The sequence below is a fragment of the Nocardia sp. CA-119907 genome, assembly GCF_050955995.1.
GTDB lineage: Bacteria > Actinomycetota > Actinomycetes > Mycobacteriales > Mycobacteriaceae > Nocardia.
In genome coordinates this window covers 7,743,080-8,200,422 of the sequence record NZ_CP192091.1, presented here as the reverse complement: position 1 = coordinate 8,200,422, position 457,343 = coordinate 7,743,080, and the positions used below count along the sequence as shown (strand labels likewise).

Annotated in this window: 417 protein-coding genes, 7 tRNA genes and 9 pseudogenes (2 of these 433 running past the window's edge); 236 read left to right on the top strand and 197 right to left on the bottom strand. The window is 65.9% G+C overall.

All coding sequences use genetic code 11. The features are described from left to right. The 3 genes from ACQP2D_RS36965 to ACQP2D_RS36955 all read left to right on the top strand — a co-directional run. Nucleotides 1-1,170, top strand: partial view of a cytochrome P450 gene (locus tag ACQP2D_RS36965; RefSeq protein ID WP_433680560.1) — the 3' portion only. 54 nt of this gene lie to the left of the window's left edge; the window shows 1,170 of its 1,224 coding nt (coding positions 55-1,224); its start codon lies off the left edge, out of view; it ends in the stop codon at nt 1,168-1,170. Between the two features lie 121 nt (nt 1,171-1,291). Then, nucleotides 1,292-2,458 carry a sensor histidine kinase gene (locus ACQP2D_RS36960; protein WP_433685876.1) on the top strand — a complete coding sequence of 389 codons (1,167 nt, stop codon included), beginning with the start codon at nt 1,292-1,294 and terminating at the stop codon, nt 2,456-2,458. A 22-nt stretch (nt 2,459-2,480) separates the two neighbouring features. Then, complete coding sequence (locus tag ACQP2D_RS36955) at nt 2,481-3,137, top strand: response regulator (protein WP_433680559.1); 657 nt, start codon at nt 2,481-2,483, stop codon at nt 3,135-3,137. 4 nt (nt 3,138-3,141) lie between these two features. On the opposite strand, the gene ACQP2D_RS36950 is transcribed toward ACQP2D_RS36955, so the two are convergent. Both ACQP2D_RS36950 and ACQP2D_RS36945 read right to left on the bottom strand, forming a co-directional pair. After that, complete coding sequence (locus ACQP2D_RS36950) at nt 3,142-3,513, bottom strand: DUF5313 family protein (protein ID WP_433680558.1); 372 nt, start codon at nt 3,511-3,513, stop codon at nt 3,142-3,144. Continuing rightward, nucleotides 3,510-3,974, bottom strand: coding sequence for a MarR family winged helix-turn-helix transcriptional regulator (locus tag ACQP2D_RS36945; RefSeq protein WP_433680557.1), 465 nt, complete (start codon nt 3,972-3,974; stop codon nt 3,510-3,512). Before ACQP2D_RS36945 ends, ACQP2D_RS36950 begins: the two co-directional genes overlap by 4 nt. Before the next feature lie 101 nt (nt 3,975-4,075). Between ACQP2D_RS36945 and ACQP2D_RS36940 the strand changes: the two genes are divergently transcribed. Both ACQP2D_RS36940 and ACQP2D_RS36935 read left to right on the top strand, forming a co-directional pair. Next, on the top strand, nt 4,076-5,101 hold the full coding sequence (locus ACQP2D_RS36940) for a DUF418 domain-containing protein (RefSeq protein ID WP_433680556.1): 1,026 nt from the start codon (nt 4,076-4,078) through the stop codon (nt 5,099-5,101). After that, nucleotides 5,002-5,502 (top strand): cation:proton antiporter domain-containing protein, encoded by a 501-nt coding sequence (locus tag ACQP2D_RS36935; RefSeq protein ID WP_433680555.1) that lies wholly within the window; start codon nt 5,002-5,004, stop codon nt 5,500-5,502. The genes ACQP2D_RS36940 and ACQP2D_RS36935 overlap by 100 nt, the downstream gene beginning before the upstream one ends. A gap of 22 nt (nt 5,503-5,524) precedes the next feature. Here the strand turns inward: ACQP2D_RS36935 and ACQP2D_RS36930 are convergent, their stop codons facing one another. Beyond that, entirely contained in the window at nt 5,525-5,716 is a 192-nt protein-coding gene (locus tag ACQP2D_RS36930) for a heavy-metal-associated domain-containing protein (RefSeq protein ID WP_433680554.1), read from the bottom strand. Between the two features lie 144 nt (nt 5,717-5,860). Between ACQP2D_RS36930 and ACQP2D_RS36925 the strand changes: the two genes are divergently transcribed. After that, on the top strand, nt 5,861-6,334 hold the full coding sequence (locus ACQP2D_RS36925; protein ID WP_433680553.1) for a hypothetical protein: 474 nt from the start codon (nt 5,861-5,863) through the stop codon (nt 6,332-6,334). A gap of 11 nt (nt 6,335-6,345) precedes the next feature. Continuing rightward, nucleotides 6,346-6,504 carry a DUF6131 family protein gene (locus tag ACQP2D_RS36920; RefSeq protein WP_433680552.1) on the top strand — a complete coding sequence of 53 codons (159 nt, stop codon included), beginning with the start codon at nt 6,346-6,348 and terminating at the stop codon, nt 6,502-6,504. 32 nt (nt 6,505-6,536) lie between these two features. On the opposite strand, the gene ACQP2D_RS36915 is transcribed toward ACQP2D_RS36920, so the two are convergent. The 8 genes from ACQP2D_RS36915 to ACQP2D_RS36880 all read right to left on the bottom strand — a co-directional run bounded on the left by ACQP2D_RS36915 (nt 6,537) and on the right by ACQP2D_RS36880 (nt 13,412). Continuing rightward, the gene (locus tag ACQP2D_RS36915) at nt 6,537-7,256 is read right to left on the bottom strand and encodes a VIT1/CCC1 transporter family protein (RefSeq protein ID WP_433680551.1); all 720 of its coding nucleotides are present in this window, start codon (nt 7,254-7,256) and stop codon (nt 6,537-6,539) included. Between the two features lie 10 nt (nt 7,257-7,266). Next, complete coding sequence (locus tag ACQP2D_RS36910; protein WP_433680550.1) at nt 7,267-8,859, bottom strand: GMC oxidoreductase; 1,593 nt, start codon at nt 8,857-8,859, stop codon at nt 7,267-7,269. Between the two features lie 107 nt (nt 8,860-8,966). Further along, on the bottom strand, nt 8,967-9,512 hold the full coding sequence (locus ACQP2D_RS36905; RefSeq protein WP_433680549.1) for a YdcF family protein: 546 nt from the start codon (nt 9,510-9,512) through the stop codon (nt 8,967-8,969). A 252-nt stretch (nt 9,513-9,764) separates the two neighbouring features. Beyond that, complete coding sequence (locus ACQP2D_RS36900; RefSeq protein WP_433680548.1) at nt 9,765-10,469, bottom strand: flavodoxin family protein; 705 nt, start codon at nt 10,467-10,469, stop codon at nt 9,765-9,767. 199 nt (nt 10,470-10,668) lie between these two features. Beyond that, nucleotides 10,669-11,619, bottom strand: coding sequence for a metallophosphoesterase family protein (locus tag ACQP2D_RS36895; RefSeq protein ID WP_433680547.1), 951 nt, complete (start codon nt 11,617-11,619; stop codon nt 10,669-10,671). After that, nucleotides 11,616-12,095, bottom strand: coding sequence for a cupredoxin domain-containing protein (locus tag ACQP2D_RS36890; RefSeq protein WP_433680546.1), 480 nt, complete (start codon nt 12,093-12,095; stop codon nt 11,616-11,618). Before ACQP2D_RS36890 ends, ACQP2D_RS36895 begins: the two co-directional genes overlap by 4 nt. Before the next feature lie 76 nt (nt 12,096-12,171). Continuing rightward, the gene (locus ACQP2D_RS36885) at nt 12,172-12,858 is read right to left on the bottom strand and encodes a ubiquinol-cytochrome c reductase iron-sulfur subunit (RefSeq protein WP_433680545.1); all 687 of its coding nucleotides are present in this window, start codon (nt 12,856-12,858) and stop codon (nt 12,172-12,174) included. Further along, the gene (locus ACQP2D_RS36880; RefSeq protein WP_433680544.1) at nt 12,855-13,412 is read right to left on the bottom strand and encodes an RNA polymerase sigma factor; all 558 of its coding nucleotides are present in this window, start codon (nt 13,410-13,412) and stop codon (nt 12,855-12,857) included. Before ACQP2D_RS36880 ends, ACQP2D_RS36885 begins: the two co-directional genes overlap by 4 nt. A gap of 338 nt (nt 13,413-13,750) precedes the next feature. Here ACQP2D_RS36880 and bla point away from each other — a divergent pair, with 338 nt between their 5' ends. Next, nucleotides 13,751-14,680 carry a class A beta-lactamase gene (gene bla / locus ACQP2D_RS36875; RefSeq protein WP_433680543.1) on the top strand — a complete coding sequence of 310 codons (930 nt, stop codon included), beginning with the start codon at nt 13,751-13,753 and terminating at the stop codon, nt 14,678-14,680. Here bla and ACQP2D_RS36870 read toward each other — a convergent pair. Beyond that, nucleotides 14,664-15,701 (bottom strand): AraC family transcriptional regulator, encoded by a 1,038-nt coding sequence (locus ACQP2D_RS36870; protein WP_433680542.1) that lies wholly within the window; start codon nt 15,699-15,701, stop codon nt 14,664-14,666. The genes bla and ACQP2D_RS36870 overlap by 17 nt on opposite strands. A gap of 96 nt (nt 15,702-15,797) precedes the next feature. Between ACQP2D_RS36870 and ACQP2D_RS36865 the strand changes: the two genes are divergently transcribed. Then, the gene (locus ACQP2D_RS36865) at nt 15,798-17,336 is read left to right on the top strand and encodes a flavin-containing monooxygenase (protein WP_433685875.1); all 1,539 of its coding nucleotides are present in this window, start codon (nt 15,798-15,800) and stop codon (nt 17,334-17,336) included. On the opposite strand, the gene ACQP2D_RS36860 is transcribed toward ACQP2D_RS36865, so the two are convergent. Then, the gene (locus ACQP2D_RS36860; protein WP_433680541.1) at nt 17,326-18,543 is read right to left on the bottom strand and encodes an FAD-dependent oxidoreductase; all 1,218 of its coding nucleotides are present in this window, start codon (nt 18,541-18,543) and stop codon (nt 17,326-17,328) included. The two genes, ACQP2D_RS36865 and ACQP2D_RS36860, sit on opposite strands and share 11 nt — an antisense overlap. An 80-nt stretch (nt 18,544-18,623) precedes the next feature. On the opposite strand from ACQP2D_RS36860, the gene ACQP2D_RS36855 reads away from it, so the two are divergent. Then, complete coding sequence (locus ACQP2D_RS36855) at nt 18,624-19,112, top strand: MarR family winged helix-turn-helix transcriptional regulator (protein ID WP_433680540.1); 489 nt, start codon at nt 18,624-18,626, stop codon at nt 19,110-19,112. Nucleotides 19,113-19,166: 54 nt separating this feature from the next. On the opposite strand, the gene ACQP2D_RS36850 is transcribed toward ACQP2D_RS36855, so the two are convergent. After that, entirely contained in the window at nt 19,167-19,580 is a 414-nt protein-coding gene (locus ACQP2D_RS36850; protein ID WP_433680539.1) for a VOC family protein, read from the bottom strand. 101 nt (nt 19,581-19,681) lie between these two features. Here ACQP2D_RS36850 and ACQP2D_RS36845 point away from each other — a divergent pair. From ACQP2D_RS36845 to ACQP2D_RS36835, 3 genes are all read left to right on the top strand, one after another. Further along, nucleotides 19,682-19,755, top strand: a tRNA-Met gene (locus ACQP2D_RS36845). 243 nt (nt 19,756-19,998) lie between these two features. Beyond that, on the top strand, nt 19,999-20,679 hold the full coding sequence (locus ACQP2D_RS36840) for a DUF6461 domain-containing protein (RefSeq protein WP_433680538.1): 681 nt from the start codon (nt 19,999-20,001) through the stop codon (nt 20,677-20,679). Between the two features lie 72 nt (nt 20,680-20,751). Continuing rightward, nucleotides 20,752-21,243, top strand: coding sequence for a hypothetical protein (locus ACQP2D_RS36835; protein WP_433680537.1), 492 nt, complete (start codon nt 20,752-20,754; stop codon nt 21,241-21,243). A 250-nt stretch (nt 21,244-21,493) separates the two neighbouring features. Here the strand turns inward: ACQP2D_RS36835 and ACQP2D_RS36830 are convergent, their stop codons facing one another. The 3 genes from ACQP2D_RS36830 to ACQP2D_RS36820 all read right to left on the bottom strand — a co-directional run bounded on the left by ACQP2D_RS36830 (nt 21,494) and on the right by ACQP2D_RS36820 (nt 26,163). Continuing rightward, entirely contained in the window at nt 21,494-22,456 is a 963-nt protein-coding gene (locus tag ACQP2D_RS36830) for a hypothetical protein (RefSeq protein WP_433680536.1), read from the bottom strand. A gap of 646 nt (nt 22,457-23,102) precedes the next feature. Further along, the gene (gene ltrA, locus ACQP2D_RS36825) at nt 23,103-24,473 is read right to left on the bottom strand and encodes a group II intron reverse transcriptase/maturase (protein WP_433677708.1); all 1,371 of its coding nucleotides are present in this window, start codon (nt 24,471-24,473) and stop codon (nt 23,103-23,105) included. Nucleotides 24,474-25,302: 829 nt separating this feature from the next. Continuing rightward, nucleotides 25,303-26,163 carry a hypothetical protein gene (locus ACQP2D_RS36820; RefSeq protein WP_433680535.1) on the bottom strand — a complete coding sequence of 287 codons (861 nt, stop codon included), beginning with the start codon at nt 26,161-26,163 and terminating at the stop codon, nt 25,303-25,305. A 646-nt stretch (nt 26,164-26,809) separates the two neighbouring features. On the opposite strand from ACQP2D_RS36820, the gene ACQP2D_RS36815 reads away from it, so the two are divergent. The 5 genes from ACQP2D_RS36815 to ACQP2D_RS36795 all read left to right on the top strand — a co-directional run bounded on the left by ACQP2D_RS36815 (nt 26,810) and on the right by ACQP2D_RS36795 (nt 30,363). Further along, nucleotides 26,810-27,394, top strand: a complete 585-nt coding sequence (locus tag ACQP2D_RS36815) for a hypothetical protein (RefSeq protein WP_433680534.1) — start codon at nt 26,810-26,812, stop codon at nt 27,392-27,394. 217 nt (nt 27,395-27,611) lie between these two features. Then, nucleotides 27,612-28,406, top strand: a complete 795-nt coding sequence (locus tag ACQP2D_RS36810; protein WP_433680533.1) for a hypothetical protein — start codon at nt 27,612-27,614, stop codon at nt 28,404-28,406. A gap of 35 nt (nt 28,407-28,441) precedes the next feature. Continuing rightward, nucleotides 28,442-29,005, top strand: coding sequence for a hypothetical protein (locus ACQP2D_RS36805; RefSeq protein ID WP_433680532.1), 564 nt, complete (start codon nt 28,442-28,444; stop codon nt 29,003-29,005). A 54-nt stretch (nt 29,006-29,059) separates the two neighbouring features. Further along, the gene (locus tag ACQP2D_RS36800) at nt 29,060-29,392 is read left to right on the top strand and encodes a hypothetical protein (protein ID WP_433680531.1); all 333 of its coding nucleotides are present in this window, start codon (nt 29,060-29,062) and stop codon (nt 29,390-29,392) included. 758 nt (nt 29,393-30,150) lie between these two features. Further along, nucleotides 30,151-30,363 (top strand): hypothetical protein, encoded by a 213-nt coding sequence (locus ACQP2D_RS36795; RefSeq protein ID WP_433680530.1) that lies wholly within the window; start codon nt 30,151-30,153, stop codon nt 30,361-30,363. A gap of 126 nt (nt 30,364-30,489) precedes the next feature. On the opposite strand, the gene ACQP2D_RS36790 is transcribed toward ACQP2D_RS36795, so the two are convergent. Then, the gene (locus ACQP2D_RS36790; protein WP_433680529.1) at nt 30,490-32,229 is read right to left on the bottom strand and encodes an MFS transporter; all 1,740 of its coding nucleotides are present in this window, start codon (nt 32,227-32,229) and stop codon (nt 30,490-30,492) included. Nucleotides 32,230-32,316: 87 nt separating this feature from the next. Between ACQP2D_RS36790 and ACQP2D_RS36785 the strand changes: the two genes are divergently transcribed. Both ACQP2D_RS36785 and ACQP2D_RS36780 read left to right on the top strand, forming a co-directional pair. Beyond that, nucleotides 32,317-33,231: a sigma-70 family RNA polymerase sigma factor gene (locus ACQP2D_RS36785; RefSeq protein ID WP_433680528.1), complete on the top strand. Its 915-nt coding sequence runs from the start codon at nt 32,317-32,319 to the stop codon at nt 33,229-33,231. A 327-nt stretch (nt 33,232-33,558) separates the two neighbouring features. Further along, nucleotides 33,559-33,789, top strand: coding sequence for a hypothetical protein (locus tag ACQP2D_RS36780; protein ID WP_433680527.1), 231 nt, complete (start codon nt 33,559-33,561; stop codon nt 33,787-33,789). Nucleotides 33,790-33,859: 70 nt separating this feature from the next. On the opposite strand, the gene ACQP2D_RS36775 is transcribed toward ACQP2D_RS36780, so the two are convergent. The 5 genes from ACQP2D_RS36775 to ACQP2D_RS36755 are packed head-to-tail and all read right to left on the bottom strand — an operon-like array spanning nt 33,860 to nt 36,943. Beyond that, nucleotides 33,860-34,249 (bottom strand): hypothetical protein, encoded by a 390-nt coding sequence (locus tag ACQP2D_RS36775; protein ID WP_433680526.1) that lies wholly within the window; start codon nt 34,247-34,249, stop codon nt 33,860-33,862. Continuing rightward, entirely contained in the window at nt 34,228-34,338 is a 111-nt protein-coding gene (locus ACQP2D_RS36770) for a zeta toxin family protein (protein ID WP_433685874.1), read from the bottom strand. Before ACQP2D_RS36770 ends, ACQP2D_RS36775 begins: the two co-directional genes overlap by 22 nt. 2 nt (nt 34,339-34,340) lie before the next feature. Further along, on the bottom strand, nt 34,341-34,853 hold the full coding sequence (locus ACQP2D_RS36765; RefSeq protein WP_433680525.1) for a hypothetical protein: 513 nt from the start codon (nt 34,851-34,853) through the stop codon (nt 34,341-34,343). Beyond that, nucleotides 34,850-35,902: a MerR family transcriptional regulator gene (locus tag ACQP2D_RS36760; RefSeq protein ID WP_433680524.1), complete on the bottom strand. Its 1,053-nt coding sequence runs from the start codon at nt 35,900-35,902 to the stop codon at nt 34,850-34,852. The genes ACQP2D_RS36765 and ACQP2D_RS36760 overlap by 4 nt, the downstream gene beginning before the upstream one ends. A 51-nt stretch (nt 35,903-35,953) precedes the next feature. Further along, nucleotides 35,954-36,943, bottom strand: coding sequence for a cation diffusion facilitator family transporter (locus ACQP2D_RS36755; protein ID WP_433680523.1), 990 nt, complete (start codon nt 36,941-36,943; stop codon nt 35,954-35,956). Between the two features lie 389 nt (nt 36,944-37,332). On the opposite strand from ACQP2D_RS36755, the gene ACQP2D_RS36750 reads away from it, so the two are divergent. Genes ACQP2D_RS36750 through ACQP2D_RS36740 form a run of 3 tightly spaced genes read left to right on the top strand, consistent with a single transcriptional unit; the run spans nt 37,333 to nt 39,688 of the window. Then, nucleotides 37,333-38,142 (top strand): SAM-dependent methyltransferase, encoded by an 810-nt coding sequence (locus ACQP2D_RS36750; RefSeq protein WP_433680522.1) that lies wholly within the window; start codon nt 37,333-37,335, stop codon nt 38,140-38,142. Between the two features lie 24 nt (nt 38,143-38,166). Next, complete coding sequence (locus tag ACQP2D_RS36745; RefSeq protein WP_433680521.1) at nt 38,167-39,456, top strand: diguanylate cyclase domain-containing protein; 1,290 nt, start codon at nt 38,167-38,169, stop codon at nt 39,454-39,456. A 19-nt stretch (nt 39,457-39,475) separates the two neighbouring features. Further along, nucleotides 39,476-39,688, top strand: a complete 213-nt coding sequence (locus ACQP2D_RS36740) for a hypothetical protein (RefSeq protein WP_433680520.1) — start codon at nt 39,476-39,478, stop codon at nt 39,686-39,688. Here ACQP2D_RS36740 and ACQP2D_RS36735 read toward each other — a convergent pair. After that, nucleotides 39,685-39,849, bottom strand: a complete 165-nt coding sequence (locus ACQP2D_RS36735) for a hypothetical protein (protein WP_433680519.1) — start codon at nt 39,847-39,849, stop codon at nt 39,685-39,687. The two genes, ACQP2D_RS36740 and ACQP2D_RS36735, sit on opposite strands and share 4 nt — an antisense overlap. A 25-nt stretch (nt 39,850-39,874) precedes the next feature. Here ACQP2D_RS36735 and ACQP2D_RS36730 point away from each other — a divergent pair, with 25 nt between their 5' ends. Continuing rightward, nucleotides 39,875-40,405 carry a CGNR zinc finger domain-containing protein gene (locus ACQP2D_RS36730; RefSeq protein ID WP_433680518.1) on the top strand — a complete coding sequence of 177 codons (531 nt, stop codon included), beginning with the start codon at nt 39,875-39,877 and terminating at the stop codon, nt 40,403-40,405. Here ACQP2D_RS36730 and ACQP2D_RS36725 read toward each other — a convergent pair. Next, complete coding sequence (locus ACQP2D_RS36725; RefSeq protein ID WP_433680517.1) at nt 40,389-41,441, bottom strand: cytochrome P450; 1,053 nt, start codon at nt 41,439-41,441, stop codon at nt 40,389-40,391. The genes ACQP2D_RS36730 and ACQP2D_RS36725 overlap by 17 nt on opposite strands. Before the next feature lie 393 nt (nt 41,442-41,834). Next, nucleotides 41,835-42,287, bottom strand: a complete 453-nt coding sequence (locus ACQP2D_RS36720; protein ID WP_433680516.1) for a hypothetical protein — start codon at nt 42,285-42,287, stop codon at nt 41,835-41,837. Between the two features lie 137 nt (nt 42,288-42,424). Between ACQP2D_RS36720 and ACQP2D_RS36715 the strand changes: the two genes are divergently transcribed. Next, the gene (locus ACQP2D_RS36715) at nt 42,425-42,763 is read left to right on the top strand and encodes a hypothetical protein (RefSeq protein WP_433680515.1); all 339 of its coding nucleotides are present in this window, start codon (nt 42,425-42,427) and stop codon (nt 42,761-42,763) included. Between the two features lie 7 nt (nt 42,764-42,770). Here the strand turns inward: ACQP2D_RS36715 and ACQP2D_RS36710 are convergent, their stop codons facing one another. Then, nucleotides 42,771-43,229 carry a DUF488 domain-containing protein gene (locus ACQP2D_RS36710; protein WP_433685873.1) on the bottom strand — a complete coding sequence of 153 codons (459 nt, stop codon included), beginning with the start codon at nt 43,227-43,229 and terminating at the stop codon, nt 42,771-42,773. A 475-nt stretch (nt 43,230-43,704) separates the two neighbouring features. Here ACQP2D_RS36710 and ACQP2D_RS36705 point away from each other — a divergent pair, with 475 nt between their 5' ends. The 8 genes from ACQP2D_RS36705 (at nt 43,705) to ACQP2D_RS36670 (ending at nt 51,209) form a co-directional block, all read left to right on the top strand. Beyond that, nucleotides 43,705-44,790, top strand: coding sequence for a sugar ABC transporter substrate-binding protein (locus tag ACQP2D_RS36705; RefSeq protein ID WP_433680514.1), 1,086 nt, complete (start codon nt 43,705-43,707; stop codon nt 44,788-44,790). A 135-nt stretch (nt 44,791-44,925) separates the two neighbouring features. Further along, complete coding sequence (locus ACQP2D_RS36700; RefSeq protein WP_433680513.1) at nt 44,926-45,696, top strand: ATP-binding cassette domain-containing protein; 771 nt, start codon at nt 44,926-44,928, stop codon at nt 45,694-45,696. After that, on the top strand, nt 45,693-46,955 hold the full coding sequence (locus ACQP2D_RS36695; protein ID WP_433680512.1) for a sugar ABC transporter permease: 1,263 nt from the start codon (nt 45,693-45,695) through the stop codon (nt 46,953-46,955). Before ACQP2D_RS36700 ends, ACQP2D_RS36695 begins: the two co-directional genes overlap by 4 nt. 62 nt (nt 46,956-47,017) lie before the next feature. After that, the gene (locus ACQP2D_RS36690) at nt 47,018-48,214 is read left to right on the top strand and encodes an ROK family protein (protein WP_433680511.1); all 1,197 of its coding nucleotides are present in this window, start codon (nt 47,018-47,020) and stop codon (nt 48,212-48,214) included. 64 nt (nt 48,215-48,278) lie between these two features. Beyond that, entirely contained in the window at nt 48,279-49,064 is a 786-nt protein-coding gene (locus ACQP2D_RS36685; protein ID WP_433680510.1) for a maleylpyruvate isomerase N-terminal domain-containing protein, read from the top strand. A 180-nt stretch (nt 49,065-49,244) separates the two neighbouring features. Next, entirely contained in the window at nt 49,245-49,787 is a 543-nt protein-coding gene (locus tag ACQP2D_RS36680) for an Rv3235 family protein (protein ID WP_433680509.1), read from the top strand. A gap of 44 nt (nt 49,788-49,831) precedes the next feature. Further along, complete coding sequence (locus ACQP2D_RS36675; RefSeq protein WP_433680508.1) at nt 49,832-50,470, top strand: class I SAM-dependent methyltransferase; 639 nt, start codon at nt 49,832-49,834, stop codon at nt 50,468-50,470. 31 nt (nt 50,471-50,501) lie between these two features. Next, a complete protein-coding gene (locus ACQP2D_RS36670) occupies nt 50,502-51,209 on the top strand; it encodes a haloacid dehalogenase type II (protein WP_433680507.1) in 708 nt (235 codons plus the stop codon). Between the two features lie 5 nt (nt 51,210-51,214). Here the strand turns inward: ACQP2D_RS36670 and ACQP2D_RS36665 are convergent, their stop codons facing one another. Continuing rightward, a complete protein-coding gene (locus ACQP2D_RS36665) occupies nt 51,215-52,078 on the bottom strand; it encodes a class I SAM-dependent methyltransferase (RefSeq protein ID WP_433680506.1) in 864 nt (287 codons plus the stop codon). Between the two features lie 68 nt (nt 52,079-52,146). Next, nucleotides 52,147-52,779, bottom strand: a complete 633-nt coding sequence (locus tag ACQP2D_RS36660; RefSeq protein ID WP_433680505.1) for a TetR/AcrR family transcriptional regulator — start codon at nt 52,777-52,779, stop codon at nt 52,147-52,149. A gap of 445 nt (nt 52,780-53,224) precedes the next feature. On the opposite strand from ACQP2D_RS36660, the gene ACQP2D_RS36655 reads away from it, so the two are divergent. After that, on the top strand, nt 53,225-54,586 hold the full coding sequence (locus ACQP2D_RS36655) for a lipase family protein (RefSeq protein ID WP_433685872.1): 1,362 nt from the start codon (nt 53,225-53,227) through the stop codon (nt 54,584-54,586). Between the two features lie 149 nt (nt 54,587-54,735). On the opposite strand, the gene ACQP2D_RS36650 is transcribed toward ACQP2D_RS36655, so the two are convergent. Further along, nucleotides 54,736-55,161: a nuclear transport factor 2 family protein gene (locus ACQP2D_RS36650; RefSeq protein WP_433680504.1), complete on the bottom strand. Its 426-nt coding sequence runs from the start codon at nt 55,159-55,161 to the stop codon at nt 54,736-54,738. A gap of 105 nt (nt 55,162-55,266) precedes the next feature. Between ACQP2D_RS36650 and ACQP2D_RS36645 the strand changes: the two genes are divergently transcribed. After that, nucleotides 55,267-56,250 carry a helix-turn-helix domain-containing protein gene (locus ACQP2D_RS36645; RefSeq protein WP_433680503.1) on the top strand — a complete coding sequence of 328 codons (984 nt, stop codon included), beginning with the start codon at nt 55,267-55,269 and terminating at the stop codon, nt 56,248-56,250. A gap of 227 nt (nt 56,251-56,477) precedes the next feature. On the opposite strand, the gene ACQP2D_RS36640 is transcribed toward ACQP2D_RS36645, so the two are convergent. The 3 genes from ACQP2D_RS36640 to ACQP2D_RS36630 form a co-directional block, all read right to left on the bottom strand. After that, nucleotides 56,478-56,846: a hypothetical protein gene (locus ACQP2D_RS36640; RefSeq protein ID WP_433680502.1), complete on the bottom strand. Its 369-nt coding sequence runs from the start codon at nt 56,844-56,846 to the stop codon at nt 56,478-56,480. Next, entirely contained in the window at nt 56,843-59,296 is a 2,454-nt protein-coding gene (locus tag ACQP2D_RS36635; protein WP_433680501.1) for a beta-glucosidase family protein, read from the bottom strand. Before ACQP2D_RS36635 ends, ACQP2D_RS36640 begins: the two co-directional genes overlap by 4 nt. Before the next feature lie 95 nt (nt 59,297-59,391). After that, entirely contained in the window at nt 59,392-60,003 is a 612-nt protein-coding gene (locus ACQP2D_RS36630) for a TetR/AcrR family transcriptional regulator (RefSeq protein WP_433680500.1), read from the bottom strand. A 140-nt stretch (nt 60,004-60,143) separates the two neighbouring features. On the opposite strand from ACQP2D_RS36630, the gene ACQP2D_RS36625 reads away from it, so the two are divergent. Beyond that, nucleotides 60,144-61,031, top strand: coding sequence for an SDR family oxidoreductase (locus ACQP2D_RS36625; protein ID WP_433680499.1), 888 nt, complete (start codon nt 60,144-60,146; stop codon nt 61,029-61,031). A gap of 113 nt (nt 61,032-61,144) precedes the next feature. Here ACQP2D_RS36625 and ACQP2D_RS36620 read toward each other — a convergent pair whose 3' ends face one another. The 5 genes from ACQP2D_RS36620 to ACQP2D_RS36600 form a co-directional block, all read right to left on the bottom strand. After that, nucleotides 61,145-61,399: a hypothetical protein gene (locus ACQP2D_RS36620; protein ID WP_433680498.1), complete on the bottom strand. Its 255-nt coding sequence runs from the start codon at nt 61,397-61,399 to the stop codon at nt 61,145-61,147. A gap of 15 nt (nt 61,400-61,414) precedes the next feature. Then, nucleotides 61,415-61,690 carry a hypothetical protein gene (locus ACQP2D_RS36615; RefSeq protein ID WP_433680497.1) on the bottom strand — a complete coding sequence of 92 codons (276 nt, stop codon included), beginning with the start codon at nt 61,688-61,690 and terminating at the stop codon, nt 61,415-61,417. Beyond that, nucleotides 61,665-61,883 carry a hypothetical protein gene (locus ACQP2D_RS36610; RefSeq protein WP_433680496.1) on the bottom strand — a complete coding sequence of 73 codons (219 nt, stop codon included), beginning with the start codon at nt 61,881-61,883 and terminating at the stop codon, nt 61,665-61,667. The genes ACQP2D_RS36615 and ACQP2D_RS36610 overlap by 26 nt, the downstream gene beginning before the upstream one ends. Nucleotides 61,884-61,968: 85 nt before the next feature. Continuing rightward, nucleotides 61,969-62,370 (bottom strand): DNA-directed RNA polymerase subunit beta, encoded by a 402-nt coding sequence (locus tag ACQP2D_RS36605; RefSeq protein ID WP_433680495.1) that lies wholly within the window; start codon nt 62,368-62,370, stop codon nt 61,969-61,971. 113 nt (nt 62,371-62,483) lie between these two features. Continuing rightward, complete coding sequence (locus tag ACQP2D_RS36600) at nt 62,484-62,642, bottom strand: hypothetical protein (RefSeq protein WP_433680494.1); 159 nt, start codon at nt 62,640-62,642, stop codon at nt 62,484-62,486. A 257-nt stretch (nt 62,643-62,899) separates the two neighbouring features. Here ACQP2D_RS36600 and ACQP2D_RS36595 point away from each other — a divergent pair, with 257 nt between their 5' ends. Then, nucleotides 62,900-63,781 (top strand): helix-turn-helix domain-containing protein, encoded by an 882-nt coding sequence (locus tag ACQP2D_RS36595; RefSeq protein ID WP_433680493.1) that lies wholly within the window; start codon nt 62,900-62,902, stop codon nt 63,779-63,781. Further along, nucleotides 63,771-63,977, top strand: coding sequence for a DUF397 domain-containing protein (locus ACQP2D_RS36590; RefSeq protein WP_433680492.1), 207 nt, complete (start codon nt 63,771-63,773; stop codon nt 63,975-63,977). The genes ACQP2D_RS36595 and ACQP2D_RS36590 overlap by 11 nt, the downstream gene beginning before the upstream one ends. Nucleotides 63,978-64,087: 110 nt before the next feature. Here ACQP2D_RS36590 and ACQP2D_RS36585 read toward each other — a convergent pair whose 3' ends face one another. After that, a complete protein-coding gene (locus tag ACQP2D_RS36585; RefSeq protein ID WP_433680491.1) occupies nt 64,088-64,990 on the bottom strand; it encodes an SGNH/GDSL hydrolase family protein in 903 nt (300 codons plus the stop codon). 628 nt (nt 64,991-65,618) lie between these two features. On the opposite strand from ACQP2D_RS36585, the gene ACQP2D_RS36580 reads away from it, so the two are divergent. The 8 genes from ACQP2D_RS36580 (at nt 65,619) to ACQP2D_RS36545 (ending at nt 77,142) form a co-directional block, all read left to right on the top strand. Continuing rightward, nucleotides 65,619-66,953, top strand: a complete 1,335-nt coding sequence (locus ACQP2D_RS36580) for a cytochrome P450 (RefSeq protein ID WP_433685871.1) — start codon at nt 65,619-65,621, stop codon at nt 66,951-66,953. A 15-nt stretch (nt 66,954-66,968) separates the two neighbouring features. Next, nucleotides 66,969-68,372 carry a wax ester/triacylglycerol synthase family O-acyltransferase gene (locus tag ACQP2D_RS36575; RefSeq protein WP_433680490.1) on the top strand — a complete coding sequence of 468 codons (1,404 nt, stop codon included), beginning with the start codon at nt 66,969-66,971 and terminating at the stop codon, nt 68,370-68,372. A 5-nt stretch (nt 68,373-68,377) separates the two neighbouring features. Continuing rightward, a complete protein-coding gene (locus tag ACQP2D_RS36570; protein ID WP_433680489.1) occupies nt 68,378-69,850 on the top strand; it encodes a flavin-containing monooxygenase in 1,473 nt (490 codons plus the stop codon). Nucleotides 69,851-69,929: 79 nt separating this feature from the next. Continuing rightward, on the top strand, nt 69,930-70,928 hold the full coding sequence (locus ACQP2D_RS36565; RefSeq protein ID WP_433680488.1) for a 3-oxoacyl-ACP synthase III family protein: 999 nt from the start codon (nt 69,930-69,932) through the stop codon (nt 70,926-70,928). A gap of 3 nt (nt 70,929-70,931) precedes the next feature. Continuing rightward, nucleotides 70,932-71,825, top strand: coding sequence for a hypothetical protein (locus ACQP2D_RS36560; protein ID WP_433680487.1), 894 nt, complete (start codon nt 70,932-70,934; stop codon nt 71,823-71,825). A 1-nt stretch (nt 71,826) separates the two neighbouring features. Next, nucleotides 71,827-73,752, top strand: coding sequence for an asparagine synthase (glutamine-hydrolyzing) (gene asnB / locus ACQP2D_RS36555; RefSeq protein ID WP_433680486.1), 1,926 nt, complete (start codon nt 71,827-71,829; stop codon nt 73,750-73,752). Beyond that, nucleotides 73,752-74,921 (top strand): cytochrome P450, encoded by a 1,170-nt coding sequence (locus ACQP2D_RS36550; RefSeq protein WP_433680485.1) that lies wholly within the window; start codon nt 73,752-73,754, stop codon nt 74,919-74,921. The genes asnB and ACQP2D_RS36550 overlap by 1 nt, the downstream gene beginning before the upstream one ends. A 190-nt stretch (nt 74,922-75,111) precedes the next feature. Beyond that, nucleotides 75,112-77,142, top strand: coding sequence for a CocE/NonD family hydrolase (locus tag ACQP2D_RS36545; protein WP_433680484.1), 2,031 nt, complete (start codon nt 75,112-75,114; stop codon nt 77,140-77,142). A 1-nt stretch (nt 77,143) separates the two neighbouring features. Here ACQP2D_RS36545 and ACQP2D_RS36540 read toward each other — a convergent pair whose 3' ends face one another. From ACQP2D_RS36540 to ACQP2D_RS36530, 3 genes are all read right to left on the bottom strand, one after another. Continuing rightward, a complete protein-coding gene (locus tag ACQP2D_RS36540; protein ID WP_433680483.1) occupies nt 77,144-77,800 on the bottom strand; it encodes a TetR/AcrR family transcriptional regulator in 657 nt (218 codons plus the stop codon). 67 nt (nt 77,801-77,867) lie between these two features. Further along, nucleotides 77,868-79,082, bottom strand: a complete 1,215-nt coding sequence (locus ACQP2D_RS36535) for a L,D-transpeptidase (RefSeq protein WP_433680482.1) — start codon at nt 79,080-79,082, stop codon at nt 77,868-77,870. 126 nt (nt 79,083-79,208) lie between these two features. Next, a complete protein-coding gene (locus ACQP2D_RS36530) occupies nt 79,209-80,771 on the bottom strand; it encodes an LCP family protein (RefSeq protein WP_433680481.1) in 1,563 nt (520 codons plus the stop codon). 193 nt (nt 80,772-80,964) lie between these two features. Between ACQP2D_RS36530 and ACQP2D_RS36525 the strand changes: the two genes are divergently transcribed. Together ACQP2D_RS36525 and ACQP2D_RS36520 are read left to right on the top strand one after the other, a co-directional pair. Further along, a complete protein-coding gene (locus tag ACQP2D_RS36525) occupies nt 80,965-81,618 on the top strand; it encodes an SDR family NAD(P)-dependent oxidoreductase (RefSeq protein WP_433680480.1) in 654 nt (217 codons plus the stop codon). 131 nt (nt 81,619-81,749) lie between these two features. Beyond that, nucleotides 81,750-82,880 (top strand): serine hydrolase domain-containing protein, encoded by a 1,131-nt coding sequence (locus tag ACQP2D_RS36520; RefSeq protein WP_433680479.1) that lies wholly within the window; start codon nt 81,750-81,752, stop codon nt 82,878-82,880. Between the two features lie 169 nt (nt 82,881-83,049). Here ACQP2D_RS36520 and ACQP2D_RS36515 read toward each other — a convergent pair whose 3' ends face one another. Both ACQP2D_RS36515 and ACQP2D_RS36510 read right to left on the bottom strand, forming a co-directional pair. Further along, nucleotides 83,050-83,844, bottom strand: a complete 795-nt coding sequence (locus tag ACQP2D_RS36515) for a hypothetical protein (RefSeq protein WP_433680478.1) — start codon at nt 83,842-83,844, stop codon at nt 83,050-83,052. A 181-nt stretch (nt 83,845-84,025) separates the two neighbouring features. Beyond that, a complete protein-coding gene (locus ACQP2D_RS36510; RefSeq protein WP_433680477.1) occupies nt 84,026-85,483 on the bottom strand; it encodes an MFS transporter in 1,458 nt (485 codons plus the stop codon). Nucleotides 85,484-85,536: 53 nt separating this feature from the next. On the opposite strand from ACQP2D_RS36510, the gene ACQP2D_RS36505 reads away from it, so the two are divergent. The 3 genes from ACQP2D_RS36505 (at nt 85,537) to ACQP2D_RS36495 (ending at nt 88,150) form a co-directional block, all read left to right on the top strand. After that, nucleotides 85,537-86,247, top strand: a complete 711-nt coding sequence (locus ACQP2D_RS36505; RefSeq protein WP_433680476.1) for a TetR/AcrR family transcriptional regulator — start codon at nt 85,537-85,539, stop codon at nt 86,245-86,247. 395 nt (nt 86,248-86,642) lie between these two features. Next, on the top strand, nt 86,643-87,191 hold the full coding sequence (locus ACQP2D_RS36500) for a YceI family protein (protein ID WP_433680475.1): 549 nt from the start codon (nt 86,643-86,645) through the stop codon (nt 87,189-87,191). Nucleotides 87,192-87,298: 107 nt separating this feature from the next. Continuing rightward, entirely contained in the window at nt 87,299-88,150 is an 852-nt protein-coding gene (locus ACQP2D_RS36495) for an NAD-dependent protein deacetylase (RefSeq protein WP_433685870.1), read from the top strand. A gap of 128 nt (nt 88,151-88,278) precedes the next feature. Here ACQP2D_RS36495 and ACQP2D_RS36490 read toward each other — a convergent pair whose 3' ends face one another. Beyond that, the gene (locus ACQP2D_RS36490) at nt 88,279-88,590 is read right to left on the bottom strand and encodes a pyrimidine/purine nucleoside phosphorylase (RefSeq protein WP_433680474.1); all 312 of its coding nucleotides are present in this window, start codon (nt 88,588-88,590) and stop codon (nt 88,279-88,281) included. A 98-nt stretch (nt 88,591-88,688) separates the two neighbouring features. Here ACQP2D_RS36490 and ACQP2D_RS36485 point away from each other — a divergent pair, with 98 nt between their 5' ends. From ACQP2D_RS36485 to ACQP2D_RS36470, 4 genes are all read left to right on the top strand, one after another. Then, nucleotides 88,689-89,528: a DUF72 domain-containing protein gene (locus ACQP2D_RS36485; protein WP_433680473.1), complete on the top strand. Its 840-nt coding sequence runs from the start codon at nt 88,689-88,691 to the stop codon at nt 89,526-89,528. A 92-nt stretch (nt 89,529-89,620) separates the two neighbouring features. Beyond that, nucleotides 89,621-90,454: an alpha/beta fold hydrolase gene (locus ACQP2D_RS36480; RefSeq protein ID WP_433680472.1), complete on the top strand. Its 834-nt coding sequence runs from the start codon at nt 89,621-89,623 to the stop codon at nt 90,452-90,454. Further along, on the top strand, nt 90,451-90,597 hold the full coding sequence (locus tag ACQP2D_RS36475) for a hypothetical protein (RefSeq protein ID WP_433680471.1): 147 nt from the start codon (nt 90,451-90,453) through the stop codon (nt 90,595-90,597). Before ACQP2D_RS36480 ends, ACQP2D_RS36475 begins: the two co-directional genes overlap by 4 nt. A 24-nt stretch (nt 90,598-90,621) precedes the next feature. Next, nucleotides 90,622-91,080, top strand: a complete 459-nt coding sequence (locus ACQP2D_RS36470) for an SRPBCC family protein (protein ID WP_433680470.1) — start codon at nt 90,622-90,624, stop codon at nt 91,078-91,080. A gap of 55 nt (nt 91,081-91,135) precedes the next feature. Here ACQP2D_RS36470 and ACQP2D_RS36465 read toward each other — a convergent pair whose 3' ends face one another. Both ACQP2D_RS36465 and ACQP2D_RS36460 read right to left on the bottom strand, forming a co-directional pair. Further along, nucleotides 91,136-91,762, bottom strand: coding sequence for an MBL fold metallo-hydrolase (locus ACQP2D_RS36465; protein WP_433680469.1), 627 nt, complete (start codon nt 91,760-91,762; stop codon nt 91,136-91,138). Further along, a complete protein-coding gene (locus tag ACQP2D_RS36460; protein ID WP_433680468.1) occupies nt 91,759-92,844 on the bottom strand; it encodes an S-(hydroxymethyl)mycothiol dehydrogenase in 1,086 nt (361 codons plus the stop codon). Before ACQP2D_RS36460 ends, ACQP2D_RS36465 begins: the two co-directional genes overlap by 4 nt. Nucleotides 92,845-93,055: 211 nt before the next feature. Here ACQP2D_RS36460 and ACQP2D_RS36455 point away from each other — a divergent pair, with 211 nt between their 5' ends. Next, nucleotides 93,056-94,771, top strand: a complete 1,716-nt coding sequence (locus ACQP2D_RS36455; protein WP_433680467.1) for a tetratricopeptide repeat protein — start codon at nt 93,056-93,058, stop codon at nt 94,769-94,771. Between the two features lies 1 nt (nt 94,772). Here the strand turns inward: ACQP2D_RS36455 and ACQP2D_RS36450 are convergent, their stop codons facing one another. Together ACQP2D_RS36450 and ACQP2D_RS36445 are read right to left on the bottom strand one after the other, a co-directional pair. Then, nucleotides 94,773-95,834 (bottom strand): alpha/beta hydrolase, encoded by a 1,062-nt coding sequence (locus ACQP2D_RS36450; RefSeq protein WP_433680466.1) that lies wholly within the window; start codon nt 95,832-95,834, stop codon nt 94,773-94,775. A 134-nt stretch (nt 95,835-95,968) separates the two neighbouring features. After that, on the bottom strand, nt 95,969-97,366 hold the full coding sequence (locus ACQP2D_RS36445) for a metallophosphoesterase (RefSeq protein ID WP_433680465.1): 1,398 nt from the start codon (nt 97,364-97,366) through the stop codon (nt 95,969-95,971). A 157-nt stretch (nt 97,367-97,523) separates the two neighbouring features. Between ACQP2D_RS36445 and ACQP2D_RS36440 the strand changes: the two genes are divergently transcribed. The 5 genes from ACQP2D_RS36440 to ACQP2D_RS36420 all read left to right on the top strand — a co-directional run bounded on the left by ACQP2D_RS36440 (nt 97,524) and on the right by ACQP2D_RS36420 (nt 103,569). Next, nucleotides 97,524-98,846, top strand: coding sequence for an MFS transporter (locus tag ACQP2D_RS36440; RefSeq protein WP_433680464.1), 1,323 nt, complete (start codon nt 97,524-97,526; stop codon nt 98,844-98,846). A gap of 81 nt (nt 98,847-98,927) precedes the next feature. Beyond that, entirely contained in the window at nt 98,928-99,329 is a 402-nt protein-coding gene (locus tag ACQP2D_RS36435) for a nuclear transport factor 2 family protein (RefSeq protein ID WP_433680463.1), read from the top strand. Nucleotides 99,330-99,796: 467 nt separating this feature from the next. Next, a complete protein-coding gene (locus ACQP2D_RS36430) occupies nt 99,797-101,434 on the top strand; it encodes a hypothetical protein (protein ID WP_433680462.1) in 1,638 nt (545 codons plus the stop codon). Nucleotides 101,435-101,630: 196 nt separating this feature from the next. Then, nucleotides 101,631-102,932: a glycosyltransferase 87 family protein gene (locus ACQP2D_RS36425; RefSeq protein WP_433680461.1), complete on the top strand. Its 1,302-nt coding sequence runs from the start codon at nt 101,631-101,633 to the stop codon at nt 102,930-102,932. Between the two features lie 340 nt (nt 102,933-103,272). Next, on the top strand, nt 103,273-103,569 hold the full coding sequence (locus ACQP2D_RS36420) for a hypothetical protein (protein WP_433680460.1): 297 nt from the start codon (nt 103,273-103,275) through the stop codon (nt 103,567-103,569). Here the strand turns inward: ACQP2D_RS36420 and ACQP2D_RS36415 are convergent. Next, nucleotides 103,566-105,845, bottom strand: a complete 2,280-nt coding sequence (locus ACQP2D_RS36415; protein WP_433685869.1) for an Rv1355c family protein — start codon at nt 105,843-105,845, stop codon at nt 103,566-103,568. The two genes, ACQP2D_RS36420 and ACQP2D_RS36415, sit on opposite strands and share 4 nt — an antisense overlap. A gap of 468 nt (nt 105,846-106,313) precedes the next feature. Beyond that, nucleotides 106,314-107,747 (bottom strand): purine-cytosine permease family protein, encoded by a 1,434-nt coding sequence (locus ACQP2D_RS36410; RefSeq protein WP_433680459.1) that lies wholly within the window; start codon nt 107,745-107,747, stop codon nt 106,314-106,316. Nucleotides 107,748-108,001: 254 nt separating this feature from the next. On the opposite strand from ACQP2D_RS36410, the gene hutC reads away from it, so the two are divergent. Further along, entirely contained in the window at nt 108,002-108,757 is a 756-nt protein-coding gene (gene hutC / locus ACQP2D_RS36405; RefSeq protein WP_433680458.1) for a histidine utilization repressor, read from the top strand. 37 nt (nt 108,758-108,794) lie between these two features. On the opposite strand, the gene ACQP2D_RS36400 is transcribed toward hutC, so the two are convergent. The 7 genes from ACQP2D_RS36400 to ACQP2D_RS36370 all read right to left on the bottom strand — a co-directional run bounded on the left by ACQP2D_RS36400 (nt 108,795) and on the right by ACQP2D_RS36370 (nt 113,942). Next, the gene (locus ACQP2D_RS36400) at nt 108,795-109,517 is read right to left on the bottom strand and encodes a Mut7-C RNAse domain-containing protein (RefSeq protein ID WP_433680457.1); all 723 of its coding nucleotides are present in this window, start codon (nt 109,515-109,517) and stop codon (nt 108,795-108,797) included. Nucleotides 109,518-109,560: 43 nt separating this feature from the next. Next, on the bottom strand, nt 109,561-110,151 hold the full coding sequence (locus ACQP2D_RS36395) for a hypothetical protein (protein ID WP_433680456.1): 591 nt from the start codon (nt 110,149-110,151) through the stop codon (nt 109,561-109,563). A 3-nt stretch (nt 110,152-110,154) separates the two neighbouring features. Further along, a complete protein-coding gene (locus ACQP2D_RS36390) occupies nt 110,155-110,658 on the bottom strand; it encodes a F0F1 ATP synthase subunit B (protein WP_433680455.1) in 504 nt (167 codons plus the stop codon). A gap of 6 nt (nt 110,659-110,664) precedes the next feature. Next, nucleotides 110,665-110,922, bottom strand: a complete 258-nt coding sequence (locus ACQP2D_RS36385) for a F0F1 ATP synthase subunit C (protein ID WP_040687366.1) — start codon at nt 110,920-110,922, stop codon at nt 110,665-110,667. Between the two features lie 88 nt (nt 110,923-111,010). Then, nucleotides 111,011-111,682, bottom strand: a complete 672-nt coding sequence (gene atpB / locus ACQP2D_RS36380) for a F0F1 ATP synthase subunit A (protein WP_433685868.1) — start codon at nt 111,680-111,682, stop codon at nt 111,011-111,013. 113 nt (nt 111,683-111,795) lie between these two features. Further along, the gene (locus ACQP2D_RS36375; protein WP_433680454.1) at nt 111,796-112,197 is read right to left on the bottom strand and encodes a hypothetical protein; all 402 of its coding nucleotides are present in this window, start codon (nt 112,195-112,197) and stop codon (nt 111,796-111,798) included. Nucleotides 112,198-112,463: 266 nt separating this feature from the next. Then, a complete protein-coding gene (locus ACQP2D_RS36370; RefSeq protein WP_433680453.1) occupies nt 112,464-113,942 on the bottom strand; it encodes an FAD-dependent monooxygenase in 1,479 nt (492 codons plus the stop codon). 86 nt (nt 113,943-114,028) lie between these two features. Here ACQP2D_RS36370 and ACQP2D_RS36365 point away from each other — a divergent pair, with 86 nt between their 5' ends. Further along, on the top strand, nt 114,029-114,688 hold the full coding sequence (locus tag ACQP2D_RS36365) for a TetR/AcrR family transcriptional regulator C-terminal domain-containing protein (RefSeq protein ID WP_433680452.1): 660 nt from the start codon (nt 114,029-114,031) through the stop codon (nt 114,686-114,688). A gap of 10 nt (nt 114,689-114,698) precedes the next feature. Here ACQP2D_RS36365 and ACQP2D_RS36360 read toward each other — a convergent pair whose 3' ends face one another. The 5 genes from ACQP2D_RS36360 to ACQP2D_RS36340 form a co-directional block, all read right to left on the bottom strand. Beyond that, nucleotides 114,699-115,151 carry a hypothetical protein gene (locus ACQP2D_RS36360; RefSeq protein ID WP_433680451.1) on the bottom strand — a complete coding sequence of 151 codons (453 nt, stop codon included), beginning with the start codon at nt 115,149-115,151 and terminating at the stop codon, nt 114,699-114,701. 23 nt (nt 115,152-115,174) lie between these two features. Next, nucleotides 115,175-115,894: a metallophosphoesterase family protein gene (locus ACQP2D_RS36355; protein ID WP_433680450.1), complete on the bottom strand. Its 720-nt coding sequence runs from the start codon at nt 115,892-115,894 to the stop codon at nt 115,175-115,177. Between the two features lie 21 nt (nt 115,895-115,915). Beyond that, nucleotides 115,916-116,167 carry a BON domain-containing protein gene (locus ACQP2D_RS36350; RefSeq protein WP_433680449.1) on the bottom strand — a complete coding sequence of 84 codons (252 nt, stop codon included), beginning with the start codon at nt 116,165-116,167 and terminating at the stop codon, nt 115,916-115,918. Beyond that, on the bottom strand, nt 116,168-116,731 hold the full coding sequence (locus ACQP2D_RS36345) for a nucleotidyltransferase family protein (RefSeq protein ID WP_433680448.1): 564 nt from the start codon (nt 116,729-116,731) through the stop codon (nt 116,168-116,170). Nucleotides 116,732-116,797: 66 nt separating this feature from the next. Continuing rightward, entirely contained in the window at nt 116,798-117,598 is an 801-nt protein-coding gene (locus tag ACQP2D_RS36340) for an SAM-dependent methyltransferase (RefSeq protein WP_433680447.1), read from the bottom strand. 338 nt (nt 117,599-117,936) lie between these two features. Between ACQP2D_RS36340 and sigJ the strand changes: the two genes are divergently transcribed. Both sigJ and ACQP2D_RS36330 read left to right on the top strand, forming a co-directional pair. Further along, the gene (gene sigJ, locus ACQP2D_RS36335) at nt 117,937-118,881 is read left to right on the top strand and encodes an RNA polymerase sigma factor SigJ (protein ID WP_433680446.1); all 945 of its coding nucleotides are present in this window, start codon (nt 117,937-117,939) and stop codon (nt 118,879-118,881) included. Nucleotides 118,882-118,961: 80 nt separating this feature from the next. Further along, nucleotides 118,962-120,152, top strand: coding sequence for an NAD(P)/FAD-dependent oxidoreductase (locus ACQP2D_RS36330; RefSeq protein ID WP_433680445.1), 1,191 nt, complete (start codon nt 118,962-118,964; stop codon nt 120,150-120,152). Between the two features lie 63 nt (nt 120,153-120,215). Here ACQP2D_RS36330 and ACQP2D_RS36325 read toward each other — a convergent pair whose 3' ends face one another. Then, nucleotides 120,216-121,472, bottom strand: a complete 1,257-nt coding sequence (locus ACQP2D_RS36325; RefSeq protein ID WP_433680444.1) for a serine hydrolase domain-containing protein — start codon at nt 121,470-121,472, stop codon at nt 120,216-120,218. A 168-nt stretch (nt 121,473-121,640) separates the two neighbouring features. On the opposite strand from ACQP2D_RS36325, the gene ACQP2D_RS36320 reads away from it, so the two are divergent. From ACQP2D_RS36320 to ACQP2D_RS36275, 10 genes are all read left to right on the top strand, one after another. Continuing rightward, a complete protein-coding gene (locus ACQP2D_RS36320) occupies nt 121,641-121,970 on the top strand; it encodes a plasmid stabilization protein (RefSeq protein WP_433680443.1) in 330 nt (109 codons plus the stop codon). A 54-nt stretch (nt 121,971-122,024) separates the two neighbouring features. Further along, a complete protein-coding gene (locus ACQP2D_RS36315; protein WP_433680442.1) occupies nt 122,025-123,794 on the top strand; it encodes a glycoside hydrolase family 15 protein in 1,770 nt (589 codons plus the stop codon). Between the two features lie 100 nt (nt 123,795-123,894). Next, nucleotides 123,895-125,700, top strand: coding sequence for a thiamine pyrophosphate-requiring protein (locus tag ACQP2D_RS36310; protein WP_433680441.1), 1,806 nt, complete (start codon nt 123,895-123,897; stop codon nt 125,698-125,700). Continuing rightward, nucleotides 125,697-126,170 carry a Na+/H+ antiporter subunit E gene (locus tag ACQP2D_RS36305; RefSeq protein ID WP_433680440.1) on the top strand — a complete coding sequence of 158 codons (474 nt, stop codon included), beginning with the start codon at nt 125,697-125,699 and terminating at the stop codon, nt 126,168-126,170. The genes ACQP2D_RS36310 and ACQP2D_RS36305 overlap by 4 nt, the downstream gene beginning before the upstream one ends. A gap of 5 nt (nt 126,171-126,175) precedes the next feature. After that, nucleotides 126,176-126,439, top strand: a complete 264-nt coding sequence (locus tag ACQP2D_RS36300) for a monovalent cation/H+ antiporter complex subunit F (RefSeq protein ID WP_433680439.1) — start codon at nt 126,176-126,178, stop codon at nt 126,437-126,439. Further along, nucleotides 126,432-126,728, top strand: a complete 297-nt coding sequence (locus ACQP2D_RS36295) for a monovalent cation/H(+) antiporter subunit G (RefSeq protein WP_433680438.1) — start codon at nt 126,432-126,434, stop codon at nt 126,726-126,728. The genes ACQP2D_RS36300 and ACQP2D_RS36295 overlap by 8 nt, the downstream gene beginning before the upstream one ends. Beyond that, nucleotides 126,725-126,967 (top strand): Na(+)/H(+) antiporter subunit B, encoded by a 243-nt coding sequence (locus ACQP2D_RS36290; protein ID WP_433680437.1) that lies wholly within the window; start codon nt 126,725-126,727, stop codon nt 126,965-126,967. Before ACQP2D_RS36295 ends, ACQP2D_RS36290 begins: the two co-directional genes overlap by 4 nt. Continuing rightward, nucleotides 126,964-127,704 carry an MnhB domain-containing protein gene (locus tag ACQP2D_RS36285; protein WP_433680436.1) on the top strand — a complete coding sequence of 247 codons (741 nt, stop codon included), beginning with the start codon at nt 126,964-126,966 and terminating at the stop codon, nt 127,702-127,704. Before ACQP2D_RS36290 ends, ACQP2D_RS36285 begins: the two co-directional genes overlap by 4 nt. Then, nucleotides 127,701-128,048, top strand: a complete 348-nt coding sequence (locus tag ACQP2D_RS36280) for a sodium:proton antiporter (RefSeq protein ID WP_433680435.1) — start codon at nt 127,701-127,703, stop codon at nt 128,046-128,048. The genes ACQP2D_RS36285 and ACQP2D_RS36280 overlap by 4 nt, the downstream gene beginning before the upstream one ends. Then, nucleotides 128,048-129,874 carry a complex I subunit 5 family protein gene (locus tag ACQP2D_RS36275; RefSeq protein ID WP_433680434.1) on the top strand — a complete coding sequence of 609 codons (1,827 nt, stop codon included), beginning with the start codon at nt 128,048-128,050 and terminating at the stop codon, nt 129,872-129,874. The genes ACQP2D_RS36280 and ACQP2D_RS36275 overlap by 1 nt, the downstream gene beginning before the upstream one ends. An 89-nt stretch (nt 129,875-129,963) precedes the next feature. Here the strand turns inward: ACQP2D_RS36275 and ACQP2D_RS36270 are convergent, their stop codons facing one another. After that, nucleotides 129,964-134,553, bottom strand: coding sequence for an HAD-IC family P-type ATPase (locus ACQP2D_RS36270; RefSeq protein ID WP_433680433.1), 4,590 nt, complete (start codon nt 134,551-134,553; stop codon nt 129,964-129,966). A 257-nt stretch (nt 134,554-134,810) separates the two neighbouring features. Between ACQP2D_RS36270 and ACQP2D_RS36265 the strand changes: the two genes are divergently transcribed. From ACQP2D_RS36265 to ACQP2D_RS36255, 3 genes are all read left to right on the top strand, one after another. After that, nucleotides 134,811-135,086, top strand: coding sequence for a DUF2277 domain-containing protein (locus ACQP2D_RS36265; protein ID WP_433680432.1), 276 nt, complete (start codon nt 134,811-134,813; stop codon nt 135,084-135,086). Between the two features lie 77 nt (nt 135,087-135,163). After that, nucleotides 135,164-135,769 (top strand): ClpP family protease, encoded by a 606-nt coding sequence (locus ACQP2D_RS36260; RefSeq protein WP_433680431.1) that lies wholly within the window; start codon nt 135,164-135,166, stop codon nt 135,767-135,769. After that, nucleotides 135,766-136,350, top strand: a complete 585-nt coding sequence (locus tag ACQP2D_RS36255) for a ClpP family protease (protein WP_433680430.1) — start codon at nt 135,766-135,768, stop codon at nt 136,348-136,350. The genes ACQP2D_RS36260 and ACQP2D_RS36255 overlap by 4 nt, the downstream gene beginning before the upstream one ends. Nucleotides 136,351-136,429: 79 nt before the next feature. On the opposite strand, the gene ACQP2D_RS36250 is transcribed toward ACQP2D_RS36255, so the two are convergent. Both ACQP2D_RS36250 and ACQP2D_RS36245 read right to left on the bottom strand, forming a co-directional pair. Continuing rightward, complete coding sequence (locus tag ACQP2D_RS36250) at nt 136,430-136,798, bottom strand: helix-turn-helix domain-containing protein (protein ID WP_433680429.1); 369 nt, start codon at nt 136,796-136,798, stop codon at nt 136,430-136,432. A gap of 113 nt (nt 136,799-136,911) precedes the next feature. Beyond that, nucleotides 136,912-137,166, bottom strand: coding sequence for a hypothetical protein (locus tag ACQP2D_RS36245; RefSeq protein WP_433680428.1), 255 nt, complete (start codon nt 137,164-137,166; stop codon nt 136,912-136,914). Nucleotides 137,167-137,550: 384 nt separating this feature from the next. On the opposite strand from ACQP2D_RS36245, the gene ACQP2D_RS36240 reads away from it, so the two are divergent. Both ACQP2D_RS36240 and ACQP2D_RS36235 read left to right on the top strand, forming a co-directional pair. Then, the gene (locus ACQP2D_RS36240) at nt 137,551-138,405 is read left to right on the top strand and encodes a 3-hydroxyacyl-CoA dehydrogenase (RefSeq protein ID WP_433680427.1); all 855 of its coding nucleotides are present in this window, start codon (nt 137,551-137,553) and stop codon (nt 138,403-138,405) included. A gap of 156 nt (nt 138,406-138,561) precedes the next feature. Beyond that, the gene (locus ACQP2D_RS36235) at nt 138,562-139,080 is read left to right on the top strand and encodes a hypothetical protein (protein ID WP_433680426.1); all 519 of its coding nucleotides are present in this window, start codon (nt 138,562-138,564) and stop codon (nt 139,078-139,080) included. Here the strand turns inward: ACQP2D_RS36235 and ACQP2D_RS36230 are convergent. From ACQP2D_RS36230 to ACQP2D_RS36210, 5 genes are all read right to left on the bottom strand, one after another. Next, on the bottom strand, nt 139,077-140,324 hold the full coding sequence (locus tag ACQP2D_RS36230) for a DUF5933 domain-containing protein (RefSeq protein WP_433680425.1): 1,248 nt from the start codon (nt 140,322-140,324) through the stop codon (nt 139,077-139,079). The two genes, ACQP2D_RS36235 and ACQP2D_RS36230, sit on opposite strands and share 4 nt — an antisense overlap. Before the next feature lie 297 nt (nt 140,325-140,621). After that, nucleotides 140,622-140,753 carry a universal stress protein gene (locus ACQP2D_RS36225; RefSeq protein ID WP_433680424.1) on the bottom strand — a complete coding sequence of 44 codons (132 nt, stop codon included), beginning with the start codon at nt 140,751-140,753 and terminating at the stop codon, nt 140,622-140,624. Nucleotides 140,754-140,794: 41 nt separating this feature from the next. Continuing rightward, nucleotides 140,795-142,534 carry a sensor histidine kinase gene (locus ACQP2D_RS36220; RefSeq protein ID WP_433680423.1) on the bottom strand — a complete coding sequence of 580 codons (1,740 nt, stop codon included), beginning with the start codon at nt 142,532-142,534 and terminating at the stop codon, nt 140,795-140,797. Between the two features lie 59 nt (nt 142,535-142,593). After that, nucleotides 142,594-143,241 (bottom strand): response regulator, encoded by a 648-nt coding sequence (locus ACQP2D_RS36215; RefSeq protein WP_433680422.1) that lies wholly within the window; start codon nt 143,239-143,241, stop codon nt 142,594-142,596. A gap of 140 nt (nt 143,242-143,381) precedes the next feature. After that, a complete protein-coding gene (locus ACQP2D_RS36210; RefSeq protein ID WP_433680421.1) occupies nt 143,382-144,401 on the bottom strand; it encodes an Acg family FMN-binding oxidoreductase in 1,020 nt (339 codons plus the stop codon). A 211-nt stretch (nt 144,402-144,612) separates the two neighbouring features. Here ACQP2D_RS36210 and ACQP2D_RS36205 point away from each other — a divergent pair, with 211 nt between their 5' ends. Further along, nucleotides 144,613-145,374 (top strand): sigma 54 modulation/S30EA ribosomal C-terminal domain-containing protein, encoded by a 762-nt coding sequence (locus tag ACQP2D_RS36205; protein WP_433680420.1) that lies wholly within the window; start codon nt 144,613-144,615, stop codon nt 145,372-145,374. Next, nucleotides 145,374-145,817 (top strand): pyridoxamine 5'-phosphate oxidase family protein, encoded by a 444-nt coding sequence (locus ACQP2D_RS36200; protein WP_433680419.1) that lies wholly within the window; start codon nt 145,374-145,376, stop codon nt 145,815-145,817. The genes ACQP2D_RS36205 and ACQP2D_RS36200 overlap by 1 nt, the downstream gene beginning before the upstream one ends. A 53-nt stretch (nt 145,818-145,870) precedes the next feature. Here the strand turns inward: ACQP2D_RS36200 and ACQP2D_RS36195 are convergent, their stop codons facing one another. Then, entirely contained in the window at nt 145,871-146,680 is an 810-nt protein-coding gene (locus ACQP2D_RS36195; RefSeq protein ID WP_433685867.1) for a DUF1460 domain-containing protein, read from the bottom strand. A gap of 748 nt (nt 146,681-147,428) precedes the next feature. On the opposite strand from ACQP2D_RS36195, the gene ACQP2D_RS36190 reads away from it, so the two are divergent. Further along, a complete protein-coding gene (locus ACQP2D_RS36190; protein WP_433680418.1) occupies nt 147,429-148,058 on the top strand; it encodes a hypothetical protein in 630 nt (209 codons plus the stop codon). Between the two features lie 262 nt (nt 148,059-148,320). Here ACQP2D_RS36190 and ACQP2D_RS36185 read toward each other — a convergent pair whose 3' ends face one another. From ACQP2D_RS36185 to ACQP2D_RS36170, 4 genes are read right to left on the bottom strand one after another with little or no spacing between them, the layout of a single operon-like run. Beyond that, nucleotides 148,321-149,415: an ABC transporter ATP-binding protein gene (locus tag ACQP2D_RS36185; protein WP_433680417.1), complete on the bottom strand. Its 1,095-nt coding sequence runs from the start codon at nt 149,413-149,415 to the stop codon at nt 148,321-148,323. A 48-nt stretch (nt 149,416-149,463) separates the two neighbouring features. After that, entirely contained in the window at nt 149,464-150,330 is an 867-nt protein-coding gene (locus ACQP2D_RS36180) for a carbohydrate ABC transporter permease (RefSeq protein WP_433680416.1), read from the bottom strand. Next, nucleotides 150,327-151,172 (bottom strand): carbohydrate ABC transporter permease, encoded by an 846-nt coding sequence (locus tag ACQP2D_RS36175; RefSeq protein WP_433680415.1) that lies wholly within the window; start codon nt 151,170-151,172, stop codon nt 150,327-150,329. Before ACQP2D_RS36175 ends, ACQP2D_RS36180 begins: the two co-directional genes overlap by 4 nt. Nucleotides 151,173-151,174: 2 nt before the next feature. Next, complete coding sequence (locus tag ACQP2D_RS36170; RefSeq protein ID WP_433680414.1) at nt 151,175-152,482, bottom strand: ABC transporter substrate-binding protein; 1,308 nt, start codon at nt 152,480-152,482, stop codon at nt 151,175-151,177. Between the two features lie 289 nt (nt 152,483-152,771). On the opposite strand from ACQP2D_RS36170, the gene ACQP2D_RS36165 reads away from it, so the two are divergent. Together ACQP2D_RS36165 and ACQP2D_RS36160 are read left to right on the top strand one after the other, a co-directional pair. Then, on the top strand, nt 152,772-152,993 hold the full coding sequence (locus tag ACQP2D_RS36165) for a hypothetical protein (RefSeq protein ID WP_433680413.1): 222 nt from the start codon (nt 152,772-152,774) through the stop codon (nt 152,991-152,993). Next, nucleotides 152,993-154,282, top strand: coding sequence for a hypothetical protein (locus ACQP2D_RS36160; protein WP_433680412.1), 1,290 nt, complete (start codon nt 152,993-152,995; stop codon nt 154,280-154,282). Before ACQP2D_RS36165 ends, ACQP2D_RS36160 begins: the two co-directional genes overlap by 1 nt. Before the next feature lie 8 nt (nt 154,283-154,290). Here the strand turns inward: ACQP2D_RS36160 and ACQP2D_RS36155 are convergent, their stop codons facing one another. Continuing rightward, nucleotides 154,291-155,406, bottom strand: coding sequence for a class I SAM-dependent methyltransferase (locus tag ACQP2D_RS36155; protein ID WP_433680411.1), 1,116 nt, complete (start codon nt 155,404-155,406; stop codon nt 154,291-154,293). A 520-nt stretch (nt 155,407-155,926) separates the two neighbouring features. Between ACQP2D_RS36155 and ACQP2D_RS36150 the strand changes: the two genes are divergently transcribed. Together ACQP2D_RS36150 and ACQP2D_RS36145 are read left to right on the top strand one after the other, a co-directional pair. Further along, nucleotides 155,927-156,805 (top strand): alpha/beta fold hydrolase, encoded by an 879-nt coding sequence (locus ACQP2D_RS36150; RefSeq protein ID WP_433680410.1) that lies wholly within the window; start codon nt 155,927-155,929, stop codon nt 156,803-156,805. Between the two features lie 53 nt (nt 156,806-156,858). Continuing rightward, the gene (locus tag ACQP2D_RS36145; protein WP_433680409.1) at nt 156,859-157,902 is read left to right on the top strand and encodes a GlxA family transcriptional regulator; all 1,044 of its coding nucleotides are present in this window, start codon (nt 156,859-156,861) and stop codon (nt 157,900-157,902) included. On the opposite strand, the gene ACQP2D_RS36140 is transcribed toward ACQP2D_RS36145, so the two are convergent. Continuing rightward, on the bottom strand, nt 157,856-159,184 hold the full coding sequence (locus ACQP2D_RS36140) for a lipase family protein (protein WP_433680408.1): 1,329 nt from the start codon (nt 159,182-159,184) through the stop codon (nt 157,856-157,858). The genes ACQP2D_RS36145 and ACQP2D_RS36140 overlap by 47 nt on opposite strands. A gap of 200 nt (nt 159,185-159,384) precedes the next feature. On the opposite strand from ACQP2D_RS36140, the gene ACQP2D_RS36135 reads away from it, so the two are divergent. The 4 genes from ACQP2D_RS36135 to ACQP2D_RS36120 all read left to right on the top strand — a co-directional run bounded on the left by ACQP2D_RS36135 (nt 159,385) and on the right by ACQP2D_RS36120 (nt 165,521). Beyond that, nucleotides 159,385-159,855: a MerR family transcriptional regulator gene (locus tag ACQP2D_RS36135; protein WP_433680407.1), complete on the top strand. Its 471-nt coding sequence runs from the start codon at nt 159,385-159,387 to the stop codon at nt 159,853-159,855. Further along, nucleotides 159,852-161,084 carry an alpha-hydroxy acid oxidase gene (locus ACQP2D_RS36130; RefSeq protein WP_433680406.1) on the top strand — a complete coding sequence of 411 codons (1,233 nt, stop codon included), beginning with the start codon at nt 159,852-159,854 and terminating at the stop codon, nt 161,082-161,084. Before ACQP2D_RS36135 ends, ACQP2D_RS36130 begins: the two co-directional genes overlap by 4 nt. Nucleotides 161,085-161,225: 141 nt before the next feature. Then, nucleotides 161,226-162,782 (top strand): amino acid permease, encoded by a 1,557-nt coding sequence (locus ACQP2D_RS36125; protein WP_433680405.1) that lies wholly within the window; start codon nt 161,226-161,228, stop codon nt 162,780-162,782. A 306-nt stretch (nt 162,783-163,088) separates the two neighbouring features. Next, nucleotides 163,089-165,521, top strand: a complete 2,433-nt coding sequence (locus tag ACQP2D_RS36120) for a hypothetical protein (RefSeq protein WP_433680404.1) — start codon at nt 163,089-163,091, stop codon at nt 165,519-165,521. A gap of 884 nt (nt 165,522-166,405) precedes the next feature. Here ACQP2D_RS36120 and ACQP2D_RS36115 read toward each other — a convergent pair. Further along, on the bottom strand, nt 166,406-166,639 hold the full coding sequence (locus ACQP2D_RS36115) for a hypothetical protein (RefSeq protein WP_433680403.1): 234 nt from the start codon (nt 166,637-166,639) through the stop codon (nt 166,406-166,408). Nucleotides 166,640-168,513: 1,874 nt separating this feature from the next. On the opposite strand from ACQP2D_RS36115, the gene ACQP2D_RS36110 reads away from it, so the two are divergent. From ACQP2D_RS36110 to ACQP2D_RS36100, 3 genes are all read left to right on the top strand, one after another. Further along, nucleotides 168,514-169,188: a hypothetical protein gene (locus ACQP2D_RS36110; protein ID WP_433680402.1), complete on the top strand. Its 675-nt coding sequence runs from the start codon at nt 168,514-168,516 to the stop codon at nt 169,186-169,188. 421 nt (nt 169,189-169,609) lie between these two features. Further along, a complete protein-coding gene (locus ACQP2D_RS36105; protein ID WP_433680401.1) occupies nt 169,610-170,290 on the top strand; it encodes a hypothetical protein in 681 nt (226 codons plus the stop codon). Between the two features lie 169 nt (nt 170,291-170,459). Beyond that, on the top strand, nt 170,460-170,666 hold the full coding sequence (locus tag ACQP2D_RS36100) for a hypothetical protein (RefSeq protein ID WP_433680400.1): 207 nt from the start codon (nt 170,460-170,462) through the stop codon (nt 170,664-170,666). A gap of 45 nt (nt 170,667-170,711) precedes the next feature. On the opposite strand, the gene ACQP2D_RS36095 is transcribed toward ACQP2D_RS36100, so the two are convergent. Beyond that, on the bottom strand, nt 170,712-171,008 hold the full coding sequence (locus ACQP2D_RS36095; RefSeq protein ID WP_433680399.1) for a DUF6968 family protein: 297 nt from the start codon (nt 171,006-171,008) through the stop codon (nt 170,712-170,714). A gap of 293 nt (nt 171,009-171,301) precedes the next feature. On the opposite strand from ACQP2D_RS36095, the gene ACQP2D_RS36090 reads away from it, so the two are divergent. The 20 genes from ACQP2D_RS36090 to ACQP2D_RS35995 all read left to right on the top strand — a co-directional run bounded on the left by ACQP2D_RS36090 (nt 171,302) and on the right by ACQP2D_RS35995 (nt 192,413). After that, nucleotides 171,302-172,537 carry a glycosyltransferase gene (locus ACQP2D_RS36090; RefSeq protein WP_433680398.1) on the top strand — a complete coding sequence of 412 codons (1,236 nt, stop codon included), beginning with the start codon at nt 171,302-171,304 and terminating at the stop codon, nt 172,535-172,537. Between the two features lie 37 nt (nt 172,538-172,574). Further along, nucleotides 172,575-174,776: an RNA polymerase recycling motor ATPase HelR gene (helR, locus tag ACQP2D_RS36085; protein WP_433680397.1), complete on the top strand. Its 2,202-nt coding sequence runs from the start codon at nt 172,575-172,577 to the stop codon at nt 174,774-174,776. 272 nt (nt 174,777-175,048) lie between these two features. After that, nucleotides 175,049-176,737 carry an enoyl-CoA hydratase-related protein gene (locus tag ACQP2D_RS36080; protein WP_433680396.1) on the top strand — a complete coding sequence of 563 codons (1,689 nt, stop codon included), beginning with the start codon at nt 175,049-175,051 and terminating at the stop codon, nt 176,735-176,737. A gap of 147 nt (nt 176,738-176,884) precedes the next feature. Beyond that, the gene (locus ACQP2D_RS36075; protein ID WP_433680395.1) at nt 176,885-177,259 is read left to right on the top strand and encodes a hydrogenase maturation nickel metallochaperone HypA; all 375 of its coding nucleotides are present in this window, start codon (nt 176,885-176,887) and stop codon (nt 177,257-177,259) included. Next, nucleotides 177,217-178,056, top strand: coding sequence for a hydrogenase nickel incorporation protein HypB (gene hypB, locus ACQP2D_RS36070; RefSeq protein ID WP_433680394.1), 840 nt, complete (start codon nt 177,217-177,219; stop codon nt 178,054-178,056). Before ACQP2D_RS36075 ends, hypB begins: the two co-directional genes overlap by 43 nt. 91 nt (nt 178,057-178,147) lie before the next feature. Further along, nucleotides 178,148-179,203 (top strand): hydrogenase expression protein HypE, encoded by a 1,056-nt coding sequence (locus ACQP2D_RS36065; RefSeq protein ID WP_433680393.1) that lies wholly within the window; start codon nt 178,148-178,150, stop codon nt 179,201-179,203. Between the two features lie 12 nt (nt 179,204-179,215). Further along, nucleotides 179,216-181,012, top strand: coding sequence for a nickel-dependent hydrogenase large subunit (locus ACQP2D_RS36060; protein ID WP_433680392.1), 1,797 nt, complete (start codon nt 179,216-179,218; stop codon nt 181,010-181,012). A gap of 25 nt (nt 181,013-181,037) precedes the next feature. Next, entirely contained in the window at nt 181,038-181,955 is a 918-nt protein-coding gene (locus ACQP2D_RS36055; protein ID WP_433680391.1) for a NifU family protein, read from the top strand. Further along, entirely contained in the window at nt 181,952-182,587 is a 636-nt protein-coding gene (locus ACQP2D_RS36050; protein WP_433680390.1) for a DUF5947 family protein, read from the top strand. Before ACQP2D_RS36055 ends, ACQP2D_RS36050 begins: the two co-directional genes overlap by 4 nt. Continuing rightward, nucleotides 182,584-183,234, top strand: a complete 651-nt coding sequence (locus tag ACQP2D_RS36045; protein WP_433680389.1) for a DUF6084 family protein — start codon at nt 182,584-182,586, stop codon at nt 183,232-183,234. The genes ACQP2D_RS36050 and ACQP2D_RS36045 overlap by 4 nt, the downstream gene beginning before the upstream one ends. Next, complete coding sequence (locus ACQP2D_RS36040) at nt 183,231-184,559, top strand: hypothetical protein (protein ID WP_433680388.1); 1,329 nt, start codon at nt 183,231-183,233, stop codon at nt 184,557-184,559. The genes ACQP2D_RS36045 and ACQP2D_RS36040 overlap by 4 nt, the downstream gene beginning before the upstream one ends. A gap of 2 nt (nt 184,560-184,561) precedes the next feature. Continuing rightward, nucleotides 184,562-184,714 (top strand): DUF6893 family small protein, encoded by a 153-nt coding sequence (locus ACQP2D_RS36035; protein ID WP_433680387.1) that lies wholly within the window; start codon nt 184,562-184,564, stop codon nt 184,712-184,714. 62 nt (nt 184,715-184,776) lie between these two features. Then, nucleotides 184,777-185,253: a hydrogenase maturation protease gene (locus ACQP2D_RS36030; protein WP_433680386.1), complete on the top strand. Its 477-nt coding sequence runs from the start codon at nt 184,777-184,779 to the stop codon at nt 185,251-185,253. 3 nt (nt 185,254-185,256) lie between these two features. Next, nucleotides 185,257-185,499 carry a HypC/HybG/HupF family hydrogenase formation chaperone gene (locus tag ACQP2D_RS36025; protein WP_433680385.1) on the top strand — a complete coding sequence of 81 codons (243 nt, stop codon included), beginning with the start codon at nt 185,257-185,259 and terminating at the stop codon, nt 185,497-185,499. Continuing rightward, nucleotides 185,496-187,823: a carbamoyltransferase HypF gene (hypF, locus tag ACQP2D_RS36020; protein WP_433680384.1), complete on the top strand. Its 2,328-nt coding sequence runs from the start codon at nt 185,496-185,498 to the stop codon at nt 187,821-187,823. Before ACQP2D_RS36025 ends, hypF begins: the two co-directional genes overlap by 4 nt. A gap of 18 nt (nt 187,824-187,841) precedes the next feature. After that, nucleotides 187,842-188,165, top strand: a complete 324-nt coding sequence (locus ACQP2D_RS36015; protein ID WP_433680383.1) for a HypC/HybG/HupF family hydrogenase formation chaperone — start codon at nt 187,842-187,844, stop codon at nt 188,163-188,165. Next, nucleotides 188,165-189,277 carry a hydrogenase formation protein HypD gene (gene hypD, locus ACQP2D_RS36010; protein ID WP_433680382.1) on the top strand — a complete coding sequence of 371 codons (1,113 nt, stop codon included), beginning with the start codon at nt 188,165-188,167 and terminating at the stop codon, nt 189,275-189,277. The genes ACQP2D_RS36015 and hypD overlap by 1 nt, the downstream gene beginning before the upstream one ends. Further along, the gene (hypE, locus tag ACQP2D_RS36005; RefSeq protein WP_433680381.1) at nt 189,270-190,355 is read left to right on the top strand and encodes a hydrogenase expression/formation protein HypE; all 1,086 of its coding nucleotides are present in this window, start codon (nt 189,270-189,272) and stop codon (nt 190,353-190,355) included. Before hypD ends, hypE begins: the two co-directional genes overlap by 8 nt. A 45-nt stretch (nt 190,356-190,400) precedes the next feature. Next, nucleotides 190,401-191,138 (top strand): DUF6390 family protein, encoded by a 738-nt coding sequence (locus ACQP2D_RS36000; RefSeq protein ID WP_433685866.1) that lies wholly within the window; start codon nt 190,401-190,403, stop codon nt 191,136-191,138. Nucleotides 191,139-191,297: 159 nt separating this feature from the next. Next, on the top strand, nt 191,298-192,413 hold the full coding sequence (locus tag ACQP2D_RS35995; RefSeq protein ID WP_433680380.1) for a HoxN/HupN/NixA family nickel/cobalt transporter: 1,116 nt from the start codon (nt 191,298-191,300) through the stop codon (nt 192,411-192,413). Between the two features lie 50 nt (nt 192,414-192,463). Here the strand turns inward: ACQP2D_RS35995 and ACQP2D_RS35990 are convergent, their stop codons facing one another. Both ACQP2D_RS35990 and ACQP2D_RS35985 read right to left on the bottom strand, forming a co-directional pair. Next, nucleotides 192,464-193,831, bottom strand: coding sequence for a cryptochrome/photolyase family protein (locus tag ACQP2D_RS35990; protein ID WP_433680379.1), 1,368 nt, complete (start codon nt 193,829-193,831; stop codon nt 192,464-192,466). Continuing rightward, nucleotides 193,828-194,448 carry a lipocalin family protein gene (locus ACQP2D_RS35985; RefSeq protein WP_433680378.1) on the bottom strand — a complete coding sequence of 207 codons (621 nt, stop codon included), beginning with the start codon at nt 194,446-194,448 and terminating at the stop codon, nt 193,828-193,830. Before ACQP2D_RS35985 ends, ACQP2D_RS35990 begins: the two co-directional genes overlap by 4 nt. A gap of 218 nt (nt 194,449-194,666) precedes the next feature. Here ACQP2D_RS35985 and ACQP2D_RS35980 point away from each other — a divergent pair, with 218 nt between their 5' ends. Then, nucleotides 194,667-195,530: a MerR family transcriptional regulator gene (locus ACQP2D_RS35980; RefSeq protein ID WP_433680377.1), complete on the top strand. Its 864-nt coding sequence runs from the start codon at nt 194,667-194,669 to the stop codon at nt 195,528-195,530. A gap of 211 nt (nt 195,531-195,741) precedes the next feature. On the opposite strand, the gene ACQP2D_RS35975 is transcribed toward ACQP2D_RS35980, so the two are convergent. Next, entirely contained in the window at nt 195,742-199,962 is a 4,221-nt protein-coding gene (locus ACQP2D_RS35975) for a beta strand repeat-containing protein (protein WP_433680376.1), read from the bottom strand. A gap of 1,399 nt (nt 199,963-201,361) precedes the next feature. On the opposite strand from ACQP2D_RS35975, the gene ACQP2D_RS35970 reads away from it, so the two are divergent. The 3 genes from ACQP2D_RS35970 to ACQP2D_RS35960 all read left to right on the top strand — a co-directional run bounded on the left by ACQP2D_RS35970 (nt 201,362) and on the right by ACQP2D_RS35960 (nt 207,340). Continuing rightward, nucleotides 201,362-202,333 carry a hypothetical protein gene (locus tag ACQP2D_RS35970; RefSeq protein ID WP_433680375.1) on the top strand — a complete coding sequence of 324 codons (972 nt, stop codon included), beginning with the start codon at nt 201,362-201,364 and terminating at the stop codon, nt 202,331-202,333. 815 nt (nt 202,334-203,148) lie between these two features. After that, a complete protein-coding gene (locus tag ACQP2D_RS35965; RefSeq protein ID WP_433680374.1) occupies nt 203,149-206,427 on the top strand; it encodes a protein kinase domain-containing protein in 3,279 nt (1,092 codons plus the stop codon). 661 nt (nt 206,428-207,088) lie between these two features. Further along, nucleotides 207,089-207,340, top strand: coding sequence for a hypothetical protein (locus ACQP2D_RS35960; protein WP_433680373.1), 252 nt, complete (start codon nt 207,089-207,091; stop codon nt 207,338-207,340). Between the two features lie 270 nt (nt 207,341-207,610). On the opposite strand, the gene ACQP2D_RS35955 is transcribed toward ACQP2D_RS35960, so the two are convergent. The 4 genes from ACQP2D_RS35955 to ACQP2D_RS35940 form a co-directional block, all read right to left on the bottom strand. Continuing rightward, entirely contained in the window at nt 207,611-208,021 is a 411-nt protein-coding gene (locus ACQP2D_RS35955; RefSeq protein WP_433680372.1) for a hypothetical protein, read from the bottom strand. Between the two features lie 336 nt (nt 208,022-208,357). After that, nucleotides 208,358-209,536 (bottom strand): cytochrome P450, encoded by a 1,179-nt coding sequence (locus tag ACQP2D_RS35950; RefSeq protein ID WP_433680371.1) that lies wholly within the window; start codon nt 209,534-209,536, stop codon nt 208,358-208,360. A gap of 234 nt (nt 209,537-209,770) precedes the next feature. Then, nucleotides 209,771-210,355 carry a GNAT family N-acetyltransferase gene (locus ACQP2D_RS35945; protein WP_433680370.1) on the bottom strand — a complete coding sequence of 195 codons (585 nt, stop codon included), beginning with the start codon at nt 210,353-210,355 and terminating at the stop codon, nt 209,771-209,773. 457 nt (nt 210,356-210,812) lie between these two features. Then, nucleotides 210,813-211,235, bottom strand: coding sequence for a low affinity iron permease family protein (locus tag ACQP2D_RS35940; RefSeq protein WP_433680369.1), 423 nt, complete (start codon nt 211,233-211,235; stop codon nt 210,813-210,815). A gap of 116 nt (nt 211,236-211,351) precedes the next feature. Between ACQP2D_RS35940 and ACQP2D_RS35935 the strand changes: the two genes are divergently transcribed. The 3 genes from ACQP2D_RS35935 (at nt 211,352) to ACQP2D_RS35925 (ending at nt 212,504) form a co-directional block, all read left to right on the top strand. After that, complete coding sequence (locus ACQP2D_RS35935) at nt 211,352-211,555, top strand: hypothetical protein (RefSeq protein ID WP_433680368.1); 204 nt, start codon at nt 211,352-211,354, stop codon at nt 211,553-211,555. 122 nt (nt 211,556-211,677) lie between these two features. Beyond that, the gene (locus tag ACQP2D_RS35930) at nt 211,678-212,007 is read left to right on the top strand and encodes a plasmid stabilization protein (protein WP_433680367.1); all 330 of its coding nucleotides are present in this window, start codon (nt 211,678-211,680) and stop codon (nt 212,005-212,007) included. 38 nt (nt 212,008-212,045) lie between these two features. After that, the gene (locus tag ACQP2D_RS35925; RefSeq protein WP_433680366.1) at nt 212,046-212,504 is read left to right on the top strand and encodes a CinA family protein; all 459 of its coding nucleotides are present in this window, start codon (nt 212,046-212,048) and stop codon (nt 212,502-212,504) included. A gap of 26 nt (nt 212,505-212,530) precedes the next feature. Here the strand turns inward: ACQP2D_RS35925 and ACQP2D_RS35920 are convergent, their stop codons facing one another. Continuing rightward, complete coding sequence (locus tag ACQP2D_RS35920) at nt 212,531-213,370, bottom strand: SDR family oxidoreductase (RefSeq protein WP_433680365.1); 840 nt, start codon at nt 213,368-213,370, stop codon at nt 212,531-212,533. 514 nt (nt 213,371-213,884) lie between these two features. On the opposite strand from ACQP2D_RS35920, the gene ACQP2D_RS35915 reads away from it, so the two are divergent. From ACQP2D_RS35915 to ACQP2D_RS35875, 9 genes and pseudogenes are all read left to right on the top strand, one after another. Further along, on the top strand, nt 213,885-214,511 hold the full coding sequence (locus ACQP2D_RS35915) for a PAS and ANTAR domain-containing protein (RefSeq protein WP_433685865.1): 627 nt from the start codon (nt 213,885-213,887) through the stop codon (nt 214,509-214,511). A gap of 164 nt (nt 214,512-214,675) precedes the next feature. Beyond that, nucleotides 214,676-215,917, top strand: a complete 1,242-nt coding sequence (gene istA / locus ACQP2D_RS35910) for an IS21 family transposase (RefSeq protein ID WP_433680364.1) — start codon at nt 214,676-214,678, stop codon at nt 215,915-215,917. Continuing rightward, a pseudogene (gene istB, locus ACQP2D_RS35905) lies at nt 215,917-216,606 on the top strand (IS21-like element helper ATPase IstB); the annotation flags it as partial. The gene istA and the pseudogene istB, both read left to right, overlap by 1 nt. Before the next feature lie 84 nt (nt 216,607-216,690). Next, nucleotides 216,691-217,812 (top strand): site-specific integrase, encoded by a 1,122-nt coding sequence (locus ACQP2D_RS35900; protein WP_433685688.1) that lies wholly within the window; start codon nt 216,691-216,693, stop codon nt 217,810-217,812. A 1,408-nt stretch (nt 217,813-219,220) separates the two neighbouring features. Further along, nucleotides 219,221-219,571: pseudogene (locus ACQP2D_RS35895) on the top strand (hypothetical protein); the annotation flags it as partial. Between the two features lie 30 nt (nt 219,572-219,601). Continuing rightward, entirely contained in the window at nt 219,602-220,063 is a 462-nt protein-coding gene (locus ACQP2D_RS35890) for a hypothetical protein (RefSeq protein ID WP_433680363.1), read from the top strand. Further along, complete coding sequence (locus tag ACQP2D_RS35885; RefSeq protein ID WP_433680362.1) at nt 220,053-220,637, top strand: DUF6262 family protein; 585 nt, start codon at nt 220,053-220,055, stop codon at nt 220,635-220,637. Before ACQP2D_RS35890 ends, ACQP2D_RS35885 begins: the two co-directional genes overlap by 11 nt. Next, the gene (locus tag ACQP2D_RS35880) at nt 220,541-220,825 is read left to right on the top strand and encodes an ATP-binding protein (protein ID WP_433685864.1); all 285 of its coding nucleotides are present in this window, start codon (nt 220,541-220,543) and stop codon (nt 220,823-220,825) included. Before ACQP2D_RS35885 ends, ACQP2D_RS35880 begins: the two co-directional genes overlap by 97 nt. A 302-nt stretch (nt 220,826-221,127) precedes the next feature. Then, nucleotides 221,128-221,628, top strand: a complete 501-nt coding sequence (locus ACQP2D_RS35875; RefSeq protein WP_433680361.1) for a hemerythrin domain-containing protein — start codon at nt 221,128-221,130, stop codon at nt 221,626-221,628. 307 nt (nt 221,629-221,935) lie between these two features. On the opposite strand, the gene ACQP2D_RS35870 is transcribed toward ACQP2D_RS35875, so the two are convergent. Further along, the gene (locus ACQP2D_RS35870; RefSeq protein WP_433680360.1) at nt 221,936-222,091 is read right to left on the bottom strand and encodes a DUF6131 family protein; all 156 of its coding nucleotides are present in this window, start codon (nt 222,089-222,091) and stop codon (nt 221,936-221,938) included. Nucleotides 222,092-222,425: 334 nt separating this feature from the next. Here ACQP2D_RS35870 and mbp1 point away from each other — a divergent pair, with 334 nt between their 5' ends. Further along, nucleotides 222,426-222,671, top strand: a complete 246-nt coding sequence (mbp1, locus tag ACQP2D_RS35865) for a microaggregate-binding protein 1 (protein WP_433680359.1) — start codon at nt 222,426-222,428, stop codon at nt 222,669-222,671. Nucleotides 222,672-223,511: 840 nt separating this feature from the next. After that, on the top strand, nt 223,512-224,306 hold the full coding sequence (locus tag ACQP2D_RS35860) for an SDR family NAD(P)-dependent oxidoreductase (protein ID WP_433680358.1): 795 nt from the start codon (nt 223,512-223,514) through the stop codon (nt 224,304-224,306). Between the two features lie 178 nt (nt 224,307-224,484). Here the strand turns inward: ACQP2D_RS35860 and ACQP2D_RS35855 are convergent, their stop codons facing one another. The 9 genes from ACQP2D_RS35855 to ACQP2D_RS35815 all read right to left on the bottom strand — a co-directional run bounded on the left by ACQP2D_RS35855 (nt 224,485) and on the right by ACQP2D_RS35815 (nt 230,575). Beyond that, nucleotides 224,485-224,781, bottom strand: a complete 297-nt coding sequence (locus ACQP2D_RS35855; protein WP_433680357.1) for a hypothetical protein — start codon at nt 224,779-224,781, stop codon at nt 224,485-224,487. An 872-nt stretch (nt 224,782-225,653) separates the two neighbouring features. Further along, nucleotides 225,654-225,812 (bottom strand): hypothetical protein, encoded by a 159-nt coding sequence (locus tag ACQP2D_RS35850; protein ID WP_433680356.1) that lies wholly within the window; start codon nt 225,810-225,812, stop codon nt 225,654-225,656. Between the two features lie 64 nt (nt 225,813-225,876). After that, nucleotides 225,877-226,155: a hypothetical protein gene (locus ACQP2D_RS35845; RefSeq protein ID WP_433680355.1), complete on the bottom strand. Its 279-nt coding sequence runs from the start codon at nt 226,153-226,155 to the stop codon at nt 225,877-225,879. Between the two features lie 74 nt (nt 226,156-226,229). Continuing rightward, entirely contained in the window at nt 226,230-226,658 is a 429-nt protein-coding gene (locus ACQP2D_RS35840) for a hypothetical protein (RefSeq protein ID WP_433680354.1), read from the bottom strand. 242 nt (nt 226,659-226,900) lie between these two features. After that, nucleotides 226,901-227,095, bottom strand: coding sequence for a hypothetical protein (locus ACQP2D_RS35835; RefSeq protein WP_433680353.1), 195 nt, complete (start codon nt 227,093-227,095; stop codon nt 226,901-226,903). Nucleotides 227,096-227,353: 258 nt separating this feature from the next. After that, nucleotides 227,354-227,905 (bottom strand): TerD family protein, encoded by a 552-nt coding sequence (locus ACQP2D_RS35830; protein WP_433680352.1) that lies wholly within the window; start codon nt 227,903-227,905, stop codon nt 227,354-227,356. A 17-nt stretch (nt 227,906-227,922) separates the two neighbouring features. Further along, nucleotides 227,923-229,212, bottom strand: a complete 1,290-nt coding sequence (locus tag ACQP2D_RS35825) for an SLC13 family permease (RefSeq protein ID WP_433680351.1) — start codon at nt 229,210-229,212, stop codon at nt 227,923-227,925. 28 nt (nt 229,213-229,240) lie between these two features. Continuing rightward, nucleotides 229,241-229,693 carry a CBS domain-containing protein gene (locus tag ACQP2D_RS35820; protein WP_433680350.1) on the bottom strand — a complete coding sequence of 151 codons (453 nt, stop codon included), beginning with the start codon at nt 229,691-229,693 and terminating at the stop codon, nt 229,241-229,243. A gap of 396 nt (nt 229,694-230,089) precedes the next feature. Continuing rightward, entirely contained in the window at nt 230,090-230,575 is a 486-nt protein-coding gene (locus tag ACQP2D_RS35815) for a MarR family winged helix-turn-helix transcriptional regulator (protein WP_433680349.1), read from the bottom strand. Between the two features lie 184 nt (nt 230,576-230,759). Between ACQP2D_RS35815 and ACQP2D_RS35810 the strand changes: the two genes are divergently transcribed. Together ACQP2D_RS35810 and ACQP2D_RS35805 are read left to right on the top strand one after the other, a co-directional pair. Next, nucleotides 230,760-232,985, top strand: a complete 2,226-nt coding sequence (locus ACQP2D_RS35810; RefSeq protein ID WP_433680348.1) for a hypothetical protein — start codon at nt 230,760-230,762, stop codon at nt 232,983-232,985. Nucleotides 232,986-233,074: 89 nt separating this feature from the next. Beyond that, on the top strand, nt 233,075-234,085 hold the full coding sequence (locus ACQP2D_RS35805; RefSeq protein WP_433680347.1) for a chloride channel protein: 1,011 nt from the start codon (nt 233,075-233,077) through the stop codon (nt 234,083-234,085). A 33-nt stretch (nt 234,086-234,118) separates the two neighbouring features. Here ACQP2D_RS35805 and ACQP2D_RS35800 read toward each other — a convergent pair whose 3' ends face one another. Both ACQP2D_RS35800 and ACQP2D_RS35795 read right to left on the bottom strand, forming a co-directional pair. Further along, the gene (locus ACQP2D_RS35800) at nt 234,119-235,264 is read right to left on the bottom strand and encodes an alpha/beta hydrolase (RefSeq protein ID WP_433680346.1); all 1,146 of its coding nucleotides are present in this window, start codon (nt 235,262-235,264) and stop codon (nt 234,119-234,121) included. A 427-nt stretch (nt 235,265-235,691) separates the two neighbouring features. Then, the gene (locus tag ACQP2D_RS35795; protein WP_433680345.1) at nt 235,692-236,453 is read right to left on the bottom strand and encodes a class I SAM-dependent methyltransferase; all 762 of its coding nucleotides are present in this window, start codon (nt 236,451-236,453) and stop codon (nt 235,692-235,694) included. 688 nt (nt 236,454-237,141) lie between these two features. Between ACQP2D_RS35795 and ACQP2D_RS35790 the strand changes: the two genes are divergently transcribed. The 20 genes and pseudogenes from ACQP2D_RS35790 to ACQP2D_RS35695 all read left to right on the top strand — a co-directional run bounded on the left by ACQP2D_RS35790 (nt 237,142) and on the right by ACQP2D_RS35695 (nt 264,693). After that, nucleotides 237,142-237,747, top strand: a complete 606-nt coding sequence (locus ACQP2D_RS35790) for a TetR/AcrR family transcriptional regulator (protein WP_433680344.1) — start codon at nt 237,142-237,144, stop codon at nt 237,745-237,747. Beyond that, nucleotides 237,731-238,462, top strand: a complete 732-nt coding sequence (locus tag ACQP2D_RS35785) for an ABC transporter ATP-binding protein (protein WP_433680343.1) — start codon at nt 237,731-237,733, stop codon at nt 238,460-238,462. Before ACQP2D_RS35790 ends, ACQP2D_RS35785 begins: the two co-directional genes overlap by 17 nt. Nucleotides 238,463-238,467: 5 nt before the next feature. Next, nucleotides 238,468-240,819 carry an FtsX-like permease family protein gene (locus ACQP2D_RS35780; protein ID WP_433685863.1) on the top strand — a complete coding sequence of 784 codons (2,352 nt, stop codon included), beginning with the start codon at nt 238,468-238,470 and terminating at the stop codon, nt 240,817-240,819. Nucleotides 240,820-240,855: 36 nt separating this feature from the next. Continuing rightward, on the top strand, nt 240,856-241,320 hold the full coding sequence (locus ACQP2D_RS35775; RefSeq protein WP_433680342.1) for a nitroreductase family deazaflavin-dependent oxidoreductase: 465 nt from the start codon (nt 240,856-240,858) through the stop codon (nt 241,318-241,320). A gap of 299 nt (nt 241,321-241,619) precedes the next feature. Further along, entirely contained in the window at nt 241,620-242,267 is a 648-nt protein-coding gene (locus ACQP2D_RS35770) for a TIGR03085 family metal-binding protein (RefSeq protein ID WP_433680341.1), read from the top strand. Between the two features lie 1,823 nt (nt 242,268-244,090). After that, nucleotides 244,091-244,447 (top strand): hypothetical protein, encoded by a 357-nt coding sequence (locus ACQP2D_RS35765; RefSeq protein WP_433680340.1) that lies wholly within the window; start codon nt 244,091-244,093, stop codon nt 244,445-244,447. A gap of 328 nt (nt 244,448-244,775) precedes the next feature. Beyond that, on the top strand, nt 244,776-245,357 hold the full coding sequence (locus tag ACQP2D_RS35760; protein ID WP_433680339.1) for a TetR/AcrR family transcriptional regulator: 582 nt from the start codon (nt 244,776-244,778) through the stop codon (nt 245,355-245,357). Between the two features lie 300 nt (nt 245,358-245,657). Next, the gene (locus ACQP2D_RS35755) at nt 245,658-247,646 is read left to right on the top strand and encodes a YhgE/Pip family protein (protein ID WP_433680338.1); all 1,989 of its coding nucleotides are present in this window, start codon (nt 245,658-245,660) and stop codon (nt 247,644-247,646) included. Between the two features lie 515 nt (nt 247,647-248,161). Next, on the top strand, nt 248,162-249,214 hold the full coding sequence (locus ACQP2D_RS35750; RefSeq protein ID WP_433680337.1) for an AraC family transcriptional regulator ligand-binding domain-containing protein: 1,053 nt from the start codon (nt 248,162-248,164) through the stop codon (nt 249,212-249,214). A 668-nt stretch (nt 249,215-249,882) separates the two neighbouring features. Continuing rightward, complete coding sequence (locus tag ACQP2D_RS35745) at nt 249,883-251,085, top strand: MFS transporter (RefSeq protein WP_387291740.1); 1,203 nt, start codon at nt 249,883-249,885, stop codon at nt 251,083-251,085. Nucleotides 251,086-251,155: 70 nt separating this feature from the next. Beyond that, nucleotides 251,156-252,520: an L-serine ammonia-lyase gene (locus ACQP2D_RS35740; protein WP_433680336.1), complete on the top strand. Its 1,365-nt coding sequence runs from the start codon at nt 251,156-251,158 to the stop codon at nt 252,518-252,520. Between the two features lie 421 nt (nt 252,521-252,941). Next, nucleotides 252,942-253,976: an AraC family transcriptional regulator gene (locus ACQP2D_RS35735; RefSeq protein WP_433680335.1), complete on the top strand. Its 1,035-nt coding sequence runs from the start codon at nt 252,942-252,944 to the stop codon at nt 253,974-253,976. 124 nt (nt 253,977-254,100) lie between these two features. Then, a complete protein-coding gene (locus ACQP2D_RS35730; RefSeq protein WP_433680334.1) occupies nt 254,101-255,426 on the top strand; it encodes a flavin-containing monooxygenase in 1,326 nt (441 codons plus the stop codon). Then, nucleotides 255,423-256,307 (top strand): SDR family NAD(P)-dependent oxidoreductase, encoded by an 885-nt coding sequence (locus ACQP2D_RS35725; protein WP_433680333.1) that lies wholly within the window; start codon nt 255,423-255,425, stop codon nt 256,305-256,307. The genes ACQP2D_RS35730 and ACQP2D_RS35725 overlap by 4 nt, the downstream gene beginning before the upstream one ends. Before the next feature lie 5 nt (nt 256,308-256,312). Then, nucleotides 256,313-257,710, top strand: a complete 1,398-nt coding sequence (locus tag ACQP2D_RS35720) for an aldehyde dehydrogenase family protein (RefSeq protein WP_433685862.1) — start codon at nt 256,313-256,315, stop codon at nt 257,708-257,710. Nucleotides 257,711-258,053: 343 nt separating this feature from the next. Beyond that, complete coding sequence (locus ACQP2D_RS35715; RefSeq protein ID WP_433680332.1) at nt 258,054-258,209, top strand: hypothetical protein; 156 nt, start codon at nt 258,054-258,056, stop codon at nt 258,207-258,209. Nucleotides 258,210-258,897: 688 nt separating this feature from the next. Then, nucleotides 258,898-259,338, top strand: coding sequence for an SDR family NAD(P)-dependent oxidoreductase (locus ACQP2D_RS35710; RefSeq protein WP_433680331.1), 441 nt, complete (start codon nt 258,898-258,900; stop codon nt 259,336-259,338). 670 nt (nt 259,339-260,008) lie between these two features. Beyond that, a pseudogene (locus tag ACQP2D_RS35705) lies at nt 260,009-262,564 on the top strand (protein kinase domain-containing protein); the annotation flags it as partial. 62 nt (nt 262,565-262,626) lie between these two features. Next, nucleotides 262,627-263,885 (top strand): IS3 family transposase gene (locus ACQP2D_RS35700; protein ID WP_433677954.1). Its coding sequence is split into 2 segments (ribosomal slippage): nt 262,627-262,900 and nt 262,900-263,885, totalling 1,260 coding nucleotides; the frame shifts between segments, so codons are not numbered across the junction. A 157-nt stretch (nt 263,886-264,042) separates the two neighbouring features. Continuing rightward, a complete protein-coding gene (locus ACQP2D_RS35695) occupies nt 264,043-264,693 on the top strand; it encodes a response regulator transcription factor (protein ID WP_433680330.1) in 651 nt (216 codons plus the stop codon). Between the two features lie 517 nt (nt 264,694-265,210). Here ACQP2D_RS35695 and ACQP2D_RS35690 read toward each other — a convergent pair. Next, nucleotides 265,211-265,292 (bottom strand) — tRNA-Leu (locus ACQP2D_RS35690). Nucleotides 265,293-265,678: 386 nt separating this feature from the next. On the opposite strand from ACQP2D_RS35690, the gene ACQP2D_RS35685 reads away from it, so the two are divergent. Together ACQP2D_RS35685 and acpS are read left to right on the top strand one after the other, a co-directional pair. Continuing rightward, the gene (locus ACQP2D_RS35685; RefSeq protein WP_433680329.1) at nt 265,679-275,032 is read left to right on the top strand and encodes a fatty acid synthase subunit beta domain-containing protein; all 9,354 of its coding nucleotides are present in this window, start codon (nt 265,679-265,681) and stop codon (nt 275,030-275,032) included. Nucleotides 275,033-275,122: 90 nt separating this feature from the next. Then, nucleotides 275,123-275,557, top strand: a complete 435-nt coding sequence (acpS, locus tag ACQP2D_RS35680) for a holo-ACP synthase AcpS (RefSeq protein ID WP_433680328.1) — start codon at nt 275,123-275,125, stop codon at nt 275,555-275,557. A gap of 42 nt (nt 275,558-275,599) precedes the next feature. Here the strand turns inward: acpS and ACQP2D_RS35675 are convergent, their stop codons facing one another. Next, complete coding sequence (locus ACQP2D_RS35675; RefSeq protein ID WP_433685861.1) at nt 275,600-276,220, bottom strand: TetR family transcriptional regulator; 621 nt, start codon at nt 276,218-276,220, stop codon at nt 275,600-275,602. Nucleotides 276,221-276,533: 313 nt separating this feature from the next. Here ACQP2D_RS35675 and ACQP2D_RS35670 point away from each other — a divergent pair, with 313 nt between their 5' ends. Continuing rightward, nucleotides 276,534-277,805 carry a hypothetical protein gene (locus ACQP2D_RS35670; protein WP_433680327.1) on the top strand — a complete coding sequence of 424 codons (1,272 nt, stop codon included), beginning with the start codon at nt 276,534-276,536 and terminating at the stop codon, nt 277,803-277,805. A gap of 794 nt (nt 277,806-278,599) precedes the next feature. On the opposite strand, the gene bcp is transcribed toward ACQP2D_RS35670, so the two are convergent. Then, entirely contained in the window at nt 278,600-279,073 is a 474-nt protein-coding gene (gene bcp / locus ACQP2D_RS35665; protein WP_433680326.1) for a thioredoxin-dependent thiol peroxidase, read from the bottom strand. Between the two features lie 111 nt (nt 279,074-279,184). On the opposite strand from bcp, the gene ACQP2D_RS35660 reads away from it, so the two are divergent. Then, the gene (locus ACQP2D_RS35660) at nt 279,185-279,406 is read left to right on the top strand and encodes a DUF3618 domain-containing protein (protein WP_433680325.1); all 222 of its coding nucleotides are present in this window, start codon (nt 279,185-279,187) and stop codon (nt 279,404-279,406) included. Nucleotides 279,407-279,466: 60 nt separating this feature from the next. On the opposite strand, the gene ACQP2D_RS35655 is transcribed toward ACQP2D_RS35660, so the two are convergent. Together ACQP2D_RS35655 and ACQP2D_RS35650 are read right to left on the bottom strand one after the other, a co-directional pair. Further along, a complete protein-coding gene (locus ACQP2D_RS35655) occupies nt 279,467-279,763 on the bottom strand; it encodes an excalibur calcium-binding domain-containing protein (protein ID WP_354961387.1) in 297 nt (98 codons plus the stop codon). Nucleotides 279,764-279,899: 136 nt separating this feature from the next. Next, a complete protein-coding gene (locus tag ACQP2D_RS35650) occupies nt 279,900-280,877 on the bottom strand; it encodes a pirin family protein (RefSeq protein WP_433680324.1) in 978 nt (325 codons plus the stop codon). Nucleotides 280,878-280,935: 58 nt separating this feature from the next. Here ACQP2D_RS35650 and ACQP2D_RS35645 point away from each other — a divergent pair, with 58 nt between their 5' ends. After that, entirely contained in the window at nt 280,936-281,400 is a 465-nt protein-coding gene (locus ACQP2D_RS35645) for a MarR family winged helix-turn-helix transcriptional regulator (RefSeq protein ID WP_433680323.1), read from the top strand. Between the two features lies 1 nt (nt 281,401). Here ACQP2D_RS35645 and ACQP2D_RS35640 read toward each other — a convergent pair whose 3' ends face one another. The 3 genes from ACQP2D_RS35640 to ACQP2D_RS35630 form a co-directional block, all read right to left on the bottom strand. Further along, nucleotides 281,402-281,713, bottom strand: a complete 312-nt coding sequence (locus ACQP2D_RS35640) for a hypothetical protein (protein WP_433680322.1) — start codon at nt 281,711-281,713, stop codon at nt 281,402-281,404. A gap of 95 nt (nt 281,714-281,808) precedes the next feature. Continuing rightward, a complete protein-coding gene (locus ACQP2D_RS35635) occupies nt 281,809-282,435 on the bottom strand; it encodes a transglycosylase SLT domain-containing protein (protein ID WP_433680321.1) in 627 nt (208 codons plus the stop codon). Nucleotides 282,436-282,976: 541 nt separating this feature from the next. Then, a complete protein-coding gene (locus tag ACQP2D_RS35630) occupies nt 282,977-283,447 on the bottom strand; it encodes a MarR family winged helix-turn-helix transcriptional regulator (RefSeq protein WP_433680320.1) in 471 nt (156 codons plus the stop codon). Nucleotides 283,448-283,523: 76 nt separating this feature from the next. On the opposite strand from ACQP2D_RS35630, the gene ACQP2D_RS35625 reads away from it, so the two are divergent. After that, nucleotides 283,524-283,898: a cupin domain-containing protein gene (locus ACQP2D_RS35625; RefSeq protein ID WP_433680319.1), complete on the top strand. Its 375-nt coding sequence runs from the start codon at nt 283,524-283,526 to the stop codon at nt 283,896-283,898. A gap of 203 nt (nt 283,899-284,101) precedes the next feature. Here ACQP2D_RS35625 and ACQP2D_RS35620 read toward each other — a convergent pair. The 8 genes and pseudogenes from ACQP2D_RS35620 to ACQP2D_RS35585 all read right to left on the bottom strand — a co-directional run. Next, nucleotides 284,102-284,380 (bottom strand): annotated as a pseudogene (locus tag ACQP2D_RS35620) (DUF899 family protein); the annotation flags it as partial. 91 nt (nt 284,381-284,471) lie between these two features. Continuing rightward, complete coding sequence (locus ACQP2D_RS35615) at nt 284,472-284,669, bottom strand: hypothetical protein (protein ID WP_433685984.1); 198 nt, start codon at nt 284,667-284,669, stop codon at nt 284,472-284,474. Nucleotides 284,670-284,672: 3 nt separating this feature from the next. Next, nucleotides 284,673-284,879: pseudogene (locus ACQP2D_RS35610) on the bottom strand (SDR family NAD(P)-dependent oxidoreductase); the annotation flags it as partial. 259 nt (nt 284,880-285,138) lie between these two features. Beyond that, a complete protein-coding gene (locus ACQP2D_RS35605; RefSeq protein ID WP_433680318.1) occupies nt 285,139-285,627 on the bottom strand; it encodes an SRPBCC family protein in 489 nt (162 codons plus the stop codon). Nucleotides 285,628-285,752: 125 nt separating this feature from the next. Beyond that, the gene (locus ACQP2D_RS35600) at nt 285,753-286,091 is read right to left on the bottom strand and encodes an ArsR/SmtB family transcription factor (RefSeq protein WP_433680317.1); all 339 of its coding nucleotides are present in this window, start codon (nt 286,089-286,091) and stop codon (nt 285,753-285,755) included. Then, a complete protein-coding gene (locus ACQP2D_RS35595; protein WP_433680315.1) occupies nt 286,088-286,552 on the bottom strand; it encodes an SRPBCC domain-containing protein in 465 nt (154 codons plus the stop codon). The genes ACQP2D_RS35600 and ACQP2D_RS35595 overlap by 4 nt, the downstream gene beginning before the upstream one ends. 285 nt (nt 286,553-286,837) lie before the next feature. Then, on the bottom strand, nt 286,838-287,605 hold the full coding sequence (locus ACQP2D_RS35590) for a pirin family protein (RefSeq protein ID WP_433685860.1): 768 nt from the start codon (nt 287,603-287,605) through the stop codon (nt 286,838-286,840). Nucleotides 287,606-288,110: 505 nt separating this feature from the next. Further along, nucleotides 288,111-288,183: transfer RNA gene (locus ACQP2D_RS35585), tRNA-Lys, on the bottom strand. A gap of 314 nt (nt 288,184-288,497) precedes the next feature. On the opposite strand from ACQP2D_RS35585, the gene ACQP2D_RS35580 reads away from it, so the two are divergent. After that, nucleotides 288,498-289,712, top strand: a complete 1,215-nt coding sequence (locus tag ACQP2D_RS35580; protein ID WP_433680314.1) for a L,D-transpeptidase — start codon at nt 288,498-288,500, stop codon at nt 289,710-289,712. 64 nt (nt 289,713-289,776) lie between these two features. Here ACQP2D_RS35580 and ACQP2D_RS35575 read toward each other — a convergent pair whose 3' ends face one another. The 4 genes from ACQP2D_RS35575 to ACQP2D_RS35560 all read right to left on the bottom strand — a co-directional run bounded on the left by ACQP2D_RS35575 (nt 289,777) and on the right by ACQP2D_RS35560 (nt 292,863). Beyond that, nucleotides 289,777-290,079: a hypothetical protein gene (locus ACQP2D_RS35575; protein ID WP_433680313.1), complete on the bottom strand. Its 303-nt coding sequence runs from the start codon at nt 290,077-290,079 to the stop codon at nt 289,777-289,779. Nucleotides 290,080-290,252: 173 nt separating this feature from the next. Then, complete coding sequence (locus ACQP2D_RS35570; protein WP_433680312.1) at nt 290,253-291,260, bottom strand: TauD/TfdA dioxygenase family protein; 1,008 nt, start codon at nt 291,258-291,260, stop codon at nt 290,253-290,255. A 487-nt stretch (nt 291,261-291,747) separates the two neighbouring features. Continuing rightward, the gene (locus tag ACQP2D_RS35565; protein ID WP_433680311.1) at nt 291,748-292,143 is read right to left on the bottom strand and encodes a hypothetical protein; all 396 of its coding nucleotides are present in this window, start codon (nt 292,141-292,143) and stop codon (nt 291,748-291,750) included. A gap of 105 nt (nt 292,144-292,248) precedes the next feature. Further along, the gene (locus tag ACQP2D_RS35560) at nt 292,249-292,863 is read right to left on the bottom strand and encodes a TetR/AcrR family transcriptional regulator (RefSeq protein ID WP_433680310.1); all 615 of its coding nucleotides are present in this window, start codon (nt 292,861-292,863) and stop codon (nt 292,249-292,251) included. Nucleotides 292,864-292,961: 98 nt separating this feature from the next. Between ACQP2D_RS35560 and ACQP2D_RS35555 the strand changes: the two genes are divergently transcribed. Genes ACQP2D_RS35555 through ACQP2D_RS35520 form a run of 8 tightly spaced genes read left to right on the top strand, consistent with a single transcriptional unit; the run spans nt 292,962 to nt 301,846 of the window. Beyond that, entirely contained in the window at nt 292,962-293,855 is an 894-nt protein-coding gene (locus ACQP2D_RS35555; RefSeq protein WP_433680309.1) for a metal-dependent hydrolase, read from the top strand. Continuing rightward, complete coding sequence (locus tag ACQP2D_RS35550; protein WP_433680308.1) at nt 293,855-294,931, top strand: PDR/VanB family oxidoreductase; 1,077 nt, start codon at nt 293,855-293,857, stop codon at nt 294,929-294,931. The genes ACQP2D_RS35555 and ACQP2D_RS35550 overlap by 1 nt, the downstream gene beginning before the upstream one ends. Nucleotides 294,932-294,977: 46 nt before the next feature. Further along, complete coding sequence (locus tag ACQP2D_RS35545; protein ID WP_433685859.1) at nt 294,978-296,459, top strand: aldehyde dehydrogenase family protein; 1,482 nt, start codon at nt 294,978-294,980, stop codon at nt 296,457-296,459. 2 nt (nt 296,460-296,461) lie between these two features. Beyond that, nucleotides 296,462-297,925 (top strand): flavin-containing monooxygenase, encoded by a 1,464-nt coding sequence (locus ACQP2D_RS35540; RefSeq protein WP_433680307.1) that lies wholly within the window; start codon nt 296,462-296,464, stop codon nt 297,923-297,925. Beyond that, complete coding sequence (locus tag ACQP2D_RS35535) at nt 297,925-298,812, top strand: short-chain dehydrogenase/reductase (protein WP_433680306.1); 888 nt, start codon at nt 297,925-297,927, stop codon at nt 298,810-298,812. Before ACQP2D_RS35540 ends, ACQP2D_RS35535 begins: the two co-directional genes overlap by 1 nt. Next, entirely contained in the window at nt 298,809-299,753 is a 945-nt protein-coding gene (locus ACQP2D_RS35530; protein WP_433680305.1) for an alpha/beta hydrolase, read from the top strand. The genes ACQP2D_RS35535 and ACQP2D_RS35530 overlap by 4 nt, the downstream gene beginning before the upstream one ends. 23 nt (nt 299,754-299,776) lie before the next feature. Next, on the top strand, nt 299,777-300,292 hold the full coding sequence (locus ACQP2D_RS35525; protein ID WP_433680304.1) for an SRPBCC family protein: 516 nt from the start codon (nt 299,777-299,779) through the stop codon (nt 300,290-300,292). 9 nt (nt 300,293-300,301) lie between these two features. Beyond that, nucleotides 300,302-301,846, top strand: a complete 1,545-nt coding sequence (locus ACQP2D_RS35520; RefSeq protein WP_433680303.1) for an acyl-CoA synthetase — start codon at nt 300,302-300,304, stop codon at nt 301,844-301,846. Nucleotides 301,847-301,915: 69 nt separating this feature from the next. On the opposite strand, the gene ACQP2D_RS35515 is transcribed toward ACQP2D_RS35520, so the two are convergent. Next, a complete protein-coding gene (locus ACQP2D_RS35515) occupies nt 301,916-302,716 on the bottom strand; it encodes an alpha/beta fold hydrolase (RefSeq protein WP_433680302.1) in 801 nt (266 codons plus the stop codon). A gap of 247 nt (nt 302,717-302,963) precedes the next feature. Between ACQP2D_RS35515 and ACQP2D_RS35510 the strand changes: the two genes are divergently transcribed. Next, nucleotides 302,964-303,749, top strand: a complete 786-nt coding sequence (locus tag ACQP2D_RS35510) for a helix-turn-helix domain-containing protein (protein WP_433680301.1) — start codon at nt 302,964-302,966, stop codon at nt 303,747-303,749. A 207-nt stretch (nt 303,750-303,956) separates the two neighbouring features. Here the strand turns inward: ACQP2D_RS35510 and ACQP2D_RS35505 are convergent, their stop codons facing one another. The 8 genes from ACQP2D_RS35505 to ACQP2D_RS35470 form a co-directional block, all read right to left on the bottom strand. Further along, on the bottom strand, nt 303,957-304,823 hold the full coding sequence (locus ACQP2D_RS35505; RefSeq protein ID WP_433680300.1) for a helix-turn-helix transcriptional regulator: 867 nt from the start codon (nt 304,821-304,823) through the stop codon (nt 303,957-303,959). Nucleotides 304,824-305,037: 214 nt separating this feature from the next. Beyond that, on the bottom strand, nt 305,038-306,426 hold the full coding sequence (locus ACQP2D_RS35500) for an amino acid permease (RefSeq protein WP_433680299.1): 1,389 nt from the start codon (nt 306,424-306,426) through the stop codon (nt 305,038-305,040). Between the two features lie 106 nt (nt 306,427-306,532). Further along, entirely contained in the window at nt 306,533-307,534 is a 1,002-nt protein-coding gene (locus ACQP2D_RS35495; RefSeq protein WP_433680298.1) for a proline racemase family protein, read from the bottom strand. Next, nucleotides 307,534-309,045: an FAD-dependent oxidoreductase gene (locus ACQP2D_RS35490; RefSeq protein WP_433680297.1), complete on the bottom strand. Its 1,512-nt coding sequence runs from the start codon at nt 309,043-309,045 to the stop codon at nt 307,534-307,536. Before ACQP2D_RS35490 ends, ACQP2D_RS35495 begins: the two co-directional genes overlap by 1 nt. A 114-nt stretch (nt 309,046-309,159) precedes the next feature. Next, nucleotides 309,160-309,474: a (2Fe-2S)-binding protein gene (locus tag ACQP2D_RS35485; protein ID WP_433680296.1), complete on the bottom strand. Its 315-nt coding sequence runs from the start codon at nt 309,472-309,474 to the stop codon at nt 309,160-309,162. A gap of 154 nt (nt 309,475-309,628) precedes the next feature. Then, nucleotides 309,629-310,864: an NAD(P)/FAD-dependent oxidoreductase gene (locus tag ACQP2D_RS35480; protein ID WP_433680295.1), complete on the bottom strand. Its 1,236-nt coding sequence runs from the start codon at nt 310,862-310,864 to the stop codon at nt 309,629-309,631. After that, nucleotides 310,861-312,321, bottom strand: a complete 1,461-nt coding sequence (locus tag ACQP2D_RS35475; RefSeq protein ID WP_433680294.1) for an aldehyde dehydrogenase (NADP(+)) — start codon at nt 312,319-312,321, stop codon at nt 310,861-310,863. Before ACQP2D_RS35475 ends, ACQP2D_RS35480 begins: the two co-directional genes overlap by 4 nt. A gap of 37 nt (nt 312,322-312,358) precedes the next feature. Then, entirely contained in the window at nt 312,359-313,270 is a 912-nt protein-coding gene (locus ACQP2D_RS35470) for a dihydrodipicolinate synthase family protein (protein ID WP_433680293.1), read from the bottom strand. A gap of 260 nt (nt 313,271-313,530) precedes the next feature. Here ACQP2D_RS35470 and abaF point away from each other — a divergent pair. Beyond that, nucleotides 313,531-314,882: pseudogene (gene abaF, locus ACQP2D_RS35465) on the top strand (fosfomycin efflux MFS transporter AbaF). A 79-nt stretch (nt 314,883-314,961) separates the two neighbouring features. Further along, on the top strand, nt 314,962-315,624 hold the full coding sequence (locus ACQP2D_RS35460; protein ID WP_433680292.1) for a GntR family transcriptional regulator: 663 nt from the start codon (nt 314,962-314,964) through the stop codon (nt 315,622-315,624). A 65-nt stretch (nt 315,625-315,689) separates the two neighbouring features. Here the strand turns inward: ACQP2D_RS35460 and ACQP2D_RS35455 are convergent, their stop codons facing one another. Then, a complete protein-coding gene (locus ACQP2D_RS35455; RefSeq protein ID WP_433680291.1) occupies nt 315,690-316,298 on the bottom strand; it encodes a TetR/AcrR family transcriptional regulator in 609 nt (202 codons plus the stop codon). 66 nt (nt 316,299-316,364) lie between these two features. Here ACQP2D_RS35455 and ACQP2D_RS35450 point away from each other — a divergent pair, with 66 nt between their 5' ends. Then, complete coding sequence (locus ACQP2D_RS35450) at nt 316,365-316,772, top strand: PaaI family thioesterase (RefSeq protein WP_433680290.1); 408 nt, start codon at nt 316,365-316,367, stop codon at nt 316,770-316,772. 198 nt (nt 316,773-316,970) lie between these two features. Here ACQP2D_RS35450 and ACQP2D_RS35445 read toward each other — a convergent pair whose 3' ends face one another. Then, on the bottom strand, nt 316,971-317,693 hold the full coding sequence (locus ACQP2D_RS35445; RefSeq protein ID WP_433680289.1) for a TetR/AcrR family transcriptional regulator: 723 nt from the start codon (nt 317,691-317,693) through the stop codon (nt 316,971-316,973). An 87-nt stretch (nt 317,694-317,780) separates the two neighbouring features. Between ACQP2D_RS35445 and ACQP2D_RS35440 the strand changes: the two genes are divergently transcribed. Continuing rightward, entirely contained in the window at nt 317,781-318,893 is a 1,113-nt protein-coding gene (locus tag ACQP2D_RS35440) for an FAD-dependent oxidoreductase (protein WP_433680288.1), read from the top strand. A gap of 117 nt (nt 318,894-319,010) precedes the next feature. Here the strand turns inward: ACQP2D_RS35440 and ACQP2D_RS35435 are convergent, their stop codons facing one another. From ACQP2D_RS35435 to ACQP2D_RS35425, 3 genes are all read right to left on the bottom strand, one after another. Further along, nucleotides 319,011-319,598 carry a DUF308 domain-containing protein gene (locus ACQP2D_RS35435; protein ID WP_433680287.1) on the bottom strand — a complete coding sequence of 196 codons (588 nt, stop codon included), beginning with the start codon at nt 319,596-319,598 and terminating at the stop codon, nt 319,011-319,013. Nucleotides 319,599-319,817: 219 nt separating this feature from the next. Continuing rightward, the gene (locus ACQP2D_RS35430; protein ID WP_433680286.1) at nt 319,818-320,726 is read right to left on the bottom strand and encodes an alpha/beta fold hydrolase; all 909 of its coding nucleotides are present in this window, start codon (nt 320,724-320,726) and stop codon (nt 319,818-319,820) included. After that, nucleotides 320,726-321,157 (bottom strand): hypothetical protein, encoded by a 432-nt coding sequence (locus ACQP2D_RS35425; protein WP_433680285.1) that lies wholly within the window; start codon nt 321,155-321,157, stop codon nt 320,726-320,728. The genes ACQP2D_RS35430 and ACQP2D_RS35425 overlap by 1 nt, the downstream gene beginning before the upstream one ends. 129 nt (nt 321,158-321,286) lie before the next feature. Between ACQP2D_RS35425 and ACQP2D_RS35420 the strand changes: the two genes are divergently transcribed. Further along, nucleotides 321,287-324,001 (top strand): AAA family ATPase, encoded by a 2,715-nt coding sequence (locus ACQP2D_RS35420; protein WP_433680284.1) that lies wholly within the window; start codon nt 321,287-321,289, stop codon nt 323,999-324,001. 87 nt (nt 324,002-324,088) lie between these two features. Continuing rightward, on the top strand, nt 324,089-325,126 hold the full coding sequence (locus ACQP2D_RS35415; protein ID WP_433680283.1) for an alpha/beta fold hydrolase: 1,038 nt from the start codon (nt 324,089-324,091) through the stop codon (nt 325,124-325,126). On the opposite strand, the gene ACQP2D_RS35410 is transcribed toward ACQP2D_RS35415, so the two are convergent. The 14 genes from ACQP2D_RS35410 to orn form a co-directional block, all read right to left on the bottom strand. Beyond that, nucleotides 325,117-325,356 carry an ATP-binding cassette domain-containing protein gene (locus ACQP2D_RS35410; protein ID WP_433680282.1) on the bottom strand — a complete coding sequence of 80 codons (240 nt, stop codon included), beginning with the start codon at nt 325,354-325,356 and terminating at the stop codon, nt 325,117-325,119. The two genes, ACQP2D_RS35415 and ACQP2D_RS35410, sit on opposite strands and share 10 nt — an antisense overlap. A 183-nt stretch (nt 325,357-325,539) precedes the next feature. After that, complete coding sequence (locus ACQP2D_RS35405; protein ID WP_433680281.1) at nt 325,540-326,982, bottom strand: aldehyde dehydrogenase; 1,443 nt, start codon at nt 326,980-326,982, stop codon at nt 325,540-325,542. Further along, nucleotides 326,979-328,454 carry a dihydrolipoyl dehydrogenase family protein gene (locus ACQP2D_RS35400; protein ID WP_433680280.1) on the bottom strand — a complete coding sequence of 492 codons (1,476 nt, stop codon included), beginning with the start codon at nt 328,452-328,454 and terminating at the stop codon, nt 326,979-326,981. Before ACQP2D_RS35400 ends, ACQP2D_RS35405 begins: the two co-directional genes overlap by 4 nt. 21 nt (nt 328,455-328,475) lie before the next feature. Beyond that, nucleotides 328,476-328,922: a VOC family protein gene (locus ACQP2D_RS35395; protein ID WP_433680279.1), complete on the bottom strand. Its 447-nt coding sequence runs from the start codon at nt 328,920-328,922 to the stop codon at nt 328,476-328,478. A 34-nt stretch (nt 328,923-328,956) separates the two neighbouring features. Next, a complete protein-coding gene (locus ACQP2D_RS35390) occupies nt 328,957-329,808 on the bottom strand; it encodes an alpha/beta fold hydrolase (protein WP_433680278.1) in 852 nt (283 codons plus the stop codon). 149 nt (nt 329,809-329,957) lie between these two features. Next, complete coding sequence (locus ACQP2D_RS35385; protein ID WP_433680277.1) at nt 329,958-330,869, bottom strand: aldo/keto reductase; 912 nt, start codon at nt 330,867-330,869, stop codon at nt 329,958-329,960. A gap of 370 nt (nt 330,870-331,239) precedes the next feature. Next, complete coding sequence (locus ACQP2D_RS35380; RefSeq protein WP_433680276.1) at nt 331,240-334,044, bottom strand: DUF5682 family protein; 2,805 nt, start codon at nt 334,042-334,044, stop codon at nt 331,240-331,242. Beyond that, nucleotides 334,041-335,159, bottom strand: a complete 1,119-nt coding sequence (locus ACQP2D_RS35375) for an ATP-binding protein (RefSeq protein ID WP_433680275.1) — start codon at nt 335,157-335,159, stop codon at nt 334,041-334,043. Before ACQP2D_RS35375 ends, ACQP2D_RS35380 begins: the two co-directional genes overlap by 4 nt. A gap of 13 nt (nt 335,160-335,172) precedes the next feature. Next, the gene (locus ACQP2D_RS35370) at nt 335,173-336,528 is read right to left on the bottom strand and encodes a vWA domain-containing protein (RefSeq protein ID WP_433680274.1); all 1,356 of its coding nucleotides are present in this window, start codon (nt 336,526-336,528) and stop codon (nt 335,173-335,175) included. Between the two features lie 41 nt (nt 336,529-336,569). Next, nucleotides 336,570-337,946 (bottom strand): hypothetical protein, encoded by a 1,377-nt coding sequence (locus tag ACQP2D_RS35365; RefSeq protein ID WP_433680273.1) that lies wholly within the window; start codon nt 337,944-337,946, stop codon nt 336,570-336,572. Beyond that, entirely contained in the window at nt 337,946-338,455 is a 510-nt protein-coding gene (locus ACQP2D_RS35360; protein ID WP_433680272.1) for a hypothetical protein, read from the bottom strand. Before ACQP2D_RS35360 ends, ACQP2D_RS35365 begins: the two co-directional genes overlap by 1 nt. Before the next feature lie 303 nt (nt 338,456-338,758). Then, nucleotides 338,759-339,793: a Gfo/Idh/MocA family protein gene (locus ACQP2D_RS35355; protein ID WP_433680271.1), complete on the bottom strand. Its 1,035-nt coding sequence runs from the start codon at nt 339,791-339,793 to the stop codon at nt 338,759-338,761. Between the two features lie 337 nt (nt 339,794-340,130). Next, nucleotides 340,131-340,203, bottom strand: a tRNA-His gene (locus tag ACQP2D_RS35350). 55 nt (nt 340,204-340,258) lie between these two features. Continuing rightward, nucleotides 340,259-340,909, bottom strand: coding sequence for an oligoribonuclease (orn, locus tag ACQP2D_RS35345; protein WP_433680270.1), 651 nt, complete (start codon nt 340,907-340,909; stop codon nt 340,259-340,261). Between the two features lie 244 nt (nt 340,910-341,153). Here orn and ACQP2D_RS35340 point away from each other — a divergent pair, with 244 nt between their 5' ends. Both ACQP2D_RS35340 and ACQP2D_RS35335 read left to right on the top strand, forming a co-directional pair. Then, a complete protein-coding gene (locus ACQP2D_RS35340) occupies nt 341,154-343,001 on the top strand; it encodes a helicase HerA-like domain-containing protein (protein WP_433680269.1) in 1,848 nt (615 codons plus the stop codon). A gap of 143 nt (nt 343,002-343,144) precedes the next feature. Beyond that, nucleotides 343,145-344,788 carry a S8 family peptidase gene (locus ACQP2D_RS35335; RefSeq protein WP_433680268.1) on the top strand — a complete coding sequence of 548 codons (1,644 nt, stop codon included), beginning with the start codon at nt 343,145-343,147 and terminating at the stop codon, nt 344,786-344,788. A gap of 18 nt (nt 344,789-344,806) precedes the next feature. Here ACQP2D_RS35335 and lysA read toward each other — a convergent pair whose 3' ends face one another. The 4 genes from lysA to ACQP2D_RS35315 form a co-directional block, all read right to left on the bottom strand. Continuing rightward, nucleotides 344,807-346,150: a diaminopimelate decarboxylase gene (lysA, locus tag ACQP2D_RS35330; protein WP_433680267.1), complete on the bottom strand. Its 1,344-nt coding sequence runs from the start codon at nt 346,148-346,150 to the stop codon at nt 344,807-344,809. Between the two features lie 561 nt (nt 346,151-346,711). Further along, nucleotides 346,712-347,515, bottom strand: a complete 804-nt coding sequence (gene cmrA, locus ACQP2D_RS35325; RefSeq protein ID WP_433680266.1) for a mycolate reductase — start codon at nt 347,513-347,515, stop codon at nt 346,712-346,714. A gap of 133 nt (nt 347,516-347,648) precedes the next feature. Next, nucleotides 347,649-349,679: an FAD-dependent oxidoreductase gene (locus tag ACQP2D_RS35320; RefSeq protein WP_433680265.1), complete on the bottom strand. Its 2,031-nt coding sequence runs from the start codon at nt 349,677-349,679 to the stop codon at nt 347,649-347,651. Beyond that, complete coding sequence (locus tag ACQP2D_RS35315; RefSeq protein ID WP_433680264.1) at nt 349,676-350,257, bottom strand: PadR family transcriptional regulator; 582 nt, start codon at nt 350,255-350,257, stop codon at nt 349,676-349,678. Before ACQP2D_RS35315 ends, ACQP2D_RS35320 begins: the two co-directional genes overlap by 4 nt. A 148-nt stretch (nt 350,258-350,405) precedes the next feature. On the opposite strand from ACQP2D_RS35315, the gene ACQP2D_RS35310 reads away from it, so the two are divergent. Next, a complete protein-coding gene (locus ACQP2D_RS35310) occupies nt 350,406-351,743 on the top strand; it encodes an MFS transporter (protein ID WP_433680263.1) in 1,338 nt (445 codons plus the stop codon). Here ACQP2D_RS35310 and ACQP2D_RS35305 read toward each other — a convergent pair. After that, a complete protein-coding gene (locus ACQP2D_RS35305) occupies nt 351,740-352,360 on the bottom strand; it encodes a TetR family transcriptional regulator (protein ID WP_433680262.1) in 621 nt (206 codons plus the stop codon). The two genes, ACQP2D_RS35310 and ACQP2D_RS35305, sit on opposite strands and share 4 nt — an antisense overlap. A gap of 268 nt (nt 352,361-352,628) precedes the next feature. Between ACQP2D_RS35305 and ACQP2D_RS35300 the strand changes: the two genes are divergently transcribed. The 3 genes from ACQP2D_RS35300 to ACQP2D_RS35290 are packed head-to-tail and all read left to right on the top strand — an operon-like array spanning nt 352,629 to nt 355,194. Further along, the gene (locus ACQP2D_RS35300; protein WP_433680261.1) at nt 352,629-353,687 is read left to right on the top strand and encodes a ferredoxin reductase; all 1,059 of its coding nucleotides are present in this window, start codon (nt 352,629-352,631) and stop codon (nt 353,685-353,687) included. Nucleotides 353,688-353,709: 22 nt separating this feature from the next. Next, complete coding sequence (locus ACQP2D_RS35295) at nt 353,710-354,858, top strand: fatty acid desaturase family protein (protein WP_433680260.1); 1,149 nt, start codon at nt 353,710-353,712, stop codon at nt 354,856-354,858. Nucleotides 354,859-354,900: 42 nt separating this feature from the next. Next, the gene (locus ACQP2D_RS35290) at nt 354,901-355,194 is read left to right on the top strand and encodes a hypothetical protein (protein WP_433680259.1); all 294 of its coding nucleotides are present in this window, start codon (nt 354,901-354,903) and stop codon (nt 355,192-355,194) included. A 20-nt stretch (nt 355,195-355,214) separates the two neighbouring features. On the opposite strand, the gene ACQP2D_RS35285 is transcribed toward ACQP2D_RS35290, so the two are convergent. Beyond that, nucleotides 355,215-355,748, bottom strand: coding sequence for a DUF4254 domain-containing protein (locus ACQP2D_RS35285; protein WP_433680258.1), 534 nt, complete (start codon nt 355,746-355,748; stop codon nt 355,215-355,217). A gap of 440 nt (nt 355,749-356,188) precedes the next feature. On the opposite strand from ACQP2D_RS35285, the gene ACQP2D_RS35280 reads away from it, so the two are divergent. Then, nucleotides 356,189-356,467: a hypothetical protein gene (locus ACQP2D_RS35280; RefSeq protein ID WP_433680257.1), complete on the top strand. Its 279-nt coding sequence runs from the start codon at nt 356,189-356,191 to the stop codon at nt 356,465-356,467. A 328-nt stretch (nt 356,468-356,795) separates the two neighbouring features. On the opposite strand, the gene ACQP2D_RS35275 is transcribed toward ACQP2D_RS35280, so the two are convergent. Together ACQP2D_RS35275 and ACQP2D_RS35270 are read right to left on the bottom strand one after the other, a co-directional pair. Further along, nucleotides 356,796-356,996 (bottom strand): hypothetical protein, encoded by a 201-nt coding sequence (locus tag ACQP2D_RS35275; protein ID WP_433680256.1) that lies wholly within the window; start codon nt 356,994-356,996, stop codon nt 356,796-356,798. Then, on the bottom strand, nt 356,989-357,219 hold the full coding sequence (locus ACQP2D_RS35270; protein ID WP_433680255.1) for a hypothetical protein: 231 nt from the start codon (nt 357,217-357,219) through the stop codon (nt 356,989-356,991). The genes ACQP2D_RS35275 and ACQP2D_RS35270 overlap by 8 nt, the downstream gene beginning before the upstream one ends. A 250-nt stretch (nt 357,220-357,469) precedes the next feature. On the opposite strand from ACQP2D_RS35270, the gene ACQP2D_RS35265 reads away from it, so the two are divergent. From ACQP2D_RS35265 to ACQP2D_RS35255, 3 genes are all read left to right on the top strand, one after another. Next, a complete protein-coding gene (locus ACQP2D_RS35265; protein WP_433680254.1) occupies nt 357,470-358,021 on the top strand; it encodes a DUF5753 domain-containing protein in 552 nt (183 codons plus the stop codon). Next, entirely contained in the window at nt 358,011-358,217 is a 207-nt protein-coding gene (locus tag ACQP2D_RS35260) for a DUF397 domain-containing protein (protein ID WP_433680253.1), read from the top strand. The genes ACQP2D_RS35265 and ACQP2D_RS35260 overlap by 11 nt, the downstream gene beginning before the upstream one ends. 230 nt (nt 358,218-358,447) lie before the next feature. Beyond that, on the top strand, nt 358,448-359,128 hold the full coding sequence (locus tag ACQP2D_RS35255; protein WP_433680252.1) for a DUF4389 domain-containing protein: 681 nt from the start codon (nt 358,448-358,450) through the stop codon (nt 359,126-359,128). Between the two features lie 33 nt (nt 359,129-359,161). Here the strand turns inward: ACQP2D_RS35255 and ACQP2D_RS35250 are convergent, their stop codons facing one another. The 3 genes from ACQP2D_RS35250 to ACQP2D_RS35240 form a co-directional block, all read right to left on the bottom strand. Next, nucleotides 359,162-360,025, bottom strand: a complete 864-nt coding sequence (locus ACQP2D_RS35250; protein WP_433685858.1) for an ABC transporter ATP-binding protein — start codon at nt 360,023-360,025, stop codon at nt 359,162-359,164. A 128-nt stretch (nt 360,026-360,153) separates the two neighbouring features. Next, nucleotides 360,154-360,987, bottom strand: coding sequence for an ABC transporter permease (locus ACQP2D_RS35245; protein WP_433680251.1), 834 nt, complete (start codon nt 360,985-360,987; stop codon nt 360,154-360,156). Then, nucleotides 360,980-361,834 (bottom strand): ABC transporter permease, encoded by an 855-nt coding sequence (locus ACQP2D_RS35240; RefSeq protein WP_433680250.1) that lies wholly within the window; start codon nt 361,832-361,834, stop codon nt 360,980-360,982. The genes ACQP2D_RS35245 and ACQP2D_RS35240 overlap by 8 nt, the downstream gene beginning before the upstream one ends. 165 nt (nt 361,835-361,999) lie before the next feature. On the opposite strand from ACQP2D_RS35240, the gene ectB reads away from it, so the two are divergent. Then, complete coding sequence (gene ectB, locus ACQP2D_RS35235) at nt 362,000-363,385, top strand: diaminobutyrate--2-oxoglutarate transaminase (protein WP_433680249.1); 1,386 nt, start codon at nt 362,000-362,002, stop codon at nt 363,383-363,385. Here the strand turns inward: ectB and ACQP2D_RS35230 are convergent. Continuing rightward, nucleotides 363,344-363,895, bottom strand: a pseudogene (locus ACQP2D_RS35230) (L,D-transpeptidase family protein); the annotation flags it as partial. The gene ectB and the pseudogene ACQP2D_RS35230 sit on opposite strands and share 42 nt — an antisense overlap. Nucleotides 363,896-364,338: 443 nt before the next feature. Between ACQP2D_RS35230 and ACQP2D_RS35225 the strand changes: the two are divergent. Then, nucleotides 364,339-364,953: an Rv1733c family protein gene (locus ACQP2D_RS35225; RefSeq protein ID WP_433680248.1), complete on the top strand. Its 615-nt coding sequence runs from the start codon at nt 364,339-364,341 to the stop codon at nt 364,951-364,953. Nucleotides 364,954-364,964: 11 nt separating this feature from the next. Here the strand turns inward: ACQP2D_RS35225 and ACQP2D_RS35220 are convergent, their stop codons facing one another. Both ACQP2D_RS35220 and ACQP2D_RS35215 read right to left on the bottom strand, forming a co-directional pair. After that, nucleotides 364,965-365,819 (bottom strand): alpha/beta fold hydrolase, encoded by an 855-nt coding sequence (locus tag ACQP2D_RS35220; protein WP_433680247.1) that lies wholly within the window; start codon nt 365,817-365,819, stop codon nt 364,965-364,967. A gap of 254 nt (nt 365,820-366,073) precedes the next feature. After that, nucleotides 366,074-366,349 (bottom strand): annotated as a pseudogene (locus ACQP2D_RS35215) (FAD-dependent monooxygenase); the annotation flags it as partial. A gap of 112 nt (nt 366,350-366,461) precedes the next feature. Between ACQP2D_RS35215 and ACQP2D_RS35210 the strand changes: the two are divergent. The 4 genes from ACQP2D_RS35210 to ACQP2D_RS35195 all read left to right on the top strand — a co-directional run bounded on the left by ACQP2D_RS35210 (nt 366,462) and on the right by ACQP2D_RS35195 (nt 371,128). Next, nucleotides 366,462-366,572 carry a hypothetical protein gene (locus tag ACQP2D_RS35210; RefSeq protein ID WP_433680246.1) on the top strand — a complete coding sequence of 37 codons (111 nt, stop codon included), beginning with the start codon at nt 366,462-366,464 and terminating at the stop codon, nt 366,570-366,572. Nucleotides 366,573-366,782: 210 nt separating this feature from the next. Further along, the gene (locus tag ACQP2D_RS35205) at nt 366,783-367,811 is read left to right on the top strand and encodes a VOC family protein (RefSeq protein WP_433680245.1); all 1,029 of its coding nucleotides are present in this window, start codon (nt 366,783-366,785) and stop codon (nt 367,809-367,811) included. 96 nt (nt 367,812-367,907) lie between these two features. Further along, complete coding sequence (locus tag ACQP2D_RS35200; RefSeq protein ID WP_433680244.1) at nt 367,908-369,041, top strand: amidohydrolase family protein; 1,134 nt, start codon at nt 367,908-367,910, stop codon at nt 369,039-369,041. Nucleotides 369,042-369,508: 467 nt separating this feature from the next. Further along, a complete protein-coding gene (locus tag ACQP2D_RS35195) occupies nt 369,509-371,128 on the top strand; it encodes an FAD-dependent monooxygenase (RefSeq protein WP_433680243.1) in 1,620 nt (539 codons plus the stop codon). A gap of 436 nt (nt 371,129-371,564) precedes the next feature. Here ACQP2D_RS35195 and ACQP2D_RS35190 read toward each other — a convergent pair whose 3' ends face one another. Both ACQP2D_RS35190 and ACQP2D_RS35185 read right to left on the bottom strand, forming a co-directional pair. Then, nucleotides 371,565-371,906, bottom strand: a complete 342-nt coding sequence (locus ACQP2D_RS35190; protein WP_433680242.1) for a histone-like nucleoid-structuring protein Lsr2 — start codon at nt 371,904-371,906, stop codon at nt 371,565-371,567. A 402-nt stretch (nt 371,907-372,308) separates the two neighbouring features. After that, entirely contained in the window at nt 372,309-372,776 is a 468-nt protein-coding gene (locus ACQP2D_RS35185) for a MarR family winged helix-turn-helix transcriptional regulator (protein WP_433680241.1), read from the bottom strand. A 134-nt stretch (nt 372,777-372,910) separates the two neighbouring features. Between ACQP2D_RS35185 and ACQP2D_RS35180 the strand changes: the two genes are divergently transcribed. Beyond that, on the top strand, nt 372,911-373,810 hold the full coding sequence (locus tag ACQP2D_RS35180; RefSeq protein WP_433680240.1) for an N-acyl homoserine lactonase family protein: 900 nt from the start codon (nt 372,911-372,913) through the stop codon (nt 373,808-373,810). After that, nucleotides 373,807-374,244: an SRPBCC family protein gene (locus ACQP2D_RS35175; protein ID WP_433680239.1), complete on the top strand. Its 438-nt coding sequence runs from the start codon at nt 373,807-373,809 to the stop codon at nt 374,242-374,244. The genes ACQP2D_RS35180 and ACQP2D_RS35175 overlap by 4 nt, the downstream gene beginning before the upstream one ends. On the opposite strand, the gene ACQP2D_RS35170 is transcribed toward ACQP2D_RS35175, so the two are convergent. Beyond that, nucleotides 374,151-374,684 carry a PhzF family phenazine biosynthesis protein gene (locus tag ACQP2D_RS35170; protein ID WP_433680238.1) on the bottom strand — a complete coding sequence of 178 codons (534 nt, stop codon included), beginning with the start codon at nt 374,682-374,684 and terminating at the stop codon, nt 374,151-374,153. The two genes, ACQP2D_RS35175 and ACQP2D_RS35170, sit on opposite strands and share 94 nt — an antisense overlap. Nucleotides 374,685-374,794: 110 nt before the next feature. Then, entirely contained in the window at nt 374,795-375,106 is a 312-nt protein-coding gene (locus ACQP2D_RS35165; RefSeq protein WP_433680237.1) for an EthD family reductase, read from the bottom strand. 164 nt (nt 375,107-375,270) lie between these two features. Here ACQP2D_RS35165 and ACQP2D_RS35160 point away from each other — a divergent pair, with 164 nt between their 5' ends. Further along, the gene (locus ACQP2D_RS35160) at nt 375,271-376,173 is read left to right on the top strand and encodes a LysR family transcriptional regulator (RefSeq protein ID WP_433680235.1); all 903 of its coding nucleotides are present in this window, start codon (nt 375,271-375,273) and stop codon (nt 376,171-376,173) included. A gap of 1,605 nt (nt 376,174-377,778) precedes the next feature. On the opposite strand, the gene ACQP2D_RS35155 is transcribed toward ACQP2D_RS35160, so the two are convergent. Next, nucleotides 377,779-378,687, bottom strand: a complete 909-nt coding sequence (locus ACQP2D_RS35155) for a LysR family transcriptional regulator (RefSeq protein ID WP_433680234.1) — start codon at nt 378,685-378,687, stop codon at nt 377,779-377,781. A gap of 80 nt (nt 378,688-378,767) precedes the next feature. On the opposite strand from ACQP2D_RS35155, the gene ACQP2D_RS35150 reads away from it, so the two are divergent. Both ACQP2D_RS35150 and ACQP2D_RS35145 read left to right on the top strand, forming a co-directional pair. Then, nucleotides 378,768-379,262: a cupin domain-containing protein gene (locus ACQP2D_RS35150; protein WP_433680233.1), complete on the top strand. Its 495-nt coding sequence runs from the start codon at nt 378,768-378,770 to the stop codon at nt 379,260-379,262. A gap of 61 nt (nt 379,263-379,323) precedes the next feature. Then, on the top strand, nt 379,324-379,683 hold the full coding sequence (locus ACQP2D_RS35145; RefSeq protein WP_433680232.1) for a DoxX family protein: 360 nt from the start codon (nt 379,324-379,326) through the stop codon (nt 379,681-379,683). A 489-nt stretch (nt 379,684-380,172) separates the two neighbouring features. On the opposite strand, the gene ACQP2D_RS35140 is transcribed toward ACQP2D_RS35145, so the two are convergent. Further along, a tRNA-Arg gene (locus ACQP2D_RS35140) sits at nt 380,173-380,249 on the bottom strand. A gap of 222 nt (nt 380,250-380,471) precedes the next feature. Here ACQP2D_RS35140 and ACQP2D_RS35135 point away from each other — a divergent pair. The 5 genes from ACQP2D_RS35135 (at nt 380,472) to ACQP2D_RS35115 (ending at nt 386,346) form a co-directional block, all read left to right on the top strand. Further along, a complete protein-coding gene (locus tag ACQP2D_RS35135) occupies nt 380,472-382,511 on the top strand; it encodes a cytochrome c oxidase assembly protein (protein WP_433680230.1) in 2,040 nt (679 codons plus the stop codon). Nucleotides 382,512-382,530: 19 nt separating this feature from the next. Continuing rightward, nucleotides 382,531-383,499, top strand: a complete 969-nt coding sequence (locus ACQP2D_RS35130; RefSeq protein ID WP_433680229.1) for a threonine/serine dehydratase — start codon at nt 382,531-382,533, stop codon at nt 383,497-383,499. Nucleotides 383,500-383,755: 256 nt separating this feature from the next. Further along, nucleotides 383,756-384,280, top strand: a complete 525-nt coding sequence (locus tag ACQP2D_RS35125) for a single-stranded DNA-binding protein (RefSeq protein WP_433680228.1) — start codon at nt 383,756-383,758, stop codon at nt 384,278-384,280. 78 nt (nt 384,281-384,358) lie between these two features. Continuing rightward, entirely contained in the window at nt 384,359-386,035 is a 1,677-nt protein-coding gene (gene ettA, locus ACQP2D_RS35120) for an energy-dependent translational throttle protein EttA (protein WP_354957583.1), read from the top strand. 179 nt (nt 386,036-386,214) lie between these two features. Beyond that, nucleotides 386,215-386,346: a hypothetical protein gene (locus ACQP2D_RS35115; protein WP_433680227.1), complete on the top strand. Its 132-nt coding sequence runs from the start codon at nt 386,215-386,217 to the stop codon at nt 386,344-386,346. 118 nt (nt 386,347-386,464) lie between these two features. Here ACQP2D_RS35115 and ACQP2D_RS35110 read toward each other — a convergent pair. Next, nucleotides 386,465-386,587: pseudogene (locus ACQP2D_RS35110) on the bottom strand (tRNA (adenosine(37)-N6)-dimethylallyltransferase MiaA); the annotation flags it as partial. Nucleotides 386,588-386,616: 29 nt separating this feature from the next. Further along, entirely contained in the window at nt 386,617-387,081 is a 465-nt protein-coding gene (locus ACQP2D_RS35105) for a hypothetical protein (protein WP_433680226.1), read from the bottom strand. A 557-nt stretch (nt 387,082-387,638) separates the two neighbouring features. Here ACQP2D_RS35105 and ACQP2D_RS35100 point away from each other — a divergent pair. From ACQP2D_RS35100 to ACQP2D_RS35090, 3 genes are all read left to right on the top strand, one after another. Beyond that, nucleotides 387,639-392,576, top strand: a complete 4,938-nt coding sequence (locus ACQP2D_RS35100; protein WP_433680225.1) for an NAD-glutamate dehydrogenase — start codon at nt 387,639-387,641, stop codon at nt 392,574-392,576. Between the two features lie 8 nt (nt 392,577-392,584). Then, the gene (locus tag ACQP2D_RS35095; protein ID WP_433685857.1) at nt 392,585-393,040 is read left to right on the top strand and encodes an acyl-CoA thioesterase; all 456 of its coding nucleotides are present in this window, start codon (nt 392,585-392,587) and stop codon (nt 393,038-393,040) included. 187 nt (nt 393,041-393,227) lie between these two features. Then, nucleotides 393,228-393,893: a hypothetical protein gene (locus tag ACQP2D_RS35090; RefSeq protein ID WP_433680224.1), complete on the top strand. Its 666-nt coding sequence runs from the start codon at nt 393,228-393,230 to the stop codon at nt 393,891-393,893. Nucleotides 393,894-393,947: 54 nt separating this feature from the next. On the opposite strand, the gene ACQP2D_RS35085 is transcribed toward ACQP2D_RS35090, so the two are convergent. Then, nucleotides 393,948-394,268 carry an AzlD domain-containing protein gene (locus tag ACQP2D_RS35085; RefSeq protein WP_433680223.1) on the bottom strand — a complete coding sequence of 107 codons (321 nt, stop codon included), beginning with the start codon at nt 394,266-394,268 and terminating at the stop codon, nt 393,948-393,950. Nucleotides 394,269-394,314: 46 nt separating this feature from the next. Beyond that, complete coding sequence (locus tag ACQP2D_RS35080) at nt 394,315-395,019, bottom strand: AzlC family ABC transporter permease (protein WP_433680222.1); 705 nt, start codon at nt 395,017-395,019, stop codon at nt 394,315-394,317. Nucleotides 395,020-395,142: 123 nt separating this feature from the next. On the opposite strand from ACQP2D_RS35080, the gene ACQP2D_RS35075 reads away from it, so the two are divergent. Then, on the top strand, nt 395,143-395,703 hold the full coding sequence (locus ACQP2D_RS35075; protein ID WP_433680221.1) for a helix-turn-helix domain-containing protein: 561 nt from the start codon (nt 395,143-395,145) through the stop codon (nt 395,701-395,703). A 133-nt stretch (nt 395,704-395,836) separates the two neighbouring features. Here the strand turns inward: ACQP2D_RS35075 and ACQP2D_RS35070 are convergent, their stop codons facing one another. Then, nucleotides 395,837-396,544 (bottom strand): HNH endonuclease, encoded by a 708-nt coding sequence (locus ACQP2D_RS35070; protein WP_433680220.1) that lies wholly within the window; start codon nt 396,542-396,544, stop codon nt 395,837-395,839. A 190-nt stretch (nt 396,545-396,734) separates the two neighbouring features. Here ACQP2D_RS35070 and ACQP2D_RS35065 point away from each other — a divergent pair, with 190 nt between their 5' ends. The 4 genes from ACQP2D_RS35065 to ACQP2D_RS35050 all read left to right on the top strand — a co-directional run bounded on the left by ACQP2D_RS35065 (nt 396,735) and on the right by ACQP2D_RS35050 (nt 399,666). Next, nucleotides 396,735-397,139, top strand: a complete 405-nt coding sequence (locus ACQP2D_RS35065) for a globin (RefSeq protein WP_355181104.1) — start codon at nt 396,735-396,737, stop codon at nt 397,137-397,139. A 200-nt stretch (nt 397,140-397,339) separates the two neighbouring features. Continuing rightward, nucleotides 397,340-398,875 (top strand): glycoside hydrolase family 13 protein, encoded by a 1,536-nt coding sequence (locus ACQP2D_RS35060; protein WP_433685856.1) that lies wholly within the window; start codon nt 397,340-397,342, stop codon nt 398,873-398,875. A 61-nt stretch (nt 398,876-398,936) separates the two neighbouring features. Next, the gene (gene ctaJ, locus ACQP2D_RS35055; protein ID WP_433680219.1) at nt 398,937-399,215 is read left to right on the top strand and encodes an aa3-type cytochrome oxidase subunit CtaJ; all 279 of its coding nucleotides are present in this window, start codon (nt 398,937-398,939) and stop codon (nt 399,213-399,215) included. Then, a complete protein-coding gene (locus ACQP2D_RS35050) occupies nt 399,202-399,666 on the top strand; it encodes a DUF5130 domain-containing protein (protein ID WP_433680218.1) in 465 nt (154 codons plus the stop codon). The genes ctaJ and ACQP2D_RS35050 overlap by 14 nt, the downstream gene beginning before the upstream one ends. Nucleotides 399,667-399,833: 167 nt before the next feature. Here ACQP2D_RS35050 and pepN read toward each other — a convergent pair whose 3' ends face one another. After that, complete coding sequence (gene pepN / locus ACQP2D_RS35045) at nt 399,834-402,416, bottom strand: aminopeptidase N (protein ID WP_433680217.1); 2,583 nt, start codon at nt 402,414-402,416, stop codon at nt 399,834-399,836. A 138-nt stretch (nt 402,417-402,554) separates the two neighbouring features. Here pepN and ACQP2D_RS35040 point away from each other — a divergent pair, with 138 nt between their 5' ends. Next, nucleotides 402,555-403,388 carry a phosphoribosylaminoimidazolesuccinocarboxamide synthase gene (locus ACQP2D_RS35040; protein WP_433680215.1) on the top strand — a complete coding sequence of 278 codons (834 nt, stop codon included), beginning with the start codon at nt 402,555-402,557 and terminating at the stop codon, nt 403,386-403,388. A 259-nt stretch (nt 403,389-403,647) separates the two neighbouring features. Here ACQP2D_RS35040 and ACQP2D_RS35035 read toward each other — a convergent pair whose 3' ends face one another. The 4 genes from ACQP2D_RS35035 to ACQP2D_RS35020 all read right to left on the bottom strand — a co-directional run bounded on the left by ACQP2D_RS35035 (nt 403,648) and on the right by ACQP2D_RS35020 (nt 407,276). Next, nucleotides 403,648-404,124, bottom strand: a complete 477-nt coding sequence (locus ACQP2D_RS35035; protein ID WP_433680214.1) for an NUDIX domain-containing protein — start codon at nt 404,122-404,124, stop codon at nt 403,648-403,650. 190 nt (nt 404,125-404,314) lie between these two features. Beyond that, nucleotides 404,315-405,538 (bottom strand): RNA polymerase sigma factor, encoded by a 1,224-nt coding sequence (locus ACQP2D_RS35030; RefSeq protein ID WP_433680213.1) that lies wholly within the window; start codon nt 405,536-405,538, stop codon nt 404,315-404,317. Nucleotides 405,539-405,544: 6 nt separating this feature from the next. After that, nucleotides 405,545-405,946: a YciI family protein gene (locus ACQP2D_RS35025; protein WP_433680212.1), complete on the bottom strand. Its 402-nt coding sequence runs from the start codon at nt 405,944-405,946 to the stop codon at nt 405,545-405,547. Nucleotides 405,947-406,052: 106 nt separating this feature from the next. After that, nucleotides 406,053-407,276 carry an NAD(P)/FAD-dependent oxidoreductase gene (locus ACQP2D_RS35020; RefSeq protein ID WP_433680211.1) on the bottom strand — a complete coding sequence of 408 codons (1,224 nt, stop codon included), beginning with the start codon at nt 407,274-407,276 and terminating at the stop codon, nt 406,053-406,055. Between the two features lie 179 nt (nt 407,277-407,455). Here ACQP2D_RS35020 and ACQP2D_RS35015 point away from each other — a divergent pair, with 179 nt between their 5' ends. Next, on the top strand, nt 407,456-408,100 hold the full coding sequence (locus tag ACQP2D_RS35015) for a mycothiol-dependent nitroreductase Rv2466c family protein (RefSeq protein ID WP_433680210.1): 645 nt from the start codon (nt 407,456-407,458) through the stop codon (nt 408,098-408,100). A 10-nt stretch (nt 408,101-408,110) separates the two neighbouring features. Here the strand turns inward: ACQP2D_RS35015 and ACQP2D_RS35010 are convergent, their stop codons facing one another. Next, the gene (locus ACQP2D_RS35010; protein WP_433685855.1) at nt 408,111-409,163 is read right to left on the bottom strand and encodes a M48 family metallopeptidase; all 1,053 of its coding nucleotides are present in this window, start codon (nt 409,161-409,163) and stop codon (nt 408,111-408,113) included. A 338-nt stretch (nt 409,164-409,501) separates the two neighbouring features. On the opposite strand from ACQP2D_RS35010, the gene ACQP2D_RS35005 reads away from it, so the two are divergent. Continuing rightward, nucleotides 409,502-409,975, top strand: coding sequence for a ribose-5-phosphate isomerase (locus ACQP2D_RS35005; protein ID WP_433680209.1), 474 nt, complete (start codon nt 409,502-409,504; stop codon nt 409,973-409,975). An 80-nt stretch (nt 409,976-410,055) separates the two neighbouring features. Beyond that, nucleotides 410,056-410,871 (top strand): Fpg/Nei family DNA glycosylase, encoded by an 816-nt coding sequence (locus ACQP2D_RS35000; RefSeq protein ID WP_433680208.1) that lies wholly within the window; start codon nt 410,056-410,058, stop codon nt 410,869-410,871. 72 nt (nt 410,872-410,943) lie between these two features. On the opposite strand, the gene ACQP2D_RS34995 is transcribed toward ACQP2D_RS35000, so the two are convergent. Beyond that, nucleotides 410,944-411,897, bottom strand: a complete 954-nt coding sequence (locus ACQP2D_RS34995; protein ID WP_433680207.1) for a diguanylate cyclase domain-containing protein — start codon at nt 411,895-411,897, stop codon at nt 410,944-410,946. 551 nt (nt 411,898-412,448) lie between these two features. Here ACQP2D_RS34995 and ACQP2D_RS34990 point away from each other — a divergent pair. The 6 genes from ACQP2D_RS34990 to ACQP2D_RS34965 all read left to right on the top strand — a co-directional run bounded on the left by ACQP2D_RS34990 (nt 412,449) and on the right by ACQP2D_RS34965 (nt 417,819). Beyond that, nucleotides 412,449-412,522, top strand: a tRNA-Gly gene (locus tag ACQP2D_RS34990). 44 nt (nt 412,523-412,566) lie between these two features. Next, nucleotides 412,567-412,640, top strand: a tRNA-Pro gene (locus ACQP2D_RS34985). A 107-nt stretch (nt 412,641-412,747) separates the two neighbouring features. Further along, nucleotides 412,748-413,176: a hypothetical protein gene (locus ACQP2D_RS34980; protein ID WP_433680206.1), complete on the top strand. Its 429-nt coding sequence runs from the start codon at nt 412,748-412,750 to the stop codon at nt 413,174-413,176. 235 nt (nt 413,177-413,411) lie between these two features. Continuing rightward, nucleotides 413,412-414,125: a response regulator transcription factor gene (locus ACQP2D_RS34975; protein WP_433680205.1), complete on the top strand. Its 714-nt coding sequence runs from the start codon at nt 413,412-413,414 to the stop codon at nt 414,123-414,125. Further along, nucleotides 414,122-415,621, top strand: a complete 1,500-nt coding sequence (locus ACQP2D_RS34970; protein WP_433680204.1) for a sensor histidine kinase — start codon at nt 414,122-414,124, stop codon at nt 415,619-415,621. Before ACQP2D_RS34975 ends, ACQP2D_RS34970 begins: the two co-directional genes overlap by 4 nt. 245 nt (nt 415,622-415,866) lie before the next feature. After that, the gene (locus ACQP2D_RS34965; protein ID WP_433680203.1) at nt 415,867-417,819 is read left to right on the top strand and encodes a GMC family oxidoreductase N-terminal domain-containing protein; all 1,953 of its coding nucleotides are present in this window, start codon (nt 415,867-415,869) and stop codon (nt 417,817-417,819) included. 113 nt (nt 417,820-417,932) lie between these two features. On the opposite strand, the gene ACQP2D_RS34960 is transcribed toward ACQP2D_RS34965, so the two are convergent. The 3 genes from ACQP2D_RS34960 to ACQP2D_RS34950 form a co-directional block, all read right to left on the bottom strand. Beyond that, nucleotides 417,933-418,388 (bottom strand): hypothetical protein, encoded by a 456-nt coding sequence (locus ACQP2D_RS34960; RefSeq protein ID WP_433680202.1) that lies wholly within the window; start codon nt 418,386-418,388, stop codon nt 417,933-417,935. 20 nt (nt 418,389-418,408) lie between these two features. Next, nucleotides 418,409-419,641, bottom strand: a complete 1,233-nt coding sequence (locus tag ACQP2D_RS34955) for a DUF6745 domain-containing protein (protein WP_433680201.1) — start codon at nt 419,639-419,641, stop codon at nt 418,409-418,411. 176 nt (nt 419,642-419,817) lie between these two features. Next, nucleotides 419,818-420,519 carry an NAD(P)-dependent oxidoreductase gene (locus ACQP2D_RS34950; protein WP_433680200.1) on the bottom strand — a complete coding sequence of 234 codons (702 nt, stop codon included), beginning with the start codon at nt 420,517-420,519 and terminating at the stop codon, nt 419,818-419,820. Nucleotides 420,520-420,617: 98 nt separating this feature from the next. Here ACQP2D_RS34950 and ACQP2D_RS34945 point away from each other — a divergent pair, with 98 nt between their 5' ends. Next, nucleotides 420,618-421,334 (top strand): TetR/AcrR family transcriptional regulator, encoded by a 717-nt coding sequence (locus ACQP2D_RS34945; RefSeq protein ID WP_433680199.1) that lies wholly within the window; start codon nt 420,618-420,620, stop codon nt 421,332-421,334. 258 nt (nt 421,335-421,592) lie between these two features. Here the strand turns inward: ACQP2D_RS34945 and ACQP2D_RS34940 are convergent, their stop codons facing one another. From ACQP2D_RS34940 to ACQP2D_RS34925, 4 genes are all read right to left on the bottom strand, one after another. Further along, nucleotides 421,593-422,831: a serine hydrolase domain-containing protein gene (locus tag ACQP2D_RS34940; protein WP_433680198.1), complete on the bottom strand. Its 1,239-nt coding sequence runs from the start codon at nt 422,829-422,831 to the stop codon at nt 421,593-421,595. Nucleotides 422,832-423,061: 230 nt separating this feature from the next. Then, nucleotides 423,062-425,632 (bottom strand): polynucleotide kinase-phosphatase, encoded by a 2,571-nt coding sequence (locus ACQP2D_RS34935; protein ID WP_433680197.1) that lies wholly within the window; start codon nt 425,630-425,632, stop codon nt 423,062-423,064. Beyond that, the gene (locus ACQP2D_RS34930; protein WP_433680196.1) at nt 425,632-427,440 is read right to left on the bottom strand and encodes a 3' terminal RNA ribose 2'-O-methyltransferase Hen1; all 1,809 of its coding nucleotides are present in this window, start codon (nt 427,438-427,440) and stop codon (nt 425,632-425,634) included. Before ACQP2D_RS34930 ends, ACQP2D_RS34935 begins: the two co-directional genes overlap by 1 nt. Nucleotides 427,441-427,494: 54 nt before the next feature. Beyond that, nucleotides 427,495-429,963 carry a phosphoketolase family protein gene (locus ACQP2D_RS34925; RefSeq protein WP_433680195.1) on the bottom strand — a complete coding sequence of 823 codons (2,469 nt, stop codon included), beginning with the start codon at nt 429,961-429,963 and terminating at the stop codon, nt 427,495-427,497. 277 nt (nt 429,964-430,240) lie between these two features. Here ACQP2D_RS34925 and ACQP2D_RS34920 point away from each other — a divergent pair, with 277 nt between their 5' ends. The 6 genes from ACQP2D_RS34920 (at nt 430,241) to ACQP2D_RS34895 (ending at nt 436,294) form a co-directional block, all read left to right on the top strand. After that, a complete protein-coding gene (locus ACQP2D_RS34920; protein ID WP_433680194.1) occupies nt 430,241-430,831 on the top strand; it encodes an FKBP-type peptidyl-prolyl cis-trans isomerase in 591 nt (196 codons plus the stop codon). Nucleotides 430,832-430,999: 168 nt separating this feature from the next. Then, the gene (tig, locus tag ACQP2D_RS34915; RefSeq protein WP_433680193.1) at nt 431,000-432,385 is read left to right on the top strand and encodes a trigger factor; all 1,386 of its coding nucleotides are present in this window, start codon (nt 431,000-431,002) and stop codon (nt 432,383-432,385) included. 179 nt (nt 432,386-432,564) lie between these two features. Next, on the top strand, nt 432,565-433,173 hold the full coding sequence (locus ACQP2D_RS34910; RefSeq protein ID WP_433680192.1) for an ATP-dependent Clp protease proteolytic subunit: 609 nt from the start codon (nt 432,565-432,567) through the stop codon (nt 433,171-433,173). A gap of 45 nt (nt 433,174-433,218) precedes the next feature. Continuing rightward, entirely contained in the window at nt 433,219-433,887 is a 669-nt protein-coding gene (locus tag ACQP2D_RS34905; protein WP_354960993.1) for an ATP-dependent Clp protease proteolytic subunit, read from the top strand. 429 nt (nt 433,888-434,316) lie between these two features. Then, the gene (gene clpX / locus ACQP2D_RS34900) at nt 434,317-435,597 is read left to right on the top strand and encodes an ATP-dependent Clp protease ATP-binding subunit ClpX (protein WP_063044679.1); all 1,281 of its coding nucleotides are present in this window, start codon (nt 434,317-434,319) and stop codon (nt 435,595-435,597) included. A gap of 262 nt (nt 435,598-435,859) precedes the next feature. Continuing rightward, entirely contained in the window at nt 435,860-436,294 is a 435-nt protein-coding gene (locus ACQP2D_RS34895; protein ID WP_433680191.1) for an STAS domain-containing protein, read from the top strand. A 63-nt stretch (nt 436,295-436,357) separates the two neighbouring features. Here the strand turns inward: ACQP2D_RS34895 and ACQP2D_RS34890 are convergent, their stop codons facing one another. Continuing rightward, nucleotides 436,358-436,735 carry a nuclear transport factor 2 family protein gene (locus tag ACQP2D_RS34890; RefSeq protein ID WP_433680190.1) on the bottom strand — a complete coding sequence of 126 codons (378 nt, stop codon included), beginning with the start codon at nt 436,733-436,735 and terminating at the stop codon, nt 436,358-436,360. A 558-nt stretch (nt 436,736-437,293) separates the two neighbouring features. Here ACQP2D_RS34890 and mihF point away from each other — a divergent pair. Both mihF and ACQP2D_RS34880 read left to right on the top strand, forming a co-directional pair. Beyond that, the gene (mihF, locus tag ACQP2D_RS34885) at nt 437,294-437,608 is read left to right on the top strand and encodes an integration host factor, actinobacterial type (protein WP_354960125.1); all 315 of its coding nucleotides are present in this window, start codon (nt 437,294-437,296) and stop codon (nt 437,606-437,608) included. Nucleotides 437,609-437,624: 16 nt separating this feature from the next. After that, on the top strand, nt 437,625-438,035 hold the full coding sequence (locus tag ACQP2D_RS34880) for an NUDIX hydrolase (RefSeq protein WP_433680189.1): 411 nt from the start codon (nt 437,625-437,627) through the stop codon (nt 438,033-438,035). 75 nt (nt 438,036-438,110) lie between these two features. Here the strand turns inward: ACQP2D_RS34880 and ACQP2D_RS34875 are convergent, their stop codons facing one another. The 3 genes from ACQP2D_RS34875 to ACQP2D_RS34865 form a co-directional block, all read right to left on the bottom strand. Further along, nucleotides 438,111-438,644, bottom strand: coding sequence for a hypothetical protein (locus tag ACQP2D_RS34875; RefSeq protein WP_433680188.1), 534 nt, complete (start codon nt 438,642-438,644; stop codon nt 438,111-438,113). A 67-nt stretch (nt 438,645-438,711) separates the two neighbouring features. After that, nucleotides 438,712-439,545 carry a formate dehydrogenase accessory sulfurtransferase FdhD gene (gene fdhD / locus ACQP2D_RS34870; RefSeq protein WP_433680187.1) on the bottom strand — a complete coding sequence of 278 codons (834 nt, stop codon included), beginning with the start codon at nt 439,543-439,545 and terminating at the stop codon, nt 438,712-438,714. A 72-nt stretch (nt 439,546-439,617) separates the two neighbouring features. Beyond that, nucleotides 439,618-441,927, bottom strand: a complete 2,310-nt coding sequence (locus ACQP2D_RS34865) for an FdhF/YdeP family oxidoreductase (protein WP_433680186.1) — start codon at nt 441,925-441,927, stop codon at nt 439,618-439,620. Nucleotides 441,928-442,688: 761 nt separating this feature from the next. Between ACQP2D_RS34865 and ACQP2D_RS34860 the strand changes: the two genes are divergently transcribed. From ACQP2D_RS34860 to ACQP2D_RS34850, 3 genes are read left to right on the top strand one after another with little or no spacing between them, the layout of a single operon-like run. Next, the gene (locus ACQP2D_RS34860) at nt 442,689-443,285 is read left to right on the top strand and encodes a hypothetical protein (protein WP_433680185.1); all 597 of its coding nucleotides are present in this window, start codon (nt 442,689-442,691) and stop codon (nt 443,283-443,285) included. 38 nt (nt 443,286-443,323) lie between these two features. Then, nucleotides 443,324-444,145, top strand: coding sequence for a hypothetical protein (locus ACQP2D_RS34855; protein WP_433680184.1), 822 nt, complete (start codon nt 443,324-443,326; stop codon nt 444,143-444,145). Beyond that, the gene (locus ACQP2D_RS34850; protein WP_433680183.1) at nt 444,135-446,426 is read left to right on the top strand and encodes a protein kinase domain-containing protein; all 2,292 of its coding nucleotides are present in this window, start codon (nt 444,135-444,137) and stop codon (nt 446,424-446,426) included. Before ACQP2D_RS34855 ends, ACQP2D_RS34850 begins: the two co-directional genes overlap by 11 nt. 210 nt (nt 446,427-446,636) lie before the next feature. On the opposite strand, the gene ACQP2D_RS34845 is transcribed toward ACQP2D_RS34850, so the two are convergent. The 3 genes from ACQP2D_RS34845 to ACQP2D_RS34835 all read right to left on the bottom strand — a co-directional run bounded on the left by ACQP2D_RS34845 (nt 446,637) and on the right by ACQP2D_RS34835 (nt 451,273). Beyond that, entirely contained in the window at nt 446,637-448,481 is a 1,845-nt protein-coding gene (locus tag ACQP2D_RS34845) for an FHA domain-containing protein (RefSeq protein WP_433680182.1), read from the bottom strand. Between the two features lie 520 nt (nt 448,482-449,001). Then, the gene (locus ACQP2D_RS34840) at nt 449,002-449,832 is read right to left on the bottom strand and encodes an SDR family oxidoreductase (RefSeq protein WP_433680181.1); all 831 of its coding nucleotides are present in this window, start codon (nt 449,830-449,832) and stop codon (nt 449,002-449,004) included. Between the two features lie 25 nt (nt 449,833-449,857). After that, nucleotides 449,858-451,273 (bottom strand): DHA2 family efflux MFS transporter permease subunit, encoded by a 1,416-nt coding sequence (locus ACQP2D_RS34835; protein ID WP_433680180.1) that lies wholly within the window; start codon nt 451,271-451,273, stop codon nt 449,858-449,860. 125 nt (nt 451,274-451,398) lie between these two features. On the opposite strand from ACQP2D_RS34835, the gene ACQP2D_RS34830 reads away from it, so the two are divergent. Then, nucleotides 451,399-452,070 (top strand): TetR/AcrR family transcriptional regulator, encoded by a 672-nt coding sequence (locus ACQP2D_RS34830; RefSeq protein ID WP_433680179.1) that lies wholly within the window; start codon nt 451,399-451,401, stop codon nt 452,068-452,070. 20 nt (nt 452,071-452,090) lie between these two features. Continuing rightward, nucleotides 452,091-452,618 (top strand): GNAT family N-acetyltransferase, encoded by a 528-nt coding sequence (locus ACQP2D_RS34825; protein WP_433680178.1) that lies wholly within the window; start codon nt 452,091-452,093, stop codon nt 452,616-452,618. Nucleotides 452,619-452,667: 49 nt separating this feature from the next. Here the strand turns inward: ACQP2D_RS34825 and ACQP2D_RS34820 are convergent, their stop codons facing one another. After that, complete coding sequence (locus tag ACQP2D_RS34820) at nt 452,668-454,215, bottom strand: glycerol-3-phosphate dehydrogenase/oxidase (protein ID WP_433680177.1); 1,548 nt, start codon at nt 454,213-454,215, stop codon at nt 452,668-452,670. 49 nt (nt 454,216-454,264) lie between these two features. Then, nucleotides 454,265-454,897 carry a TetR/AcrR family transcriptional regulator gene (locus ACQP2D_RS34815; protein WP_433680176.1) on the bottom strand — a complete coding sequence of 211 codons (633 nt, stop codon included), beginning with the start codon at nt 454,895-454,897 and terminating at the stop codon, nt 454,265-454,267. Nucleotides 454,898-455,072: 175 nt separating this feature from the next. Here ACQP2D_RS34815 and ACQP2D_RS34810 point away from each other — a divergent pair, with 175 nt between their 5' ends. Both ACQP2D_RS34810 and ACQP2D_RS34805 read left to right on the top strand, forming a co-directional pair. After that, entirely contained in the window at nt 455,073-456,650 is a 1,578-nt protein-coding gene (locus ACQP2D_RS34810; protein WP_433685854.1) for an FAD-binding oxidoreductase, read from the top strand. Further along, nucleotides 456,647-457,343: the 5' portion of a diacylglycerol kinase family protein gene (locus ACQP2D_RS34805; RefSeq protein ID WP_433680175.1), read on the top strand. Its footprint extends 263 nt past the window's final position; the window shows 697 of its 960 coding nt (coding positions 1-697); it begins with the start codon at nt 456,647-456,649; its stop codon lies off the right edge, out of view. Before ACQP2D_RS34810 ends, ACQP2D_RS34805 begins: the two co-directional genes overlap by 4 nt.

The window sequence follows — 457,343 nt, the reverse complement described above, 5'->3', positions numbered from 1 at the left end:
CCCTACCCGCTCTACGACCGATTGCGCACCGACTCGCCGGTGCACCGCATCGCGGACACCGGTTTCTATCTGGTCAGCCGCTGGGATCTGGTCATGGAGGCGACCACGCGCCCCGCCGACTTCTCCTCGAACCTCACCGCGGCCCTGGTGCGACAACCCGATGGTTCGGCCGGGGTCTTCGATTTGGACGGCGGGGGACGGGCGATCCACGTCCTGGCCACCGGTGACGACCCGACACACCAGGCCCATCGCAAACTGGTGCTGCCCGCCCTCGTCGCGAAACGCATTCGCGCGCTGGAACCCACCATCATAGCCACCGCGGATCGCCTGTGGGCGCAGGGTTTCGGTGCCGGACGTATCGAATGGATGTCGGCCATGGGCGACCGACTGCCGATGACCTTGGTGGCCAACCTGATCGGCCTGCCCGACAGCGACATTCCGCAATTGCTCACCTGGGGCTATACCAGCAATGAACTGCTCGACGGTGTAGTCGCCACCGACCGTCTGGTCGCTGTCGTCACCGCCGCCACCGAACTCGCGGGCTATCTGCGCCACCAGCTCGTCCGAGCCGGCGACGATCCGGGCGACGACCTCCTCGGCGATCTCGCGAAAGCCTGTGCCGCAGGCGAACTCACTCGTGACGTCGCCGTCCTGATCCTCGTCCAACTCGTCGGCGCGGGCGGTGAATCCACCGCGGGACTGATCGGCAACGCGACCCGTATCCTCGCCACCGACCCCACCCTCCAGACCCGCCTGCGCACGGATCCGGACCTGCTCACCCCCTTCTTGGAGGAGGTCCTGCGCCTGGAATCCCCGTTCCGCGCCCACCACCGCCACGTCATCAGCGACACCACGCTCGGCGGCACCGATCTCCCAGCAGGCAGTCACCTGCTCCTACTCTGGGCTGCCGCCAACCGTGATCCCGCCGTCTTCGCCGACGCCGGCGAACTTCACCTGGACCGCCCGACGCAACGCAATCACTTGGCCTTCGGCAAGGGCATCCACTTCTGCGTCGGTGCGGCCTTGGCCCGGCTGGAGGCCCGAGTGGCTCTGCAGACCCTGCTGACCCGGACCGCCGCATTCCGCCTCGTCCCCGATCCCGATGCGGCCCAATGGGTTCCCAGCATCTTCGTGCGCCGCCACCGCCGCCTCGACCTCATCGTCGAATAGCTCCAGCAACACCGTGGGCTGAGCGGTCACCAGCCGAGCCCGGTGCGGATGCTGTGAGACGGCCTTCGGGAGGACCGACCTCCTCCGATGGCAGGAGTTGCGTCCGCACCAACCGGGCATCATGGTCTGCGTGGTGGATTCGGGTGTGACCAGGGGCGTGGACTGGCTGCTCGATGCGCGCGCCCTACCGGTTCGGCTGGGGGTGCTGCTGACATCGGCGATCGGCTGTCTGCTGCTGCTTTCGGATGCGCCGGGTCCGGTGGACTGGGGCATCGGCCTGCTCGCGGTGTGCGCGACGGCGGGCGGAGTTCGATGGCCGTTCGCCACCTCACTGCTGGTGACCGGGCTGTTGGTGCTCGGCTTCGAGATCGGCGGTACGGGTCCGCTGGTGCCGAAGGTGGGTGCCGCCATCGCGCTCATCGAACTCGCCGCCCGCCGCGGCGGGTGGCAGCCGTGGATGGCGGCGGGAGCGTTGGGCGGGGCGTATCTGCTGCATCCGGCCGGGGCGGCCGCCGCGACCGGCTACCGAGCACTCGTGATGGCCGGTGCGCCGCTGCTGATCGGACATCTGCTGCGCGCCGCGCGCGAGGGTGCGGATCGAGCCCGACGGGCCGCGGGGGAGATCGCGCAACGTCGCGAGGCCGATATCGCGGCCGCACGGGCCATGGAGCGGACCGCCATCGCCAGGGAATTGCACGACCTGATCGCCCATCACGTCTCGTCCACCGTGCTGCGGGTGGGTGTGGCCCGGCATGCGGTACCGGACGCGCCGCTCGCGGTGCGTGAGGTGCTCGACGATATTCACGCCAGTGGCACCGAAACCCTCGCCGATCTGCGGCTGCTCGTCTCCGTGCTCCGCGATCCGGCGATGGCGGCCGAATCCTTCATCGCGCCAGCGGATCTGCCGGGAGCGATCGCCGCCGTCGCGGAGCGGGCCGAACAGCTGGGGACCATGGTGGCGGTGCGGGTCGACGCTGCCGTGACAGAGGTGGACGCGCTGCGGGCGTTGACCTTGCTGCGCCTGGCGCAGGAGGGGGTGGCGAATGTGGTCAAACACGCGGGTTCGGGCGTCACGGCCCGGCTGACGATCACCGCACGCGCCGATGGCTCGGTTGACTTCGTCTTGTGCGACAGCGGGATTCGGGCAGCAAATGGCACCGGACACGGCCTCGGATTGGTCGGATTGCGCGAGCGCGTCGAGCTGCTGGGCGGCGAGTTCATCGCCGGGCCGGGTGCTTCCGGTTGGCGACTCGACGCATCCCTGCCGTCCGCGATTCGGGTGGCGTGAAAATCCGGGAGAGAGTGCGGTAATGACCATTCGAGTATTGATCGTCGACGACCAGCAACTGGTCCGGGCCGGGCTGCGCATGCTCTGCGAGACCGATGACGAACTCGAGGTCGTCGGGCAGGCGGCCAGCGGGGGAGAGGCCGTGCGGCTGGCCGAGCACACCACGCCCGATGTCATCCTGATGGACCTGCGCATGCCGGGAATGGACGGAATTCGCGCCACCGAACGGATTCTCGCGATGCGGCCATCGATCCGCATCGTCGTCCTGACGACGTTCGACGATGACGACCACCTGTATCCCGCGCTCGCGGCGGGCGCCTGCGGATTCCTCGTCAAGGACGCCTCGCCCACCGATCTGCTCGATGGCATACGCCGTGCCGCCGCGGGCGAATCGCCCTTCACTCAGGCGGTACTACAGCGCTTGGTGGATTCGGCGGTATCCGCACGGGAGGCGACCACGACGAACGATGATTTCGGTGTACCGCAAGGACTTACCCGACGCGAAGCCGAAGTGCTCGCCTTGGTATCGACGGGTCTGTCCAATGCCGAGATCGCCGCGCGCCTACATCTGGGCGTCACCACGGTCAAAACGCATATCGGCAATCTGATGACGAAAACCGGTGCCACCAACCGGGTTCGACTCGCCGTCCTCGGCGCGACGAACGGGCGTCGGCACTGAGTTCTCAATGCGGATGCTGCGCCGCATATCTCGCTCGTTCGAGCGCCCGCCGCCGCGCCCGATCCGGATTCTCCAGATCCGCTGGCAGCCCGTGCTTCGCCAGTCGATGCGCTCGATTCATCGGCATGAAGGCCGCGGTGTAGAAGAGCGCGAGCAGCAGTGCCAGCAGCACCATCGACCCGCGCAACCACAATTCCCCTGGAAACAAGAGGAATACGGCGAACAGCGGACTGAACGGCACCAGGCCGCGCACGATATGGCGCGGGGTCGCGTATCTGCCGGTGAGGTCATTGCGCACCCACTCGCGCAACGAATCCGGCAGGCGCCGTCCGAAGGCGTAGCCGAGCCACTGGATGGGATTGGGCCGATCGCTCATGCGTGTACTCCTGCTGTGGCGGCAACCGAGCGTCGTGCGGCCGCGTTGACCCTGGTCAATACCTCGTGTAGTTCCTCCAGATCCGCCAAGGTCACCCCGAGTCGGTCCACCACCGCGGGCGGAATCTTCAGGGCCTGCTGACGCAGCTCCACTCCGGCCGGGGTCAGATCGATAACGAGGTTCCGCTCGTCGCGGCTATCGCGGCCTCGGGTGATCAATCCGGCCGACTCCAACCGCTTGAGCAGCGGCGACAGGGTCGGCGAGTCCAGCTGGATCGCCTCGGCGATCGCCTTCACCGACATCGGCGCCTCACCCCACAGCGCCAACATCACCAGATACTGCGGATGCGTGAGCCCGAGCGGTTCCAGCAGCGGCCGATACACGCCGAGTACCGCCCGATTCGCCACGGCCAGCGCGAAACATACCTGTCGATCCAGCCGTAGCGGATCATCCATCTCCATGGCCATACCTTAGCGCATGAATAGTTAGTGCATGAACTATTGTGACCGACACCCCATCGGATGTGCGGGATCCACGAGGTGGGCATCGTTAGCGTGGAGATATGGATCCCGACCGTGCGCACCCGCGCATTCAGGACCTGGACGCCGTGCGCGGCGTCGCGCTGTGCGGGTTTCTGGTCGTCAATATCTGCCAGCTCACCGATATGCGGGCCACGGTCGAGCCCGGAATCGTCGATCCGATACGGCACCTGCTCTCCGTACTGTTCGAGGGACGGTTCTTCCCGATCTTCTCCTTCCTGTTCGGGCTGAGCTTTTCGCTGTTCTTCGACCGCGCCGCCCAGCGCACCGATCGCCCGCGATTGGTACTGGCGCGCAGACTGATCGCCCTCGGTGTCCTCGGCCTGATCCACCATGCGTTCCAGCCGGGTGAGGCGTTATTGCCATACGCGATCGTCGGATCGGTGATTCTGCTGCCCGCGGCGGGCCTGCCACGCTGGGTGCTGCTGCTCGCCGGGTTGGTCTGCACGATCGGGGTCCCGGTCGCGCTCGGGGGTGGATTCGGTCTGGTACCCGGCCTGTTCCTGCTCGGCTTGGCCGCCGATCGCTTCGGCCTCGCCGACGATCTGCGCGACCGGGTCTGGCGGATCGTGGTGGTATTCGCGCTGGCCGCGCCCGCCGCGGTGGCCGCGGGGATGTGGGAATACCGCATACCGTATGCCGAGCTGTGGACCGGCAGTGTGGCGCCGTTGGCCGGAATGCTCGGCGCACTCGCGTATCTCACCGGAGTCCTGCTGTTTCTGCGCACCGAGACCGGCGAGGTATTCGCGGAGGTGCTCGAGCCGATGGGCCGGATGGCGCTGACCAACTATCTCTCGGCGACCGCGCTGATCCTGACCGCCGACCCGTGGCTGCACCTATCCGATTCCAACCGCTACGGCATGCTGCTCGGCCTGGCCTTCGCGATCATCGCGGTGCAGGCGCTGTGGAGTTACCACTGGCTGCACTGGTTCCGCTACGGCCCGTTCGAATGGGTCTTGCGGTGTGTGACCTGGTGGCAGCTGGTACCCAACCGCCTGACGCGGCAGGAACGCCGGAAACTCACAGTGGCATACGGGCGCGGGCGCTAGGGCTGCCGCGCCGTCCGCCGTTGTCGCGATGGCCGCTCGGCTTCGCTGGCAGCAAGTTGACCGAACGGCTTGCGGAGGCATCGTGGGGGGTGGCACTGACCCTGCTGCTGCCATTCGCCGCCTACGGTGTGGCCGAGGCGTTTTCGGAGTCGGGGGTGCTGGCCGTACTGGCGTGCGCGCTGTATCCGACCGAAGCGGGCACCGATTTCGGCGATCGCGACTACCGCCCGGTCGGTGATGCCTGCGGGGAGATCACCGAAATGTTGTTGAGCGGTTTCGCTTTCGGGCTGATCGGCCTGGAACTCGGTGTCGTGCTGGACGATACCGGCAATGACCGGCCGCGCTTGCTCGGTATCGCGAATGCCGTTGTCGCCGTGGTGGTTGTGCTGCGGCTGGTGTGATTGCTGGGCGGCGCTGGATCGCCTACTTGGCGCCGACGCCCGCGGACCGGATCGCGTCGAGCACTTCGCCGTAGGACAGTGTCGAGTTGACGGTGATGGTTTCGGAAGTCCGGTTGACGTCGACCGATTGCACCCCGCCGAGGTTGTACAGTGCGCGCTCGGCGACGAAGGCCTTTTCGTCCGAGTAGTCCGTCATATCGAAGGTGTAGGTCATGGTGACCCTCCTTGTCGGTGGCAATCCTTCGGTTTGGCGCATAGCCGGATCGGCCGGTTTCAAACGCCGCGCCGGGCGTGTGTTTGGTTCTCGAGCTACCGGGCATAGCCAGAAAGTAATGTCAACCAGCACAGCGGGATTGTCATGATCATTATCATCGGGCTCGTCGTTCTCATCGGCGCGGTTGTTATCGGCGTTGCGGGAGTGGCGGCCAATACGGGTGAAGTTCGTACATCATCCAGCGATTTCGGAGTATTCGACTATCATTTCACCGCCTCGGCGGGGGAACTCTTCCTCTATGGAATGGCGATCGGGGCGATCGGGATGCTCGGCCTGAGCCTGCTACTCACAGGTGTCTGGCGCAGTTCCCGCCGTAACAGCACCGCGCGTCGTGACCTGCGCCAGTCGCGCAGGGAACTGGCGGCCAAGGACAAGACGGTCCAGCGTCCGGCCGCCCCAGCGGCCGGCTCACCGCCACCCGCCCCCAAGCCCGCCGCACCGGTCACTCCGCCGCCGGGCGGTAAGCCGGTCTGGAGCTGGAATCGGTTCATGCGCCAACACAGCGGCGCGGATGCGGTCGAAACATCCGGCCGCACAACGGTCAAAACGACCAAGTAAAGGAAAAAGCCATGATCATCCTGGGCTTAATACTCCTCATTGTCGGATATCTGCTCAGCATTCCTCTGCTGACCACCGTCGGAATCATATTGCTGGTCGTCGGCGCGGTACTCGCACTCATCGGATCGGTGGGCAGCCACCCGATCGGCGGTCGACGGCACTACTACTGACCGAGGTGAACGGGCCGGGGCGAGTTCATAATTCATACCCCGGCAACGCCCGCCAATTGACCGATGCCATAGGTGACCGCCATTGCCAGCGCACCACCGATCACCACCCGCAGCACCGCCCGCACTCGGTTGCTACCGCCGAGGCGGGCGCTGACGGACCCGGTGATCGCCAGTGCGACCAGCACCGCCGCGAACGTCACCGGAATGCGCGCCGTGGTGGGCGGCAGAATGATCGCGAAGAGCGGCAGCAGCGCACCGAGGGTGAATGCGACCGCCGAGGATCCTGCCGCCTGCCACGGATTGGTCAGCGCGCGTGGATCCAGGCCGAGTTCGGCCTCGGCATGGGCGAGAAATGCGTCGTGGGCGGTCAATTCCTCGGCCACCTTGTGCGCCGTCTCCGGTGACAACCCCTTCGCCCGATAGATATCGGCCAGTTCGGCCAATTCGTAGTCCGGTTCGTCGGAGAGTTCCTTGCGTTCCTTGGCGAGTAATGCGCGCTCGGAATCTCGCTGGGTGCTGACCGAAACATATTCGCCGACGGCCATCGAGATCGCGCCGGCGGTCAGTCCGGCGAGGCCCGCGGTGAGGATGGTCGAGCTGCTGGTCGTCGCGGCGGCGACGCCGACAACCAGACCGGCGGTCGATACGATGCCGTCATTCGCGCCGAGCACGCCCGCGCGCAACCAGTTCAACCGGGACGTAAAGCCCTCACCGTGCGGCTCGTGCGGGTGCGGTGCACCTCTGCTCTCCATACGCCGCAGACTATGCCAAAGCCCGCAAAGTATCAGCTAGCCGGACCGCCAGCGCCACGATGGTCAGGGTCGGATTCGCATGGCCGGTGGTCGGGAAGACCGAGCTGCCCGCGACGAATAGATTCGTCACACTGTGCACCCGGCAGTCGGGGTCGACCACCCCATCGCGCGGATCCGCCGACATCCGCGTGGTCCCGGTCGGATGCGCCCAGTCGGTCAGCACCAGCGGCAGCGTGCTGTCCGCACGAGCACAGTCGAACAGTGCCGGGGTAGGTAGACCCAGCCGCGCGAACTCCTCGACCGCCAACTGCGCCGCCCGGCGCACGGTGCTGTCCTCCTGCGGATTCACCCGCCAGTCCACCCGGGGCAGCGGCACACCGAGACGATCGGTGCGATCGGTCAGGGTGATCCGGCTGTCCGGGTTGGGCAGTTGTTCGACCATGCAGCGCAATTCGATTCGATCGAGTTTGTGCGGCAGTCCGGTGTGCCGGATCAGCCTGCGCCGCGCGCCGGCCAGCAGCAGCCCAGCATGACTCACCGCGACCCGCGCGTCATGCCGATCGCCGCGCCCGCGCAGCAATTGCTTGACCGACTCCCACGGATCGTCCTCGGCCGGAACCTCCTGCAGCCACAGCGCGCAATTGAGCAGCCCCTCGGCCTCCTGGACCTTCGGTGACAAAGCGACACCGTGCAGGAAGGTGTGCCTGCCGTGCGGCGTCTTGACCACGTATTTGCCGAAGCGCTCCAGTGCGCTGTCCGCGCCCGCCGGATCCAGTGCGCCGACCGCGCCGCAGCGGTGATCCATCAGATAGCGCCCCACCATGTCGTGCCGATTGCCGATGCCTGCGGACACGATCCGTCGCGATGCCAGCAGCAGACGCGGATTGCCGATACCGCCGGTAGCCAGCACGAAGGTCTTCGCGCGCACAGTTCGCGGCCGCGGCTCGCCCCCGGCGACCTGGAGCGAAACCACCTGTGCGCCTGCTGGATCGGTGTCGATATGGGTGACGGTGGCATTGATGAGCACCCGAACATTCGGTGCGACAAGGTCTTTCACATGCGCGCCGAAGCGCTTGCAGTCGAACGGATCCACCGGATCTCGGCTGATCTGCCAGAAGTACGGGCGCAATCGGGTCGGGTCGAGGGCGCGCTCGGGTTGGGTGCGACCGGCCAACTCCCAGAACGCGTCATCGGTGAATCCGCTGCCGTAGCCGATCCCGATATGCTCGGCCGCCCGCGTCAGAAATGGTTCGAGATCGGCCGCTCCGATCGGCCAGCCGGATCCGGAAACCCATGGGCGGCGGGCGAAATCGAGGTCATCGAGCAGACCGCAGCGACCGCTCCAGGTGTGAGAGGCGCCGCCGAGGACCCGGTCGCCCGCGGCCCGATCCGATTGCGCCCGGCGCGCGCCCACATTCTCGATATCGGCGAGTGCGTCGCCCTCCTCGGTCGCGGTCGGACCGCCGCTCTCCAACACCAGCACGCGCAGTGGGGATCCGGCCAGTTCGGCCGCAATGGTCAGCCCGGCGGGGCCGGATCCGATTACACAGACATCGGCGGTGAGGGCGTCATCGCCGACCGCTCGCAGATCATCGATTCGCAACGGCGGTCCTCTCCCACAACCGTATACACCCCGACGTCGCGCCCGCTACTTTCCCCGCGCGAGCGTCTCGTTCACTGTAGGAGACCGGGCATCCGTTCGTTCCCGGATCAACAACCTCGGCTGAAGAACGCGCGCACATAGCCCGCGGACTGGCGGATGTACATCCAGGTCCAGAACTTCACGCCGTCGTCACTGGGACTGGCCACCATGGTCAATTCGCCGTCGAAGCATTTGCTCACGATGTACCTGGCCCGCGAAACATGCGGAGTGTAGGTCACCACGATGATGTGGTGCCAGCCGTAAAGCCTTGCCCGCCGCCCGATCTCGCGCGCCTCACCGTCGGTGGTCCACGGATTCGGCACGAAACAGCTGACGGTGAATTCGAAGCGGGGCGCGCAGTACCGGTCCATCACCGAATCGTCTTCGCCGGTGGACCGCGAAATCAGCAGCTGTGGCGCGTATCCGCTTTCGGCGAGATCGAGTCCGACATCGAACCGTTCATAGGCGGTGCCACCCAACACCACGATCGCATCGGCCCGGCGCAGCGGATCGGTCTGCGGATGGACATACACCGGCAGCCCGGCCACACCGAGGACGGCGACCAGGGCGAGCAGTGCGCCGATGAGCGAACCAGCTCGTCGTAGGCCGGGCACGAATCCGACGATACCGAAATCCACGCCGCGCCGACGTCGGCGCAGTACCGGCCGGTTTCACCGAATCCCGATGTGGCACAGGATGACCCCGATGCCGCAGGGGAGCACCCGAGTGCATGCCGAATTCGATCGCCGTACCCGGCCGCACCGGTGCGAACTGCCACCGGATGCTCGGTTCGGCCGAGCTGCCGAGGACCCGGTCGAGGAGACCGGTCCACGTGCCAGGCGGTGACCTCGCGTGAAGGCTGAACCCTAACGGTAGTCGGGATTCTCGAAGTCGAACCGGCAACCCGCGTCCCATTCGGAGCGCTGATTGCCGTGTGCGGGAATGCCGTTGTTGTCCTTGAGCATCCGGGCCAGATGCAGCAGGTTCCAGGTCATGAAGGTGGTGTTGCGATTGGTGAAGTCATTTTCCGGGCCACCGGACCCCGGGTCCAGATATGACGGACCGGGTCCGGCCTCGCCGATCCACCCGGCGTCGGCCTGGGGCGGAATCGTGTAGCCGAGATGTTGGAGGCTGTAGAGGATATTCATCGCGCAGTGCTTGACGCCGTCCTCATTGCCGGTGATCAGGCAGCCGCCGACCCGGCCGTAGTAGGCGTACTGGCCGCGCTCGTTCAGGACCGACGAATTGCCGTACAGCCGTTCGATGACGCGCTTGGTGACCGAACTGTTGTCGCCGAGCCAGATCGGTCCGGCCAGCACCAGAATGTCGGCGTCCATGACCTGCTGCTGCAGCACCGGCCATTCGTCGGTGGCCCACCCGTGCTCGGTCATATCGGGCCAGACCCCGGTCGCGATGTCGTGATCGACGGCGCGGATATGCGAGACCCGCACCCCGTTCTTCGCCATGATGTGGGCACTGACATCGATGAGACCCTGCGTATTGCTCGGCTCTGGAGAGGGCTTGAGCGTGCAGTTGATGAACAGCGCGCGAAGGTCGTCGAAGGTAGTCATGTCCGAAGTGTCGGCTGGTCCCGATGCCGCGACAAGGAGTTCGCCCGGCATGTCACGGACTCGTCAGATCTGGTCATTCAGACTAGGGGCTACTTCAGATTTGGGTGGGACCGGGCGCACCGGCAACCGAGCTTGCCGCGACCACGGCGTTCGCGGACTGCGAGGACCGGACAACCAGGAGGGAGAGTAGGTCCAAGGCTCATTTCAGGGGCTGCTCCCTGATGGCGAGTTGCTGCTGGCCGCGGACGAAGCTCACCTCACGAATGCCGAGCGCGTCGTGCAGCTTTCCCGCCGGGAGGGTGACCGGCTTGGGCGCGGGCCCGTCGCCGGGATGGGGGAGTGGGTAGGCGGTGGTCGTCCCGCTGTGGAAGGTGATATTGCCCTCGGTCTTCGTGAACAGTTGGTGCACATGGCCGTTGAGACAGGTCACCGATGCGAAGCGGCGCAGGTAGCTCAACGCCTGGGTGGCGTCGTCGGTACCCCAGCCCCAGTCCGGATACATGGCGAACAGCGGGATATGGCTGAAGACGATGATCGGGGTGTCACTGGACAGCGGTGCGACATCCTTGCGAATGAACTCCAGTTGATCCGGGCCGAGATGGCCCAGCAGATTCAGATTGAGCGTATTGACCAACGCGATCACGTGCACGCCCGCGATATCGAAGCTGTACCAGCCGTCGCCGCGAGTCCCGGCGCCGAAGGCGGCGCGGTATTTCTGCCCGGCATCGTCGATCGAATCGTGTTCGCCGGGAACGGTGAAGACGTGTGGGGTATTCGTCGCGGTCAGCATCTGCTTCACCTGATCGAATTGTTCCGGAGTGGCCAAATGGGTGAGATCGCCGGTGTGGACCACGAAATCCGGTGTGTAGCCGAGCGCATTGATCTGGCCGATGGCCTCGGCGAAGGTGTCGGTGACATTGGTGTTCGCCGGGCCCTGGAAGCCGAGATGGCTATCGCTGAGCTGGGCGAAACGTAGTTCCGGTCGCTGCGTGCTGTCGGCACGGGCCGCGGTGCCCGCCACCTGCGAGATGACTTCGCCTCCGACAACGGACAATCCGACCGCCGCGCCGAACCAGGCGGAGTGGCGCAGCAATTGGCGGCGGGTCATGGCATGTGGGTCGCGCGGGTCGTAGTCGTTGTCCGGCGTCATTTCGTCACCTCCACGGTGCCGTGCATGAATGGGTGAATCGTGCAGATGTAGTCGAAGGTTCCCGGTGCGGTGAAGACGAAGGTGAATGTCGCGTCGTGACCCATCCCGGGGGAGCGGAAGCCGGCATTGTTCGCCGCGACCGTATGCGGCTCTTCGTCTTTGTTGATCCAGGTCACCGCGGTGCCGACGGGGACGGTGAGTTTTGCGGGCGCGAACACGAAGTTCTGGATATCGACGGTATTCGGGGTTGTCGCGACCGCGGTCGACACTGTTGTGTTTGCGGCGGCCGTCGGGGCGGCGCCGCTGGCCCCATGGCCGGGGAAACCCGGTGTGGGTCCATCGTGTTGGTGGAAGTCGATCGTCGGTGCGGTGTCGTGGGCGGGTGCCGGACTGCCGCAGGCCGTGACGAACAGCAAAGTCGGCATTCCGGCGAGCACGGCCGCGGCGAGTCGTGCACCGGTGCGGGCGGGTGTCATTGGACCAGGCCTCCAAGTCTGTCGGTGATCCGCGCTATCGCGAACCTCGCACTGACACATAGGGGCCGGTGTTACATCACGCGGGCTTCGCGGGTGCGAAAACCTCTATGACACCGGCATTTTCCCGAACCTGTAGCCGCGGCAGCGGTGCCGGTGCGATCGGCAGCTGATGGGTCAGCACCGTGCCGGTCACCGTGAACGAGGTCGAATGGCAGGGGCAGCGCAGCCGGTCGTCGGCATTGTCGAACCAGAGACGGCAGCCCTGATGTGTGCACACGCCCGACACCGCGATGATCGCGCCCTGTGCTCGACGGATGAATCCGGTAACCGTGCCGACGTCGAAGGGGCGTGTCATCCCTTCGGTGACATCGGAACTCGACGCGATCGCGAGCCAGGTGCCGTGTACGGGGTCGAGTGTTGATGCCGTGGGTAGGTTTTCGATATCGCGGGTGAGCGCGCGATCGACGATCACACCGGCCGCCGCGGCGGCCGCCGCGATCGACGTCCCGGCGATCACTTGCCGGCGGGAACCGATCGCGCGTGCCGAAACCTTGTCATCGGCAGCCGGCTCCAGCTTCGCGGCCAATCGGCGTCGCAGATCATCGACGAATTCCGTACGTGGTGTGTCATTTTCGCGCCGTGCGGCCAGCAGTTCGAGCGCAACCCGCAGTTGCTCGGCCTCATCCGCATCCGGCCGGAAATCCTTCGGCCTGCGGCCGTGCAATAGCCCGTCGATATACCGGCGCAGTTCGCGGGCGCTCATCGCGGTCTCCTTTCCACCTGGGCCGCCATCCGCAGCGCCCGATGCTGCAATACGCGCGCGTTGACAGCACTGATCCCCAATTCGGCCGCCGTCTCCCGGACCGAATACCCCTGCAGAAACCGGAGCTCCAGAATTCTGCGATATCGCTCGGGCAATTGCTCGAGCATTGCGCGTGCCCGCTCCGGCGCGTCGGTCACAGCGGGATCGGCGGCTTCGGCCTGCGGCACATCGTCATCGATGGTGGTGATCTCACAGCCGAGACGATTGCGCCAGTGCTGCGCGAGCACGGACCGAGCAGTGGCACGCAGGTAGGCCCGCACCTCGGGAATGGTCGCCGAAACCCGTAACGGCCGCAACGCCGCGAGGAAGACCTCACCGGTGAGATCCTCCGCATCCGCGCGATTGCCGACCTTGGCGAACATCAACCCGTACACCCACCCGACATTGTCCTGGTAGACCGCATGCCAATCGGTGTACGTGTCCTCGGACACCACCCGCAGCTCCCGCCCGGTCCTCGGCTCCGCGGTTCTCGCGGACCTTGCCCGTCCCTGCATGAATCGTGCCTTCCGAATCTAGGTGCGGACCAGTCACCTCGTCCACAACTAGATACCGACGCGAGTTACACCCCCACCCGCCGCCGATCGGTTGACCGGGTGAGCCGGATTCGGGTGCGAAAGGTTCCGCCGTCGCGCGGTGCTGCGGGTGAATGCCGATGACCGCTGAGTCTGTTGAGCGTCCTGGCAGCCGAGCCATTCGCCGTGATCTTTCGGCTCCAGCGCGCTGGATGACGGCTACGAAAGGGGGTCCGAGCTGCGGCGATATCGATGGCGATATCGGCATTCGGGCGCATTGGTCTTGGACAGTTGTACCGGCCCTGTGTTGTCGTGTGGCCATGACAAAGATCGGTAGAAGCGGACCGGCCTCGGCCCGCGCGAGGTCCGTCCTGTTGACGATGGCGCTGCTGCCCCTCATCGGTGCGTGCGGGGGCGAGTCAACGGGGCCGGCCCCGGCAGCACCGACCACGGTGGCCGCCGCGGCCCAGCTGAGCGGCCTCGAGCAGCAGCATGAGGCGCGGCTCGGCGTTTTCGCCGTCGATACCGGTTCGGGCAAGACCGTCGGCTACCGCCAGGACGAGCGGTTCGCGATGATGTCGACCTTCAAGACGCTCGCCTGCGCCGCGCTGTTGCGCGAGCATCCGCTCGCCACCGGGTATTTCGATCAGATCATCCATTTCACCGAGGCGGATGTCGCGGCCGCGGGCGGTTCGGCGGTCACCGGTACCCGAATCGAGAGCGGTATGTCGGTATCGGAATTGTGCGATGCGGCGATCACCCGCAGCGATAATGCCGCGGGCAACGAGCTGCTGAAACTGCTCGGCGGCCCGCAGGCCCTGACCCAGTTCCTGCGATCCATCGGCGACCAGACTTCCCGACTGGATCGCTGGGAGCCGCAGCTCAATACCGCCATCCCCGGCGACGAACGCGACACCACCACACCTGCGGCGATCGCGGCCGACTATCGGGCGCTCACCGTCGGCGACGCACTCGCCGCGCCCGAGCGTGAGCGGCTGACGGCATGGCTGGTCGCCACCACCACCGGCGCCAGCCGCATTCGCGCTGGCCTGCCCGCCGAATGGAAGACCGGTGACAAGACCGGCACCGGCGACTACGGATCGGCCAATGATGTGGCCGTCACCTGGCCCAGCGGGGGCGCGGCGCCGATCGTGCTCGCCGTGCTGACCACTCATACCGGTCCAGATGCCAAGGCGGACAACGCATTGATCGCGGAGGCGACCAAGGAGGCTGTCACATCGGTGCGGTGAGCCCGGTCGGCCGCTGCTGTGCCGCTTCGCGCCGAACACCGGTAGGCGTTGTGCCCCACCATCTTCGGCAGCATCGGGTGAAGGTGGCCTGTTCCGAGAGTCCGATCAGCGAGGCGACCTGACTCATCGGCATATCGGTGGTGGTGAGATAGCGGCGGGCCTCGTCGCGGCGCACGGTATCCACGATGGTGGCGAAGGAGCTGCCCTCGGCGGCGAGGCGACGTTGCAGGCTGCGCGGATGAATTGTCAAAAGCCTTGCGACAGCGGTGATTTCCGGCGGTGAGGTACCCAGTAGCTGTTGGACGGCGGCGCGGACCTTCGGCGCGATGGCGGCATCCGCGCCGCCGGATTGTTCGGCCAGGAATGCCATGGCCAAGCGGTGCAGGTTCTCATCGCCGCCGCTCAGCGACAGAGCCGCCAAGCGGCGCGGGATGCGCAATGCCGCCGCGGAACGCTCGACGCGCACGGGTGCGCCGAAGAACTCCTCATAGAGCCGGATCGGCGCGGCGGGCCGATGCGGCAGTTCGACCGAGCGCAGCCCGTACCGCTCGTCCACCAGTCGTTGGAAGGTGCGGTGCACGAAGGCCAGCCCGAGGTCGGTGCCCTGGACCGGTGTCGGCAGGCCGTGCCGGATTCCGTATCGCAGCGCGATCACGCCGCGATCGCCGTATGGATCGGGTTCGAGCGTGAGGTTCAGCGAGCGCGCGTGCAGGAACAGATAGCGTGAACAGCATTCGAGGACATCGGCGAGGGTCGGTGAATTCCGGATGGCCAGGGCCAGCGGGCCGAGCATATCGAGGTCCTGCCGCCGCGAGATGCGCAGGCCGAGATCGGGACAGTCGAGTCGCTGCGCGGCCAGCTCCAGCGCCGCGGCGACCGCCTGATCCGGTACCAGCAGATCGTCGGTATCGAGGGCGGCGATCGGCAGCCCGACGGTGGTGGCGAACTCTTCCGCGTTACCGCCGAGCTCGGCCACCGTCGCGCGGAACCCGCGCAGCCCTGCGGACCGGATCACGGACATGTCGCTCAGAATCAAATACTTGTCGCGCAAAGTCAAGAATCCGGTACGGTGCCCTCGCAGACTGGAGTGATGAGGCGAGCATCGCGCAGCAATTCGATGACGGATGGTGGCCCGGTGGTGGGTGGGACCGAGACCGCCGTACTTCCGGACCACCTCGATGTCGTGATCGTCGGCGCCGGACTGTCCGGCATCGGCGCCGCGTACAGGCTGCAGACCGAATGCCCGGGCAAGACCTACGCGGTGCTGGAGGCGCGCGCGTCACTGGGCGGGACGTGGGATCTGTTCCGCTACCCCGGAATTCGCTCGGATTCGGATATGTTCACCCTGGGCTATCCGTTCAAGCCGTGGCGGGACGCGAAGTCGATCGCCGACGGTCCATCGATCCTGCGCTACGTCAAGGAAACCGCCGCGGAGTTCGGCATCGACCGGCACATCCGCTACAGCACCAAGGTGGTCGGCGCCGACTGGTCCACCGAATCGGCGCGCTGGACGCTCACCCTAGAGCAGCGCGACGCCGCGGGTGTCACCGTGGGCCGCACGCTGACCTGCAACTTCCTCTATGCGTGTGCCGGTTATTACAACTACGACCAGGGCCACTCCCCGGAATTTCCCGGCATCGACTCCTTCTCCGGACAACTCGTGCATCCGCAGTTCTGGCCCGAGGATCTCGACTACACCGGCAAACGAGTCGTGGTCATCGGCAGTGGCGCGACGGCCGTCACGCTGGTGCCCGCCATGGCCGAGCAGGCCGAGCTGGTGACCATGCTGCAGCGCTCGCCGACCTGGATCAGCGCCGTCCCCGGCCGGGACAAGCAGGCCGACAAGATCCGCGAACTGCTGCCGCCCAAGTTGGCGCATCGCCTGATCCGCACCAAGAAAATCCTGTTCAGCATCGGCTTCTACCAGTACTGTCGCCGCCGTCCCGAGGCCGCCCGCAAACTGCTCACGGGTTTGACGACCCGGATCCTGAAGGACCGCAACGCCGTAGCCGAACATTTCACCCCGGACTACGACCCTTGGGATCAGCGGCTGTGCGCTGTGCCCGATGCCGACTTCTTCAAGGCGATGAAGAAGGGCATGGCCGAGGTCGTCACCGATCACATCGAAACCTTTGTGCCCGAAGGGATCCGACTGAAGTCCGGCCGAATCCTGGAGGCGGATATCGTGGTCACCGCGACCGGCCTGCAGCTGCTGGCCTTCGGCGGTATCGCCCCGCAGGTCGACGGGCGGCCGGTGCCGCTCTCCGAGCAATTCGTCTGGCAGGGTGCGATGCTCACCGGCGTACCCAATTTCGCGGTCTGCATCGGCTACACCAATGCCTCCTGGACGCTGCGCGCCGACCTCACCTCGCGACTGGTCTGCAAGGTCGTCAATCACCTGGACCGCAACGGCTATGCGGCCGTGGTGCCGAAGCCGGATGGCCAACTCGACGAGCGCCCGCTGCTGGATCTGGCCTCCGGCTATATCCAACGCTCGATCGGTGACTTTCCCCGGCAGGGTGATCGGCATCCCTGGAAGGTGCGGCAGAACTATCTGCTCGACTCGGCCACCACGCTGCGCACCAGCCTGCACAAGACCTTGGAGCCGATGCCGTATTCGGCTGTGCGCCAACGCGATCTGTCCGTCACCGGGTGAGAGCCGGTGCGGTCCAGTCGATCCGGTGGTCGAACATCCAGCTCAGCGGGGCGACACCGGCCTTGGCGGCCTTCTTCAGGAAATAGGGTGTGAGCAGGCGGACCAGCAGGCGGCCCAGCCCGCTGGATGCCTTGTCGCTACTGGTTTCCGCGCCGTGCGCGACCACCCGCTCGACACGTTCGCGGCGGCGGTCCTCGAAGGCGGCCAAGGCCGCCGTGGTGTCCGGAATATCGCGCAGGCAGATCGCCAGCGTCACCGCGTCTTCCACCGCCATCGACACACCCTGGCCGGACGATGAGGCCACCGCATGCGCGGCATCGCCGACAATGACCATCTTGTCGTTGTGCCATGTGGCGACCGTCGGCATGTCGTACTGGTTGAAGGCGGAGACGAAGGTGTCATCGGTGGTGGCGGCGACGATCCGGGCCGCGGGACCGCGATCCGCCGAGAGCAATTCGACCAGCTGGGCCCGCCACTGCGCCGCGCTGGCCGAATCCTGCGCTGAAAGCTCCTGCGTCCGAGGCATATTGGCGAACCACCAGATCTCGCCGTCCGGTGCGACGAAGTATCCGAAGAACGCCTTCTTCCCGAAGATCATGTTGTACACGCCAGGGCGCAATCCGAGTTCCCGGTGCAGGGCAGGATCGGTGACGAACCCGCCGAGTCCGTAGATGCCGAGGAAATGTGCCTTCGGCGCGGTCGGATCGATGATTTCCCTGGTGCGGGAGCGGATTCCATCGGCACCGATGAGTACGTCGGCCTCGATCGTGGTGCCGTCCGCGAAGGTCGCGCGGACGCCATCGGCGGTCGAGGTCGCATCCACCAGCCGCTTGCCGTATTCGAACCGCACCCCGCGACGCGTCGCCTCGGCATTGAGCGCTCGATACATATCGCGGCGCTTGATGCTGTGGGTGACGGTTCCGTCCGGCAGTGTGCCGCCGATCGGCATATCCGTGATGTGCTTACCCGCGCTGGTCGAGAAGGACAGCGTGGCGGTCGGATGCCCGATCTCGGTCACCACATGATGCGCGTCCAGCAATGCCAGTGCCGACAGCCCGTTCACCGCGACCGTCAGATATGCGCCGATCTGCCCGGCCGCCGCCTCCTCGTAGGCCTCGTACACGATGGGCTCCAGGCCCGCCTGCTGCAATGCCATCGCGGTGACCGGCCCGGCGATCCCGCCGCCGATGATCAGTGCCGTCTTCATGGTGTGTCTCCCGAATCTCTCTTGATCCTGCGGTATCTTGGCTATCAAGACATTAGTAGTTTGACGATCAAGAGGCTTGAATGTCAAGAGAAAAATCCGAGGCACGGGATGAGCTGGCCGAACTGCGTGCCGAGGTCGGCCGCGAGGCGCAGGCGCTGCAGGCCGCGGTCGACGCCGTCGACCAGGCCGCCGCGACCCATCTCGGCGTCAACCGCACCGACCTGCGCTGCCTGGAAATCCTCGTGGACGGCGAATCCACCCCCGGTGCCCTCGCCGCCGAATTGAGTCTGACCAGCGGCAGCGTCACCACCATGCTGGACCGGCTCGCGAAACTCGACTACGTCGCGCGCCATCCCGAACCCGGTGACCGGCGCAAGGTCATCATTCGGATCACCGATAGGGCAATGGCCGAAGCCATGCGGATCTACGGCCCGATCGCACAGGAGGGTGCGGGGGAGGTGGCGCGCTACAGTGCCGCCGAATTGCGCACTGTCCTGGACTTTTTGCGTCGGTCACGCGAACTGCAAGACCGTCACCGCACCCGGATCGCGGATCTACGCGAACGCTGAATTGCCGTGCGCAAGTGGGTGTTGAGGATTGCCCATGGTCGGCACTGACAACCGCTACTTGCGGGCGATCAGCTCCAGCGCGATATTGTCCGGGTCGCGGAACTCGAGGATATAGCTGAACCCGATATCCTTGATGTCCTCGCGCGCGACCCCACACGCATCGAGATGCGCTGCGGCAGCTTCCAATTCGGCCAAGGAGTCGAGCGGAAACGCGAGATGATCTAGCCCGACCCGGTTTTCGTCGAAGCTATCGGTGCCGACCGGCCGCAACCCGATCATCCCATGCTCCATCCGATAGATCACCCCGCCGAACAGAAACCCGAGCTGCTCCCGCGTAGCCGCATCGGCATCGGCGGGCACCTCGAGCGCAACCGGCCACCCGAACACCTTCTCGTAGAAGGCCCGCGACCGATCGATATCGCAAACGGTCAGCCGGACATGGGCAATGGCACTCGTCGCAATAGGCATGCCCCCATGCTCGCACCCATCCTCACCTACCCGCCGGTTATCCCTTCCCACCAGGCGTTTAGGTAACAACCACCACCATGCGGTACCGTTGCCTCTGCCGACGCGGGGTGGAGCAGCTCGGTAGCTCGCTGGGCTCATAACCCAGAGGTCGCAGGTTCAAATCCTGTCCCCGCTACAAAAGCGCAGGCCAGAGAGATTTCAATCCCTCTGGCCTGGGCCATTTTTCACGTGACTCGACGCTTATTCGACGCTTTAATCTGTGAACACGCCAGCCTGAAGACTGTTGCGATCGGTTTGCTGTGGCGACGGTGTCTCGCGAGGGGGCGCACCCTACGCCACTCACTGGTGACCGCCAGCTCGAGAGTCACTACCTGTGCGGCAGGTCGTGTGATTTATATCACTACCGAATCTGCTGGTCGTGAGACTGCGCGACAGTGAGTCGATGCAGGTGGACCCGCTGGGCGAGATCTTCAGCGTCGGCTTCTTCCGAAACCTCGACCCGTCGGAGGTGGTGCGCCGCTTCAGCAAAGGCGACGACTCCGGCCAGGAGTCGGACTTCGAAGAGCTCAACGACAGGATGGTCGAGTTCCTCGGCAAGACTGGCGGCGGGCACGGAGGCGGTCACGTGGGCGTCTTTCGGGCCGGTGCATGGAGCGTGGCCATCGAACCGGTCGGGTGGTGGATGACTGACCGCAAGACGCTGGCGGAACTATCGCGAGACTGTGAGGTCCTGGCGATCACCATCCACGGCTACGCCGAGCACAGCCTCGAGTACGCGATCGACGGGACGATCGTGACCGGCCACCGACTGGAGTACCCGCATATCCGTTGGGGTTGCGACCCCGACCGGCTCAACGACTACATGCGCGAGCTGGGCATGGAGCTGGACATGACCGACGATGACTATGTTTATGACGCCGATGAAGACGAGAGCGACTCGGACGCCTGGGACATCAGCTACAGCGCCATCGTGCCGAGAGCCTTCGCCCTGGCGGCGAAGGTCACTGGGGTGTCGTTCACGGCAGACATGCTGGACCAGCCCCTGCTCGTCGGACCTATCGCCTACCGATGGTCACCTCCCGACCACACCACCGCTTGACCCGACGCCGCCGCAATACCGTTCGCGGGCGCGGGCGCCCGCATCGACCATGTCGAGCAGACTGTGCTCACCATGCGCAAGCTCTACGCCGACCCCGGCTACCGCCCGGCGCCCGCGCGTCCGGAAGGCCCGGCGGTGCTGATCGCCGCATGGGGAAAACGGTTGCTGCGCATGGCCGCTCAGCACGCCGATGTGGTGAGTCTGTCCGGTGCCGTGCCCGCGAAATCCGGGCTGCCGACCGCCGCCGACCCGGACACGCTCGCCGAACGCGCCGAGTACGTGCGCGCCTTGCTCGGTGAGCGTCGCGATCAGGTGGAAATCAACGTCGCCATCTGGGGCGTGGCCTCCCCGTCCGAACGCGACACCCTTGGCCAACAGGTGCGCGCGTTTCTGCCCGGATTCACCGACGACCAGATCGATGCCACCCCCACGGTCATGGTCGGCACTCCTCGGCAGATCGCCGAAAATGTGCGCGAATTCCGCGAGCGCCACGGAATCACGTATTTCACTGTGCAGGAACCGGCTATGGAGAGATTCGCACCGGTCATCGAACTACTGAAGTAGCCGGCCCGAGCGGTTGCAGCAGCGGGCCGCCAGCAGGACGACATCCAGCCGGATCACGGTCCCACTGGGTCGAATAGCGCGCGTTGGCCGGTTGCGCCCGCCTCGCTCCGACACCGGCGCACGTTGCCGGTCTGACCATGCGCTGGAACTCCGGTCCGGTCGAGGGCCGGGTCGATCACATCAAAATGATCAAGAGGCAGATGTGCGGACATCCGGATCAGCGACGGCTGTAAACACACCTGTCAGCGTGTTACTCGCTACGAGATACCTTGCCCTGAATCTGAGAGTCGCTTGTTCCGCCGTAGTCCGCATACATGTAGGTCGCCGAAACCACCCGGCTACTGCCGGCCTCACACTTCGGATCGCGCAGGCGAGTAAACGCGAACCCGTTGCCGGTACCAGGCTGATACAGCAGCAATTCGGTTGCCGGCGGACCCGCCCGAAATGGCATCTCGTCTCGGAACGAAATCGCGGTCGGCGGGGTGGTTTCGACGCTGGCCGTGCCGTTACGCAAGGTGACCAGGACCCCGAACATGTTGTCCGGCGCATCCTTCGGCGGATACCACTGTGTCACGTCGCCCGTATAGACGGCCGTCTGTCCCTCGTCGATCCAGTCCGACACGTTCCTGCCGCAATGGGCGTCGGTGACGAGCCCGGCCAGGACACCGGACGGGGTGCCGATGCCCGTGATCAGCGGCGGAATCGTGACCACCGCACTGACGAGAATGGCAACTACCAGCACTGCTCCGCCGCGCATCGAGGCGGCACGCGTCCGACCGGATCGGTTGCTGTACAGGTGCACGAAGGCTGCCGTGAACGCTGCGGCAACTGCGAAGCACGCCGCGACGACGCTCGTGTCGAGGCGTCCGGGTAGCTCCGGCCTGTAGTCGGACAAGTACAGCTCGGTTCCCACCCACTGAGCGAAGAAACTGGCAACTATTCCACCCGCGATGGTGCCGCCAGGCGCGAACGAGTATGGCAACAGCCCGAAAAGGCCAGTGACGAACAGCACCGGGCTGATCACAAACAGGAACGGCCAATAGACCGCGAAGTTGGCGGCGAAGCGTCCACCCGCTTCGAGATCTTCTGCCGGCCCCGAGAACAGTCCGAGCCCGATCGCCAGCCACGCCGCAGCCAGCGCGCCGACGGCAATGACCTGCAATATGTACGCGAGACGGTTCAAGCGATTCCGCGATGTATCACGAGCAAACACGCGGTCACTCTATCGACCAGTTATGTCCGATCAGGTGACCAAATGTGGAGAAATCGTGCAGGTCCGGTAGGGATTCCGAAGTCGCGGAGCCCCAACCTGTTCAGAGGACATCGCGAGTACAGCAGGATCGGCGGCAATTCAGATACGCCCAGCGCTGGCCAATAGCCTCGCCAATGGTGTTCGCCCCATGTCACGGGCGGCACAGCGAAGGCAGGTCGTTCGGGTCGCAGCGCTCGCCGCCCATGCTTGCAGCCCTTTGAACATTCTCAACTCGGCATTACCGAGCGTTCCAATCGAGCGGTGGATGCTCTGCTGAACCCGTGACCTACCCTGCCGTCGGCATTCGTGAACATCTTGAGGCGCCGCGACCGGGACGCAGTCACCGCGGGCCTAACCATGGCATGGAGCAGCGGAACGGTCGAAGGGCACGTCAACCGCATCATTCTCAAACGGCAAATGTTCGGCCGAGCGAAGACTGACCTCCTCCGAAAGCGAATCCTGTTGAGTGAGTGAACAACCCGGGATCCGCGATCGCTGAGTAGGCCCGGGGCGCGGTGGCGGGATTGCTCCTGCTCCGTTTCCCCGGACCTCTCGCCGAACCCGCCGTGCGCCTCTCAACGCAACGGGCTCTCCACGGTTTCTGCCGTCAGGCTGGTTGAAGAGTCGCCCATCGATTCGGGATCGTATGCCCGCGCCAGCGATAACGGGTGACCGTCACGCTGTTCAGGTCGAACAACACGGTCCCGTCCGCCGCCGTGATGGGCAGCCACCGCCCAGCGGGGGTGGTGTAGCGACGGCGAATGTCGGTCCAATTCCAGCGGTGCCGGGTCTGCAACATCACAATCATCCGTTTCCAAACGAACTTCTGGACAACGGCGAACCGCTGCTTCGCCACGGCATGCTTGAAGCAGTTGGACCAACCACGCAGAATCTGGTTGAGCCGGGTGATCACAAAGCTCAGACTCTGCTGGGACAACCGATGGGTCAGGGCACGGACTTTCACCTTCAGCGACCGGAGGGGCCGGTCACCGATGAAGGTGTAGACGAACCACTTATCCGAGCCACGCTTGCGACGCCACTGGATGTGGAATCCCAAGAAATCGACCCCGTCCGATAGGTGCCGCACCGTAGTTTTCTCCGGTGATAGCCGAAGCCCTAGCGGTGCAAGCACTTTCGCGATCTGTTCGCGTATCGCCTCGGTGTCGTGCTCGGTCCCGTGGACCAGCACGACGAAGTCGTCGGCGTAGCGGACGATCCGCCACGTCGGCAACCCCTTGCGGCGACGGTAGGCCCGCTTGGCCTCACTGGCCATCGTCGCGCCCGGCTTCCATGGCGCCATCACCTGCTCATCGAGCACGCTCAGCGCGATGTTGGCCAGCAGTGGCGAGAGGATGCCGCCCTGCGGGGTGCCGGTCATCGTGTCCTGATACTCGCTGAGCTCGGTGAGGATCCCGGCCTTCAGGAACGCTTTGACCAGCATCAGGACGCGTTTGTCGGTGACCCGCAACCGAACCCGGTCCATCAGGGCCGTGTGGTCGATCCGGTCGAAACACGCCTCGATATCCGCATCCAGCACCCAGCGGTAGCCGCGGGTGCCGTAATAGTGGATCTCGGCGATCGCGTCCTGCGCCCGCCGGTTGGGCCGGAAACCGTAGGAGACCGGCTCGAAATCGGCCTCGAAAATCGGTTCCAGCACCAGCTTGAGCGCGGCCTGAACGACCCGGTCGGTCACCGTCGGAATCCCCAAACGGCGGACTTTTCCCGCCCCGCCCGGTTTCGGGATCTTGCGCTCCCGCACCGGAACAGGCCGAAACGACCCGTCTTTCAACGAGTCCCGCAGGTCATTCAGGAACCCCGGAACCCCGATCAACTCCTCGACGTCGCTGACGGTCATGCCGTCGACGCCAGGAGTGCGAGCCCCGTGGTTGCCCGCGACTCGGTCGAACGCCACGATCAGCGTCGCCGGGTCGTGCACGAAGTTGAACAGGTCATCGAACCGGCGGCCAGGATCGGCCACCGCCCAACGGTGAAGCTTGGCCTGCATCTCCGATACCCGCCGGCGCGGCCCCACGGGCTCGATCGGCGTGGCGTCACCATTCGGTGGCGCGTCTTTCGGCATTGCAGCATCCGTCCTTTCTCGAAAACCGCTGCCGCCCTTCGCCATGTGACCGGCTTTCCCGGCCTCGGACTACTACGGCGGCTCCGCCCCACCCGGCCCGTTCGACGGTCGATGCGTCTATCCCCAAGCTGCGCAACCGGATTGCTCGCCGCTCGGGGAACCTGACCGAATGGTTCCCGTGTTCGCTATGTTTCGCTCGACGAAGTAGGAGCCCAACTGTGTCCCTGCGGCATCGCCACGAGTACGCCGTAGACCTTCCCCGTGGCCTCCGGACCGGCTTTCGTAAACCGATCCAGGAGTTCCCCAACCACCACGAAAGTGGCGGGTGCGCACCGCTTCCTGCCCAGATCCGCCAGGTTCGAGCAGGCGGCACATAAAGGGACGTAACAACGCTGGTTCCTCGCGTACTCCTCTTCATCCCGCTCGCCGGACCCGCACCATCTGGCAGTACTGGCCACGTCCCGGCTTTGTCAGGGCCGCTCCCACCCTCCCCGGCACCACCCGGATCAGGCTGCCCTCAGCTCCATCGACCTGCTACGACAGGCCGACGATGAAGGTCTCTCACCTCCATTCGAAACACAGCGCCTCACGGCGCAAACCAAATTTGTGCCAGATCCCGGATTAGCGTGCCGTTGACAATTTAGCGTTGGATGCGGTGGGCGAGCTGGACTCGAGATCGGCGGAATGTTTTCTGCCAGTGCAGTTCATCCTGTGTCATCGAAGGTCACTATCGCGTGGTGTCGGCCACTACAGTCGCGATCCGTATTGCAGCGACCAGAGCGTCAGGAGCGGGGTTGCTGAGAAGGAGATCGAACCCTGGTGCTCGCATAATCAATTCGCCGTGCTCGACATCGGTGCCTCGGGCGGCGAGATCCGCGACGACGTCCGGATAGGGCCGATGGTAGAGCTCGACCCCCTCGTAGGCGACCGACTCGGCCGGCGAGGAAATTGCGATCGAGATCATGTGATCGTTCTCGTCGAAACCGAGTTCCAGGCCATGGGCGATGTAGCTGTCCACGGCTGCGGGACCGTAAGGAGACACACTTTCAAAACATCCCCCGAGACGTTCGCGAAGCTCGTCGCGACCGTCACCCAACTGGGCCAGCTCGATGCCCACATGAGGTATCAAGACGTGACGCTTGATCGGTGTTGTTGCCCACTCACCTACGAAACCCCCTATTGCGGCGCGGTATCCGCGCGGGTACATCCCCACCACTTCTGCCGTCTCGTGGTCGTTGCCTTTCCTCCACAGATGGAATCCGAGGTCAGGGAAATCACAGCCGCCGTGTTCCATCTCAATACACCGCGCGCCGTGCGCGGCAAGTTCATCTCGGACCTGCTCATAGGGCAATTCGAGCAGTGGGACGTCCTCGTAAACGGTATCGGGGTCGGTCAACTCCAGGTAGTGCAGGCGCTCGAGATGGTCGTGATGCAGGATCAGCCCGAGCTCCACGTAGTGGTCGGTCAGGCCGATTTGCGTGCTGCCCTTCCGGAACGTTTCATGCTGGCCGAGCCGGGCGTGCAGAGTCGCTCTCTCCTCCCCGAACCGCGCTTCGGCCACACCATCGAAAGGTCGCACTTCATACATCACGTACACCCGGCCTTCGTTCGGTAGTCGATTACGGCGCGATCAGTGTGAAGCCCATGGCTGGGGATCGATACATCGGTAGCTTCCCAGGCCAGGGAAGGCACAACCTGGAACGTCCTGCCCTGTGTGTCAATCCCCTCGAAGTGTGGAGGGTTCCTTTATGCGGCCTCGTCTCGTGACAGGGCTACTGCGGCCTCCGCTCGGACGGTCGCCATGTGGGTCTCGTAGTCGATTGGCGATCTCCCGCCGCACAGGGAGTGGCGGCGAGCGGAGCGGTTGACAAACCGAACGACGCCAGAGAGAGTGGTCGCGTCCGCCCCATCGGGGCGTGTTACGCAAGTGGGGGGTTGATGTCGATTTCAGAGATGACCACGCTTTGCCGCGAGGTGGAGTGATGGCTGGCGGGTTCTACAACCACTATGATGACCCCGATGAATTCTGGGATGAGGAACCTCTCGAGCCGAGCCCTGAGGCTTCTCCTGCGCCGTCGGCGTCTGCGCATCCTCATCCCGCAGGTCGGTCTTCTTCGTACAGTCCGCCCCCTCCGGTAACTTCCCCTCCTCCTGTCGCACACCCTCTCTCGTTCAGTCAGCCTTCTCCTCCCCCTCGCAATACGGCACCCACGCCGAGCTCGTCGGCCGGTCCGATGATCAGGCTCGGCATCACCCCACCTGAGAAATCGTCCTTGGTTTCCGTGGAGGTGGGTTCCGATCGTCTGCCCATAGGTATCGCGCTGGGTCGTAGCTGGAAGAATTCGTTCGATCCGTCGCAATACGGCCGGTCGATTATGGACGCCTATCGCTATGGGCTCTATGTGATGGCTGCTCGCATGGTCGAGTCCGGAGCGCTGCCTCCATCCACAGTGCCGTCGCTGCGTGATGCCGCTCCGTTGCTGTTGAGGACCCGTACTATCGACGAGTTTCGGGAGCTGTACGATCATCTATTTCTCGAAAATCCAATTACGGTTCATGGGCCGGGGCGTAACGCGTACGGTCAGCCAGCGCTGACAGTCACCGCAACGGAGTCCAAGCTGATCTCGATCGATATCGATCCTGGATGGGCGGAGGGGACCGATGCGAATTTCATCGCCCAGGACATTCTCGAATGCTGTCAGCAAATTCGAGCGAAGAAAGCCCAGCCTGTGCAGGACGTATACCTGGATCAGGAATCGGATAGCGAGTTGGCCTCGCGAGTCGTGCAGCATGAGCAGTATCTATTGCAACATGGATAGGGGTGGCGATGTATCGCGATGGGTATGGCCGAAGTCTCACGCATCGGGCGATGAAGTGTATCCAATAGAAGTGCAGAGTTGATCGAGAGGCGAGGCGGCCTTCCGTCGCATCGCTAATTTTGAGCACTTGGACAGCGTGACCTAATGCGCCTGGGGATGGGCGCCATTTAGTGAGTAAGCATATCAAAGTTACGATCAGAATGGACGTTGGATTCTTGTGGCCGAATTGACGGAAGCGAGCCTGGCGCAGCTCAGGGACACCTTCTCGCAAAAGGTGGATGAAGTCAAGAAGACGCCGGACAAAATCAATAACGCAGTCGACGATTTGAAGTACGTCGCACCCCTGGTGTACATGAAGGTGAGCGAAGTCAGGGATGACATACAAGAGACCCTCTCTGACCTGTTCGAGAAGCTCAAAGAGGCCGTTGAGGGGATGTTCGCCCCCTGGTTATTCCTGGATTACGCGGCCAAGTGGCAAGTCATAGGTTCCCAGGTCCGCGCGTGTAATGGCATGCAAGGTAACCGTGATTTGAACATGGAGGGGCGATGGGATGGGAGTGCTTACAAATCTTTCAAGACGACAAAGGAAAGTCAGCAGGCGGCCATGACCACCATCGACAATATGTGCACCACTATTCACGACAAACTTATTACGGTGGCGGAAGAGGGGCAGAATCTCTATCTGAACATCGTCAACAAACTGTCGACGATAATTGCTCAGGTTGCGACGTTCGCCGAGGAGACGGCGGGCACACTTGGCGTTGCTTCGATCTGGACCATCAACAATTTGAATTCGGCTATTGTGGCGGCCGTTGAACTCATCGTCCAGGCACTTACCGACTTCGTAAAGACCGAGAGCAAGGTGTACGTCGCCAGTCAGGATCTCAAGAACCTTGTCAGGGCCCCGAGCGGGTTCGATGTTGCTAAATCGGGCAAAGTGACTTGGCCGAGCAGTGCAAGTGATCTGTTCGATAACAAAGACGACGATTGGAAACAGGACGGAGCAGCGTAATGTGTGGACATTCGTCGGCCGGCGAGGATATTTCTGTGGCGTATGCGCGATCAACGGAAGGCCGTGGTCATCTCTATTCGGCTCAGAAGATCATAGCTGCGGTGGCGGGTGTGTTCGTTTTGGCAGCGTGTGGTGCAGGGGAGGTTGTTACGCCGACTGCGGAGTCGAGTTCTCCAGCAGTGCCGACGGCAAGCACCGTGGCATGCACTGAGACAGAATTCTACTCGCGGAACTCCGACGATAAATATTTGACAGCGGAACTTTCGAAAATGCAGTTTCCTGCGGGAACCTGCTTGTTCATGGTGAACACGGGCTATGCGCTCGACAAACCGGACACAAGACACATTACTGTTCACCTCGACGTGGCGGCCTCGACGAGTCCGGACGATCTACGTCCGGTTGCTACTGATATCGCACACGTTCTCAAGAAAACTGAAATCGGGCAGCATACCTCGGTCGTAGATATCAACAACTGGGGCACCGCGAAGCCGAAGTACCGAACGCTTCTAACCGACGAAGACTTCCAAGAACACCCGTGGAACGGCGTGCCATCCAAGGAGGCCGAGATGGCGATCTGGAAGATTGTGGATCCAAAATGATGGGGGCGTCCGTAAATATCTTCCAGAAAACGAATAGCTGCGGAGTGATTGTCTATGGCTAGAGATTTGAATGTTGACCTCGATCTTCTCGAGAAGGTTTCCAAGGTTTGGCTGAACGATGTGGCGCCAGAATTGGGGAAGACAGCTGCAGACATCGACGCGTTGAAATACACTGTCGTGCAGTTCGGGCCCCTCTTCGCCGGTATGTGGTTTGAATATTCCCAAGCGGCTGATTTCATTCAAAACCGCCTCAACGAGGCCAAGCCCGTGGCTGAACAGATTGGCAATGCGCTGCATACAGCCCGCACCAGCTTCGGGCAGCAACAAGAACAGCAAGCGCGAGATACAGAGAAACTCAAGGAAGCGGTCGACAATCCAGGAAATTAGTACGCGGTCCGGATGACAACCGTCATGGTGCCCGCGATCTAGCATCCTGGTCAATTCGGTGATCCGGTCATCCGGCGGCGCCGCCGCGATGCGGTGGTGAGCCGCACCCTCGGCCGACTTCCGGCCGTGTCGGCATCCGGGAGCCGCCTCCGGCCGAGTTGCGCGGAAGGCGGACTGCGGCGAGTACCCCGTGTCGGCGATGGTCCCGAGGGCATTTCGGCCATTAGAGGGGGCTGCCCTGACAGGGGCTGGCATCCTTGTTGGCACTCCAGCAACCTGCGACGTAACGTCCGTGTCATGTCTAAGCAATTATTCAGCGAATAGGCGCAGTGCAGGGCCGCTGTCGGCAGGACATGCCTCGACATATAGGGCGAGATGAACGGCGATCGAACAAAAGACGAAAGGCGCTCCGGCAAGGGCGAGACCGTCCTTCTGAGAAGAAGTCTCCGTGCCTCGCAAAAGATCTGACCATGCTGGTCCCGGCGCTGTCCGCGCCGCACGCGTCATGCAGTGCTGACCGGTCCGATTCTCGACGGCAGTGACACATCATGCTTTCCATCGAGTGCCGGTACGACCCTGGGCCGATGACGGTCGTGCAAGCCAAAGTTGTACGGTGGCTTCATAAATCGTGCGCCGCCCAATATTGCCGTCATCGCCGCGAAGCCGCCGAGGTCATCGCCGCGGACACGGCGCGGCGGCAAGCGCACACCGCGCGGCCGCCGGACCAGGTGCATTCGCCGGCTAGTGGGTGACTCCAGATGACCGACGTATCCCCGGCCGTCCCGGAAAGTGAGGTGCACCTGGGGGTGCATCTAGGTGATCACGTCTTCGATTACCGGGCCGCGGCATCGGCCGCACGTAACTTCATCAAGGATTGGCGGCGAATGCATTGGGAGGCAATCGATGTGCTGTGCGACAGCATCGAGGGTCTGCCCCGATTGCCGTGCGAGAGGCTGTTCGTGCAGTGGTGAAGAAGCCGACCGGGTGCCGCATTCCGGACAACGATGTGCGGGACAGGTCAACGGCGACCATGCGGCACCCACGCCGACGAAACATCGCTCAGCGAGCCGGGCAGCCGGTCACCTGTGTTCGGCCGTCTATTCCGCGGACAGGCGTTTCGGGAGCGCGAACACTCCTGCGGCAATGGCGATGAGGATGCCGATGGCCCACCACAGGGTCTGCGCGAAGGTGTGAGACATGTTGTGCGCGTTGGCTTGTAGTCCGGATCGGGTGAGCGCCTGTTGGAGCGGTTCGGCGAACGGTTGTCCGGCTGGGGGCTGGCAGCTGGCGGGTACGGCGGTGGGGTCGGTCGCGGCGGAGCGATCGTGGACGCAGGCACGGAACTGGGTCAGGATCTGCTCTTGGGCGGAGGCCGGGATGTCGAGGTCGGTGAGTTGTTGTCGTAGCGCGGGGCTTGCGGCGGCGGTGCCATGTGCTGAGGTCTGGTCGAGTTGAGTGAAGAAGAAGACACCGGCCAGCGCGACACCGAGGGCCATGCCGACCTGCTGGATCGTCGACAGCTGCCCGGACGCGGACCCGGCATCGTGTGCGGAGACCCCCGACAGGATCAGGTCTACGGCGGGGGCGACGAAGAGTCCGAATCCGAATCCGCTGACCGCGAGTGGCGCGAACGTCTGCCCAGAGGTGATGCCGGCACCGTAGCGCGCGGCCAGATACAGGTACATGCCGAATCCGGCGGCATTGATCAGCGCGCCCGCGAACATGACCAGCCGCCCGTAGCGCGGCACGAACACCTGCACGCTGGTCGCGGCTCCGGCGGCAGCGGCGACCGCGAACGGCGACGCGCTCAGCCCGGCCCGCAGCGGCGTCCAGCCCAGCCCGGCTTGCAGATACAGCGTCCATACCAGGAAGTAGCCACCGAGCGCGATCCAGAACAACAGCCACACGATCATGCCCGCGGTGAATGTGCGGGCCCGGAACAGATCCAGCACGACCAGCGGTGATCCGACCGCCGCGATCCGATGCCGCTCGAAGACCACGAATACCGCCAGGACAAGCGCGGATGCGGCCATCAGCCCGAATGCCCATACCGGCCAGCCCAGGGCGCGTCCCTCGGTCAGCGGATACACCAGCAGCAGCACCGCACCGATCGCGAGCACGGTTCCGATCGGATCCAGTCGGTCCGCGGTGGCCGAGCGGGACTGCCGCACCAGAACCATCGCCGCCGGCACGGCGAGCACTCCGACGGGCACATTGACCAGGAAGATCGGCCGCCACGCCCAGCCGAACAGATCGGCCTGCACCAGGATTCCGCCCAGGATCAACCCGGCCACCGACGCCGAGCCCAGCACGCCACCCCAGATGCCGAGCACCTTGCCGCGCTCGGCGATGGGGAACGACACCTGCATGATGGCCAGAATCTGCGGGACCATCAGCCCGGCCGTCGCGCCCTGGACCACCCGCGCGGTGATCAGCCAGGCCGGGCCCGTGGCGATCCCGCACGCCAGCGAGGCGACCGTGAAAAGGGTCAGTCCGACCAGCAGGATGGTTTTGCGGCCGAATAGATCGCCGAGTCGGCCGCCGGTGATCAGCAGCGCCGCGAACCCGAGCAGATAACCCGACACCACCCACTCCAGATCCGCGTACGGCGCGTCCAGATCCCGCTGTATCGTCGGGAGCGCGACGTTCACGATCGTCACATCGAGCAGATCCATGAACCCGGCCACCAGCAGCACCACCAATGCGAGCCAGCGCCGCCGATCCGGCGTCGGTTCGATCGATACCTGTGTCGGGAGCTCGGGCTGGATGTCGGATATCTTGCGCATCGGCTCGCCCTCCTGTTCGGCCATGCGGAGGTGGATCCGCTGGCGTGTCATGTCACCCCGGTTTCGGCCGTCATAGATATGACGGATCACGACCCGTCGACATGACAGACGGATCGGAACGGGAAGGAGATATCGCCGATGACCGATGAGACCCAGTGGCTCGGGCAGCGTTTCGAAGACCACCGCGCCCACCTCACCGCCGTCGCCTACCGGATGCTCGGGTCGGCGAGCGAGGCCGATGACGCGGTCCAGCAGGCATGGCTGCGGCTGGACCGCGCCGACACCGCGGGCGTGCGCAACCTGCGCAATTGGCTGACCGCCGTCGTTGCCCACATCTGCCTGGACATATTGCGCGCCCGCAAGGCACGCCGCGAAGAGTTGGTCGGCGCGCTACCGGCCGATCTGCCCATCGTGCCCGCGGACACCGTGGATCCCGAACAAGAGGCGGTAATGGCCGACTCGGTCGGGCTCGCACTACTGGTCGTGCTCGATACCCTCACCCCCGCCGAGCGGCTGACTTTCGTATTGCACGACCTATTCGATCTTCCTTACGCAGAACTCGCCCCCATCCTCGGCCGCACCCCGGCCGCGGCCGCGCAACTGGCCGTCCGTGCCCGCCGCCGCGTCCGCGGCACATCCATTGTCGATACCGACCGCAGCATCGCCGATGAACGCGCCGTTGTCGACGCCTTCCTCATGGCGGCCCACGCCGGTGATTTCGACGCGCTCATCGCCGTGCTCGACCCGAATGTCGAACTGCATGCCGATGGCGTCGCCGTACCCAGCGGACAACCGGTCCGTATGCACGGCGCACGCCGCGTCACCGCCAGCGCCCTCATGTTCTCCGCCCGCGCCCGCCACACCCGCCCCGCCCTCATCGACGGCCATGTCGGACTGGTCGTCGCACCCAACGGAATCCTGGACTGCCTCCTCGCCTTCACCATCACCGACCACCGCATCACCACCATCGACATCATCGCCGACCCCCAACGCCTCGCCACCATCTCGCTCGCCGTCCCCGACATGACGCAGCTGCCGAGGCCCGAAGCCTAGCGGCGGAACAGCTTTCGCTCAGCGCTATACGGTGCTGTTTCAGTGGCAGCCGTCGGGCCACCGCGTCCGTGCCGCGCTACTCGCCGCGGCCTTCGACTGGTCGATGACCCAAGCGCGGGCCGCATGGATTGCTGGGACCGGTCCGCGCCATGGGAGTGCGGCCCCGGCACCGCTTACGTCAGGGGGTATCGGCGAACGGAATCGCCTGGCCCGTCGCAGTCCTGCGGGCCGTTGTGCCGCGCGGCGCTCACCGTTGGCGGGGATTGCGCCCCTCGATGTCTGGATACCCTGCGAAGTGCAATCAACCGAAAAGCGAGAGGTAGCAATATGATCCGTAAGGTTCTTCTGACAGTCACGGCTGGCATCCTGATCAGCACACCTGCTACAGCTTCGGCCGATGTCGCGGTTCCTGAATTCATCGCCGACCAGCCCGCTACCGCGCAGGAGGTGGCGGTCAGCACCGGATCGGGAGTGGCGGACGCCGTCATCAATGGGCTGATTGCCGCGATCTTCGGTCCGAATGATCCATCTACGTGCAAATTCCCCTACTGCTTCTGAGGATTTGCCGCTGAGATATAGCGAGAAGGCCCCGGTGTCTTGCTGAACCGGGGTCGCCTCAGCACAGGCGTCAGCGATGGCCGTTGACAAATGCCACGATCTCATCCAGCCCGGGTTGATACCCGTCTGTCGTGTCGACCTCGATCGCGGGTACCTCCAGCGAAACTCGATCGAATTCGCACGGTACTTGGACGGTATCGGTGTGCGGTACGGAATGTGCTCGCCGCAAGGGATTTTCACTGGTTCGCTGGTGAATTCGGGTCATCGCGATCGCGGGGTCGACCGCGCAGTGCACGATTCGAATTGCGGCGAGATCGCGCAGTGGCTCGAGTCCGGGCCGCCACAGCTGATCCTGAAATGCGGCCTCCGCCACAACGGTGACTCCCGCTCGGAGCAGGAGTTCCACTGTGGCGAAGAAGGTCGGCAGCGTTCGCAGACTCAACGGCAGATCGCCGGACACCCCACTCTCGTGGCCAAGGCGTGTGCGAGCGTTGTCTTCCCAGCTCCCGGCGATCCGCTCACTACGACGAGGGTGGGCAGACGCGTCATGGTCACCGCCCGTTCGGAGCCGACGCACGTCGAGTGGTCGTTCGAGTCCGAATCGCCTCGGCCACTTCGTCAACCGCAGTGCGGATCATGACCCCGTAACCGTCGTTGCCGAGTGCATCCAGACATTCTCGTGCCGCGTCGATCTCCTGCTGTGCCGCGTCGAACGAACCGAGCCGCCGATAATTGTCGGCCAGATTCAAATGCAGCGACGGATAGAAACCGCGCACGTCGAGATTTTCGTCGTGCCGACGCAGCCGCTCATCGGTCAGGCTGTCCGCCGCGTCCAGCGCACGGACATCCCAGCACAGTGATTGTGCCGCGTCGTCATACAGATCAGCGAGGTAATGCGCCAGTGTGCATCGATGCAGCGGATCGCCCTGCGGGCCGATTGTCGCCCATATCTCGAGCAGTGCATTCCGCGCGGCCTCCGGCGAACCTGCCCGCCCGAGCTCGATTGCGTCCGTGATGGCAGCCATCACTTCCTGCGCCGATTGTGTTGTACCAGTGGCATTCATGCGTCGTTCTCCTTCGAATTCATAATGGCAGTGGGCATTACGAGCGTCGTGAGATCACCGTCGGTCGCTGACCGAACGACAACAGGTGCGTCGGCCGAGGCGATATCGAGCATGATTTCCGGACCGATCGCGCTCACCAACGCGGGCCGTAATGTCGTGGGGGAGAAGGCAAGTTCGGTGCGAGGTCCAGTAATGGTTGCCGCAATGCACGCAGACCCGTCACGGCTCAGCAAAAGCCCCGACTCGTCGGCGAGAAAGACAATCGGCGCGGCACCGCGATCCTCGAGCGCGGCGAGCAATGCATCACGCGCCACGACGACCCGTGTCCGAACCGGAGCCAACCCCGCCAACATCGCCCGATAGTCCGGATACGCCTCATCGATGACTCCGCACCGGCGCTCGGTGCCACCACCGGCCAGAATCAGGGCATCGTCCGCAGACCACACGGACACCTCATCCAATCCCCGCAGCCAGGAACCGATTCCGCCGAGCTCGCCGGCATCGACGACCACCGACCAGGCCGCACCACTCGGCCGCACCGGCACCATCGCCCGAGTCGACAGCCGATACCGATCGGTAGCCGTCACCGTGACCGAATCAGCACTCGACTCCACCAAAACGCCTGCCAGTATCGGCATTTCGCGATCGAGAGCCGCTGCCGACCGGACCTGTTCAATGGCCGCGGCCAGCGCCGCCGCGGACAATACCGCACCGGCCCGGATCTCCTCCTTGATCATCCGGGTAACGACCGCGGCCGCCCGCGCACGCTCGGCGAGCTCGGCCACATGCGCATCGAGCAACCGCTCCGCCCGCGCACCGTCGCCATCCACAATCTCCGCAACGGCCTCCAACGGCACCCCAATTCCCCGCAGCCGCCGAATCATCACCCCGCGATCGACCTGCGCCTCGCTGTAATACCGATATCCGGTCGCCCCATCCACCCGAACCGGAACCAGCAGCCCGCAATCGTCATAGAACCGCAGCGCACTGGCCGTAAGCCCACAGGCCCGCGCCAGCGCGCCGATCGTGATCAACCCGTCGTCCGCCACCGGCCCATCATGGAGTCTCAGGTAACCCGAAGGTCAAACGGTGGGCTGCGATCAGGACCGGTGTACGGGTCCGTGCGCCTCGGCGCAGTGCGCGTCATCGGCGGAGAGCTCGAGATCCGAGGAATGGTCCACCTGCAAAGTCGTGTGTTCCAATGCGAATTCGTCGTGCAGCACCGTCTCGATCGTCGAGCGAACCGCATGGCAGTCGGCCTTATCGTCGACGAGGACGTGCGCCGACAGCGACGGCTGTCCGGAGGTGATCTGCCAGACGTGCAGGTCGTGCACCTCCGTCACCTGCGCAATCGCGACGATCCGCGCACCGATGGCGTCCGGATTCAGATGCGCGGGCGCGGCCTCGAGGAAGATCCGCCCCGATTCCCGAACCAATGACCAGCCCGCCTTGATCATCAACGCCGCGACGACCAGTGCCGCGATCGCATCGGCACGGGCGAATCCGGCCAGCCACACCACCGCGCCCGCGATGGCGGTCCCGATGAAGGCATAGAGGTCATTGAGGATGTGCTGGAACGCGCCCTCGACATTCAGGCTGGTCCGGTTGGCGCGGCTGATGCTCCACGCCGCGGCGATATTGACGACGATCCCGACCAACGCCGTGATCAGCACCAATGGTCCTGCGACATTCGGCGGATGGATCAGCCGACTGATGCCCTCGTACACGAACCACGCCGCGAGCAGCAGCAGGGTGATCCCATTGGCCTGCGCCGAAAGGATCTCGACCCGCTTGAACCCATAGGTGTACCGCCCTTGTGCCGGGCGCCGAGCCAACCGGATCGCGATCATCGCGAGCACGATCGATGCGGCATCGGTGAGCATGTGCGCGGCATCGGAGATCAGCGCGAGTGACTGCGCCAGCAGGCCGACGATCACCTCGGCCGCCATGAACGTGACGATCAGGCCGAGCGCGATGGCCAGCCAGCGCGGATCCGAATCGGCCGAGACGCCGTGGTCGTGGCTGTGTCCGTGTTTGTCGGCATGGCCGGAGTGTGCATGGTCGGAGTCATGCGGGTGGTCATGATCCATGCGCTCAGCCTCGCTGACCACCGCTGCTGACCGCTTCGGCGACACGCACTGTTCGCCCATAGTCGAACGCCCCTTCCGCTTCGGATCGCTACCGTCCCGACAGACTAGCCTACCTTGCACTCATGCGCATGTATGAATATGGATCACCCGCGAACACCGCGAGCAACAGTGTCGAATTCGTGATCATGCGAACCGACCGGCCCGACTACTATGCGGACTGCACCTCTGGCGTGATCAACAACCACGGTATCCGGGCGGTGCGGGCCGGCCCGGATTGTCGGGTCGGTCCGATCGGTGAGTGTGCGCCAGCGAGCGAACCATGGACAGAGCCGCCGCTGCGCGCCGCGGAGCCGAGCGCAGCGAGACGGAGTTAGCGCAGAGGGGTTTCGATGGACAGGCCAGGGTGGGCACCCGAGGGCGTGGATATGCAGCAGGCGAGCCCGGCACGGATGTATGACGCCCTGCTGGGCGGCTCGCACAACTTCGAGATCGATCGCAAAGCCGCCGAGGCGGGCAAGCGACTGGTCCCCGACCTGCCGCGCCTCGCGCTGAGCAACCGAGCCTTCCTGCGCCGCACCGTTCGATTCCTGGTCGATCAGGGAGTACGCCAATTCCTCGATATCGGCTCGGGCATTCCGACCGCTGGCAATGTGCACGAGGTCGCGCAGGCCCTGGATCCGGATATCCGTGTGCTGTATGCCGATATCGATCCGATCGCCGTCGCGCACGCCCGAGCGATCCTGCAGGACAACGACAAGGCCGCCGCCGTCGAGGCGGATCTGCGTGAGCCCGAGGAACTGCTCGCCCGCGTTCGCGAGACCGGCCTCATCGACTTCGAGCAACCGGTCGGGGTCCTCTTGGTCGCGGTACTGCATCTGCTCTCCGATGAGGACCGTCCGGTCGAGAAGGTTTCCGCCCTGCGTGCGGCCGTTCCCGCCGGAAGCTATCTCGCGATCTCGCATCTGACCTCGGAAATGCGTCCCGAGGACGCGGACAAGCTCGGCCACAATGCGGCCAATGTGACCCGCGTCGGCATCCACTTCCGCTCGAAGGACGCCATTGCCGCGATGTTCCAGGGATGGGAGCTGATCGAACCCGGCGTCGTCGAGCTACCCGCTTGGCGGCCGGAATCCGAGCGTGACCACCATGAGACGCCGGGCCGCTCGCTCGGCCTCGCCGGTGTCGGCCTGAAGGTCTGACCGGAGCGGTGGCAGGGGGTTCGAGTGGGGACGCGTGAACTGGCGGTGCGATGGGCGGATGCGCTCGATGGCGCCGTGGCTCCGACTCTCACCCGCACCCAAATCGAAAGTCTGCTAGCGGATCTGGCCGATGTGCTGGTCGCGGCGGTGCGCGGGACGCGGGCGGTCGAGGTCGCCCATGACGCCGCGGCCGTCCTCGTCGCGGCGAACTATCGTGACTCGATGGCCGTCAGCCGGTCGGTGCTGGTCATCTGCCGGGAGATGGTGCGGGAAATCTGCCCCGCCGGAACCGAATCCGAGTACGGGGCAGTGCGCGAGCGTGCGATAGTTGTCGCTGCCGAGTTCGCCGCGGGTTTCACCTCCGCGCTGCGGAACGCGGCATTAGGGGAGCAGGAAACCACACTCGCAGCGGCACTTTCGGCCGCGCAGGAGGCCGAGGTGCGAAGGCAGTTGTCGGAGGCCAGGTTCGAAGCGGTCTTTGCGGGAGCGTCGGTTGGTATCGGGACGGTGGACGTCACCGGCCGAGTACTGGAGGTGAACGCGGCCATGGCCGATATGCTCGGCCTACCCGCGGCGATGATGCCGGGCCGAACGGTCGCCGAACTGCTCGGCCCCGCGAATATCGGTGACGCATATGCCAATTTGGAGCATCTACTCAGCGGTCGGACCGACCGCTTCCGCGTCGAAACCGACCATCTCCGCCGCGACGGCACCATCACCAGTATCGACCTGTCCATGTCCGCGGTCCGTGACAACTATGGGCGGGTCCGGTTCCTGATCGGCGTCGCCGTCGATGTCACCGAACGCAAACAGCTCGCCGATCGGCTGTGGCACGACGCCAATCACGACAGCCTGACCGGCCTGCCCAATCGTGTGCTGTTCTTCGACCGACTGGCGAGTGCCGTTCCGCCAGTGGGTGTTTGCTACCTGGACCTCGACGGTTTCAAGGAGGTCAACGATGTGTGGGGGCATACGGTGGGCGACCGGGTGCTCCGCGACGTCGCCCAGCGACTGCGTGGATCCGTCGAACCCGTCGGTGGGTTGGTCGCGCGAATCGGCGGCGACGAGTTCATCGTCCTCGTCGAAAAATGCACGGGCGCAGAACAATTGGCCACCATTTCCCGGCTGCTGCTCGGTGCGCTCGCTACCCCGATACAGGTGGCCGGGCGGCCGGTGCTCGTAGGTGCCAGCATCGGAACGGTTTTCGCTGAAGAACGACCCACCGATATCGACGAGATGATGCATGCCGTCGACACCGCGATGTACCGCAACAAAGCCGCGGGAGGACGTCGCCTGCGGCACGAATCGCGCTAGCCGCCAACGGAAGGTCACGATGTTCTCGCTATCGCTCGGCGCGGATGGGGCCGAACTGCGCCCGCTCGAGCCGCGGCACGCCGCGGAGCTCTTGGACCATATGGACCGAGAGCGGGAGTCCATCGGGCGATACATCAAAGTTCCGGACGCGGTGACGGACCTCGAGTCGAGCCGTAGCTACCTGCGGGGAGAAGGCGGCGGCCGATACCGGGCGGCCAAGGGGTCCGTCTAGGAAATGCGGTTCGCCAGGGTGCTGGTCCCGGCCTGCGCCACCACCGTCCCGTGCTCGCTGACCAGCCACTGTCCGCATATGCAGCGCAGGTAGCTGGTGGCGCCGTGCGAGGACACGAGAGTCGGGTCGGACCAGGAACAAGACGGGCAGGTGGCGCTCATGCGTCCAGCCTGATGTAATGACCTAGTGCATTTCAACCCTTACGGAGGTGCGGCGGCCGAACTCGCCGCACGCCTGGTGAACGCGGACCCGCGGCAAGACCTGCTGCGGTTGCTCGCCGAATCCGGATACAAGCCGCTCGGGACCCTTGATGCCCGGCAGACCGCCGCGCTGCGCCGCTGGATCGCCAGGCTCGCCGAGGCCTTCACCGAACCGAGCGTCGAGCGGCTCAATGCTCTGCTGGCCGAGACGACCAGCCAGCCCTATATATCGACGCACGACGGCCGCGCGCCGCACCTGCACTACGCCCGCGAGGATGCGCCCATCGATGAGCGCGTCAAGGCGTACACCGCCGCCGGGCTCGCGGAGCTTTTCTGCGAGGATCCCGGCCGCATCGGACGCTGTGCGCGAGCCGGCTGCGATCTGGTCTTCGTCGATACCTCGCGCAATGGCCGACGTCGCTTCTGCTCGACGCGTTGTTCGAACCGGGTGCATGTCGCCGAACACCGAGTCCGCCGATCCGATGGAGATGGGCGCGGGATCAGCGCGCGAGCGTGACCGGCAGGGTGACCAATCCGTGTGCCCGCCAGGAGGATCGGTACTCGAGTTCGGACTCCGGAATGGCCAGTCGAACGTGGGGGTATCGAACGAACAGTTCCGGAATCACCGCGTCGACAATCAGATCGGTGACCTGAGCGCCGAGGCAGTAGTGCGGTCCGCGGCCGAACATCAGGCTCGGTCGGCCGTCGCGCGCCGGGTCCGAATCCGCGCCGAACAGTGAGAGCAGAACGGTGTCACCCGTGGGGATCGTGCGGTCGCCGATCGTCAAGCTTTCGACCGCGAATCGCCGGATCGCGAACGGTAGGGGATTGGCGGCTTCGATTATCTCGCGACGGCGGCCCGACCAGTCACCGAGCGGATCCTTCGACGTGAGCAGTGCTGCAAATATGTTGCCGCACAGGTGAACCGCATTCTCCAACCCCGCCAGCATCATCAGAAAGGCCAGTGCGACCAGCTCATCCTCGGACAGCGGGTCGGCGTCATCGCGGGCACGTACCCACCCGCTGATCAGATCATCGCCCGGTTCGTCGCGCTTGGACCGCACCACGTTTGTGAATGTCTCCGCCAGCCACGTGACGGCTTCCACCAGCCGCATTGCCGACCCATTCAACGAGGCGTCGAATGTCACCATCGCCGTGGCGGCATCGCGCAACTCGCCATGTCGATCAGCGGGTATGCCGAGCAGTTCGCCGATCGCGAGTGCGGGCACGGGGACACAGATCGCTTCGAGCAGATCGACTGTGTCGCTGGCATTTTCGTCCAGCGTCCGAAACGTAGCCGCGCTGATTCCGGTGACCGCGTTCCGAAGCGACTCGGCTGACCTGCGCGAGAACGCAGGCGCTGCAAGCCGCCGTATCCTCGAGTGCTCGGCCCCATCCATATTCAGCAGGTTTCGATCCAATGCGGGCGGCAACGAGAACCCCGAATACCCACCCCCGGAATGCCGTTTGTCCACACTCAGCCGCGCATCGGCCAGCAGCGCGGACACCTCGTCATACCCGCTGACCACCCAAACCTGTTGCCCACCAGGCATTTCGGCGCTGCGTACCGACCCGCGCCACCCCGCATGTTCACGCCACCGCGATCGCCCCGCCGTCCCGATCGGACACCTATCCACCAGCGCTCCTCACTGCCGCCCGCATCGAGGATATTGCGCCGGATGACGTGGCCGTGTTCGACCTACCTCGGGCTCCGGCTACGTCGCCCGATTCGCCGTCGAAACCGCCTACCTCGACCGCCACGACGTCCACCCGGCGGGTGGTCGCGACATTCTCGAATACTGGATCCCCGCTGAGAATCTCGCCGAGTTCAACACTCACATAGTCGGCAAAATCGAAGTGGTCCACTGCTCCCCGCCCGACGCCCCGGTCCCGGCTGGGTCGGTATAGACCCACCGTGACTCGGGGCGTCCAGCTTCGGCTTCAACTCACGAGGCGGAAATGATCCCGCCATAGATCGACCAGCTCCGCCCCTTGGACTTGCAGCTGAAACTGCCGTGAAATCCCTGCTCACACCGCGCCCCGGCATACTCGATATACGACCCCCACGTACCCGCTCCGGTCTTGACGTCCGCAAGATCTGGATTGCCACCCGCCAAGGTATGCCGTCCGACAGTGAACGTCGGATGCGCAGGCAGCCACGCCTGATCGATCACAATGTCCCGCGCGGGCAAGGTGAATGGCAGAAAGCTGTACTGAACCAGCACCTGACTCGCGAAATCACACCCCACAGTGCCATCCCCAGCGATCGAGCAGTTCGTGGACCCGGACGAGAAGAACACCGCATCCCCATCATCCGCCTGCGCCGCCCCCGCAAATAGCACCGGCACCAACCCCGCCACCGCCAACACGCCAACAACTCGTTTCATGATGTGCCGCATGCAATCTCCTCGATGATGTCGATAGTGCAGAACCGAACCGACTTGTCTGTCGACCCCACCCAACTATTCGTTTCAACTCACCCCACAGACGGGGCCACTCAACCTGTGCGCTGCTGCGTGCCAACCCCGCAGGTGCGATGAATCGGCCTGCGCCGTCGCTGGGCCTCATCAAACCCTACGTCGACGCGGTCACCATTGCGCCGGGGACGCCGTGGACGCCGAATCAGACGGCGAAGGCGGAGTTTGCGAGCGCACCGACTCTCTTCGGCGATGAAATGGCCATCCTCGAACCGATGCCATTCCGGCTGACTTACCACTACCACTGCACCGACGGCGGTTGCCGCGGACATCAACAACAGTGTCTGGACTGGGAGTTCGGGCAGGCAGGGCGGGAATGGCTGCGGCGGTACGGTATTGGAGCGTGGTATCCGCGCCTGGCGCCGACCTCGAACCCTGACCAGCTCACACTGATGTGACCACGATCTAGATGTGGTGGACGGATATCCGATTCTGGGATGCACGCAACGCGTCGACGATCATGTCGCGATGACAAGTGCTGTGGTCCCGTTCGAAACAGAGAAGAGCAACGGTTCCGTCGTGGATCAGTTGACGGACGGTGTCCAACGCTCGCTCCGCATCAGCGCTGCCGAGAACCTCGGCGAAGCGATTTCGACCGGCTGCGGTCCCGGCCCGGAACGGAGCCCGGTTGTCCCGCGGATTGCCCAGCTCTTTCAGATGCACGTAGCCGATACCCGCATCGGCAAGCGCTGCCGCCAGTTTCGACTTCGACAGACCGGGCTTGCGGGAGATCGGCGTCAGCCGAACATCCACCACCGTACGTACCCGCTCAGCTAGCAGCATCGTGATCAACTCGTCCGCGCACCGACCCTCGTATCCGATGCTGACCAGCCGATTCGCGGTATCGCCCGGTGCGTACGCCATTGCCGTCACGCGCACATCCTTGCATGATCCCCCGCGGCATCGCGAGAACTCGACGGGACTACGAATCCCTGTCCAGTCGCGCGACTTCGTACGCGCTCGGGGTCCCGTCGGAGCCGCATCGATCAATTCCATGCTCGCGCAGAACTTCGGGTTTTCGGAGCGGCGGGTTGCGCGGAGAGTCGATATGCGACGGCGTCAACGGTGTGCGCGAGCCGACTATAGCCCTGGCTAGGACGGAGGGCGCTGCTCGGCAGGGGTGTCGGGTCCTGCTCTGGAGTAGCTGTCCGGGCCCGCGGTCCTGGCGTGGATCTGGGCTCGAGTGAGGCCGCCGATCGCGTCGTGGCCGGATTGTTATGGCAAACAACAAATATCTTTGCGAAACCGTTGTGCGCCAGGTCACAGTGGAATATGTTGCATCAAACAACATTCGCTGCCCGGATCGTTCGGGTGGTGGTTCGACGAAAGGCTCGCCCTCATGCGTAAGGGGATCCTCGGCATCGCGGCCGTATCGGTTGCGCTTCTCACCTCGCTCACTGCCTGCGGGGACAACAACAAGGACGCTGGTGGTGGCGGGGGCGCCAAGATCGGCGTGATCCTGCCGGACAGCAAAAGCTCCGCGCGGTGGGAGGCGGCGGATCGCAAGTATCTGCAGGCAGCGTTCGACGCGGCGGGGATCAAGGCGGATATCCAGAACGCGCAGGGGGATAAGAACGCCTTTCAGACCATCGCGGACCAGATGATCACCAGCGGGGCCACGGTGCTGATGATCACCAACCTCGACAGTGGGACCGGCAAAGCCGTGATCCAGAAGGCGAAGTCGCAGGGCGTGAGCGTAATCGATTACGACAGACTGACTCTCGGCGGCGGGGCGCCGTTCTATGTGTCGTTCGACAATGTGAAGGTCGGCAAGCTGATGGGGGACGGGCTGGCCAAGTGCCTCACCGATAAGAAGGCGGTCAACCCGGTCGTCGCCTACCTCAACGGCGGACCGACCGATAACAACGCGACGCTGTTCAAGAACGGTTACGACAGTGCCCTGAAGCCGAAGTTCGATTCGGGTGAATACGTGAAGGGCCCGGACCAGGCGGTGCCGGAGTGGGATAACACCACGGCGGGCACCATCTTCGAGCAGATGCTCACCGGCACACCGAATCTCGGTGGCGTGGTCGCGGCCAACGACGGTCTCGGCAATGCCGCGATCGCGGTGCTGAAGAAGCAGAAGCTGAACGGCCAGGTGCCGGTGACCGGCCAGGACGCCACCGTCCAGGGCCTGCAGAACGTGCTCGCGGGTGATCAGTGCATGACCGTCTACAAGGCCATCAAGTTGGAGGCCGATGCGGGCGCGAAGCTGGCGATCGCGCTGGCCAAGGGGGAGAAGGGCGAGGCGAACAGCACCGTCGACGATCCGGAGGCGAAGGCGAAAGTGCCCGCGGTGCTGCTGGAACCGAAGGCGATCTACAAGGAGAACGTCAACGACGTGGTGGCCGACGGCTATGTCACGAAGGCCGAGCTGTGCACCGGCGAGTTCGCCAAGCTGTGCGCGGATAACGGGGTTCGCTGATAGCCCGGTCGTTCCCGCGGACGCGACGGTGCGCGGGAACGACCGACATTTTCATGGTCAACGGGGCGGGTGCCCTTCCGCGGTTGGTATGAGGGGATCGCGGAAGGGCCGCCCCACACGTCAGGAGCGGTACCTATGCCCGATACACCGGTCATCGAATTACGGGGGATAGAAAAGAGTTTCGGCCCGGTGCACGTCCTGCACGATGTCGCGTTCTCCGCGTACTCGGGTGAGGTGACGGCACTGGTCGGCGATAACGGCGCCGGCAAGTCGACCCTCGTCAAATGCATCGGCGGCACCCATCCCATCGATGCGGGGGAGTTCCTATTCGAGGGCACGCCGGTGCACGTGCACAGCCCGAGGGACGCGGCCGATCTCGGCATCGAGATCGTCTATCAGGACCTCGCGCTCTGCGACAACCTCGACATCGTGCAGAACATGTTCCTCGGCCGCGAGAAGAAGCACGGCATCGTGCTCGACGAATACGGCATGGAGGAGCTGGCCGGAAAGACCCTGGCGGGTCTGTCGGTTCGCACCGTGAAGTCGGTGCGTCAGCAGGTATCGAGCCTGTCGGGCGGACAGCGGCAGACGGTCGCGATCGCGAAAGCCGTGCTGTGGAACAGCAAGGTGGTGATCCTCGACGAGCCCACGGCCGCACTCGGTGTCGCGCAGACCCAGCAGGTGCTCGAGCTGGTGCGCACGCTGGCCGACAAAGGCCTTGCGGTGGTGTTGATCTCGCACAATATGAACGACGTCTTCGCGGTGTCCGATCGGGTCGCCGCGCTCTATCTCGGCCGGATGGCCGCCCAGGTGCGAACTTCCGACGTGACGCACGCGCAGGTCGTCGAACTGATCACCGCTGGCCGCAGTGGAAGTCTCGGTCTCGGAAGTGGAGTGAAGTCATGAGCGAGCGAACAATGGGCACAGCCGCGGTGGTTACGGATAAGTTCGAGGCCACATCCTCGCCGGTGACCGAGCTGGTCAACTCCTATGTCGGGCGGGTGCGCAGCGGCAATATGGGTGCGCTGCCCTCGATTATCGCGCTGGCGCTGCTGACGGTGGTCTTCTGGATCGCGCGGCCGGTCTTCATGACGCAGGGCAATTTCGCGAATCTGCTCACCCAGGGCGCGGCCATCGCGGTGATCGCCATGGGGCTGATCTTCGTGCTGCTGCTCGGTGAGATCGATCTGTCGGCCGGATTCACCAGTGGTGTGTGTGCGGCGGTGCTCGCGGTATTGCTCACCGATAAGGGATGGCCCTGGTACGCGGCGGTTCTCGTCGCGTTGCTCACCGGCGTCGTGATCGGGCTGACCATCGGGACGATCGTGGTGAAGATCGGAATCCCATCGTTCGTGGTGACATTGGCGGCGTTCCTGGCATTGCAGGGCATCGCACTCAAGATCATGGACAATGGGCGCAATATCTCGATTCGCGATGAGACGATCGTCGCGATCGCGAACAAGAATGTGCCGCCATTGCTCGGCTGGGTCATGTACGCGGTACTGCTGGCGGGATTCGCGGCCATCCAATACCGAAAACTGCGGGCGCGCACCAAACTCGGGCTCACCGGCGAGACGGCCGCCGTCATCGCGCTGCGGATCGCGGCGGTCGCCATTGTCGCGGGCGCGGCAGTGCTGATCCTCAATGACGAGCGCAGCCGCAATCCGGCGATCAACTCGCTCAAAGGTATGCCGATCGTGGTGCCGTTGATCGTGGCGCTGCTGCTGGTGTGGACGTTCGTGCTCAACCGGACCTCGTTCGGCAGACATATCTACGCGGTCGGCGGCAGTACCGAAGCGGCTCGGCGCGCAGGCATTCCGGTCGATCGGATCAAGATCAGCGCCTTCGTGCTGTGTTCGACAATGGCCGCGGTGGGCGGGTTGATCGCGGCCTCGCGCGCCAACTCCGTCGACCCGAATACCGGCGGCAGCGATGTGTTGCTGACCGCTGTCGGAGCCGCGGTGATCGGCGGCACCAGCCTGTTCGGCGGGCGCGGTCGGATGCTGGACGCGGTGCTGGGTGCGGCGGTGGTCGCGGTGATCAATAACGGGATGGGCCTGATGGGCTATAGCGCGGGCACCAAATTCGTTGTGACAGGATTCGTGCTGCTGTTGGCAGCCGGAGTGGACGCGCTGTCGCGCAAACGTGCGTTGCCAGGAAGTTGACCGACTGACTATTTCGAGCGACCTGCAAGCAGTCGCTAGCGACCGGGAGGAGGTTCGCCCGAATGAGAGCTGCGCCTTCCCCGGACGAGATCCGGCGGCAGAACCTCGCCGTGCTGCTGCGCCATGTCCACCTGAGCGGTCCGGTGTCGCGGGCGGTGCTCGCCGAGCGAATGGGGCTCAATCGCAGCACCATTCTGGCGTTGACCGCCGACCTCGCCGCGGCCGGTCTGGTGAGCGAGGAACTGCCGGGGCAGACGGGCAAGGCGGGGCGGCCATCGTTGGTGGTGCGCCCCGAATCGGACCGGGTCTATGGGTTGGCGCTGGACGTCGGCGCGGACCGGCTGGCGGTCGCGCGGGTCGGGCTGGGGGGAGTGATTCTCGCGCGGCGGGAGACGCCACGTCCCAGTGGCACATTCGATCCCCATGACGTGATCACCGCCTTGGCCACCATTGCGGAAAACATGATTCGCGAGGCTGGACCCGAGACCGTGTGCGTCGGTGTGGGAGTCGCGTTCTGCGGCATGGTGCGCGAGGAGGACGGCGTCGTCCGATACGGTCCGAATATCGGCTGGGTCGATGTGCCGGTCGGGGCGCGACTGTCCGAACGCCTCGGTCTGCGCGTCGCCGTCGGCAACAATGCCAATCTCGGCGCGCTCGCCGAACGTGAACGTGGCGTCGGCGTCGGTGTCGCGGACATGATCTACCTGCACGGCGAGGTCGGCATCGGCGGCGGAATCATTATGGGCGGCAAGCTGCTCGGCGGTGAGGGCGGCTACGGCGGCGAGGTCGGGCATATGATCGTCAATCCGGGCGGGCGGGCCTGCACCTGTGGGTCGTACGGCTGTCTGGAGGCCGAGGCGGGTGAACTCGCGTTGATCGCCGCCGCCGGGCGGACCGATCTGACCGGCCGTGCGGCCGTCGAGGCGATCGTGGAGGCCGCGGCCCGCGGAGATGCCACGGCCCGCGACGCGTTGCACCGGATCGGCGATTGGCTCGGCTATGGCGTCGCCAATCTGGTCAATATCTTCAACCCGACCATGGTCGTCTTCGGCGGTGTGCTGCGCGAGATCTACCTCGCTTCCGCGGCCCAGGTCCGCAGCAGGCTGGCGGTGAACGGGTTGCTCGCCGTCCGCGAGCGGGTGCGCCTGCGCACCTCGGCTCTCGCCGACGACGCTCCACTGGTCGGGGCCGCCGAATTGGCCTTCGCGGATGTCCTGACCGATCCCTTGCAGACCCTGGCCCGCATCACCGGCGGCTGACCGAGCAACGCGCCGATTCGGTCTATTGCTGACAGTGGTTCGGGTCACTTGGCAGTATCGGGGGATGACCGACCACATCGCCGCGTTCCGTCGCGAGCGCGACGCCGTTCTGGACTTCTGTGCCCAGCTCACGCCAGCGGAATGGCCGGCGCCGAGCCGAGCCGCGGGCTGGCGGGTGCGCGATGTGATCGCGCATCTCGGGTCGGAGTGCCACCAGAACTTCGGCCCGGACGTGGTCAAGGTGATGCGCTCCCGGAATATCGAGCGGCTCAACGACGATTTCGTTGCCCGACGCGCCGACTGGGAGATCGATCGGGTGGTCGGGGAATTCGCGACCTGGAGTTCGCGGATGGCCCTCGCGGCCCGCGCGACCCAGCCGTGGCCGCTCGGATCGATCCGCATCCCGATCGGCGAACTCGGTTCCTACCCGCTGCGTTTGCTGCCGTCGATTCTGACCTTCGACTTCCACACGCACCTGCGCCACGACATCGCGCCCGCACTCGATAAGGAGATCCCCGCCACCGACGGGGACCGCATGCGTTCGATACTGGAGTGGATGTTGGCGCTATTGGCCAACTTCGGTGCGAGCGACCGGATCTGGCTCGACCGCCCGATCGGGTTGACGCTGACCGGAACCGGCGGCGGCACCTGGCGACTCGAACCGATCGGACGCGGACGGCTGCGCGTGCTGGCCGGTTCCGATGACCGGACGGCGGCGGAAATAGTCAGTGCTGCAACGGATTTCCCGTCCTGGGCGACAACCAGGACGCCTTGGCGATCCCACGGTGTGGCCATCACCGGTGACGCGGAACTCGCCGGACGTTTCCTCGACTCGATCAACTTGGTCTGAACTCGCCTCGCACCGGGTATCGGGATCAGGTCGGGCAGAGCCGTCGCCATCTGATCTTGTTCGAGCGTCGCTTGTCGGTGCCAGAACGGTCGCTTGGGTGGTTTACCTGCGGAGATATCCGTGGCATGCTGTCGCGGTCCGAGCTCGGGGGTTGTGGTTCGAACTCATTGGGGGTGCTGCGTGGAGAGACATCCGTCGGGGCTTTCGTATGCGCCGAGGACGGAGCCGCCGCTGTTGCCGTACCGGCCGGGTACGCCTGCGGAACCCGACCATCCGCCGCGTGCCGCACCGTGCCGCACGCCGATCCCGCGGCATGATCAGACCGGCCGGTCCGGCCCGCCGGGACTGCGCCGCGCGCTCAGCGGCGGACATTGTGCGTTACCGGCGGCGGTCGAAATCGATTCGACGGCACGGCAATTCGCTGAACGAGCGCTGCGGCTGGCGCTCGAGATCCTGGACCACCGACGGCCGGTCGCCCAGCTCACCGGCATGGCCACCCCCGCGGTGGTCGCCGCCGTGCGGACCCTGGTCCGAGCCGACCTGGCGCCCGGCCGCACGCTCGGCGCCGCGGTGCTGTTCCGGGCGAGCCTGATGATGGTCGACGCCTCGACCGCCGAGGTCTTCGCTGCCTACGACCGCGGCCGCCGACACTTCGCCATTGCCGCCCGCGTCGCGCACACCCGATCGACCGGCTGGCGGCTGACCGTCTTCCGGGTGCGGTGAGCCGATGGCCGGCGCGGGGTTCGGTGCCGAACTACGCTGGCTCGATGATCGGCACCCGATACAGCTATGACAAAGTGGCCGACCGCTATGCCGACGAACTCGGGGACGAGTTGCGGCACAAGCCGTTGGACCGGGGGCTGTTGGATGTCTTCGCCGAACTCGCAGGCGTAGGGGTTGTCGCCGATATCGGTTGCGGTCCAGCGCATATCGCCGCGGCCCTCGCGGCGCGGGGTGTGCGGGCGATCGGGATGGATCTCTCGCCCGCGATGTGCGCGGCGGCGCGGCGAACCACCTCGGTACCGGTCTGTGCGGCAGATATGACCGCGCTGCCGGTGCGGTCGCAATCGCTGGCGGGGTTGGTCTGCCTGTATGCGGTCATCCACCTGGACGAGTCCCAGCGCGCCGCGGCCTACGCGGAGTTCGCTCGGGTGCTGCGCCCGGGTGGCCACGCGCTCATCGCATTTCATACCAGCGATGCGGATGTGCCGGTCGGCGGCGCCAAGACGCTCGCCGACTGGTGGGGCCATGAGGTCGATCTCACCTTCCGCTACCTCGACCCGTCCGCGGAATCCGAGGCGCTGGTCGCGGTCGGTCTGGTTCCCGCAGCGCGCCTGGACCGGGCGCCGCATCCGGACACCGAACATCCGAGTCAGCGCAGCTACCTGCTCGTCCAGCGGAATTGACGCTAAGGTCGAATCGCATTCAGGCGGAAAGGTGCGGATCGTGCTGCGGGCATTGCTCTTCGATGTACAGGGGACGGCGACGGATTTCCATTCGACGGTCCGTGCGGAAGCGCGCCGGATCGGCGGCGAGCGATACCGGGATATCGATTGGGCCGGTTTCGTCGATCATTGGCGTGCCGAGTACTTCGCCGCGCTCCACAAGGCGGAGCCCGACCGGGACAACTGGGTCACTGTGCATTCGGTCTATGCCACGGCACTGGACGGCCTCCTGGGTGATTACGACATCGACCTGTCACCCGAGGAACGCGCCGATCTCACCCTCGCTTGGCAGCGCCTCGAACCGTGGCCCGATGTTGTCACCGGATTGGCCAGGCTCGCAAGCAAATTCACGATCGCGACATTGTCGAATGCGGATGTCGCCGCCGTGGTGAATATTTCGAAGCGGGCCGCGCTGCCGTGGGATGCGGTATTCACCGCGGAGATGGCGGGCGCGTTCAAGCCCGACCCCAAGGTATATCGCATGGCCGCGCGGTTTCTGGGGCTGGCACCAGCCGAGATCATGATGGTCGCCAGCCACAAGTACGACATTCGGGCCGCGGGCGCACTTGGCTTCCGGACCGCCTTCGTCGCCCGACCGCTCGAATTCGGCGCCGATGGCGATGTGGACGTCTCCTACGACGACGACTTCGACATCAACGCCAGCGACTTCCTCGATCTCGCCGACCAGCTCGGCTGCTGACCCGCCTACGCGGTTCGGGTGGCACGCAGCACGTGTGGCGGAACGGTGGAAGACGGTTGTGGGGGAATGCCCAGGTACCCAGCGATAAGTTTCGGCGCTTCGTTGTCGTCGACCTGGTCGAATCCCGTCTCCCGCAGAAGATCTTCGATCTCCTCGGCGGTGAAGAAGCTGAGCCACGGCTCGCCGACGGCGGCCACCCGCTCGGCCCGTGCCGCGCGCAGTACCGCATCCTCGGACGTGGAGGCCGAAGCGGGGTAGAGATAGTCGAATACCACCTGCACCGGCGTCGCCTGGCCCGCGACGAAACGCAGAGTGTCCAGGATCGTCTCCCGGGTCAGATACATGACGACGCCGAGCCAGATGAACACGGCCGGTCGATTGCGGTCGAAGTCGGCGGCAGCCAATCCCGCTGCGAGCGTTTGGCTTTCGAAGTCGACAGGGGCGAAGGTCAGCGATGCCGGGATCTCGATGCCCGCCGTCGCCAGCCGCTCTCGCTTCCATGCCTGGGTATCGGGATGGTCGACCTCGAATACCCGCACGTGCGGGTGCGGATTGCGATAGGCGAAGGTATCCAGCCCGGCCCCGAGGATCACCACCTGCCGGGTGCCCGCCGCCACGGCGTCGGCAATGGTCTCCTCGGCGAAGCGGGCGCGGGCGGCCAGGAACATCCTGCGTCGGCGGCGCATCGCGCCATCGGTGTTGTCCTCCGCCATGGTCGCGGCATCGAGGTCGGCCAGTTGGTCGGGGGTGACATCCGCGATGCGGAGGGCCAGTGGATCGGTGAAGATTCGCGGCTCGCTCGCGATCTGGTGGTAGGCGCGAGCGTAGGCGGTGGCGAGTGCGGTGCGACTGGGTTGACCGAGCTGCATAGGCCGAACCTACGGCTGCTCTGGGGTGCCGCGCTATGACTCGAGTCTCGATGATGCCGTGCTATGAGCTATGTCTCAGTGATGATCAGCGAAGTCGCGATGGGGGCCAGCACCTCGACCAACTGGGTGATCGGCGGGCGCGGGTCCGCGAGAATCCACTCGTGCGCGACACCGTTGATCGCGCCGATGAGTGCGCTTGCCGCCCAGGTGATTCCGCCGCGGACGCGGATATCCGGACCCGCGATCGTGATGAGCAGGGCCTCGATGGCCGCCGCCCAGGCATGTCGACGCTCGCGACGATGGTGTTCCATGCGTTCGCTGACACCGACCACCTCGACGAAGGCGACCTTGGCCCGGTACGGGTCGGAGTTGATGGAACCGATGAACGCGGTCAACACCGCGGTGAGCCCGTCCGCGATATCGGTGCCCGGCCGCAGTGCCGCGACGGCCTGTCCGACGACGGCCGCGGACTGGTCCTGAATGTAGTCGTAGGACGCGATGAGGACGTCCTCCCTGGTCTGGAACTCCTCGTAGAACTGTCGTTTGGACAGTCCGGCCACGGTGCACACATCGGCCAGCGAGCAGTTCGCATAGCCGCGCTCGGCGAAGGTCCGGATGGCGGCGTCCAGGAACCGCTGCCGGCGCTCGGCCTTCCGCTCGCTGACTGCGCGGCCGCCGTACTGCCTATCCACGATGGTCACCGCACCACGGTAGCCGAGCGGGTACCCGGCCTGCCCGGCCCGATGCGCCGCCGCCATGGCGGATTCGGCGGCGGTTCGGTCAGCCCATGGTGATGGCTCCGCCCAGCGCATCCTGGGCGCTGTAGAAGAACAAGAAGATGTAATACAAAACCGTCGAGACCGGTTCGTTCCGATCTTGCATATTCCTCGGCGCTTCCCTGCAAGCTGTCCGGCACCAACTGGCCGGTTCGGTGTTGATCGAAAAAGCTACGGCATAGGACGCCGCACGGCACGGCGAGTCGTGAAATCGCCGGATTTCCGGCCCGTGATCGGGGCCGCAGCACGGGCTTGTTGCGACCCGTATCACGTTTGTGCGATAGTCCCACCTATGTGAGACGGGGTGGTCTCACAGTAGCGAAGGGGCTGAAAGTTGATCAATCCGTTGGCGGGTCGCGCCCGGCGAATCATGTTCTCGGCCGGGATCACGGCCATCGCACTGCTCGCGACGACCGCGGTCACGGTTGCCGAACCATCGGAAGATCCGGTCGCGGTGCAACCCGCGGCACCGGTTCCGCTGCCGCCCGAATTGGATCCGGGTTTCTACCAGCCGCCCGCGGAGTTGGTGGCGAGCAAGGCGCCGGGCGAGATCATCGCGGCGCGGCAGGTGAATCTCGCCAATTTCGGGCTGATTCCGGTGAATGTCGATGCCTGGCAGGTCTCCTATCGCTCGAATAACAGTCGGGACGAGCCGATCGCGGCCGTCGCGACGGTGGCGAAGCCGCGCGGCTCCGCCCCGGACAAGCTCGTCTCCATGCAGATCGCCGAGGACTCGCTGGCCGGATACTGCGCGCCCTCCTATGCGCTGCAACAGTTTTCGGTCAGTCCGTTCGTCGGACAGGTCGTCGCGCCCGCGGAGTGGATCATCGCCCAGGGCGCGGTGCAGCAGGGCTGGGCGATCGTCATTCCCGATCATCAGGGACCGAACAACGCCTACGCGGCCGGACCGCTGGCCGGGCGGATCACCCTCGACGGCATCCGCGCGGCGCGCAACCTCGAGCAGATGCGGCTCGCGCCGGATACCCGCATCGGTATCTACGGGTACTCCGGAGGCGCCATTGCCACCGGTCACGCGGCCGAGCTGAAGCAGAGCTACGCACCAGAACTCAATATCGTCGGCGCGGCCGAGGGTGGTGTGCCCGCCGATCTGGGCGTGACGCTGAATGTCGCCAACAACCAGCTCACCTCCGGGCTGGTGCTGGCCGCCGTCAACGGACTCACCCGCGAGTATCCGGATTTCGCCCGATTCATTGATGCCAATATCGATCTGCTCGGCCGGACGCTGTCGACCATCCAGGGCGGGCTGTGCGTGCAGTATGTGACGCCGCTACTGCCATTCCTGAACCTCGAGGGCATGATTCGGGTGCCGGGCGATCCGATCCAGCACCCGGCGGTTGTGGATGTGCTCGACAAGACCCGCATGGGCAAATCGGTACCCGATATGCCGATGTACATCTGGCAGGGCAATCCGGATGAGATCATTCCGGTCGGCCAGGTCAATACCCTGGTCGATACCTACTGCCAAAACCCGTCCGCGAGTGTGCAATACATCCGGGAACACTTCGCCGAGCACGCGGTCACCGAGGTCTCGGGTACCGCACCCGCCCTGCTCTGGCTGCGCGACCGGCTCAATGGTGTTCCGGCGCAACAGGGTTGCAGCACTACCGATGTCGGCTGGTTGGCCCTGGACCCGGATGGCCTGGAGTTGTTGAAGTCCGCCTTCGGCGAGACCTTCGCCTCGTTCTTCGGTAAGCCGATCGGCGTCAAGTGAGCTGCCTCCGGTCCGGATCGGCCGATCCGGACCGGAGGTCATCGCGCCGCTATTCCATTGTGTTCGCGCGGGCGTTCGACGCTGAAGTACGTCTTATCGGAGGGGAGTCGCCAGTCCGATCCACGGCGCACAACAGATTTCGACCCGCATCAGCGATCGGTAACGGTGAACATTTCTTCGGCGCGCCGGGTGTCCATGTACTCGCGCACGCGGTGGATCAGGCCGTCGCGGAGTTCGAAGATGAAGCAGTAGTCATTGTCGTAGTGATTGCCGTTCATCAGTGTCGCCCGCATCCGCTCTTCGACGACGACGGTCGTGCCCTCGGCGGTGATGGCGGTGAATTCGACGCTTCGGTCGGCCACGAATACGGTCGGAAACTCGGTCGCGAGGAAGCGCACGATGCGATCCCTGCCGACGAGATGGTGGGTGCCGTCGAGGGCGCGGGAGGTGGCATTGCGCGGTGGTGCGAGCCATTCGGCGTCCGGGGTGAATACCTCGGCAATGCGGGCCGGATCCTGTGTCGCGAAGGTGCGCCAGGCTCGGATGATCAGATCTTTGCTCGTCGATGCGTCCATTCGGCCAATCCTGGGTGGGTCGCGGTCGCCGATCCCGCCATATTCGGACCGACCTGTGTCCGGATATGTCTGGTCACTGTCGATCGCCGCGCGCAGACTCGGGTAATGGGATCGTTCGAGGGCGTCATCACGACCGGCATCTATTGCTTGCCGCCCTGCCCAGGACGTCCGCGATCGCAAAATGTCGTCACGTTCACCTCGGCGGCGGCAGCCGAGGCGGCGGGCTTCCGGGCCTGCCATCGCTGTCGCCCGTATCGGGGTGATCGACGGATCGCCAATGGAGCCGAGTTGGTCTGCCGCGCTGTCGATCTCATTGCCGCGGGAGCGCTGGACGACGGCAGTGAGGCCGAACTCGCCGCGCGGCTGGCGGTTTCGCACCGTCATCTGCGCCGAATGTTCCATGAGCAGGTCGGTGCGACACCGGATCAGCTGGCCCGTTCGCGGCGTGCGCATTTCGCCCGACGGCTACTCGACGATACCGATCTGTCGGTCACCGATATCGCCTTCGCCGCCGGATTCGGGAGTCTGCGCCAGTTCAACCGCGTGATGGTCACGACGTTCCGGGCAACCCCCGTCGAGTTGCGCAAACGGCGGCGGCGCGCGGATCGTCTCATCGCGGACGGCGGTCTCGCCCTTCGAGTCCCGTTGATCGAGGGCACCGATATCGATCGGCGGTTGGCGCAGTTGGCTCGCAATGCGATCGGCGGCATCGAGAGCGCCACGTCCGCCCACTATCGGCGAACGGTCACGCTGGACGGTGATCCGGGCGTGATCGAAATCAGCACGAACACATCGGATGCCGCCCGGCTCGTCGTGCACCTACCGCGTATCGAAGGGCTGATCCACCTGGTGGCCCAGGTGCAGCGGCTGCTCGCGGGCGATCCGTGGGATCCATTCGAGGCCGCTGTGCGTGGCCTCATGGCGGACCGAGCCGAGCTCCTGCAAGATCTTGTCACCACCTACGGCACGCCGCTTACCGGTCTCGGGGAGTTCGGCCTGGCCTATCTGTTCCCCACGCCGACAGCCTTCGCCGCCGCGGATCTGGTTGACACCGGTTTCGATGTCGTTGATGCACAAGCCATCCGGTGAAAGCCCAGCGACGCGTTCTCTTGCCCTCCACTTCCCCGGCTATATGACGGGTCAGTGTCGCCAGCAGCCCGCGAGGCCGCATACACATATCTCCTGCCGTCGCCCCCACCCCCGGGGATCGGTCGAGCGCAGTCGAATGGTGGTCGTCCGGGCCTGGGCGACCACCATTCGACTACGCTCGGCGAGTAGTCGGAGGGGGTGGCGCAGCAATTTGGCTGGAGGGGGTGCTAGCCGACGGAATCGGTCTGGCACGGGATCGGTCGTGCGGTGGAGGGGTCGAGCGCGTTCAGGATGAGTGCGGCGGTGGTGGGGGAGAAGACGGTGCCGTTGTGTCCCGCTTTGCTACTGGGACAGATGTTTTGGAGCTCGTAGTTGTCGACACCGGGCTCCGGAATCGTGGCCAGGTTCTGACCGAAGGCTGCGATCGGGTCGAACCGGCTGCTGATCGTCGTATAGGCGACATCGGGCACGGTGATCGGTCCCGAGTTCAGCTCCTTCAGGAAGGCCGAACCGGCCAGTAGATCCTTCACCGCGGGGGGTACCGGGAGTTCGTCGCGCACGCTCGCGGCGTTCCGAGGACTTCGGCGCAATCTCATGCGTGTGGTCCTTCGAGCTGAATGGTGGTGGTCAGGCGGATATCGGCGACCGATCGACCGGTCAGCAGGTCATAGGAGGTGGTGGGCAGCACCCAGTTTTCGGTTGTCTCGTCCCAGGATTCGGCGGCGCGGCGGGGAATGGGGATCGCCGCCTCGACCGTCGCGCCGGACTCGGCTTCGACGGCCGCGAAGGCGGCCAATCGCCGGTCCGGCTGGCGGGCGTGGGCGATATAGGTCTGGATCGTCTCGCGGCCAGGACGATCACCGGTATTGCGCACCCGAACGGTCAGCGTGCCGAGAATGCTGCCGGTCGCGGGGGTGAAGGTGGCGGCCTCGTACTCCCAGGTGGTGTAGCCGAGCCCATGTCCGAACCAGAACGGAGGTGCGGTCGAATGCCGTTGCCAGGCACGGTATCCGATGTAGATGCCCTCCTCATAGGCGAGAACACCTTTGGTGGGCGTGACATTCAGAACCGGCGAATCATCCTGCTGCGCGGGCCAAGTGGTGGGCAGTCGCCCGCTGGGTTCGGCCCGGCCCACCAGCACGTCGGCCAGTGCCGCACCGCCCTCCTGCCCCGGAAACCAGGTGAGCAGAATCGCCGCGGCGTCCTGGGCCCACGGCATCTGTACGGGGGAGCCGGTATTCACCACCACGACGGTGCGCGGGTTGGCCGTGATGACGCGTGTGACGAGCTCATCCTGTCGGCCGGGCAACGAAAGCGATGTGCGGTCGAAGCTTTCGCTCTCGACCTCCGCAGTGGTGGCGACGACCACCACGGCGATATCGGCCGCCGCCGCCGCGGCGACCGCCTCCTCGATGAGCGCATCCGGATCGATATTCGGTTCCTGATGGCCGAGCGCGAACTTCTCGAAGGCAATGGGCATATCGGGCAGCATCGTCACCGTGTGCCGCAGAATCACCGAAACCGGCTGTGCCGCATCGAGTTCCACCTCGATCCGCACTTCGGGCGGCGCGAGGAAGGCGGCCACCGGATCACCGTCGGGGACGATGGCCTCATCGAAATAGGTCTTATCGCCGACCGTGAGCTGGAACGGCCCGACGCCAGCGATGGCCAAAGTATGTGTTCCGGTCACCCGCGGTGTGAATGTGCCGGTGACGACGACACGGTGGAGTTCACCGACCGCGATCCCGTCCGGGAATTCGCCGATCCATTCGATGCTGCCCTCCGGCAGCGGATGCTCGCCGAGTGGGTTTCCATCCGCGCCGAACAGGTTGACCCGCAGGTCGAAACCCGCCTTGGCGGGCGGAATCTTGATTCGGGGATCCGCGCCGACGGCATAGACCACCTCGGTCTGCTCATCGAGCAACGCCCGCAACCCCTCGAGCGGGGAAACCGTGTGAGGCGGGAAGACCTGGGCACTGCCTCCGCCGAGCGCCCTGGCCTGGTCGGCGGCCTGGCCGATCACGGCGATACGCCGGACCCGTCCGAGCGGCAGTACATCGTTCTCGTTGCGCAGCAGCACGATCGAGCGTTGGGCGATCGCGTGCGCCAGCGCTTCGCCATCGATCGGTGCGGGGAGCGCGTCTGCTGCGACCACCGGCGGCGCGTCGGCCAGCACCCCGACCCGGGCGGCCAGTCGAAGCATATGCCGGGTCATCCGCTCGACCGTCTCCGCCGGAACCCGACCTGCGCGAACAGCTTCCGCCAGTGTCGAGCCGAAGACGCTCCGCGGCCCGGGCATCGCGATATCGAGCCCACCGCTGGCCGCGCCGACGGTATCGCGTGCCGCCGTCCAATCCGAGACGATGGCCCCGTCGAATCCCCAACGCGCACGCAGGATGTCGTTCTGTAGTGCGCCGTGCTCGGTCATCGTGGTGCCATTGACGCTGTTGTATGCCGCCATCAACGCCCACGGCCCGGCCTGTTCGACCACGGCCTGGAACGGCGCGAGATACAGCTCGTGCAATGCCCGCTGCGATACCCGCACGTCGACGGTGAATCGGTCGGTCTCGGAGTCATTGGCCACGAAATGCTTCGGCGTCGCCGCGACGCCGCCCTCCTGCACTCCGGTGACATAGGCCGCGCCGACCGTCCCGGTCAGTAGCGGATCCTCGGAATAGCACTCGAAGTGCCTGCCGCCCAACGGGCTTCGGTGCAGATTGAGCGTCGGCGCGAGCAGCATGTGCACGCCCTTGCGCCGTGCCTCTTGCGCGAGCAACTGTCCGGCCCGCCGTGCCAGGGCGGGATCCCAGGTGGCGGCCAGCGCCGTCGGGCTCGGCAGGGCGATCGAGGGATCCTCCGGACTCCAGTGCACGCCGCGCACGCCGATCGGACCGTCGGACATCACCAGCGAGTCGAGCCCGATTTCGGGAATCGCGGACAGGGTCCACATGTCCTGTCCGGCGAGCAGGCGGCAACGGGCATCCAGATCCAGTGCGGCCAACGCCTTTTCGACCGCTGCCTCGCGTTCGGCCTCGTGATTCGCCATGGTTGCGGCTCCTTTGTTCGTCCGACGCGCAGGCCACCACCTCGAAGTATGATCGATTTACCTAATAGCCAGTAGGTAATGTTATCTATACGTTATTAATCTGCGGGATCGGAGACCGGTCGGATCAATCGCAGAAACTTGCGCAGCAGGGCGGGCATATCGACCTCATCCGGCGATAGCAACCACTGCTGCTGCAATCCATCGAGGACCGCTATCAGCAGCGTCGCGGCGTCTTGATGGGAGACGCCGCGCGGTGGCTCGCCGCCGAGGTCGCGCTCGAGCATGGCGGTCAGCATCGTCCGGGCCTGTGCGTACCGATCGACGAAGTAGTCGCGCGCGGGATGATCCTGGGTGACGCTCTCGGCCGCGAGCACGGTGAACGACTGCACGATGCCGGGTCGCTCGGCATTGCGTTCGACCAGCTCGGCAAGGAAGTCGAGGGTGGTGGCACTGCCCTGGGCGGTGGCCGGCAGGACATCGAGGTCGTTCTGATCGCGCAGTGCGAGCACATTCGCCAGCAGGGTCTGCTTATTGGGGAAGTAGTGCAGCACGCCCTGCTGGCTGAGGCCGACCCGTTCCGCGACGATCGCGATGGTCGCGCCCTGGTAGCCACGTTCGGCGAACACCTCGAGGGCCGCCTCCAGGATCGCTCGGCGTCGATCCTCGTGACCGGCCCGGCCCGGTGGTCGTCCCTCGGCCCGCCTCATGCGGTGTGCTCTTCTGCTGCGTCCATTGTTCGGAGCGTAACGAACCGCCATTGACAGCTGCGGGTTCAGCGCGTCTACTATCTATCAGCGCTAGATCTAGCATCGATAGATATCAGAGCAATGATAGAAATGAGCGTGTGATGTTCTTGGTGGTAGGCGGAACCGGCGTTGTTGGGCGGCAAGTGGTCGAGCGAGCGGTCGAGTCGGGTGCGCGCGTGCGCGTGCTGACGCGCGCGGAGGGCCATGCGCCGCCGGGAGCCGAGGTCGCGGTGGGTGACCTGCACGATTCCGATTCGGTGGCGACGGCGCTGACGGGGGTCACCTGCGTGGTGTGCACCGTCCATGGTGGAGAAGGCAAGGGGCGCAACGGTCCTCGCGGTATGGAGGGCTCGGCACTGCCGGGACTGATTGATGCCGCGGAGACGGCGGGTGTTGCGAATTTCGTGTATGTATCGGCGACGAGTGCCGAAGTGGACAATCCCGTAGATCTTTTCCGGGGCAAGGCGCAGGTGGAGGCTCGGCTGAGTCGCGGTCGGATGCCGTACACGATTCTGCGGCCGACCCATCTGATGGAGACCTGGGTGCCGATGCTGGCCGATTCGCTGGTGAAATCATCGCGCGCACTCATCTTCGGTTCCGGGGACAACCCGGTGCCCTTTGTCGCCGGCACCGATATCGCCTCCGCCGCAGTGCAATTCGCGTCGCGGCCCGCGAATCGGCGAACCGTGGAACTCGGCGGGCCCGACGACTGGACGCTGCGCGAGTTGAACACGGTGATCGCGGAACGGCTCGGCATCGCGATAAGCAAGGAGACCGCGCTGTCGGTCCGTATGTTGCGGATGTCCGCTGCCGCGGTCCGGCCGTTCAATGAGGTGCAGGCTCGTCGAATGCGGCTGGGGGCCTTACTGGATTCCCGACCGCAGACGGTCGACCCCGCGGGTGTCTGGACGGAGCTCGGCATCGCGCCCACCCCGCTGTCCGACTGGCTCGACCGCCACTTGCCCGCCCGTGACGCTGTGTCGCGATGACACCCGCCCGGCATGTAGATCGCAACCCCGAGCCCAAGATGGACGTGTCAAGCTGTCCGGGTAGACCAGCCGCTGCCAAGCCCCCGTCGTTGGGGTGTTGTCGTCCAACCAGGTCACGACCTCGCGGTAGGCGTCCAGCAGGTACGCCAGATCGTGCCGCAGAACCAGTTGGGATCGGCTGAACCGCTGGCAATCCCGCTGTTGCCGATCGCCTGGGGCTCGACCGGGGCCTGAGCCGGCTCGAGCTGGAGCGGGGCCTGAGCCGGCTCGAGCTCGAGCGGGGCCTGAGCCTGTGCGGGAGCGACGGACATCAGCACCGCACCGGCCAGCAGGGCACCCGCGACGATGTGGCGATTGACTCGAATCATCTCAAACCCATTCTTCTATAATAAAGTTTCGGTCACGGATATGACCTCGGTGACTGAATCGAGCACCGGGCTGCGCCCGTTACAAGCTCCAAAACCCTTGCATTGCAATAGAAGTGGATCGTATCGCGTCTGGATCGCCTCTAGCGCCGCGGTGAACTGCGGGCAGTCGGCACGCCGTCGAGCGGTGAGCGCCAGTGACAGCAGCTTGCGGCCCTGCTCGCACGCCAGATGAGTCTTGGTGGTCAGCCACCCCCGGCGCCGCATCTCATGGTTCGAGGTATAGCCGTTCACACGGTAAACGTGGCCACCTCGACGTATCGTCCAAAACGATCGACACGGCATCGTGGTAGTGCTCGCGCTGGTGTTCCTGCGCGAAAATCAGTGCCGCGGTGAGGCAGGCGGTGAAGTCGAACCGCGCGCCGTGCAGGAACACCGACAGATGCACATCGGGGTCACCCGGTCTCGGGGAAACCTGCTCACTCATGGCCGGAGTTCCGCAGATGACCGGTGCGGGCCACTCACATCGAGCGAGATGACACCAATTGCTTTGGCTGCCATCGTGTTTACGTTCATGGTCGGCCCTGTGCTGCTGGTGCATGCGGTGCGGCCCATCGCCGCACCGGCTGATACGGTCCCGAGCGGGCGCGGATCGCATCGACCACCACAAGCCCGGAAGGCCGGAACGTGCATCGGGGCGGTTCGATCCAGCGCCGGAACTGGGCGCCGTTGTCGACGGGCGATGGCAATGCGATGGTGCCACCGGTTCGCACCACCGACACGTTCAGCCGGAACAACTCGGCGAACAGGCGCACATCGTCGGGGATGTCCGGCCGAACGAGCAGGGTCCACCGGTTCGAGCGTGGATGCGACAGAATCGGCCCGATGTCCGAACCATGATGTTGCATATAGGTTTTCACGGCGTTGCCGAGGTCGGCAGGGAGGATGAGCGCCCACACGTACTCGGCCTTCATAATGATCCGGCCCAGGTGCGGCGGGTCGACGGTCGCGGGCAGGTCGCATACTCGCCTGTAGAAGTGGCAGCGGGACCGGGGTGTGTCCCCAAAAGGTATGTGTTCCATCGGTTTCAGACCTCTTGGTCGGGTTGCTCGGCGAGGGTTTGGTCGGGTTGCCACTCGTGTAGGGCGTTCAGATACCGCTCGAGAACATCGGCGGGGAGAGCGATCGCGAGCGCGGCGGGAGGGCCGACGAGCGGCGTGCGGTGCGGTAGTTCTGGGTTCAACATCGTGACCCCTCGGTACGGCGGCTTGGGTGCGCCCGGCTCCGACAACCCCTGAATGTCCTTGGAGCGGGAGCGGACTGCATCAGGGCTAGCTAGCCGTTCTCCCAGTCGGGCGCATGTACGAGTCCATCACCGGCAAACGCCCAGGACCATAGAGATGGTGAATATCTAGAGCAGATATCTCGAATCCGCAGAATGCGATCTACCATGAATAATCGAATTATCTAAGGTGCCGAACATCGAGGTCAGAGGGGGACGGGGTGGCAGGGTCGACAGTTCCGCGTCGACAGCTGGGGCGACACTTGCGGGAACTTCGCAGCGCGGCAGGGCTCACGCTGACGACAGCCGCTGAGCTGATGCAGTGGAGCTTCAACATGTTGCAGCGCGTAGAAAAAGGACAGGTTGACAAGATTCGTGATGTCGACATCCGAGAACTTTGCAGAATCTACGGAGCAGAGCCCGAGCAGGCGAAGGCGCTGGTCGGGCTGGCGCGACAAGCGAACGCGCCGGAGTGGTGGCACGCGTACGGCGATCTGATCCCCGAGAACTTCGATGTGTACGTTGGGCTCGAGAACGCAGCGAAGAAGCTGACGATCTACCAATCCGAGTTGGTACCGGGGCTATTTCAGACGCCGCGCTACACCCAGACCCTCGTCACAGTCGGCCGACCCGACGACAGGGCCGCCGAGATCGAGCGGCGCGTCCAGCTCCGAATCAAGCGGCAAACTTTGGTGACACGGCACACGAATCCCGTTGAGGTCGTTGTTATTGTCCACGAATCGGTCCTGCGGCAGGTCATCGGCTCTAGACAAGCGATGGTTGAGCAGATGCGGGCGCTTATTGATGCCAGTCGACTGCCCAATGTGACGCTTCAGGTGCTGCCATACGAGGCGGGTTATCCAACTGGTGCCCAAATCGGTCCGTTCACCATCCTGGAGTTCGGCGCTGATAGCAAAGGCCACCCTGTCGAGCCTTCTGTGGTCTACATGGAAGGCTTCACGGGCGCTCTGTACGTGGATAAGCCCAGCTCAGTGGAGCAGTATGGTAGGGCGTACAGGACTATCCAGGGCGCTGCCATGGATGTCCAACGGAGCCGCAGGAAGCTCCGGGATCTAGCAGAGGAGTTTGGACGTGAGCATTGACCTGTCCGGGGCGCAGTGGTTCAAGAGCAGCCGCAGCGGAGCGAATCAGGATTGCGTGGAGGTCGCATTCCTGGATGGGGGCGTGGTCGGAGTTCGCGACTCGAAGAATCCGACCGGTCCGGCGCTGGTGTTCACTCCGGCGGAGTGGGACGCGTTCACCGCTGGCGTGAACGACGGCGAGTTCGATCGGCCCTAGACCGCAGACTGACCTACGGGGCGCACTCGAGCTGCTACGCCCCGGGCAACAGGAAGCCCCTCAGCCGAATGAAGCTGAGGGGCACGGTAAACCCGCTCGACCCCGTTGCGTCACCGCAGCGCGGCGACCACCTGTCGTGCGATGTTCTGCTCACCGAAGGTGTTGGGGTGCAAGGGGACAAAGGAGGGGGTCGACAGTGAGGGGATCAGCCCGTTGATCCACTGCTGGTCGGGTGCGGCGCACATATCGTGTCCGACGCTGGAGGTGGCGGTATCGACGAAGATCGCGCCGTGCGCGGCGGAGACATCGCGCAGTAGTGCGTTGAGGTTGACCAGCACGCCTAGGAGGTAGTCGGCGTCGCGCGGCCAAGCGGGCTGTGTCTCGGGGCATGCGCCAGGGCGTGAGGCGGTTGGGTATCCAACGATCGCGATGGTGGCTTTCGGTGCGCGCGAGCGGATTTCGTCGATCGCGTTCCCGTACACCGGTGCCAGCGCCGCGGTACGTTCGGCGAAGATGTCGACGCCGCCCGCGGTGAAGGCATCCTCACATGACGTGCCGTTGGGCTCGGGCAGCAGATTGCCGCACCGCAGCGCCTGCTTCGCCAGGCCGATGTCATTGCCGCCCATGGTCATGGTGACCAATGTGGTGTCGGGGGTCAGCACATCGAACTGCGGCGCCGCGGTTCCGGAGACAACGCCGCGCTGTCCACTCGTGAGGTCGTCCAGGGTGGCTCCGCCGCAGGTGACGTCCTTGAAGGTCTCGACGCCGAGCTGCTCGGCGACCAGTGCCGGATAGTTGACCGCGGAACGCGAACATGTGGTGAGTTCGGCCTGCGGAAACACTCCCGCGCCCGCGGCGAAGGAATCTCCCAACGCGACATAGTGGATGTCCGTTGTCGGTTCGGCAATGGCTTGCCCGGTGATTGCTGCGCTCGCCCCGAGCGCCATTGCCGATGCGATGACCGCCGGTCTCGCCTTTCCCATCAGGTGCTTCCAGCTGCCAAAAACCTGCATTGTGTCTCCTCGTGAACCAATGACCGGACGAATTCGGGCACGTAACTCGCTACGGGGTTCGAACCTGTCGATACGTCCGACCTATGCGGGCAGAGTCTAGTCACGATCCGGTAATTGCGAATAACTTTCATGTTTCCCGTCGTCGGGTTTTCTCGTGCGGCCGTCTCGGCGGCGTGACGTCCAACCGCGGGCTTCGAGGAATGTTGGGGGATAGGACATTTCGGCACGCCGGAGGTGGGCGGGTACCGTTCCGGATTCATGCGATCGGATGAGGCACTGTTGCGTTCCTCACTAATCGCCCGCTACCTGCGGAAAGTCTGATGACGCCGATCGATCGGGTTGACAGCGCCTGCTCGAACTGGCTACCGTCGCCATTGTTCGCGCTGAGTCATCGCCCGCCTCGGCATTCATGGTTGGACGGCCGTCCATGTGGCCGCGCCATATGTGTTCCGACTGCGGGGAGGCTGTCGTTATTGCCGCAAATTCGTCGCATTCACGGAGAAACTCGGCGCCTTTGTTCGCGTCCCGGTAATAAACTGTCGCGCCTTTTTCTCGAGCGCCAAGATTCCACCAGTTCATATCGACGTTAGGCGCCAGGTTGTCCGTCTCGATCTCATCCGCCAAGTCCGTGGACGATCTCCCCGGCCCCTCCCGGTGGCCGTTGCTGGGGAATCTCCCGCAGATGCGGCCCTCGCTGCTGCACCGTCAGTTCGACCAGTGGTGCGATGAGTTCGGCCCGCTCTACCAGCTTCAGATGCCCGGGCGACGCATTGTCGTCGTCAGCGATCCCGACCTGAATCGCGAGATCTTCCGGGACCGCCCCGGCGGGTTCCGGCGGCAGTCGGCGATCGAATCGGTCATGGACGAGATGGGGTCGAACGGACTGTTCTCGCTGGAGGGTGAGGCGTGGCGACTGCGCCGCAAGCTGGCGATGCCCGCGTTCAACGCCGCCCACCTGCGCAGCTTCCACCCCACCCTGGAGACGATCACCGGACGTCTGCAGCGGCGCTGGGAACAGGGCTCGCCCAAGGACATTCGTGGCGACCTGACCCGGTACACGGTGGATGTCACCGCCAAACTGACCTTCGACTACGACATCAACACCATCGAACAGTCGGGCGATATCATCCAGCGGCATCTGGAGCTGATCTTCCCGCTCATCAACCGGCGGATCAACAGCCCCATCCCGTACTGGCGCTACGTCAAACTCCCCGACGACCGGGCGCTGGAGCGCGCACTCGCCGCGCTGCGCACCGACCTGACCGGCGTCATCAGCCGGGCGCGCGCGAATCTGCCGGATAAGCCGACCAATTTCATCGAGGCATTCCTGCTGGCGCAGGACGGCAGCACCGCCTTCACCGATGACCAGCTGTTCGCCGAGGCGCTCACCATCCTCATCGCCGGTCAGGACACCACCAGCAACGCGATGGCCTGGCTGCTGTACCACCTGGCGGGTAATCCCGCCGTGCAGGAACGCATTCGGGAGGAAGTCGCGGAGATACCCTCCGCGCTGGACCGGCAGCCGTATCTGGAAGCCGTTGTCGCCGAATCGATGCGGCTGCGCCCGACTACACCCATTGTCGGGCTGGAGGCCATCGAGGACACCACCATCGACGGCGTGCGCATTCCCGCGGGCACCTGGGTGATCGTCAATGTGCAACATGCGAGTGTGCAGGAGACGAACTTCGCGCAGCCGCTGCGCTTCGATCCGGATCGCTGGCTGAACACCGGCCACGGCACGCATCGGCCCGAGGTCTCCACGCCATTCGGCTCGGGTCCGCGCTTCTGCCCCGGGCGTGGGTTGGCGATGTTGGAGATCAAGAGCGTCACCGCCATGGTCTGCCGCCACTTCGATGTGCGCCTGCCGGCGGGTGCGCGGCCGCCGAAGGATCGCTTCCACTTCGCCGTCATCCCCATCGATCTCGATCTCGACCTGACCCGGCGCGCCGCCGCCGCGTCCTGACTGCTGAGGAACTAGATGTCGTTGCATCGACTGACCGCGACCGACGGTGTCTGGCTGTCGCTCGAATCGCCCGATATGCCGATGCATATCGCCTTCCTGCTGGAGTTCAGTGCGCCCGAGGGCGGTGCGGCGCAATTCCTGCGGCAGTGGCGGGCCGGACTGGACGCACCGGCGAGCCTGCCGCAACCGTGGAACTTCGTGCCGTTGAAGTTCCCGCCGCCCGGTGTCGCGGCGCTGGTGCGCGAGGTCGACGATATCGACCTCAGTGCGCACATCCGGGAATGGACACTGCCGGAGCCGGGCAGCCAGGACCAGTTGACCGAGCTCGTGTCGACGATTCATCGGAAGCAGCTCGATATGAGCCGTCCGCCATGGGAATTGCACGTCATCGAGGGGCTGGCGCAGGATCGCTTCGCGTTGCTGCTCAAGGTGCATCACAGCCTGCTCGACGGCGCATCGGCCATGCGGCTGTTCACCGATACCTTCACCGAGGACGAGTCGGCACGCGATGTGCCGGATCTCTTCACCGTCCGCCCCGCCGCCGAGTCGGCGGAAACAGCTGTGCCCAAGGCGAATCCGTTCAGCGCCCTGCTCGATGCGCTGACCGGCCTGCTGGCCTTGGTGCGCGGCGTCGGATCCGCCGCCCGTGACGCCTTCCGGCGGGCACGCGGCGATAAGACCATGGCGCAGAAGGCCTATCAGCATCCCGACACCATCCTGAACGGCACCATCACCGGAGCGCGCGACCTGTCCAGGCGGCGCTATGACCTCGCGCTGTTCAAGCGGCTGGCGAAGGCGGGTGACTGCACGATCAACGACATCGTGCTGTACCTGGTGAGTACGGCGCTGCGCGACTATCTGTCCAACCACGCCATCCTGCCCGAGACCTCATTGACCGCGGGCGTGCCCACCGATCTGCGCGAGGAGGACGACGACCGCGTCGGCACCCGCGCGGGCATGATGTTCACCGCGCTCGGTACCGATATCGCCGATCCGCGCGATCGGCTCAGCGCGATCAAGTACTACATCCGCGCCGCGAAACAGCATATGGGCGCGATGGCACCGAACGAGGTCATCGGCTACGGTCTCGCGGTCACCCTGCCGTGGATTCTCGGCCTCAGCTTCGGCTTCACCAATACCGCCGCCTCGCACCCGATGGGCATCTCCAATGTGCCGGGACCGCGAAACCCGCTCTACTGGAACGGCGCTCGGCTGGAGACGATCTATCCGATTTCGCTGCTGATGCACGGCAATCCGCTGAACTTCACCTGCATCGGCTATTCGGGCGGGTTGCATTTCGGTGTGCTCGGGGTCCAGGACAAGCTGCCACCGATGGCATATCTCACCGCGGCCATGGATACCGCACTCGATGAACTCACCGACCTGCTCCTGCCGGACAGTGTCCGCGCCGCGGGGTGATATCCGTGCCGAACTACGATGTGGCGATTATCGGCTCGGGATTCAGCGGGCTCGGCGTCGCGGTGAACCTGCGCCGCCTCGGCAATGACAATTTCGTCATCCTCGAACGTGCCGCGGCCATCGGTGGCACCTGGCGCGATAACGTCTACCCCGGCTGCGCGGTGGACGTGCCCTCGGTGCTCTACTCGTATTCCTATGCGCCGAACACGGATTGGACGCGCGTCTACGCGACCCAGCCCGAATTGCGCGCCTATACCGAGAATATTGTCGACACCTTCGATCTGCGGCGGCATGTGCAGCTGAACAGCGATGTCGCCGAGGCCGATTTCGACGAGGCCGCCGAGCAATGGGTACTGCGGTTGACCGACGGCAGGCTGATCCGGGCTCGCGCCGTCGTCATGGGCTATTTCTCGCTGCATGCCGAGGCCATTCCGGATATTCCGGGCCGGGCCGACTTCGCCGGGCCGCAGATGCATTCGAGCAAATGGGATCCCTCGTTCGAGCCGGCGGGCAAGCGGATCGCGGTGGTCGGCGCCGGGGCGAGTGCGGTGCAGATCGTGCCCGCGCTCGCCGAGAGCGCGGCCGAGCTCATCTCGTTCCAGCGCACCCCGGCATGGGTGATTCCGCGCCTGGACCGGCCGATTCCGCCGACGGTACGCAAGATTTTGCGGTATGCGCCGCCGATCCGACTGGCTGCACGCGGATTCGTCTTCCTATTCCTGGAGACGATGCACTTCGCCGAATTCCATCCTCGGCTGGTGTCGGTCTATGAGCGGCTGGTCCGTCAGGTATTGGCGCGGCAGGTGCCCGATCCCGACGTGCGGCGCAAACTCACGCCCGACTACGCGTTCGGCTGTAAGCGGCCGATGGTCTCCGATGAGTACTACCGGTCGTTCGCCCGCCCGAATGTGCGGCTGAGCACCGAGAAGATCACCGAGATCACCGCCACCGGCATCCGCACCGCCGACGGTGAGCTGCACGAGGTCGACGCGATCGTGTGGGCCACCGGATTCCACGTGCAGGATTCGATCGCGCATTTCCCGGATTTCCGGACCGCACAGACCTCGACCCGCAGGAAGTTCCAGCGCGACGGATTCCGCGCCTATCGCGGCATCGCGTTCGCGGGTCTGCCGAATCTGTTCGCGGTCACCGGACCGAATACCGCGCTGCCGCACACCTCACAGTTCCTCGCCATCGAACCGACCACGAAGCTGGTCGCACGGACCATCGAATACATGCGGGCCAAGGGAATTCGCCGCTACAGCCCGTCCGAACAGGCCGAGCGCGCATGGGTCACCCGCGCGCGCGAACTGCTCAGCACCCGGGTGTGGTCGACCGGCGGCTGCACCAGCTACTTCATCGACGAGGACGGCACCAACACGCTGACCTGGCCGGGTGGGACCTGGAGCGTCCGACGCGACCGGCGTCGAATTCGACCGCAGGACTGGGACACCGGAGCTTTCCGCCGTTCCGCATAACAGAATCCAATTCCATAGGGGAGGCCTTGTGCGCCGTACACGATTCGAATCGATCGGCTCGTATACGCCGACATCGATAGTGTCCACCGACGAGCTGCTCAATAGTCTGGCGGTGCCGAGGTCACTGAAGTTGGAGGCGCTCACCGGTATTCGCAACCGGCGCGTCTACAACTCCGATCCGGATGCCTACGAATCCTCCTTCGATCTGGCGCGCAATGCGATCGACGACTGTCTGGCGCGCTCCGGCTACGCCGCGGCCGAACTCGATATCGTGATCTCCGCGTCGATCACCCGAACCAAAGGGGCCGGGCAGTTCTGCTTCGCGCCGTCCTTCGCGCTGATGCTGCGCAATGCCATCGGCGCGAGGGCGGCCCGCTACTTCGATGTTTCCAACGCCTGTGCGGGCATGGTCACCGGAATCATGGTGCTGGACCGGATGATCAAGGCCGGTGTGGTCCGCAATGGTCTGGTGGTCAGCGGTGAGCAGATCACCCCGATCGCCGAGACCGCGGTTCGCGAGATCAGTGAACCCTATGATCCGCAGTTCGCGGCGCTGACCGTCGGTGACGCCGCGGTGGCGGTGCTGCTGGACGGTCACGGTGACGACGCCGATGAAATCCACTACGTCGAGCTCATGACCTCGGCCGAGGGCGCAGAACACTGCCTCGGTATGCCGAGCGACCGCTCCAACGGCATGGCGATGTACACCGACAACCGCGCGATGCAGACCGAGGACCGCTACCGCCAGGGCATCGCGCGACTGGAGGACTATCTGCGCGGCAACGGAAGCGACTGGCGCAGTGAGGAATACGACTTCTGGATCCATCACCAGTTCAGCGCGCCCGCGATCGAGTACATCGCGAAACTGGCCGAGGAACACTTCGCCACACCGATGCCCGAGGCGCTCAATGTCCTACAGGAGTACGGCAATACGGCGTCGACCTCGCACTTCCTGGTGCTGCACGAACATCTCGGGCGCAACCACATTCCCCAGGGTTCCAAGGTGCTGATGATCCCCTCGGCCTCCGGCACGGTCTCCGGATATCTGGCGGCCACGATCTCGCGATTGGCGGCGTGAGCCATGCCGACAACCATCATCGCCGCGGCGACCAATACCGACACCGATACCGGCAGCTACTTCGAACATGCCGCACGGGCCGCACGAGAGTGCCTGGAGCGGGCGGATATCGCACCCGAACGGGTGGGCATGCTCATCAACGCGGGCGTCTACCGGGACAGCAATATCGTCGAACCCGCCGTTGCCGCGCTGGTGCAGCAGCGCATCGGTATGGGCCTGCGCTATGCCTCGGGCAAGGTGCCCTCGTTCTCGTTCGATCTGATGAACGGTGCGGGTGGCGTGGTACACGCACTGGCCGTGGTCGATTCGTTCTTCGCGTCCGACGCGATCGACCACGCGCTGGTCATCGCCGGTGATACCCATCCATCGACACGGTTCCAGGTGCCCGACTTCCCATACACCAGCACCGGTGCGGCACTGCTGCTCGAACGAGACGGTGATGCGGGCGGTTTCGGCGGCCTGTACACCGCAGAGCCGGACGACCCCGTCGAACCGCTCGGATTGGTGCCGTTGAGCGAGGTCGGCACCCAGGGACGCTCGACGATGGTCGTGCGTGCCGATGCCGGCGATCCACTGCATTGGGCCACCAGTGCGGTACGCGCCTGTATGACCGGCGAAAGCCTCACCACCGCAGAGTTTTCAGCGGGTTCGGCGGTGCTGCTGGCCCCGGAGCCGGCACCCGGCTTCGCGAAACTGCTCGCCGCCGCCCTGGATCTGCCGAGTGAATCGGTGCTCGCGCTCCCACCCGAGGTGGGCGATCCGCACACCGCCGCACCGATTTTCGGCTACGTCAGCGCCCAAGGCAGCCTCGACACCCTGCGAACAGTGCTGTTCCTGACGGCCGACGGCAGCTCGGCCGCCTGCCTGCTCTACCACCCATCGACCGAAAGGCCGTGATATGTGCGGCATCAACGGAATAGTCGACTTCGCCGCCCCGGTCGACCCGACCCCCATCGGGGCGATGAACGAAATCCAACGCCACCGCGGCCCCGACGGTTTCAGCACCTGGCACACCCACAATGTCGCCTTCGGCTTCCAGCGCCTGGCCATCGTCGACGTCGCGCACGGCGCCCAGCCCGCCCGCAATGAGGACGACACCATCCATGTCGTCTTCAACGGTGAGATCTACAACCATCGGGAACTGCGCAGCGGCCTGGCCGCGCGCGGGCACCAGTTCCGCAGCCACTCCGACGCCGAGGTGATCCCGCACCTCTACGAGGAGTACGGCACGGGCTTCGTCGAGCGCCTGGACGGCGATTTCGCCATCGCGCTGTGGGATGCCCGCCGGGAACGGCTGCTGCTCACCCGCGACCGGGTCGGCGTGAAACCGCTGTTCTACCACCAGTCCGGCAGCCGGGTCGTCTTCGCCTCGGAGATCAAGGGCATCTTCGCTTCCGGGCTGGTCGAGGCGACCATGGACCCGCAGGGGCTCAGCGACTGCCTGTTCTACGGACACACCATCGCACCGCGCACCTTCTGGCAGGGCATCGACGATCTGCCGCCGGCGACCATCGTGACCATCGATCGTCGCGGCACCTCCCAGCAGCGCTATTTCACGCCGTTCCTGCGCCGCGATCCGGATGCGCCGCTGCTCACCGGCCGGGCCGCGATCGAGCGGTTCGACGCGGCCTTCACCGCCGCCGTGCGCAAGCGGCTGCCCGACGAGGTGCGGGCAGGCGTCGCATTGAGCGGCGGCCTGGACAGCTCCGCCATCGCCGCGGTCGCGGCCCGCCGCTGCGACGCACCGCTGACCACCGCGAGTATCCGGCTCACCGGCGAAGTACTCGATGAGACCCCGATGTCGCGGCTGGTCGCACAGTCGCTCGGAGTCCCCAATGACGAGGTCGAGATGACCGGCGCGCGCGCCTGCGAACTGCTGCCGAAGAGCCTGTGGCACTTCGAGTCACCGTTCTGGTACGGCGCGGTCGCCACACCGTTCCTCGAGTTGACCGAATTCGCTCGGCACAAGGGCCTCAAGGTCGCCATGAGCGGTGACGGGTCCGATGAGCTGTTGGCGGGCTACGACTTCTACCGGCTGATGAAGCTGAGCGCCCGGTTCGAACAGCTGAAGCTGGGCCGGGCCCAGACCGCGATCTGGCGCAATGCCACCAAATGGGTCGGTGCGCCATCGGGTCTGGACGACCACATCGTGTCCGTCGCGGGACGTCGTCCCGAATACACCGCGCGCTACGGCGAGGTGCCGCCCTGGATCTACCTATGGAGCGCGCTCGGCGACACGACCGGCCCCATTGCGCCCGCGGGCCTTCCGGTGCCCTCGGCACTGGCCCCGCCACCGCGGCACGACAGGTTGCGCCGCCAACTGCATTTCGAGTTCTACACCCGGCTGCCGCACTGGGTACTGCCGATCTCGGACCGCCTGGGGATGGCCAACAGCATCGAGGTCCGGGTGCCCTATCTCGACCGCGATGTCATCGATGTGTGCGCCGATCTGTCACCGGAGATGCTGGTGCACTGGGGAACCGAGAAATACGCGCTCAAGCGGGCGACCGCCGATGTGCTGCCGAAGCAGATCGTGCGCAGGCGCAAGAAGCCGTTCATGACGCCGGTCGGTCCGTGGTATCTCACCGGTTCCGGTGCGGATCTCGCGCACGATCATCTGTCCCGGGATTCGGTGCGCCGCTACGGGATCTTCGATCCGGTCGCCACCGAACGAATGTGGCGCACCGCGGTCGACCGACCCGGAACCTGGGCCGCCACGGCCGCGGAATGGGGCTGTCTGGCCGTCATGTCCACGCACCTCGTGCTCGACCAATTCCGGTCGGTCGGCGCGAGTACGCCCGAAGCGCGGATGGGGGTGGCGTGATGAAGTCCGCCGCGGCGCACGAATACGCATTGCACGGATTCGCCCAGCCCGCACTGCCTTTGGTGCTCGCGGCCGGATCGCTGATCAAACCGATCCGGCGCGTGCCCAAACTCGGCTGGCTGGTCGCCGATCCGGAGCTGGCACGCCAGATCCACGGCGATACCGAACACTTCAGCATTGTCGGCGACGGCGCCTCGGGGCACTGGTGGGGCCAGATGCTCGGCGAATGGGTCTTCGAGCTGTTCGAGGGCCAGCCGCATGTCGAATTCCGCGCGAAGGTCCGCGACCTGTTCACCCCGGAACGGTCGAGGGTGATTACCGAACGGTCCGTGGGGCCGATGCTGCGCAAACTCACCGACGACCTCTCGGCCGGGAAAACCGTTGATATGGCGCAGTTCTCGCGCGAGTTCACCGGCCGCAGCATGGCCGAGCTGGTCGGCCTGCCGGTCGACGATTCACCAGCCGCATACGAAGAACTGTTCGGCCTGGTCGAGGCGATGGCCAACCTCGGCAAGGGCAATTACGACACCACCGTGGTGTCCGAGCGCAACATGCGCAAGGGACGTGCGGTGGCCGATCGCATCGCCGCATCGGTGCCCGCCGTGTACGAAACCGCCGACCCGAGCACCACCATCGGGCGCAGTCGTGAACTCGGCCTCGGACCCGAGGTCACCCGCCGCATGGCGGCCTTCCTGGTCGTTGCCGGAACCGCGACGCTGGCGAGCACCCTCGGTCGGATGGTGGCACTGCTGCACGATAGCGGGGCGCAGCACGACCTGATCGAGGATCGGCGCCTGATTCCGGACGCGGTGCGCGAGGCGCTGCGGGTCACCAGTTCTATGCCGATCGTCGGGCGGGGTGTCGTCGAGGATATCGAGTTGGCCGGGAGGCGCTTACGCGCGGGCGACCGGGTGAAGATCATGACCTGGTCGATCAACAATGCGGCCGGTGGCTATGACCTGCATCTGGGCAAGGTGCACGAACTGCGGCAGCTCTGGTTCGGCGGCGGCAGACATATCTGTCTCGGCGCGAGCCTGACCCATGTCGAACTCGCGGCGGTACTGGAAGCCATGACCGCGCCCGGTCGCCCGTGGCGGATTACCAAACGGCGCTACCGCACGAATGTGTTCGTTCCGCTCTACCGGCGACTGGAGATTGCCCTGGTCTGATTTCGAGGCCCTTGCCGCGCAGTCGGTTCAGGGAGAATGCTTGGCAACTTATTCTGGGTTCGCGGACCTTGGTTCGCTGCACAGAGCGTTATCGTGTGTCGTGGTTGCACACCAACCGTGATGCACGTTACTGTACCAACTCGTTGATGGGAACGAAGTAGTTCCTCATTGCCGGGAGGGTTTGGCAAGCATGATCCGACGTCGACGTCCGATTAGGGCAGTGGCTGCTGCGCTAGCCACGATCACCGTGTTTGCCGGAGCCGTTGTCGCGGCCGCGCCGACCCAGGCGACGCTGGGGCTCGATGCCCAGTTCACCGCGACTCATGCCGGGCCGCAGCAGTATCCGAACGTCTATATCGACTGGGACGTCCCGATCACCATGAGTGACGGCACGGTATTGAAGGCGAATGTCTACCACCCGGCGGACGCGTCCGGCCGGCCGATCGTCGAACCGACGCCGACCATTGTGAACCTGACGCCCTACACCAAATTGGTGGCCAATATCGCCGACTCCGTGCTGGCCATCCCCGGCCTGGCCGAGCCGCTGATGCAGGCGCTGCACGGTTTCGATCTCTCGGCCTATGGTCTGAGCGGAATCAGTGATCTGGCACAGGCTTTGGCGGGCGGCACCGCACGTACCTTCGCCGTGGATCGCAAACTGGTGCAGAGCGGCTACACCCAGGTGGTCGTCGATGTCCGCGGCACCGGCTTCTCGCAGGGCACCTGGCAGGTATTCGGCGAGCGCGAGCAGCAGGACGGCGTCGAGGTGGTCGACTGGGCGGCGGCGCAGCCGTGGTCCAACGGCAAGATCGGTATGAGCGGCATCTCCTACTCGGCGATCAACCAGCTGCAGACCGCCGAGCGCAGACCCGCCGCGCTGCAGGCGATCTTCCCGATCGTGCCGGGCAGCGATCTGATCCGCGATGTGGCCGCGCCCGGCGGCGCACTCGGCATCGGGTTCATTCCGGAGTGGCTGCTCGCCGTCGACGGTTCGAAGCTGATTCCGGATGTGGTGTCGATGCTGGCCGGGAAGTTCGACTGGACCTGGCTGGCCGACCGCGTCCGTGACCCGTTCACCTTCTTCAATATGATCATCATGGCCCTCGGCACGCAGAGCATGGATGACATTCCGGCCGAGATGTATTCGGTGCTCGACGACCAGAGTCCATTGCGCACGGCCTGGATCGGGCATCCCGAGCGGATCGATGTGCCGACCTTCGTCTATGGCGGCTGGCAGGACATTTTCGCCTACTCCGCGCCGCGGGTCTACAACGCGATCAGTATCCCGGACAGCCAGAAGAAGCTGGTGATGGACAACAACTATCACATCACCACCGGCTCGGGCATGGGTGATGCCGACGGACCGGCCGCCCTCGACGTGCTGCAGCGCGCGTGGTTCGACAAGTGGCTCAAGGGCATCGACAACGGCATCGATGACTACGACCAGGTGACCCTGTGGCAGCAGGGCGGCGGCTGGACGCACACCTCGAGCTTCCCGCGTCCCGATATGGATTACCGCCGTATGTATTTGAACGCCGAGACCTCGGGTACCGCGCCGGGCAGTGCCTACGACGGCAGCCTCAGCACCGGGCCGGGCGGGCCCGCGCGGGTATCGATCGCACCCGGCCTGACCACGCTCTGCTCGCGCGACGGTGCCCAGGGCACCGCGGGCATCGTGCCGCTGCCGGATATCTGCACCAAGGATTCGCGGATCGCGGAAACCAATGGCCTGACATTCACCAGCGCGCCGGTGGATGTGGCGACCCCCATCTCCGGCCCGATCGCGGTGCACCTGAATACGGTCTTGGACGCCACCGACGGTTACTGGACGGTGACGCTGAACGATGTTGCGCCGGATGGACGTTCGACACAGTGGACACACGGCCAGCGGACCGCCTCGCTGCGCGCGGTCGACGAGAGCAAGGCCAGCCGCTCGGCGAACGGCGACTACACCGATCCCTATCCGTACCTGACGCTGGATACCCGCGAGCCGATCGTGCCCGGCCAGCCGACGGTCATCGATATCGGCATGTTCGCCACCGACGGCGTACTGCAACCGGGACACCGGCTGCGTGTCGACGTCTTCGCCGGGAATTTCCCGAGCAGTCTTCCGTTGCGCCCCTTGCTGAACGAGAGCGGGCTGCGACCGCAGCACATCGAACTGGATCCGAATCAGCCGAGCTGGGTGAACATTCCGGTCGGGGGCGAGCCGGGCTGGTGATTCAGACCGGGCCGGAGCCGAGCAATACCAGCGCGGCGCGCGTGAGTGTGGGCGCCAACGCGGGTAGCTCTTGCGGCCCGGATTCGATGAGGGTGGCCCTGACCCGATCGTCGATGCCGCCGAGCAGCACATCGATCAGTCCGGGATCGGGTTCGGCGCGAACTTCGCCCGCGCGCACACCGATTCGCGCCGCCGCGACCATGCGGTAGCCGAACATGCGGTGCGTGCGGGCCCGGCGGGCGATGAGTCCCGGTCCGGCAGCGAGGGTTTCGATATGCAGCGCCCGCGCCGCGGCCGGTTCGGCGGCCAGGAACTCGAGATACGTCCGCAGCGTCGTGCGCACCAGTTCGACGAAGGTATCCGCGCCCGATTCGGCGACCACGCGGTCGAGCTCGCGGGTGATCACGTCCACCGCGAAATCGAATGCGGCGGTGAAGCATTCCTCTTTGCTCTCGAACAGCCCGTAGAACGTCCGCCGGGCCACCCGCGCCCGGCCGACGATATCGGTAATGGTGGTCGGGCCGTAACCCAACTCCGCGACCGCCTCCAATGCGGCGATATAGAGCCGCTCGCGCTGTGACGTCGCGACCTCGTCCCGGGTCAATCGATGCGGCCCCCGGGGCAGGCGTTCCGGAGAAGCGCTGGTCAACACGGTCATAATGTCGACGATTGTGCCACACCAGACACTTTCACCCAGATGTTCCGGCCAGGCGCGAGAGACCGGCTCAGCGCAGCGCGCTGCCCTCGAGCCACTGATCCCACGGCAGGCCCCAATCGCCGTTCTGCCAGACCTCGAGCGGTGCGCCGCCGGTATTGCGGACCTCGACGACATCGCCGGGAATCGCAAAGTTGAAGAACCACTGGGCATTCGTCAGGCTGAGGTTGAGGCAGCCGTGTGAGAGGTTCTGGCTGCCCTGCGCCCAGACGGTGGAATCGAGCTGGTGCAAATAGATTCCGTCGGTGCTGATGCGGGTGGCCCAGCCGATGGCCTCCTTGTAGCCGAGCCGGGAATTGACCGGCAGGCCATAGGTGGAGGAGTCCATGATCACCGGGTTGCCCTTGTCCATCACGGTGTAGATGCCCGGTTGGGTCCAGAAGCTGAGCGTCTTGCCCGCGATGACCTCACTGCCGCCCCTGCCCATCGAGGTCGGCATGGTGCGGATCAGATTCCCGTTCTCGAAGACCTGAACCTGTTTGGTGTTGTCGTCGGCGATGGAGACGTGCGACGGGCCGATGGTGAAGGTGGTCTTGCTGTCCTCCTGGCCGTACAGGCCGCCGCCGAGGTCCGCGCCGTAGATCTTGGCCGCGACGGTCACCTTGGTACCCGGTGCGTAGTACTGCTGCGGCCGCCAGTGCGCATTGCGCTTGTCGAGCCAGTACCAGGAACCCTCGACCGGCGGGTCGGTGGTCACCGAGAGCCGCTTCTCGGCAACAGCCTTATCGGGAACGTCCTCGTCGAAATGCGCGACGACGACGGTGCCGACGCCGAAGGTGCCGCCGTCGGCCAGCGGGGTGCCGCCGGTGGTGGTCAGATACACCTTGGTCTGGTTGTTCGGCGCGAGCGTGCTGAAGGTCGAGGTGGTCGGGCCGACGCGGCCGGTGATGGTGAGGCTTTCGGCGGAGATCGTGTAGGTGTGTCCGTAGCCGAGCGGTTCGGCGGGTTTCCAGGCCGTCTTGTCCGGGGTGTAGATGCCCTCGACCGACCGGCCCGCCTCATTGGTCAGGGTTACCGAGGTCAGCATGCCGTCGTTCGCGGTCACCACGACCGGCGCGAGCGGATCGACACCGTTGCCACCGTTCGGGGTGATGGCGATCGGGGGCGGCGGCGGCCCGGCCTGGGTGGTCGCCGCTTCCGGTTCGGCCGAACATCCGGCTGCTATCAGCGCCGTCACCAACGCAAAACCCGCAGTTGCTCTCCACCGGAAACGGCGACTCGACATGACTCTCCTGTGTTTCGCCGTGCGTTCCCTGCGGCGCACCTAACGACGTACTGGCCCCTGCCGTAGTTTACCGGCCATTTCGAGGTGACTTCTCCGCTAAAGATGTGACCTGCGCCGATACGCGGATCAGTTGACGCACGGCACAGAGCTGCCGATCGTGGTCGCGACCGGCTTACCGGCATCGGGCGTCGGCTGGGCGGAGGAGGTGGCTTTGGCGGAGGTGGTCGGGGTCGCGCTGGAGGTCGGCGTGAGTTCGGCGGGCATGGTGAAGTCGCTGGCGATGACGACGGTGATATGACCCGCTTCGACATTCGGCGATGCCGTGGCGGTGAGGCCGAGAGTATCGGCGAGTTGGGTGGCATCGGCCTCCGCGCCGAGACCATAGGTGATCGTGGTGGTCGCACCGTCGGTTCGCGTGCCATTGCCCACGATGCCCTGCGGATAGCCGCGCTTGGTGAGTGCGCTGGAGAGCTGGGCGGCCCGGCCGGGGTAACCGCTCGCATTCTGGACATCGACGGTGCTGGTCGGGGTGTGCACCGGTGTCGTCGGCGCGGCCTCGATGCCGAAGGCGGCCCGCACTTCCTTCTTGATGGCCGCCGGATCGACGATATTGACGTCCTGACCGTCGATATTGTCGTAGCGCAGCACCGGCAGGGTCCGGAATTCGACCGAGATCGAGCCCGCCGCGCCGAGGTCGCGGGCGAAATCGAGCAGATTCCAGCCGTCGGACAGCACGATATCGCGGTGCGCCACATCCATCAGGCCGGAGAGCTTGCCGAAATTGGTCAGGGTGCCGGTTTCCTTCAACGATTTGGCGACCGAGGTCAGGAAGGCCTGCTGGCGGTGGGTTCGGTCGAGGTCGCCGTTCTCCAGCCCGTGCCGCTGGCGCACGAACGACAGCGCGTTCGCGGCGTCCAGGTGCTGCGGGCCCGCGGGGAAGACCGCGCCGGAGTAGTAGCTGTCGTCGACCGCGTGATCGAGGCAGACGTCGACGCCGCCGAGCTTGTCCGCCAGGTCGTAGAAGCCGACGAGCGAGATCTCGGCGAAGCGGTCGATGGGGACGCCGACCAGGTTGCGCACGGTCTGCACGATCGATGCGCGGCCCGCCTCACGGCCCGCGCGCTCGAGGGCGACCTTGTCCTTTTGGCCCGAATTCTCCAGTTTGGTCTCGGTGGCGGCCTTTTTCAGCCCGTAGGCCTCCTTGATCTTGGCGTGGTCGTAGCCGGGGATGCCGGAGACCGCGACATAGTCGTCGCGCGGAATGGAGAAGGCGACGATCTTGTGCATATCCGCGGGAATATGCAGCAGAATCAGCGAATTCGCGTTGTATCCCCCGTTTTCGCCGTCGCCCGCGTGCAGCTGGTCCAGGATATCCTTCGGCAGATCCTTGCCGTCGAGGTCCTTGCGGGTGTCCAGGCCGATCAGCAGGATATTGAGGTCGCCGCCGAGGGAACGCGGCGCGTCCTTGCCGATCGCATCGGTATGGGTGAAGCCATTGTCGAATTCGGTCTTGGCCGACCAGGCGAATCCGGTGCCGGAGAGCACGGCGAGGGCGGCCAGCGAGACCAGGACGCGCATCGCCATCTTCGCCGCGCGGCGGCCGCGGTGTCGCTTGGGGGCCGCGTGCCGACGCCGGGCACGGCGCGCGCTCGGCCCGATCTTGGGCAGTTCGACGGTGTCGTCATCCATGGCGCCCGACTCGGTCCCGGATCATTTTCGCCGCCTCAACTCTCGTCTCGACTCATTCGACACAGCGCACGTCCGGGATTACCCGCTACCGACCAGTTGTCACGCTCAACGTTCCCAGTGATACCGGTTGCACCCGGCGCAGGCAAGAATCGGACATTGTGACCTGCGCAGATTCGTGTCTAGGGTCATAGTCATGACTGGTCGCTCACTTCTCGTCCTAGGTGCCGGTCCCGGCGTCGGACTATCCGTTGGCCGCCTTTTCGCGCGTGACGGATATACAGTCGTACTGGCCTGCCGCTCGGCCGAGGAGGCCGAGCCATTGGCGCGGGAACTGCGGGCGGAGGGGTTTGCCGCCGAGGGGGTCGGAGTGGATCTGGCCGATCCCGCCGATATCACCCGCATCGTGACCCAGGTGGGTGAGCGGCATGGTCGGATCGATGTACTGCACTTCAACCCGAGCATTTTCCGGGAGGCGGATCCGTTGACGCTGACCGTCGCGGAGTTGATCGAGGATTTCACCATCGGTGCCGCGGCGCTGCTGCCCGCGGTACAGGCCGCGCGGCCGTTCTTCGCCGATGGCGCGCGCGTGCTGGTCACCGGCAGTGCGGCGGCGGACAGGCCCTGGAATCAGGCCGCATCGCTCGGCGTGCAGAAGGCAGCGGTGCGCAATCTGGTCACCAGCCTGGACACCACCTTGGCCCCCGAGGGCCATCGCGCGGTCGCGGTGCAGATCAATGGCGTACTCGGCGAGGGCGCGTTCACCAGGGATCGGGTGGCCCAGGCGTTGCACGCGGCCGCCATCCGCGCCCCCGAAGACTGGACGCCGCACGTCGCCTACGAGGGCTGAGGTGATGTGACGCGCCGACCTGCGACTCACCCGCTCGGAATGCTGCTTCGAACCGAACGGTCTCTATTCCGGTATTCCCGTTCGCACCGGTGATCATCGGCCGAGCGGGCCGTGGCGAGGGAGGACGATGTATGCGGCAGTTCGCGGTAACGGCGGGGTTGGTAGTTGCACTCGTGATCTCGGTGCTGCCGAGTCTCGCGGCGTCCTCCGCCCAACCGGTTCCGGTGCCTACCGCATTGCTGCAGGCCGGGCTCGATGATCTGATCCGCTCGGCCGCCGTTCCGGGTGCGCAGCTGGTCTTGACCGCCGATGGCGAGCAGTACCAGGTCAACAGCGGCGTGGGCGATCTCGCGACGGGCGCGGCATTCCCGGATGCCGCGCAGGTTCGGATCGCCAGCAATACCAAGACATTCGTGGCGACAGTGGTGCTGCAATTGGTGGGGGAGGGGCGTGTCGAGCTCGACGCTCCGATCGAGCGGTACCTGCCCGGTGTCGTGCACGCTCCCGGCGGCGACGGGAACCTGATCACCGTTCGAAATCTGCTGCAGCACACCAGCGGCCTTCCGGACTATCTGTCCCGATTGGATCTGAACTCCCCCGAGGCGTTGCAGCAGTACCAGACCGCGGACCAGCTGATCCGGCTCGCCATGGACGCGCCCGCGCAGTTCCCTCCCGGCTCGGGCGTCAGCTACTCCAATACCGACTACCTGGTGGCCGGGAAGTTGATCGAGCAGGTCACCGGGCAGCCGGTAGGCGCCGAGGTGACCAGGCGCATTCTGGTGCCGCTGGAATTGCACGACACCTACTGGCCCGCATTCCCGCAGGAGACCGTGATCCGCGGCCCGCACCCGCGCAGCTATCAGGTCTTCAACGGCGCCCGGGTCGACATCACCGATATCGACCCCGGCTGGGGTCTCGCCGATGGCGCGATGGTCTCCACGGGCGCCGATCTGAACCGCTTCTTCGAGACACTGATCACCGGCGGACTGCTTGCCCCAGCGGAGCTCGCCGAGATGATGCGCACGGTGCCGAGCCGGAATCCACTGTTCGGCGATGATGTCGGCCTCGGTTTGTTCCACCGCACCAATCGGTGTGGCGTCGATGTGTGGGGCCACGGCGGTGCCATGGACGGCTTCTTCGTTTTCGGCGGCTACACCCCCGCCCGCTCGATCACCGTCAGCCTCAACCAACTCCCACCGTTGTTCGGCTTGGCGCACCAGCTGGCCATGGATCAGTTGGTGGACGACGCCATCTGCAGGTAGCTGCGGACGGTTGCGGTGCCCGGTCGTCCGCGCACCCTTCAGCAGTCCCCGCCGAATTGCCCTATCGCGCAACGTGGATCGGGCCAGCCGTGTACACCGCTGGGCACGGCGGGCCGAACCCTGGCCTCGCATTCGGCCAGCGACCGGGTGTGGCCGAACCGATCTCGGTCTACTTCGGCTGTTCCGCGGCCGTCGGCGCGGGTTGGGTGGTCGTCGGCTTATCCGCGAACCGGGTGGTGCCGTCCGGGGCCAACATCGTGTTGACGAAATCCACGCCAGCGGCCACCAGCGTTGGTCCACCCACGACAATCGTTCCGATGATCCCGCCGACCGTCGCACCGGTAGTGAGTCCGCCGATGCAGCCCGCGGCGATGGTGACGACGCAGCCGATGACCGCGCCGATGGCGGTGCCGACGAAGCTGCCGATCGCCGTGGCCAGACCGAACTGACTGGCGAATTCATTGCGGGCGCGCTGGTTCTCGACCGTCGACGCCACCGGTTTGACGGCCAGCGGTTGGGTGATGTCGAGCCCCGCGGGCTTCTGCGGCGCCAGCTCGAGTACCGTGCCGTCCTTCTTCAGCACCGGCTCGACCGGGATTTCGGTTTCGGCGATCCGGAACTGCAGCGGCAGTGTCACCACGACGTGGCCGTTGGTATCCGCGAGATCGACCACATCGACCACGTCGGCGATATCGGCGGCCTTACCGTCCTTATCGACCAGCGTGCCGTTCTTATCGGCCAGCCGCCCGTCGCCGCCCGCCGCGAGCTCACTGCTCGTGGTCTTGGACAGGGTGAAGGTGCCGCCGCGCACGCTGGCGACGACGGTTTTCTCGACCAGTTTGACCGAGTAGGTGATGTCCTGCCGCGCGGGCGCGGTGTCCGGCTCGGCATACGAGACTCCGGCGCCCAGGGTCACGGCACCGATGACAAGGATCGCCGCCGCAGTGCTATCGCAAAGCTTCATTCGGTATTCCATTCCGCCATCAGGATTTTCGCCTCCGCGCCTCCCGCGCGCAGGCTCGACTCTCCCCACGTTCGAGGTGGTCTCCGCGCAATGTACTCATATGCGCGGCAAGGAGGTCGAGGGGAGCCTAGCCGAGCCTGCGGCGTGAGGCGAGCAGATTGGAAACGAACCCGACTTCGGGCTACGCCACGGTTACTTCCTCCGGCGCGTCGACCTGTGGCGCGGGGCGGGTGCGCAGCAGAGCCAGCCCCAGCAACGCGGCGGCAATGCTGAAACCCGCACTGATCCACGCACCGGTCGACATGGCCGCGGTGAACGCCTCCTTGGCCGGTTCGGTGTAGCCGAGTTGGAAAGCGGCGCCGATGGATTCACGCGCGGCATCGGGTGCGTCCGCGGGCATGTGCGAGGTGAACACACCGGCCAGCACACTGCCGAGAATCGCGATACTGATCGCCATGCCGACCTGCTGCAGGGTGTCGTTCATCGCCGAACCCACGCCCGCGTGCTCGAGCGGAATGGCGCTCATGATCGCGGCATAGGCGGCCGGACCCGCCAGACCACCGCCGACCCCCATGACCAGCATGCTGGCCAGGACCGCGAGGTACCCGGAACCGAGGGCCAGAATGCCGAAGGCCACACCCATGACCAACAGGCCCGCGACGATGAGCGTCTTATTGCTCAGTTTCTTGCCCAGTGTCGCGCCGAGGCCGTTGCACACCGCCGCCGCCACCGCGTACGGCAACAGCGCCAAGCCCGCCTTCATCGGGCCATAGCCGAGCACGAACTGCAGGTACTGGGTCAGCATCAGCATGAGCGCGCCCATCCCGAACACCATCAGCAGCAGTGTGCAGCAGGTGCCGGTGAAATCGCGATTGCGGAAGACCGCCAGCGGCAGCATGGGATGTGCGGACCTGCTCTCCCACACCACGAAGGCCAGTCCGGTGACGACGGCGAGGCCGATCATCGGAATGTTCCACTCACGCTCGATGATCACATAGACCGTCGAGCACAGCGCGATGATGGACAGCAGCACGCCGACCAGGTCGACCGGTCGCTGCTCACCTGTCGTTTCCGGCATCAACACCAGTGCGGCGACGATCGCGAGCACCGCGACCGGGATATTGAGCAGAAATACCGAACCCCACCAATAGTGCTGCAGCAGAAAGCCGCCCAGCGTGGGTCCGAGCACGATGCCGACCATCGAGACGGTGGACCAACCCGCCATTGCCTTGCGCCGCTCGTCCTCGGCGAAGGTGGTCATCAGGATGGACAGCGTCGATGGCATCAGCAGCGAACCGCCGACACCCATCAGGGCGCGGGCCGCGACCACCTGCCATGGCTCGGTGGCCAGCACGGCCGCCAGCGAGGCCACGCCGAACAGAGCCAGACCGACGATCAGCATGCGGCGCCGTCCGAACCGGTCCGACAGGCTGCCCGCGGTGAGCAGCAGTCCGGCGAAGACGAGCACATAGGCGTCGAGGATCCACTGGACATCCGATGGGGTCGCATCGAGTTCGCGGATCAGGGACGGGATGGCGATATTGAGCACGGTGCCGTCGATCATCAGCACCAGCAAGGACAGACAGAGGACCCCCAGAATCCACCAGCGGCGAGGATCTCGTACAACGTTCGGTTCCACTCGAACACTGTACGATGGAATCGCACAATGTGCGAGAGAATTATGCTGAGCCCGTGACCAAGCAGGAGTTCTCCTCGGTGTGGACCCGCGCGCCGCGCCAGCCGAAGGCGGCGGGACTGCGCCGCGACCAGATCGTCGCCGCCGCGATCGAGCTCTTGGACGCCGAGGGCCTGGGCGCTCTCAGCATGCGCAAGCTCGGTGCCAAGCTCGACGCGGGCGCGACCAGTCTCTACTGGCATGTCGCGAACAAGGACGAATTACTCGAGCTCGCCATGGACGAGATCTGGGGTATGGTGCGCCCCCCGGATCCCGAGCACACCTCGTGGCGGGAGGTGGTGACCACCTTCGCCTACAACTTGCGGCGGACCATGCTCGACCATCCGTGGGTGGCCACCTTGATCGGCTCCTTGCCGAGCGTCGGACCGAATGCCTTCGAACTCAGCGATCGGCTGCGCCGCACCTTTGTGGGGGCCGGTTTCGCCGGTCTGGACATCTACCTCGCGAGCGGCACCGTGACCAGTTATGTACTCGGCCAGGTCATTCCGGAGATCACCGCCGCGAAGGCATTCGGCGAGGAGGGTTTCGACCCCGAAGTGGTGCTCGACGTCATGGACACGGTGGCCTCCGACTATCCGGAGATGCTCGCGGACTATCGGGCCACCATGCCCACCGATCAGCAGACCGCGCGCGCGATGGCATTCGACTTCGGGCTGATCTGTGTCATGGACGGACTGGAATCGCGACTGCGCCAGCCGCACAAGTGATCTCGCTAGGCGTGATCGCTGAGATGCCACCTGCCGAGCTGACCGGGGGTGTAACCCTGGTCACGCAGGGGCGTGCCGCAGGTCGGAATCCGGGAGATGGCGTGCTGACCGACCTTCCGGCCGTCGGCATTACCCGGTCCGATGCGAGTGCAGCACGGTCGGCATCGCGCCACGCGATGGCGGGCCGGCATTGGGCACGGTGTAGTGGGTGGAATAGATCGCGGACCGACTCGGTTCCATTGGTTGCCACATCCACCAAATTGATGGCAGACTTGCCGCGGCGGAGGCGTTACGCGCCGACCTCCTGGTGCGGCGACGCGCCAATCGGTAAGGACCACAACCGAATAGCGATCTGACATCATGTAATTGAATTCTCAACTACCTGAGGAGACTCCATGTCGACCACCACCGCCAAGGCACTGACCGCGGGCACCTGGGTTATCGATCCCGCCCACTCCAACCTGGGCTTCACCGTGCGTCACCTGATGGTGAGCAAGGTCCGCGGCCGCTTCGCCGACTTCTCCGGCAAGCTGGTCATCAATGAGGACGGCACCGCCTCCGCGGAGGCCGAGATCCGGGTCGACTCGGTGACCACCGATAACGAGCAGCGCGACGCCCACCTGCGCACCGCGGACTTCTTCCACGCCGCCGACTTCCCGGTAGCCACCTTCAAGTCGACCGGATTCCGCGTCAACGGCGACGATTTCGTCGTCGACGGCGACTTCACCATCCGCGGCACCACCCGCCCGGTCTCCCTCGATGTCGAATTCCTCGGCGTCAACCCCGGCATGGGCCAGGGCCCCGTCGCCGGCTTCGAGGCCAAAACCGTCATCAACCGCCGCGACTTCGGCATCACCATCGACATGCCCCTCCCCGACGGCGGCGCCGTAATCGGCGACAAAATCACCCTCACCCTCGAAATCGAAGTAGCCCTCCAATCCTGACCCCACTCGGTCGAGTGATCACCGTGCGCTGGTGCAGGTAGACGTCGAGTACCTACCTGCACCAGCGCATTCTCGATGGATGGGCCTACCCTGGGTGCGTGGTCGCTGTGGGTTCCTCTTCGGGTGGGGGTGTTGAGGGGCTTTGTGGGGTGTTGGCGGGGCGGCGGGTGGCTGTTTTGACGGGGGCGGGGGTTTCGACTGATAGTGGGATTCCGGATTATCGGGGGGCTTCGTCGCCGGTTCGGACTCCTATGACGTATCAGCAGTTCGTGGGGGATGCGGGGTTCCGGCGGCGGTATTGGGCGCGTAACCATATCGGGTGGCGGGCCATGGATGGGGCGCGGCCGAATGCGGCGCATCGGGCGTTGGCGCGGCTGGAGCGTTCGGGTGTTGTCAGCGGTTTGATCACGCAGAATGTCGATCTGCTGCATACGAAGGCGGGGCATCGTCGCGTCATCGATCTGCACGGAACCTATGCGCGGGTTCGGTGTCTCGGTTGTGCGGCGCTCATCTCGCGGATGACACTGGCCGAGCGGTTGGAGGGGGCGAATCCCGGTTTCGCGGCATCGGCGACGGCCACCGGGGTGGAGGTCGCGCCCGATGCGGATGCGGTGGTCGCCGATACCGAGAATTTCCGGATGGTGGACTGTGCGCGCTGCGGCGGCATGCTCAAGCCGGACATCGTGTATTTCGGTGAGAACGTGCCCAGGGAACGCGTTGCCGCGTCGTTCGAGGTGGTCGACGCGGCGGACGCCCTCTTGGTGGCGGGCTCCTCGCTGACAGTGATGTCCGGGTTGCGTTTCGTTCGCCACGCGGCGAAACAGGGCAAGCCCATCGCCATCGTCAACCGCGGCCGGACCCGAGGCGACGATCTCGCCACGCTCACCGTGGATGCCGGATGCGCGAGCGCGCTGACAACCCTGGCCGACACCCTGGAAACAACAACCCTGTTCACCTGAGGGCTGCCGAGGGGCGAGGTCTTGGCTGCTACCGCACCTCGACAAAGGCATAAGCCTGGGCTGGAACCGCAGTCGGCCTCCGTGTAGCGGTGCGCCAAGTGCTCGGTGCGGGGCGGAATCCGGTCGGATCAGCCGAAGTGGCAGACGTAGTGCAGGGTCGAGAGAACCTCTATCTCGAATGAGCTGTTGCCGGGGACGTTGAAGGATTCGCCGCCGCGGTAGCTGGTGGCTTCGGTTTCTCCGGCGAGGGTGACCTTGCACTCGCCGTCGATCAGTTCCATGATCTCGGGCGCGACGGTGTTGAACGTCAGGGTCGACGGCTGGATCACGCCGACCGACTTCGAGGTGCCATCGGCGAGACCGATGCTGTAGCTCACGCATTTGCCGTCGAAGTACACATTGGCCTTCTTGGCCACGCTGACGTTCTCGAACTGCGCCATGATCTCTTTCCCGAGGTGGTGGAGGTGGAGCCGTCAGCGTACGTGACCCGGGTCGACCGCCCGGACGGCCGGGCATCGAGTGCGTTAGCGTCGCTGGCATGCGGCTTCACGTGGGATGTGCGATGTGGACGCACGCGGCATGGCAGGAACAGCAGCCGGCGCCGGGGGAGCGATTGCGGCACTACGCCTCGTGGTGCACTGCGGTGGAAGGCAATACGACGTTCTATGCGACGCCGACGCGCAATACGGTGCAGTCCTGGGCGAAGCAGACCGGCTCCGACTTCCGATTCGTCATCAAACTGCCCAAGCCGATCACGCACGAGCGCAGGCTGCACGGTGCGGACGCCGAACTGCGGACCTTCCTGGACGCGATGGAGCCGCTCGGCCCGCGCATCCATGCGCTGTGGGTGCAACTGCCCGGCTCATTCGGCCCGACCGACCTCGGGACGCTGGCCGGATTCCTGCGCACACTGCCCGATTCGTATCGGTCGGCGGTCGAGGTCCGGCATCCGGCATTTTTCGAAAATGAGAGCGCCGCAAAGCAATTGGAACATGTGCTGGCGCGCGTCGGCGCCGAATGGGTGCCCTTCGACACCGTAACGCTTTTCGACGGTCCAGCCGAAAGTGCCGCGGAGGCCGAGGCGCGGGCGAAGAAGCCGCGGGTGCCGCGCCGCATCCGAGCACTCACCGAATTCCCGATCGTGCGCTATCACGGCCGCGATTCGACCGAGCGGACGGTCGCGGGCTGGCAGCCGTGGCTCGATACCGTCACCGCATGGTTGTGTGAGGGTCGTTCACCGACGGTCTTCATCCACACCCCGGACAATGCCTCATCCCTGCACCTCGCCCGTCGCTTCCACGATGAGGTCGGCATGCGCCTGCCCGAACTCGAGCCGCTGCCCGAACCCATCCCGACCGAGCCGATGACCTTGTTCTGAATATCTCGAATAAATAACAATGCCGACTGCTAGCTCGGTTAGAATGGAGGTGTGTTGCCGCCCTAGTGCCGAGCGCGCCGATGGAGGAACCGATGAGCCAAGCCACCGCGCAGACCACTCCAGTCACCCTGCGCGGCGGGGCGGGCACACTTGCCGCCTGGGAATCCATCCCACCGCATGACGTCGAAACGCGCGGCACGGTGCTATTGGTTCCCGGCTTCACCGGCTCCAAGGAAGATTTCGAGGCCATGCTGCCGATGCTGGCCGCGGCCGGATTTCGGTGCGTCGCTTACGATCAGCGCGGTCAATGGCAGTCGGACGGTCCCGACGAGGTATCCGGATACGGCATGGCCGACTTCGCCGCTGACCTGATCCTGGTCGTCGACCAGATCTCGGACGATACGATCCACCTGGTAGGCCACTCATTCGGCGGCTATGTCGCGCGCGCCGCCCTGGTCACCCAGCCGAACCGCTTCCGCAGCCTCACGCTGTTGGCATCCGGTCCTTCCTTGACCTCCGACATCAACTTCACCCCGCCGCAATTGGTCGCTCGGCTCATCGAAAGCGGTGGCCAGCAAGCGCTTTGGGAACAGACGAACCAGAGTCTGGCCAACCTGATCCCGCCCGCCAAACTCGAATTCCTGCACGATCGGATGTTCGCGACCAAGAAGGCGAACATGATCGGCATCATGCGCGTCATGGAAGGCTCGACCGATGACACGGCGGCCCTGCGCGCTACCGCCCTCCCGATCCTCATCGCGTACGGCAACTCCGGTGACGTGTGGCCCCCGAGCGTGCACGAGCGCTACGCGGAGGAATTGGACGCTCGCACAGCGGTTTACGATGGTGTCGGCCACCTCCCCAATGAGGAACGCCCGTCCCGCGTCTGCGCAGATCTGGTCGCGTTCTGGAACGATTCCCGGTGACGTTCGAACTCGACCGGACCGAATGCGGCGTTGGCCGGGCGGCCATGGGCCTGATCATGCCGGTGATCTTCAGAATCCTGGGCGGCGGCAAGCGTATGCGCGAGATCTGCGACCACCACATCACCTGGGCGCTAGCTGTCTGAGAAGGCGCCTGCTAGCGTGCAGGCATGCAGGATAGCGTGACGGTTCGAATGGCAGCACCCGCCGAGAAGATCTGGGAGCTGGTCAGCGATATCACGAATACCGGGAAGTTCTCACCGGAGACCTTCGAGACCGAATGGCTCGGCGGGGCAACGGCTCCCGCTGTCGGCGTCAAGTTCCGCGGGCACGTCAACCGCAATGGCTGGGGCATGAAGTATTGGACCGTCTGCCGCATCGTCGCATGCGAGCCGGGCCGCGAGTTCGCGTTCACCGTGCTCGGCCCGCGCGGTATGTCGGTCAATACCTGGCGCTACCGTTTCGAGCCCGTTGAGGGCGGCACCGATGTGACCGAATCGTTCCAGCTCAACAATAAGAACCTCCCGCTGCGCCTCTACTGGCTGATCGCCGGACGTGCCCGCGGCAAAACCAACCGCAACGGCATGCGCGAAACCCTCGAGCGCATCAAGGCATACGTCGAGGGCTGACCGAGATCAGGTGGCGGCCAGCTCCACCTGATCTTGATTCTGCCCCGCGGCGGGTTCAGTGGCCGCGGGCGATCCAATCGGCGAGCGCGGGCTTTTCGGTGCCGATGGTGGTGCCGTCGCCATGGCCGGTGTAGACCTTGGTGTCCTCGGGAAGGGTCAACAGCCGGTCCCGGATGGAGTCGATGATGGTGCCGAAGTCCGAGAACGAGCGACCGGTGGCTCCGGGGCCGCCGTTGAACAGGGTGTCACCTGTGAAGAGAGCGGTGGCCCCGGGCAGGTGCAGTGAGACCGAGCCGGGTGAGTGGCCCGGGGTGTGCAGGACTTCGATATCGGTGCCCGCCACGGTGATTCGCTGGGTGTCGGCCAATGACTCGTATCCGATATCGGGGTGGGTCATGCGCCACAGCGGATCGTCGGCGGGGTGCAACAGGATCGGGGCGTCGAGCCGTTCGGCGAGTTCCGGCGCGGCGGTGATGTGGTCGTTGTGACCGTGCGTGCAGACGATAGCGCGCACATGGCGGCTTCCGACCGCATCGATGATCGCGTCGGCGTCGTGCGCCGCGTCCACGATGACGACCTCGGTGTCATCGCCGATCAGCCAGACATTGTTGTCCACCGCCCAGGTGCCGCCGTCCAGCGAGAAGGTGCCGGAAGTGACGACCCGGTCGATGCGCAGGCTCACCAGACCACCACCGAGCGCAGCACCTCACCGGCATGCATTGCGGAGAAGGCCTTTTCGACCTGGTCCAGGGCGATGCGCTCGGTGACGAAGCGCTCCAATGGCAGGCGGCCCTGCAGGTACAGGTCGACCAGCATCGGGAAGTCGCGTTCGGGCAGGCAGTCGCCGTACCAGGAGGATTTCAGCGCGCCGCCGTGGGAGAACAGGTCGATCAGCGGCATATCGATGGTCATATCCGGGGTCGGGACGCCGACCAGCACCACGGTCCCCGCCAGGTCGCGGCCGTAGAAGGCCTGCTTCCAGGTTTCGGGGCGGCCGACCGCGTCGATGACCACATCCGCGCCGAAACCGTCGGTGAATTCCTGGATCTGCTCGACGACATCGGCACTGGTCGCATCGATCGTGTGGGTCGCGCCGAATTCGGTCGCCCACTCGAGCTTTTGCGGGTCGCGGTCGACGGCGATAATGGTCCGCGCACCGGCCAGACGGGCACCCGCGATGGCGGCATCGCCGACACCGCCGCAGCCGATGACCGCGATCGTATCGCCGCGCGAGACATTTCCGGTGTTCATCGCGGCGCCGATACCGGCCATCACGCCGCAGCCGAGCAGTCCGGCGACGGCCGGGTCGGCGGCCGGATCGACCTTGGTGCACTGACCTTCGTGCACCAGCGTCTTATCCGCGAACGCGCCGATGCCGAGGGCGGGGCTGAGTTCGGTGCCGTCGGTGAGGGTCATCTTCTTGCTGGCATTGTGGCTGGCGAAGCAGTACCACGGGCGGCCGCGCTTACACGCGCGACATTCGCCGCAGACCGCGCGCCAGTTCAGGATGACGAAATCACCCGCGACGACGTGGGTTACCGCGGCACCGACGGTCTCCACGATGCCCGCGGCCTCGTGTCCGAGCAGGAAGGGAAATTCGTCGTTGATGCCGCCCTCGCGATAGTGCAGATCGGTGTGGCACACCCCGCAGGACTGGATGCGCACGACCACATCGTGCGGCCCGGGATCCGGAATCACGATATCGACGATCTCGACCGGTGCGCCCTTGCTACGGGCGATCACGCCACGCACGGTTTCGGACACGAATCCTCCTAGATAGCGATTGGCGCCGCAGTTGCCTTGCGGCTGATCTCGGCCTTGCTCACGGTGCTCTGTGCCGCCGCATCCTTGATAGCAGCCGGATCGCGGCCTTCGGCCTAGATCACCGTACGTTCGAGTGTCATATGGGTACGGTTTCATATATGCGGAAGGCGGGCGGTGCGATCGGTGCACGCGTGGTGCGCAATCGTCGGGAATGCCGAGATCCCTCATATCCGAGCCCGGGAGAACGACCGTGGACTACTACGATCTTGGAACATACGCCCGGCCGGTAACGACCTCGTCGGCCGCCGCGCAGCTGTGGTTCGATCGCGGGCTGATCTGGGCATATGCCTTCAACCATGAGGAGGCGGTGCGCTGTTTCGAGCGGGCTGCGCAGCTGGATCCGGGGTGCGCGATGGCCGCTTGGGGCGTGGCGTATGCGCTGGGGCCGAACTACAACAAGCCGTGGGAGTTCTTCGACGAGACGGAGTTGGCCGCTACGGTCGCGCGGACGCATGACGCGACCCGCAAGGCCGCCGAACTCGGCGGTTCGGCGGTCGAGCGTGCGCTGATCGGGGCATTGGCCGCACGGTATCCGGCGAAGGTGCCCGAGGGTGACAGGTCGGTCTGGAATGCCGAGTACGCCGCGGCCATGCGCGGAGTCTACGAGCGGTTTCCGGATGATCTCGATGTCGCGACGCTGTTCGCCGACGCGCTGATGAATCTGACGCCGTGGGCGCTGTGGGATCAGCGCAGCGGTGCGCCTGCCGACGGTGCCTGCACGCTGGAGGCCAAGGCCGTGCTGGAGCGGGCGTTGGGGACCGCCGAGGGGCGGGGGCATCCGGGCGCGCTGCATCTGTACATCCATTTGATGGAGATGTCGCCGACGCCGGAAGCCGCGCTGACGGTGGCGGATCGGCTGCGCGGTCTGGCACCCGATGCGGGTCACCTCGAGCACATGCCGTCGCATCTCGATGTGCTGTGCGGTGACTATCGTGCTGTTGTGGCCGCCAATTCGGCCGCGATCGCCGCGGACGAGAAGTACGTCCGCGTGGCGGGGGAGATCAACTTCTACACCCTCTACCGCGCACACAACTATCACTTCAAAATCTACGGCGCGATGTTCCTCGGCCAGTCCGAGGTGGCGCTGGACACCATTGCGCAGCTGGAGAATTCCATTCCGGAGGAGCTGCTGCGGGTGCAGTCGCCGCCGATGGCGGATTGGCTGGAGGGCTTCCTGTCGATGCGGGTCCACGCCTTCATCCGGTTCGGGAAGTGGGCCGAGATCATCGATCTGCCGTTGCCGAAAGACCAAGAGCTGTACTGCGTCACCGTCGCGATGCTGCATTACGCCAAGGGCCTCGCCTATTCCGCGACCGACCACATCGCCGACGCCGAGGAGCAGCAGCAGCATTTCCTCGCCGCCGTCGACCGAGTCCCGGAATCCCGGACCCTTTTCAACAACACCTGCCGCGATATCCTCGCGCTCGCCGCCGCCATGCTCGACGGTGAACTCCGCTACCGAAAGGGCAACTACGACAGCGCTTTCGAAGCCCTGCGCCGCGCCATCGACCTCGACGACAATCTGCCCTACGACGAACCGTGGGGCTGGATGCAGCCGACTCGGCACGCCTACGGTGCGCTACTGCTCGAACAGGGCCGCATTGCCGAGGCCGAGGCCGTCTACCGAGCCGATCTCGGACTCGATGACACCCTGCCGCGCGCCTGCCAACATCCGGGCAATGTCTGGAGCCTGCACGGTTATCACGAATGCCTGGTGCGCCTCGGCAAGACCGGCGAGGCCCGGATCATCGCCCAGCAGCTGAAATTGGCCGCGGCCGTGGCGGATGTGCCGATCGATGCCTCGTGCTTCTGCCGATTGTCCGCGATCGGTCACGCGGATTCGCACTGCTGCGGCGGGCACGAGTGAGTCAGGAGATATCGCCGAGCCCATTGCTGAGCACCGGCCACGAATCCTTCAGCGCGCGTTCCCAATAGCCCCAGGAATGGGTGCCGGTGGGTTCGAGGTCATAGGTGGCGGGAATGCCGAGCTGATCCAACCGGTCTCGCAGATTGCGCGTGCACCAGGCCGTTGATCCTTCGATAGCGCCGCCCATGGTCACCTGGAGTGGCAGTCCGCCCTCCGCCGGGCTCTGGGTGTGCGGATCGGTGGGATTGTCGTACGGCCCCGGTAATCCACTCCCCGCCGACAGGTACAAATTCAGCCCGCGCAGCCCCTCGGCATGCACATACGGATCATTGGCCGCCCACATCGGATCCTGCGGCGGCCCATACATATTCACCGGATCCCCGTGACCCTTCCGCACCGACATTTCGACGAACGCCTGTCCGATCGGATCACTGATCTGCGCGCACCCGCTGAACGCGCCGACGGACCGGTACCGCCCCGGACTCGAAATGGCCAGCGACAGTACCGATGTGCCGGATGTCGAGATCCCCGCAATGGCATTGCGCCCATTGGTCCCCAGCGCCGCATCGATCAACGGCGGCAATTCCCGAGTCAGATACGTCTGCCACTTGTTGACCCCCAACACCGGATCAACCGCGCGCCAATCGGCGTAGTAGCTGAACGCCCCGCCGATCGGCTGCACCACATTGACGTTCTTATCGCTGAAAAACCGCATGACATCGGTCTTCGTGGCCCACGTCGAACCATCGGTCCCACCATCGACCCCGGCCAGCAGATACACCGTCGGCCGTGCCGCACCGGTATCCGCGGGCCGCTGCACCTCCACCGAAAACTCCCGGCCCATCGCCCCCGAATAGACCGTCAACGTGAGACTCCGAGCATCACGAACATTGATCGCGGTAATCGTCGACCCATCCTCGGTCGTCACCGACTCCAACACCGAACCGTGGGCAATGATCGGGTCCGGTGCCGCGTTCGAACGAACTCCGGCCGCAACGGATCCACTCCCGAGCACGACCGCGGCGGCGATAACCGAGGCCAGTCGAAGACCGCCAACACCCATCGGCTCACAACCTCTCCCGAATCGGCCTTACTGAACCTCACGCGCGTTCCCGTATACAGCACACACGGTACCCACCACCGTTATACGCACAGGGGGCAGTGGAACCAGGTGGCTATGCCGGTCGGCGACTGTAACTACCGGCCGGCCCGCAGACCCGAGAAATCGCGGAGTACGACGTGATTACGGTCGGCGCAGCTGCCGAGCGCGTGATCGGGGTGCAGGCCGAGGTACTGGCGGCGGGTCCGGGTGCTCCAGCGGCGAGCGGATTCGGTGCGGGTCTTGTAGAAGTTGACCGTGTACCCGCCCTCGTAGAGGCGCAGCAGGCTGTAGCCGCCCGGATATTCCTTGGTGGCCGCGACTTCCAGGAATTCGACGTCGACACCGGAGTCGGGACGGTTGCGGCGATTGCGGTGGGTGTGCCCGCAGTGGTGCAGGAATACGCCCGGGGTGTCGCGATAGAGCTTGTGCAGGGCGGCGGCATTCGTGCGGTCCAGGACGAATCCGGGGCCACCGGGATTGCTCACCGCCGCATGGGAAGTCACCGGATGGTGGCCGAAGACCAGGGTGGGCCGGTCGGGGTCGGCCGCGAGCAGTTCGCGTAGATGCGTCAATTGCGGTGCCACGATGGTGCCGCCGGATCCGCGCAGGCGGGTGGTGTCGAGGCCGATCATGCGCAGTTCGCCGACGCGATGCTCGACCAGCCGCTGGCGGGCGTGAAATACCTTGCCCCAGTGGTCGGTTCGGTGTTCATCCGGCTTGTCGTGGTTACCCCGGCAGACGAAGTAGTCGCGGCCGAGGACACCCCACTCGTCGAGCCGCTCGCGCACGCCGAGGCACTGTTCGAGGGTGCCGGTATCGGTGAGATCGCCCGCGACGATCAGCCGATCGGCCGCGCGGTCGGGTCGGCGCAGATCATCGAGCAAAGCCCTCAGCATGAAGTCCGGATAGTGCTCGGTATCGTGGCGCAGACCCGTGGGCAGCCCGGCCACGACCAGGCCGCTGCTGGCTTCCCCGTAGTGCACATCGTTGGCGAGTGCGATGGTGTGCAGCAGCCGTCCCGGCGGCGGGGTAGCGGTGGTGAATGTTCCAGTGGATTCCGGTGTTCCGGCGCGGCGGGTCACCAGGGTGCGGGCGGGGACGACGCGGCGTCCGTTCGAATAGGCCTCGAACCGGTAGGTGCGGCCGGGCTCGAGTCCGTCGAGCTCCGCGTAGTGGTAGGCGGTCGGCCGGGAGTCCAGGTAGTGCGGCTGTGCCGAGAAGCGACCGTCGACGGGTGCGATCCTGACCTCGGTATCGGCGGACACCGGCCGGGGTCGCCCAGAGCGGTCGCGGGCGCGCGTGGTCCAGGTCAGGATCGCCGAGCGATCGGTCACCGTGACCACCTCGAGATCAGTGGCCACCATCGAATCCCGACGCACCCGAACGGAATCGGCGACTCTCGGGTGAGCGTAGAGCGGGGTTCGCACGGTGACCGCCGCCGCGCCCGCTGCCACATTCGCCAGCCACAGGGTTCGAAGTCGCGGATCGAGCATGGTGATCTCCGTTCGCCTCTGCCACCGACGGTACGGTTGCCGGTTGAACGCTCGGGTCCGCGCACATGACAGGTCGGCTTCCGGTATCGAACATTCGAGCGGTATCGCCGGGCGTGGGGATTTGACTCCGAAGCGGATGCGGGTCGAGAGTGCGCGGATGGGTGGAACGACCGATTTGTCCCGCGCGACGCTGCGCAAGGTCACGATTCGTTTGGTGCCGTATCTCGGGCTGTTGTACTTCATCAACTACCTGGATCGGGTCAATATCGGATTCGCCGGACCCAGCGGGATGAAAGCGGATCTGGGACTGACCGAAACGGCGTTCGGATTCGCCTCCGGCATCTTCTTCATCGGCTATCTCGTACTGGAAGTGCCGAGCAATCTGGCACTGCACCGGTTCGGGGCGCGGCGCTGGATCGCCAGGATCATGGTGAGCTGGGGTGCGGTCGCCACCGCCATGGCGTTCGTGCCCGATGAGACCTGGCTCTATATCCTGCGATTCGCACTGGGAGTGGTCGAGGCCGGATTCTTTCCCGGCATCCTGCTGTATCTCACGTATTGGTTTCCGCAGACCCAGCGCGCGAAGATCGTCGCCTTGTTCATGACGGCGGTGCCGATTTCGACCGCGTTGGGTTCGACGGTGTCGAGTCTGATCATCCAGTACGGCGACGGTGTCTTCGGACTCAGCGGTTGGCGATTCATGTTCCTGGTCGAGGGACTGCCCGCGATCGTGCTCGCGGTCGTCACCTGGTTCTACCTCACCGACCGTCCCGCACAGGCGAAGTGGCTGACACCGGCCGAAAGGGACTGGTTGACCGCCGAACTCGACGCCGAGCAGGCGGCACGCGTCGAACACTGGACCGTGCGCAAGGCGCTCACCCATCCGCGGGTGCTCGGCTTGGCCCTCATCTATGGCGGCATCGTCTACGGCCTGTACGCGCTCGGATTCTTCCTGCCCACCATCATCAATGGATTCCAACAGCAGTACGGCACCCACTATTCGGTGGTGCAGCGCGGGCTCATCAACGCGGTGCCCTATGTGATCGGCGCCGTTGTCATGGTGGTGTGGAGCAGGCACGGTGACCGGTCGGGCGAGCGGGTCTGGCATGTGGCGCTGCCCGCGCTGGTCGGCGGGCTCGCGATACCGGTGGCGCTCTATCTGGGCAATCCCTTCGCCGCGATGATCGCGGTCACCGTATGTGCGGTCGGTGTCCTTGCCGCGCTGCCCACCTTCTGGGCGCTGCCGAGCACATTCCTCTCCGGTGCGGCCGCGGCCGGCGGTATCGCCCTGATCAATTCGATCGGCAATGTCAGCGGGTTCGTCGCGCCGTACGTCACCGGCGCGTTGAAGGATCTGACCGGAACCCAGCGGGCCGGACTGTGGGTCGTCGGCCTCGCCATGGTCGGCTCCGCCGTCGGCGTCCTGGCCCTTCGATCCCGAATCCGTACCGCGCCGGCCGATTCGGCAGTACCACGCTGAGTCGGGCGCTCCGCGCGCTGTGCCGCGGATCACCGGCCTTCTCATCTGGTCGATTTAGAATGATCCTTCTAATATGAGGGCATGAGCAATCGAGACGTAGTCGACAAGTTCTACAAAGCAACGCAATCCGGTGATGCCGCCGCGATCCTCGCGGCGCTGCATCCGCGCTTCGAAGGCTGGGTTGCCCCGGGGATGCCCAGCGTCGAAGTCACCCAGGCGCACGGCCCGGAAGCGGCGCTCGCGGGTATCTGGCAGCCGGTATTCCGTGACTTCGAGATCGCCCCGTTCGCCGAGGAGTGGTTCGACGGCCGGTACGACACCGTCACCGTCACCGGCCACTATCGCGGCACGGCGCGCGCCACCGGTAAGCATGTCACCGCCGAATTCGCCCACATCTGGCATATCGCGGACGGCAAGCTGCTCGCCCTGCACCAGTACACCGACACCTGGCAGTGGCGCGAGGCGGTGTCGGACGCGGCCTGATCGCAAACTTTCGCGGTCACTCGGGAGGGCGATGGCCGCATGTCAACGGATCTCGCCGCATTCGTTCGTGGCCTGCCCAAGGCCGAATTGCAGGTGCGCCTGGAGGGCCCAGTGGATCCGAATTCGCCTGACCTACGGACCGGTTGGCGGCGACACGCCCGACCATGTCGACACCCCTTGAATGAACCGACTGGTCGGGCTGCTTGCTGGCGGCAAACATTCGGTTCGCCGCGCACCGAAGCCGCTCAACCGCGTGGTCATCGCGTCGCGGAGCGGCGTCCGCGAGTACTAAATCGTCGTTAAATCGAAACCGGTGATGCGTGTGTCGCGCGCGGCGCGCCGCGACACAACCCATCGGCGGCAAATTGACAGTTTCGCAGGCAACGGTGCATCGACTATGAATGTCTGGTGCCGTTCCCACGCGTGATCACCTGTCTGCCGTCGAATCTCTCCCGCGGGGAGTCGATTTGACCATCGAGCATCATCCCATCGAGGACGAGGTCGGACAGCTCGCGAGGAGGGTCGAGCGGGCCCGAGGACGACTGGCCTATCAGTTCGATCCCGCGCTCACCGAGGCGCTGTCCGAGGACGAGCTGATCGCCGAACGTGAGCTCGCCGAGAAGATTCGCGGCGAGGATCGCGCGCAGCGATGGAAACAGGTTCAGGCCGCGGCCTCTGCGGCCGACCGCGCAAGGCATACCACCGAAGCGATCGAGAAGGCCGACATCAGAGATCTACTGGTAGCCCGCAAGGCAATTGCGGCACAGCGGCGGGAGTCCAGCCCGCACGCCAAGCTGGCGTCGCTGTACCGGCACCGAGGATGGTCACTGCGCGCGCTGGCGGGCGTGGTGGCGGCGGGCATGCTGTGGTCCGCGGTGAATGTGCAGCACAACATCGCGCCGGGCGGGCCGGGCGATCCGCTGTACTGGTTCAGCTACCTCATCGAGGCGATGATCAGCGTCTGCCTGATCATCATCATGGTCGGCACCAATAAGGTCGCCGAATGGGGTGTCATCGATAACCGCCGACAGGTCGCCGCGGCCGAAATCGCCCTGCTGACACTGACGGTCACCCTCAACACCTACCCGTACCTGCGCGACGGGGAGTGGTACGAGACCGGTGTGCACGCGGTCGCGCCGGTCATGATCGGCGTCGCCCTGCTCATCCACGATGCCGCGAGCGCACGCTACGGCCTGGCCATCTACCGGGCCACCGAGCAGGTTCGCGAGTTGCCCGATCCGGCCGAGCAGATCCGGGAGAAGCTCCCGTCGATCAGCACCTACCGCGCGAATGCACTCGCGGCCCTGGTGGCGCCGGAATCGGGTAGGGAGTCGGCGGAGTCGGCCCAGGTGTCCCGAGTGGCCGCCGAGAGCCAGGACGCGGAGCTGGAAGTCGAAGCGATCGTGGAGGCCGAAGAGGCCGAGGTCGAGGAGACGGCCACGACGGCCGAAGGGGAAGGCGCTGCCGCGCAGGGTGGTTCGGCCACCGTGGCCGAGGTGGATCCCGATCCGCGCCGGGCGGCGAGCAACGGCAATGGCCGCGGCGGGGCCGGAAACGGCAGCGCGCCGGGCAATTCGGCGCCAACGGCACCCGAGCAGCGGGCGACGCCCGCCAAGTCCGAGAGCCGCCCAGCGGTCGCCAAGGAACCGGTCGCGCCGGTGGTCGCGAAGAACAACCCCTTCGCTCCGCCATCCGACGAACCGGTCGCCGCGGTCGAGACCACGCCCGTGCCCAAGGTCGAGAGCCGACCGGCGAGCCCGCAACCCGCCAAGGCAGCGACCGCCCGCAAGGCGGCACCGGCCCCCGCCGAGCCCGCTCCCGCCCCGGAGACCAAGCCATCGGTGGTGTCGGCGCTGCGCAGGAACAGTTCGTCCGCGGCGGTATCGCGCAAGGCCAGCTCGCTTGAGGGCCGCAAGGACAGCAGGTCGACCGAGAACACCCGGGGCAAGGGCAACGCGTCCGCCGATCCGGATCCGCACCTTCAGGTCGTTCGCACACCCGATATCCACGACACCGGACAGTTCCGCATCGCCGAGATGCTCGAACAAGAACTTGCCGAACTACAGGCGGAGCGCAGGCGGGCCAGGGCGAGCAGACAACGGTGATGCCGGCGCTTGCCTGCCCGGAGACTTCGGGGCATGATGCAGGCTCGGGTCATTAGATACGTTAATAACTGGCGACCGCTGCGTGCATCAGGTGTGGGAACGAAGGGATGGATCGGTCCAGTGATGAGGTCTTACCACTCAGCAGGATCCAGAACCACCAGTTCCGCGTCGCCGCTGCCGCGTTCATAGCGAAGCGGTGCGAGACACCCGGAAGCTGGAGTTTCCGCGCACGGGTCCAGCGATCTACATCCTCGCCGGGAGCGCCCTGCTGTCGGTGATCCTGCTGTTCACCACCATCGACCCCTTCCTGGACAAGGGCGGGTTCCTGGTCGGCGGGCTCGACGTGCACATCTATCGGGACGGTGCGTTCCGGATCGTGCACGATATCCCGCTGTACACCGAGCCGACCATGCGTGGGCTGCTGTACACCTACACGCCGTTCTCCACCATCGCGTTCGTGCCGATCTATCTGGTCCCGTGGGGGTACGTGACGAACACCTGGCTGGTGTTCAACCTGGGCGTGCTCATCGGCTGTGTGCTGCTCAGCTGGCGGCTGCTCGGCTATCGGATCACGGCTCGGCTGGTGGTGATCAGTGTCCTGCTGGCGGCCACCTGCGTATTCATCGAGCCCGTCCGCCAAACGCTCTACTTCGGGCAGATCAACCTGGTGCTGATGCTGCTGATCCTGTTGGACGCGCTGCGCGACGACTACGGCAAGGTGCGCGGCGTCGGCGTCGGACTCGCGGCGGGGATCAAACTCACCCCGATCTACTTCGTCGCCTATTTCGTGGCACTGCGCCAATGGCGTTCGGCGGTCACCGCATGCGCCACCTTCCTCGCCTCCATCGCCTTCGCCTGGGTCGTCCTGCCCGCCGATTCCCGGGAGTACTGGACCTCGACGTTCTTCCAGTCCAATCGGATCGCGGTGGACACCCACCCGGCCAACCAGTCCATTCGCGGTGTCATCGCGCATGTGCTGGATCGGCCGGCACCGGTGTGGCTGTGGCTGCTCATCGCGGGTTCGATCGCGATCGCGAGCCTGGTCGTCACCACGGCGCTGTATCAGCGCGGTGAGCGGCTGCTGTCGATCACACTGGCCGGTCTGACCGCCTGTGCGGTATCGCCGTTCTCCTGGGGACACCATTGGGTGTGGTTCGTGCCGCTGCTGGTCTATCTGGTGCACAAGGCGCGCGACAATTGGCGCTGGTGGGTCGCGGCGGCGGTGCTGTTCACCGCGACCGCCGCATGGACCTATCACTGGAGCAGAACCTGGGTGTCGATCGGGGTGTTCCTGCTGCCCCCGTGGTGGCCGATCACCAAGGTGATGATCAATGGTTACGTCATCGCCTTCCTCGCGGTGCTGATCGGCGCCTGGATCGACCTGCGCCGCGACGGCTGGTCGGCGCTCAGCGAGCGCTCGGCCGAGCGCTCGATCCGGTTGCCGCTGCTGCGACGCCGTGACCCCGAATCCCCTTCTTGCCCAACTCCTTCTCCGTAACCGGCGCCCTAACCGCGGCGGACTGCACCGGATTCCTCCCGGAGTATTCGTGCATTGGTCGGTTGCTGTGGCCACAGATCAGGCAGGCGTTCGGTGTAGCGGCGGGCGCGGACGACGCACCATACCGCCAATAGGGCAAAGGCTTTGCGTTCTCTTTACCAGGGGATTCCCTTCGCTTTCAGCCCGAAATCGGTCCTTGCCGGGCTCGTCGAGCGGAGTTACCTTTAGCTCCTGCGCCGCGAAGCAATCCGGTCACCCGAAGATTGCTACACCCGCTCGACGGGAGGTTACTTCGATGTCGCACGAACATATTGCTCGGCCGGGCCGGAGGGATATCGCAATGACGAGGAAACGGACGCAGCCCGCGCCCATGTTCAAGGTGACAGTGGTCAACGCCATTCACCAGGATGTCGATGGGTACGGTGACAGATGGGTCGCCACGCTGGACCACGAGAATATGCGCGTCGACTGGATTGTCGCGGCAGTCGCCAAGGATGCGCGGACGGTCCGGGTCTGGTGCGATGACTGCGGTGCCAGCGTTCATCTGTGCCCCGAAATCCGCGAACACCTTCCGGCGGATGTGCGCAAAGCGCTCGCCGCGGCATGGGAGCACTACCACCCGACGTACCACGCCTAGACGAATTCGAGTACCTGACACAGCGGACGACGCACTGAGCGTGCCGTCGGCGGTCCCGCGTAGGCGAGCCGGAACAGCAGTACCTCGGCATGGTCCGGCTCGGCCTCGAACAGCCGTCGATAGCGCTCGCGCAACTGCTGGAGTTCGGCCTGTTCACGCCTGGACAGACCGTTGCCCCCGCCGCGCTCGAGTCGGGCGAAAAGGTAGGGCAGCGCCGTCATCGGTTGCAGCGCAATGCCTTCCGCCGTCGCGGTGAGCCACATCCGCTGCATGGCCTGTCCGCCACGCAGATAGCTTTCGCGTGACACGCCGGGCACCGTCAGCAGCCCCACCGCGGCGGCGCTGGCCACCGCGCCGCGGGAGAGGTCTTCCAGTGCCCGTCCGCCACCGATATCGGCGAGGCACTGGGCCACGCGCCACTGACTCAGCAGCCGCAGTGCCGCGCGTTCGGCCGCGGTCAGTTCCGCGGTGGCGAGATCGAGCCCATAGGGTTCGGCCCGTACCTCCTCGGGCGTCCAGCGGTAGCCGCGCATCGCGTCGCGATGCATGGCCCGGTTCAGCAGGCCGATCCGGTCGCCCGCGCCGATCAGCGCGCCGATTTCGGCCAATTCCGTTCGCTCGCAGCGCAGTTGCAAATGACCGCCGGATTCGGCGCAGACCGCGGCCAGCGATTGCGCCACGCCCGCACCGAGCGGGCGACGGGTATCGCGACGCCGATTGGTGATCCGTGCCGCGATCTGCGCGACGAGCGGCGACGGCTCGAATTCCGGTGCGGCGGACAGTTCGACCGTCCCGACGAGGTGGGTGTCATTGGGCCGCGGCCAGGTCCGGATCCGTGCGCGCAGGCCGAGATGTCCGGCCGCCAAGTCGATATTCTCGAATAAGGCGCCGAAGGCGACCCAGGTCGCGCCGTGTGCGAAGTCGAGGCTCGGCAGGTCGCGTGTCGGGTCGTGGCGACATGCGAGGACGGCGTCGTCGCGATGCCAGGTCAGCGCCCACGGCTGGGTGTTGTGTGCGGAGGGCGCCAGGGTGCCCATGGCCGCGATCCACCGCGCCGCCTCGTCGGAAACGATGCCGCGCTCGGCCGGTTCCGGTGGCAGCGACGGGGCCGCCTGCGCCCCGGCGGCGATCGCGAATAGTGGTGTGGCGGAAACTGGTTCGTGATGGGTTCGGTGTCTCGCATCGATCAGTTCGGCCGGATCAACGTAGTAGCGTCCCGATCCGACCGGCTCGCCGAGCAGCAGTCGCCGCGCCGCATCCGCGACGATCGCGCCGCCGAGCGCCACCCCCGAGGCGAGCTGCGGCCAACTGCCGATCGTCTGTCCGACCTCGGGCAGCGAGGCCGCCGCACGGGCGCTGATGCGGTCCGCGTCGAGGATTTCGAGCACGAACGGGATCTTGTCCGCCGCGCTGAGATCGCGAAGCTCTTCGGCCCGTACCGAACCGAGCAGACCGTGGAAGATGGGCCGATCCGCCTCGAGATCGAAGCGTTCGATATCGAGCAGCCCGCGATCGCTGGTCTGCATGATCACCGGAATGCCGTGGAGGCGCGCCCGCTCCCGGAGCAGCACCTTGGTCGGCAGGTCGTCGCATTCCTCGACCAGCAGATCGAGACCACCGCCGCCGAGCAGGAAGTCATCGATGGCCTCTGGCCGAATTCCCCTCGGACACCGCTCTATTCGCAGATACGGATCGATCTCGAACAACTGCCGGGCGGCGAGGACGGTCTTCTCGATGCCGAGGTCGGCGACGCGGGCGCGGATGCGGTTCAGATTCGCCAGGCCGAGGCGGTCGAAGTCCGCGATCTTGAACGAACCGCCGATCCCCTCCTGTGCGAGGGTGAGCACGGCGGCATTGCCGACCGAAAGCCCGACCACACCGATCCGCATCCGTGCGAGCCGCTGCTGTTCGGCCGGGGTGATGCAGTAGCGGTTGCGATCCGTGCGCACCTCCCGAAACTCCGCCTCGGGCAGCACATGTACGAGATCGGCCGACCACGGATACCACACCCATACGCCGTACTCGCTGGGTTGCTTGCCGTTCAGATGCCGATGCGCGCGCCGGTCCACCTCGGCACGCGAACAGGCGGGGTCGCGCGCGGAGATGAGCTGACGTAACTGATCGCGAACCGTGTCATGTACCCGTTGCACGCTCGCGGCGGCCAACAGCGCGGACAGTGCCGACCTGTCCCTTTCCAGGGTCAGATCGAAACGCATTGGCCGCCACTCAGAAATGTCATCATTTTTGTTGGCGAGTTCACGGAGACCCCGGCCCAACTCGTTGCGCAAAACCCCTCCCGGTAGGTGCGTGCGGATCGCTCCTACCAAGGTCTACACCCGACTCGCCGGTAACTAGCTATGATTGAGCAAGCCGTGATCGGCTGCATACCCCTGTCTCAAACGGTCACCCCGATCGACAGCACGACCTGACCGGTACGCAGATCGCTGGTCGTTCCCACGCGCCAGCCCGCGATTCCAGCCGCCGTGCAGAGCATTTCCCCCGATCACCACAACCAGCACATCGTCGCGTTCGGCACACAGCCCGCATTCACCGCATACGAGCAGCCCCACAAACCCCGCTGGGTGAGCATTGACTTTGCGGCAGGTGGTTCATTCTCTGCCGCAAACATCCGTCCTCTGTACGTGGCTCAGCACTTTCGACCCGCTGAGCAATCGAACCGACCTCAGCGATCCAAATCGACCGCCGATACCGATATTCTGTGCGGGATGATCGGCTGGGCGGCGTCAGGACACGTGGGTTGTCGTGGTGTCGGCGGGATAGATCATGCGGTCGGGTGGATTGCTGGTGCGTCGGGCGAGGGGGTAGTAGATGGCGGCGGTGAAGGCAATGCCGACGATCCAGGAAATGTCGGCGCCGCCGAGTATTTCGGTGATCGGACCGGTGTAGAGCTTCTGGGCGAGGAAGGGGATCTGGGCCAGAATGCCCAGGGTGTAGCAGGTCAGTGCGGTGACGTTCCAGCGCCCGTAGCGGCCGTCGGGATCGTAGAGCGCGGGGATGTCGATGCGTTCGCGTGAGATCAGGTAGTAGTCGATCAGATTGATCGCGCTCCACGGGGTGAACACCATGAGCAGCACCAGCACGAAATTCTTGAAGTTGTTCAGGAAATCGGCGCTGGCCCCGACCGCGATCAGCATCGACACCGCGGTGAAGCCGACAATATAGGCCGTTCGGGTGGCCTGCGTGGTGTGCGAGCGACCGTTGAACGCGGTCACCGAGGTCAGGATGGACATGAACCCGCCATAGGCATTGAGACAGTTCACCGTCAGCTTGCCGACCACGATCACCAGGTAGATCAGCAGCGCGATCGCGGACGGGCCCGCGAGATCGCCGATGAACCCGACTTGATTGCCGAGGAAGGCCTTTCCGGCCACCGCGGCCACCAGCGCGCCGAGCGTCATCGCCCACTGCGAGCCGAGCACGCTGCCCGCGAAGGTGGACCAGAAGGTGGTCCGCGCACTCGTCGAGCGGGGCAGATATCGCGAATAGTCGGCGACGTAGGGTCCGAAGGTGAGCTGCCAACCCGCGCCGAGGGAGATCGCGAGCACGAAGGTCACGATGTCGAAGGATTTGGTCCCGACATAGGCGCTGACGTCGTATTCGGCGAACAGGCGAATGGTCAGGTAGGTGAAGCCGATAATGCCGACCACGGTGGCGATCCGGCCGATGACGTGGATCAGCCGGTAGCCGGTCACCGCGACCACCGCGGTGAGCGCACCGAAGACGAGGATGCCGACCGTCGAATTGTCCACGTGCAGAATCTTGTTCACCGCTTGACCGGCCAGTACTGTGCCGGTCGCGGCGAAGCCGAGATACATCACGATCACCAGCAGCAGCGGCAGCACGGCACCGAGGACGCCGAATTGGGCTCGGCTGGAGATCATTTGCGGCAGACCGAGTCGCGGGCCCTGTGCGGAATGCAGGGCCATGACGATGCCGCCGAGGATATTGCCCAGCAGCAGGCCGATGATCGCCCAGAGCGCGTCGGCCCCGAAGACCACCGCGAGTGCGCCGTCGACGATCGCGGTGATCTGCATATTCGCCCCGAACCATAGGGTGAATTGATTGCGCGGGGTGCCGTGGCGCTCGGCATCCGGAATCACTTCGATAGTGCGGTGCTCGATCTGGAGTCCGGTGTCGAATTCGTCGTTGTGCGGCATGAATCCGCCTTCCGTCAAGAGAAGGGGAGCAGCTGCGACAAGTGCGGTGCGGGGTGGACCCGTTGTGCGCGCTCGGTCTGTGCTCTGGGCCATAGAGGCTGCCCAGATGCATAGTCCTGTATATACAAGTGGCTGTCAACCGGAACGGATAGGGTGGCGCGCAGAGGCCGCGGTTCCGCGACGGGCCCGGCGGCGGTTTACGTGACCACGGCGGGCTCATGCGGCCGTCGATCAGAGACCGAGAGGTGGTGGCGATGAACCGCCCCGTGCGCGATGCAGACCTGGCGGTCTTGTTCGCGACGTCCGGACCGGATTCGGCACCGGCGTATGAGCGGATCAAGAATCTCATCCGCTCGCAGATCGCCGCCGGGCGTTGGGGCGCGGGCGATCTGCTGCCCTCGGAGCATCAATTGGTCGACGCGCTCGGAATCTCCCGCATGACGGTCAACCGCGCGCTGCGCGAACTGGCCGCGGCGGGTGTGGTCGTTCGGATGATGGGCGTGGGCACCTTCGTCGCGCCCGCGAAGGTGGCCTCACCGCTGTTCGAGGTGCGCAATATCGCCGACGAGATCCAGCAGCGCGGCCACCGGCATCGCACCGAGGTGATCTTCCTGCGCAGCGAATCCGTCGATGCCGATAATCCGCTGCTCGACGACTGGCCAGCGGATACGGTATTCCATTCGCTGCTGGTGCATTTCGACGATGACGTCCCGATCCAGTTGGAGGACCGCTACGTCAATCCGGCCGCCGCCCCGGGCTACCTCGACCAGAATTTCGCCGATATCACCCCGAACCGCTACCTCAGCGAGGTCGCGCCGCTGGTCCGTGGCGAACATGTGGTCGAAGCGGTGCAGGGCAGTCGCGAAGACTGTGAACTGCTGCGGATCCGACGCACCGAACCCTGTCTACAGATCCGGCGGCGCACTTGGTCCGCCCATGCGCTGGTAAGCGTCGCACGGCTGGTGCATCCCGGCTCGCGCAGCCGTCTCGAGGGCGCGTTCGGAGCCTGATCCGCTGGGTGCGAACGCCTCCGGGCCGAGGATGGGCTCAGGTGCCGAAGTTCCGTACGGCATGCGTCACGATCGCGTCGAGGCCCGCGTGATGTGCACCCTTCCAATAGGTTCGGCCGCAGTCGACGCACTGCGCGAAGGCTTCGTAGGTGCGTTCGGTGTCGTCGGGGACTTGCCCGCGCAGGGTCTGCTTATCGGTCACCCGGAGCAGGCCGTTGCAGGCCGTGCAGCGAGTCCATGGCGCGAGTGGTGGTGCGAAACGCGACAGCACATCGTCGAGTTGCTCGGCGGGGCGGTGGCTGTAAATGTATGCGCCCGCGAAGATTTCGCGGCGCCGCAGTAGTCCGCGATCGCGGGACAGCAGTATGCGGTGTTCGAGCGCCGAGCGCGTGGCCAGTGCCGCGTCTCCGATATCCGGTTTCTCGTAAGCTGCGTCGATACCGAGCAGGCGCAATCGCCGTGCGAGGGTCCCGAGGTGGATATCGAGGAGGAATCGCACCGGTTCGGCGATGCGCTGGGGGCGGACCACGGCGCGCACCGAGACCGCCTCGCCGTCGGCGGGCAGATGGGCTGGATCAACCGGCCGACCGTCGACCAGCAGCGCGCCCACCTCGGTGAGCGGCACACCGAGCGACTCCACGATGTGCCCCAGCGTCGAGCTGTCGTCGATCCGCACGGCCGAGCGACCCGCGCGCTGTGCCGCGGCGACGAACAGCCGCAGTTCGGGCGCGAAATCGACCGTGATCTCGGCAGTGGTCACGCGGTCAGCATGCCAGGGCAGGCGGTCCGGCGACCACCTGGTTTCACAATGCCCAGGGTTGGGCGCGTCGGCGGACCGGCGGTTCCGCGTTGGCCATGGCCTCGAGGTCTTCGAGGAATTTATCGATGCTGTCGGCCGCCACGTGGGTGGCGCCGATTTCGTAGCGGACCTTCTCCTCGGTGCTGTCCAGCACCGTGTCGATGAGGTCGGCCTTCAGATCGCGGATGAGCTGGGTGCGCATCTGGGCGATCTGGTCGCGGCCCTGGCTGCGGACCCGGGCGACCTCGGCGTCGGCGAATTCGCGCATCTTGGCGACGATGCGCTCGGCATCGATGCGCGCGTCCTCGCGGATGTGCTCCAGTTCGGCCTGGGCGTCCGAGACGGCGTTGTCATAGGCCCGCTTGGCCTCGACCAGGCGCGTCGCGGCGGCCTCATTGTCGTCTATTTGTTTTTGAATATTGTTCTGCGCCTTGGCCATCAGCCGCCCGACCGGCGGCGCGATGTATTTGACGATGATGAAGACAATGACGGCGAAACCGAACAGCTGGCTGAAGAAGATCGGCCAGTCGAAGGTGATGTGGAAAATGCCGGAGTCTTCGGATGCCGCGGCGAGGATGCCGGTGGTGAGGTTCATTGTCTACGCTCGCTCTGACTGATGGCCCGCGCTGGAACGGGCGTGCCGATCCTTGATGCCGAGCACACGATCGGCCAATGTCTCGGCGAGCGGTTCGACAGTCTCACGCAGCTCCGCGGCCACCTGGTCCGCCTGGGCCCGCAGTTCCGTCGCGGACTCCGCGACGATCCTGTCGGCCTCGTCCTGCGCCTCACTTCGCAACTGCTCGAGGATAACTCGGCCCTCGGCCCGTGCCTGATTCCTGATCTCGACCGCTTCACTGCGCGCCTGCGCAACGGCCGCCTGATACTTCGCTTCGGCGTCGGCGAACAAGGCTTTGGCTTGCTTGTTGTCGACCGCGGTCTCCGCGACTCTCTCCTCGCGTTCCGCCAATACCTTGCGTATCGGCGGAACGACGAACAGCCACATGACCCCGAGCACGATCAGGAAGATCAACAGCTCGACGAAGAATGTGCCGTTGGGAATGAGGAAATTCCCCTCGGCAACTACATCCGTTCGCGGAGTCATGTTTGATTACTTACCGGGAGTAGCGAATACGAAGAGCGCCATGAACGCTAGATTGATGAAGTACGCCGCCTCGACCAGACCGACGGTCAGGAAGAAGTTACCGCGGAGGCGGCCCTCCGCTTCCGGCTGACGGGCAACGCCGTTGATCAACGCGGCACCGGCGAGGCCGTCACCGATACCCGCGCCGATGGCGCCGCCGCCCATAATGATGCCGCCGCCGATGAGGGCGCCCTGGACGATGGCCGCCGTTGTTGCGTCTGCCATTTTTCACTTCCTGTTCTGTTACCTGAGCTCGATCGGCGGCGCCGACCAGTTGTTGTTTCGAGCGACCGAGCAAAGCAGTCGCTGGTTGTTAGTGTTCGTGCTCCAGCGACATCGACTGACTGAAGTACAGGACGGTCAGCAGGGAGAAGATGAATGCCTGGATGGCTCCGACGAACAGGTCGAAGAGTTTCCAGATGGCATTCGGACCCCAGCTGATCCAGAACGGGAACAATGCGATCACCGAGACCATAACGCCGCCCGCGAACATGTTGCCGAACAATCGCAGCGACAGCGAGAGCGGTTTGGCGACTTCCTCGATGACATTGATGAAAACCATCGGGCCCCAGCCGGTGTGCCCCTTCAGCAACTGCTTGGCATGACCACCGGGACCGCGCCGGTACACACCCGCGCCCTGATACATGATGAATACGAACAGGGCCAGCGCGTAGACGAAATTGACATCCGATGCGGGCGGCGCGATCAATTCGCCGTGTCCGTACTGCACCGGCAGCACCGACAGCCAGTTCGACAGCAGGATGTAGATGAACAGGGTGACGGCCAATGGCAGCGCGAATGGCGCGACCTTCATGCCGATGGCGCTCTCCACCTGGTTGCGCATCCCGACCGTCACGGTCTCGAAGAACAACTGCACGCCGTTGGGCACGCCCGAGGTCAGCTTGGCCCGCAGGTAGAACGCCAAACCGAGCACGATCGCCGCGGCAAGGGCCGTCGAGATGATCGTGTCGACATTGAAGTCCATGCCCCACAGATGTGCGACCGCGTGTTCGCCGACCTTGATCTTCGGCTCTTCGGCGGGCTGCTCCTGCGCGAGCACCGGAACGGCCGACCGGGCGATGAAGGCGAGTTGATTCGTCATGATTGCTGGCGAAGCTCCTTCACTTCAGGCAAGACGGTCACCAACACCAGAATCACTTGAAAGGCGGCCAGGCCGAAGAAGATTCCGATGCCATGGGGTCTTGCCAGGAAACCCACGACGAGCGAACCGCCGGTTATTCCGGCCAGTCGAACCGCCGATGAGAGGTACAACCCCTGTTTCCTCGGTTTTTCGGCATCGGCCACCCGGTTGACGGTCAACCGGGTGAGTTGGGCATTCAACCAACCGAGTCCGAGTCCGAGACAGATGAACAGACCGAGCAGCAACCGATCGAGCGGCCCGGCGGCCGCCAGAGTCAGTACGCCGACGCCTATTGCGAAGACAGTCGCACGGCGCATTCGGAGTGCATTCACATCCACTTCGACACCGTCCTCGGTCATCATCCCACCTCGTAGTGGGGCCGTGATTGATCGATAGCATACACATCAACAACGCCTTTGCGAGGCAACGTTTTTGATCTTTCTCTGGAGGATTTTCGAACCGTGTCCGTTCGGTGACAGTGTCACCCCCGAGCCATCAAGATCAACTAATTGCCTCCTTCGTAACAAGATCAACAAGACCGTCCGCTCGGTATTTCTGCCATCCGCTAATTCGCAGCATATTTCGCCAGGTGGGTGCAAGGGCGGAAGCGGGCAGGATGGGTGTGTCAGGCCGGCGCACCGACCCAGACGGTGAGGGTCTCGGGCAATCCCGCGGCGACGGGTTCCTCGCTCGCCCAGGCGACGTAGCCGTCGGGTCGCAGCAGGACCGCGGCCGGGGCCGGGATCTCGCCGACGCCGGGGACGGCCCACTGCGCGTCGCGGCTCGCGGCGCGGACGATGTCGATCCGGTCGTGCCATTGCGGTACCGCGGGAACGTCGTTGCCGTCGAGTACGAGCAGCACTGGGCGGCCCGCGCGCAGGAGTTCGTGCACCCGGGTCGCACCCGCCGCGGTCGTGAGATCGGCATCGGGGATCCGGCGGCCGATGAGCGGGTGCTCGCCCTTGATGTCATAGCGGATATCGAGTGCGGTGATCATGAGGCCGAGGCGATGGCGCACCTGCTCCATATCGATCAGATCGCTCATGATGTCGCGCAGCGCGTCGGTGTGCGGGCCGGGACGGCCCAGCGCGGTTTGGGCCCGGGTGTTGTGCAGGACTCGGGCCGCGATGGGGTGGCGCTCGGTCTCGTAAGTGTCGAGCAGTTCGTCGGATGCGTTGCCGCGCAAGGTGGCGGCGAGCTTCCAGCCGAGATTCACCGCGTCCTGGATGCCGAGGTTCTGTCCCTGCCCGCCCGCCGGGTAGTGGATGTGCGCGGCATCCCCGGCCAGGAAGACGCGGCCGACGCGGTAGCGGTCGGCCTGACGGGCGGCGTCGCCGTAGTGCGAGACCCAGCGCGGGCTGTGCATGCCGAAGTCGGTGCCCGCGACCTCGGCGAAGCTGGTGCGGAAGTCCTCGAAGCTCAGTTCGGTGCCGCGCTCGAGAATGCGGTCGTGACGCTGTACGACGAGTCGGTACCAACCGGGCTCGAATTGCACCACGGAGAAGTCGCCGGCACCGCGTCGATGTCCGAAGAAGGGCTGTGCGGGCGGCTCGGCCAGTTCGACATCGGCGAGCATGCCGGTCACGGTCGCGTCGGTGCCGACATAGTCGATGCCGGCGAGTTTGCGCACCGCGCTGCGGCCGCCATCGCAGCCGACCAGATAGGCGGCGCGGATCCGGCGCGGATTCGGGCCGCCGATCTCCACCTCGACACCCGTCGCGTCCTGCCGGAAGTCGATGACCGGCGAGGCCCACTGCACGACCGCACCGAGTTCGGTTGCGTGCCGGTCGAGTTCGCGTTCGATCACCGACTGCAGTACCGCGAGTGTGAAAGGGTAGCGGGTGTTGAAGTCGCTGAAATCCAGGGACAGGCCGCCGAAGTGCCCGGCCTGTATGGTGCGGCCGAGCGGGAGCACATCATCGAGCAGGCCGCGCTGATCGAGGATCTCCATGGTGCGGGCGTGGATGCCGCCCGCCCTGGATTCGCCGGTCCGCGCCGGGAGTCCGTCGACCAGCGCCACATCCACTCCGGCCAGGCGCAGTTCATAGGCCAGCATCAGGCCGGTCGGTCCGGCGCCGGCGATCACTACCTCGGTGGTTTCCATGTCGGTCTCCTTAACAACGTTAAGCGATTTAATGTTGTTAAGGAGACCAGAACATTGTTAAGCTGTCAAGGATTCGAACAGCGGAGGTGACAGTGAAGATCGATGCCAAGGCGATCGCCGAGGCCGCGCTCGGGCTGCTCGACGAGGTCGGTCTCGAGGGGCTGACCATGCGCAAGGTGGCCGCGGCACTGGATGTGCAGGCGCCCGCGCTGTACTGGCATGTCAAGAACAAGCGCGAACTGCTCGACGCGATGGCACAGCGGGTCTTCGTATCCGCGGTCGACGGCGTCGAGGCGCCGCGGCGGGGAGAGGACTGGCAGGACTGGGTGGTGGCGTTGGCCGGACGGTTGCGCCGGTCGATGCTGCGCTATCGGGACGGGGCGAAGGTGCTGGCCGGTACCTACGTCAGCGATGAAGCCATGTGGCGCACCGTGGAATTGACACTGCGCACACTCGAGGATGTGGGGTTCGCGGTGGTCGACGCCGAGCGGGTCTTCCCGATCCTGCTGCACTACACGGTCGGGTTCGTTATAGAGGAGCAGGCCCACTCCGGTGCGGAATACACCGGCGGCAATCCCTACGATCTCGCCCGGCTGGCGCACGCCGTCGATGCCGACCGCTACCCCCGAACCGCCCGCATGGTCGCCGATTTCTTCGAGGCCGATTCCGATGCCGAATTCGACCACGGGCTACGCGTAATCCTGGCCGGAATCCTGGCCACCCGAACCGTTTCCGAAACTTCCTGACCTCGGTAGTTCAGCGACCGAATCCCAGCAGACCGTCGGCCAGAGTCGAGATCTGCAAGGCGTCGAGAACCTGTTGCCGGACGTCCGGGCATTCGGTGACGGTGATGCGATCGACGACGGCGCGATCCTTGATGACGGTGTCGTTGAGGCCGCCGTTGCGGGCGGCCCAATCGTGCACGGTGCCATTGAAGCTGATCTTGCCGAGCTGTGTGCCCTGGGTGCGCCACTTATCGACCTCGGGTCCGATCATCTCGCACAGCTGTCTTGCCGCCGTCGGCGTGATCTCGTCCGTATTCGGCACCTGCGCCGAGCTGCCCGGAGACGAGAACGTCATGGTGATGTTCGGATGTGAGGTGGGGGTGCCGGGCAGCGGATTGATATCGCCGTCGCCGTCGCAGCCGACGAGCAGGACCGTGGTCAGTATCGCCGCGGCCAGCGTGGCCGTGGATCCGAGCGAGGGCATCGGTACTCCTTATTCTTTTGGGACTATTTCGCCTCGGGCGTCAGCTCGTAGACGACGTAGGCGGTGCGCACCACCGGCAGCGCCACATTGCGCACGCGAATGCCGCCGGGGGTGGTGCCGCGTTCGATGCCCGCATGTGCGTGCCCGTGGATCGCGAGGTCGGCGCCCTGGTCGTCGATGGACTCGCCGAGTAGGTAGGAGCCGAGGAACGGGTAGATTTCGCGCGGCTCGCCGTGCAGGGTGTCGCTGACGGGGGAGTAGTGGGTCAAGGCCACGGTGATGTCGGTGTGCAGGCCGGCCAGTGCCTCGCCCAGTATCTGCGCGAGATCGACAGTGTGCGCGGCGAATTCGCGCATGACCCGCTCGCCGAAGACGCTGGCGCACTTCCCGGCGAAGCCACCGCCGAAGCCCTTCGTCCCGGCGATGCCGAGGGTGTGTCCGTCGACCGTGAATTCGGCGGCGGTTCCTTCCAATACGGTGATGCCGTGATCGGTGAGCGTCGCGGTGATCTCGTCCTGTGCGTCGCTGTGGTGGTCGTGATTGCCGAGGACCGCGACCACCGGGATACCGAGATCGGCGAATTCCGCGGCGACGACCCGGCCTTCGGCAACGGTGCCGTGCCGGGTGAGATCACCGGCCAGCAGCAGCACATCGGCGCGGTCGGGCAGTTGCGTCAGCGCGGGGCGGAATTCGCCGCGTGATTCGACGCCGAGATGTACGTCGCCGATTGCCGCGATCCGCATGCGCCACCCTCCTTTCCGGTCTCAGTCCGCCAACGCCTCGGTGTCCCCGGGCGCGGCGGGCGGCGTGACGTGCACGTCGTTGTGGATGCGTGCCTGCGGAAGCTGTTCGCGCACTACGTTTTCCATCTGCTGCTTGCGTTCGACGCTGCTCACCTCGCCCACGAGAACGACGACATCGCCGCGGATCGTCACCTGGACGCCGAGTTCGGCGGTGCGCGGATCCTCGGCCAGTGCCCGGCGCAGGTGCGCGACCAGATATTGCGGCCGATCCATCTACTGCCCCTCCTTCGGCTCGATCAAGCCGAGGTCGTCCACCAGTCCGAGAAAGGCTCGGGCGTAGGGCGAGCCAGCGGTTTCCTCGCGCACTCGGTCCCAATCCACCTGCTCGCGCAGATCGCGCGCGACGTGCAGCAGCGGGCTCAGATCCAGTCGGTGCGCATCGAAGACCAGCAATTTGTCGACCATCAGATCGGTCGCACTGATCACCGGCGCTATCGCGGGACCGACGCGCATCACGGTGGCGCGATCGAGCAGTTCGTCGGTGACTTCGCGGTTGTTCGGCCGGTAGATCAGGTCGATGAGGACGCCGCCGTCATAGACCTTGGCCAGCCAGTCTTCGGGCGGATCCGCGACCCGCAGTCCGCCACGGGCCAGTGCGCTGCGGGCGCGGGCGAGATCGGCGGGTTTGATGAGGATGTCCACATCGTGTTCCGAAGCGGGCCCGCCACGCGCGTACACCGCGCAACCGCCCGCGACCGCGAAGCGGATATCGGTATCCGCCAGCGTGTTCACAGCGCGGGTCAGCGCGTGCAGTAGCTCATCGTTGGTCGGAACCATATATGCGCCATACCCGCGGTTCGCCCTGCTAATCGCCGACGCGGGGGCGCCGTCCGGGGTGCGCCATCAGGGTTTGCGCGCTATGGCGCCGACCATCAGGCGCTCGATAACGGTCAACTTGTCGCGCACGATGCGGTTCGGACGCCACCGGGGCAGGTAGACCAGGCCGGGCTCGGCCAGGTCGTAGCCGAGGAACAGGTCGAGTATCTCGTCCTGCGTGCGGAAGCGGCCGCTGCCGAGGAATTCCAAGAAGGATTTCTCGGTTCGCTCGGCTTCCGGGCCCGAGTCGCAGAAGTGCGTGATGAACAGGTGGCTGCCCGCGGGCACTGCGTTCATATATCCGTCGACGACGGCCGCCGGATCTTCGTCATCGTGCAGATAGTGCAGCAAGCCGACGAGCATGACCGCCACCGGTTGGTCGAAGTCGATCATCCGTTGCACATCCGGGTGCTCGAGCACGTTATCGGGATTGCGGAGGTCGGCGGTGACGACGACGGTTTGGTCGTTCTCTTCCAGCAGCGCGCGTCCGTGCGCCAGCACGATCGGATCGTTGTCGACGTAGACGACGTGTGCCCCCGGCTGCAGCGATTGGGCGATCTGGTGGGTGTTCTCCACGGTCGGCAGGCCAGCACCGAGGTCGAGGTACTGCTTCAGTCCGGCCTCGCTGGCGAGGTAGCGCACGCCGCGGCCCAGGATCTCGCGGTTCAGTTTCGCCAGGTCATCGATATGCGGCGTGGTCGCACGCAGGTGCTCGCAGACTCTTTCGTCGACGGGGTAGTTGTCCTTCCCGCCGAGCAGCGCATCGTAGACGCGGGAAATGCTCGGCTTGGTCTGGTCGATCTCGACCGTCGACCGGGAACTTGTCATATCCACCCCTCCGCGCGATATCGGATTGCGTTGCGTGCATCGAAAAGCGTAGTCACGCAAGCGGATGCCGTGCGGACCAATTCCCGATTCGATACGAATTCGGTCGGCTCAATGAACCGATAGTTTGCTGGCCTAAGTGGTGCCCGGCTATCGGGCGTGAGCCGGAGGCGGGCGGTCGGGCCCGGTCGGTGCTCGGCTGGCGCCGCCACAGGTACGACTGGGCCCGTGCGTCGACGAGCGCGCTGGCGTCGGTGAGCCGGGCCAGGTCGGAGCCGTTGCGGCCTCGGCTCGGCCCGGGTGGGTGGACGAGGCCTGCGCGCATGGCCGACCATGGGGCGATGTTGCTCAGTACGCACGAAGCCGATCTGTTCGAGGGGTTCCGAGGCCGCTTGGAGGCGATCGCCTATCGGCTGCTCGGATCGGCCAGTGATGCCGAGGACGCGGTGCAGGATGTGTTTCTGCGGTGGCATGCGGCGCAGCGGGAACTGATCGAGACGCCCGAGGCGTGGCTGACGAAGGTACTAACCAATCTCTGCCTCAATCAGCTCACCTCCGCGCGGGCCAGGCGGGAAACCTATGTGGGGCAATGGCTTCCGGAACCCGTCCTGGCCGGGGACCGGATGCTCGGGCCGGCCGATACCGTCGAGCAGCGCGAGTCGGTCTCCATCGCGATGCTCACCCTCATGGAGCGGCTCTCGCCCAATGAGCGCGTGGTGTATGTGCTGCGTGAGGCGTTCGGGTACGCCCACCGCGAGATCGCCGAGATCCTCGACGTCACCGAGTCGAACTGCCAGCAGATCTACCGGCGCGCCAAGCAGCATGTCAGCACCGGCCGGGCCCGCACCGAGGTCGATGCGGCCGCCGCGCGGAAGATCGTCGAGGAATTTCTCGCCGCTGGCCTCAGCGGTGACACCGAGCCACTGATCCGGCTGCTGACCGTCGACGCGGTCAGCGTCGCCGACGGCGGTGGCCGGATTCCGGCCCGCAAGGCACCGGTCATCGGTGCCCTCGGTATCGCGCGGTACCTGCGTGGTCTGTTCCGGCCGTCCGCTGCCAAGCGCGCCTTTGTCGCTGGTCGTCCCGTCTTCTATGCCGTCGTCGTCAATGGCGGTCCCGCGGTGCTGGTCGAGGTCGACGGGCGGGTCATCGGCGTCTTGTGTCTCGACCCGGCCCCGGACGGCGTCGCGGCGATTCATCTCCAGGTCAACCCCGACAAGCTGGAACGCATCACGCGCCAGTGGGCGGCCACCGGACCTCATCGCCCGCTCGCGGCCGAGTGGTGACCCACATCACAATCTTTTCCTGTCAGGGATTGGGTGGCTGTCCGGTTCAGGAGGTGAGTGCAACCAGACAGGAGCAAGCCATGAAGCATCGCATTGTCGTCCTCGGAGCCGGGTACGCCGGAGCCATCGCCGCCGGTCGCCTCGCCAAGCGGCTGCACCGCGACGACGTCGAGATCACCGTGGTCAATGCCGATCCGGACTTCGTCGAACGGGTACGCATGCACCAGCTCGCGACCGGGCAGGAGCTGCCGCGTCGCCCGCTGCGCGAGGTCTTCGCGGGCACCGGCGTGCAGGTCCGGACGGCGTGGGTCGGCGCGGTCGATGTGGACCGCAAGACCGTCGAGCTCACCGGTGAGCACGGCGCCGAGACCCTCGGTTACGACACCCTCGTGTACGCCCTCGGGAGCACCGTCGCCGACTACGGCGTTCCCGGTGTCGCCGAGTACGCCTACCACGTTGCCGGGAAACAGGCCGCGCTGCGGCTGCGGGCGCGCATGAACGAGCTGGCTGCGGGCGCGACCGTGCTGGTCGTTGGCGGTGGCTTGACCGGTATCGAAGCGGCCGCCGAAATCGCCGATGCCCGCCCGGACCTCGCGGTCACGATCGCCGCCCGCGGCGGGGTCGGCGACTGGCTCAGCGATAAGGCACAGCGCCACCTGCGCGGGGCCTTCGACCGGCTCGGCATCACGGTCCGCGAACATGCCGACATCACGCGCGTCGAAGGCGACGGCGTGGTCACCGGTTCGGGCGGGCAGATCCCGGCCCAGATGACCGTGTGGACAGCGGGTTTCACCGTGCACCCGATCGCGGCGGCCACCACCCTGGAGGTGACCGATACCGGGCGGATCGTCGTCGACGGCACGATGCGCTCGGTCTCGCATCCGGATGTGTACGCGATCGGCGATGCCGCGAACGCGGTAGGGGTGGGCGGTAAGCCACTGCGGATGGGCTGCGCCACGGCGTCCCCGATGGCGTGGCAGGCCGCCGACGCCCTCGCCGCCCGCTTGACCGGTCGCAAGGTCCCCGAGGCCCCGATCGGCTATGCGTCCCAGTGCATCAGCCTCGGCCGCCGCGATGGCATCTTCCAGCGCGTGACCGCCGCGGACGAGCCCACGGACGCCGTCATCACGGGCCGGATCGGAGCCCGCATCAAGGAATTGGTCTGCGCGGGCGCGGCTTGGAGCGTTACCCAGCCGACCATGCTGATGCCGAGCCGCCGCCGCCACCTCGCCGCACCCGCCGACGTGGTGACCCGCTTCGCCACCGCGTGACGCGGCAGCCGCATTCGGACGCAGCGGCGAAGTGGGGGCCGAGGCCACGCGGCCCGTCGCCGGTCAGGTGGCGTCGAACCAATGGTCGGCGGCGGCGAGGCGGCCGACGGTATTGGAGATTTGGGCGACCAGGGCCCAGGGGCGTTGGGTGTCGGTGGTGGCCTTGCCGTTGGTGAGGATCGCGCCGGACAGGCCGCGTGCCGGGTCGGCCCAGCCGTATTGGGTGGTCAGGCCGCTGCGGCCGAAGTGGTACTGGGTGTTTCGGCCGAATTTGGATCGGCGGGCACCCAGTTCGTAACCCGCGCGGCTTACCCGTCCGGCCAGGCCGGGTAGCCGCGGCGCGGGTTGGATCGCGGCGCGGAGGGTTTCCGGCTTCATGATCCGGATTCCGTCGAGTTCGCCACCACGGGTGAGGATTTCGTAGAAGCGGGACAGTTCGCAGGCCGTGGTGACGAGGTTGCCCGAGGGCAGTTCGGCGGTCAGGAAGGCGTGGTTCGCGGATTTGGCGGTCGCGCCGTCCACGCGGCCGCCGAGTGCCTTGCGCGCCAGGAAGGTCGACATTCGCGACGGCGCGGGGCCGGTCTTCACGCTGGGCACCACCTTGTCGACGTCCTCCGGGCGGACGCCGAAGTTGGTCCAGCGGAAGCCGAATGGCTCGAGTACCTGCTCGGTGAGGTGCTCGCGCATCCGCTTGCCGGTGGCCCGCTGCACCAGCAGGCGTTGGATCAGGCCGCTGGTCAATGCGTGGTAGACCCGGAACCGGCCCGGTCGCCAACTCGGCACCAGATCGGCCAGCCCGCGCACGGCCAACTCCTCGTCGAGCACCAATTCGACCCCCTTGTACGGCGGCGTGACAAAGGGCACCCCGGCCGAATGCGACAGCACATCGCCGATCGTGATCGCGTCCTTGCCATGGGCCGCGAACTCCGGAATGTACTTGCACACAGGATCATTCAGTTCGAAGGCACCTTGCTCGACGAGCATGAACATCAGCGCGGCGGACACCCCTTTGGCGGTGGAGAAGCCGAGGAACGGTGTCTCCGGTGTCGCGAGCACCTTCTCCGCATCAGCGCTGTCCCGCGGCGCATTACCCCAGCCGTGCCCGATGGTCCGGTTCAACACGATCTTGCCGTTGCGCCGCACACACGTCTGGATCGCGGGCGTCGTCCCCAACCGGTACCACGCCTGCACCGACGCCCACAGCGACTCCACCGCGTCGCTGGTCAGTCCGGCATCCGCCGGATCGTCCTCATGCCCAACCGTCGTCACCGCGTCCAGATCATCGGCGACGGTCACCAACGTGGCAGGAAGTACCTTCACGCGGCCAGCATATCGACGCCGATCACTCGGCTGGTCACGCGCGTGACCATATCGATTCCCGATGCTCGGGGACGATTCGGCGGCTGCGCGCAACCGGCGCGCGAACGCCGGCCGGATTGTGGTTTCGCGGCCGAAGCGCGGGTACCCGGCAGGCAGGAGGTGTTCGACATGCCCAAGGAATGGAGCAACAAGCAGGAACGCCAGTACGAACACATCAGGGATTCGGCGCGGGAACAGGGTGCGACCGAGAAGCGGGCGAAGGAAATGGCCGCGCGCACGGTCAACAAGAATCGCGCACAAGCCGGGCAGACCAGGACCGCGAGCCGCAGCTCGATCCAGGACAAATCGCCCCAGCAGCGCGGCGGGCAGCGCTCGGGCCGCCGTGGCCCGAAGGGCCCGACCCGCGACCAGCTGTACAACGAGGCCAGACAGCGAAATATCAAGGGCCGTTCGAAGATGACCAAGGGACAGCTCGCGAGGGCGCTGGGCAAGGCCTGATCCGGGCCGGGAATCCGGAGGATTGCCCGCCGCTTACCGTGGTATCCGACCGTTGTGACGGCCGAAAAGATCACCCAACCGCATGTGCTGCGCGATTACGCATTGCTCGCCGATGGGGAACGCGGCGCATTGGTCGGTCCGCACGGAGATTTCGACTGGCTGTGCGCGCCGCGTTGGCACAGTGACGCGGTCTTCGCCGCATTGGTCGGCGGCGGTGGGGTGTATTCGGTGACCCCGACCGGGCGATATGTGTGGGGCGGGTACTACGAGCCGGGCACGTTGATATGGAATTCGCACTGGGTGGTCGGATCGTCGGTGGTCGAATGCCGGGAGGCTCTGGCATTTCCCGGCGATCCGCACCGCGTCGTCGTGCTGCGGCGCGTCATCGCGGTGCACGGCGACGCCGAGGTCGATGTGGTGCTGCGCCCCGGGTGCCGATTCGGCCGGGCACCGGCCCGCGACCTGCACCGTACAGACCAGGGGGTGTGGTACGCGCGGGTCGGTGATCTCGCGCTGCGCTGGAGTGGCGGCTCATCGGCCTCGGTGCGCGACGCGACCGGCTGGGCGGAACGAATAAGACTGCGGCAAGGCGAGATCCACGATCTGATCCTCGAATTGTCCGACGCGGCCTTACCTGCCGATGCGCCGGATCCGCACACGGCATGGGCCGGAACCGAAGCGGCATGGCAGCGCGAAGTGCCGGAGCTGGGGCCAAGTGTCGCGACCCGCGATACCGCGCAGGCTTATGCGGTCATGCGTGGAATGACCAGTGGCACAAACGGTATGGTCGCCGCCGCCACCACGTGCCTGCCGGAGCGCGCGGACCGCGGCGAAAACTACGACTACCGCTACGTGTGGATCCGTGACCAGTGCTATGCCGGGCTGGCGGTCGCTTCCGACGGACCACATCCCTTGTTGGACAACGCAATACGGTTCGTTGCCGAACGGCTGCTCGCCGATGGTCCCCGGCTGCGGCCCGCATACACCGTCACCGGCCACACGATCCCGGAGCCGAGCGAGTTGGACCTGCCCGGTTACCCGGGCGCTCGGACGGTCGTCGGTAACCGGGTGAGCCACCAGTTCCAGCTCGATACCTTCGGCGAGGCACTGCTGCTATTCGCCGCGGCCGCGCAGCACGACCGGCTGACCGAGGACGATCGCCGGGCGGTTTCGATAGCGGTCGCCGCGATCGCCGACAACTGGCATCGACCGGATGCGGGCATCTGGGAGATCGAGAACCGACTCTGGACCCATTCCAGGCTGGCCTGTGTCGGCGGTCTGCGCGCGGTCGCCGGGGTCGCGGCCAGCGGCGCCGACCCGGTGTTCTGTGCGGCACTGGCCGACACGATCATCGCCGAAACCGCCCGCACCAGTGTGCATCCCAGCGGCGCCTGGCAGCAGGCGCCCGATGCTGCGGGCGTCGACGTTGCCCTGCTCCTGCCCGCTGTTCGTGGTGGCATGTCCGTCGACGATCCGCGCAGCCTCGCGACCTACCGGGCCATCGAGCGCGAATTGTGCACGGACTTCTACGTTTATCGCTACCGCCACGACGAGCAGCCCTTGGAGACCACCGAGGGCGCGTTCCTGCTGTGCGGATTCATCATGGCGATCGCGGCGGCCCAACTCGGATACCCGGTTTCGGCCGCGCACTACTTCGAACGCAATCGGGCCGCGTGCGGCACGCCGGGGCTGTTCGCCGAGGAGTTCGACGTCACCCAGCGCCAGCTGCGCGGCAATATGCCCCAGGCCTTCGTACACGCGTTGCTGTTCGAATCCTCGGTACGCCTGCCCCGATTCGGTGACGACCACGAGAAGGAGCCGTGATGACTCATCGGTGTCCCCGGACACCGCATACCCGCTGATTGTCCGGCCATTCGCTGGGTATCACCGCTCTGACCAACCCGGATACCACCAGGAGTTTCCCATGACACAACAGGTTGGTGATCATGTCCTGCAGCGGCTGCGCGAATGGGGCGTGAAACACGTTTTCGGATACCCGGGCGACGGCATCAACGGCCTGGTCGCCGCCTTCGGCCGCGCGGACAACAAACCCCGGTTCATCCAGGCCAGACATGAGGAGATGGCGGCCTTCCAGGCCACCGGATTCGCAAAATTCAGTGGTCAGGTGGGGGTGTGCACGGCCACCTCCGGTCCGGGGGCGATACATCTGCTCAACGGCCTCTACGACGCCAAACTCGACCACGTCCCGGTCGTCGCCATCGTCGGTCAGACCGCGCGCAGCGCGATGGGCGGCAGCTATCAGCAGGAAGTCGATCTGCAGAGCCTGTTCAAGGATGTAGCCAGCGATTATCTGGTCGAGGTCAATGTCTCCAGTCAGCTGCCCAACGCGCTGGACCGGGCGTTCCGCACCGCGATGACCCGGCGCGCGCCGACCGCGGTGATCATCCCCGCCGATCTGCAGGAAGAGCCCTACGAGCCGCCCGAACACGCCTTCAAGCAGGTGCCGTCCAGCCCGCCGCATTCGATGACCGCGACGGTGATCGCGCCGTACGGCGAGATCGAACGCGCCGCCGAGATCATCGACGCCGGATCGAAGGTCGCGATCCTCGTCGGACAGGGCGCGCGCTCGGCGGCGCGCGAGGTGGTGCAAATCGCCGAACTCACCGGTGCCGGGGTGGCGAAGGCACTGCTCGGCAAGGATGTGCTGCCCGACGATCTGCCCTTTGTCACCGGCCCGATCGGATTGCTCGGCAGCAGGCCGAGCTATGAGCTGATGCGCGATTGCGACACGCTGCTCATTGTCGGATCGAACTTCCCGTACACCCAGTTCATGCCGGAGTTCGGCCAGGCGCGCGCCGTGCAGATCGATATCGACGGCACCATGATCGGAATGCGCTATCCGACCGAGGTGAATCTGGTCGGTGATGCGAAAGCCACACTGGCCGAGCTCATTCCGCTCCTGCGCCGCAAGCAGGATCGGTCGTGGCGGGAACGGATCGAGCGGAATGTGGCCCGCTGGTGGGAGACGATCGAGCGGCAGGCGATGCTGCGGGCGCAGCCGGTCAATCCGATGCGCGTGGTATGGGAACTCTCGCAACAGCTTCCGGATAACGCGATCGTCACCGCCGACTCCGGTTCGTCCACCAACTGGTATGCCCGCTGCCTGCGGTTCCGTGCCGGTATGCGCGGTTCGCTCTCCGGCACCCTGGCGACCATGGGCCCCGGTGTGCCCTATGCCATCGGCGCCAAATTCGCGCATCCGGACCGACCGGCGATCGCCTTGGTCGGCGATGGCTCCATGCAGATGAACGGCCTGGCCGAACTGCTCACCGCCGTGCGCTATTACCCACAGTGGGCCGATCCCAGATTGATCGTCTGCGTCTTCCACAACAACGATCTCAACCAGGTCACCTGGGAGCTGCGCGCCATGGGCGGCGCGCCGAAATTCGAAGAGTCGCAGGCACTTCCGGACACCTCATACGCCGATCTCGCACGCTGCATGGGCTTGCCCGCGCTCGCGATCGACGATCCGGAGCAGATCGGCGACGCGTGGACGCAGGCGCTGGCGGCGGATCGCCCTGTCCTGCTCGATATTCGCTGTGATCCGGAGGTCCCGCCGATTCCGCCGCATGCGACCTACGAGGAGATGAAGGACACCGCGGAGGCCATCATGCGCGGTGATCCCGAGGGCTGGCATCTGATGGTGCAAGGCGCGAAAACCAAAGCGCAGGAATTCGTTCCCCACCGAGCGGGGAGGCCGTCGCCATGACGGGACGGACCGGTACCGGAGCTGCCGCGGAGGTCGCCGGGTGGTGGGTGGTTCTGGTGCTGGTCTGGTTGGTGACAACCAGCGCGTTCGCCACCGATGAGTTGATCGCGGCGTGCGTGATCGCCCTACCGGTGGCCTTGGCGGCACGGGTGGGACGTATTGCGGCGCGGGGGAATTGGCGACTACCGGCCGGAGTGGCGCGGTTGTTGGCAGCGTTGCCGGGCGCGATCGTGCGCGAGGGAGCGGCCGCGCTGCTGATCGCGGCGCGCGGCAGGCCGGTCGGGCGGTTCGAGCGACTCGACATCGGCCCGCGGACAAGCGCCGACCGGCGCGCAGGGCGCGCGGCGCTGATCACCGGCGTGCTCTCCGCGACACCCGGTTCGCTGGTCATCGATGCCGATCACGAAGGCCTGCTGCTGCATGCGCTCGCGACGCCAGCGACCCGACTGCGCCGGATGTTCGGGGGCTGATCGAAATGTCCACCGCGCCTTGGCTGCTCGCATCGGGTGTGCTGCTGGCCGGTGGTATCGGTCCGGCCGTGCTGTTGTCCAGCCGCGGTACGTCGGCACATCGGCTCGTCGGGCTGCAACTGGTCGGATCGCTGTCGGTCGTCGTCCTGGTGACCCTGAGCCTCGGCCTGGGGAGACCGGACTATCTGATCGTGCCGCTGGTCCTCGTTCTGCTGTCGTTCGCTGGCACCCTGGTCTTCACGCGCCTGCTGGGGGTGCGCGATGACTAGCCTCATTGTCGACGCTCTGCTCGCGGTCGGCACCCTCGCCGCGGTCGCCGCTTCGCTGGCGGCGCTGCGGCCGCGTTCGGTCTATGCGCGACTGCACTATTCGTCGATCATCAGTTCGTTCACCGGGCCATGCGTCGCGCTGGCCGTCCTGTTCGCGCAGGGACCCGGACTGACCGCGGCCATTGTCGCGGTCACCCTCGTGCTCCTGGCGCTCACCGGCCCGGTGCTCAGTGCGGCCATCGGCAGGCTCAATGCCCGCATCGACGGCAGAATCGAGAGTCCACAATGAATGCCTTGATAGTGATCACACTGGGGCTGGTCGCGGTGACCGCGACCGTAGTCGTGCTGACCACCCGACCGCAGCGGCAAGCGGTCTCGCTCGCGGTATTCGGCGCCGTGCTGGTACCGGCGTTCCTTGTGCTCGGTGCACCTGACGTGGCGTTGTCCCAGGTCGCGGTGGGTACCGCAGTGGTGCCGCTGATGGTGCTGCTGACCGTGCGCGCGGTCGAGCGGAGGCGACGATCATGAATCGCACTGCGCGGTTGGTGGTCTTCCTCGTCGGCGGGGCCGGGCTGGTGCTACTGCTCGGACTCGCGATGATGCGATTGCCCGCGTTCGGTGGCGTGGACCATCCCTACCGTGACGCCGCGGTGGAGGCGGCGCTGCGGCGGCTCAGCCCGAATGTGGTCTCCTCGGTCAACTTCGACCAGCGCGGACTCGATACCTTCGGCGAGGAGGCCATTCTGGTGGCGGCCGTGCTCGGCGCGGCGACGCTGTTGCGCACGGAAGGGCGACGGCGGCAACGACGGTTGGATGATGTCGGGCGCATTCCGTCGGCGACCCGATTTCTCGGCTACGCACTCTTGCCGGTGACCTTGCTCATCGGCGCGGATGTGGTCGTGCACGGACATCTGACGCCGGGTGGGGGCTTCCAGGGTGGGGTGGTGCTGGCGACCGGACTGCATCTGATGTACGTCGCGGGCAGCTATCCCGCGCTGCGGCGGGTGCGTCCGCTGGCCTGGTACGAATTCGGCGAGGCGGCCGGTATGGGGACGGTGGTCGTGCTCGGCCTTGCCGGAATAGTCAGCGGCGCAGGGTATCTGGCGAATGTGCTGCCGCTCGGGCAATTCGGCCGTCTGGTGTCGGCGGGCACGCTGCCGCTGTTCAGCGTGGCGGTCGGGCTCGCGGTCGGCAGCGGCATCGTCGTACTGCTGGCGCAGTTCCTCGACGAGTATCTGACAATCGAGAGGCGGCCGTCACGATGACCATATTTCCCTATGTGATCGCCGGTTGGCTGTTGCTGATCGGCATCTACGGCGTGGTGCGCAGCCCGCATCTGGTGCACACCGTGGTGTGCGTATCGATCGCACAGTCCGGGACCTATGTCCTGCTGTTGGCGATCGGCTATCAAAAGGGCGCGTCCGCACCGATTTTCGGCTCCGCCAACCCGCCCGGCTCGCCCGTGATGGATCCGGTGGTGCAGGCCATGGCGCTGACCGATATCGTCGTCGCCGCGACGGTGACCGCGTTACTGCTGGCACTGGTCGTGCAGATCGCCAAGCGGCACGGCACCGTCGTGCCCGACGAACTGCATGCGCTACGCGGCTGATGGCCGCCCTCGACCAGGCCCTTCCGGCACTCCTGATCGCGCTGCCGGTCGCCGGTTCGTGTGTGCTGGTCGCCTTCGGACGTGTGCTGCCCAGGTTGCTGATCGATGTGATCGGTACCGGGACGGCGCTGGCCGGAACCGTCCTGGCCGGATGGCTGTTGTATCGCACCGGTGCGGGCACCGTGGTGTCGTGGTCCGGCGGGTGGCGGCCGAGACCGGGATTGACCGTCGGGATCGTGCTGGTGGCCGATCGGCTCAGTGCCGCAATGGCTTTGCTGATCGCGCTGCTCACCACGACCGCATTGCTATACGGCTGGCACTACTTCGACAGCCTGCACGCGCATTACCCGGCGCTGGTGTTGCTCTTCGCCACGGGGATGACCGGGTTCGCCCTCACCGGTGACCTTTTCGACATGTTCGTCTTCTTCGAGCTGATGGGCGTCGCCGCGTACGCGCTGACCGGGTTCAAAATCGAGGAGCCCGAATCCGTCCAGGCCGGACTGAATTTCGGGGTCATCAACTCACTCGGCGCCTATCTCTGTCTCTTCGGGATCGGACTGCTGTATGCGCGGACCGGGCAGCTCGGACTGGCTCAGTTGGGGGTCGCGATCGAAGAACGGGCCGGTGATGCCCTGGTCATCGCCGCATTCGTATTGATCGCCACCGGATGGCTGGTCAAGGCGGCGGCGGTGCCATTCCATTTCTGGCTGGCCGACGCACACGCCGTCGCACCCGCACCGGTCTGTGTGCTGTTCTCCGGAGTGATGGCGCCACTGGGTGTCTATGGACTGGCGCGGGTGTACTGGACCGTATTCGACGCGGTGCTACCCGCCGCGGGAGTGCGCCGAATGCTGCTGGTGCTCGGGATTGTTACGGCCGTGCTCGGCGCGGTGATGTGTGTACTGCAACGACATATCAAACGGCTGCTCGCGTATTCCACAATCGCGCATATCGGGCTGTTCCTGCTCGGTCTGGCCGCACTGTCGCCGCTCGGTGTCGCCGCGTCGGCGCTGTATCTCGGCGGCCACGCCGCGGTGAAGGGCGCACTGTTTCTGCTGACCGGCATGCTGCTGTCCCGGTATCGCAGCGTCGACGAGTTCAGCCTGCACGGCCGTGCGCGCGGTCAGCGGACCGTCGGTGTGCTGTTCATACTTTCCGCCTTGGTCCTTGCCGGGCTGCCGCCATTCGGTGCCGGTCTCGGCAAGGCATTGCTGGAGGAATCCGGCGCGTCCATTTTCCTGGTCACCATTGTGATCGTGGTATCGGCGCTGACCGGCGGCGCGGCATTGCGTGCTGGACTGCGTGTCTGTTTCGGCGTCGGCGCGGTACCGGAGCACAAACTCGACGACGACGAGACCACCGGGGCACATGAGGAACCCGATATCGCCGCACCGCCGAACCGGACACCGATCACCATGATGGGTGCGGTGCTGGCACTGTTGCTGGTCGCGCTATTACTGGGTCTGCCAACCGGATTCACCAGGGCCATCGGTCCCGCTGCCGTGACATTCGTCGACCCGCAGGGATACCGCGCGGCGGCCTTGATCGGCGCGAGTGGCCACCCGGGCGCGGCTCCGCATATCGAGTGGACGGGCGCTGGGCTGACGCTCGGTCTGGTGTCGACCGGTCTGGCCGTACTCACGGCACTTGCCGCGCTGTCGTTCGGCCCGTCGCGCGCACGCGCGCGGCCGTCGATGCTCCCGATCACCTCGGCGGTGCACGCATTGCACCGGCTACACAGCGGGCATGTCGGTGACTATGCCGCTTGGCTGGTCTTCGGTGCGGCCGCTGTCGCCGGACTGGTCGCGAGCGGTTGGCTGCACTGACGCGCTGATGGCGCTGATACCGGGCAGCGCGGGTGTAGGTGCCTCGGGAGCGAGTCCCTGGGAGCGGACCGGTCACGTTACCGACGCGGTCAGCCAGCGACAGCGCCGGGCAGCAGGCGGGGCAGCACGGTCGACCCGGCGGTGGCCGCCGCGGCCGACGTCGTGGCGATGGTCCAACCGACCGGACCCAGTGGCGTGCAGCCGAAATAGGCGGACAGTCCTGGAACCATGACCACCGCGCCCAGTACGGCGCCGCTGGCGGCGGTGGTGAGCCAGACCAGGGGACTGCGGTGGCCCGAGATCAGTGTCTGCCCGAGTTGCGTCCCGATGAGCGCGACCAGGCCGATGGTGGCCGCGCGTCGCCTCGTTCCGGTGTAGCGGCCGATCGTCCATGCGGTGCACGCGCCCGCCGCCGTTGCGATGCCGCGCACTGCGATGGTGCGGGTCAGATCGGGACCCAGTCGGGCAGTGGGTATTTCGGCCAGCTGTCGCGCGCGCTGCTGCGCGCCGTGCTCAGTGTCCTGCGGGGCGGGGCTGTCGCGATCCGGCGAAAGGGCGAGGGCCAGTGCGGGAAACATGTCGGTGAGCATGTTGACGAGCAGGAACTGCCTGGTGCCGAGCGGCGCCTGCCCGCCGACCACGGTGCCGTAAATGGTGAACGCGATTTCCCCGGCATTGCCGCCGACCAGCACGCCGACGGCTTCGGTGACGCGCCGCCACATGCCGCGCCCCTCCACCAGCGCGTGCAGTAGCGCGAGCGGATCCGGTTCGGTGAGCACCAGATCGGCCGCATTGCGGGCGGCCGCGGATCCGCGTGCGGCCAAACCGATTCCGATATCCGCGCTGCGAATGGCGGCGGCGTCATTGCTGCCGTCGCCGGTCATGCCGACCACATGTCCGTTGCGGCGCAGGGCGGCGACGATACGCACCTTCTGTTCCGGGGCGACCCTGGCGAAGACGGTGCTGCGCTCGATGAGTTCGGCCTGCGCGGTGTCGTCGAGGCTGTCCAGGTCGCCGCCGGTGGTGACGGTATCCACGGCGATGCCGAGTTGCCGGGCCACCGCCGCCGCGGTGACCGGATGGTCTCCGGTGATGATGCGCACGCCGATATCGTTGTCCTGCAATGCCGTCACCAGCGGCAGCGTCTGCGGCCGCGGGGTATCGGCGAGGCCGAGGAAGCCGAGCAGGGTCAGCTTGTCGACCGCGTGTTCGACATCATCGGGCTCGCCGGACAGGTCACGGCGGGCCACGACGAGTACGCGCAGGCCCTGTTCGGCGAGATCATCGATGACCGCTTGTGCGTGCTTGCGCACCTTTTGCGAGAACGGTTGCGCGGTAGGCGTTCTGGTGCAGCGCGGGAGTACCACCTCGGGTGCGCCCTTCACGAGGAGGCGCAGTTCGCGGGATGTGTGGCCCAGCGTCGCGGCATAGCCACGGTTGGATTCGAACGGGACCTCGTCGATCGGATCCCACCGATGCGCGTCGTCGCCGAGGATCTCGGCGGCGTCCAGCACTGCGCGGTCGGTGGCGTGCAGTACCGGTCCCTCGTTCGGATCCGGGCAGGCGCGGGCGGCGGCGCGCAGCAGTCGGCGCGCGTCGTCGGAGCCGTCGTCGGGTTGCCAGCGGTGGTCCAGATCGGCCAACATGGTCAGCCGCAGCCGCCCCTCGGTGAGGGTGCCGGTCTTGTCGAAACACAGGGTGTCGACCCGGCCGAGTGCCTCCACGGTGCGGCTGGCCCGGACCAGCACGCCATAGCGCGATAAGCGCCGCGCGGCCGCCAGCTGCGCCACGGTGGCGACCAAGGGCAGTCCTTCCGGCACCGCCGCGACCGCGACCGCGACGCCATCGGCGATCGCGGCGCGCAGCACCCGGCCGCGCAGCGCTCCGAGTGCGGTAACCACGGCACCACCCGACAGGGTGAGTGGCAGCGCGTGATCGGTGAGTTGCCGCAATTGGGCCTGCACACCGCCCTTGTCCGGCGGGACCGCGCCCGCGGCGGCTCGACCGGCCTGGGTTCCGGCGCCGACGGCGACCACGACGGCCCGGCCGGTGCCGTTGACGACGGTGCTGCCCTCGAAGATCATGCAGGTGCGCTCGCCGAGCGCCGCACCGGGTGTACCCGTGACGTCCTTCGCTACCGTCACCGATTCGCCCGTCAGACCCGACTCGTCCATTTCCAATTCGTCGGCGCGCAGCAGTCGCGCATCGGCGGGCACCACATCGCCCGCCTGGACGGCCAGCACGTCTCCGATGGCGAGATGGTCCGCGGGCACCGCGATTTCGGCCGGTTCGTCCTCGTGTACGTTCGCGCGGTCGACCAGTCGCCCGGTGAGCCGTTCGCCCGCGAGCAGGTCGCGCAGTTCGCTTTCGGCGCGCTGGCGCTGGAGTGCTGAGATCACCGCATTGACCGTGAGCACGGAGGCGAGGAGTGCGGCATCGGAAGGCGCACCGAGGATCGCGGTGGCGGCGGCGCCGACGCCGAGAATCGGCGCCAGCGGATCATTCAGCTCATGGCGCAGGTGGCGGGCGAATGACATCATCGGCGCGAAAGTTGTTGCTACCACGCCTCGTTCGGCCCCCGGCGGTGTCCTCCGCTCATCGATCGAGGGAGGTTGCGGCAGACGATCGAGCACCTCGCCGGATTCCAGTGCGTGCCAGGGCAGCAGGGGTGCCAGGGTGGCGGGCGGTGCGGTCCTGGCCGCTCGAATGCCGGTGAACGCGCCGGTCATCAGGCCGGTCCACTGTGCCGCGAGCATCGGAGTGGTTCGGAGGTGGCGGTTCGGCGCGACGGCGAGCAGCAGCCCGCCGAGTGTGCACGCCGATAGGGCCAGGGTGCGGCCGCGTTCGCTGACCTGACGGGCGGGACCGACCGTGGCAAGGATCCGCTGGACCTGATCCAGGTCGCGGCAGAGCGCGTCGGCGGCCCACGACGGTTCGCCGTGGTCGGCACCGAACAGTCCGATCGCCACATCGGCTCGCGCCAATGCCTTGTGTGTGCGCGGGCTCAGCACCGCGACCACATGCCCATCCGCTTGCAGGCGCTGCACGAGTTTGCTGGTCGACGCGCTCGCCGAGACGAATTCGTCAGCGAGCGGACGCAATTCGCCCGCATCCTCATGGGCGCTGAGAATCACCCGCAACCCCGCCCGCCGCGCCGATGTCAGCACATCGTGCGCGCTCGGGTCGAGCTCCCGCCCGAGCAGCACCCGCCCGACCGGATGGTCACCGTCGCGCAGCTCACGCCAGACCGGACGCAGCGTTGCGCCGCGATCAGGGGCGCCCGTGTTCGGATGTACCAACCGTGGCCCCTCCTCGGCAGCGTCGTCGTCGGACTCTGCCGCCCACAGCACCCGCTGCGCGGCACTCCAGACCTGCGCGGCCGGCCATTCGTCATCGGCCGATTCCGCATCGAGCACCAGCCGATGTGGCGTGAGCAGCGCCTCGGAGTCGACGACCAGGGCGGACAACCGGTCCAATCTGCGCCACACGCCCCGATGCAGGGTGAGCACCCCCGCCCGCGCGAGGACGGTGGACGCGGTGGCGGCATAGGCCTCGCGGCTGGCCCGTGCCGCCTTCGGCGCACCGAGCCCGAGCGCATCGGCGGCATCGCTCAACCGGCCGAGGCCCAGGAGTGCCCCGGTGCCGACCAGCGATCCGGCGGCCGTCTCGTCCGCGACCCGCTCGATGGGGCCGCGCGGCAGATCGGTGGGGCGGGTATAGGGCGGCAGCGGATCGGCGACGTCGGTATGTTCGCGTCGCACCAGATCGTCCTCCCAGCTGCGCCATTGCCAGCGCTGGGCGATCGCCTCGGCGAGCAGGAAGGTGCGCTGCGCGGCATCGGCGACCAGCGTCGCAATCCCGTCGGCCGCGTCCTCGCCCAATGCGGTTCCGGCCGCGGTGACGACCGTCAGCACCATATCGGTACGGGTGCGTCCGAGCCGCGATTCGAGCATCCCGCGGAGCCGTGGCTGGGTGTCGGTCAGCGCGGCGATCGCCCGTACCGCGCGCATCGGCCTGCGCAGCGGCAGCGTCGCGGTGACCGTGCTCATCGCGATCGCGCACACCTCGCTCGCCACCTGAATTCCGGCCGCCAGCACCGTTTCCCGATCCTCGGGATACTCCTCGGTCCGACTCCAGTCCAGTTCGGTGACGTCATTGGACTGCTCGACCGCTTCGATGACTTCGAGTAGTTCCGGCAGTCCGGCCGCGCCCTCGGCCATGGTGGCGACCACCCGGCCGGTCACCGCGTTGACCTGCGACCAGCGCACACCGCGGAGGCGGCCGAGCCGTTTCTCCAATGTCCGCGCGAGGGCCGCGCCACGTCCGGTGCGCAGACCGCGCACCTCGATGGTGGCCATGTCCTCGTGCAGCGCCACCCGTCGGTTGGCCCGTCGCGTCCGTGGGTCGACCAGGTCTCGAAGATCGTCACCGAGCTGGTTGTCCGGGCCTGGTTGCAAGACATCGGTCGCGGCCGAGGCGACATCGGTCGCGGCGGAGGCGGTATCGAATGCCGTCGTCGCGGCACCGGCCGCGGCCGTCACCGCCCGCAGCGGCGCCTCCGCGATGTGCACGCCCAAACCAATGGCCGCCGATAGACCGGTGCGTACCGTACCGGTCAGCGCCGCGGTCGGTTCCTCGATCCACCACGGCGACAGCACCCCACCTGCCGATCTGCCCATATTCGGCAACTACCCGGCGTCGTCGGATGCAAACAGCGCCGAAAACGGTTGGCGTAAGCGCGCGTCCCCTCAGATTGGTGGGCCACTCACGCGGGTATTCGATGAGCAGATCGATCTTCGGAAATAGCGCAGATGTCAAGGCGATGGTCGCGGCTGCCGGCACCGTCAACGAGGACGAGGACCGCAATGGCGCGGTGTGAGCACGGCGGATCCCGCGATCGTCGCCTCGATTTGTCGCCCCGAGCTAGCCTCGGGTCATGTGCCGAAATATCACCTCGCTACGCGGGCTCGAGCCCGCGGCGACACCGGAAGAAGTGCATGCGGCTGCCCTGCAGTACGTCCGCAAGGTGGGCGGGCTGTCCAGCATTTCCGCAGCTACCCGTCCGGCGGTCGATGCCGCGGTCGCCGATATCGCGGCCGCCACGATGCGGCTGCTCGAGCAATTGCCGGAGCGCAAGGTGCCTCCGAAGACCGTGCCGCCGCTGCGCCGCCCCGAAGTGCAGGCCCGCATCCACGCCCACGCGCACGACTGAGTCCCGGCTGCTCTGAGCAGATCTGCTGAGGGCAGCGCGGCGAGATTTTCGCGGTGCGTCCGGGGCACGGTGGAGTCATGGCTCACGATGACAAGACACCGATGTTCAGTTGGCGCGCCAGGGAGCAGCTGCTCAGCAGGCGAATATTGGTACTGGACGGCCCGCTCGACGACGATAACGGGACGCTGCTGATGACTCAGCTGCTCACGTTGGCCGCCGAGGATGCCGAGTCGGGGATCTCATTGTGGATCCACTCCCCGGGTGGTTCGGTTCCCGCGATGCTCGCCATTCGCGATGTGATGCGCCTCGTGCCGTGCGAGGTATCCACCCTGGCGCTCGGATTGGCTTGCAGCGCAGGTCAATTCCTCTTGTCCGCGGGTACGCCGGGGCGGCGTTTCGCGTTGCCGCACGCGCGGGTGCTGATGCATCAGGGGTCGGCCGGAATCGGCGGCAGCGCCGTCGATGTCGAGGTGCAGGCCGATGATCTGCGCTACACCGTGGAGACCGTCCTCGGCATCATCTCCGGCGATACCGGACAGCCCTATGACCGGATCTACGAGGATTCGCTGCACGACCGCTGGTTCAGCGCGGCGCAGGCCAAGGAGTACGGCTTTATCGACCACATTGTCGACTCGTTCGGGCAGATCGTGCCCCAGCGTCAGCGGATCGGAATCACGGCATGACCTACACCATTCCCAATGTGATCGCCCAGCATCCGCGCGGCGGCGAGCGCATCACCGATATCTACTCGCACCTGCTGGCCGAGCGCATCGTCTACCTCGGCACCCCGATCGACGCCGGTGTGGCCAATGCGCTCATCGCGCAACTGCTGCATCTGGAGTCGGAGAGTCCGGAACAGGACGTCAACCTTTACATCAACTGCGAGGGCGGCGATCTGTCCGCGATGCTCGCGATTTACGACACCATGCAGTTCATCAAGGCTCCGGTGCTCACCACCTGCGTCGGCCAGGCCATCGCGGTCGGCGCGGTCCTGCTGGCCGGTGGCGCGCCCGGTCGCCGATCGCTGCTGCCCCATGCGCGCGTGGTGCTGCATCAGCCGGCCGCCCGTGGCCAGGGCGCGATTCCGGATCTGATCCTGCAGGCCGATGAACTGGTGCGGATGCGCGGCGAGATCGAGTCGATCCTGGCTCGGCACACCGGGCAGTCGGTACAGCGGCTGCGTCACGATACCGACCGCGATCGCGTGTTCACCGCCCAGTCGGCGGTCGACTACGGTCTCGTCGACAACGTGCTCGGATCCTAGATCCGGCTGATGCTCGGCCGGACCCGCCGGGCCGCCCGAGTCGCGGTGGCGCCGGCGGCACGCCGCACCCAGAGGCTTGCTATGCCGCCAGCGCCATAAGGGTAGGCGTTGCGCTGGCGCGCGGTGCGGACTGCCGGGCGAAGGGGGGCCGACGGAGTGCGCGCAATTCGTCGGCCACCTGTTCGGTCAGACCGAAGAGGGTGGTGCCGAGCGCACCCGCCAAGGCCGCGATCATCTCGCTCGACGGCTCCTTGCGTCCACGCTCCACCTCGGAGAGGTATTGCGGCGAAATACCCGCTCGCCCAGCGGTTTCGACGAGCGTCTCGCGCTGCTCGCGCCGCAGCGTACGCAACCGTTCGCCGAGCACCTCACGCCACAGTGGCTCGGGCTGCCTCGGCTGGTCTTCGCGTCCGCCCGGGATCGAGTGCAGTCTCGGATGCTCGGTCATATCCAGAGCGTACGACCGCGACCACCGATGCGGTCGATCATTACGCTCTGGGCGTACAAACCGCGAAGGCCCCATGCCCCCAACGGACACAGGGCCTTTCGCGTCAGACGGGATCAGGGCAGCGGAATCCACTGGCCGAACAGCCAGAATCCGTGTCCGGCCGGCTGCTGATCCGGCCGCTGTTCCTGATGCTGATCCGGCCGCTGCTGGTCGCGTCCCTCTTGTCGATCGTGCCCCTGCTGCTGCTCGGCGGTCGGACGCTGATCGGCCCCCGGATCGGCACTCGCCACACCGGCGCCGACACCGAGCAGACCGACTAGCACACCGCCCGCGATCGCTCCCGTGGCCAGCTTCGACTTGATCTTCATCCAGGTTCCTCCTGTTGTCGGGCCTCGATCCGAGGCGGTCGACCCGTTCGAACCGGACCGACAGGACAATCCTCTGGGCTCGGTATTTGCGCCTCCTAGGCCGTGGCTGTGAGTTAGCTGTATGAAATACCCGGCCGCTTCTGCGCCGCGCGACGGCTCCTCTGCAGTGCCCGACGCCCCCATGCGTTGCGCGACGACTTCTCGATCATGTTGCGCGTGAACACAACCCGCGCGATGTATCGGCGCTGGATAGCCAGGAGTACGCTCAACCATCGGCGGCATGCCCGATCAGCTCACCCAGATCGTCGCCGGATTCTGCGCGGCGTTCGGCGACCCCGATGATGTCAGGGGGCGAACTTCGCCTCGTGGAGGAAGGAGAAGGCAATGACCATCCGGAAGGTGACCGTTCTCGGGACCGGGGTGCTCGGTTCGCAGATCGCGTTCCAGACCGCGTTCCACGGATTCAGTGTCACCGCCTACGACATCAGCGACGACGCGCTCGCCGGTGCCCGCGAGCGCATTGCGAAGCTGGTGGCGACCTATCGCGATGAGGTGTCCGGGGCGGGCGGCGGCAAGGCCGAAGAAACCGCGGCGGGCATCGCACTGACCACCGATCTCGCCGCGGCGGTGCGGGATGCCGATCTGGTGATCGAGGCGGTGCCGGAGGTCCTCACCGTCAAGGAGCAGACCTATCGGCAGTTGGGCGAACTCGCGCCGGAGCACACGATCTTCGCCACCAACTCCTCCACCCTGCTGCCCAGCGATATGAAGGACTTCACCGGTCGGCCGGACCGGTTCCTCGCATTGCATTTCGCGAACCAGGTGTGGAAGTACAACACCGCCGAGGTGATGGGCACACCCGAGACCGATCCGAAGGTGTACCAGGCGGTGGTCGAATTCGCCACGGCAATCGGCATGGTGCCCATCGAGTTGCACAGGGAAAAGGCGGGCTACGTCCTCAATTCGCTGCTCGTGCCGCTGCTCAACGCCGCAATGTCCCTGAGCGCGGGCGGCTTCGCCGAACCGGAAGCGGTCGACGATACCTGGCGGATCGGCACCGGGGCACCATACGGGCCGTTCCAGATTCTCGATGTCATCGGCCTCACCACCCCCTACAACATCCTCGTCCATGGCGGCGAGGATGAGCAGCGGCTCGCGGCCTGGCTCAAGACCAATTACATCGACAAGGGCAAGCTCGGCATCGCCACCGGCGAGGGCTTCTACAAATACACCGCGTAGCTCACAGTTCAGAAGTACCGCGATGTCCCGCCTGCGTGCACTTGCGCGCGGTGCAATCGGGTTGCTTCGGCCGCCGCTGGCGCGCAATGGGTTTCGGGCCAGCGGCGATCGCCGAAAGCGCAGTCCGATGCCGGCTGGCGAACTAAAATCGGTTCGGTGGGGCAGGACTCGTCGACGAAAGATGATGCGGCGCGGTCGAAGCTGGTGCGCCTTGCGGTAATCGGTGGCGTTGCGATGGCGACCGTGCTGGTTGTGATCGTGGCGTTCGTGGTCGGCTCCGACGACAGCGCCAGCGTGGCCGCTCCGGTCGACCGCCCGAACGATACGACCCCGGTGGCCGCGGTGTGGGCGGTGCCGAAAGTGTTTCTGGGCGAATGGAAGGGCGTCGCCAGCGACGGTCACGCCGCACACGACATCGTGTTGACCATCAAGTCCGGTAAGAATGCCGAGGAGGTCGCCACCTCCTCGGATACCGATCAGGGTTCCGGTAACCGCTGCGATCGCATCGGACGCATGGTCAGCGGCACCGAGACCGAACTCGTCTTCGCCGCGCGACTGACCGGCGGTATCGGCTGCGAACTCGGCATATCGACGGTCGAGCTGCGACCGGATGGCACCGTCACCTACCGCGCGGGTCAAGGCGGTGCCATTACCGGCACACTGCGGAAGAGCTAGCTGCTCGATACCTTTTCGCGGATATCCGCTTCGGCGAACCAGGTTCGGTAGAAGGTGTACGCCAGCGCCGCGAAGACACCGAGCAGCGCGACGCCGAACGGGAACGGGGAGTTCGCCATGGGCAGTGCGAAGTAGCGGACGCACAGGAGTACGCCCGTGAATGTCGCGATACCGAAGGCCACCACTCGGGCGCGTCCGCCGTCCCAACCCCGGTCGGGATCGCGCAGAACCGATTCCACGGTCAGGCACAGTGTCGCGCCCGCCACCAGATCGACGCCGTAGTGCGCGCCGAGGCCGAGTGTCGCGATCAGTGTGCAGACCAGCCAGAACCCGCCACCCCAGCGCAACCAGAGCGGCCCGCGCCGGGAATGAATGAACAGCGACAGCGCCCACGCGGTATGCAGTGACGGCATGCAATTTCGCGGGGTGATCCCGTCGAACGGCATCGATTCGACCGAGGACGGCAGTGCCGGAACGATAGTCGGCCAGACATCGGCGAGTTCGAAACCATGTCCCTCCGGTCCGAAGGCGAGCACCGGTCCCACCACCGGGAAGACCACATAGAACAGCGGACCGACCACCCCGAGGGTGAGGAATGTTCGCACCAGGTAGTGCCGCGGCCAGATCCCGGTCGTCACATTGCGCAGCTGCCAGGCGGCGACCACGATCGCCGCGACCGGCAATTCGAAATACACCCACCGCACCACACCGAGCGGTACCGGTCCCGCCGCGTCGAGTGCCTGCCCGACCAGCCACGACGGATTCCCGAGCGCGTGATCGGCCAGCTCCGCATAGGGATCCAGCACCATCGGGCAGGCCCATGCGGTGATGTCCAACCAGATCTCGCCGACCTTCGTCGCCAGGATCAGCAGCGCACCGAGCGCGATGGTCCGCAGCGCCGTTTCCCGCCGTGCCCCCGTCCAGCGCACCGCGGCGATCACGGCCAGCGCGGTCAACACAATGGTCGGACCATTGCCGACGGTGAACGACCGCCCCTCGATCGCCCGAATGATCACAAAGATCACGTCGATACCGATCGCGGCCCCCAAGGCGCGCAACCGAACCGGCCCCGAAACCCCGATCAGCGCCAGCAGAAATCCGGCCCATGGTGTGGTCGCGGACTTGGGCCGTCCGATGTAATCCCAGGAAAGGCTGGTCAGCGGTCCCAATGCGTCGATATGCACGGCCATGAGCTGCCCCGCGACGAGCATCAGAACCGCGCCCGCGAAGCTGCCCCAGATCACCCAAGATCGAAACCGACGCGCAACGCCCACTCTCTCGTCAGGTGGACTGGAACTGTCTTGCGCGTCGTAAATCAGCATTCCGACATCGTAAACACGACGTGAACACCGCTGTGCGCGCCGATTAACGGAGCCTGTGAGTTCCGGTCGGGCGCGGTCGTTCGCACCCGGATCCCTACTCGGAGCTGAACTCACTCATGGCAATCGCACCGACCGAGACTGTGCCGCCGCGCCCGTCGTCCAACGGCGTGCTTGCCGGTCACGACCGGAATGGCCGAATCCCTTGGTGCGGTGTCGGATTCAGGGGCGGGCGATGTGCAGGGGTGCGCGGTGGTGGACGGCGTCGACGGCGGCCCAGCGCACGGCCTCGGCCGCGACCCCGGAGCCGTCGATACCGACGAGCACGGGGGGATTGATGGTGTTGGCGGACATATGATTTCGCCCTTCTGCGGGACCGATATTGCCTACTCGCACTACCCGGGCAACGGTGCCGACCACCGCAGCACCGTGCCCCCCTCCTCGCCTTTGGTCACGCTGAAGCTGCCGCCCGCCTGCTCGGCGCGCGCCGCCAGATTCGCCAGCCCGCTCATCCGCTGCACGTCGTCGGGCATGCCGGTACCGTCGTCGGTCACCTCGATGGTGACATCGTCGCGCACCCGGAGCTGGACCGAGACCGCATGCGCATGCGCGTGCCGCACCGCATTACTCACCGCCTCGCGCAGCACCGCCTCGACATCGTCCGAGAGCGGTGACTCCAACACCGACACCGGCCCCGCGAGCCGGATCGTGGTGCGCAGCCCGCTTTCGCCGACCATATCCGCGATGACGCCGTGCAGACGCTTGCGCAGCGTCGGTGCACCCGCGGTGGTGGTGCTGTGCAGATCGAAGATCGAGTGCCGGATGTCCTGCACGATCGACTGGATGTCCTGAATGGTGTCGGCGAGCCGGGATTTGACCTCGGGGACGCGGGCCCGCTGCGCGGTGCCCTGCAGCGACAGGCCGACCGCGAACAGTCGCTGGATGACGTGATCGTGCAGGTCGCGGGCGATTCGGTCGCGGTCGGCGAGCACATCGAGCTCCCGCATCCGCCGCTGCGTGTTCGCCTGCCGCAATGCCAGTGCGGCCTGGTCGGAAAAGGCGGCCATCATCGACCGCCCGGCCGCGTCCAGCGGCTGGGCGCCGTTGGGCCGCACGGTGGCGAGCACACCGATGACCGCGTCTTCGGCTCGTAGCGGCAGGATCAGTGCCGGGCCGTATTTTTCCGGCACATCGAAGATCGGGCTGAACGTCAATTCGTCGAGCGCGACCACCCGTCCGTTGCGGAACACCTCCGCGGAATGCGATTCGCCCATCGGAATTCGGTGTCCGAGTAGTTCATCCGCGCCGACTCCCGCGGCGGCGACCACCACCAGCTCGGTGACATCTTCGGCGGGCACGTCGGAATCTTCGGGGAGCGCCAGGAACGTGCAGGCCGACTGGGTGAGGTTCAGCGCCCGATCGGCGACCAGTTCGAGGGCGGCGCCGGGTTCGCCGCCCGCGAGCAGTTCGGTGGCCACATCGCGATTGGCTTCCAGCCATTGCTGACGGATCCGGGACTGTTCGTAGAGCCGGGCGTTGGCGATGGCGATACCCGCGGCGGCGGCCAGCGCCTGCACCACGACCTCGTCGTCCTCGGTGAACTCCTGGCCGCCGGACTTCTCGGTGAGGTACAGATTGCCGAACACTTCGTCACGGACCTTCACCGGAACGCCGAGGAAGGTGCGCATCGGTGGATGGTGGGCGGGGAAGCCGACCGACGAGGGGTGCTTGGAAAGGTCGGTCAGCCGAATGGGTTTGGGTTGTTCGAAGAGCAGGCCGAGCACACCGTGACCGCGCGGCAGATCGCCGATCATGACCCGGGTCCGGTCGTCGATGCCCTCGTAGACGAATTCGGCGAGCTGATTGCTGGTCTTATCGGTTTCGCGCACACCGAGCGCCCCGTATCGGGCGTCCACCAGTTCGATGGCGGTGTGCACGATCGAGCGCAGGGTGTTATCGAGGTCGAGCCCGGCCGTCACCACCAGCATCGCCTCTAGCAACCGGTCCATCTGATCGCGGACGCCGACGATCTGCGCGATCCGATCCTGAACCTCGCCGAGCAGCTCACGCAATCGCAGCTGCGACAAGGTTTCGGTCACCGGTATCCGGTCGGACAGCTCCGACTCGTCTTCCATATCCTGCATTTTCGCACGTGTGGTGCGCGGCGATGCGATATCGATTCGCTGAGCGCTGCTCAGTCCGGTTTCGTCGGCGTGTTGAGCTTCGAGGCGAGCACCGCGGCCTGGGTGCGTCGCTCGACCCCCAGTTTGGTCAGCAGTCGGGAGACGTAGTTCTTCACGGTCTTCTCGGCCAGGAACATCCGAGTGGCGATCTGCCGGTTCGTCAGCCCCTCACCCAGCAGATCGAGCAGCGTCCGCTCCTGGTCGGTGAGGTTCGCCAGCGGTCCGTTCTTGGTCCTGGCCTCCTCGCGCAACTTCGCCATCAGGGCGGCGGCCGCACGGTTGTCCAGCAGTGACTTGCCCGCGCCGACCTCGCGAATGGCCTCGACCAGTTCCAGGGTGCCGATGTCCTTGACCACATATCCGCTGGCCCCGGCGAGGATGGCATCGAGCATGGCCTGCTCGTCGGTGAACGAGGTGAGGATCAGACAGCGCAGCGTGGGGTGGTGGTCCAGGAGTTCGCGGCACAGTTCGATGCCATTGCCATCGGGGAGCCGAACGTCGAGGACCACGACCTCCGGACGCAGTGCGGGAATGCGTGCCAAGGCCTGCGCGACGGTGCCCGCCTCGCCCACCACATCGAGATCCGGTTCGGCATCGATCAGATCCCTCACACCGCGGCGCACGATCTGGTGGTCGTCGACCAAGAACACACTGGTCATCACGGAGCACCTTCCTCCAGTACCACTTCAGCGTACTGACCGGGCCGATATGGCGTGTCGGAGATGGTCCCCGGATCGGTGACGAAAGTCCCTTAGTTCCGGCCGGACTTGGTCGGCTTTGGACCAGGAGCGTGGCGCGACTACCGCTCGGGCTTTTCGTCGCTCATCGTGAGGATGTCGGCCAGCGGGCGGCGCGGTGTCGGCTGGGGGTGCGGTTCCTCGTCGGGCGCGGTGCCGACGCGGATCACGACCTGGGGGACACCCGGGTGGGCGAGCATGCGCGTGATGGCCGTTCGGGTCGCGGATATCTCGGTGATGTGGGTCAATGCGCAAGTGGCCGAACCGGTCGCCGCGCATTCCAACAGCACAGCCGAGAGGGCTTCGCCGGTGTGCAGCCAGGTTGTGATGGATTCACTGGACGAGCTGAGCACCAGCAGGCGCGCGTGGTCCTCGAGCAGGGTGGCGCGGCGCGCGGAATGCGGTGCGGACGGGAAGGACCGCCCGACGCTGACGCGGGCGAATTCGGCGTCAGAGACGAGCGCCTCGCGCGGAACGCCCTCGGGATCGCCGGAATGTCCACTCCACCAATGCAATTCGGCCTGATAGGGCATATCGTAGCGGCGGGTTGCGGTGGCCTGCGCCGAGGTCGCCGCGATTTCGGCCGTCGCGTTCTCGTCGAGGACGTCGAGTTCGAGGTCGTGTGGGGTGACCAGCATCCGTGCGGTGTGCACGAGCTGGGACCAGTTGGTCGGCGGGTAGAACGGCAGCCGATCGGTGTGCCGGTGATCGATGGCGCGGGCGCGGGCCAATATGCCGATCGGGGGATCCGGCCAGGGGCGGAATTCGATCACCGCCAGATAGTCGGAGCGTCCGGAATCGGGCAGCCGCGTCGTATCGGTGTGCCACCCCACTGCGGCGAAGGCCGTGCGGACGTGGTGCAGCATCGTGCCACAGCTGATCACCAACTGCCTGCCCATGGGGTCGGCCGAGGTCAACAGCCGGTCATTGTCGCGGTACAGGTGCATCCGGGTGCCGTCGAATACCCAGTGCCACGGCTGAGTGTTGTGTACCGACGGCGCCCGGCTGGCTTGGCCCATGACCGCCAGTACCGTCGCGCCGTTCGGCACGGAACCTACAGGGGAGGAGCCGCTATCGGTCATACCGTCGAGTGTCGTCCGGCGCTGTGGCATTCGATATGGGCTTTGCGCCCGTTCTCGAAGGCCCATGGTCACCCCGGCCGGTGTGCGACCGAGCGGCGCCGCGACGAAACCAAGGTCCTCGATTCGCGTGCCCTTCGGCCCTGTTCGACATGCGCGCGCCCTGGCGACACTGCCAGCGTTGGGTGCACTGTGTCCGAAGAAGGGGTACCGAGTGAGTACATCCGAACTGTGTTCGACCGGAACGGTTTCTAACGGGGTCTGCACCACACAGGGTGCGGTGGACCCCGTGCAGATCTCCCGCACGATGCGCGCGATCGACCGGGTACTGCGCGGCCACCGAGTCGATGCACCGGCACGGATGCGGCTCATCGGCTCGCCGTGTACGGATGGTCCGATGTTGGCGCAGGCGAATGTGGTGTTCCGGGATCTCATCGTGCGCGCTCAGGTTCCTGGGCCGACCGGATTCATCGCGACCGTGATCGCCGACCGTCTCGACCGGCAGCTCGCGCGGCTGATCTCCGGTGATATCCCGCGGTACTGGCCCGATCCGGCACGTCCACCGTTGGCGGCGAGCACCGAGGAACGCCCGATCGTGCGCGAGAAGTCCTGCGCCATGCTGACCGGGGCACCGACCGATGCGGTGCGGGTGATGGAGGCGATGGACTACGACGCCTATCTGTACACCGATGCGGAGACCGGCGAGGACGCCGCCGTCTACTGGGCGGGACCGCTCGGCGTGCGCTTGGCGCGTCAGCATCGAAGGCAGCCGCCCGAGTCGACCTCGGGGCTGTCGCTGACCATGAATCCGCACCCGACGCCGCGGCTGACCCGAGCCGAGGCCGCGGCACGGCTGTGCCGGTACGGCCTGCCGTTCCTTTTCTTCACGGATCCGGGCAGCGGACGGGGACGATTGCTGTATCGCCGCTACGACGGTGCGCTCGGGCTGGTCCTGCCCGAGGAGGCTGCGCGATGATGACCGAGTTCACCGCGAGCGACCACCCGGGGCATGCCGTTGTGGAACTCGATCGCAGCACGGCATTGAGCCTGCTCGCGACGGTCCAGCTCGGTCGAGTGGTGTTCAGCCGCAACGCATTACCCGCGATCCGCCCGGTCAACCACCTGGTCGAGCCGGACGGCCGGATCATTGTGCGCACCCGCGTCGCGTCCAGACTCACCTCGGCCGTGCGCGCCAACTCCGATGTAGTGGTCGCCTACCAGGCCGACGATATCGACCCGCAGCTGCGCACCGGGTGGTCGGTAGTGGTGACCGGGCTCGCCCGCCCCGTCACCGATCCCGTCCGCATCGCCCGCTACGAGCGCCTATTGCACTCCTGGGTCGACCAGGTCATGGACGCCGTCATCGAGATCGAACCGTCCATCGTCTCCGGCATCCGCCTCATCGAACAGGTCGCCTGAGCCTGCTGGGACCCGCAGCTGTCGACGGCGCTGCCGATCCGGCGGCCCGGTGACTATTGCGGGCGCAGGACGACGATGCCGGGCGTAGAGCGGACGTAGTCGGTGAAGGGCGAGTCGACGACCTTGTTGTTGGCGGCCAAGGAGGAAGCGTTGCGGAAGACCGGGCCGTTGGGTGTCATGACGAAGATACCCACATGGGTGACGTCCAGGCCGGGCTGGTCGGCGTAGGCGCCGATGTAGTCGCCCGTGCGGAGCTGGGCGATGACGGTCTCGCCGACGGCGCCGCTCGGGATATACGTGATATCGCGATCGACCACCGGTAGGCCGGGAAGGTACTGCCCGCCATCGGCTTTCGCATTGAGGCGCTTGGTGACGGTCACGGCGGCGGTGCCGAGCGCCGCGGTGATATCGGTGGCGGCGATGCGCGCGGTATGCGACCAATCGCTGAAGAAGTGTTTGCGCTGCTGGAATTCGACGCGTCCGTCGGTGTAGCGGGTCTCGATCAGGTGCGCCACGAACTGATCCCGATCGGTGGATCTGCTGAGCGCTTCGACGTAGTCCAGGTAGGTGAAGCAATCCACCCGCCGCATATCGATGACCAGCTGTTCGGGCTGACTCGCCGAGCCGATGAGCATGTCCGCGCCGTACGGCGTGTCGAGGAACCGACTCGACAGCAGGTCGATCAATTCGCCCTTGCCGCGCGCGCCCGGCGTGGCCGCCCGCAATGCGAGCAACTCATCGATCTTCCGCGCGGTGACGTCATCGATGGCTGCGCTCGGCGTACCGACCGCCGCGGGCAGCGTCGGCAAGGCAATGCCGACGAGCGCCAGCAGGACGAGCAGTATGCGAGCGATGGTGCGCAAGAAGCCTCCAGCCGGGTGCACGGTCGCGATCACTGCTGCCACCGTAGTCCGGACGCTGCCGGAAACCGGCATCGAACTCGAAAATCCCACGGGCTCTTGACGATCGCGCCGTGGCTTCCGAAGTGAGTCGGACATTCCGAGTCGAACAGTTTGGTCACGGACACGTCTCGATGTTGCCATTTCGTTATCTGAAGACGGCCTTGGGCGACGAACACGCCTGAACGAGCGTCGTGAGCGCGGTCGTACAGATGCACGCGCGTGCCCCGCGGCCGTACCTGCCGCACTCGGCGCGCTGATTCCCGGCGGATGTGGCAGGCTCACTTATCGAGGCCGGGGTGCAGAGGATTCGACTCGCACAACGGTCGGCGCGACCACGGGAGACCCCAGCTCCGGCTGGGGTCTTCGTGTGTTCATGGCGCCTTCGAGACCGACACGCATGATGTGGATTACATTTCGGGTGCCCTGGCTCTGTTAAGCGTCAGTTACCCGTGATGGCTATCGTGGTGAAGCCTTCGTTAAGGTTCGTTACGGCGTGGGTTCTGGATTTGTGACGCCGGAATCGGCGTGTGAGGATATTTTTCGATAGCGCACGAACAAAACATCCCGAAGCGTTTACCAAGGGCAGGATCCGGTTTCCACCGTCGCGCCGGATGCGGTCTCCTTCGGTGTGTTCGGATGCGGGTCGAATCGCCACTTCTGGCCGTCTTGCGCATATCCGCGCGCGAAAAATATCTGAGGAATGGTGTACGTGAGTGGGTTTTGGAGTCTGAGCTCGTCGGCGGCCTGTGTCAGCGTCGGTATCTCATTGTATGGGGTCATCGCATATCTGGCCGGAATTCTGGACGGTGGTACGCGCCCGCGCATGGCGTCGTGGGTGGCGTGGTGTACGGCAAATACCGTATTCGCGGTGGTCGCGTATCTCGCGGGGGCTTATCTCGCGGCCGGTATCAATGCCGCGTCGGCAACTATGAACGCCGCAGTCATCGCCCTCGGTCTGCGGCGTGGGGTGAGTCTGCGGCCAGGGGACAACATAGATTGGGCGTGTCTGCTCTCGTCCATTGCATGTGTGCTGGTCACCGTGGAGATTTCGGAGAAGACCTTCGGTGCGCTGCTGGCCATCGGCGCCAATCTCATCGCCACCGTCCCCACGCTGCGACATGCCTGGTCGAAACCCCAGGAAGAAACCTGGCAAATGTTCGCGGCGAATGCCTTCGCTGGGGCACTCGGGGTGTTCGGGGTGTTGCTGTCGAGTGGATATCAATTCGCCACGGTTGCTGGTCCATTGATCACCACCATCGGAAATATTGGTCTGGTGACGCTTACCGTCGGCCGCGGCCGAATTGCCGAATCCGCCCTCGTACCGGCGAGAGTTGGTTAGCGAAATGCGATCGATCATATCCAACTTGGGCGATTGTTTTTCGGATCCGGGTGAACTGATGCCCGGGCAGGCGCAGCGCGCACTCGCCGTTCATCGATTGTGCTCCCCGAGTTGTCTCATTCTTCAGCAGGCCGAGCGCGCCCTCGGCATCGCAGATCGAGGTGGGCCATCGATCGGAGCAGTGTCATCGGATCGAATCGGACATATCGGCAAATATCCGTCCATTGAATTGATCGGATACGGTGAGGTCAGCACCGGATATCTAAGCTGATTGTTCCAGCAATAATCCGGTTTCCGGGTCGTACCAGCGGCAGGCCAGCGGTGGCAGGTACAGCTTCAGTTCACTGCCCTGGTCGGCTCGGAAACTCGGCCGCGCCTGGACCTTGACCACCTGACCGCTGACGTCGGTGGTCAACAGGGTCGACGAGCCGAGCGGCTCCAGCACCTGGAGTTCGCCGACGAGTGCATTGTCGTCGGGGTTCTCCGCGCCCACGACAATCGCCTCGGGCCGGATGCCGAGATCGAGCTTGCGGCCGCGCAACGATGCGAGCCCCGCGGGTACGGGCAGCGACTGCCCGCCCAGGTCGATGCGCGGTCCGGCATCGTCCACCTCGACGGTCCCGGTGAGGAAGTTCATCGGCGGGCTGCCGAGGAAGCCGCCGACGAATTCGGTGGCGGGACCGTCGTATACCGCTGTCGGCGGGCCGCATTGGACGATCGTCCCATCGCGCATCACCGCGACACGGTCGCCCAGTGACAGCGCCTCCACTTGGTCATGGGTGACGTAGATCGTGGTGGTACCCAGCTGGCCGACCAGCTTCTTCAACTCGGCGCGGAACGAAAGCCGCAGCAGCGCATCGAGATTGGACAGCGGCTCGTCCATGAGCAGCACATCGGCATCCATCACGATCGCCCGCGCCACCGCGACGCGCTGGCGCTGGCCGCCGGACAACTTCGCCGGATACCGGTCGAGGTAGGGCGTCAGCTGGAGCAGATCCGCCGCCCACGCGACCTTGCGACGGATCTCATCGGCGGGTACGCCGTGTACGCGCAGGCCGAAGCCGATATTGTCGGCGACCTTCTTATTGGGGAATACGGCATAGGACTGGAACACCATCGACAGGTTGCGCCGGCGGGGTTCCAGGTAGGTGACGTCCTTGCCGCCGATCACGATCTGCCCCGAATCCGGCAGGTCCAACCCGGCGATCATGCGCAACAGGGTTGTCTTACCGCAGCCGGACGGCCCGAGCAGCACCATGAATTCGCCGTCGGACGCCTCGAGCGAGACCTGGTCGGTGGCGCGCGTCGAGCCGCCGGGATAGGTCTTCACCAGATCCCGCAGAATCACTTCAGCCATGAGCACACCTCTGTCATCCGCGAAGCCGTGTCATCCCGGAAACCTCTGTCATCTCAGCGTGGTCCCCCACATATTCACCAGGTAGCGCCGCATGACGAAGATGAACGCCAACGCCGGAATGATCAGTGCGAAGCCGCCGGCGAACCGGTACGGGGTCGACGCCTCGCCGAGCGTGGTGAGCACCTGCGCGGGCAGCGTGCGATGGCCGAGCGTCACGATGGTCGCACCGAGGATCTCGTTCCACGACAGCACGAAGGTGAAGATCGACGCCGCCGCGAGTCCGGGAAGCGCCAGCGGCACAACGACTGTGCGCGCGGCCTGCCAGCGCGTACAGCCGAATACCCGTGCGGCCTCCTCGAGGTCGGCGGGTACCGCGACGAAGATGCTGGCCGTTATGAGCACGGTGGTCGGCAGGGCGAGGGTGGTGTGCACCAGCGTCACCGCGAAGACGGTGTCGTAGACGTCCAACCGCAAGAACATCGTGGCCAGCGGCACCGACAGCACCACGATCGGCAGTGCGCGCACGAACAGGATGAATACCTGGTAGGTGTCCTTACCGCGGAAGGCATTGCGGGCCAGCGCGTATCCGGCGGGTGCGCCGATGACCAGCGACCAGAACACCGTGTAGAGACCGACCAGCAGTGAGTTGTCCAGCGCTGGCAAGGTTCCGGTGGCCCGGAAGAACGAATGCAGTGTCTCGGTGGAGAATTCGCTGGGCAGCAATGGTTTCGGGAACTCGTTCAGCGCGTCGCGCGAGGACACCGCGGCGAGTCCGATGAGCACGATCGGCAGCGCCATGAACAGCGTCACCGCGATGCACGCGACCTGCACGCCGATGGCGCGCCACCGCCGCCGGCGCAGCGGCGCGCGGTCGATCGGCGGCAGCGCGGTCGGTGTCGCGGTCGGCTCGGTCATCGCGATCCCTCCGGTGTCCGCACGGTCCGCAGGTAGAACACCGCGGTAGCGAGCGAGATCGCCAGCACCACAAGGGAAACGGCGCTCGCGACGGCCGGGTTCTGCAGATTCGAGTACCACTCGTAGGTCTCACCGACCAGCAGCGGAAAGTCGCGTCCGGTGAGCGCCTGCGCCACCGCGAACGCCTGTAGCGCCAGGATGGTGCGCAGGATCAGCGCCACCTGCAGACTCGGCCCGAGCTGCGGCAGCGTCACATGCCGCAGCCGCTGCCAGAAATTGGCGCCGAATACCTGCGCGGCCTCGTCGTAGTCGCGCGGGATCAGCTGCACCCCGGCCACCACGATGACGAATACCAGCGACGTCGCCCGCCAGATCTCGGCGACGACCACCGCGAGCAGCATCGTGCCGGTGTGCTGATAGTTGAGCCACTGCACGCCGTCCTGCGACAGGGCGAGCCAGACCAGCAGGGAGTTCAGATAGCCGCGATTGCCGAAGATCGTTAGCCACACCAGACCGGCGGCCAATTCGGAGATCGCCAGCGGCACGCACCACAGGTAGAAGTGGCCGCCAGCGAATCGTGGCCGCGCCTGCATCAGCAGGGCCATACCGACCGCGAGCACCAGCTGGATCGGCACCACGATAGCGATCAGCAGCAGCGTATTGCGCAGTGCCGTCAGGAAATACGGGTCATCGAACAAGCGCCGCCAATGCTCGAAGGTGAATCCCCTGCCATCGCTGAAGGCGTCGACCACGGCCCGTACCAGCGGCCAGCCGAATAGCGCGGCCAGCAGCACGATAGAGGGCAGCAGCAGGATCCAGGGGGAGCCGAGTCGGGCGCGCATACCTACTCCACCCCGCAGCTCTCGGCGGCCGGGTCGGGTGCCCAGCAGGGCACCTTCAGCTCGTCGAGTATGCCCTGCAACACCCGCGCCTGCTGGTCGAGCGTGGCTCGAATATCGGCTCCGTCCAACACAATAGAGCGGAAGCTGTCCTTGAACACCTTGCTCACCTCACCCTCGCGCTGGCCGAGGCCGACCGGCGGCAGCGACAGGATCGCGCCCTGCGCCTGCTGCTGTCGGTGCACGGCATCGGCCTCGAGTTTCGCCGCCGGCGGCAGATCGTCCGGGATGGCGGTATCGACGGACGGAAAGAAGCCATTGGATCGCAAGAGCTCGATCTGGGTTTCCGGCTTGGTGAGCGCGCTGATCGTGCGCTGGGCGAGTTCGGCATCGGTGCTGCCCTTGGGAATCGCGAGTCCGGCGACCACGGCCATATAGCCGAGGCCGTGCGCACCGCGCGGCGCGGGCAGCATGCGCCAGTTGCGCGGGTCGCGCTCGGGCGCGTGGACCAGGCGTACGACGTGATCCCATGCCATCCGCACCTCGGCGCTGGCCAGCGGTTCCTGCATGAAGTCGTAGTTCGTGCTCGCCTGGGCGCAGTTGGCCCACAGTTCGCGGAAGTACCGCCACGCCGTGACGGCCGCATCCGAACGGAAGGTGGTGATCTGGCCGCCGGTGAACGAGGGCAGCAGATAACCCTGGGTGAACCGGTGCAGCAGACCCTTCGGACCGGCGGGCAGGCCGAGCATCGGCCGGTTGCCATTGGCGCGACGTGCGGCGATGGCCCAGTCGAGGAACTGGTCGTAGGTGAGCGCCGCGGCGTCCGCGCCGGAGGGCAGGTGTTCGAGCGCGTCGGCGTGCGCGGCGAGCACGTAACTCGCGGTGGCCCACGGGATATACCAGGTCCGATCGGTACCTGCCTTCGCGAGCTGGAGGTAGGCGGCGGGCCAGCCGCGGTTGCCGAGGTCGGTCAGCAAACCGGTGAGGTCCTGGAGATAGCCGTCGGCCAGCGGTGCGATATCACCGTGCAGACCGCCGAGCAGACCGACCTGTGTCGAACCCGCGCCGACCTGGCTGCGCACCTGGCTGGCGAACGGGCTTTCCTCGATGGTCACATAGCTGACGCCGGGTGCGGTCTTGCCGAGCAGGCCGCGGAAACGTTCGGCCTCGTCGGCGGGCCGGAATTGGGTGGACAGGAAGAGCATGCCGCCGCTGCCGGTGGTGGCGAAGCCGGTGCACGCGGCGGTGAGCGCGACCGCGCCGAGGCCGGTCGCGCCGAGGAACGATCGGCGCGTCAGGCCCGATGTGGGCACGGGTGGTTCCCGGCGCAGGAATGAACCCGGGTGAGCCGACACGAATCCATCATGCTCCGATACAAACAGATGTCCGCGATGGGCCGATCGCGCAACTTCCCATCACTGGGGACAAAAATCCGAGTTGCGTTGCGGCGCAAATAAAAAGGAAGTCACACCTCTCAAAAAGTTATGAACTTCTTTGGATAACGAATTCTTTACGCACGGCCACGCCGGGCGGTCGGCGCACCTATGCTCGAAGCCTTCACGAGTGAGTAACGCTGGGATACATGAAGAAACGAGTAGCCGTATGACCGCCAGGTCCGACCTCGAACACGAACTACGCGGGCCATTGGCGGCAGCCGGGTTCCTCACCGAACAAGAGGCCGCCGAGCTGCTGGCGATGTTCCGCGCGGCCAAGCAGTTGGAGACGGCCGCACTGATCGAGGCCATCGACGAGATGGTCGGTGCCCTGCCCCGACCGTTTCGCGCGGTGACGAAGAAGATCATGTTCGGGAGTCGGCTCGGCTGATGGGTGATCTGGTAACCGGTGCCCAGATCGTGCTGCTGTCACGAACTTTGCACGCCCCGGTGGAGCGATTGGCGCATCTGGAGCGGTTGGGCAGCGAGAATCTGCACCAACTCCAGGAACGGCTGGCCGGTCTGATCTTCGATCAGCACAACGAGACCTTCGAGCGGATCAGCAAACTGGTGCCGATCATTCCGCTGCGCATCTCGATGCCGCTGGTGCAGCGCCTGGTGCCACCGATGATGACGGGCCGGGCCGCGGGCGCGGTCGGCGTCGACCACCCGAAGAAGGCGGCCGAGACGGTTGCCATGCTCGCGCCCGCGTACGTGGCCGACTGTGCGCCGTATATGGATCCGCGTACCGTCGGCCAACTCGCCGATGTGGCGCCACCGGAACCGATCGTGCGCATCCTCAACGAAATGCTGGCGCGCAAGGACTACATCACCGCCGGACCATTCCTCGATGCCTTTGCCACACCGGAATTGGTGCTGGCCATCGAACAGGGTGTGCTCGATGACGAGGGCCTGATCTTCTCCGCCGCCTATGCCTATTCCGTCGATGGTGTGAGCGCCATCCTGCGCCAACTGCTGGCCGGGCCGCGGCAACGGATGCCGCGGATGTTGCATACCGTGCTCACTGGGTCGACGGGTTTGCAACTGGCCGCGCTGTCGGTATTCGCGCGCTGCGACCCGGATCTGATCGCGGCGATCGGCGATGTGCTGTTCGGCGTCGGATCGGTCGAATTGATCGGCAATCTCATCGCCACCTATCTGCGGGCTGGTGCGGTGCCGGAGTTGCTGACGTTCGTCGGACACCTGAGCCCGTGGGGGCTGGGTACCGTGGCCGTGAATCCGATCCTGGCGAACGATGCGGCGCTGGCCGGACTCATCGGCGGCCTCGAGGGCCGGATCGAATCCGAGCTGTGGCGTGGACTGTTCAACCTGATGGTCAATGCCGACGCCGGGATCCAGCACCGCACGGTGGCCCTGCTCGCGCAGTTGAGCGACGCGATGGTCGCCGCATTGCCCGGTATCGCCACCGACGCCCACTTCTGGCCCTTGTTGCTGCGCCTGATCGCGGCCACCGACGTCGATGTGCGCGCCCGATTCGAAGCGATGTGGTCCGCATTGCCTCCGGAGCGCCGCATCGATCTGGAACACCGCATCAGAGCCCTCGGGCTGAATATCCAGCTGGCACCGATCGCTGCCGCGACGACGCTGTCGGTCGACGAGGTGTTCTACCGGCGACGTCAGATGCGCCGTCGGTACGACGCCGCGCAGACCTGGGACTGATCCGGCACTCAACTCTTCCTTGCCACGTAGTAGCTGTTGAGGATGTCGGCTTCGACGTGCTCGATATCGATGGACGCGAAGCCCGCTGCGCGGAGCATGCCGGTCGCGAGCTGTTCGCCCCACATCGTGCCGAGGCCGTCGCCGTCGAGTGCCAGCGACACCGTCATGCAGTGCATCGTGGAGATGCCGTACAGGCTGGGCCCCATCGGATGGTCCATGTTCTCCTCCAGGTTGCTGGAGGCCCGCACGTCCACCATCAGGAAGGTGCCGTCGTCTTTCAATGCCTCGGCGATGCCGCGCAGCACCCGTTCCGGATGGGCCTGGTCATGGATCGTATCGAAGGCGGTGATCAGGTCGAATCTCTTGGATTCGGCCAGATATGTGACATCGCGCAGTTCGAAACTGGTATTGGCCAGGCCCATCGCCCGCGCCTGCGCGCGGCCCGCCGCGATCCCTTCCTCCGAGAAGTCGTAGCCGACGAAGTGGCTATTGGGAAATTCCCTGCCCAACAGGTTGATGGCGTGCCCGCTGCCGCAGCCGATATCGGCGACCACGATGCCCTGGTGTAGCCGCTCGGGCAATCCCGGCGCCAGCGTGATGGTGACGTCGATCAGCGCGACGTCATGAACCGCGGCGCTCTCCTCCGCGGCGAGTTGCTGAAATCGCCCGAACTTCGCGTACTCGACGCCGCCGCCGTGGCGGAAGCAGTCGATGATCTCGGGCTCGACGCTCGCGGCCAGCGGCACGAACTGTGTGAAGGAGGCGATATTGTCCGGGCCGGCCGCCCTGGTCAGCGCGGTGGCGTGCGCCGGAGGCAACGCGTATGTGCGATCGGCGGGGTGGTAATCGACGATCCGTCCGACGGTGAGTGCGGCGAGCCATTCGCGCACATATCGCTCGTTCAGCTTCGCGGCCTCGGCGATCTGCGCGCTCGTCGCGGGCGGCATCGTGCTCATGGTGTCGAAGAGGCCGGTCTGGTGGCCGATGCTGATCATCAGTGCCAGGAATCCGTCATTGACGATGTCCAGCATCCGGGTGCCGAAGGCCTCGGCGCGCGTGCCGAATTCCGGATCCGCCTCAGGAGCGCGGCCATTGGCTGCCCGCGTTCGTGCGTTGTCCGACATGGCGTTTCACGCCTCGGCGCAGTCGGCGACGCCCTGCCGGTCGAGCATGACACAGCGGTTGTGCGCCAGTCCGGACATGATCGTTCTCCTCGGTCCTGCGATCCGCGCCCCCACTCTCGCTGCGACGTCCACCCCACCCGCGGTGCTGTCGGAGACCCACGCCCATTGATTGTGACGCGCATCACAGTCTATTCAGGGGGTCGCCCAGCTGCAAGGTGGCTCCCGCTCGGCGCGGGGCCATCGTTTTCGGGCACTCGGCCATGGCCTGGAGCGACCGGACGCGTTCGTGATCCTGCCATCGCATGGCGGGCGACAGGATCCGACGACCGCGCTGACATCGGTGCAGGTCGCCTTACCCGCAGGTCTCCTGGGCCAGGGGCCGATCGGGTCAGTCACTGACGAAATCCGCTGTGTCTATGACCGATCCCGCCTGGCCTACCGACAGCCGCTGTTTTCCGGCGTTCAATTCGACCCATGTCGCGCACGTCGCGACGATCGAAATCGCCTGGAAGGTAAGCAAATGACCGAGTTCGTGACTTTCGAGGAAGGGCGCCTGGCCTGCGATGTCATCGGAGACGGGCCGCTGGTGGTGCTCTCACACGGCATCGGTACCTCGCGGCACGACTATCGCCATCTGGTACCGCCACTGGTCGCCGCGGGATACCGGGTGGTGAACGCCGACCTGCGCGGACACGGCGAATCCAGCCTCGGCTGGCCCTCGGTCACCAGGAAGGCGGCCATCAGCCGGACCGATGTCGCCGGTGACCTGCTCAGCGTGATCCGATACTTCGGCGGACCCGCGGCGATCGTCGGGCACTCGCTGTCCGGCGGCGCGGCGACCATCGCCGCGGCCGAGGCGCCGGAACTGGTCGCGGCCATTATCGAGATCAACCCGTTCACCAAGACCCAGCACCTGGACATGGGTGCCCTGTTCACCGTGCCGCGGTATCGCCGTGGGCTGATGCGATTGATGGGCACGCTGCTGCTCGGTTCGCCGAGACTGTGGCGCAGATACCTCGACTTCGCCTATCCGACCAAGCCGGACGATTTCACCGATTATCTCGACGACCTGATGCGGACCCTGCGGAAACCCGGCCGGTGGGCCGAATTCATGAAGACCGGCAGGACCACTCCGGCCGACGCCGAGGCCGCGCTGTCCGGCGTCCACCGTCCTGCGCTGGTCATCATGGGCGCCGCGGATCCGGATTACCCGGATCCGAAGGCCGAGGGGATGGCGATCGTGTCGGCGATGCCCATGGGTATCGGGAAGGTCGCCGTCGTCGACGGCGGCGGGCACTATCCGCACGCCCAGTTCGGCGACCGAGTCGCTGAACTGATCATTCCGTTCCTGCGCCAGCACGCCGCCGGTCTGCTCGAGCCGGCCTGGCACGCGGGGTGATCGGCTGGCACATTGCCGTGACAGCCATGGGTGCATGCGGTGATGATAGGGAAGTGTCGACGTCCCGAACGGTTGTCCTCGTGGTCTACGACGGGATCCAGCTGATCGAATTGGCCGGTCCCATGGACATTTTCGGTGCCGCGAACGCCGTTACCGGCTCGCCGGTCTACCGGTTGGTGACGGCGGCGCCGCGCGCCGGCACCATCGCGGTGGAGGGCGGTGTGACGATGAATGTCGAACATTCCCTGGCGGAGATCGCCGCGCGTGACGACGAAATCGACACGATGATCGTCATCGGGGGTAACGGCGCCTTCGCACCGGCGGTATCGGCCGAGGTGGTGCGCGACCTTCCGGCCATTGCCCGGCGGTCGCGACGGGTCGCAGCGGTGTGCGCCGGTTCGCTGCTGCTGGCTGCGGGCGGACTGCTCGACGGCTATCACGCCACAACACATTGGGGTGCCTGCGCCATGATGGCCGAGCGCTATCCTCGGGTGACCGTCGAGCCGGACCGCATCTATGTCAACGACGGCAATCGGTGGACCTCGGCGGGGGTCACCGCCAGTATCGATCTCGCGCTGGCCCTGGTCGAGGCGGATCACGGCACCGAGGTGGCGCAGTTGATCGCCCGGTGGTTCGTCGTCTTCGCCCGGCGGCCGGGCGGCCAAGCGCAATTCAGCGCCCAGTTGCGTGCACAGCCGGCGCGCACTCCGGCCATCCGAGCCGTACAGCAGTGGCTGCCGGACCATTTGGACGAGGACCTGAGCGTGGCCGCGCTGGCATCGAGGGCGGGGCTGAGCGAGCGCGCCTTCGCCCGAGCTTTCCGCACCGAAACCGGCAGCACCCCAGCCGCTTTCGTGGAGAACCTGCGCGTGGAGGCGGCCCGCGGCCTACTGGAGACGACCGATCTGACCGTATCCGCCATCGCCAAGGCGGTCGGCTACAAACACGGTGAAACACTGCACCGGGTCTTCTCCCGGCAGCTGGCCACCACGCCCGATCGCTACCGACAGCATTTCTCGATCACCCATTCGGTCACGGGCACAAACCATTTCAGCTCCCAGGAAATCCCGGCGGTAGCGGCTGGAAATCGGCCTTGAACTTCGGTCCTGGTGCCAGGCCGCGCAGCACGGCGCTGGTCCAGGCGACCGCCGGCGGCCAGCCGGTGACCGCGTTGACGATGTGTTCCGGTATGGGAACGGTGTAGAAGCGCAGATCCGCGCCACGCTCCCAATAGGTTTGGACGGTCGGCAACACCACCGAGGGCGGGATGAGTTCGTCCCACAGGCCGTGCCACCACAGGATCGGTGTGTCCGGAATGTATTTGCCGAGGCTGTTGTCCTGCAGGACCTGCAGTACGCCCGGGGCGGACTCCAGTGATTTGCCGGGTTGGAAGTAGGCGCTGATGGGGCGGTAGGCACCGGTGAGCGCAATGGTTGCGTAGCAACGACTTTGGATGTCCTCGACGATCTGCTGACCCGCCGCGGTCAGCAGATCGGCGGGATCGAAGATATCCGGATATTCGCGGGCGAGGCTCGCGAAGCCGAGCCACATGGTGAAGTTGCTGATGCCGGTCAGTCCGGGCTCCGGCTGGATCGCATATCGGGCCACCGCCGCCAGGTCCCCGGGTGTGCCGCCGATGGTGGTGCCGAGCAGGCGCACATCGGGTGCGTAGGAGGCGCGCAGCTCGGCCGCGCGTATGGAACCCGAACCGCCGCCGGAATATCCGTATAGCGCGACACCGGAATCGGTGAGTCCCAGGGTCGGATCGTTCTTCATCGCACGCAGACTGTCGAGGACCATCTTGCCCTCGGCGTAGGTGTTGAAGGTATTGAACTTTCCATCGAAATCCGGCACGTTGATCGCGAAACCCTGTGCCAGCCAATAGATCACCAGCGCCGACTCCTTCATGGTGCCGGTCTGCAAGGTGTGCGAGGGGTTGCACGCCGAATCGGTGGAGTCGATCGCCTCCTGGAACGAGAGCACCGGCCGCGCGCTGCCCTGCCACGGAATGCCCGGCACGACAACGGTTGTCGCGGTCACGATCGGGTTGTCGTGCACATCGTTCGAACGGAACAGCAACTGCTCGGTGTGCACCGGGAAGGGTATGCCGAGCACGCGTGTCTGCACTTCCCGGCTGCGCACGATCTGTCCGGGCTGATAGGACGCGAGATCCGCGGGATCGTCGTACCACGGGTCCTGATCCGGTGCCGGGATCGGCAACAGGTCGTAGATCTGCGGCTCGGTGGGCAGCTGCGGCAGCTGATTCTGGTCCGGCGGGAAATTCGGCGGGAACGCCGGATCGGCCGCCGCGATACCGGTACTCAATGCCATCCACGCCGACACCGCCAGCACCGTGAGTCGCCGCCGAGATCGCCTCATCACATCCTCCGAATCTCCGTTGATCCGCCAGTCGATCATGCGGTTCCGCTTACTGGATTCAGCTCACCGCAATCGGCGGTCCTGGACCATCGGCAGGATGCAGAGCCTGGACCTCGGACTTTGTGCACATGCACAGCAGCAGTGGTCCGGGGCGCGGTGGTAGCGCCGCGCAGCGGCATTTCGACGCTACGATTTAGAGCGTGCTCGAAGTCGAACCGCAGCCGGTATCCGAGTCCGCGCGCGCCGAAGCCGGGGCGGGCGTGACCATCGCCGAAGCCGCTCGCCGCACCGGGGTCACCGCACACACCCTGCGCTATTACGAACGCGCGGGCTTGGTCATCACCTCCATCGAGCGCACCCATGGCGGGCGCAGGCGCTATCGGCCGGTGGACCTGACCTGGATTACCGTCTGCACCAGACTGCGGGCCACCGGCATGCCCATCAAAACCATCCGGCACTATGCCCAACTGGTCTCCGCCGGGCACGGCAACGAGCAGGAACGACTTGCCCTCATGGTGGCCCACCGCGCCGATGTGGCTGCCAAAATCGCTGAGCTACAGGACAATTTGGAACTCATCGACCACAAGATCGATGTCTACCGCGGCCGACTCGACGCCGGTGACGCCGACAAACTGTGGGCGTCGCACGGCGTCCATTCCGGCCCGCGATGACCGCGCGCAGGCTGCCACGCCCGCGCGAGCTCGCGCCGCTGGTGAAGTTCGAGCGACCGTTCGGCGGTCGAGCGCGCAGACTCGAACGTGCCCAGACGATCTGGGATCTGCGCGCGATGGCCCGTAAGCGCACGCCCAAGGTCGCCTTCGACTACACCGACGGAGCTGCCGATGCCGAAATCAGCCTGAACCGAGCCCGAGAAGCGTTCTCCGATATCGAGTTCCGCCCCGAGATCCTGCGCGATGTGGCCGCGACCGACACCACCGCGATCGTGCTCGGCAAGTCCGTCCAACTGCCGTTCGGCATCGCGCCCACCGGATTCACCAGGATGATGCACACCGCGGGGGAGTCGGCCGGAGCTCGCGCCGCCGAACGGGCGGGTATACCGTTCACGCTCTCGACCATGGGCACCACGGCCATCGAGGAGGTCGCGGCCGCCACCGGTCCCACTGCGCGCAATTGGTTTCAGCTTTACATGATGACCGATCGCGACCGATCCCTCGCCCTGGTGGACCGCGCCGCGGCAGCCGGATTCGACACCCTCGTGGTCACCGTCGACGTCCCTGTCTCCGGCGCCCGGCTGCGTGATGCCCGCAATGGCATGACCGTACCGCCCTCGATCACCCTCGGCGGAGCCATCGACGCCCTACGCAAACCCGCGTGGTGGTGGGACTTCCTGACCACCGAACCGCTGGCCTTCGCCTCCCTCGACCGCTGGCCCGGCACGGTGGCCGAACTGCTCGACGCCATGTTCGACCCCACCGTCGGATTCGACGATCTGGCCCTGATCCGCCAGCACTGGCCCGGTCGAATGCTGGTGAAGGGTGTCCAGACCGTCGAGGATGCGCGACGGCTGGCCGCACTGGGCACCGATGGCATCGTGCTGTCGAATCATGGTGGGCGCCAACTGGATCGAGCCCCGGTGCCACTGCAGCTATTGCCCTCGGTCGTGCGCGAAGTCGGCGCGGATATCGAAATCCACCTGGACACCGGCATCATGCACGGCGCCGACATAGTCGCCGCGCTGGCTATCGGCGCGCGTTTCACGCTCATCGGCCGCGCCTACCTCTACGGCCTGATGGCGGGTGGCGAACCCGGTGTGGATCGGGCCATCGACATCCTGCGCGCCCAGATCGTTCGAACCATGAAGCTGCTCGGCGTCCGGAGCATCGACGAACTCGAACCGCGGCACGTGCAGCTACTCGGGCGCTATCGACCGATCCGCTGAGATTCGTTGGATTGCAATCGGTTTCGCAGAGGTCGCAGTCTAGAGTACCCATTGAAACCAGATATGAAACGTTGTTGAATGCGCCGTTAAATAACGGTACATTGCTTCGCGACATGACATCCCGCACTGGAAGGCTGGGTCATGATCGCAGGTCGAGGACCAGTAGAACTCTCGACGTTCGCCGATGCGCTGCATGCCGAAGATGTCGGTTATCGCAGAGCGTTGCGCGCGCGCCAAGTGCAGATGATCGCGATCGGTGGGGTTATCGGTACCGGGTTATTTCTCGGGGCAGGCGGGCGCCTGGCCAGTGCCGGTCCCGGATTGTTCCTGGTGTACGCGGTATGCGGGGTATTCGTATTCTTCATCTTGCGCGCGCTCGGCGAACTGGTGCTGCATCGGCCCTCCGCCGGATCGTTCGTCTCCTACGCCCGCGAGTTCTACGGGGAGAAGCTGGCATTCGCCGTCGGGTGGACCTACTTCTTCCACTGGTGCATGACCGGGATCGTCGATATCACCGCCATCGCCACCTATGTTCGCTACTGGGGAGCGTTCGAAGTCGTCCCGCAGTGGGTGATCGCGCTCGTCGCCCTGATCGTGGTCGTCTGTACCAACCTGATCTCGGTGCGCTGGTTCGGTGAACTCGAGTTCTGGGTCGCATTGATCAAAGTCGTTGCGCTGGTCGGATTTCTGATCGTCGGCACGATCTTCCTCGCCGGTCGCTTCACGATTCGGGGCGCGCCGACCGGTGTCGGCGTGATCGCGCAGCACGGTGGATTGTTCCCGACCGGCCTGCTGCCGCTGGTCACCGTCACCATCGGCGTCGTATTCGCCTATGCCGCAGTCGAACTGGTCGGCATCGCGGCGGGTGAGGCGGAGCGTCCGGAGACCATCATGCCGCGGGCGATCAACTCCGTCATCTCGCGCATCGCCGTGTTCTATGTCGGCTCGCTGATACTGCTCGGACTGCTCTTGCCGTACACACTCTTTCGACCCGGTGAGAGTCCGTTCGTCACGTTCTTCGCGAGAATCGGTGTGCCGGTGGCCGGTTCGGTGATGAACCTGATCGTGCTCACCGCCGCCTTCTCCAGTCTCAATGCCGGGCTGTACTCGACCGGCCGGATTCTGCGGTCGATGTCGATGAACGGCAGCGCACCCGCCGCGGCCGCGCGAATGTCGCCGACGGGTGTGCCGTATGTCGGCATCCTGGCCACCGGTGCCATCGCATTGGTCGGGGTCGGTCTCGACGCGGTGGTGCCGGAGAAGGCATTCGAGATCGTCCTGAACGTATCGGCGCTGGGCACGATTGTGTCGTGGACCGCGGTGCTGCTCTGTCATCTGCGGCTGTGGCAGCAGTGGCGCCTCGGACTGGCATGGCGTCCGCACTCCCGGCTGCCCGGCACGCCCTATACGACGGTGGCGACGCTGCTGTTCCTGGCAACCGTGGTCATCCTGATGGCCTGTACCGGCGATATGGTCCAACGCGCGGCGGTGCTCGCCATGCTGGTCGGACTGGGTCCGGCCCTGGTCGGCGGCTGGTTCCTGGCTCGCCGAAAAGTCTTGCGAATAGCTGAGATTCGCCAATTTCACAGCGCCCAGTTCCCGGTGGTTGCCGAACGTCCGCACCCGGGCCCACCCACCGAACCGATCGTGATCGTCGAGCAGCCGACGACTCGGTACCCGGACGCTGGGAATTCCTGACACCAGCGCGAACTCGAAACGGCCATTTCCGTGCGGCCGAATTCGCCACACCCGCCGCAGATGCAGGGACACGCGAACAAACGGTGAACTCCCGTGGGCGCGATAGAGACGAAAAGTCAACGCTCTCTTCGTATTTCGCAGCGCGTTGTTCACTGACCCGAGGGTGGTCGTTTACACCGCGACGTTAGCGTTCATAGGTCGCTTCCGGGGACTGTTGAGCAGCCCTGATGATTGTCCGCTTCGACGCTCATCCTCCCTTTGCCGCGCCCGCACTTCGGGTGCGCGGAAACGAATCAGGTTGTGGTGGTGAACATCTGGAGTTCGGATCACTTGGATCCGGTGCGCTGGCAGTTGCCTGCGGTGTTGCGGCGCTGTCATGCCTGGGTCCGCGCGACACGGCGACGGCGCTGGACAGCAACGGTGCTGGTCGGCGTCTTCGTCCTCTTCATCTGCCCGGGTCTGCTCGGCACGGCGGCCGCAGCCGCTGCCGAATCCGGCACCCACAGCGCCGGTTCGTCGGTGGGCAGTGCGCTCGGCTGGACCCATGTCACGGATTCGTCGGGGGTCGAGGCCGCCAGTTACGTATTCGCCACCGATCACGGCGGCGTACTGAATCCGGGTGATACCGCGATCTCGCTGGTGCTCGGCCTGGAGTTCGCGGGCTGGAAAATCATTGTGATCACGGCGATCTGGCTCATCGGCTACGCCTTGAGCTTCGAGTGGCTGAATATCTTCGCCAAGGCGCTGCTCGGCGTGGCACACAGCCTGACCGGGCAGATCGCGACGCCGATAATGCTGGTGACCGCGGCGACGATCGGCGCGCTCTGTGTCGCCTGGTTCGTCATCCGCGGGTTCCACGCCAAGGCCACCATGCAAGCGGTGACCATGCTGATGGTCGCGCTGCTCGGGCCGGTATTCCTGGCCGAGCCGCTGGCCGATGTGTTGTCGTCGAACGGTTTGCTGGCGCAGGGCCGCGATCTCGGCATTTCGGTCGCGGCCGGGCTGAACGGCGACAACGGCGTCGATCCGGCCAAGACCGTGGCGAGCATGCAGGGCACTCTGACGGACAATTTCGCCCGCCGCCCACTGCAGGTGTGGAACTTCGGGCATGTGATCGACGATCAGTCGGCGTGCCGTGCCGCGTGGTCATCGGGCGTCGCCGCCCGCAGCGAGGACCGGGTGAAACGGGGCGTCGGCGGTTGCGGAGACAGCGCGGCCAAGGAGTCGATGGACAGTCCGAATTTCGAGCAGGTCGGGACCGGTCTATTGCTGCTGCTGGCCGGTTCGATCTTGCTCATCTTCGGTGCCGTGCTCGCCATCAAGGTGATGCGGGCCGCACTCGACACGATCTACCACGGATTGATGTCGATCTTCGGCTTCGCCGCCGGCGGATTCGTGTACGGACCGACGCAGACCTTTCTGATCCGCAATATCGTCGACGGCTTCGTGGCCGCCGCGCGAATGACCGCCTACACCATCTTTCTCGGGGTGTACGTGCTGATTCTGCGCGATCTGTTCACGCTCGCTCGCGATCAGGTCATGGTGGTGTTCGTCATCGGTGCGCTGGTGGAGATCGTGGCGATCTTCCAGCTCAAACGGCTCAGCGCCGGACTGGACCGTGGCAATGAGTGGATCGCGAACCGGTTCGCGCTGGCTGCTCAGGGCAACACCGCACGCGGTTCGGGCGGCGCGACCGCGCTCGGGATGGGATCGGCCGGGGTGGGTCATTCCATGCCGAAGAAGAGTCTGCTGCCCGCGCTCGCTGCGGTCAGTACGGTCAGCAATTCGCCGATGACCGAATGGCTGTGGGGTCGGACCCGGTCACCGCTGCGGCCGTTCTCCCGCACGGAGCGTGCGGCCCAGTTGGGGCAGTGGGGATTCTGGGGCGCGCCGGGGGTCGGTGGCGCCGAGGGGTTCTACGCGCAGTCCTATATGAACCGTCGGATGTTCGCGATGGCCGCTACCCGTGCCGCCAATGCGGCCGGTGGTGTCGACACCGTGCGGGGTGCGGCCGCGGCGCTGCAGGGCCTGCACGACGTCGGCGGCAAGGTGCCCGACGCGTGGGCCGCCCTCACCGGGGCCGGATTCACCAACGAGGCAGTCATGTTCAATGCCATTCGCTCGTGGGGCATTGTCGAGGCGAACGCCTCCGGCTGGACTTTGGCCGATAAGCATCTGGGCCACGTGGTCGCCGCGGTACAGCGCGCGCAGGACTCGTCATTGCGTCTCATCAGCGGTGACAGCGATGCCGAGGAGGTGGCCGCGGATCTGGCCACATTGCAGGCGGCCGCATTCCGGTATCAGCGCACCAACCCCGGTGGTGTCACCCTCGACGGTGGGGCCGACACCGGACCACAGCGCGATTTCGTCACCGACTACATGGCCATGCCGACCGAGGCGAAGATCAAACAGCTGCAACAGTTGACGAACGGCGACCTCAGCGCCGCTACCGGCACACTCAGCGGAATCGACCAGGTTGACGCCGCGCGCATGATGCAGTGGATCGGCAACGCGCATGCGCGACGCACCCTGAACGCCGTCAATCATGTGCTTGCCAACCCCGCCGATCCCCAGCAGCTCCGCGATGCCAGGCGGGTCATCTCCGCCGCCACCGATACCGACCAGTGGGCGGCCGGAGCCAAACGCACACCGTCGAATTCGCTTGCCCCGCCCGGAAATAACCCGGTACGTCCGGACTGGCAGTCGGCTATGGCCGGGGTCGGCGGCCGGTTGAATTAGATCGGCGGCGCACGCGGAGGTCGCGTGGATGTAGCGCCGCGCCAATGGCGGGTTCGGTCCGCTGGCCAGCGATATCGTCCAACGGCCAACTGATCGCCCATGGCGACCCTCGCGTCGTCCTGGTTGAAACTGCGCGGACCTGAGTCGGGAAGTCGGCGGCAAACTATGCGCCCTTCCCAATCTCGGGAGTTTTGCGACCTGAGTGAAAATTAAGTATGCCACCGTCCGTCTGCGGTCCGGTGACAGCGAAACGTGGTTACAGGTCAGCACACCCGCCATCACCTGACCGCGCTATGACGAGCAGGAGAGCGCGGTGAGCCAGCGATCGCGGATCGACCTCAGCGAACTCCGCGCGATGGTCACAAGCCTGGAACACCTCATCATCCAGGCCACCCGCGCCGTCACCGACCTGAAAGCCGCCATCGCGTCAGCGGAAGCCGATTCCGCCACCTCCCCGACCCCCGCCCCCGCCGATCCGGTCACGGTCGCATCCCATAGCAGCCCCGCGCAACCCGTGCAGGTCGAGCGACCGGTGCAGGTCGTGCAACCCGTGCAGGTCGAGCGACCGGTGCAGGTCGAGCAACCGGTGGAAGTCCCGCAACCGGTGCAAGTCGCGCAACCTCAGCCCTCTGCCTACGCTCGCAAACCGCAGCCAACCCCATGGTCTCGTCGAAAAACAGAGACACCATGGACCCAACGCACCGTCCGCCTGCGCCCACAACCCGCCACCGCCTCCACCCAAGCGCCCACACCCGTTGCGGCCGAAGCGAATCCACTCGTGGCAGCACGATCATCGGCAATCCACCAGCCCCCATCACCGCGCCCCACCGTGACCCCCGTGGGGCGCGAATCCATTGGCCCAACGGCGGCTTCGGTGGGAGATGTCAGCGGATCAGCGGATCGCCCGCAGATCGACGTCGCGGGATCCGCACCAGCTCGCCCGTCGGGTTCGGGATCTGCGGCGGTTCTTCCCTCGGGTTCGGGATCTGCAGCGACACTTGCGCCGGGTTCGGGATCTGCGGCGGCTCGCCCGCCGGGTTCGAGATCTGCAGCGACACTTCAGCCGGGTTCGGGATCTGCGGCGGCTCGCCCGCCGGGTTCGGGGTCAGCAGCGACACTTCCGTCGGCGGCGGTTCTTCCGTCCGGTTCGGGATCTGCGGCAGCTCCTCCGCCGAGCGTGGGATCAGCAGCAGCTCCTCCGCTGAACTTGGGACGGGCAGCAGCTCCTCCGCTTGCTGATGCTCAGGGCCCCTTGGTGGGTGATCGGATAGACGATGTTGCGGAACCGGGATTGGTTCGTCCGCAGATCGACGTATCGGGTCCCAAGTCGTTCGGTCCGAATCCCGACACCACACCGCGTGAGGAGCTGCGATCACAGTCTCCGAGCTCCGCCGCCGAACCCACTGCGGTCCCCACGGGTGGCGAGCCTATTGGACCTGCGGCGGGCCGCCCGTTGGGCGAACTAGATGGCCCAGCAGTAGTTCCCCCGCTGGGTGACGTGACGGAATCGCCAGTGGCTCATCCACCGGCCGCGCACTCACCAGCGGCTCGTCTGCCGGGCGATACCGCGGGACCAGAGTTGATTCATCCACAGGTCGAGGTGCCCAAGTCTCTCGGTCCGAACCCCGACAGCACACGGCGACAGATGCTGCGGTCACCGTCCCCCACCACCGAGCCCCTTGTGATCGGCGCGGGTAGCGACCTTCCCGAACCAGCGGTGGTTCCGCTCGGCGATACCCCGGGACCGGCAGCGACTCGCCCGCCGAGCGACGACACCGAAACGGGATCGCTTCGCCCACAGGCTGATATATCGGAACCCGAGGCTATCCCTCAGCCCCCCGACAGCGAACCGAGAGAGGCCTTCCGCCCGCAGTCCGCCACTTCCGCTGCGGAACGCAATGCCGTCCCCACGAATACGGAACCCCATGCCGTCCCCATGGGTGCCGATGTCACTGAACCATCAGTTGCTCGTTCGCCAGGTGATGTCACGGACTCAGAGGCGGGTCGTCCGCCGGGCGAAGTGGCAGTGCCAGGTTCGGCTCGTCCGCAGTTCGATGTACCCGGATCCACCGCTGTCTGCCGTGACCCCGAGAGTGCACGGCGAGAGGCGGTCCAGTCCCCAGCCCCCGCTGCGGAACCCACCGTGATCGGTGCGGGTGACGATGCCGCTGGACCGGAAATGGTTCATCCGCTGGGCGGTGCCGCAGGCCCGGAGTCGGTTCGTCCGCAGGCCGATGGACCGAGACCGAACGCGGTCCATCCGGACTCTGACAGCGCGCGGCGAGGCGCGCAATCCCTCACCCCCACACCAGAACCCACCCTGGATGGCAACGTTGCCGGACCGGCAGCGGTTCGTCCGGTAGGCGATGTCGCGGAACCAGAGGCGGCGCGACCGCTGGTTGATGTACCGAAACCAGCGGCGATCGACCGGCACCCCGACGGTGCAGGGCAGAAGACGCTGCGGCAGGAGTCCCGCGCTCCCGCCACGGAATCCACTGTGATCAGCGCGGGTGACGATGCAACGGGACCAGCTATGGCTCCTCCACGGGGTGATGCCACCGAGCCGGGATCGCTTCGCCCACAGACCGATGCACAAGGACCAGGGGCTGTCGTTCCGGGCCCCGACAGCGTACGACGAATGGCGCGGTCACTTGACTCGGAGCCCAATGCGGTCCGAACGGGCGGCGACACCACTGGACCGGATGTGAGTCGTGCGCTGGGCGATATCGCGAGACCAGGGTTGGTTCGTCCACCGGCTGATGTACCGGGATTTGCGGGGGTCGGTCCGGGCTCTGGTCGTGCGCGGGTCGAGGCCCTGCGATCGCAATCCCGCACCCCCGCTGCGGAATCCAGTGTGATCGGGGCTGCGGGCGACGTTGCTGGGCCGGCAGGTCAGGATCCTGTCAGCGTGCGGCCGGAGGTGCGTCGGTCGCGGTCTCTCGACTCGGCTGCGGGTGTACCGCGTCCGCAGGTCGATGGTCGGGAATCGGCGGTGGTGCAGGAGCAGGAGTCGGCGGCCGACATGGTGGTGCGTCCGCGGAATTATGCCGTGACCGAGCGTCCGGTGCACCAGATTGCGGTGGAGATGGCGGCTCGGCATGAGTTGGAGATCAGTGGATTTCATGCGGCGCGGGTCGATATCTATGTGGTGCGGGAGATCGCCGCGGCGATCGATGACATGCTCGGGAAGTATCCGATTGCGTTGCGGGGCATTGCGATCACCGATCCGGACGATGGTGTTGGTGCGGTGCGCGGGGGCTCGTTGGAGACGCCGCGATCGGAGTCGCGGGCGATCTGGATGGTTCTGCATGGACCCACGGTGGCGACGCTGGTCCCGCCGACCGGCAATGCGCCGCCGCGAAGGTGGCTGCGCAAACGGCGTGCCGCCGACCGGCCGGTGTACGCGGCGGTCGTTCGCGAATTCGGTTGTGCCCTCGAAGTCGCCGGCGACTTCCGTGCGCGCCAGGAAGCGCAGCGCAGATTGGTGACCGAATCCTTGCGTGGCAGTAATGATCTCACCTACAGCCCACTGGATCCGGGACCGGCATTGGTCGATGCGTTCACCGAGGTCGCGTTGCACGGCGATCGTGCGGGGAAGTTGGCGAAGGAATTGCACGACATACTGGTGAAGATGGCGGGAGCCGAGACCACCGATCTTTCGGCATAACCGCGTCGATGCCCTGCCCACCGCGCCTCTTGCCGCGCGCACCGGGACTGCCGCTGGAGCCCGCCGACGCGACATCCACGGTGAACAGTGGGGCGCTCGCCGCCGAGTGATCTGCTCTCGAGCGACAGGACGTACGCTCCAGGCCCGTCGAACTCACAGAACACTTGCCGTCGAACCATGTCCTACAACGCATTCCGCGTGTTCGAAGCGGCCTGGAATGATCGCCGCGACCGCTGAGTCACCCGGAGATCTCCAACGACCGGCGCAAGCTCCCACCGTCCCGTGAGATCCTGGTGCAGCGGATTCGGGTGGAAATCGGTGAGCCGTCGGCCGAACGCGATCGGGTGGTCGAGGCGGTCGCCGAGATTCTGGCAGACCCCGAATCCCCGTGACAGGGTGCACAGCTCCGGGAGCCAACCGCATGTACGACCCCGATGAGGACATCAATCGGTTTCTCGCCCAGCAGGTGGGCTGGTCGTGGTTCGACGACCACCTGCTGTACACGTGCGGGGTGGTGGAGCTGCTGAGAACCGGACGGTTGAAGGAGTTGCCGCCGCGGCCGACCAGGGTCAGGTTGGAGCGAGGTGAGCTGCCGCTCGCCGAGGGACCCGCGGTGTGGTGGGAATGGCGCGCCATCGGCGACGGCAGCTGGGACCACAATCGGATCGCCGCCACCGGGTCACTGGGCTTCGTGGCCGCGGCACATCTCGGCAATGCCGCGCTCAATCACGCACGGCGCCGCCGAGCCGAGCAGGCCATGCAACCGCGGTGGGTCGCGGATCCGCCCGCCACAGCGGTCATTTCCGATCAGCGGATGTATTTCATCAACCCGCGACAATCCTGGTCGATGTACTGGTCGGGCTTGGATCAGCTGGATCTGCTCGGACCCGACCGCGTCGGCGTCAAGTACGTCCTCGACGACGGCACCCAGGCCATGGTGCAGGTGCAATGCCCGTGGGCCGCATTGATATTCACCATTGCGGCACATGGACATTTCCCACACCACCCGACATTGCTGTCCGGTGCCTGGCTGCCCGAGGGCTTCGAGGAGAAATGTCACCTCGCCGGCAAATCATGTCCGAAGGTGCGCCATCCGCGATAGCGACCCGCCCGTCACCCGAACGCGCTGGGTCATGTCTCCCAATGACTCCTGCTGGAGGCATGTTCGGCTCTCGGCATGGTCTGCGATTCGGGTTTTGTAGTTGTCGGTCGAAGTAGAGTCGTGCTCGGGGATGGGGGACTTGGAAGTTCATGTGGAGGAATCGGCGAGGATGACAGGCGACAACGACCGGGGCCGTGTCGGCAATGTCACCGCGGAGGAGGTCTGTCGCGTCTGGGGAGATCAACTTCAACCGGTTCCATCAGAACTGGTCAGCCCACGGCTGTCGGTGTCGACCCGCGAATTCCTGTCGGCCGTGGGCCTGCCCACGGTCGAGACGGTTGAGTCGGCGGGCCTCATCGGACTACCGCCGCCGTAGCGTCGGGGCCCCGGCTCCGCGGCGGGGCCCCGAGGGCTACTCCTACTAGGCGTGAAGTGGCGTGAGATCACCGCCGATATGGGCATCGGAGAGGAAATCGGGGAGGGTGACCGACAGCCTCGAGCTGACTTCGCCCAATCCGGACAGCAACGCTTGCACCGGTTGGTCGCCGGTGGCTCTGATCATCATCGGTCCGGGCTGCAACCCCTCGATGCGTAGTCGGCACACGTAGCTGGAATCGGTCGATGAAAATGGCTGTGGCACACCGACGGTAACGAGCACCGATCGGCCGCGGCGCTGAATCTTCCTGGTAACCAGCACTTTCCCAACCCCAGTGGTCATAGCGAAATCGTATGGCGTGTGCTGGGTTTCACCATCAGCGCATCGGCGTGTTCGAAATCCCGGCGTGTCGCGACGTTGCCTGCTCGCCGTCACCCGGTCGGTGGCGGTGTGCGGCCAATGCCCATGCGGCTTTGCGAGGAGGTTGCCCGTGCGCTGCGGACGATCAAGCGAAAGGAGTGTGCTGCCTCCTTTCCATTTCCAACATATAGCGCACCCGGGGGCTTGCGGCAAGACCCGGGTCATGCCGCAGAATCGCTGGCCGAGTCCAGAACCGGCGGATATGGGAGTACCGAATGCGCGTGTTGTTGTCGACGTATGGGTCGCGCGGGGACGTCGAACCGATGGCGGCACTCGCGGTGCGGTTGCGGGCACTCGGTGCGCAGGTGCGGGTGTGCGCGCCGCCGGACTTCGCCGAGCGGCTGGCCGAAGTCGGCGTCCCGATGGTGCCGAGCGGCCCGTCGATGCGCGAGGTAGCGAGCGGGCCGAAGAAATGGAAACCCGCGGATCTGCCGCAGCGGGCGGCCGAGCTGGTCGCCGCGCAGTTCGACGCGCTCGTTGCCGCGGCAGCGGACTGTGATGCGGTGGTGGCGACCGGCCTGTTCCCGGCTGTGGCCGCCGCGCGGGCCGTGTCCGAGAAGCTGGACATCCACTTCCGGTACGTGAGCTTCTTCGCGACCATGCTGCCCTCGCCGCACCACCCACCGCACCCATGGCCGGGTCGGCCATTGCCGCCGGATGCCACCGACAACCGGGTGCTGTGGGATCTGAACGCCGAGCACATGAACGAGCTGTTCGGCTCGGTGGTCAATGCCCACCGGGCGTCGATCGGCCTGCCACCGGTGGACAATGTCCGCGACCATGTCTTCACCGACGACCCGTGGCTGGCAACCGACCCGGCCCTCGGCCCGTGGCAGCAGACCGCCGACCTCGACGTGGTGCAGACCGGTGCGTGGATCATGCCCGACGAACGCCCGCTCCCGGCCGAATTGGTGGAGTTCCTTGACGCGGGCACACCGCCGGTCTATGTGGGCTTCGGCAGCATGCCCATGCAAGCCGCGAATGACATCGCCCGGGTGGCCATCGAGGCGGTCCGCGCGCAGGGTCGCCGCGTACTCATCTCCCAAGGCTGGGCCGACCTGGCCCGGATCGACGACCAGGACGACTGCTTCGTCGTCGGCGAGGTCAACCAGCAGGCGCTGTTCGGCCGGGTGGCCGCTGTCGTGCACCACGGCGGCGCGGGCACCACGACAACGGCCACCCGGGCGGGCGCGCCTCAGGTGGTGGTGCCTCAGCTGGTGGACCAGCCGTACTGGGCTGCCCGGGTGGCCGACCTGGGCATCGGGGTGGCACATGACGGTCCAACTCCGACCACCGAGTCTTTGTCGGCCGCGCTCGCGACGGCGCTCGACACCGAGACCCGCGCACGAGCGGCCACCGTGGCCGGCACGATCCGCACCGACGGCGCGACGGTGGCCGCGAAACTGCTGATCGACGCGATCGACCGTGAAAGACCGCCGGTGTCCGCATGAACCACACGAATTGTCGGGCCAGGGAAAGGGAGGGCACGTGTCAACTCAGGGATATGAAGATGAACTGCGGTCCGAGCGTAGCTATATGGCCGAGCTCTACACGCGGCTCGACGCCGAGCGCGCGAGGGCGAAGGGCCGGTACGCCGCGGCATTGCGGGGCAACGGCGGGGCACTGGTGGAACGCGATGCCGAGGTGCGCGCGCTGGCCAAGGAGGTGAAGCGGCTGGACGTGGCGGACAACGGCCTGTGTTTCGGGCGGCTGGACAGCGTGTCGGGCGAATCCTCCTACATCGGCCGGATCGGTCTCTACGACGAGGAGAACGAGTACGAACCGCTGCTGCTCGATTGGCGGGCGCCAGCGTCGCGCGCGTTCTACGTCGCCACCGCCGCGAGCCCGGAGAACATGCGTCGGCGCCGCCAGTTCCACACCCGCGGGCGGCGCCTGGTCGATTTCACCGACGAGGTGCTCGGCCGCCCCGGTGCCGACGAGCGCGGGGACGCGGCCCTGCTCGCGGCGGTCAACGCGCCGCGCGGTGCGGGGATGCGCGACATTGTGGCGACGATCCAGGCCGAACAGGACCGGATCATCCGGCTCGATCACCCCGGGGTGCTGGTGATCGAGGGTGGCCCGGGCACCGGGAAGACCGTGGTGGCGCTGCACCGCGTCGCGTACCTGCTCTACACCCAGCGCGAGCGGATGGAACGCCACGGTGTGCTCGTGGTCGGACCCAACCCCGCGCTCCTGACCCACATCGGCCGCGTGCTGCCGTCGCTGGGCGAGTCCAATGTGGTGTTCATGACCACCGGCGACCTTGTGCCCGGCCTGCGCGTCACCGCCGAGGACACACCGGAGGCCGCGCGGCTCAAAGGCTCGCTGAAGATCCTGGACGTGCTGGCGGCGGCGATCGCCGATCGGCAGCGCCTGCCGGAACATCCGCTGCCGATCGAGATGGCGGATGTCGCGATGCGGATCGACGCCGAAACCGCGCAGTGGGCCAGACAGGAGGCGCGTGCGAGCGGCCTGCCGCACAATGAGGCCCGCACCGTGTTCCGCGAGATCATCACCTACGTGCTCACCGAACGGGCGATAGCCCGCATTGGCAAGGGCTGGTTGACCCGCTCGGATCGCGAAGCATGGGAGCAACTGCGAGCCGACCTTGTCGAGGAACTCGCCGACAACGACGAGTTCACCGCCGCGCTCGACCAACTCTGGCCGATACTGACGCCGGAAACCCTATTGGCACAGCTGTTTTCGTCGCCCGAGCGGCTGCGAGCGGCGGGCGCGGACGGGGCGCTGTTGCGTGCCGACGGCGAGGCATGGACGGTGTCGGACGTGCCGCTGCTCGACGAACTGTTCGATCTGCTCGGCCCCGACAAACCGGCCGACCGGACCGCCGAGCGGGAACAGCAGGCCCAGGCCGAGTACGCGGCCGGGGTGCTGGACCTCATGATCAGCCGCGAGGACCACATGGACGACGAGGACCACCTGTTCGCCCAGGACCTGCTCTACGCCGAGGATCTGGCCGATCGCTTCCTCGAACGCGACACCCGTGAACTCGTCGAACGCGCCGCCGCGGACCGGGATTGGACCTACCGGCACGTCGTGGTCGACGAGGCCCAGGAACTGTCCGAAATGGATTGGCGGGTGCTGATGCGGCGCTGCCCGAGCCGATCCTGCACGGTGGTCGGCGATCTCGCCCAGCGCCGGTCGGCGGCCGGCGCGACCTCGTGGGACACCATGCTCGAGCCGTACGTACCCGGCCGCTGGGTCTACCGGTCGCTGTCGGTGAACTACCGCACCCCGGCGGAGATCATGACCGTCGCCGCCGCGCTGCTCGCCGAGTTCGCACCCGGGGTCCAGCCACCGGAATCGGTCCGCGCCTGCGGCGTCCAGCCGTGGTCGCGGCGCGTCACCGATGCCGAACTATCTACTGCCATAGCGGAATTCGTACGAGACGAAGCCGGTCGCGAAGGCACCAGTGTCGTGATCGGTCCACCGGGTGTGCCGGGCACGGTGACGGCGTCGGAGACCAAGGGCCTCGAGTTCGACGCCGTCCTCGTCGTCGAACCGGAACGAATCCTCGCCGACGGCCCACGCGGCGCCGCCGAACTCTATGTCGCCCTCACCCGCGCCACCCAACGCCTCGGCGTCCTGCACCAGGGTCCACTACCGCAGGCTTTGACGGGACTCGCCGAATACGGAGCACCCGCTCGATCGGTGACCCAACGGTCGGCGTAGCGATTCGGAGCAGCTTCCCCGCTGATCAGACCGAGAGAAGAGGACCGCCAGCTCGGCGGTCCTTTCTCGCTGCGCGTTCCGGTGTCCGTGTCCACGAATGCAGGAGCTGTCTTCATTTCGTTGCGGCGGCTGTCGGGCGGACGGGTGTGTGCGTGTCGGTGCGAGGGAGTTATCGATAGCGAGTACAGTCCCGATCCGCATGGGTTTTGCAAGCCGTCTCGTCACCACTATGGATCGTCGTGTACCGGAGGCTGTGCAGGAGGGCTCACGCAATGTCTCAGCGGATTTTGCTGCTCAGCAGCGCCGAGAACGGGCTTACCCGCCGCGCGGCCGCCGCGCTGCGCAGGGCGGGACGGGTGGTGCGAACCGAAGTTGTCGCCGGTGCCGGTGAGATGGATGCCGCGGTCGCAACCGCGGATTTCGATCTCATCATCTGCCCCTATCTCAAAGCGGCCGTCCCCGAGCACATCACCAGCCGCTGGACAACTCTGACCATCCATCCCGGTCCGGTCGGCGACCGTGGTCCGCACTCGCTGGATTGGGCGATAACGAATGCCGAACCGAGGTGGGGTGTTACGGCGCTCACCGCCGTTCCCGAGATGGACGCGGGCCCGGTCTGGGCATTTCGCACGTTCCCGCTGCCCGGCGGCTGTACCAAGAGCGCCATATATAACACTGTCGTCGCCGACGCTGCGGTGGAATGCATTCTCGAAGCCGCCGATAAGGCATCCGATCCCCGATACACGCCGGTTGATCAAGCGGACGCGCCGCGCGAAATTCGCGACGCATGTCCCAGACCGGCGATGCGGCAATCCGACCGGGTCATCGACTGGGCCGACGACCCCCATACGATCGCGCGCCGGATCAACGCCGCGGACGGCTTCCCAGGTGTTCGCACGACGCTGCACACTCATCCCGTTTACGTGTACGACGCCCATCCCGGGAAACGTGTCGGCCACATCGGCGAACCCGGAACCATCGTCGGTCGTGCGCACCACCGCATCGAAATAGCTTGCGGCACGGACACACTCTGGATCGGCCACCTGCGCGCGAAAACCGCGTCGGAGGGCTGCAAAGGCCCCGCGACCACTGTGCTGCACCGGATCGGCTACCCGATCCTGACGGTTCCGCGGAACACCGCGGCCACGGTCGGTGACATCCGCTACCGCCGCGAAGGTTGCAGCCCGATTGCGACCATCACCATCGACGCCTACAACGGCGCATTCGACACCGGTTTCTGCCTGCGTCTCGCCGACGCGATCCAGCACGCGGGCAGGGAGGGCACCGACGTGCTCATAGTGCGTGGAACCGACAACCCGCACTGGTGCAACGGGATCCACCTCGGAGCCATCGAACATGCGGTCGACCCGGCCCACGAAGGCTGGGCGAATATCACCGCGATCAATGCCGTGTGCCGTGCGTTGCTGGAGTGCACCTCGCAGGTCACCATTGCCGCACTCACCGGCTCGGCGGGTGCCGGTGGGGTGATGCTCGCCTTAGCCGCCGACGTCGTCGTGGCCCGGCAGCGCGTCTTGCTGAATCCGCACTACGCGACGCTCGGGCTGACGGGTTCCGAGCTGCATACTTTTACCCTGTCCCATCGGGTGGGGCCCGATCGGGCCCGTGAGCTGCTCACCGATTGTCCGAGCCTCGATACCGTCGAGGCGCACCGTTCGAATCTCATCGATCGTGTCGGTCCGGACCACGAATTCGATTGCTGGCTCGACGACCTCGCCCGGGAGTATTGCCGTCCGACCGTGCGGGCTGCCGCCCTGCGGGCCAAATGGGCCAGGCTGAATGTCGATCTGCCTCCCGGCCGAATCGAGGCGATCCTGACCGAGGAACTAGCGCAGATGTCGGCCGATCTTTTCGGCGACCGATACGGATTCGCCGCGCGCCGCCATGCCTTCCTCCGCAAGATCCCGCAACCCGCCCCGGTCCGGGTGCCCCGCGGGGTCTGATGCCCGGGACCACCAGGGATGCTGTCGGGTTGCCATGGAACCGGCAATGTCGGCCCGGTTGTCGGCGGTTTCGTCGATTTTCCCCGCAATATCGATTTGCTTCGGAGTAGCCTCGGAAGAGTTCTTCTCGACGAGAGATGAGCCGCGATGCATGAAATGGCGATAACCCAAAGTGTCATCGATGTGGTGAGCGAGCATGCGGCGGGCCGAATGGTGCACAGTGTCACCGTCGAGGTCGGTGCATTGTGCGCCGTCGTGCCCGACGCGATGCAGTTTTGTTTCGAGCTGGCAGCCGAGGGCACCCCCGCCGAGGGGGCGCGCCTCGATATCCGCACCGTCCCGGGCAGTGCGCGTTGCCGGGCCTGCGGTGCCGATTTCACGCTGCCCGATCTCATCTTGTTATGCGAATGCGGCAGTGCCGATGTCGAGATCAAGTCCGGAATGGAGTTACGAATACGATCCATGGAGGTGAGTGACGCATGTGCGCAACCTGTGGATGCGGCGAACACACGGCCGGCGTGATCACCATCCCGCACGAGCATCCGCATCAGCACTCCCACAGTGACGAACACGTGCACGAACATGAGCACGAACACGACGTTCGACACGGCGGTGATCATGTACATCTCCCGGTCACCGACACGGTGACCCTCGAACAGAAGGTGCTTGCCAAGAACGACCAACTCGCACAGCAGAATCGAATACGCATCCAGGAGCGCGACATCTTGGCGCTCAACATGACCAGCTCGCCAGGGGCTGGAAAGACCACGCTGCTGGTGCGCACGGTCACCGAACTGCGCGAGATGCCGATGGCGGTGATCGAGGGCGATCAGGAGACATTGCTGGATGCCGAACGGATCGCCGCGGCAGGATGCCGCGCCGTGCAGATCAACACCGGCGCCGGTTGTCATCTGGACGCGGAGATGGTGCGGCACGCGCTCGATGTCCTCGACCCGGATCCGGGGAGCGTGTTGTTCGTCGAGAATGTCGGAAACCTGGTCTGTCCGGCATTGTTCGACCTCGGTGAGCACGGCAAGGTGGTGGTGATCTCGGTGACCGAGGGTTCCGACAAGCCGCTGAAGTATCCGCACATGTTCGCCGCCGCGAACCTGGTGATCGTCAACAAGATCGACCTGCTGCCGTTCGTCGATTTCGATCTCGACCAGTGTCGTGCATATGCGCATCGAGTCAATCCAGGGCTCGAGTTCATAACGCTCTCGGCAGCCACGGGCGAAGGCGTTTCGCGATGGTACGAATGGCTTTCCGAACGCCGCCGGACCGTGTCAAGCCCTATTGAGGGCACTGTGCGTCAAGCCTAGACTGACGTGATCAGAATCACATTGGAGGTCGGTTCTTTGTAGAGCCAAAGGACGCGACCACGTGTTATTCGCTTCAGAAGGGTGGCTGACAATGCCGACTCAGGAAGCAGTCAAAGCCGAAGATACGTTGATCCATGTTCTCTGGATCAACGCCGGCCTAAGTTGTGACGGTGATTCGGTGGCGCTGACTGCCGCCACCCAACCCAGCGTCGAGGAGATCGCACTCGGAGCGCTTCCGGGACTGCCGAAAGTTGCGGTCCATTGGCCACTGATCGATTACGAATGCGGCCCGAACGGGGGCGCCGATGACTTCCTCGAATGGTTCTTCAAGGCCGATCGCGGCGAAATCGAACCGTTCGTCCTGGTCGTCGAGGGGTCGATCCCGAATGAGCGACTCCACACCGAGGGGTACTGGTGCGGGTTCGGTAATAACCCCGATACGAACCAGCCGATGACGACCAGCGAATGGATCGACCGCCTGGCCCCGAAGGCCACCGCTGTCGTAGCCGCGGGGACCTGCGCCACCTACGGGGGCATCCACGCGATGGCGGGCAACCCGACCGGCGCGATGGGTGTGCCGGACTATCTCGGCTGGGAGTGGAAGAGCAAGGCCGGGATCCCGATCGTCTGCGTGCCGGGCTGCCCGATTCAGCCGGACAACTTGTCGGAGACGTTGACCTATCTGCTCTATATGGCGACCGGTCAGGCGCCGATGATCCCGCTGGACGAGGCACTGCGGCCCAAGTGGTTGTTCGGCGCGACCGTCCACGAGGGTTGCGATCGCGCGGGCTATTACGAGCAGGGCGATTTCGCCACCGAATACGGATCGCCGAAGTGCATCGTGAAATTGGGTTGCTGGGGCCCGGTCGTGAAATGCAATGTGCCCAAGCGCGGTTGGCTGAACGGTGTGGGCGGCTGCCCGAATGTGGGCGGTATCTGCATCGGCTGCACAATGCCCGGATTCCCGGACAAATTCATGCCGTTCATGGACGAACCGCCCGGTGGCAAATTGTCGTCCGCCGCATCGGGGCTGTACGGCTCCGTCATACGCAGCCTGCGCCACATGACCGCTCGCACGGTCGACAAGGAGCCGGGCTGGCGGCACAAGGGCGACAAGCTGGTATCCGGCGCGACTCGGACCTGGTAGGAGGACCTTACGATGACCGAGATCATCCCGCAGCCCTCACATCGCAAGACCGATCCGAACGCCCTCGTCGAGATGGCGTGGGATCCGATCACCCGAATCGTGGGCAGTCTGGGTATCTACACCAAGATCGACTTCGAGAATCGCGAGGTGGTCGAGTGCCACAGCACGTCCTCGATCTTCCGCGGCTATTCGATCTTCATGCGCGGCAAGGACCCTCGCGACGCCCACTTCATCACCAGCCGAATCTGCGGAATCTGCGGTGACAATCACGCCACGTGTTCGTGCTATACGCAGAACATGGCCTACGGCGTCAAGCCGCCGAACCTCGGCGAGTGGATCGTCAACCTCGGTGAGGCCGCCGAATATATGTTCGACCACAATATCTTCCAGGAGAACCTGGTCGGTGTGGACTTCTGCGAGAAGATGGTTTCCGAGACCAATCCCGGGGTGTTGACGAAGGCGGAGCGGACGGAGGCGCCGCACGCGCAGGACCACGGATATCGCACCATCGCCGACATCATGCGGGCGCTCAATCCGTTCACCGGTGAGTTCTATCGGGAGGCCCTGCAGGTCAGCCGCTATACCCGGGAGATGTTCTGCCTGATGGAGGGCAGACATGTGCATCCGTCCACGCTGTACCCCGGCGGTGTCGGGACGACGGCGACGATCCAGTTGATGACCGACTACATGTCCCGGCTGATGCGCTATGTCGAGTTCATGAAGAAGGTCGTGCCGATGCACGACGATCTGTTCGACTTCTTCTACGAGGCGCTACCCGGGTACGACCAGGTGGGGCTGCGCCGCACCCTGCTCGGTTGCTGGGGCTCGTTCCAGGATCCGGAGTTCTGCAACTTCTCCTATAAGGATATGGAGCAGTGGGGCCGGAAAATGTTCGTGAGCCCGGGTGTCGTGGTCGACGGAAAGCTGCTCACCACCTCCCTGATCGATATCAATCTGGGTCTGCGAATCCTGTTGGGCAGTTCGTATTACGAGGACTGGACCGATCAGGACATGTTCGTCAAGAACGACCCACTGGGTAATCCGGTGGACCGGCGGCATCCGTGGAATCAGCACACCAACCCGAGGCCGCAGAAGCGCGATCTGGAGGACAAGTACAGCTGGGTGATGTCGCCGCGCTGGTTCGACGGCAAGGACCATCTGGCACTCGATACCGGTGGCGGACCGCTGGCCAGGCTGTGGACCACCGCGCTGGCCGGGTTGGTCGATATCGGCTACGTGAAATCCACCGGCCACAGTGTGCAGATCAACCTGCCGAAAACGGCACTCAAGGGTCCGGTCGAATTGGAGTGGAAGATTCCGGAATTCGGCAGCAATACGATCGAACGCAACCGGGCGCGCACCTACTTCCAGGCCTATGCCGCGGCGTGCGCGGTGCATTTCGCGGAGCAGGCCCTCACGGAGATCAGGGCGGGTCGCACCAAGACCTGGGAAACGTTCGAGGTTCCGGACGAGGGGATCGGCTGCGGGTTCACCGAGGCCGTGCGCGGTGTGCTCTCCCACCACATGGTGATCAAGGACGGCAAGATCGCCAATTACCACCCCTATCCGCCGACACCGTGGAATGCCAGCCCACGCGATAGTTTCGGCACGCCGGGCCCGTACGAGGATGCGGTGCAGGGTCAGCCGATCTTCGAAGAGAACGATCGGGAGAACTTCAAGGGCATCGACATCATGCGCACCGTACGCAGTTTCGATCCGTGTCTGCCATGCGGCGTGCACATGTATCTGGGCAATGGAAAGACACTGGAAAAGCTGCATTCCCCGACCCAGGTATTCACGCCGGAGTAACCGAATCGAATCGGAGGCACGCACTGTGAACGACCGCTCCGAAGTCCGGGACGACCCGGCCGTCGCCGAGGATCGCTGGCGCGCCGCCGGCGATCGGATCGACACGTTGCTCGACGCCACCTCGGCCGGTGGCGCCGCGGCCCGGGAACGCGCCGAGCAACTGGTCCGAGAGGTTGTCGACCTGTACGGTGCCGGGCTGCAACGCGTCCTGCGGCTGCTCGACGACGATGCGATCGAACGACTGGTCGGCGACGAGCTGATCGCGAGTCTGCTGCTCGTGCACGGACTTCATCCGCACGATGTCGTCACTCGGGTGCAGGCCGCACTGGACAGTGTGCGGCCCTACCTGGGATCGCATGGTGGCGATGTCACCCTGCTCGGCGTCGCGGACGGCGTGGTCCAACTGGAGCTCACCGGGAGCTGCCGCACCTGCCCATCCTCGTCGGTGACGCTCGAGTTGGCGGTCGAGGATGCGGTGCGAGCGGCGGCGCCGGAGATCGACTCCATCGAAGTGGTCGCGGCTCAGTCGGATTCGACCCCCGGCGTGTTCCCGGCCGAATCGCTGATGACGCATATACATCCGCGCGGGGAGCAGGGCGGTAGCTGGATCGGCGTGCCCGAACTCGCCGCGTTGGGTCCCGGTGAGGTCGGCGGGTTCACCCTCGCCGGACTGGCGGTGCTCGCCTGCCGGGTCGGTGACGGGCTGTTCGTCTATCGCGATTGCTGTGCGGCCTGCGGGAATTCGCTGGCCGGGGCGGTACTGCACCGCCGGATGGGGTTCGGATCGGATGAAGCCGTGCTGCGCTGCCCGATGTGCCGGGCACACTACGATGTCGTGCACGCCGGTGCCCGAATCGACGGCGACGGTCATCTCGAGCCGCTTCCGGTACTGGTCCGCGACGGTGAGCCGGCGGTTGCGCTGCCGGCGGAGGTGGTCGGGTGAATCCATCGTTCCCCGTGCTGCGGCGTCTCGCGGCGGCGCGACCGGCGACCACGCCGGTCGGGGAGCGGTGCGAAATGTGCGCGGACCCGATCGAAGAAACTCACCAGCACGTGGTGAATGTCGAAGGCAGACAGCTGATGTGCGTATGCCGCGGCTGCTATCTGCTGTTCACCGACAGTTCGGCGTCGCTGCGCTACCGGGCGGTGCCCGACCGGTATCTGGCATTCCCGAATGTCACGGTCGGTCAAGGGGAATGGGATGCGCTGGAGATTCCGGTCGGCTTGGCATTCTTCTTCCGCAACTCCACCCTCGGCCGCACCGTCGCGTTCTATCCGGGACCGGCCGGTGCCACCGAATCCGAACTGCCGCTCGACCTGTGGAGCGCCATCCTGGAACGGCATCCGGAGATCGATATTCTGGCCGACGATACCGAGGCGCTGCTGATTCGGATGCCGGATCGCGGCGCCATGTCGGGCTGCCTGTTGCTGCCCATCGACGCCTGCTACGAATTCGTCGGACGGGTGCGAATGCTGTGGCGCGGGTTCGACGGCGGACGGGATGTGCACCGGTACATCGACGAGTTCTTCTCGGAAATGGCGGGACGCGCGCGAGTTGCCGGGGGACCGCGATGAGCCCGGCGTACTCGATCACCTTCGCCGTACTGGATATCCGGCCGGAGTTGTACGCGGCGGCGCCAGCGCTGTCCGCCAGGGTCGGTATCGCGGCGCTGGCCGACGAGCCGGTCCACGCCATCGCGCTACGGGCGCAGGTGCGTATCGAACCGAATCGCCGCTCCTACACCGACGAGGAATCCGCGGGTCTGGTGGATCTGTTCGGTCCCCGCGAACGGTGGCACGACACCCAGCGCTCGTTTCTGTGGATGCACTGCGCCACCATGGTTCGCGGATTCAGCGGCGGCGCCGAGGTGGATCTGCCGCTGCCGGTTACCTACGACTTCGAGGTCGCCGGATCGAAGTATCTGCATGCCCTGCGGGCGGGCACGGTGCCGCTGATCTTTCTGTTCAGCGGCACGGTATTCATCAAGGGCCCCAATGGTTTCGCGATCCAGCAGGTGCCATGGGATCGCGACGACAGATTCGATATGCCGGTATCGGTGTGGCAAGACCTGATGGGCGCGTACTTCCCGAATTCGGGGTGGCTGCGGCTGTCACGGGAGACCCTCGACGACCTGTCGGCCTATAAATCCGGCCGTGGCCTGCTCGGCTACGACGACGCGGTCCGTGAACTGCTGGCCGCCGACGCCCGGGAGGTGCGATGAAGCCGGATGAGCCGGGCGGGTCCGCCCGTGCCCGAGCGCGCGCGGTGGCCGACTCGGTGCTCTACGAGGGGTATCTGCTCTACCCCTATCGGGCGAACGCCCGAAAGAACCAGTCCCGCTGGCAATTCGGCGTGCTCGGACCGGTGGATGCGGCGGAATCGGGGTTGGGTGAGGAAGCGCGGCTGTCGGCACAGTGTCCGGTCGACGCCGCCGAGGGTGCCACGATCGACCTCACCGTCCGGTTCCTGCAGTTGCAGCGGCGCACCGTCGAGGATGAACTCGGCGTGTCGGTGCCCGAACTGCGGGTCGGCTCGCGGTCGTGGCTCAGCTGGGACGAGGCCGTTGAACAGGAGCTCGATTTCGGGCCGTTTCCCTTGGCCGACCGCACTTTCCGGCTCGCGGTCGAGGGTGGCACCGAGTTCGAGGAGATCGACGACGGAGCCGGAAATATGGTCGGCCGATTGGTTCGCACCCGGTGTCCGCTCGTCGGGGAACTGACGGTGACGGTGCACCGTGCGGGCGGGTACCACGGGCTGACGATCGCGGTTCGCAATCTGGGTTCGCCCGCCTCCGATAAGGACGACGCCATCGCCCGTTCGTTCATCGGCGCGCATGTCCTCGCCGACATCGAAGGCGGCGATTTCGTATCGCTGCTGGACCCGCCTGCGGAGGCGGCGGACGCGGTGCAGCGCTGCTCGCACTACCGGTGCTTCCCGGTGCTTGCCGGGCCGCCCGGAGATCGGAGCCTGCTGCTGATCTCACCGATCATCCTCTACGACCACCCGCAGGTCGCCGAACAGAGTCCGGGTCCGCTGTTCGACTCCACCGAGATCGACGAGATCCTGGCCCTGCGGGTGATGACCCTGACCGATGAAGAGAAGGAACAGGCCCGCGCCACCGATCCGCGGGCCGCGGAGATCATCGACCGCTGCGACAGCATGACACCGGACCAACTGCAAGAGCTGCACGGCGTGGTTCGCGACTTGCGACAGCCACGAGTGCTGCCCGCGATCCCCGACGGTGTCGACTGGTGGGATCCCTTGGCGGACAACGCCGTAAGCCCCGAATCCGATGCCGTCGTCGTGGCAGGAGTGCTGGTGAGCAAGGGCAGCCGGGTGGTGCTGCGTCCGTCGCGCCGCGCCGACGCTCACGACGTGTTCTACGACAGCATGGTCGCGCGAGTGACGTTGGTACACGAGGACGTGGACGGCGGCGTGCACATCGGGGTTGTCGTCGAAGACGATCCCGCGGCCGAGCTGCACGAGTGGTACGGCCGCTACCTGTACTTCGCTCCCGACGAGATCGAGCCGCTCGAGGGCTCATAGAGATGAGGCTCATAGAGATGAAAGGAAGGGTCGATATGGAAACGGTAGGGGTGATCGCGACCGTCGTAGTCGCTGTGGTCGTGGCTGGATGCGCGGTCGTCGGGCTGCGGTCCATACCGGACCTGCGGCGGTATCTCCGGATTCGCCATATGTGAGGAGGGTGTCGACCGATGGGAAATGCCGGTGACGCGCTGTCGCCGGCCGACGGACAGGGGTGATGGGCACGACACGAGTACTGGTCGCGGGTGTAGGCAATATCTTTCTCGGCGACGACGGGTTCGGGCCCGCCGTGGTTCGACAGCTGTCGTCCGGCGGTGGGAACGGCGTTCATGTCATCGACTACGGCATCCGCGGTGTGCATCTGGCCTATGACCTGCTCAACGGATGGGACGCGTTGGTGCTCGTGGACGCGATTCCGGATCGGGGTGCGCCCGGCCGGATCGAGGTGTTCCGCATCGAGCCGGACGAGGGCGCGAGCACGCGCTTCGACGGGCACGCGATGAATCCCGAAGCCGTCTTCGAGACGGTCCTGGCGCTGGGCGGCACCATGCCGCCCACCGTCGTGGTGGGCTGTCAGGTCGAATCCGTCGCCGAGGGGATCGGATTGACCGCCGCGGTCGCGGCGGCCGTACCCCACGCGATCACCGCGATCGACTCCGTGCTGGCGGATCTGCTCGATCGACAGGAGGTGTGAGCCATGTGCCTCGGGATCCCCGGTCGGGTTGTCGAGATCGTCGACGGCTACCACGATCAGATCGCGCTCGTGGATGTGTCGGGTGCGCACAGACAGGTGAATGTCGGGATACTGCAGGACGATCCGGCGCGCCCCGGCGACTGGGTGATCATCCATATGGGCTTCGCGGTGGAGAAGACCGACGAAGCGGGAGCGGCCGCGGCGCTGGACGGGCTGCGGCTACTCGGGCGCGGGGACCTGGCATGAACCGACGCATTCGGTGGCAGGTGGAAGTCCGCGGTGTGGTCCAGGGCGTCGGATTCCGGCCCTTCGTGTACACCACCGCCGCCGAATTGTCCTTGACCGGCCGGGTGTCCAACGACAGCCGCGGGGTGATCATCGAAATCGAAGGCAGACCGGCGGATCTGGACGAATTCGTGAGCCGAGTTCGTCTCCGGCCGCCGCCGCTCGCGGTGATCGAATCCGTCGAGCACACCGAGATCCCGGTGCGCGGCGGGACCGGTTTCCATATCGCCGACACCACAATTCGCGGCGGCAGCCGGACATTGGCCTCGCCCGACGTCGCGATCTGCGCGGACTGCGCGGCCGAGCTGCGCGATCCGGGCAATCGGCGGTACCGCCATCCGTTCGTCAATTGCACCAACTGCGGTCCGCGGTTCACCATCATCGCCAGCCTGCCCTACGACCGCGAGCGAACCTCGATGGCCGAGTTCGCCATGTGCGAGCGCTGCGCCCGCGAATACCGCGATCCCCGTGACCGGCGCTTCCATGCGCAGCCGATCGCCTGTCCGGATTGCGGTCCGACCCTGTCCTATACCGGTCCTGGTGCCGATGATCCGCTGGCAGCGGCGCGTGTTCTGTTGCGCTCCGGCGGAATTCTCGCGGTGAAAGGGATCGGCGGCTACCACCTCGCGTGCGACGCGGGGAACGAGGCCGCCGTTGCCGAGTTGCGTCGCCGGAAGCGGCGCGGCGACAAGCCTTTCGCCGTCATGGTGCCCGATCTGGCGACGGCGCGGACGATCGTGGACGTGCGCGAGACGGCCGCCGCGCTGTTGACCGGTCCGGCCCGGCCGATTGTGCTGTTGCCACGCCACCGTGTTTCGCGGGACGAGATGCCTTGTGCGCCTGATGAATTTGTGACTGTCGCCGAATCGGTGGCGCCACGCAACCCGGACCTCGGTGTCATGATCGCCTACACGCCACTGCATCTGCTGCTGTTCGGATTGCCCGGCGACGTGCCCGGCCCCCAGGTGCTGGTGATGACCTCGGGAAATCTGGGTGGTGAACCGATCTGCTACGACGACGGCGACGCGCTGACGCGGCTCGCGGGTCTGGCCGATGGGTGGCTCTCGCACAACCGTCGCATCCTGGTGCCCTGCGACGATTCGGTGGTGCGGCTGGTCGATGACGGTGAGCTGCCCGTCCGGCGATCCCGCGGCTACGCGCCGCTGCCGCTGGCATTGCCCATGCCGGTGCCGCCGACACTCGCGGTCGGTGCCGATCTGAAGAACACCTGTGCGGTCGCGGACGGACGTTATGCCTGGTTGAGCCAGCACATCGGCGATATGGACGACCTGGCCACCCTGCGGGCGTTCACCGATGCCGAGCGCCATCTCGAGGAGCTGACCGGAGTGCGTCCCGGCCAATTGGCGGCGGACGCGCACCCGCGCTACCGGTCGACCGCCTGGGCCGAACAGCACGCCGCCGGGCGTCCGGTGCGGACGGTACAGCATCATCACGCCCATATCGCGGCGGTGATGGGCGAGCATGGGCTGGATCCGGCCGCCGCCGTCCTCGGAATAGCCTTCGACGGTACGGGATTCGGGCCGGACGGCGCGATCTGGGGAGGTGAAGTCCTCGCCGCGGGCTACAAGGGCTATCGCCGACTCGCACATCTGCGATATGTGCCGCTGGCGGGTGGGGATGTCAGTGTGCGCCGACCGTATCGCATGGCACTTTCGCATCTGCGGGCCGCGGGTATCGAGTGGTCCGAGGACATCCCGGCGGTGCGAGCGTGCCCAGTTGCCGAACGGGGGGTGCTCGCGCATCAGTTCGACACCGGATTCGGCTGTGTGCCGACTTCGAGCATGGGGCGATTGTTCGACGCGGTGTCCTCGCTGGTCGGCGTGCGCCACGAGGTGGACTACGAGGCGCAGGCCGCGATCGAACTGGAGGCGATCGCGCGTGGCGTGGATCCCGGTACGGTCGGGTACCGGTTCGCGATCCCGTCACCCGGTGCCGCGGATTCGACCTCCGATATCGCCGCGATCGATGCGGCATCGGTGATCGCCGCGGTGATCACCGATGTGCGACAGGGTGTTCCGGCGGGTGTGATCGCAGCGCGCTTCCATGCCGCCGTCGCCCATCTGGTGCTGGAACTGGCCACCGCATTCGCCGCGTCCTCGGTGCCGGTCGCGCTGTCCGGTGGCGTGTTCCAGAACGCCGATTTGCTCTCTCGTACTCGAATACTGCTGCGGGAGAACGGATTTCATGTCATAAGCCATCGCAGACTGCCACCCAACGACGGCGGTCTCGCGTTCGGTCAGCTACTCGCCATCGGCGCGGGTTGAGCGGAAGGAGAGGCGATCATGTGCTTGGCGGTTCCGGGAAAGGTGCTCAGCCTGCACGAGCGTGATGGCACGTTGATGTCGGTGGTCGACTTCGGCGGTGTCCACAAGGATGTGTGCCTGCAATACATCCCCGACGCGGCGGTGGGTGACTATGTCGTCGTCCACGTCGGATTCGCGATCCAGCGGCTCGATGAGCAGTCGGCGCTGCAGACCCTGTCCGAATTCGAACGGCTCGGGGTGCTGAAGGAGGAGTTCGGCGATGGATTCGCCATCGCCGCGGCGCAGGCCGGTCTCGAGAATCCGGAAGCCACCGAACAGCAAATCGACCCGGAGGTGACGTAGTGAAATACCTTGATGAATTCAGCAATCCAGAACTCGCGAAGGTCCTGCTCGACCGCATCCGGGCGGTGACGACCAGGCGCTGGGCGATCATGGAAGTGTGTGGCGGACAAACACATTCGATCATTCGCCACGGTATCGACCAGCTTCTGCCCGATCAGATCGAGATGATCCACGGTCCCGGCTGCCCGGTGTGCGTCACACCGCTCGACGTGATCGATAAGGCGCTCGAGATCGCCGCCCAGCCCGGGGTGATCTTCTGTTCCTTCGGCGATATGCTGCGCGTGCCCGGCAGCACGAAGGATCTGTTCCGCGTCAAGAGCGAGGGCGGCGACGTCCGGGTGGTCTATTCACCCCTGGACGCGCTGGAGTTGGCGCGGGCGAATCCCGACCGTCAGGTGGTGTTCTTCGGGATCGGTTTCGAGACCACCGCACCCGCCAATGCGATGACCGTGTACCAGGCGAAACGACTGGGCGTGCAGAATTTTTCGCTGCTGGTCTCCCATGTGCTGGTACCGCCCGCCATCGCCGCGATCATGGAATCGCCGACCTGCCGGGTGCAGGCGTTCCTCGCCGCGGGGCACGTGTGCACCGTGATGGGGACCGGCGAGTACCCACCGTTGGCCGAGAAGTACCGGGTTCCGGTGGTGGTCACCGGATTCGAGCCGCTCGATATTCTCGAGGGCATCCGGCGCACCGTGATCCAGCTGGAGGCCGGGCGTCACGAGGTGGAGAACGCCTATCCCCGTGCCGTCGCCGCCGCCGGTAACCCGGTGGCCAAGGCGATGCTGGAGGACGTCTTCGAGGTCACCGACCGGGGCTGGCGGGGGATCGGCGTCATCCCGCGCAGCGGCTGGCGGCTCTCGGAGCGTTACCGCGACTACGACGCGGAGCAACGGTTCGCGGTCGGCCACATGAGTACCGCGGAATCCTCGATCTGCCGATCCGGCGAGGTGTTGCAGGGCCTCATCAAACCGCACGAATGCGCCGCATTCGGCAAGGAGTGCACGCCGCGAAACCCGCTGGGCGCCACCATGGTGTCCTCGGAGGGCGCCTGTGCGGCCTACTACCTCTACCGGCGGCTGGACCTGCCCGCGGAGGTCGCTCATGCATGAGAAGACCGAAGTGTCGGCGACACCGCCGGTCATCGACATGGACGGCTGGGTCTGCCCGATGCCGCTACGGGATTCACCGAATATCGTGATGGGCCACGGCGGCGGTGGGGCGATGTCGGGCGAACTCATCGAGCACCTGTTCCTGCCCGCCTTCGGTGCGGCGTCCGAGACCGGGCTCGCGGATTCCGCCGTGATCACCGTCGGCGGAACGAAGTTGGCCTTCACCACCGATTCGTTCGTGGTGAAACCAATGGTATTTCCGGGCGGCTCGATCGGTGAGCTCGCCGTCAACGGCACGGTCAACGATCTGGCCATGGTGGGCGCGCGCCCGGCAGCGCTGTCGACAGCATTCATTCTGGAAGAGGGCACCGCTCTGGTCGATATCGCCGGCATCGCGGCGGCGATGGGCACCGCCGCATTGGGCGCCGATGTGAAACTGGTGACCGGTGACACCAAGGTGGTCGATGCGGGCCACGGTGACGGTGTCTATATCAATACGGCCGGAATCGGCGTGGTCGACGACGGCGTGGATATTCGTCCGGAGCGGGCTCGGCCCGGTGATGTGGTGATCGTCAGCGGAGAGATCGGACTGCACGGTGTCGCCGTGTTGAGCTGCCGCGAAGGTCTCGAATTCGCGACCACGGTGTTCAGCGACACCGCTCCCCTCAACGGGCTGGTCGCCGCGATGATCGCCACCGGAGCGGATGTGCACGTGCTGCGCGACCCCACGCGCGGCGGCGTGGCGGCCACTCTGAACGAGATCGCGCGAGTCGCGAAAGTCGGTATCGCACTCGATGAGCGGACGATCCCGGTACCCGCCGAGGTCCGCGACGCCTGCGCACTGCTCGGCCTCGACCCGATGTATGTCGCCAACGAGGGCAAGTTGATCGCGTTCGTGCCGCCACCGGATGCCGATCGGGTGCTCGCCGCGATGCGCGACCATCCACTCGGCGCCCGCAGCGTCGCGATCGGGGTCTGCGTCGAAGAGCATCCCGGCATGGTCGTCGCCAGGACGGCACTGGGCGGCACGCGCGTGGTCGATCTGCCCGCGGGTGAACAGCTACCGCGAATCTGCTGAAAGACAGGCAATCCCCGTAAAAGCGGAGGTACTGGCATCGTTGATATCGAGTCGACACGTGTCGACGGCACCGATATGTTCGCCCGCTACGCCAACGCGCCCAATGCGCTCGGGTTCTGTGGTCCAGCGGATGCGGAGCTGCGCGGCGGGGCGCGGCAGGCTGTGCGCGCGGCGGCGCAGAAGTTCTCCGGCGCGTGGCCGTATCTGCAGGTGATGTCCAAACTGACCGGAATCGACGATCCATTGGACGGTCGTCTCGTCGAATCGTATTGGCTGGGCGGCGGTGTCGGCGCCGACTTGGACGCCGCGGAGTTCGCTGCCGAACTCTTGGCCGTCATCGGCCCGGTCGCCGGACACTATTGGGCGCATCTGACTCCCGACCTGGCTGGAGAGGCCGCGGCCAATCACTGCTTCCACGTCTTCGGGGTATACCCGTGGAGCCGATTGCTCGGTAAGGGTAACGACGAACACCCCGTGTGTGTCCTCGACAGCTGTCGCATCATGTGGGGAAGGGTGCTCGCCGCAGCGGATTCCGAAGTCGTGGTCCGCTGCCGCCATCTCAGCTGGGACGGCAACCGGCTCGCGCTGTCCGCTCCGGCGCCGCGACGGGTCGCCGTGTGGCACAACGGCTATTCGGCGATGCCGGACGTGGCCGTCGGCGACATCGTTGCGCTGCATTGGGATCAGCTGTGCGGCCGCCTGCGCCCGCAACAGGTCCGTCACCTGGCCGCGACCACGATCCGCCAGTTGCGTGTCACAAATGAACGACTGAGCCGACGCTGAGACGCGACCACGAACACGCTCGCACCGGCCGGGCCGACACCTGGTATCGGCGCACTCGATGGCTACGAACTCGATAACTTTCTTGCCTATCGCGTCGTATGTATCGGCCACCGGGCTATCGTCGAATTCGCTGGGTTCGTATGGGAGAGGACAGTATTCATGGCGATCACTCCCTCCGATCGAGTAGCTTCGCGTTATCGTCTCGTGCGGGATGCGTTGACCCCGCAAGAGTGGTTTCGCGCCGCGGCGATGGTCGGCGTGATCGTTGCCCTGCATCTTGTCGGCTGGATCACCTTGGTCGTCTTCGTCGCCCCACAGCATTTCGGCGTCGGCGAGCAGACACTGGGTGTCGGAGTCGGATTGACCGCATATACCCTCGGACTGCGCCACGCCTTCGACGCCGATCATATTTCCGCCATCGACAACACCACCCGCAAATTGATGAGTGACGGGCAGCGGCCGCTGTCGGTGGGTTTCTTCTTCTCTCTCGGCCACTCCACCGTTGTCTTCGGACTCGCGTTGTTGCTATCGATCGGCGTCAAGGCCATCGTGGGTCCGATCGAAGACAATTCCTCAGCCTTACACCATTACACCGGACTGATCGGAACATCGGTCTCCGGTACGTTTCTCTATCTCATCGCGTTGATCAACATCGTCGTTCTCGTGGGCATTCTTCGCGTATTCCGGAGTATGCGGACCGGTGAGTACGATGAGGCCGCTCTCGAGTACCAACTCGCCAATCGGGGTTTCCTGAACCGCTTCTTCGGTGGTGCGATGAAGTCCATCACCAAGCCGTGGCAGATATATCCGATCGGTGTCCTGTTCGGCCTGGGATTCGATACCGCCACCGAGGTCGCCCTCCTCGTGCTCGCGGGCACCGGTGCGGCCGCAGGGTTGCCGTGGTACGCGATTCTCTGCCTGCCGATCCTGTTCGCCGCCGGAATGAGCCTGCTCGACACTCTCGACGGATCGTTCATGAATTTCGCCTATGGGTGGGCCTTCGCGAAACCGGTTCGCAAGGTCTACTACAACCTCACGGTCACCGCGTTGTCGGTAGCGGTGGCGGTGATCGTCGGCACCATCGAACTGCTCGGCCTGCTGGCCGAACAGATGGACTGGAGCGGCGGCATCTGGGATGTCGTGGGTGGCGTGGACCTCAATATCGTCGGCTTCGCGATCGTTGCGCTTTTTGCCCTGACCTGGGCGGTCGCACTGCTGGTCTGGCGCTTCGGTCGGATCGAGGAGAAGTGGGTCGCGCCGCCGAGCCAGCTCTAGGCCCCCTCGCTCAACCCGGGGCCTCGTCGGGTGCGGCCGATTCCTTTGCCTCACATGCCCGCGAATTCGCAGATCGGCGCGGGATATGTTGCGTTGTCGATGTGCTGGCGCCACGGCCGGTGAATCGACGCGCCGGGCAAGGTGGCGAGCTCGGGCACCCAACGACGCACGTACTCGCCCTCGGGATCGAATCGGATGGCCTGTCGCAGGGGATTGAGGGTGCGGTTGGGTCGGGTATCGGTGCCGGTCCCCGCGACCCACTGCCAGTTGAGCTGATTGTTGGCGAGGTCGGCGTCGACCAGCCAGCGGAGGAAGTGACGGGCACCCACCCGCCAGTCGATGCCCAGCGACTTGGTCAGGAAGCTCGCGGCGATCAACCGGGCACGGCCGGGCATCCACCCCTGGGCGAGCAGTTGGCGCATTCCGGCGTCGACTACCGGGATTCCGGTGCGACCCTGCTGCCATGCCGTGACCGCATCCGGATCCGCGCGCCAGACCACAGCCCTCGATCGATAGTCCTGCCAGGCGGCGCGCGGCCTGGCCGCCAGTAACTGGTGATGAAAGTCCCGCCACGCCAATTGCCTGGCGAACGCGAGCCCGCCGACTGTCGACAGGTCTGTTGCCTCCAGAATCTGCACCGGCGACAGGCAACCGAAATGCAGATATGGCGACAGGTGGGATGTGGCATCGGCGTCGAGCGCGTCACCGCGGAAGTCGTAGTCGCTGATCGACGTGGAAACCCACTCGCGCAACAGTTTCCGTCCCGTCGTCGCACCACCGACCGAAAGCAGTGGGGACGTGGGCCCGGAGCATATGTCATCGGCCACGGGCAGCCGATCGCCGGCCACCGGCGGTGTCCTGAGCAGCCGGGGTCGGGCCAGCGCATCGCGGCGATATTCGTCGACCCAGCGCCGGAAATACGGTGTGAAGACAGCGAAGTGGTCACGTCCACCGGCAGGGCGCAGGGCCCCCGGAGCAGCGGCGGTGATCGAGGTGTCGTAGGTATGCAGAGCGCAGTCGCGGCGCGCGAGCCGGGTCCGCAACCGCTCGGCGCGGCGGACACTGTAGGCGCTGACGTCCGCGGCCACATGGACGCTGTCCGCGCCTATCTCGTCGGCGACCCGATCGGCTTCGGTCACCGTATCGCCCCGCCTGATCACCAGATGGCTACCGAGAGAGCGTAATTCGGTATCCAGCTCGGATAGCGCCGCGGCGAGGAAGCACGCGCGGTTCGGGGCGCCGAAGCGCGCCAGGATGTGCTCGTCGACAACGAACAACGGGACCACCGCGGCACCGGCGCGCTGGGCGGCGATCAGGACCGGATTGTCGTCGACCCGCAGGTCACGGGTGAACAGCGCGATGGCCGTCCCCACTCGGGTGGACGAGGTCGCGTGGAAGGTGTCCCGGCGCTGGGTCATCGGGTACACAGTGGCGCGATATCGCTGAGCCCGCCCGTCGTAGGCGAGGTCAGGTACAGACACGGACTTTGTCCCATCGCTGTGATTGCGGCGCGCACGTGATTCCACGTCTCGGGATCGAACGCCACTTCGCGGGACAGCACGAAGCCGGACGTTCGGGTCGGGTCGGTCACCAGGGCCCACGAATAGTCGGGACCCAGTGCGGTGACGATGTAATTGGTCGGACCGTTCCGCTGGTCCTGACCGGGTACGCCGGGGAAGCCGACATGGAGCTGCGCGCCGGTTTGCCCGTCGTTGACCGTTGCCGTGCCATGGATTTCGTTCAACCCACCGGTCCAGGTCACGCACGAGTTGTGCACGGCGATGTCCCCGCGTTCGTCCAAGCGATACTCGGCCACGGTGTCGCGGGCACAGGAGAGGTTGAACACCTGCGGGACGGCGGCCAATTGATACCAGATGCCCAGGTAGCGCCCGAGATCCAGCTGCGCTACAGGAGCCGGGGCGGGACTCGCCGTGGCGACACCCGACGGCGACACCGCCGCCGCTGCGGCGATCAACCCGGCCACCATGAAGGCGGTGCGCCGGGGCCCTATTGTCCGGGCGGTGCGTGAGGTCATGGCGAACTCCTCGCATCTCGGCCCCCGAATGTCACTGTACCATCATTCGATGCATAATCGATGCAATACACCTTTCTCGCAGTCGGAGGGACACGTGACACCGAGCGACGCGCTACACGCGCACGATGCGGTGATGCGCACCGTCCTTCCGGCGCGTTCGCGAGCATTGGCGGAGGATGTTCCGGGTTCCGGGGTCACCGACAGGCACAATTAGGCCCATGTCCGCCGGTCCCGTTCCCATGCCCGATGCGGCCGGATATACGGTCCGCACGGTGGCCGACCGTCTCGGGATTCCGACTGCCACGCTGCGCAGCTGGAACCGCCGCTACGAGATCGGCCCGATCCGGCATCAGCCCGGTAGGCATCGCCTCTACCGCGAATCCGATATCGCCGTACTCGAACAGATGCTCGCCCTCATCCGCACCGGCCTGAGCCCGGCCGGCGCGGCCGCCGCGGTGACCGGGCGGCAGCACGCACCCGCGCGCGGCGACTGGGAACCACTGGTCGACGCCGCGTTCACGCTGGATACACCGACGCTGTCGGCGATGCTCACCGCGCATCTGGACACCTACGGGGTCATCGACACCTGGGAACTGTTGTGCCGCCCGGCCTTCGCCGCGATCGTCGCACGCCAACTCGGCGGTGAGAGTTGTGTCGACGTCGAACATCTGCTGTCCTGGTCGATCACGGCGGTGCTGCACAGGCACACCACGCCCGCCGCTCCCACGAACGCGCGCGCCGTTGTCCTGGCGTGTACGAGCGGCGAGACCCACGCACTTCCTCTCGAAGCCCTGCGCGCGGCCCTCGCCGAACGTGGAGTCACCGCTTGGATGCTCGGCGCCAACGTGCCCGCCGACGCCATCGCCGACACGCTCGCTCGCACCGATCTCCGCACCGACGTAGTGCTGTGGTCCCAACAGGAATCCACAGCACTGACTTCCGCGATCCGCGCCTGCGAAGCCGCCGACGCACGGGTATTCGTCGGCGGTCCCGGCTGGGACGCGGTCATCCTGCCGATCGCCGCCACCCGAATAACCGGACTCGCCGAAGCCACTGACCGGATCGCCACTCGACCCGCTTGACGGCTGTATTGCGTCCAGGCAGCGATGCCCATCAGCGCAAGAACGATGCGCAATCGGTGCGTCATGGTTGGCATCGAGTTTCTGAACTCGAGAGGATGCGTTGAGCGCATCCCGCAACGTCATCCATGACGGCGGCGGGCTGCGGTTCGATCGCGACGCGGCTGGGCCGCCGGCAGGCAACGGCCCACCGACGGCCCAGCCGCATTCGCTGTCAGACGTAGATGTAAGCGATTCCGTTACTGGTGCCGCCCGCTGTCGTGGCAGTGACCAGCACCGTCCCGACCGCCCCCGCCGGGGCGACGGCGGTGATCTGGATGGCGGAATCGACGCTGAACGAGGTAGCTGGTGTGCCACCGAAACTCACCGCGGTCGCACCCGTCAGGTCCGTCCCGGCGAGAACGACGGTGGTCCCACCGGCGGCCGGGCCGGTGTTCGGCACCGCCACGGTCAGGGTAGGAACCGCGGCATAGGTGAAGGAGACACCATCGACTGTTCCACCCGCGGTGGTGACGGTGACCAGCACGGTCCCGGCCGACCCAGCAGGGGTCACCGCCGTGATCTGGGTGGCGGAGTCAACCGTGAACGAGGTTGCTGGTGTGCCACCGAAACTCACCGCGGTCGCGCCGGTCAGGTTTGTCCCGGTCAGCACGACCGTGGTCCCGCCGGTCACCGGCCCCGCGTTGGGCGCCAGCGTGATCAAAGTGGGCACCGCGACGTAGGTGTAGGCGACACCGTTGCTGGTTCCACCCGTTGTCGTGACGGTGACCAGCACGGTCCCCGGCGTCCCGGCGGGGACAACCGCCGTGATCTGGGTCGCGGAGTCGACGGCGAACGAGGCCGGTGTACCACCGAAACTCACCCCGGTGGCTCCGGTCAGGGCCGTCCCTGTCAGGGTGACGGTGGTCCCGCCGGTCACCGGCCCTGAGTTGGGAACGACGGTGGTCAGCGTGGGAACCGCGGCATAGGTGAAGGAGACACCATCACCGGTACCACCAGCGGTGGTGACGGTGACCAGGACCGTCCCCGCCGTACCGGCCGGGGTCACCGCCGTGATCTGGGTGGCGGAGTCGACGGTGAACGAGGTTGCTGGTGTGCCACCGAAACTCACCGCGGTCGCGCCGGTCAGGGCCGTGCCGGTCAGTACAACTACCGTCCCACCGGTGACCGGTCCTGAACTGGGAACGATGGCAGTCAGGGCCGGTATCGCGATGTAGGTGTAGGCGACGCCGTTGCTGGTTCCGCCTGCTGTCGTGACGGTGACCAGTACGGTCCCGGGCGTACCGGCCGGAGCCACGGCCGTGATCTGGGTGGCGGAGTCGACGGTGAACGAAGTCGATGGTGTCCCACCGAAACTCACCGTCGTCGCGCCGGTCAGGGCCATGCCGGTCAGTACAACTATCGTCCCACCGGCGACCGGTCCTGAACTGGGAACGATGGCAGTCAGGACAGGTATCGCGATGTAGGTGTAGGCGACGCCGTTGCTGGTTCCGCCCGCGGTGGTGACGGTGACCTGGACGGTCCCGGCGGACCCGGCGGGGGCGACGGCGGTGATCTGGGTGGCGGAGTCGACGGTGAACGAGGTTGCTGGTGTGCCACCGAAACTCACCGCGGTCGCGCCGGTCAGGGCCGTGCCGGTCAGTACGACGGTGGTGCCGCCGGTGACCGATCCGAGATTGGGCACGATCGTGGTCAAAGTGGGCACGGCGACGTAGGTGTAGGCGACGCCGTTGCTGGTTCCGCCCGCTGTCGTGACGGTGACCAGTACGGTCCCGGCCGTTCCGGCCGGAGTGACCGCCGTGATCTGGGTGGCGGAGTCGACGGTGAACGAGGTTGCTGGTGTGCCACCGAAACTCACCGCGGTCGCGCCGGTCAGGGCCGTGCCGGTGAGAACGACGGTGGTGCCGCCGGTGACCGATCCGAGATTGGGCACGATCGTGGTCAAAGTGGGCACGGCGACGTAGGTGTAGGCGACGCCGTTGCTGGTTCCGCCCGCTGTCGTGACGGTGACCAGTACGGTCCCGGCCGTTCCGGCCGGAGTGACCGCCGTGATCTGGGTGGCGGAGTCGACGGTGAACGAGGTTGCTGGTGTGCCACCGAAACTCACCGCGGTCGCGCCCGTCAAGTTCGTTCCGGTGAGAACGACGGTGGTGCCGCCGGTGACCGATCCGACATTGGGCACGATCGTGGTCAAAGTGGGCACCGCGACGTAGGTGTAGGCGACGCCGTTGCTGGTTCCGCCCGCTGTCGTGACGGTGACCAGTACGGTCCCGGCCGTTCCGGCCGGAGTGACCGCCGTGATCTGGGTGGCGGAGTCGACGGTGAACGAGGTTGCTGGTGTCCCACCGAAACTCACCGCCGTCGCACCGGTCAGGGCCGTGCCGGTCAATATGACGGTGGTGCCGCCGGTCACCGGGCCCGCGCTCGGCACGATCGTGGCCAATGTGGGCACCGCGACATAGGTGAATGCGACACCGTTGCTGGTTCCACCCGCTGTCGTGACAGTGACCAGCACTGTCCCGGCCGACCCGGCCGGGGCGACTGCGGTGATCTGGGTGGCGGAGTCGACGGTGAACGAGGCCGCTGGTGTGCCACCGAAACTCACCGCCGTCGCGCCCGTCAAGTTCGTTCCGGTGAGAACGACGGTGGTCCCGCCGGTCACCGGACCCGCATTCGGCACGATCGTGGCCAATGTGGGCACCGCGACGTAGGTGAATGCGACACCGTTGCTGGTTCCGCCCGCTGTCGTGACAGTGACCAGCACGGTCCCGGCCGTTCCGGCGGGGGCGACGGCGGTGATCTGCGTCGCGGAGTCGACGGTGAACGAGGTTGCCGGTGTGCCACCGAAACTCACCGCGGTCGCACCCGTCAGGTTCGTCCCGGTCAGTACGACGGTGGTGCCGCCGGTGACCGATCCGACATTGGGCACGATCGTGGTCAAAGTGGGTACGGCGGCGTAGATGTAGGCGACGCCGTTGCTCGTTCCACCCGTTGTCGTGACGGTGACCAGCACCGTCCCGGCCGCATGGGCCGGTGCGACCGCGGTGATCTGGGTGGCGGAGTTGACGGTGAACGAGGTTGCCGGTGTGCCACCGAAACTCACCGCGGTCGCACCCGTCAGGTTCGTCCCGGTGAGAACGACGGTGGTTCCGCCGGCGATCGGTCCCGTGTTGGGGACGATCGTGGTGAGGGTGGGCACGGCGACGTAGGTGTAGGCGACGCCGTTGCTGGTTCCGCCCGCGGTGGTGACGGTGACCAGCACGGTTCCGGCCGACCCTGCAGGAGCGACCGCGGTGATCTGGGTGGCGGAGTTGACGGTGAACGAGGTTGCCGGTGTGCCACCGAAACTCACCGCGGTCGCACCCGTCAGGTTCGTCCCGGTCAGTACAACGGTGGTTCCGCCGGCGATCGGTCCCGTGTTGGGGACGATCGTGGTGAGGGTGGGCACCGCGACGTAGGTGTAGCCGACGCCGTTGCTGGTTCCACCGGCTGTCGTGACGGTCACCTGCACCGTCCCGGCCGAATGGGCCGGTGTGACCGCGGTGATCTGGGTGGCGGAGTTGACGGTGAACGAGGTTGCCGGTGTGCCACCGAAACTCACCGCGGTCGCACCCGTCAGGTTCGTCCCGGTGAGAACGACCGTGGTTCCGCCCGTCACCGATCCTGACGCGGGGGTGATGCTGGTCAGCGTCGGCACCGCGGCATAGGTGTAGGCGACGCCATTGCTGGTTCCCCCCGAGCCGGTGACAGTGACCTGCACCGTCCCGGCCGCATGGGCCGGGGCGACGGCGGTGATCTGGGTGGCGGAGTTCACGGTGAATGTCGTTGTGGTCGTGCCGAACCGGACGGTCAACGGGCCGGTGAATCCGGTGCCGGTGATCGTCACGTTGTTCCCGCCCGCAGTGGGTCCGGCGGTCGGGGAGATGGAGGTGATGGTCGGAACGACGACATAGGTGTAGGTGACCGGGTTGCTGGTGCCACCCGGTCCGGTGACGGTGACCGACACGATCCCGGTGCCCGCGGGGGCGACGGCGGTGATCTGCGTGTCGGAGTTGACCGTGAACGAGGTCGCCGGTGTGCCACCGAAATTCACCGCGGTGACTCCCGTCAGGCCCGACCCGGTGAGTGTGACCGTCGTTCCACCCGCGGTCGACCCCTGGCTGGGACTGATGCTGCTCAGCGCGGGAACCGCGACATAGGTGTAGGGCACCCCATTGCTGGTCCCCGCCGAGGTGGTAACGGTGACCTGTACCGTACCGACTGAGCCGGCGGGGGCGACCGCCGTGATCTGCGTCGGTGAATCCAGGGTGAAAGTCGTTGCGGTAGTGCCGAATCGCACGGTAATCGGACCAGTGAACCCCGTACCGGTGATCGTGACGCTGGTTCCCCCCGTGGTGGGTCCCGAGGTCGGGGAGAGAGACGTGATGGTAGGCACGATGCTTGCCTCCTTGCTGCTGTGAATTTCCTCTGGTGCACCCGGGCGGTTGCCCGAGTTGCTGTGGCGGCCCGCAACTTCCATTAACGTCCCTGAAACACGCCACCGGCCGGCCCGAGGGGTTCGGTTTCGTCCGTTATCGGATTTCCGCCACCTGTCGAAGATCTGGAGACTCCGGTCGGGTCGGCAAACCCCTACCGGCCCTGCGTCCGATCGCCCTGATCACGAGCACCATCGCAGCCGTTGGATACAACGCCGCCGTAACCTCGAGACCTGCGCCGCAACGGGTTTCGTCACTGGTGCGACCACTCGGCGGCGGCGCTCTGACGCGATCACCGTGCCGGTGAGATCGCCGATCCGCAGGATTCCGCGCGCACCGTCGACGCCGACGCCATCGCAGCTGGTAGCCGGGCCGTCCAGACGGCTGGCATCCCACCGCCACCGGGTTCGTTTCGGTCCGTTTCCGAATACCCGCTCCGCCTAAGGCTTCTGACGCTCAGCCGGGCCTGAGGTAGGAGTTGGGTGCACCCGGCGCGGAGAAATAATCATCCCCGACCACGGTGGCTCTACTCGCTGTCGACATTCGCGGGTGGCACGGTGCTGATGCCAGCGATCGAAGGCTGGACGGCGGTGTCGAGTGCGTGGGCGATGAGTGACCACGATCGGGCTGGTTCGTCGGCAAGGTCCAAGCGGGAAAACGGACGAAAACGGATCGGAGATGCATTGCTCTGCAACAGGGTAGGGGGCTTACTGGAAGCAACCACCCGGTGCAGTCGAGGAATCACGATCGCGGCAAAGGAGGCAGTGTCGTGCCTACCATCACCTCCCGCTCCCCGACCTCGTGGCCCACATCGGGAGACGCGAACGCGCTGTCGTGGGTACCGGCTTCGCCGGTCCTTTGATCGTGCGATTCAGTACTGCCGCGACCACCTTCACCATTCGGACACACAGGTCACGGCGTTCGCGCCGGCAGGTCACTGCCACCCCTCGGAGGGACCCAGCAACAGGGTCTGTTACGTTGCGATACCTGCCTTGAACAGCAGCAGTCCCATCCAAGGGGCTGCCGCAGGCGGAGCAACGGCCCAGCCTCACCGGGACCGGCCTGTCGACCACCACTGCGGTCGCTTTCGTTGGCAGCATTGCGACTACCTCGTTGACCATCGACCCGGACATGCAGCTTTTGCGCTCGCCCCGGCCGGGAGGGGACGGTACAGCTCACCGTGCCACGGTGGGTGGGATCGGTAACAGAGTCTCCTAAGCCTATGTCCGAGCGGTACTGCGTCCGGGCGGTCACCGGACAGCCTTGATGGCCCGTGCGAGCTGCGGTTGTAAATCGAGTCGCCGCCACTTGGCGGCGGTTTTCAGGGGTAAGGGGGTTTCATTGGCTACCGTTCTGAAGATGTTGCTGGCCGAGCAGCATCTCAAGAGCTATTCGGATTTCCTGGCCGCGTACGATAGGTGCGCCGCGCAACTCGATCCTCCCATCCCTCCTGGTTACGGGCCCGCGAAGACGCAGTTCTACCAGTGGCTTTCGGGCAAGATGGTCGGGCTTCCCCGCGACTACCATTGCCGGGTGCTGGTCAGGATGTTCCCTGGCTGGACGATCGAGAGATTGTTTCAGATGGCCGATGCCGCTCGCGCGCACGAGTCGGATCCTCCCGGAACGGATATCGAGCTCGGGGCATTTCTCGGGGCTGAGATGATCACCGGCGGGATCACTCTCGTGTATCCGACCTTCGAGCTTCCACTACGGCCTGTGCAAGCACTCGGTGCGGCCGAGGCCCCCTCTCGGTGCGCATTCGGGAAGGTCCGCGCATTTGCGGCCGATCATCGCTCGGATGTGCTGGCTGCCTTACCAGAGAAGGAAGTTCGCGGACTGCTGTACGTGTTTTCTGTGCTGCAGCGCCACACTGGTCTTTTGACTGATATCCGGAGCGACCGGGACGTCGTCGCGCACAGCGACCGCCCCTATATCAGCTTTGGACTGACTTGCAACGACTGCACACGCATGTACCTCGAAAGTGCCGATCGTCCGCTTTTCACTCTCAATGGCACTGGCGCTGAAGGTGGTTCCCGTGTCGAGCAGTTGGAGTTGACGGACGGTAGCCGGTACGGCTCGAGCGGAGAGCACAGTATCGGCGTGATCGCGCGGGTGCGACCGAGCCCGGATCTGCATCCCGACCGATTCTGGATATTCTGCGCGGGCTTAGGCCCGCGTGGTACCACCGCGGCAAGCTGGTATCTCGCCAACTCCTGGAGTCCCTTGCAGCGACGTGCCGGCGATCGCGAGTTCGTCGCAGTCGTCGGTGTCGATAGGGACTCCGACGATACGGCCCGTTTGGAGCATCTGCTGATCGAATCGGCATCCTGACACGCAACCCCTATTGCCGTTGTATGAGATCGCCGCCGATAGGTTGTAGTCGACTGCAAACTCGCTCACCCTCGGCCGAGCAACGGGATCGCATCTCCTCCGTCGGTGGTTGGGAATAGAGTTGCCGTGCAACATATTCGATCGCATCGCACACGGATCAGCACGATTGATCAGCGAACGCTCTTGACTTTCATCACCGAGAAACCGAACACGGCGACCCCGGCTGTGGTGTGTTGAACTCTCGAGGTCGCGAATGCGACCGCGAAGGCGAGGGTTCCTCTCATGATCCACGGCCGACGGCGACCGAAACGACTAGTGGCGCGGTCACTGAGCGCCCCCGCCGCGGGAACGCGACCGCGGCACACAGCGCGGCGAAGCCACCCGAGCAATTGAAGGCGGGATTCCGGGTCACACGCGGCCGGGATCGGCGCGCTGATCTCCCCGGCCTCGTGAAGAGTGTTGTATGCCTGGATCAGTCCCGCGATCCCGGCCGGGATGCCGACGACAGCCCCTCCGATGATCGGGCCCAGAGCGGCGCCCAGCGCCAGCCTGGGCAGGCACCCCTCCGATCGCACCGACCACCGCGCCGACGGTGCGCAGTCCGTCGGCAGGGCCACAGATGGAACCGCACCAGGGACTGTGCCTGCCGACCCATACCGGCGTAAGCGGTAGCCACCGCCGCTCGGCGTCGATGTCAGAACTGGGGCGGGAACCTGCTGTCATAGCCTGCCCCGGGCTGGAAGCCGTCACCACAGGGCAAAACCGCCGCAGCCGACCGCGCGGTATCGTGAAAAACTAGGGAGCAGGACCGGCGCATGGGCGATATCGACCCGTTGAAGACTCAGCACGCCGTGATCCCGGCGGTCACGGCGGAACTGGCAGAAGCAGGATTCACCGACGCAGAGGAGATCGGGCGCGGCGGGTTCGGGGTGGTGTATCGGTGCACCCAAGCGGCGCTGGAGCGGACGGTGGCGATCAAGGTGCTCACCGCAGCCCTGGAGGAGGGGAACCGGCAGCGGTTCGTTCGGGAGCAGCGGGCGATGGGCCGGCTGACGGGGCACCCGAACATCGTGGGGGTGTTGCAGGTCGGCACCACCGCGTCCGGACTGCCGTATCTGGTGATGCCCTACTATCCGCAGGACTCCCTCGACGCCCGGATCCGCCAGCACGGTCCACTGTCGATGCAGGAGACGGTGCGGCTGGGGGTGAAGCTTGCGGGGGCCCTCGAGACCGCGCACCGGGCTGGCATTCTGCACCGCGACGTCAAACCCACTAACATCCTGATCAGCGACTACGGTGAACCGGCACTGACCGACTTCGGGATCGCACGTATCCTCGGCGGATTCCACACCGCCACCGGCACGGTTACTGGTTCGCCGGCGTTCACCGCGCCGGAGGTACTGGCCGGGGAGGTACCCACTCCCGCAGCCGATGTCTACGGGCTCGGCGCGACGTTGTTCGCCGCGTTGACCGGGCACGCGGCGTTCGAGCGGCGAAGCGGCGAACAAGTCGTAGCCCAGTTTCTGCGGATCACCACACAGCCGGTCCCTCATCTGCGCGAGCAAGGCATCGACGAGGACCTTTCGACGGTGATCGAACATGCCATGGCTCGCCCTCGCGAGCAGCGGCCCTCCGCGGCGGCGTTGGGTGAGCAGCTGCGGCATCTGCAGGCCGGGCGCGGGTGGCCGGTCGACGAGATGGCGGTACGGCCGGCAGCGGGTGCCGGACGGGAAGAAAGCGCCCCGGTTCCTTTGATTCCGCGGGTCACCGGCCCCCCGCCGTTCGGTTCGTCGGTCAGCGCAAACGGGCCGTTTCCCCTCGAGCTGACAAGCTTCATCGGCCGCCGTACCGAATTGACCGAAGCGAAGAATCTGCTGGGGCGTTCCCGGCTGGTGACGTTCACCGGGATCGGCGGGGTGGGCAAGACCCGACTGGCGTTACGAGCGGCGACCGGCGCGCAACGAGAATTCGCCGACGGAGTGCGCTTGGTCGAACTCGGGCAGCTGCACGACGGTGCGCTGCTACCCGGCGTGATCGCCGCCTCTCTAGGGGTGCGCGCACAAGGGCAGCCGGTGCTCCACGTGCTGATCGACTACATCGCGCCACGGCAGCTGCTGCTGGTGCTCGACAATTGCGAACAAATCGTGGATACGGCAGCGAAGGTCGCCGAGACCTTGCTGCGCGCCTGCCCGCGCCTACGGATCCTGGCCACAAGCCGCGAACCTCTCGTTGTCGGCGGGGAATCTGTGCTGCGGGTGCGGCCGCTGACCGTTCCTGACCCGGATCGGCAGCCATCGCTGCGAAGTGCGGCCCGCTATGACGCGGTCACCTTGTTCGTCGAACGGGCCGCCGCCGCGGTGCCGGGCTTTGCGCTCACCGAGGACAATCTCGCCGCGGTGACCGAGATCTGCCGTCACCTCGACGGGCTGCCGCTGGCGATCGAGCTGGCGGCGGCCCGGCTGCGGGCACTGTCACCAGAACAGATCCTGGCGCGGCTCAGCGACCGATACTCGCTGCTGACCCACGGCAGCCGCAGCGCGCCCAGCCGCCAGCAGACCCTGCGGTTGTGCATCGACTGGAGTTACTCGCTGTGCACCGCGGCCGAACAAGCGCTCTGGGCCCAGCTGTCGGTGTTCGCCGGCAGCGTCGAACTCGACGCCGCCGAACAGGTGTGCCGGAATGACTTCGCAGCGCAGGACCTGCTCGACGTACTCACCGCCCTGGTCGACAAGTCCATCCTGATCCGGGAGGAGTCGGACTCGGTGGTGCGGTTCCGGCTGCTCGAGACGGTGCGCGACTACGGCCGCGACAAACTCGATGAGGCGGGCCAGTACACGGACCTGCGGCGCCGACATTTGGACTGGTATCGGCAGCTCGCCGAGGACGCCGACGCCGACTGGATCAGCCCCCGCCAACTCGACTGGATCGCCCGCCTCGACCGCGAACAACCCAACCTGCGCCAGGCATTGGACTTCTGCCTGACCGACACCGATGCGGAATCCGATGCCGCGTTGTCGATAGCGTCGGCGTTGCAACCGTTCTGGTTCACTCGAGGCCAAGTCGGTGAGGCGCGGCACTGGCTCGACCTCGCCCTCGCCAGGCGGCCCACGCCCGCTACCGCCGTCCGCGCCAAGGCGTTGTGGCGCGCCGTCCTGGTGGCCGAGGCCCAGGACGACCGCACCTCGGCGTCCGCAGTGGTCGTACAGACGCAGACGCTGGCCGAACGGACCGAGCACCCGGTCGTGCGCGCATTCGCGGATCTTGCTCTCGGCCTCTATTCGCTCCGCAGCAGCGACCCGCAGCGCGCACGCGCACCTCTGGAAGCTGCCCTCGAGTCGTTCGCTGCGCAGGGCGACATCTACGGGCAGGTGTTTGCCCTGGTCGGGCTCGGATGGACGCACGAGTTGCAGGGAGACAACGCAGCAGCTCTCTCGTACCACGGGAAGGCCCTCGCAATCACCGAATCATATGGCGATTCCATATATCGGTCATATGCCTTGTGGGGCACGGCGGTTGCCGCGTGGCGCCACGGTGATCGTGAGGGCGCGCTGCGGCAGCTGCGGCAGTGGCTGCAACTGATCAGGCAGCAGAAGGACCCGCTCATGGCCGCGACAGCCCTGGAGACATTGGCGTGGATTGTGGGAGTCGAGGGCAGCAGCGCGCGGCTTTCCGCCGTGTTGCTGGGCGCCACGAACGGACTGCAGCAGTTGACGGGCACCTCCGCGGTGTTCTTCCCGAACTTGCTGGTCCATCGCGAGGATTGCGAACGAGCGGCCTGTCGCGCGCTCGGGCGGCGCTCCTTCGATGCCGCCTATCACGAAGGCGCCGCACTGGATCTCGACGCCGCGATCGGCTACGCCCTGGGCGAGCAACCCCCGGCCGCGACTCGCGGTCCGGGTCCGTCGGCGGATCTGACGACCCGGGAGCGGGAGGTGGCCGACCTCGTCGCCGACGGCCTGACCAACAAAGCCATCGCCGCCCGCCTGCAGATCTCCCAGCGCACCGCGGAGGGACACGTCGAACACATCCTGACCAAACTCGGATTCACCCGGCGCGCCCAGATCGCCGCCTGGGTCGCCGAACGGAGCCGATGAGCACACACTCGAGAGCGCTGACCTCGGCCGTGCACGCCAGCTGAGCCGAGGCGCGCGTGCCACCTCCCGCGCGGCTGCTGCCGGGTCGGTATCAGTATCGGATTGAGAACGGCGAGTGGGCGGTCGGGGGCCAACTGCCGAGCGGATGGCGGAATCAGTTGTATCCGGGTCAGTTTGATGTCACAACTGGACAGGAACATGCTCAAATACGTTGCGGCCGTTCCGCAACAAGTGCCATTGGCATTGGTTGACGCAGATTCTGACGAAGTACGCCCTCCACCGCCGCGACAATATCTGGCCGGTGGCCGTCGTAGGATTCGATTGGTTGGCTTCGGTCCGGTCTCTGCGTCAAAGGAGTTGCGGCGTGGGCGGAATCGCGTATCGAGTGCAGTTGTTCAAGCTGATTTTGTGCTGCCGGGCGGCTGATCGGGCGGGGCCGAGGCGAATTCGGGCTTCTGTGGGCGCCAGGCTATGAACCAGCTCCTGCGTTCGGCGCGTACCCTATCCATTGGGGATCGCTCAGCTGGAACGAGTCGGCGCGGCGATGTCATGGCAGGATTGGTGCTTTCGGTGATCGAGGATGAGGTGTGACGCCGTTCGGTGCGGGTACGACCGAGGTGGTGACGGCGGACCGGATCCGCGTTGCGCGAGTGGGTGAGTGATGATGAATATGAAGACGAAATCGCCCGAAACGGTGAAGTGCCGAGGATGTCGGAGCTGGTGGCCACTGAGTGCGCACAATGTCTGCCATTGTTCCCAATGCCATCAGACGTTCACCGGTGACAAGGCCGCGACTCGGCACTTGGTTGTGGATTATCGTCACAAACCGCATGTCAGCTGTCGAACACCGCAGAGCGTCGGCCTCGTTGATGCCGGCCGCGATTATCCCTGCTGGGGCTTGCCGCAGAATTAGAGTCCATCCGGCGGTGGGCAGTCGCAATTACTCGGCAGGGCCCTTCCGCACGTTTCGAGTGCAATGCCTCGCAGGCCAGCCGGTCGCCGAGTGCGTTGCCGGGGATTCGCCTAACGCATGGTCAGTCGGAGATAACGAGATCTACTACAAAATGGCCGATTTCGCGGATGCCGTCGTCGAGGCAGCGGCTCGCCTCATGACACTCCCCGCGGGGAGCGCGTTTGGACACTGCAGGGTGCCTCAGCGTGTTCGGGGTTGGGACAACCGATATCAGAGCGCTGCGAGAGCTACTGCGGCGGCCCACAGCTCTCGATCGATCGGATCGTCCGGTACACCGCGATCGGCCGACCGGAACGTTTCCACGACATCGGCACCGAGGTGGTCCCGGGATGCCGTCCACAGATTGCCCCGCGCGTCGGCGGTCCGCATCACGGCCGCTTCCGCGTGGAATCCGAACCCCCACAGCGTCTGACGGGGCGCCCGCGAGAACACCATCGTCGCCAAGTCTTGGAACGGTGGATCAGTCGATGTCGGCTGCGTGAGAACGCCGATCTGATCCGGCCCCGCCAGGGTGAGACCAAGAAAGAGGGGAGTGAAGTCCCACTGCTCGTTGGCTCCTAACAAGGTGACGGTTACGGTTCTGATCAACTCGTCGGACGGGTACAGAATCGTTCTCGACATGCCTGCCTTCCCTGGGATGGGCTGCGCTCGCCTCGCCACGGTACTGGTTTGCTGCGAACGCGTGGGCCAGGGCCGCGCATTCGCCCTCGACGTAGTCGACGATCTTGTCCTACCACGATGGTGTCCCCGAATCCCCGCCATACAGGTTGGGGATCTCGGGACGTTTCATCCACTCCAAAGACCCCGGTGGAAATGTGATGTCCTCGGGGGCGCCACCGACGACCGAGAGCTGGTTGGCGTTGGTCGAGCCATCCAGCCGGTAGCAGAATCATCCGTATTGAGCGGGGTCCCAGGTACGGGTCGGCTTGTTGGTGATGATGAACCGCAATGCCTTGATCATGATGTCACCTCCTTCCTGGGGCTCGGTCGGGCGTGGACAGGGCTTGTGGGGGTACGCCGCAGGGCGAACGGCCTGGGGGTCGCGGCATTGGTCACGATCGGGCGGGTATCACCGCCGCCGATGACGCGCAGAGAGGTGTTCTCGATGAGGGTGGTGGCTGCATCGGTGACCAGATCGTGGGCGACCGCGGCGCCGGCGCAGGTGAAGGGGCCGGAACTGAAGGGCACAAATGGGCCGTGTTCGCTCGGCCGAATCCAGCGGTCGGGTTGGAATGCCCCTGGTCTGGTCCAGTGTTCGTTGTCGTGATGGAGCAGATAGGGGCTGACGGACAGCAGGTCGCCGGTCTGGAAGGCGATCCCCCCGAACTCGGCGGGATAGGGGACGGAACGGCTGACCATCCAGGAGACCGGCCGGTGCCGCAGGGCCTCACGTACCACCCAGTCGACGGGCCAAGGCCATGGTGAGCCGGGAGAGTGGAGACTGCCCAGCAGCACCGACCACGCGAGCGAGTAGCCCAGCGGTCCCACAATGGACCGGAACATCAGCACATACAGCTGCGCCACCGTTGTATCGGCGACGCCGTCGGGACAGGCACCGATCACGGTATCGAGCAGATCCCGTGGTTCGGCTTCCGCAGTGCGGCCGGTGACGCTGCGCCGGTCCCGGATCTGCTCGTTCAGCGCGGTGGACAGCTTGGCGCGCAGCAGCTGCGCCCGCGCCCGCTGCGCCATTCGGGCCGGCCGAAGCGCGCCCACGCGCGCATTTCGCTCCAGTAACTGCCGCAACTCGGGAGAACCATCGGGGTGCAGCAACACGTCCGCGGTGCATCGATACACCAGCTCGACCCCCGCTGCGGGCCAGCGGGTGACGGAGGGCATTTCGATCACCGCCGCCGCCAGGGACTCGCGATACTCGGGCGTATGCGTCCGCAGAAACGCGCGCACCGCGCGGCCGAAATCGACCTGAGCAGACCGCGAAGGCAGCATAGAACCGAAGAACCCGGACTTCCCCGCATTGAAAGCGCGGTCACTCAACACCGTCAGCGCCAGACCCGTATCGCCGACACACCACCCGCCCCACGGCAGCCCGAACACCTCTACCGGGCTGGTCCGGCGCAGATTCTCGAGGAAACCCAACGGATCACGCCGGAACCGGCGCATTTCTGCAAAACCCATCGGACGGTCCTCTCATAGAGAGGGTGAGCGATTCATCAGATGTTTTCGAGCGGATTTATCCACTGGCTGTGCGTACAAACGCAGATCAAGCACAGTCGCGACTAATTTTAACTAATACAAGCGAGGCCGTGGAGGTCGACCACGAGGCGAGTTTCCCGGCACCGCCCGGGGCCTATCGAACACGGTGCCAGCAGTGATATCGGTTCACGATCACCCGCGACCGGTCATTGAGGTCTAACCGGTGCAAACCCGATCCGCCTCAGCAAGGGTTCCCGTTGCCAGGCGCGCGTACATGAACATGTCGCGGCGTCGATTGCCGACCTTCTGCCACGATCTGAGGAGCCCTTCGCATTCGAAACCGGCTCTCTCCGCAGTGCGGATCGAAGCGCGGTTCCAAGGTTCCACATAGAGCTGGAGCCGTGGGATATGCAGCTCTTCCAGCGCCCAGGTAGCCATTGCCGCCAGAGCATGCGCGGCGACGCCATGGCCGCGGGCAGAGCGGACCACCCAGTAGCCGAGCGATGCGCGGCCTTCGTCGATGTCCTTCAACCACAGGTCGATACTTCCCAGTGGTGTGTTGTCCTGTCGCCGGGCGATCACCATCGGGTATCCGGTTCGATCGGTCGCTCGTTGCCGCTGGCGTTCGACAAACCGCGTTGCGGCCTCGCGCGAGCAGGTCGCCGGCACCGTGGTTATCGGAATCAGGTCGTCGGCAGAGGCTTCCCTAACAAGCTCGAGATCTGCCGCAGACAACGACCACGGGCGGAGTTCCAAGTCTGCGGTGGCTCTCAGATGCGGTATTTGCAGAGCATTATCCATGGTCAGCCTCCCCACAATATGCACAGGATATCGGCCCGGTGTCACCATTTCCACTTCCATTTCCGAGTACCGCAGGCACACGCCGACCCCGCAATTCGATCGCCTCCGGCAGGCATCGGCCGGTTCACCGCGCGATAGAGGACGGAGCCGAGCCGGAAAGCTGGGCAGGTCTCCGTCCCGAAGGTAGTACCGAACTCCTCGGGCTGAAAGGCGCTACTTCGATCCGGGCGAACGTCACCTCGCCCGGCGGGAAGTCGCCAATGGTATCGGCGCATGGATGCTGTCACACGTGATAAATGGGGGATCGTGGTCGCGTTGTGTCGATTGGCTAAACGGGTTGTGGCAGACAGAATCCCCGCACCTGTGCCAGAACGATGTCAAAACGTCGGGCCAACCGGCAAAGGACAACTGGCGCAGGCATATCGTGGCCGCGGTGTGCTGGACAACGCGAGTTCGATCAGCTCGATTCCCGCGTTTCCAGGCCGACGGCGTCGGCGAGTTCTTGGCGGTGGCGATCGAGTTCGGGGTATTCGGTGCTGAGCTCCCCCATGCAGTCGGCGAGGGCGTCGGCGATGGCGTTGAGTTTCTGCTGGATGGCTTCGTCGGAGCGGGACTGAGTGTTTTGCAGCAGTGCCACCAGCAGGAAGGTGACGATGGTGGTGGCGGTGTTGATCACCAGTTGCCAGGTGTCGATGCTCGGCAGCACCAGGAAGGTCGGCGCCCACAGCAGTACCAGCAACACGCAGAACACGAAGAAGCCCGCCTTCGAGGTGAGGGTGGCGGTAGCGGTGGCGAATCGGTCGAAGATCGTCAGTGGGCCGCGCACCTCGGAAGGCATTGTCTTGGTGCCGCTTTCGGAATGTGCCGCCTTGGTCTGCATTAGCCGTCCCTTCTTCGAGCCGACGAGATGATCACTCGCCGGGCCGAGGTCGGATAGCCACGTTTCGGGTTCTCAAACAAGAGCTTCGCGCCCGTGAGCTGGCCACCGAACCGGCCATGGCGCTGACCGAGGTCACCAAGGCCCTGATGGCGGGCAACGCCCATCAGGCCGAGTCGATCGATTCGGTGCGGACTGACAACGGCGATTCCACTCCGTTGTCGATCGTTGAGTCTTTGTGTGCCGAGGAGTCCGGCGCTGACCACCCTGGGTGTCCCAAATGCAGGTCTCGCGTATTCTCGCCCGAGTTCTCGACTCCCTGAGTGAGCAGGCGCTCGGCACCGACGAGGCTGCTGCCGGATAGCCATATCTCGACACAGCCATCGGTCGTCGGCCAGGTTTATCGGGGTAGGGCGGGGTATCCGGGCCGCAGGAGGTGATCGGCATGCCGAAGGCATGGTCGGACAAACAGGAACGGCAGTACCGGCACATCAAGGATTCGGAGAAGGATCAGGGCGCGTCGAACCGGCGGGCTGAGGAGATTGCGGCGCGCACGGTGAACAAGAACCGGGCGCAGTCCGGGGAGTCCAAGACCGCGAGCCGATCCTCGGTGCAAGACAAATCGCCGCAGCAGCGTGGTGGGCAGCGGTCGGGCACCCATCGGCCTAAGGGGGCCACGCGTGACCAGCTGTACAACGAAGCCAAAAAGCGCAACATAGACGGCCGTTCGAAGATGAACAAGGACGAGCTGGCAAAGGCGCTGGGCCGCAACTGAGTCGTGATCGGCGCCGGGCGACATGTTGGAGGGATGGTGTGTCGGCAGCGGGTGAGCTCGCTGAGCGGGCTGAGCGGTACGAGCTGACAGTGGCCGTCGCCGAGTCGTTGACCGCCGGAAACATCGCGGCATCTCTTGGCGCGGAAGAACATTCGGCAGTGTGGTTTCGTGGCGGGATCGTCGCGTACACGACGGAGGTCAAACAGCGGGTACTCGGCGTTCCCGATGTACCCGTGGTGTCCGAAGCCGCGGCCGTCGCGATGGCCAAGGGCGTGCGTTCCCTGATGGAAGCGGATCTGGCAGTGGGCGTCACCGGTGTGGGTGGGCCAGGCCCCCAGGAGGGCGAACCGCCCGGTTCGGTCTGGTTCGCCCTCGCCACGCGGCGCGGCACGGTGGCCAGTCACCGCCGGTTCGACGGCGGACCGCAGCAGGTGGTCGACCAGACAGTGCAGCACGCCGTCGAATTGTTATTGGCGGCAATCGAAGCGCCGGACTGAGTCGAAGCCGGCGACAACAAGCCCATTCACAGAATCGGTCTGCCCCCGGTGACGGCCACGCGTGCGCCCGAGATGTAGCTGCCCTCATCGGAGGCGAGTAGCACATAGGCTCCAGCGAGTTCGGCCGGTTGCCCAGCCCGGCCGAGTGGGGTGTTCTCACCGAAGTGGGCGACCTTGTCCACCGGCATCGTCGAAGGAATCAAGGGCGTCCAGATCGGCCCGGGCGCGACGCTGTTGACCCGAATCCCCTTCTCTCCCAACAGTTGTGCCAGGCTCGCGGAGAAGTTCGCGATGGCCGCTTTGGTTGCTGCGTAAGGCGCCAGCGTCGGGGAGGGCATATCGGAATTGACCGACGAACTGCCGATGATCGATGATCCCGGCGGCATATGCGGCAGCGCGGCGCGCACGAGGTGGAAATACGCCCCGACATTGAGCCGGAATGTGTAGTCCCATTCCTCGTCAGTGATTTCGGCGAGCGTGTGGTGGGTCATCTGATAGGCGGCATTGCTCACCAGGACGTCGATCTTGCCGAATTCGGCCACCGCACGATCGATAACGGACCGGCAGTGCATCGGCTCGGCCAGATCGCCACTGACGAGGACACACCGCTGACCGGCCTGTTCGACCAGTTCGGCGACCCGTTTGGCGTCGTCGTGTTCATCCAGATAGGAAATCAGCACGTCGGCGCCCTCGCGGGCGTAGGCGATCGCGACGGCGCGCCCGATACCGCTGTCACCGCCGGTGATCACCGCCACCTTACCGGTCAACCGGCCGGACCCGCGATAGCTGCGCTCACCACAATCGGGCACCGGCGACATCTGATCCTGACGCCCCGGCGGTGTCTGCTGCTGTTCTGGAAATCCCATGGTCGGTCATCCTTTCTGTGGAACGTAGGGGGCCGACCGCCCGCCGATGCTGATCACCCATTCGCTCGCGAAGACGGTGAACAGGGCTACGAGCTGCGACGGCGGCGGTCACATGCCACTGACCGAGAGCCGATGCGTGCCAGCTCAGGATCCAATGCGTGGGAGTCATCCATCAGGATTCCTCCCTTCCTGGTCTCGGACGCTCTCGCGGAACGGATACCCGAAGCCGGGCGAGCGAACCAGCGGCACCGGCCCGTTGGTGCACGCCCGCGCCGGGGGACCGAAGCGAGTGCACGAATTCACCTCCGGTGTAGTGCGCGGAACCCGGTCGAACTCCGCACGGGAGACGGATGGCTCAGCGCCCGAGACAGGTCCGAAGTCGCCCGCGGCATGATCGGCGCGACCGAACCCACCGTCGGTGTTGCTGTCCGGGCGGCAGCGCCGAGCGGATACTTAGGAGGTGAACGAGATAGCAGTCAGCCAACCGGCCGCGGCTGATGCGGTCGACCAGGCCATCGGCGGTGCTCCGCAAACCGTCGGCAGTTTCCGATTCTGGTTCGCCGATCAACGCTGGGAATGGTCAGACGAAGTCGCCGCGATGCACGGCTATGCCCCAGGCACCGTACAGCCGACCACGCAAATGCTGCTGGCGCACAAACACCCCGACGACCGCGACCACGTGGCCGAGTCCATCACCTTGGCCGCGCAGACCGGCGAGCCATTCTCGAGCAGACACCGCATCATCGACACCGCGGGCAGAGTCCACGAGGTGATAGTCGTCGGCGATCGCCTGCTCGACGAGTTCGGAACCGTGGTCGGCACCGACGGCTACTACATCGACCTCACCGCAACTCTCGCCCAACAGCGACAGGCCGCCCTCGATGAGACCCTGCCCGATCTGCTCGAAGCGCGCGCGGTCATCGAACAGGCCAAAGGCGTGCTGATGCTCGCCTATGCCATCACCGCCGAACAAGCATTCCGCGTACTGATCTGGCGATCACAGGAAACCAACACCAAACTGCGCGAGCTGGCCGCGCAACTGATCGTCGAACTACCCAGCGTGGGCGCGGCCCCGCCACACCGGCGCACCCAACTCGACCATCTGCTACTCACTGTGCACCAACGGATCGCACCAATCTGACGCGCTGCGCTCCCCATCCGCGTCTGGGCGCGAATAACATTGTGACACAGTAGTTTACGTTATCCAGCAATTGAGCAGGCAACGTCGACGCCAGTGTCGCGTCCGGCTGAATACTGACCCTCTGATTCCGGGTGAATTCTGACCCACCTGTGAACGATCATGAGGTGTTGAACGTGGAGGACTGGGCGGAGATTCGCCGGTTGCATCGCGCCGAGGGGATGGCGATCCGGGCTATCGCTCGGCAGATGAAGGTCTCGAAGAACACGGTCAAGAAGGCGTTGGCTCCGCATGCGCCGCCGCAGTATCAGCGCAAGCCGGGCGGGTCCGCGGTGGATGAGTTCGAGCCGCAGATCCGTGCGTTGCTGACGGAGTTTCCGAGTATGCCGACGACGGTGATCATGGAACGTGTCGGCTGGCAGCGTGGCCGGACGGTGTTCTTCGAACGGGTGCAGCAGTTGCGGCCGTTGTTCCAGCCGGTGGATCCGGCGTCGCGCACTGAATATCAGCCCGGCGAGCTCGCGCAGTGCGACTTGTGGTTTCCGCCGGTGGATGTCCCGTTGGGGTTCGGACATGTCGGTCGGCCACCGGTTTTGGTGATGGTATCGGGTTATTCGCGGATCATCGCCGCGACGATGATCCCGACGCGCCAGAGCCCGGACCTGTTGGCCGGGCATTGGGCGTTGATTTCCGGGTGGGGCCGGGTTCCTCGAATACTCGTGTGGGACAACGAATCCGCAGTCGGTCAATGGCGCGGTGGCAAGCCGCAGCTGACCGAGACGATGAACGCCTTCCGCGGATCGCTGGGCATCAGGGTGATCCAGTGCCGGCCCCGCGACCCGGAGGCCAAAGGGCTCGTGGAGCGGGCGAACGGCTATTTGGAGACATCGTTCCTGCCGGGCCGAATATCCACTGGCCCAACCGATTTCAACACCCAGCTCGCTGACTGGCTGATCAAGGCCAACCAGCGTCACCATCGCCGGTTGGAATGTCGTCCGATCGATCGCTGGGAGGCCGACCGGCGGTCGATGCTCGAGCTGCCGCCGGTGGATCCGGTGGTCGGCTGGCGGTTCACCACCCGGCTTCCCCGTGATCATTACGTCCGCCTGGACTCCAACGACTACTCGGTGCATCCGGCCGCGATCGGTCGACGCGTCGAGGTCCGCGCCGATCTCCATGAGGTGGTGATCAGCTTGGCCGGTGCCGAACTCGCTCGGCATCAACGCTGTTGGGCCGATCACCAAACCCTCACCGATCCCGACCACGCGGCTGCGGCCGCTGACCTGCGCAACGCCCGGCGCCTAGTCGCGGTCCCCGCGATCGACACCGATGTCGAGCACCGAAACCTCTCCGACTACGACCGCATGTTCGACCTCGACGAGGCGAGCAGCAGCGAGGGAATCGCCTGATGGCCACCAAGACCGCAACGAACGGTTCACGCAACGTTGCCTCCGAAATCGCCTATCTTGCAAGGGCTCTCAAGGCTCCGACGCTCGGCAACGCCGTCGAGCGCCTCGCCGAGCGCGCCCGCGCGGAGAGCTGGAGCCACGAAGAGTTCCTGGCCGCCTGCCTGCAACGCGAGGTCTCCGCCCGCGAATCCCATGGCGGCGAAGGGCGCATCCGCTCCGCGCGGTTCCCGTCCCGGAAATCGTTAGAGGAGTTCGACTTCGACCACCAGCGTTCCCTCAAACGCGACACCATCACCCATCTGGGAACCCTCGATTTCATCACCGCCAAGGAGAACGTCGTGTTCCTCGGCCCACCCGGAACCGGCAAAACCCATCTGTCGATCGGACTCGGGATCCGCGCCTGCCAGGCCGGACATCGTGTCGCGTTCGCCACCGCCGCGGAATGGGTCTCCCGCCTAGCTGAGTCTCACCACGCCGGAAAACTGCAGGCAGAGCTGATAAAGCTCGGCCGGATTCCGCTGATCATCGTGGATGAAGTCGGCTACATCCCGTTCGAATCCGAGGCCGCCAACCTGTTCTTCCAGCTCGTCTCGTCCCGCTATGAACGGGCGAGTCTGATCGTCACCAGCAACAAACCCTTCGGCCGATGGGGCGAGGTTTTCGGCGACGACGTTGTCGCCGCCGTTATCTGACCATCGGTTCCCTGTGTCTATGACGTCCAATCCTTGCGGGTGACGGCGCCGAATCTGCTGTGGTGGACAGCAGGGTTCACCATGCCCAGGACGGGAGACGGGGTGCGGGTTCAGCGGGTGGTGATGCCCTCGGGCGAGGAGTCGGCGACTGTTTTGGCCGGCGGGTTGGTGGTGGAGTCGGTGGACCGGTTTCTGGCGCATCTGACCACGATCGATCGGTCACCGAACACGATCCGCGCCTACGCTCACGATCTGCGTGACTACTTCGAGTTTCTGGAATGCCGTGGGCTGCAATGGGATCGGGTGGTATTGGAGGATCTGGGCCGGTTCGTGGCCTGGTTGCGGCTACCGGAGAGTGCTCGCGACGGGCGAGTGGCTATGTTGCCCTGGGCTGAGGCGAATCTTGCTGCGGCGACAGTCAATCGGAAACTTTCGGCGTTGGCGTCGTTTTATGAGTTCCATCAGCGCCACGGTGTGGGCCTGGGCGAGTTGCTGACCCGGTGGCGGCCCGGACGGCGCGGTGGATCGTGGCAGCCGTTCTTGGCGCATCTGGGTGCGCGGCCGGAACGGCATCGCGCGATCTCGCTGCGGGCGGAGCGACGGCCGCCGCGAGAGCTGACCCAAGCCGAGATGACCGCCTTGATCAGCGCATGCGACCGGCTGCGCGACCGGTTCTTGCTGAGCCTGCTGCGAAGCACCGGTCTGAGGATCGGTGAAGCGCTGGGTCTGCGGCACGAAGACATTGATGCCCGTCGTCGGCTGATCGCGGTCCGGCCCCGGGTGAATGTGAACCGAGCACGAGCGAAGACCTGGTCGAGAGAGGTCCCCGCCGAGGCGGCCTTGTTCCGTCTCTATAGCGATTACCTGCATGAGGAATATGGGCTGCTCGATTGCGACTACGTGTTCGTCAATCTCTGGGGCGCTCCGGTCGGAGCGCCGATGAGCTACGCCAGCGTCGACCGGCTGGTGCGTCGGCTGCGAACCCGAACGGGAATCATGTTCTCGCCCCATCTATTTCGTCATTCTTACGCTACCGGTTTACTTCGTCGCGGCGTCGCCGCCGAAGTGGTGCAGAAGCTGTTGGGTCACTCGAGCATCAGCGTCACCGTCGATACCTACTCCCATCTGAAGATCGAAGACGCCCGCCGGGCATTGGCTGCCGCCGGGTTCCTCGACACCCCCGCCATGGAGACGAGCGAATGACCACGTTGCAGCCAATCCCGGACAGCGGCAACGTTTCCGGAACGAACGTGGCTGATCGACTGCGTCCCCGGTTCGCGCAGCCGGTGATCCTGGTCCACCCTGACGACCCGGTGATCGGTGGACCCGCATGCATGGTTCCGGTCTGCGAACGGCAGGCCGTGGTGCTGGGCAAGTGCTCGGCGCACCACCGGCGCTGGAACGACGACGGCCGCCCGGCCGACGTCGGCGCCTGGGCCGCCGCGACGCCGGCGAATCGCCGCTGGTTGCAGCAGCCGCGCAAGTGCGCCATCACGACCTGCCGCCGCAGTGGCCGCGAGAAGGGACTGTGCCATTCCCACTTCAGTCGCTGGGACAACCGGGGCCGCCCCGAGCTGGCCGAATGGATCACCGACGGCGGCGGAGGCCCAGAGTTGCCGGCCGCGACCGGATGCCGGTTCCCCGACTGCGGCCTGGACGCCGAGGGTGAGGCGGGATTGTGTGATCACCACCGCAGCCGGTGGATTCGTGCGGACCGGCCACCGCTGTCATCCTGGCTGATCAGCTGCTCTACTTTCGGGCAGGACCGATTCGATCTGCGTCCGTTACCGGTCCCGATGCGGCACGAGATCGCCTACGCGATCCAATGCCGCGTCGACGAACGCCGCACCCAGACCCGCCCGCATCAGATCCGGCGGCTGCTGCGCGCACTGCCGGGCGGCGGCGTCGCTTCGCTGCTGGATCGCGCACCTGATTCCTGGATGAGCTATCTCGGATTCTCCAGCGAGCGCGGCTACATCGAACGCCGGTTCCTGCTGGATGCGATCGGCTACCTGCACGATGTCATCGACGGCACCGGCTGGGACACGGAGTTCCCGCGCGATGTCTGGCTGCTGCGCAGACTCGGCTTCCCCGGCCGGGACGCGCAGTTCCGATTCACCGGCATCGAGCCGATCTGGTTGCGACAGTTGACCAAACGCTGGGCCCGCTGGCGGTTGTCGACGGGCATCGTGGTCGGCACCGTCGCTGCCGATATCCGCGCGCTCACCCTGTTCGCCCAATCGTTCCCGGTCCTGCACCGCGGCCCCGAAGCGCTCACCCGTGAACTGGTCGAGGTCCACCTGGCGCACCTGGCCGACCGGTTTCCCAACCCGAAAAGCCGCACCAGCCAGATCAGCAGCCTCGCTGGTCTGCTGCGCGCGGCCCGCCAGCACGGCTGGGAACCCCGCCTGGCACCGCAGGTCGATCTGTTCGCCGAGGACTATCCCCGCCTGATCGCCGGCGCACCCAGAGCATTGTCGGAGGCGGTGATGGCACAGCTGGAAAACCCGACCAACCTGGACCGCTTCGCTGACCCGCGCGGCCGGCTGCTGGCGCGGATCCTGATGAGCACCGGACTGCGCGTCGGCGACGGCAGCCGACTGCGCCTGGACTGCATCGTCCGGGACAACCAGAACGCGCCATACCTGCGTTACACCAACCACAAGATGCGCCGCGACGCGTTCGTCCCCATCGACACCGAACTGGCCGAGGCGATCACCCTCAACAGCAGGCCGTCCTCGCCGAGTTCGACGACCCAGAATATCTCCTTCCACGCCCGACCCGGAACCCCGACGGCAAGCTGCCGTTCAGCACCGCCACTTTCCGAGGCGAACTCCTGGAATGGTTACGCACCTGCGATATCCGCGACGAACTCGGCCGCCTGGTCCATGTTTCTCCGCACTGCTGGCGCCACACTTTCGGAACCCGACTGATCAACAACGAGGTCCCGCAGGAGACCGTCCGTCGTCTTCTCGATCACGATTCCCACGCGATGACCTCTCACTACGCCCGGCTCTCGGACAAGACCATCCGGCAACAGTGGGAACGCGCCCGCAAGGTCAACATCGCCGGCGAGCAGCTGGCTCCCGACACCGGGCCGCTCGCCGAGGCCGTCTGGATGAAGAACAATCTCGCCCGCGCGAAAATGGCTCTGCCCAACGGCTATTGCGCGCTGCCCGTGCAGCAGAAGTGCGAATTCGCCAACGCTTGTTTGACATGTCCGGTTTTCGTTACGACCCCGGAGTTCCTGCCGCAGCACCGCCACCAGCTCGAACAAACCCGAGCGCTGATCAACCAAGCCGACCACAACGGTCACCAGCGTCTGGCCGAGATGAACCGCACCGTCGAGAAGAACCTGCTCGCCATCATCGATGGCCTCACCACACCCGGCAGCTGCTGCAGCACCGGGAAATCCTGCACCTGCACCGGAAACGGCGACTCGCATGCCTGCTGACCCCAACCGACTCGCCGAGCACGCCCGCCGACGGCATCGCGAAACTCTGCAACGCGCCGAGCAGACCCTCACCGAACTGGCCGACGCCGGCCAACCGGTGACCGTCGCACGGCTGGCCGACCGAGCCGGGGTGTCGCGGTCGTGGATCTACACCCAACCCGCATTACAGGAGCGGATCAATCAGCTGCGCAACCGCCAGGCCAGCTCGGACCTTGTCCGCGACACCGTCACCCGGGCCAGTGACGATTCGATCCGCCAGCGGCTCGCCCTGGCCCACGAACGAACACGCGAGCTGCATGCTGAGAACCAGCAGCTCCGTGACGCGCTCGCGCACACCCACGGCCAGCTCCGCGTTGCGCGCCTCGGCACCGACGGCCAGCAGTTGGCCGAACTCGGCGAACTGCTGCAGCTGTTGCACGACTGGCTCGCTGCTGACCAAGCAGCCCGCGTCAGCCTGGACACCTTCATCGGCGCCCCCTGCACCTCGCAGCGCCTGCGCGAGAACCTGATCCGATTCGCCTATCTACTCGGCCAATTCGACCAACCACCATCCCCAACTACCGAAGCCCAGTAATCGAAGACACCTGTCCACGACGCAAATGCGCTGGTCAACAACATAATTTAGCAGTCGGGGCCGAGATAAGCGCCGCCATGATCGACCGCCTCGTCCACCACGCCGAAGTCATCTCGATGAAGGGAGACAGCTACCGACTCAAGGACCGAGACCTCGGCCGCGTCCCCGCGGCCAAAACCAACGACTAACCAACCAAAGGTGGGTCAGCCTTCGCCCGGACAGAACGGGTCACGATTCGACCGACGTTGACAGCCAGATGCGGTAAACGCTCAGAGCAGAGCCAATTGAGGTCGGATAACGCGTCGGCATTGCACGCGGGTGACCTCGAATGATCCAGCCGCATATGTGCATCACGTGTGGATGCACCGGCGAGGTCATTGCCCGGGTAATCGACTTTTGCAGCGAGGCCGCTGCGGCGGTTTCGATTCTGTTTTTGCGGGCACGCCTGGCACAGGTCCATCCCACGAGTGTTCGAGCCTGAGGAGTTGCGGTGTCTACTGATGCAATCGTCTTGTTGCGCGAAGACCACAAGGGGATCCGGAAACTGTTCCGTGATTTCGAGAAGGCGGGCGATAGCGCGCACGCTCTGAAAGGACGGCTGGTCGACAAGATCATCGAAGCGTTGACCGTGCACACCTATCTGGAAAACGAGTGCATGTATCCCGCGGTGCGCAAACTGGTGCCCGATCTGGAAGACGACATCCTCGAATCCTATGAAGAGCATCATGTCGCCGACGTCCTCGTGATCGAGTTGGCGGCGATGAAGCCCGAAGATGAACGTTTCACCGCCAAAGCCACCGTGCTGATCGAAAGCGTCGATCATCATATCGACGAGGAAGAGGGCGCCTGGTTCCCGAAGGTGCGCGAGCAGTTGGGGCGTAAGCAGCTTCAGGAGATCGGTGCCCAGATGATCGAGTTGCGGAAGAAGGCACCGCGATCACCCGCGCGGCCTGCGGCCTTGAAGAAGGCGCTCGATTCGATGACAGCGTGACGGGCGCTAGCTGTACCCATCCGATAATTCGCGCTGTCCCGTTGTGGCATGCGAGGCCGGCCTGACGGTTCGGCCGGTTGGAAGGGGATTCCAAGGTCTTCGGTGTGCGGCCATGCGACGTATACGGCTGCTGGTCTCGTCGACGCCGCCGAGGCTCTCAATAGTGAGGTGCGTTCAGCGGCCGCAAACCCGCTGAACCTCCGCTGAACGCGTCCCTGCCCTGCCCAGCAGTGCGGCGGGAAGGAAGCCGTAGCTCACGTGAAGACCCCCGGCGGGACACGGCGGGTTGCGGTGGATCGGAAGAGGCTCAGTAGTAGTGGCGTCGGCCCCCGACGGCGCGGCCCATGGACCCCAATGCCAGCAATACGAGCCCGATGACGAGGACGATGATCCCGAGGGTCCAGAGGATCGGGATGCTGAATATGAATCCAACGACGAGAAGGATGATTCCGAGAATGATCATGGCTAGCTACCTGGTTTCGCGGCGGTAATTCGAGGGCCGCCAACAAACCCTCCGGTGCTGGTATCGATCATGTGCGCAACGCCAGCACCGGTCACTGCGCCCATCCAACCAGGGCCATCGGAAGAGAATCCCACTGTGCGCCGCTGCCACATCGGATCTACCTTCGTCTGCACCAACCCCTGCTTGCCCGCGGTACCCAGGAAGAACCCTGGCAAACAGCTCGCATCTGCGGCGTACCGAATTTTCGTCGCAAGTGTTTCGGCGGTGGTTCAACTGGCGGGAGCGGGGTAAGCGGGCGGTGTCAGCCGATCAGTCGAATATGAGAGGTAGACCCATGGCCGAGCACAAGAGCGGTCCCCGCGAAGGCGCCGAAGGCGTCGTGGAGGACGTCAAAGGAAAGATCAAGGAAGCCACCGGAGCCGTCACCGGCCGCGATGAGCTGCGGGATGAAGGCCGCGCGCAGCAGGACAAGGCCGAATCCCAGCGCGACGCCGCACGCAAGGAGGCGGAGGCCGAAAAGGAGCGCGGCGAAGCAGCCACGCACGAAGCGCGGCAGCGCGCCCATCAACGCGGCGAGTAGCGGATCGCAGCCGCTGTGCGGCTGGGCCATTGAGTTGAATGCAGCGCACTATTCAAGGAGACGATGGAGCTATGTCCAGCAAAAATCTATCTGAAGAGCCCCAATCGGAGCGGGGAGCCAAAGGCTCGCGAGATAGCGGGTCGGATACGCCGGGCGGTGGATCGGCGGATCGCCCGGCCGGCACATTCGACCAAGAAGAAGTCACTTCAACACGCGACCACAACCCGACGGAAGAAAACACCGGCACGACCGGGACCGTCCCTCCGGGAGACGCGGAGCCGGCCGTACCGCCCTACGAAGGCCGCCGAACAAGCGCCAATTGAATTTCCGCCAGCAGTGCGGGCGGGGGGCACCGGCGCCAATACCGCAGGCGCTGTACAACCGGGTGAGCGACGCGAAGTTCAAAGCACCTGCCCCCGATGACACTCCCGGAGGGGCCACCATCTCCCCGGCCGACGAGCAACCCGCGTCGCAGGCCCCGGAATCGGGTACTGGGGCCATCAGAGCGGCGTAAGCAGAGCCGAGGACCGGCCCCGCGAATCCCGACCGCAGTGACATTCGACGAGGACGAGTATCTGGCTACTTAACGCCCTCGACAGTGCACGGTCTGCTTCGGTTGTGGGTCGCTCCCGTCGCGGGCAATTCCACGAAGTGCCCGCTTGCGCGCACCAGCGGCCGCAGACTCCACGTGTCGGGTTTGCGGTTCCTCGGTGCTGTTCCAGGGCTGTGCAGACGATGGTGTCGACACCGAATTCTTTGCGCGCCAATGCCTACCGTGGTGCTGGACTTGCGTGGCGCAGGCGTGCTGATTGAGTCACCGATGGTGGGTATGCGAACGGTATGACTGATACGCGCCCCCTTGCCCTGGTTACCGGAGCATCCAGCGGAATCGGGCTGGAACTGGCCAAGCAGTTCGTTGAGCACGACTACGACGTTGTGATCGCCGCCGAGGACACTGCCATAGAGATCGCTGCCGACCTCCTGCGCCGCCCGGGGGTGCAGGTGCGTGCGGTCCAGGTGGACCTACGGACATTCGACGGCGTGCGGCAGCTGTACTCGGCGGCGACCGAGGACGAACGGCCACTCGATGCGGTCGCCCTCAATGCCGGAATCGGGCGTGGTGGTTCCTTCGCCGATACCGATCTCGATGCCGAGTTCGACATCATCGACCTCAACGTGCGTTCGACGGTGCATTTGGCAAAACTCGTCCTCGGCGACATGGTCCGCCGCGATACCGGTCGCCTGTTGTTCACGTCCGCGGTCACATCGTTGATGCCAGGCGCTCGGCAGGCGGTATACAACGCGTCGACATCCTTCGTGCAGTCCTTCGCCGAGGCGTTACGCGAGGAAGTTCGCGACACGGGAGTCACCGTGACGGCCCTGATGCCGGGACCGACGGACACCGACTTCTTCCGCCGAGCCAAAATGCTCGGCACCGCGTTCGGGCGCGGACCCAAGGATGACCCTGCCGATGTGGCCCGCCAAGGTATCGACGCCCTGCTGGGCGACAAAAAGAAGGTAGCCGCAGCTTCCCTGCGTACCAAGGCGACGGTGACGGTCGGCCACATCCTGCCGGATTCGGTGAAAGCCATCGCCAACCGAGTCATGTCCGCGCCGCTGCCCCACCGGAATTGAAACTGTGGAGTTTTCGTGCGGTTGCGTCGAAGTAGTCCCTGCGCGGCTCGCTGGGCACTGCGGGCCGCACCGCGCGTGGTTGCTGCCAGCGCCTGTACCACCAACATCATGAAGGTTTCGAGCGGCGCCATCGTTTCGGACGCTGGCGCTGCCGGGGCACTATGTCATCGGAGTCGGTTCATTGGCTGGTGTTCTCATCCTGCTGGGCAAGGACGAAGCCGCCTTGGCCGTGTGGGTCTCGCCCGGTGTCGAGGATCTTGTCGTCCAGGAAAGCGGCGGCCTGCTCGTCCAGGAAGACCCGTGCTCCCTGGGCGGTCACGACCTGGTCTTGCTCGTCCGGTCCTGCGGTGACTGCCATCTGCAGCGTCTCGGCGCCGTCGGTCGTAGAGATTCGCAGCCCGGCATCGATCGGCGCGTCCTCGCCGGAGGTAATAGTGCGAACGGCCTCGATCGCAGTGGGGGTAAGCAGCAACATCCGTCTGGTTCCTTCCGCTGTCGTGAAGCACCTTCTTGGATGGGTCAGGTCGTCATCGAGATTCCCCTCCAGCGTCCGCATGATTCGAGGTAGAGATGTCTGGAGGCATTTCGTGGATCGAACGTCCCCGGTAATAGTCGCAGATCGCGTGTTGCCCCGCTGACAGATTCGACCTGCAACCTCTCCTGGCTGGAGTTGCTGGCCTGCGAGCGGCATCGGCGCGGGTATTGCGACCGTGCCCGCGCGAGCCGGTACCCGGATGCCGGCGAGTTCACTCCGAACCGCTTCGGAACAACCCCGGCTGCCGTACTCGGAGGTGACCTTGGCTGAGCAGCGTGTTCGTGACCTCCCGCTCGTATCCGAGCCGCTGGTATCCCGGCAGCCACTTCTAGCAGCCGGACAGTCTGTGCAACAGCTGATCACGACGTCTGCGGGCCATGGTCGGAGGGAAAATTCATAGATCTCTCGGCGCGCAATGGCATTCCCCGACCCGGCGGTCCGCGCCGATCGCCGAACCCTCGCTGTTCTTCCTTAACGCCTGCACGCTTCGCACTCCCCAAGAGCCATCCGGGGCGTACGCCCTGCGGCCGGCGCTGTACACACATTCGAGCCCGACTAATTCTGCGGCATCAGAACACATCCCTTCGAGGTCGCGCGAGACCGAGGTTCCGGTCCGAACAAGCTCCTGAATCAGGTTGTGGTTCAATATATTTCCGATCGGCTGCACAAGCTTCTCGGCGGTCGGGTCCGACAACATCGAGGCCGCACCGCCGCAGGGGCACGCCGGTGACGAGTTCACGGCATGAGTCCGGCGATCATGGGGATCGGGAGCCCGGGCCGGGCCTGGTGCACCTACCAGGAGCCCGCACTGGTCAACGCCGGAGTTGCCACGGGAAGGCAGCGGCGACAGTGTCCCGGTCTCGGATGGCGTCGCGCCAGTGCAATAGGTGCGTCAGGAACGGGTGTGGGTACTGCTGCGCCAGCCCGGACAGCGCGGCACGGCCGGTGCTGGCCTCCCGTTCGATCGACAAGCCGAGCTCATCGGGCAGCACCGGATTCGTGACAGATTGCGCAGGGCGCCGGGCTCTTGGCGGCCTAGTCGTTGCGGAATAGGTCGGCCCGGTGGTGCAGACGCTGAGAGAAGCTCTCGGTCCACGCCGCCGTTTCGCTGTCGTCGTCGTGCGACGAGCCCCGAGGTGGGACGTCACCGGGTACTAGCAGCGGCCGCGACGCGCGAGGCTGAAGGGCGACCAATCGTGCGATGCGGGCGAGGTAGTCGGGCACGCTCATGCCCGCGCACATGGCCGCGTCACACAACTCTGCCCACTCGGTGTCGTCCACGGTCACCGTTACGGTGACCTCCTTGGTCGCCATACATGCACACAGTAGACCCCGCGCTCACGATGCGGGTTCGGCTCGGCGACTGTGCGGACGTCTGTTGTCATCGGCTATGACTCCAGTGAACGCAGGTAGTTGCCGAAGAACGCGTGTAGCACTTGTGGTGGGTAGATCGCGAGTTGCTGTTGATCCGGGTGAGCGACGAGCAGGACTTTGTCACCGATGTCCAGGTCTGCTTGGCGTCGTTGCCGGAAGGGGATGCGGAAGTAGGCGCTGGTGACGTGTGCGGTGCCGAGATCGGTGTGGTGGACGAGCAGGATGCAGTCGTAGTAGCAGCGGATTCCGAGGCGGGTGCCGCTGGTCCAGTCGAGGGCGTCGAGTACTGCTCGGTCGTGGATGCGTCCGGCGGTGCCGATGGTGCACATGCTGTAGACGATGCCGGGGTCGCTGGGTGTGGCGACCTGTCGTGGTGCGGTGCGTATGGCGTGGATGAGTTCGTGGACGGGTGTTTGTGGTGGGATGACCGGTGCGATCAGCACGACAGCCACCACCTTCCGGCGGCACCGGGATGTTCCGGTTGTGTGTGTGCTCAATTCCAGTGTGGGCCAAGTCATTACCTCCATGGTCGAGGCACTCGACCGCGCGGCCCAGGTCGCGGTCAGCCACACCGTCGGGTGCGTGAACGATTCGGGGGTATTCGATCATGGTCGCGCGCGAGCACGCTGCACAGTTTGGCGTGTGTCTGCCTCCGAGGCAGGCGTGGCGCCCACGGCGAGGCAGCCTACCTCGACGATGCGAATCCATCTTCGTCGTGGCGAGGTTCTGCGCGCCCGGATAGCCGATGCTGGTTCCGATAAGCGCCGACGAACTCGAACAGCGGTTGTATCGGTTGATCTCGGGAGCGGTTTTTGGTTCGCATCAGCAGTGCGAGACCAACGAATGTTCCAATCAGCACCAGTGCGGCGATCTCGGCCATGATGAGTGCTCCTCCATGGGAGCGGCGCGATATTTTTATTCGCGATCCGGCCGCGCCCGACGGGAGAGTACCCACTCGCGACACTTGCCTCGCGGGGAATATGTCGAGGCCGGTTTTCCGGGTCTCCTCCTGATCTCAGGACTCACCGTCCGGCGCCGTGAGCAACCGTCCCAGCGGCGCAACGCTGACGCTCCCTGAATCTTCGGGGTGTCGGACTGTTCTTGCCGGCCATGTCGGTCGCGCGCTGGACCGTCGCGACTAGGTCAAGAACGCCCGCAGTTGGGGGATGGCTTCGACGGGATGTTGTGCGCGGATGGCTTCGCCGATCGGGTCGAACTGCCACACCTCGTTCGTGCGGAACAGTTTGCCCATGACCAGCCCAGTGTGCGGCCCGCCGCCGGTCAGGTCGTAGCGGGCGATTTCGGTGTCGGACACGCCGTCGACCAGGCGGCAGAACGCGTTTTCGATCTGGTCGAAGGTCTGGCCCGAGTAGGAGGTGACGATGAAGACGATGGTGGTGGCCTCCGGTGGTAGTCGGGTCAGGTCGACGGTGATTATTTCGTTGTCGCCCTTGCCTTCTCCGGTTGTGCTGTCGCCGAGGTGCCGTACCGATCCGTCGCGGGAGCTGAGTTGTTCGTGGTAGACGACATCGACGATCTGGTCGGCGGCGAACAACAGCGCCGCCGCGTTCAAGTCGATGTCGACCGACCGTGAGCGCAACCAGCGGCTGGTGCGGACGGGGTCCCAGCCCAGCGCCATGGTGACGTGGTTGAGTTCCGCTCCGCTTTGGTCGCGCAGCGTTACGAACAATGGTTTCTCCCTTGTTGTCAGGCGAATACGAAGTAGCGCAACCACAGATACGGCGCGGCGACCGCGATGGTGAGGGCGGTCACGACCGCGCCCTTGCGGGTGAATTCCCAGAACGAGATCGGTGCCCCCGCGCGGGCGGCGATGCCGAGCATCACGACGTTCGCGCTGGCGCCGACCGCGGTCAGGTTGCCCCCGAAGTCCGAGCCCAGGGTCAGCGACCACCACAGGGCGTCGGTGTGTCCTGGGTTGTCGATTCCGGCGGCGAGGTCGGCGACCAGCGGGCTCATCGTGGCAACGTACGGGATGTTGTCGATGATCCCGGACAGCAGCGCCGACACTACGAGGATCACCATCACCGCCACCAGCGCGTCACCACCGGTGACGTCGGTGGCCCAGCCTGCCATCGTCTCCACCACACCGGTCTTGACCAATGCGCCGACCATCACGAACAGTCCGGCGAAGAACAGCAACGTCTCCCATTCGACCCCGGACAGATAGTCGGTGGGCTCGGTGCCGGAGATCAGCACTAGCACTCCGGCGCCGAGCAACGCGACGACCGAGGGATCAACATGTAGCACCGAGTGACCCACGAATCCGGTGAACACAGCGAGCAGTACGAGGCCGCATTCGATCAGGAGTCGGTGGTCGCGGATGGCTTCGCGTTCGTCCAGTGCCATCACATCGGTGATCCGTTCTGGGTCGGCGTCGAAGGAACCGCGGAACAGTCTCGGAAGTACCAGGGTGAACACCACCAGTTCCAGCACCACGATCGGTGTCATATGCACCAGGAAAGCGTTGAACGACAACCCGCTTCGGCTGGCGATGATGATGTTGGGCGGGTCGCCGATCAAGGTGGCCGCGCCACCGATGTTGGAGGCGAATACTTCGGCGATCAGGAACGGTGCGGCGCGGATTCCGAGTCTGTCGCACACGAGCAGGGTGACCGGGGCGATCAACAGCACGGTGGTGACATTGTCCAGAAACGCCGAAGCGACAGCGGTGATCAGAGTCAGCAGGATCAGCACGCGCACCGGGGATCCTTTGGCGCGCTTGGCCGCCCAGATCGCGGTGTATTCGAAGACGCCGGTTTGGCGCAGTACCCCGACGATGATCATCATCCCGAACAGCAGCAGGATGACATCCCAGTCGACTCCGGTGTCGTGGGAGAAGAACGCCTCCCCGGAATCGAGCACCCCGAGAGCGAGAATTACCGCCGCGCCACCGAGGGCGGCTTTGGTTTTGTGGATGCGCTCGGTGGCGATGAGCAGATACGCCACTGCGAATGCGGTGACCGCGATGGCGGTCATCGTCGGCTACTCCCGCGCGGGCGGCCGTTCACGTGGCGGCGAGCGCCACCTGAAGGAGCCGTGATGCGGTGATCACGCCGATCATTCGTGTCCCGTCGACGACCGCGATCAGCGGGCATCGGCAGCGGGCCATCAGCGCGGCGACTTCGATCACGGTGTCGTCGGCGTGGGCCACCGGCAGGACTGGTTTGGTTTTCGATTCCGGGAGCAGTTGCCCAACGGTCTTGCCGCGCAATGCTTCCGCGACCCGATCGGCCACCGATTCCGACAACACCCCGGCCAGCGACGGATCGTCCTGGACATATCCCGGTACCAGGAACCGCACCACCTGCGACGCTGGCAGTACGGCCTGGGGCACTTGGTCGCGGTCGGTGACCACGATGCCCGGCAGCCGATGCTCGGCCAGCAGCTTCGCCGCGGCCAACGCGTCGGAATCCTTGGTCACCGATGGGTAGTCCTCGGCCATTTGACTTGCGTGCACACCAGCACGATACGACTGGCCGAGCTCCCACCGATACATATCCGCCGTCGAAATCGGCACGATCAACCGTCACTGCACAGCACACCCGAGCGAGCCTCACGAATCACCCCTTCGCCGGACCGCCCGACCCGCCGACCGGGCCGGGTTGCCGACCAGACTTCCCGGCGCACCACCCGTAAAGATGCCGTAAAAACGCCAGTTGGGCAAACCGTGGGCGCGGAGGGTAGCGCTCGATTCGGTCTGAGACGGGTTGAGGAGGTGCAGGATTGAATCCGGGCTGCCACTGCGGGGTCTGACGAGTCGATGACCCGAGGTGTACCGTCGCGCATTCTGGTTTCCGGGGCCAGCGTCGCCGGATCCGCGCTCGCCGCTCGTCGTCGGATCGGATGTTCTCGATCAGAGTTGATAACTGTCGATGTCGAACCCGACCTGGGGTTCGCCGCCCGCATTGGTGAACGCGGTGAGCGCCCGCACCAGCCCGGATCGGTCCCGCTCGGACATCCGTTCCACGACGGTGGCGATCTCGCTCCGTCGATGGGCGGTGACCCGGTCGACGACGCGATGCCCGAGCGTGGTCGGTTCGATGATCAGCTCGCGGCGCGAATCGGGATTCGGTTTGCGGTTCACCAGCCCCGCGGTGACCAGTCGGTCGACCATGCGGGCCGCCGTGGACGGCTGAACGTTGAGCGATTGAGCGAGCGTGACGACTTTCGACGGTCCTCGGGTCGACAGGATCACCAGTGTCCGGAACTGCGGGATGGTGATGGATTCGTCGACGAGTGCGATCGAGCGCGCGGACAGGGCGACGAGCAATCGGGACGCGGCCAGCAGCGCATCGGTGATCTCGTCGGCCGACTCTCCGACCACTGTGTCTTTCGCCATCGCGACCGCCTCCGCCGACTCTGTGTGCATCTATCTTTCTATCGTGCCGCGTGCGCCCTGTTCACGGGGTATCCGCGTCGCCGTCGCGCCGGAATAGAACTCAGGCAAATCGCAACTGTTGCATACTGCCTTTATCGGGTAGGGTCCACGACTCGTGGTAGTTCGCACATCGCCCGGGGCTCGAATGGACGTGTGCCGGTGGGGATTCGTCACCGTCGTCGGCGTGGTCGCGGGGTATGCGTCGGTACTGTTGGCCAATCCGCGCCACTTCTATACCGACGACACCGAATCGCAGTATGGGCCCATGTGGGTCATGCTGGGACGGCACCTGCATCAGGGGCGGTTCCCTGCATTGGTGCCGTGGGAGTGGATGTCGGGCAACTACTCCATGGAGGAGGCGGGGCTCTACAACCCGCCGCAGTTGCTGGTGGACTGGTTCGCACCGGAAGTGGACAACCTGGCGCTGTATGTGACGGTCGTGAAGCTGATCTTCTCGATCATCGCCGCGTTGGGCGTATTCCGGGTGTGCCTGGCCTATGGGGCGCGCACGCCGTGGGCCGCGGTGGCGGGCGTGGCTTTCCCGCTGTCGGGATGGTTCCTGTTCTTCGACGAATCCAGTTGGGCCACTTCGCTCACCGGTACCGCGTGGATGTTGCACGCGTGGGCCTCGGCCGTGCGGTACGTGCGTGTCGAGCCGGACGCCAGGCGCTGGTGGAACGGGCCGATTCCGGTCTTCGTGTTCCTGTACCTGGCGATCTCGGTCCAATACGTATTTCCTGCGGTCGAGGCCGCGCTGATGATCGTGGCGGTGGTTTTCGGAGAGGTGGTGTACCGGCGTGCATGGGGGCCTTCGCTGCGGCTGCTGGCGGTGGCGGCCTGTGCGGGCCTGGCGGGGTTGGAAACCTATCTGCCGGGGATGCTTTCCTCGTCGGTGACATGGCGCGGCAACGAGCGCGTCCTCAACGACGATTTCTTGAACGTGGGCTGGTCGGAATCGCTGAACGCCAGCCTGCCCAGCACCGTTCCGGCCTTCACCGGCTGGTGGGGATATGTGCAGCCGATCCCCATGGTCTACATCGCCTGGTTCCTGATTCCCTTGCTGGCTTTCATCGATTGGGCCGCCGTGCGGCGGTCGTGGCGCGAGTTCGCCGGTGCGGCCCTGTTCGCGCTCATGTTCCTGATGTGGACCGCCGGGCCGGGCCGTATCGGGCCATTGCGCTGGCCCGCCCGAGTGCTGCCCATGCTGGCGGTCGGTCTGCTGGTGCTGGTGTGTGTATTGCTGTCGCGGTACGGCAGTTTCGCCGACTGGCGACGCCGGGGCATCGCGGCTGCGGTGCTGATCGGGTTGCTGTTCGTCCGATCCTTCAGCGCGGCACCGCATCTGGTGCTACGGCATGTGGGTGCGGTGGCGGTGGTGGCTGTGCTCACCGCGGCCCTGGTATGGCTGGCGCGCACCCGCGGCGTGGCGGCGGCCTGCGTGCTGGCCATAGCGGCCATGTTCCCTATCGCCTACTACCAGGTCACCGCGCAAGCGCCCACGCCGCTGTCGTATCACTTCCCGGAGCGGCGTTCTGACATGCGCGCCGCGTTCCCGCATTTCGACGGCGTCACATTGCAACTCGGCGACCGCGCCCTGGTGCCGCCCGCCGAGCAGAGCCTCGACCGGGCCTGGGGTTCGCTGGCGTTCGGCAACTACGCCAAGAACATGGGGCTGCAATACGTCAACGCCTACACTCCGATCGGCTACCGGAAGTTCAGCAAGCTGTTGTGCATGGGCTGGGACGGCAGCACCTGCCCGGCCGCGTTCGGTGCGGCCTTCTCGCTCGAACCGTCCACCGGGCGAACCTATATCGACCTGATGAAGGTGGATCGTGTGGTGCTGCAACGCGCCCAGTACCCCGACATCGGCAACCATCCCGCCCCACCTGGGTGGAAATGGGTCGACTACCCGGGGCACGAACGCGACATATGGGTGCTCGAACGCGAGAACGGCCCGATCTCCACCAGTGCGGGTCCCGCCGACGCGCAGGGTGTCACCTTCACCCAGGTCGGCCGCGACAGTGTCAGCAGCCACTTGCGGGTCGACTCGGCCGAAGGTGGGCGGCTGGTGTTCGCCCGCCTGGCCTGGCCCGGCTATCGCGTCACGCTCGACGGGCACGACATCGGCTTCGGCGCCGTCGCGAATACCTTTGTCGCCGTGGATATCCCGCCGGGCACTCGTGATGGCGACCTGATCGTGGCCTGGCGGCCGCCGGGCTGGAAGATCGGCATCGCCACCGCACTGGCCGGACTGTTGGGTCTGGGCCTGCTGCAGTGGTCACACCGTCGGGGCGGCCGCATCGACGCCGACACGCCCGTGGACAAGCTCGGTCCGGAGGCCGAGCGCTCGACGACCCCGGTACTCGTCTGATCAACCGACCTCGGGCGGGGTGTCTCCGGTCACGGAGGCCGCGACCCAGGTTTCATGTACATGACAACTATTGCATACTGCATGCATGCTTGCTGGACGGGGCCAAGCAGAACACGCTCCGAACCTCTCTCGGTTCGCGCCGGGCGTTTCTCGGCTGGCTGCGGGAGAGTTCGTCGGGCGTGCTCGTCATGGCGGTCGGCGTCGGCGCGGTGACAGGCGTCGCGGCGGTGGGGTTCCGGTTCCTGATCACCGCGGCCACCCGCCTGTTCACCGGTTACGACGACTACTCCGGGCTCGGCCGGATCGCTTCGGCCCATTGGCCCGTACTCGGCTGCTGGTTCCTGCTGCTGGCCCCGGTCGCGGCCGGTGCGATCTACGGGCCGATCGGAGTCTTCGCGCCCACATTGTTCATCGGCGCGATGGCCGGTACCGCATTCGGTGATATCGCGCACCAAATCCTGCCCGGCGCAACGGAATCCCCCGGTGCGTACGGTTTGGTCGGGATGGCCGCTGCGCTCGGCGGCGCGACCCGCGCTCCCATCACGGCGGTCATCATCCTGTTCGAGCTCACCGGCGAGTACCGCATCATCCTGCCCCTGATGGCCGCCGTCGCAATGGCCGCAGCGGTGTCGCGGCTATTGTCGAAAGACACCATCTACACACGAAAACTGCGGCGTCGCGGCGTCGATATCGATCGCCCTCGGCATCCGTTCGCGACGGTGACGGCGGCCGACCTCGCCCGACCTGTCCCGCAACCCCTGTGGCAGACAAGCGATCTCGCAACGGCCGCGACGGCGCTCGAGCGCAACCCCGGCGGGATTCTTCCGGTTCTCGACGAGACCGGGCGCTATCGCGGATGTGTGTCCGCGCGCGAGGTCGCCGAATCCCTCGACGCGCCCGAACCCCCTCCCACCCTGGCCCCGCTGGTGCAGGAGTTGTCGCCGATCGCCGCCGACACCTGTTTCCACGACATCGTCATCGCCCTCGCGGGTCATGGCAGCACCGGACTTCCCGTGGTCGATGCCGACCACACCGCCGTGATCGGCTGGGTGAACCACGAAGACCTGCTCTCGGTCCTGCACACAGAACCGGAACGGTAACGCACATCCGGATCGACTGCGGCAGAGCCGACTTCAATGCGGAGAACAAACCGACGGACAGGGCTGGCGCCGTTGCGGCGGCTCGGTGGTTCCGGGCCGGGGGATGGACAGGGCGCCCGGCGCGGCCGGCTTTCGTGGTGGACTCAGATGAGTGTTGAGCCAGCCGAACGCTTTCGGATACATCGCCCGCCAGGTCCCCCAATTGTGGCCGCCGTCATCGACGATCAGCGGCGGCGCGACCTGCGTCGGCGCTTTCGCGGCGTCGACCAGCGCTCGGGCATTGGCGGGCGTGCTGGACGGGTCGCGGCGGCTCGTCGCGACCAGCAGCGCAACCGGCGCTCCGGTGCCGGCCAGGCGAATCGGGTCGTTGAGCCGACGCAGCGTCCGGCTGGGCACCACATCCGGATCGCCGTGAAAGTCGTCGGGGCTGAAAGCGAGTCCCGTGGCGAACTGTGCCGGATACCGCAGTGGCAACGTGATCGCGCACAAGCCGCCGGTCGAGTCCCCGGCCATCGCCCACCCGGAGGCGTCCCCGATCGCCCGGAAATGGCTGATGATCAGATTGCGCACGTCCTGGGACAGCCATGTCGCGGTCTGCGCGCCGCGGGGGATGTCGGCACAGTCGGTATTTCCGCCGGGATCGACTCGCGGCATGACCAGAATCGCTGGCGCCAGTTGACCTTTGCGCATCATCTCCGCCAGTTCGGTGGTGATGCGGCCGCCCTTGATCCATGCTTGCGGCGTTCCGGGAACTCCGTGCAACAGCATGATCACCGGGAAACGCTCGCCGCGGTACTCGGGTTGGTCGTATTGCGGTGGCGTCCAGACCAGCACTCGCCCCCGGAGACGCGACCGCGGGCCGCGGTATTCAGCGGTGCTGACCCTGTCGCCGAGGTCGTGGAAGACGGCGGTGCCGGTTGCCCCGCTCGGTGCGTTGTCGTCGGTGGCCGGTTCGCCGAGCAGGTCGTTCCAGGAGCTGTAGAGAGCAAAGTTGTCGTTGACCCACAGGCCCAGTACCGCGACCGCGGTCGCCTGGCACATGCCGATCATCAGCAGTCGTGTCAGCCAGCGCACCGGGCGCGGGCCGCGCACCCAATTCCAGGCCGACAAAGTGACCATAACCGCGGCGAGAGCTGCGGCGATCACGGTATAGAAAAGCCAATCGCTGGTCAGGCTCATCGAACCGAGGTGGGACGGCCTTCATCCGCCATCGTATCCCGTTGCGTCACGGCGATTCTGCGATCGGAACGAGGCATCGAGCGCAGGGAACGTCGTGCCGGAGCGTCGTGCGTCACGGATTTGGAGGCTACCGGATGGACTCCTACTGCAATAGTTGCGATACGCCACCTTTTGCCGCGGCTGGTGCCCTGACTTCCATGGCGACAGCCACTGCCACGCGTGCGCTCGGCGACACGCAGGGTTTTCGCCGCCAGCCGAACACGGTCACTGCACAGGCCACCTGCTCCGACAGTCGAGCCACGCGGTCGGACAGCAGCTTGCCGCGACGGCGGCCACAGTGGGGGCGGCATGCGGCTCATCGGACAGCGGGGGATGGGGAGGTCTGCGACAAGATCTCGTTTCGTGTGTCCAGAGGCTCGGCCCATGCTCACGGGCGGGTGCCCACCAACAGGTCGACCAGGTAGGTCTCCTCGATGGTGCCATCCGGGAAAGCGGTGCTCAGCAGCCTGTGTTCGTCTGCAAGAAGGGCATGCCGTCGGTTTTCGTCGAGAACGAGGCACGCCGAGCGGCTACCGATGTTGGCCAGATGCGTGTCCAGTGAGACCGTGCGGGACCAGCGCATCTGGCGTCGCGCGACGCGCACGCCTGTCAGGCCCGCGAGTCGGATGGCTTCGGTGTCGTCCGGGCGCGCGGCGGGCCTGGGTTCCGTCCCACAGCGGTGGGCGATGCGCAGGTGCTGCGCGTGGATCCACGGCACGTCGAACGCCGTGGTGTTCCACCAGATCGCCAGTGCACCGTCGCTACGCAATACACGCAGCGCCTCGGGCACGGAAACCGTCGGGTCGGTCCACTGCCAAGATTGTGCGTAGGTGACGAAGTCGTGTGAAGTGCTGGCGAGTGGGAGGGCGTTGCCGTCTCCGCGTACGACCAGCACGCCCGGGACCCGGCTGCGACACTCAGCGGCCATCTCCGCACCAGGCTCGACCGCGGTGACCTCGGCTCCCCGCCCAACCAGCAGTGCGGTGGCGATCCCGGTGCCCGCGCCGACATCGGCGACGCGCGCACCCGTCAAACTGTGGCCTGCGAGTTCTTCGATCGCGTCGAAAAGCTCAGGCGGATAAGAAGGTCGGCTGGCCGCATACTCGGCGGCGGCCATATTGAAAGACTGGGCCCGCGATCTGGTGGTCATCTACCCATCATCGACGCTACCCGGCGGCGTCAGAGCGTCATCTCCTAGTGACGCTTTCGTGCGGTTCAGCCGCTGACACTCTCGTACGGTCCTGCGGCGTCGGTGGATTCGGCAGGGCGCGGTTTCGGACAGCCATCTCGGCGGCAACGGGAGGACTGACGGCAGCGTGCGGCTCGACTCCGACGCGGTAGCGCTAGCACGGCGTATCCGAATATTCGATTCGGACGGTCAGGTCCGCGACCAGACGCGGGTGGCGGCCCCGAGACACCGATCGTCCGAGAATCGCGCGGACGGATACGCATGTCGACCGGTTTGAGACGATCAGTCACCTCGGTGACGCAGTGACGCACCGATACTTCGGATCGGCAATTCAGTCGGACCATCATGACGGTCGGGTCCAGCCGTAGGTGTCTGCTGGTTCCGGCCGCGCGGAAGCACGTTCGGCGAACCTTCGCGCTATCGCCTGTCCGATACCCGATGACGCGCCGGTTACCAATACCGTGGCCGATATCGTGATCGGCCGCCTTCGTGACTTGCCGGCGAGCGTGCCTTCGCATTGTCAAATCATGCACTCGTTGTGCTGGTGGTGCTCTGCCATCAAATGTGAGCAGTCAGCAACTATTGCATAGTGCAATTGATGGTGATAGCTTGGGCATACGCCCAAGGTGATCGTCCAATCGGAGGTCCGGTGGTAACCGCAGCCGAACAAGGTCGAGAAACCCGCGCCCGCCTGATGGCGGCGGCGATCGAACTCGTCGCCGAATACGGCTGGGGTGCGGTGAGCACGCGCATGGTGGCCGAGCGCGCCGGGGTGCGTCCCGGGGTGGTGCACTATCACTTCCATTCGGTGACCGACCTGTTGATCGATGCCGCGGTGTCCACCGCGCGGCGGGAGTACGAGTCGGTGATGGCCGGTGTGCTGGCGCTTCCCGGGCCGGAGGCGATGCGGGGGATGCTCGCCGCCATCGCCTCCTACACAGCGGCCGATCCGGTCACGGTGGCGATGACGGAGATGATGCTGGCGGCCACGCGGCACGAGCGGCTGCGGATCGAACTCGGCCGATTGGTGGCCGAGGCGCGGGCGGCGATGGCGGATTGGTTCCGCACCAACGGCGCGGTGACCGATCCCGAAGCCACCGCCGCGGTGGTCGCGGCGGTGCTGGACGGACTCATCCTGCACCGCCTGATCGATCCGAGCCTTGGCGCGGTGGATGTGACCGGCCCGCTGCTTCGCGCGGCGGGATTGACCGAAAACCAAGCGAGCGAGGGGAATTCGGATGGACACGAGCAGTGATGCTCGCCGCCGCGGCGGCATAACACTGCGGGCAGTGAACAAGACCTACGGCACGGGCGAGGCCGCGGTACACGCGTTGACGACTGTCGACCTCGACATCCGACCGGGCGAGCTGGTCGCGGTCCTGGGGGCGAGCGGTTCGGGGAAGACCACACTGCTCAATGTCATCGGCGGCATCGAAGCGGCCGACTCCGGATCGATCGTTGTCGCGGGACAAGACATCTCGGGCCGGAACCCGGCCAGCCTGGGGGAATTCCGGCGCGATCACGTGGGATTCGTATTCCAGTTCTTCAACCTGATCCCGACCCTGACCGCGCGCGAGAACGTCGAGGTCATTGTCGAGTTGACCGGCCGTGGCGATCGCCGCCGCGTGCGGACGCTGCTGGGCGCGGTCGGACTCGCCGACCGCGCCGATCACTTCCCGTCGCAGCTGTCGGGTGGTCAGCAGCAACGTGTCTCGATCGCGCGGGCGCTGGCAACTGATCCGGACCTGCTGCTGGCCGATGAGCCGACCGGCGCGCTGGACGTGGCCACCGGGCGGGGCGTGCTCGAACTGCTGCAGCAGACCAGCCGGGCCGGCCGCGGTGTTGTCATGGTCACCCACAACGAGGTGGCAGCGAACATCGCCGATCGGGTGATCCACATGCGCGACGGTCGTGTCGTCGCCGACGAGGTGAACGCGAATCCCGTTGCCGCCGCGACCATTCGGTGGTGAGTGCGATGTTCATGGTGTCGAACCGGGTGCTCGCGACGAAAATCCTGCGCGATCTGCGCCGCCGTGCCGCGCAGGTCGCGGCGGTCGCGGTCACCGTGCTGCTCGGCGTGCTGCTGTTCGTGGCCAGCTACGACTCCTTCCGTAATCTCGAAACCTCCTACCAGCAGACCTACGCTCGCCTGCACTTCGCCGACTTCACCGCCACTGGTGGAAATCCGGCGCGGATCGCCGACGCTCTGCGCGGGGCACCCGGTGTGGCGCGCGTCGCCGTGCGCACCCAAGCCGATACGGCGATGTCGATCGACGGCACGAAACTGCTGGGCAGGATCGTGGGCCTGACCGGGCCCGCGGGCGTGAACGAGATCAGCCTGGCCGCAGGGAGAGTGCCCGATCCGGCCCATCCGGACGAGGTGGTGGTCGAGTATCACGCGGCACAGACATTCGGCCTGCACGCGGGCAGCCAGGTGCGCACCTTCGACGGCACGAGCTGGCATACCGTCACGGTGTCGGGCATCGCCTGGTCATCGGAGTACCTGTGGCCGGCCCGCAGCCGCCAAGAAGTGCTCGGCGACCCGCATGGCTTCGCGGTCGTGTTCGCGCCCCAGCACGAGGTGACGCGCTTGTCCGGACGTCCCGGCCCCGATCAGACCATCGCCGAAATGAATTCCGGGGCAACGGCATCCGAGCGTGACCAGGTCACCCGGCTGCTGCGCGACACCGGGGCCCTCGACGTGCAGACCAGGGCCGATCAGCCCTCCAACGCGGCCCTACACGAGGACCTCAGCGGCTTCTCCGAACTCGCGATCGCCTTCCCCGCGCTGTTCCTCGTCGCCGCGGCTGTCGCGGAATACGTGCTGATCACCAGGCTCGTGCTCGCCGAGCGACCGATCATCGGGACGCTGCTGGCAATGGGCGCACGTCGGCGCACGGTCATCAGCCATTACGTCGGCTACGGGTTGGGAATGGTGCTCGCGGGCACGGTATTCGGTGTGCTCGGGGGGTTCCTCGCAACCTCGGCGGTGACCGCCGCCTACACCGAGGCGGTCGGGATTCCCGACACCGTCGTCGATCACCGACCGTCGACCGCGATCGTCGCCGTGCTACTCGGCCTGCTCACCGGGGTGGCGGCGGGCCTGGCCCCGGCGGTGGCCGCGGCGCGCATCGCGCCCGCCGCCGCAATGCGCGGCGATAGTCTGCGCCCGGCGAGGGCGGGGCGATGGTCCCGGTCGAGCGCACGCTGGCACCGGGTACCCGTGGTCGCGCGAATGACGGTGCGCTCCTTGGCGCGCGGCCGCCGCCGCACGGTGGCGACGATGACCGGAACCGTACTCGCGCTGGTCCTGATCCTGGCCTCGGTCGGCATGCTCACCAGCATGCGCTCGGCACTGCACATCCAATTCGACGAGATCGAACGCGAGGACGCCACGGTGATCACCTCGAGTCCGTCGAACGAGCTTGCCGCCCAACTGCGCTCGATATCGGGCGTCACCGCCGTCGAGCCCACCGGTCTCACACCGGTGACATTGTCCGCCGGTAGGCGCTCGTATTCGACGACGCTGACCGGATTGGTGCCCGACACCACGATGCACGGTTTCCGCGCACCCGGTGGCGGCGCCGTGCCGTTACCCGACACGGGCATCCTCGCCGGGGCCGCGGTGGCCAAGCAGCTCGGCGTCTCGGTCGGCGATACTCTCATCGTCACGCCTGCGGCCGGTAGGCCGAAAGCCGAGCAGTTGACGGGCCTGCTCGATGAGCCGCTGGGAACCTACGCCTACGCCACCGACGCGACCGTCACCGACATCGGCGGCGCCGGACTGCGCGGCTACCTGCTGCGTTTCACCGCGGACGCCGATCGAGACGCCTTGCGCGCCACGGTAACCGAGTTGCCCGGCGTCATCGCCTATAGCGACTCCCACGCCATGCAGGACCAGCTCGACCGGTTCCTCGGGCTGTTCTGGGCGTTCATCGCAGCGATGCTGATCTTCGGCACGGTGCTCGCCTTCACGGTGATCTACGTGACCATGACGGTGAACCTCGCCGAACGCACCACCGAACTGGCCACCCTGCGCGCGGCGGGCGTGCCCGTGCGCAGGCTCACCGCGTCGCTGGCCGCGGAAAACCTCACCGCGACTCTGCTGGCCGTCCCGCTCGGGCTGGCCGCCGGATATTTCGCGGCCTGGGCATTGCTGCGTTCGTTCACCAGCGACATGTTCACCTTCGGACTCGCCTTCGGCGGCGCCGCGCCCGTGCTCGCCGTCGTGGCGGTGCTGGCCGCCGCCGGACTGTCACAGCTGCCGGCGGCGCGCCTGGTCGAACGCATCGACATCGCCCACGTCGTGCGCGAACGAGCCCAATGACACCCGACCGACATGATCGACGAAGGAGCATGAGCGATGGTCTCTCCCAGCCGAACCGAAAGATTCGGCGCTCGCGCGCTGCGAACCCGATGGGTGGTCCGAGCACCGATAATCCTCTACCGGGTCGGCCTCGGATTCCTGTTCGGATCGCGGCTGCTGATGTTGGAGCACACAGGACGACGGACCGGCGTTCGCCGATACGTCACCCTGGAGGTGGTCGATCATCCCGAATCCGCTACGTACGTCGTGGTCTCCGGATTCGGCGTCGGCGCCCAGTGGTACCGCAATATCACCGCGAACCCGCATGTGCGGATCTCCACCGGATTCCGCCGTGAGGTGGCCGCGATCGCGACACCGCTGACAGCCGATGAATCCGCGCTGTCGCTCGAACGCTACATCGACCACCACCCCAAGGCGTGGACCAGGTTGCGCGGCACCATCGAAGCGGCCACGGGTGCACCGGTGAATACCCTTCCGATGGTTCGGCTGGTCACCGGATAGCTTGTGCCCCCAGCCAGGGCATCGGTGTGCCGTGCATTCGAGATCACCCGCTTCACAATGCGTGACCGAACCGCTCGAGCTCGTCGCGTCTCCGCCCTGCCGTCGAGAGTGCGTCAGCAACTCGGTACCGGTTGCACCGCATCAGGTTTCGATCGGGCGACGACGACCCCGGCGTGTCGAGAAAGCCTCGCGCTCGCTCGGTCGACAGTGTGCCGAACTCGCAGACCAGACCCGAATTGCTGCGGCTGACGTGGCCCCGCAGGGTTGTGCAGCCGAATCGCGTTGCCATCATTGATGTCATGCGGGACCTGCCGTTCGACGCACGGGAGCGTATTGCGCTGTGCGATCTTCTTGGTGAACTCGGAGCGCAAGCGCCTACGCTGCTCGCCGGATGGACCACGCGAGATCTGGCCGCCCATCTCGTGTTGCGTGAGAGGGATCCCGTTGCGGGTCTCTGCCTGGTTCTTCCCGGGCCGTTCGAACGGTTCGCTGAGCGGCGCAGAGTGCGGCTCGCCGGGCGCGCAGAGTTCGGGTGGCTCGTTGCGCGGCTTCGGTCGGGCCCGCCTCCCGGGTTCTTCCGCATGAGGTGGGTCCGCTCCTTCCCGAGCTTGAACGAGTTCTTCGTCCACCATGAAGACGTGCGCAGGGCCAACGGACTAGGCCCTCGCGACGCCCTGACGCCAGCGTTCGATGAGGCGCTGTGGCGGAACGTTCGTCGAGGTGGCCGCTATTTGAGCCGACGGTTGCGCGAGGTCGGGCTCGAGATCGTATGGGCGGGAACTGGCGAACGGGTGATGGTCCGGAACGCCGAGCCCACTGTTCGGCTCGGTGGCGCGCCGGGTGAGGTCCTGCTGTACCTCTTCGGGCGCCAGGCGGCGGCACAGGTGGAACTGCACGGACCGGCGCACGCTGTTGCGATCGTCCGTCACACACACTTCGGGATGTAGATCCTCCTCGCGAGGGAGTTGAGAGGTTCCGCATGGGTGGGCATCTCCATCGGTGATGTGCTGCTGCACGCGTTCCACCGGCACAACTACCCGTCACCTGGGGGAATTATTTGACGGCTGACACCGGCCGTTGCCCAGGGGGTTGGCGGTCGCTTTGCTGGTTGAGCATTCGGGTGTGATCGTGTCCATGGCGGACGGTGATGTCGGTGCGGGCGGTGGTTCTCATGGCGGCCGAACTCGATCCCGGCGAACGGAACCTGCGACCCGATCGCGGCAACCCTTCGGCGGCAGCGATCTCAATCACATGCCCGCCGCTGATCGAAGTGCCCCATAGCCCTCCCGTCGCCTGATCGGCGAGTCTCGATCAGAAGGCACGTGGTCCTCGACGCTGCCCAGCAAACATTCCGTGTCGCTCAACGGTGCAATGCCGAGTGTCAACAGGTGTGCGTGGGGTGCGCTCGCGCACCCGTCCGTCTCAGTTGTGCCGTTTCCGTGGGGCAGAGGGTGAGCGACCTTCTACTCGCGCACGCGGAGGTGTCACCGGTGACGGAGCTGTGTGCCGCGGGCGGCTTCGCTGTCACATTTGGGTCAGGTCCGACGGCCCGCGCGAGGGGGAACGTGTGCGAGGAAGTGATCGAGCACGTATTTGCGACAAACTTGACGCAAATCGGTGCTCAAGTAGTGCGCGAGAGGGGACTTGAACACGGAGCCGCAACAATATTGGTGCAAATGTGTGCACGAGTACTTCTATTGTGCGTCGCTAGAGTGTAGCGCAGGTGGGTTGATCATGTTGCATAGTCTCAATTCTATTGATTTGCAATAGTTTTCAGCGGTTCGGTGAAAGTAGCTGAGTGGGAGAGGTTGGCGTCGGTTTCTGTCGTTGGTTCGGCGGCGGGGGTTATCTGCTTCAAACGTGTTGTGGGGTGGGCGAAATTGCTCGTTGAAGGGTGGTCCAACTCTGACCGCTGACCAATGACCCGGCCAACTGGGCGGAAGGCCATCTGCAGTCCTCCACGGCAGAGCGCACTTGTCCGATCAGCTCCTGGGCGACGAATTCGGCTGCCGCGGAACGGAGGCGAGGACGTGAGATCGCGAGGGAGACCTGGCGTTGGATCTCAGATTCGTGGAGCGGTGCTGCGCTCAGCGCGGCGCAGGCGACATCGTCGCCGATGCCGACGCCAGGCAGAATCACCCAGCCGTGTCCGTTGCGCACTAATTCACAGCGAAACATCTTGCTGCACAGATGACTTCGCACATGCCCCGTGCCGGCACGCTGGGCTCGAACCGATCACCACCGGCTCGACCTGCGCTGGTCACGCTCACCGCCTCGGCGCTGGAGCTACCACAGTCGAGCACGGCGCGCGAGCACGGCGGGGTGTGCCTGCGGCGTCTGATCTGCCCACCATGTTGGCGGAGAATCCCCTTCTCCCGTGCGCGTGAGGGCTGCTTTGATGCGCGGAACAGAAAAGAACGATGACCGGCGCCGGAATTGGACCGCACTTTCGGAGAAAGGCCGCACCGGTGAGGAACGGCACCGGAATCGCCTCTGAACCTGTCATTCGATGACCCGCCATCAATATCACCGGAAATCCATGTGAGGGAGAAATTCAATGCGACACACAAGCCGGGCCCGGATCGCTGTTCTCGTGGCAGCAGCGGTAATCACCACCTTGGCGGCCGAAAGCGCAACAGCGAGCGCGGCACCGGCCCCGGGGTCTGTGACACAGGTCCTCGACCCCGCTGCGTCCGCGGCACCGGCCGCCCCCGTGGCGGCGTTGGTCCCGAACCAGGCACCCGAGACATTCGACGTCTCGGCGGCGGCGTTGCCCGAGGCCGTCATCCCCGACGCGTCGCCGGTCGCGGCGCGCAGCATCGACGCTGACGCCGATATTCAGAACGCCCTCAACCAGGCCGGTAACGAGTTCATGCTGGGGGTCACCGCGGGCAGCGTGATCGGTGGCGTCGTCGGCCTGATCGGTGGCTGCGTCGTCGGTGCGGTCGTTCTTCTGATCGGTGGCTGCATTCCCGGTCTTGGACTGGGCGCCGCTCTCGGACCGATCATCGGCGGTGTCGTCGTCGGCGTTCCGGCCGGGATCGCCGGGTTGATACAGGCTTACAACACCCTGCACGCTGCCGGAGAAATCAGCGCACCGACCCCTATCGCCCCGGCGGTCTCCTGACCGTCCGCCTCCCGCGACCAGCCTGATATCCCGGCCGAGCATCAGTGACAGCGATGCTCGGCCGGACGGCGTGCATCAGTTACTCGTACACGTCCCGCGGAACTGCGGGAGCGCCGACGAAGTAGTTCCGGACATACAATCGCGAACCCACGATCTCCCTTCGCCGACACTGGTCGGCGGAGGGAGATTGTCGTGAATTCCCCCGTTTTGTCCGGGGAGGCCCTGTGCTGCAATTCCGTGAACTGATGCACTGACAGGTGTCCCGTGGCGGCGGTGATTCCCGGTGCCGTCGCCCGTTCTTTTCCGCTTGGCGCGCTGGAGGGGATTCATGAGAAGAGCGTTCCCGGAGGTTGGTCGAGCGAAGTTCATCGCCGCCGGTATGCGAGTGGTTGCGCGCGAAGGAATCGACTCGACCACGGCCCGGAAGATCGCACAAGAGGCGGGCACCTCGCTGGGCATGGTGCACCACTTCTTCGCCTCGATGGAGAAGCTCCTGATTTCGATCTTCGAGCACGCGGCTCGGGAACGTATACGAAACGCGTTGCTCGACTACGATTTCTCCGAATCCGCACCCAAGGCCGGGCAGGTGCTGAAACGGATCGTTCACGCGTATCGCCTCGATCCGTTGCCCTGGGATGTCTACGACGAGCTGGTGAACCGTGTCTCGCGGCTCGACCCGAATCTGGCGCGCAAGTGCACCGACGAACAGGTCGAACTCCTCGCCGAGGTCCTCGACTACGGCACCGATTCCGGCGCGCTCGGTGATGACTCGACCCGCACTGCGGTGCTGATCCTCGCGATATCGGACTGCATGGTCGAGTACCGTCGAATTTCCCTTGACGAACACACCATTTTCGAGATGATCGATGTGATGGCCAAGCACTTCGACAATACCGAGTCGAAATTCTGACTACGCGCAGCATTGTTGTGAAACGACCCCAGAAGAGAACGTCCAGGAATGAGCTGCCGGTACCACTCTTGATCGTCTACACCACCCCTTGGGGTGGCACTCCGGACAGCAAAGGGGCAAGCACGGTCAAGTGAAGAATTCCCGCTGCATTCGGTGATGGTCGACACTATGTTTTCTCGCAACCCACCCGGCCCATGACGTTATCTGTGGTATCCGCTAGATCCGTCCCTTGTTGCTGGAGCGATACCGCACGGTGCTGTGTCCATGTGGGGCACCGGAAGGACGGATATGGGATACCGCGTGTCATCGACCACGATCAGAACCCGCCGGTGGCTGCACGCCGCCCCAGTGCACCAGATCGGCAGGATCCTGCTGGTGGTGGTCGTGGTGCTGCCTACGCTCGTCTCTGCGGTCTACATGTGGACGATGTGGGATCCGCAGCGGTATCTCGAGTCCGTTCCCGTGGCGGTCGCCAGCGATGACACCGGAGCCACCACTGACGGCAAGCCCGACAACCTCGGTGCCACGATCCTGGACAACCTGACCTCCGGTGGTGATCTCGAGTTCCACCGCGTGTCCTCCGAGGAAGCGGTAACCGGGTTGCGGCAGAACCGATACGCGTTCTCTGTGGTCATTCCTGCCGACTTCACCCGTAGGATCAGGTCCGTCACCGATCCTCACCCGGCCCGCGCCACGATCGCGGTGTGGTACAACGACTTCAACGGCACGCTGACCACGGCGGTCGGCACCCCAGTTCTGCTCGAGGCGCAGCGTCAGATCACGGCCTCGATCGGACGTGAGTACGCCAGCCAGGTGCTGCTCGGACTCAACCAACTCGGCGACGGACTGGGCGACGCGTCGAGGGGCGCGGCCCAGCTGACGCAGGGCAGCGGCCAGCTCGCCGACGGCTCTGTGCAACTGTCCGCCGGGATCCATGAAGCCGCGGCCGGAGCTGTGACGCTGGCGAGCGGCACCGGGCAGTTGCACGAAGGCGCTGTGGACCTGGCCACTGGTGCGGGGCAACTCCTCGATGGCACCAACCAGCTCGGGACTGGCGCCACCCAGGTCCGCGACGGCGTCGACCAGATTGTCTCCCCCGTCCTGGCTGTCACCGCCCTGGCAGATCAGCTCGCGACCGACCTCGACCCGCTGCTGGCGAGTCTGGCCGCCAGTTCCGACCCCGCCCTGGCCGACGCGGTCGGTCAACTGAAATCATTGATCGGGCAGATCCGCCAAGCCGATCCGAATGGAATCGCTGGGCAGCTCGGGCAGCTGCGTGACGGGACCAAAGAGCTCGCCCGCCAGCTCACCGATCCCCACGCCGACTACCGCGCAGGTCTGCTGGGATTGGTCAACGGGAGCAATCAGCTGCGTGATGGTGCCGGGCAACTCGATTCGGGAGCAACGCAGCTCTCGGCGGGACTGGCCCAGCTCGACGCCGGTGGTGTGCAGCTGCGCGACGGTGCGCAGCAACTCGACGACGGCGCGCAGCAACTCGACGACGGCCTGCGCGACGGTGCCGGGCAAGCGCCTCACATCCCCGACGCCAACGGCTCGGCTGAGGTGTTCAGTCAGCCCGTCGAGCTGGACGTGCACAACCAGGAACCCAGCGAGCTGGTCGTCGACAGTGACCTGAGCCACAAGGTCGTGGCCGGGGGCAGCGGCCCGGTGATCGTCGTGCTCGGCGCGTTCCTGGCCGCGATCGTGCTGTGGATGCTGGTCGACCCGGTCGACCGCGACCCGGCCGATCGACCCTCATGGCGCACCGCTCGGCGCGCGGTGCTGCGTAAGACGCTCCTCGGCGCGCTGGTCGGAATCGTCGTCGCGGTGTCCGCGGCTGGTTACGGCGCATGGGTCGGGTGGCAGCCGCAGAACTGGCCGGCGATGGTCGCGGTGGTCGCGGTGGTCGGGGTCGCCGCGGCCACCACCACGCAGCTGTTCGTGGTGGCGTTCGGCAGGATCGCCGGCTCCATCACCGCGTTCAGCTTCTTCATGTTCCAGATCTTCGCTTTCGGCGGCATCTTCCCGTTGGGGACCACCCCACCAGTGTTTCGTCCCTTCAAGGACATCTCCCCGATGACCTTCGCGCGACGAGCCATCATCCGCTGCGACATCACCCTCTACGACCAGATGTTCTGGGTCTCGGTGACACTGCTGGTGCTCGCCATCATCGGCGCGGTCGCCGCCGTGGTGTTCGCGGAACATCTGCGTGCGCAGGCGAATCCGGAACCAGCGTCGGCCACCCATCCCCAGACAAACGGCGAGGTCGGCGTTCCAGCACCGGCGTGATCCCACCCCGATTCCACACGGCCAGTCGACTCGCGAGTGTCATGCCTGTGCGGAAGTACGGGCTGGACTCGTGCGGCGGGAATGCGTGCGGCCCATCCATGGTCGCCACCGGGGCGCTGGCAACGGCGCGCCTCGGTGGCCTGCCCCGTCGGATAATCGATGCCGGCCGCACCAACGGTCGCTGCCGGCGATGATGTTCCTGGGTGTGGCTGTCGTTCGTGATCGAGAGCAGCGCCACACCGCCGACGCCGCAGAGGCGGGGGACGGCGGTGACTGCTGCTCGTGTCGGTGCACCAGTACGCATCGAGCTCTCCCGATCGGCACATTTGATTGACTGGCACCTCCACTTTGCCGCCGCTGGGGCGTGGGAGGTGTACGGGGCTGGGGCGGTCGGGTGAAGGCGGCGACCGCAAAAACATGGCAACTGCTGAACACGGGTGCGTCTGCGGGTATACACTGAACTGGTCATTCGACCAGTAGGCGTGGTTTTCGCCGTTGGGAAGCCGATTTATCTCATGAATGATGTGAACAATCTGATCACATACGACTGCGATCTGCAGGATGCGAAGATACCGCCGGTCGCGATCGTAGGTCTGCTCGAGGTCGCCGAGAAATGGCGTCTGAACACCGATTCGTGGTTCGCGGGTACGGCGGTGTCGCCGGGGCACCTGCAGCTGCCGGAGACCCGGCTGTCCTACCGGCAGATCGCGACGATCCTCAAGCGTGCGCTGCGGTCCTTGCCTCCGGGGCCGGTCGGGATCCATGTCGGCAGCCGTGACGTGCTCACGAACTGGGGGCTGCTGGGATTCGCGATGCTGGCCAGCGCGACCGTCGCAGACGCCGTGCTGGTGGCAATGAGCTGGCATCAAGCCTCGGGCAGCATCATGGATTACGAGATCGAGTACGGGCGAGACGAGTTCGCGATTCGGCTAGGTGAGCGCAGCCCGGACCTGGAGCTGCGGGCATTTTTGTGCGAAGAGGGATGCAGTGCCATCGTCACCTTGCTGCGGTCGGCGTTCGGTGCCGATGTGGTGCCCGTGCGGTTGGAATTCGCCTACGAGCGTCCGGCTTACGCCGATGCCTACTACCGGTTCTTTCGATGCCCGGTGTATTTCAACGCCGAGGTGAGCCGGGTGTACCTCGATGCCGGGTTGCTCGAACGGCCGCTACCATCGCCCAACCCCGCGCAGTTGGAGTTGGCCGTCGAGGCCGTGAAGCATCTTGCCCAGCCCCTGGAGCACCGTCCCGACATCGTCGCCGCGGTCGAGGGCGTCCTGCGCGAGCACCTTCGCCGACCGGTCACGATGGGGCTGGTCGCCGACCGGCTGGCAATCAGCGAGAGAACGCTGCACCGGAGACTGGCGCAGGCCGGTGTGCGGTTCGGCGATATCCGCGACCGGGTGCGCCTGCAACGGGCCACCACACTACTGCGCGACACGACTCTGCCGATCGGATCGATTGCTGGTGAGGTCGGGTTCAGTGACAGCCGCGAGTTCCGCCGCGCGTACCTGCGCTGGACCGGGACGACGCCGAGCGCCCAGCGAGCCGCCGCGGCGACACCGGCATAGCGGAGACACCGGTCACCGTCGGCTCGGTGACGAGCACCACCGCCTTGCCGGTGGCCGCGGGGCGCTGCCGGGGCCGGAGCTGAATACGACCGAGGCGACCCTGGTGTGGTGACCTGTGAGAAGCGGCGAGCGATGGGCACCGTTTCACCATCCCCAGTATGCGACGGCGGGGCCGGGCATTTCGATGAAAGACACGATCGTCGACGGTCGCAGGACACTTTATGTGGGATGGTCATCCGGGAACGTGAATTGAATGTCGTCTTTGCCCCCCTAATTGTCTGTATGCCCCCTGTGTGGGGCGGTCGGACATCTGATTAGCTCTGCGGCGAAAAGCGTAATCGGTCGCGTGATCGATCTGCATCGAATTATCCAGATGTCGTCCAGTAACGGGTCTTTCCTGTTCGCGGTCAGGGTTATGAAGAGGAATGGCGTTATGTTCGACATGATCAGTGTGTTGTCGGTACGGCCTGGATCGACGGGCAGGCGTTGCGAGTCAGGGCGACATCAGAATGTGTCGGGCATGAGCCTGTTGCGTTGATTCGGTGACCATTTCAGGCTGAGAGAACCCGTTGATGAAGAATTTCGATACCCATCCGTCGCCACTTGCTGATGGCGTTCTTGAGGTGGCTGCCGGCACAGAATCGGTGAAAGGGGATTCGACGCGACCGGTGCCTGTTCGCTGGATCGGCCTGTTCGGTCTGGCATGGCTGGGAATGTGGTTGGCTCAGCTGACGGTATTTCAGCTGGTGTTGCCGCAGCAGGTGAACGACAGCATCGGGATCGGTGATGCGCTGCGGGGGGACAACTGGCGATCCAGTGTCACCGATTTCGGTGTGATATCCGGGATATCGGCAGTCTGTTCGGCCGTTGCCTTTCCCGCGGCCGGTGCGCTCAGTGACCGCACCACCAGCAGATTCGGTCGTCGACGGCCGTGGATCGTGGGCGGGTGTCTGCTGTTGGCGGGGTCGCTGGCCGGGTTGAGCACGCAGACGAGCATCGCCGGTGTCACCGTCTGCTGGTCGCTGGCGATGATCGGGTTCAGTGCGGCGTCTTCCGCGCTGACGGCGCTGATCGGGGACCAGGTGCCGCGCAGCCAACGGGGGGTGGTGTCGAGCTGGATCTCGACTCCCCAGGGGCTGGCTCCGGTCCTGGGGGTGTCGCTCGTGGCGTTCTTCGCGCTGAATGTGGCGCAGTCCTACTGGCTGATCGTGTGCCTGCTGCTGGCGCTGGTGGTGCCGTTCGTGTTGACGACCCCCGACCCTGCGGTATCGGCTGTGGCGCGGGCCCGCTGGTCGGCGATGCATCTGCTCGGCGATCACGACTTCCGCTGGACGCTGATCGGGCGGGTGCTGGTCAACCTCGGCAATGCCCTGGGCACCGCACTGACGTTCTACTACCTGCAATTCGGATTGAAGGTCGCCGATGCCGAAGAGTCGATGGTTGTGCTGTCGGTCGGTTACATGGGGGCCGCGATCGCCGCGTCGATATTCAGTGGCTGGTGCTCGGACCGTCTGCAACGACGCAAGCCGTTCGTCCTGGTCGCCGCGATCATGCAAGCGATCTCGGCTGCGGTGATTTTGTGCCTGGGCAATCTGTGGGGCGCCACGATCGCCGCCGCTGTCCTCGGCGCGGGATACGGCTCATTCATGGCCATCGATCAGGCGCTGGCCGCCGACGTGCTCCCCGACGCCGAACACAACGGGCAAGAACTGGGAATCATGAACATCGCGATGGCCATCCCGCAGGCCCTGGGGCCGCTGGTGGGAGCCGGATTGATCGCAGTAGGCGGTTTCCCGCTGCTGTGGATCGGGGCCGCCGCAGTGACAGTGCTCGGCGGCATTTCGGTCATGGCGGTCGCGCGGGTGAGGTGAAACACGCTGCCGCGCAACAGATTCTGTGCCTGCAAAGGGGCACCGCGAGTATCTCTGACAGAGGAAGGGAATGTCGGTATACATTTCTGTGTCTGAACTGTTCACGATCGGAATCGGTCCCTCCAGCTCGCACACCGTTGGCCCGATGCGCGCCGCGCGCGCGTTCACCCAAGACTTGCTCGACCGTGGTGTGCTGAGTCAGGTCACGAAGGTGGTATGCACGTTGTACGGGTCGCTGGCGGCCACCGGCGTCGGTCACGGCACACCGGACGCGGTCGTCGCGGGGCTCAGCGGTCTCACCCCCGAAGACTGTGATCCCGACCGAGTGCGAGGGGCGTGGTCGTCGCTGCATGTGGACTCGCGCTGCATGCTCGCGGGGGTGCACGAGATCACCTTCACACCTGGCGACATCGTGTTCCAGCCCCGTACCCGCCTGCCCGCACATCCCAACGCCGTCGCCCTCACCGCGTGGGCCGGCGACGGGGGCCGTCCGCTCGCTGCGGAAACCTACTATTCGATCGGTGGCGGATTCATCCGCCGGGAAGGCGAGCCGGTGTCGACCGGCGGCGTGGATCAGCCTTTGCCGTTCGACACCGCCGAGCAGTTGCTCGACATCTGCGCCACCGAAGGCTGCTCCATCAGCGAGGTGGCCCGCCGCAACGAGGCGGCCATCCACGGTGCGGCCGGGATGCGTGAGTCGTTGCAACGCATCTGGGCCGCGATGGTGGCGTGCGTGTCGGCAGGGCTGTCGGCCGAGGGGACGTTGCCGGGCGGCCTGGGTACTGTCCGGCGGGCGGGCGAGCTGAAACGAGCGCTCGACAGCGCGTCGGACGATCACGACGACTGCCGCGGAGACTGGCTGCTGGCGTTCGCGTTGGCGGTGAACGAGGAGAACGCGGCGGGCGGACGTGTGGTCACCGCACCGACCAATGGAGCGGCGGGCATCGTGCCTGCCGTCGCCCACTACTACCTGCGATTCGTTCCTGGCGCCGGCTTCGACGGCGTCGAGGACTACCTGCTGACGGCCACCGCTATCGGCGCGCTGGTCAAAGCCAATGCCTCGATCTCCGGTGCGGAGGGCGGCTGTCAGGCCGAGGTCGGTGCCGCGTGCGCGATGGCCGCGGCCGGGCTGTGTGCGGTGCTGGGCGGGTCACCGCCGCAGGTCGAAAACGCTGCGGAGATCGCGATCGAGCACCATCTCGGGCTGACCTGTGACCCGGTCGGCGGGCTGGTGCAGATTCCCTGCATCGAACGCAACGCGGTCGCGTCGTCCACCGCGGTCACCGCGGCGCGTCTGGCCCTTCGCGGCACCGGAGCACATCGTGTCTCCCTCGACACCGCGATCGAGACGATGCGCCAGACCGGCCTGGACATGTCGCACAAATACAAGGAGACCAGCCTCGCCGGACTTGCGGTCAACGTCGTCGAATGCTGAATGTCCCGTCTCGGGTCGGCCGGGGAAGGTAGTGCGATGATTGCCAACTCATCACATAGGACCGGACGCTCAGGTGTCATGAATGTGCTTGTACGGCAACCTATTTAGAAAAACATCAGATGCGGGAGTCAATGGTTGGGCCGCGTGCGACCCGGCGCGGTGTAATCGGTTGTCCTGGGCTTTCGCGAGACGATTTCAACGACGGCGGGACCTGCTGGAGCGTTGCTGTAACGCGTGCGAAGCAACGCGAATTGCCGTGCGCGGCACAGTCTGTCCAGAGGTGGTGCCGGTGCGGTGACCGCGCGAACGCGGGCGCAGGTCACTCACTCACCGTCGCGAACAATCGGGGGCGGCGGGTGTGCACCGATACCCGCGACAGCAGCTCGTGAAAGTACGGGTCGGGCGAGCTTACAGTGGAGCCGTGCAGGGATCTTCGGTACGGCTGGTGTCGTCGGCGACGATCGCGCCGAACATCATCCGGTATCTGCTGCGGGTCGCCGACGAGCACGGGGTGTCGTTGGATCGCGCGATCCACGACGCCGGGTTGTCGCGGGAGACCCTCGACGCGCCGGGGCTTCGGGTGTCGTATCGGCAGGGCCGGGTGATCATCGAAGCGGCGCTGGACAGACTCCCTGGGCCGGCGTTGGGGTTGGAAGTGGGTGCCCGCCAGCCGATCACCGCGTCCGGGGTCCTGGGGCTGGCGATGATGTCGAGCCCGACGATCGCCGACGCGGTCGACATCGGAGTGCGCTACCAGAACCTGGCCGGGTCGATGATGCGCTGGTCGACGGTGAGAGAAGGGGATCTGCTTGTGGTGGTCACCATCGTGCTCGACGACGCGGCACCGGTCGACCGGTTCCTGGTCGAGGAGGGGTTCGCCAACATCACACGGATGGTTCGCGAGTCTGCCGACGCCACGATCCGTCCGGTGCGGGTCGAGTTCGCCCGGCCCGAGCCAGCGGACCCGGCACGGTTCCAAGCGTTCTTCGACGCACCAGTCGTGTTCGGCGGCCCCCGCAATGCGTGGTTGCTGCGCTCGCAGCAGTGGCGGCGAGCGCTGGACACCTGGGATCCGTGGACTCTGGCCGATGCTACGACGCTCCTCGCCGTGGCGGCGGAACAGACCGTCGACCGGCAAGAACTCGTGGCCGCGTTGTCGGCGCAGGTCGAGGCCGCGCTGCCGGACGTGCGGCCGCTGGGTGCGCATGCGCGGATGCTCGCGATGAGTGAGCGGACACTTCGGCGGCGGCTGGCCGATGTCGATGCCTCCTATTCCGATGTGCTCGACGAGGTGCGCCGCCGGTTGACCGCGCGGCTTATCACCCGCGCGGATCTGTCGTTCGCCGATATCGCGGCAGAGATCGGATACACCGACGACCGGTCGCTGCGGCGGGCGGTGAAGCGCTGGTTCGGGATCGCTCCCGGGGATCTGCGCCAACGCGCCATAGGCGAGTAAACACCGACCCCAGATCGGCCAGTTGGGTTGGCCGTTGAGGTCCGGACAGATGGCTGTTCATGTCCGCCGACATACCCGCTGGGTTGCCTAACATCGGTGAACTCGTCTTTCAAGGAGTTCTCCCATGACTGTTTCTGTCTGCCTCATCGGTGCCGGACCAGCAGGTTTGGCCGTCGCTCGCGCACTACGCGAGCGCAACATCGACTACACCCACCTCGAACGCCACACCGATGTCGGCGGGTTGTGGGACATCGAGAATCCGGGCGGCCCCATGTACGAAACCGCCCATTTCATCTCGAGCAAGACCGTGTCGGGATTCAGCGGATACCCGATGCCCGACGCTTACCCCGACTACCCGGGCCACCGGCAGATCCTGGCGTATCTGCAGTCCTTCGCCGACGCCTACGGACTGAGCGAGCGCATCGAGTTCGGGGTCGAGGTCGCCGATGTGCACCGCGACGGCGACGGTTGGGTCGTGGTCCGCGCCGACGGCAGCAGCACCCGTCATGACGCGGTGATCGTGTGCACCGGGTCGCAATGGTTCCCCAACATCCCGGAGTTGCCGGGTTCGTTCACCGGGGAGGTGCGCCACAGCAGCAATTACCGCAGCCCGAGTGAGTTCGTGGGCAAACGGGTCCTGGTCGTCGGTGGCGGCAACTCCGGTTGCGATATCGCCTGCGACGCCGCCCGCAACGCCGACTACACCGCGATCAGCCTGCGCCGCGGCTACTGGTTCATACCCAAGCACGTCTTCGGTGTGCCGTCGGACGTGTTCGGCGGGAAAGGCTCGTTCCTGCCCAAACGGCTCGAGCGGGCGATCCTGCAGCCGATACTGCGCCTGTTCAACGGCGACCCCACCCGCATCGGGCTGCAGAAGCCCGACCACAAACTGTTCGAAACCCACCCGGTGATCAACTCGATGCTGCTGCACCACCTGCAGCATGGCGACCTCGTCGCCCGTCCCGGCATCGAGAGCACCGATGGTCGGACAGTGCGGTTCACCGACGGCAGCAGCGACGAGTTCGACCTGGTGCTTTTCGCTACCGGCTACCGGCACCGGATTCCGGTGGCGCAGCAGTACTTCGGTAACGAGCAGCACCCCGACCTGTATCTGAACTGTTTCTCCAGGGAACACCCCGGCCTGTTCGGGGTGGGGTTCATCGAAACCAACTCCGGCGCCTACCAACTGTTCGACCAGCAGGCGCACATGATCGCCGGATTCCTCGACGACAGGGGTCACAACCCGGCGCGTGCCGAGGCGTTCGCGCAGCGCATCAGCACCGACCGTCCCGACCTCTCCAACGGGCTGCGTTTCGATGCCTCCCCGCGCCACACCGGCTACGTCGACGCCGACGCCTACGTCCGCTTCATCCGCAAACTCGCCCGCACCTACGGATGGTCGCTGACCTCCCCGGCGCCGACCCAGACCCCGGTGCAGGTGTCGGCATGAGTTTCGACTACCGCGGCAAGGTCATCGCCATCACCGGCGGAGCCGGTGGCATCGCCGCTGCGTTCATCCGGCCCGCCGCGCGGCTGGGGGCGTCGATCGCCGTCATCGACATCCGCGGTGACCGCGCAGACGCCGTCGCTGCCGCGCTGCCCGGGTCCGGGCATCGTGGATACGCCTGCGACCTCACCGACGAAGCCCAAGTCGCTGCGCTGCTGGACCGCATCGAGGTCGATTACGGGCGGATCGACGTGCTGATCAACAACGTGGGAATGACCAGCGCCGAACGGTTCGACGAGCGCAGCGTCGACAGCATCCGCCTCGAACTGAATGTCAATCTGCTCTCTCCACTGATACTCACCCGTTTGGCGCTTCCCCTGCTACGCAACTCCGCTGATCCGCGCGTGGTGACAACGGTATCGCTCGGCGGGATCTTCCCGCTCGGCGAGACCCCGCTCTACACGGCGTCGAAGTTCGGTTTGCGCGGCGCGATGCTCGCGATCGGCCTGGATCTGGCGGCGAAGGGCATCACTGTCGGGTCGGTGCTGCCCTCGGCTACCGACACCCGCATGCTGCGCCAAGAGGCGATCGACGGCGGCAACTCGCTGCAATTCCAGGACTCGCCCCAGCCGCCGGAAGCGGTCGCGCATGCCATGATGCGGCTGCTGGACCGTCCCCGCCTCGAGATCTATCCCCGCGTCTCCGAATCGCTGCTCGTCCGGGTGGCAATGCTGGTCCCCAACCTGCTGCCGCGGTTGATGACACTATTCCGTCGCCGCGGGGAGAAAGGCATGGCCCGCTACCTCGCTCGACTCGAACACGATGGGCTGGTCATGCGCCGCGACGGGCGGCTGGAACTGGTCGAGGGACCGGTGAGCCCGTGACGACCATGACGTTGACCAACCCTGCAGATGGCTCCGTTCTCGGCGTAGTCGAAGAGACATCGCCCGCCGAGGTTTTCGAGCACACGACTGCAGCACGCGACACATACCGCAGTGGTGTCTGGTCGGGACTGCCGCCGCGAGAACGGGCCGCAGCCCTGCTTCGACTTGCTACGTTGATGGAGCGAGACGCGCAGTTGCTCGCGACACTCGACAGTGAAGACGCCGGGAAACCGATCACCGAATGCATCACCGGGGATGTCCCCAGCGCCATCGAGTCCATCCGTTGGTTCGCCGAAGCACTCGATAAACGCTATGGACGAACCTCTACCACCGGTAGAGACGTGCTCGCCTTCACCGAACGCGAACCTTACGGAGTGACTGCGGCGATCCTGCCCTGGAACTATCCTCTCGCGATGGCCGCATGGAAGATCGGGCCAGCCCTCGCAGTGGGCAACGCACTGATCTTGAAACCCGCCGATGCCAGCCCCCGCTCCGCTCAGCACGTCTCCGCTCTGGCCACAGAAGCAGGAATCCCTGACGGTATCCTTCGCGTCCTTCCTGGTACCGGCCCTGTGACCGGCGCAGCGTTGGCTGCGGACTTGCATGTGGGAGCACTTTCGTTCACAGGATCCACGGCCACCGGCCGCAATATCCTCACCGCCGCTGCCCAATCCAACCTGAAACGGGTCAGTCTCGAACTCGGCGGCAAAAGCCCGCAGATTCTGCTCGACGACGCACTCGACTTCGGCGACACCCTCCTGGACGGCATGATCGAGGCTGCATTCCTGACCGCAGGCCAGAATTGCACTGCTGGTTCTCGTATCCTGGTGCACGAGCGAATTCACGATCAGGTCGTCGCCTCCTTCACCGCCGCTGCCGAAGCGCTGCAGGTCGGGCACCCCGCCGACCCCAAGACGAAGATCGGTCCAGTGATCAATGACATCGCGGCCGACCGGATTCTCGCGACGATCACCCAGGCCACCGCCGACGGTGCCACCATCGCCGCCGGTGGTCGGGAAATCCCCGTCGTCGCAGGTGGTCGGTACATCGCACCCACGGTGCTGACCGATGTGCGCGCCGGTGCCGCGATCACCCGCACCGAAGTATTCGGACCCGTCGTTACCGTGCAACGATTTCGTACCCACGAGGAAGCGATCACGCTGGCCAACGACGTTGACTACGGGCTCGCCGCGTCGGTATGGACCCGCCGCCTCGACGATGCGCTTGTCCTCGCGCGTGGCATCGAAGCTGGACTCGTCTCCGTTGGTTCTTATAGTGAGGGGGACCTCACCGTGCCGTTCGGGGGATGGAAACAGTCTGGATACGGCGGTGCCGAGAAATCGTTGCGCGCGTTCGACCAATGGTCGCGGGAGAAAACGATATGGATACAGCAGCACCCGTGAATAGACATTGATCGGAGGTGTGTATGCGACTCCGAGGAGTACCGCCGTAGCCTGGAAATAGACGACGAGTGGGCCGTTGGCTGCGACCGGCGACCTTGTTCTCTTGCATCAAGCAGTTGCTGTGACGGTCCCGGTTTCGTGAGGCCGGAGCAACTCGCCGAGGTCGCGGCTACGGCGGTGCAACTCGACAGCGTGCAGCCGTGATGACCACCGAGGCTTCCGCCGAAAAAGACCGCAGCGCACGATATTTAGCCTGACGCATGGGTGCCGTTGAACCAGTCGTACCAGCTCTGCCGCTATAGGCGTAGCACGAAAGGTCCCACGATCTGACAACGCTCGGGTTATGGACGATGTCATCCACATACCGGCAAAACGACGGAGATGGTTTCGACAGTGCCGGGCGACGCTCACCGACGAAGTGCCGACACAGGAAGACCACGTCCAAGTTGGCGTCGCGCCGAGCCTTGTTCTGCTCAACTTGATCGGCGAACTGCAGTAGGACCTCCCGCCGGATGGTTGTGGCCAACGCGGAGGTGGAGATTGATGTTGGCTGGCGACGCTTTGGGTGAGTACTTCGGCGAGGTCGTCACGGAGTCAGCGCGGTGGCGCAGACAATGGGTATTTGGTGTCTCGTTGGAAGGCAGGTTTCAGGACGTGTTTTATTCGCCTTTTCGCCGCTACGCTTGGAGAAAGGGGCCCGGTTGCATGGCTCGACCTTGCCGACAATTCGCAGCGAGGCATCGTGTACCGAGGGGGGCGACACAGCCAAGGCCGGGGGCAACTCGGACGAGATCCTGTTCGAGGATGACTGACATCTGCGCCAGAGATACTCTCTAATCTACTGAATGCACAAAATAGCTGTTGACCAACAAATCACGCTCTGCCGTGGGGAATTGCATTCCGTCACTATGCCGATGAAGAAATCGGGTAGCAGCAGTGCATAGTTCGGAAGCGTTCAAGACCTCTTGTATGCTCGAGGAGGCGATTTGCTTTGACTGCCGAAGGGCGATCCCCGGGTGAGGGTGACGTGCACCTGCGGATCTGGCTGGCCGATGTGGTATTGGACTACGTTGCCACTACCACGGCGGTGGGTAATTTGATACGCGATTGGCGACGAAACCCGCGGTGGACGATAGAATTAATATGGGATTTCCTTGAAGACTGTAGGTTGATTCCACGTCTCCCCTGTGAGCGACTGTTCCTCGGACCGTGACGGGGTGGCGGCCAAGTTATCAAACGGAGAGAGTTGCATTGAGATCAGGGTAAAGGTGGTCTTGGTAGTAGGCGCTTCATCGGGTATCGGCAGAGCGGTTGCCATAAGACTCGCTGGCAGAGGTGCTTTGATTGCGGCGACGGCGCGGCGCGCAGACCGACTTGCACTGCTTGCGAGCCAGATCGCGAACACCGACGGGCAGTGTCATGTGTTTCCGGCAGATGCCACGGACGCAGGTGAGCGAGCCTTGCACTGGCGAATTGCGAACTCGGGTTATGAATTTGGAGAAATTCGAGACCGGGTACGGATGGAACATGTCACTATGTTTTTGCGTGAATCGAATATTCCGATAGGATCGGTCGCTGCGAGGGTCGGATTCAGTGGCTCGCGAGTTCTGACCAGTCAGGTCGAGTAACGCCTCCGTGCGCATGGCGCTCGAACCGGTCGCTGGAAACCCCATGGGACCAACTATCAGTGAGCCAGTCTCCATTGCGAAGTATGTAACTATAAGTGCGTACTTGTCCGGTTCGTGGAGCATCACGGCGGGCTAGCGCCTGGAGCTCGATGCGGCGCAGCCTCGTCGACGTCGCCTCGAGCCATCGCTGAACTGCGGTCTGCCACGCCGTGATTCGCACAGACTGCCGTTCGCCGAGCGCACTTCGGTCACGCATGATCGGTTGACGCATGCTGGCGGCGATGCCAGCTATCGGCCGTCTCGGGTTGTGCCCGTGGTGATTTGGCCTGAGGGCGCCGGATGCCCGGCACCCTCAGGCACCCTGGCCCGCTGCTTGGCAATGTCGTCGTAGGTGCCCGGGCGGCGGTGTACAAATTGTGATCATCGGTTCGCTCCGGTGTAGTGAAATCGCAGCTGGCGGGGCACCGACAGCGATAGGGACCTGCCACTGGTCTGGGGGGGGTACTACGGAAGCCCAGCAGCGTCACCACGAGTGTTTTCAGCCGTCAATCGTGGCGAAAGCGGCGCCCTTCGCAGGCGTGGCTGTCATGTAGGAAGCCATCACCACAGGGGAAAACCGCCGCAGCCGACCGGCGGTATCCTGAAGAACATCACGGAGCAGGACCGGCGTATGGGCGACATCGAGCCATTCAAGACCCAGCGCGCCGTGATCCCGGCGGTCACGGCGGAACTGGCAGAAGCAGGATTCACCGACGCCGAGGAGATCGGGCGCGGCGGGTTCGGGGTGGTGTATCGGTGCACCCAAGCGGCGCTGGACCGGACGGTGGCGATCAAGGTGCTCACCGCAGCCCTGGAGGAGGGAAACCGGCAGCGGTTCGTTCGGGAGCAGCGGGCGATGGGCCGGCTGACGGGACACCCGAACATCGTGGGGGTGTTGCAGGTCGGCACCTCCGCGTCCGGACTGCCATATCTGGTGATGCCCTACTATCCGCAGGACTCCCTCGACGCCCGGATCCGCCGGCACGGTCCACTGTCGGTCCAGGAGACGGCGCGGCTGGGTGTGAAGCTCGCGGGGGCCCTCGAGGCCGCGCACCGGCTCGGCATCCTGCACCGCGACGTCAAACCCACTAACATCCTGATCAGCGACTACGGTGAACCCGCACTGACCGACTTCGGGATCGCCCGTATCCCCGAAGGATTCCACACCGCCACCGGCACGGTTACAGGTTCACCGGCATTCACCGCGCCGGAGGTACTGGCGGGGGAGGCACCCACCCCCGCAGCCGACGTCTACGGGCTCGGCGCGACGTTGTTCGCCGCGTTGACCGGGCACGCGGCGTTCGAGCGGCGAAGCGGCGAACAAGTCGTAGCCCAGTTTCTGCGGATCACCACACAGCCGGTCCCTCATCTGCGCGAGCAAGGCATCGACGAGGACCTTTCGACGGTGATCGAACATGCCATGGCCCGCCCTAGCGAGCAGCGGCCCTCCGCGGCGGCGTTGGGTGAGCAGCTGCGGCATCTGCAGGCTGGGCGCGGGTGGCCGGTTGACGAGATGGCGGTACGGGCCGCAGCGGGTGCCGAGCGGCAAGAAAGCACCCCGGTTCCTTTGATTCCGCGGGCGACTGGCCCCCCGCCGGTGCGCGAGCCCTTGCCGTGCGGTTCGTCGGTTAGCGCAAGCGGACCGTTTCCCCTCGAGCTGACAAGTTTTATCGGCCGCCGTATCGAATTGGCCGAGGCCAAGAACCTGCTGGCGAACTCCCGGCTGGTGACGTTGACCGGGATCGGCGGGGTGGGCAAGACCCGACTGGCGTTGCGAGTGGCGACCGGCCCGCAACGAGAATTCGCCGACGGGGTTTGCTTGGTCGAACTCGGGCAGCTGCACGACGGCGCGCTGCTACCCGGCGTGATCGCCGCCTCTCTAGGGTTGCGCCCACAAGGGCAGCCGGTGCTCGACGTCCTGGTCGAATACCTGGCGTCGCGGGAGCTGCTGCTGGTGCTCGACAATTGCGAACAAATCGTGGATACGGCAGCGAAGGTGGCCGAGTCCCTGCTGCGGGCGTGCCCGAAGTTGCGGATCCTGGCCACAAGCCGCGAACCTCTCGTTGTCGGCGGGGAATCTGTGCTGCGGGTGCGGCCGCTGACCGTTCCTGACCCGGATCGGCAGCCCTCGCTGCGAAGTGCGGCCCGCTATGACGCGGTCACCTTGTTCGTCGAACGGGCCGCCGCCGCGGTGCCGGGCTTTGCGCTCACCGAGGACAATGTCGCCGCGGTGACCGAGATCTGCCGCCACCTCGACGGGCTGCCGTTGGCGATCGAGCTGGCGGCGGCCCGGCTGCGGGCACTGTCACCAGAACAGATCCTGGCGCGGCTCGCCGACCGATACGCACTGCTGACCCGCGGCAGCCGCAGCGCGCCGAGTCGCCAGCAAACCCTGCGGTTGTGCATCGACTGGAGTTACTCGCTGTGCACCCCGGCCGAACAACAGGTGTGGGCACAGTTGTCGGTGTTCGCCGGCAGCTTCGAACTCGACGCCGCCGAACAGGTGTGCCGCAACGATCTCGCAGCGGAGGACCTGCTCGATGTACTCACCGCCCTGGTCGACAAGTCCATCCTGATCCGCGAGCAGTCGGGCCCGGTGGTGCGGTTCCGGCTGCTCGAGACGGTGCGTGACTACGGCCGCGACAAACTCGATGAGGCGGGCCAGTACACGGACCTGCGGCGCCGACATTTGGACTGGTATCGGCAGCTCGCCTTGGACGCCGACGCCGACTGGATCAGCCCCCGCCAACTCGACTGGATCGCCCGCCTCGACCGCGAACAACCCAACCTGCGCCAAGCACTGGACTTCTGCCTGACCGACACCGAAGCGGAATCCGACGCCGCGTTGTCGATGGCGTCAGCGTTGCAACCGTTCTGGTTCTCCCGAGGCCAGGTCGGCGAGGCGCGGCACTGGCTCGACCTCGCCCTCGCCAGGCGGCCCGCTACCGCCGTCCACGCCAAGGGGTTGTGGCGTGCCGTCCTGGTGGCCGAAGCCCAGGACGACCGCACCGCGGCGTCCGCACTGGTCGCACAGACGCAGGCGCTGGCCGAACGAACCGACCGCCCGATCGTGCACGCATACGCAAATCTTGGTCTTGGCCTCCATGCGCTCCGCAGCGGCGACCCGCCGCAAGCACGCGCACCCCTCGAAGCCGCGTTCGAGTCGTTCACTGCGCAGGACGACGTCTACGGGCAGGTTGAACCGCCCCGATCTTCTTGCCGCTTCCTTCCTTGAGGAGGATGTTGGCCATGCCCAAGCAGTATCCGATCGAGCAGCGTGAGCGTGCGGTGAAGATGGTGCTGGACCGACTCGACGGTTATCCGTCGGTGTATGCCGCCTGCCAAGCGCTCGCCGTGAAACTTGGAGTCCATGCTGAAACGCTGCGGGTGTGGGTGAAGCAGGCACAGGTCGATACCGGGAAGGCGCCCGGAGTGACGACCGCTGAGCAGGCGCGGATCAAGGAACTCGAACGGGAGAACCGAGATCTGAAGGAGGCCAACGAGATTCTGAAAGCGGCCTCGATTTTCTTCGCGCGGGAGCTCGACCCGCGACGCCGTTGATCTGCCAGTTCATCGATACCGAACGTGCAAAGGGGCACCGGGTCGAGTCGATTCTGGGTGTACTGCGAGAGCAGGGCATGCAGATCGCCGGGCGCACGTACCGGAACTGGAAAACCACCGGACCGTCGGCGCGGACGGTCACCGACGCGCATCTCACCGATGCGTTACGGGCTACCTCGGGCACGCCGGAGGGCATGTACGGCAGCCGCAAGATGGCCCGGCATCTGCGTCGCCAGGGCCATGAGGTATCGGTGGACACCATCGGGCGGCTCATGCGCGATGAAGGCATGTCCGGTGTGGTCCGCGGCGGCAGAGTCCGGACCACGATCGCTGGGAAGGGCCACGATCATCGCCGTGCACCGGACCTACTCGACCGCGACTTCACTGCCGTCGAGCCAAATCGCAAGTGGGTCACCGACTTTACCTACGTGCCTACCTGGCTGGGGTTCGTCTACGTGGCGTTCGTGATCGACTGTTTCTCCCGCGCGATCTTGGGCTGGCACGCGGCCACGGTCAAGGACACCGCGATGGTCACCAGCGCGCTGCGGATGGCGTTGTGGCGACGCGATCACGACGGCCACGCTGTCGCTGACGGTCTGATCCACCACAGCGACGCCGGATCCCAATACACGGCTATCTCGTTCGCTGACACCCTTGCGGCCGAAGGGATTTCAGCGTCGATAGGCAGTATCGGCGATGCCTACGACAACGCACTGTCCGAATCGACGATCGGGCTCTACAAGACCGAAGCCCTCGCCAAGGACAGCCCGTTCCTCACCGGGCCGCTACGTTCGCTCGACGACGTCGAGTTCGCGACGATGGAATGGGTCGACTGGTACAACAATCGGAGGTTGCACAGCCTGATCGGGTATCTCCCACCCGCCGAATACGAAGCCCTCTACTACGCTCAACAACAGCCATCCCAGCCGGTGATGACTCAACCATGAAGCCGGCAAGAAACTCGGGGCGGTTCAGGTCTTTGCCCTGCTCGGGCTTGGATGGACACACGAATCGCGGGGAGACAGCGCAGCAGCTCTCTCGTACCACGAGAAGGCCCTCGCGATCACCGAATCATATGGCGATTCCGCATATCGGTCATATGCCTTGTGGGGCACGACGGTTGCCGCGTGGCACCACGGTGATCGCGACGGTGCGCTGCGCCTGCTGCGGCAGTGGCTGCCACTGATCAGGCAGCAGAAAGACCTACTCATGGCCACGAACGCCCTGGAAACATTGGCGTGGATTGTGGGAGCCCAGGCCGGCAGCGCGCGGCTCGCCGCCGTGTTGCTGGGCGCCACGAACGCAATGAGGCAGCTGGCAGGCACTTCCGCGGTATTCTTCCCGAGCTTGGTGGTCCATGCCGAAGACTGCGAACGAGCGGCCCGTCGCACGCTCGGACGGCGATCCTTCGAAGCCGCCTATCACGAAGGCGCCGCAATGGATCTCGACGCCGCGATCGGCTATGCCCTGGGCGAGCAACCGCAGGCTGCGGCTCGCGGTCCGGCTCCGTCCGATCTGACGACTCGGGAGCGGGAGGTGGCCGACCTCGTCGCAGACGGCCTGACCAACAAAGCCATCGCCGCCCGCCTGCACATCTCCCAGCGCACCGCCGACGGACACGTCGAACACATCCTTGCCAAACTCGGATTCACCAGACGCGCCCAGATCGCCGCCTGGGTCGCCGAACGGAGCCGATCGGCACTCGAGGGCGCTGACCTCGGCCATTCACGCCAGATGAGCCAGCAGTGGCTCTGAAATGGCGAAAGGTGCTCTGAACTGCGATATGAATCCGCCCGGTGAGTCCGGGACCTCGCCACCATCGGAACTCCTCCGACGACGGCTTGATCGTCGGTCAGCCCGTTGATCCCTTTGAGAAACCACTGAAACCACATGCATAGGCAGCCATGTCGGCGCCATCCATCGTCACGGGTCGCGGTAGAGGGGTTGTCGGAGCAGTGGAAAATTCGGGCTACAGCCTGCGTCGCCACTGAGGGCGCCTGCTGCGGAACGGAGGCGAAGGACAAGGCCATGGCCTCCGGCGAGCCCTACGTGGTCAGGGAGCCGTGAATGAGTTCCTGCAGCGGTGACTGGGGCGGGATCATCGTCGATCACCCCCGCCAGCAAACATTCCCGAGGGTGCCGCAGAGCCGATTTCCGGCAGATGCGCCACATATCGGCGCAGGTCAGAGCATGGAATCACTGGTCAACCTCCGTGTGTGCGAGTGCACTCGCACACACGGCACCGATATCCAACAAAAATGTTGCAGATCCGTGCGCGAGAGGGGACTTGAACCCCTACGTCCGTGGACACCAGAACCTAAATCTGGCGCGTCTGCCAATTTCGCCACTCGCGCTTGATGGTACGACCGTCCAAACTCTACCGGGCTTGACCGCCATCGCGAAGCTCGCCCCGGGCGTGTCGTACTCGCCAGTAACCCCACCTGGGATTATAACGATTTAGTAACGTCCAACATGAGGAGTACTCATGTTTCGTACGCGTTAGTAACCCAGTAGACCAGCGGCTTTGAACATGAGGGAGAGTCATGTTTCTGGGCATTCTGGTACGGAAGTACTGGAATACTCGACGGTAAGGCGGGCATGTGGGGGCAAACGTGAGGATTTCCTCATGATTTTCTGGAATCCTGGCAATCATCAGGGCTCATTGGTGAGGAACACCTGCGCACCGGAGGGAGCGGCGTGTCTCGACGGCATGTCGCCAGGAGAAGGAAGTCGAAGCGTCTTGACGATCAATGAGAGCACTGCGGCCGGAACCGGACAGAGCCCGAAAGTGGTTGGGGCGCCACAGCAGGGGGGATCTAGGGCCCCGCTGCTGGATCGACTGCTGGGCGCGACGCCCTATGCGCTTGCCTTCGGTGGGCAGGGTGCCCGCTGGCTCGGTGAGTTGGAGGAAATCGGGCGTGACGCCGCGCTGGAGCCCGAGCTGACCGCGTTGGTCAATGAGGCCGCCGCGCTGCTGGAACCCGTTGCGGCACAACTGCTCGTGGTGCGTCCGGTGGGCTTCGACCCGATCGGCTGGATGCTCGAGAACGAGCTCGCCGAGGGTGATGAGGCCGAGGTTTCGGGCGCGCCGTCGGAGCAGGTGCTGCGGTCGGCCGCGGTGTCGATGCCGGGTGTATTCCTGACGCAGGTGGCCGCCGTGCGCGCACTGCGACTGCAGGGTCTGGATGCGAGCGAGCATGCGCCGGTCGCCATCGTCGGACATTCCCAGGGGCGGCTGGCCGCGACCTCGGTGGAGGCCGGCGGGCAGCGCGATGCCGAACTTCTCGCCATCGCCCAAATGATCGGTGCGGCAGCGAGTTTGGTGGCGCGTCGGCGCGGTCTGATGCCGGTGGGTGAGCGCTCGTCGATGGTCGCGGTATCGAATGTCGATCCCGAACACCTGAGCACGGTGGTGGCCGAGGTATCAGCGGGTGTGGATCCGGCCGCGGCCGCGGTGGTTTCGATTCGCAACGGTCGTCGGCGCGTTGTGCTGTCCGGTACGCCGACCCAGCTGGAGCGCGTACGTCAGCGGTGCGCTCAGATCCATGACGAGCAGACCCGTGAGCGGGACGCGAAGACCCGTGGTGGCGCGGTGTTCGCCCCGGTCTTCGAGGATCTGGCCGTCGATGTGGCATTCCATCACCCCGCGCTCGCCGACACCGTCGAGATCGTGAGCGGCTGGGCGGCCAAGTGCGGTGTGGACGCCGCGCTGGCGGGCACACTGGCCCGGGAGATCCTGGTCGACCCGGTCGACTGGGTCGAGGAGGTCGACGGCGTCGTCGCCGCGGGCGCGCAGTGGATTCTCGATATGGGGCCCGGTGATCTGCTCAGCAGGCTCACCAGCGGCTCACTGAAGGGCACCGGCGTCGGCATCGTCGCGGCCGCGACCCGCGCGGGCCAGCGCAGCCTGCTGACCCCGGGCGCCGCGCCCGAGGTGGCCCAGCCGTGGACGGCCTTCGCGCCGCGTCCGGTGCGCCTGCCCAACGGACGCGTCGTGGTGGAGACCGCGTTCACCAAGCTGACGGGTCGCTCGCCGATCCTGCTCGCGGGCATGACCCCGACCACCGTCGACGCGAAAATCGTTGCGGCGGCGGCGAATGCGGGCCACTGGGCGGAGCTGGCCGGTGGCGGCCAGGTGACCGAGCAGATCTTTGCCGACCGGGTGGCGGAGCTGAAGACGCTGTTGCACCCGGGTCGCGCGGTGCAGTTCAACTCGCTGTTCCTCGACCCCTATCTGTGGAAGCTGCAGCTGGGCGGTAAGCGCCTGGTGCAGAAGGCCCGCGCGGCGGGTGCGCCGTTCGACGGAGTCATCGTCACCGCGGGCATTCCGGAACTGGAAGAGGCCGTAGCGCTGATCGAGGAGCTGACCGAGGTCGGCATTACCCACGTGGCGTTCAAGCCGGGCACTGTGGCCCAGATCCGCGCGGTGCTGCGCATCGCCGACGAGATGCCGGAATACCCGGTGATCATGCACATCGAGGGCGGCCGGGCCGGTGGCCACCACTCCTGGGAGGACCTCGACGACCTGCTGCTCGAGACCTACGCCGAACTGCGCAACCGCGCCAATGTGGTGGTCTGCGTCGGCGGCGGCATCGGCACCCCGGAACGCGCCACCGAATACCTGACCGGTGAATGGGCTGTGCCGCACGGCTATCCGGTGATGCCGCTGGACGGTGTGCTGGTCGGCACCGCCGCCATGGCCACGCTGGAGGCCACCACCGCACCCGAGGTCAAGCAACTGCTCGTCGACACTCCCGGCACCCAGGACTGGGTCGGCGCGGGCACCGCGACCGGCGGAATGGCTTCCGGCCGTAGCCAATTGGGTGCCGATATCCACGAGATCGACAATGCCGCCTCACGCACCGGCCGCCTGCTCGACGAGGTCGCCGGTGACGCCGACGCGGTCGCCGAGCGGCGCGAGGAGATCATCGCCGCGCTGAACGTCACGGCCAAGCCGTATTTCGGCGATCTGGCCAGCATGACCTACCTCGAATGGCTGGAGCGCTACGTCGAGCTGGCCGTCGGCCTGGATCGCCGCAAGGACTTCGACTGCGGCAGCGATCTCGGTGACGCCTTCCTCGACGCCACCCGCTCGGTGTGGCTCGACATCACCTGGCGCGACCGGTTCGCGGAAATGATGCGCCGCACCGAATCCCGGCTGCATCCGGCCGACCGCGGTGAGATCCCCACGCTGTTCGAATCCGACGATGCCTTCGAGAATCCGGTCAACGCGCTGTGCACGCTGAAGCAGCAGTACCCGGCCGCGGAGCAGACCCTGCTGCATCCGGCGGATGTGCCGTTCTTCGTCAGCCTCTGCAAGATCCCGGGTAAGCCGGTCAATTTCGTCCCTGTCGTCGACGGCGATGTGCGCCGCTGGTGGCGCTCGGATTCGCTGTGGCAGGCCCATGATCCGCGCTACACGTCCGATCAGGTGTGCATCATCCCCGGCACGGTGTCGGTGGCCGGCATCACCCGCGTGGACGAGCCGGTCGGTGAACTGCTGGACCGCTTCGAGCAGGACACGGCGTTCTCACTGGTCCGTGCGGGCGTGGCGCCGGTCGCCGTCAACGCGCGGCGCAGCGCGGGCGTGATCACCGGTCCGATCGACGCGGTGCTGGCCGCGCCGGATGTCGAATGGTCCGGCCGCACCACCATCAACCCGATCCACCGCCTCGGCGATCTGGCCGAGTGGAAGGTCGACGGCGAGGGCGCGATCCATCCGCCGACCGGTGCGACGATCACCGAGACCACCGGGCCGGACGTCGATCACTCCTATGTCGAGTTCACCGTTCCGCTGTCCGGACGCGACGCCGTGCGCATCCGGATTCGCATCACCGTTCCGTCCTCGCTCTACAACGGCGGCGCTCCGGTCATCACCGAAACCGATGCCGACACCGCCATGTCCGCGTTGCTCGCGGTCGCCGCGGGCCAGGCGCTGCCGGAGGTGAAGGGCAGGGTCGCGCACATCAATCTGGCGTGGACCCCGGATCTCATCGCCGATCACGCGGGCGTCACCAGCTCGGGTCTGCCCGCATCGTTGAGCACGCTCGGTCGTACCGTGCCCGACGTCCTGGTCGGCGCCTGCTGGCCCACTGTTTTCGCGGTGCTCGGCGCCTCGCGCACGGAGCGTGCGGATTCGGTGATCGAGGGCATGCTGGATCTGGTGCATCTCGATCATCAGATCGAGCTGCTGCGCGAATTGCCGAGCACCACAAGCATTCTCGTTGTCCGCGCGGAGTCGAAGTCGGTGCTCGACACCGATCTGGGCCGCGTGGTCGAGGTCGAGGTCACCGTTGGCGAGATGCGCGATCAGGGTCTGGACGTGGTGCCGCTGGCCCGTCTCACCGAACGCTTCGCCATCCGCGGTCGCAATGGTGCGGGCGAGCTGACCGATCCGCCGCGTGCGGCCGGTGCGGTGTCCGATGCGGCCACCGATACCCCGCGGCGTCGTCGCCGCGACGTCACCATGGTCGCGCCGCGCGCCATGAACGCCTTCGCCGAGGTCTCCGGTGACCACAACCCGATCCACACCAGCGATTCCGCCGCCAAACTGGCCGGGCTTGGCAGCCCGATCGTGCACGGCATGTGGCTTTCGGCCGCGGCGCAGCACGCGGTCTGCGCCGTGGATCCCGAAAGCTCCACGCCGGCACGGACGCTGACCGCGTGGACCACCCGATTCCTGGGCATGGTTCGCCCCGGCGCCGAGATCGATGTGCGCGTCGAGCGGATCGCGGTCGACGCCGGCAGCGAAATCGTCGAGGTCTCCTGCCGGACCGACGGCGAGCTGGTGATGACCGCGACCGGTCGCACCGCCGCTCCGAAGACGGTCTACGCCTTCCCGGGGCAGGGCATTCAGCGCAAGGGCATGGGCCTGGACGCGCGCGCCCGCTCGAAGGCCGCCAAGGAGATCTGGGAGCGCGCCGACAAGCACACCCGCGCCGCACTCGGCTTCTCCATCCTGGCCGTGGTCCGGGACAACCCGACCTACCTCAAGGCACGCGGTGTCGAGCACCGGCACCCGGACGGCGTGCTGCACCTGACCCAGTTCACCCAGGTCGCCATGGCGGTGCTCGGTGTCGCCCAGGTCGCCGAACTGCGTGAGGCCGGTGCCTTCGTCGAGGGCGCCCTGCTGGCCGGACATTCGGTCGGTGAGTACAACGCGCTCGCCGCCGTCGCCGGTGTGCTGCCGCTGGAGGCGGTGCTGGAGGTCGTGTTCCAGCGCGGTTCGGCCATGCACGAGCTGGTGCCCCGGGATGCGCAGGGCCGCAGCGACTATCGGATGGCCGCCATCCGGCCGTCGCAGATCGGGCTGCCCGATGACGAGGTCGTCGGCTTCGTCTCCGGTATCGGCGAGAGCGTCGGGGAATTCCTCGAGGTCGTGAACCTGAACCTGCGCGGTTCGCAGTACGCGATCGCGGGCACGGTCAAGGGGCTCGACGCGCTGGAGGCCGAAATCGACTGCCGCCGTGCCGAATTCGGCGGCAAGCGGGCATTCATCCTGGTCCCCGGTATCGATGTGCCGTTCCACTCCACCGTGCTGCGCGAGGGTGTTCCGGAGTTCCGGCAGAAGCTCGAACAGCTGCTGCCCGCGGATCTGCACCCGGAAATCCTGATCGGACACTACATCCCGAATCTGGTGCCCAAGCCCTTCTCGCTGGAGCGCGCCTTCATCCAGGAGATCGCCGATCTGGTGCCCTCGGAGCCGCTGGCCGCCGTGCTCGCCGACTTCGACAGCTGGGCCGCGCGGCCGACCGACCTGTGCCGGGTGGTGCTGATCGAACTGCTCGCCTGGCAGTTCGCCAGCCCGGTCCGCTGGATCGAGACCCAGGACCTGCTGTTCACCGATGCCGCGCACGGCGGACTCGGGGTGCAGCGGTTCGTCGAAATCGGTTTGGGCGCAACCCCGACCGTGGCGAACCTGGCCAGCCAGACGCTGAAGCTGCCCGCCTTCGGCACGGTCACCGTCGAGGTGCTGAATATCGAGCGCGAGGCTGCGGTCGTCTACTCGACCGATACCGATCCCGCGCCGGTCGACGAACCCGCCGACGAGCCGGCCGAGACCGCTTCGGCCGCGGCGCCGGTCGCCGCGGCGCCGGTTGCCGCCCCGGTGGCGAGCTCGGGTGGTCCGCGCCCGGACGACATCGCGTTCACCGCCGCCGACGCCACCCGCGTGCTCATCGCACTGTGGACCAAGCTGCGGCTGGATCAGATCGGCCCGGTCGACACCATCGAAGGACTCTGCGACGGCGTCTCGTCCCGGCGCAACCAGCTGCTCGTCGACCTCGGCTCGGAGCTCTCGCTCGGTGCCATCGACGGTGCGGCCGACGCCGATATGGGCGCGCTCTCCGCCACGGTCGAGCGACTCGCCCGTACCTACAAGCCCTTCGGTTCGGTGCTCTCCGATGCCATCGGTGACCACCTGCGCAAGATCTTCGGCCCGTCCGGCAAGCGGCCCGCCGCGATCGCCGAGCGCGTCAAGAAGGTCTGGGAACTCGGCGACGGCTGGGCCGACCACGTCACCGCCGAGGTGTCCCTCGGCACCCGCGAGGGTGTCAGCGTGCGCGGCGGTGATCTCGGCGGACTGGTCTCGGGTGTCAGCGACGCCGCCTCGGTCGACGCGGCCATCGACGCCGCGGTACAGGCGGTCGCGGCTCGGCGCGGTATCGCAGTGTCGATGCCGAGCGCGGGCGGCGGTGGCGGTGCCACCGTGGACGCCGCGGCACTCGGCGAGTTCACCGAGCAGATCACCGGTCGCAACGGTGTGCTCGCCACGGCGGCCCGCGTCGTGCTCGAACAGCTCGGCCTGGCCGAGCAGGCATCGGCGCCGGAGGCCACCGAGGACTCCCTGGTCGATCTGATCGCGGCCGAATTGGGTTCGGACTGGCCGCGTTTGGTTGCGCCCGCCTTCGACGCCCGCAAGGCGGTGCTGATCGACGACCGCTGGGCGACCGCGCGCGAAGATCTGGCCAAGCTGTGGCTGCTCGACGACATCGGTTCCGGCGAAGGTTCGGTGGACGGTTTCCTCGGTGCGGGTGAAGCCGTTGCGGCGCAGGCCAACTGGTGGCGCGAGAAGGCCAAGCACGAGGCCCGCTCGGTGCTCGCCGGCCTGTATGAGCGCATCGCCGAGGCCGCCCTCAGCACCGAAGAACCCGGCTTGTGGTCCTCGGATATCGCCGTGATCACCGGTGCCAGTAAGGGTTCCATCGCGGCGGCGTCGGCCGGTCGACTGCTCGGTGGCGGCGCCACGGTCGTGGTCACCACCTCGAGCCTCAATGACGAGCGGCTCGGCTTCTACCGCAAGCTCTACCGCGAGAACGCGCGCCACGGTGCGGCGCTCTGGGTCGTCCCGGCGAATATGGCGTCCTACCAGGATGTCGACGCGCTGATCGACTGGGTCGGCACCGAACAGGTCGACAATGCGGGCGGCGCGAAGGTCAAGACCAAGGACGCGATGATGCCGACCCTGCTGCTGCCGTTCGCGGCGCCGCGGGTCGCCGGTGATCTCGCCGATGCGGGGGCCCGCGCCGAAATGGAGATGCGGGTTCTGCTCTGGTCGGTCGAGCGGCTCATCGGTGGGCTGTCCAAGATCGGCGCCGACCATGACGTCGACGCCAAACTGCATGTGGTGCTTCCGGGTTCGCCCAACCGCGGCATGTTCGGCGGCGACGGCGCCTACGGTGAGTCCAAGGCCGCGCTCGATGCCGTGGTCGGCAAGTGGCGGGCCGAGAAGTCGTGGTCCAGCCGCGTCACCCTGGTACACGCCCTGATCGGCTGGGTGCGCGGCACCGGGCTGATGGGCCACAACGATCCGATGGTGGCCGCGGTCGAAAAGGCCGGTGTGCACACCTGGTCCACCGCCGAGATGGCCGATGAGCTGCTCAAGTGGTGCACCTCGCGGGCCCGTCAGGTGACCGTCGCCGGACCGCAGCAGATCGACCTCACCGGCGGACTGGCCCGGGTCAAGCTGGACCTGCCCGCGCTGGCCAAGCAGGCCCAGGAGGCGGCCGCGGCCGAAACCGAGGAAGCCGCAGCGGCGGCGACGATTTCGGCGCTGCCCGCACCGCCGACCATGAGCTCGGTGCTGCCGGTGCCCGAATGGGGCACGGTGACCGCCGATCTCGCCGATATGGTCGTGATCGTCGGCGCCGGTGAGCTCGGCCCGTACGGATCGGCGCGCACCCGGTTCGAGATGGAGGTCGAAGACCGGCTCTCGGCCGCGGGCGTACTGGAACTCGCTTGGAGCACCGGCATGGTGACCTGGGAGAACGATCCCAAGCCCGGTTGGTACGACACCGAATCCGGCGACTTCGTCCCCGAACACGAGCTGGCCGAGAGGTACCACGACGCGGTCGTCGCCCGCTGCGGTGTGCGCCGCTATGGGGACGACGGCGCCATGATCGACAATGCCGCGCCGCTGATGACCTCGGTCTTCCTCGACCAGGATCTGACCTTCACGGTCGGCGGCGAGGCCGAGGCGCGCGCCTTCTACGCCTCGGACCCGGAACACACGGTGATCACGCCGGTCGCGGATGCGAGTGACTGGCAGGTGATCCGCAAGGCGGGCACCGAGATTCGGGTACCGCGCAAGGCCAAGCTGTCGCGCACCGTCGGCGGCCAGATCCCGACCGGCTGGGATCCCACCATCTGGGGCATCTCCGCCGATATGGCCGCCTCGGTGGACCGGGTGGCGCTGTGGAACATCGTCTGCACCGTGGACGCGTTCATCAGCTCCGGTTTCAGCCCGGCCGAGCTGATGAGCTGGGTGCACCCGAGCCTGGTCGCCAACACCCAGGGCACCGGTATGGGCGGCATGTCCTCGATGCGCTCGCTCTACATCGACAACCTGCTCGGTGAGTCGCGCCCGAACGACATCCTGCAGGAGGCGCTGCCCAACGTCGCGCTCGCGCATGTGGTGCAGTCCTACGTCGGCAGCTACGGCGCGATGGTGCATCCGGTGGCGGCCTGTGCGACGGCCGCGGTGTCGGTGGAAGAGGGCGTCGACAAGATCCGTTTGGGCAAGGCCGATTTGGTGGTCGCCGGTGGCTTCGACGATCTCGGTATCGAGGGCATCGTCGGCTTCGGTGACATGTCCGCCACCGCGGATTCGGCGGCCATGAGCGCCAAGGGCATCAGTGACCGCTACTTCTCCCGCGCCAACGACCGCCGCCGCGGTGGATTCGTGGAATCGCAGGGTGGTGGCACCGTGCTGCTCGCCCGTGGCGATGTGGCGGTGGAGATGGGCCTGCCGGTACTCGGCGTGGTCGCCTTCGCGCAGTCCTTCGCCGACGGCGTGCACACCTCCATCCCGGCGCCCGGACTCGGCGCGCTCGGTGCGGGCCGGGGCGGCCGCGAATCCAAGTTCGCCGCCGAACTGCGCAAACTCGGTGTGGCGCCGGACGATATCGCGGTCATCTCCAAGCACGACACCTCGACCGCGGCCAACGATCCGAACGAATCCGAACTGCACGAGCGGTTGGCCACGGCCGTCGGACGTTCGGAAGGCGCACCGCTGTTCGTGATTTCGCAGAAGAGCCTGACCGGACACGCCAAGGGCGGTGCGGCCGCGTTCCAGCTGATCGGCCTGTGCCAGGTGCTGGAAAACGGTGTGGTGCCACCGAATCGGAGCCTGGACTGCGTCGATGACAAGATGCGTGCCTACCCGCATCTGGTGTGGGCGCGAGAACCGCTGCGCTTCGGTGAGCGGTTCCCGCTCAAGGCCGGTCTGCTGACCTCGCTCGGCTTCGGGCACGTCTCGGGTCTGCTCGCGGTGGTGCATCCGGAGGCGTTCATCCAGGCGATCGAGCCGGGGCGGCGCGAGGAGTACCAGCGTCGGGCGCAGGAGCGTCAGCTCGCCGGACGGCAGCGGTTCACCGAGGCCATGTGCGGCGGCGCTCCGCTGTACGAGCGGCCGGCCGACCGCCGCCTCGGTGGAGATGGCGCACCGTCCGCGCAGAAGCGACAGCTGGAGGCCGACGTGCTGCTCTCGCCCGACGCACGGCTGTCCGGTACCGGCATCTACCGGGCCGATGGCGCCGGTTGCGGTACCGGGGCAGTGATTTTGGGGCAACTCGACGCCGGTGGGTCTATGGCTTAGCGGCTGCGGCCACTACCGTGCAGAGTGCGGTCGCTTCGGCGGCCGCACTCTGACTTTCATTGAGCTAGCGGGCTGAGGAGCGGCGACGCATTGACCATCCTGGGGATCGGCTTGGACTTGGTGACCATCTCCGAGTTCGCCGAACAGTTGCAAAGATCCGGAACCACCATGCTCCGGGAGAGTTTCACCGCCGGTGAGCGGCGCTACTGTCAGAGCAAGGGCACCGATCCGGCACGCAGTTATGCCGCACGCTGGGCGGCGAAGGAAGCGGTGCTGAAGGCTTGGGCGTCATCGCGTTTCGCGCGTCGCCCGCAGATCGGCGACAACCCGTACCCCCTCATCGAGGTCGTCAATGACGCCTGGGGTCGGCCGAGCATCAAACTGCACGGCCTCGCCGCCGAATTCCTGCCGCGCGCAAGGGTTCATCTCTCGCTGACCCATGACGGGGATACCGCCGCCGCCATGGTTGTCCTGGAAGATCCGGGCGAGCTGGCCGACCTCATCGAGGGCCGCGAGGCGACCTGACCGCGCCTGCACGCCGGGCACTCCGTACTCGGAGTGCCCGTTTCAGCGCTGGCTGGCCGTGCGGGATTCCTTCTCCGCGACCATGAGGTAGGCGACCATGAGGCGCTTGAGTTCGGAGACGGCCTCGGTACTGGTCTGATCGTCCTGGACGGAGAAGTTCAGCATCGAATAGACGACGTGGACCAGGACCTCGGCCATCATGGTGCGGCGCGCGCGGGGGGTACGCGGGGTCAGCGGGCGCAGCATCTGCGAGACGACCTCGGCGAATTCCTTTTCGTGGATCGCGCCGGTGGCCCGGGTGGACGGGGTCGACTGCATCGCCAGCCAGACCTCGCGCCGGGACGGGTCGGTCATCCACAGATTCGCCAGATGGTCGACGAACTGATTCATATGCCGCAACCAGTCCAATGATGGGATCTCGCCGTGGAAGTCGGCGAGTTCCTGGGAAACGGCAACGAGGTCTTGACGATTCAGCTCACAGACAATGACGTACTTGTTGGCGAAGAACTGATACAGCGTGCCGATCGGCACCTCGGCCCGCGCCGCGACCTCTTCACAGGTGAACGATTCGAAACCGACCTCGACGAGCAATTCCCGGGATGCCTGCAAGAGGGCATCGAACTTGCGTTTGCTGCGTTCCTGAGTGGGCCTGCGCCGGGGCATGAGCTCCTGGGGGTCGTCCTGCAGGTCCAACGCAGGGTCCAGACGTCGCTGCTTCGACCTGGCCTCCGTGCGTACATCCACGTATCAAGGCTAGCGGTATCGACACGCGTGCGACACGCGCACGGTATCTGCGTGTTAAGGACTGTCACATTTCATCACCCATCCAAGTCGGATATGGCCCCGAACACATAACCGAGCGTGCGTGCATCACAAAGCGCGTTCAGGCCGGGGAATCCAAGGGGCTCAGGGGTTTCGGCAAGCTCGTGAGCTCGGAAAATACACTGGGAAGGCGTGATCAGTGGGAGCTCGATCTGTGGTAACACTTGGCGTTTCCACCGAACGCGGCGCCGTTCACGCGGTAGCCCTCGCCGACGGCGGCGAGCAGCTATCCGAGCGTGTGCTGCATCAGCGGGTGGTGAAGACTCGGGGCGAATCCAAGGCGGACCTAGCGGTCGCGGTCGAGACGGCGATGGACTCCCTCGCCGCCGAGTTCGGGCCGGATCAGGAGATCTGCGGCACGGCGGTCGCCTACCGCGATGCCGCCGAGCGCCGCGCGATCGTCACCAGGTTGGCGTCCGGGCCGTGGCATGCCGCCTCGCTGGTTTCGGCGAAGGCCGCACATCTGAGCGTGGCCGGAGTCATGACCTGGCTCGTTGAATTCGACGACCTACTCATCTGCGAAGTCGTCCCGGGGTATCAGGCCTTCACGCTGGTCGACCGTCGGCGTAGCCGGGTGCTGGCCGCGACGAGCCAGTCGGGTCGCGCCACCGCCACGGCGCTCGACGCCGCGGTGGCGGCGGCGTGGGATGAGTTCGAGGCGGCCGCTGTTCGTCCGTCCGCGGTCGTGCTGATCGGCTCGGGTGCGGGTGGGGCGATGGTGGCAACGGCGATGGACGGATTCGGTGCGCCGGTTATTCCGTGCAAGATCGCGACATCCGCCACCGCGGTCGGTGCGGCGCTGTTCGCGATGTCCGATGTGGAAGGCCCGGTCGAGCCGGTCGAGCCGGTCAGGAGTACGCGAGGCACCGGGGTGCTGGTCGCCGCGGCCGGTGTGCTGGCGGGCGGTCTGGTCGCGGGCGGGCTGTACGTGGCGAACACCTCGTCGCACGGCACCGCATCGGCCACCGCGGAAGCGCGGGTCGCCGCGGACGCGCGCGCGGTCGACGGCACCGGATCGGCCAGCGGCTCCACTGCGGGCTCTTCGGTTCAGCCGAATCCCTACCCCTTCGACCGACCGGATGCCCGGCAACCCATCGCGGCCGGACCCACCTCCGATGCGACGGCGGCCCAATTCGACCTGGGCGGATCCCCGCTGTACGCCGGGCAGCACTGGGGCGGCCCGCCGCTGGCCCTGTCCCCCTTCGATGTGCACGAGCACGAAAACGAGGCGGCGGTATCGCCGCAGCAGGTCCCCGGGGCGGGCATACCCGGACCGACCGTCAAGGTCGGTGCCCCCAACGGTGCCATGCTGTTCCCCGGTGAATCTCCGCCTCCGCCGGATTTCACCCCCGAGTCCTATCGCTGGTGGGACAACCACCTCCGCTTGGTTCTGCAATGGGCGGCCCAGCAGATAGTGCCCACCTAGCGATAACGCGCGAAAGGTCCGGTGCCCCAGCGGCATCGGACCTTTCGCTATTCGGGGCTCAATTCGTCCTTCGACGCCGGAACAGTGCCCCCGCCGCTCCGAGCGCCGCGATCCCCGCAACCCAAGGCCTTCGCATTGATGTGGGGTCTGGACGAGGGCGGCGGTCGTGGGCCGAAATGCGGGCTGAGTCTGGATCAGGTGATCGACGCCGCGATCGAGGTGGCCGATGCCGGTGGGGTCGGCACGCTCTCCATGAGCCGGGTCGCCGAGCGGCTCGGATTTCACCACGATGTCGCTGTACCGGTATGTCGACAGAAGGGCGCTCGGATCGAGCTGGTATCGGATCGGTTGGTCGGCCCGCCCCCGAGCTGCCCGACGATCCGACCTGGCGGGTCCGCCTCGAGGCCTGGGCATGGGCGGAGTTCGCATGATCGGACAGCACCCGTGGTGGGTCGACCTGCCGTTGGCACCGCGGAACATGACCTGGCAGGACGTCGGACTGTCCGTCTTCGCCGGAACCGCGGTGCCCGAACCGGTGAAACTACAACTGGTGCTGAATGTTTCGCGGTATGTGATCGGGCGGACGCGGATGGCCAGGGAGATGGCGCCAGTGCCGAGTACGGCGGGTACTCGGCAGCGTGATCGACCCGCAGCGTTACCCGGCGTTGGCCTTTGTCATCTCGAGCAGGCCTTCGACCTGGACGAAATGAACTGGGCGAGGGCGAGCTGCGGTTCGGTCTGGATCGGCTGCTCGATGCCTGCGAGCAGTTCGTGCGCTCATTCGAGACGTAGATCTACACCGACAGGTCGCGGCGGAGTTTGGCGACGTGGCCGGTGGCGCGCACGTTGTATTGGGCGACCTCGATCCGGCCCGTTTCGTCGACCAGGAAGGTGGATCGGATGACGCCGGTGACGGTTTTGCCGTACATGGTCTTTTCGCCGAATGCGCCCCACGCGGTGAGTACGGACTTATCCGGATCCGACAGCAGTGGGAAGGTGAGTTTCTCGGCGTCGCGGAATTTGACCAGCTTGGCCGGCTTATCCGGGGAGATACCGATGACCTCGATGCCCGCGCCCTCGAGGTCGGCGAGGTTGTCGCGGAAATCGCAGGCCTGCTTGGTGCAGCCGGGGGTGCTCGCGGCCGGGTAGAAGTAGACGATCACTTTGCGGCCGCGGTAATCGGACAGCGACACGTTCTTGCCGTCGGCGTCGGGCAGGGTGAAGTCGGGGGCGGGATCGCCGGGGGAGAGTCGTTGGTTGTCGGTCACGCCTTGCACGGTAATCGAACGTCCCGACAATGGAGCCCGCACCGACTCGGTGCGGCTGGCTAGACTCGTCGGCGAGCGCGTTCGCGGCACATCTGACACAGGAGGACACACGTGGCTAGGGATACCGAGCGGATCGAGCGGGATATCGAGGCCGCGCGGACACGGCTCGCGAGCACGCTCGACGAAATCGCCGTGCGGGCCGATCCGCAGCGCATCGCCGATGACACCAAGCACATGGTGCTGGCGAAGCTGAACGAGCCGAAGGTGAAGTACAGCCTGATCGGTGCTGCCGCGGTGGTCGTCGGGCTGGTGCTGGTCAAGATTTTCCGCTGAGCCGAAAACGACAACACCCGGTGTGGCCTGCCACACCGGGTGTTCTGCGTTTATGGGCTATCAGACCGTCGGGCAGGCGAAGCCGTCGCCGTCCGGATCCAAATGCGGGCCGTAGCCCGGTTCCCCGCGGAACAGCGGTGCCCGACCGGCCGCGCGGGCCTCATCGCAGTTGGCGAATGCGCCACCGGCCGAGCCGGTCTGGGACATGCCCGCCGAGCCGGTCGCGGCCGAGCCGGTATCGATTGCGGATGAACCCGTTCCTGCGGAACCGGAGGGGACGTCGGCCAGGGCTGCGGGCGCCGCTAGAAAGGTCAGTCCCGCGGCGGCAACGCTGACGGTGAGCCGGCGAACGTTCATATATTCCTCTGTTTGTTTGCTGCGGTGGATGTGCGTCCAGGGGGAGACGCCGCATCCACTGTTGTGACGGGCCGCTCCGTTGTCAACCGCGCAGCTGGACAATAGGGGGATTAGGGGAAGATCACCGCTACCGCCATCACTCGCCCAGGCGCTTGCCCGCCGAGTGTTCGGCTGGAATATTTCCCATTCGTCCGGCCTGGTAGTCCGCCATTGCCTGGATGATTTCGGCGCGGGTGTTCATGACGAACGGACCGTATTGCACGACAGGCTCTTTGATCGGCTGGCCGCCGAGCAGTAGCACCTCCAGCTCGCCGGTTCGGTTGTGCTGCACCGGATCCGCGGTAAGGGTTAGCGAGTCGCCCGGGCCGAAGGCGGCTAGTTGGCCTTCGCTGACCGGTCGGCGTTCGGCGCCCACCGTTCCGCTGCCGGACAACACATATGCCATCGCGGTGAACCGTTGCGGCCAAGGGGTTTCCAGTTGTCCGCCCGGTGTGATGGAGGCGTGCGCGTAGGCGATCGGGGTATAGGTCGAGCCGGGGCCCTCGAAGCCGCCGATCTCGCCCGCGATGATGCGCACCAGCGCGCCACCGTCGTGCGAGCTGACCAGCGTCAGTTCGGAGCCGCGCAGATCCTGGTAGCGCGGGCTGGCCATCTTCTGCGCGCGCGGCAGATTGACCCACAGCTGGATGCCGTGGAACCAGCCGCCCGCGATGACCAGATCCTCTGCGGGCAGTTCGTCGTGCAGGATGCCGGATCCGGCCGTCATCCACTGGGTGTCACCCTCGCTGATGACGCCACCGCCGCCGTTCGAGTCGTGGTGCACCATGGTGCCGTCCATGACATAGGTGACGGTCTCGAATCCGCGATGCGGATGCCACGGTGCGCCCTTGGCCTCGTATGGCTCGTAGGCGACCGGGCCCATCTGGTCGAGCAGGATGAACGGATCGGCCGAGCGCAGATCCATGCTCGGGAACGGGCGACGCACTTCGAAGCCCGCACCTTCGCGCTGCTTATGAGCGGTGGTGATACTGCCGACCTTGCGCTCGCGGGTGGCGTCGGTCGGGCGGGGCAGTCGCGGCAGCACCATGATGTCGGGGACGGTAATGGCTGGCATGGGCACCTCCTGAATGCTTGGTGTCCATGTCAACCAAAGGCTGGCTAGGATCATTCCCGTGGTCCGATGGCTGAACGATGACGAGCAGGAGACCTGGCAGGCCTTTATCCGGCTGCGCCAGCGGCTGGACGCGGCACTCGCGGCCGGGCTGGCCGAGGACGGCCTGTCCACCGCCGACTATGAACTGCTGGTGCCGCTATCGGCCGCCCCCGGCGGCTGCATGCGCGCCAAGGAGTTGGCCGCCGAGGTCTGCTGGGAGAAGAGCAGACTCTCGAAACACTTGGCGCGCATGGATTCTCGCGGACTCGTCGACCGTCGCCCGGCCGCCGACGATGCCAGGGGGATTCTGGTCGAACTCACGCCGGAAGGGCGCAAGGTGCTCGAAAAGGCGGCGCCGAACCATGTTGAACTGGTGCGGCGGATATTTGTCGATCCCATGACGCCCGCGGAGGCGCGGGCATTGCGGTCGCTGGCCGATAAGGTGGTCGCCGAGGCGCAGAGCGGTACCGAACTCGGTTACTGAATCACCACGGTGTGATCGGCGGCTTCACCCACAGCAGCTTCTCCTCGGTGTGATTGCGTTGTGCCGCAGGATGGTTCGGATGACGCGCGGCCCAGGTGTCCTTCTCGTCGAGCAGGTTGGCCACAGTCGTCCAGGTTTCGCCGGTGCTCGGCGGGTTCGTCTCGGCGGCGCGCGCCAGCTTCCGCAGGATCGCCGCGGGCATATCCAGCAGTTCGGCCCCGGTGATGCCGCGATCCCAGATATAGGCCGCGAGGCGGCGCGCCTTCTCGGCGCGGCTCTTCGACGCGTGGTCGGAATGGGCGTAATCGGTCATGGCGCAGTCCACATCGATGGTGGGTGTTCTGCGTCGACCCTACGACAACGCCTCCCCGCGGTCGGGCGGGGAGGCGTTGTCGAGGCGGTCTTGGATCAGTACGCCGAGTTGACGTTGTCCATCGAGCCGTAGCGGTGCGCCGCGTAGTTGCAGGCGGCGGTGATGTTGGCCACCGGGTCCCAGATGTCCCAGGCGGTGCCCTCGACGTGGTAGGCGTTGAAGGTGGGGTCGATCACCTGGAGCAGGCCCTTGGACGGGATGCCGGCGGCGGCGTTGGAGTCCCAGAGGTTGATGGCCTGGGGGTTACCGCCGGATTCGCGCATGATGTTGCGGTAGATGCCGTTGTAGCTGCCCGGGATGCCCTGTGCGGCCATGATGTCGAGGGCGTGGTGGATCCAGCCGTCGAGGTTGTCCTCGTAGACCGGGGCCGGGGGCGGCGGCGGGGTCAGGCCGGGGACCGGCGGCAGTTCGGGCAGTGCGGGCAGCGCGGGCAGTTCGGGCAGGCCGGGAATCGGGGCGTCGACCGGCGCGGCCGCGGGGGTGACCGCGGGGGCGGCGGGCTGCTCCTCGGCGACCATGGCGATGCGCGACGGAACGCTGTCGTCGGCCAGCGCGACTACGGAGGAGGTGCCGACGGCGATGATGCCGGCTGCGGCGACAGCGAGGGTGACACTGTCACGGAGCGACAGGCGGCGGAAAGCGGAGAGGCGTTTGTCGAGCATTTCGAAATCAGTTCCTTGATCGTGTCCAGAGAGGCGATCCGGCCCGGTGGAGGCAGCGCGGATCTCCGACGGGGCACCCGGTGTGAAGCCCGTCTGAATCGGTTCATATGCTGTTTTCGGATTTTGATTTGAAGGCCAGGCGAGCCCTGGCGCCCGAAGCGGTTAAGAGCCACCCGGGGTCGGTTCCCGGCGGGTGCCGCTGTCGTGCGGGGGGAGAATGCGGTCGCGGGCTGTGGTGCCGCTGCTATCTCCAGCGACCGCGGCGGGTGAAACCCATCTGCCGTTTGCGGTCGTTTTCCGACTGTGTGTGGATTGCTCCACGGTGTAACCGAACTGTTGGTCTGTTCGTGACCTGATCTCAGCTTGGTCACGATGGGTTAATGCAGGGTAAACGAATAGTGAACGAACAGGGTTGCCGATCTTGGAAAGCCCTGGTCGGGCTCCTGGATACCCCCTCCATGCTGGGAGTTTGCTGCTAAACGCTATGTGGCGCAGGTCACAAATTTTTACCTGTAACGCAGGCCACTTTGTCTCAATTTGGTCACCAAGAGGCCGGGCGGACCCTTCCTGGGGGCACCACGCGGGTCAAATTGTTACGCAATTCGGCGACCGCGGAATGGCCCAAAATGGCCGCCCACTGGTCGGCGAAGTTCGCCGCCGCGGCATCCGCCGCGCGTGTGCAGGCCCATCCCTTATCGGTGAGGGTGATCAGTCGTGCGCGGGCGTCGTCTGGATGTGCGTTGCGTTCGGCGTAGCCCTTGCGCACGAGTTCGTCCACCAACTGGCTGGCGGCCTGTTTGGTTACCCCCAGATGCTCGGCCAACTCGCCGACCGTCGCGCCGCTCGGTGCCAATCGAACGAAGGCGAACCCGTGCGTCGGCCGCACGTCGGCGAATCCGGCGGCGACCACTCCCGCGTGGATGGCGTCGGTCGCGGCCGCTCCCGCGGCCAGCAGGAGCAGGGCGAGATCCTGTCCGGGCCGCAGGGTCGAGGCGGGTTTCAGATCGGACATGACTGACATCTTGACACGGATGGGCAAGCAGCTTGACTATATAGTCAAGCTGCTTGACCAAATGAAGGAGTAAGACATGCCTGTGACCCGTGCCGCCGAGGCCGAAACCCACGAAATGCACGGCACCCGATTCACCTCCTACATCCGCCCCGGCATGGGCAGTACCGAACTGTGCGTCTGGCAGACCCAGGTGCCCGCGGGTTTGAAGGGTATGCCGCACAAGGTTTTACGAGAGGAGGCGTTCGTGATCATCGCGGGCGTGGTGACGCTGACCATCGACGGTCAGCCGGAGGAATTGCGGGCGGGCGATGCGGCCCTCGCCCCGGCGGGCTCGACCATCAACCTGGAGAACAACGGAACCGAAACCGCCACCCTCGTGGTGACCGTTCCGGTCGGCTTCCAAGGTGAACTGCTCGACGGAACTGTCATCAACCCGCCATGGGCCAGCTGATCGGCGCCGATCAGGCAAGTGTCCAACGACACACCCCGCGCTATCGCTGCGATGGCGGTGCGTTACCGCATTGAACGAACAAAAATCCCCCCATCGGCATGCCGCCGATGGGGGGATTTTGCTGGTGCGCCATTAGGGACTCGAACTCCGAACCCGCTGATCGAGAGTCCGGTCAATTTGCTGGCGGTGCTCAGAAACTGCTGTTAACTCCCCGGATCCGCTGGGTGCGCACAGCAGGCGGACGGTACCTTTTTGTGCTCGATGACCCCGGCCTTGGCGCCGCCGGTGATCTTGTCCAACCACTGCTGTTCGGGTTCGGCCTGCCCTTCATAGCTGTCGTGCCAGTTCCACCACTCGTAGGGCGCCGTGTGGGGATAGCCTTCGGGCGAATCCTCAAACTGCTCCTGGCGCCCCAGCGGCGTCACATCGAGATAACTCCACGTAGTCCCCAACGCCTCGTCGCCGCGGTTGTTGAGGAAATATCATTGACCTCGTCATGCAGAATCGAAAGGCGACCAATTCGTCCGGTTCCATCATCCAACCGTCGGTGTTGGAGCCGTGCGCCTTCGCGTGCTAGCGCGTTGCCGGATTTTCGACGAACGCGGCGAACTCGCGCTCGAGTGCCTTGACCACACCGTTGCGCCAGCCGGCCGCCACGGGCGCCGAGGTCTGATCGGGAAAGATGTCCTCCTCGCCCTTCTCCACCCCGTCCAAGATGGCGTGCGCGACGGATTCCGGACTCGTCTTCGGTATGTCGAATCCTCGGGACATGTCCGTGTCCACTGGGCCTGTCAGAACGGCGTGGACGCTCACGCCGTGGCCGGCCAGATGAGCACGCAGCGAGAGGGTCAGCGACAACGCGGCAGTCTTGGAGATCGAATAGGCCGGAACCGGCGGCAATGGGGCCAATGCACCCAGCGACAGAGCATTGACAACAGCTCCCCGAGACCGGGTCAGCTGCGGCAGAAAAGCGTGTGTCACGCTATGTGGCCCAAAGAGATTGACCCCAAAGAGATTGACGGCGAGGCTCCCGCGGCGCCCTTCCTCGAGGCTTCGCCAACCAGCGCCTGCCCGATACCGCGATTGGCCCCGGTGACGAGAATTGTTGCGCCTGCGATCACCATTCACTTTTCTCCTTATCGATTGGGTGGATGTCGTGGCTGAGCCAACGCAGAGCCGGAATCGCTGTCGGCTCCTTGACCGCCGGTGGCTTCAGAAAGCCGCCCGCTCGACCGGGCGGTCACCACGGATCGGGCAGGCCCGCTCCTGTGGTGATCAGGCTGCGGAGGCTGCCGTTGATGTAGTGCAGCCAAGCCGTGGAGCACGCGCCGAAGCACTCGACGTCCGGTACCAGGCCGACGTGGGTGAACCGCAGCTCGGCGCCGCCGGCCGTGGGGACGATGTCGAACACGATGTCACTGCCGGTCCACTCACCCGGCTCCGAGATGAACGCCAGGTGACTATCGGTGACCCGCCAGACCACGCGGCGGCCCGGATCGAGCTCGATCACGCGCTGGAGGCTGTAGTGCTGGGGAGGGTGCCGGTAGGTGAACTCGCTACCCAGCCCGTCCGCACGCCCCTCGACTTGGCCCGTCCACCAGGCGCCGACGTCCAGTATGGCGGCGAAGACCTCCTCCGGTGACTGCTCGACCGTGTACGACGTCGAGTAGCCGCGCTCGGTGTGGGCTGCGCTTGCTGTGTTCATTTCGTGGCTGCCGGTTGATTGCATTGTCATGAGTGATCGGGTCCTTGTCTCTTTCGTGTCCATTGATCGGGTGGTTGCGGGATCTCGTGCAGGCACGGTTGTCCGGCGCGCGCACGTCCGTGACGGCGCAACGTGGGTGTGCAGGACGGTCAGCCCTGCTTGCTGCGTTGGATTTGCTCGGCAATGCGCTTGATCCGCCGCAGCCGGGCGTCCCAGGTCGCGCCGACGGCGGACAACTGGGCGACCGCACGGGCGAGCTGTGCCTCGTCTACCTCGTAGCGGCGCTCGCGCCCCGCCGGCATCATGTGCACCAGGCCGACACGGTCCAGCACACCGAGGTGCTTGGCGACCGCCTGCCGGGTGACCGGCAGGCGGTCGCTGAGCGTGGTCGCCGTACCGCCTCCCTCGGCAAGGAGCAGGTCGAGCATCCGTCGCCGGGTCGGGTCGCCGACCGCGGACCAGAGGTTGTCATCGATCGCAGTGCTCACGGCCGCGCAACCAACTTGTTGGCGTACGTGACGAGGCGCGGGAGGAAGAGGTCCCAGCCGCGGGCGTGGTCGAGGTAGGTCTCCTCCAGCACGGCTGCCTCCCAACCGCGCTCACGGAAGCCGGTTTCCTTGAAACGCAGCAGCGTGCCGTCACCGGACGGAACGAGGGCGAAGGTGACGAGAAGGGAGTTGTCCGGCGCCGCCGACTCGCCCTCGTCGTACACCCAGCGGAACACGAACAGGCGGGGCGGGTCGGCCTCCACGACGGTGAGCCTCTCGACCTTCGCGTCCGCCGAGGCCGGATCGCCGAAGGTGATCGTGCCGGTGGCGCCGGAGATCGGGTCGAGCTCGGCGTTGTCGGGCCACCACTCGCGCAGGTGTTCTGGAGAGCTGATCACCTGGTACACCACGTCGGGGGTGGCGTCGATGTGGAGCTCCCGCTCGATGCTTCCGTATTCCATGTGACCCTCCTAGCCTTCAACGCAACCAATGGTTGCATGTCAGCGTATCCGGCACGCCCCATACGCGCAACCTTTCGTTGCGCAACGGTTGGTGATCGGATCCCAGGCTCCGGGTTGGCGACACGCCTCGGTGCAACACCAGCCCAGCGGCTCGCAACGGCTTCCAGTCGATCGGCGATACCGACACCGCTTCGTCGAGCACGTTGGCCTACGTCGACGAGCCGGCGTAGTCAGGGTTCTCGATCAAGTGGAGCGATCCCCCTGACGGTGGATGGGTACCGGGGGTCAGAACTGGACGCCGGCGTGCATTTCCCAGACCAGGATCTCGGCGGGCTCGCTCGCGGTGACCTGTTGGCCGCCGGTAGCGGTGAAGCGCACCGCGTCGCCGGTATGCAGCGGGCCTCCGCCCTCCAGTGTCACCGCGCCGCGGGCCACGAACAGGTGCAGGAACGGCGCGTCGGGCAGGTGCGCCGACTGTCCTGGGGCGAGCCGCGCGGCGTACAGGGCCGCGTGCGAGTTCCGGATCCGGATCGCGGCCTGGCCATCATGTTTGCGCATACCCGAGGCGACCGGCAGCAGACTGCCGGACAGCAGTTCCGGCTCGATCTCGAGCTGCTCGTAACCGGGGGTGATGCCGGCCTCGTCGGGCACCACCCACATCTGCACGAAGTGCACCGGGTCCTGGTGGACGTTGCCGCTGAGCCGCCACGAGTCGTTCTTCTCCGAGTGCAGGATGCCGGTGCCGGCGCTCATGCGCTGGGCCAGGCCGGGGTAGATCACGCCGTTATGGCCGGTGGAGTCCTGGTGGACCAGCGAGCCCTCCAGCACCCACGTGACGATCTCCACGTCGCGGTGTGGATGGGTGTCGAACCCCGTACCGGGATCGACGATGTCGTCGTTGTTGACCAGCAGCAGCCCATGATGAGTGTTGGCCTGGTCGAAATGGTGGCCGAAGGAGAACGAGTGCTTGGAATCCAGCCAACCGAAGTCGGACTTGAACCGGTCCTCGGCACGGCGGATGTCGACGGTGGGAGTCAAGTCGATGGTGCTCATGAGGTGCCCTCCTCCAAGATCGGTGCCGGCCTGATCGCCGACCCGCAATTTGGTTTCCATGGAAACTAACCAGCGTCGGGGCGGAACTATTTCCGCCGGCGATCCACCGTCGTGATCGACACGGTGTCGCTTCCTGGGAATGCGGTGGGGATCGGTGGGCGGGTGTCGAAACGGCGGGCAACGGCCAGCTCGCGCAGCTTCGCCACGGCCACGTCGACCGGCAGCGCGACCGGGGCGTCGTCGGCGTAGATGTGAGCTACGACACGTCCGGGTGGGCCGGATCGTTACCGAGCGTGATCGCCGTGGACGTAGACCGCATCCAGCAGTTCGGGGGGCGTGGCGTGCGCACTCGTGACAAAGTCCCTGTGTCGTGACCGACAAGGGGGCATGAAGAGATCCGCGAATGCGGCTTTGAGTGGCTACGATGCGGGGATGACCAGCCGCATGCAGAAACGCGTCAGCGCCGGGCTAGTGATAACAAATCTCACTGCCCAGCGCAAATCTGTGCGCCATCAGGGACTCGAACCCCGAACCCGCTGATTAAGAGTCAGCTGCTCTGCCAATTGAGCTAATGGCGCGTATCTCGCTGTGCTCCGTGTTCCGGTGCGGGACAAAGATTAACAGGCGGAGTGCCCATAAGTGAAATCGGTTTCTGACCGGGGCGGATGGGGAGTTCGCGGCCGGTGTTAACACGGCGCTGGATGGAAGTGATCTAACCGGTGAACTCGCCAGCGTCGGAATGGTTTCACGTTGGATCATGCCTTCCGACCTGGCAGAATGGCGGGGCGTGATCTTGACCGAACACCATCGGCGTTGCGGGAGGAACGTGTGTGTCGGTTGGATCCGAAGCATCGGTGCGCTGGCGGCACCGAGACTTGAAACGGGGTTGAATATGAGCGTTGGTCAGGGTCGACATCGGTTGATGAGAAAGATCACCGGACCTGCAGTCGTTTTCGCGGTGTTCGCGCTGGCCCTGACGGCATGCTCGTCATCCAACGCCGCCGACGCCACATCGGTCGCCATCGACCGCAATCCGATCACCGAACTGATGAAGCCCAAGCTGTTATCGCCGGTCAAGGACGGTGACGTAGGCGTTTCTCCTGGCATGCCGATGACGTTCAAGGTCGATGACGGCAAGTTCACCGCGGTGACATTGACCAACCCGCAGGGCGCCCCGGTCGGCGGCAAGCTGGCCGCCGACGGGCGGAGCTGGGAGACCACCGAGGTGCTCGGCTACGGCAAGACCTACAAGGTCAAGGCCGACGCGATCGGTCTCGGCGGCGCGAACTCCACCGTGCTCAGCTTCACCACCAGCTCGCCGGACAGTCAGACCAAGCCGTTTCTGCTGCCCGGCGAGGGGGAGGTGGTCGGCATCGGCCAGCCGATCGCCGTGCAGTTCGACGAGAACATCCCGGACCGCAAGGCCGCGCAGAATGCGATCAAGGTCACCACTGAGCCGCCGGTAGAGGGTGCCTTCTACTGGGTGAACAACCGTGAGGTCCGGTGGCGGCCGGAGCATTTCTGGGCGCCGGGCACCAAGGTCACCATCGATGTGAACGTCTATGGCCGCGATCTCGGCAAAGGACTGTTCGGCCAGGACAACATCCACTCCTTCTTCACCATCGGCGAACCGACCATCTTCACCGCGGACGACAACACCAAGCAGGTGACGGTGGAGATGAACGGTCAGGTGGTGCGGACCATGCCGACCTCGATGGGCAAGGACAGCACGCCCACCGACAACGGCATCTACATCGTCGGCGACCGTTTCGATCGCATCATCATGGATTCCTCGACCTACGGCGTGGCGGTCAGTTCGCCGAACGGCTACAAGACGCCGGTCGACTATGCGACCCGACTGTCCTACTCGGGCATCTTCTTCCACTCCGCGCCGTGGTCGGTTGGTGCGCAGGGCTATTCGAACACCAGCCATGGCTGCCTGAACCTCAGTCCGGCGAACGCGCTGTGGGTGCTGCAGAACGCCAAGCGCGGCGATATCACCATCGTCAAGAACACGGTGGGTGGCACTTTGTCGGGCGTGGACGGTCTCGGTGACTGGAACATTCCGTGGCCGGAATGGAAGGCGGGTAACGCCGACAATCGCTGACCTGCTCGGATAGCGAAAAGGCCCCCGGCGGAAAGAAACCGCCGGGGGCCTTTCGCATATCGGATCAAGGAATGACCGGGCCTGCCGTGCCCGCGCAACTGAGCGTTCCGCCGACCGCGCTGCCGAGCGCGGCGCACAACAGCGGCCCGCCGAAGAGCAGACTCTCGAAGCCTTTCATGGCGGCCCCGGCCGATCCGGTCCCGGAGGAGCCGGTGGTTGTGGCTCCGCCCGCCGATCCGGTGGTGAGCGTGCCCGAACCAGAACTGGATCCGGTGCCCGGCTCGACCGCGATATCCGCGGTTGCGGTACCGGTGGTGCCTGCGAGCAGGGTTGCGCCGACGAAAGCTGCGATTACCGCGGAACGCATCACGAACTTGGTGTCTTTCTGATCAACCGGAGTGGCGTCCTTGCGACACCTCCCTCGTGCCCGCAGTCTACGGAGTGAAAAGGAGATCTGTCACATAATCGGCCGAGTTGGTCGGAGCCCGGGATGCAGGGGCTTGACATCTGTGAAATCGGCTGCGTCGCACTCGTTTCCGGTCAGGCGACCTTGACGTTGGCGGTCGCGCGGAATTCCTCGCCCTCGACGATCTCCGAGGTGTATCCGGTGGGACCGACCGGCCGGTCGCCGATCAGCGTCACCCGGTGCAGTACTCGCTCGACATCGAGGTGGTCGAGGTCCTGCGGACCCAGGTGTGCGGTGGCACGGTTGTCCCAGAACGCCACACTGCCCGGCTCCCACTTGAATCGGACGGTGTATTCCGGGCGAGTAAGGTGCTCGTACAGCAGTTCCAGCAGCTTGCGGCTCTCGACCGCGGACAGGTCGAGGATCCGGGTCGTGAAACCGGGATTGACGAACAGCGCCTTCTCGCCCGTTTCGGGGTGGACCCGGACGACCGGGTGGTGGGAGACGAGCAGATTCGCCTTGATCCGGCGCGACAGTTCGTCGTTCTCGTCGCCGCGCTCCTGACCGGCCAGGAACCGGTGCTCCGCGCGGAGCCCGTCGACCAGATTCCGCAGCGGTTCGGAAAGTCCCGCGTACGCGGCGGCCTGGTTGGTCCAAGTCGTATCGCCCCCGAAGTCCGGCACCGTTTCCGCGCGCAGCAGCGAGGCGGCGGGCGGGTTCACCGCGGCGGTGACATCGGTGTGCCAGCCCGAGTAGTAGGTGTACTGGCGCTTCGCGTACTGGTCGCGGAACTTCTTGCCGTACTTCTGCTCGTAGCGTTTCGGATCGATCGTGAGGATCTCCGGAAATTCCGCTGGCGGCGCGTCCTCGTGCGGGTGCGCGTGGGTCAGCTCGCCGAACCGCCGCGCGAAGGCGATCTGCTCGGCGTGGCCGATCTGCTGGTCGCGGAAGAACACGACCTTGTACTTCAGCAGCTTTCGGCGGATCTTGGCGACGACGGCGTCATCGAGAGGTTGGGACAGGTCGACACCCTTGATTTCCGCGCCGATATGCCCGGCGACGGGGCGTACGGAGATTTCCGGCGTGCTCGACTCTGCGTCGGCCACATTCTCCTGAACGGAATTGCTGATGACGTTGGTCATGATCCGACCTTTCTTTTCGGTTATTCGCCGACATATTTCGGGCACGGCGAACGAAGACATTCGAACCGGAACGGATTCGGGCTCGGGGTAGTGCGGTGGGTGTGTGAGATGCCGGCCGCGAACAGGCAGTTGGCTGGCCCGATGGCGCTTCGAACTGCGCCGGAGCCCGGTCAGCGGTGACAGATTCCGTGCGGTAGGCGCATCAGGTCGACCGCGCGCCGCCGAGTGAAGAGCTTCATGGTTGACATCTCCGTATGCCTTCGCCGTGTGCAAAGGCGTCGTGCCGATGGTGTGTCAATAATGTGGTGGCCGAACCGCTTGGCACAATACGGATTTCACGATATGGAAATCAGCATGAATGCAATTCGTCGAGCACTCGACACGCTCATCGACGACCTCGGAGACCGGCTCGCCACCGAATGCATCCGGGTCCGTGGAGCCGGAACTCCACGGCACGGAAGACCGGAGATGGCAGAGACCCGGGGTATCAGCTGTCGAGGTTCAGCGGTTCCCACTGCAGCAGCTCTCTCAGCTCGGGGTCTTCGGCTCGCCAGGCGCGAAATACCTTGTGTACGAGATCCATTCCGGTGAAGCCGTACATTCCGGTGATCCTGGCGCGGTAGTGCTCGTCCGGGCCGCCGTCGCGGAACTCGACGTCGTAGTCGACGTCGACTTCCTCGTCGGCGTCGGGATTCTGGTCACCGACGTAGTCGAGGTGGATCTGGAAGTAGAACTGGTTCGCCGGCTCGCGATCGAGCCTTTCGACGATCGCGAACATCCAGCGTGCGTTCAGGCTCGCGAATAGATCGTGCACCTCGGTGTCGGTTGGATCGTCCAGCGCCCGTCCGCTCGCATCGATTGCTCGAAGTTTCGGTGCAGTCACCTGAGCGATCGTAGCGCCACGGCCAATTCGGTTGCGGTGCAGACGGACACGTCACGCCCGATGGCGCTACACCAAATATGGAGGGGCGCAAGGCGTGCGCCCCTGTTATCCGGTGATGATCGGCACCAGATATTTTCGCGCGAAGGTCGCGAGGTCATCCTCGGATTCGAGTGTGATCGTTCCGTGCGGCTGCAGGATGAACGAGTGCACGATGCGGCAGACGATTTCGGCGCGGGTATCCAGGTCGGCGGCATCGGGTAGCAGCCCGTTTTCGACAGCGCTGCGAAGTGTGGTGGCCGTTGCCGCCACCGACATCGTGAAGATGGGTCCGCCATCGGTGGTGAGTTGGGGCAGGACGCGGTCCGGTTCCAGTGCCAGCATCCGGTTGACGAGCGGGTGTGTGCGCCACCGTGTGATCACCGTGACGAAGATGTCGGCCACGAGGGTATCGACACTGTCGTTGCGCGCGGATATCGCGCCGAGTTCGGCGAGCAACGACTCCACTTCGCGGGTCATGACCGCCCGCACCACATCGTCGCGGGAGCCGATCCGCCGATAGACGGTGACTCGATCGACATCGGCTTGTCGTGCGATGTCCTCGATCGTCGTCTTCTTGACGCCCACCTTTTCGAACTGGATGAGGGCCGCATCGAGGATGCGAGCCTCCACCGAATCGTCGATCTCGGGCTTGTTCGTCGAGGTCGCAGTCGTGGGGCTCACGTCGATGAGGATAGCAAGAAATGGACGCCGTGCAACATTCTCGAACTATTTGTTGCTGCCACATTGCCATAGAAAATGTTGCAATGTACTGTCGGTGCATGGCTGAGACTGCCGGTGCAGCGAAGCACCACTACAGCGATGAAGCGCACGCGATCAATGCTCGGGACGTCCATTTCGACTTCGAATCCGTTCCGATGCACTACATCCCGGGCGAGGTGCTGGCCACGCACATCGTCAATGTCATGCACCTCGTCCTGCCCGAGGGGGAGCGGGCGATGGCCAACTGTCTGGCCGAGGCATTGCCGCTGATCCAGGACGAGCGGCTGCGTGAAGAGGTTGCGGGGTTCATCGGCCAAGAGTCGATGCACGCCAGCAGTCACGAACGTGCCCGTCAGCACCTGCAATCGATCGGACTCGACGTCGAGTCGTATGTGCGAAAGATCGCGTGGCTGGTCGACCGGATCCTGGGCGACCACGGACTGACCGGTCGCGCGAAGCAGGAGTGGCTCGAGGAGCGTCTCGGCCTGTTCGCCGGCATGGAGCACTACACCGCTGTCCTCGGTGAATGGCTGCTCGCGGCGGAGGTCCTCGAGAAGAAGGGCATGCATCCGACGATGTTGGATCTGGTCCGCTGGCATGGCGCCGAAGAGGTCGAGCACCGCAGCGTCGTCTATGACGCGTACATGTATCTGGACGGTGGCTATGCCCGGAAGGTGCGCACCGCGGTCCTCGCCAGTGCGACTCTGTTGCCGCTGTTCATCATTTCGACGGCGTATCTGTACCGGAAGGACCCCGAGCCGAACAAGGGACGGCTGTGGCCGCTGCAGTTCGTGAATGCCACGGTCCGCGGTGTCATCCCGAGTTTCACGGTGTTCTTCACCGAACTGCCGCGCTATCTGCGTCCGGGCTTCCATCCGTCGCAGCTCGGCCCGATGGACACCGCGCTGCGCTACCTCGCGCAATCTCCCGCGGCGCGCGCCGCGGGCCACTGATGGGAACCGATACGGTGGCACCGGAATTCACGCCGCCCGCCAGCCTGCGTGTCCTCGGCGCGATGATGGATGCCTATCTGCGCGTGTTCGTCGCCGGTTCCGCCGCATCCGTGCTATCGCGTTCGAATCCGGTGCGCCGCACGGGATTCGAACTGGATCTCGTCGTCGAGCAGGTACGCATCGAGGCCGAGGACGTCGTGAGTCTGACGTTCGAAGCATCTGATGGCGGGCCGCTGCCTGCTTGGAAGCCTGGATCGCACCTCGATGTGTTGCTGCCCTCGGGCCGTCAGCGGCAGTACTCGCTCTGCGGCAACCCGAGCGATCGTTTCCGCTACCGAATCGCTGTTCGGCGCATTGCCGACGGTGGCGGCGGGTCCCGCGAGGTCCATGATGCGTTGCGCCCCGGCGACGCGGTCCGGGTGCGCGGACCGCGCAATGCGTTCACGTTCATCGACGCGCCGTCGTATTTCTTTGTGGCGGGCGGTATCGGGATTACACCGATCCTGCCGATGGTCAAGGCGGCCGACGCCGCCGGAGCCCGCTGGAAGATGGTGTACCTCGGTCGATCGCGGGCGACGATGCCATTCCTCGACGAGTTGGCGCGGCTGCGGGGCGGCGAGCTCGACATTCGGCCCGACAGCGAATTCGGCATCCCGGATGTCGCCGAACTGATCACTCGGGCGCAGGCCGGTGCGGCGGTGTACGTGTGCGGTCCGCCGCCGGTGCTGGCCGCCGCGCAGCGGACGATGTTCACCGTCAACCCGACGGGTTCGCTGCACACGGAACGTTTTTCGGCGCTCCCGGTCGTGGACGGCAAGGAATTCGATGTCGAGCTGGCACGAACCGGCGCGACCGTTCGGGTGGGAGCCGAGGAGACGGCACTCGCCGCGATCCGGCGCGAGCTTCCCGGCGCCGTCTACTCCTGCCAGCAAGGTTTCTGCGGCACCTGCAAGGTCGCGGTGCTCGCCGGCGCGGTGGACCACCGCGACCGAACGCTGACCGAGGGTGAGCGCGACACCCACATGCTCAGCTGCGTATCACGCGCGGCGGGCGATCGACTCGTCCTCGACCTCTGATCGTGGCGCGGAAGGACAGCAAAGTCCCATGACGACAACCATCAAAATGACTGCGGGCCGCGAGTTTTCCACCTTCGAGGTCTACGATCCCGCCACCGGGCGTGCGGTCGGTAGCTACCCGGCACAGTCCGCCGCCGACGTCGACGCGACCGTGGCGGCAGCACACGATGCCAGCGCGTGGTGGGGCGCGCTCGGTTTCGCCGAGCGCCGTCGACGCTTGGACGCGTGGCGGGGCGAGATCGCCCGCGGACGCGCGGAACTGGCCGAGATCATCCACACCGAGATGGGTAAGCCCATTTCGGACGCGAAGCTCGAGATCGCGATGGCGCTCGAACACCTGAAGTGGGCCGCCGGCAATGCCGAGAGCGTGCTCGGCCGCCGCTCGGTATCACCGGGGCTGCTGGCGATCAACCAGGAGGCAACCGTCGAGTACCGGCCGTTCGGTGTCGTCGGTGTGATCGGTCCGTGGAACTATCCGGTGTTCACGCCGATGGGATCGTTGTCGTTCGCGCTAGCGGCCGGAAATGCCGTGGTGTTCAAGCCGAGCGAGTACGCCACCGGCACCGGCGTATGGCTCGCTGATGCCTTTGCTGCTGTTGTGCCGGAACATCCGGTGTTGTCTGTGGTCACCGGTCTCGCCGAGACCGGCGCGGCGTTGTGCCGCAGCGCCGTTGGCAAGATCGGTTTCACCGGATCGACGGCCACCGGTAAACGGGTCATGGCGGCGTGTGCGGAGAACCTCACGCCGGTGCTGATGGAATGCGGCGGCAAGGATGCGTTGATCGTCGACGTCGACGCCGATCTGGATGCCGCGGCCGATGCGGCAGTGTGGGGTGGGCTGTCGAATGCCGGGCAGACCTGTCTGGCCGTGGAACGCGTCTATGTCCACGCCGACGTCTACGACCGGTTCGTCGCGACGTTGGTCGCGGCCGCACGCGGAATCAGCGCGGGCGGTGGTGATTCGAAGATCGGCCCGATCACCATGCTCGAGCAGATCGAGGTGATCCGCAGACATATCGACGACGCGATATCTCGTGGCGCTACCGCATTGCTCGGCGGCCCACAAACGGTCGACCGGCAGTTCGTCCAACCGACGATCCTGGTCGATGTTCCGGAGGATTCCGCCGCGGTGACCGAGGAGACGTTCGGTCCCACCCTGACCGTCGCGAAGGTGCGCGATATGGACGAGGCGATCGAGCGCGTCAATGCCAGCGAATACGCACTCGGCGCCACGGTGTTCGCCCGACGTAACGGCAGGCGGATCGCCGACCGCATCCGAGCCGGTGGCACATCGATCAACGCCTTTGTCGCACACGCGACCATCCCGACACTTCCGCTCGGCGGAGTCGGCAGCTCCGGATTCGGCCGCGTACACGGCCCCGACGGTCTCAAGGAATTCACCTACGCGAAAGCGACAACGCGCCAACGATTCGCGTCGCCGCTCGCGCTCACCACCTTCGCTCGCAGCGCGGCCATCGACACCGTTGTCGACCGGCTCGTTGCGGTGCTGCACGGAAGGACCCGCTGACCATGGCCACCGTGACCGAACACCGCCACATCGTGATCGTCGGGGCCGGTTTCGCCGGAATCGGTCTGGCGATAAAGCTGCGCGAAGCCGGATTCGACGATCTCGTAATTCTGGAACGTGCCGATGACCTCGGCGGCACCTGGCGCGCGAACACCTATCCGGGCTGTGCGTGCGACGTGCCATCGCACTTGTACAGCTACTCCTTCGCCCCGAATCCGAACTGGTCGCGCACCTACGGTCGACAGGAAGAGATCCTGGCCTACCTCCGATCGGTGGCGCAACGACACGATGTGGTGCGCCATATCCGCTACAACGCGGAGATGCTCGATGCCCGGTGGGACGATGCCGAATCGCTGTGGCGCGTCAGCACCGTGAGCGGAGACTTCACCGCGGACTTCGTGATCTCCGCGACCGGGGTTTTCAGCGAGGCGAAATACCCGTCGCTGCCGGGATCGGAGACATTTCAGGGCAAGGCATTTCATTCGTTGCACTGGGATCATGCGCACGATCTGACGGGCGAGCGGGTCGCGGTGATCGGCACGGGCGCATCGGCCGTGCAGTTCGTGCCGGAGATCCAGCCCAAGGTCGGCGCGCTCACCCTGTTCCAGCGCTCGGCGCCGTGGATCGTGCCGCGCATGGACCGCAGGACGCTCGGCCTGGAGCGGCAGCTGCTGCGCCGATTGCCGTTGGCAGGTAAGGCAATTCGAGGTGGCATTTATACGCTGATCGAAGGATTCGGGCTGATCGGGTTCGTGGACAATCGATTCCGCCACCCGTACGAACTGCTCGGCAAGTGGCAGCTGCGCCGTCAGGTCCGCGATCCGCGGCTGCGCAAGGTGCTGACTCCGGACTACATGATCGGTTGCAAACGCGCGATCTTCTCCGACGCCTACCTGCCCGCGCTCGATCGCGACAATGTCGAGGTCGTCACCGATGGCATCGCCGAAGTGCGCGCGCACTCGATCGTGACCCGGGGTGGTGTCGAGATTCCGGTCGACACCATTATCTACGGCACCGGATTCCAGCCTGTCTCAGCGGCATTCGGCCGATTCACCGGGCGCGACGGCCTGACCATTGCCGAGCTGTACGAGAAGCGTCCGCAAAGCTATCTCGGCAGTGCTCTGTCGGGTTTCCCGAACTTCTTCTTCACCCTCGGGCCCTTCGGAGCGGCCGGAAACCAATCGGCGATCTACATGATCGAGTCGCAGATCGCCTACATCGTGGACGCATTGAAAACGATGCGGGCCGAAGGCGCACGCCGCGTCGAGGTACTGCCGCAGGCGCAGGCCGCGTTCCTCGACGAGATGGCCGAACGCAGCCGCTCGACGGTGTGGCTCACCGGCGGATGTCACAGCTACTACCAGACACCGGACGGCCACAATGCGGGCCTCTACCCGAACTGGAGTTTCGAATACCGAAGCCGCACAAGCAGATTCGACGCTGATTCCTATGAGGTGAGTGCCTGATGGACATCGGACAGCTCAACCCGCTGCGCTGGACCGGCGGCCCGGCATATGACGTGCGCGGCAAGGCGGTGCTGATCACGGGTGCCGGGCAGGGCATCGGCCTGGAACTGGCGAAGATCCTGTACGCCCGTGGGGCCTCGGTCGCGTTGGTGGACATCGATGCGGAGACCGCCCGCGCCGCGGCGCAAGCACTGGGTGCTCGGGCGTATGCGATCGCGGCCGATGTCGCGGATCGTGAGTCGATGGACAAGGCCACCGCGGCGGCGGTGGCCAGGTTCGGCCGCCTCGACGTGGTGGTCGCGAATGCGGGTGTGGTCCCGCGTCCGGCGACATTGCGGACCATCGACGGCGGCGATTTCGACCGTGTCATCGGCATCAATCTCACCGGTGTGTTCAATACGGTGCATCCGGCGCTGGACCATGTCATCGCTGCGAAAGGTCATGTGGTGGTGGTCTCGTCGGCGGCCGCCTTCGCGCCGGGTATGGGCGGTGCGCCGTACATGATCAGTAAGGCGGGCGTCGAGCAACTCGGGCGTGCGCTGCGGGTCGAATTGGCCGCGGTCGGTGCCACGGCGGGTGTGGCCTACTTCGGCGTTGTGGAGACGGCCATGACGCATGGCACCCTCGACGCGGACGAGTTGGGGCGCGCACTCGGGGACATGCTGCCCTGGCCGCTCAATGTGCGTATTACCGCTGCCGAGGCCGCCGAGACCATCGCCGACGGCATCGGTCGGCGGGCCGCGCGGACCATCGCCCCCAGCGGCTGGGAGCCGTACGCCCTGCTGCGCGGCGCGGTGAACGTGGTGCTGGACAACCGACTTGCCCGCGATGCCGGGGTGCAGGCGCTGGTCCGGGCGGTCGAAGAGCGCAACGGTCGGGCTTCATGACCGCCGCTCGAGGATCGGTTCGCTCCCGGATATCTCGTCAGTTGGCGGGTATAACCGTTCGTCCCGCCACCGGTATCGCTCCGGTCGATCGGTACGGAGTTCGGGTTGCACGGCAACTGCTTTCCTACGCGCTGCAGGTGCTGTGTCCGCCATTGCGCGGAACGCTCGTCGAGCAGGTGCGGAAGGCAGCGGTGCGGGGCGAGTGGGTGCGCGGGCCCAAGGCCACCCGCACCGACGCGGTGATCTTCTACATCCACGGCGGCGGGTTCTTCGCGGGCTCGCCCCGAACCCACCGCGGAGTGACCTCACGACTGTCCACCGCCACTCGACTGCCGGTGTTCAGCGTCAGTTATCGGCTGGCACCGGAACACCGGTTCCCGGCCGCTCCGGACGATGTGGCGAACGGGTACCGGTGGTTGATCGAGCAGGGATACTCGCCGAATCGGATTGTCATCGCGGGTGATTCGGCGGGCGGATTCCTGGCCATGGATCTGGTCATCGAGAACGCGCGTAACGATGCGCCGCAACCGGCGGCGGTTGTGTTGATTTCGCCGATGAACGATCTGAGTCTCGCGATCGCGGAAGAACGCGAGCGGACCAGGCGAGATGCCTTCATATCGGTTATGCGGGCGCGGGCGCTGGTCGAGTTGTACACCGACGGTTCCGCCGACCCACGCCTGGAATTACGTCCCGTGCGGGGAATGGCGTTGCCGCCGACGCTGATTCAGGTCGGCGACGCCGAGTTCCTGACCGCGGACTCGATCGACCTCGCCGACCGGCTCGACAGCGCGGGCGCCCACTGCGAGTTGCAGGTGTGGCCGGATCAGATGCACGTATTCCATGCGCTGGCGGCCCTGGTTCCCGAGTCGCGCTCGGCATACCGCGCCGCCGCCCAGTTCATTACCACCAATCTCGACCCCGCCGACACCATCGCGGTCTGAGCCCGCCGAAAAGGACGACAGCTATGGCACGCAAGTACGCCCTCGATGAATCCGATGACACATTTCTCGCCACGGCCAGCCGCCGATACGTCCATAACGTCGATCTCTCGGCCTCACCGGGACAGGTGTGGAAAGCGCTGTGCGACGATGACGCCCTGGTGTCGTGGTCGCCGATGATCACCCGAGTGGAGTGGACCTCCCCGCGCCCCTTCGGCGTGGACGCCACGCGGGTGGTGACACTGGCGGGCGCGGTGCGGCTCGAGGAGCGGTTCTATCGCTGGAATGTCGACGAGCGCATGACATTTACCGTCGACGCGGCCTCCATACCAGGGTTGCGCCGCTTCGCCGAAGATATCGCCCTCGAAAAGACCACTGGCGGTACGAGATTGACGTGGACATTCGCCTTGGAAGGCGAGCCGGTTCTCCAGCCGTTGCTGTGGCTGCTCGATCCGGCCAATCGCCTCGTCACCTCGGGTATCGCGCGTGGCATCGGGCGACGTGTCGGGGACGGCCCGGTCATGCGCGAAGCCAGGAAGTAAGGAAGCGAAATGTATCTCACCCAAGGCCTGCATCGAGCCGTTCGGCAGCACCCGGACGATGTCATGCTCATCTGTGGCGAGCGGACCACGACGTTTCAGCAGGTACACGATCGGGTGGCGCGATTGGCTGGTGCGCTGCGCGGACTCGGTGTGGCAGACGGGGATCGAGTGGCAATGCTGGGGCTGAACTCCGACCGCTACGGCGAATATCTGCTCGCGGTTCCCTGGGCGAATGCCGTTGTGAACCCGGTCAACATCCGGTGGAGCCCCGCCGAGATCATCTACTCGCTGGCGGACTCGCAGACCGCCGTGCTGTTCATCGACGATGCGTTCGCGCCGATGCTGCCAGCCCTGAAAGCGGGCTACCCGGAGCTGAAGACGGTGATCCACTATGGCGACGGTCCGACACCCGAGGGTGCGCTGTCCTACGAGGAACTCGTGGCGGCCACCGACCCTATCGAGGACGCTCGCCGCGGCGGTGACGAACTGGCTGGGCTGTTCTATACCGGCGGGACCACCGGGTTCCCCAAGGGCGTCATGCTCAGTCACGCGAATCTGATCAATTCGACACTCGGTGCTCTCGCGACCGGATATCTGCCGCATCCGGGCGCGCGGTTCCTGCACGCCGCCCCGATGTTCCATCTCGCGGACCTGGCGGGCTGGACGGCGCAGGTGATGCTCGGCGGCTCGCACATCATCATTCCGATGTTCGAACCGCAGGCCGTATTGAAGGCCATCTCCGACCACCGGGCGACCGACACCCTGCTGGTTCCGGTAATGATCCAGCTCGTCGTCGACCACCCCGCGCGCGCCGACTACGACCTGACCAGCATGGAACACATCCTCTACGGCGCCTCACCGATCTCCGAGGCGGTGCTGGACCGCGCGATGAAGGCATTCCCGAGCGCTGGCTTCACCCAGTGTTACGGCATGACCGAGCTGGCTCCGGTGGCGACTCTGCTGGGTCCGGAGGATCACGAGAAGGGCCTGCTCCGTGCCGCCGGTCGAGCCGCACCGCATGTCGAGGTCCGCATTGTCGATGATCTCGGCAATGAGGTACCGCGCGGCACGGTCGGTGAGATCGTCGTGCGCGGCGCGAATGTCATGCTCGGCTACTGGAACCGTCCCGAGGACACCGCCGCGGCGGTTCGCGACGGTTGGATGCATACCGGTGACGGCGGATATATGGACGAGGACGGCTACGTATTCGTGGTCGACCGGATCAAGGACATGATCGTCAGCGGCGGCGAGAACGTCTATTCCGCCGAAGTGGAGAACGCGATCGCGACACATCCCGCCGTCGCCTCCTGCGCGGTGGTCGGCGTGCCCGACACCGAATGGGGCGAGCGGGTGCACGCGGTGGTGATCTGCCAGCCGGGTGCCGAGGTCACCGTCGACGAGATCCGTGACCACACAAAGGCTCTCATCGCAGGCTACAAAGCGCCGCGCAGCCTCGAGCTCGTCACCGAGCTGCCGATCTCGGGTGCGGGCAAGATCCTCAAGCGCGAGTTGCGCAAGAAGTATTGGGGCGAGGATGCGCGCCAGGTGAACTGACCTCGACCAGGACATCGACCGGGCCGGACAGCGATGTCCGCCCGAGCTCGGGGGCGTAGCTTCGAGCAGTTAGCTGCCGAGACGGACAGTGAGGCTGCGTAGCTCCGCTGCGAGCGCGTCGGGTGCTTCCAGGGGCAGGAGGTGGCCGACGTCGGGGACTGTGCTCAGCTGAGCGTGCGGGATGTGCGGCAGCAGGTGGTTTCGGAGCACGTGTGGCGGTTCCACCGCGTCGTTCTCCCCAGTCAGGACCGTCACAGGGACGTCGATCGCCCGGGCGGCGTCCGTGATGTCTGTTGCTATACCCCGCAACGGCCACTCCCGCCGGGCCTCGGGGTGGACGGCGAGGCTGTCGCGTAAGACAGCAGCCCGCAGCGACTCCGGCAACGGGACGGCAGTTAGGACATGGACGAGCGCCTGCTCGACGGACTCCGGCGAGTCGTACGCGTGGGAGAGCCCCTCCCGATAGTCCGGGGTCACCGCGGCGGGCGGCTCCGGCGGCGCGGGCGCAACCAGAATCAGGCCCGCCAGTCCCGCAGGCCGGCGTGCTGCGACGAGCTGGCCCACCTTTCCTCCCATCGAATGGCCGACGATCACGAACGGCCCGAGGGCCAAGGTTTCGACCACGTACGAGAGGTCGTCGGCGAGTTGGTCCAGGGTGTAGGGGCCGGGCAGTGCCTGTGATGTGCCCCAGCCGCGCTGATCGAAGCGGACGGTGACCTGTTCGGCCGGAAGCCGTTCGATGACCCCGTTCCAGGTGGCGGCGGAGCCGCCCCAGTAGTGGACGAACACCAGCGCCGGCCCGACGTGCCCCTTTGAGCGCACCTCGATAGTGCCGCCTGCCACACGTACAGTGCTTGTGTTTTCCGTCATTTCCGCGCCCTTCCCACAACGTCGACGGGGCGCGGAACGCTGCCGCTTCCGCCGCCGTGCCATCTATTCCTGACCTGATCAGCAGGTGACGCCTTCGAAGCTACAGTTGTCATGTAACTGCTTCCTGGTGGATAGAGACGCAAATCTTGTGAAAATCGGACACTCTTCTGTTCGGCAACTGAGCTACTTGCCCGCCTTCGGGGCGGCATACGGTGTGGAGGTCCTCAGTTTCGCGCAGCTTCGGAAGATGGACGGCAAAGGCGCCCGCACCCGGCCGCAGCGACCGGATTTTCATGTGCTCGCTCTGGTCGCCTCCGGCAGGGGCAGTCACATAGCGGACTTCGAGACGTATCTCCTGGGAGAAGGGGACGTGGTGTGGATCCGGCCGGGCATGGTGCACCGTTGGAGCGACGTCGACGGCGTTGATGGTCCCCTGGTTCTCTTCCGGCCCGGCTTCCTGCCCGACCTGGGCCCGACTCCGGCGTGGGATCTCTCCGCGTCCGCCACCTGGCACCTGGCACCGCAGGTGCAACCGCTCGCCCTGCTGGCAGCTGATCATCTGCGAGGCGAACACGACTTGGCAGTGCGGGTGCCGCACTTGGCCTCCCCCGCGCTGCTCTCCCATCTTCTGGCGGCGCTGGTCCTGCGCGTGCTGCCCGGCGAGGCCGCCACCCCCGCCGTCAGTGGGAGACGACATCGGGAAGTCTTCGGCCGCTACCAGGCTGCGGTCGAGGAGCACTTCATGGAGTGGCACCAGGTCGCCGACTACACCCGGGTGACGGGCTACGACCGGCGAACGCTGACCCGGGCTACCTGCGCCGCCACAGGCGTTGGCGCCAAGGAATTCCTGGACCAGCGAATCGTGCTGGAGGCCAAACGGCTGCTCGCCCACACCGACTTGCCGGTGAGCAGGTGCGCACAGCGTCTCGGCTTCCGAGACGCCGCGAACTTCACCACCTTCTTCCAGCGCGGCACAGGAAAGCCGCCGAGCACGTGGCGTACCGCCGACGCCCGCGCCGCTCGCCCCTCGTGATCTGTCCGACGCAGCCACGTCGCGACCGGGTGTCGACGCAAATGATCATTCGCGGCTGGTGGCTCGGCGAACTGGGCCAGCGGCCCTTGAGACGCCGCGCCTCGACCGTCTCAACTTCCGTTGCCGCCTTTTTCCGCTGCCAACCGGGGCGGAGCAGAGCCCGGGCCTGTGGCGGCAGCGGCGAGCTGCGAATGCAGGTGGTCCAGGTCATGCGCATGCTGCGCGAGTGCTGGAGCCGGTGAGGGGCCAGCTCGCGAGGAGGTCCAGAGCCCGTTTCGACGGTGATCCCGCTTCGGCGGTGTAGGCGAACAGGGTCGTGTCGGGGTCTCCGGGTGGGGAGAGGGTTTCGTATTCGACGGTCAGTTCGCCGACCAGCGGGTGGCACAGGCGTTCGGATCCGTGGGTGCGCTGGTGGACGCGGTGCTGCTCCCACCAATGGTCGAATTCGGGGCTGTGTTCACGCAGATCGGCGATGAGGGCTGTCGTGTGCTGGTCGTGGGGGTCGCGGCCGACCTCGAGCCGCAGACTCTCGACCGCGGCTCGTGCCTGGTCCTCCCAGTCGACGAACAGGGCACGGGCGTCGTCGTCGAGGAACATCCAGCGTGCGTAGTTGCGGTGCCGGGGGGCCAGCTGCTCGAAGTCGGTGAACAGCGCCCTGGCCATCCAGTTGGCGGCGAGGACATCGGTGCGCCGTCCCAGGACAAGGACGGGTTCGCAGTCGAGGGCGTCGATGAGCTGGTAGAGGCCGGGGCGGAGACGCTGAACACGGCAGGGGCCTCGTCGGGGCGTCGCCCTGATTCCGATGAGGTCCTGCAGGTGTGCGTGTGCTGCGGCATCCAGCCCCAGGGCACGGCCGATCGCCTCGACCACGGCAGGTGAGGGGGTGATGCGTCGGCCCTGTTCGAGGCGGGCGTAGTAATCGGTCGACACTCCGGCCAAAAGGGCGACTTCCTCGCGGCGCAGGCCCGGCACCCGGCGCACACGACCGTCCGGGGGCAGGCCCGCCCGCGACGGATCGCCCTGGCTGCGGGCTCGTCTCAGGAAATCAGCCAGTTCACGGTTGGTCTCAGCCACACAAACCACTGTCGCCGATGCCGGGTTTTCCTGGCTGGCCCTGCGGGACGCCACTGCGCTCAGCGCACCCGCCACCGACTTCCCCGCCTGACGCGCGCAGTAGCCACGACCGCACCCCGACGCAACGTCAACTCCCGACGGTTGAATTTCGTGTCGGTGTTCATATCGTCGGGGGTGAGTGGAGGCAGCCCCGGGCGTCGCCCGATTCATCGGCTCAGCTTTCGCTCTCGTTCAGTTTCGAGTTCCGGTAGCCGAAGCCCCAGTACAGCGCGAGACCCAGCAGCAGCCAGACGATGAAGCGCAACCAGGTGATCGCATCGAGGTGGCTGATCAGCCAGATGGAGAAACCGATTCCGATCAGCGGCACCACCGGCACCCAGGGGGTCCGGAAGGCACGGTCGGCGTTCGGGCGGGTCCGGCGCAGTTGGATGACGCCGAGCGCGACGACGATGAATGCCATCAGGATTCCGACATTGGTGAGTTCGGCGGCCTCGCGGATCGGCAGGAAGCCGGCGATGAGCGCCGAAACGATGCCGACCGGCCAGATCACCCTGCTGGGCACCTTGCGCTTCTCGCTGCTCTTGCCGAAGTAGGACGGCAGCAGTCCGTCGCGGCTCATCGCGAAGCCGACACGGGTGACGGCGAGCATATTCGCGAAGGCGGAGGTGGTGACGCCGACGACCGCGCCGACCGCGATGACGAGGCCGAGGATGCCTATGCCCACCGTGTCGAAAGCGCTGGAGAACGGCGAGGCGACGTTGATATCGGTGTAGTTGACCATGCCGACAATGACGAGGCAGACCAGCAGGTAGACCACCGACGCAATGCCGAGGCTGATCAGTATCGCCTTCGGCATCAACTTCTTACCGTCCTTGGATTCCTCTGCGGCCGCGCTCATCGCGTCGTAGCCGTAGACCGCGAAGAAGGCCAGTGCCGCACCGGAAACCGCGCTGCCGACACCGAATGGGAAAAACGGCGTGTAGTTACCCGCCTTGATGTGGAAAGCGCCCGCGATGACGACCACCGCAACGATCACCATCTTCAGCACGACGAGTCCGGTTTGCACGCGGGCGGATTCGCGGGTGCCACGCGAGAGCAGGAACGCCAGCAGCAGGCAGAGCGCCACCGCGAACAGGTCGACCTTATGCCCGTCTCCCGAACCTGGTGCACCGAGAGCCCAAGTGGGCAGGTCGAATCCGATGTCATGGGTGATGTAGTTGAGGTATCCGGATACCGCGATGGCGACGACGGAGACGATGGCGGTGTACTCGAGCAACAGGTCCCAGCCGATCATGAAGCCGATGATCTCGCCGAGCGCGACATAGGAATAGGTGTAGGCCGAGCCCGCTTTCGGGACCATGCCCGCGAATTCGGCATAGCACAGCCCCGCCGCACCGGAGGCGATGATGGCGATCGCGAACGAGATCAGGACCGCGGGACCCGACACCTCGTGGGCCACGACGCCCGCGAGCGAGAAGACGCCGGCACCGACCAACCCGCCCAGGCTCAGTGCCACTAGCTGCCATAGCCCCATGCTCTTCTTGAAGTCGCCGGTGTCGGCGACGGTCACGGGCATTCGCCGCATGACTCCGCTTCTGGTCATGGGAGGACGCGGGCGCCGAGTTACGACAGACATTGTCGTGGCCTTTCAGGTGGTGATCAGTGAAACAGGGGTGGTTGTCGATGGGGTCTGCGCGAAATTGCTTGCGCTAGAAAACGAATCCCTCGGGGAACGGGTCCGAAGGGTCGAGTAGGTAGTTCGCGGTACCGGTCAGCCAGGCGCGGCCGGTGACTGCGGGCACGATCGCCGGACAGCCGCCGACCGTGGTGGTTTCGATCGCACGCGCATAGAACGTGGTACCGATGAACGAATCGTTCTGGAGCATTTGGTCACCGGAGAGCAGGCCGCGGGCGTGCTGGCGAGCCAGCAGTGCGGAGGTGCCAGTGCCGCAGGGGGAACGATCGAACCAGCCCGGGTGGATGGCCATCGCGTTACGCGTGTGCGCGGGCTCGGAGGACGGGTCGAGGAACAGCACATGCTTGCACCCGGAGATCTGCTCGTCCTCGAGATGTACGGGTCGACGGAATTCGTTGATGGCAAGCATGATTCGTAGTCCGGCGTCGAGGATCCGGTCTTTGTGCGCACGGTCGAACGGCAGGCCGAGCTTTGCGAGGTCGACGATGGCGTAGAAGTTCCCGCCGTAGGCCATGTCGTAGCGCACCGTGCCGAGACCCGGCACATCGACATCGTTGTCCAGACTGTCGCAGTACGAGTTCACATTGCGGAGCGTGACCGAATCCGCGTGCCCCGCACTGACAGCGACCGTGGCAACCACGCGTCCGGCCGGGGTGTCCAGCCGAATCTCGGTCACCGGCTCGGTGACCGGAACCATGCCCGCCTCCACCAGCGCGGTCGCGACGCCGATGGTGCCGTGCCCGCACATCGGCAGCAGCCCACTGACTTCGATGAACAGCACGCCGTAGTGCCCATCCTCCGTGGTCGCCGGTTGCAGAATCGCCCCACTCATGGACGCATGTCCGCGTGGCTCGTTGACCAGCAGCTTGCGCAGTCCGTCGAGATGCTCGATGAAGTGCGTACGCCGCAGCGCCATAGTGTCGCCCGGAATCGTGCCGATGCCGCCTGTGATCACTCGGGTAGGCATGCCCTCGGTGTGGGTGTCGATCGCGGAGATGATCATGCTGCTGTGCATCAGGACGGTCCTTCGGTGTCGAGATCGGCGAGTTCGCGCAAACGGATCGGGGCGGCCAACGGGCGCCAGGCGGGAGTGGCTGCCGCCAAGCCCGGGACGCCGTGCCGCTCGCCGGAGGAGTCGGAGCATTCTCGAGCGTCCGGTGCGCAGGCGTCGCCGTCCGCTCGGAGCGACTCGCAGTGGGCATCGGGGGAGGGGCATTCCCGGACTCGCAGCGCCTCGATATTCGTCGCGCAGATCCGGCCCTGGCACGGTCCGAGTCCGGCGCGGGTGGCGAGTTTGGTGGGGCGGTAGCCGGCACCGGTGACGCGGTCCCACGCTGCGGTCAACTCGCCGCGGGTCGTGCCCTCGCATCGGCAGATCACGGTGTCGGGTTCCGACCAGGTCAGTACGCCGGGGCGGATCGGATGCGCGGCCGCGAGCCGAGCCACGAATTGCTCCGCCGTCCGGTGCCGGGCACGTAGCGCCCGATCCGAATCGGGATAGGCTCCTGCCGCCGCCAGCCCCGCAACAGCCCCTTCGACGGCGGCGACCTGGGCTCCGCCGATCCCGGTTATTTCCCCTGCCGCCCAGACGGATTCGACAGTTGTCCGCTGAGTTCGGTCCACGCGCACGAACCCGTGCTCGGTCAGCTGCGCTCCGGCGGCAACCGCGAGTTCGTGCTGCGGGGTGAACCCGTGCGACACCGCGACCGCATCCACCGGCACGATGGTGTGACTGCCGGGTATCGGCACCCAGTTCTCGTCCAGGCGGGCGACTGTGGCCTCCTCCGCTCTGCCATCGCCTGCCACCGCGACAACCGCGGTCGAGGTGCGCAGCGGAATCCGATGCCGCACACCGGAACTGATGTACTGCATCAGTTCAGCGGCTTTGCCGAAGCTGTGCCGCAGCTCCCATGGCCTGGCAGCCCAATGCCGAACGATCCGACGGCCCGGATTGGCCTCCAGCACCGCCCGAACATCGGCTCCACCCTCGGCCAGCGATTGCGCGACGGGAAGTAGGAACGGTCCGGTTCCCGATAACAGCACCGACTGCCCGACCAGCACCCGCTGTGTCTTCGCGAGAGTCTGCGCGGCGCCGGCGGTATACACGCCGGGCAAATCCCAGCCAGGGAACGGACACACCCGGTCGTAAGCGCCGGTCGCAAGCACCAGCGCATCGCCCTGCACTACCCGGTGCGTTCGCTGATCACCTTCGACGCCCATCAACAACCGCACTGCGGGGCAGCTGCCGTCGGTGTGGCGCTCGATCTGATAGACCGAGGCCCACGGCAGATACGCGCAGCGCGGATGCTCCTTCAACCAACGCGCCCGTCGCTCGGACGCTATGTAACCGTGTCCGATGCCGAGTGGCCGCCGAACCCCATACGCAGCCGGAATACGCCGGTTGTACTGGCCGCCGAGCGCCTCGTTCGCATCGATCAACGTCACCGTCGCGCCATACCGCAGTGCCGATTCCGCCGCAGCGGTACCCGCCGGGCCGCCCCCGATCACCACCACGTGCCTGCTCATCGCTTCCCCCCGACCGGCCCGGTCACACAGGTCGGCACGGTGACCGAATCGCCGCAACGTACGGATTCGACTGCGGCGGTTACTGCCGCGCCGCGCGTGAACACCACCAAATGCCTAGTCATCGGTCGCCTCCACCACACCGGTCACGCGGGTCTGGGTGGCAACGTTGTCGCCGTCCCGCGCCGGGCGACGGCACAGTCGAATGTCGGGCACCCCGTTGACGGTGGCGACGCAGTCGAAGCAGATGCCGATCCCGCAGAACACCCCGCGCGGCCCACCGTTCGGCGCGGTCCGCCAGTGCGAATGGCCGCCGGCGAGCAATACAGAGGCGAGTGTCTGGCCATATACGCCGCGCATCTTCGTGCCGTCGACGACGATCGTCAACGGCCGGTCCACACGACCGACCGGATCAGTCGTCGGGGGAATCATTCTGGGACTCATCGAGATACCCGCTCCCACCGCGGTGTGGTGCCGACTACGCACCTGCGATCGTTGCCACGGATCCCGATGCAGCGTCGAACGGAAGCCGGCGATCGGTCGGCGTGGCCTGATGGCACGGCATTGCGCCGAATCGGGTTGGGGTTCAAGGGGACACCTTCTCTGCGGTCGATTCGATAGGGCGCGAGTCGATGACGGCTGGTCGATCGACGGTGAATGCCCCCATGTCCACCTCGTCCGCGCGGCCTGCGAGGGCGGAGGCGAGCAAGTGCGCGGTGCCGACCGATAGGCCGATTCCGGCACCCTCGTGGCCGGTCGCGTGCCAGAGGCCGCGCAGGCGTGGGTCGGGGCCGATGACCGGGAGGTGGTCGTCGACGTAGGGGCGGAAGCCGCCGTAGGCGCGCATGATTGCCACGTCGGCGAGGACCGGGAACAAGCGCAGTGTCTTGCGGGCGATGGCGGCCAAGCTGTCCGGGCGCAGTCGGTTGTCGAAGCCGTATTGGCGGCGTGAGGAGCCGAGTAGGAGTGGTCCGCCGCGGGTCGATTCGACGACGGCGGAGGATTGCAGTGCCGCGTCCGAGCTGCCGACGGCGCCGACATAATCCGCGTCGTAGACCTTATGAAAAACGGTGGGCGGCATGGGCGCCGTGATCAGGACGTCGCCACGTCGCGGTCTGACCGCGATCGGTGCGCCGAGCAGCTTGGACACCGGCCCCGACCAGGGGCCCGCGGCATTGATCACGATGTCGGCATTGCGCGGTCCCTTGGTGGTCTGCACACCGATCAGGCGACCGGCGCGCACGAGGGGGCCGGTGACGGCGCACCGTGTCTCGACGACGGCGCCGGACGCGGCGGCGAACCCGATCAGGGCTGCCGCCGCGCCGACGGGTTGGACCTGGGCGTCGTCGGGGTAATAGACGCCTGCGGTCACATCCCGGGTCAACGCGGGCTCGGCCTCGGCCAGCCGGTCCGCGTCGAGGTCTTCGCAATGCACCCCGGCGACCCGCTGTCCGCGGGCGAACTCGTCCAGCGCGGTGGCCCCGGCTTCGGTGGTGGCAACGACGATGCCGCCCTTGGGTTCCCATTCGACGGCCGCGACATCCTCGGGCAGTCGCTCGGCGATGCGTTCCAGGATGTCGGGCCACAGCCTGCGCGAGAACTGCGCGAGCTCCAGTTCGGGCCCCGGTCCCTTATCGGAGACCAGTATGTTGCCCTCGCCGTGTGCGGTGGTGCCCGAGGCCAACCCGCCCGCCTCACAGACCCGCACCGAAGCGCCTTCGAGGGTGAGCCGGTCCGCGAGCGCGCATCCGATCATGCCGCCGCCGATGATCAGCACGTCGGTACCCACCAGGGACGAAGCGCCGGACGAGTCGAGAGTCATTGCGCACGTGCCCCGTTCACCGAACGCGGCACGCCGAGCGGGTTCTCGGTGCGCAACTGCGGCGGCAGCAGCTCCTCGGGCACCGACTGGAACGCCACCGGACGCAGGAAGCGCATGATGGCCGCGGTCCCTACCGATGTCGCCGACGGTGCGGTGCTGGCCGGGTAAGGGCCGCCGTGCTGTTGTGCGTAGGTCACCGAAAGCCCGGTGGGCCATGCGTTCCAGAGCACCCGACCGGCTGTCCCCGCCGCGGCGGCGAGCAGCGCGCGAGTGGTGTCGTCGGCGTGATCGCCGAAGACGGACACCGTCAGCTCACCGTGCACCGAGCGGGCCAGCGCCAGCAGCTCAGCGGTATCGCGATAGCTCACCAACAGCGTTGCCGGGCCGAACATCTCGTGCATCAGCGCGTCACGATCGGCGAGCACGGTCCGCGCGGTGGTGGCCAGCAGCAATGCCTCCCCTGGACCACCACCGGCCAGCACCCGCACCTCAGGATGCGAACGCACCTGTTCGACGGCGCGGGCGAACCCGGCCGCGATGGCATCGTTGAGCATCTCTCCCGTGGGCACCGGCGCGGTCCGGGCCAGCTCGGCCGGCACCGGTGACCCCTCGGGCACCGCTACCAACCCGGGCTTGGTACACAGTTGCCCGGCGCTCGAGCTCACCGCGGTCAGCAGCCCCTCGGCAATCTCGGTAGCCCGCGACTGTGCCGCATCGGCTGTCACGAAGACCGGATTAATAGACCCCAACTCCCCGTAAAAGGGAATCGGCACCGGCCGCCGGCACGCCAGGTCATACAGCGCCCGCCCACCAGCGGTAGAGCCGGTGAAAGCCACGGCGGCGACGGCGGGATGGGTCAGTGCCTGCACCCCCGCCGCGCGACCGAAGATCAGACCGAACGTCCCACCGGGCGCACCGCATTCGGCGATCGCCTCGTCGATAAGCCTGCCGACCGCACGCGACAGCGCCGGATGCCCGGGATTGCCCTTTACTATCACCGGACACCCCGCGGCCAGCGCGGATGCGGTATCACCGCCCGGGACGGAGAATGCGAACGGGAAGTTGCTGGCAGCGAAGTTGAGGACCGGGCCGAGCGGGATGTTCATCCGGCGCAGGTCCGGCCGCGGCGCACCCATCGGCCAGTCCGCATCCGCGCCGTCGATGCGCACATCGAGGAAACCACCATCGAGCACCTGCTGCGCGAACAGCCGCAACTGGAAACTCGTGCGCTTCAGCTCGCCGGCCAGCCGCGGTTCGGCCAGATGCGTCTCACGCATGGCCAGGGGGATCAGCTCTGCGGCATGTGCGTCGAGCCGGTCGGCGATGCCGTCGAGCATCCGGGCGCGGTCGACCGGTTCACTCGCCGCCCACGGTCCCGCTGCCGCCGCGGCGGCTTCGACGATGGCATCGACCTCGTCCACCGTGGTATCGGCGTCGGATTCGACCATGAAGGTCATCGCGTTCTCACTTCCCGTGTGCACGTGGGGATTTCGGCTACCGATGGCCCTTGGCCAGCACCTCGCGGGTGTCGGCGGTGATCTTCGCGACGAGTTCGGGCGCGAGTGGAACTCGCGGCGGGCGGCACGCACCGCCGGGCCGTCCGGCCAGGTCCATCGACAGCTTGATCGCGTGCACGAATTCGGTCTTCGAATCCCAGCGCAGCAGCTTGTGCAGCTCGCGATACAGCGGAAGCGCTTTGTCCAGGTCCCGGTTCACCGACGCGTTGTACAGCTCCAGCGTCGCCTGCGGGATCGCGTTCGGATATCCCGCCACCCAGCCGACCGCACCCGCGATGCCGAGTTCGAGGACGACATCGTCGGAGCCGATGAGCACATCGAGTTCCGGTGCGAGCTCCTTGATTTCGTAGAAGCGGCGCACATCGCCGGTGAACTCCTTGACGCCGACGATCAGGCCCTCGGCATGCAATTCGGCCAGGATGTCCGGGGTCAGGTCGATGCGCGTATCGATCGGGTTGTTGTACGCCACGATCGGCAGTCCCACCTGCGCGACCGTGCGGTAGTGATCGAGGATCGAATCCCAGCCGCCGCGATAGGTGTTGGGCGGCAACAGCATCACCGCATGCGCTCCGGCCTCGGCGGCCTGCTCGGCCCACCTGCGCGCTTGCAGCGCCCCGTAGGCGGCGATACCCGGCATCACCGTGAATCCCGCAGGGGCGGCGGCGATGGCCGTGGTCACCACCTTGGCCCGTTCCTCGTCACCGAGGGTCTGATATTCGCCGAGCGAGCCGTTCGGGCTCACGCCGTGGCATCCGTTGGCCGCCAGCCATGCCACGTGTTCGGCGTAGGCGTCGTAGTCGACCGCGAGGTCCTCGGTGAACGGCAAGGTCGTCGCGACCAACACCCCGTGCCAGGGCTTGTCAGCTGCCAACGTAGTCGTTTCGGTCATGAGAACCTCCATCTGCTCGAGTCCGGGGAGAGCGCCCGGCCGCCTCTGCCACGCAGTGCCGTGTGACATTGCACTGAAGCTAGCGGATGTGGTGACGCTCACGCAACCACTTGCGTGAGCGTCGTCACTTCCCTATGGTGCAATGTCACACATCACAGTGCGTAGGTTTTCGCGCTCCGGGATCCCTAGTTCGGAGGCGCTGACCTCGGCGTGCTCGGTTCGCCCGACATGCCATTCGATCTCCGACGAAGGTGAACATGATGACCGCTGTCGACGACACCGCGACGACGCAACAACACGTCAAGGCCCGTGCCGGACTGCGCCGGGTCGTGGCCGCGGCCATGGCGGGCGCGGTTGCCGAGTGGTATGAGTTCTTCCTGTACGGCACCGCGTCGGCACTCGTGTTCGGCGAGGTCTTCTTCCGTTCCAGCGGCAACGCCGTCGACGGGATCATCGCCGCGTTCGCCCTGTACGCGGTCGGATTTCTCGCCCGCCCCTTCGGCGGCCTGCTGTTCGGGCACTTCGGCGACCGCGTGGGACGTAAAGCGTTGCTGCAACTCAGCCTGGTCGTCGTCGGCATAACCACGTTCCTCATGGGTTGTCTGCCGACCTTCGACGCCATCGGATACCTGGCGCCGATCCTGCTGGTGACGCTGCGGTTGATCCAAGGTTTCGCCTTCGGCGGTGAATGGGGCGGGGCGGTGCTACTGGTCAGCGAGCACAGTCCGGATCATCGCCGCGGATTCTGGGCCAGTTGGCCGCAAGCGGGCGTGCCGCTGGGAAATGTGCTCGCGACCGTCGTGCTGCTCGTGCTGTCGGGGAGTCTGTCCGACGAGCAGTTCCTGTCCTGGGGCTGGCGCGTCGGCTTCTGGCTGTCGGCCATCGTTGTGATCGTCGGTTATTGGGTGCGGTCCAGCGTCGATGACGCACCGATCTTCCTCGAGGCACAGGCTCGGGTGGAGGCGGATCAGCGTCGCTCACTCGGCATCGTCGAGGTGCTGCGCTTCCATCGACGCGAAGTGCTGATCGGCATCGGCGCGCGGTTCGCCGAGAACATCCTCTACTACATCGTGGTGACCTTCTCGATCACCTATCTCGAGCTCATCGTAAAGTGGACACCGCGCCGATCCTGGCGTTGATGCTCGCCGCGCACCTACTGCACTTCTTCCTGATCCCGGCCGCCGGACTGCTGTCGGATCTGATCGGCCGCAGGCCGGTCTATCTCACCGGCGCCGTACTCACCGCCGGATGGGGATTCGTCGCCTTCCCGATGATGGACACCGGCAACTACGCGGTGATCATCGCCGCGATCACGCTGGGGCTGGCGATCGAATCACTCACCTACGCACCGTATTCCGCGCTCATGACCGAAATGTTCCCGACCCGCATCCGGTATACGGCGCTGTCTTTCTGCTGTCAGGTCGCGCCGATTCTGGCAGGCTCACTGGCACCGCTGATCGCCATCAGCCTGCTCAGCCGATTCCGCAGCTCGGTCCCGATCTCCCTGTATCTGGTTGCGGCGGCGACGATCTCGGTCATCGCGGTCGGCCTGGCGAAAGAGACCTCGGGCAAGTCGCTGCGGGATGTCGACGCGGCGGCGGTTGAGCGGTGAGGTGCCGTATGCAACGTGACATGGCATAGAATGCCTTCGACCGATCGAATCAGCGGACCTTGGGCAGGGGAACGATCCCGTGAATATCGACCACTTCACCCAGATGGAGAAGGTCAGCCTCCGCGATAAGGTTTCGCGGGCGCTGCGCGCGGCCATCATCGCCGGCGAAATGGAGCCGGGGGTGGTGTATTCGGCGCCGACCCTCGGCGCCCGGTTCGGGGTATCCGCCACGCCCGTTCGCGAAGCGATGCAAGATCTGGCGCGCGAAAACCTCATCTCGATCGTGCCGAACAAGGGATTCCGAGTCACCGAGGTCGCCGAAAAAGATCTCGACAACATCACCGAGATCAGGCTGCTTCTCGAACCGCCGATCGTCCGCGATGTCACCCCGCTGATTCCGGTCGCGGACCTTCCACGGCTGCGCGAACTTGCCGCCGAGATCGTCCAGGGTGCCGAAAAGGGTGATCTGGTCGAATACACCGCCGCCGACCAGGTCTTCCACCTGACCCTGCTCGGCTATGCGGACAACCCGCGCCTGACCAGCCTCGTCTCCGACCTGCGCGACCACACCCGTCTGTTCGGCCTCGCCTCGCTGGCCGAGAAGGGTGAACTCGTCGACGTGGCCCGCGAACACTTCACCATCGTCGACATCATCGAATCCAGAGATCAGGACGCCATCGAACGCTTCATGCGCGACCACATCAGCCAGGCCAGAGGCCGCTGGGCAAAACCGCAAGCATGAGAAATGGTTCGCGTTAGCATCGGTTCGCCGCCGCGGCCGTTGGTCGCGGTTGTCTCGGTGCTCGATCAAACGGCGGCCTTGTCCGTTTCGGCTGGCAAGTTGTTCAGCAGGGTGCGCACCATGGTTGGTACCTGGACGTCGAGTTCTGTGGGTATCGGCCGGTCGGCTGTGAGATATCGCCGCACCGCGGCGTAGGGCAGGTCGACAACGGTGAGAACGATCGTTGCCGTGGACAATCCGGTTTCGGTGCGTAACGAGTGGACGAGTTGACGGATGGCCGCGTCCCACCGGGCCGCTTCGCTGGCGCGCTCCTCACGCGCGGTGGCGGGCCAGCTTTCGGGAGCGAAGTGGTGGACACCCGCGAGCAGGACCTGCGCATCGAGCGGGCTGCTCCGACACCACCGCACGATGTGGCCTGTGATCGCGGCGGCGGCCTCGACCGGATCGTTCTCGTCGAACAGGACGTAGGCGTCTCGATGCAGGTGCCCGACGGCCCTGTTCCACAGGGCAGCCAGCAATGAGGGCCGGTCGGCGAAGCGATGGTAGACCGACCCGCTCGGTGCACCAGATTCTCGGATCACACCGGACATCGTGACGCCAGCGGGACCCTGCTCGGCCAGCAGCCGCGCAGCAGCGTCGAGGATCGCCGCGGTGTCGTGTACGAATCTCACCACACTGTAGAGATTACTCTCCAGACCTCGTTGTAGAGTGAAGTCTCTACAGCGATGAGAGGACCGATCATGACCATCACCACCGAAGACGTCTACCGACTTGCTCCGTTCGTCCGCACCCTAGGAGTCGAGTTCACCGAACTCACACCCGCCGCAGTCACTGCCCGCCTGACCCACACCGTCGAGCTGTCGACAACAGGGGGTGGCCTGCACGGCGGTGCCCTGATGGGGTTGGCCGATGCGGCGGCCGCGGTCTGCGCGGCCCTCAATTCGGCCCCGGGGGCGCTGCCCGCGACGGCCGATTCGACGACGCATTTCCTGCGTCCGGTCCGCACAGCGGCGCATGCGGTCGCCGAGCCGATGCGTATCAGCCGCAATGCGGTGGTGGTGGGTGTGCAAATCACCGACGAATCCGGCGAGCTGTGCGTCCATGTGATCCAAACAGTGCAGACACGCGTTCCGCACGCGGCCGCCTGAGGCCGAAAGATCGGCGATCCGCATCCCCGGTCGCATAGCCTTTCCCCTGATCAGCCCGCTGCTCGGGTATCGCGCAGTGTCGTGGAGGTCAGCGGGTTCGAGTCCCCTTAGCTTCACTGAATAGGGAAGCCGCAGGTCATCGACCTGCGGCTTGCCTATTGTGTGGCATTGCGCGAACACATTGCGGTGGTTCACCTGTCAGGCTGGCGGGCTGAGGTTGTCCATGATCAGGTCGAGAGTGAACGCGAACCGGTCGGGTCCGGTGCCGGAGGTCAGCTCGGCGGCATAGCGCCGGGTCTGCGGAAACGTGTCGGCGGGCAGCGCGGTGAACCGGCGCACCAGCTCCGCGCGGCTGACGACCCACTCCTGATCCGGGTGTTTCCGCCGATTCTGGACCAGCGACTGCTCCAGGGCGTAGGCGCTGACGTAGAGGGATAGCGCGTCCAGCGCCCAGGCGGCGGTCCGCGGTTCGATTCCGCCCGCGAGCAGGATCGCGAACATCCCCTCCCTGACCCGCAGCGCCTCGAGGTTGGTGGGGACCATGGCCAGTGCAGCGCGCGAGACCCCGGGGTATTTCAGGTACTGGTCGCGGATCTGCGTGAACACGTCGAGGAGCTGGCTGCGCCACGTGGCCGGGTCCGGTTCGGGCAGCGAGATCTCGGCGCTGAGCCTGCCGACCAGCAGATCGTCGATGTCGTCCTTGTTGACGATGTGTGCGTACAGCGACGAGGGCCCGGTGCCGAGCACCGCGGCGACCCGGCGGATGGTCAGCGCGTCGTAACCCTCGGTGGCGACGACCTCCAACGCGGCATCGGTGATCCGGGCGACCGTGATGGGCTCCTTGCGGGGTGAGGACGCCGCGGCGTCCTCGGTGAATTGGGCGTGACGAGCCGCTCGGCGTTGTCGGGGATCGGCGGGCATGCCGGCCACTATAGCTTGACGCGAACTTAGTTCGTCAAGTAGAACATAGTTCGTTACGGTAGAACTAAGTTCGCATGGAGGTGCGTGGTGCGAGTTTCCATTGTCGGAGCCGGTCTGGGTGGCCTGTGCCTGGCGCAGGGCCTGCGCGGGGCCGGGATCGAGGCCGAGGTGTACGAGCGGGACCCGGCGATCACCGCCCGGTTCCAGGGCTACCGGCTGGTACTGAACCCGGGAGGCTTCGAGGCGCTGCGCGGCTGCCTGCCGCAGCGCTGGCACCCGCTGCTGGACGCCATTGTCGGCGACGCCTACGGCGAGCGGCTGATCCTGGACCCACAGCTCAACCAGGTCGGTGCGCTCGGCCCCGGCCGGACCGGGATCGTGGTCGACCGGCATGTGCTCCGCCACCTGCTGCTCACCGGCCTGCCGGTGCACACCGGGGCCGCGCTGACCGGCTACGACCTGCTGGCGGACGGCCAGGTCGAAGCGCGGTTCGCCGACCGCGACCCGGTAACGGCAGACCTGCTCGTCGGCGCCGACGGCGTCGGCTCCGCCGTCCGATCGGTGCTGTCCCCGCAGACCACCCCGACCGACACCGGGGTCCGGTTCGTCATCGGCCGCACACCGCTGACCGATCGGTTTGCCGGACTGTCTCGGGCGTTCGGTTCGAAGATCGCCGGCGACGGGGTGAGCCTGCTGCTCGGCGCTATGCGGTTCCGTACCCCGCCGAAGGAGGCGGCCGAGGCGCTGGCACCCGAGGTGACTCTGCCCGATATCCGCGACTACGTGCGCTGGGCCATGATCCTGCCGCCGAACGGCTCGCTCGGCACCGCGACCCCACAGGAGGCCGTCCTGTCCAGGATGCCGGGCTGGCACCCGGACCTGCGGGCGCTGATCGAACAGGCCGATCCGGACAACAGCACCCTGCTCTCCATCCGGGTGGTCGAGCCCGGCGAACGCTGGGCACCCGGTCCGGTCACGCTGCTCGGCGACGCCATCCACGCCACCTCACCGACCCGCGGCAACGGCGCCAACACCGCCCTGCGCGACGCCGACCTGCTCCGCCGCTGCCTCACCGGAGGCCGCGACCTCCTCAGCGCGGTCGGCGACTACGAACGCCAGATGTTCGAATACGGCGCCGAGGCCGTCCGCTTCAGCCTCGAGGCGCTGCCCGCCATCGCCTCGCAGACAGAACCGGCCTGACGCAAACCGCGAAAGCCCGGTTTCCTGCTCATCAAACATCCGCTTCTGGTGCTCTATGTCCTTACTCGAACCCATTGCAGGTTCGATCGGCGAACAGCGGCGCGTCACGGCCGACTTCTACAGTTGCGCGGTCGATCGCTGTGACCGTGACTTCCAGACCAGCAGTGCGGCCTGCGCGATGAAGAAGACGCCGCCGCCGGTGGCGTAGACGGACAGGACATCCAGGGATGGGGATCGGCCGGTGGCCTGGGCGACGTAGAAGGCGCCGACGAGGAACGACAGGCCGCCGGAGATCAGGGTCGGCCATTGCTTGCCCAGGGCGGGACCGCGCCGGTAGAGGCCGATGGCCAGTTGGGCTGCTCCGGATATTGTTGCCCAGACACCGAATACGCCTAGCACTGCGGCTACACCGCTGGCGGTCCCGGCGATACCTATGGCGATGGCGGCCAGTGTGCTCAGGACGCCGTTGAAGGCGGTCACGCGGCGTTCGGAGCCGTCCGGCACCGCGAGAAAGTCGATGAAGGACGACACCGCATCGATGAGCGGGTAGGCGATCAGGAGAATGAGCGCGACGGCGTTCAGGTGGTCGTGGGCCGCAGCGAAAGCTAGGGCCCACCCTATCGCCAGGATGCCGCGGCCCAGATACAGGCGGATCAGTGACGAACGCTCGGCCGTCGAAACGGGCAGTGCCGCAGTGGTGTTCATGGAAAACCTTCCATTCGATCGGTCCCCACCTGCCAAGGGATTTCCGTGACCGGTGGGCATTTTCATCGGATCGCTAGCCGAAGAGATCCCAGACGGCGGGCCCCAGCCCGTGCACTATCGCGGTCTGCGCCCAGAGCCACAGCGACACCGGGCCTGCGAAAACCGCTGCCACACTTGCCCGGTCGCTCCACCGGAACGCACGTAATGAGGGCATGCCGATCACCCTTCCCGTGCGAAGACGAATTCCCGGACCGCGTCGGCGAAGCGCTGGGGTTCCTCCAGATGTCCCATATGCCCGCTGTGTTCCAGGACGTGCAGTCGCGAATCGGGGATCAGTTCGTGCAGTTCCCGTGCCCAGCGCGGTCCGCAGATGACATCGAGGCGGCCCACGATGACCAGCGTCGGCACGGTCGAGTTCGGCAGGTCGGCGCGGTCGTCGATGAGATCGGGAGACAGGTCCGCGTCCAGTCCCGAGATATGGGTCGCCCGCAGCCCCTCCCGGAAAGGGGCCCACCGCTGTTCATCGCCCCAGTAGTCGGCGAAATAGGACGGCAGGATGCCGCGCGCGACCGCGAGGGTCTGTTCGTCGCTCGAAATGTCCTGCATCGCAGCGAATGCCGCGAGCACGTCGGCCAGTTCGGGCCGGTCGGCGTGTGCGGCCTCGAACTCCTGGATCCGGCGTGTGGCCTCGGCGCCGTGTTCGGGACCGGTCACCGGTGCGCCCTCGTAAAGGATGACACCCGCGAGCCCGGCCGAGCGGTGCACCGCGTGATAGGCGGCGACGAACGCGCCGTGCGAGTGGCCGAGCAGGAACACCTCGGGTACGCCGAGATGGTCGATCAGCCGCTGCAGCGCACGGCTGTAGCGCTCCCGGGTGTAGCCGTGCGGATGCGTTGGCAGGCGGCCTGACTCGCCGGTGCCGAGCGCCTCGACGTACACCATAGTGAGGTGTTCCTCCAGGGCGGGCATGCGCAGGTACTCCCAGAAGATCCCGGGGCCGCCGGGGTGGGCGAGGCAGACAGGCCCGCGGCCGTGGACGTGGTAGCGCTGGGTGATTCCGTCGGAATCGAAGGTGTGCACGCCAGGTGCGAGTCGTGCGGTGTCCGCGGTCGAGTGCGGTGTGGACATCACGCGGCCGCTCGCAGCGGGCCAGCGAAGGACTTGCGCAGCGAGGACGGGCCGACCAGGGGCAGCAGCGCTGCCAGGAGCTTGCCCTTGAGCGCCTGCGGCGTCCTGGTCAGTTCGACATCGACGCGCGTGCCGTTCGCTTCGGGTGTGGCGCGGAAGACCCAGCCGCCGCCCGCGCCGAAGAGTTTGGAGTCGAGTGTGGTGATGGTGACGGTGTCGCCGGCCGGATCCCAGTCGTAGCGGGCACGTTCCCAGGCGGCGGCGGTGCCCTCGGTGACCTCGGCCCAGTTCTCGCCGCGGTCGTGGACGACGAAGTATTCGGCGTCGATGGACGGCCACAGCTCGGCGCGGGCGGGTCCGAAGTCGGTGAGCACCCGCACCACCTCGGCAGGCGACAGCGTGGACAAAAAGTAGAAACGAACAGTAGCCATGGAAACACCTTCGCCGCCGCGGGCAGGGCGCCGAATCTGTCAGATGACGCTGAGTTGACGTATTCGCTGTTCGGTATCGTCGCGACAGGCCCGCGTACGCTCTCGGGGTCGGAGGAGAGATACCGCACCATGCCGCTGTTCGGACGCGACAACGAGCTCAAAGACCTGTCCGCCCTCGTGGACGGCCCCGGCGACCTCAGCGGCATCCTGATCGAGGGCGAACCAGGCATCGGCAAGTCTGCGCTGGTCGAGGAGACCGTCGCCGCTGCGGCTGTCGCGGGGGTGCGGGTGCTGCGGACCGCCGGCATCGACGCCGAACACGGGTTCGCCTACGCCGGACTGCAGCGGCTGCTGTACCCGCTGCGCCGCGAGTTCGACGCCCTACCGGCGCGCCAATTCGAGGCACTGTCAAACGCCCTGGGCATGTCGGATACCACCGCCGAGCCGAGCCCGCATCTGGTGGGGCTCGCCGCCCTGACCCTGGTGGCCGACACGGCGGCCGAGCGGCCGCTGCTGATTGTCGCCGAGGACGTGCACTGGTTCGATCCCGCCAGCGCCGAGGTACTCGCCTTTGTCGCGCGCCGTATCGACTCCGAACCCGTTGCCGTGCTCGCCACGGTGCGCGGCGGCACGAATTCATCGCTGCGCGATGCCGGACTGACCGCCATGCGGCTGAGTCCGCTGCCGGACGACGACGCGAGCGCGCTGCTCGACAGCACCGCACCGGAACTACCCGCCCCGGTCCGCCTCCGGGTACTCGCCGAGGCGCACGGCAACCCGCTGGCACTGACCGAACTGCCAACGGCCGTAGCGGATCTCGCCGAACCGCCGCCGACGCTGCCGTTGACCGAACGCCTCGAACGAGCCTTCTCGGCGCGCGGCGCCGCGCTGCCCGAGCGCACCCGGTGGGCCTTGCTCGTCGCGGCACTCGACGACAGCGATTCGATCACCGAAACACTGACTGCCGCAGGGATTCTCCTGGGATCAGAGGCGGGGACCGAGATTCTCGCGCCGGCCGTGGCAGCCCGGTTGATCGATATCGGTTCCGGCACTGTGACTTTCCGACATCCGCTGGTTCGCTCGGCCATCGCGGCGGCGGCGACGGCCGAGGAGCGCCGCCGCGCTCACTTGGCGCTCGCCGACCTGCTCTCCGAGGCTCCGGATCGCCAGGTGTGGCATCGTGCGGCGGGAACGGCCGGTGCCGACGAGGAGGTGGCCGGTGCCCTCGAAGATGCCGCCGAACGGTCCCGGCACCACGGCGGAGCCATCGCAGCGCTGGAACGTGCCGCGGCGCTCAGCGCCACACCCGGCCGACGCGCGGATCGCCTGCTGCGCGCGGCCGAACTGGCCGTCGAGTCCGGTCGCCGCGACACGACCGAACGGCTGGTCGACGCCGCGCGCACGCTCCCCCTCACGACCGAGCAGGAGGCCACCGCGACCTGGCTGCTCAGCGGGTTCGAGGACGGAATGCGCGAAAGCCCCTCGCGCATCGGCGAACTGGCCCTGCTCGCGGCCTCCGTCGCCACCGACGGGTTTCCGGATGCCGCGCTGCGGATCCTGTGGGGCGCGGCTGCGCGGTGCTTCTGGTCCGAACCCGGACCCGATACCCGGCGCGCGGTGCTCGCGGTCGCCGACACCTTCGGCATTCCCGACGGTGATCCGCGCAAGCTCGCGATCGACTCGATCGTGGCCCCGTTCGAGCGCGGAGAACAGGTCCTCGGCCACCTGCGTGCACTGGCCGCGACCACGGGCCGCGATACGGAGGTCGATCACTTTCTCAGCAGCGCGGCATATCAGGTCGGCGCTTTCGACCTCGCGGCACACTTCGCTGGTGCGGCCGCACCCGGATTCCGTTCCGCCGGGCAGCTGGGGCTGTTGACCCGGGCACTCGCGATCCAGGCCTGGAGCCTGGCCCGGCTCGGTGACCTCGCCGCCGCCGCGCCTATCGCGGCCGAGGCCGCGGCCTTCGCCCTGGAGACCGGGCAGCCCTTCATGCATGCGTCCGTCACCGCGGTACAGGCCGAAATCGCGGCTCTGCGTGGCGATTACACACAGGCTGCGGCACTCACGGCCGACGCTGAACGGACCGGACTGGCCGCCGGCGCGCGCCCCGTGCTGGCCACCGTGCAGCTCACCCGTGGGCTCATCGCGCTCGGTGAGGGCCGATTCGATGACGCTTTCACCGATCTGGCCCGCATCCACGATCCGCGCGACCCGTCGCATTCGCCGGCGTTGCGCGCGTGTTTCCTCACCGAACTCGCCGAGGCCGCGGTCCGCGCCGGGCAGACCGACGCCGTGGCGGAACTGCTGCGCGGACTGGAACCGGTGGCGGCGTCCACGCCATCACCGGCCCTGCACATCGGAATGCGGTACGCCCGAGCGGTTCTCGCCGGTGATGCAGCCGCGGACCTGTTCGCCACCGCGCTGAAGGCGGATCTCACCGGCTGGCCCGCCGAACGCGGCCGCCTGCACCTGGCCTATGGCGAGTGGCTGCGGCGACAGCGCCGGGTCGTCGAATCCCGCACCCATTTGCGCACGGCCCGAGAGATTTTCGACGCCCTCGGCTTCGCTGCGTGGAGTGAACGGGCCCGCCTGGAACTGCGCAGCGCCGGCGAATCGAGCCCGAATCGCGACCCGGACGCCCGCGAACAGCTCACCCCGCACGAATTGAGCATCGCGCAGCTGGCGGCACAGGGACTGACCAACCGGGAGATCGGGCAACGGCTGTACCTGTCACACCGGACCGTGAGCACCCATTTGCACCGCATCTTCCCCAAACTGGGGATCAGTTCACGCGGCGACCTTGCGGCGCTGCTGCCCGCCGCGAACGAGACGGCCGGTTGATCGACCGGCCCCCAACGCGACCGATCGACACCGATTACGTCATCCGACGCTCGCGGCGGCACCAGCGCCCTTTCTAGCGTCAACAGCATGGACATCAGTAGAAGATTTTTCGGTGGGGTGCTCGCGGCGGGCCTGGCTGCGGCGTCACTGACCGCGTGCACCTCGGACCACACCACCGCACCCGCCACCACAGCGGCCGATGCGGACCTGCGCTCTGGATCCGGAGCCAACACCACGCTCGGCCCGATCAAGCAGATCAACGCCGGTGTCCTCAACGTCGGCTACGCCGAATTCGGGCCCAGCACAGGTCAACCGGTGATCCTGCTGCACGGCTGGCCCTACGACGCCTACAGTTATGCCGATGTCGGTCCGCTGCTGGCCGCCGCCGGATACCGGGTCCTCGTCCCGTTCCTGCGCGGCTACGGTTCGACCACCTTCCGGTCTCCGGAGACCGTCCGCAACGGGCAGCAGTCGGCGATCGCACGCGACATCGTCGATTTCATGGATGCCCTGGGCATCGACAAGGCCGTGCTGGGCGGATTCGACTGGGGCGCACGCACGGTCGACATCATCGCCGCGCTGTGGCCGCAACGCGTCAAGGCGATGGTCGCCGTGAGCGGATACATCATCACCCAGCAGGCGGCACAGCAGCAGCCATTGTCGCCCGAAGCCGAACTCGGCTGGTGGTACCAGTACTACTTCGCCACCGACCGCGGCCGCCTCGGATACACCCGCAACCGACACGATTTCAACGAGCTCATCTGGCGTCGCGCCTCCCCGGCGTGGAATTTCGACGACGCCACCTACGACCGCAGCGCCACCGCCTTCGACAACCCCGACCACGTCGACATCGTCATCTCCAACTACCGCTGGCGGCTGAGCCTAGCGCCGGGCGAACCGCAATACGACGGCTACGAACAGCAACTCGCGACCGGACCGGCCATCTCCGTGCCCGCCATCACGATCAGCAGCGACTTCGACGGCGCTGCCAAGGCCGGAAAAGGCTACCGCGACAAGTTCACCGGGAAGTACGAACACCGCATCTTGGACGGCATCGGGCACAACGTCCCGCAGGAAGCGCCGCACCCGTTCGCACAGGCGATAATCGACGCCGATCACCTGTGAGCGACGAGAAAACCCATACCGCCGCCCAGCGCGAGGCGCGATTGGTGTGGAAGATATCCCACCCGGCCGGTGAGCAGGTGCCGCGTCGGATGGCGACCGGGGAGCAGATTCTCGATCAGCGTCGACTTGCCCGCACCGTTGGGGCCGATCAGGGCGACATGTTCCGGGCCCTGGATGACGACGCTCCGATCAGCATCGCCGAGTTCCGCGATGCGGCGACTGCTCGGCACATCGGGGTCGGGCAGGTCGAGGTGAATGTGCTCGACTTGCCGGACGCGAGCCGCTGCGGCGTCCAGCGTCTCCTGGGCCGCACGGACTTTCGCGCTCGAGGTCGCAGTGGAAGCGCCGCCCTTCGACCGGGCGGCTAGATTCTGTCGACTTCCTCGATCAGCGCGTGAACACCTCCAGCGGTGTCAGACAGTGATGGTCTGGTATTCGGTGTACTGGCCCAGGCCCACGGTGCCGTATTCTCGGCCGATCCCGCTGGCTTTGAATCCGCCGAAGGGGCCGTCGAATCCGACCGGCGCACCGTTGATGGTGACCGTGCCGGTCCGGATTCGGCGGGCGACGGCCAGCGCCGCGGCTTCATCTGCCGACCACACGCCGCCGGAGAGCCCGTAGTCGGAGTCGTTGGCGATGCGGACCGCGTCGTCGGCGTCCTCGTAGGCGATGACGACCAGGACCGGGCCGAAGATTTCCTCGCGCGCGATGCGCATCGTCGGCGTCACGTCGGCGAAAACCGTTGGTGTGACATAGAAGCCGTCCCGCAAGCCGGCCGGAACCTGCGGGCCGCCGCAGACCAGGCGTGCGCCTTCACCGATACCGACCTCGATGTAGTCGCGGACTCGCTGTTGCTGATCACCACGGACCATTGGTCCGATGAAGGTTTCCGGATCGCGCGGATCACCGACCGGCAAGGACTCGACCAGTGCCGCCAGCGCTGCGACCACCTCCTCGTAGCGCGAGCGTGGGGCGAGAATCCGCGTCTGGGTAATACAGGATTCGCCATTGTTCAACAGCGAGCCGAACTTCAGTCCATTCATCACCGCGGTCAGGTCGGCGTCGGGCAGGATCACCGCCGCCGATTTGCCGCCCAGTTCGAGGCTCGCCCGTTTGAGCTGCGCGCCCGCGATGGAGGCGATCCGGCGACCGGCCCCGGTCGAACCGGTGAACGCGATCTTGTCCACCTGGGGATGCGAGATCAGGTACTCACTCGTTTCCCGTTCGGCCGGCAGCACGCTGATCACCCCTTCCGGTAGGCCGATCCGGCTCACCAGCTCGGCGAGCAGGCCCATGCTCAGTGAGTTCTCCGGAGATACCTTGAGCACCACCGAATTTCCGGCGAGCAGGGCGGGCAGGATCTTCGATGTCGCGGACGAGAAGGGGGAATTCCACGGGATCACCGCGGCCACCACGCCGACCGGTTCGCGCCGCACCACGGTGCGCAGCCGCGCATCCGGGTCCGACGGGGTGAGCGTGCGCTCCCAGTCGAATCGCTCCGCCGCCGCGAGGTAGGCATTCGCCTGCCGGGTGAGACCGGCCTGGCCGGCCTTGGTGAACCATGCGGCGGAACCGTTTTCGGCGGTGATGAGCTCGGCGATCCGGTCGGACTCTGCCTCGCGCAGCGTGTTGAACCGTCGCAGCGATGCGATTCGCTCGGTGGTTGGGGTGTCGCGCCACACCCGGCTTTCAAATGCGGCGTGCGCCGCCGCCACCGCGCGGTCCACATCGGCGGGTTGCGCCTGCGCCGCTCGGCCGATGAGCGATCGGTCGTGCGGAGAGAGAATCTCCAGCAGTGCCGGTTCGCTGGGTTCGATCCACGAACCGCCGATGTAGAGCCGGTCGTAGGTAATCATCTATTGTCCTCGGAGATATGCGAATTCTGTTGGTCGCGATAGGTTTCCAGCAGGCGCAGCCAGATTTCGCTGATGGTGGGGAACGACGGGACCGCGTGCCAGAGCCGGTCGAGTGGGACTTCTGCGGTGATGGCGATAGTGGCCGAGTGCAGTAGTTCGGCGACGCCTGGTCCGGCGAAGGTGGCGCCGATGATCACCTGGCGCTGCGGGTCGATCAGGACGCGGGCCCGTCCTCGATAGCCGGGATCGTGTTGGATCGCGCCGGCGACGCGGCCGATGTCGTAGTCGACTACATCCACGTCCCGCCCGGCGTGGGCGGCGTCCTCGGTGGTGAGGCCGACCGCTGCGATCTCCGGATCGGTGACCACGACCTGCGGCACCGCCTCGAGGTCGGCGGTCCCGGCGTGGCGGCCCCAACGGCCGGTGTCCAGTGCCAGTCCGCGTGCCCGGGCGGCGATGACGGACCCGGCGATACGGGCCTGATATTTGCCCTGATGGGTAAGCAGCGCACGGTGATTCACGTCCCCGACCGCGTACAGCCATTCACCTTCGACCCCGGTCACGGTGAACGAATCGTCGGTGCTGAGCCATTGGCCGGATGTCAGGCCGATCGTGTCGAGGCCGATGCCCTCGGTACGAGGTGTGCGTCCGGTCGCGAGCAACAGCTCGTCGGCGACCAGCCGGGTGCCGTCGGCAAGGGTGAGGTGGATGCTGTCGTCGGGTCCGCCCGCGCGTTCGGCGGCGGTGATGGTGGTACCGAAGCGCAGCTGGACACCGGCTTCCCGGAGGCGTTCGGCGACCAGGTCCGCGGCGAAGGCTTCCACGCGGCCCAACAGCCGAGGCTCGCGGGCGATGAGCGTGACGCGCGCGCCCAGCGCCTGCCAGGCGGCGGCCATTTCGGTGGCGACCACCCCGGCCCCGAGAATCGCGAGCCGGCCGGGTACTTCCCGGGCGCTGGTGGCTTCGCGACTTGTCCACGGCCGCACGGCATCCAGGCCCGGTAGCGGCGGCAGGGCCGCGGAGGTACCGGTGCACACGGCCACCGCGTGCCGGGCGGTGAGCCGCACAGTGTCACCCTCGGGCGTGTGGACCTTCACCTGCCTGGGTCCGTCGAGGCGGCCGTGACCGCGGATGAGGTCGACCTCGATGGAGGCGAGCCAGTCGACCTGGTCCCGGTCGTTCCAGTCGGCCGCCATACGGTCGCGGTGTTTCAGCACCGCGGCCGCGTCGAGTCGTCCGGTGACCGCGGCGGCGACGCCGGGGAAGCGGGTGGCCTCGCGGTAGAGCAGGGCCGGGCGCAGCAGGGCCTTGCTGGGCTCGCAAGCCCAGTACGAGCATTCGCCGCCGACCAGTTCGGATTCGACGATCACCGTGCTCAACCCAGCGGCGCGGGTACGGTCGGCGACATTCTCACCGACCGGCCCGGCTCCGATGACCACGACATCGTAGGTGCGAATTTCCTTGTCGGACATGAGTTCACCTTCGATGGGCGGTCAGCGGCCGGGCGCGCGCTGGGTGACTTCCTGCAGGAACCAGCCGTTGCCGTCGGGATCGGTGAAAGCGGCGAACGAACCGTAGCTGCGATGCTGCGGATCCGCGCCCGGCACACGGCTTTCGGTTCCAGCGTGGTGGAAGACGCCGGTGGCGTCGCGGAACGGTCCGTCGACAGCGATCCCGCGCTCGGTCAATTCCGCGACGGTTTTCTCGATATCGGTGACGATCAGGTGCAGCCCGTGCAGTGTTCCGGGCGCTGCCGGGGTGACTCCGGCGCCGAAGATGATCGAGCATTCCGAGCCGGGCGGCGTCACCTGCACGACGCGATAGCCGTTGTCCACCGGGAAATCGGCGTCGAGACGGAATCCGAGGCGCTCGGTGTAGAAGGCTTTGGCGCGATCGACATCGGCGACGGGCACGACGATGACTTCCAGTTTCAGATCCATGATTCGTGTTCTCCTCGAGTGTCTTTCGCGATGGTCAGTGGGCGGCGGTGTTCCGGGCGGCCTGCTCGATCACATCGGCGACCAGATCCGGGTGCGAGACGGCGACCGAGTGCGATGCGGCGACTTCGGTGACCTGTGCGTGTGCCCGCTCGGCCATGAACCGCTGCGCCGCGACCGGGATATTGAAGTCCTGGGTGGTGACCACATCCCAGCTGGGTTTATCGGTCCAGGCGGCGACGGTGGCCTTCTCCTCGAGTGCGGCCTGGGCGATCGGGCGTTGGGCGGCGGCCGCCAAGGCGGCACGGTCGGCGGGGACGTCGGCGGCGAACTGGTCGTGGAACTTGCCCTGCTGGATGTACAGATCGGTGCCGGGGCTGCCGTCGGTATTGGTGTACGCGACCGGGTCCAGCGTGGCGGGCAGGGTGGATCCCGGGAACTTGCCGGTCAGCTCGAGCGCGGTTTCGCCGGGGGCGGGCAGGAACGCCGCCACGTACACCAGCGCCTTCACCTGATCACTCCCCGCCGCGGCGGTGCTGATGACCGATCCGCCGTAGGAGTGCCCGACCAGGATGACGGGACCGTTGATATGGCTGATCAACCCCCGGACGGTGGTGGCGTCGGCGGCGGGGCCGCGCAGCGGGTTCGCCGCCGCGACAACGGGATACCGATCCTTGCCGAGCTTGTCGATGACGTCGTTCCAGCTCGATCCGTCGGCGAACGCGCCGTGTACCAGGACAATGGTCGGCTTCGGCGCGTCCTCGCTCGGCCCGGCGTGGGTGGTGCTCGCGGTGCACGCGACGGCGAGGCTACCGGCGGCCACTGCGGCCGTGGTCGCCGTGATCGCCCGGGCAGCGCGCCGCGTACGGGGGCGTCGAATGTCGACCATGTCGTTGTCCTTTCCAGGAACGGTGAAGCAGCTTGTGCGGATTCCACTGTGGGATGCGCGGCCCTGACGCCACATCTGTCAACTGACGCCGACCATGACGTAGTCACCGTGTGCAAGGGGTTGCCCCGCCCATCACCTCGCCGTGAGGGTCAGTCGGCCGATGCCGTCGACTGTGGTGCCGCTGCGTACTTCGTGGGCGGCGCGATGGCCGAGAGTCGCTCGAACTGGTTGTCGGACAGCTGGATGCACGCCGCGGCGATGTTCTGGTCGAGATGGGCCGGGGAGGTGGTGCCCGGGATGGGCAGAATCGTCGGTGACCGGTGCAGCAGCCACGCCAGCGATGCCTGGACCGGGGTCACGGCGAGTTCGGCGGCGATGTCTGCCAGCGCGCCGGTGGCCCCGGCATGCGCGCCCGCCGCGACGGGAAACCACGGGAGGAATGCAATACCTTGCGCGGCTGTATATTCCACGACGTTCTCGGCGTCACGGTGGGTGAGGTTGTAGAGGTTTTGCACGCTGGCGATCGGAGTGATCTCCGCGGCCGCGCGAATCTGGTCGACGCTGACCTCCGACAGGCCGATATGGCGGGCCTTGCCCTCGGAGACGAGCCGGCTGAGCGCGCCGATCTGGTCCGCGAGCGGAAAGGCCGGGTCGATGCGGTGCAGTTGCAGCAGGTCGATGTGGTCCAGCTTCAACCGGCGCAAACACAGTTCGGCCTGCTGGCGCAGATAAGCCGGGTGCCCCAGCGGTGTCCATTCCGTCGGAGTCGGGTGCACGGCACCGACTTTGGTCGCAATGACGATATCGTCGCGGTACGGGGCCAGGGCCTCGGCAATCAGTTCCTCGGTCTCGCCGAGCGCGTAGGCATCGGCGGTGTCGATGAGGTTCACCCCCGACTCGATCGCACGGCGCAGGATCGCGAGCGATGCCTGCCGGTCGGCGGGCGCTCGCCAGACGTGGATCACCGACGCGTCGAAGCCGGGTTCTTGTGTGCCCAAGCGCATTGTGCCGTATCCGATTCGTCCAACGGTGAGCTCGCCGAGCTTGAAGGTGGTCGTCATGGTCGCGAGGCTAGGAGCCGCCGAGCACGCGCCGCGAGAGTCGGATGACGTAATCGCTGACGCTCGCACGACGTCCGCCCCGGCCGACCGGGCACGCACTGCCCTTGCCCGTCCCTCCGGATTTGCCGAGGTCAGCCACTACTCTCTGCCGGACGGTTGCTGGCGTGGCAGTAAGGGGGCCCTGGTTCGAGTAACACCGCATTAGGCCCACGTAGATATGCAGGTCAGGCCCCGGTGGAGCACCGGGCCTGACCTGTTCTGTTCGAACCGACCCCACGTTTTCGCTGAAACGGGGCTGGGGCATGTGATTTGGCCGGGCCAGTTCGGCGGTCACCCGGCCGCCCATTCGGACGAACCAGCCGGGCCCGCGTCAGCTCCGTGCGGCTGACATTCCGAGCTGCACCGCCAGTGCGGCGGCGGTTGCGGGGAACCGGTCGAGCAAACCGGTTACCTCGCGGTTTCCGGCCGGTCCGGCCTCCTGCCAGCCGCCCTCGACGCCGAGCAGTCCGGCGAGCGCGTCGCAGGCGGCGGGGTGGGCGGCCAATAGTTCGGTGACCGGCCCGCGCGGTGTCGCCGCCACCGGCGTTGCGGCCGTGGTGAGTTCGATCGACCAGGGCGGTACGAAGGCGTCCACGGCGGGCAGTGCGCTGGGGAAAGTGCGGCCCGCTTCGCGGACCAGTCCCGGGATCAGGTCACCCGCCTGATCCTTCAGGGTGGTGATGAGCTTCGGCAGCCACGGCAGCAGCACCGTGTCCGGCAGCGTACCGAAGGCCTTCGACAATAGTTCCACTACAAAGGGTTTCAATGCCGGAGCCGGGTCGATGGCCTGCACGAAACCGCTCACGTACTGCGGAACCGTCGGCAGTACCAGGGGATTGGCCAGCATCCCGTCGCACCGCTCGCGTAGCTCGACCATGGTCAGCAGGCCGAGCTGGAACCGCGCCGCCCACAGCAGGGCCACCTTGGCTGGCGCCTCCGGGTGCGATTGCAGCACCGCCAGTTCCAGCTGGGTGTGATCGCACCCCAGCGACAGCGCCAGGTTCTCCATCCCGAACAGGAAGCCCAGCATGGCCGCCACCTGCGCCGGTCCGGTCTCCTCGGCGGCGAAGGCGGTGGGCAGCAGGGTGCAGTAGTGCGCGTACCCGGCCGTCACGAACCGTTCGCACCACGCCGGCAGGCCGGCCTCGGTGGAGCGGAAGTAGTTGAGCAGCACCCGGATACGCCGAAGCACGACGGGCGCGTCGTCGACTGTTCGCTCGGCGGCGAGGAGTTCGACCGCCCGATTGCCCAGCTCGTCGGCGAGCCGGACCGATCCCAGATACACCAGCGCGTCCTCGACCGCGCCCAGCGCCACCGCCGCTGTCACGTCCGGTGCGGCGACCGCCCGCCGCAGGCGCTGCTCCAGCACCTGCTCCACCGACACGCCCTCGTAGCCGAGTTCCACCAGCGAGCGCTGGTATTTGCCGAGCCCGATATCCCAGCTCTCCTGGATCGAGGTCTCACCCAGTCCGCGTGAGCCCATGATGGGCCGCAGCGCGTCCTGTGGCAGCAACCTGCGCAGCAGCCACAGCAGATCCGAGCATGGTCGCAGGTCCGGATTCGCCTTCAGGTCCAGCAGTGCGCGTTGCAGTGTCCGCTTGGACAGATCCAGCCCCAGTGGTTCCAGCCGGTCGAGCACATCGCGGGCCAGCGGTGGCAGCGCCGCGTATCCGACCTGGCCGATGCGGTCGCCGCCGAGCAGGATTTCGCACAGCCGCCGCACATCGCGCCGCCCCGGCACCCGGTCCTTCTCGAGGCAGGTGACGGCCGCGTCCTGGAAGTCGTACGGCGTCGGACGGGCGCGATTGCGCAAGCCCGCCAGCAGGATCGAGGTCTCGAAGATGGCGATAGCGTCGGCCGTGCTGGCCAGGTAGCCGTTGCGCCGGGCCAGCCGGACGATATCCACCGACCATTCCAGAAGTTCGGCCTCATCGAGTGGGTCCAGCACCGGTGGCCGGGACAGAAATCCCGAAAGCTGGTCCGTCACCTCGGCTTCTGCTCGCGCCGCCAGCAGCGGCGGTTTCTTGGCGCGTTTCTTCGTTCCCTGCTGGCCCTCCAGCTGGAAGGACTGCAATCTGCCGCGCCGCAATCCCTTCGCCCAGGTGGCCGCCGCGATCGACACCGCGCCGCCGGCCAGCCCGAACTGCGCCTCGATGGCGGAATGGCTGGACGGGATCAGCCCGTAGTGCCACTTGGTGGCCGAGCGCGACGAGATCTCGAACGCCGCGTCCGACTCCAGCCCGAACTGTTCGACCGGGCTGGCGGCATGGGCCGCGCCGCACACATACAACACCTGTGCCGGATCGATGTCGTTGGCGGCCAAATGTTCCCGCATGCGGGTCCACATGTACCGCTCGCGGTCCTCGTCCTCGACGGTGCTGCCGCGCCGCAGCCGCCGGAACAGGCTGCCGATCATCACCATGACCTGGCGGTAGGTATCGTAATCGGCGTCCACGAGGGGTTGCTCCACGTACTGGTCCCACCATTCCGACCAGTGCCGGACCTTGCCGTGGTGCAGCAGGTGTTCTTCCAGTTCGGCGAAACGCGGTCGCAGATCACCGATTTCGATGCCGACCGCAGCTCCGTGCAGGCCCTCGTCCTCGGGCTGCTCGCCGTCAGCGGAGGTTTCCGATTCCGCCTCTTTGGGAGCCCACTGGAAGACGTGATCGGTGGACCGATCCACCAGCACGAGTTCGACACCCGGCGTATCGAGCGCATAGGCGATGGCCTGGTACTCGGCCGACGATTCGGTGATCGGCGCGACCACCGACAGCGGTGCCCATTCCGCCGGGAAACCCTCGATATCGGTGGCGAAGGCCTGCAAGGCGACCGGCAACCGGCAGTTGCGCAGTTCGTCCAGCAGCGGCCGCATGTCTTCGCACAGTTCCAGGTAGATGACGCTCGGCTGCTTTTCGCGCAGCCGCCGCACCATGGCCAGACCGGAGGCGGGTGAGTGGTGACAGACCGGGAAGATCTCCAGCCGCTCCGACAGCGCCCGGTCGACATCGTCGACCATGCCTGTCAGGATGTCGCCCGCCGCCCCCGGCATTCCGGCGAACGCGACGGCGGCGTCCGCCAACTGATCCCGCAGCGCGGCAAAGGTATTCGGCGTGGACCGGGTATCGGAGACGATCACGACAGCCTCGCGATCGCCGCCCGGCCGCCTTCCAGGAATTCACCCCAGGCGGCATTGCCGTTCTTGTCCTTGGTGCGCGGCTCGACCACGCCGTGCAGGTACTTGTTGAGAATGGCCAGGTCCTCGGGCGTGCGCCGGGCCAGGGACCCGACCAGCGAACCGGCGAGGGTCTCGGCGCGCAATTCCTTCGCACCGAAGAACTGGCTGTGCAGGATGGCGTCCTCGAGCACACCGATCTGCTCGGCGGTGGACAGCGCCGACTCCAGCTTGTCGTCGTCGCTGGTGGCGGCGGCCGCGGCGGCGCGCAGATCGGCGAAGCTCTCCAGCAGGATGTCCAGCAACGTGGGTGGCAGTTCCAGTTCGAGGGAATGGCGGCGCAGCAGTTCCGCGGTGCGGAAACGCACGATCTCCGCCTCGCTCTTCTTGTTGGACACCACCGGAATGCGCACGAAGTTGAAGCGCCGCTTGAGCGCCGAGGAGAGGTCGTTCACACCCCGGTCGCGGCTGTTGGCGGTGGCGATGATGGAGAAGCCCGGCTGCGCGAATACCACATTGTCGTCATCGAGCTCCGGGATGGAGACGTACTTCTCCGACAGGATGGAGATCAGCGCGTCCTGCACGTCGCTGGTGGAGCGGGTGAGCTCCTCGAAGCGGCCGATCACGCCCTGCTCCATGGCGGTCATGATCGGGGACGGGATCATCGACTCCCTCGACTGCCCCTTGGCGATGACCATCGAGATGTTCCACGAGTACTTGATGTGGTCCTCGGTGGTGCCGGCGGTGCCCTGCACCACCAGTGTGGAATTGCGGCTGATGGCCGCGGCCAGCAGCTCGGCCAGCCAGCTCTTGCCGGTACCCGGATCACCGATGAGCAGCAGACCCCGGTCCGAGGCCAGGGTGACAATGCTGCGCTCGACGAAGCTGCGGTCGCCGAACCACTTCTGCTCCACCTCGCGGTCCAGTCCGTCGGCGCGTTCGGAGCCGAGAATGAACAGCCGCACCATCTTCGGGCTCAGCCGCCACGCGAACGGCTTGGGGCCGTCGTCGATGGATTCCAGCCAATTCAGTTCCTCGGCGTACTTGACCTCGGCGGGGGCGCGCAAAACGTCGTTCATGATGGCTGGTCTCCTAGTCGAGAAAGTTCTTGAGTTCGTGCACGAGCTTCTGGATGCGTCCGGAAATCACCGGGGTGCCAAGGTTTTTGAACCGTTCACGGAACCACGGGTTGACGCTCTGGTGGCCGGAGCTGTTCACCGAGCCGACCGGGATGAGCTTCACGCCGCTGCGGTGCACCGCCTCCATGGCCTCGAACAGCGGCTGGGAGCGGTCGAACTCGTAGAAGTCTGAAATCCACACCAGCACAGTGTTTTTCGGGTCGGCTATCTTGGGCTGGGCCATGGCCATGGCGACCGGGCCGTCGTTGCCGCCGCCGAGATTGGTGCGCAACAGCACCTCGAACGGGTCGTGCACCCACGGGGTGAGATCCAGGGCGCGGGTGTCGTAGGCGATGAGATGAACATCGACCTTGGGCAGGCCCGCGAAGATCGACGCCAGAATGGTGCAGTTCACCATGGAGTCGACCATGGAACCGGACTGGTCCACCACCACGATCATGCGGGCGGGAACGGTGCGCTTGGCGGTCTGGCGGTAGTAGAGCCGGTCGACGTAGAGGCGCTCGTCCTGAGGGTTCCAGTTGGGCAGGTTCTTCCAGATGGTCCGGTCCACGTCCAGGTTGCGGAGGATGCGCTTGGGCGGGACCGAGCGGTCGACGGTGCCGACGCTGGTCTGCTGCACCTGGGTGCGCAGGACCTCGGCGACCTCGTCGATGTAGCGGCGGATGAGGCGTTTGGCATTGGCCAGGGCCACGCCGGACAGATTGTGTTTGTCGCGCAACAGTTGTTCGATGAGCGACATGCTCGGGGTGAGCTGGGCGGCCAGGTGCGGATCGGCCAGCACTTCGCGCAGCCGCATGCGGGACACCAGTTCGCCTTCCAGACCGGTGAGCACTCCTTGCACGGCGCCGGCCTGCTCCTCACCCAGGCAGCGGCGCAGCCAAGTGGCATCGGACTGCCAGCCCGCCAGCTGGGTGGCGCTGACCTGACCGGAGCCGGTGGCGAAGACGTTCAGCAGCAGCTTGGAAACCAGTGCGGCGGTGCGGACATCGGCCGCACCGACGGGCCGGGGGGAAGCGGCTTCCGCCTCGTGCCCGGCGTCCTCGGCTGCGGAGTCCACGGTCTGGGCTGTGGAGTCAACTGTTTCGGAGAAGTCGAGGCTTTCGAACTCCGCCGTCATCTCCGGATAGCGTTGCACCACATTGTCGATGGACATGCCCGGATCGAGCATGGCCAGCGGTAACCCCAGATCGTCGACGATTCCCGCGCTCGCCTGGTCCAGCGTCGGTTGCTGATCCGCATTGAAGACGCCGGCAAGTAGACGCCAGTACAGGATCTGACGTCGCGTCTCATGATTCGGCCCACCCGTCACCCGACCGCCACCTCCCATGGAATCGCTTCGCGATGTTGTAGTCAATTGCGCAGCAACCGTCCCGCGCGTTCACGCAACACCGCCACGGCATCGCCCGACTTGGCCTGTGCCTTGGCGACTTTCGGATCGGTCGGGCCGAGCGCCCAATCACCGTTGTGGAAGGCGGTGAGTGCGCTCTTGACCTTGCGCCGCACGGCCAGCGGTCGCACCGACCAGCCACTGGCATCCCAGCGCAGCAATCCGATCATGGTGCTGGAGCCGGTCACCCCGGCCGGAGTGAGCGGACCGGCGGACGGCAGCGCGTCCAGTTCCACCCGAATCCGCTGCTCACCCAACTCCAGCGCACCGTCGCGGAACCGATACCCCTCGAGCAGAACCGGTTCGGCGATGTGCACCGGATCGCGATTCAGCGGCGCGACGGCCGGGGCCTGAGCCTGCGGCAGCTGCACGGTGGCGGTGACGAACGGATCGGCGGCATCCCCGGCCTTGGCCTGATCGTCATTCCACAGCAGGTCACCGGTCGCCGTCAGCGGCATCTCGGTGAGCTCCAGCGCGCGCTGCTCCGCCAGCGCGGTGAGCAATTGCCGATGCGCGCCCAGCAACTGCCAAACCGCGGGTCCCACAATGGTGTCCACCTTGGCCGCCGCCACCGACACCAACACCCGGCGGGCCGGTGTGCCCGCGACCTCCAGCACGCCGTGCACCTGTGCCTGCACCGCGGTCCCGTGTTCGTACAGGTCCACGCCCAGCGGCAGCAGGCGACCCGAAACCGGCTCGCTCGTAGCGGATTCCGCGCCGCGCCAGGACAGCAGCAGGGCGCGCGTCCAGAGATCGGCCCAGCGTCGCGCGGGCACCCGGTCCATGGTGGCGATCGGCGCGGATGCGCTCAGTTCGGCGGTGAAGCCGTCCAGCAGCATCGCCAGCCGTCGCAGCGTGGGTTCGGCCAGTAGCGACTCTACGGTGTGATCCGCGGCCGCCACCAGGTCGTGGTCCACGCCGCGCCATCCGGCGATGGCCAGTTCGCCCAGCCAGGCGCGGGAACCCGCTGCGAGTGGGCTCGGGGTGGCGGTATCCGGTGTGGTGGTCCACTCGGATCGATTGCGGCCCATGGCCGTATCGGCTTGGTCGACCAGTGCGTCGTGCACCGCGCCCAGCAGGGCGGCACGGGCGGCGGCCAGCGCTGACAGCTCGCCCGTGCCGATCGCCCCGGTGCTCACCCTCGACACCGCCGCCGTAACCGCCTCGGCCAGTGGCGAACCCGCCACGGCTCCGGCCAGCGCCGCCAGTGCCGCGCTCTGCGGTTCGGAGACTCGGGCGAAGCCGTTGACCAGCGCGGTATCGAAGCCGCTCACCGCGTCCAGGGCCGCCGCGACGCCGTCGGGCGCATCCGCCAGCGCGGCCAGTTGTACAGCCTGCATCAGCGACCCACCCCCGCCGGGAACCAGTGCAGTTCCGGGATCGGCGTCGCGCTACCCGGCAGTTCGAGGTAGGTCAGATGCCGCAGGAACCGGCTGAACACCGCGGCGGCCGGAGCCGGGTCGCGAGTTCCATTGAGGCAGTTCGCGAGTCGGGTGCCCTCGGAGACCTCGACACGCAGGAACCGCGCCACCCGGTCCTGCCCGTACTGGAGCACCGCTTCTTCGATGAGTGCGTCCAGATGCTTGCAGACCCACCCCTGGTTCAACCCGCCGCACGGCCGGTTGTTATTGGTGCTACAACTCAGCCCATGCGTCCCCGCGGTCACCGACGCCACGTACACGCGTGAAATATCGGACCCACTCGACACCACGCCCTGGAGGCGTCCGTCGGCCAGCTCCACGAACGGCACCTTGTTCAGTTTGCGCGGTGCGACAGCGGGCAAAACCCGCACGACAGAAGCCTTCTCCCATGCCGGTTCATCCGGCGTGGCACTCGGATTCGAGGCCATCGTTCTCCCTCCCGGTCGATCACGATGCGCCCAAGATAAGTGACGGCACCGACAAGTGCCGTCCGCACCCCGAATCGGCTGGTGAACAACACTTCCGCGTCGGCTCGTGGGCACATGTTCATCGATTGGGTTCGGTGCCAAGGGTTTTGGTTTGGGGCGGCGAAGGAGTGGTCGGCCGCTGGCGCGCAGACGCGGCGAGCTGACCGCGGAATGCCAGGGGTTCCGGGGGAACGTTGGGCGCGAAGGTAATCGTCCTGTCTTGGATTCTGCCCGGTGTTTCGGGTGTCAAGCCCGGCCATGACGTCAGATGCTCCGGACAATTCCATCGGCCGCGGACTGTTCGATGGCGGCGAGGAGCCGGTGGTGACGCAAGGCGGTCTCGAAGCTGGGATGCGGTTGCCGGGCTTGGGCGATGGCCTGGGCGACCTCCTGGTAGAGGGCTGCGATATTGGCCGGTGGGCCGGATCGGACGCCGGCGGGAACGGTGCGATAAGTGTCGGGCACAGCCAGGGCTTCATCGCCGATCCGGATGTCCCAGTCGCCCCAGTGGATGAATGTCCCAGGCTGGGCCGGGGTGGCAGTCAACGTCGCGTTGCTGCCGACGAGCTCGAGGACGAACCCGTCCCGGGCGGGACCGTTGCCGCCGTGCACGGTGACGGAGGCAGTGGCGCCGCCGGCCAGCAGTCCGTGCAGCAGCACGTGGCTGGGCGTGGCGTTGGGCACCGTCTGCTCCGTCCCGGCGACGAGTACGCGGTCGTGCGTGCGGGGCAGCCGTGCGGAGACGTCGGTCAGTGGGCCCGCGACACGTTCGAGTGCGGCCAGGAAGTGACCGGCCATGATGGTCAGGATGGTGGTTCCCTCCGAAGGATCGAGGCCGAATACCAGGTTCGGCCATATTCGACTGCCTCCCCAGGGGGCGCCCTCCGCCACCAACGCGACCGATTCGAGCGTGCCGATCCGACCGTCGGCCAGGAGGTCCGCGACGAAGCGGGCGCTCGGGGAGTGGTGGCCCCGGAGGACGACCGCGTGCACGACGCCGGCGGCGGTGGCGGTCTCGGTCAGCTCACCCGCTTCGTCGGCGTCGACGCCCAGCGGCCACTCGGACACGACGTGCTTGCCGGCGTCGAGCGCTGCCCTGATCACGGCGGCATGCCCGGATGCCTTCACCGACACGACGACCAAGTCGACCTCAGGGTGCGCGATGAGTTCGCCCGCGTCGGCGAAGGCGTGCCGGGCGCCGTGGGCGATGGCTGCCCGGTCCGCGCTGGCCTGGTTGGTGGTCGCGACCGCGGTCAGTCGAACTCCTCGAGCGCTGCGAGCGCGGGCAGGTGCGAGCACTGCGCGCCCTCTTGGACGAAGGCGCATAGACCACGCCGCGACGAATCGGGCGCACCACAAGCGGTTCAGCGCGTCCGGCAAATCACCCTGCTGGCGTGCCCTTTCTTCATTGCCACCTCTGCTGTCACGCCGAGCTGTGTTCCAGCGCAAATCTACTTCGGCTGCGGAGTCCGATGGGATGGGAAGCGGGCTGCGGTTTGTTCCGACGGGTCCGCACGCCTCGTTCGGGGAAGCTCACGTCCCGCTCTACGAACCGGGCGGTACTGCCGTTCTACCTGCGGAAATGAAGAAGGTGCGAACCGACTCCCTCGGGATTCGGTTCGCACCTTCATAGAGGGGTGAGTGACGGGACTCGAACCCGCGACAGCCAGGATCACAACCTGGTGCTCTACCAACTGAACTACACTCACCATCGCCGGTGAATCACCAGCGCGGTCGATATTAGCGTGTCAACCCCTCGAGTCCCTAATCGGTTTCTGACGTGCCGTTTTGTGCGGCCGCGTCGGCGCCCTTCGCGGTACCGCTCAGTTCGTTCGCGATGGCGGCGATCTCGGCCGTCGACGGACCGGGGGTGGGGACGAAGGCGGTGCGTCGGTAATACTCCAGCTCGCGGATGGATTCCTTGATATCGGTGAGGGCGCGGTGGGTGAGCCCCTTCTCCGGCTGGCCGAAGTAGATGCGCGGGTACCAGCGGCGGCACAGCTCCTTGATCGAACTCACATCGATCATCCGGTAGTGCAGATGCGAATCGAGCGCGGGCATATCGCGGGCGATGAAGCCACGGTCGGTTGCGATCGAATTGCCCGCCAGCGGGACCGTGCCCGCGGTCGGGGCATATTCGCGGATGTATTCGAGTACCTGCTTCTCGGCGTCGGCGAGGGTGACGGTGGAGCGGCGCACCTCATCGGTGAGGCCGGAGCGCGCATGCATATCGGCGACCACCTGCGGCATGGCGGCCAATGCCTCGTCATCGGCGTGGATGACGATATCCACGCCCTCACCGAGAATATTGAGGTCGCTGTCGGTCACGAGCGCGGCCACCTCGATCAGCTTGTCGCTGTCCAAGCGCAGGCCGGTCATCTCGCAATCCATCCACACCACGTATTTATCGGACACCCGAGCAACCTTAGCTGTGTTTATCGGTGCTGCCTTCGGCATCGGCGAATGCTCGCTCTCGCTTCGCCCGAAACCGGCAGTTGTGCCGGTGCTGTCTGCGTAAGAAGTGCCCGTCACCAGCGGGTTGGTCCTGCTCGACCACAGGGGCGGCGATAGAGTTTGCGGGAGATCGGCGTAGGCGTTTTCGGCACGACAGCTAACACTGCGGAAGCGGTGCGGAGTCAGACGAGACGGAGGACGCGCGATGAATACAGGGTCGCGGAGCGATTCGATCGGGGGCGGTGGTCGGGAGACGGGTGCGCCGACCCCTCGGGAGAGGGCGGCCGCGGCCAGGAAGGCAGCCGAGGACGCCGCGCGCGTCGCGGCGGAGGCGGCTGCGGCTGCCGAAGCCGCCGAGCTCGAGTTGGCGGAACAGGAGGCGGCGGCCGCGACCGCCGAGCCGAATGCGGCCCATGCGGTGGCGCAGGCCGGTGCCGCACAGTCGAGGGCCGCCGCGACGGCCGAGACCGCGGCCGCCAGTGCCGCGGCGGCCGAAACCGCGAAGGCGGCCGCGGACGAAACCACCAGGGCCGCAGAGCAATCCGTGGCCCAGCAGATCGCCGCCGGGTACGCGTTCGACGGAGTCGCGCTGGAGCTGGGCACCATTGTCGTCGACGGTGCCGTCGATTCGACTGCGCGCGTGCGGATTCCGATGCGCACCATGAACCGGCACGGCCTGGTCGCCGGTGCGACCGGTACCGGTAAGACGAAGACGTTGCAGGGCATCGCCGAACAGCTCTCGCGGACCGGTGTGCCGGTGGTGCTCGCCGATATCAAGGGCGATCTGTCGGGGCTCGCGCAGCCGGGTCAGTCGAACGACGAGCTCAGCGCCAGGGCGGCCGAAACCGGTGCGGCGGACTGGACGCCGGCCGGATTTCCGACCGAATTCGTCTCGCTGGGCACCGGTGGAGTCGGGGTGCCGATTCGTGCGACCATCACCGCATTCGGGCCGGTATTGCTCAGTAAGGTGCTCGGCCTCAACGAGACTCAGGAATCCACGCTCGGGCTGATCTTCCACTGGGCCGATAAGGCGGGGCTCGGCCTGCTGGATCTGAAGGATCTGCGTGCGGTCATCACCCATCTCACGAGTCCGGAGGGCAAGGAAGATCTCGAGGGCATCGGCGGGGTTTCGGCGGCGACCGCGGGTGTCATCCTTCGCGCGCTGGTGAATCTGGAAGCCGACGGCGGCGATACGTTCTTCGGCGAGCCGGAACTGGATCCGGCGGATCTGCTGCGTACCGCGGGCGGCCAGGGTGTGATCACACTGTTCGAACTCGGCGCCCAGGCGGCCCGGCCGGTGATGTTCTCCACCTTCCTGATGTGGGTGCTCGCCGATCTGTTCCAGACCCTGCCCGAGGTCGGCGACATCGAGAAGCCCAAGCTGGTTTTCATTTTCGATGAGGCGCACCTATTGTTCGCGGATGCCTCGAAGGCATTCCTGGAGCAGGTGGAGCAGACGGTCAAGCTGATCCGGTCCAAGGGCGTGGGCGTATTCTTCTGCTCCCAACTGCCCACCGATATCCCGAATCCGGTGCTCTCCCAATTGGGCGCGCGCATTCAGCACGCACTGCGCGCCTTCACCCCGGACGATCAGAAGGCGCTGTCCAAGACGGTGCGCACCTACCCGAAGACCGGGGTCTACGACCTGGAGAAGGCGCTCACCTCGCTGGGCACCGGTGAGGCGATCGTGACGGTGCTCTCGGAGCGCGGCGCCCCGACTCCCGTGGCCTGGACCAGGATTGCGCCGCCGCGCTCACTGATGAACACCATCGGCGATGACCAGATCAAATCGCGAGCGCTGTCCAGCGCGCTGTCCGCGAAATACGGCCAGACCATCGACCGCGAATCGGCCTACGAGATCCTGGCCGCGAAAGTCGCTGCGGCACAGCAGGAGACCGAGCCGGCTCCGGCGCCCGGCCGCGCCCCGGAAGAGGAGGAGTCGGCGGCCGAGCGCATCATGCGGAATCCGGCGGTGAAGAGCTTCCTGCGTTCGGCCGCCACCGCCGCGGGGCGCGAGATCAGCCGCAGCATCTTCGGCACCCGTAAACGCTGAGGGCATCACCCGAGTGCAAATCCGGACCCGCTGATATGCCGTAGTCGGGTCCAGTCATTTTCGAGTAGTCGGTACTCGATACATCATCGCTGGTCAGCGCTATTTTCACGGTGGTGTTCGGGTGGTCACAGTAAGGAGTCGTCATGCCTACCGCAAACTTCGGGACCAAAAACGATCCCGGTTTCGAATTGCAACAAAGTCCGGATCTGATCGCGGTTCGAACCCAGAACAAGCGCCCGATTCCCCGCTCCATCGGGTCGGTCCGCACACCGCTGAGCGGTGAACTCGATGACGCGGCACTGGTGGTGTCCTATCCCGAGGCCGGCGTGCAGGTCTATCGGGTGCCGCCCGATTCGCGGTCGGTCGCCGCGCGCAAGTCGGTGCTGGCCGCCGCGCCGGAGGTGCGTTTCGCCGGTCATGTGCTCGTGGATCCGGTGAGCGAAGAGCCGGTGCTGTACACCGAGAACATCTTCGTGAAGTTCACCGACGACGCGAAGCCCGAGCAGTGTCGCAGGGTGCTCGACGAGGCGGGTCTGCGGATCAAGGAAACCGTGACCTACGCGACCAACGCGTATTTCACTAGCGCGGCCGAGGGGACCGGGCAGCAGGTGTTCGATATCGCGAACGGGCTGCTGAGCCGTGATGATGTCGTCTATTGCCACCCCGAGCTGATCCGGCGGCGCTCCCGCAAGGCGATCTTCCCGCAGCAGTGGCATCTGAAGCCGACCACCATCGGCGGCGTGGCGGTGAACGCGCACGCGAATGTGGAAGCGGCCCATGCGATTACGCGGGGCAATGGCGTGACCGTCGCGCTCATCGACGACGGTGTCGATATCGACCACCCGGAATTCGCCGGTGCGGGCAAGGTGGTCGCTCCGCGCGACGCGACCTTGCAGACCAGCAATCCGCGCCCGCGCGATTCGAACGGGACCGGACCCCGAGACGGCGATAATCACGGCACCGCATGCGCGGGTGTCGCCTGCGCCAACGGCACGCTCGGCGCCTCCGGTGTGGCCCCCGATGCCCGGCTGATGCCGATTCGGCTCGCCTCCCAACTCGGCTCCCAGGCGGAGGCGCGCGCCTTCGTGTGGGCGGCCGACCACGGCGCCGACGTCATCTCCTGCAGTTGGGGCCCCGCCGACGGCGTCTGGTTCCGACCGAACGACCCGGCGCACAATCAGGTGGTGCCGCTACCGGCCAGCACACGCTTGGCGATCGAGCATGCGGTGACCAGCGGTCGCAATGGCAAGGGCTGCGTCGTGCTGTTCGCCGCGGGCAATGGCAACGAGTCCGTCGACAATGACGGCTACGCGAGTTTCCCGAAGGTGATCGCCGTCGCGGCCTGCAACGACACCGGAAAACGCAGTGTCTACAGCGACTTCGGCAAGGCGGTCTGGTGTGCGTTCCCGAGCAGCGACTTCGGGCATCCGCCGTTCCATCATCCCGACGCCCTGACGCCCGGCATCTGGACCGTCGACCGACGCGGTGCCGCCGGGTACAACGTCGGCACCACCGATGACGGCGATGCCGACGGAAACTTCACCAATAGCTTCGGTGGTACCTCCAGTGCATGCCCCGGGGCGGCCGGTGTCGTGGCATTGGTGCTGTCGGTGCATCCGGATCTCGAGTCGAACGAGGTCAAGGACCTGTTGAAGCAGTCATGCGACATGATCGATGCGCAGAACGGCGGGTACGGCGCGGACGGGCACAGCGCCAAGTACGGTTTCGGCCGTCTCAATGCGCTTACTGCGGTGAAGACCGCGAAGAAGCTGCGTGGGCCGAACTGAGCGTCAGGTCACGTGCGGTCAGTTGCCGATATCGCGGGCGAGTAGATCGGCGATGGTTTCGCGGCGGACCAGTTGGCGGGCGCGCCCATTGTGCACCGCGATGATCGGTGGACGGCCGACGCTGTTGTAGGACGAGGCGAGGCCGTGGTGGTATGCGCCGGTACACGGCACTGCCAGCACCTCGCCGGGACGTAGGTCGGCGGGCAGGCGGATATCGGTGGCCAGCACATCGCCCGCCTCGCAGTAGCGACCGGCCACCGTCGCGACCATCTGTGGGCCACATGGATGCCGATTGGCAACGACCACTTCGTAATTCGCGCCGTAGAGCGCAACGCGGGCGTTATCGCCCATGCCGCCGTCGACGGTGACATAGGTCCGTCCGCCGTCGATGTGCTTGACCGACAGGACCCGATACAGCGTGACCCCGGCGCGCGCCACGATGGCGCGGCCCGGTTCCATGGCGATATTCGGGCGCGGGAAGTGGTGTCGCGCGCAGCCTGCGTCGAGGGCGTCGTCGATGATGTCGGCGAGTTCGGTCAGATTCATCTCGGCGTCGCCGCTGCGGTAGGCGACCGCATGTCCGCCGCCCAGGTCGAGGTCGGTGAGAATGCGGCCGTAATCCTGACGGATCCTTGCCATTTCGCCGATCATCCGCCGCACCGCCTCGCCGTAGTGATCCGGATCGTAGATCTGGGAGCCGAGGTGGCAGTGGAAGCCGATCAACTCGAGGTTCGGCTGGCGCATAACGCGTTCGATCGCTTCGGTGGCCATCTCGCTGCCGATCGGGAAACCGAATTTCTGGTCCAGCACACCGGTTTTCACCGCCGGATGTCCGTGCACATCGATGCCGGGGGACAGTCGGAGCAGTACCCGCTGCGGCCGGGTGGCCAGTGCGGAGAGCAGGGTGATCTCGGTGAGCGAGTCGACCACGATCCGCCCGACACCGCTGCGAACGGCGGCATCGAGCTCGTCATAGGTTTTTCCATTGCCGTGCAGGACTATTCGCTTGGGATCAGCACCGGCCGCGAGTGCGATGGCGAGCTCGCCCGCCGAGCATACGTCCACCGAAAGTCCTTCTTGGGTAACCCATTCCGCGACCGCGCGAATCATCAGCGCCTTGCCCGCATAGATGATCTCGGCCTCCGGGAAGCCCTTCTTGTAGGCGCGGCAGCGGGCGCGCACCTCCTGCTCGTCGAGTACGTAGGTGGCGGTGCCGTACTGGTCGGCGATATCGGCGAGTGCCACCCCGCCGAGGGTGATTCTGCCGTCGCCGTCGTAGTGGGTATCCGGCGGCCAGACCGCGGAGTCGAGGCGCGAAGGCATTCCCGACCGTAGCGACGGGAAGATTTCGAGCAGCGTCACGTGGGTTCTCTCCTCGGTGCGCCCCCGCTTTCTCTACATGCGGGGCCGATTTCAGGACTACGCCGCTTCCTATTGAGCATGGGAAACGCTGACGGATCCTTGACGCTGCCGAAGCGGTTCCTGACGGGTTGCTGACCGATAGGGCATGCGCTGTGATCTGGCTCGCGCTCGCGCTGAACGATGAGCCCACCGATCAGATCTGGCACCTCGTCGCAACGACACTGGAACTCGGACCCCAGGGTTGTGCGGTCCGGCCGAGAGTGATTCCGATATCGGTTGATGCGTGCGATCGGCGGGCCAGGTCGCAACGACGCTCGAACTATGACCCCAGATCGCGCTCCGGACGAGAGTTGTTTCGATGACGGTTGATGCATGCGGTCGGCGAGCCGAGACAGCAAAAAGACGCACCGGTCTCGAGCGGCGCAGAGCACTCGAGCGGCGCAGAACAGTGGGTGCGCCACGCCTCCGTCGTCCGGATCTTCGAGCCGTGGGCGGTGTGCCAGGTCGTGCCTGTGGACTCGTCGGGTGGTGACCGTCGAGGGGTCTCAGCCCTCGGGAGCTTCAGCCGCCGAGCTTCTTGTAGAACGCTCCGGCGATCGGGGCGGTGAGGGCGCGGGGGCCGTATTGGCCCGCGACGCTCATGCCCTTGCTGATCAGGCCCGGGACCACGCGCATCTTGTTGCGGGCCAGGGCGTCGATGGAAATCTTGGCGGTGTATTCGGAGGTGACCCACATGAAGTCGGGCACCATTTTGTCGACGATGGAGGCTTCGGCCGGATCCGGGATTTCGGTGCGGACCGGGCCCGGGGCGAGCAGCGTGACGTGCACGCCGGAACCCTTCAATTCGCCGCGCAGCGATTCGGAGAAGGTATTGGCGAATGCCTTGCTCGCCGCATAGGTCGCATTGTTCGGAATCGGCATATTGCCCGCCGCCGAGCCGCTGATCAGGATCCCGCCACCACCCCTGGCGATCATCCCGGGCAGCACGGCCAACGTGAGATCGTGCACCGCAACGGCGTTGAGCTCCATCTGGTCGCGCTCATCGGCCGGATCGAGTTCGGCAACCGCGCCGAACGTGGCAATACCGGCGTTATTGCAGAGGATCGAGATATTGCGCGCGGCCAACTCCTCGACCAGCGGCGCCCGTGCGCTCCGGTCGGCCAAATCCACCGCCCGCACCTCAGCGGTAATGCCATGCGCCAACGTCAGCCGCTGCGCAAGCTCGTTCAATACCTCCCCACGCCGCGCAACCAGGATCAACGAATACCCACGAGCAGCAAGCTCAGCAGCCAACGCAGTACCGATACCAGACGAGGCACCAGTTACGACCGCGCGATTCTCAGAGGTAGGGGAGGGCAAGCTCACGAGTGGAGCCTAGGGGATGGGACCAGAAGCCGATCCCAGCGCCCATCCCTACCCCGGCTCGGCAAGGTCTCGCACGATCCGGACAAGAACGAGCAGTCCCCCACATCCGAACTCAAAGGTGATCGCCGAGCTGCTAGATCCGAGCTGCCAGGCGGGTGCCCTGATCGATTGCGCGCTTGGCGTCGAGTTCGGCCGCTAGGTCGGCGCCGCCGATGAGGTGGATAGTGGCACCGGCGGCGCGGAGGGGTTCTTCGAGTTCGCGTACGGATTCCTGGCCAGCGCAGATGATGACGTTGTCGACCGGGATCAGTTGTGGGCGCTGGCGTTTTTCGCCGAAGCTGATGTGCAGGCCGTTGTCATCGATGCGCTCGTAGTTGACGCCGCCGACGTGTTCGACGCCCTTGGCTTTGAGTGCGGCGCGGTGCACCCAGCCGGAGGTTTTGCCGAGGTCCTTGCCGAAGGGGGTCGATTTGCGTTGCAGCAGTACGACTTCGCGGGCGGCGGGGGCGGGTTTGGGCTCGGTGAGCTGGCCGGGGACCTGCTCGTCCGCGGAGTCGACGCCCCACTCTTCCTTCCACTCGTCCAGCTTGAGCGCGGGATGTCCTTCGACAGTGAGGAATTCACTCACGTCGTAGCCGATACCGCCCGCGCCGATGACCGCGACGCGCTTGCCGACGGGCCGTTCCTCGCGCACCAGTTCGGCGTAGGACAGCACCATAGGGTGGTCGATGCCCGGGATATTCGGAATGCGCGGGCGCACACCGGTGGCCAGCACGATTTCGTCGTAGCGCGCCTCGATCAGCTCGGCCGCGGTGATCCGCTTGTTCAGGTGCACGTTCACACCGGTGACTTCGAGCATCCTGGTGTAGTAGCGGATCGATTCGTCGAACTCTTCCTTGCCCGGAATGCGGCGGGCGATATCGAATTGCCCGCCGATCTTGTCGTCGGCCTCGAAAAGGTCGACCCGGTGCCCGCGTTCGGCGAGATTGACCGCGGCCGAAAGTCCGGCCGGGCCGGCGCCGACGACCGCGACGCGCTTGCTGCGCCGGGTCGGCAGCAATTTCAACTCGGTTTCGTGACCCGCGCGCGGGTTCAGCAGGCAGGACACGGTTTTGTGCTGGAAGGCGTGGTCCAGGCATGCCTGGTTGCAAGCGATACAGGTGTTGATCTCGTCGACCCGGTCGGCGGCGGCCTTATTGACCCATTCCGGATCGGTGAGGAACGGACGCGCCAGCGAAACCAGTTGTGCGTCACCGCGAGTGAGGATTTCCTCGGCGATCTCGGGCATATTGATCCGATTGGAGGCGCATACCGGAATATTCACCTGCTCGGTGATCTTCGCGGTGAATTCGACGAAGGCCGCGCGCGGCACCGAGGTGACAATGGTCGGGACGCGCGCCTCGTGCCACCCGATATCGGTATTCAGAATGTTCGCGCCCGCGGCTTCGAGTTCCTTTGCCAGCGCGACAATTTCGTCGAAGGTCTGGCCCTTCTCGACCAACTCGGCCATGGACAGCCGGAATACGATGATGAAGTCGGGTCCCACCGCGGCACGGGTGCGGCGCACGATCTCCACCGCGATCCGGCGCCGGTTCTCCGCCGATCCGCCCCACTTGTCGGTGCGCTTATTGGTGCGCGGCGCGAGGAACTGGTTGATGAAATAGCCTTCACCGCCCATGATTTCGCAGCCGTCATAGCCGGCGAACTGGGCCAGCTTCGCACAGCGGGCGTAGTCACCGATGGTCTGCTCGATGCCGCGCGCGGAGAGCTTGCGCGGGCGGAACGGGTTGATGGGGGCCTTGATCGAGGACGCCGAAACACTGCCCGGCATATAGGAATACCGGCCCGCGTGCAGGATCTGGATGGCGATCTTGCCACCCTCGTTGTGCACGGCCTTGGTGATCACCCGGTGCCGATACGCCTCGGTCTTATTGGTGAGTTTGGCGCCGAACGGCAGCAGCCAGCCGGTGCGGTTCGGGGCGTAACCGCCGGTAATGATGAGACCGACACCGCCGCGTGCGCGTTCGGCGAAATAGGCGGCGAGCCGGTTGGTGTCCCAGGCGCGATCCTCCAGGCCGGTATGCATCGATCCCATGATCACGCGATTGCGCAGTGTGGTGAAGCCGAGATCGAGGGGCTCGAAAAGATGGGGGAACGAACTCATCGCTGAGTCTCACCTTTCTTCGGGTCCGCGTGCGGGGCTGTTGCACGAGGTTGCAGGGCTTGCAGTACTTCGTCGCACCATTCGACGAATCCGGACTCCACACGAATGCCCGCGCGCAACACGAGGTACTGGTGCAGTGGGGTACCGGAGAGCTGATCCGGCGCCGGGAAGTCACGCTTTTCGATGAGCCGGAACAGTTCCAGCCGCTGGTGGTGCTGATCGCGATGCCGGGCGACCTCAGCGCAGAGCGCGTCGATATCGCCGTGTTCCGCGGCGCGGATCTTCACACCGAGTTCGTTGCGCGGTATGGAGGTATCGGTCGGCGCGGCGATCCAGCGCGCCAATTCGGCGCGGCCCGCCTCGTTCACCGAATAGACCTTCTTATCGGGACGACCCTCCTGGGCCACTGCCTCGCTGCTCAGCCACCCGGATTCCTCCATGCGCTTGAGCACCCGATAGATCTGCTGATGGGTCGCGCTCCAGAAGAAGCCGATGGACTTGTCGAAGCGGCGCGCCAGTTCATAACCCGAACCGGCGCGCTCGGTCAGCGATACCAGCAACGCGTGTTCGAGGGCCATAGCGCAAGGTTATCGTTACACGCAGTACTATGCAACTGGGTGCATAGCATCCCGGTATCGAGTGTTGGCCTGCCTGTCGAGGGAATCCGCATTAGGCTGCGCCCATGAGGGCGGCATCGCGCGGCGATTCGAATGAGCTGGTGGTCGCGTGACGGGCGGGCCCGAGGTGGACCCGCGGTCGATAGTCGGGCAGGCCGCCGGGCGCGGGCACGTAGTGGCGTGGGGATTGTGGGATTGGGGGTCCTCGGCATTCAACGCGGTGATCCTGACCTTCGTCTTCTCGGTGTATCTGACCGATAAGGTCGGCGACGATCTGCCGGGCGGGGTGTCACCGAGCGCCTGGCTCGGTTGGGCGCTGGGCCTCGCGGGTTTCGTGGTCGCGCTCACCGCCCCGATCAGCGGGCAGCGCTTCGACGCGAGCGCGAAACGCAAAGGCTCTCTTGGGGCGTTGACCACGCTGACCATCCTGTCGATGGCGCTGATGTTCTTCGTCCACGACGACTATCGGTACTTCTGGTTCGGTCTGGTCCTGCTCGGCTTCGGCTCGGCATTCTTCGAATTGGCGGGTGTGCCCTACAACGCGATGCTGCGCCAGGTCTCCACTCCCGAGGATGTCGGACGGGTTTCCGGATTCGGCTGGGCCATGGGCTATTTCGGCGGCATCTTCATCCTGCTGATCAGCTATTTCGGCTTCATATCCGGTCACGGTGACAACCGTGGGCTGCTCGGCGTGCCCGTGGACGACGGGACGAATATCCGATTGGTCGCGATGCTGGCGGCCGTCTGGTTCGCGGCCTTCGCGCTGCCGGTATTGCTTGTCGTGCCCGAATTGCCGCGCACCAATGCCGATCCGGGCGCGGCGAAGGCCGGATTCTTCGGCTCCTACCGGGTGCTGTGGCGGGATCTGCGCGAACTCTGGGCCGTCGATCGGCGCACCGTCGGCTTCCTGGTCGCCAGTGCGATCTTCCGGGACGGTCTGGCCGGGGTGTTCACCTTCGGTGCGATCCTGGCCGTGCGGGTCTATGGCATCGCCGATTCCGATGTGCTGCTGTTCGGCATCGCCGCGAATGTCGTCGCGGCGCTCGGTGCGATCACCGCGGGCCGTTTCGACGACCGGGTCGGCCCGAAGATCGTGATCGTCGTCGCGCTGGTCGCCATGGTGATCTGCGGCATCGCACTGTTGATCGTGTCCGGGCCGACCATGTTCTGGGTCTTCGGCCTACTGCTCACGATCTTTGTCGGCCCCGCCCAGTCCGCCGCCCGCTCGTTCCTCACCCGGCTGGCCCCGCCCGGGCGCGAAGGTCAGATGTTCGGCCTCTACACCACCACCGGCCGCGCCGTATCGTTCCTCGCCCCAGCCCTTTTCGGTTTCTTCGTCTGGGCCTTCGATGCCGATCGTGCGGGCATTGTCGGCATCCTGGCAGTCCTCGCCCTCGGTTTGGCGGCGCTGCTGCCGGTGCGCGGGCCGGAGCGCAACGCGGCCTAACGGTCCTTCGCGGGCCACCAGGCGGCCATGCCGAGGGCGATGAGGCGGACCTGGCGGACGGTGCGGTCGATGATGGCGGGTTGGTCGCGGGGCGCGGCGGCCACGTAGTCGGCGATGCAGTCGGCGACCGTCGAGACGATCAGGTCGGCGGCCAGCTCGAGGTCTTCCGAGGACCAGGAGTCCAGGTCCGGAATGCGGGACAGGTCGACGACCAGTTCGCGGACGATCAATTGCAGTTCGAGCGCGATGGCCTGCTGCAGGGCGGCCGAACCGCCACGGCGTTCCCGGGTGATGAAGCCGAAGAGTTCGCGCTTGGTGGCGACCTGTTCGAAGACGAACCGCACGGTCTCCGAAAGTCGGGCATCGGGTGTGCGGCGCAGTTGGCGCAGGGCCAGGCGCAGCGCGCGGATGCCCTCGTCGACCAGGGCCGCGCCGAGATCGTCGAGTGAGGCGAAATGGCGGTAGAACGCGGTCGGCACAATGCCCGCGGAACGGGCGATCTCGCGCAGGCTCAGCGCACCGAAGCCGCGCTCGGCGGCGAGCGCGAGCGTGCCGTCGAGCAGGGCCTGTCTGGTGCGCTCCTTGCGTTCTATCCGGCTAGCTGCGGGCTCGCTCATCATAGTGAGCATACATCCGTTCACCATTCATCCATTCCAGGGATGTAGTTCGGGTCACATCAATTGCTGGTTGACACCGGACCCGGTCCATCAGTCACACTTGTTGAGTGTACAGGCGTGCACTGAAATCTTCGCCGAAGAAGAAGTTCGAGAGCACGCCGCAGCCCGACAAGTAGAGGCACCCCGCGGCATGAGCCGAGGGTCCGCCAGGCGGCAGCTTGCGCGACCACCGAGGACCCCGCCCGCCGCACATTGAACGGAGAACCGCATGGTCGGACTTCTCGACCTGGTACAAACCCTGACCACGCCGCACCCACTCGACCGCTACCTGGAGCTCGTCCATCCGACGCTGACAGCGCGGGAGCTCCGGGCGCAGATCACCCACGTCCGGCGCTCGGCGCCGGGTTCAGTGACGCTGACCCTGCGTCCCACCCGGCAGTGGCGCGGCCACGCCGCCGGGCAATACGTGCAGATCGGCGTCGTGATCGACGGCATCCGGCACACCCGGTGCTACTCGCCGGTGAATTCGGAGGCAAGGCGCGATCGGCACATCGAACTGACCGTCAAGGCGCATCCGGGCGGTCTGGTTTCGCAATACCTGTACCGCAACGCCGTGCCGGGCATGGTCGTCAGCCTCGAACCCGCCGACGGCGTCTTCCGGCTACCCGAACCGCGCCCCGAACGGGTGCTGCTGATCAGCGGCGGCAGCGGCATTACCCCGGTGCTGTCCATGCTGCGCACCCTGGCGGATGAGGGCTACCCGGGCGAACTCGCCTTCCTGCACTATGCGAAGTCGCCGGAAGCGGTGCCGCATCGCGCGGAGCTGGACGCGATCGCGCAGGCGAACGGGAATTTCCGCATCGAGGTGCGCCATCCCGGTGACGGCTCCGGCTATTTCGACTACGACCAGCTCGAACGCGTCGCGCCGTGGTTCGCCGATGGCGAGACCTATGTCTGCGGCCCGCAGGGCCTGATGGACGCGGTGCGCAAGATCTTCGAGGCCGAACGGTTGGACCACCGGCTGCACGCCGAGGAGTTCACCCTGTCCACCACCCCCGTCGACGCGGACGAGGCCTTCGGCACGGTCAGCTTCACGGCCAGTGGCAAGACCGCCGAGAACAACGGCGCGGTCCTGCTCGAGCAGGCCGAGGCCGCCGGCATGAATCCGGAGTACGGCTGCCGGATGGGTATCTGCTTTTCCTGCACCGCGGTTCGGCGCACCGGCTGCACCCGCAATGTCCGCACCGGCGAAACCGACAGCGATCCGGATCAGCCCATCCAGCTCTGCATCAACGCGCCCGTCGGCGACGTCGAGATCGATATCTGAAACAACAAGGGGACCGATACCAATGACAATTTTGACCGAAACGAAAGACGGCCCGCTGGTACTGAGCCCGGAGCAGGTCGAGGAACTCGGCCAGGCCCTGGACGACCTGCGCGCCCGCATCGTCGCCGATCTCGGCGACCGTGACCGCGAATATATCTACTCGATCATCAAGGCACAGCGCGGTTTCGAGATCGCCGGTCGCGGCCTGATGTATCTGGGCTTCCTGCCACCGTTCTGGCTGGCCGCGGTTGCCGCGCTGAGTGTGTCGAAGATCCTGGACAATATGGAGATCGGCCACAATGTCATGCACGGTCAGTACGACTGGATGCGTGAGCGCGGCCTGAATTCCCGTGAGTTCGAATGGGATACCGTCTGCCCGGCGGATCAGTGGAAGCATTCGCACAACTACATGCACCACACCTACACCAATATCCACGGCATGGACCGCGATATCGGCTACGGCATCCTGCGCATGGATGAGGCGCAGCAGTGGAATATCCTGCGGCTCGGTCAGCCGCTGTACGCCTTCGCGCTGATGGTGGCGTTCGAGTGGGGCGTGATGGGCCACGACCTCGAGGTGGAGAACATCCTGCGCGGCAAGAAGAGCTGGGCAGAGGTCAAGCGATTGCTGAAGGGCCAGTGGCGCAAGGCCGGTCGGCAGGTGCTCAAGGACTATGTCGTCTTCCCGGCGCTGACCGGTCCGCTGTTCCTCAGCACGCTCGCCGGGAACGGCGCCGCGAATCTGGTGCGCAACCTGTGGGCCTTCTCCATCATCTTCTGCGGCCACTTCCCCACGGGCGTACAGACGTTCACCGAAGCGGAGACCGCCGAGGAGACCCGCGGTGAGTGGTACGTCCGGCAGATGCTCGGCTCGGCCAACATCACCGGCAGCAAGCTGTTCCACATCATGTCCGGTAATTTGTCGCATCAGATCGAACACCATCTGTTCCCGGATCTGCCCGCGAACCGCTATCCGGAGATGGCGCCCGAGGTTCGGGAACTGTGCGCGAAGTATGGATTGCCGTACAACACCGGTTCGCTCGGAAAGCAAGTCGGATCGGTCTGGCTGAAGATTTTCAAGCTGGCCCTGCCGCCGTTCTTGGTCGGGAAGGAGTCCACGCCCGGTGTTATTGTGATGCGACAGCGGAACACAACCGAAGTGGGCGTGTGAATGATCGGGAAATTCGAAAGTAACAAGGATCTAATTCAGGAATTGACTTCCTCTGGCGCGCGACATGTCGGAAATATCGCCAACATCATCACCGGCACCGTCGCGGAGGTCACCAGGGAGATCGGTGAGTGGATCACCGATGCCATCGAGATGAACGAGGCCGCGGCCGCTGCCCGCAAAGACGCGGCGGCGCAGCAGGGCGACGAATTCGTCGACGACGACGATTTCGCTGGTGCCCCGGTCCAGGACCGGGCCGATGTGTCCTATGACGCGGAGGTCGAGCCGACCACCTCGTTCGTCGAGGCCGAGGTGGTTGAGCCCGACAACGATCGATAGGGGCTCGAAGGCCCCTGTGATCACCACACCGGCAGCCGGCGCCGGTGTTCGGTCACGTCGGTGATCAGATCCTTGTATCCGTCGGCCAGTTCGGCCAACCGGCTCCACTGCAGGTGGGTGTCGTCATCCAACTGCAGTGGGTGCGGGTCGGCGGGTGCCGACATACTCAATGCGTATTGTGCCGCAACCCATTTCGCCGCCATCCGATCGATGACGGCGCCCAGGGTCTCGGTGTGCAGCGAGGCGCCCGCGCGGTGCTGCACATGGGTGTCGACCCAATCGTCGATGCGGCCCACTAGTTCCGTTCGGTGCGCGTGGATGTCGTCGATGAGTTGCAGGCACCTCGCGACGCAGCCGCTCGACGCGTCCGGTGCATGCGCCGTCAGCAGGGCGTTGTGCCTGCGTTCATGGCATTCGACCAGTGCGCGTGCCATGGCGAGCACATGGTGCCGGTGTCGATGCGGATCGTCGGGTTCGCGAAATGCGCGCAGTAGTGCTTCTGGCGATGGCAGCTCGTCGGCTCCGATACGGCCTGCGACGTATTCGGTAGGCATGGTGCACGCCCCTGCGGTAACGATTGATGTGTCTGGATGCGCCAGGGCCGAGGAGGATTTCGGGGAGGGGCACCCCTCGGCTCCGGCGCAGCCCCGCAGCCCGGACGCCCCCCCACACAGTCCACCAGCACGGCAAAGAAACCGGGAAATCCGCGACGATGCGATGAGGAAGACGGCCCGAGATAATCGGGACCTTTTCAGGAAAGCGCGATAGTCGAATCGGCGCAATAGTATGGTGTAAAAACAGATGAGCTGCCGGGAAATCGTTATGATCCGTTACGGATCGGTCACATACGCGCCAACATTCACGCCCTACCGGAATCGCTGAGCGCATGGGCAGCAATCACTTCTGGCGAGGCGTACCCACGATGTCGTTCGATAGACTAACCTCGACGTTTGTGCCCGCATATGTGTCTTCGCCCGAGTTGACATTCGGGTTCATGTTCGCGCTGGAAGACCCCGAGCGAATCGCCGAGGTCGTGCGCACGCTCATCCTCCGCAAGACGGTGTCGGTCTTTCGACTCGCCCGCCTGTCCGACGATGACGGCCCACCCGAACGCTATGTCGTGAACTGGGCAGTGATACCACAGATTTCGATCACCACCAGCGCCCCCGATCCGGACGAGCTAGAGGCAGGCCAGATCATGCTGGTGAACGCCTTCCTCGGCGAAGAGGGCGAGATCAGTCTGTACTCGGCCCAGGGCCAGGCGCCCGGCTGACCCTCTTGTGCGGAAAAGGCAACTCCGCCCACCCCACTATCGGTTAATGATCAGTGTTCCATCAGAGCGAACCAGCAAGGCGCCTGACCTCAGCACCCTTCGGCGGGTAGCCTTCACTAGAAACAACTTTCGACCCCCCGTTTCGCGCGCTTGCGCTCGCGGCGGCTGCATTCACGGTCGAGATCAACACCAGTGCTGCGAATCGCGGTCCTCGCATACCTTCTGGACTTCACGCATACCTCCGCGTCGGTGGCACGGCGGTTCGTGCGGTGTGTCGGTATGCGAGATGTGTGAAAGGTGTGCGAGGAGGTCAGGACTTGACACGAAGTCAGGCTTCGTCCAGGTCGTCGTACTCCGTGGGCCAGCCGTCTGCACCGATCTCGCATAGTGAGCCGTCTGCCCCTTCGCACAGCGGGTTGCTATCGCTGGGGGCCAGTTCGAGTTTGAGCCGGGTGGCTTCGTGGAAGGTGGCGAGCAGTGCCCGGACGGATGGGGCGATGTTGTTTCGCTGCAACCGGTTCTCAGTCATCCGCGTTATGTCCCAACAGATTTGGAAGGTCTGTGGCGCGCAGCAGGGCGGTCCAGTAGTCGTTGCGGAGTGCGTTCCAGAGGTCGTCGTGCTCGGGGAGCAATCGGCGTGCGTCGACCAGGTCGGGGTAGGTGTCGAACATGATCGTTCCAGGTTGTGCGTCGGGGAGTAGCGTGCGCGACGGGAGTCGATGGGCGGTGAACGCTTCGTGCGGGAACTGCACGCGGATCCGTGCGGAACTGCGGACCAGTTGCCAGACGGCGGTTTTTGCGGCCGTCCGGGGTTCGTGTGGTGCGCAATGCATCTCGGCGCATTACGACATTTTCCCGTTGGTGCGCCCGACGTCGGGGGACTCGGCACCACGGCACCGGGACGGTTCTGCGGGCGCGGGATGGTTTGCCCATTCGCGGACGGCGTCGGCGAACTGTTCGACTACCTCGGCGGAAGCGCCGGTGTAGATTGCGGGCGCGAGCGTGCTCACGTCGTTCCAAGAACTTGTGCCGGGACTGTTTCAAATCCCTGGTTACGCCGAGACCCTGATCCGAGCGGTGTACCCGGAGGAGCCATCGTCTGAGATCACTCGCAGGGTAGAGATGAAGATGCACCGCCAGAGACTCGTCACGCGCAAAGGTCGCCCCGCTGCTGTCGATGTCATCTTGGATGAATCGGTCCTGCGCCGGATGGTCGGAAATCCGCGAATCATGGCCGAGCAGCTGCGCCATCTGGCTGACCTGAGCACCAAGCCAAACATCACGGTCCGAGTCTTGCCCTACCTCGCCGGTGTTCCTCTCGGGGATCTAACCGGCCCGTTCACCAACGTTGATTTCGCTCTGGACGCGAAAGGCAAGCACGAACCGTCAGTGGTCTACGTTGAGAACTTCACGGGCGCGATGTACCTTGAGCGCCCCGACAGTGTCGGTCGATACCGGACAGCCCAGGAGGCTATTGGTCGCGTAGCGTTGGATGCGCAGCCAAGTAGGGACCTGCTTCGCAGGGCAGCAAGGGAGTTTGAGCGTGAGCGATGACCTATCGGGCGCTCGGTGGTTCAAGAGCACCCGCAGCGGAGGCAGCCAAGACTGCGTAGAAGTCGCCTTCCTCGATGACGGGCGGGTCGGCGTGCGGGACTCGAAGAACCCGACCGGCCCCGCCCTGGTCTTCACACCCGGTGAATGGGATGCCTTCACGGCTGGTGTAGCCGATGGAGAGTTCAAGCGTCCGTAGGGGTTTCGCCTCGAAGACCCACGCGGCCCTCAGCATCAAAGCTGGGGCTGCTTTGTGTCCACGGGATTCGGGCCCGCGCTGTGGGGAACGCGATTCACCGCACCCACAGGGCACCTTTTCGTTGGCGTGTCGGTATCGGAACGTGGCGTGAGCGGATGGTCGATACGGGACAATCAGGACATTCCTCACTCGTTGTCGAGGCATCGAAGCACCTGGAAGGAGCATCGATCATGGAGCCCGAGAACACCGCCAAAGCCGCGAGTCCGGTCAATCCGGTACGTGTCCGAGGAGATCTCGACCCCGCGATATCGCGGTGGATGTGGCTGGTCAAGTGGATCCTGGCCATCCCGCACGCCATCATTCTGATTTTCCTGTATATCGCGTACGTGATCGTTTCGGTCATCGCATTCTTCGCGATCCTGATCACCGGGCAGTATCCGCGCGGGCTATTCGACTTCAATGTCGGAGTCATGCGTTGGGGATGGCGGGTCGGCTTCTACGCCTACTCGGTGCTCGGCACCGATAAGTACCCGCCGTTCAGTCTGCAGTCCGATCCCGACTATCCGGCGGATCTGGAGATCGACTACCCGGAGCAGCTGAGTCGTGGTCTGGTGCTGGTGAAGTGGTGGCTGCTGGCCATTCCGCACTATCTGATCCTCGGCGCGATCTTCAGCGCCGGTGTGGGTGGCGGCGACAACGGTTGGGGCGGATTCACCCTCGCCAATGTGCTGCTGCTGGTCGCTGTGGTGGCACTGCTTTTCACCGCGGTGTATCCCAAGGGCCTGTTCGACTTCCTGCTCGGCGTGCACCGCTGGTCCATCCGGGTCGGTGCCTATGCCTCGCTGATGCGCGACGAATACCCGCCGTTCCGGCTCGACCAGGGCGCGCGCGAACCCGAAGTGACTGAATAGCACCAGGATCGAGAGCCGGACAGCGAGGCGCGGTCACCACGCGGATTCATAGATCCGCCGGACCACATCCTCGATGTCCGGCTCTTCTATGGACAGATCGCGCACCTCGGCGCGATCGGATACGGCGGCGAGAACCTGTGCGGCCGTGGTCGCTTCGGCATCGAAGGCCAAACGCTGCCGCATTCCGTTGCCCTCGCTGGTCAGCAGTTCGGTTCTCGGCAGATCGTCGAGATTGCGGGTGGGTTCGACCAGATCGACGACCAGCACCCGCCGGGCGCCCACCCGCACCCCGAGTCCGGTCAGTGAACCGTCGTACACCAGGCTGCCGCGATCGACGACGAGCACCCGCTCGCAGAGCCGTTCGATATCGCCCATATCGTGGGTGGTGAGCAGCAGCGTGGTGCCGCGTTCGGTGCGTTCGGCGCGCAGGAATTCGCGTAGTCGCTGTTTCGACAGCACATCCAGACCGATGGTCGGCTCATCGAGTATGACCAATTCGGGGGAGTGCAGCAGTGCGGCGGCGACCTCGGCCCGCATGCGCTGGCCCAGCGAGAGCTGGCGCACCGGGGTGTCCAGCGTCTCGGCCATCTCCAACTGTTCGACCAGCTCGTAGGTGCGTTTATGCGCGACATCGGATTCCAGCCGATGGATGGCGGCCAGGATCGAAAACGATTCGCGCAGTGGCAGATCCCACCACAGCTGGGAGCGCTGGCCGAAGACCACTCCGATGCGGGCGGCGAGTTCGCGCCGCTGGCGCACCGGGTCCAGACCGCAGGTGCGTACGGTGCCCGCGGTCGGGACCAGGATGCCGGTCAGCATTTTGATCGTGGTGGATTTGCCCGCCCCGTTCGCCCCGATATAGCCCACCGCCGAGCCCCGTTCGATCCGGAACGTCATCCGGTCGACCGCGGTGAGCGTCTCGCGGCGGCGTCGCCAGCGGTGCCCGTACTTACGGTGCAGAATGAATTCTCTTGTCAGATTCTCGATGTCGATGATCGAGTCCGGTAGCGCGCTCTCCGCCACGCTTATCCGCCCCCTCCTTGATAGTGCCGAGTACCTAGTCGCCACAAACCCAACGCGAGCAGCCACACCCACAGCGCCGCCACCGGTGCGAACCAGGCCAGCCAGGACGGCATCAGCGGCGGGCCGGATAGGTGCAGGAGTGCGATGGTCGGTAGGTACGCCGTGAACGCGACCGGAATCGCGAAGCCGAATACCAGCTTCAGCGATGTCGGGAACACCGAAGCGGGTTGCATAGCGGCGAACGAGCCCCCATAGGTGAAGCTGTTGGTCAGTTCCGAGCCGTCGATCAGGTAGAACTGTGCGCCCGCGGCGCAGACGAACAGGCCGCCGAACAGGGCGACACCACCTAGCAGGGTAGTCGTCAACAGTACGAAAGTCTCGGGCCCCCAATCGATATCGTTGCGAATCAGTCCCAATCCGAGCACGATGATCGCCACCGAGGCGCGCGCCAACCGGCGCAGTGAGATATCGCTGGTGATCAGCTGCAGCAGTAGTGGTTGGGGGCGTAGGTGGTAAGCGTCGAGCATACCGAGCCGGATGAGCGTCGGCAGCGAATCGAGGTGGCCGAACAGGACTTGGGCCAGTGCGAATCCGGTATTGCTGAGGCCGAACAGCAGGAGTGCGCCGTTCAGGTCGAGTCCGCCGAGCACACGGACGTTGTGGTAGATGACCCACACCTCGGCGAATTCGACAACGCCGATCAGGAAGGCGCTGAATACCTCGCTGGCGAAGGACAATCGGTAGGTGCGTTGGGCCCGTATCCGGGATCGCAACACGGCCGCGTACGGGGTGAACCAGGTTCCGGCCGGTACGGGCGTATACGGAGGCTCAGCCACCTTGCACCTCCAGCCTGCGCCGTCCGGCCGCCAACAGCACGCGGCCGATCGCGCCGACCACGAGCACCCAGAACACCTGTGTGGCAACGACCGTCACGGCAGTCATCCCGATGACCCGACCCGACAGGATGTCGATCGGCGACTGCAGGATCGACGGGAACGGGGTGGCCTGCGCGACGGTGCGCAGCCATGCCGGGAACATGTGCACCGGCACGAACAGCCCGGCCAGGAACGTGCCGCAAATCTGGTATAGCACCCGAATGCCGCGTGTTTCCACCACCCAGAATCCGATCAATCCGACGGCGAAAAGGCATAGAAACGACAACGCTACGGCCAGAATCACACTGACCAGTCCGAGCAGGTAGGGGCCCGGTGTGCCGGGCATGGCGAGTCCGAAGGTGAACACGCCTACCAGCACACTCGGCACGCCGCGCGGCAGGATCGTGCAGGCGGCACGGCCGAGATCGGTAGCGAGATAACTGAATTGGACATCGACCGGACGCAGGAAGTCGATAGCGATATCGCCGTTCTTCACCCGGTCCACCAATTCCAGTGGTGGACCCATGAATTGGGTCGCGCCGAGCAGGCCCTGTGACAGCCAGACGTAGGCGCCGATCGATCCCGCGTCGTAACCACCGAACCCGTTGGAGGCGCGCACCGCGGCCATCATGACCGCGGCGCGGACGAACCCGAAGACGCAGTTGGTGAAGAGTCCGGCGAACATCGCGAGTTTGTACTGGGATTGGCGCCGGAATCCGGCCCGGGCGAGATAGAGATACAACCGTGCGGTTCGTAACGCGGGCACTGCCGCGGGCAGCAATCGGTCGCCCTCCACTCTGCCGCGCACAAACGGTTAACTCTACGGCGACCGGGCGGACGCGCGGTAGGTGTGCGCGCGATTTTTGGAAAAGTGCTACAAACCTGGTGCTTCGATGTTAGAAACACAGTCACTTCAGATTTGCCGTCGCATCGAGTGGGCGGAGTCGCTCGCGCACGACAGGAAGGATCGTCGATGACTGTCGTCCCGATGTCCGTTTTCGAGGCACTCGAGTCGAACGTGCGCGGGTACTGCCGAGCATGGCCCGCGGTCTTCGATACCGGCAGCGGCGCCTGGTTGCGCGATGAGAACGGCAAGGACTACCTGGACTTCTTCGCGGGCGCCGGCGCACTCAACTACGGCCACAACAACCCGATCCTCAAGCGGGCGCTGATCGACTACATCGTCGGTGACGGGATCACCCACAGCCTCGATATGTCGACCGTCGCCAAGCGGGGACTGCTGGAGGCCTTGCGCGACCGGATCTTCGCGCCGCGCGAGCTGGACTACAAGGTGCAGTTTCCCGGTCCGACCGGCGCGAATGCCGTTGAGGCCGCGCTGAAGCTGGCCCGGAAGGTCACCGGTCGCCAGACCGTTGTCAGCTTCACCAACGCCTTCCACGGCATGTCGCTGGGCGCGCTGTCGGTGACCGGCAATGCCGCCAAACGCGCCGGTGCCGGTGTGCCGCTGGCGCATATGACGCCCATGCCCTATGACGGATTCCTCGACGAGCACGACGATCTGCGGTGGCTGCGGCGCGCGCTGGACGATTCGTCCTCCGGCCTGGACAAGCCCGCCGCGGTGATAGTCGAGACGGTGCAGGGTGAGGGCGGGGTGAATGTCGCACGCGCGCAATGGCTGCGGCAGCTGGCCGAATTGTGCGCGGCACGTGGCATTTTGCTGATCGTCGACGATGTGCAGATGGGTTGCGGACGGACCGGTGGGTTCTTCTCGTTCGAACTGGCCGGTATCACGCCCGATATCGTGACACTGTCCAAATCGATCGGCGGCTACGGATTGCCCATGGCGCTGGTGCTGTTCAAGCCCGAACTCGATCAGTGGGCGCCCGGTGAGCACAATGGCACCTTCCGCGGCAACAATGCGGCATTCGTCACCGCGCGGGTGGCGCTCGAGCACTACTGGTCCGATAGCGCGCTGGAGTTCGCGACGTTGGCCAAGGGCGAGCTCGTGGCGCGCGCACTCACCGAAATCGCGGCGGCGTTCCCCGGTGTGTCGACCCGTGGGCGTGGGCTGGTGCACGGGCTCGTCTTCGAGGATGCCTCGCGTGCGGGCAAGGTATGTCAACTCGCCTTCGAACGCGGGCTGCTGGTCGAGACCTCGGGCTCGGCCGACGAAGTGGTAAAGCTGTTGCCGCCGTTGACCATTACCGAGGACGAGCTGAACCGTGGGCTGGCACTGCTCGCCGGTGCGGTCGAGGTCATCTGCGGATGGTCACCGGCGCGCCAGTCCGATGTCGATCACCGGATGGGCGCTCGGATCCAGCCATCGCATGACGGCGCGCAGATCGGCGGCGGCGATCGCGACGCACCCCGCGGTCGGGCGTCCGGTCTCGATATGTAGGAAGAACGCCGATCCCGCCCCCGCGACGACCGGCTGGCGGTTGTAGTCGATCACCACGGCGTGGTCGTAGGCCGCACCCGCCGCGCCGAGGTTCTCGCTGGCGTGTTCGTCGAAAGCGCACGTGCCCGTGGCGCAATGCGCGTAGCGGTTGTAGTTCGGCGCGGCGGTGTCGGAGACCCACCAATCCGAATCGCCGACCTGCTGATAGGGGAGTCTGGTCCCGTCGTTCGGCGCGATCCCGAATGCCTCGCTCAGTGTCCATACACCGGCGGGCGTATGTGCCGAGTCCTCGCTCGCGCGGCCGATGCCGTCGCGCCCGACGTAGGCAGGCAGTGGCCCGATCTCGGCCCGCCACCCACCCGGAAAACGCTGCCACGCAGTCAGTGTCGCCGTTGTCGCGGTGGCGTCTTCGGCGACGACGGTGAGCAGTTGCGTGGCGTCGCCGTGGTAGGGCAGCGGCAGATCCGAGGTCGGGGCGCTGCTGCACGCGGCGACTCCGGCCAGCAGCACGATGATCAGCGCTACCCGTATCGACAACTGGTACCTCCCGAAATAGCAGCCCCAGGAGTGTCGACCCTACTGCGCGTTCAACTGTTGCCCAGCGCCGGCGAGGCATGGTGTTTCGGCTGTCGATAGCTTCGGTAGACCGAGTCGGACCTGTGGTTTATCTCATGCCGCCGGTTTGTTCACCGAGCGCGCGGGTGACTGCCCTGGTCACCGACCGAGGCAGTGATGCGAACTTCATTCCGGTGAACACCGCCCGACAAACTGGCTGGACTTCGGCCTCGCTGTCCGAAAACCGCCCGACCGCTGATGAGCCCCGCATCGACCGGGGTGCATCTTGTTTCGTCTCGGTTTATCGGCTTTCGGGGGTGCATCATCTGGCGATGTAGGGGAATGCTCGTAGTAGGGGTCGCGGTTGCGTGCGGGCCGTGGCTCCGTTGTAGGAGGTGATGATGGTGTCGGAGTCGCCAACGCTGCCGGTGCGCCTCTGGCGTGTGCAGCCCTGGAATCCCAGTCCACTGATGAGGGTATCGGATCGCGTGCAGGGGATCATGCGGATTGTGGCCGTCCTGATCGTGCTGGTCGCGGTGCCGATCGCGGCGGCGGCAGGCACCGCCGCTTATGGCACGGCCTCGGCGCGGATCCGCACCGAGAACGCATCGAAAGTCGCTGTGACCGCCACCATCACCGGCAATCCGGTGCGGGTCGCGGCACCGGTCGCGGACCGGAACGGCGCCATGGTCGAGCATTTCCAGGCACAGGTGTCCTGGACCCGCGACGGAAAGTCCGCGACCGCGATAGTCGGCGTACCCGATAACGCAACATCGGGTCAGCCAACCGCCGTCTGGCTCGGCCCGGACGGACTCCCGACCTCCGCCCCGCTGCGCTCCAGCACCGCCGCCGTCCACGGCATCAGCGTCGGCGCGGCCGTACTGATCGAAATCTGGCTCGGCGCGGCAGCCCTCCTCTGCGCGACCGCCTGGGCCCTCGACCGTCAGCGCCACATCCACTGGGATCGCGAGTGGCGCCAGATCAGCCACCCGACCGGCCAGGGCAGCCAATGAGCTGTCCGGACTCAGACTGTCAGGAAGGTGTGGGTTACCTGGTTGAAGTAGTCGGCGCGTTCCCACTGCACCCAGTGCCCGGCGTTGGCGGCGAGCAGTAGATCGCAGTTGGGCATGATGTCCGCCAACATCTTTCCGCCGCTGGGGCGGTTGACCTTGTCGGCGCTGCCCCAGATCACCAGGGTCGGAGTGGCCAACTCGGCCAACCGGCTGTCGCGGGTGAAATCCATCCGCCACAGCGTGCGCAGCGCGGTCGGTCCGGACGGGCGGCGCAGCGGCGGATTCGCGACGACCTCGGGGTCGATACTCGACTGGTAGCGGGTGTCGATGACCTCGGCGGGCACCGCACTGCCGTCGAAGACGAGGTCTTCGCGGATGAAGGTTTCCAGCTTGTCGCGGGAGGGGCCGGAGCCGCCGTAGTACGCGAGGAGATGTTGCAGCCCAGTGGTCGGCAGCGCGCGGGTGGTGCCGATTCCGCCGGGGCCCATCAGGACCATGCGGTCGACACGATCGGGAGTGTCCAGCGCCAGTCGCAGTGCGCAGGCGCCGCCGTAGGAGTTGCCGACCAGATGCGCCCTGCGGATGTCGAGTCGGTCGAGCAGGCCGCGAATGGAGTTGGCCAAATAGCCGAACGGGTCGTTCTGGTCGACACCCTTGCTGGACCGTCCGTAGCCGGGCAGATCCGGCACGATCACCCGGAAGCTCTTCGCCAATTCGGCGATATTGCGCCAGTAGTTGGAGACCCCGGAGGCACCGGGTCCGCCCCCGTGCAGTAGCAATACGGCCGGGCCTACGCCGGTCTCGGCATAGAAGATCTTCTTGCCGCGTACGTCGACGGTCTTTTCGATCATCGTCGGTGTGCTCATTTTCGCTGTCCCTTATCGGTGCTTCGTGGTGTTGGGCTGGATATTTCGGCTGCTACCGGGAGTCCCGTCGGCGGTGAAGGCAAGGTGTCGTTCGCAGCGGCGGCGGCGTAGACGAACCCATCGGGCCGCAGCGCCAGGACTGTCGCGTGTTGCTGGCGCATCCAGTCGACGAGGGTGTTGTCGATATCGACGGCGGCTCCTTGCGATATCGCCGTCCCCGCTGGTCGGAGCCGCATCATGGCGGCCGTCCACTCGGGCCGGGCGGCGTCGTCGACGAATTCGAGCGGCTTATCCGCCAGCATGTCCTGTTCGAGGCGTTCGGCCAGGTCGAGCCGCTGCCAGATGCGGATGACCTCCTCGTCGGTCGCGATCGCCCTGGCCCGGCTGTAGATGGGCTCGTCTCGTTCGATGACGACGACCTCGAGGCCGAGTCGGCCGAGGAAGTTCGCGGCAGTCACACCGGACGGGCCGTAGCCGACGATCGCGACATCGTAGGAGTGCTGGACGGTCACGTCGAGACCTCTCGTCATTGGGGGCTTTCGAGCCAAAGGACCACCTCCAGGGATTGTTCCCGTAGCGGCTATTACAGTATGATGATTTCATCAGAACGTCAATGAATCATCAGAAGTGCGGAGAGGGTCAATGGCTGACCTGTTCTTGGGGGTCGGCCGCCACGGCATGGTCGACGGGCAGGGGGACATGATCGTCGATATCGCGCTCGACATCGTCGCTCGTCGCGAGGCTGTGGTCTGACCCTGTTTCCGCATTTTCTGACAAAATCATCAGATTCGCTTGACAGAGCTTTGGATCGTAACTGATGATTTGATCAATAGAGGTTGTGGAGGTAGCTGTGACGAGAATCGACAAAGGTGTCGGCATCGCACGGACGGTGCGCTTCGGCGGATACGAAATCTGCGATGCAGCCGGATCCGGTCCGGCGGTACCGAATTGGAAGGCGCGGTCATGAACGGCTTTCTGCGCCCGAATATCGACGGTTCGGTGTTCGGTGCCGTCCATCTGGGGTACGTAGTCGTGCAATCGAATCGGCTCGGCGACTGGCGGCGGTTCGGCGCCGACGCGATCGGGATGCACGTGGACGAGGCCGGCGTGGACGCAGTGCGTTTCCGTCTGGACGACCGCGCCTGCCGTTTCCTGATCCAGCGCGGCCCCGCCGAGGATGTCATGGCGTTGGGCTGGCAGGTCGACGATCATGAGACCTTCGACCGCATTGTCGCGCGGGTGGCCGATCGTGGCGTCCCCATCGCCGAGGGCACATCGGAGCAGGCCGCCCTGCGCGGGGTGGAGCGGTTGTGGCGCTTCGCCGGCCCGAAAGGTCTAGCGCAGGAGATCTTCACGGTTGCGGTGACCACACCGGAACCGCTGCGGATGCTCAGCTCGGGATGGGTGACCGGGGAGGCCGGAATGGGACATGTCGCGATCATTTCCCGCGAACCGGAGGCGATGCGCGGCTACTACTACACCGTTTTCGACTCCCGACTGAGCGACTACATCGACGAGAACGTCTCCGGATTGACGATGAAGATCCGATTCCTGCGGGTCAACGAGCGCCACCACTCGATCGCGATCGCCAACCTGCGCGGGGTGAAAATCGATCCGATTCGAACTCGGGTGCAGCACATCAATATTCAGTCCGCGACCTTGGATGACATGATCGCGTCCTTCCAGCGCGTCAAGGATCTGGGCTTCCGCATGGCGTGGTCGGTCGGGCAGCACACCAACGACCGCGAACTGTCGTACTACTGCGTGACTCCGTCCGGATTCGAACTCGAGGTCGGCTGGAACCCGATCGTGATCGGCCCGGAACTCGAATCCACCTGGGAGCCGACGACTTATCAGGGCATCAGTATCTGGGGTCACTCAACGGTCGGGGAGACGGTGCTGGACAAGTTCGCTCAGTTCCGCCAAGCCCTGCGCACGATCAACACGCCGGAGATCACGGTTCCCGAACTCACGGGCGGAGCCGCGCGATGAGCAATGCGCCCGCCTGGCTGGCTCGCACCGCCCGGGAGTTCGGCGACCCGCTGCGTGCACCAGTTGCCGATTCCCGACTCGGAAAGTGAGAATTCCGTGCCCGATTTCCGCCCGCAATCCAGCCCGAAGATGAGCCGTCGCCGTGCGATCGGCGGTGCGGTGGCAGGGACGGGTGCCGCCGTGGCAACGTCGCTGCCGCGCGCGGTGGCCGCCCCGGCGCGTGCCCAGCAGTCCGCGCCGTCGGGCACCTACCGCATCGACCTGCACGCGCACTTCCTGCCGCCGGACTATCGTGCGGCACTGCTCGAACACGGTCACCTCACCATTGGCGGCTATCCGACGCCCGACTGGTCACCCGAGCAGGCACTGGCGTTCATGGACTACTACGGAATCCAGGCACAGGCACTGTCGGTCTCCGATCCCGGCGTGTCGTTCCTGAGCGGCAAGGAAGCCACCGATATGGCCCGCTATTGCAATACCTATGCGGCGCAACTGTTCCGGACCCATCCGACGCGCTTCGGCGCATTCGCGGTGCTGCCGATGCCCGACCTCGTCGCCTCGATCGCCGAGGCGACCTACGCTCTGGACGAACTGCACCTCGACGGGGTCATTCTGCTGTCGGCCTATAACGGCGTCTATCTCGGTGACCCGCGATTCGAACCACTGATGGTCGCGCTCAACCAGCGCAATGCCTACGTCTTCGTGCACCCCGCCGCCATCCCCGACAATGCCAAGCCGAAGCTGCCGCTGCCGGACTTCTTGGAGGAGTTCACCTTCGACACCACCCGTGCGGCCACCATGATGATGGTGACCGGCATGACCCAGCGCTACCCCAATATCCGCTTCCAACTCGCCCACGCCGGTGGCACCCTGCCGTTCCTGTCGCACCGGGTCAGCGTCGCCTCGCAGACGGTACTCGGCGACCTGTGGCCGCAGGATCTGCCCAAACCATCAATCCTCGATACCAAGCGACAGATCGGGAACTTCTACTACGACACCGCACTGAGCGGATCGGCCGCGGCAATGGCCGCCACCCTCGCCGTCACCGAACGCAATCACATCGTCTTCGGCTCAGACTGGCCCTTCAGCGCCCTCACCCTGCCCCAATCCGGCTCCCACGACCCGGCCCCCGGCCTCAGCGATATCTTCGACGCCGACCAGCGCATGGAGGTCGAACACCACAACCCGCTGCACCAACTTCCCCGCCTGGCCGAAGCGGTCAACGCGTAACCAACCGGCTACACCGCACTCGCGGCGATGGCAGAGGTGATCCAAAGCTCTCGGACAGCGGTCGAAGCAAATATCGCTGCAGCCAATGGGTTTCGGCGGATCGGCGCGGTATCGAGCCGTCGGTGGCGGCCCCGACAGATTCAGTACGTCGCCGAACACGGCGCCGCGGTTTCGACGTACTACAACCTGGTGACGTCGGTCTACTCGATCGTGAACGCCGAAGGAAACTGTCGCGAGCGCAACTCGCCACCGCAATTCACGCAGTGGCTGGGTTCGATCGAATCCCATATCCCCGAAGGATCGGTGCAGTGCTGATCGCGATGTCGATTCCGGGGAGAGCCTGATCCGGTCAAAGGGAAGTGCTCCCTTCCGTTCTCAACATATAGCGCACCGGGGGTCTTGCGGCAAGACCCGGGTCATGCCGCAGAATCGCTGGCCGAAGCCAGAAGTGGAGATGGGAGTACCGAATGAGTGTTGGTGTCGACTACCGGGACGAGCGAGGGCACGACGAAACGTTCGGAGGGGAACGGCAAGTGGTGGACACCGACGTGATCATCGTGGGCGCTGGCCCGACCGGGCTGATGCTGGCCGCTGAGCTGCGCCTGGCCGGAGTGCGAGCGCTGATACTGGAGCGGCAGCCGCAGCCACGAGACACCCCGAAGGCCAGCGGTATCGGCGGGCGGATCCTGGACTTGCTGCGCTACCGAGGCATTCTGGACCGATTCGAGGCAGCGAGCAGCGACCCCAACGTGGCTCCCCGATTCCCATTCGGCAATGTGTACTTGGATCTCACACAACTGGCAGATCCGCCGATGCGGGCGCTGCCGCTCGCACAGCGGGAAATCGAGCGGCTGCTCGACGAACGCGCTGGTGAACTCGGCGCCGACATCCGTCGTGGACGCGAGGTGGTCGGGGTGCGCCAGGACGATGCCACGGTGACCGCGGATGTGCGCGGACCGGATGGGTCTTACCGGGTGACCGCCCGATACCTTGTCGGCTGCGACGGCGGACGCAGCCGGGTCCGCGACATGGCAGGCTTCGCCTTCCCTGGCACCACATATCCAGAGGTCAACAGGCTGGGCCAGGTCACCGTACCCGATTCGGTGACCGTGCTCGACAACGGCGATATCGACGTCCCCGGGCTGGGCAGGATCCGTTCGGGTTTCACACGAACGGATCGCGGTGTGTTCGCGTTCGCGATCATCTCCGGGGTTCTGTCCCTGCAGACCACCGAAGACGAGTCCACCGAATACGACGACGATGAGCCGCTGACCCTGACCGAGCTCGCGGACAGCGCTCGCCGTGTGCTCGGCGCGGATCTCCCCTTGGGAGAGCCGATTCGGCTGTCGCGGTACACCTTCAAGGATCGGCAGGCCGAACAATATCGCGATGGGCGGATCCTGCTGGCCGGCGATGCGGCCCATCTGTTCCCCGCCACCGGTACGGCGCTCAATGTCGGCATGCTCGACACGGTCAACCTTGCCTGGAAGCTCGCCGCCGACATCCAGGGCTGGGCGCCGATCGGGCTGCTGGACACATATCACGACGAACGCCACTTCGCGGGTGCACGCGCACGGTTACAGACCCGAGCCCAGGTGGCGCTGCGGCGCAGCCACGACCCAGCCGCCGATGCACTGCGGGAAGTCTTCCAGGAACTGCTCGTCGACGAGTCGGCATTGCGTCGCATGGGAGCCCTTGTCGGCCACGCCGACATCCGCTATCCGATGCCGGGCTCCAACCACCACGCCTTGACCGGTGCCTTCGCACCCGACCTCACCCTGCACACCGACCAGGGCACAACCACCGTCGCGGAACTCATGCACACCGCCCGGCCGATCCTTCTCGACCTCGCCGATCGCCCGGAACTCCGCGAGATCGCCCGAGACTGGCTGCATCGGATAGACATTCGCACCGCAAAAACCGATGACCGACCGGCCGATGCCCTACTGATCCGCCCGGACGCCCATATCGCCTGGGCCGCATCGATCGACGAACCTGCCGACACCGCCGCGCTCGCGCTGCGAGAAGCACTCTCCAGCTGGTTCGGAGCACCCTTGGAAGCGACTGCGCCGATCACCCCCGCCTGATCGGCCCATCGAGCACTGCCAGGAGAACAGCCACCGCAGTTCGTACAGCTCTCCGTGCCTGCCCAACCGGAGCGTTCGGTAATCGGCACGAGCGGCTGTTCTCGGGCGTGCCGGTGAGGCAACTTTCCGCCGGGGGTCCATTCGTTCGCCAGGGGAAATGGGGATTGCCGCATAGCGAATCGGAAACGCCGAACGCGATGGATTCGGTGCAATATGTGCATCGCATCTATATCAGTAGATCAAGATCGACGGACTGGTCGAATGGGAGCTACCGGCAATACTGTGCCGGTGCGCGTGGTGCGCGTCGGCTTCTTCGGGCGGCATTCATTCGCCGCTCGAGGAAGCCATCGATATACGAGGGCGGGCGTCAGCACCTTTTGTCGGCGCCTGCGATCGGCTTCCTCGGTATCGACAACACCAGTGATGTGGGGATTTGCTACTTCTGTGCGCTGTTGTAGGCGGCTACCACGTCGGCGGAGATTCGGCCGCGGGCCGATACCTTGTGGCCGTTCTTGCGGGCCCATTCACGGATCGCCAGCGATTGGTCCCGGTCGACCGTCGAACCCAGGCCCTTGCCCACGGCACGTGACTTGGTCACCCGACCGGTGCGACGAGCGTTTTCCGTCCACGGCTCCAGGGTGGCACGCAACTTGCCCGCGTTCTTGGTCGACAGATCGATCTCGTAGATCACGTTGTCGAGGGAAAAGCGAATGGTCTCGTCCGCCTTCGATGTGCCGTCGTAGTCGTCGACCACCGTGACGGTTACTTTCTTGGCCATGAGCCATCCTTAACGTAGATGCGGATATTTTCTTCGAATGCTAATTCGGATAGTCTATGCCGCCGAATCCTATTAAAGCCAGCCTACTATGGCTGCACATGCATTTCGCAATGGTCGAGAAATTCTGTCGACTCGTGTGGCGGTCCGGTCGTGCGCTCGGTGGCATGTGCTGGATTCCGCCGAGTGCGCTCGGGCATTCGATGCGCTGTTGGCGCAACGGTTTCCGGCGCGTGTCTGTCCACGCGGGAATTGGCCACCGCGGACCGGTGCGGAAGTGTCGCGATCCGGCATTCAAATCGAAATCCGCCGGAATCCGAGCCGTCCTGGCGGCCCGGCACTGCGCCTGTGGTGGAGGCCGTTCGAGCGGCTCGACCAGTCTTCCTCGGGGCCGGAGCCCGAGACTCATTTCGGTATGGCTGCCTCGCGGCGTCGGGCTAATGCCTCGCCTGCGGATGACCCGTCGGCGAGCCCGCGCAATACGCGCAGGGTCGGTTCTATGGGCTGCCCGGCGGTCAGCTGATCCAGCTGCTCGTACAGCGCACTCTCGACGGCGGCGATCTGGCGTGCGACCCGGCGTCCGTCCGGGGTGAGGGTGAGCGAGACGAATCTCCGGTCGCCGGGGCTCACCTCGCGCTCCACCAGTCCCTGAGCCGTCAGCCGGTCGACGAGCCTGCTCGGGCTCGTCGTGGTTTCACACACGAGTAGCTCCCCGAGGCCGACCAGTGTCAGCGGTCCGAAGTCGTCGAGAACGCGCAGCACTTCTGCCTGAGATGGAGTCACCCCCAGCGGTCGCAACTGTGCTGCCAGCTGCCGGTTGCCTTCTCGCTGGATCGCCAGAATCAGATACCGCAACTCTTCCGCGGTCCTCACCGCACTCGCCTCGTCCCCACCACTGCTCCTGCTCCCACGTACGACCGCCACCTGAAACATTACACGGCACCTATTGCTCGACAGTAGATGTCGTGTAATCTAGTTACACGACATCTACTATGAGGAGCAACGCCATGAACACCGTCTCGGACCCCATCTCACGCGTGTCGGTCATCAGCACCGGCACGGTTGCCATCCGCCCCGAACATGTCGGACCGACGCGGAAGAACACCTATGTTTGGCTGTTCACCGCACGCCGATGGACCGACCCGAGGCCGATCAATGTCTTCGTCATCGAGCACCGAGACGGCCTGGTCCTGTTCGACACCGGCCAGGACCGAGCTTCGGTCACCGACCCCGATTACTTCCCGGGTGGGCTGAACGGTCTGGTCTACTCCCGGCTCGCCAAGTTCGATATCGAACCGGCGCAGACGCTTTCGGCCGGAGTCCGCCGCCTCGGGCACACGCTCGGCGACGTCCATACCGCTGTGCTGTCGCATCTGCATCAGGACCACATCGGCGGGCTTCCCGAACTCGGTCGCTCGGACATCGTGATCGACCGGATCGAGTGGGACTCCCTACGCAAACCTCTCCCCGAGGCCCGAGGACTGATGCCGACCCACATCGACCTGCCCGGCCTGCGCTGGAAGCAGGTGGAACCGGAAGGTTTGGCCGATCCCGCCATCCGCCCCTTCGAGCGCGGACACGATCTGTTCGGTGACGGCAGTCTGGTGCTGCTGCGCACACCCGGCCACACCCCGGGATCGCTGTCGATGCTGGTGCGTCGCCCCGGGCAGCATCCACTGCTGATGGTCGGTGACCTCACCTACGACGACCGCCTACTCGCCGAAGGCCATCTGCCGGGAGTCGGCGACAAGCGGCAGATGCGAACCTCGGCAGACCTGGTGAACGAACTCCGCACGGCACTGCCCGGACTCGTCATCCTGCCCGCTCACGATCCGGGCGTGAGCGCGCGACTGGCGCGTGCTTTGTCGAACCCGCCGGTCGCCATCCGGACGCAGGCGACATCATGAGCAGCGAACAAGCCGCACGGATGCGTGTCGCAGCGACTCCGGACCAAGTGCGAGCCGTGCTCCTCGACCCGCTGTCGCTACCCGAATGGAACTCGGCCTTTCTTCGAATTGACGGCCGACCGGAGGCGGTGACCGGCGAACCCTATCGGTTGACCGTGCGCCCAGGACTCTCCGGAACCTTCGACTACGTCCGCATCGAACCCGGCCGAATCGACACCCGCTGGAGCGTGCCGGGATTCACCGAACTCGGCAGCTGGCACATCCAACCCCACGGTGCCGCAACAGAAGTCGAGCACGCATTCGGTCACGAAGGTCCGCTCGCCGCGGTGCTCGCGCCGGCCTACCGCTCGGTCGCGCGAATACGGCTCACCCGGCTCGCCGCAAGACTCGGCCACACCGAGCCGTCGTCATCGCATTCCGCCGGCCCGCAATGAGTGCGCCCGACAGCGCGTGCTGATTCGGAGCGCTCGTCCGGTGCCGGGTGACGCAGCGCGACGAGGCCCTGGTCGAACCACACCTCGATGCCGGCGGGGCGGCGGATCGCGACGGTGTCGAACGTGCGCCCGCCGGTGTGTTGGCGGTCGTTCAGCTCGCCCAGCGCGGTGCGGGTCAACCGGACGGCCTGCGCGGCAACGGTGCCGTGGCCGCAGCCGGACAGTTCGGCGGTGGCGGTGAAGAACCGGACCGGCCAGCCGCCGTCCGGCGTCCGCCCCGGGCCGAGGAACGCCGCGTGCGAGGTGCCGGCCGCAGCAGCGACCGCACGCCGGTCCGCGTCCGTCGCCGCCGGGTCGTCGTCGGTGGCGGCCGTGGGGCTGCCGCCCCGGCCGTCGCGCCGCACGCACGCATCGACCACCGTGACATCCGGCCAGGACATCGGCCCACCTTTGACGCTCAACGAACCGGCAACCGGGAACGGGGTTCCGCCGAGAGCCGGACCTGGCCGCCACGGCCGACCGAACGCGTCCCGGAGCGTACCGTCCTGCCTCAGACGGTGCCTTCCTGCACCGGATAGTCGATGACGACCACGCCGCCGGTGGCGTAGTTGACGACATCGGCGGCCGCCCGCTGGCCTTGCGCCGACGCCCGAGCCGCGGCCAGGGCGGCGGCGTCAGCGAAGTCGCCTTCGAAGACCACGAAATACGGTGCTTCCCCGTTGGTCGCCGCCACGTCGAAGCTGTAGCGCCACGCAAGCAGGCCGGGCATCTCCATCACCAGCGGAAGGTGTTTGGTCACGTAGTAGTCGCGGAAGTGGTCAGGGTCGGCGGGCTTGGGATACAGAACCAACAACTTATGCATGACGACCTCCGTCCAGATCAGGGTCGGTGTGTGTGAGTGCGATATCCAGTACCGCGGTCGGTTGAATCGTCATATGCGCAGGTTAGGGCTTGATGTGTGGTCGAGGGAAAGACCGGAACGGGATAGGCTCAGAACGGATCGTTATCAATCGACAGGGAGGGCATGTGGCGCCGGATACGGTGAGCCTGCGGTACTTTCTGGTGCTGGCGCAGGAGTTGAACTTCACCCGCGCGGCCGCACGGATCGGTATCGCACAGCCCGCACTCAGCGCCCGGATGCGCCGATTGGAGGCGGAACTCGGCACGAGCCTGCTGGTCCGCAACACGCGTAGCGTCGTATTGACCACGGCCGGTGCGGCTTTGGCGGAGTCCGCGCCGCCCGCGCTGGCGGCGCTGGACCGGGCATGGGACACCGCCCGGAATGCGGGGGCCGGTGAACTGGGCACGCTGCGCATCGGATACAGCCTCAGCGCCGGGGCCGAGACGGCACCGGCCCTGGTGGACAGGCTCATTCGCAGCAGCCCTGGACTCGAGGTCGGCGCGGTCCCGATGGCGACACCGGAGATCTCCCCCGCGGTCGCCGACGGCCGCATCGATGCCGGGATCACCCGCGGTGAACAGCCGGGTCGTGGCGTGCGCCGGTTCCTGCTGCGGCGTATGCGCGTCGGGGTCCAAATGGCACAGCATCATCCGCTGGCCGAACACCCGGAGATCGAGATCGCCGATGCGGCCGCGTATCCGCTGCGACTCCCCGACCGTACGGCCAACCCCGTGATCCACGATCAGCTGTCCGCACTGTTCCGCGACATCCGGCCGAACCCCCGATTCCACACGCCCGCAGTCTCTTTCGACATATCTCAGCGCGACTTACGCGACGGGCTCACCCTCGCCCCGGCCGGTGAAGCCGCGGTCACGGCATCACCGGCCGGTCTCACATGGCGACCGCTGCGGGGCGCACCCACCTTGACGATCCACCTGGTCCTCCCGCGCGTGCAGTCACCACTACACCGCCGCATCCGTACCGTCGCCAAAACCCTGGCGCACGAGCTGCACTGGCTGCCGGACTGACGCGCAAGAGGTCAAGCGAGACGGACGTCTGTGGTGGCGAGGCCGAAGACCTTGCGCCCGGCGGACTTCGCGGTGATGACGACGACGGCGGTCTTGCTGAATGTCGGACACGACCTCGATACGCCGGCGGATCAGCATCCGATGATGGCCTTTGCGATCTGCTTGCCTGGAGGTCGGGTCGCTGCGCCCTGTATTCGAGAAAGACGTTCTGTGCCTCGGGTGTCTGGACGTGGGGAACGTCCTCCTGATGCGCTTGTTGGGCTTGGTGTCCCGTCGCGGTAGGAGGACGTTCTATGGGTAACGGTAGTGGGCGTGTCCCGGGGTGATCGCAACCGAAACGTGCGTCTGGCTCGGTTGCGAGAGTTGATTCCGGCGAGCAACGCGATCGTCGGGATCGACCTGGCCGAACGCAAACAGATGGTCGTTGTCACCGATCATGATTCGAAGGTGCTGGCGCGCAGAACATTCCGATGTCGCGCCTGGGACCTGGGTGCCGCGCTGGACTGGGCTGCAGATCATGCCGCTCTAGCGGGGTTTGCTGGAGTGAGCGTGGCGTGTGAACCGACTGGTCATCGTTGGCGGGTGCTCGGGCAGTTGGCTGCGGACCGAGGCATGTCGTTCGTGTGTGCAACCGGCGATGACCGCCCGGTCGCGCCGCGCGGAAGACCTCAATGATCTGCGAACGTGATGCGGAGATCGCCACTCACGGCCGATTCAAACCTCCGATGACCTCAACCGCCGCCTGAGGGCGGCGCATTGAGCGGTCGGTCGGGGGCGGAGCCCTACTCGGCATCGAGACACTCGTGATCTCGCCTGTAATCCTGGGCAGCCCCGACCTGTCGTCACCACATCCCGATTACACGCTGCAGGGCAACCAACCCATTACCGCTATGCAGGGACACGACAGACCTGGGCACCGACCGAATCGCTTGACACAAAACGCCTTACGCTGATTACAGGGCGTTCTACAGGCGAATGTCGATGTCCACAGACGCTGTCCTAGCCTCAGTCGAGGCTAGGAGTCCCTCCGTCGCACTCGTCGGCCAAGGCCCTCGGGCTGGGCCAGTGCCCCTCGAATACCGCAGATCTCGAATACCGTCACTCCACCGGGTGCTGCCGCAGCGTCGCGTAGACGCAATGCGAGCGAGCCGCAGTGTGTGAGTCCCTGCTCAATCGCGTGCAGCGCAGTCGTTGTCGTACGTGCCTGTGCGCCAAGGGCGCTCACCCTCCCGGACATCGCTCGATTCTGCTAGAAACCGCCCTTCACCACCCAGTAGTTCATCCAACCGGAGGGAATTCCTCAGCGCGTAAGTGTCCACAAATCGATAAATTCTCGACACGCGGGACGAGGCTCTGAACGATGCATAAACACCTTCGGCATGGGTCCTACGCTTGCTCCGACGAAATAGCGCGCCGGACGCCAAGCGCAGAGGAAGGCCGAGGGTTGCCCTAGATGCACGCGTTCGTGGACGAGACCACCACCAGCCAGAGTCACCACGGCCCGGGACGGGCGTCTCGCTGACGCTTCGAATGCCCTGATGGGTTCGCCTCGTCTCGGGTGGGGCTCGTGGCCGGCCGGGTCGTATTCACGGCCGGGGCCGGGGTTCACCTGCTGCGTCCATCGCCGCCGAGGGTTGGCGTCGGATTCGCTACCGGTGGTAGGGGATCGCTGTATGCGGCCGTTGCTGTTTGCACGAAGGATCGGATCAACGGGTTGGTGTCGCCCTCGTTCCAGACCACCACCACCCTGCTCGGCGCCATATCGATGAGCGGGACCACGGCCAATCCCTCGGGCGCGGTGTGCCCGAGCGGAGTGATGCCGACGGTGCCGTTCCAGAGCACCGCCTGCATACATTCCTGGACGACCCGCACCACCGGGCCTTCGCGCGGTTCGCCGCCGTTCCAATAGGTCTGCCAGATGGGGTCGGTGCCGTCGGGGAACTGGAACCAGCGACGGCTGGCCAGGTCGGCCAGCTTCAGGTGGTCGCGATGGGCCAGCGGATCGTCGGCGCGCAGTACCGCCCCGACCGGGTCGGTGCGCAGTTCACGCACGATCAGGGCGGTGTCGTTGAACGGTGCACGGGTCACGGCGACGTCGACCAGTCCGGCCTTCACCCCGCAGGTGGGGTCGGTGAGGTCGGTATCGCGAATGCGGATGTCGATCTCGGGGTGCTTGCGGCGGTAGGCGGCGGCCAGCCTGGTGATGCCGGGGTCGGTGGCGTCGCCCAGAATGCCGATGGTGAGGTTCGTGTTTCCGGCGGCGGCGGCCACCCGTGTGCTGACGCGGTCGACGTGATCGAGCAGAGCGCGTGCCTCGTCGAGCAGCACCGCCCCGACCCGGGTGAGACCGACTCCGGTGGGCGATCGGTCGAAAAGAGCGGCGCCGACCTCCGACTCCAGTTGCTGGATGGCGCGGCTGAGCGGCGGTTGGCTCATGTGCAGTCGGGCCGCGGCGCGACCGAAATGGCGTTCCTCGGCGACGGCTACGAAGTAACGCAGCGTGCGTAGCTCCACGCTGGCACGATACCCGTTCGGTATCGGCATCACAGAACAGGTCTTGGACAGCCCTGACATCCGGGCGGTGCAATCGAAACATGACCGACGAAGCGAACAGCGACGAAAAGAACTCCGGTGCAACAGTTTCGGTAGTGCGTCCCGGCGAGGGTGAGACGATCATGTTGGGTGCCACCCGAATGCGTGTTCTCGAGGACGGTAGCAATACCGGGCACCGTCTCGGGATCGCCGAATCCGTCTTGGCCCCGTACACTCCGGGACCGCCGCAGCACCGGCATGCCCAGCACGACGAAGGCTTCTACATCATCTCCGGCGCGGTGCGGTTCACTGTCGGCGACACCGACTACGACGCGACAGCGGGCACGCTGGTGATGGTCCCACCTGGGGCCCCGCACACCTTCGCCAACATCACCGGCGAGCCGGCCGTCATGCTCAGCACCTTCACACCCGACCTATATGTGCAGTACTTCCGCGACCTCCAGGACGTGGTCGCCGGCGGCCGGGAACTGACACCGCAGGTGAACATCGACGCGATGAGCCACTACGCCACCGAGCCCGCCACCGACCTCGCCTGAACCCGAGCGGGCCGGAGACGCGCTGCGCCGCGGCCCGCATCCCTCACCGCTGGATGGAATCGTGAATATCGCGTATTGGATCGTTGCCGGCCTGCTCGCCCTGTTCTACCTCTGTGCAGGTGCGCTGAAGATCACCCGAAGCCGGGATCAACTCCGGCCCATGATGGCCTGGGTGGACCGCATACCGCTACCCGCCGTCCGGGCCCTCGGCGTGCTCGAAGTACTCGGCGCGCTCGGGCTGATCCTCCCACCACTGACCAGCCTCGCGCCGCGGCTCGCGGTCGCCGCGGCCATCGGTTTCGCACTCCTACAACTCGGCGCGATCCCGGTCCACCTGACCGGTAAAGACCGACAAATCGGCCTCAACATCACACTTCTTCTCGCAGCAGCCGTGACCGTGTGGCTGGCGACCCGCGTGTGATCTCCAGCCACGACGCGAAACCGCTTATGCGTTCTTCGTCCAGACCCTCACGCGCAGAACGTATTTCCTTGCCGCGTACCGAACGATCGGGCCACAGGGCTCAGCCGTCCTTCGTACCCCTGATCTGCGCCGACGCGGGACAGAGTGTGGGTGTCAGAGTTGCCATAGCCGGTGTCGACCACCCGGCAGCGCGAGTCATGCACTCCGCGCCGGGATCTGGTCGATGGGTCGTCGGGCAGCCGGTGCAGCAACGCAGAACGCGTCGACCGACCCGTAGCGGGCGTGATCTCCACGCGAGGAACCGATCGCGTCCCTCGGCGAGCAGAGAGGACTCTGAGCGGCACCGCAACATTCTGGGCAACTTCTCACGATCACCCCTCAGGTCCGAGGGCCGAATCAGATCTCGAATCCGGCGTTTACGGAGCCAACCGCGTGGATACTCACACCACGGAACTGCGCTCCCGCTGGTCAGCGGGTCGCAGTACTGTGTGGTGCCCCCGGCAGGAATCGAACCTGCGACCTAGGGATTAGAAGGCCCTTGCTCTATCCAACTGAGCTACGGAGGCAGTGGGTTCCACGATGGCCGACATTGGCCGTGCTGTCCAGCAGGGCAAGTATAGCGACCGTCCAGATGGCTAGGTTCTTAGCATTAGCAACATTTCAGCCACCTGCGGCGCATGGGCCGAGCGAGTCGCGGGATGATCGACATCGCACCTCCGATCCGTTAGCCACCATATCGGCCCAAACCCCACCGGGCCACGCATTAACGGCCGACTACGCTCAGTCCCATGTCGTCACCGCAGGACCCGTCCGTCGCACCTGATCTCGAAACGGGTAAATCGGGCTCCGCGGCGACCTTCGCGACCATGATGGTGCTGGCCGGTGCGATCGCGGCGGTGGTCGCCGCGATGATCGTCGGACTGTCGGCGGCACAGGCGTTGACCCTGCTCGGCATTCCGGATCCCGGACCGCTGACCACCTATGGTCTGCCCGCGCTGCGGGCGCTCGCCGATCTGTCCGCCGCATTGACCGTCGGCTCGCTGCTGTTCGCCGCGTTCCTGGTGCCGCCGCAGGCGAACGGCCTACTCGATGTCGGCGGGTATCGCGCGGTTCGGCGCGCCTCGAACTTCGCCGTGAGCTGGGCCTGCTGTGCGGCGCTGCTGATACCGCTGACGGTGTCGGATACCACCGGGCAGCCGGTGAGTCAGATCTGGCGGCCGGAGCAGTTGTGGCGCGCGATCGGTCAAGTGGATCTGGCCCAGGCGTGGCGCACGACGGTGGTCTTCGCGCTCATCGTCGCGGTCGGTTGCCGACTCGCGCTGCGCTGGGGGTGGACTCCGGTGCTGTTCGGCGGTGCGGTCGTCACGATGATGCCGCTGGCGCTGACCGGGCATTCGTCCGCGGGCGGTGCGCACGACCTGGCGACCAACAGTCTCATCCTGCACCTGGTTTCCGCCGCGGTCTGGGTCGGTGGATTGTTCGCGGTGCTCGCGTACGCGATGCGCGGCGGCGGGCACACCGATATCGCCGCCCGGCGATTCTCGCTGACCGCCACAATTGCCTTCGTCGTAATCGGCGTCAGCGGCGTGATCAACTCCTGGGTGCGGGTGCCATGGAGCGATCTGTTCACCACCACCTACGGCCGACTGGTGATCGCCAAGGCGTGCGCGCTCGCGGTGCTCGGCGGGGTCGGATATCTGCAGCGTCGCGCCAGTCTGCCCGCACTCGCCGCGAACCCGCGCGACCGCGCCGCGCTCATCCGATTCGGTGGTGTGGAAGCGCTGATCTTCGCGGCCACCATGGGGCTGGCCGTGGGGTTGGGGCGAACGCCGCCGCCACCGCCGACCAGCGTGCCGACACCCACCGAGGTCGAGCTCGGCTACAACCTGGACGGTCCGCCATCGGTGTCGCGACTGCTGTTCGACTGGCGCTTCGACTTGATCTTCGGCACGCTGGCCATCGTGCTTGCGGTGCTGTACCTGATGGGGGTGCGGCGGTTGCGTGCGCGCGGGGACGCCTGGCCGATCGGGCGGACCATTGCCTGGTTGTCGGCCTGCGCGATCCTGCTCTTCGCCACCTCGTCAGGGGTCGGGCGGTATGCGCCAGCGGTCTTCAGCGTGCACATGGGACAGCACATGGCGTTATCGATGCTGGCGCCGATCCTGTTCGCGCTCGGTGGTGCGGTCACCTTGGCGCTGCGGGCCCTGCCGGCGGCCGGCCGCAACGGCATACCCGGTCCTCGGGAATGGATTCTGGCGGCGGTGCACAACCCGGTCTCGCGCTTTCTGACCCATCCGATCGTCGCGTCGGTGATCTTCGTCGGCGGGTTCTACGCGCTGTACATGGGCGGTATCTACGACACGTTCGTCGATTCCCATGCCGCGCATCTGATGATGAACCTGCACTTCCTGCTCAGCGGCTATCTGTTCTATTGGGTGGTGATCGGCATCGACCCGAAGCCGCGTCAGGTGCAGCCGCTGACCAAACTCGGCATGGTATTCGGCTCGCTGCCCTTCCACGCTTTCTTCGGCATCGCGCTGATGAGCATGACCACGGTGATGGGCGGGTGGTTCTTCCGCAGCCTCGCCCTCGGCTGGAACAACGACCTGCTCGGTGACCAGCGCACCGGCGGTAGCCTCGCATGGGCGAGCGGTGAGGTGCCGTTGGTGGTGGTGATGCTGGCACTGCTCATCCAGTGGTCGCGCAGCGACGCCAAACTCGCGAAGCGAACCGATCGGGCCGCCGACCGCGACCATGACGCGGAGTTGGCCGCCCACAATGCCATGTTCGCCGAATTGGCCAAGCGTGATCGAGGAATACGTCATTGAGTTCCATCGAGGTGCAAGCGTGAGTGAGCGGGGTACCGCGGTGGTGGAGAACAGGCACGCCCGACGGGTGTATAGATCCGATGTGCGCGCGGCGCGCAGACGGCTGGCCGGACAGGTGCGCAAGACGCCGGTATTCCATACCTCGGTCGTGGGACCGAACGGGCCCGTCCCGGTCACGCTCAAGCTCGAGTACCTGCAGCACGGCGGGACATTCAAGGTGCGCGGCAGCTTCAACGCGCTATTGGAGTCGGCCGAACAGGTCGATCAGGTGGTCATCGCCTCGGGCGGGAACGCCGGGATCGCGGCCGCGCTGGCCTCCGCTCGCCTCAGCAAGCTGTGCACCGTGGTGGTCCCGGAGTCGGCACCGCATACCAAGGTGGCCGCGATGTGGTCCTACGGTGCCGAAGTGCTCTGGCACGGAACGACTTACGCCGAGGCCTACCGCTACGCGACCGAGCTCGCGAACGAGCGGGGCGCCATGCAATTGCACGCCTACGACCTGCCCGCGGTGGTCGCCGGTGCGGGTGTGGTGGGGCTGGAGCTGGAGGAGCAGGTGCGTGGGCGGCCGCCGGTGCTGGTCGCGGTCGGTGGCGGCGGGCTGGTCGCCGGGATCGCGGCGGCGCTCGGGCGGCGGCAGCAGGTGGTCGGGGTCGAACCGGAGGGTATCGCGACGCTGAACGCCGCATTGCACGCGCAGCGGCCGGTGGATGTGAATGTCGCCAGCATTGCGGCGGAGTCCTTTGGGGCCAATCGGATCGGGGATATCGCGTTGGATATCGCGCGGCGCTATGACGTGCGGTCGCTATTGGTGACCGATGACGCGATTGCGACGGCTCGTGAATATCTGTGGCGGGAGTTTCGGATCGTCGTGGAACTGACAGGGGCGACCGCGCTGGCCGCCGTGCAGAGCGGTGCGTATGTGCCTGCCGAGGGGGAGCGGCCCGTGATCGTGCTGTGTGGTGCCAATACCGACCTGTCGGTCTTGTAACTCGCGCTGGTTTCGGCAACGAACACGGCGCCATCGCTCGTCGATCTCACCATGGAGTGATCGGGACCCGGTCGAGTCCGCTCCCCCTCCGTCGATCGCACTGTATGAAGTGGCCACTGTCCACATGTTTCGAAGTTGTCCACATTCGGGAATCGGGGCGGCCGGATGGGGTCCGGAGACGTCAGGCTGAAGAGGTCCTCATATGCGAGGACGGACACCTGAAGCGACACGGATCGAAACGTAAAGGGGCGCAACGATGTACGAAGCGATGGTGACCGTGATCGGCACGGTCGTGACCCATCCGATCAAGCGCGATCTGACCAATGGGGAGCAGGTGGTGACCTTTCGGATGGCGAGCAATTCCCGGCGGTTCAATCCCGAGACCGGGGAGTGGGTGGACAACGGAACGCTCTATCTCACCGTCAGCTGCTGGCGTCGGCTGGTGCTCGGCGTCGACGCCTCCCTGCGCCGCGGCGATCCGATCATCGCGCACGGCCAGCTGCGCTCACACGAGTACCGGGGCCGGGACGGCGCGGAACGCCGCGATGTCGAGATGCGCGCCACCGCGATCGGCCCTGACCTGTCCCGCTGCACCGCGCAGGTGGTCCGGCGCGCGGTTTCGGGCGTGGCGTCCGGACCCAGTACCCTGGCACGGAATAGTTGTGACCGATCCAGCGCTGATGATCGTGCACGCGTCGACGGCCAGGAGCCGGGGGAGGGCGCGACGTCCCTGTCTTCCGCACCGCCCCAGCTCGCTGATCCCGAGCCCGTAGACGCTTGACCGCACGGCCGGATACTCCCGGCGACAGTGGTGGCTCTGTTGCATTCCATCGATACCCACACCGATAGGCTTTCCCGTATGGCTGAGTTCATCTACCAAATGAAGAAGGTTCGCAAGGCGCACGGCGATAAGGTCGTGCTCGACGATGTCACCTTGAACTTCCTTCCCGGCGCGAAGATCGGCGTCGTCGGCCCCAACGGCGCGGGTAAATCCAGCGTGCTGAAGATCATGGCCGCACTGGACCAGCCGAATAATGGCGAGGCCTTCCTGGCCCCGGGTGCCACGGTCGGCATCCTGCAGCAGGAGCCGCCGCTGAACGAGGAGAAGACCGTTCGCGGCAATGTCGAGGAGGGCCTCGGCGAGGTCAAGGTGAAGCTGGATCGCTTCAACGAGATCGCCGAACTCATGGCCACCGACTACTCCGACGAGCTCATGGACGAAATGGGCAAACTGCAGGAGTACCTGGACCACGCCGATGCCTGGGATATCGATTCCCAGCTCGAGCAGGCCATGGACGCGCTGCGCTGCCCGCCGCCGGACGAGTCGGTCACCAACCTCTCCGGTGGTGAGCGCCGCCGCGTCGCACTGTGCAAGCTGCTGCTGAGCAAGCCCGATCTGCTGCTGCTCGACGAGCCGACCAACCATCTCGATGCCGAGAGTGTGCTCTGGCTGGAGCAGCATCTGGCCTCTTACGCCGGTGCCGTGCTGGCCGTCACCCACGACCGGTACTTCCTCGACAATGTCGCCGAGTGGATCCTCGAACTCGACCGTGGTCGCGCCTACCCCTACGAGGGCAACTACTCCACCTATCTGGAGAAGAAGGCCCAGCGCCTCGAGGTCCAGGGCAAGAAGGACCAGAAGCTGCAGAAGCGCCTCAAGGAGGAGCTGGCCTGGGTGCGGTCCGGCGCCAAGGCCCGTCAGGCCAAGAACAAGGCTCGCCTGGGGCGGTACGAGGAGATGGCGGCCGAGGCCGAGCGGCACCGTAAGTTGGACTTCGAGGAGATCCAGATCCCGGCGGGTCCCCGTCTGGGCAGTGTGGTCGTCGAGGTCGAACATCTGGACAAGGGTTTCGGCGACCGCCAGCTCATCAAGGATCTGTCGTTCACCTTGCCGCGCAACGGCATTGTCGGCGTCATCGGCCCGAACGGTGTCGGTAAGACCACGCTGTTCAAGACGATCGTCGGGCTGGAGTCGCCCGATAGCGGTGAGGTGAAGGTCGGTGAGACGGTCAAGCTGAGCTACGTCGACCAGAACCGCGCGGGTATCGATCCGAAGAAGAATGTCTGGCAGGTCGTCTCCGACGGTCTGGACTTCATCGAGGTCGGCAACCAGGAGATGCCCTCGCGCGCCTATGTCAGCGCCTTCGGCTTCAAGGGGCCGGACCAGCAGAAGCCCGCCGGGGTGCTCTCCGGTGGTGAGCGCAACCGGTTGAACCTCGCGCTCACTCTCAAGCAGGGCGGCAACCTGATCCTGCTCGACGAGCCGACCAACGACCTCGACGTGGAAACGCTGAGTTCGCTGGAGAACGCGCTCGAACAGTTCCCGGGCTGCGCCGTTGTCATCTCCCACGACCGCTGGTTCCTCGACCGGACCTGCACCCACATCCTGGCGTGGGAGGGCGATAGCGATAACGACGCCAAGTGGTTCTGGTTCGAGGGCAACTTCGAGGCGTACGAGGCCAATAAGATCGAGCGTCTCGGCATCGAAGCCGCCCGGCCGCACCGGGTGACGCACCGCAAGCTCACCCGCGACTGAGTTCGGCACTCGGCGGGGCGGTCGGTGTACCGCCTCGCCGGGTGGCCTTTCGCCGCTGCGGCGGCTGGACGCATGTCCCTACCGCATCGGACCGATGCCGACCGGGGTGGCGGATGAGATTCCTGGTGTCGCGAACCGGCAGCTCCGGGTAGCTTCGTCTCCGAGCCGATCCGCGCCCGGTGCAGTACATCGGCGACCATGCCGTGGAAGGTCACGGCGCCCGCATTGACGATGCCGCGGCCGGAATGCGGTGCCAGCAGCTCGATTCCGTCGCGCAGGAGGTCGCGTCGGTCGGTCGCGACGTGCAGTAGCGACATGGCCCTCAGCAAGAAGTCGACATCACGTGATGTCGAATCGATGCCAGCGCCGATCACCCGGGCTGCCAGTGCTGCGGCTCGATCGAATTCTCCTGGGCCGCACCAGTACAGCACCGTGTACGTCGGCGGCGCGCTCGTCGAGATAGCCAGGCGCCTCGAGTGTCACGTCGAGGACATCGAGTTGGTGGTGCGGGATATCGCGGCGTTCGGCCGGAAGGAGTTTCGCGGTGCCGACATGCGCGATGACGGACGGCACTGCCTCGGTCAGCCCGAATTCCTAGAACGCGGCCGCCTCCTGTGCAGACGTGGTGTGGTCGCGGTCTGATGGGCGAGTTGTGCGGTGAGGCTGTGCACCATCACCTGCCGCAACTGCGCCGTTGGGCTGAACTCGACGATGTCGGTGCCCGAGGTGACGATCGGTGTGTGCGCGGGCGGCGCGTAGCAAGCGTCGCCGGTGCGATACTGCTGGTCGCGGTCCGGATGGCGCAGTGTCAGCAGTACCGACACCACATAACCCCAATGCGCGCACTGGCACCGATCCTCCGGCAGGCCCTGGAACAACGGTGTCGCGTCGACGTCGGCGCGCAAGGTCTCGAATGCGAGGGTGTACCCGTCGAGCTCGACGTAGCGGCCTCGATCTCGGGTGTGGCGAGCTGGACCGGGGCCTCTTGTTTGCTGATGCGTGGCATCGCGTTCACTGCCTCTCGATATGTCGGTGGATCCCGTCACGAACAAGGTGTGAGGTCTCGCGTCACGACGTGACGTGCGCGTGAATCACAGTGGAACCCGAATTCGATCGGGCTACGGCGTGCACCGGCGGGCGCAGTCCGAGCAATCCACCATCCGCACCACCGAACGGCATTCGGAACCGATCCGCCTCGTCGGCTGGCCGCCCGCCGTCGACCCGGTAGCATCCGCGCATGACGACATCGAACGGTCGTTCCGCCGAAGGAATTGCGGAGAACACGCACCGGGCGGTGTCCGCATCGAAGGAAATACGGTCGACACACATCCGGCCACAGATCTGACTATGGTTGGAAACGTGCATGCGCAGGCGCAGTCCGGGCATTGGGTCGCTACCACCGCGATCGCGTCTACCTGACGTTGCCGGTCCGATCGGGTGCTATGCCGGGATCATCGACCTCGGCAATCAAGCAGCGAACGCTACGGTATCGGTGAACACCCTGCATTTAGAAGGGAATTCACCCCCGCGTCTGCAAGGCACAGCTACTCTCGGACCGGCGTCACTTTGTTGCGGAACCGAATCCGAGGAGTTGGCGAAAAAAATGACTGTCTCGTCCGAATTGTCCAGCGCGGCGTGGGCCGCCGGGTTGCCGCAGTCGCTGCGCGGCGAACTCGCGACACTCGAGGAGGCGTATTTCCGCCACGTCGACGCGGGCGATGTGGACTGCGCGATCACCGGGATCACCCAGATCTTCCGGCGGCATATGGAGCTCGCGATGACCCGCACCGCCGGGCGGGCCCTAGTGCGGGTGTACCACCCGGACGACGGCTCCGGGCTGGGTGCCGCGGTGCAGCTGGTCACCGACGATATGGCGCTGCTAGTCGAATCGATCACCTCGTCGCTGAGTCGGATGGGCGTCAGCGTGAGCGAGGTGATCCACCCGATCTTCGAGGTGACGCGCGATGCGGACGGACGGCTGACCAGCGCCGCCCCGCACGAGGTCGACAGCAACGGCAGCACCGGTCTGCGCGAATCCTGGATGCACCTGCAATTGCATCCCTCGACCAGTCGCGCCCTACTGGACCGGATCGAACAGTCGATGCCGGATGTGGTCGCCGACGTGCGCCAGGTCATCGGCGATACCGAGGCCATCAAACAAGTGCAGAGCAATCTGGCCGACGAACTCGAGCTGGCCGCCAAATCCGGCCACGCGCCGTTCTCCGATGCCGATCTGGTCGATACCGCGAATCTGTTGCGCTGGTTGGACAGTGGCAATTTCACCGTGCTCGGCTATGCCCGCTACCGGCTCGGTGGCGACGAGGGGCAGACGACCTCGAATCCGTTGCCCGGCACCTGCCTCGGCGTGCTGCGCCCGGATGTCGGCACCGACTTCCGGGTGCCGGTCACTGCGGGCGACCGGCCGCTGCTGATGCTCACCCAAGGCCTGGTGCCAGCAACCGTGCACCGCTCGGTGTACCCCTACTTCATCGGTGTCGCGGACTTCGACGAATCCGGCACGATCGTCGGCGAGCACCTGTTCATCGGTGTGTTCACCGTGACGGCGGTGCATGAGAACGTCCTCGACATTCCGGTCATCGAGCGCCGGGTGCGCTCGGTGATCGAGCAGAGCGGTTTCGATATGGATTCGTTCTCCGGCCAGGCCATGCTCGAGGTCATCCAGTCGTTCCCGCGCACCGAACTGTTCTCCTCCGACGCCGAGACCATGCGCCGCACTGCCACCGCGGTCCTGAATGTCGGTCTGCGCAGGCAGGTTCGGCTGTTCCTGCGTTCGGACGGTTTCGGCCGATTCGTCGCATGCCTGGTTTATCTGCCTCGCGACCGCTACACCACTCGGGTGCGGCTGGAGATGCAGGAAATCCTGGTCCGCGAACTGGGTGGCGTCTCCATCGACTACTCGGCGCGGGTCAGCGAAAGCGAACTGGCCAGTGTGTATTTCACGGTGCGCATGCCGGAGACGGAGGTCGGGGTGCTGCGTGAGGGGGTCACCGTCGCCGACACCTCCGAGGCCAATCGGCTGCGCATCCAGAATCTGCTCGCCGAGGCGACGCACACCTGGGATGACCGCCTCAACGATGCGGTGAGCACCTCCACCGTGCTGGATCCCGGCGTCGTGCAGCGCTACGCCGAGGCGTTTCCGGAAGCGTACAAACAGGATTTCGCCTCCGACCGCGCACTGGCCGATGTCGTGCGGCTGGAGCGGCTGACCGAGGGCTCGATCGACCAATACCTGTACCGCCATGCGGATTCGGTACCGGGCTCGTGGCGGTTCACCCTCTACATCGGCGGCACCGGCATCTCGCTGAGCCAGGTGCTGCCGGTGCTGCAGAGCCTCGGCGTCGAAGTTGTCGATGAGCGGCCGTACCAGATCCTGTTGGATCCGGTGCTCGGCGATGAGGGCGGGGAACGCTGGATCTACGACTTCGGCCTGCTGGCCCGGCCGGAATTGCTGCGCAGTTCGCTGGATAAGGATCTGGACGCCGAACTGCTGGAGTCCTCGGCCCGGGCCGACGCGCTGGCGACGGCGGAACTGGGGCTGCACGATCGGTTCACCGCGGCCTTCGAGGCGGTCTGGTACGACCGAGCCGAGGCGGATGCGCTCAATGAACTCGTGCTGCGCGCCCGGCTGCCGTGGCGCGCGGTGTCGATCCTGCGGATGTACGCGAAGTACCTGCAGCAGGCTGATTTTCCATACAGCCAGGCGAATATCGCCAGGGTCCTGCTCGCGTATCCGGATATCGCGAAGCTGTTCGTCGACCTGTTCGCGGCGCGGTTCGATCCGGATACCGAATCGGCCGAGCACGCCGCCGAGTTGGAGACCCGGGTGCGCGGCCGCGTCGACGAGGTCGTCAGCCTGGACGCCGACCGCATCCTGCGCGCGATCCTGTCGCTGGTCAAGGCGACATTGCGGACCAATTACTACGTGACCGACGCCGCGGGCAATTCGCGCGGGTACGTCTCGGTGAAGGTCGAGCCGCGCGAGATCGCCGAATTGCCCAAGCCGAGGCCACAATTCGAGATCTTCGTGTACTCGCCGCGGGTCGAGGGTGTGCATCTGCGCTTCGGTCCGGTAGCGCGCGGCGGGTTGCGCTGGTCGGACCGGCTGGAGGATTTCCGGACCGAGATCCTGGGTCTGGTGAAGGCGCAGGCGGTGAAGAACGCGGTCATCGTCCCGGTCGGCGCCAAGGGCGGATTCGTGGTCAAGCAGCCGCCGGCGGCCACCGGTGATCCGACCGCGGATCGGCAGGCGCTGGGTGCGGAGGGCGTCGAATGCTACCGGACATTCATCTCCGGTTTGCTGGATGTCACCGACAATGTGGACCGGGCGACCGGTGCCGTCCTGCCGCCCGCGCGGGTGATCCGGCGCGACGGCGATGACACCTACCTGGTCGTTGCCGCCGATAAGGGCACCGCGACGTTCTCCGATATCGCCAACGATGTGGCGCAGCGCTATGGATTCTGGCTCGGTGACGCATTCGCCTCCGGTGGTTCGGCGGGTTACGACCACAAGGCGATGGGCATTACCGCCAAGGGTGCCTGGGAGAGCGTGAAGCGCCACTTCCAGGAGATGGATATCGACACCCAGACTGAGGATTTCACCGTGGTCGGGGTCGGCGATATGAGCGGTGACGTCTTCGGCAACGGCATGCTGCTCTCCGAGCACATCCGGTTGGTCGCGGCATTCGACCATCGGCACATCTTCCTGGATCCCGATCCCGATGCGGCCACCTCGTTCCGGGAGCGACAGCGAATGTTCGCGCTGCCGCGCTCGTCCTGGGCGGACTACGACACGTCGCTGATCAGTGCCGGCGGTGGTGTCTGGGATCGCACCGTGAAGTCGGTGCCGATCAGCCCGCAGGCGCGAAAGGCGTTGGGGCTGGCCGATGATGTGGTCGCGCTGTCACCGCCGGAACTGGTGCGGGCGATCCTGCTCTCGCCGGTGCAACTGCTGTGGAACGGTGGTATCGGCACCTACATCAAGGCGAGCGCCGAGACCAATGCCGAGGTCGGCGACAAGTCCAATGACGCGGTGCGGGTCAATGGAAATCAGTTGCGGGTCAAGGTGATCGGTGAGGGCGGCAATCTGGGCGCGACCGCGCTCGGCCGCATCGAGTTCTGCCGCAACGGCGGCAAGATGAACACCGACGCGCTGGACAACTCGGCCGGTGTGGACTGCTCCGACCACGAGGTCAATATCAAGGTGCTGCTCGACGGTGTGGTCAGCGCGGGCGGACTGCCCGAGGCCGAACGCAATCCGCTGCTCGCCTCGATGACCGATGAGGTCGCTCGGTTGGTGTTGCAGGACAACGTCTCCCAGAACTTCCTGATGGGCATCTCGCGGGCCGAAGCGCCCCGGATGCTGAATGTGCACCAGCGGCTCATCGAGGATCTGGAGGCGCGTCGCGGGGTGGACCGCGAGCTGGAGGCGCTGCCGTCGCAGGTGGAGATCAAGCGCAGGCTCGAGGAGGGCACCGGTCTGGCCTCGCCCGAGCTGTCCAATCTCATGGCGCACGTGAAGCTTTCGCTCAAAGCCGATCTGCTCGAGACCGATCTTCCGGATATCTCGTACTTCGCCAGCAGGCTGTCGCAGTACTTCCCGACACCGTTGCGAACTCGGTTCGGCACCGCCATCAAGCGGCACCGGCTGCGTCGGGAGATCACCACCACGATGGTGGTCAACGAGATGGTCGACTACGGCGGCATTACCTACGCCCATCGGCTGAACGAGGAAATCGGCGCCAGCACGACCGATGCGGTGCGTGCATTCGCGGCGGCCAGCGAGATCTTCGACCTGCACGATATGTGGGCCCGGATCCGGGCCACCGACGCCGCGGTGTCGGTGCGCGACGAACTCGAGCTGGAGACCAAGCGGACGCTGGACCGCGCCTCACGCTGGCTGTTGAGCAACCGCCCGCAGCCGATCGCGGTCGGTGCGGAGATCAACCGGTACAGCCGGGGTGTGCGGGAGCTGGCCCCGAAGGTGCCCGGCTGGCTGCGCGGACATCACGTCTCGACGCTGACCGATCAGTCCGCCGAAGTGATCGCCCGTGGCGCGCCCACCGACCTCGCCACCGAGGTCTTCGCGCTGCTGAATCTGTTCCCGCTGCTCGATGTGTTGGATATCGCAGATATCACCGACCGCAGCGGTGAGGAGGTCGGCTCGCTGTACTACGCGCTCAACGATCACCTCAAGATCGATTGGCTGTTGCAGGCGGTCAGCCACCTGGAACGCGGCGATCGCTGGCATGCGCTGGCCCGGCTCGCGCTGCGCGACGATATGTACGGTTCGCTGCGCTCGCTGACCCTCGACGTGCTCTCCGGCGGTGACCCGGAGGAGACAGCGGACGAGAAGATTGCATACTGGGAGTCGAAAAACCAGTCCCGGCTCGGACGCGCTCGGGCAGCGCTGTCGGAGTTGTTCGAGTCCGGAACCCACGATCTCGCCACGCTGTCGGTTGCAGCGCGGCAAGTGCGAAGCATGGTGAGCGGGGTGGGCGCCCAATCGGAGGTACCTCGTTGACGAGTTCGTTGAGCGGTAGCGGAAAGTCGCAGGGCGGCAGCCGACTACTGCCCAAGCGTTTCCACGCCAAGGTGGACGTCAGGTGGTCGGATATGGACGTGTTCCAGCACGTCAATCACGCCCGCATGGTGACGCTGCTGGAGGAGGCGCGGATTCCGTGGCTGTTCGAGGACGGGCGTCCGACCGCGTCGCTGCGTACCGGCTGTGTGCTGGCGGACCTTCGGGTCCGCTACCGCGGTCAGCTGCGGCACGAGGACACCCCGCTGGATATCGCAATGTGGATCGAGCAGCTGCGGACGGTTGATTTCACCATCGGTTACGAGGTGCGCGCCAATGGCGCGGCCCCGGACTCACCGCCCGCGGTGCTCGCTTCCACCCAGATCGCGGCCTTCGATATGCGGTCGCAGCGCCTGCGTCGGCTCACCGATACCGAACGTGACTACCTCGCCGAGTGGAAAGAGTGAACGATTTGCCCGGGGCGTTCGGGCGGCGGATTCGGGTCGCTGGGCAGTAATGGCTGGCTCTGCCGCGCTGCAGCGGTCGTCGGCATCGGCGGCCGTATGGTGATGGCTGAATCCGGTTGCGCAGCGGTGGTGGCGGACTGCGGTCGTCGTGCGGTGGCGGCCGCGATGTGGTGATGTGGGAGTACTGATGTCGGGACAGCGCGTCCTGGAGGTTTCCGATCCGGCCGAGCGGGAGAATCTGGCGACGTTTCTGAGCCGGGCCGTTCGGTTGGATCCCGCGGCGGTGGTGCGTATGCGCCGTCGCGGTGAACGGTGTGTATCCGCTTGGGTGGCAACGGGTTTCGAGGCGCTCGCGGTGCGTACCGTGGTCGCCGAGCTCGGCGTCGACGATGTCACCGTCGGTGCCGATCTGGTGCTGGCCGGTTTGCCGTCCGGCAGTCCGATCGATCTCGGCTATTCGATGGATTCGGCCTGGCGTGGTGCGCTGCCGCCGGATGTCGGCTTCGAACATGTCGACGATGTGCCCGCGCGCACCCTCGTCGAACTCGCCGAACGGGGCGCGGCATTGGCCAAGGAACACGGCAGCAGCCATGGCCCGCCCGCGTCCCTGCTCGACCAGACGGTGCTCACCGTCTCGGGGGCGCTCGCCCAGGTCCAGGTCCCGATGCGCGTCGTATTCGCCCTCACCGCAATGGATTTCATCCCGCACTCCGGTGACAAGGCCGACCCCCGCCGCATCCCGCCCACCGAAATCGTCCGGGTCCGTGCCACCAAAACCTGGCTCCGCCTCGATGCCCGCTACGGCTCTGTCGCGCGCCGTCGAGGCGGCGCCATCCCGCTCACCCCCAGCTGATTCCTGCGCGGCCACCCCAACGCCTGTCGCGCGGAAGCCAACCGCCACAAAGGGTTAGGTGACGCCGACCGAACGCAGCAGGGCGGTCGTGCCCGCCGCGGCGAGGATGACCACCAGCATCGGCTGGTTGCGCCAGGCCAGCACGCCACCGACCAGAACCCCAGCGGGCAAGGCGCATCCCAGATGGCCGGAGCCGGTGGGCACAGTGGTGATGGCGACCATCGCCGCCAACAGGACGACCGCGCCGATCTCCAGCAGCTTCGTTGCTCGCTCCGGGAAGCGGATACGGTTGCGCAGCGCGGGGCCCGATGAGCGGAAGGCGTAGGTTCCGGCGGAGAGTGCGGACATGGCCACCAGCAAGATCGGGGTGCTCATGCCTGCGCCGCCTCGGTCCTTGGGTCTGCGCAGATGAATCGCCTGCTCACGCCGCCTGCGCCTCTCCGGGCTCGGCCTTGCTGTCGCCGTCCCGCGAGATTGCGAAGAACAATCCCGAAAGCGCAACCAGCACAGGCATTCCCGCGGGCAGGAACGGCGCACTCGCCACGGCCGCGATCGCTCCGATCAGCGCCGCCCGCAAGGTGCCTCGCGCCCGCAGCGCGGGCATGATCAGCGATAACAGCACCGCGGGGAACACCGCGTCCAACCCGATCGCACCGGTATCGGGCACCATCGTGCCGATCAGCGCGCCGATCGCCGCACCGCCGGGCCAGGCGATGAGCACACCCAACCCGCTCACCCAATACGCGGCCCGCCGACGCGCGATATCCGGCTGGGCCAGGGCCAGTGCGACGGATTCGTCGTTCATCACATGGACGCCTATCCGGCGCCGCCATCCGGTGCCGACCACATCGGGCACCGAAAGCCCGTACGGCAGATGCCGGGCATTGACCAGCAGCCCGGCCAGTACGGCCGCGATCGGGCTGCCGCCCGCCGCCATGATCCCGATGAACAGGAACTCCGCACCGCCCGCGAGCACGACGACCCCGAGCACAATCGGAACCCACAGCGGAAAACCGGAGGTGACGGCGGTGGCGCCGTAGGAAACACCGATCAGCCCGACCGCGAGCAGTACCGCCGCGATCCCGGCGAGTGTGTCCCGATCGAGTGTTCGCCATATCGAACGCATGTAGTTTATAGTGAACATGGCGGGACGATTCGTCAATATGGTTCTCTGTTGGGCGGTCAACTGTATTGACCCACCCCGGCCGGCTTCGCCGGGCTGCCATCCCCCTAGTCGACGGGAGCGCGCATGGACCAGGATCCGACGACGCCGCAGGCAGTGATCGCCGCTGCGCTGCGCCGGGAGCGCACGCGCGCCGGGCTGTCGCTCACCGAGGTTGCCAACCGTGCGGGCATCGCGAAATCCACACTGTCCCAACTGGAATCGGGCACCGGAAATCCGAGCCTGGAGACCATGTGGGCACTGTGCGTTGCCCTGGATATGCCCTTATCGCGGCTGCTCGACCCGCCACGCCCGACCGTTCAGGTGATTCGCGCGGGGGAGGGCCCGGTATTGGTCGCCGCGGAATCCGACTACCGCGCCACGCTGCTGGCGGCTGGACCGGCCAATACCCGACGTGACTTCTTCCGGATCACCGCGGAACCCGGCCACGCCCGCAGATCCGACCCGCACATTCCAGGTGTGATCGAGCATGTACTGCTGGCCAGCGGCCGCGCCCGCACCGGCCCGATCGACGCACCCGTCGAACTCGGACCCGGCGACTACATCTCCTATCCGGGCGACGCTCCCCACGTCTTCGAAGCCCTAGCTCCCAACACCTCGGCGGCTTTCGTCATCGAGTACACCTAGTCGGAAATCGTCGGCCGCGGACTGGCCGGTGTGGCGTGCATCGATCGACCCCGTGGATCCGAACGTGGTGACCAAGAACGCGTGCGGCGAATGAACGCGAGTCCCAGCCCGACGGAACCGATCCGGTCAGGAGTCAGGCGGCACCCTCGCCGAGATACTGCAACCACACCGGATCCAGCTCCGCGGTGGTCGACAACAGCCGCCAGTGCGGTCCCTTCGGTGAGACCAGTGGCGAACGCAACGTCCAGCCCAACTCGGTGAGCAGTTTGTCCGCCTTGCGGTGATTGCACGGGGCACAACTCGCGACGCAGTTCTCCCAGGAATGCTCGCCGCCGCGGCTGCGCGGGATGACGTGATCGATGGTCTCTGCCTTGCCACCGCAATACCCGCAGCGATAGCGGTCGCGATGCATGAGGGCGGCGCGGGTCATCGGGACGCGTGCGCGATAGGGCACATGAACGTAGCTGCGCAGCCGGATGACCGACGGAATGGTGACGGCGGATTCGGCGGAATGCACCACCGAGCCCTGCGGGTCGTGGTGGACGGTATCGGCTTTATCGCAGATCAGGAGCACCACGGCGCGGCGTGCGGACAGCGCGGTGAGCGGCTCGTAGGTGGCATTGAGAAGCAACACCCGGCGCTTCAACCAGTTGGCGGTCTCGTTCTGGACCGGCGTGAGGTGCGGATTGTGGTGAGCAGGCTCACCGGTGCGATGGGCACCCGGATAGTGATCGGACAAGATGTGCAGCGGAGTAGCCCCCGACCCACGATTGTGGACGTCGGCGGGCTGGAGTTGTCGGTGCGTCCTGGCCTCGTGTGATCGGCCGTGCCGCTGCTTCATGGGGACCCCGGTTTCATAGTTATCAAGATCATGTGGTATCTCGGCAGAGACTGCCACCCAGTTGACCATGGAATGCGCACTATTGCACGGTGATTTCGCACAATGTCGGATGAACTGTGGTTGAAGGGCCGCCCGTTCGTGACGCGGGCACAATGGAGTGCGGCCCATACGGACCGAGCGAGAGGACCTGATGACTTCCGGCGAGCAGACAGCGACGTCGTTCTACGACGCGATCGGCGGGGCGGCGACGTTCCACCGGATCATCGCGGCGTTCTATCGAGAGGTGGCGGCCGACGAGGTATTGCGCCCGCTGTACCCGGAACAGGACCTCGGACCGGCGGAGCGGCGGCTGCGCATGTTCCTGGAGCAGTACTGGGGTGGACCGCGCACGTACTCCGATGAGCGTGGGCATCCGCGGCTGCGAATGCGGCATATGCCGTTCAAGATCGGTCCGGTGGAGCGCGATGCGTGGCTGCGCTGTATGCGGATCGGCGTTGCGGAGATCGAACCGGAGATTCTCGACGATGAGCATCGCAAGGCATTACTCGATTACCTCGAGATGGCGGCGAATTCGCTGGTGAATGCCGCTTGGTGAGATCGTCTCTGTTGAGTTCCCGCGTAGTCCCGAGGTTTTCGACGCACGTATCGGATGCTGAATATTTGCCAGATATCTTCGCATCCGGCTGAGCCTGTGCGAATTTGCCGAAAATCTTTGGCACTATTACGGATGTGACTGATACACCTGCCGTCCCGGCGCCGGTGGATCGCACCGCCCAACCTTGGTGGCGGTCGGCCATGTTCTACCAGGTCTATCCGAGATCCTTCGCGGACTCCGACGGCGACGGGATCGGCGATCTCCGCGGGATTCGCGACAAGCTCGGCTACCTGGAACTGCTCGGGGTCGACGCGCTCTGGATCTGCCCGGTGATGCGCTCGCCCATGGCCGACGGCGGTTACGACGTCGCCGATCCGCGCGATATCGACCCGCTCTTCGGCGGTATGGCGGCAATGGACGAGCTGATCGCCGAGGCACACGAGCGCCATCTCAAGGTGACCATGGATCTGGTGCCGAACCACACCAGCGATCGGCATCCGTGGTTCGCGGCGGCACTGGCCGCGGCACCGGGTAGTCGGGAACGCGAGCGCTATATCTTCCGCGACGGTCGCGGACCCGACGGCTCGACACCGCCGAACAACTGGCCGAGCATTTTCGGCGGGCCCGCCTGGACCCGCGTCATCGAGCCCGACGGCCGGCCCGGCCAGTGGTACCTGCACATATTCGCGTCCGAGCAACCGGATCTGAACTGGGCAAATCCAGAGATCGCCGCCGATTTCGAGCAGACGCTGCGCTTCTGGCTGGATAGGGGCGTCGACGGGTTCCGCCTCGATGTCGCGCACGGTATGGCCAAACCGGACGGTCTGCCCGATATGGAGCGCGTCGAGACCAAGATGCTGGTGCACGACGATGACGATCCGCGTTTCAACAATCCCGCCGTGCACGAGATCCACCGCCGTATCCGCAAGGTCCTCGACGAATATCCGAACGCGGTCTCGATCGGCGAGGTCTGGGTGGACGACAACACCCGCTTCGGCGAGTACGTCCGGCCGGACGAACTGCACCTGGCCTTCAACTTCCGCCTCGCCGAGACCCCGTTCGATGCCGACGCGGTGCGTGCGGCCATCGACAACTCGCTCGCGGCCGTCGCCCCGGTGGGCGCGGTTCCCACCTGGACCCTGTCCAATCACGACATCGCACGTGAGGTCACCCGGTACGGCGGCGGTCCCGTCGGAGTGGCGCGGGCCCGCGCGATGATGATGGTGGAGCTGGCACTGCCCGGCGCGGTCTTCATCTACAACGGCGCCGAACTCGGGCTGCCCAATGTCGACGATCTGCCCGAGGCCGCGCTGCGAGATCCGGTCTGGGAGCGCTCCGGACATACCGAGCGCGGCCGCGACGGCTGCCGGGTGCCGATTCCGTGGGAGGGCGCGGCACCGCCGTTCGGATTCACCACGGGCGAGTCCTGGTTGCCGATGCCGCCGGAATGGGCGGCATCGACGGTCGAGGCGCAGTTGGAGGCGTTGGGCTCCACCCTGTCGCTGTATCGGATGGCAATCGAATTGCGTGGTGTCCGACCGGAATTCGCGGGTCCGCGGATCGAGTGGTACGGCAGCCCGGCCGGTTGCCTCGCCTTCCGGCGGCCCGGTGGACTGGTCTGTGTGCTGAACGCCTCGCCCGTGCCGATCTCCTTGCCGCCCGGTGAGGTACTGCTCGCCAGCGCCCCGTCGGAGAACGGTCAGCTGGCCGCGAATGCCGCCGCCTGGCTGGTGTGATCACACAACACGAGCTCGACCAGAACGCGAACTACTACACGGCATCGTCTACCGTAAGTCCGTGAGCATTCTCGAGACAGTGCTGATCTTCCTCGGCATCCCGCTGGTGATCTACGGCGCGATCGCCGGATTGTCGTTTCTCGGCAAGCCACTGCCCGGCGAGAAGCCGGTCCACTTCGACCTCGGTCAGAAGTGGACCCAGCCTGCCGTGCTGTGGAGTGCTACCGACGAGGTGACCGGATCGGGTCACCACACTGCAGAGTCGTCGCATGAGCACCATGCGGCAATCGAATCCACCGAGGTCGAGCTGATCGGAGGCCGGGCAAGTGGCAAGTTCTAATTGGCCCGCGGTAGTCGAATCCGAACTGCCGCACGGTTCGGTGGTCACCAGCAGCGGCCGCGTCTCCGGTGTGCACGAGGCCGGTGCGGTGTTCAAGGAAGCCCCGTTCAGCGATGACGAGCGGCTGGCCATGGACAACGTGCTCACCGAGGCGACCCGCGCGACCAAGGTGCGCTTCAACGTCTACATCGGCGATCTGGGAGCGGATCCCGCAGCCGGTGCGGACGCGGTCTTCCCCGCAACCCCCGAGGCGGCGCGTTCGGTGCTCATCGCCGTCTCGCCCAACGACAAGGCCGTAGAGGTCCGTTCCGGCAGCGAGATCGCCGACCGGGCCAACGACCGCGTCTGCCAACTCGGCGTCACCGCCGCCCTGAGCTCCTTCCGTCAGGGCCAGCTCATCGACGGTCTGATCTCCGCGGTCCGCGTCATGGCCGCCGCCATCGGTCGCTGATCCACCGGTTTCACCGCGGCGCGTTCACCTGCGAAGGTGGACGCGCCGTTTGCGTTGTGCCGCACGGAACATCGGCCTGCAGGCTTGGGAGAGATGCGAAACGGGGCGTGCCCATCATGACGATGGGCACGCCCCGTTTCGTGTAGCCCTCAGTGTCGCGAGCCCGTTCAGCCCTGGGCGTCGAAGGCGCGGGCGCGCAGTGAGCGTTCGATGCCCGCCTTGCCCTCGGTCACCAGGCGGCGCAGGGCGGGCGGATGATCACCGGCGAGGAACTTGTCCGCCGTCGCCACGGCATCCTCGCTGATCGCCCAGGCAGGGTAGAGGCCGACGACGACGGTTTGCGCCACCTCGCTGGAGCGGCGCTCCCAGACACCGGGCACATCGGCGAAATAGCGGTCGACATAGGGCGCGAGCAGCTCACCCTGGCCTGCCGGTGCGAAGCCGCCGACGATCGAGCGAGCGGTGATATTCGGCACCGTATCGTCGGACATCACCGTATTCCAGGCCTGCGCCTTCACCTCGGCAATCGGCCGCGCCGTCGCCGCCGCCGCGGCCTGGCGCTTACCGGCCGCGGTGGGGTCGTTGGCCAATTCCTGGTCGATGAACGGGGTGTCGAGGCCCTCGGCATCGATCTCGCCCGCCGCCGCCAGCGCGGTGACCAGCCGCCAGCGCAGATCGGTGTCCACCGCCAGACCGGACAGACCGACGTTGGCCGGATCGCCGTCGAGCAGTTCGCGAAGCACCTCGGTGTGCCAGGCCTGCAGCCGCGCGCCGGTGAGCGCATTGACGAAGGCGAGCTGATGATCCGAGCCCTCCGTGGCCTCGCGGGCCAGTTCCAGCAGCCGGTTGGCGTATTCGGTCCAGCCGGTGGTGTTGGCCCACTCCGGATCGGCGTAGCTGCCGATCGCGGTATTGGCCTGCATCAGAAGTCGCTGCACCACACCGATTTCGGTCTCGGTGCCGATTCCGCGCTGCACCAGGGCGACGAAGTCGCGTGCGCGCATCTCGGCCTGCCTGGTCATCTCCCATGCCGCCGACCAGCACAGCGTGCGCGGCAGCGGTTCGACGACTTCGTGGATGCGGTGCAGCACCACATCGAGCGAATCGGGATCGAGACGCACCGAGCAGTAGGTGAGATCGTCGTCGTTGATCAACACCAGCTGGCCGCGTTCCACGCCGACGAGTTCGGGCACCTCGGTGCGCTCGGCCGCGTCGAGGTCGAGTTCGATGCGGTTGGTGCGGACCAGCTTTCCATCCCGTTCGCCGTACACGCCGATCGCGAGGCGATGCACGCGACGCTCACCAGCGCCCGGTTCCGCACCCTCCTGAACGACCGCGAACCTGGTGAAACGGCCGCCGGGATCGACCTCGAAGTCCGGACGCAGGATATTCAGTCCGGTGGTCTTGAGCCACTGCGCGCCCCAGTCGGACAGATCGCGGCCGGAGGACTTCTCCAGCGCCGAGAGCAGATCGTCGAAAGTGGCATTGCCGTAGGCGTGTTCGGTGAAGTAGTCGCGCAGACCGGCGAGGAACGCTTCCAGCCCGACGTAGGCCACCAGCTGCTTGAGCACGGAAGCGCCCTTGGCGTAGGTGATTCCGTCGAAGTTGACCTCGACCGCGTGCAGATCCGGAATATCGGCGGCGATCGGATGCGTGGACGGCAGCTGGTCCTGGCGGTACGCCCAGGACTTCTCCACATTCGCGAAAGTGGTCCAGGCGCTGGTGTATTCGGTCGCCTCGGATTGGCACAGCACCGAGGCGAAGGTCGCGAACGACTCGTTCAACCACAGGTCGTCCCACCACTTCATGGTGACCAGATCGCCGAACCACATGTGCGCCATCTCGTGCAGCACCGTCTCGGCCCGCCGCTCATAGGACGCGCGGGTCACCTTGGACCGGAAGACGTAGTCCTCGAGGAAGGTGACGGCACCGGCGTTCTCCATCGCGCCCGCATTGAATTCCGGGACGAACAGCTGGTCGTACTTGCCGAACGCGTAGGGCACACCGAAGTTCTTGTGATAGAAGCCGAAGCCCTGTTTGGTCTCGGTGAACAGCCGATCGGCATCCATGTGCTCGGCGAGCGAGGAGCGGCAGTAGATGCCGAGCGGGATGGTGCCATGGTCGTCGGTGTAGGCGTCGGTCCATTCCGCGTACGGGCCCGCGATGAGCGCGACCAGGTAGGTGCTCATCTTCGGGGTGGTGCGGAACAGGTGCTTGCCGGGATCGGCGAGCAGCGTATCGACCGCGGCTCCGTTGGAGATGACCTTCCAGTTCGGCGCGGCGGTCACGCTGATATCGAAGGTGGCCTTGAGGTCCGGCTGGTCGAAGCAGGCGAACATGCGCTTGGCGTCGGCGGTTTCGAACTGCGAGTACAGGTAGACCGCGTCATCGGTGGGATCGACGAAGCGGTGCAGGCCCTCACCGGTATTGGAGTATTCACAGTCGGCCTCGACGACCAGTTCGTTGCGCTCGGCCAGACCGGTGAGTGTGATGCCCTTGGACTCGTCGTAGTCGGCGATATCGATCGCGGTGCCGTTGAGCACGGCCGAGCGGACCCCGCGGGCGACGATATCGATGAAGGTGCTCGCGCCCGCGGTCGCGGTGAAGGTGACCGTGCTGCGGGAGAAGAAGGTCTGCTCGCCCGGCTTCCCGGCCCCGTCGGTCAGGTCGAGGTCGATGCGATAGTTCTCGACCTGCACTGTCGAGGCGCGTTCGATCGCCTGGTCGCGAGTCAGGTTCGGTGCGGACATGGGACTCCTTCGTTGGTCGAAGAACATGCGCGGGCGGGCCGCCCGGCGGGCACAGCACTCACCACAATGCCACCTCGGTAAGGTTGCCCGCGCGGAAGTTTTTCCCATAAACCCTATCGACCAGGATCGGAGCGCGACGTGAAGCACATCCACGCCGGAAAGGTGCGCGACCTCTACGAGGACGGCGACACGCTGCTGCTCGTGGCGTCGGACCGAGTGTCGGTCTATGACGTGGTGCTGCCGACACCGATCCCGGATAAGGGCGCGCTGCTGACCCAGCTGTCGAACTGGTGGTTCGAGTACTTCACCGACGTGCCCAACCATGTGGTCTCGGCGACCGATGTGCCCGCGGAATTCGCCGGTCGCGGCATTCGGGTCAAGCCGCTGAAGATGCTGCAGGTCGAATGCATCGCGCGCGGCTACCTGACCGGATCGGGGCTCAAGGAGTACGAGCAAACCGGCACCGTCTCCGGTATCGCATTGCCGCCGGGGCTGCGCGATGGCGACAAACTGCCCGAACCGATTTTCACGCCGTCCAGCAAGGCATCCGAGGGGCACGATGAGCCCATCACCTTCGCGGATGTGGTGAACCAGGAGGGGCGCGAGGTCGCCGAGCAATTGCGTGAGCTGACCTTGCGGATCTACACCCGAGGTGCCGCGCACGCCGCCGAGCGCGGTGTCATCGTCGCCGACACCAAGGTCGAATTCGGTTGGGACGGTGACACTCTCACCCTGGGCGACGAGGTGCTGACCTCGGACTCCTCGCGCTTCTGGCCCGCCGCCGAATGGGAGCCCGGCCGCCCCCAGCGCTCCTTCGACAAGCAGTTCGTCCGCGACTGGTCCACCTCCACCGGCTGGAACAAGGAATATCCGGGCCCGGAGATCCCCGCGGACATCGTCGAAGCCACCCGCCAGAAGTACATGGAAGCCTACGAACTCATCACCGGGCAGGTCTGGGGCGCAACCCGCTGACCGATGCGCAGGTCCGGGGCGGCATACAGCGGCTACTGGGAGATCCGGAGTGGCTGTACTCGCTGACGCCGGACAGGTCCGAGGCGGCGCGCTTCGCTGATCGTTGGGGCAGCTTTGGCGCGGCGCATTTCGGTGGCCGCTGGGGAGATCTGGCGCGGGTGCACTGCGCTGGCCGCTGGGAAGATTTGGTGCGGCCAACATCGCTGACCGCTGAGCAGACCCGGGGCGGCATCCAGCGTCCTGGCGGGTGCGGAAGCGGTCAGCTGAGGTGTTGGGTGAGGCGGTCGAGGTAGGGGCGTTGGCCGTTGCCGAGCTTTTCGTGGGCGGTGGGCAGGTCGAACCAGGCGGCGCGGTCGATTTCCGGGAAGGTGGCGATGCGGCCGGATTTGGGCGGCCACTCCAGATCGAAGGTGCCGGGCACCACCTCGGCCGGATCCAGGTCGGCCTCGACGGCCCAGACGGAGAGGTTCTTGGTGGATTTGCCACTGCCGTAACGAACCTCGCCGAGCGGCACCCGCTCGCCTTCGGGCACCGGTAGGCCCAGTTCCTCGGTGAACTCGCGGACCGCGGCGTCCTCGGGGCTCTCGCGCTCCGGCTCGTATTCGCCCTTCGGAATCGACCAGGCCCCCGCATCCTTACGCGCCCAGAACGGTCCACCCATATGTCCGATCAGGACCTCGACATCACCGGAGCTCCGGCGGAACAACAGAATCCCGGCACTGAATTTCCCTGCCACACCCAGCAGTCTGCCGCCTGCCGCAACTAGACGCGCACGCGACACGGCCCCACCCGTCGGTGCCGCTACCAGATCTGGCGGGGCCTCCGTGCGCGCCGGGCTGGCCCGACGTGCGACTCGGGCAGCCTGTCGCACGTCGCAACCGCCACTCGTCCCTGATCGATGCGACGGGGAGGGCGGGTGCGGTGGGTCAGGGGCGATGGTGGAGGTGGGCGGCGCGCAGGGTCAGGTAGTCGCGTTCGGGGGAGCTCGTGGTGTGGTGGGCGGCGGCGGTGTAGTGGGTGATGGCGGCGTCGAAATCGCCTGCCATTTCGTGTAGGTGGCCGCGGACCGCGTCGAGGCGGTGGCTGCCCGCCAGTTGATCGTCGAGGGTGTCGGTGAGTGCGAGGCCTGCGGCGGGGCCGTGGACCATGGCGGTGGCGACGGCGCGGTTGAGGGTCACCATCGGGTTCTTCGAGATGCGCTCGATCATGTTGTACAGCGCCAGGATTCGCGTCCAGTCGGTGTCCTCGGCACGCCGGGCCTGTGCGTGCAGCACCGCGATCGCGGCCTGGATTTGGTAGGGCCCGGTGAGGCCCGATGTGAGGGTGCCGGTCGTCAGCGTGGTGCCCTCGGTGATCAGCGCGCGATCCCACAGCGCGCGGTTCTGCTCGGCGAGCGGAATCAACTCACCGTGCGGCCCGGTGCGTGCGGCCCGGCGGGAGTCGGTGAGCAGCATGAGCGCGAGCAGCCCGGTCACCTCGGTGTCGTCGGGCAGCAGCCGGTGCACTGATCTGGTCAGACGGATCGCCTCGCCGGACAGATCCGTCCGTTGCAGGTCGGGCCCCGAGGTGCTGGTGTGCCCCTCGTTGAAGATCAGATACAGCACGTGCAGCACCGACCCCAGCCGCTCGTGCCATTGCGTGTCACCGGGCCGGGCGAACGGCCGGTCGAGGGTGGCCAGCTTCTTCTTGGCACGCGTGATCCGCTGCGCCATGGTCGCTTCCGGCAGCAGGAAGGCGTTGGCGATCTCCGCCGTGCCGAGCCCGCCGACCGCGCGCAATGTCAGTGCGATGGCACTCGCGGGCGACAGTGCCGGATGGCAGCAGAGGAAGAACATGGCGAGCGTGTCATCCCGATCGACGGCCTCTGCGTCGGGCACATCGCGTTCGAAAACCGTTGTCTCTCTGCGCCGCCGAGCCACTTCGGCGCGCACCGTATCGGCCATCCGCCGTTGCGCGACCTGGATCAGCCACCCGCGCGGATTGTCCGGCAGACCGTCGGCGGGCCACTGGGTCGCCGCCGCGAGCATGGCCTCCTGCAGCGCATCCTCGGCGGTGTCGAAATCACCGAACCGGCGCACCAAGGTGCCGAGGACCTGCGGCGCGAGTTCGCGCAACAGGTCCTCGATGCCCGCGGGCAATGTCGTGCTCATCGGCGACTATTGGTCGGTGGCCGGAACACCCATCACCGCGCGCACCTCGATGCGCTCACCGATCGGCTGCCCGCCCGGCCCGGGCGCCGCCGACGCCTGCGCGGCGATCTGCAGCGCGCGCTCCGGACTGTCCACATCGACGATCCAATATCCGGCGAGGAATTCCTTGGTCTCCGGAAACGGCCCGTCGGTGATCACCGGCGCCGAGCGCCCGTCCGAACTGACCACCCGCGCGTCTTCCGGTCCGGCCAGTCCCTGGGCGTCGACCAGCTCACCGTTCTTGGCCAGCTCCGCACCCAGCGCCCGCTGGAAATCCAGATGCGCCTGGATCTCTTCCGGCGTCCACTCGGTGATCGGGGTGTCGCAGTTGGCGGCGGCTCCGTAGGTCTTGAGCAGCATGTACTTCATATCCGGTCTCCCTGGCCTTCGGTGCGCCCTTCCGGCGCGTTCGCGATGAGGTCGGAGCCCGCCGCGTCGATTCGACACATCCTCGAATAGCTCGCCGTGATCCACATCACAAGGGTGTCGCGGGATCGGCGAGCCGGTCCGGATCGACCTGCTGGCCGATCATGTCCTTGATCCGGTCGGTGACATCCCAGATGTTCACGTTCATTCCCGCCAGTACCCGGTTGTCGGCGTCGAGCCAGAACGCGACGAACTCGCGCTTGGCCTCATCACCGCGCACCACTACCCGCGCGTACTCGCCGGGCGCGGCGTAGCCGGTGTACTCCATGCCCAGGTCGTATTGGTCGGTGAAGAAGTAGGGCAGCCGCTCGTATGACGCGGACTTTCCGAGCATGGTCCGAGCCGCGACGGCGGGCTGGTTCAGCGCATTGGCCCAGTGCTCCACCCGAATCGGGCGGCCGAGCACCGGATGCTGCTCCTCGGCGATATCGCCGACCGCGACGATATCCGGGTCGCTGGTGGCCAGGCCGGCATCGACGAGCACGCCGCCGTTGGTCGCGAGCCCGGCGTCCGCGGCCAGCTCGATATTCGGACGCGCGCCGATCGCGACCAGCACCGCATCCCCCTCGATGACGGTGCCATCGGCGAGCCGTACACCGGTCGCCAGATCCGTCTCCACATCATGAGTGGTGATCTCGCTGACCTGCGCGCCGAATCGGAAGTCGACGCCGTGGTCGCGATGCAACTGCGCGAAGACCCGGGCCATTTCCGGCCCGAGCGCCGCCAGCAGCGGCAATTCGGCGGACTCGACAATGGTGACCTCGACCTGGGCGGCGCGCGCGGCCGAAGCGACCTCCAGCCCGATCCAGCCCGCCCCGATGATGACGAGGCGGCGCGCGGTGCCGAACAGCTCGATCAGGGTGTCGGAATCGCCGATGGTGCGCAGGGTGTAGACGCCGCGGGCGTCCATACCGGGAATCGGCAGCCGACGCGGTGTCGAACCGGTCGCGAGCGCGAGCTTGTCGTAGCCGAGCGTCGAACCGTCCGGCAGCGTCACGGTTTTCGCGGTCCGATCGATCGCGCCGACCTCCGTGCCCAACCGCACGTCGATATGGTGATCGCGGTACCACTGGCCCGGATCCACGGTGAATTCCTCGAGCGATTTCTTGCCCGCCAGATGTTCCTTGGACAGCGGTGGACGCTCGTAGGGCAGATAGTCCTCGGCGCTGATCAGCGTCACGGCTCCGGCGAAATCGTTGTCGCGCAGTGCCTCCGCCAGTTTGGCCGCGGCCAGACCGCCACCGACGATGACGAAACGCTGATCAGAGGTCATTGCGGACTCCTTGTCGGGAGGGCACCGGATGCCTGCGTCTCAACCCTACTGGGACCCGACGCCGCCTTTTAGGAAATCGGTGACCGGCACGGGAACGAATCGCGCGGCTTCGTGGTTGGCCACGGGTAGCGGTGTGCCGAGCCACCGCGCTAACTGCATGCGATGGAGAGGAACAGGTCATGAGCGAGACGACCACCAAGAATGTCGCCGATTTCTGGTTCGACCCGCTGTGCCCGTGGTGTTGGATCACCTCCCGCTGGATCCTGGAGGTCGAGCAGGTCCGTGATATCGAGGCCCGCTTCCACGTGATGAGCCTGTCGGTGCTCAACGAGGGCAAGGAGGGGCTGCCACCGCAATACGAGGAGCTGCTCGCCACCGGCTGGGGTCCGGTCCGGGTCGCCATTGCCGCCGCGCAGGCGCACGGTGACAAGGTGCTGTCGCCGCTGTACACGGCCATGGGCACCCGCATCCACAACCGGCGCGAGGAGTACACGCGCGATTCCCGCAAGGAGACCCTCGCCGCGGTGATCGCGGATTCGCTCGCCGAGGTCGGCCTGCCCGCCGAACTCGCCGCGGCCGCCGAGAGCACCGAATACGACGAGGCGCTGCGCAAGAGCCATCACGAGGGAATGGACAAGGTCGGACCCGATGTCGGCACGCCGACCATTCACATCAACGGCACGGCGTTCTTCGGTCCGGTGCTGTCGCGGATCCCGCGCGGCGAGGAGGCCGGGAAGCTGTGGGATGCCGCGGTCACCCTGGCCGACTACCCGCATTTCTTCGAGCTGAAGCGGACCAGGACCGAGGATCCCGCCTTCGACTGAGCGCGCTGCGTTACGGCACGGGTTTCGGCGGCAGCGCCGGAACCTCGCCGTAGCTGCTCGGATACGGACCGGCCGGGGGCGCACCGGCCGGTCGGTTCGGCCGCCAGAACAGACGGCCGTGCCTGCTGCGGTCGCGCAGCGCCCACATCCGCCAGGTCAGCACCGGATGCGAGGCCATGGCATTGATGACCCAGACGAAGAAACCCTTTTCGCCCGCGGCCCGGTCGGCCATCTCGTCGAAGCCGACCAGTTTGTTCAGATACTTGCCGGCGGCCAGGGTGCCCATGGCGGCCGGTGCACCCACGTGCCGGTTGCAGTAGCCGTGGTTGTCGGCGGTGTACTCCTGGGACCGGATCAGCGAGCTGCCGATGATCGGCAGCGACGGCGCGACGAACATGCCGAGCTGGCGCCAATACGAGGTGTGTCCGGCCGCGATATGCCCGACCTCGTGACCGATGATGAAGGCGAGCGCATCGGGTTCGCGTGCGGCGCCGCCGATTTCGAACAGATCGCTGTAGACCGCGACATAGCGCCGGAACCCGTGCCCGGAGGCGAAGGCATTGATCTGGCCATTGCCGAGCACCACGTAGGCGTCGGGGACCTTGGCCAACCCGAAGCGCGCCGCCGCCTCGACCACCAGTTGATAGCCCTCCGGGAACTGCGTCGGTGACATCTTGACGCCGTTGACCCGCTGGGCCGCATAACCCATACCGCGCAGGAACCAGACCACGATCGGCGCGAAGACCAGGATCGCCACGTACGGACTCGGCAGCTTCCCATCCAGGATGAGGTCGACGAACACCAGCACTGCCAGCAGCAACGCGATCGTGGTGATCACGCATACGACCACGAGCAGCGGAATCTCCCACGGATGCCGGGCAGGCATCCCGTACGGCGACAGACCGCGCGGCTGACGCTGCGGCGGTGTCCCGGGCGGTACCGGGACCACTCCGTGGGGAGCCTGGGTGTACGGCGCCGGACCGTAGTGGGGCGTCGGGTATGGCAACCCGGGGTAGGGCTGGGGTGTCGAGGGGTATTGGGGCATTGACGGGTATTGAGGCATCGATGGGTACTGGGGCGAATCCTGCTGGGCGGAAACATGCCCGATCGATGTGGCGGTCGCGTCCTGAGTCCGCGCCCAGCCGCCCAAGGCGGGATAGGGGTCGGCGGGTCGGCCCGCCTGCTGGGGCGGCTTGGATTCGGGCGGCTGCATACGGAGAACTCTATTCATTTGCCGGAGACGACGGTCGAAGCCGTTGTCGCGCGGTCGGTACCGATGGCCGCGAACACGGGTGGCATACCTGTCGATTCGCCGCGGCCGCTATCGGTGTTAATCCCGCTGGCGCGGCGACGCGTGTCCCCCTCGCGGCGCGGCCGAACACGCCTGACACAATCGCAGCCATGCGCGTATACCTGGGTGCCGACCATGCCGGTTTCGAACTGAAGAATCACGTCAAGGCCCATCTGGAGCAGGCGGGCCACGAGGTCGTCGACTGCGGCGCCCTCGAGTACGACGCGCTCGACGACTACCCCGCCTTCTGCATCGAGGCGGCCCGTCGCACCGTCGCCGATCCGGGCAGCCTCGGCCTGGTCTTCGGCGGCAGCGGCAATGGCGAGCAGATCGCCGCGAACAAGGTGCCCGGCGCCCGCTGCGCCCTGGCCTGGAGCGTGGAGACCGCCCAGCTGGCCCGTGAGCACAACAACGCCCAGCTGATCGGCATCGGCGGTCGCATGCACTCCACCGAGGAGGCGCTGGCGATCGTGGACGCGTTCATCTCGACCAAGTGGTCCGAGGAACCGCGCCACCAGCGCCGCATCGACATCCTGGCCGACTACGAGAAGACCGGTGTGCCGCCGGCCGTTCCGGCCTACTGAGCGCGTAATCCGCCGTCCCACAAGGCGGCCCGGTGTCCCGGGTCGCCCCGGCGGCGGAACAGAGAGGATGCCGGGCTCGGATGCCTGAGGGTCATACGCTGCACCGACTGGCGCGACTGCATCAACGGCGCTTCGCCGGGGGAGTGGTGCGCGTGTCCAGTCCGCAGGGCAAGTTCGCCGCCGGTGCCGCCCGGGTCGACGGGCAGGTGCTCATGCGAGCCGAGGCGTACGGCAAACATCTACTGCACCACTACGAGTCGGGTCTGATCGTGCATGTGCACCTCGGCCTCTACGGGGTGTTCACCGAGGTGCCGTTGCCGATGGGGGAACCTGTCGGGCAGGTGCGGATGCGGATCGTCGGCGACGCGTCGGCCGATGATCGCCTGTACGGCACCGATCTACGCGGGCCGACCGCCTGTGAGGTGTACACCCGCGCGGAACTGACGGCGCTGACCGATCGGCTCGGCCCGGATCCGCTGCGGCGCGGCGCCGATCCCGAACGGGCGTGGCGGCGCATTCACCGCTCGCGTCGGCCGATCGGCGCACTGCTGATGGACCAGCAGGTGCTCGCCGGTGTCGGCAATGTGTACCGCGCGGAACTGCTATTCCGGCACGGCATTTCGCCGCAGCGTCCTGGCACCTCGCTGAGTGCCGAGGAGTGGGCCGCGATGTGGACCGATCTGGTCGCGCTGATGCGGGTGGGGGTGCGGGTCGGCAAGATGGTCGTCGTCCGCCCCGAACACGACCACGGTGAACCGTCCTATGCGGCCGATCGCCCACGCACCTACGTCTACCGCCGCGCTGGCGCCCCATGCCGCATCTGCGGCACCTCCATCGCCCACAACGTGCTGGAGGGCCGAAACCTGTTCTGGTGCCCCAGCTGTCAAGCCGGCTGATCGACTACAAGGCCCGCTGGTCACCTCATCGGTGACCAGCGGGCCCCTGTGGTCGAACCATCTAATAGCGGATCAGCCTGCCACTGCTTTGATTTCGGGTTTATCGGTCTCGGCAAGGGCGAAGCGGCGGCCGCCAGCGGTCTTCGCCGAGTACATCGCCCGATCGGCCTGCCGTAGCAGATCGGTGAAATCGCAGGATTCGCCCGGCGGCGAGTAGGCGGTGCCGACACTGGCCGAGACCGGTACCGGGCCGGCTGTCGACCACACCGGATCACGCAGCGCGGCCACGATGCGGTGCGCGATATCGCCGAGGGTGTTGTGGTGTGGGTTGGTGGCGAGCACGAATTCGTCACCGCCATAACGGCAGATGACGGTCTCCGGCGGACAGATCTCGCGCAGCCTGCGGGCCAGTTCGACGAGCACCTCGTCGCCGACGGCATGGCCGTAGTTGTCGTTGATCTGCTTGAACCGGTCCAGATCGATCAGCAGCAGGCCGACGCCGCGGTTCGGGTCGGCCGCCATCAGCCGCACCTTGTCCTGTAGCAGCGTGCGGTTGGCGAGGTCGGTGAGCGCGTCGTGGGTGGCCTCGTGCCGCAGCCGATGCTGCAATGCGGCGATCTCCTGCACCCGTAGTGACACCGCCGCCGAAATGTGCTGCTCCTGTTGGGCCAGCGCCCGTTCCTGCAGCGCCTGGGCGTAGCTGTCGATGGCCTGGCTGGCGACCAGCGGCCAGCGCGTGGCGACCAGCGACCCGGGCGCCCCCGCCGGGAAGCCGAGCAGCCAGCGGGTGGCCTGGGCCAGCATTCTGGTCCGCTCGAACGGCGCCTCGACCAGCCGCGCTCCCAACATCCGCGCCGCGGGCACCGGAAAGGGCTCGGACCTGGCCAGGTTCAGTAGCCGCTCGATGATCTCGGCTAGTACCGGTTGCAACTGTTCTGGTGACGCGTGTGATCCCGGTTCCGCGCAGACCGCACGTGCCCACGCGCCGGCCATCTGCGCTACGGGTGGTTCGATATCCGCGGACATCGCACTCACCCGCCACGGGTGATGTCGGTACCTGCCGGGTGCCCTGTTCCCACGCAGGTGCCGGTTTCACCCCGATCGTTCCCACTGCTACGCGGTTGTGTCCACCTCGCTCGGTGCACGCTCACCGCCCCCTTTCCAGATACCCCCGTCCGGCAAAAAGGATCCTAGCAAGCCACTCGGCACCGAAAAATGCTGTTTTACAACGAGTTCTCGGTCCCTCGCGAATGGCGATCGGGTATGTGATCGTTGCCGCGCCTCCGGTGTTACACAGGAATTCTGTTCGCCGGAAAGTCGCGGACCGACACGCCGACGGCGCGCCGGAACGGGGTGAAGTCGGTGGCTACCGGCCCGTTCGTGGCTCGGCGAGAACGTCTCGGGGGCCCGAAGCGCTGAGCAATAGCGATGAGCTATTGTCGATGTCCGGGTCATCGTCCCTTGCCCGGCAACTGTTCACAGCGGTTCGGCGGGGGCGGATTAGCGTTTCCGGCGCCGTATTCGGTACAGTCGGTGCGCACACGACATCGTGGCGATCCCATCGATGTCGTATGCCTGCGGGTGTAGTTCAATGGTAGAACCTCAGCCTTCCAAGCTGATGGTGCGGGTTCGATTCCCGTCACCCGCTCCACACAGGATTCATCCTCGTCGGCGCCCTCTGACGCCGCGAGGCCACGGGGTGTAGCGCAGCTTGGTAGCGCATCCGCTTTGGGAGCGGAGGGTCGCAGGTTCAAATCCTGTCACCCCGACTGAAACAGCAGGGAGGGGTCGGGGCGGGATAGGGTGGGCCTGAATTCACCCGGTTCTCTTGCTTCGAGCATCGTCGCCGGTCCGAAGTTGTTCGACAGGGGAGCTCATGCCAGCGCCGTTGGAGGATCGGGTTACCAACCTCGAGACGCTCGTGGCTGCGTTGACGATCCAGCAGGCGGAAGCGAAGGCGAAGGCTGGTTCGCCGACCGACCTCGCCGCGTTGGGTGCGAAGGTGGCGCGCAACCATGACGCGTTTATCGAGGAGATCGGCAGTCTCAGGGCTGAAATCAATGACCGGTTCTCTGCCGTCGATGATCGGTTCTCCGCTGTTGGCGACCGGTTCTCCGCTGTTGACGACCGGCTCTCTGCCGTTGACGACCGGCTCTCGGCAATCGATGATCGGCTGTCTGCTGTCGGTGATCGGCTCTCTGCGATGGATGTTCGGCTCTCCGGAATGGATGACCGGTTCTCTGACGTCGGTGGGAAGTTGGATCGCATCCTGGCGGCCCTGGGCGTCGATCGGGATGGTGCGTAACCGAGCACGTCCGCACGACCATGTCCGGCAGCATCGAAGCGTCGGTCGGTGGCCACCGAAGTGTTGCCGGATAGCCTGCTGTGGCGATGCGGCGCGGTAACTGAGGTCCGCGGGATCGGGTCGGACGGTTGAGATCGTTGCCCAGCTGTGGTGAATCTGTCGGCTTGCTGTGAGTCGCCGGCCCTGGCCGAATCTGTGCGGCATCGGAGCATGCGGTGCGGCATATTGTGTAGCCGTGCCCGACCGTGACGCGTCACCGGCCGCGAGCGTGCTGGTCGTCGACGATGAGCCGAATATTCTCGACCTGCTTTCCGCCGCGCTGCGGATGAGCGGATTCGACGTGCACACCGCGGCCAGCGGGCTCGAGGCGCTGGCCGCGGCGGCGCAGCGGCCACCGGACATCGTGGTGCTGGATGTGATGCTGCCGGATCTGGACGGTTATGCGGTGGCACGGCGGCTGCGAGAGTCGGGCAATCAGGTGCCGGTGCTGTTCTTGACGTCGCGGGATGCGGTCGAGGACCGGATCGCCGGACTGGCCGCCGGTGGCGACGACTATGTGAGCAAGCCGTTCAGTCTCGAGGAGGTCGTGCTGCGGTTGCGTGCGATTCTGCGTCGCACCCAGGGCGAGGAGTCCGACGACCGGGTGCTCAGGTACGCGGATCTGGAGCTGGATGTCGACGCGCATACGGCACACCGTGCGGGTGAAGAGATCTGGTTGTCGGCCACCGAATTCAGCCTGCTGCAGTATCTGGTCGTCAACGCGGAGAAGGTGGTCAGCAAGCAGCAGATCATCGATCGGGTGTGGAGTGCGGAGACCGGGCGCGACAGCCGGGTCGTCGAGACCTTCATCAGCCAGCTCCGGCGCAAGGTCGATGCCCGGAATCCGCCACTGATCCACACGATTCGCGGTGTCGGCTACACCGTGCGGCTGGGCGGCACGCGCTCGTGACGGCCGGTCGGATCTGGGATCGGCCGCGCCGGCTGACATTGCGCACCCGGCTGCTGCTGGTCCTGGTCGCCATCGCCGGGATCGGGATGGCGGCATTCGGGCTGCTCAGCATCGCGATGTTGGATCGTGCGCTGCTCGATCGGGTGGACGAGCAGCTGAATCATGTTGCCAGCGATATGACCTCGACCAAGCGACCACCGCCGCCGCCACCGTCGGGTGCGCCGGAGTACGAGCAGTTGCCCTCGGACTTTCGGCTCATGTTCTTCGATGTCGCGGGGCAGCCGATCGGCAGGCTCGGTGCGCCGGTCGAGTTGAGCACCGTACCGGCATTGCCGTCGATGGACGCGGCCTCGGTGCGCACCAGGGCGAATACCGCTTTCACGGTCGGCGACCAGAAGAGTGATATCCGGTGGCGGGTGCGCACGGTCGTGCAGCCGGCGACCGAATGGCAGCCCCGTGGCGGCACCGTCGCGATCGCGATGTCGCTGGCGACCACCGAGGCGACCACCGGCAAACTCCGCACCATCGAGCTGGTGGCGGGCGCGACGCTGCTGATCGCCATCTCGGTTATCGCGGCGGTGCTGGTCCGGCTCGGCCTGCGACCGCTGACCCGGATCGAGCACACGGCCGAGGCGATCGCCGCCGGCGATCTGGATCGCCGTGTCGCACAGACCGATCCGCATACCGAGGTGGGCCGACTCGGCGCCGCATTCAATGTGATGGTCACCCGATTGTCCTCGGCGCTGCGCCAACTCGCCGATTCCGAGCGGCGGATGCGGGCCTTCATCGCCGATGCCTCCCATGAACTGCGTACCCCACTCACTTCGGTGCGCGGGTACGCCGAGCTGTATCGGCGCGGCGGCGCGCAGGATGAGGTGGGGGTGCGGGAGATGATGCGCCGGATCGAGCGCGAGGCGATCCGGATGGGCCTGCTCGTCGACGATCTGCTGCTACTCGCCAAGTTCGACCAGGAACGCGCGCTGGACCTGGCGGAGGTCGACTTGGCGGCGCTCGCGGCGGATGTGGTGCGCGACGCGGCAACCCGGGCGCCGGACCGGGATATCGGACTCGAGAGTCCGGACGCGCCGGTTCGGGTGGTCGGTGACGAGCACCGATTGCGGCAGGTCGTGACGAATCTGGTCAATAATGCGTTGGTACACACGCCAGCCGAGGCCTCGGTCACCGTCACGGTCGGGATCCGAGCCGCGAATGCGCTGGTCGATCCGGTGGCCGCCGAGGCGGGCGCGGCACTGCCAGAGGCATCCGAATTCGCCGTGCTCGATGTCCATGACGACGGACCCGGCATTGCGCCGGAGAACGCGCCGCGCATCTTCGACCGCTTCTATCGGGCGGCCGAATCGCGTTCGCGCACGGGGGGTTCGGGGCTCGGACTCGCCATCGCCGACGCGATCCTCGGTGCGCACGGTGCCCGGATCCAGCTGCTGCGCACGCCCGGCGCGGGCACCACGTTCCGAATCCTCTTCGGTGCCATCTGAATCGTCGTGGACATGCCCATCCGTTCCCTGCGACAGTGGGGGATCGGGGCTCGATCGCCCGAGGAAAAGAGGGCTGCCATGAGCAGCGCAGATTTCGTCGAAACCGTGCTCGCCGTCGGCCGGGCGTTGGACATGCTGCAGAAGGTGCTGTTGCTGATCATTCTGCGCAGATGAGGCCCATAGGCGGAGCGGCGCGGGTAGGTTAAGTTAATGACTGTTCTGGAGCTGTGTCCCGGAGGAGACTCATGTCCTTGACCCTCGCCCAGCGCGCGACGCTCAGCCTGATCTGCGATACCTTCGCGCCGGGGGACGGGGCGGAGCTGCCGTCCGCGTCGCGGCTCGGCGCCGTCGAGGCGGTCGAACAGTTGCTGGCCCGCAATCCGAGTGCGGCGCAGCGCCGCGCCTTCGAAACCCTGCTGCGCGTGTGGAATTCCCGGACGTTCGGGGTGTTGATCGGGGCCGGGCCGCGCAGATTCGGTGATCTCCCGCAGGCCGACCGCGAGCAGGCATTGCGACGGCTCGGGAATTCTCGGTTGGCCCGCAAGCGCGCGGTCTTCCAGGCGCTCAAGGGTGCTGCATTGACGGCGTACTACGCGACGCCCGGGGCGACGGGTACCAATCCGGCGTGGCAGCAGATGGGATTTCCGGGTCCGTCCGGCGCGCTGCCCGATGCGCCCCGGCCCGCCTTGACTCCGCTGCGGCCGACCGGCGAGACGTCGCTCGACTGCGATGTGGTGGTCGTCGGGTCCGGTGCGGGCGGTGGCACCGCGGCGGCGGTGCTCGCGGCGGCCGGACTGGACGTCGTGGTCGTCGAACGCGGCGGATACTACGATGACGCTGATTTCGGGACCGGCGAGCTCACCGGACTGCTGAATCTGTACTCCCCGGGCCCGGCGACCACACAGGAGGGACAGCTCGGTCTCGTCGCGGGATCGTGTCTCGGCGGCGGCACGGTGGTCAACTGGACCACCTCCTTCCGTACGCCCGACGATGTGCGTGAGGAATGGGCGAACCTGGGCGCCAAGCAATTCGCGGCCGATGAATTCACCGAGGCGCTGGATGCGGTGGCGGCGCGACTCGGGGTCAACGGCGAGCACTCCGACGCCTCCGGCCGCGATACCGTCCTGGAACGCGGTCTGCGCGAACTGGATTGGCATGTCGACGCGATGCCGCGCAATGTGCGCGGCTGTGATGCCGGAATCGAATGCGGCCGTTGTGGTTTCGGCTGCCGAATCGGCGCGAAGCAGTCGGTGACCAAGACCTGGCTCGCCGATGCCGCCGAGCACGGCGCACGGCTGCTGATCGATACCGAGGTCCGCACCATCATGCTGCGCGATGGCAGGGCAAGCGGCGTTGCGGCCGTGACGCCGGAAGGTGACGCGGTCACCATCCGGGCCCGCGCGGTGGTCGTCGCGGCGGGCGCGATCCACACTCCGGCGCTACTGCGCCGTTCCGGGATATCCGGCCAGAATATCGGCCGTTACCTGCGACTGCATCCCGCCACCGCGGTCTTCGGCACCTTCGACGAGGAGATCCGTCCCTGGGAGGGCGGCCTGCAGACGCGCTATTCCACCCAGCACCGGGACCTCAACGGCCACGGTTACGGCGTGATCTATGAGACCGGGCCGCTCACTCCGGGCATGACGGTCGGCTTCCTCAACTGGACCGGTGCGGCCCAGCATCGCGCGATCATGCACAATCTCGCGCATACCGTCGCCGTCGGTGTCATCACCCGAGATCGCGATCATGGCACGGTATCGATCGACCGCGCGGGCGATGCGGTGGTCCGCTATCGCCTGTCCGGCTACGACCAGGCCCATATGCACGCCGGAATCGAAGGCGCGGCAACGATTCTGGAGGCCGCCGGGGCGCGCCGGATCTTCTCCGGACATCAATCCGGCCCGGTTTACGAACCCGGTATCGCAGGCTCCCACGACACCTTCGTCGCCGAATGTCTGCGCGCCGGTTACGGTCCCGGCCGCTGCGCGATGGGTGCGCTGCACATCATGGGCTCGGCCCGCATGGGCGGCTCACGCGCGGATTCGGCCACCGACCCGGACGGCGTGGTCTGGGACGTGCCGAACCTCGTCGTCGCCGACGGCTCCTGCTTCCCCACCGCCTCCGGCGTGAACCCGATGCTGACCATCGAGGCCATCGCCCACATGAACGCCGCCAGATTGGCAACTCGCCTGACCTGAGCACGCCTATCCCTCGTCGCGTCGCCGGATTCCGAGCTGACGCATACCGCGTGAGCGCCTCGCAGCGGCCGCAACCTGTGCGAAGACGTCACGCGGTATGCGCCAGTTCCGAATTAGTCGGCGATGAGGTGGTTGAGGGAGCGCCCGGTGGCCGGGGCGGTGCCGCGTTCGCGTTGGCGGCGGATGATGTAGCGGCCGGGGGCGATTGCGCTGGCGCCGTGTTCGGGGTGGATGAGATAGGCCACGACGTGGGTGTCGAGCATGCCGAGGGCCAGCTCGGTGGTGTCGCGGACATTGTCGGTCCAGCGGCACCTGCCGGGGTCGGCGACCAGGCTGTGCGGATTGCCGCCAGCGCCGCTGCGCAGCAGTTCCAGTCCAGCGGTGGGTACTTCCCGCCAACGCGCGAAAGGCCCTTCGGTGACGGCATTTCGGACGAGCGCGTGTGGAATGACGATCAGATCACCTTGGGCTTGGATGCCGTCGGTGATAGGGATGGTCATTTCGAGTTCGAGATGGTCGAGGACCTCGAAACCGGTGCGGGCGGTGAGGTCGGCGAGGGTCAGCTTCATGGGAATCACCTTGGGGAGAGTTAGGTTCGGCGGACGAGCTGGGCGTAGTGGTCGCCGCTCAGTCCGTAGGTCCATCCGGCGGCGGACAGTGGGTCATCGATCCACTCCGGCACATTGAGTCCGTAGCGGCGGCGGTGGCCATCGCGTTCGAGCGAGCCGTTGACCGCGAGCAGCACCCGCAGTGGCCTGCCCCATTCGGAGGGGGCGTCGTAGAGGCGCAGCGTGGCACCCGGATTGCCCGGATCATTTTGTTCGGCAATGAGTTCCAGCTCGGCGCGGTCGACATAGACATCCCAGCCGAGCCGTTCGATCGCGCAGCGGCGCACCTCGATATTGCGTTCGCCGCGAATGCGTTCCGGCGTCGGATCGAGCACCACCCAGTCCGGGACGACCGCGCCGTGCTGGATATAGACGTGGCTGCCGTCGGCGAAGCCGATCGCGGGCAGGTCCGGGTGGTGCAGCCGGCGCTCATTGTGGCGAGCATTGGGCGTCGGCTCGGTGTGGACAACGGTCGGACGTTCGGCCATGACGCACACCGGACCCAGTGACCACCACCAGCCGGTGGAACGGGTGAGCGCGACCTGGATATCGAGCAATCTCAGGTCATCGCCGCGGAGTGCGACCAGCCCGGCCTGCCGGATCGCATCGTAATAGCCGACACGGTAGGCGTCCTGCTGGCCGTACCAGGCGATGCCGAGCACATCGCGCGCATTGTCCGGCAATAGCGTGCGAATGGCCGCCGCCACACCGTCGGACAATGAGGTGCGCAGCGAATCCTGAACGGCCAGAGCGAGAATCGGCTCGACGGGCACCCCGGCGCGGACCGCTTCCTCCGGCGATAAGGTCCACATCGCTTCCCGCTGTGCCGCATTCATCCATGGTGGTTGACCGCGTCGCAACCGCTGGTCCATGCGATGCCGGGACGCGGACAACAGCGTCGCGATCCGACCCGATGGCGGCAGTTGATTGTTCAGCCGCGGCTGCCATGCCCCGGGATCGAGACCCATGGCCGTCGCGACCGCGGGCGCCGCGGCAGGCGACGGAACCCAAACGAATTCGGGCGGTGGCTCGCCGACGAGTCGATACAGCTCGGATACGGCCGCTTCGGCGGTGGGGCGATCGGAAGGTTCGGCGCGCACACCGTGCTCCAACCATTCGTCGCGCAGCAGACATGCCGACGCAACGCGTTCTGGGGCAAAGATTTTGCGACCGAGCAGGGAAGTGCGGCGACGAGCCGCTCGAGAAGTAGCCACGGCGCTCACCCGATGGTGGCGACGTCGGCCTTTCCGCTAGTCATGGTCACCGATGGTGGCAGGTATGCGGCATTCCCGCAAGGCCGAGATGATCACCGTTTCCGCGAATATCTGAAGCGCGAAAGCTGAAGCCGGGCACCGGCCGCCGTTCGGACGGCCGGTGCGGCGGTGTGCGGCTAGTAGCCGATGGTGAAGCGGCGCTGTATGAATCGCGGCAGCTCGATCTCGTCGAGCAGGGCGACGGCGGCGTCCTCGATCGAGATGCGGCTGCGGCCATCGGTATCACGGACCGGCTGGTCGCCGCCGATCCGGTAGCGGCCGGTGCGTTCGCCGGGGGCGATCAGTTCGGCCGGGCTGAGGTAGGTCCAGAGCCGGTTCGAGGTGCGCAGGACATCGAGGGCGGCGCGATGGCCGCGCACCGCCGCGGCATATTCGCGGGGTAGGCCGAGGTCGTAGAGGGTGTCGGTGAGGCGCTGGTCGTCATCGGCGGTGACGCGGCCCGGCTCGTACTCCAGGCTGCCCGCGCCGCCGACCACGATCAGCCGGGTTCGCGGATGGGTGTCGAGAGCGCTCAGGAGTGAGCGGGCGGCGCTCGCGTAGACCGTCGGGTCGGCGATGGACCGGGCGACGGTGGCATTGAAATCCGTTGCGGCATTTCCCGGCTGGTAGCAGCTGATGAGGACGTCCATGCCGGGCAGTGCCGCGGCGATGGCCGCGCTGTCGAAGATGTCGAGGCTCTGCCAGGTGATATTCGGCTGCTTGTCTGCGATTCGACTCGCGTTCCTGGTGAACGCGGTCACGTGGTGGCCGCGGGCGACGGCCTCGGTGCGTACCCGCTGGCCGATATTGCCGGTCGCGCCGACGATTCCGATGAACATGGTTCTCCTCGATGTGATTGATACGGCGTGTAGAAACTATACGGCGTGAAGTCTTTGAACAACGTTAAGTTTTCTCACGCCGTTGTAGAGTTGCGTCCGTGGGCACTGCGACGCCGAGTAGGCGGGAGTTACGACGCTCCGAGACGACTGCGGAGATCAAGCAGGTCGCGCTCCGGTTGATGGCCGAGGGCGGGCCGGGCGCGATCACGCTGCGGGCGATCGCCCGCGAAATGGGTATGACCGCCAATGCGGTCTACAGCTACTTCCCGACCCGCGACGACCTGATCACCGCGCTGATCAACGATGTCTACTCCGACCTCGCCGACGCGGTCGAAGCCGCCCGCGACGCGTGCCCCGCGACCGATGCCGCCGGCCGAATCCTCGCGTGGGCCTGCGCATTTCGCGATTGGTCCCTGTCGAACTCGCCCGGTTTCCGCCTCATCTACGGCGATCCGGTCCCCAACTACCAGCCCCCGGAAGGCGGCGCGGCCCCCGACGCGGAGCACCGCGTATGCGCTGGCCTCACCGGTCTGGCCGCCGGCGCCTGGCCCCACGCCGAAAAGCTCTACGTCGATAACGGTTTCGAGTGGTCGGACTTCGACCCAAAACTCGTCAGCGAGGTAAAAACGGAGTTCCCCGGCCTCCCACCGGCCGCAGTAGCCATCGCCCTACGCATCTGGGGCCACCTCCACGGCCTGGTCTCCCTAGAAATCTTCGGCCACCTGAGCTCTCAAACCATCGTTCCCGCCAAGCTCTACCGCAACGAAATCCGCCACCTCATCCGCTCCCTGGGCCTGGACCCACCCACCCCCTGACCCCGGCCCGGGCTCGCTCGGACGAGCGATCACCATGCGCTCGTGCAGGTAGACGTCGAGAGTGCACCTGCATGAGCGCACTCTCGGCGGATGGTGAGGGGCAGAGTTAGGGGCGATGTATCGGGTAGGAGGTGAGGTGCTGGGAGGGGGGCGTGGCGGTCGGCATCAAGTTCGGGTTTGTCGATGGAAGACCCGTGGGGGCTGGGTGCGGATGGGTGGGCGATCGGGGAGGTTTCTCTGGCCGAGCCCACATGGGTTTCAGCTTGCGGCGCGGGTGTTGTTCAGTGTGTCGGTGGGGGACTCGCTGAGGGGGGTGTGGGCGGCGCGCTCGGTTAGGGCGGCGAGGGTGGGGAGGCGGGCGTCGCCCAGGGACATGGCGTGGTTGCCGAGGTGGTTGGTTATGAAGGCGATGCCGAGGCCGAGGCGGGGGTTGGCGATGCCGCCGGAGCCGCCGATGCCGAAGTGGCCGAGGGCCTGGCGGGTGAGGCGGGTGCCGACGATGGCGCGGTGGTAGCCGAGGGCGAAATGCGGTGGGGCGCCGAGCACGTAGTCGTAGCGGCTGTTCGGCGCCATTTCGGCGATGCGGTGGGTGGTTTCCGGACGCAGCAGACGGCGGTGGCCGATCAGGCCGTCATTGGCGATGGCGCCGTACATCGCGGCCAGTGCGCGGGCGGTGAACACACCGTTCCAGCCGGGCATCATCGCATCGTAGGGTCGCATGCCGAGGGTCATATCGGCCCAGCCGTCATAGACCGCGCTGCGAGCGGAGTTGACCGCGCGCAGCGCGGCGAATGGTGCGACGAGTGTGTCGAACGGGACCTTGGCGACGCCGAGGCGGGGCGAGAGCCGGGCCAGCCGGTGTCGCTGATGTTCGGGCACCCCGAACCAGAAATCGTTGTCGCCCAGCGGCTCACGTAGTTCGCTGCGGACGAGCTCGAGGAACTCTTGACCGGTGGCGCGCTGTGCGATCTCCGCGACCAGCGTGCCGAAGGTCAGGCCGTGATATCCGGAGGCCCGCAGCCGCATCGGATCCGGTGCGGATGCGGCCATGGCGGCGGCCACGGCATCGTGGTCGAGCAGATCGTCCGGATTCGCGACCAGATCGCGGATGCGCTGCAATCCGGCGCGATGATCGAGCACATCGCGAATTGTGATATCGCCCTTGCCATGCACAGCGAACTCCGGCCAATAGTTCGCCACCGGTGCATCCAATTCGAGGACACCGCGTTCGATCAGCCGGTGTGCGACGGTCGCGGCCACGCCTTTACCGGTCGAATAGGACAGCGCCATGGAATCGGCACGCCAGCGCCGGTCGCCGTCCGCCCACCCGGCCCAGATATCGAGCACCGGCTCCCCGTGCAGATACACCGCGAGCGCGCCGCCGCCCTGACTCTTGCGGCGGAACATCGAAAAGAATTTGGCCGCGACCGCGGTGAACCGGTCATCGATCAGCATATGACCGGGCACGGCAGCGCCCTCGGTGCTCGCAGCGGGCATGGTCAGACTCCCTTGTCTGTCGAATAACGCAGGCAAGCCGGTGCATAACAGTTGCAAGCAGCTTGCAAACATGACTGTAACCGCGTCATACGCGACGGACAACCGTCTGTTCTGGTCAGCGGACGACTGTGGCCGATCCAGAACCCGGTGGGCTTGCGGCGATCGTGAACCTGGATCAGCCCGTGGACGAGTGAGGTTGGGAGGCCGCCCCCTCGTGCAATCGCCTCTCGTTAGAGTCGTGGATCGACCGGCTCGGACTCCAGCGCTAGGACCGCGAATACGGCCTCGTGCACGCGCCATAGTGGTTCACCAGCGACGAAACGGTCGAGTGCCTCCAGCCCCAATGCATACTCCCGCAGTGCCATCGAGCGCTTGCGGCCCAGCCCTCGAGTGCGCAGTCGGCGCAAGTTGTCGTCGCGCAGGTACTCCGGTCCGTAGATGATCCGAAGATATTCGGGGCCGCGGCATTTCACGCCCGGCTGAACGAGCCGGTCGCCATCGCCGCGGACCATCGCGTCATACGGTTTCACCACCATGCCCTCGCCGCCCGCCGTGGTCAGTTCGGTCCACCAGGAAGTGGCGGCGGCCTGGCTGTCCGGATCGGTCAGATCGACGACCATCCGGCCGGTCGGGGTGAACAGCTCGGCGTCGGCAGCGACCAAGCGGTCGATGTGCGACAGGTGCCAATCATGGTCGCGCACTGCGTAATTGATGCCGGAACCGGCCAGGATCTGGAACGGTGCGATCCGGATCCCGGCCAGGCCGTCGACCGGCCAGCAGTAGCGGCCATAGGCCGCGGTGAAGGCCGCCGCATCGGTTTTGCGTGCGCCGGTGCGGTCCGCGAGCTCGGTGACATCCAGGCCGCGTGCTGTGACGGCGGCCAGCAGCTCGGTCGCCGTATCGAGTGCGGCGCGCGCCGCCGCGCCGACCGCCGCGTACTGATTGCGCAGCAGGCCAACGGCTTTGGCCGACCACGGCATCAGCTCGGTATCCAGCAGCAGCCAATCGGTGTTCAGTTCCGTGAACAGGCCCGCCGATTCGGCGGCGGTACGCACCCGCGCGAGCAGTTCCTCGGTCTGCGCCCTGTCATCGAAGAACGGGCGGCCGGTGCGGGTGTAGAGCGCACCGGTGCTGCCGTCGTCGACGCCGAACCGGTCGGCCGCGGTCCGCGCCGAACGCGTCACCAGCACGATTGCGCGCGAACCCATGTGCTTCTCCTCGCACACCACGCGCCGCACATTCTCGGACCGGTAGTAGTCGAAGGCCTCGGCAGGATGTTCGAGGTAGCCGTCCAGCTGGGTGGTCGCACACGGTGCCATGGTCGGCGGCAGGTACACCAGCCACCGCGGATCGATCGCGAACCGGCTCATCACCTCCAAGGCGGCCCCGGCATTCTCCTCCTGCACACCGACGCGGCCGTGCTGGCGAGTTTCCACCACCCGGCGGCCCATGACATCGTCCAGGTCGAGCACGCCCGGATCGCGGTGCACGACGCCGGCGGGCGTCGCGATGGTGGTGGCCTCGAGTGACCGCACCGGCTCGTACCAAACCCGCTCGGCCGGAACCGAAACCGGCACGCGCTCGGGATAACGCAAGGCCGAGAGCTTGCCGCCGAAGACAACGCCCGTATCCAGGCACAGGGTGTTGTTCACCCAGCGCAGGTCGGTCACCGGCGTGTGGCCGTACAGCACCGTGGCGCGCCCGCGATAGTCCTCGGCCCACGGATAGCGCACCGGAAGGCCGTATTCGTCGGTCTCCCCGGTGGATTCGCCGTACATGGCGAAGGAGCGGACCCGCCCGGACGCGCGCCCGTGGTACTCCTCCTTCAGCCCGGCATGCGCGACCACCAACCGGCCGCCGTCGAGTACGTAGTGGCTGATCAGACCGCGGCAGAAGTCCAGCGCCGCCTTGCGGAAATCCTCGTCCTCGGCCGCCAGCTGGGCCAGCGACTCCGCGAGCCCGTGCGCAATGCGCACCTGCTTGCCATCGAGCGCGCGCACCAGCTTGTTCTCATGATTTCCGGTGACGCACAGAGCCGTTCCCGCGCACACCATGCCCATGACGAGTCGCAGCACCCCGGGGGTATCCGGCCCACGGTCGACCAGATCGCCGACGAACACCGCGGTACGCCCCGCCGGGTGACTCGCGCCGACCGCACGGCCCGCATCGTCGCGCGCCAGCTGGTAGCCGAGTTCGCCGAGCAGCGTTTCCAATTCGGCGCGGCAGCCGTGCACATCGCCGATCACGTCGAACGGTCCGGTGAGGTCGCGCCGGTCGTTCCACGCCTTTTCGTCGACAATGGTCGCGGACTCGATCTCCTCGACCCCGCGCAGTATGTACACCTTCCGGAAGCCCTCGCGTTCCAGCCCGCGCAGCCCTCGGCGCAGTTCGCGCTGTTGCCGGGTGACGACGTGTCTGGCCAGGTGTGACCGGTCGGGGCGTAGCGCATTGCGTTCGAAGCACACGGCATCCGCGACGTCGAGCACGATCGCCACCGGCAGCACATCGTGCGCCCGCGCCACCGCGATCAGTTCCTGACGCGCCTTGGGCTGCACATTGGTGGCATCGATAACGGTGCGCAGTCCGCGCCGCAGCCGGATACCGGCGATATGGTGCAGCAGTGCGAAGGCATCCGGCGTCGCCGACTGATCGTTCTCGTCATCGCTGACGACGCCGCGACAGGCGTCCGACGACACGATCGCGGTGTGCCGAAAGTGCTTGTGCGCGAATGTCGATTTCCCGGAACCGGTGCTGCCGATCAGCACGACGAGGGAGAGCTCCGGGATTGCTAGTTCGGTCATCACGCCGCTCCTCTCGTAGTGCCGTCGGCCGTCGCGGTCTTGGTGAACAGGGCCAGCTGCGTGGGCGGGCCGAATTCGGGATGTTCGACACCGACGGGTCCGAAGCGCACCGCGTACCCGTACCGTTGCGCCACGCGGGTCGCCCAGTCCGAGAATTCCGCACGGGTCCATTCGAACCGGTGATCGGAGTGCCGGAACTTGCCCGCCGGAAGTGTCTCGTACACCACGTTGTGCTCGACGTTCGGCGTCGTCACGATTACCGAACCCGGTGCGGCCGAACCGAATACGGCGTATTCGAGAGCGGCCAACCGCGGCTCGTCGATATGTTCGACGACCTCCATCAGCACCGCCGCGTCATACCCGCGCAGCCGCGCATCGGTATAGGTCAACGCCCCTTGCAGCAATGTCAACCGCCGCGCCACCCGCTCCGGCATCCGATCCAGTCGCAACCGCCGCTTGGTGATATTCAGTGCCCGCATCGATACGTCGACACCGACGATCTCGGTAAAAGTCTTGTCCGCCAGCAATTCTCGCAACAAAGCCCCCTCCCCGCAGCCGAGATCGAGCACCCGGTGCGCCCCGACCTCGCGGAGCGCGGCCAAAACCGCGGCCTGCCGCACAACCGCCAGCGACGGCGTACGCTCATCGCCCTCGGTCGCGTTGTCCGCTACCTCCACAGCCTCCGGCGACGTGGACTGTGTCGCCGTCGTCTCGGTTGACGTGGACTGTGCCACCGCCGTCTCGGTTGACGTGGACTGTGCCACCGCCGTCTCGGTTGACGTGGACTGTGCCACCGCGGCCTCGGTCGACGTGGACCGTGCCACCGTATCCCCGGTCGCCGGGAACGTGCCGCGCCCGGCATTTTCGACCACGTTCCCCGACTCGGCGCTCGCCCTCTCGACGGCTACCGCGAAAACCTCAGGTGCAGTGACGGTTTCAATGGATTCACCTGACCGGTCCGCCGATGCTTCGCCATTGCCCACATCGTCGGACAGGATCGCGTCGTCCGCCTCGTCGAATCCCTCCTCGACCGCGTCGAGCTCCTCCGGCTCCACATCGTCGACCTCGGCGAGCCGCGCCAGCGCGGTGCGCACCAGCGACTGGCGTCGAGCCAAGTAGCGCCGGGTGATCCAGGCGCGTTCCGGATGTTCGGCGAGCCAGCCGGCACCCGCGCGGATGAGCTTGTCGACCTCGTCGGCGGCCAGCCAGTAGTGCTTGGCGCCGTCGAGCACCGGCAGCAGGACGTACAGGTGCGCGAGTGCGTCGGCCAGGCGGATCGTGCCGGTGAGTTCCATTCGCACGTAATGGGAATCGCCCCATTCCGGGAAGGCCGGATCGAGGGGGAGTGGTTCGGCGATCACGGTCCAGCCCAGCGGCGCGAAGACCCGCTCGGCCGCTTCCGGTCCGCCCTTGCACGGCACCGCGGGCAAGGCGATCCGCAGCGGCAGTGCGGTACGCGCCAATTCGGGTCGCTGATCGCAGCGTCCGTGCAGCGCGGTGCGGAATACCGCGCCGAGTGCGACCGACAGCAGTGACGACGCCGCGTACGGCCGGTCGTTGACGTACTGGCCGAGGCTGAAATCCGGTGTGCTGCGGGAACGCCCGCGCACCAACCGAATCGGATCGATCTCCAACAGCAGCGCTGCCGTGCATCGCGTGGCGGTCGCCTCCGGATACACGACATGCGCGGTGCCGTAGGACTGCTCGAACGCCTGCACCCGGTCGGGATTCTTGTGCAGCAAGAAGCCCAGATCGGTCGCGGGCCAGGCCGCGTCCTCCGGCGGTGTGCAGGTGATCGTCAACAGCATCTTGCGATCGTCGCCGAGCCGCACACCGCACGCAAGGAGGTTTCGCGGCGTTGCTCAGAGGCTGACGTCCGGCCAGGTCCAGTTGGCGACGGCCGGGATGTCCTCGCCGTGTTCGCGCGTCCACGCGCGGGCGTGCCAGCGGGCATCGACCATTTCCTGGCGCAGTCCGGCCGCCTGCTCCCGCAGTGTCGGCACCCGGTCGATGACGTCCATCACCAAGTGATACCGGTCCAGGTCATTGAGCATCACCATATCGAAAGGCGTTGTAGTGGTGCCCTTTTCGCGGTAGCCACGCACATGCAGCCCATTGTGGTTGGCTCTGCGGTAGGTCAGGCGGTGGATCAGCCACGGATACCCGTGGAACGCGAAGATCACCGGACACTCCCGCGTGAACAGCGCGTCGAACTCGCTGTCGGACAGTCCATGTGGATGCTCGTCCGCGGGTTGCAGCCGCATCAGATCGACCACATTCACCACCCTGATCCGCAGCTGCGGCAGCCGCGACCGCAGAATCGCTGCCGCCGCAAGCGTTTCCAGCGTCGGCACATCGCCGGCGCAGGCGAGTACGACATCGGGTGTGCTGCCGGGATCGTCGTGCTGTCCGGCCCACTCCCAGATTCCCGCGCCGCGCGCGCAGTGCACCGTGGCGTCGGAAACCGAAAGCCAGTCCGCCTGCGGCTGCTTTCCGGCTACCACCACATTGACGTAGTGCCGCGAGCGCAGACAGTGGTCGTAGGTCGACAGCAGCGTATTCGCGTCCGGCGGCAGATACACCCGCACGATCGAGGACTTCTTGTTCAGCACCACATCGAGGAATCCGGGATCCTGATGGGTGAAGCCATTGTGGTCCTGTCGCCAAACATGTGACGACAGTAGGTAATTCAGGCTCGCGATGGGTTGCCGCCACGGCACCGCCGCACTCGCGTCCAGCCATTTGGCGTGCTGGTTGAACATCGCGTCGACAATGTGGATGAATGCCTCGTAGCAGGTGAACACCCCGTGCCTGCCGGTCAGCAGGTAGCCCTCGAGCAGTCCCTGGCACATATGCTCGGAGAGCACCTCGATGACCCGCCCGCCCCGGTCCAGGCCCACATCGAATTCGCCGATTTCGGCCTGCCAGGCGCGCCCGGTGACCTGCAGAATGTCCTGCAGCCGATTGCTGGCCAGCTCATCCGGCGCGAAGGTCAGAAAGTTGTCGGGATTGCGAGCGGTGACATCGCGCAGCCATCCGCCGAGCACTCGGGTCGCCTCGTGCTGCGTCGCGCCCGGCTTGTCTACCTCGACGCCGTAGGAACGCCAATCCGGCAGCCGCAGGTCTCGAACGAGCCTGCCCCCGTTGGCAATTGGATTCGCGCTCAGCCGCCGGTCGCCATCGGGAACGAGTTCGAGCAGGGCCGGAACGGGCCTGCCGGACTCATCGAACAGCTGCTCCGGCCGATAGGCCCGCAACCACTGCTCGAGTACCGCGCGATGCCGGTCATCGGTGCGCGCGGCCGCCAATGGCACCTGATGCGCGCGGAATGTGCCCTCGACCTGATCGCCGTCGACCACCGGCGGACAGGTCCACCCCTTCGGCGTGCGCAGCACGATCATCGGCCAGACCGGGCGCACCCCATCGGTCCCCGCGCGGGCGATGCGCTGAATCTCCGCGATGCGATCCAGACAGGCGTCAACGGCGATCGCCATCTCCTGGTGGACCCGCGCCGGGTCGCTGCCCGCGACGACGATCGGCTCGTAGCCGTATCCGCGCAGCAGCGTCAGCAATTCCGACTCCGGAATGCGCGCCAGGATGGTCGGATTGGCGATCTTGTACTGATTCAACGCGAGAATCGGCAGCACCGCCCCGTCGCGCCCCGGATTGAGGAATTTGTTGGCGTGCCAGCTGGTGGCGAGCGGCCCGGTCTCCGCCTCACCGTCACCGATCACGCAGAACACCGTCAGATCCGGATTATCGAATGCCGCCCCGAACGCGTGCAGCAGCGAATAGCCGAGCTCACCGCCCTCGTGGAAGGAACCCGGCGTCTCCGGCGCGCAGTGACTGGGCACGCCACCGGGGAAGGAGAACTGTCCGAACAGCGCGCCCATCCCGGTTTCGTCCTGCGGTACATGGCTGTACAGCTCCGAATACGTGCCCTCCAGCCATGCACAGGCATTCGGCCCGGGCCCGCCGTGCCCGGGGCCGGCCACGAAGACGGCGTTCAGATCGCGCTGCCGGATCGCCCGATTCGCATGCACCCAGACCAGGTTCAAGCCGGGTACGGTGCCGAAATGGCCGAGCAGCCGGGGCTTGATGTGTTCGGCCCGCAGCGGTTCGCGCAGCAGCGGATTGCGCATGAGATAGATCTGGCCGACCGCGAGATAGTTCGCGGCACGCCACCACGCGTCGATCGATTCCAGTTCCGTGCGTCCAAGGGGGCCGGAGACCTCCCCGAGCTGATACGGCCGCGGTGCGATGGTGGCGCCGCCACTGGTGTCGACATTGTCGGCCGAGGTATCGCCCCCGACACTGGCCATCTGCGTCATTCGCCGACTCTCCTCACATTCGGGCATCGCCAAGCGGCACCTGGACGGACCGCCTGTCACCGGGTCCTGCACGGTTGCCGACGTCGATTGATAACGCCGGATGGAGAATTCACCGCCAGCCTACCCACGCGCGGCCCCGCGCCGATCGGTTCTCACCGTCCCGCGTCGGGGGTCGGCCCGTCTCGTGCCGGAGGTCATCCGATCCGGTGCCATCGGTCCTCGCCCTATCGAAGGGCGGCTCGGTCGGGACGATTCGCGGTGGATTATGGTCCGCCACATGCAAACACTGCGCAGGATCATCGGTATCGGCACCATCGCCGCGGCGACATTCGCGCTGGCCGCCTGTGGCTCGGACGGTGACAAGGGCTCGTCGGCGACCTCGTCGGCGACGAGCTCCTCGGCCGCCAAGGCATCGGCGCAGCCCACCTTCGGCCAGCTGCCCGCGCAGCCCACCGGAGCCGAATGCACCGCCGATGACATCGTGGTGGTCGGCGGTTTCGGCGCCGCTCCGAAGATCACCATCCCCGACACCTGCACCGCGCCGACCCAGCTCGTCGTCAAGGATCTGGTCGCGGGCAGCGGTCCGGGTGCGGTCGCCGGTCAGCCCCTCACCATGAACTACACGCTGATCACCTGGTCGGATAAGAAGAAGCTGGACAGCTCGTTCGACCGCGGCAAGCCGTTCCAGCTCACGCTGGGCGCCGGACAGGTCATCCCGGGCTGGGAGCAGGGCCTGGTCGGTGTGCAGGCGGGCGCGCGGCGGCTGCTGATCATCCCGCCGAACCTCGGCTACGGCGCAGGTGGCAATGGCATCAAGCCCAACGAGACGCTGGTCTTCGTCACCGACGCCGTCACCGTCGGCAAGTGACGGCGACGCGCGGTCCTCGGCGGTGGTGCTGCCTGCAGCCCGCCGCGACCGGTCAACTAACCTGGTCGAGATGCGCACGTCAACTCGTGCGGCGATTTCGCTCGTGATTACCCCTAGCAAGTCGGCCACAAGCAAGTCGACCGGAACCAACGAACAAGGAGCATGTCCGTGAAGAGCACCGTCGAGCAGCTGAGCCCGACCCGGGTCCGGATCAACGTCGAGGTGCCTTTCGAGGAGCTGAAGCCGGACTTCGACAAGGCCTACAAGGCGCTGGCCAACCAGGTCCGCATCCCCGGCTTCCGTCCGGGCAAGGCCCCGGCCAAGCTCATCGAGGCCCGCCTGGGCCGCGGCGCGATCCTGGAGCAGGTCGTCAACGACGTACTGCCCGGCCGCTACAGCGAGGCCGTCACCACCTCCGAGGTGAAGGTCATCGGCCAGCCCGAAATCGAGATCACCAAGATCGAGGACGGCCAGGAGCTGGCGTTCACGGCCGAAGTCGACGTGCGCCCCGAGATCGCCCTGCCCGCCTACGACGACATCGAGGTGACCGTCGACTCGTTCACCATCGGTGACGAGGACATCGAGGAGCAGCTGCAGTCGCTGCGCCAGCGCTTCGGCACCCTGACCGGTGTCGAGCGTCCGGTCCAGGACGGCGACTTCGTCTCCATCGATCTCTCGGCCACCGTCGACGGCGAGGACGTGCCCGAGGCGGCCACCACCGGCCTGTCCCACGAGGTCGGCTCCGGCCAGCTGATCGAGGGCCTGGACGAGGCGCTGATCGGCCTTTCGGTCGACGAGTCCAAGGAGTTCACCTCGACCCTGGTCGCCGGTGAGCACGCGGGCAAGGAGGCGGTCATCACCGTCACCGTGCGCTCGGTCAAGGAGCGCGAGCTGCCCGAGGCCGACGACGACTTCGCCCAGCTGGCCAGCGAATTCGACACCCTCGACGAGCTGAAGGAAGACCTGCGCAACCGGGTCGAGCGGGTCAAGAAGGTCGAGCAGGCCGGTCAGATCCGCGACAAGGTGCTCGAGACCCTGCTCGAGCAGGTCGAGGTGCCGCTGCCCGAGGCGGTCGTGCAGGCCGAGATCGACGCCGTGCTGCACGATGCGGTGCACGGCTTCGACCACGACGAGGACAAGCTCGCCGAGGCGCTCGAGGCCCAGGGCTCCAGCCGCGAGGAGTTCGACAAGGACACCAAGGAGTCCGCCGAGAAGTCGGTGAAGACCCAGCTGCTGCTGGACGCCATCGCCGAGGCGGACAACACCCAGGTCGGCCAGGAGGAGCTCACCGAGCGGATCCTGTTCCAGGCGCAGCGCTACGGTCTGTCGCCCGAGCAGTTCATCCAGCAGGTGCAGCAGGCGGGGCAGCTCGGCGCGGTCTTCGCCGACGTCCGCCGCGGCAAGGCGCTGGCCGGTGTGGTCGGCAAGGTGAAGGTCACCGACTCCGACGGCAACACCGTGGACACCGCCGAAATGTTCGGCGCCCCTGAGGGTTCCGCCGACGCGGCGGAGTCCACCGAGTCCACCGGGTCCGCCGCGGCGAGCGCCGAATAAGTTCATGAAGTGCCAGCGTGGTCGTGTCCCGGATGGATGCGTTATTGCGCTGTGAGCGAAGATGGGCGGTACCGGGAGTTCGGTGCCGCCCTGCTTCGTTAATGTTTGTGACAAGCGAACCAGAGATGGCTGTTCGGCATCAGCAACGAGCCGGTGAGAGAAGGCAGGTATCCGTGACAATGAACAAGGCAGGGGTCGTCATGACATCCGCGACTGCTGGTCTGAACCTCAGTGATTCGGTGTACGAGCGCCTGCTGCGTGAGCGCATCATCTTCCTCGGCACTCAGGTCGACGACGACATCGCGAACAAGCTGTGCGCGCAGATGCTGCTGCTCGAGGCGGAGGACCCCACCCGCGACATCTTGCTCTACATCAACTCGCCCGGCGGCTCGGTGACCGCGGGTATGGCCATCTACGACACCATGCAGTTCGTTGAATGCGATATCGCCACCTTCGGCATGGGGCTGGCCGCGTCGATGGGGCAGTTCCTGCTCACCGCCGGCACCAAGGGCAAGCGCAGCGCACTGCCGCACGCGCGGATCATGATGCACCAGCCCTCGGCGGGCATCGGCGGTTCCGCGGCCGATATCGCGATCATGGCCGAGCAGTTCGCGCACACCAAGCGCGAGCTCAACGAGCTGCAGGCGCTGCACACCGGCAAGCCGATCGAGCAGGTCACCGCCGATGCCGACCGCGACCGCTGGTTCACCGCGGCGCAGGCGCTGGAATACGGCTTCATCGACCGCGTGATCGCCCACGGGGCGCAGGCGAACGGCGCGGGTAGCTAACTGAACACGCAGATCCGTTCCCCCTCAACGACTTTGGAGACGAAGATGGTCAATCAGTTCGACCCGCGCGCCGGTCTCGGCGGCACCGCTCCGGCGAGCCCGCAGTCGCGCTACATCCTGCCCTCGTTCATCGAGCACTCCAGCTTCGGTGTCAAGGAGTCCAACCCGTACAACAAGCTGTTCGAGGAGCGCATCATCTTCCTCGGCGTGCAGGTCGACGATGCCTCGGCGAACGACATCATGGCGCAGCTGCTGGTGCTGGAGTCGCTGGATCCCGATCGCGACATCACCATGTACATCAACTCGCCCGGTGGCTCGTTCACCTCGCTGATGGCGATCTACGACACCATGCAGTACGTGCGTGCCGATGTCGCCACCGTCTGCCTGGGTCAGGCCGCATCGGCCGCTGCCGTGCTGCTCGCCGCCGGTACCCCCGGCAAGCGCGCATGCCTGCCCAATGCCCGTGTGCTGATCCACCAGCCTTCGCTGGAGGGTGGTATTCAGGGGCAGGTTTCGGACCTGGAGATCCAGGCCGCCGAGATCGAGCGCATGCGCCGTCTGATGGAGACCACGCTGGCGCGCCACACCGGTAAGGATGCGGACACCATCCGCAAGGACACCGACCGTGACAAGATCCTGACGGCCGAGGAGGCCAAGGAGTACGGGATCATCGATACGGTGTTCGACTACCGCAAGCTCAGCGCCCAGAAGTAGGAAGCCGCGCCGGCTGGCGCGGTGCGCTGATCGCTCGTAAGTTGCTCAATGTCAGGATATTCCGGCCGGGACAGGTGCCACTCGGCATGTGGCCCGGCCGGACTGCTTCAGGAAAGTCGATCGGCCGGAACGGTGTCCGGCAGAAGGCATTCCGGGGCGGGCGGCCAGGCGTGTCGAATGGCCGTCGATCGGGGTGAACGTGTTCCATAGTGGTAAGAACTCGTAGAACCCCGGCGAGAAACATGCTCGAGTTGTCGACCTCCGTCGCGCACACCGGGTACGGTCGACCTAGGGACCTTTGCTCCCGGTTGACGGCAGTGCTCGAACGTCGGATTCGCTCGAGGTGTTCGTGATTACACCCGAGGGTGGCGGATTGCTGGCAACCTGGATAGACGGTTGCAGGCGGACAAGGAAGTAGGGACCCACGAGATGGCGCGCATCGGAGATGGCGGCGATCTGCTGAAGTGCTCGTTCTGCGGAAAGAGTCAGAAGCAGGTCAAGAAGCTCATTGCGGGACCAGGGGTGTACATCTGCGACGAGTGCATCGATCTATGCAACGAGATCATCGAGGAAGAGCTGGCCGAGTCCAGCGAGGTCAAACTCGATGAGCTGCCCAAGCCTGCCGAGATCCGGGATTTCCTCGAGAACTACGTCATCGGGCAGGACACCGCCAAGCGCACGCTCGCCGTCGCCGTGTACAACCACTACAAGCGCATCCAGGCGGGCGACAAGGGGCGCGACAGCCGGGGCGAGACCGTCGAGCTGGCCAAGTCGAACATTCTGATGCTCGGCCCCACCGGCTGCGGTAAGACCTATCTGGCGCAGACGCTGGCCAAGATGCTCAATGTCCCGTTCGCCATCGCCGACGCCACGGCGCTGACCGAGGCCGGATACGTCGGTGAGGATGTCGAGAACATCCTGCTGAAGCTGATCCAGGCGGCGGACTACGACGTGAAGCGGGCCGAGACCGGCATCATCTACATCGATGAGGTCGACAAGATCGCGCGCAAGAGTGAGAACCCCTCGATCACCCGCGATGTCTCCGGTGAGGGTGTGCAGCAGGCGCTGCTGAAGATCCTGGAGGGTACGCAGGCCAGCGTGCCGCCGCAGGGTGGGCGCAAGCATCCGCACCAGGAATTCATCCAGATCGACACCACCAATGTGCTTTTCATCGTTGCTGGCGCGTTCGCCGGGCTGGAGAAGATCATCTCCGATCGCACCGGTCACCGCGGTATCGGCTTCGGTGCCGAGGTGCGTTCCAAGGCCGAGATCGACACCGATGACCACTTCGCCGAGGTCATGCCCGAGGATCTGATCAAGTTCGGTCTGATCCCGGAATTCATCGGCCGTCTGCCCGTCGTCGCCTCGGTGACGAACCTGGACAAGGATTCGCTGGTCAAGATTCTCTCCGAGCCGAAGAACGCGCTGGTGAAGCAGTACGTGCGGCTCTTCGAGATGGACGGCGTCGACCTCGAGTTCACCGATGACGCGCTCGAGGCGATCGCCGATCAGGCGATCCTGCGCGGCACCGGCGCCCGTGGCCTGCGCGCCATCATGGAGGAAGTCCTGCAGCTGGCGATGTTCGACATCCCCAGTCGCGACGACGTCGCCAAGGTGGTCGTCAACGCCGATACCGTCAACGACAACGTGCTGCCGACCATCGTGCCGCGCAAGGCGCAGCGTGCGGAGCGCAGGGAGAAGTCGGCGTAATCGCTACGCGGACCGGGTCAGACGAAATGCAACCGCACATGCGTTGCTTCCGGCTGGCCCGGGCGTGCTGCTCATGCCGCCGCCACCAAGCGGTGTTACGGCGGTCACGCTCGAACTAGTTTTTTGTGTACCGAGCTCTCGGTTGGGGTACTCCTAGCTCACGGTTGAGTAACCAGCCCAGTCTTGGTCCATCCGCGGATCGGGCGAAAAGATCCCGCCTGCAAGGTTTTTGGTCGGCGGGTGCGACGGACCGAGGTCCCTCATGCCGATAGTTTCAGTTTCCTCGGATGACAGCGCGGCTGCTGTGCGCGAATCCGGACAAACCACCGATCGTCTGTCCATCGTGGTCTTACCGCCGATGGATTCGATCACGTTGTGCGCGGTGGGTGGTGAAGTGGATTACCTGACGGCCGATGCTCTGCGCCGGTCCCTGCTCGGAGCACTGCCCACGGCGGCTACGGTGCTGGTCATCGACCTGTCGCAGGTGACGTTCTTCGGCGTCGCCGGGCTGCGGGTTCTGATGGATGCCCGATCCTGGTGCGCCCGCAGCGGCCGGCGACTTCAGTTGATCACCGGCCCGCGCTGCGTGGACCGGCTACTCGAGGTTGCGGGTCATGCCGCGGTGTTCGATATCGTGCCGAGCCTCGCCGCGGTTGCGCGGGCGACCGTGTCCGAGGTGGCGCGCGTGAGCGCCTGATAGCGAAAACACGGGTGCGGCAGTCGAATTCGACTGCCGCACCCGCGGATTGCTGGCGCCGATTCAGACTGCTTCGCTGCGCATATCGTCCTGGCTCCAATAGGCGCGCATGCTGACGATCCGGCCCTCGTCGTCGAACTCCATCACATCGATGGGCGAGAGCGTGAACCGCTGCTCGCCGAACTTGGTGACCAGGGTGAACATGAAGGCGGCGTGGTTGCCCGCGATGCGGATCGTCTCCGGCCGCAGTTGGGTCTCCCGGTCGAGGTTGGCGAGCACATCGTAGAACTCGCGAATGGCGTCGTGGCCACGCTTGGGCTCGGTACCCATGGGGTCCTCCACCACCGCATCGGGCGCGTAGAGCTCGACGATCTCTTCGGTGGGACCCGAGCCGACCAGTTTGACGTACTGCTCGACCACATCGCGGATCTGCTGTGCCATGAGAACCCCTCTTGTTTCGAGCGACCGCGAGCAGTCGCCCGCGGCGACGAATTGAAACGTGTTCTAATTCGGAGCCTAGCAGTGTCCCGTGGCAGCGTTGAGGGGAATCCCGATAGCCGGGAGGGTGGATGACGTGCTGGCGCAGATGGCCCCCCGCGCCAGCACTGGTCCTAGCCTCTTGCGCACCGAACGGGCCGCCGATCATGCCCACTCGGCATTCTTAATTGGCGCGCCAGTGCTTTTGGATACGGTGACGATCGCTTGTCACATCCCTGTGTCGCCCGATCGCGCCCGGTGCCGGAATCGCCGTTGATTCCCTGGTTCGCCGTTGAACCTTCTGTCCCGCACTGGTGCGTCTGCTAGTGGTTTCGGCATTGCGGCTTCGCGTGTTACTGCCTGCGGCTGCCTCTTTACCAGGGTGTGCGCACTGGTTCCAGAAAACTCGTCGCTATTTCCCGCCGTTCGACCCCGGTGTGTCGAGCTAGTGTGGTGCTTGTAGTGCTGTTTACTCGGTCCGGTCAACCAGATGTTCGAGTGACGAGTGAAAGCGGAGGAGACATGCCACTGCCTACCATGACCGCCGAACAGCGCACTGAGGCGTTGGCCAAAGCGGCTGCGGTCCGCAAGGCACGCTCGGAACTGATCGGCAAGGTGAAGGCCGGAAAGGTATCGGTCGCCGAACTGTTGAAGAAGGCCGACAGTGATGACTTGGTCAAGAAGACCAAGGTCGCTGCGGTGATCAAGGCGCTGCCCGGCGTCGGACCGGTAAAGGCCGCCAAGCTGATGGACCAGGCGGAGATCCCCGAGGACCGCCGCATCGGCGGACTCGGCGCACGCCAGCGTGCGGCGTTGCTCGAAGCGTTGAAGGACTGACAACTACAGTCGCACCATGATCGGGGAACCAACGCTCACGTCGGTGGCGTGGCTGTGCGTCGAGAACGGCCGCTTGCTCGCGGTCCGGACCGAGGGACGCGACGCCTTCTATCTACCGGGCGGCAAGCCCGAGCCCGGGGAAACCCTGACCGGAGCGCTCGTTCGTGAGGTTCGCGAGGAAGTAGGCGTCGAGTTGGAGGAGCACCGGATCACGCCCGTGGTGACCATTACGGCCCCCGCCCACGGGCGTCCCGGAACGCTCGTGCAGATGCACTGCTTCCGCGCACCCGGTCACGGCACACCGGCTCCGGCCGCGGAGATCGCCGAGATGGCGTGGCTCGGACCGGGCGATGGTCATCGGTGCGCACCGGCGGTGGTGCGGGCCCTCGACCATTTGACCGAGATCGGCGGGTGGGACGCGTCCTGAATGTCGGACGCATTCGCTTCTGGCAGACCAAACGCCCCACGGCATGCGCTGTGGGGCGTTGACTGTTCCGGGGAATCAGCGAGGTGTGCGGCGGCGGGGGAGCCGGAAGGTGATCGGGTCGGGATCGCGCAACTGCGGCCCGCGCGGGGTGACCAGGATCAGCGCCAGACCGAGGACGGCGATCAGCACCGCGCCGACGATGCTGAGGGTGAAACTGCCCGCGGCCATCTCGGCCGGCTTGTGCGAGACGTGATAGATCAGGTGCGGCACACCGAAGACCAGCCAGCCCAGGCCCGCGACCTGGGCCAGGGCGCTGCCGCCGAGGAAGAGCGCGGCCAGGGTCACCGCGGTCAGCGCCAGGAAGAACGAACCGACGTCGGAGGCCAGATGGTGGTTGTACGGACCGTCGGCCGAGATCCACTGCATGCCGAAGCCCGGAAAGCTGGTGTACCACGAATGCGGCGCGAAAACCGCCCACAGGCCGACGACCGCGCCCTGGAATGCCAATACCCCCAATATGATTCGAACGGCCAGCCAGCGGTTGCGCTGCTGTTCGAACCGCATACGCACGCGTAATCCGCCGGATTTGCCATCGACCGTGATCCGCATCGGTGTCTCCGTTCATCGCCGAACGATGGATCTGGTGTTGTCACCGTAAAACGGACACCGGCCGTGATCAATAGGCGGCGACCTCGTCGGTAATGGTCAGCCGGTCCGGGCGGGTATAGATGTTCATGGTGTCGCCGCGCAGGAAACCGACCAGGGTGAGGCCGGATTCGGTGGCGAGGTCGACGGCCAGTGAGCTGGGGGCGGAGACGGCGCCGAGTATAGGGATGCCCGCCATGACGGCCTTTTGAACGAGTTCGAAGGAGGCGCGGCCGCTGACGATGAGGATGAGGTCGTGTGCGGGGATGCGGTTTTGGAGCAGGGCCCAGCCGAGGACTTTGTCGACAGCGTTATGGCGGCCGATATCTTCGCGCACGGCGAGTGCGGTGCCATCGGTGGTGAACAGTCCTGCGGCGTGCAGGCCGCCGGTGGCGTCGAAAACTGTTTGGCGGGTACGCAATCGGTCGGGCAGGACGGCGAGGGTATTGCTGTCGAGGGTGATCGAGCTGGTCGGGAGCGGGTATCGGGTGCGGGTGCGGACCTCGTCGAGTGCGGTTTTGCCGCAGAGGCCGCAGGCGCTGGTGGTGAGGAAGTTGCGGCTGTGGACGGCGGTGGGGTTGCGCAGGTGGATGTCGAGGACGTTGTAGGTGTTGCGGCCGTCCTCGTCGGTGCCCGCGCAGTAGCGGGCGCTGACGACATCCTCGGCGGTGTGAATGATGCCCTCGCCCAACAGGAATCCGTGCACGAGTTCGATATCGCTGCCGGGGGTGCGCATGGTGACGGTGAGCGACCGGCCGTCGAGGCGGATTTCCAGCGGCTCCTCGACGGCGAGTGAATCCGGGCGCTCGACAATGCCGTTGGGCGAGATGCGGCGCATCCGTTTGCGGGCGGTGACTCTACTCACGACTGCGCCTCTCCGCGTTCGGCTCGGTCGTGCACGGTGTACGGTGCGACCTGATTCGTTCGCTGGGGTTGCTCATGTGGGCTGTCCGGTGTGGACGTGTGGTTCGACTCGGATGGTCACCGCTTTGGAAACCGGCGTATTCGACCGTGCCGCAACGTGATCCAGCGGAACCAGCGGATTCGTTTCCGGGTAGTACGCGGCGGCGTTACCCCGGGGAGTGGAGTATTCGACGATGCGGAAGCCGGTCACCTTGCGCTCGGTGCCGTCGGTCCATTCGGAGATCAGATCGACCAGATCGCCATCCACGAAACCGAATTCGGTGATGTCGTCGATGTGCATCAGGATCACCTTGCGGCCGCCGTGGACGCCGCGGTATCGGTCGTCGAGGCCGTAGATGGTGGTGTTGTACTGGTCGTGGCTGCGCAGGGTCTGCAGGATCAGTCGGCCCTCGGGGACCGGGACCCAGCTCAGTTCGTTGACCGCGAAATTGGCTTTGCCGGTGGCGGTGCGGAATTCGCGGGAGTCGCGCGGCGGGTGCGGTAGGACGAACCCGTTGCGGTCGCGGACCCGCTTGTTGTAGTCGGCGCAGCCGGGTACCACGCGGGCGATCGCGTCGCGGATCTTGTCGTAGTCGTGCTGATACTGCGCCCACGGCACCGGGTGATCGGCGCCGAAGAGGGTTCGGGCGAGTTCGCAGACGATGGCGACTTCGCTGCGCAGGTGATCGCTGACCGGCTGCAGTCGGCCGGTGGACAGATGCACCATCGACATCGAATCCTCTACCGACACTTGTTGTTTCGTGCCGTTCTGGAGGTCGAGGTCGGTGCGTCCGAGGGTGGGTAGGATCAGTGCTGTGCGGCCGTGCACGATATGGCTGCGATTGAGTTTGGTCGAGACGTGCACGGTGAGCGCGCAGCTGCGCAGGGCGGCCTCGGTCACCTCGGTATCGGGGGTGGCGGAGACGAAATTGCCGCCCATGCCGAGGAACACCTTCGCGGTGCCGGCGCGCATGGCTCGGATGGCCTCGACGGTGTCGTAGCCGTGGTGACGTGGGCTGGTGATGCCGAATTCGCGGTCGAGTGCGTCGAGGAAGGCGTCGGGCATCTTCTCCCAGATGCCCATGGTGCGGTCGCCTTGGACGTTGGAGTGGCCGCGCACCGGGCACACACCGGCGCCGGGCTTGCCGATCATGCCACGCAGCAGTAGCAGATTGGTGGCTTCCTCGATGGTGGCGACCGCGTGGCGCTGCTGGGTCAGCCCCATCGCCCAGCAGATGATGACGTTCTTCGATTCGGCCAGAAGTGTTGCGGTGCGGTGCAAGTCGTCATCGGACAGGCCGGTCGCGGTGCGGACGGTGTCGAGATCGACAGCACGAACGTTCTTTTCGTATTCGGCGAAGCCGGCGCAGTGCGCGTCGACGAACTCGCGGTCGACCACCGTGCCGGGCGCGCGGTCCTCGGCCTCGAACAGCAGTTTGCCGAGGCCCTGGAACAGGGCCATATCGCCGCCGAGGCGGATCTGGAGGAAGTCGTCGGCGATCGCGACGCCGCTGGTGAAACCCTTGACGGTCTGCGGGTCGCGGAAACCGAGCAGTCCGGTCTCCGGCAGCGGGTTGACCGCGATGACCTGGGCACCATTGGCCTTCGCGCTCGCCAGTGCGCTGAGCATGCGCGGATGATTGGTGCCCGGGTTCTGGCCTGCGACGATGATCAGATCGGCCTTGGTGAAGTCATCGATCGAGACCGAACCCTTGCCGATGCCGATCGAGGTGGTCAGCGCGGCGCCGGAGGATTCGTGGCACATATTCGAACAGTCCGGCAGATTGTTGGTGCCGAAACTGCGGACCAGCAGTTGATACAGGAACGCCGTCTCATTGGCGGTGCGGCCGGAAGTGTAGAACAGGGCCTCGTCCGGGGAGGACAGGGCATTCAGGTGCTCGACGATGAGTCGGTAGGCGGCATCCCATTCGATCGGCGAATAGTGCGTGTCGCCGGGGCGCAGCACCATCGGGTGGGTGAGTCGGCCCTGCTGGCCCAGCCAGTAGCCGGATTTGCCCGCCAGTTCCTCGATCGAGTGCGCGGCGAAGAATTCGGGGGTGACGGTGCGCAGCGTCGCCTCCTCGGCGACAGCCTTGGCGCCGTTCTCACAGAACTCGGCCGGGCGACGGTGCCCCGTCGGCTCCGGCCAGGCGCAGCCGGGGCAGTCGAAACCGTGCACCTGATTGACCCGGGCCAGCGTGCGGGTGGTCCGGACGACCCCCATCTCCTCCACCGCGCGTTTCAGCGCAACGGCCACGGCGGTCACGCCCGCGGCCTGCTCTTTCGGCTGGGTCACGGTCAGCGCGGACTCGTCGATGTCCTGTGTCGGCCCTTTACGGTGCATGCTGGATATTGTCCTCTTCGCACGAATTTTGTCGCGGCGCCCTTGCTCGATCCTGGGTCGCCGCGCTCGTGCATGTGCCCCCGGCTGGGTGGCTGCGGCATGCCCGAGACTGCTCGATTCAAATTGTATACACTCTGTAGGGCTGTTGGCCGACCGCGTGCGTCGGCGACGCTGCCTGGTAGGCAGCGATTTTCGCGGCGTGCGGGCTGGGCGAGAAGGCTCCGCGTCGGTCGGTGCTGGCTTACCATAGCTACTGATCAAATCGCTGATCTGAGGCACAGCCGATGGGGACGCAGGCAGCATTTCCCGCGCGTGCTGGCGGGGTGCGTCGGCAGGTGCGGTGTCGGCGTGCGAATCGTGGGGTGATCTTCGGAATTCTGAGTTGTGCGGTTGTGCTCGCCGGGGTGGTCCCGTTGGTCAGCGGGGTATCGGCATTCGGTGTTCCGGCATCGGAGGACCCGACGTCGTCGGTGGTTCGGCCGCGGCCGCGCACGGTGGAGCAGTCGCCTGGCCCGCAGGACGGGTCCGGAACGCGGGACGGGTCCGGATCGCAGACCAGCACCGGGACGCCGGATGGGAATTCGGACGGCAGCGGGACGCATGACGGGACCGGGACGCGCGACGGGACCGGGACGCAGACCACGAGTAGTCGGATGCCAGCCGATCCCTGCGCCGGGCGGTCGTCCGACGGATGCTCCGGATCGCCGTCCAGCAGTACGCGACCTCCGGATATTGTGCTGCCGCCGATCACCATGACGACCTTGCCGCCGCTTCCGCAGCCGACCACGCCGGAGCGACCGCGTGACGATCCGACCACCGCGCCGCCGCAGAATCCGACGCTGGACAATCCGACGCCGGACAACCAGCAACCGCCGGATAGCCAGCAGCCGTCGAACAAGCCGCCCGACGTGGTCGTTCCGACCGTTCGGCCTCCGGACCCGATCGTGCCTTCGACTCCATTGCCGGCTCCGCTGCCGCCAGTCGCCGCACAACCCGCCGGGCTCGAGCTCACGCCCTCGGCGATCGGGCCCGGTAGCGATGTCATCGCGGACGGATCGGGCTGTGATCCGCAGGCGCAGGTCAGCCTGCTGGTCGGGGAGACTCCGGTGGGCAACACCGTCGCGGGGGCCGACGGGAGATTCCGCGCACCGCTGGTACTGACCTCGATCGAGGTCGGGCGCTACCAGGTGACCGCGCAGTGCGGACGCACGCTCAGTGCGCCGCTGGATGTGGTGCTGGTCAGCCGGATCAGTGCGGCCACATCGACATTGACGGTGATTCTGTTTTTCCTGTTGATCGGTGGGTGGTTCTACGGGCATCGGCTCGTCTCGCATCTGCCCGTGCGGAGGGGGTCGTAATGCGGTCACGCGTCTCGGCGGCAGTGCGAATTATCCTGTTGCCCAGCGTTTTCGCGCTGATATTCGTGGTGCTCGCCGGCTGGTTCGCGGCACCGGTCGTCGGCAGGCCGCAGGGCGTCGATATGTCGGCGACCATCGATGATCAGGATATTGCGGACACTACGGCAGCTGAACCGCTTCGGCTGCAACCGAACAGCACCATCCGGGTGGCGATCGCGTTGACCAACAATACCTCCGCGGCGGTGCGCATCCGGCGGGTGGATCTGGCCGGGCATGTGCTCGGATTGAGCTTCTTCTCCTATTCCACCGCGGTCGAGTTATCCATCGCACCAGGAAAATCCGATGCGCTGAAGTATCGGCTCGATCTCACCGGACTGGATGGTCAGGCGACCGGACTGATCGTCGCGGATCTGGCGGTCATCGGTGCGGACGGCGCGCGGATCGCCTCGATACCGCTCGATACCGATGTGCGTGGCTCGTTGTGGTCGGTATTCGGGCTGTTCGGGATCGCGCTCGCGGTGCTGACCGTGCTCGCCATCGCCGATGCCGCGCTGGCCATTGCCCGGCACCGGCTGTCCACCAACCGGTGGCAGCGCGGGCTGCGGTTGCTGGCGCCCGGAGTCGGCATCGGCTTGGTCTTCGGATTCACCGCGGCGGTGGCACGGTGGTGGGTTCCGGATACCGGGCTCTGGCTCGCGGTCGCCGGAGTGGCGGCGGCCGTCGGGTTTCTGCTCGGATACTGTGCGCCGACACCGGAAGTCGCGCCGGAGGAGTATTTCGCGTCGACTGGGGAACTCGACGAAGTCGACGGCATGAATACCGTGCGGTTCCGAGCGGATGGGCAACGACTTGACCAGTGACACCGGCAGGTTGCGGGCCGCGCTGCCCGCCTACGATATCGGCGCCCAGGTCGGCAGGGGTGGATGTGGTGTGGTGCTGGCGGGCACGCACCGGCGGTTGGGCCGACCGGTCGCTATCAAACAGATTCCGCCACAGTTCGCGCACGATGAGCAGGTGCGCCGGCGGTTCGTCGCCGAGGCGCGGTTGCTCGCGGCCATCGATCATCCCCATGTGGTGCGGGTTTTCGACTACATAGAAGATGACGAGCTGTGTCTGCTGGTCATGGAATACCTGCCGGGCGGCACCGTCGGCAGCCGGTTCGCCACCGAGGGGTTCGACGCGGCGACCGCGGTGGCTGTCGGGCTGGCCTGTGCGGCGGGACTGGAGGCGGCGCACCGCCACCGGATTCTGCACCGTGACGTCAAACCGTCGAATCTCATGTTCGGCATCGGCGGTGCGATCAAACTGACCGATTTCGGCATAGCCAAGATCGTCGGTGGTGACCGGACACTGGTCACCAGGACCGGCGAGATCGTCGGCACCCCGGCCTATATCGCGCCGGAACAGGCACGCGGACAACCGCTTTCCCCCGCGACCGACGTCTACGCGCTGGCCACCATGCTCTACCAGCTGCTGTCCGGAGTGTTGCCGTTCCCGCCGAGCGACGACCACCTCGCAACGCTTTTCGCCCATGCCTTCGGTGATCCCATACCTCTCACCGAGGTCGCGCCCGGTGTTCCCGGGCCGATCGCCGATGTGGTGATGCGCGGTCTCGCGACCGATCCCGCCGACCGCTTCGACACCGCCGAACTCTTCGGCATCGCGCTCGCCGAACTCGCCGCCTCCTGCTGGGGCGGCGATTGGCTGGCTCCGGTGGGCATCCCGGTAATCGGCGCCGACACCATCGTGGCCGCCGCGACCGGGAGCAGTCGTGCCGCGCGGCGGCCGAGTGCGGTGACGCCACGACCGGGAGGTGCGCAAGGCAGTGGGACACGACCTGGTTCGTCTCGGACGAATGCGAGCTCCGTACCGCTCACGAGCTTCGGACCTCGCGTGACGGTCGGCCAGCCCTCCGGAATGACCATTCCTGCTACCGGAGTCCCGTCGTCGCCTCTGCACCCGCCATCAAGCGCGGCATCGGCGCCGACCGAAATCACACCCGGCCCAAATGCGCCGGATTCGACTGGCGGCGGTCCGATTCCACCAGTCGCTCAGCTTTCGCCGCGATCGCAGCCCACTGGGGACGCGCCGACGCCGGCGCGCAACTCGGATTCCGGCCCAGGCGGGGCGATTTCGCCGGTCCTGCCAGCTCGCGGCGAGACGGATTCGGGGCAGTTCCGGTCTCCGCGCAGCGCCGCGTCGCAGCCGATCGGGGCCGCGCCGACGCCACACCCGCGCGAATCGGATCCGGTTCCAACTGGACCTGTTTCGCCGGTAACCGGCGAGATTCCTGCCGGACCGTATGGGCCTCCGATGGGCCGGGTGCGGCCGCGATACGGGTTGCAGGACAAGGGGGTTCGGCTGGCCGATGTCGATCGGCGCGATCTGGTGTCCATTCGGGAGGTCGTCACATTCGCTTCGCCTCGGCTGCCGCTTCTCGCGGGAGTGTTGGGTGCGGCCGGTGCCTGTGCGGTCGCGGTGCTCGGGCTCGGTGCACCCACGGCTGGAGGAGATCTGGTACCGGGCACGGTCACCATTGCCGGTGTTGATCCGACGAGGTCGGATCCGATCGACATCGATCTGTCCGAGCCGATTCCATTGCAGGTCAAGGGGATCGACGTCGATTCGGCTGCGCTGGCAGTGCGGGTGGTCGGTGTGCGGTTGGGTGGAGATCCGGTGCCGCTGCAGCCCGGTGGCGCGGCCGTATTGCCCGATCCGGTCAACCAGCATGTGTTGGCGGGCCATCTCGACGGCGAGTTGACTCTGTTGCGCAACGGTACCGAAATCGCGACACAGCGATTCGCACTGCGTACGACGCAGCGTCCGACGCTGACCGCCGCTTCGGCCGCGATCGTGATCCTCGCCCTGTTCGCCGCCGCCTACGTGGAGTCCAACACCCGCACTTTGCGTCGTGGTCGCGGTGGCATCGCCAATGTCATCGGCCTGTCCGCGAGTTCGGCCATGCTGGCCGGGGCGGTCGCCGGTGGTGCCTGGATTCTCCGGGGGACCCCGCCGACCATCGCCACCTTGGCGGTCAGTGCGGTACTCGGCGCTGGGGCGGGCGTCGGTATCGCATTCGGCGCGCGGCGTATCGGCAGGCGGCGCAGGCTCCTTCGCCGCGCACGGCGGGAAGATGGCTGAGTGCGGTAGCGGCAGAACGGGGCTGTGCGGTGTCGGTGTCGGTGAGACCGGCGGGAAGGATTTCGTGCTGGCGCACAGTTCCGCGGTGCTCTTCGATGCCGGACCACACCACCACCGATTCGGTGAATTCGCGCGGATGGGGCTGGGAACGCCAGATGTGGTGAGAAAGTTCAGCGAGCGCGTCGGGTCTTCGCGGGGCAAGCGATTCGCTCAGGAACGGCGGCCCTTACTAGTGGCTTCCGTCGGATGCTTCGGGTGGTTCTCGGTGCGGTAGGTGATGATTCGCTGGCCTATGCGCAGGCTCCAGCCGGGCGGCAGTTCGATCGGGGCGGTGCCGACTCGGGTCCAGTCATCGTCGCCGGGAGCGGCGATGAAAGTGCCTGCGGGAGTGGCGGCATCGCGGACGTAGACCTTGCCGCGGTCGACCGAGACGTAGGCGTGCACGCGGGAGACATGGCGGTCACGGGGGACAGTGATCGGCGTGGCCGTCGCGGCACGTACCGCCTCGTCGATCGTCGGACTTCGACCGACGACATACGCCCGGTCCAGCGGATATGCCGCACCGTTCTCGAGAATCAGCGCACCGGCGACCGGCACCGGACTCTCCGGATTGCCCGCACCGCCAACCGGTCGCAGCGGTCGCGGTCGTTGCCCTTGCAGAGGCGGGATCTTGTGCAGCGCAATGGGTTCGGGTCGCAGCGGAGTACCTGCCCGCGACCCACCGGAGTCCGCGCGCTCTGCCGCGGACATGGCCTGGGTACTGACGTCCTGCGGTGCCGCTACCTCCCCGGACCCGTCGGACTCCGCCGTCCGCCCCTTCGCGGATGCCACGGCCCGCTCGGCGACGGGCGACTCTGCCGATGCCCCCGGACCCGTCTTTCCAGTGGGCGCTCCGGACTGCGCGGAGGATCGCCGCGAAATCCCAGCAGACCCAGCTGGTTGCGCCGAGTCCGCGGACTCGGCCTTCTCGGTCGGCCCGTCCGGCGCGGAGGTTTGCCGGGGGGCACCTGTAGAGCGTGCCGATCCAGTGGGTTGGGCTGAGTCCGCGGGTCCGGCTTTCGCTGTGGGTCCGTGCGGCGCGGAGGTTTGCCGGGGGGCACCTGTAGAGCGCGCTGATCCAGTGGGTTGGGCTGAGTCCGTGGGTCCGGCCTTCGCTGTGGATTCGTCCGGCGCGGCGGGCCGGACGGAGGACTGCCGCGGGGCCCCAGATCCGGTTGGCTTTGCCGAGTCCGCGGGCCCGGCCTTCTCAGTAGGCCCGTCGGGCGCGGCGGGCGGCTGCGAGATACCGGTAGATCGTGGCGATCCGGTTGGCTGCGCCGCGCGTCCGGCCTGCGCCGTGGGCGCGTGCGGCGCGGCGGACCGGACAGAGGACTCGGCGGGCCGGGCGAAGCCGGTCGGTTGATGGGTGGTGGGGGTCGGCGCCGCGTCTGTGCGGTTGTTCTTGGAGGTCAGCTGGGATTTCGCGGTGGGGTCGAGGAGGGCTTCGAACCCGGCCGGTGCGGTTTGTGGTGGTTCGGGTGTCGTGCCGGGGGACGGGGACGGTCCGGTGGCGCGGCCTCGGGTCGCCGCGGATCTGCCCGCGCGCCGGGCCGCGATATGCAGGGCGAAACCGCCGCCGGGGACGATACCGGCGCGCAGGTCGGTGCGTGGCAGTTCGTGTACCGGAAATGCGTCGTCCGCGCCGACGGTGATCCGGCGCACCGGTTCTCGGATGATTTCGTCTACCCAGGTGAACGCGCGGGCCCCGGAAAGGCGTCGAGTTCCTTCCGCGCCTTGGATCTCCGCGGTCACCTGGCCGCGCAGCAGAATCACGGTGCCGTCGGCAGTCGGCGCGACCACGCCGAACGGCGGTGGTTCGGAATTGCCGCCGAAAACCACCGCGGCCAGGCGCTGCGCGATCGCCGCACCCGGATGCCGCGCATCGGCGACGGCCTCGATAGCGCCGAGTATCCGGTCGGTGGAGGGGGTTTCGTCCGCGAGATACACGACAACCGCACCGAAGCGTGCGATCAGACCATCGCCCGGCGCAATCCCCACGGTCGACGGGTTGCTCACCCGCGCCTCCTTCCCGGACCACTACCGGCGTCCAGCATAGAGTGTGCGAAGCACCCGAAACCTGTCTGCGACGAACAGCGAGCGCCGGCACGTTGGTGATCCGTATCCGCCCTGATCGACGAAGAGACGTGCATCACTCGACGTCGCCTTCGGACGCTCCCAGGCACAGGTCCTCCGCGAGTTCGGATTGGTCCTGTGTGGGCAGGCGCAGGTTGTCTGCGAGCTCGGATAAGCCGTGTGTGACCACGCGCAGATTGTCTGCGTGCTAGCGAACCTGTTGTGCGCGAGTTACGGGCCAGCTGGGGAATTCGGCTCGGTGCGCGGCCGTCGGAATCCGGTCAGTGCCCGTCACCCGCAGTTTGTCGTCGTAACTCTCCGCGATCGCCGACACACCTGGGCGACACGGAATGATCCGTGCCGCCCGGGGGGTCAGTCCTGTGTACGGCGATCTGCCTGCCCACGGCGGGTGAGTCTGTGCGGCAAGACCGCCGTGCACCACCAGGCAGGTGGACTCCATGCCTCAGGCGGTGAACTCGGACAGGTGGTCTTCGAGCCAGGTGGTGAACGGCCGGGCCGGGTGGTTGGTGAGGAGGGCGACGGAGTCGGTGATCGGGGTCGGGACGCCGTCACATCTACGCCAGTAGTCCAGAAGACCGTCGGCGTAGCGGGTGGGGATGTATTCGGCCATCTCCTGGCGCCAGGCGTCGGGGGTGACGTGGGCGATGGTCGCGGTGCGGCCGGTGATCTTGTTGATCAGGTCGATCTGCTCGGTGAAGGTCAGGGTCTGCGGACCGGTGAGGGTGTGGGCCGCACCGCGGTGGTCGGGCTTGGTGAGTAGGGCGTGCGCGCACTCGGCGATATCGAGTTCGTGGATCGGATCGGTGTAGGCATGGGGGTAGGGGAGGCTGATCGGGCGGTCGGCCTTGATCGCGAATGACCAGCCGCGGGCATTGCCCGCGAAGGCGCCGGGGCGCAGTACCGAGACGGTCATCGGTATGTCGGCGAGTCCGAGTTCGGCGTCTAGATGCGATTTCGCGACCGGGTTGGTGGCGGCCTCGGGATCGAGCACCGCGGACGAGGACAGCAGCACGATGTGGTCGACTCCGGCTGCGGTTGCGGCGGAGGCGAATTCGGCGATGCACTCGGCCTCGGCGTATAGGAACACCGAGGTGACGCCGTCGAGTGCGGTGGCGAAGGTGGCGGGATCCCGCAGATTGCAGGCGACGCCGGGCACGTCCGCGGGGAGCTGTTCTGGGCGGCCGGAGCCGACACGGACGGCATGGCCGTCGGCACGCAGCAGGGACACGAGGTTGGTGGCGACCGCGCCGCGGCCTCCGGTGACGAGAATCATGAGAAGTCCTTGGGTTGAGGGTGATTCAGTGGTGCTGTTCGGTCTGGGCGTGGCGCGGCAGCAGTCGCACCAGCCCGACGCTGACCAGCGTGATGGCGGCGACGAACACCAGGCTGACGGTCAGCGCATGCGCCTGACCGGAGCCGAACGTGTGGAAGTACACCGTGGTGACCGCGGCCGCGCCGATCGCATTGGCGAGTTGCTGTACGGCGGAAAGGGATCCGCTGCCGCTACCGGTCTCGGACGGGTCGATATCGCCGATGGTGACGACGAAGATGCTGCCGAAGCAGGTGCCCATACCGATGCCGAGCACCAGGATCGCCGCCGCGAGAGCCCACGGGGCGATACCGATTCCGACCGTCAGCGCCAGAATGAGCAGCAGGCCGCTACCCGCCAGAGTGATCAGCAGGCCGATCAGAATGAGGTTGCGCCCGAGCTTGGCCAGCAATTGGTGCGCGGCGATCGAGGCGATGATGATGCCGACGGCGAGCGGGGCGAGACCGAGTGCGGCGTCGGTGGGGGTGTAGCCGAGACCGTTCTGCATGAACAGCGACAGCACATACAGCAGTCCCGACACCGCGGCGAAGAAGACGAGACCGAGGATCAGACCCGAGGTGAAACCCCGGTTCTGGAAGAGCGTCGGCTTGATCAGCGGGTTGGCCGCGGTGATCTGCCGACGGGCGAACAGCGCGAAGGATATGGCTCCGGCCGCCACGGCCGCGCAGGGCGCGCCGGTCCAGCCATTGGTGGAACCGTCGATCAGGCCGAATAGCGTGCCGAGCATGGCCGCCGCGAGCAGGAGGGTGCCGAGCGCGTCGATGCTGACGCTGCGGTCGCCCTCCTCGGCGGGCAGCAGGCGTTGGGCGGCGGCGAATGCGAGGCCGCCGAGCACGATATTGATCAGGAACATGGCGCGCCAGCCGAGGCCGAAAAGATCGGCGTCGACAAGGAATCCGGCCAGGATCGGGCCGCAGACGCCGGACAGGCCGAGTCCCGGTCCGAAGACGCTGAATGCCCTACCCAACTGTGCGCGAGGAAAGACGCTGGTGAGAATGCCGAAACCCTGCGGTATCAGCATCGCGCCGAAGGCGCCCTGGATCAGGCGTGTGGTGATGAGCGTGGCCGGATCGATGGCGAGGCCGCACGCGACCGAGGCGAGGGTGAATCCGGCAAGGCCGATCAGGAACAGTCGGCGTTTTCCGAAGCGATCGCCGAGTCGGCCGCCGACTACCAGCAGGACGCCGAGGGATAGGGCATAGCTCGCGCCGAGCCACTGGATCAGCGACGGCCCGCCGTGGAGATCCCGCGCGATGGTCGGCGCGGCGATATTGGTGATGGTCGAGTCGAGCAGGTCGAGAACGTCGGCCGCGAGTATTACGGCCAATATCGCCCACATCCGGGGGCTGACCTTGGTCTCTGGTTGCTGCGTGAGGGTGTTCATGTCCTTCTCCTGACGGAGGAAATCGGAGCGAACAAGGATCGTGACGAACGTTGTTCGGTTGATGAACAGTAGGTCACGAACATCGTTCGTGTCAAACAATGTTCGTTAGCGCGTATACTCACCCCATGAGCGCCGCACCCGTCAGCCGCCGGGCCCGACCCGCGAAGGCACCCCTCAGCCGTGAGGTCATCATCGAAACCGGCCTGCGCATCCTCGACCGCGACGGTCTGGCCGCCCTCACCATGCGCCGCGTCGCGCAGGATCTGGATACCGGTGCCGCCTCGCTCTACGTCTACGTCGCCAACCGCGACGATCTGATGGCCGCCATGCTCGATCACGTGCTCGGCACCGTGCCCGAGCCGAGGGGCGCCACCTGGCGTGACCGGCTCGCGGCGCTGGTCGAGACGACCGTCGACGCGATGGCCAAACATGAGGGGCTCGCGCTCGTCGCGCTCGGCGCGATTCCCACCAGCCCGAACGCATTGCAGATCGTCGAGCGGCTGCTCGCCCTGCTCGCCGAGGGCGGGGTGGACGCACAGACCAATTCCTGGGCCGTCGACCTGATCTACCTGCACATATCCGCGCAGGCCGCGGAGCAGAGCGCGTACAACACCAAGGACACCAACGAGCAGGATTACGTCGCCGAGGTGAAGCGGCGCTTCGCGGCGCTACCTGCCGATCGGTATCCGACGCTCATGGCGATGGGTGACCAGATGTTCTCGGGCGATGGCGACGAGCGGGCCCGGTGGGCGCTGCGCGCGCTCGTCAACGGCATCCTGGCGACGCCGGCCGAGTGAGGTCCGTGGGAGAATCGTCCATGCGGACGATTCGACCGGCGGTCGAGGACGACCTGCCGATACTGCAAGATATCGAGCGTGTGGCGGGCAAACCATTCGCCGACATCGGCATGATGGCTGTCGCGGATGACGATCCGCCGTCACTGCAAACGCTGCGTGAGTTCCAGCAGGCGGGCCGAGCCTGGGTCTATCCCGACGACACCGGCCGCCCCATCGGCTATCTGATTCTCGGGATCGTCGATGGCAATGCCCATATCGACCAGGTCTCGGTGGATCCGGACCATGCGGGTAAGCGGATCGGCAAGCAGCTCATCGACCATGCGGTGCGATGGTCGAAAGCCCGAGGCCTGCCGGCGATCACGCTGACGACCTTCATCGACGTGGCCTGGAACGGTCCCTACTATGAGCGCCTCGGCTTCCGCTTTCTGACTGCTGCCGAAGAGACCGCCGAGCTACGGGAAATCCGCGCCGCCGAGGCGGCGCACGGTCTCGACCTCTGGCCGCGCGCCGCCATGCGCGCCGATCTCGCGACCTGGCGGATGGACTGATCCGCGCCGCCCGACCGCTCGGTCGAATCCGACGTCGAGCGTTGCCAAGCTAGTGCTGGTGCGCGAAGGCGGCTTCCGCGGCGGGCAGGGCCGCCGCGCGGTCGGCGGGGACCAGGCCGATGCGGGTGCGGCGGTCGAGCAGATCGTCGGTGTCGAGTGCGCCCTCATGGGTGATGGCGAAGGCGAATTCGGCTGCCGTGACATCGATTCCGGGGGCCACGTATTCGGCGAGGGCAGGGTTCCCGGCGGCCGTAGCCAGCACCGTCACCGCCTCGCTGCCGAAGCGTTCGATCAGCAGCGGCGGGGCGGCGATGCGGTCGCGGGCGGCGCCGGAGACCGCGCCCACCAGGGGAAGTCGCTTGGTGCGGCACGGGCCCGCGGCGAGGTGGCCCGCGGCCACGGCTGCGTCGACCGCGTCCTCGGCCATCTGGCGGTAAGTGGTGAGTTTGCCGCCGACGATGGTGATGACGCCGGTGGGGGAGTGCAGAACCGCGTGCTGGCGGGAGATATCGGCGGTGCTGTTATCGGCCGTCTTCAGCAGCGGGCGCAGCCCGGCGTAGCTGCCGCGAATATCGCTGCGGGTCAACGGCTCTCGGAGTGCGGTATTGATGGTGTCGAGGAGGAAGTCGATTTCGCCTTCGGTGGGCTGGGGTTCGTCGGGGACCGGTCCCGGGGCGTCCTCGTCGGTCAGGCCGAGGTAGACCCGTCCGTGCGCCGCCGGGAACGCGAAGACGAAGCGACTCGTACTCCCCGGCACCGGGACGGTCAGTGATGCGGTGAGCCCGCCGAATGATTCGGCGTCGAAGACCAGGTGGGTGCCGCGGCTCGGTCGCAGTTCGATGCTCGGGTCGACCTGATCGGCCCACACGCCGGTGGCATTGACGACGGTGCGCGACCGGATGGCCATGGTCTCGCCGGTCGAGGTATCGCGGAGGGTGGCCGAATCCCCGGTGACGTCAAGGGCTTCGACGCGGGTGAGGATGGTCGCGCCTTGTGCGGCAGCGGTGCGGGCCAATGCCACCACCAGTCGCGCATCGTCCACCAACTGTCCGTCCCAGGCCTGCAGGCCGCCGCGCAATCCGTCGCGGCGCACGGTCGGCGCCAAGCGCAGCGCTTCGGCGGCGGCGACTCGACGGGAACGGGGCAGTGTCGCGGGCGCGGTGCCCGCACTGCGCCGCAGCACATCGCCAGCGACGAATCCGGCACGGATCAACGCGCGTTGCGCCACACCGATTTCCGGCAGCAGTGGCACCAATTGCGGCAGTGGCCGCACCAGATGCGGCGCCGTGGTGCTGAGCAGAATGCCACGCTCGACGGCACTTTCGTGCGCGATGCCGACCCGCCCGCTGGCCAGATACCGCAGCCCGCCGTGCACCAGCTTCGAACTCCAGCGACTCGTGCCGAACGCCAGGTCGTGCCGCTCCACCAGCACGGTTCGCAGTCCGCGGGCCGCGGCGTCGACGGCCGCGCCGACACCGGTCACGCCGCCGCCGATCACCAGCACATCGATATCGATACCGTCGCCGAGCACCTGTAGCTCACGTGCGCGACGTCCGGCGTTCAGCGCGGAATTCCCATCGGCCGAATTCGCAGTCATCACAATCCCTTTCCGGTGGCGGACGGACCGCCGGTGCGCAGGTGTTCGGTCATTGGAGCGGCTTATCGGTCGTCGCGGGTCCGCCGTCGGGAGCGAGGTAGCCGTCGACCGCGCGGGTCAATTCCGCATCCAATGCCGCTCCCGCCAGCAGCGGCTCGACCGTACCCGCGGACTGCACCGCCGACTGCGCGATCAGCAGCAGCATTGTCGCCATCTGTTCGGGCTCGCCCGCGCGGATGGAGCCGTCCAGGTGGCCCTCGCGGATGCCCGCGGTGAACAGTTCGATCAGTGCGCGTTGATTGCGGCCGAGGCGGCCGAAGACGTAGGTGAGCATCAGGTCGGTATCGGTACGGAAGATCTTGCCGAACAATGGATTCGAGCGAATGGTCGCCGCGCCCCCGACGATGCCCTCGACCATTCGGGCGCGCGCGTCACCCGTGCTCGGCATGGCGGCGGCGACGATCGCGCGCAGTTCGCGCACCAGCAGTTCGGCCACCAGCGATCCGGTATCGGGCCAGCGCCGATAGACGGTCGGCCTGCTGACCCCAGCGCGGCGGGCCACCTCGGTGAGGGTGGTGCGGCGCACCCCGAACTCCTCCACGCAGGCCCGGGCGGCGTCGAGGATCGCGAGATCGGTTGCCGCGAGCGCGTCGTCGGGGGCGGAGTCTGCGGAGGCAGTCATCGGGTGTCACCACCGGGTGTCGGCGGCACCGTCACAGCGGTGCCGGAAGCGGGCGTCTGTTCGTTACTGCTTGACAGTCTATGTCAAACTGTAACGTATGGTCGAGACGCATCAGCACACATCCTCCAGCGAGGCGGCCGCCGCAATCCCGGGCGCGCCGGAGCACGCGGCGAGTATGGTTTGGGACGCCTGGGGCATCCCCGCCGGACACAAGCCGCTCTCGGCTTTGATTCGAACCCTGCTGACGGAGGTATTCGAAGTCTCCGGTGACCCGGTGGCGCGCCGCGATGAGGGCGATGTGCCGCTACGCGAGTCGACGTTGACGCCGACTCAACGGGACGGGTTGGTCGAGGTGGTCGGCGTGGGCAGCATTTCGGTCGACCACCACGATCGTTTGCGGCATGCGGGCGGTAAGAGCACCCCCGATCTGCTGCGCCGCCGCGCCGACGGCCCACAGGACGCACCCGATGCGATCATCTTCCCCGCCGACCATGAGCAGGTGCTCGGCGTGCTGGCCTACTGCGCCGACAATGCCATCGCGGTAGTGCCCTTCGGCGGCGGTACCAGTGTGGTCGGCGGCGTCGACCCGGTTCGCGGTCGCTTCGATACCGTCATCGCACTGGATCTGCGCCGCCTCGACGGTATTTCGGATATCGACCCGATCAGCGGCACCGCCACGCTCGGCGCCGGCCTCACCGGCCCGCTGGCCGAGGAACTCCTTGCCGCCCATGGTCTTTCGCTCGGCCACTTCCCGCAGAGCTTCGAATTCGCCAGCATCGGCGGTTTCGCCGCCACCCGGTCCTCCGGTCAGGCCTCGGCCGGTTACGGCCGCTTCGATGACATGGTGCAGCGGCTCAAGATCGCCACGCCCAGTGGCACCATCGAACTCGGCCGCGCACCCGCATCCGCCGCGGGCCCGGACCTGCGTGAGCTTTTCGTCGGTTCGGAGGGTGCGCTCGGCGTGATCACCGAGGTGACCCTGCGGGTGCATCCCGTACCGGAAACCATTGGCTACCAGGCCTGGTCGTTCCCGGACTTCGAAACCGGCGCCGCCGCACTGCGTTCGGTGGTGCAGGCGGGTGCCGCACCGACCGTGCTTCGGCTGTCCGATGAGGTCGAGACCGGCATCAACCTGGCTCGCTCCGCCGATATCGGTGGCGAGTCGGTTCCGGGTTGTCTGGCCATCACCACGTTCGAGGGCACCGAGGCGCATGTCGCGGCCCGCAGTGCCGAGGCGGGCGCACTGCTCGCGGCGGCGGGTGGGACCGCGCTGGGACAGACCCCGGCTCGGGAATGGGAACACGGCCGTTTCGCCGCACCCTATATGCGCGATGCGCTGCTCGATGTCGGCGTGCTCTGCGAAACCCTGGAGACCGCGACAACCTGGTCGAATCTGGCCGAGCTGAAGGCGAAGGTCACCGCGGCACTGACGGCTTCGCTCGGCGGTCAGGGCACCCCGCCGCTGGTGATGTGTCACATCTCGCACACCTATCCGACCGGTGCCTCGCTGTATTTCACCGTCATCGCCAAGCAGCTCGGCGACCCGATCACCCAGTGGTACATCGCGAAACGGGCCGTCGGCGCCGCGATCGTGGCCGCCGGCGGCACCATCACCCATCACCACGCGGTCGGCACCGACCATCGCCCGTGGATTCCCGAAGAGATCGGCGATCTCGGCGTGCGCATCCTGCGCGCGGTGAAGCGGGAATTGGACCCGGTCGGCATCCTCAACCCTGGAAAGCTGGTCCCGTGATACAGGATTCGTCCCGCCCGGTGCGTGCGGTCACCCTGGTGACCAATCCGCAGTCCGGCGTCGGAAAGGGCGGCGATGTGGCGGCGGCCGCGCTGGCCCGCTTCGCCGCACGCGGTGTCGAGATCACCGAGGTGCGTGCGCCCTCGGCCGCCGAATCGGTACGCCTGGTGCGGGATTCGATCGCGGGCAGCAACAGGCCGGACGCGGTGGTGTGTATCGGCGGTGACGGGTTGATGAACGTGATGCTGGAGGCGCTCGTGCAGACAGGCGTACCGCTCGGCCTGATCCCCGCGGGCACCGGCAATGACCTCGCGCGGGAAATCGGTGTGCCCACCGACGATCCCATCGCGGCCGCGGATCTGGTGCTCGGCGGTCGCACCCGCATCATCGACCTGGGCTTGATCGAATCGCCGACGCCCGGATTCACGCCCAAATGGTTCGCCACCGTCACCGGTACCGGATTCGACGCCCGGGTCACCTTGCGCGCCAACGATATGCGCTGGCCGAGGGGTCCGCTGCGCTACACCGTCGCCGCGCTGGCCGAAATCTCGGGCCGCTTTACCGTGCCCTACCGGATCGAGCTGTCCGGCGTTGTGCCCGGCGCGCTCGACAATCCGGATTCCGACACCGTGATCGAGACCGACGCGGTCATGGTGGCGATCGGCAATACCCGCACCTATGGGGGTGGCATGC

What these genes read in the sequence shown, in the direction of transcription:
- ACQP2D_RS36960 (WP_433685876.1), top strand. Translation starts at nt 1,292, where the DNA reads ATGGTCTGCGTGGTGGATTCGGGTGTGACCAGGGGCGTGGACTGGCTG.
- ACQP2D_RS36955 (WP_433680559.1), top strand. Translation starts at nt 2,481, where the DNA reads ATGACCATTCGAGTATTGATCGTCGACGACCAGCAACTGGTCCGGGCC.
- ACQP2D_RS36950 (WP_433680558.1), bottom strand. Translation starts at nt 3,513, where the DNA reads ATGAGCGATCGGCCCAATCCCATCCAGTGGCTCGGCTACGCCTTCGGA.
- ACQP2D_RS36945 (WP_433680557.1), bottom strand. Translation starts at nt 3,974, where the DNA reads ATGGAGATGGATGATCCGCTACGGCTGGATCGACAGGTATGTTTCGCG.
- ACQP2D_RS36940 (WP_433680556.1), top strand. Translation starts at nt 4,076, where the DNA reads ATGGATCCCGACCGTGCGCACCCGCGCATTCAGGACCTGGACGCCGTG.
- ACQP2D_RS36935 (WP_433680555.1), top strand. Translation starts at nt 5,002, where the DNA reads ATGGGTCTTGCGGTGTGTGACCTGGTGGCAGCTGGTACCCAACCGCCT.
- ACQP2D_RS36930 (WP_433680554.1), bottom strand. Translation starts at nt 5,716, where the DNA reads ATGACCTACACCTTCGATATGACGGACTACTCGGACGAAAAGGCCTTC.
- ACQP2D_RS36925 (WP_433680553.1), top strand. Translation starts at nt 5,861, where the DNA reads ATGATCATTATCATCGGGCTCGTCGTTCTCATCGGCGCGGTTGTTATC.
- ACQP2D_RS36920 (WP_433680552.1), top strand. Translation starts at nt 6,346, where the DNA reads ATGATCATCCTGGGCTTAATACTCCTCATTGTCGGATATCTGCTCAGC.
- ACQP2D_RS36915 (WP_433680551.1), bottom strand. Translation starts at nt 7,256, where the DNA reads ATGGAGAGCAGAGGTGCACCGCACCCGCACGAGCCGCACGGTGAGGGC.
- ACQP2D_RS36900 (WP_433680548.1), bottom strand. Translation starts at nt 10,469, where the DNA reads ATGACTACCTTCGACGACCTTCGCGCGCTGTTCATCAACTGCACGCTC.
- ACQP2D_RS36895 (WP_433680547.1), bottom strand. Translation starts at nt 11,619, where the DNA reads ATGACGCCGGACAACGACTACGACCCGCGCGACCCACATGCCATGACC.
- ACQP2D_RS36890 (WP_433680546.1), bottom strand. Translation starts at nt 12,095, where the DNA reads ATGACACCCGCCCGCACCGGTGCACGACTCGCCGCGGCCGTGCTCGCC.
- ACQP2D_RS36885 (WP_433680545.1), bottom strand. Translation starts at nt 12,858, where the DNA reads ATGAGCGCCCGCGAACTGCGCCGGTATATCGACGGGCTATTGCACGGC.
- ACQP2D_RS36880 (WP_433680544.1), bottom strand. Translation starts at nt 13,412, where the DNA reads ATGCAGGGACGGGCAAGGTCCGCGAGAACCGCGGAGCCGAGGACCGGG.
- bla (WP_433680543.1), top strand. Translation starts at nt 13,751, where the DNA reads ATGACAAAGATCGGTAGAAGCGGACCGGCCTCGGCCCGCGCGAGGTCC.
- ACQP2D_RS36870 (WP_433680542.1), bottom strand. Translation starts at nt 15,701, where the DNA reads ATGTCCGTGATCCGGTCCGCAGGGCTGCGCGGGTTCCGCGCGACGGTG.
- ACQP2D_RS36865 (WP_433685875.1), top strand. Translation starts at nt 15,798, where the DNA reads ATGACGGATGGTGGCCCGGTGGTGGGTGGGACCGAGACCGCCGTACTT.
- ACQP2D_RS36860 (WP_433680541.1), bottom strand. Translation starts at nt 18,543, where the DNA reads ATGAAGACGGCACTGATCATCGGCGGCGGGATCGCCGGGCCGGTCACC.
- ACQP2D_RS36855 (WP_433680540.1), top strand. Translation starts at nt 18,624, where the DNA reads ATGTCAAGAGAAAAATCCGAGGCACGGGATGAGCTGGCCGAACTGCGT.
- ACQP2D_RS36850 (WP_433680539.1), bottom strand. Translation starts at nt 19,580, where the DNA reads ATGCCTATTGCGACGAGTGCCATTGCCCATGTCCGGCTGACCGTTTGC.
- ACQP2D_RS36835 (WP_433680537.1), top strand. Translation starts at nt 20,752, where the DNA reads ATGCGCAAGCTCTACGCCGACCCCGGCTACCGCCCGGCGCCCGCGCGT.
- ACQP2D_RS36820 (WP_433680535.1), bottom strand. Translation starts at nt 26,163, where the DNA reads ATGTATGAAGTGCGACCTTTCGATGGTGTGGCCGAAGCGCGGTTCGGG.
- ACQP2D_RS36815 (WP_433680534.1), top strand. Translation starts at nt 26,810, where the DNA reads ATGATCAGGCTCGGCATCACCCCACCTGAGAAATCGTCCTTGGTTTCC.
- ACQP2D_RS36800 (WP_433680531.1), top strand. Translation starts at nt 29,060, where the DNA reads ATGGCTAGAGATTTGAATGTTGACCTCGATCTTCTCGAGAAGGTTTCC.
- ACQP2D_RS36795 (WP_433680530.1), top strand. Translation starts at nt 30,151, where the DNA reads ATGACCGACGTATCCCCGGCCGTCCCGGAAAGTGAGGTGCACCTGGGG.
- ACQP2D_RS36790 (WP_433680529.1), bottom strand. Translation starts at nt 32,229, where the DNA reads ATGACACGCCAGCGGATCCACCTCCGCATGGCCGAACAGGAGGGCGAG.
- ACQP2D_RS36785 (WP_433680528.1), top strand. Translation starts at nt 32,317, where the DNA reads ATGACCGATGAGACCCAGTGGCTCGGGCAGCGTTTCGAAGACCACCGC.
- ACQP2D_RS36780 (WP_433680527.1), top strand. Translation starts at nt 33,559, where the DNA reads ATGATCCGTAAGGTTCTTCTGACAGTCACGGCTGGCATCCTGATCAGC.
- ACQP2D_RS36770 (WP_433685874.1), bottom strand. Translation starts at nt 34,338, where the DNA reads ATGACGCGTCTGCCCACCCTCGTCGTAGTGAGCGGATCGCCGGGAGCT.
- ACQP2D_RS36765 (WP_433680525.1), bottom strand. Translation starts at nt 34,853, where the DNA reads ATGAATGCCACTGGTACAACACAATCGGCGCAGGAAGTGATGGCTGCC.
- ACQP2D_RS36755 (WP_433680523.1), bottom strand. Translation starts at nt 36,943, where the DNA reads ATGGATCATGACCACCCGCATGACTCCGACCATGCACACTCCGGCCAT.
- ACQP2D_RS36750 (WP_433680522.1), top strand. Translation starts at nt 37,333, where the DNA reads ATGGACAGGCCAGGGTGGGCACCCGAGGGCGTGGATATGCAGCAGGCG.
- ACQP2D_RS36740 (WP_433680520.1), top strand. Translation starts at nt 39,476, where the DNA reads ATGTTCTCGCTATCGCTCGGCGCGGATGGGGCCGAACTGCGCCCGCTC.
- ACQP2D_RS36735 (WP_433680519.1), bottom strand. Translation starts at nt 39,849, where the DNA reads ATGAGCGCCACCTGCCCGTCTTGTTCCTGGTCCGACCCGACTCTCGTG.
- ACQP2D_RS36725 (WP_433680517.1), bottom strand. Translation starts at nt 41,441, where the DNA reads ATGCCTGGTGGGCAACAGGTTTGGGTGGTCAGCGGGTATGACGAGGTG.
- ACQP2D_RS36720 (WP_433680516.1), bottom strand. Translation starts at nt 42,287, where the DNA reads ATGCGGCACATCATGAAACGAGTTGTTGGCGTGTTGGCGGTGGCGGGG.
- ACQP2D_RS36715 (WP_433680515.1), top strand. Translation starts at nt 42,425, where the DNA reads ATGAATCGGCCTGCGCCGTCGCTGGGCCTCATCAAACCCTACGTCGAC.
- ACQP2D_RS36710 (WP_433685873.1), bottom strand. Translation starts at nt 43,229, where the DNA reads ATGGCGTACGCACCGGGCGATACCGCGAATCGGCTGGTCAGCATCGGA.
- ACQP2D_RS36705 (WP_433680514.1), top strand. Translation starts at nt 43,705, where the DNA reads ATGCGTAAGGGGATCCTCGGCATCGCGGCCGTATCGGTTGCGCTTCTC.
- ACQP2D_RS36700 (WP_433680513.1), top strand. Translation starts at nt 44,926, where the DNA reads ATGCCCGATACACCGGTCATCGAATTACGGGGGATAGAAAAGAGTTTC.
- ACQP2D_RS36695 (WP_433680512.1), top strand. Translation starts at nt 45,693, where the DNA reads ATGAGCGAGCGAACAATGGGCACAGCCGCGGTGGTTACGGATAAGTTC.
- ACQP2D_RS36690 (WP_433680511.1), top strand. Translation starts at nt 47,018, where the DNA reads ATGAGAGCTGCGCCTTCCCCGGACGAGATCCGGCGGCAGAACCTCGCC.
- ACQP2D_RS36685 (WP_433680510.1), top strand. Translation starts at nt 48,279, where the DNA reads ATGACCGACCACATCGCCGCGTTCCGTCGCGAGCGCGACGCCGTTCTG.
- ACQP2D_RS36675 (WP_433680508.1), top strand. Translation starts at nt 49,832, where the DNA reads ATGATCGGCACCCGATACAGCTATGACAAAGTGGCCGACCGCTATGCC.
- ACQP2D_RS36665 (WP_433680506.1), bottom strand. Translation starts at nt 52,078, where the DNA reads ATGCAGCTCGGTCAACCCAGTCGCACCGCACTCGCCACCGCCTACGCT.
- ACQP2D_RS36655 (WP_433685872.1), top strand. Translation starts at nt 53,225, where the DNA reads ATGTTCTCGGCCGGGATCACGGCCATCGCACTGCTCGCGACGACCGCG.
- ACQP2D_RS36650 (WP_433680504.1), bottom strand. Translation starts at nt 55,161, where the DNA reads ATGGACGCATCGACGAGCAAAGATCTGATCATCCGAGCCTGGCGCACC.
- ACQP2D_RS36645 (WP_433680503.1), top strand. Translation starts at nt 55,267, where the DNA reads ATGGGATCGTTCGAGGGCGTCATCACGACCGGCATCTATTGCTTGCCG.
- ACQP2D_RS36640 (WP_433680502.1), bottom strand. Translation starts at nt 56,846, where the DNA reads ATGAGATTGCGCCGAAGTCCTCGGAACGCCGCGAGCGTGCGCGACGAA.
- ACQP2D_RS36635 (WP_433680501.1), bottom strand. Translation starts at nt 59,296, where the DNA reads ATGGCGAATCACGAGGCCGAACGCGAGGCAGCGGTCGAAAAGGCGTTG.
- ACQP2D_RS36630 (WP_433680500.1), bottom strand. Translation starts at nt 60,003, where the DNA reads ATGAGGCGGGCCGAGGGACGACCACCGGGCCGGGCCGGTCACGAGGAT.
- ACQP2D_RS36625 (WP_433680499.1), top strand. Translation starts at nt 60,144, where the DNA reads ATGTTCTTGGTGGTAGGCGGAACCGGCGTTGTTGGGCGGCAAGTGGTC.
- ACQP2D_RS36620 (WP_433680498.1), bottom strand. Translation starts at nt 61,399, where the DNA reads ATGATTCGAGTCAATCGCCACATCGTCGCGGGTGCCCTGCTGGCCGGT.
- ACQP2D_RS36610 (WP_433680496.1), bottom strand. Translation starts at nt 61,883, where the DNA reads ATGAGTGAGCAGGTTTCCCCGAGACCGGGTGACCCCGATGTGCATCTG.
- ACQP2D_RS36605 (WP_433680495.1), bottom strand. Translation starts at nt 62,370, where the DNA reads ATGAAGGCCGAGTACGTGTGGGCGCTCATCCTCCCTGCCGACCTCGGC.
- ACQP2D_RS36600 (WP_433680494.1), bottom strand. Translation starts at nt 62,642, where the DNA reads ATGTTGAACCCAGAACTACCGCACCGCACGCCGCTCGTCGGCCCTCCC.
- ACQP2D_RS36585 (WP_433680491.1), bottom strand. Translation starts at nt 64,990, where the DNA reads ATGCAGGTTTTTGGCAGCTGGAAGCACCTGATGGGAAAGGCGAGACCG.
- ACQP2D_RS36575 (WP_433680490.1), top strand. Translation starts at nt 66,969, where the DNA reads ATGTCGTTGCATCGACTGACCGCGACCGACGGTGTCTGGCTGTCGCTC.
- ACQP2D_RS36560 (WP_433680487.1), top strand. Translation starts at nt 70,932, where the DNA reads ATGCCGACAACCATCATCGCCGCGGCGACCAATACCGACACCGATACC.
- asnB (WP_433680486.1), top strand. Translation starts at nt 71,827, where the DNA reads ATGTGCGGCATCAACGGAATAGTCGACTTCGCCGCCCCGGTCGACCCG.
- ACQP2D_RS36550 (WP_433680485.1), top strand. Translation starts at nt 73,752, where the DNA reads ATGAAGTCCGCCGCGGCGCACGAATACGCATTGCACGGATTCGCCCAG.
- ACQP2D_RS36545 (WP_433680484.1), top strand. Translation starts at nt 75,112, where the DNA reads ATGATCCGACGTCGACGTCCGATTAGGGCAGTGGCTGCTGCGCTAGCC.
- ACQP2D_RS36540 (WP_433680483.1), bottom strand. Translation starts at nt 77,800, where the DNA reads ATGACCGTGTTGACCAGCGCTTCTCCGGAACGCCTGCCCCGGGGGCCG.
- ACQP2D_RS36535 (WP_433680482.1), bottom strand. Translation starts at nt 79,082, where the DNA reads ATGTCGAGTCGCCGTTTCCGGTGGAGAGCAACTGCGGGTTTTGCGTTG.
- ACQP2D_RS36530 (WP_433680481.1), bottom strand. Translation starts at nt 80,771, where the DNA reads ATGGATGACGACACCGTCGAACTGCCCAAGATCGGGCCGAGCGCGCGC.
- ACQP2D_RS36525 (WP_433680480.1), top strand. Translation starts at nt 80,965, where the DNA reads ATGACTGGTCGCTCACTTCTCGTCCTAGGTGCCGGTCCCGGCGTCGGA.
- ACQP2D_RS36520 (WP_433680479.1), top strand. Translation starts at nt 81,750, where the DNA reads ATGCGGCAGTTCGCGGTAACGGCGGGGTTGGTAGTTGCACTCGTGATC.
- ACQP2D_RS36515 (WP_433680478.1), bottom strand. Translation starts at nt 83,844, where the DNA reads ATGAAGCTTTGCGATAGCACTGCGGCGGCGATCCTTGTCATCGGTGCC.
- ACQP2D_RS36500 (WP_433680475.1), top strand. Translation starts at nt 86,643, where the DNA reads ATGTCGACCACCACCGCCAAGGCACTGACCGCGGGCACCTGGGTTATC.
- ACQP2D_RS36490 (WP_433680474.1), bottom strand. Translation starts at nt 88,590, where the DNA reads ATGGCGCAGTTCGAGAACGTCAGCGTGGCCAAGAAGGCCAATGTGTAC.
- ACQP2D_RS36485 (WP_433680473.1), top strand. Translation starts at nt 88,689, where the DNA reads ATGCGGCTTCACGTGGGATGTGCGATGTGGACGCACGCGGCATGGCAG.
- ACQP2D_RS36480 (WP_433680472.1), top strand. Translation starts at nt 89,621, where the DNA reads ATGAGCCAAGCCACCGCGCAGACCACTCCAGTCACCCTGCGCGGCGGG.
- ACQP2D_RS36470 (WP_433680470.1), top strand. Translation starts at nt 90,622, where the DNA reads ATGCAGGATAGCGTGACGGTTCGAATGGCAGCACCCGCCGAGAAGATC.
- ACQP2D_RS36455 (WP_433680467.1), top strand. Translation starts at nt 93,056, where the DNA reads ATGCCGAGATCCCTCATATCCGAGCCCGGGAGAACGACCGTGGACTAC.
- ACQP2D_RS36450 (WP_433680466.1), bottom strand. Translation starts at nt 95,834, where the DNA reads ATGGGTGTTGGCGGTCTTCGACTGGCCTCGGTTATCGCCGCCGCGGTC.
- ACQP2D_RS36445 (WP_433680465.1), bottom strand. Translation starts at nt 97,366, where the DNA reads ATGCTCGATCCGCGACTTCGAACCCTGTGGCTGGCGAATGTGGCAGCG.
- ACQP2D_RS36440 (WP_433680464.1), top strand. Translation starts at nt 97,524, where the DNA reads ATGGGTGGAACGACCGATTTGTCCCGCGCGACGCTGCGCAAGGTCACG.
- ACQP2D_RS36435 (WP_433680463.1), top strand. Translation starts at nt 98,928, where the DNA reads ATGAGCAATCGAGACGTAGTCGACAAGTTCTACAAAGCAACGCAATCC.
- ACQP2D_RS36420 (WP_433680460.1), top strand. Translation starts at nt 103,273, where the DNA reads ATGACGAGGAAACGGACGCAGCCCGCGCCCATGTTCAAGGTGACAGTG.
- ACQP2D_RS36410 (WP_433680459.1), bottom strand. Translation starts at nt 107,747, where the DNA reads ATGCCGCACAACGACGAATTCGACACCGGACTCCAGATCGAGCACCGC.
- hutC (WP_433680458.1), top strand. Translation starts at nt 108,002, where the DNA reads ATGAACCGCCCCGTGCGCGATGCAGACCTGGCGGTCTTGTTCGCGACG.
- ACQP2D_RS36395 (WP_433680456.1), bottom strand. Translation starts at nt 110,151, where the DNA reads ATGAACCTCACCACCGGCATCCTCGCCGCGGCATCCGAAGACTCCGGC.
- ACQP2D_RS36390 (WP_433680455.1), bottom strand. Translation starts at nt 110,658, where the DNA reads ATGACTCCGCGAACGGATGTAGTTGCCGAGGGGAATTTCCTCATTCCC.
- ACQP2D_RS36385 (WP_040687366.1), bottom strand. Translation starts at nt 110,922, where the DNA reads ATGGCAGACGCAACAACGGCGGCCATCGTCCAGGGCGCCCTCATCGGC.
- atpB (WP_433685868.1), bottom strand. Translation starts at nt 111,682, where the DNA reads ATGGACTTCAATGTCGACACGATCATCTCGACGGCCCTTGCCGCGGCG.
- ACQP2D_RS36375 (WP_433680454.1), bottom strand. Translation starts at nt 112,197, where the DNA reads ATGACCGAGGACGGTGTCGAAGTGGATGTGAATGCACTCCGAATGCGC.
- ACQP2D_RS36370 (WP_433680453.1), bottom strand. Translation starts at nt 113,942, where the DNA reads ATGGAAACCACCGAGGTAGTGATCGCCGGCGCCGGACCGACCGGCCTG.
- ACQP2D_RS36360 (WP_433680451.1), bottom strand. Translation starts at nt 115,151, where the DNA reads ATGCCCTCGCTCGGATCCACGGCCACGCTGGCCGCGGCGATACTGACC.
- ACQP2D_RS36355 (WP_433680450.1), bottom strand. Translation starts at nt 115,894, where the DNA reads ATGCGGATCGCGGCAATCGGCGACGTACATCTCGGCGTCGAATCACGC.
- ACQP2D_RS36350 (WP_433680449.1), bottom strand. Translation starts at nt 116,167, where the DNA reads ATGGATCGGCCGCAATATCTGGTCGCGCACCTGCGCCGGGCACTGGCC.
- ACQP2D_RS36345 (WP_433680448.1), bottom strand. Translation starts at nt 116,731, where the DNA reads ATGGTTCCGACCAACGATGAGCTACTGCACGCGCTGACCCGCGCTGTG.
- ACQP2D_RS36340 (WP_433680447.1), bottom strand. Translation starts at nt 117,598, where the DNA reads ATGACAAGTTCCCGGTCGACGGTCGAGATCGACCAGACCAAGCCGAGC.
- sigJ (WP_433680446.1), top strand. Translation starts at nt 117,937, where the DNA reads ATGTTGCTCAGTACGCACGAAGCCGATCTGTTCGAGGGGTTCCGAGGC.
- ACQP2D_RS36330 (WP_433680445.1), top strand. Translation starts at nt 118,962, where the DNA reads ATGAAGCATCGCATTGTCGTCCTCGGAGCCGGGTACGCCGGAGCCATC.
- ACQP2D_RS36320 (WP_433680443.1), top strand. Translation starts at nt 121,641, where the DNA reads ATGCCCAAGGAATGGAGCAACAAGCAGGAACGCCAGTACGAACACATC.
- ACQP2D_RS36310 (WP_433680441.1), top strand. Translation starts at nt 123,895, where the DNA reads ATGACACAACAGGTTGGTGATCATGTCCTGCAGCGGCTGCGCGAATGG.
- ACQP2D_RS36305 (WP_433680440.1), top strand. Translation starts at nt 125,697, where the DNA reads ATGACGGGACGGACCGGTACCGGAGCTGCCGCGGAGGTCGCCGGGTGG.
- ACQP2D_RS36300 (WP_433680439.1), top strand. Translation starts at nt 126,176, where the DNA reads ATGTCCACCGCGCCTTGGCTGCTCGCATCGGGTGTGCTGCTGGCCGGT.
- ACQP2D_RS36295 (WP_433680438.1), top strand. Translation starts at nt 126,432, where the DNA reads ATGACTAGCCTCATTGTCGACGCTCTGCTCGCGGTCGGCACCCTCGCC.
- ACQP2D_RS36290 (WP_433680437.1), top strand. Translation starts at nt 126,725, where the DNA reads ATGAATGCCTTGATAGTGATCACACTGGGGCTGGTCGCGGTGACCGCG.
- ACQP2D_RS36285 (WP_433680436.1), top strand. Translation starts at nt 126,964, where the DNA reads ATGAATCGCACTGCGCGGTTGGTGGTCTTCCTCGTCGGCGGGGCCGGG.
- ACQP2D_RS36280 (WP_433680435.1), top strand. Translation starts at nt 127,701, where the DNA reads ATGACCATATTTCCCTATGTGATCGCCGGTTGGCTGTTGCTGATCGGC.
- ACQP2D_RS36275 (WP_433680434.1), top strand. Translation starts at nt 128,048, where the DNA reads ATGGCCGCCCTCGACCAGGCCCTTCCGGCACTCCTGATCGCGCTGCCG.
- ACQP2D_RS36270 (WP_433680433.1), bottom strand. Translation starts at nt 134,553, where the DNA reads ATGGGCAGATCGGCAGGTGGGGTGCTGTCGCCGTGGTGGATCGAGGAA.
- ACQP2D_RS36265 (WP_433680432.1), top strand. Translation starts at nt 134,811, where the DNA reads ATGTGCCGAAATATCACCTCGCTACGCGGGCTCGAGCCCGCGGCGACA.
- ACQP2D_RS36260 (WP_433680431.1), top strand. Translation starts at nt 135,164, where the DNA reads ATGGCTCACGATGACAAGACACCGATGTTCAGTTGGCGCGCCAGGGAG.
- ACQP2D_RS36255 (WP_433680430.1), top strand. Translation starts at nt 135,766, where the DNA reads ATGACCTACACCATTCCCAATGTGATCGCCCAGCATCCGCGCGGCGGC.
- ACQP2D_RS36250 (WP_433680429.1), bottom strand. Translation starts at nt 136,798, where the DNA reads ATGACCGAGCATCCGAGACTGCACTCGATCCCGGGCGGACGCGAAGAC.
- ACQP2D_RS36245 (WP_433680428.1), bottom strand. Translation starts at nt 137,166, where the DNA reads ATGAAGATCAAGTCGAAGCTGGCCACGGGAGCGATCGCGGGCGGTGTG.
- ACQP2D_RS36240 (WP_433680427.1), top strand. Translation starts at nt 137,551, where the DNA reads ATGACCATCCGGAAGGTGACCGTTCTCGGGACCGGGGTGCTCGGTTCG.
- ACQP2D_RS36225 (WP_433680424.1), bottom strand. Translation starts at nt 140,753, where the DNA reads ATGTCCGCCAACACCATCAATCCCCCCGTGCTCGTCGGTATCGACGGC.
- ACQP2D_RS36220 (WP_433680423.1), bottom strand. Translation starts at nt 142,534, where the DNA reads ATGGAAGACGAGTCGGAGCTGTCCGACCGGATACCGGTGACCGAAACC.
- ACQP2D_RS36215 (WP_433680422.1), bottom strand. Translation starts at nt 143,241, where the DNA reads ATGACCAGTGTGTTCTTGGTCGACGACCACCAGATCGTGCGCCGCGGT.
- ACQP2D_RS36210 (WP_433680421.1), bottom strand. Translation starts at nt 144,401, where the DNA reads ATGACCGATAGCGGCTCCTCCCCTGTAGGTTCCGTGCCGAACGGCGCG.
- ACQP2D_RS36200 (WP_433680419.1), top strand. Translation starts at nt 145,374, where the DNA reads ATGACCGAGTTCACCGCGAGCGACCACCCGGGGCATGCCGTTGTGGAA.
- ACQP2D_RS36185 (WP_433680417.1), bottom strand. Translation starts at nt 149,415, where the DNA reads ATGGCTGAAGTGATTCTGCGGGATCTGGTGAAGACCTATCCCGGCGGC.
- ACQP2D_RS36180 (WP_433680416.1), bottom strand. Translation starts at nt 150,330, where the DNA reads ATGACCGAGCCGACCGCGACACCGACCGCGCTGCCGCCGATCGACCGC.
- ACQP2D_RS36175 (WP_433680415.1), bottom strand. Translation starts at nt 151,172, where the DNA reads ATGCGCGCCCGACTCGGCTCCCCCTGGATCCTGCTGCTGCCCTCTATC.
- ACQP2D_RS36165 (WP_433680413.1), top strand. Translation starts at nt 152,772, where the DNA reads ATGACCGCCAGGTCCGACCTCGAACACGAACTACGCGGGCCATTGGCG.
- ACQP2D_RS36160 (WP_433680412.1), top strand. Translation starts at nt 152,993, where the DNA reads ATGGGTGATCTGGTAACCGGTGCCCAGATCGTGCTGCTGTCACGAACT.
- ACQP2D_RS36155 (WP_433680411.1), bottom strand. Translation starts at nt 155,406, where the DNA reads ATGTCGGACAACGCACGAACGCGGGCAGCCAATGGCCGCGCTCCTGAG.
- ACQP2D_RS36150 (WP_433680410.1), top strand. Translation starts at nt 155,927, where the DNA reads ATGACCGAGTTCGTGACTTTCGAGGAAGGGCGCCTGGCCTGCGATGTC.
- ACQP2D_RS36140 (WP_433680408.1), bottom strand. Translation starts at nt 159,184, where the DNA reads ATGAGGCGATCTCGGCGGCGACTCACGGTGCTGGCGGTGTCGGCGTGG.
- ACQP2D_RS36130 (WP_433680406.1), top strand. Translation starts at nt 159,852, where the DNA reads ATGACCGCGCGCAGGCTGCCACGCCCGCGCGAGCTCGCGCCGCTGGTG.
- ACQP2D_RS36125 (WP_433680405.1), top strand. Translation starts at nt 161,226, where the DNA reads ATGATCGCAGGTCGAGGACCAGTAGAACTCTCGACGTTCGCCGATGCG.
- ACQP2D_RS36105 (WP_433680401.1), top strand. Translation starts at nt 169,610, where the DNA reads ATGTACGACCCCGATGAGGACATCAATCGGTTTCTCGCCCAGCAGGTG.
- ACQP2D_RS36100 (WP_433680400.1), top strand. Translation starts at nt 170,460, where the DNA reads ATGACAGGCGACAACGACCGGGGCCGTGTCGGCAATGTCACCGCGGAG.
- ACQP2D_RS36095 (WP_433680399.1), bottom strand. Translation starts at nt 171,008, where the DNA reads ATGACCACTGGGGTTGGGAAAGTGCTGGTTACCAGGAAGATTCAGCGC.
- ACQP2D_RS36090 (WP_433680398.1), top strand. Translation starts at nt 171,302, where the DNA reads ATGCGCGTGTTGTTGTCGACGTATGGGTCGCGCGGGGACGTCGAACCG.
- ACQP2D_RS36080 (WP_433680396.1), top strand. Translation starts at nt 175,049, where the DNA reads ATGTCTCAGCGGATTTTGCTGCTCAGCAGCGCCGAGAACGGGCTTACC.
- ACQP2D_RS36075 (WP_433680395.1), top strand. Translation starts at nt 176,885, where the DNA reads ATGCATGAAATGGCGATAACCCAAAGTGTCATCGATGTGGTGAGCGAG.
- hypB (WP_433680394.1), top strand. Translation starts at nt 177,217, where the DNA reads ATGTGCGCAACCTGTGGATGCGGCGAACACACGGCCGGCGTGATCACC.
- ACQP2D_RS36065 (WP_433680393.1), top strand. Translation starts at nt 178,148, where the DNA reads ATGCCGACTCAGGAAGCAGTCAAAGCCGAAGATACGTTGATCCATGTT.
- ACQP2D_RS36060 (WP_433680392.1), top strand. Translation starts at nt 179,216, where the DNA reads ATGACCGAGATCATCCCGCAGCCCTCACATCGCAAGACCGATCCGAAC.
- ACQP2D_RS36045 (WP_433680389.1), top strand. Translation starts at nt 182,584, where the DNA reads ATGAGCCCGGCGTACTCGATCACCTTCGCCGTACTGGATATCCGGCCG.
- ACQP2D_RS36040 (WP_433680388.1), top strand. Translation starts at nt 183,231, where the DNA reads ATGAAGCCGGATGAGCCGGGCGGGTCCGCCCGTGCCCGAGCGCGCGCG.
- ACQP2D_RS36035 (WP_433680387.1), top strand. Translation starts at nt 184,562, where the DNA reads ATGAGGCTCATAGAGATGAAAGGAAGGGTCGATATGGAAACGGTAGGG.
- ACQP2D_RS36030 (WP_433680386.1), top strand. Translation starts at nt 184,777, where the DNA reads ATGGGCACGACACGAGTACTGGTCGCGGGTGTAGGCAATATCTTTCTC.
- ACQP2D_RS36025 (WP_433680385.1), top strand. Translation starts at nt 185,257, where the DNA reads ATGTGCCTCGGGATCCCCGGTCGGGTTGTCGAGATCGTCGACGGCTAC.
- hypF (WP_433680384.1), top strand. Translation starts at nt 185,496, where the DNA reads ATGAACCGACGCATTCGGTGGCAGGTGGAAGTCCGCGGTGTGGTCCAG.
- ACQP2D_RS36015 (WP_433680383.1), top strand. Translation starts at nt 187,842, where the DNA reads ATGTGCTTGGCGGTTCCGGGAAAGGTGCTCAGCCTGCACGAGCGTGAT.
- hypE (WP_433680381.1), top strand. Translation starts at nt 189,270, where the DNA reads ATGCATGAGAAGACCGAAGTGTCGGCGACACCGCCGGTCATCGACATG.
- ACQP2D_RS35995 (WP_433680380.1), top strand. Translation starts at nt 191,298, where the DNA reads ATGGCGATCACTCCCTCCGATCGAGTAGCTTCGCGTTATCGTCTCGTG.
- ACQP2D_RS35990 (WP_433680379.1), bottom strand. Translation starts at nt 193,831, where the DNA reads ATGACCCAGCGCCGGGACACCTTCCACGCGACCTCGTCCACCCGAGTG.
- ACQP2D_RS35985 (WP_433680378.1), bottom strand. Translation starts at nt 194,448, where the DNA reads ATGACCTCACGCACCGCCCGGACAATAGGGCCCCGGCGCACCGCCTTC.
- ACQP2D_RS35980 (WP_433680377.1), top strand. Translation starts at nt 194,667, where the DNA reads ATGTCCGCCGGTCCCGTTCCCATGCCCGATGCGGCCGGATATACGGTC.
- ACQP2D_RS35970 (WP_433680375.1), top strand. Translation starts at nt 201,362, where the DNA reads ATGTTGCTGGCCGAGCAGCATCTCAAGAGCTATTCGGATTTCCTGGCC.
- ACQP2D_RS35965 (WP_433680374.1), top strand. Translation starts at nt 203,149, where the DNA reads ATGGGCGATATCGACCCGTTGAAGACTCAGCACGCCGTGATCCCGGCG.
- ACQP2D_RS35960 (WP_433680373.1), top strand. Translation starts at nt 207,089, where the DNA reads ATGATGAATATGAAGACGAAATCGCCCGAAACGGTGAAGTGCCGAGGA.
- ACQP2D_RS35955 (WP_433680372.1), bottom strand. Translation starts at nt 208,021, where the DNA reads ATGTCGAGAACGATTCTGTACCCGTCCGACGAGTTGATCAGAACCGTA.
- ACQP2D_RS35950 (WP_433680371.1), bottom strand. Translation starts at nt 209,536, where the DNA reads ATGGGTTTTGCAGAAATGCGCCGGTTCCGGCGTGATCCGTTGGGTTTC.
- ACQP2D_RS35945 (WP_433680370.1), bottom strand. Translation starts at nt 210,355, where the DNA reads ATGGATAATGCTCTGCAAATACCGCATCTGAGAGCCACCGCAGACTTG.
- ACQP2D_RS35940 (WP_433680369.1), bottom strand. Translation starts at nt 211,235, where the DNA reads ATGCAGACCAAGGCGGCACATTCCGAAAGCGGCACCAAGACAATGCCT.
- ACQP2D_RS35935 (WP_433680368.1), top strand. Translation starts at nt 211,352, where the DNA reads ATGGCGCTGACCGAGGTCACCAAGGCCCTGATGGCGGGCAACGCCCAT.
- ACQP2D_RS35930 (WP_433680367.1), top strand. Translation starts at nt 211,678, where the DNA reads ATGCCGAAGGCATGGTCGGACAAACAGGAACGGCAGTACCGGCACATC.
- ACQP2D_RS35920 (WP_433680365.1), bottom strand. Translation starts at nt 213,370, where the DNA reads ATGGGATTTCCAGAACAGCAGCAGACACCGCCGGGGCGTCAGGATCAG.
- ACQP2D_RS35900 (WP_433685688.1), top strand. Translation starts at nt 216,691, where the DNA reads ATGCCCAGGACGGGAGACGGGGTGCGGGTTCAGCGGGTGGTGATGCCC.
- ACQP2D_RS35890 (WP_433680363.1), top strand. Translation starts at nt 219,602, where the DNA reads ATGACCTCTCACTACGCCCGGCTCTCGGACAAGACCATCCGGCAACAG.
- ACQP2D_RS35885 (WP_433680362.1), top strand. Translation starts at nt 220,053, where the DNA reads ATGCCTGCTGACCCCAACCGACTCGCCGAGCACGCCCGCCGACGGCAT.
- ACQP2D_RS35870 (WP_433680360.1), bottom strand. Translation starts at nt 222,091, where the DNA reads ATGATCATTCTCGGAATCATCCTTCTCGTCGTTGGATTCATATTCAGC.
- mbp1 (WP_433680359.1), top strand. Translation starts at nt 222,426, where the DNA reads ATGGCCGAGCACAAGAGCGGTCCCCGCGAAGGCGCCGAAGGCGTCGTG.
- ACQP2D_RS35860 (WP_433680358.1), top strand. Translation starts at nt 223,512, where the DNA reads ATGACTGATACGCGCCCCCTTGCCCTGGTTACCGGAGCATCCAGCGGA.
- ACQP2D_RS35855 (WP_433680357.1), bottom strand. Translation starts at nt 224,781, where the DNA reads ATGTTGCTGCTTACCCCCACTGCGATCGAGGCCGTTCGCACTATTACC.
- ACQP2D_RS35845 (WP_433680355.1), bottom strand. Translation starts at nt 226,155, where the DNA reads ATGGCGACCAAGGAGGTCACCGTAACGGTGACCGTGGACGACACCGAG.
- ACQP2D_RS35835 (WP_433680353.1), bottom strand. Translation starts at nt 227,095, where the DNA reads ATGGCCGAGATCGCCGCACTGGTGCTGATTGGAACATTCGTTGGTCTC.
- ACQP2D_RS35825 (WP_433680351.1), bottom strand. Translation starts at nt 229,212, where the DNA reads ATGACCGCCATCGCGGTCACCGCATTCGCAGTGGCGTATCTGCTCATC.
- ACQP2D_RS35815 (WP_433680349.1), bottom strand. Translation starts at nt 230,575, where the DNA reads ATGGCGAAAGACACAGTGGTCGGAGAGTCGGCCGACGAGATCACCGAT.
- ACQP2D_RS35810 (WP_433680348.1), top strand. Translation starts at nt 230,760, where the DNA reads ATGGACGTGTGCCGGTGGGGATTCGTCACCGTCGTCGGCGTGGTCGCG.
- ACQP2D_RS35800 (WP_433680346.1), bottom strand. Translation starts at nt 235,264, where the DNA reads ATGAGCCTGACCAGCGATTGGCTTTTCTATACCGTGATCGCCGCAGCT.
- ACQP2D_RS35795 (WP_433680345.1), bottom strand. Translation starts at nt 236,453, where the DNA reads ATGACCACCAGATCGCGGGCCCAGTCTTTCAATATGGCCGCCGCCGAG.
- ACQP2D_RS35785 (WP_433680343.1), top strand. Translation starts at nt 237,731, where the DNA reads ATGGACACGAGCAGTGATGCTCGCCGCCGCGGCGGCATAACACTGCGG.
- ACQP2D_RS35780 (WP_433685863.1), top strand. Translation starts at nt 238,468, where the DNA reads ATGTTCATGGTGTCGAACCGGGTGCTCGCGACGAAAATCCTGCGCGAT.
- ACQP2D_RS35775 (WP_433680342.1), top strand. Translation starts at nt 240,856, where the DNA reads ATGGTCTCTCCCAGCCGAACCGAAAGATTCGGCGCTCGCGCGCTGCGA.
- ACQP2D_RS35770 (WP_433680341.1), top strand. Translation starts at nt 241,620, where the DNA reads ATGCGGGACCTGCCGTTCGACGCACGGGAGCGTATTGCGCTGTGCGAT.
- ACQP2D_RS35760 (WP_433680339.1), top strand. Translation starts at nt 244,776, where the DNA reads ATGAGAAGAGCGTTCCCGGAGGTTGGTCGAGCGAAGTTCATCGCCGCC.
- ACQP2D_RS35750 (WP_433680337.1), top strand. Translation starts at nt 248,162, where the DNA reads ATGAATGATGTGAACAATCTGATCACATACGACTGCGATCTGCAGGAT.
- ACQP2D_RS35740 (WP_433680336.1), top strand. Translation starts at nt 251,156, where the DNA reads ATGTCGGTATACATTTCTGTGTCTGAACTGTTCACGATCGGAATCGGT.
- ACQP2D_RS35730 (WP_433680334.1), top strand. Translation starts at nt 254,101, where the DNA reads ATGACTGTTTCTGTCTGCCTCATCGGTGCCGGACCAGCAGGTTTGGCC.
- ACQP2D_RS35725 (WP_433680333.1), top strand. Translation starts at nt 255,423, where the DNA reads ATGAGTTTCGACTACCGCGGCAAGGTCATCGCCATCACCGGCGGAGCC.
- ACQP2D_RS35720 (WP_433685862.1), top strand. Translation starts at nt 256,313, where the DNA reads ATGACGTTGACCAACCCTGCAGATGGCTCCGTTCTCGGCGTAGTCGAA.
- ACQP2D_RS35715 (WP_433680332.1), top strand. Translation starts at nt 258,054, where the DNA reads ATGGACGATGTCATCCACATACCGGCAAAACGACGGAGATGGTTTCGA.
- ACQP2D_RS35675 (WP_433685861.1), bottom strand. Translation starts at nt 276,220, where the DNA reads ATGCCCCGGCGCAGGCCCACTCAGGAACGCAGCAAACGCAAGTTCGAT.
- ACQP2D_RS35655 (WP_354961387.1), bottom strand. Translation starts at nt 279,763, where the DNA reads ATGAACGTTCGCCGGCTCACCGTCAGCGTTGCCGCCGCGGGACTGACC.
- ACQP2D_RS35650 (WP_433680324.1), bottom strand. Translation starts at nt 280,877, where the DNA reads ATGCCAGCCATTACCGTCCCCGACATCATGGTGCTGCCGCGACTGCCC.
- ACQP2D_RS35640 (WP_433680322.1), bottom strand. Translation starts at nt 281,713, where the DNA reads ATGACCGATTACGCCCATTCCGACCACGCGTCGAAGAGCCGCGCCGAG.
- ACQP2D_RS35635 (WP_433680321.1), bottom strand. Translation starts at nt 282,435, where the DNA reads ATGCTCGACAAACGCCTCTCCGCTTTCCGCCGCCTGTCGCTCCGTGAC.
- ACQP2D_RS35630 (WP_433680320.1), bottom strand. Translation starts at nt 283,447, where the DNA reads ATGTCCGATCTGAAACCCGCCTCGACCCTGCGGCCCGGACAGGATCTC.
- ACQP2D_RS35625 (WP_433680319.1), top strand. Translation starts at nt 283,524, where the DNA reads ATGCCTGTGACCCGTGCCGCCGAGGCCGAAACCCACGAAATGCACGGC.
- ACQP2D_RS35615 (WP_433685984.1), bottom strand. Translation starts at nt 284,669, where the DNA reads ATGTCCCGAGGATTCGACATACCGAAGACGAGTCCGGAATCCGTCGCG.
- ACQP2D_RS35605 (WP_433680318.1), bottom strand. Translation starts at nt 285,627, where the DNA reads ATGCAATCAACCGGCAGCCACGAAATGAACACAGCAAGCGCAGCCCAC.
- ACQP2D_RS35595 (WP_433680315.1), bottom strand. Translation starts at nt 286,552, where the DNA reads ATGGAATACGGAAGCATCGAGCGGGAGCTCCACATCGACGCCACCCCC.
- ACQP2D_RS35590 (WP_433685860.1), bottom strand. Translation starts at nt 287,605, where the DNA reads ATGAGCACCATCGACTTGACTCCCACCGTCGACATCCGCCGTGCCGAG.
- ACQP2D_RS35580 (WP_433680314.1), top strand. Translation starts at nt 288,498, where the DNA reads ATGAGCGTTGGTCAGGGTCGACATCGGTTGATGAGAAAGATCACCGGA.
- ACQP2D_RS35575 (WP_433680313.1), bottom strand. Translation starts at nt 290,079, where the DNA reads ATGCGTTCCGCGGTAATCGCAGCTTTCGTCGGCGCAACCCTGCTCGCA.
- ACQP2D_RS35570 (WP_433680312.1), bottom strand. Translation starts at nt 291,260, where the DNA reads ATGACCAACGTCATCAGCAATTCCGTTCAGGAGAATGTGGCCGACGCA.
- ACQP2D_RS35555 (WP_433680309.1), top strand. Translation starts at nt 292,962, where the DNA reads ATGGCTGAGACTGCCGGTGCAGCGAAGCACCACTACAGCGATGAAGCG.
- ACQP2D_RS35550 (WP_433680308.1), top strand. Translation starts at nt 293,855, where the DNA reads ATGGGAACCGATACGGTGGCACCGGAATTCACGCCGCCCGCCAGCCTG.
- ACQP2D_RS35545 (WP_433685859.1), top strand. Translation starts at nt 294,978, where the DNA reads ATGACTGCGGGCCGCGAGTTTTCCACCTTCGAGGTCTACGATCCCGCC.
- ACQP2D_RS35540 (WP_433680307.1), top strand. Translation starts at nt 296,462, where the DNA reads ATGGCCACCGTGACCGAACACCGCCACATCGTGATCGTCGGGGCCGGT.
- ACQP2D_RS35535 (WP_433680306.1), top strand. Translation starts at nt 297,925, where the DNA reads ATGGACATCGGACAGCTCAACCCGCTGCGCTGGACCGGCGGCCCGGCA.
- ACQP2D_RS35530 (WP_433680305.1), top strand. Translation starts at nt 298,809, where the DNA reads ATGACCGCCGCTCGAGGATCGGTTCGCTCCCGGATATCTCGTCAGTTG.
- ACQP2D_RS35525 (WP_433680304.1), top strand. Translation starts at nt 299,777, where the DNA reads ATGGCACGCAAGTACGCCCTCGATGAATCCGATGACACATTTCTCGCC.
- ACQP2D_RS35520 (WP_433680303.1), top strand. Translation starts at nt 300,302, where the DNA reads ATGTATCTCACCCAAGGCCTGCATCGAGCCGTTCGGCAGCACCCGGAC.
- ACQP2D_RS35515 (WP_433680302.1), bottom strand. Translation starts at nt 302,716, where the DNA reads ATGACGGAAAACACAAGCACTGTACGTGTGGCAGGCGGCACTATCGAG.
- ACQP2D_RS35510 (WP_433680301.1), top strand. Translation starts at nt 302,964, where the DNA reads ATGGACGGCAAAGGCGCCCGCACCCGGCCGCAGCGACCGGATTTTCAT.
- ACQP2D_RS35500 (WP_433680299.1), bottom strand. Translation starts at nt 306,426, where the DNA reads ATGACCAGAAGCGGAGTCATGCGGCGAATGCCCGTGACCGTCGCCGAC.
- ACQP2D_RS35495 (WP_433680298.1), bottom strand. Translation starts at nt 307,534, where the DNA reads ATGCACAGCAGCATGATCATCTCCGCGATCGACACCCACACCGAGGGC.
- ACQP2D_RS35490 (WP_433680297.1), bottom strand. Translation starts at nt 309,045, where the DNA reads ATGAGCAGGCACGTGGTGGTGATCGGGGGCGGCCCGGCGGGTACCGCT.
- ACQP2D_RS35485 (WP_433680296.1), bottom strand. Translation starts at nt 309,474, where the DNA reads ATGATTCCCCCGACGACTGATCCGGTCGGTCGTGTGGACCGGCCGTTG.
- ACQP2D_RS35480 (WP_433680295.1), bottom strand. Translation starts at nt 310,864, where the DNA reads ATGACTCTCGACTCGTCCGGCGCTTCGTCCCTGGTGGGTACCGACGTG.
- ACQP2D_RS35475 (WP_433680294.1), bottom strand. Translation starts at nt 312,321, where the DNA reads ATGACCTTCATGGTCGAATCCGACGCCGATACCACGGTGGACGAGGTC.
- ACQP2D_RS35470 (WP_433680293.1), bottom strand. Translation starts at nt 313,270, where the DNA reads ATGACCGAAACGACTACGTTGGCAGCTGACAAGCCCTGGCACGGGGTG.
- ACQP2D_RS35450 (WP_433680290.1), top strand. Translation starts at nt 316,365, where the DNA reads ATGACCATCACCACCGAAGACGTCTACCGACTTGCTCCGTTCGTCCGC.
- ACQP2D_RS35445 (WP_433680289.1), bottom strand. Translation starts at nt 317,693, where the DNA reads ATGCCCGCCGATCCCCGACAACGCCGAGCGGCTCGTCACGCCCAATTC.
- ACQP2D_RS35435 (WP_433680287.1), bottom strand. Translation starts at nt 319,598, where the DNA reads ATGAACACCACTGCGGCACTGCCCGTTTCGACGGCCGAGCGTTCGTCA.
- ACQP2D_RS35430 (WP_433680286.1), bottom strand. Translation starts at nt 320,726, where the DNA reads ATGTCCACACCGCACTCGACCGCGGACACCGCACGACTCGCACCTGGC.
- ACQP2D_RS35425 (WP_433680285.1), bottom strand. Translation starts at nt 321,157, where the DNA reads ATGGCTACTGTTCGTTTCTACTTTTTGTCCACGCTGTCGCCTGCCGAG.
- ACQP2D_RS35420 (WP_433680284.1), top strand. Translation starts at nt 321,287, where the DNA reads ATGCCGCTGTTCGGACGCGACAACGAGCTCAAAGACCTGTCCGCCCTC.
- ACQP2D_RS35415 (WP_433680283.1), top strand. Translation starts at nt 324,089, where the DNA reads ATGGACATCAGTAGAAGATTTTTCGGTGGGGTGCTCGCGGCGGGCCTG.
- ACQP2D_RS35405 (WP_433680281.1), bottom strand. Translation starts at nt 326,982, where the DNA reads ATGATTACCTACGACCGGCTCTACATCGGCGGTTCGTGGATCGAACCC.
- ACQP2D_RS35400 (WP_433680280.1), bottom strand. Translation starts at nt 328,454, where the DNA reads ATGTCCGACAAGGAAATTCGCACCTACGATGTCGTGGTCATCGGAGCC.
- ACQP2D_RS35395 (WP_433680279.1), bottom strand. Translation starts at nt 328,922, where the DNA reads ATGGATCTGAAACTGGAAGTCATCGTCGTGCCCGTCGCCGATGTCGAT.
- ACQP2D_RS35390 (WP_433680278.1), bottom strand. Translation starts at nt 329,808, where the DNA reads ATGGTCGACATTCGACGCCCCCGTACGCGGCGCGCTGCCCGGGCGATC.
- ACQP2D_RS35385 (WP_433680277.1), bottom strand. Translation starts at nt 330,869, where the DNA reads ATGACGACCACCTTCAAGCTCGGCGAGCTCACCGTTGGACGAATCGGA.
- ACQP2D_RS35375 (WP_433680275.1), bottom strand. Translation starts at nt 335,159, where the DNA reads ATGAACGACGTTTTGCGCGCCCCCGCCGAGGTCAAGTACGCCGAGGAA.
- ACQP2D_RS35365 (WP_433680273.1), bottom strand. Translation starts at nt 337,946, where the DNA reads ATGCAGGCTGTACAACTGGCCGCGCTGGCGGATGCGCCCGACGGCGTC.
- ACQP2D_RS35360 (WP_433680272.1), bottom strand. Translation starts at nt 338,455, where the DNA reads ATGGCCTCGAATCCGAGTGCCACGCCGGATGAACCGGCATGGGAGAAG.
- ACQP2D_RS35340 (WP_433680269.1), top strand. Translation starts at nt 341,154, where the DNA reads ATGAATACAGGGTCGCGGAGCGATTCGATCGGGGGCGGTGGTCGGGAG.
- ACQP2D_RS35335 (WP_433680268.1), top strand. Translation starts at nt 343,145, where the DNA reads ATGCCTACCGCAAACTTCGGGACCAAAAACGATCCCGGTTTCGAATTG.
- ACQP2D_RS35320 (WP_433680265.1), bottom strand. Translation starts at nt 349,679, where the DNA reads ATGAGTTCGTTCCCCCATCTTTTCGAGCCCCTCGATCTCGGCTTCACC.
- ACQP2D_RS35315 (WP_433680264.1), bottom strand. Translation starts at nt 350,257, where the DNA reads ATGGCCCTCGAACACGCGTTGCTGGTATCGCTGACCGAGCGCGCCGGT.
- ACQP2D_RS35305 (WP_433680262.1), bottom strand. Translation starts at nt 352,360, where the DNA reads ATGAGCGAGCCCGCAGCTAGCCGGATAGAACGCAAGGAGCGCACCAGA.
- ACQP2D_RS35300 (WP_433680261.1), top strand. Translation starts at nt 352,629, where the DNA reads ATGGTCGGACTTCTCGACCTGGTACAAACCCTGACCACGCCGCACCCA.
- ACQP2D_RS35295 (WP_433680260.1), top strand. Translation starts at nt 353,710, where the DNA reads ATGACAATTTTGACCGAAACGAAAGACGGCCCGCTGGTACTGAGCCCG.
- ACQP2D_RS35285 (WP_433680258.1), bottom strand. Translation starts at nt 355,748, where the DNA reads ATGCCTACCGAATACGTCGCAGGCCGTATCGGAGCCGACGAGCTGCCA.
- ACQP2D_RS35280 (WP_433680257.1), top strand. Translation starts at nt 356,189, where the DNA reads ATGTTCGCGCTGGAAGACCCCGAGCGAATCGCCGAGGTCGTGCGCACG.
- ACQP2D_RS35275 (WP_433680256.1), bottom strand. Translation starts at nt 356,996, where the DNA reads ATGACTGAGAACCGGTTGCAGCGAAACAACATCGCCCCATCCGTCCGG.
- ACQP2D_RS35255 (WP_433680252.1), top strand. Translation starts at nt 358,448, where the DNA reads ATGGAGCCCGAGAACACCGCCAAAGCCGCGAGTCCGGTCAATCCGGTA.
- ACQP2D_RS35250 (WP_433685858.1), bottom strand. Translation starts at nt 360,025, where the DNA reads ATGACGTTCCGGATCGAACGGGGCTCGGCGGTGGGCTATATCGGGGCG.
- ectB (WP_433680249.1), top strand. Translation starts at nt 362,000, where the DNA reads ATGACTGTCGTCCCGATGTCCGTTTTCGAGGCACTCGAGTCGAACGTG.
- ACQP2D_RS35225 (WP_433680248.1), top strand. Translation starts at nt 364,339, where the DNA reads ATGATGGTGTCGGAGTCGCCAACGCTGCCGGTGCGCCTCTGGCGTGTG.
- ACQP2D_RS35220 (WP_433680247.1), bottom strand. Translation starts at nt 365,819, where the DNA reads ATGAGCACACCGACGATGATCGAAAAGACCGTCGACGTACGCGGCAAG.
- ACQP2D_RS35210 (WP_433680246.1), top strand. Translation starts at nt 366,462, where the DNA reads ATGGCTGACCTGTTCTTGGGGGTCGGCCGCCACGGCATGGTCGACGGG.
- ACQP2D_RS35205 (WP_433680245.1), top strand. Translation starts at nt 366,783, where the DNA reads ATGAACGGCTTTCTGCGCCCGAATATCGACGGTTCGGTGTTCGGTGCC.
- ACQP2D_RS35195 (WP_433680243.1), top strand. Translation starts at nt 369,509, where the DNA reads ATGAGTGTTGGTGTCGACTACCGGGACGAGCGAGGGCACGACGAAACG.
- ACQP2D_RS35190 (WP_433680242.1), bottom strand. Translation starts at nt 371,906, where the DNA reads ATGGCCAAGAAAGTAACCGTCACGGTGGTCGACGACTACGACGGCACA.
- ACQP2D_RS35180 (WP_433680240.1), top strand. Translation starts at nt 372,911, where the DNA reads ATGAACACCGTCTCGGACCCCATCTCACGCGTGTCGGTCATCAGCACC.
- ACQP2D_RS35175 (WP_433680239.1), top strand. Translation starts at nt 373,807, where the DNA reads ATGAGCAGCGAACAAGCCGCACGGATGCGTGTCGCAGCGACTCCGGAC.
- ACQP2D_RS35170 (WP_433680238.1), bottom strand. Translation starts at nt 374,684, where the DNA reads ATGTCCTGGCCGGATGTCACGGTGGTCGATGCGTGCGTGCGGCGCGAC.
- ACQP2D_RS35165 (WP_433680237.1), bottom strand. Translation starts at nt 375,106, where the DNA reads ATGCATAAGTTGTTGGTTCTGTATCCCAAGCCCGCCGACCCTGACCAC.
- ACQP2D_RS35150 (WP_433680233.1), top strand. Translation starts at nt 378,768, where the DNA reads ATGACCGACGAAGCGAACAGCGACGAAAAGAACTCCGGTGCAACAGTT.
- ACQP2D_RS35135 (WP_433680230.1), top strand. Translation starts at nt 380,472, where the DNA reads ATGTCGTCACCGCAGGACCCGTCCGTCGCACCTGATCTCGAAACGGGT.
- ACQP2D_RS35125 (WP_433680228.1), top strand. Translation starts at nt 383,756, where the DNA reads ATGTACGAAGCGATGGTGACCGTGATCGGCACGGTCGTGACCCATCCG.
- ettA (WP_354957583.1), top strand. Translation starts at nt 384,359, where the DNA reads ATGGCTGAGTTCATCTACCAAATGAAGAAGGTTCGCAAGGCGCACGGC.
- ACQP2D_RS35100 (WP_433680225.1), top strand. Translation starts at nt 387,639, where the DNA reads ATGACTGTCTCGTCCGAATTGTCCAGCGCGGCGTGGGCCGCCGGGTTG.
- ACQP2D_RS35090 (WP_433680224.1), top strand. Translation starts at nt 393,228, where the DNA reads ATGTCGGGACAGCGCGTCCTGGAGGTTTCCGATCCGGCCGAGCGGGAG.
- ACQP2D_RS35085 (WP_433680223.1), bottom strand. Translation starts at nt 394,268, where the DNA reads ATGAGCACCCCGATCTTGCTGGTGGCCATGTCCGCACTCTCCGCCGGA.
- ACQP2D_RS35080 (WP_433680222.1), bottom strand. Translation starts at nt 395,019, where the DNA reads ATGCGTTCGATATGGCGAACACTCGATCGGGACACACTCGCCGGGATC.
- ACQP2D_RS35075 (WP_433680221.1), top strand. Translation starts at nt 395,143, where the DNA reads ATGGACCAGGATCCGACGACGCCGCAGGCAGTGATCGCCGCTGCGCTG.
- ACQP2D_RS35070 (WP_433680220.1), bottom strand. Translation starts at nt 396,544, where the DNA reads ATGAAGCAGCGGCACGGCCGATCACACGAGGCCAGGACGCACCGACAA.
- ACQP2D_RS35065 (WP_355181104.1), top strand. Translation starts at nt 396,735, where the DNA reads ATGACTTCCGGCGAGCAGACAGCGACGTCGTTCTACGACGCGATCGGC.
- ACQP2D_RS35060 (WP_433685856.1), top strand. Translation starts at nt 397,340, where the DNA reads ATGTTCTACCAGGTCTATCCGAGATCCTTCGCGGACTCCGACGGCGAC.
- pepN (WP_433680217.1), bottom strand. Translation starts at nt 402,416, where the DNA reads ATGTCCGCACCGAACCTGACTCGCGACCAGGCGATCGAACGCGCCTCG.
- ACQP2D_RS35030 (WP_433680213.1), bottom strand. Translation starts at nt 405,538, where the DNA reads ATGAGCACGACATTGCCCGCGGGCATCGAGGACCTGTTGCGCGAACTC.
- ACQP2D_RS35025 (WP_433680212.1), bottom strand. Translation starts at nt 405,946, where the DNA reads ATGAAGTACATGCTGCTCAAGACCTACGGAGCCGCCGCCAACTGCGAC.
- ACQP2D_RS35020 (WP_433680211.1), bottom strand. Translation starts at nt 407,276, where the DNA reads ATGACCTCTGATCAGCGTTTCGTCATCGTCGGTGGCGGTCTGGCCGCG.
- ACQP2D_RS35015 (WP_433680210.1), top strand. Translation starts at nt 407,456, where the DNA reads ATGAGCGAGACGACCACCAAGAATGTCGCCGATTTCTGGTTCGACCCG.
- ACQP2D_RS35010 (WP_433685855.1), bottom strand. Translation starts at nt 409,163, where the DNA reads ATGCCTCAATACCCGTCAATGCCCCAATACCCCTCGACACCCCAGCCC.
- ACQP2D_RS35005 (WP_433680209.1), top strand. Translation starts at nt 409,502, where the DNA reads ATGCGCGTATACCTGGGTGCCGACCATGCCGGTTTCGAACTGAAGAAT.
- ACQP2D_RS35000 (WP_433680208.1), top strand. Translation starts at nt 410,056, where the DNA reads ATGCCTGAGGGTCATACGCTGCACCGACTGGCGCGACTGCATCAACGG.
- ACQP2D_RS34995 (WP_433680207.1), bottom strand. Translation starts at nt 411,897, where the DNA reads ATGTCCGCGGATATCGAACCACCCGTAGCGCAGATGGCCGGCGCGTGG.
- ACQP2D_RS34980 (WP_433680206.1), top strand. Translation starts at nt 412,748, where the DNA reads ATGCCAGCGCCGTTGGAGGATCGGGTTACCAACCTCGAGACGCTCGTG.
- ACQP2D_RS34965 (WP_433680203.1), top strand. Translation starts at nt 415,867, where the DNA reads ATGTCCTTGACCCTCGCCCAGCGCGCGACGCTCAGCCTGATCTGCGAT.
- ACQP2D_RS34960 (WP_433680202.1), bottom strand. Translation starts at nt 418,388, where the DNA reads ATGAAGCTGACCCTCGCCGACCTCACCGCCCGCACCGGTTTCGAGGTC.
- ACQP2D_RS34950 (WP_433680200.1), bottom strand. Translation starts at nt 420,519, where the DNA reads ATGTTCATCGGAATCGTCGGCGCGACCGGCAATATCGGCCAGCGGGTA.
- ACQP2D_RS34940 (WP_433680198.1), bottom strand. Translation starts at nt 422,831, where the DNA reads ATGCCCGCTGCGAGCACCGAGGGCGCTGCCGTGCCCGGTCATATGCTG.
- ACQP2D_RS34935 (WP_433680197.1), bottom strand. Translation starts at nt 425,632, where the DNA reads ATGACCGAACTAGCAATCCCGGAGCTCTCCCTCGTCGTGCTGATCGGC.
- ACQP2D_RS34930 (WP_433680196.1), bottom strand. Translation starts at nt 427,440, where the DNA reads ATGCTGTTGACGATCACCTGCACACCGCCGGAGGACGCGGCCTGGCCC.
- ACQP2D_RS34925 (WP_433680195.1), bottom strand. Translation starts at nt 429,963, where the DNA reads ATGACGCAGATGGCCAGTGTCGGGGGCGATACCTCGGCCGACAATGTC.
- ACQP2D_RS34920 (WP_433680194.1), top strand. Translation starts at nt 430,241, where the DNA reads ATGCAAACACTGCGCAGGATCATCGGTATCGGCACCATCGCCGCGGCG.
- ACQP2D_RS34910 (WP_433680192.1), top strand. Translation starts at nt 432,565, where the DNA reads ATGAACAAGGCAGGGGTCGTCATGACATCCGCGACTGCTGGTCTGAAC.
- ACQP2D_RS34905 (WP_354960993.1), top strand. Translation starts at nt 433,219, where the DNA reads ATGGTCAATCAGTTCGACCCGCGCGCCGGTCTCGGCGGCACCGCTCCG.
- clpX (WP_063044679.1), top strand. Translation starts at nt 434,317, where the DNA reads ATGGCGCGCATCGGAGATGGCGGCGATCTGCTGAAGTGCTCGTTCTGC.
- ACQP2D_RS34895 (WP_433680191.1), top strand. Translation starts at nt 435,860, where the DNA reads ATGCCGATAGTTTCAGTTTCCTCGGATGACAGCGCGGCTGCTGTGCGC.
- ACQP2D_RS34890 (WP_433680190.1), bottom strand. Translation starts at nt 436,735, where the DNA reads ATGGCACAGCAGATCCGCGATGTGGTCGAGCAGTACGTCAAACTGGTC.
- mihF (WP_354960125.1), top strand. Translation starts at nt 437,294, where the DNA reads ATGCCACTGCCTACCATGACCGCCGAACAGCGCACTGAGGCGTTGGCC.
- ACQP2D_RS34880 (WP_433680189.1), top strand. Translation starts at nt 437,625, where the DNA reads ATGATCGGGGAACCAACGCTCACGTCGGTGGCGTGGCTGTGCGTCGAG.
- ACQP2D_RS34875 (WP_433680188.1), bottom strand. Translation starts at nt 438,644, where the DNA reads ATGCGGATCACGGTCGATGGCAAATCCGGCGGATTACGCGTGCGTATG.
- ACQP2D_RS34865 (WP_433680186.1), bottom strand. Translation starts at nt 441,927, where the DNA reads ATGCACCGTAAAGGGCCGACACAGGACATCGACGAGTCCGCGCTGACC.
- ACQP2D_RS34840 (WP_433680181.1), bottom strand. Translation starts at nt 449,832, where the DNA reads ATGATTCTCGTCACCGGAGGCCGCGGCGCGGTCGCCACCAACCTCGTG.
- ACQP2D_RS34835 (WP_433680180.1), bottom strand. Translation starts at nt 451,273, where the DNA reads ATGAACACCCTCACGCAGCAACCAGAGACCAAGGTCAGCCCCCGGATG.
- ACQP2D_RS34830 (WP_433680179.1), top strand. Translation starts at nt 451,399, where the DNA reads ATGAGCGCCGCACCCGTCAGCCGCCGGGCCCGACCCGCGAAGGCACCC.
- ACQP2D_RS34825 (WP_433680178.1), top strand. Translation starts at nt 452,091, where the DNA reads ATGCGGACGATTCGACCGGCGGTCGAGGACGACCTGCCGATACTGCAA.
- ACQP2D_RS34820 (WP_433680177.1), bottom strand. Translation starts at nt 454,215, where the DNA reads ATGACTGCGAATTCGGCCGATGGGAATTCCGCGCTGAACGCCGGACGT.
- ACQP2D_RS34815 (WP_433680176.1), bottom strand. Translation starts at nt 454,897, where the DNA reads ATGACTGCCTCCGCAGACTCCGCCCCCGACGACGCGCTCGCGGCAACC.
- ACQP2D_RS34810 (WP_433685854.1), top strand. Translation starts at nt 455,073, where the DNA reads ATGGTTTGGGACGCCTGGGGCATCCCCGCCGGACACAAGCCGCTCTCG.